The following is a 335,200-nucleotide window of genomic DNA, read 5'->3' as shown; positions in this document are numbered from 1 at the left end:
TTAAATCCAAGTTGGATAACTGCTGACTGGCTGACGTCACGGTACCATTGCCCGTCACCGCTGTGCCACCATTGCTGCTCGAAATGGTGTAGCTGTATGTTGCGCCCACTTCTGCGCTACTGAAGGTAAAGGACGCCGCTGTTTTTTCGGTGTTTGAATACGCGCTATCACCAAATGAAACACCGTGACCGCTCGGTGCTTGTGTATCTATAGTTAAAGATAAATTACTTGCCGAATTCGCAGTATTGCCCGCATTGTCGACAGATTGCGCCGAGATGGTATGGCTGCCAGTCTGTAAAGTAGAGGCTGTAATACTCCAGGCGCCACCAGACACAGTAGTACTCCCAATATTACCGTCGAGGCTAGACGACAAGTTAATTGTGTCACCAGTTGTGCCAGTACCTGTGATAGTCGGCGTCGTATCATTGGTAATATTATCTGTATTTGACGTGCCAGAGTCACTACTTGCGGACAGATCCGGCGTACTTGGTGCATTTGGCGCACTGGTGTCAATGGTTACATTTAGAGCACTAGAGGCACTACTCTCATTACTGCTTGCATCCGTCGCTTTTGCCGTAATGGCATGTGTAGTCGCAGAGAGCGTACTGGTCGTAATTTGCCAGTTACCGCCCGTAGCCGTGCCACTTCCGATCACCGTACTGCCAGACTGATCACTATACAGTCTAACAGTGCTGCCAGACTCAGCTGTGCCACTAAATGTAGGCGTTGTATCTGAAGTGACATTATCAGTGTTGGATCCGCCGGTATCTGAAGCAGAATCTAGGTCCGGTGTTGATGGGGCGCTGGGCGCAACATTATCAACCACAGTAACAGTGAACGATTTTTGGAATGTTGTCGTTGCATCATTTGACTGAACACAAACAATGTAATCGCCAGCATTCAGGGCTGCCTGCGTTTGCAAGCTAGAGCCACTGATTTGGAAGCTACCATTGCCTGTGTGTGCAGAACAGGTACCATTTGCACTGCTCCCGCTATTTACCAAAGTGTAGCTATGTGTGTTAGCACTATCAACGTCAGTAGTAGATAACGTACCCACATTAGCCCCTGAACTTGTGGCTGATTGATTAATACTATTTGCTGACAACGCAATATCTGTTGGCGCATCATTTTGCGCTGTGATGTTTACTACCGCTTGATTGGAGCCTGTGCTATTGGCGGTACCATCATTAAATGTATAATCAAGTGTTACACTAGAAGGTGGATCTTCTGACGTATTCCCATAAGAAATAGATTGAATGACCCCATCGACTATAGCCGACGTTGCACTCGCATTAAATGTAAGCACCAATGTACCGGCTGAGTTGGTTGTCACAGTACCAACATTTGTGCCGTTGTATGTAAAAGAACTCCCTTGTGTTAGTGTTCCAAGTAAATTCAAGTTCGCGAAAACATCTTGTGAACTTGCCCCGCCATTTCTGGCTATTGTCAAAGACGCCCCGTTGTAGTTTCCGTTTCCACCATTTAACGCATCTAGTTCTGTATCAGCAACGGTTGCATCACTATCAATCGCAACTGCCGAACCATTTTCTGTAAACGTAGACAACCCGTTCAATGAACTGAATACCGGAGTATCATTCGCTGCAATTAGCGTAATGAGTGTATTGGCACCACTATCGGCAACTGTAAAGTCTAAGCCCGCACCTGGTGCGTTTGACAGCGTCAGTGCAACTTCCACGGCAGCAAAATCGGTCGCATCCGCATCCACCTGTAAAGTGCTGTTGCCGTTGAAGCGTACATTATTGGTAGTTAGGCCCGTCACGCCAGTAATCGTCAGCGTATCACCAACTGCTAAATCGGCGATTGTATCGCCATTGAGATCCGCAGCAGCACCAATAAAATTATCGTTGCCACCATTACCTGTCATCGTATCGGTACCCGTACCAGGCCTTATAGTGTCAGCACTATCGCCGCCCGTTAATATATCGTTACCTGTTAAGTCAGTTGCTGCAATCACTAGACTATCGCCAGCAAGCGCGGAAGCGTTGATTGTCACGCCAGCACTAATGGCCGCCCCAGACGTATTGCTGACTGTGATACTGCCACCATTGGTGGAGAAGTTATCAGGTATAGTCACAGAGAATACACTGTTAGAGCCAAGTGCAATCGTTTCAATGCTCGACGCACTGGTAGAGGCAAAATTAAATGTGCCACCATTTACCAATTGCAAGCTTTCGCTCCCCGCGGCACCACTAATCGCTGTTGAAAAATCGCTGATGTTCTGTGCATCAAGGGTCACTGTAGCACCACTTGCAAGTGACAGCGTGCCAACGCTACTAAAGCTCGCCCCAGTAGTATCTGCGCCATCACTTGCCAACACAATATCAGCAACCGTCGCGTCACCAGTGAGACTGCCCGTAAAAGTATTTCCAGCGATATTAAAAGTAACCGCGTCACTAGATGAAGTTGCAGTTGCACTGGTTGTCGCGCCTACATTGACTGTCCTTGTATTTGAGCTGTCATCACCGATTACATAATTCTCAATGCCCGAAAGCACCGTTATATCTCCATCTCCTGTGATGTTGATCGTTTCGGTGCCAGCAGCCGTGATTGAACCGCTAAAGCTCTGGTTTTGGGACGCAGTCATAGTTACCGAGGCACCTGTCACTAAAGACAAATTGGTAATATTTGTTATCGTAGCGCCACTGATGTTGGCACCATTGGACATACTGAGCGTATCTGCAACTGTATTATCGCCGGTGAGAGTGCCTGTAAAAGTGAGTGTACCAACGTCAAATGTAATTGCATCACTACTACTTGTTGCGGTTACCGAGTGCCCGGCAGCGCTAAGCGTGACGGTTCTTGAGTTTGTGGTATCGTCATTGACTGTGTAATTCTCGACCCCCGAAACTGTCGCAATGTTCCCATCCCCACTTATCGACATTGTTTCTGTGCCTGCCGCCGTTACTGTCCCAGAAAATTGCGATAATTGGGCTGCGGTGAAACTCGCCGATGCCCCGCTAGACAATGTAAGATTTTCAAAACCAGATACCGTGGCTGCAGCAATACTACCGCCATTCCCTATAGAAAGCGTATCGGTGCCTGAACCACCAGCAAGCGTTCCTGTCGCAACCAAGGTGCCCACAGTAACCGTGTCATTATTCGTACTGCCTGTAACATTTTGGCTCGCAGCACCTAGTGTAAACGAGTTTGCGACTGACAGAATGTAAGATTCAATTGCCGCATTGCCAGTTAACCCATCTGTCGCCGCAGAGATAGTGATCGTGTCAGTGCCCGAAGCTGTAACAGAGCTAAAACTGTCATGCTGAGCTTCGGTCATAGTGACAGAAGCACCGGAGTTAAGCTCTAGCACTTCTGCATTTGATATCGTAGCCCCAGCAATATTTGACCCATTTGAAAGACGCAGCGTATCTCCTGTGCCTCCACCTGCGTTAAGTGTTCCTGTTGGGGTTAACGCTGCGACATTTATAACATCATTGGAGCTACTGCCCGTTACATTTTGCGATGCGCTGCCCAAACTAAATGTCATAGCAGCATTTAGCACATATGTTTCAATATCGGGATCACCGGTTAATTCGCCATTGCCATTGGCACTGGAAAGCGTGAACTGGTTTGTGCCATCGCCATTGATCGTGGTGAAAGATTCATGCTGGGATTCGCTTAAGGTCAGATTGCCGTTGTTTGCAGCTGATAAAGTCTCAAAATTGGTTAAGGTAGTAAGGCCACTGATATCGACACTGTCTGAAACAGCTAGGGTGTCGGTCCCACCGCCGCCATCTGCGGTTGAGCCCGATGCATGGGACGTTTGCGCAATTGTCAGAGTTTCATTTTCACTGGTAAACAAAATAGCTGGATTTAAGTTGGCACCAGTTGTTGTATTAAATGACGCGCCAGACGATGTCGTTGACGTCACATTCGTGACACTGACGGTTGAAGTACGTGACACACTATTGTCAGTACCGTCATTTACGACCACAGTCACAGATCTAGCAGTCGTATTAGGCGTTGAAGATGTATTGTTATAAGTAATCGCATCTAAAAATGTTTGTACTTGAGCAAGCGTCGCGGTTGCCCCAGTAATTGAAATGGTATCTTGCAATGTGACATCTGATTTTCCTGAAATGCCATTTAAGGCATTTTGAGCGGCTCCAGTTACATTGAGTCCTTCAGAAGCACCATCTTGATCATTGGTCAATGAAACCGTGATTGTCTTAATGGTATCTGACTCTGCATCGGTCACGCTGGCGCTATTAGTAATGCCAACTCCGCCACTTCCTTCAGAAAACGCAGAAGATCTATCACTGCCCCCAGCAGCTGAATCTAGATCGACAACGGGAGCTGTGTTTGCCGCAGTCACTGTTGCACCCACTTTAAAGGTATATGTGCCTTCATTGGGATCATTGCTGGTTATCGTCACCGTTGCTTCAGGAGAGCCTACCGTTGTCGGATCAAGTTGAACGACAAAGGTTGTACTCGTTACGCCGTTTAGTGAACTAGACCCCGGTTGGCTCGAAATGGAAAAGTCATTTGATGCAGAAATACTAACTAGTGGCGATCCACTTAAAGTTAACGTAGAACTTGCAATCACATTTTCGATGGTAAACGTACGAGTAAAATTACTTGCACCAGTTTGATGTGAACCAAAATCTGTGTGGTCACTGGCACTCGGTGTGGTATCCCCAGAGGTGATGGTTTGGTTGTTCCCTCTTAAGTTGATATCAGGATCTGGCGCAGCAGCAACGGTACAGTCATCAGTATCAGGAAACCAGACTCCTCCACCGGGGCCAGCCTCACAGCTATCTTTACTGAGATAGGCCGACGTACAGCCAAATGACACTCTACAAGATGCCGCAAGTTCTTTAGCAATACTAACTTCACCACTGACTTGCGTGGAGTTCATCCCCTCACTACTAAGTAGCCCTTGCTCAGCTAAAAATGCCAGTGTCGCGGCTTTCGCATCTTCTCCATCACGCGATTTTGAACTTGTCTGCTGAGCGATGTTAAACACCTGAATAGGTATTTCATTCTCAGCAGAATGAAAGTGTGTATCATCACTCACTTTAATCGTATCTAGCGTCGGCACTTTATGGCTGGATGAAAAATAGCTCTCTGAAATATCTGAAGGCGGATTCGCAGCAACAAGAGAAGGGATCACGACTCCCAGTATTGAGGTGGTCATATCAAGCTTTTTCATTTCAATACTTCCTTCGTAAAATCGTACAAGTGCGCAGAAATAGCATCATCACCACTGACCATTTCGGGAAACGTAGAGTTGGGAATAATGCTCAGATCATAAAGCTGACTTACATCACCTTTAAATTGCAGTTTTGATAGGGTTTGTCCGTTATGTTTATTTACTATCCATATTCCACACACCGTATCCGTTTGGGTGTGCGCCGCCGTCAATGGGATATCGCTGAAAACCTTAGATGCGCGAACTTGGCTGGTAGCAACCAGCATTAAGTCACCAAAAAATGACAGTCCGCGGGTAAATCCAGGTAAAGTGCAAACTGTTGACACTTCACGGGTATCCGGGTTGTAACTAATAACTTCGCCTAAACCCGAATTACACAAGTAAACAAATCCATCGTCACATCTAGGTGAGTGCGGCATTGATAATCCACTTAACAATATTTCATTGCTATCCACATCTATCAACGTACCATTTTGCTCAGTACGCCAAGAATCTTGACTATCTTGTGTATTAAAAGTGGTTACATATTTGGGACGGCCATTTTGCATCGCCATGCCGTTTAGATGACAGCGATCCTCAGCTTTTAACTCACTGATAAAATGCGGTTTCCATCGCGCTGTAAAGCCAGATTCAGACGACACTGTGGCAAGACAAGAAAAACTCGAATTCACGACCCACAAGCCTTCATCTCCCCAGGCGATATCATGGGTATTCAGGGTGCCCGTTGTAAGAGAAGAGCGCTCAGTAAATAATTTATCGCATTGTTTGATTGCACTAATCTGCTCCGCTCTTAATTGCTTAAACGAGGAAGTATCACGCTCTTCGTCTTGCAGCTTGCTGGCCAGCGAATCCAAATCGTCTAACTCTCCACGGCAAACGCTATCGCGAGACATATCACTCGATTTAAAATTCACAATGCGATTGACTGTGCTTACTAAAAAGCGATCTTCACTCACACAAATGCCCATTGGCCGAACAAACTTCTTAACGCTACAGCTAAGCGCATCAGCCCGACTGCGAAGCAACATGACTGCATGTGACTGGTAGCTTGAAACTACCAACGAAATACCTAATGCTTGAAGAATTTTAGGAAAATTCTCACTATATTCACTTGCAAAATCAATGTTAACGAAATCAGATTTATCACCTGCCCTTCCGTAACCCTGTTCCCGATACCCTTGCATGTCTCTACTCCTTTGCGAGCGGCTGGATAACACCACTCAACAATCAAACAAGCTTAAAGTTAATTATTATTATTGAACCCAATTTCACTGCTCGATAGACCACAGCTAAGCAAGTAGGAAAGCTCCCCTGTTACCAAAGCTGCAGCAGTGGAAGTACCACTGGCTATAAAACTTGTGTTCTTTTTTTTCAGAGATAATGTCGCAGGCGCGTACAGATCAACACACCTGCCAAAATTCGAAAATGGAGCCAAAGTGCCGTCACCCGACAGCGCTCCGACCGTTGTTACTCCCTTGACTTCAGATAGTTTATTACCGATACATGCATCCTTCCCATGGTTGCCAGCCGATACGACCACATAGGCTACGCCACCATGATTTAACCCTTGCTCAATGACCTCTGAAAGCAACTGAGAAACAAAAGGCAAAGTCCAGCTGCTGTTTATAATGTCTACATTCATTTTCAAAGAGATACTAAACGCCAAAATCATCGCCGAGTTAAGCGTACTCGCTTGCTTAATGGCAACGAGTTCCGCGTCTACTTTCGTCTTATTTTTTGTTTTAAATTTCAGCTGATGTGCAATAACACTGGCAATCATGTTGCCATGTGTCGCTTCTGATTTTGTTTTGGCAGAAATGATATTTTGGCTATCCGCGTCATAGGCAAGTAGAACATTAAAAAGTGAAAATGCGGATTCAGACAAATTAAAGCCATCATCTATGATGGCGATGCGACTGGGTTTTATCGATGAATTGCATTGATAATTTCGCAGGCGCTGTATAGTTTGCGAACTTGCGTGATTATTAACCTTGCGCTTTTGTATTTGGGGAGACCGAACGATGGCAAAATCCGGCTGCACAAAAGCGCCATTCAAGCGGCTGATTGATTCATAAGTCGACAAAAATTCGTCTTGCGTCGGCGTAACAAGTACAATTTCGTTAAGTCGATCATTGGCAAGTACCTGCAAACTTAAGATTGATTCTATTCGTTCTAAGTGCTTTTTTTGCTCATTATTTACTTTAACAAGCATTTTTTCATTGAGGTAAAATTGCAGTCCAATATTACTGTTGTAAATATTCTTCTGGCTTGTTGAATACAATTGTATTGTTTCATTATTATTTATGAAGTTGATAAAGGGTGCCTTGGAGCCACTTTTAGCAGTAGCTCCAATACTTAAGAACACCATGAAACAAAATATAAACTTCACTACAAACAGCTCATCTAACTTCGCGGTGGAAAAATACCGTCCATACAAAGGCAAAACTGTATTGCAAGATACGGTTGTCTATTTTCATGAGCTTGATTTTGGCCATTGCTCAATATTGCTTGAGAATTCAAAGTAATATTTGAGCCTCCTAAGTCATCAGAAGAATAAACTCGGGCTACACCACCGGTTGTTGCCCTTGCTGCTGACAATAACCCCGTACCATTTGACCTATCAACAAGGCCATCTTTAATGGTTTTACCCGCATTTAATTCATGGGTATGAGTAGGCAGTTCGCTTTCCAATAACACCACATCGGGCAACCCAACTCGATTTCCCAAATCGCCCGGAGATAAACCGGGCCCAGTGCCAAACATGGTTGGCGTTCGACCTTGTAAATCTGGTAACTGCATGTTTGTTTGACCATTGCCACCATAAGTCGTACCTATCACAGCAAACAACGCCTGATTTTGAGATATATCGACAAATTGGCCATCACAAAACGCATAGCTAACGGGAGCAAAGGTGTAAGGCAACATATCAACCTGACCAATAAATGGATCCATTTTAATTCTCCTTTTAGTTACGTGACGGATAGAGGCCGTTCATACAAATAATAAAGCCAAGGTAGAGCATTGGCATACGGTTTTCATGGGACTCGTCTCCACCAGCTGTGCCGATCGCTCTTGCACTAAATGGATTGGTTTCTAGACCCGCCGTTGTGTCGGGTAAAAAATGCAACTCACTGCCAATATATGACTGCCCATCTATTGGTGCTTGTAGCTCTGAAGTGGCACTTGTTACTTGCACTGGGTGGCTATGTGCTGGCAGTTGGCTCTCCGATAGCACGACTCGCTCAACGCCATACCTCTGTCCCAAAGCTCGGTTAGTTAATCCCGGGCCCTGACCATCCCCCACAGGGACCCGCCCGCGCATATCGGGTAGCCCATAAGTGGTACGCCCATCTCCCCCATAATTTGAGCCCAACAAGCTAAACAAAGACTCGTTGTCTGTGATTGCCTGCAACTGTCCGGCACAATAAGACCAATGGTAGGGGGAATATACGCCTGCAAACATGCGAATTTCACCTAAATATGCATCACTCATACTCTGCTCCTTTAATTAGTTTCGTGGCGGGTACGCGCCGTTAAGCGCAATGACAAAGCCAATTACAGTAGACGGCTGTAAATTAGTATGAGGCGCATTTTCACCAACGGTTTGAATACTTTGTGACGACAACGTATCAAGCCCACCAGAGTTTTGCGCATAAAACTTCTTCACGCCTGTTGGGAATTGCGTATTAGCCGTAGAAATCGTGTATCGAGCAGTTGGATTTGCATTACTGAAAGGTAAAAAGCTATCGCCTTCTAAGGAATCAACTTGAAAATCGTGACTGTGCCCTGTCTGAGCATTATTGAGCGTAACTTCCTCAATGCCACCTTTTTGCCCTTGTTGAAAAATGTCATACTTTCCTGGAAAAACTGGCGTTCGGCCACGCATATCGGGTAACGCAAAATTCGTCCTTGCGTCACCGCCAAATGTATCTGACAACAAGGAGAACAAGGCGGGATTGTCATTGACTGGTATCAACGCACCATTACACGCCGCCCAATGCACAGGTGGAAAGTTGAAGGCAATCATTTGCATCATGCCTAAATAAGGATTAACCATAAAAACCACTCCTTAACTTTGACTTGGGTTTAACCCACTTCTTGAACACGTCTACGTGAAATAACTATCTGATATTTATCTTGATCATAAATACTCATAAACATCGGATATTCACCAAACGCACTATGCTTAAAAAGATAGTTGTCTTGCGGAAGCTGGTTGCTTGGGTCTCCCTTTAGCGAGATACAAAATGAGGTAAACTCATCAGTGTCTATGCGGCCATCTTCAACATTACTAATCGCTAATTTGCCAACTAACTGCTCGTTTTGTGTTGAAAACACCTCGACCTCTTCACCAACTAACGAATGCATTAACTCTTGTGTCACTTTTGTCATTGCTTGCTACTCTGCGTCTATTTTTTAAAACTTCTGATCAACCATAATTGCTGTGATTGCCTGCGTTATACACCAACAATGCTTTTCATTGCCGGGGGGTACCAAATGAGCAACTCATGGGGCGTTTGCACTTCCATCACTTGAAAGCCAAGCTCTAAATACAAGCGTTTAGCGGCTATGTTGTGGCTCAGAACCGCCAATGTAAGAGGAACAGCCGACTGTGCGGCGCAATGCTGAAACGACTGTATAATAGCGCGACCAAAACCGTGGCCTCGCGCAGCAATTAAAAAACCGATATCGATCAAACGGATCTCATTGTGACCAAAATCTAAAGTGGCTTTGCCAATAGGTTCACCGTGTTTTTCAATAATGAAATACATCGCATTGGGAAACTGAGCACCATAGCCTTGAGTTTGCGCTTTTAGCTGCATCTCGACGATTGATTCAATAAAATCACGCTCGCCATCAATACACTGCAAATCCTCTCTTACTTCTCTATGCAGCTTTTCGATAAATGGTTTATCAGTTGCCTTTGATGGGCGTATGTGTAGCCCTTCTGGTATGGTAAATTGCACCATTTTCCTTATCCTCTTTTGTGCACCTATTGAGTATATGCAGCATTAAAACTTTTGCTCGGAACTTTCTATTAAATTTTTCAGCCAAACACCTACTTTACAATCAATAACCAAATTGATTCTCGCTTCAGCTCCTAGGTTAGAAACACTGTGTTCTAAATCCGCATTGAGATACCATACTTCATTGCACTTCATCGGTACGATCCGGTTGTTTACGACAAACTCAACTTGTTCTGCACCGGCGATTGGCACATGTATCCGCGCCTCTCCATATTCCATCGACAAGTGGTGATCTCTGTGTGGCAAGATATGACTACCAGCCTCTAAACGCATTAACCTTATCGACTTAAACGAGCATTTAAATTGGGCTAGGAAGCTTTTCAATATGGGAAGCCTATTCATGATTGGTAAGGGAGCAAATTGAGCGTTCTGTTCTTCAATTGAAAAACACTGGAGGATCGGGTGTGCATTAACGTGGGCTTGATTGGCATAGAGTGGCAATACGTTCCAATGTCCTGAAAATCCAGAGGAGTTAACATGTGAGTACCAAGTCAGCTCATTTAATGCTAATACTTCCTCTTTCAACGCTGTAAAATCGCAGTTTAAAGCTAACTTAGCAAAAGCCACTGGATTATTATGCGTCCCTATATTGGTGCTCATTGCACTTAACCTATAAATCGACCTGAAATATCGAACTTATAGACTGTGTCTGCAAATTTTCCACCCACAACTTCTATAAAATCATAACCATCAATTGAGAGTAATTTAGGCCGATTAGTAAAACTTGTTGGCGCATAACTCATCAAATATACGCCTTGGCTGTCAAACTTCTTAATATTATTGGAGTAGGTGTTAAGAATATGGATATGACCCGCTTTGTCACATGTTATCGATTTAATGCCACTAAGCTGATGTTTAAGCTCAACGCCAAACTCACCAAAACTACCAAGTATTTCTCCGTTAAAGTCGAGCGTATATACGGTAAAAGTGGTTTCACCTATAACAAATATACGCTGTCGCTTTTCATCAATTGCAAAATCCTTAACGTGCACCACCAATGGTATTTCACTTATTTTTCTGCCATCTTCGTCATACATGTAAATGCTGTTCGAAGATTCAAATAAAATATAGGTCTTGTTTGAGTACCGTCTTGCGACCCTTGGCTTGAGCCTTACTTTGACGATTTTTTGTTGCGGGTTTTCTACTAAACTTGTGGGGTAATCTAACTTGCTCAATGATAATTTCTGCTCGCTCAATCGTTCAGTATATCTAAACTCAGAAGCCTTTGAGTGAGCTATAAATGACTTTGAAGTCATCAACATACCAGAGGTGCTCAATAACACAGATGACTTGATAAATGCCCGACGTTCCATTTTCTGTCCTTTGTTTCAACGGTAGATGCGATTATTACAGCATTATTAATAATAATAAATTACACGAAATTACATTATTGTAAATATTTGGGTTGATAAGCCCATACTTATGTCTAGAAAAAAAACTCCCTTTCCAAATAGAGTCGTACATAATTGCTACCACCAACTAAAGAACTAAGAAGCTAACAAATTTTTTATTGCAAATTTGTATATTTTGCACAAATTAACAATCCCAATTAATGCAATTATATAGATTAAAAACTAGAATTAGTGCTGTTTTGCGATTCAAAAAAGCCCAGTTAATCCCAAAAAACTGAATAAAAACTTAAGACAAGCTTTTCTTACTAGGTAAAAAATCGTATGTATTATGGATGTAAAATTAATTATAACTTGTAATCGTAAACGACTAAAAAACGATGTAATATCTACAACTCAATTGCTGTACCAAACGTTTCTTGGCAAAAATAATTAACTCGAAGAATAAGCATAATGTCATTAACACATTTTTCTGATCCATATATAGAGAATAACTTTGAATCCTCCCACTATGAGCTGCTTCATAAGATTGGTGAAGGTGGTTTTGGTAAAGTATATAAGGCAAGAAACAAAAATACTGAGCAAACTGTTGCAATTAAATTTCTTGCCCTTGAGCCCCATTTAGAAGAGTCAAAAAAGAAACGCTACGTTGAACGATTCAAGCGAGAAACCGCGCTGAGTGGGCAGTTAGAGCACCCACATATAGTGCGTCTTCTAGACAAAGGGCAAGTCAATGAACACCTTCTTTATGGTGTTTTTGAATATATCGAAGGTCTATCTCTACGTGAACATTTGATGCAAGAAGGAGCACTGGATGCTGTCGGTGCCACCGATATCATGCTGCAAGTGCTCGATGCGCTTATTCATGCACACAAAAAAGGGATTATTCACCGAGATATCAAACCCGCCAATATCATGCTTACACAAGCGGGGGCGAAAACACATGCCAAAATTCTAGATTTTGGTATCGGTACCTTGACCCAAGAAAACAGGCATCAAGACTTCTCAACTATCACTTTAACTCAAGAGACGATTGGTACCCCTTCTTATAGTGCTCCAGAGCAGTTAAGAGGAGAACCGGCTTCAGAAAAAACAGACTTATATGTGTGGGGTCTGGTATTACTAGAATGCCTAACAGGCATGCCAGCGGTGACGGGGTCGAGTGTAGCCTCGATTTATCACAAGCAGCTCAGTGATGTGCATATTCCCATCCCTAGTGCCTTGCTCGGCCACCCTTTGTCCGGATTACTGCGCAGAGTTCTACAGAAAAACGCCACTGAACGTGTTATTTCAGGAAAAGAGATATTTTCTGAACTTCACACCATGAACGTCTCCAACTTGGTAGGTATCTTGGCAGATGTGCAAGCGCAACATGGCTACGATGACCACACGGTTGTTTTGCGTAACGACGATCCGAATAGCCCAGTGTCGCAAGACTATACAACACTCACAGAGCGTAAGCAGATCACCGTGTTGGCATTGCGCTTGAGTGCAAAAAGGCTGAACGAAAGCGCAAAAGACTTTGACGTTATCGACACCTTATTTAAATCTCAACGCAACCACTGTATCGATATAGCAACACGGTTTGGGGCATACCATGTCGGCAACCTTGCCGATACAATGTTGTTTTATTTTGGTTATCCCGTAGCAAGCGACAATGATACCCGACTGAGTGCTAGAACAGCTTTAGATGTGATCAGTGAACTAGGTAAACGTAATGCACTGATGCAAGAAGCCCACGGGGTTCAACTTAATGCTCACATCGGTATACATTCGGGTATTTTCGTAACCTATGCCAACTCGGTACCTGAGGGCAATATTGCCAATATAGCTATGGATCTGGCCAGACTGGCAGGGGAAAGACAAATTCTCTGCTCAGCAGAGTCTCGAGCTATTTTAGAGCCCTATAGTGACTTCGACTATTTTGACAATATCCAACTTGGTTTATCTTTTGGGCAACTGTCCATATACAACTTAAAAGGTGAAAAGCGTATCGAAGCGTTTGGCTTTATGCGCGGTACCAAGAGTCACCATAAATTAATTGGTCGACAACTAGAGCTAGACAAAACACTGTCTGTAATTAATGGCGAAAACAATACCCGCATCGCCCATATCTATGGTGAAGCAGGTATTGGGAAGTCTCGATTACTGCAAGAAGTTAGGGATAATGCCAGCAAGTATCAACATTTGGTTGCTCAGTGTTTACCAGAACACCAAAACAGTGCTCTGTACCCAGTTCTCAATTTAGTTAAATACCTATTCAATACAGACAATCAAACGACAGATAATATCACGCAATTATTCACTGATGTCTTAACCGACTATGGCCAGTCCGATTCAGAAATCAATGCAACCATTCCTATCTTAATGGTATGGCTCGCTGTCGAATTACCTGAAGATATGCAACCATCTTCGCAATCACCAGACGAGCAAAAGCAGTTACTGTTTGCAGGTTTAAGTGCGCTGTTATTATCTCGTCAATCCAGTATCAGCGAATTTAAGCTCTATATCATAGAAGATATTCATTGGTCAGACTCTATCACCTTAGAGTTCTTACGCTATTTTGCCGCAAAGCTTCTAGATGGCAACGTTATGATAAGTACTTCAAGGCAAGCATGCCCGAGCAGCTTACATGACCTAACGCTGCTAGAGATCGAACTTAATAAACTTACTGCACAAGCTACAACAGACTTTATTGAACAGCTGTTCGACAGCAAAAATGTGTCCGACAATGTACGTTCTGTGCTGGTAAAACGAACCGATGGCATACCACTGTTTATCGAAGAGCTGGTCGATATGCTCAAAGAAAAGCAGCTCGTTCACGAGTCTGGTGGTGCTATCACATTTATCAGCCCTGACAGGCTGGAGCAAGTACCAAGCAGCTTACGTGAGTCGCTGCAACAAAAGCTTGATAACCTAGTGCATGCTAAAGAAACAGCTCAGCTTGCCGCCACCATTGGTAGAGAGTTTGAATACGAGTTGTTAGTTGCAACGTCTTCACTGAGCGAAGATCAAATTCAAAATGACTTGAACGAGTTACTTGAGCGAGAGTTAATCGTTCAACAAAGGCGCGTAAACAGTGATAGCTATGTATTTAAGCACGCCCTAGTCAGAGATGCTGCCTATGACTCACAAACTCATACAGAAGCCACAGCGAAACACGCACTATTTATAGATGCTTTAAAACGCTTGGATAGGTACACCGAGCAACCATTTGTAACTGCATTTCATCTACAAAAAGTAAGTCAATTTGAAAGCGCTGCAACTTTGATGCTAGACAGCGCAAACGGTGCAAAGCAGCTGTTTGCAATCATGGAGGCCGAGTCATACTTACAAGAGGCTTTAAGAATCTGCCAAACAGGTGAACTGAGCGAAACCGAGCTGTACCTTAAAGTTAAAAATGATCTCGCGTCTGTCCGTATTGCAGGAAATGGCTGGGTAGATGAGCAAGCCAGTGATGCACTACATGAAAACTTTAAAGTGCTAAACGAAAATACAGATTCTAAAGAAAGGTTTACCACGACTCGTGGACTTTGGTTACAACTATACGCCACAGGCGAAACCGAGCAGGCCCACCAACTCGCATTGGATCTATACCAAAATAGTGAGTGGGTTCCTGACGAATTTAAGCCGGTTATTTATGAAATTCTTATTCAGACCTTATTCTCCAAAGCCGAGTTCTCAAAGATCATTACCGTACTCGATGAGATGCCAGACAATATATTCAAAAATGACTCCGAGACTATTTCAAATAACTTTGGTTTCTGCTCCGAATTAGTTTGTATCGGTTTTAGGGCGTTTGCAGAGCTTTATCTAGATAACCAAGCTCAGGCCGACAAACTGATCACACAACAAACAAAACTCGCTCATGAGGTTGGCATTGTCGATGTGCTATCGGCCACACACGGATTCCAAGCAGAATACCAATTAAACAAAGCTCTGTTGGCTGCCGATAAAACCACTTTTATCCAGTGTGCCGAAGAGGCAAAGCGCTTATCTCAAAAAGGTGTGGACTTGGCGAGAGAAGCAAAAAATGACGGCTGGAAAGGCTATTGTGAAATGCTGCATTTTATTGCCAGCGTCGATGCGGATATCTCAATTGAACAATTTGAGATGGGTATCAAACAGTTTTCTGGCTACTTGTCACATCGCGCCTTTTACTATTCCGTATTAGCCAAAATGACCTATTTATTGTGTGGCGAAACCAACACACAATTCCTTGATATTGCAGAAGAGTCTTCCGATGTATCAAGTTCACTTTATGTAAAACCTCAACTAAATACACTAAGGAAAATTTAGATGAAAACATATCCTAAAGGGCTACTGTCTTTTACTTATAACGCTGCAAACGATCCAGAAGTGAGAGAGCTAGTGTTACAAAACCTACCTCAGGCTATGGCGCTTTTCGACCTATCTGAATCACAAACAGAACTGGTACAGAAAGTAGTGAAAGAGTCATTCTTAACTGATGATCTATGGGCTCAGTACTGCGAAGAGCTTCGTCCAGAAATTGACGACGATATCGCCAAAATCTGGTAATGGAGACATGCGAGGCGCTTGCCTCGCATCACACTATGAATAATCTATCTCAACTACATCAGCAATTGTGCCACTCTCATGGCTTTTTAATTAATCAAAACAACCAAGAAGCAACCAAATATCTTGCTGACAAAATCCCCCAATTTACCAAAGGCGTTTGTTACGAATACCGGGCTGCTGAACTCAATCACCCATGTGACTTTCTCGTCGCCTATGACACGTCTGAAGAAACGCTTCTGCAACTTAGAGGTTTGTTTGATTCGATTGAACAACATCAATCCAAACAAATTAATGAATTTTTAGATCTCTATACTCAGCACCGCTGCCTAAGAGACATACCACTTATTTGGTTGAGCTTTGACTGGAGTAAAACCCACTACCCTATTATTCCGACATTTTATATAAGCACACAACACTATAGCTATGTAAAAGGAGAAAAGCTTAACGACACAATTAAGCATGCACTGTCGACATTGGCGCCCAACTCTCTTGCTCTAGGCGAAGCACTTGCCGGGAAATTAGAATACGGTAAGTTGAATCATATTGGGTTTACTTTTGCCAGAGATAGCCTAAAGACGAAATTCACAATCACATTAGAGTGTGAACACGTTTTGCCTCAGCTTGCGCTATTTGAGTGGCAAGGTGATGTAGCTCATTTACAAAGCGTATTGAACATTGCGTCTGAACTGAGCCACAAAGTACAAATCAGCATTTCATTCACTGATCAATTGAGCACAAAAATAGAAGTTGAGCTGCCTTGGGTGAGGCAGGAAAAAGATAACTATATTAACGACGAGTTTATAGAAAGAGTCATCGATATTTGTGACAAAGAGCCTAATTATCACAGGCTGAACGACGTATCTAAATGGCTTGAAAACAATCCAAATAACAAAGCTTTTTATACCAAGTTTTCAATCTTCGAAGATGGCAGCTGCAATCTGAAAAGTTATCTACATTCAAGCCCACAACCAAAAAGAAGATTATTCGGATGATTAAATCACTTACTCTAATTTCCAGCGTAACGCTTACAAGCATAATGAGTTTTCAAATAGCTGCCGAACAACAGTACGCTACATTTCCAGATTGGTTGAGTAAAAACAGCTGTGATTATGAAAATCACAGTTTATTTTTGCCTGACGATATTACAACACTGCCTTACTTTCCACCTGACGCCTATAACAAAAAAATCTGTAGAACGATAAAACCTCTCACGCCAAGTGATAGCAGTTACAATAAGAAGCTGGCATTTTTAACCAACCAGTATGACTTATTCTCTTGGGCTCAGTTTATAACTTTGAACCGAGAAGTGGATAAGCAGTTCAATGTCACGGCGAAGAACTTACAGGTATGCACAGGTGCAAACTGCAATACCCCTATTTGGTTTAACTGGAGAGATACAGACAGCGTTTTTATGGAAAATGGTTGTACACCAGATGGTTGGGATTTTACTAAAAACGCGTCTGTTAACCCAGCTTTAAAAGCCATTAGTCAAGTTGCCCCACTTGATATGGCAATAAGCCAAGCCATTTTGGTCGATCAAAACAATGAACCTGTTTATTACCAAAAGCTGCTGTCTCCGAATATATTTAATTTGGTCACGCAATTTGAAAACCAAAGTGCATTAGTTAAACCATACCAGCTCTATAATATTGACGGGCAAATTGACTATTTAAAAAGTTATGGCCAAGTTATCGCAAACACAGGTGGCTATGTTAATTGTCCGGATGATGTCAACAAGATCTGTAATAGCATTCCAGCGCTAGAAAACTATGGTCCGACAGATAATACTGGCGGACTGACTATTAAAGTAGCTTGGAAAGTGCTAGGTGAAAATGACGACCCGAGCAAGTTCATACATATGCAAAAAAGTGTCAAAGTGTATGAAAACCTGGACAATGGAGAGTATAGTAAGTCTACTAAAAACGTCACTAAAACATTAGGTGTCGTCGGTTTTCATATCAGCCATAAAACCGTTTCTTCTCCAAACTGGGTGTTTACAACATTTAGCCACGAAGACAACATATCTGGCAGTAATCCATTGTTCAATGATCCCAACTGCCCAACCTGTGCTGTTAATCATGCAAATGGCGGTGAGACAAAAACACAGGTCACTAGATTGGAACAAATAGGCCCCATTACAAAACAGGTCAATCAGTTTGTAAAACAAAAGTTAGCTAAAGAAAAGTCTGTCCTTCAATATTACAACTTGATCGGCACGCAGTTTTCAACCGACAGCAGCGATCCTGAGCGTGAAACTTTTCCAGGTAAAATTGCTAACTATTCTGGAGGCGCACCTCATCCGGTATTTCTAACCAATGAAGTGCTCGAAACGTTTCTTCAGCTTGGTAATACCCCAGTTGGTAAAGATAATAAGCTATTCTATAAAAGCTCATCATGTATGAACTGCCATGTGAGTGGTGGCTTTGCGCAGGCCGCAATCAACAATGTGCCAAAAGATCAGCTAAAATCGAGTTACTCCATTTCTCCAACTGACTTTATGTTCATTTTTGAAGATGCACATTGGCTAAACAGCCAAGCCTGTAAATAATCTCGTATAGGGCTATTTTTATAATAGCCTTACTTACAGAAACATAAAAAACTATAAATCGCTGCAATACAAAGCATTGCCAATATTACGTAGCAACAAATTTTCACACCGGCATGTTTGTCCACGGCTCTAATATCAACAAGCCACCTCACGCCGTAACGCCACAACACAAAAAACCAACTAAAAATTAACACTTTCATATTGCCTGATGATAAATTAAACAACTCGTATTGTGATATCTCTTGTTGTCTTGCGGCAGTACAAATTTTCCACCGCACACTAACAAACAATATAAAGTTGTTGTTATTTAGCATTAAATATCAAAAGTTTAAGAAGTATTTTTAAATCCATATCTTTTCTAGTTTAAAAGGGAATTTGATGATTTATAGTGTACTTATCTATTTAACAGCGGTTGCTAGTTCTTCAGTGGATGTTGACCATGCCTATTTGCACCAACTCCCAACCCAGTGTGATAATTACACTCAATTGGCCAATCAAGGATATCGCATACTGCCCTGCTTCTTTGCTACATTGGGCAACAATCGGACAAACCAGTCAGTCATTCGCGATGCTTACCGACAATTTCATGCGTTAAATTGGGATGTATTGGAAGGCCTTCCTGGCGTTGCCGACTATCGCTCTAATTACCTATCTAAAAGAGACACATACCCGGTATGGCAATCATGGCCTAACTTAAACTCATTTTCCAAGTTAGATGACACATCTTGGCAAAAAGCCAAGAAAGAAATACCTGATATATGCCACGATTTTGTCTCATTTCAAGATCGCGCTTTGTTTGAAAAAAACCATCCAAATATAACCAATTTAAATACACCATTATTACTTGAAACGCTTTTAAACCCTCAAGGTAACATTCTAATAGATAGCAATGGTAACCCAGTCTACTACTCTATTCACATGAACAAAGTAGCATTTGACTACTTAAAAGATAATGAAACGGCTGACCCCAAAATATTTCCCGCAGCTGATGCATATGCAAACAAGAGAGGGTCAATTTTTGTTAAAGCCGCATGGCTAATAAGTTCTTTTTCAGATGCAGAAAACTACCATCGAGCGGCGGCATTTATCGTTGAAAAAGAGCAACAACAGGTAACAAATTGCAAACTAGCGGTTGTCAGTCTTTCTGCATTACACATAATCAATAAAAATAACCCGACGCCACAAGCTTTAGCGCCAGCAGATACAAGTTACAAACTGAATATGTGGAGCTGGGCAACATACCTGCACTCAGGCGCGGTTCCAACTAAACAGCAAAATTCAAAATCAGAGGTTGATCTGAATTCGAAGTACCCGCTTTTTACTGAGCGTTTTATTACGATTAAAGAAAGCTGTTATGATCGGTCTGGCAATTTAAATACTCAACTTCCTACCTGTAAAATAAATAAGCCCACTTGCTACTCGAATGCTTCAGGTTGTGAACCCAGCGCTCTTTTAGGCCTTCTTTCCAATGAAGACAAAGATATCCTAACAATTTATAACGCTAAAACAGCGGAGCTGTTAAAGAGCTCTGTTTGGGGGAATTATCGTATTCTAAATAGTCAATGGTCAGATATGGGGATCATCAAACCAAAATATTTAGCCAACCCCATTTTAGAGCCATTCGATGGGCTAGATTCGAGCTGCAGCGGATGTCATTCCGATGCAAATACACAGAAATTTAATGACTTTGTATTTTCTACAGACCTAAAACTTAACTAGAATAGGGAATCTAATATGAAAAGAACTTTACTGTTTTCGGGTTTACTACTGGCATTTTCGGCTATCTCTGTTGAGGCTGTCGGCTCATCTTCTTATCAATCAAGCAAGCAAAACGCTTCAGTCCACTTAACCAGTCAACAATTATATAAATACAAAGACAGCCTGTGTGCCCTCCAAATCGTAAATACTATGGTGCTAGATGGTGATCTGCAGTCTGTTACAAGTACCATGTATCCACTTCTTAACAGTGATGCGAAAAATGCGGAGTTGCAGAAAGAAAAACTGAAAAATCTATACTACGTACCTTATTCAGAAGTAAGTGCGCAACAAGGCACATCTATTCACTACTTGATTGAAAAAGCTTATGGTCCCATCACTAAACTTACAAACGTCTATTTAAGCAATGAAATGGCTGACGAATTAGTTGCGCAAACAGCAAGCTACAATGCCCAAGCAAAATTGACTCTAACGTTAGGGAATGCAGCAGTTAGAACGGCACTCACTCCAGATCATGGTGTTGCATATGAAGATGAAACTGAGCTTCACAATTATTCTGGAGACAGGAGCTTCATCTTAAACTCCCAAGATCAAAAAAACTTAGCGCTACTTTTGTTCTCAATTGCAAACAACAAAGCGCAATATGATAAATTCCAAGACCTACTTAAAAGTAAGAATGTCAAAAAGATTAGCAATAACTTTAAGGCTATTGCACTTCCAAATAAACAATTTATCTCACAGACAGCGGCTGACAAACTGGCTTCTCTTACGGTAAAACACGACCATACTGAATTGGTATCTTTTATAGGCACTAATATTTATAAACCTTCTTGGTAAAGAGAGCGAATGTTCACCGTTTTAATTCGTAGATAACATTCAACCTTGAGTGACTGGATGTCACTCAAGGTTTTAAAATTTGACTTAGATTTGTTTGCTTTATGCATAAGTACTTCCTCCTTCTAAAAGGCACTTTGGGTACTATGATGCTCGAATATACAAATTTAACCCATCTATACTGTGCTTAAAATAGATCTGATAACACATACAGTTTATTTATAACTGCTCTCCAATTATCTAAAAAATTATGCCAAAATATGCCCCAATACGCATAAAAGGATTATGTATGAAAAATATATTCTGCCTCATTACCTCTGTCGGTTTATTAAGTTCAGCTCAATTCGCACAAGCTGCGGATACCGGCTTTGGAGTATCCGTCTTCGGAGGACACTCTATCAATCACGACTTAACAACCAGTAAAGACCAAACAATCGACCTTGAAGACAATAGCCACTTCGGTATATCTGTCGATAGACTCATCAACCGAACACGCTATGGCATGTATTACAGCATCAATGAAACTGAGTTTGCTGATAACGCCATCGCAAAAGTTGACATGGAGTACTTACTATTTCAAAGCGCCATTGAGCTGCCTATCAATGACAGTTTATCAAGCTATGTTGGCGCACAGATTGGTGTAAACCGCATCACACCAAACTTTGCCGAAGCAGATAAGTTTTTTGCGTCGGGCTTGTTCACTGGCATCGACTACAATATTGGCGCTGGTTTTCACGCATTTACCGAGCTTAGATGGATGGCAACCATTGTAAAAAACACGTCTCAAGTTGTCTGCGACGATGATCCAAATACACAAGACAATTGTATTTGGCACTTCGATGGTGACGTACTAAGTCAGTTCCAATTTAGTGCTGGTCTAAATTACCGTTTTTAGTCGCGTTAAACTTTGCTTTAGTTCATCAATAAAAAGCCTAGTTTTATAAGGGGTGAAGCGGGTGTTTGGGTAATAGGCCCACAATTGCTTCACCTCTGATTTCAAATCTGGCAGGACCGGAATTAAAACCCCTTGCTTTAGCTCTCTGGCGACATATTGCGGGGAGATAAAAATTAATCCCATCCCCTGAATGGCTGCCTTCATCAATGCATCAAGATGGTCAGAGACAAAATTGTAGTGACTAAAATCAAATAAGCTGCCGTCTTCTAAAATTATCCCGCCTTTCTTCTGGTAGTAATTACTCAACAACATTTTATGGGCTGCCAAATCTTCAATGGCCGTTATTTTTTCACATTGTGATAAATAGCTAGGTGCTCCGAATACCGTCATTTGATAGTCAGCCAATCGAATACCTTTGTGAGCCGCTGAATCAAACTCTTCATAATAACTGGTGATCACCAGATCATGCTCGAGATCTGGCGGAGAGCCCGGCGTCAATATATTCAAATGAATTGTGAGGTTTTCATACTTGTCTAAAAATTGCTTAATGACAGGCATTAATAAACTACTTCCTATGGCCTGGGTCGCAGCTATTTTTAGGGTACCTTGCGGCTCAAGTTCACTCCCCTGTGCCTGCTCGATCATATCGTCAAACTGCCCTACCCAGTTTCTTGCATAGGACAAAAAGCGAATGCCGTTTTCGTTTAAGCTTACTTGCCTTGTCGTACGCACAAAAAGTGTTTGACCCAACTGTTTTTCAAGCCAGTCAATTCGCTTGCTCATTGCCGACGCAGACACACCTATGACATCTGCGGCCTTGGTAAAACTGCCCATATCCGATAATACAACAAAGCTGCGTACAGCACTTAGCCAATCCATATTATTTCCTATGAAGAAAAAGTCTTTTAATTATTACCTTATTTTTAGGACATTAAAAGCACGTTATAGTAGCGCCTATTGTGCCCCACCATGAGTAACTGCCTTGAATAGATATATTGCTTTGGCCGCTTTTTTACTGTCATGCTCTCAATTGGCCAGTCAAATATTTATGCCCGTATTGCCTGATATCACGCAAAATCTTGCGCTTACTGAGGGAGCAAGTCAGGCAATCATTATTAGCTTCTTTGTTTCATTGGGGGCTGCACAATTAATTGCTGGTCCGTTATGTGACAAATACGGCAGCCGGCCTATTTTTATCTGCGGACAAATCATTTTAGTACTGGGTACATTGCTGTGTGCTCTAGCCTCTGATGCCAACACTTTTCTAGCTGGCCGGGTGTTGCAAGGTATTGGTAGCGCAGCCCCTGTACTCGTCAGCCGAGCAATTTTATACGCGACGTTTAAAGGTAATAAACTAAATAGCTCAATGGGGAATTTAGCCATATCTGCCAGTTTAGTCGCTTTGATCACACCGCTGATTTCAGGCACCCTCGCAGACATGTTTTCATGGCAAGGAATGTCCTTTGCACTTATTGTCTATTATGGCTTCGTGATGGTTTTTGGCCTGATTGTATTTCCCACGCAACAATCCTCAAATATATCATTACGCCCCGCTGCACTTGTAAAGCAATATGTCGATATTTCCCTCAGTCGTTTTTTTGTATCAATGGCTGTATTAAAATGGGCACCGACATTTTTATATTTAACCATTCAGCTTTACTTCCCCTTTCTTTTAAGGAATCAATTTGGCTTTACCACCGAGCAAATTGGTCAAGCTATGACAGTGTGTATGGGCGGCCTGCTTATCGGTTCTTCTCTTGCCAAAGCCATGCAAAAACGAGTCTCCCATTTAAAAGTTGTTGTCTATTTATGGCCTGCTTTGCCAATAAGTGCGCTAACTTTCCTATTTTTTCACGGATCCGTCTACGCCGTTATCTTCGCTTATTGCGCCATATTGTTTATTTTTGGTGGGTATTTTCCCAGCTATATGTACTATGTCGGACACTTCCATACATCGCGTTCCAGCACCGCCAATGCGCTTGTAGGCGCCACCGAACTGCTGATATTTTCAGTAATAGCTTGGCTTGCTAATCAATATTTGATTAGCGGCCCAGACTCTATTTCAATCATTGTCGCGACAATTTCTATCATCGTATTATTGGCTGCAAAACACCTCTCTTTTGCAGCAAAATCTAATCACTGTATTCAAGGAGAAGTAACATGCAATTCGAAACCGAACGACTCATTATAAGACCTTTACAGTCCACCGATTTGCAAGCTGTTTATGACTCTCGTCGGAACCAAGAGACATCAAGATATATTGGTAAACCAGAAACCCTAGATGATGTTAAAAAGCGCATTGAAGAAGCCAAACAGCCTTTTCAAAATCTAGAGGGGCAGAGATTACTGCTCACCTTAGAGTGCAAATCATCAGGTGACTTTATCGGTGAAATGTTATTCAAGCATACCCAATTGGCCAGCCGCATTGGCGAAATAGGCTACCGATTGAGTCCAGAAGAACAGAAAAAAGGCTATGCTTTTGAAGCAACTAGCGCACTTATTTCGAAGCTTTTCACAGAGTTCGACCTAAATAAAATCACGGCTATTTGCGCGACTGAAAATACCGCTTCATGGCAACTGATGGAAAAACTCGGAATGAAAAAAGAGGGTTGCTTACGTGAATATATGTTGCTCCAAGACAGGTGTGTAGATAGCTACTTATACTCCATATTGAAAAGAGAGCACGTACGTTAATTGTTGACCTTCTTCGAAATGAATGGTGAATGGCTTAATAAACGCAATAAATGGCGTTTTTACTTGTCAAATCCTCAACATTGGATTCTGAAATTTTATCTCTTTATTGGCTAACGCAGATATCAATCAACATCTATACTGTTTAAAAGCATTGATGTAGGAGTTAGTTATGAGAATGCGCAAAAAGCTCATCAGTAGTTTTGTCCTGACGGTGATAGTTCCAATATTAGCAATATCTATCATGAGCATTACGCGCACTAAGCAAGAATCTCTCACGCGATTCACCGCTTCATCCGACAGTGAAATACGTCAGGTTGAAAATACCTTCGTATTATTTTTCGAACAAATGAAAAACAACGCGCGATTTTTAGCACAAAGCCAAGCAGTTGTGAATGTCAGTGACGACACTAGCACATACTTTGGCGCTGAAAAAATGATGACCCCTGAGACGTCTGGAGACAACGAAGCTGAGATTTTTCGATTATTTGAGAGTTTTGGCGTTACCCACCCTGAACTCTTATTTGTATACCTTGGCACCGCTCAAGGTGGCTTTATTCAATACCCAGCTGAACCTCTTGGCGGCTATGATCCCCGCAAGCGCCCTTGGTATCAAGAAGTAAGCCAAGCGTCAGACAAGGTCGTCATTACCGAACCTTATCAGGGTGTCACAGGGCAAGCTATGGTATCGGTTGCCACCGCAATTAAACGCGACAGTGCACTTGTCGGCGTACAATCACTGGACGTCACACTGGCAACATTAACTGATATTGTAAGTAGTATTCAGCTAGGAGATACTGGATATCTGATGTTGCTGGACGGTAATGGTACGATACTGGCCGATCCGAAGAACCCAGATAGCAACTTCAAAAATGTCGCTGACCTGTCATCACCTAAATACCAAGCAATCAAAAATATGAGCAGTGCACATAAGGATGCACTTGTCGCCATCGAAGACGCAGAAAAACAGATGATGGCTAAATCATATTACTCCAAAACATTAAACTGGACCTTTGTTGCTTTGATGGATGAAGACGAAATTCTCTCTTCAGCCTATGCGATGTCTTACAATATCAGTGTTATCGCACTGATTATGTTGGTGCTGTTCATCGTCATTGCGATTGTACTTGCCAATAAAATCGTCTATCCCATTGAAATGGTTTCAGAGGGGCTCAAAGAAATAGCGCAAGGTGAAGGTAATTTGTCAAAACGGCTGCAAATAATTGGCAATGATGAGATCAGCGAGCTTGCCTCATGGTTCAACCAATTTTTAAATTCGATCAATGCGCTGGTTATTGATATTAAGAACAATGCCAGTAATTTGAATGAGCAGGCTCAGCAATCTCACGGCAGTATTGATGAAATTCGGGGACAGTGTCATCACCAAGCCAGCACCTCTCAACAGACAGCTGAGCACACCCATGCCATGGAAAATATGGCCATGACGGTCAATGATAATTGTACCCAAGCACTGAGTGAAATATCCAATACCGACTCACATGCTCAGCAGGGTAATGAGCTCATTCAAAGCACAGTTAAACAAGTTGCCACCTTAAACGATTCACTGGGTAGCTCAGCTCAAGCAATGAGTGAGCTTGAAGATCAGAGCAACAATATTACCAATATTCTCGAAGTCATTAGAACGATTGCCGAACAGACCAACTTACTGGCTCTCAATGCCGCCATTGAGGCTGCTCGTGCCGGTGAACAAGGGCGAGGCTTTGCAGTAGTTGCAGATGAAGTGCGTACTTTGGCCCAGCGCTCTCATGATGCGACGAAAGACATTGAAAAAGTACTCACAAAACTCACTGAAAAAACTAGGGCGGTGTCTAAACATATGACCTTAAGCGTTGAGGAGTCTAAATCAGCCATTGAGCAGTCGGAGCAAGCTCATCAGGCATTTGAAGAAATTGCGGATTCGATTTCGAGGGTCAAACCCATTATCGCTAACATTTCGCAACAAGCAGAGCAACAAGGCGCGTACTCAAGCGACAGTCGCACTCAAATTGAAGGCGTTAACCAGTCAATCAAACAAGTGAGTCAATCTGCGGACACCTTGTATGATGGCGCTAAACAATTGGTCATATTCGCCAACAACCTCAATGAACTCGTTGGCAGATTTAATACTGATTAAGGCCGTTTCACACCAAGTTATAGAGGGGTTTGCTGCGCCATCCCCTCTAAAAACTGCAAACTTGCACGCTCCTTATCGCTGGGTTTGTATGGCTCTCTTTTTAAATCTGATAAATCAACTGTGTGCAATGGAATTTCTGTGATTAAACTTTCACCATAACGGGTTCTTTCCCCTGGTACTGACGACATGCGTTCGACAATGAAAGTCGTCAATTTGAGGTCATTGCTTAAATTAGGCAATACAGATTGATGAGCTTTCAGCGTGATTTTCTGTTTTCCATTGGCCAGCTTTGACTTTGTCACCAAGTGCGCCAAAGGCTTTCCACCGTCAAATAAGTTTGCTCTAACCCGATAGATACCCGCATCTTCCACATCTAGCTCTAAAGCAATGATTAAGTCACTGCCTTGCACGTCTATGTACTTTAGCCCGACGAGTTTTGCACTCGGCTGTACATATTTAGCCTGTGCCACAATCGCAATAGGATCGCCACCCACATCTGCCGTCACTTTCAATTGTATATCACCAATAAAAGTGTCTTTGGCAGACAACTTGGTGACCGCTTGCCCCTGCTCAACTCTCAATTCCCTCTCAAGCAGTACGTTGCGGCCATCGACTAAACTGACAAGCACTTTCGCTTGTGTAATGCCTTCTCCGGTCAACTGTAATTCAATTGGCTCTGGATAAGTGAAGCGGTATTTATTGAGTACCAAAGCAATCGTGCCGCTCAGATCTGAATTCGGAACTGTGACCGGAATAAAGCGATTGGGCTCCAAACGATCAATATCGTGAATGCTTAAGGGCTGAGAATAAGGTGCAAAACGTAGCGTTTCTCGATAATTGGAAGCGATAGCTTTCGCCGCCTTTTGTGTACTGGTAAGTTGAAATGGCGACATATTAATCGCACTCGTAGCTTGCTCTTTGTCTAGCGCAACTACATCGGGCTCTTTTTGTTCCTGAATATCTTCTACTTCTTTGAGTACATTGGGCGATTGCTTCGGCTGAATGCTGCTATTTGGCGTAATTGCACGCCAAATAACAAGTGCCAATAGGGCACTTGTTATAACGACAAAGATTTTCTTCATAATGTCTACTCAGGGATAGCAGCAAAGAGCAGCGCTGACATGCTGGTGTTCTCAGACTGTCTTACATATCTGTACTTTTTCTTCCACAGCCAAAAGCCTTTCTCTTCCTCATAAGTAGAGAATGTCACGCGTTTGTTCGGTGCTATATCAATCGAGGATCGAGCTGTCGTTACTCTGCCATTTGCCTGATTTGATATCACCGAGTGATGATCATAGTTATCACTCATTAACATTGGGTAGTGGTAAGGTAAAAAGTGTCTCACCCCTCCGTCCTGATCAGAGAGCTTTCCGTCCATGCCAATATTTACACTACAACTGTCAAATGCCGCTACTTGGTTGGCACCACATGCAGAATGGGCCGCTACAACACTGTCGTCAATCCCAGGTAAAAATAGCTTCGTAGCATTTAGGTACAAGTCACCATCTGCAACAAATCTGAGTCTAGGAGTACGATCTCCTGGAAAGCTCGCAATTTGACGCGCATTATTCACTTTTAAATCGTTTAAAACTCCGAGCGTTTGACCCACAGAACGTCCGAGCCAAGCTCTAACAGCGGCTTCGACAACCGGATTTGCTAAACCATTGGCAACATTCACAGCTAGGTCGGCTAATTCACTGCCGCCACCAGCGCCTGCAACATCGAAGGTCGCGACGATATTTAATGGCTCAAGCCCTGCATTTTCTAGCCAGTTCGCTTGGTTGTCTATGATGTATCGAGTGATCAAATCACCCGTTGAATGTGTTAAGAAGATACACCCTGGCTGACAAACACCTTGTTCCGACATAGTGCGTAATTTTGGCCACAAGTAGTCACTTGCAATTTTGCCTTCTACACGCTCATAAGACGGCCAATCGATGCGTTCATCGGCAAGGACTCCCCAATATTCAGCCCAATATGCTTCGCCATCACTGTCGATTTTTCTCGGGTCAATGGCTGTCAACTGTTGAGATTGAAAACCATGAACCAGTACTGTTTTATAGGCCTTAGCGCTAACACTGATACTTGCACCCATAAAAGTTAACACCAAACTGCTGACTAATATCTGCTTGATTAATTTCACTGACGCACGCTCCATTTTATTCATTAAGAAACGTAAACACACCCCAACGACTTCGTGTTTCACTATTAAATGATTACCAAGTAAATACTCAAAAATCAAACTAAAATATTAATTTATTTTCACACCGTTAACTTTTTAGATCAAAAAACACTCTAAATATCACTGTTTTAGTCAGGTTACTAAGAGGCTAAAATTAAAATAAATGAGGTTCTAGTTTAAAGGAATATGGAAGGGATCTGCTCGTTATTGTATTGTTTGAACTCTAAATGCAGAGGTGATGCAAGGGTGTTTTCCCACCTATTTTTATTGAACGTCATAAAATAATGATGAGAAACTCAAAAGAAATGGTCAAAAAACAGTGAAGCAGAATAAAAACAGACGAGCTTTAGTTAACCCGCTTAACGAGTTATATTTGCAAGTCGTTTAACCTGCTACTTCTACACGATTTCGGCCATGGGATTTGGCAAGGTATAACGCTTTATCCGCGCATTCTACTAGGCTGTGCCAAGTCATTGTCTTACCGAATAATGCAATGCCAAAACTGGCAGTAATATGTTTCAAAACTTCGCCAGTTTCTTTGTCTTTCAATGACAGTTTAGCGATGTCCTCACGAATACGATTGGAAAACCCAACAGCTTCACTAATGCTGGAAAAGGAAATTAAAATACAAAACTCTTCACCACCATAACGATAGGCTTGACCTTCGGTGTCGCTGTGCAATTGAAGTTTTTGTGCTACTTTTCTCAAAACATCGTCGCCACGCTGGTGACCAAACTCATCGTTAAATTGTTTAAAGTGATCAATATCAATAAAGATCAGCACCTTTTGTAACTGGTTATTTTCATCACAAAACTTGATAATATCGTCGTCAAACTTTCCTCGATTAAGTAAGCCAGTTAATTTATCAGTGCTCGCTTTTTCCTGCGCATCCGTTAAGGTATCTTGCAGTTGCTTTATTTCACTGTACGCTACTTCAAGTTTCTTCTGAAAGCACAGAGCATTGTGTTGCATAACAATGGACTCCTGAGTCAGTTTAGAAACATAGTTCAGTACATCATTATAGATTTCGGGCCCTGCGTTGGTATTTTGCTTTTTCAGCTGATGTAAACCAACATGGCACTCAGACAACACGGCTGAAAATTCTTCTGAACAACTCAATGTGTTATTTATCTCTTGTTCAACATTATTAAGTGTGCCTTTTACTAGGTCTGACATCTCATGGAACAGAGCAAGATCTTGCTCACTTAAGAACTCATCAAACAACGCTTTAGCTTGATCCGGCGGGCAAGTACCATGCTGCGCAAGGATCTCCTCAAGTTTCCGATTGAGGTCGGGCTCTTTTCCTAGAACATAGCAATACCAAATCGCATAGTTCATAGGCGATAACGGTATTTGGTATTTAACCATAAAAGGTACAGCTTGTTTTAAACAACTTGCAGATTGAGCGAAAGAGCTATTTTGTTCCATGTAAGACCCATCAAACCACCAATTTCGGCGGCATCATTATTAATTTTTGTTCTGCTTTGAGAGCCAAGAAATACAATACTAAATAATTAGAAAAAATTAATCAATCTTGATTTTAACACCCTAATAACAACGACTAGCAATGTAAAAAATGCATACGAATTAAGTATAAATAATGTCTTAGGAATAATTTATGTAGCCAAATTATCACAAAGTACCCCTATAAGGTATTTTGTAATTGCATTTTAATCAACTTAAAACCGCCTATTTTTCCACTTTAGTCGTCTGGATCTCGTAACATGCTCTTGAATTGACCTAGCTGCCAAGGCCGCATCGCAAGCAACAACCCTACACCTCTGCGTTTGCTCAGCGGAAGCTTAATATCTTGCTCGTTTAACTTTGCAATCTCCTTAGTCAACTGCTGCAACCTGCGTTTGATGGTCGCTATCGTCGCATCGCTATAGCTACCTCTCAAATAGAATCGGTAGCTGTCTTCTTGATTAAATTCTCCTTGCAGGAACTTTCCCAATACGTGTTGTTCAATATAAGACTCTAAAGGACCGCCAGGTATCCAGCTAAAATCTTGGGCAATAAGCAATTTATATTTATTGTTTGGCAATAGCTGGATCATTTTTAAGCGGTCAAGATGCGCAAATAAACGGACACATTCGAGCGCCTCTATTTGATACTTAGTGATGATATCTTCAAATTCCCAACCGTCCCGAACACATACCGCAACCAAAAACAGTTTTGGATTGTCCATCAACTCCTGCTCTTGTTGGACAGTCAACTGGCTGATCTGTGACTGTTGTGATTGGGATAAAACAAATAAATCACAGAGTGTTACATCCAAAAGTTCGCAGACACTTTCCAACTTTTGTAACGAGAATAGTTCATTTGCGAACATTCTTTTAATGGTGGCTTCACTTTGCCCTAGGTGATTAGCAACATCCTTATAAGTCAATTTTTGCTGTTTAAGAAGCAGCTTTATAGTGTTAGAAACAAGTGGGATTTGGCTCATAGTATTAAATTTTAATACTTAAAGTATCTTTTTATAATACAAAGTATAAGTATATATACAAGTCCGTCCAGTTTGTTAATTTAGATAGCAACAAAACAGAACGGAGTGTTTTCATATGCTAGGACAAACAATTAAAACAGCTTTAATTACCGGCGCCGCATTGGCTTCTTTAGTTTTTACACCAGCAAGTATCGCGTCAGACAATGCATCAAACGCCAGTCACCATACGAGTCAAGCCAGTAAATACAGTGCATTGACTATGGGTGATAGCGTGGTAGCTGGCGCAGCAATTTCAACCGCTGTAGTTGCTGTGCCCATGGTCATTACGGGTACAGTGGTGTTAAGTGGAGGTATGGCAAGTATCGGGGTGGCAAACGCAGCGCTTGATTCAAAAAGTTCGAAGCCACTACCAATTAGTGATGATGTGATCATTGCAGGACCGCCCCCATCAGCAAAGTTAGAAGGAGAATAAACATGGGCATTAAACGATATGCAATCTACTTAACCATCGCTTTGCAAAGTATGAGTGTGGTAGCTGGCAGTGAACGCTCTAGTGAACACCATTTCGAACCAAGTGAAATTGCACAATTTGCGAAACACGTTGAGAAATATAGCGCTGCACATCGTGCCCATGTATTTATTATTGGTCGGGTCGGACAGCCGAGCCATACATTACCTGAAGGCGTCGAATTTACCCATGTAGCCATTGCCGTCTACTCTCAAATCACCACAAATAATGGCGAAAAGAGGTACGGATACGCTATCCACAACCTATATCAGCAGGCTAATAATCCTGCAAAAAGTGAATTGGTGATAGACTATCCAACTGACTTCTTTTGGTCGGTCAAAGAACTTAAAGCTGGTATTGCAATACCTAAATTGAGTGTACAAAAACAGATCCTTGAAGCCATTAATAACGGCGTTGCAGAGCAGGTTCACAACCCAAAGTATTCGCTCATAGCAAACCCATACAACAATCAAAGACAAAACTGTACTGAGCACACGCTCAATGTGATTAACGCAGCATTGTATAAGACTTCAGATATGGCACAGCTCAAAGCAAACACCAAAGCTTATTTTAACGCGCAACCTCTGCCGGTGAGTCGCTTCAAGCTGTTTTTTGGTTCCGTGTTTAAAGACGAGATCTACAGAAAAGATCACAGCGGACGTGTCCGTATCGCCACCTTTACAAGTATTCGTGACTACTTGGAGCAATATGATTTGCTGGCGCATTCCACCGTTATTACACCAAAACAGTCATCTGAGGAGATTTAATTATGGACAATCATCAATCACAGCAAAGCTCGAACAAAGCATTTAATATTGCTTCTATCGTTGTATTGGCCATTGGCATTGTCACCTACTGCATTGGCCTGTTTAATGCCCAAATGCAGCTAAACGAAAAAGGTTACTATTTAGTTATCCTACTATATGGCCTGTTTAGTGCGATTTCGCTGCAAAAAAGTATCCGAGATAAGCAAGAAAATATTTCGACATCAAGTATCTATCAATTACTCAGTTTAATCTCGACCGGCGCAGCGATTTTGCTATTAATGATCGGACTATATAACGCAAATTTGTTGCTCAGTGAAAAAGGGTTTTATGGTATTGCCTACCTGATGAGCTTGTACGCTGCAGTAGCTGTACAAAAAAATATCAGAGACAGAGAACAGGCAGTTCAATCAGAAATCACACAAATGGAATATGTGCAAACTTCTACCCAACCTGCGGGGGAGTAATACCACGCAAGCTGACAATGGTCAGCTTGCAATTTGAGTTGCCATGATGTGCTTGCTGTCTTTGTTTGCCACAACCTCAAAACCATACTTGTTGTAAAGTGCTACGAGATGCGGCTCGCATTTTAAGTATAAAGTTTGCCAACCAAGCTCTGATGCTTTTAATTTTGCGTGAGAGACCAACACTTCTGCTACCCCTTTACCCCGAGCACTTTCATCGACATACACACCGTCTAGCCAACAAGTATCATGACTAAATGTTATTTCCGCTGCCCCAACAAGTTTGTCATGGCAATAGGCAACAAAGCCAGCCCTTTGCTTAGTACAAGATATTTTATCGACAACGTCTGTCAGTGTTGCATTGGGGTTTTTACTGTCCCACTGCGCAAAGTACCAGCGAGCGACTTGCTCTATGGCTTCGCTACTGTCTGATATTGCAATTACTTTGATATTTTTCACGGCTTGACCTTTGTTCTTTTTTTATGCAACCAAACTTCCACTACAACGCAGAACTCAAAGATGTAATTACTTAAATCTTACCCTTTACGTATATAAAATTACTCATTTCTAATTACTTTAGCTATTAAGGTGCATGAAGATATAGGTGTTGAGGACCTGAAAATGAATGAAAGCGCACAAAGCTGTGCGCTCCAAAGACGTGGCGAAGGGGTCTACTCCAAATGCGTGTAAAGCGCTAAAAACCCTTCGATTAAGTAAACGTAGAACAAGGCAAATAAGATCACATTGTTTCAAATATAAAATTAAAAAGGCCTATACTCTCCCAAGTCTAAAGCCCCAATTTCAATCACTTTCTGTATTCGCTTGGTGATTCACAGTGTGTACTGCCCATGTTTGATATGCGCTTTCGCCTTTTTGCGCTAAGGCTTCGGTTAAAAATTCTATAAATACGCGCACTTTAGTGGGTAAATAGGTGCGTTTGGGGTAAATGGCAAAAACCCCGTTCTCAATTTCTGGTGGCCTAAAGTGAGGGTAAATGGAGATCAGTTTACCGCTCTCAAGGCCGCTTTTAGCAAGAAAATGAGGTAGTTGAGCAAACCCTAAGCCATCTTCACACATTGATACCATCATTTCACCATCGTCGGTAATGTGACTAGATTTCAGATCATATAATTGATACTCATCTTGTTCATCAGGTAAGTATATTGGCTGAAGTTGTTGCGTCTCTTTGATTCGAAAACCAATCCATTTGTGTACATTAAAATCATGTTGGCAACGTGGGGTGCCATGTTGTTGAAGGTAATCTGGCGAAGCGCAGACAAAAAAGTCCATTGGACTGAGGCGCTTGGCAACCAAACGGCTATCTTTAATAAACCCAGTGCGGATCGCAATATCGACACCACTTTCAATCACATCTGTGTGTAAATCGTTGATTTGGAGTTCTAGCTGAATGGCCGGGTACCTATCGCAAAAAGCAGCTAAGATTGGACGCAAATACAAGTGTCCATAACAAACAGCAGAATTGATTTTCAACACCCCGTTCGGTGAGTCATTCAGGTGACGAAGTTCATCTTCGCATGCCAATAAGTCTTGCAGTAATTTGCGAGCCGTTGATAAATACTGATTTCCAGCCTGTGTAATACTGAGTTGCCTAGTAGAGCGCTGCAAAAGCGTTACTTGTAATTGCGACTCCAAGCGACTGATGGCTTTACTCACTGTAGATGGGTCGGTATTGCACATCGTTGCAGCTGCGGCAAAACTGCCACTATCACACGCGGCTATAAACAACTCCAATGCTCTAAGTTTATCCATGTTCTTCGCATTTAACCGTTTCCTACTACTTACTATAACAGCAAAGACTCATGAATTATATTCACAGGTGTATGGAATACATGGTTATTTTTCACAGCCTTTTCCCGCCATAAACTATTTGAAGCACACATTCAGATGAGCTTGGAGACTTAGTTTTGAAAAATATCACCCCACAACCACCTCGCCAACACAGTATTTGGATATATATTGTGTTCGCTTTCATTGCCATGTCAGGCCTGTCATATATTAATTTTTTGCCTGGCTTGGTCAATGCGCTTGCTGGCAATATCGGCTACTCAGAGTCTGAAGCGGGACAAATTGTCTCACTTAATGGATACGGCGCTTTATTTGGTACAGCCACGGCTATTTTTGTTGTTCGTCGTTTCCCATGGAAACCGTTACTCCTAGCTTCATTCGTACCTCTGCTTTTACTGGAAGTATCAACTCCCAGCATCGACGGTTTGAATGCCATGTTGATAACCCGGTTTTTTTCAGGGTTTACTGGCGGTCTCGCCGTGGGCGTATCATTCTCCATGCTAGCAAGATTGACTAACAGTGATCGCGCATTTGGCATTTTATTGTTCACCCAATTCACTATAGGTGCCTTGGTGATGTATTGCTTACCTTTACTTGAATCTAACAACAACCACTTTGCAGTATTCTATATTATGGCGGCTATTGTGATGGCGGGCTTACTATTGACCCTGTTTATGTCACCTCATACGCTGCCAAAAGCTGCTATCTCGCATATGCAAGCCAATATAAAATCAATTGCTCATTCCGTTCGTTTGATGCTCACTATCTTGCTTTATATCAGTGCTGCAAGTGCACTATATACCTATGTCGGGGTTATAGGAATTCACGCCAACTTTGGACAAGAACAAGTCAGCACTGATATCGCATTTACCGGCCTACTAGGCTTAATTGGTGCCATGTTACCTATGTTAAAATCGCGACTCCTTAAAAGACAACCACTCATAGTTTCCGGTGCGTTGCTGTGCGCGGCTGCTAGCATCATGCTATTGCAACCTGCTCTATCGCACGCCATCTACATAGTGGCGTTAGCCTTGGTGTTTTTTACTTGGCCTGCTGTACAATCGTATTTGTTCGCTAGCGCTGCCGATTTAGATCCAAGCGGTCGCCTTTCAACTATTGCCTCGCTCATAGCTTCTGTTGGTATGGCCTCTGGTCCACTGCTCGCCGCCCTTTTAATTGAACCCGGTAATTACACTTCAATGCTCTATACCTGTAGTGCCTTATTTGCACTGAGCACAGTCGTTTTACTGATCCCACTGAAATCTCACAGCAACATAAACTCGCTGCAACCTAACCGTTCTCACTCCGAAATAAGTTAAGAGATAGCCATGATTAAATATTTACTTAATAAACAAATACTCGCCATGAAGAGTCAATATCAATACGATGTGCGCTATATGGAAGACATCATAGCAGCGGATCTACCTGCCTTTTTAAAATACTGGGGCTTTACAACCATGTCTTCTCATCGGGCCCATGTCCCAATGGCCCCTCTATTTGCTGCACGCATTCGAACACTCATCAGTGAAGATTGTGGGCCCTGTATACAGCTAGCCATTGACATGGCACTTGAAGCTGGCATCGATACAACAACCATTACACACATTGTCAGCAATCAAAAAGACAAAGTTTCTGAAGAAGTTGCACTTGCCATGCTCTTTACAGATTTGGTTTTAGCCCATGACCCCGGTGCTGATTTACTAAGAGAGCGTATCGTTCAACTATGGGGTCAGTCTGGCTTGATCACGCTTGGATTTAGCATTAGTGCATATCGGGTATTCCCAACATTAAAATACGCTTTGGGTTACGGGCAAGCCTGCCAGCAGCTCAAGATAAATGACTCGGCTATTTTACCAAACCATATTAGTTAGCTACCTGTTGTAGCGCATCAGTTCATCCCCTTACTCTGTTGCGCTCCCCCAAAAATACACACTTGGTATTAAAATACTCCATTACTGTTTTTGATTTTTCCCCCCATAAACAAGCTATATAAACGCATTGAAACATCCAAAGCTTGAATTGCATCCCAATGCTCAACAAGCTTGCCGTCTCTCACCGTCCAAGTATCAATAATATTCATGCCTTTTGTGTCATCGCCACGGTGTTTCGCTTTTAAAGTCGCATGTGAGTGAATAATTACTTGATCACCATCAACAAACATACGCTTGATTTCATAGCTGAATTCAGGAGCCAGTTTAACAAAGTCGCGTAATGTTTCGATTACTCCGGAAATGCCATCAGCCATATTGCGATTATGCTGCTTATATGGACCTTGACCAAAACGCGTCACCACCTTTTCAAAACTGTGATCGTTCATCAGTAATTGTACAAATTCTGCGACAATTTTGGCGTTTTTTGTCTCTTGCTCATTCCAATGTAGGCTAATTAGCGCGTCTGTGTTTATTTTTGGGCTGTTCATCTTTTGTTCTCAATTTACGTGTGACACATATAAAAGCGCCACTTACATTTAACTTTCAAAATGCAAGTTAAATTATTTGATTGCAAAATGCAAGTAAATTATCATAGACCAAAATTGTTCAAAGAGACCTATCATGACCAAACGTTCTGATTGTCCTATTTCTAATGTTCTTGACCATGTGGGAGACAAGTGGAGCTTGTTGATCATTAGAGATCTAATGTTTTTCGGCAAACACAGCTACTCAGAGTTACAAAATTCTGATGAAAAAATGGCGACTAATATTCTCTCGAGTCGACTCGAAAAATTAGAAAAAGAGGGGCTGATATACAAACAGAAAGATAAACAAGATAAAAGAAAAAAAGTATATCGACTAACCGAAGCAGGTATTGATATGCTGCCTATCATGTTGGAAATGATTGTGTGGAGTGCTAAACATGCACCTGAGACAAATATCCCCAACCAATTGGTATCGCGAGTTCACACAGACCGAGCAGGCTTAATTCAAGAGTTAACAGAGCAGCTCCACCAGCAGCCATAGACTGCCAGTTTAGAAAACTAAAAGGTGAGCCGCTCCACAATAGCGGACGTGCCCGTAGCACCCGCTTTAATAGCGCCACCAAGCAAGTATATTTGATTACCTAGGCTCACCGCTCCCAAACCATGACGTGCCGATGTCATAGTTAGCGACTCTGTAGCCCAGCGCTGTGTGGCCGGATCATATCGGAAGATCTGGTCAAATGTGCGGGTTTTCATTTCTCGCTTTCCCTTGTCATTTTTAACATAGGTGTACTCTTCACCACCAAATACATAAATCTGGCCATTAATTACAGCGCTCGCCAATCCTGCACTTGGCTGTGGCATGGGCGCTAAACTCTGCCAGCGATCTTCCTTAGGATCGTATCGCCAAAGATTGTCGAGATTTTTAAAATCGAGTGAGTTTATTCTTCCCCCCATCACATACCACTGCTCATTTATGACTACAGACGTAGCCGAATTACTGGCAATTGGTAACGGCGCAGCGCGAGACCAGTGCCCCTTTTTTAACACCCAATGCGCGTCGGTATCAGTCAATTTACCGTCCACCATAGTGCGCCCTCCAGCAACATGGATCTGGCCGTTAAGCGCCCCATACACGGATTCCCCCATGGGGATCGGTAATTCGGGGCCGACTTGCCACGCTTCGCCTTCGTCCCGCATAACATAAACAGATGACTTCACTTGCCATGCATTAGCTTTGGTTGCATCAAACCCGCCAATGGCATATAGCTCATCGCCGCTGGATATCAGCCCTAGATGATGTCGTGATTGAGGCAACAACGGGCCGCTCAGCCATGCTTGACGCGCATCGTCAAACACATAGGTATTATTCGAAGCGGCTAGGTGTGCCAATGTAGCCATGTTAGAGGAAGTCTGTTCAAAAGCCCCTGCAACATAAATTTTTCCTTTGAACACAGCGGGGTAAACTTCCTGCAATGGCGTTGGCAACATTTTCACTAGTTGCCATTTAAGCGCAGCTTGCTCTTGAGGGTTGTCATCTGATAAGTCTGTGGCGCACCCTTGCAGTATGAGGGTGACTATCATAGCGCTGAGTGTAGAAGATACTTTATTTTTCATGAGCACATTTTGCATAAAAACAGGTCATAAAATTAAAGCATGATGGCTTTTAGTTAGCTGTGACTTTTTTCTTAAATTACAATATATAAATAAAAATCAAATAGATAAAATTTAACAAAGCAAACATAGTTAATTGTTCGGCCGACGATGCCACGGCGCAAAGAAAAAGTGAACCCCATGACCATTCCGTCTGGGTATTCTAATCTTCAACGCCATTAACCCGGCTTAGCATATTGACGTTTTAACTAACCCGTCAGTCGCTTCTTTTATCGCCGACACACACCACTTTCGCACCGCGATTTGCCAGTCAATAAGTGTGAGATGCGATAGCGATTTTTTGCAAAAGCCAAATACAATTTATCAGCAACCGGTCTGACGACAGGCCAGCGTAAAGGGGCGTATAACCACCCCATGCCAACTAGGCGCCACGCGTTGTAGGTCACATCTAACCCAAGTAGCAAGTTTCCGTGCATATCTAGTGCATGCAAAATTAGATTGGCTTTGTTTGGGTCTATTTCTGGGTAACGTCCAAACTCTTCACTATAGATGTCCACAATTAAAATACGATTCGAGTTATCTCTTTTAGTCAAAGCTGCCATTTCTTTAACACACAGAGGGCAGGTGCCATCATAGAAAATTGTCAGTTCTTGCATTTTTATACCCAGATACTTTTTAACTTGTTACGTCAGTAGGGACACCCTAGATCACCAAACACAATATCACTCTTTCAAATTTATTGAAGTTTATTGCTCACATTTTATTAAGGATGAGTAGCCGTATTAAAAAAAGACCAAAAAGTTTTGACCCATCGTCGTCTTTTTTTCTCTTTGCCCGTCTTATGTGTGTACTTAATTTAGGAGGCGTAGATGAAATACCTAGAGACTCAAGCATTTAAATTGCAAACACCTGAAACACAACCCAACCTTCATAGCCCAAAGGTTTTAATGTTGTACGGCTCACTAAGGACTAACTCTATTAGTAAAAAAGCCGCGATTGAAGCGGGCAATATACTCACCTACATGGGTGCAGATGTGAAGTTTTTTAACCCCGAGGGTTTGCCTTTATTTGATAATGGTGACAGTGCGCATCACCCTAAAGTAAAAGAACTCAGAGACTTAGTTAACTGGTCGGAAGCACAAGTATGGACATCACCCGAGCTGCATGGAAATATGTCTGCTGTGCTAAAAAACCAAATTGACTGGATCCCTCTGTCCATGGGCGCAGTGCGGCCTACACAGGGAAAAGTGCTCGCAGTTATGCAAGTGAGTGGTGGCTCACAAAGCTTTAACGCGGTTAATAATATGCGTATTTTAGGACGTTGGATGCGTATGCTCACAATTCCGAACCAATCATCCATTGCCAAAGCCTACAACGAATTCAATGAAGACGGCTCTATGAAAGCGAGTGGTTTTCGAGATAGAGTTGTCGATGTTATGGAAGAACTTATGCGCTTTACCTTTCTCACTAGAGACAACAAAGCATTTTTCGTCGACCGCTACAGTGAACGAAAGGATCAACAACAGCAACAAGCAGCATTGACCACAGCGTTGGCTGACATAATTGAAACTGAACCAGCTTCGTCTCCAACAAAAAAGGCATCGTGCTGCTAAGCTAATGTAACTGCAGTCATTGACTGCAGTTTATATGAGGGTAACTATGACTACAGAGCAAATTTGGAACGAATATAGAAGTAGCTTGAAAGCTTTTCTTCACAGCAAAGTCGCTAACCCAGCAGACGTAGACGACTTACTACAAGACGTGCTTCTAAAAACACACTTGGCGATGAACAGTTTAAACAAACCCAGCAGTATCAAAGCTTGGTTATTTCAAATTGCACACCATACAGTCATCGATTACTACCGAAAAAATGGCTTGGCGAAACAAATTGAGTCGCAGCCTCTGTGGTATGAGTCTGAGCAGCGTAATGTCAAAATTGAACTAGCAAAATGCATCAAACCCTTTATCCAAGCCTTGCCTGAAAAAAGTGCTCACTTGCTAGACGAAGTGGAGTTAGAGGGGAAATCGCAAAAGCAACTTGCGCAAGAATTAGAAATCAGCTACTCAACCCTCAAATCACAGGTTCAAAAAGCGCGTACCGAATTGCACAGTGTTTTTCATGCCTGTTGTGAATATGAACTCGACAAAAATGGCAACTTAATTGAGTATCATCCCAAAGCAGATTTTGATGCCAAGAACATATCGGCCTCTAAATGCGGCAAACAAGCATGTTAAGCCCTTTGACCTGTTAGACCGATACAGCTAAATTGAGAAGTTTATTTTTAAGGCACAGACTTCTTGGCTTTTTTAGGGAATAGTCTAAACCAAAATGCTGCTTCAAAAACAACCCCTAAAACGACAAATGCAAACATCCCACTTGCACTGCCATAGCTATAAGCACTCAGTGCAGCAACCAAAAGTATAAAAGCGATCAGTAATCTGTATGCTAATTTCATATATCCTCACCTATCACGTGTTTAATCCATCAATATTAAAGAAAATACTACAAAACTTATCTTGGTGCATCAATGCGCTGATTTTGGGATTGTCAGAACTTGGCCAACTCTAATGACATTGGAACTCAATCCATTTGCCCGCTTCAGACTTGATAAAGAGACCTGATACCGCTGTGCGATTAAAGACAGAGACTCACCGCGACTCACTTTGTGAGAACGAGCACTATTGGCAGCTATCAAAGTGCCTTTTGGCGGGTAACGATTGAAATAGTTTTCAATCGCGCGAGTAATAGACTTGGCTAGTTTTTGCTGGTGGGTTGGGTCATTTAAGTTTTTTTCGTCTTTAGGGTTGGAAATAAACCCTGTCTCGATTAACACTGACGGAATATCGGGCGCGGTCAATACTGCTAAGCTTAATCCTACAGGTTTGCGTTTATGCAACTTCGTAACCTTTTTCATTTCCTTGAGCACAAACGTTGCGAACTCATAGCTACTTTTTGTTGTGAACTCTTTCGTCATATCAGCCAAAATAACCGCTAAGTTATCATCTTGGGTATGTTTAATCGTTTCACCAGCTCCCCCAAGTAATTGGGACTCTTTTTCTCGATTTGCAATCACTTTAGTAAACTCAGAGTTAGCCCGTCGGGCTGATTGCACCAAAACTGAGGCGCCATTTGGCTGAGCTGAGGTGAATGCATCTGCATGAATTGATATCAGAAGATCTGCCCGGTTTTGGCGCGCCATTCTAGGTTTTTTGTCATGGCGTACAAAATAATCACCGGTTCTTATTAACACCGCTTTCATACCTGGCTTTTTATTGAGCAAAGCTGCGAGTTTTTTGGCAATCGCCAATGTGACGTGCTTTTCATAGCTTCCTTTGTATCCAATTGACCCTGGGTCATCGCCGCCATGCCCCGCCACTATCGCAATAACAACATCCCTATTTTCTTCTGGTTGTTTTGGCTTTATTACTCTTTTTGGCTTTTTAGGGTCATGTAATTCAACAACAAGACGGTGGCCATATTGCCCAGTAGGGGCGAGAGGAAAAACCACCAATTTAAATGTGTTTTCTAACTCTAATACAATACGTTTGGTGTGCTTATTTTTAGGAGTGCTTGTGCGGATTTTTTTTATTCGTTGATCATTCTTTAGCAGCTTTTTAAAGTTAACTTGCGAGTCGCTATCACTAAAATCAATCACTAATCTGTTTGGTGATTTTAAGCTAAAGTACTTGTAATCAGGCTTTTGCTTTAAGTCAAAAACTACTCTAGTGCTTTCTGGTGCAGACCATAGTCGTACACCTTCAATGCTATTTGCGGCATAAACCCCCAAGCTACAGAAAAAACCGACAATGTAGGTAAGTAACGCAACATACTTGACAGCAAGTTTGATTGACACAAAATAAGCTTTCAACTTCATCCCTTAGGTACAAAAAACCGAAGAAACCACATCTATGTCTTTAATATAGAGTGTATTCAATCAAAAATAACGCAGATGAGATGAAAAATCCATTATATTACAATAATACTGAAATGAAATTATATCTATTAAGCTAAACTAAGCTTGCCAAATTGAGTTGCCAGCTAATGTTCTTCTAGCTGATTAATGGTAATTTAGCATTTGCCGTTTTTACCAATCACTCCTCCACTTTTTTGTGTTAAGAAACACTTCACCTTTGCGTTCTCGCAGCCTCCTAAACTAGTTTAATATACAATCTGACTGCCAATTCATCGTAAGTTAGTCAAATGAAAAATAGATGGATAACATACTTGAGATTGGAACAATGCCGCCTTCTCGATATGATTAAAGATATATACTAAGGGGAATATGCCATTATATTTATCGAACGGTGGCTATTTAATACAGCCATAAATGACAGAGCTAAAACTTGGTTTTCTTTTCAAATAAATAAAATCCATACCCCAAGGTTTCTCTTCCCCACCTAAGATACGCATCCATCCAAGTATTTAGCTGTTCAATTTTTGCTTGTATATCTGCATCATTTGGACAATCTTTGAGGGCTGCTTGCGCTTGCATTACTCGGCCCCACTCAAAGTTATCCCACTCCTCTACACTGCTGGTCGTTGCATATAAAGCCTGAAAACCATGCGCTTGTGCCGCTTTAACGGTGGTAAAGTGCGACAGATAGAAGTTTTCGGGTACTCCCAAAAAGTTTAAATAGGCTGTGTCTGGTCGCTGTATCCAAAAACACTCACCCAACAACATCCTTCCATTGGGTTTTAAAAAGCGAGCCATAGTACTGAGTGCACAGGAAAGATTACCATAGGCGTGTGAGGCTCCGTTACATACAATTAAGTCGTAACTACCATTTGATACCTCCACGTTTGAAATATCATCACACACAAACTGAAACCTGTCAGTGTTGAAGCGACTTGATGCGAACGCACTCGCCTTCTGGATCAACGTAGCATCTATATCTATGCCGACAACGCAACTTTCATATGCTTCGAGGATTTTATGTAGAAGACGCCCATTGCCACACCCAATTTCTAACACACTTGAGCCTTTCGGTAATTGCAGTAAGGATATTAAATGTTTTTCTTTGGCACTTCCTAGTGGGCTATTATACTCCATCGAAACAACTCCTTTTATAATTACAAACTAGATATAACAACCGTGCTAAGCTGAATACTGTACCTATAATGCAATCAAATCTATCCGTGATTGATATTTAAGCTCAAAGCTTTAGCCAAATGCTCATAAGATTGTTATGGGTGTACTGCCGCACCGCCATATTTTTCTGCAAGGCAGTTAATTATTTCAGTGGGGTCTGTTAAGGTCTCGCCATCCGGCAGCACCAATACTGGTAGCCACTGTTTGTCTTCACCTAATAACTCAACGAGCACCTTTCGAGGCTTTGGGAAATCGAGCCTATGCATGTCTACTTTCGATTCCCAGTGTTTATTCACCAACAAGGCGCCCTCTATCATGGCGCAATGCGAACATATCCATGATTTATTAGGCCCATCTTCAAATGGCATCTTTAATACAAACAGTTTTGGTTTCATGACATACTTCCTAGCTTGTTCAATATTGATAAAACAAAATTATACTGAAAACAAGCAGTAATAAAAACACGCAGCTCCCTCAAACGCCTAAAGAAAACATAAAGCACATGCATAAATTTAAGCTCATTTAATTAACAGGTAGTTGGTAAGCACAGCCTAATCAATCAACGTAGGACCCTATGTTTTATTCCATTGAACTTGGGCTGGTTTAATGCATAAGAAGTAAGCCCAAGAAATTAAAATGACTTGCAAAGGACCCCTAATCAATAGATATATAGGTCCCCATTGATGACCACCAAGGCCTACACCATTGACGGCTGCATAAATATTGGCGGGAAAGAAAACCACAAAAACAATCACGGCCAACCGTGCTGCAAAACGCTGAAGTTTAGGAATAAATAACGCAATCCCTATTGCCAATTCGAGTACACCAGTCAAATAAATCAAAGTTAACCGAAAAGGCACCCAGGGTGGTAGCATTTCAACCATACCTTGCGCTTTAACAAAGTGTCCGATGAAAAAGAACAGATAAGCCAACCCTAAACCCCAACAGGCGAACTTTCTAATATTAAGCGGTTGCTTTTGAGTCTTTGAAAATAAATAACTGATTGCTAATGGGCCAATTAACAACAATAAAATAATAATAGGCGTTACCATAATATTCCTTTTACACCCCTTTCCTTAGCGACTGTTTTCGTTATCACGGTATGCAAACTAACCTTGCTCACCCATGCCACATCTCAGCTCTTTAACATTAACTATTTAACTAGAATACTATTTCTATTTCAATCATTCGTGCATTATTCAAGCAATTACGTGAGCGTAAAATCTAATACACAATCTGCTTTATACCCGAACAAACTACACAAGTACTTGTATAGTTTCATTTCAGTGCTATTGTACAAGTACTTGTATAAATAGAGTGCACTTTAATGAGTTCTTATTTTGACAACTTGGACAATGCTTTTTTGGCTCACTTTTGTCGGCGACTATCAGACCTAATAATCGAACAGGGCGCTAAAGTGACTGAAAGTTATGGGATCACCACTCCTAGTACAGCTATTTCAAGCATTTATTTTATTGAACAAAATCATGGTGTGACAGTGGCAGAGCTAGCATCTGCATTAGAGGTAACACATCAAATGGCAACGCAAAGAATCAATACACTAGAAAGCCTCGATTTGATTTACCGAAAGCCTAACCCACAAGACAAACGCGCAAAAATGATTCACTTAACGGAGCTGGGAAAACAAGAGGCAGTCAAGTTAAAGCCTCTAACAAAAAACATGTCGCAAGTATTTAGTGAACTGAATCAACAGATAGAATGCGACATTGTGGCAAAAGTGCGTTTAGCTGAGCAAGCATTGATAGACAAACCTCTTATGCAGCGCCTAAATGAATTACACAACCGATGAAAGCGATGCCTTACTAAAATCACAATTCTCTGTCATAGGGAGCAAAAATGAAAACTTGTGCATTTATTATACTTTTATTGATAACCGGGTGTTCCACACATGGAGCACACTTTGTCGATGCCAAACCAATGAGCAATGATTTATTCACCAGTTCAGTGCTAAGTAAACCAAACTGGCACCATGGCGCAAAAAACTGCGCATTTTCACAGCAAGCGCCTCATGATGTTTATCAACATGATGAAAGTACTTTTATAATCAGACAAAATAAATGCTTAACTTTCGAAGCTCCATTTATTTACGTTTTGGCAGGAAAGAAGTCCGTATTGGTAGTGGATACAGGTGCTCTTGATCAAAGCTCTTCCTACAATCTATATCAAGAGTTGGAAAAGCTGTTAGGTAAAAAACAGCTATCAAGCAAACAGCTTTTCGTGCTCCACTCCCATGGACACAGCGACCATTACCAAGGAGACTGGTCATTTTCAGGACAGAAAAATGTAACTCTAGTCAATCCAGCAAGGCAAGCAGTGCACACGTTTTTTCAATTTGAAGATTGGCCAAATGGCCAAAAAACCATCGACTTAGGCGATAGACAGATAACCGTGCTTCCAACGCCTGGCCACCAAGAAGAAAGCATCAGTTTATATGATGACAAGAATAAATGGCTTCTCACTGGTGACACCTTGTATCCAGGCTATATCTATATTAAAGATTGGGCATCCTATAAAAAAAGTATTGATAAACTTGCTAAATTTGCTAAAAAACATGAAGTAAAAGCAATATTAGGTGCCCATATTGAAATGAAAAACAAGCCAAAGCTCTATTACCCAATTGGCTCTACTTTCCAACCTAATGAGGCCCCATTAGATCTAAATGCCAATCATCTTTATGCACTTAACAGCGTGCTGAAAGCTCAAAACACACCCAAAGAGCTAATTTTTGATAGGTTTATCATCAAGCCGATGAACCTATTTCAAAGAACACTTAGCGATCTCATTCGGTTGTTTAGTACCTAAAGTATAAAATTTATCGTGAGGGCTGCGGCTAGACCGCTAGCCTCACATTGAGCTGAAAAAATGCTTGTCGCGATTGTCGTCTTTATTAAGTCAAAAACAGCATCTAGCTGGTATTTATGTCAGATTCAAGAGTACATTAAACCAACCTGCGGTAACTAAATTCCCACTCTGTTGCAAATACAACCCCAAATCATAGCGTGTGGCCTATTAGATTGTGTGCTGCATTTCCTTTAGTTGTAAAGCCACTGAGTTTTCGTTTCATGTCTCCTGCCTGCTCAGACATTGATACAGCGGTGGCAGACGCTTCTTCCGCCATTGCTGCATTTTGCTGCGTCATTTCTTCCATCTGTAAAATCGCCTGATTAACTTGCTTGATTGCGCTGTTTTGCTGATCGGAAATAGTTGCAATTTCAGCGATCATTTCACTAGCGCTCTGTGCCGCATTAACAATTTTACTCAGTGTATCACCTGACTGATTAACTAACTGTGTCCCTATAGATATTTTGTCAACATTGGCACGGATCAATTCTTTTATTTCTTTGGCTGCTGTTGCAGAACGCTGCGCTAAGGCTCTTACTTCCCCAGCAACCACGGCAAACCCCTTACCTTGTTTACCCGCCCTCGCAGCTTCTACTGCGGCATTAAGTGCTAATAAATTGGTTTGGAAAGCAATTTCATCAATCACGCCTATGATGTCAGTGATCCGTTCACTGGCTTGGTTAATTTCATTCATACTATCTACAGCATCCCCAACAACTTTGAAGCCACTTTCGGCCTGTACTTGGGTATCAGCAGAGAGTTGATTTGCATTTTGTGCTTTGTCGGCGCTACTGACCACAGACTCTGTAAGTTCTCCCATCAAAGAGCGCGTTTTTTCTAGCGCTGTCGCCTGTTGCTCCGTTCTTTGACTTAAGTTTACCACTGCACTGGACAAGTCATTCGAAGAGTTATCCGTTTGATTTGCACTAGCCATCACTTGTTCGACAACTGAAGAGAGCCTATTCAGGCTTGTATTTATTGACTGACTTAGTAAAGCAAAGTCACCAGCGTAAACGTCGCCCATTTGCTGAGATAAATCCCCCTTTGCGACCTGCGTCATGACCGACTTGCAGTCATCCATCGGGGCAACAACAGCCTCTAATAAAGTATTCACACCTGTAATAATCTGTTGAAAGTCGCCCTGATGTTTTGAGGTGTCTGCTCTGGCTGCTAAATTACCATTACTCGCCGCGTCAGCAAGCGAATTTGCATCATCAATCAATTGACCTACTGCATCAATACAGGTGTTTAAGTTTATCTTGAGCAATTCAAAGTCGCCATTATATTGCTCAGTAATATGTCCTGGAATATCTCCGCGTGATATGGCTTCAACGACGTTGGCCGCTTTCGTCAATGGCCCGACCATCGCATCCATCATATTGTTGACACCAGTAACGATTTTTCGAAAGTCTCCATTGTGCTGAGTCAGGTCCACTCGTTTTTTTAAGTCGCCAGCTACAGCTGCATTCGCCAAGCCGTTGACATCTTTTATCATCAAACCAACAACTTCAATGCAGGTATTCAAATTGTTTTTCAGTAACGCAAAATCTCCTTGATATTGCTCATTTATCAATGCGGGCACATCACCTTTGGAGATGAGGTGCACAGCTTCTGCGGTTTTTTTCAAAGGACCAACTATTGCCTCTAGCAGTTCATTAATCCCCTCGGCAAGTACTTTCATAAACCCATCAAAATGAGCGCTATCAATACGCGTATTTAGCTCGCCTTTAGCTGCCGCTTTAATTACTTTTTGGATCTGAGATTCGGCATCTCGTTGCTGAGTGAGATCTTGCCACTCTAGGACGACCCCGAGCTTTATTTGCTCTTTGCTGACTATAGGGTTGAGCGTTAACTTCAAAGATTTTCTGCCCAGTTTTAGTTCTTCGCTGTGAGTTTGACTCAAGTTACTCAACTGTTGTGACAAAGCCGCCGGAGAAGGATGCAGTTTGCTCGCATCAGATCCAACAATATGTTCCGCGTTAAAGCCTGTGAGTGTTTCTTCAATCGCAGTTTGGCTTTCTGTAAATAAGGCCTGTGAGGCATTGTTTTGGTAAATAATGGTATTTCGCTCATCGGCAACCATCACATTCGCAGAGACATTATCTAATGCCTGTTTCAGTCGATTATTTTCAGCGGCTTGAGTACGCTCCAACTCCATTCTTTGTTGCAGCTCTTGTCGCGACTTAAGCAAGCTAGACTGCATACCACCCAACGCTTCTAGCAATTGACCTGATTCATCTTTGGTATCCGCATTGATTTTATTTTCTAAATTTCCTTTAGAAATCTCTTGAGCAATATTCACCGCATTATTGATTGGGGATGTGATGCGCTGTAGCACAAAAAATACAAAACCAAGTGTCAGCGATAGGGAAACAACCATAAGCACAACCGCAAAATAAACATCTTGGCTCGCTTGTTCCAATGATTTGTTTGACAGCGTGGCAAGATTACCAGACAACTTATCTGAAACAGTTTTCAACAAATTTATCTTCGCTGTTTGCATCTTAAACCAATAAGCCGCATCTATGCCAAAATTACCCTCATTCACTTTTGCAAATGCCGCATCACGCATCTTTTGCGTTTCGGTAACGGCTTCATTCTCCATTGTCGCGAGGTAAAATCGTTTGTTCTCTTGCGAAGCCAGACTTAAGAACACTTCCATATATGTATCCTGGACCGTGATCAAGTTTCTGAGCTTCTCATACTGCCCTGGCTTAAACTGATTTTCGGCAAAAACAGCGGTAAATACCGCACGCTCGACACCGGCTCGCTCTTTGCTGTTTAAAAAGTTGCGATAGGCGGTCGCGGCATTCACAATCTCACTTTGTGTACTCAATTTTGCCAAAAAAGTGATTGTTGATAAGAAAGCGCCATTGGATCGCGTGTAATAGCCAATGGCATCGCTTGTCGATATAGAAAATCCGCTGATCTGTTCACGCACGTTTCCTAGTTGCTTTTTCAATGTAAGCGCACTGTTGAGCTGAGTAGCAAATTCCCTACCAAACTCATTTACATCAAACGCCATTAAAAAATTATCTAATCGACTGGCTGCTTTGTCTGTGTCTTCTCGTTGCTTAGGTAACACGTCAGAGAACTTAGCCCCTTTACTTCCCAAAAACCCAGCAGTTGCTCCGCGCTCTTTTTGCATTTCATGGACAAATTCATTGGCCAATACAGATAATTGAGTCAGCAGTAGTAGCTTGGCATTTTCCCGCTCAAGCTGCTGACTTTCATATACTTTGTCTATTGCGAGTGCAACCATAAACACTAAGGGGATTAACGCAATTGAAATTAACTTCCAGCGGAGTTTTAGATTGTTAAAAATACGCATATATCATTCCCTATGCAATCTGAAAAAATATATAACCATGTGAGCGTATTTAGGAGTGTAGTTAGGAATTACGAGTGCTTCAATGCAAGGTAAAAACAGAGTATTAAAAAAGTGCTAGGCTTGCGTATAAACGGATTACCGCGTCAACAACCATCATATTCGTATATAGCAATCAATTATCATTATTATACAACCCACGCTTACACTCCTTTTAGTTGTTGACCACCTCAAATCTGATGCGATTTTTTAAACAATATAATGGCAATTGTGTAATGTTTATCTCAAAAACCATGTTCACAAATGTAGAGATAAATGAAACTCGTTAAATACTAAGGTCTATATTGACCTTAGACACAGTTGCAGTACAGTTAAAATCGAACAAATTACAGACAAACAAGGACAGTAAAAATGAAAAAAATGATGCTTTCTACGATTGTAAGTGTGGTTGTTGCCATCACTAGTTATTCTGCACATTCTGCTACTACAGTAAGCGCTTGGGGTGGAGCTGAGCATTTAAATTATGACACTGCAAGAGGGGGAGCAATACTCAATCTGAAACGTCGCTACCCAAATGTGCGTAATGTACGCGTCACACAATGTTTTAGAGTTACATACCCACCTGCATACAGAAAAGGGGTCGTGACCTGTGAAGCGGTTGGAGAAATCTAGTAAGTCCAAATGAAAAATAAAGGGCGTTAATTGTAAACGCCCTATATAAAATATCTGTGCATAAAACAGACAAAACTAACAACATGAAGTCATGTTTAATAGCTACTTTGCTCAGGAAAGTTATTTTATAGTATCCCAAAGCGGGCTTGTGCTGCTGTTAAAAAATAGACAATATAAATTGAAAGCTATATGTGTTTTACAGAAAAAGCTAACACCGTACCAACTGAAATACTTCTCCTCAAGAATCCTATCTAAGCCTTGAAACTCTATTTAGAAAAAATTAAAAGCAATGCTTAATAGCATCGCTTTTAAAAGGACTGGTAATTAAACAAGTTTATAGCATATATGGATTATCGCTATTTTGTGATGACCCCTGAGCTTTTGCTGGCAGGCTTTCAATGCGTGCCAGACGCTCTAAAATAACATCAACTTTTCGACCCAAGTTTGGATCAATATCACTCGATTTTTCAGCATGCTTCATCAATTCAGGTAAAGTGCTGCTTACTAACTCACTCAAAGCGAGTGCGACCTCTTCACTGGGGGTTGTATGTTGCTCAGCAATATTTTTAGCACTGAGTTGAGCGATAACTTGACTCTGCCCTGCTTCAATCGCTGTGCTCAACTGATGAGCTAAGCTACTTTGCCCTTGCTGGATATTGAGATTCAGATCCGCAAGTGCACCAGCAGTATCAGGTTTGTCTGCAATCGCTTTCAAGGCGCTGCTAATATCTGCAAGCAGCGCTGACTGTTTACTATTTTGCTCTGCTGAACTTTGCTCCGTAATTGACTCTACTAAGTCTGTCAATTTCTGTGTAAGCCCTTCTGCCAAAGCCTGCTGTCTGGTTGCTTGTTGCACTACAAACTCTTCTTGAGTTGAGTTTTGCTGAGTCAGCGCAGTGTTTACGTTGGCCAGTTCTAAAGCCAGTTTAGTAAGCTCGGTACGTTGATCTGACATCGCTTCGAGCTGTAGTTGCGTACAGTGCTCGGTGGAGCGCATATGGCTATTACGCTGGCGGTCCAGAGCTTCAGTAACTTGCCGCAACTCTTCTGATAACGCAGCTTTCAAATCTTGTTGAGATTTAAGCGAGTTATCGGCATTTATAGTAGCTTGCTGAGCCTGTTCAGATCTTTGCAGATGCTCTTTATTTAATGACTCGGTTAATTGGCTTATGGCTTGGCTTACTTTGCTTGTTAGCGCTTCATTTGTATCTGCACCGCGCGCATTATGCATGTCGATTTGCGCCAGCTTTTGCTGATGTTGCTCTGCTAACTGTGCTGAAAGTTGTGCAAATGACGAAGTAAGCGGTGACTGTTGTGCACTGTGCTCAATCACCTTTGCAAGCGCTTGCAGACTGCCCTTTGTATCTTGCTCACCAACTGCGCCGTTTAACTTCTCCAATAGCGCTGAGTAATTGTGGCTCAGCTGGTCTTTGTCTAGTTTCGACGCGATACTGGTTAACGACTCATTTAACTCACCTAGCTGCTCAACCGCGAGTAAAACTGGGCTACCTGCATCATTTGCTCTATTGAGCAGCGCATAGTCATCTAAAATTTGCTGCCAACGTTTGGCTTCTTGCTCACAAAGCGTGTTGCGAAGTTGCGCCAGTTTAAGTAAGTTTTCCTCACTGCCTTTACTTAGGGTTTGCGCCTCTCCTCGGTAATGATCTTGAATAAGGTTTTCTAATTCCTCATCATTCATCGCCGCAACAACTTTCTCTGCCATTTTGTTCATATTGCGATAGCTACCTTGTAACTTAAATGGCGGCTCAACACGATAGTCATCATCTTGTGCAGCCGACGCAATATATTGAGCATTCACTTTTAATATAGTGTTTCGGATCTGGATCAGCTTCTGCAGCACGGAAATAATTTCATTTGCTTGAGCTTGAGAATAATTGTGCTCAAGTTCATTCAGTGAGATATCTTCTCCCTCGGCAATGCGGACCAATTTATACAGGTCTTGCATATTGCGATTGGCTAATGGCGCAAGTACGGCATTGGAAGTCAAGGCGTTTTCAATGAAGCTCATCGCAAACTCTTGCTCACACCCTGATAAGGTATCACCCAAATTGTATATATCAGCACGGTTGGCCAACATGTCTGGTATTTTAAAGCTCTCACCCGATTCGGTATATGGATTACCGGCCATTACAACTGCAAATTTTTTGCCTCTTAAATCGTAGGTTTTACTGCGGCCATTCCATACCCCATCAATTCGCCTTGACCCGTCACAAAGGGAAATAAACTTTTGCAAAAATTCTGGGTTGGTATGTTGAATATCATCCAAATACAACATCACGTTGTTGCCCATTTCAAAGCTCTGGTTGATTTTTTCGATCTCTTTTGCAGCGGTTGCATTCATTGCTTGCCCGGGATCTAAAGACACCTGGTCATGGCCAATTGACGGACAATTCACTTTCACAAAGGTTAGCCCCAAGCGATTTGCGACATATTCAATTAAAGTCGTTTTACCATAACCTGGGGGAGAAATTAGCAATAACATCCCCATTAAGTCTGTGCGTTTATTATTGCCTGACGCGCCTATTTGCTTTGCAAGGTTGTCACCAATAATTGGGAAGTAGACTTTATCAATCAACTGGTTTCGCACAAAGGAACTCAAGGGTTTAGGCTTAAACTCATCCAATTGCAATCGCTCTTTTTGCTCAGCCAAGATCTCCGATTTGATCTCATGGTAATGACTAAAGCCACTTACATGCGTAGACAAATACGTCTGCGTCCGGGCAAAAAACTCAGCGTAGTCGAGCGTTAAAGTTTGCTCATTGATACGGGTATGTTGGCCTAGCAATCCAGTCACCTGATTTGAAACCGTGACATCTTGAGGTTCAAATTGCGTCTGTTTTAACTGCTGCAATAATACAACGTTTGCCGTTTCAATCAGTAACTCAGCACTGTATTCATCACTTTGCTGCTGCCCATAAGCATTCAACCAGCTTGCCATCATAATGGCTTTGTCTTGTAGATGTTCAAGGGCCCCTAGCGTATCTTGCAAAGACGCCGAAAAACCTTTGCTTCTCGCCATACTATTGAACTGCTCAGCAACTTTTTTAACTTTGCTAGACATCACAAAGCTGAGCTCTTTTTTGCTTTGCGCCAGTTCTTTAATCAAATACTCTGCACTCAGTTGTCCCGATAAAGCTGATACATATGGCAAATAGCGACTTAAACTAGATTGCGCAAACCCTGTTATTTCATCACTTAATTGCCCTGCTAATTGGGCCTTGAAGCGCGTATCTCCCAATACTGTTTCCATTAGTTGCGCTTGCTTAGCTTGCTCGGACCACTGTATTAAGGTTCGAGTATCGCATTGGCTTGCAAATAATTGCGCAACAACACGCGCTGACGTTGGGTAAATCAATAAACCAAGTGCCTGCTTTTGAGCCAGTAAATTCTGTAGTATTAAGGCTGCATCATGATCATGAATGCCTTTTTCATAGCCCTCTTGGTATCTCGGTTCAGCAAACTTTTGCACCAATAAGAGCAATGTATCGTCGGCAATCGCTTGTTCAAGCTGGCTATGCGTCAGAGCATTTAACGGGTCATTTGCCGCACTCAACACCTGTGCAGCTAAGAATTCACCACGGTAAATATTGGTATTTTCAGAAATTAAATTCTGCTGCCAATAAGGTCGATATGACAAAAGCGTGTCACGAATACTTTGCTCTTGGACGGGCTCAAAGTACTCAGTACCGGTGAGGTGAAACATGAGGTCCTCATCACGAGGTAGCAAAGTGAGATCTAACAGTTGCTTGTTGACACCAAAGTTGTGTTTGCCGATTCTGACCGAATTGCCACCATCACAATATATATCCTGTTTGTCTCGCAGTGAGCGGATTCCTTGATCTTTGCAAGCTTTTAGCTTTGCTTGAATATCATCCGCCTTGATCTCATCTCCGAGCTCTTTTAGTTCTTGGGTCAGCCCCCGCAGCTTACTTATCATCGGATCTGACGCAAAATAGCTGTTGATTTCATCTATCTCGGAGAAGTTTTGCGAACGCCTAGTCACACCTTGTAAAATGCGTTCTGCGGCATTGGCTAAATTGAGTGCTCTGCGCTGCCTCTCTTCTATCAGCTGCTGCTTATGCGCCTCAAAACTTTCATATACATCATCGCGTTTGGCCATGATCTCCGCAAGGTACTCGTCATACTCGCTAAACTGAGATTCCAGCTCTTCAAGTTGAATAAGTAACCTTGATAGCTGCTCATCGCATTGCTCTGGTGTACGAGCATTGTTTAAACTGCTGGTGATACTTTGGCTAAAGAGCTTGAAGCGCGCCGCAAATTCCGCTTTTGCTTCAACACTGCCCAAACTTTTACGTCGAATTTCAATGCTGGCTTTAGCTCGATTGACCAAACCATACACGCCACTGACATCTTCAAGAATTTGCGTTCTGATCCGACTATCATCAATTTCCAGATCAAGCATCGTATGATTGAGCAAGTCCAGTTCACTACCAAGTGTATCCAGCTCTTTCAAAAAACCATTTAGTTCACTAACGCTTTCGCTTTTTTCGCTCAGCGCTGTCAACTCACTTAATTTGCTTTGATAAGGCGCTAAGGCAGAGTCTTGTTGCAAAAAATGTGCTGTAGCTTGACTCAGGTTTATAAACAGCTTATCTAGCTCCGTTTGTAATGTAGTGAGCCCTCCAACATCAATATACTTCACTTCTTCAAGGCTGATGATTTTACCTTTTAAAAGCTTGAGGGACTCCAAGCCTGTAACAAACTCGGCTGCGAGTTTAAAAGCGTCCGGTCGAATATCTTTGGTTGTCGACTTAAATTCAGCGTTAATATCCAATAGGGCTTTTTTCGCAGTTTCCTGAATTTGGCTGACTTTTTCAAATTCATCTAGCACTTGCTCAGAAGTTTCAAATATTTCGTGTAACTGAGCATTAAGGGGTGAAAAATCCGGCTCAGTAAGCCAGTGATAGCGATCTAGAATGCTGCGGGTTAACGATATAAGACTTTCATAATGTGAAACATTTGGATTTTGCTCATTGATCGCTTTGCAAACACTGTATAAATCAGAAATACCACGTACCAGATCTGGATTGCCAATTTTCCCCAACATACTCGTTGGTGTTGGTGCATTCGCTGCAAATTCTGCGGAGCAAAAAGGACTTTCCCACACTTGAATTGGATGGACTCGCTGAGCTTCTTCTTTTTCAGCTTTAAAGGTGATGGTGAGTCCATCGTTGTATACCCCATATCCATGACAATAAATTGGGTTTTGGAGATTCTTATCGATCAGGTTGTAAGCAAATAGCGCATAGCGCCCTTCACTTGGCTCGTAAAAGACGTATAAAACATCTTCACCATTGGGGGATTTAATTTGTTTGTGGAATTCAAGGTTGTCAATGTGGTCTTCAAAGGAGCGAGTTTGCCCTGATTGTAAATAGTAACCGCCAGGGAAAATGATACCGTGATCATCTGGTAGTTGAACACATGCATCCGAAATTGCATCTTGGCGGACCACGTTTTCCGTCACGCAGTTGAAAATAAAGTAGCGCCATATCTTTTCGCGATAAGGTAGCACCTTAAGTAAGATAATTTCACCCAGTTGGGCATATTCAACACTGCAATCCGCCAACGACTGGTTTTTGTCATCGACAGGTTCAGCATATATCCCTTCGCCACTTTCGGTGTTATTTTCAACTTTAATAGTCAGATCGCCACCAACTGTCTCTACAAATACTTTGTCGAGAATATTAACGTGGGGATGGCGTCCCTCTACATGGTCACTACGGTCAGTTTTAATCCATTCAAAGTCATAATCTTGGTCGTGATTTAAATCGCACTCACCACGATTATCAATGTAATCTAGGGTATTGTCCGGCGCTATTTCCCACCGAAACACACGAACGTCGGACAGTTTATCACCGATTTGAAACAGCGCGTAGAGCTTGCCGTTTTGTTGAAATAAGTGTTGCAGCTTTGATGCTTTGTAATAGGTATAGAGTTCGTCAAAATCTCTTAAGAACCGCTCATTGGTTAAGAATTTCGTTTCGTTTGGGTAAGGTTCTACTTCGTAATGATCATCTTGGTTTACGAGCTTTTGCACAGTAAATACATCACCTACCTGTGTGTTTTTCTTCAGTCCTAAAAACACATTGTAGGCAAATATCAGTTTGTCGCCGATAAGTACAATATCTCGTGGTATGCAATTATGTTCGGTTCTTACCCTAGCGCGCCCTTTGACTTTTATTTCAGTACTGCCAAAGGTCTCAATTCGGTTTTGATTTAGTGAGTCGATGTCTTTACGTAACTGAGCACCAGAGTTGCTCAAACGACGCTTGATCAGATCATATGATCCCTGCTCTAGTGCGACATTATTTTCAGAGTCCGCCATAGTCTACTGTCCTGTGGTTCATGGAGGGTAAATAGAAAGGTATGCTGAATGCACGCCCAATAAACGTGCATTCATAGTCTTGTAATAGCGCTGTTAGCTTTGCTCGTTTGACTCAACTTGTTTTGCATTGCCGTTAAGCGTACTGCCTAACAAGTTCAAAAGCTGCTGCTTCTCAGCATCACTACTATTACCTAACTGACTGAAAAACTTGCTCATAGCTACGTTTTTCATGGTCTCTGACGATGCGTTTGCACCACTTAAAACCCCTTTAAGATCATCCATGATATTTCTGTCACCATTTAAGTGATCTTTAAATAAAGTTTGAACCGTATCACTTTCTCCCACTAAACCATCAATAGATTTTCCGAGCGTGATCGCTTTCATAAATTGATTAAAGAACTGGCCATCGCCACCCATGATGTTGATATCTGCATTGCCCAGCGTCTTAGACAGGATTTCTGATTGATGAGCCGCAATGTCTTTTTCAGTATCCAGCTTGGCCAGCGTAAGTTCTTTTTGCTGATTAAGTTGAAGCGTAAAGCTTTCGTAATCTCTTGCTGATTGGTCCATCGCATTGAGTGCTTCAAGCTTTTCTTCAAGACCTTTTGCTTCAGCTGACATACGACGCTCAAGTGTCGATGCTTCTGCTTCCCCTTGCTTTTCAATTGCCTCGGCCATCGCAGATTGCACTTCTGCCTCAGCAAATCCGATATCACGTTTACCTTGCGCTTCAGCTGCCAGTTTTTGCTTTAGTACTTGCGCTTCTGTTTCACCCTGTTGCGCATTCGCTTGCGCTTTGGCTTTGATCACTTCCGCTTCAGCAAGGCCTGCTGCCGCTTTTTCAGCGCGCTCAGCTTCGGCTAATACCTTTTTCGACTCCGCGGTTTGATTTGCTATACGCAGCTCGGCTTCCGCCATTTTTTCTAGCTCGCGCGCTTTAAATTCTGACGCTTGTTCCTGTGCTTTAGCTGCTTCAATATCCTTCACCAACGCTTCTTCTGCTTCCGCTTTGGCTTTGATCACAATCGCTTCTTTTTCACGTTCAGCGGCGGCGAGTGTTTGCACATCTTTGATGCGCTCCTGCTCTTCGGCAACGGTTTTTTCTACCGCAACGCGATCTCGCTGTACTTCTGCGATTTCTTTGCGTTCAACTTCCAAGGCTTTTTCTTTATTGATACGCATGATTTCTGTTTCTTTCTCGCGTTCAATCACTTCAATTTCACGAGAGCGCGATACTTTTTCTTCTTCAATGGCGAGCACGCGCAGGCGGTTTTGCTCCGCAATGTCTATTTCACGCTGTTTATTTTGCTCTGCAATTTCAATGGCTTCATCCGCTTTTAAGCGTGCATCTTCTGCCTTCATACGCTCTTCTTGTTTTACGCGTTCAGCTTCTGCGGTTTCTCTGGCACGCACAGTTTCGATTTCTCGTTGTTGCTTCGCTTTGGCATCTTCTTTTTGGCGCTCAATCTCTAGAGACTTTTCAAGTGCTGCTTGATTTTGGATTTCAATTTGCGCTTGCTCATCACACTTGAGCTGGTTCGTCTGCACATTTTGCTCGGCGGTTTTCTCCGTAATACGTCGAATCCCTTCGGCATCCAAAATGTTGTTTTCATCTAGCTTGTGAATTGATGTTTGCTCAAGATAGTCAATCGCCACATCTTCGAGCGTATAGCCGGATAAATCCTGACCAATCACTTCTTTAATTGCATCTCTAAACTGGTTGCGATGGGTAAACAGTTCTTCAAAATTCATTTGTTTACCAACAGTTTTAAGGGCTTCCGAGAACTTAGCTTCAAATAGCTCTTGTAGTGTTTCAGGTTGAGAGGCGCGGGCACAGCCAACTTGTTTGGCAACGCGCAAGATGTCCTGCTTGTTTTCATTTACACGAATATAAAATGTAATGGCGATATCAGCACGAATATTATCCTTACAGATAAGGCCGCTGTTTTCCCTGCGCTCTAAAACCATGCGCTTGGTTGAGATATCCATGACTTCCATTTTATGAATGACAGGGTAAACGATCCCACCTGTTGTGGTTACATCCGGCTCATTCTTCATTTTGTTAATTATGAGCGCATGCCCTTGATCCACTTTTCGATAAAACTTACCGATGATTAAAATAATCGCAAATATAACTCCGATAGATACGCCAACGATTGTTAAAATAGGCCCGAGATTATCTAAAAATTCCATGTGTGTTCCTAACTAATATGATTATTCCAAGCCATGGCTTAATGTTGTTTTCCAGTAGAGCTGCCACAGCAGTTTTGTGCCATATAAAACTAAGTTATTTTGGCAGTTGTTTATGTGTTAATGATGTATTGTGTTAATGAGGGGGTATTACCAAGGTTTCTCTACAATGAGATAGCTATTTTTAGCTACATCATGCTCTATTAATAAACCTGTATCACCTAAGGAAAACATGCCTTCTTCCTCTGAACGCACTTCTATTAGCTGCTCTGTCCCTTGAAATTGTACTTTTGCTTGCCCAAAATAGGGATTTACTTTACTTGTCGCGATCACACACTCCAAACCGATAAAGTCATTCTTAGAGGCGGTTTCTTTGCTGTCAAAAAAACGTCTTAAAGGCCTAACTAACATGGCTGTTAACGGGATCGATACAACAAAACACCCCAGCATCATCGCACCACCTAAAACGTAGAACATAACTCCATCGCCGAGAGCGTATGCAAACAGTTGATGCGCATAAAAACTTGCTATCCAACTAAGCAGTACAACCAAGCTAATTGATATGGTCAGCGGTACACCACCAAAGCCCATTTGCATAATGGAGTCACCGCCACCATCAGCCTCTATCTCAACATCTCCTTCCAACATATCAATGTCTGCAAATCCAAGCAGTGCGATTAGCCAAAAGCCTATGACGATGAGTAACAAAGTGGTGAAAACCACTGTTGGGAAAGTAAAAATAGTATTGAGAAAGTCCATAATATTAAATATTCCTATGCATTAAGGGCCATGCAACTGCAAATGCGCTTTAAGGTTTAACCACTGGCATCCTTCACGTGTTGAATCAGTAAGTCGGCGACTTTTTGCTTTACTACACGCTTGTCAGCATCAGGGATCTCAAACCGTTGTGCTAAAAGTGCAATTTCTTCATCACTTAGGTTAAAACTTAACCTCTGACGGGTCTTTTTTGATTTAACTTCCAACCCTAAAATCCGCCTTATCATGTCAGACGGTGTGAGCTCTTCATCAATTGCACTTTTTTTAATAAACTTTTGCACTTCAGAGCTGAGGTCAAAAGCAAGTTGCGTTGCTCGAACTGCTTTTTCTTGCTTTTGCCAAGTATGTTTATTATCACTCATCCGTGTTACTTATTTTGTTTTGCGCGAATTCGGGCAAGGATATCAGCGCCTTTGCTAGCATCTTCACCGATACCCGCTTCACGCATCTTGTCGTGAAGAGATTTATCGTTACTCTCATCAGCGAGTTGCTGCGCAGCATCTAGCTGATCTTGCCTGTCCATTTGACGCTGTTTTATGCGCTCCAATGACTGTTTTGCCGAAGCCATTGCTGAGTCACCAGAGGTCATTGTGTCGTTGACTGCCATCGTTGCTTTTTGCACACTTTCTGTTGTTTTGACCATGCTCAATTGACGCTGGTTTTCAACGATGGTTTTTTCTGCTTGTTTAATTTGCTCTTTTAACTTTGAGACGTTAGCAGTAAATGTACTAAGTATTTGCTGCTGCTCTGATTTTTCTTGCTCAAACTCGGCAATTTTCCCTGCGATTTCAAGTGCGAGTGACTCTTCGTCTTTATCCAGTGCCTGTGTTGCATAGGTTTCATGCTTGTCGATATCATCCTCTAACGCCTTGATAGTACGAGAGGTTTGTATTTCTTTGGCCATCACTTCTGTAAGGCTACGTTTGGCCTCACTCAATGCATTCTGAGCATCTCTGATTTCCTGTTCAAAAATTCGAATAGCATTCGCATCTACAATACCTTCACCCACCTCATTCACACCGCCTTTTACCGCAGTAAACAACTTCTTTAATATACTCATAATTAATACTCCTTGTTATTCAGTCAAATAATCACTTATCGCGTCCAAAGCATCAATTGAATTGGCAGATAAGGTGACAATTTCATGGCCTAATTGTTCTAGGGTAGAACTGGTAGAAAGCGCACCAAAAATTGCGTATTTATTGTCAATCTTAGCGAATGCACTTAAGGGCATGGGGACATTCAAACGTAATAGCGTATCGTTTAGCTCGGCGTGTTTGTCGGCATTTATTTCTTGCTCTGTAAACAAGTAACAAATACACAGTACCTGCTCTTCTGTGCGTGTTACAAAAATCGGAAGCTCATCGTTTCCATCAACGATTACTTGTAGGACTTCTTGTCCAACATTGTTGATAAAAAACGACTCAAAACTGGCACCTTCAGTTTCATATTGTGAGAGTTTAATTGAAAGCTCATTTAATTCCATGTAACAGATTCCTTATGTCAAATTGGCATTTATCTAGTAGATAAAGCCTGCCTGTTTGTATGAGTTACGTACTTAGATTTGCACGCCATGACATATTATGTCAATAGCATTTTTGATAAAAACGCAAGTTTATTTGCTCATTTAGCACTCAGACACCTCCAAAAAAAACCCTTTAGTATTGCAAAAGTGAATATATGCAACACTTTACAACCACCTCAAATTGACTAGATTATTTTGCCTGTCAGCCACTATGGCATTGTCCATTCGGCTCATTTTTCATTGCATAGCTGCGGCTAGAAATTGAGAGTAAAATAGTAAAGGTGGAGAGGTGGGGAGGTGTAAAACGCAGAAGCACCGACTAAACAAATATCTCGCTTTGCAGTTAATCGACATGAGCGACTAACTGCTCATATCAGATTAGTATTTTTCTAATTTTGCCAGCAGATTATTTTTGACGGCTGGCCATTCGTGAGCAAGTATTGAATACACTGCGGTGTCTCGAATTGAACCATCAGGCATAATTTGATGACTTCTTAGTACACCATCTAGTTTTGCGCCCAGCCTTTCTATGGCGGTGCGAGAAGCCTGATTGAAAAAGTGGGTTTTAAATTCTAATGACATCGCATCACGTGCATCAAAAAGGTGAGACATTAGTAAGTATTTACATTCTGTATTAACTGCTGTTCTTCTGACTGAATTCGAGTACCACGTATAGCCGATAGACGCCCGTTTATGGTTTTCTTTGACATCATAGAATCGAGTAGTGCCCACTATTTTATTATCACTTTTGGTTTTGACTACGTAGGCCATTTCACCATGTTCCATATTGGCTAGCGCTTTATCGACATAAGAATACATGTCTTCAGGAGAAGGTACCGACGCATACCAAAGCCGCCAATTTTGTCCATCATTAACTGCAGCAATTAGATCTTCACAGTGTGAACGTGCGATAGGCTCTAGTAATACAACCTCTCCTTCTATTGTTCCACTTGATAACCACATTTTTTATCTCCTTGACTCAATAAGTTAAGGAGAATTGTAAAGGAACTTCAAAAAATAAAAAGTGAAGATGTTTACTCAGTCAATTTTTATGATTTTTCTCGTAATTTGCTTTTCTTGAGATGGTGTCCAAGTGCGATAAACCTGCTCATAGCAGCTTAATTCGCCCTGTTCATTCAATTCATGGCAGGTAAAATGAGCCCCTGTATTTTGATAGCTTGTTTCGCTTCCTATTGCTGACCATTGATCTGCTAGCAATGAATCAAATTGATCACCTGAAGCGTCGTCTAGTATCCGCTTCATGTCTAATGTCGATACTCTAACAGCTAAGCTGTTCAACTCTCGCTTGCACAGCTTCACTCGATTTAAATTTTTCTCCAATACCACCTCTCCTTCTCCAAGTTCGTGCTTATTTTCTAGTTCTTTTAAAAGAATGATTGAGAGGTCTCTGACGATGTGTGTCTGTATCAACTGGAACACACTCTCAGTTGAACACGCACCGGCTTTAGAAGCGATGTCCAAGATATGTAGCAGATCTTTGTCTGGCAGGCTATTTTGCGATAAACACATGCCGTATTGGGCATCATTTATAACCGTAAATTCAACTTTTTCATCATTTTGAATTGGCAGTGATGGAATTTCAATAGTAGGGAAACAGCTGGCAATGATGAACTGCCCAAAGCCCTCCACAAATGCTACCTGTAAATAACCAGATTCTAATTGCTTGATATGTATAATATAGCTCGCCTCAACGTCAGCTCTAGGCTTACCGCATGACGCGTCTAGTTTATCTTTATAGTAAATACTGTATTGACCATCTTGCATCGTAATTCCCTACTCATGCAGCCGCCGTCTTCAATATTCAACTCGATAATAATCGACAAAACTTTCCACATCAGAGCGGTGATATTGGCGTTACAGAAGCTTCGCACTGATATCACAGTTATTTAACAATTTGAATATGATAGCTGCTGGATGTATTTTTAATTGTTATTGTTTAAGTATTAATCTAAAGCCAAACACCTAAAATGTAAATAATCAATTTACATTTTAGTATACTTAACCAGCTTCTAAACTTAGTTCAAGGAAGGATAGCGCACAGTGCATTTCGTTATACCTCAATCAAAGCAATATAACCTTATCCATTACCTTTTATTCGCAACTTAAACTATACACTCAAACAGCTGAATGCTTCACTCAGTTTAGTAAAGCAAAACGCATATTAAATACGCCCTCCGCGACCTCTTCTATCTCGATAGAAGCAGAATGGCGATACAAATTTAATTGAGTTAAAAGCCTAGTCCGATCTTCTACAGATGAAACATCTTCATCCAAAAGCAAAGTCGCATTGATAAAGTGCTTTTTTGATTCGGTATACTTGCGCGCCTCGTTGTCGCGTTCTTCGTATTCAATTTGTTCGATCAATTTATGGTCCATAGCACATCTTTATTGCAAGTTATTTAACACTAATAACTATATAAAAGTCCTTGTAGCTCAACTATTACAAAGTATTACACGTGCGAACAATTTAGTCTACTCATCTAGCCTAGACAAATTACATAACTAATTCATCACGGGCGTACGCTGGCTTATAGCAAACATTTTTTGGTCTTTACTATCTACGTCTATAATGCATAAGACTTTTTAAGCTTCTGTTTTTGAACACAATTTAAATTTTATTAGTGTAGTTGACGACATGTACCTTCATCGCTCGGCGTGCCATATATATGTCCTTTTAACCGCAAAGAGTGGCCTCACTCATGAGTCACCATTTTTCCTAGACATAACCTTAGCTTTTACGCCAAACGCTCACTGCGCTACCACAACTCCACAAATCTATCAGGCACAAAACATAGAGCATTTACTCTCCCCCTAGGCCAAAAACTTCTCGTAGGCTTCTATTTTTAACTCACTGCCAATTTTAATTCAGATCAATCACATTTAGTGAACCTCAGTTATAAACACAATTAGTATTTGTCGAGTAAAACCCGTCTAAAAAATAAAAAAAAGCTTGCCAACACATTCTTTGGGAATAGAATACCCCACCAATAGAGCACAAGCTCTATATAACAAACTATTAAGGATGAATAATGAAAAAACTAATTACCTGCCTAATGGCATTGTGCGCATTTAACGCCTCAGCAAATAGTGAAGATTTAAACGCTAAACTATTATCAAATAAGATTAAAATTGTTGCTTTTGGTAAAAGTGGTTGGGATGACCGCTGGAGAGAGCCAACTTGTAGCATCACAAAAACAGACAAAGATGAATATGGCCGCCCTTATCTAACCAGTCACTATGATATGTGTAGATGCCAAAATAGCATTGAAGCAAAATATTTGGTGGAAGACACAAGAGATAACCCTAAAGACGAATTAGTGATTTGCTATATAAATAATAACTAAACGATGGAAGTTAAGGTCAGTTATACCTCTGACCTTATATAAAGAAGTCGACCTTATAGCGAGGTCAACTTCCTACTTTTTAAACACCTACTGAATACAGCAAGTATTTAAAAGCCCCCACCCTAAGTAGAGTCGAAAGTTGAACGGAATTTTATATTGCAAAGAAATAAGCATAGGATAGAAAAATTACCACGCCCTCCATACTAATGTTACAATGTAACGCTATTTACGACTTTCATTTTTATTTATAGGTATTTAAATGGCACCTTTGCAGCTAGAAACATACATCAAATACAGCAAATTTGTCGCTTTGTTAGCGATTTTGATCAGCATTGTCGCTTGGACTGTTGAACTGACCGGCATCGTATATGTTTGCCCTTATTGTAGAGCACAGCGAACTGCCATTGGTCTTTTAGGGTTGCTGTTGATCCTTCCCAGTGCATCTCATTGGCTCTCCAAATACGCTGCGCTTGTTATTGGTTTTTTTGGCGCGGTTGTCGCTGCAAATCAGCATTTTATGGGCTGGAAGAAAATCTCAGCAGGCACTTTCAAGTTTCATGAGCACATTGCTATGGACCCATTTATTTTATCGGGTTTGGCAATGACAGGTATTATTGGTTTAGTGTTTTTGCATTTAAAACAAGTTAAGCCGAATAAAACAAATGGATAGCTAAGCCTGCCCCATTGATCCAAGCTTTACGTCAGCACTGCATCGAGTGCTGACTTGACCAGATCACTACAACCCATATACGCAGGGGTTTCTCCCGTCTTGCCGTATCAACTCTTTCAGCTCTTTTTTATAGGCTTGGTCTGCATCGTCATTATGCCAATACCACTTCCCAAATAATTCTACTGCAAAGCGCATTAATTTAGCTTTAGTGTCTCCGACACCTGATTCACATAACATGGAATAAAATAGCGCATCAGCTGCTGCTCTCTCTATCTCATGGGTATGATAGAGCCAATCATGTACTAACGCAGCTTTCATATATCTAGGATTAAATGGGGTCCCTACTATGTGATAGGCCAATATGGGAATACTTGCGCCATCATATTGGAAGAACTTGGGTACCCAACGAACCTGACCGTTATGTTCATAAGGAAAGTCATCCACAAGTTCATAAGCATTATCTAATTTATTTGAATGTGTCACGATCACTGGCTTAAGGTTGAGTGCTTTCACGATCTTTGCCCAGAAAAACAAACAGTGTGGTTATTCAAGCATGTAATTATGTCAGTTTTGTTAGGTGAAAATAGGCTTTGGTGACGAAGCTTTCGGAAATATCATCAGTAAAATGAACAAGCAACAAGAAAAACTATGGCAACCCCGCCATGGAGTTGCCATAGTGGCCAAGCTGGCTTGTCCCTTATTCTTTTTATTAGTTGGAACATCATGCATCCTCGTACTGAAGGCTGCTTGATATTAAGGGCGTGTTATTATTTTTTTATTACCCTGATTTCGCTGTAGCGCTAAGCCTCAACAAGGACCTATATTAGGTATTCAAACCGCCTGATGTCAACGTAAAAATAACTTTAATGTTTGAAAAAGCTAATATTATTAATTTTTTTATTCTTGAACATTTATCGATATCAGATAGCGAGCATTTGACATATTATGTCTTATGTTTCAAGCATAACAAAGTGCGTAAGCAATACTAGTATCTTAAAAAGACATTAACTCAGACAAAGTATATTTCAAGGCTATTGGCCATCCCAGCTCAAATAGCTAGGATTTAAAATTTGATTCACAGTTAGTCTATTAAGGTTATTTTTGGCCATTATCGGCCAATGTTCGAGTGCCACTTCCCTCCCGTCGCTGGCAAACCATATATTTGAAAAATATAACTATTAAAATCACCAAATGTTAAAAATCTATCTCCTATTTCAGAGAGGCCGTTACGTCGCTTCGATCATGCTAGTGCAAGTTTATTAAGTCCAAGTGTTATTTTCACAAAAAATATACATTTATATATGTATCGAGTTTATTTCAACATCATTCGAAACACGCTTTATAGAATATAAAAGGATGAAACATGTATAAGGTAAAATTGGCGCTTTTGTGCTTATCGGTATTTGGATACTCACAGGGTGTTGCTGCACACTCAAACACCTCTGAATATAATCGCTACGTTAATTTTAATTGGGGCGAATGCCCCAGCTCTTTTGCCACCCCTGATAAGCGCAACCTCTGTTCCTTTGCAAAAGTACCTGTTAACTGGGACAAACCAAATGACAAACAAATAGATATTTTAGTTTCGAAATATCCTGCAAAAAGTAACCAACCCAAAGGCCAAATTTGGTTTCTACAAGGAGGGCCAGGCTATTCCGCAAGCTTTTACGCCCAGCACTACGACACGACACTTTCCCAATACACACAAGACTATGATTTATACATTCTTGAACACCGCGGTGTGGGCTGGTCAACACATTTAGAATGTCCAAACAAGCCAGATGGCGACTACCAACAATATCAACAGTCGTGCTATGACGCACTCCATCAGAAATGGGGCGACGATTTATTTCACTTTAATACCACGGGTGCCGCGCAAGATTTAGCCTATTCTATCGACAAAAGCCGAGCGACAAACTGGTTGCCAAGCTACGTTTATGGCGCGTCATATGGAACGCTTTGGGCGCAACGTTTTACTCAAGTCGCACCGCAGGGAGCACAAGCGATTATTTTAGATTCCATCGTCCCATCTAAAGGGTTTAGTCTGGACTTATGGGATGAAAACTTTAACTATATCTTTAGTGGATTAGCTGAATACTGTAACGCGGATCCCTTGTGTCAAAGTAAACTTGGAAATGATTCAGAGCATACAATCAAAACATTGTTAAATAAGGTTTATTCGAACTCCCATTGTCCGCAGACCAAGTTCAATCAAGACTCACTGCAAGCACTATCCACATTACTCATGATGCGCTCAATAGAGGGCGCGCTTATGCCGGCATATTACCGGCTAGCAAGGTGTAATAGTGACGATGTCATTGCCCTTAACAACCTACATCAATTCATTTTTGAAGGTACTGGTCGTCAACTACTCGAGTTGCAGCCCAAACCTAAAAATGACTACTCTCAGGTATTATCCAGCCTCATCGTTCACAACGAAATAAGCCAAGAACATAGATCCCTTGAGGCGCGCCTCAACTACTGTAAGGATGCGGTATCTTGTATTCCTAAAGCACTGCTGTATAGCCGCTATATTCAAAAGGCCGTATGGGGAGACAAATATCGTAGCCAGTTTACCTATACTGACGTTCATCATTACATCCCGACACTCATGCTCAATGGTGATTTAGATCCGCAAACACCGCATAGCTACGCGTACGACTTTATGCGGACTTTTACCAACGTAAACCAGCGTTACATTGAATTCCCACAAACCCCACATGCCGTAATCTTTGAATCCCCTGCTGATACAAATACAGGGAATAATTGTGGAGTTGATGTCATGCAAAGCTTTCTAAACAATATATGGCAACAGCCTAATACTGATTGCATTGCAAAATTACATGGTCTCAATTTCAATCTACCAGCATTTGAAAGTACATTGCTGTTTGGAACCGAGAACGCCTACGATGGCAGTGCACAAGTTATGACATTGGATTCACTAAAAAGGCTACGAGATACGCACCCAGAGAAATTTTCGGCAGCCCGAGATACTTTAATGCGAGTATCAGATTTTTAGAATCTGGGCAGGTGAAGACGCCAATATGGCGTCTTTCGCTCTGTTAACAGCGACGTGAACCACAGGCACGGCAAGTTAAAGTTGCAGGGCACTTTTTGCCCGTAATATCACAGCCAAAATCTGAGTGAGCACGACCACCAGCCACTCTTGGTGTGTTTTGATTTTCTAGCTCGTTATTAAGCTGTGTAAGTTGTTTGAAGTTTCTTTTTTTCAATTTAAGTTTCATTTTTAATTTCCTTTTGTTTACTTTTTAATCCAAAAGCTACACTACCAGACAATTAACTGAGTCTCAATATAGGTAATAAATGCGTTCTTTGTTGTTATTTAGCGTTACAAATTTACCTCCGACTCATCGAATAAAACGTACTATATTTTCACATTCCCTTTATACTCTTTGGGTTGTGAGTAAAAAACGCGCGTATAAAAATGAAAACTATCAACTTTGTAGCAAGTATCGTAGCGGCGCTGGGCGCCGCAATAAATCAAGCCTCGGCGAACGAAAATGTTGAGGACATATTTAAAAATAACTGTGCTTCTTGTCACGGAGCTCAGTTACAAGGGGCTATGGCTGGCTCGCTGCTCGATACGCAGTGGATCACTGATGGCTCAGATAAAGCTTTAGCAAACGCCATAAAAAATGGACTACTCGATCGCGGAATGCCTGCATTTGGGCATGCCTTAACTGAGCAAACTATTCGCACCTTGGTCGTGTATATTCGTGAAACAAGTTATAATGCCGACACTGCCAAACTCAAAACTCCCACTTTAAACAAGCAATTCAAAACAAATCGCCACAATGTAAATACTCAAGAGGTACTTTCTACCAAAGGTATTATTTGGGCTTTAGATTTTTTGCCTGATGGAAGCTTGATATATACACTTCGCCAAGGTGAGCTGTGGCATGTTGACGACAAAGGAAATCGTACACACATTAAAAATACCCCCAAAGTCTGGCATCGAGGACAAGGTGGCATGCTTGATGTGCTTCCTGATCCTGATTATCAAAAAAATGGCTGGATATACCTGTCTTACAGTAAAAAAACAGGCAAAGACAAGGCTGGACGTGACATAGGGATCACAGCCATTGTTCGTGGAAAAATTAAAAACGGTAAATGGACAGAACAACAGACCTTATTTGAAGCACCAAAACACACACATAAGAACCGAGGCTGGCACTTTGGTTCACGATTTACCATTGATGGAGAATACCTCTATTTTACCAACGGAGACGAAGGCCATCAGGATGATGCACAAGATCTGACAACCCAAAATGGTAAGGTCCACCGTATTTATAAAGACGGTCGAATTCCGAAAGACAATCCATTTTACAATAAAAAAGACAGCCTAAAAACAATCTGGACCTATGGCAACCGCAACCCACAAGGCTTAGTCAAACATCCTAAAACCAACCAAATTTGGTCAACAGAGCATGGCCCTAGAGGGGGGGATGAACTCAATTTGATCAGCAAGGGCGTGAACTACGGATGGCCAAAAACTACGTTTGGTATGAATTATGATGGCTCACCAATTACACCTCATACTGATCTACCCGGTATGCAATTACCCGTTCACCAGTGGACACCCTCTATCGCTGTTGCAGGCATGAACTTTTATACTGGTAGTCAGTTTAAACACTGGCAGGGGGACCTTTTTGTTGGCAGCCTAGCAAAAAAGCAACTGCACCGGATAAGATTCAAGGGCAATCAGGTAATTGAAGACGAAATAATTTTAAAAGGGCTTGGTAGAATTAGGGACGTAGTGACTGCACCATCAGGTGAACTGTTTATTACCGTGAACGACCGTAATAGCAACACAAGCAAAATAGTTGCACTGAGTGCACAGAAGTAACTATGCATGGTAGCGGTGCTGCACAGCACGCTACCTTTATACCCTTCGAGTTATGATAATTTAAAAAATGACGCAGATGAACGCAATCTGACAGATAATTCGACAACCTCTTTGACTGAGTTAGACAAGTCGTTACTGGCTTGTGTCGAGCGCTTTGTTGTAGCATCGACGGCTTCAACAGTTTGGTTAATTTGATTGAGCCCGGTTTCTTGCTGCTTCGAAATAGCCATGATGTTTTGCACAAAATGCGACGTTTTATTGGCAGCAGGGATAATAGTCTCCAATTGTTTACCCGCATTTTCAGCTAAGCTAACACTATGGTCAGCTGTTTTACCAATACGCTCAGATGCATTTTGACAACGCTCAGCCAGTTTACGGACTTCACTGGCCACAACAGCGAACCCTTTACCATGTACACCTGCGCGAGAGGCTTCAATAGTCGCGTTCAAAGCGAGTAAATTTGTTTGGTAGGCAATCTCATCGATGATCTTTACTTGCTCGGCAATGGTCTTCATCGCTTCTATCGTTGTTTTCACCTTCTGTCCGCCATCGTTGGCTTCCTGTGTCGTGTTAATTGCGACCTGATCTGTGGCGAGCGCAAATTCACTATTCGCTTTGATGGATTCGCTAATCGATGTCACGGCTTGTTTTGTGTCCGCTACACTTTGCTCTTGAGATATCGCCGTGGACTCCATTTCTTTTGCTGTGCGAATAACCAGTGAGGAGAATTGCTCAAGTGCCGTTGCACTTTGCTTCACCTCGAATACGACTGTTTTAAACTGCTTTGCCATGCCCTTTAACGCACGTATTAACTTGGCAGTCTCGCTATTACCGGTTACCTTTCTCTTGAAATGCAAATGACCTTGCGCCAACGCATTTGCAATAGAAACTGCTTCATTTATTGGCCCAGTGATAGAACGAGAAATAAAAACAGCCAATAAAATTGCAGCTAAGAGACTAAACACACTTACCCAGATCACGAAATTTTGAGATACTCTGTTGTCCTTTTGTAGTATCGGCCCTAAGTCATCTTGTTTATCTTTAATATTCAATTTTAAAGATTCAATTTTACGCGCAGCTTGTTGGCCTATAACATCTAATCGCTCTCTTTTGAGGGCATTACGTTTATTAATAACGTCAACGAGTTCTGTAAAGCGACTCATATATCTAGGCGCAAGGCTGCGCACGTTGATAAAGTATCGCCGCCGTATCTCATCTTGTAGCTGTTCATCTAATTGTTTGAGGTTTCCTAAAAATACGCTGTACTCTCTGTTCACTTGCTCAACATCCGCACTGTCATTGCTATCCAAAAATTTGATAACGTGAAGCCTCATCAACAATAGACTTCTAAGTGCTAAAGATGCGTAAAATGCAGCCTCCATATCATTGTCTTCGCGCGCACTAAGCAATACCCGAGACAAATCTTGCTCCATCAATGGCCCCATTTTGTTTAAGCTTTTGTGTACAATCTCATTGCGCTCAGCAATTTTTTCTTCAACTTTCGCAAACGTATTTGCATATTGTGTTGCGAGATTTTCTACATCTATGAAGGTTTGTACTTGTTCATTGCTAATAGCATCATGGTGAGCATTCGCCAATAGCTCATTCAGCGTTGCCATTCTTGTACGCTCTTCTTGCAATGCTATCTGGCTACCAGTGTTAATATAATGAAGTGCGGCGATTCTAATCGTCAGTAAATTCGCTTGAACACGCCCTGCGTTGTTGGTGTTTCTTGCTAGTGAGCGGTACTCTTTAAAGCCATCGGATGCGGTGTTTAGTGCCTGAATAGATACTAAAACAGCACAGCTAAAAAGGAGCAATAACACACAAAAACCCAAACCAAGCCGACTCGATATTTTTAGCTGTGCAAACATATCAACCTTCTGGTACATCCATACCTTTGATATACGATTCTAAAAATATAATACAACGGCTACACATTGCTGGTTTTTATTGTTAAAAGATCATCAATATACTTACCCTTAATTTAAAAAATACATCCCAAAAATGGGTTAGCAGGCGCTATTTAGTGCTTTTTCCTTGGTAGATTTTATTTCGATGCAGATCTTTTCAGTTGGCGCACGGACCGTTGCAATGCCAAACACAACCTCTTCCTTTCTTTGGTTGCTACATTGGCAATCGATGATCAATGAACCATGTCGAAAATCTTTGTCAATCACTGTCACTTTTGTGGTGATTACATCTCCTACCACAACAGGCAAAGCAAACTTTAGATCTTGTGAGAGGTAAACCGCACCTGGGCCCGGAAGCTGGGTGTTGATTACCGCAGAGATCTGCGCAGCAGTCCAAGTACCCTGAACGACTGCGCCTTGGAAAGCCATATTGTTAGCATATTCTTGTGCCCAATTATCTAGACTCAGCCCTTCGGGCAGTATGCTTAAATCTTGAATGTCACTCAATTGCACCAGTCGAGTACGTATTGCACTTTGACCTATTTCAATATCCTCAAAAACAACATTCTCTAGTTTCATCTTTTACCCTGTTATCTGGACGCAATTCTCAATATAGAGCTCTGATGCCATGACCATTTTAACTTCAACAAACTCAAACTTTGAGGGATGCGCAAACCCTACTTTGAAGGCACCGAGTGCCAACCGCGTTCACGGCAAAGTAGACCGCCTGAGTCTCAATCAAGTCCGTCGCCATATGCTTTTTTTGGTCTAACTACAGTATAGAAGCGAGACTTTTCATAAATAAGTCAATTTGCAAGGGCTACTAAATTGGCAATTAAATAGGCAGTTTTATGAATCATAAATTAACGATAAGCTATTGAATAACCATAAATAATGATAAACACCCTAATTTTATCTTGATCACTTTACACAGGCGCAATAAACAGTATTATCCGTTCCGATTAAAACGACACATATTAGGATAGAAATGAAATTACTTGCCTTAGCATTATCAAGTGCTCTAATTTCAACAGCAACATTTGCTAGCGACACGGTTAACTTTGATTACGTTGGCGCAGGCTACGCCAAATTTAAGCTTATTGATGAAGATGGCGATGACAGTTTAAATGGATTTACAGTAGAAGCGAGTAAACAGCTTGATCAAAACTGGGTTATCTCTGCTCAGTATTTAGATACATCTCTTGATAAAGCTGATACTAGAGTCTCTGAATATGGCGATAAAGTTTATACAACATACGTGGAAAGCACCAGTGACATCGCGCAGTGGAATATAAACGCAGCCTATATTATACCCTTTGAAAACAATACATTGTTAGAACTTGTTGGTTCAGTTGGCCGAATTAATATGGATAATGATGGATTTATAAAACAAACAGTTAACTATTTAGACACTCATGGAGAAGAACACTTATATCCTCGCTTTCAACGAGACTATGACACACAACTCCATACTAGCACATACGGTATCGAAGCAAATTACCACATTGCGTTTTTAGATAATTTTAGAGCGACAGCTGGAATCGGTTATCAACACTTTAGTAGAGCGCAAGATAAGAACGAATTTGCCTACCAATTTGAATTAGCTTATGACATTACTAAAGACTTTACTATCAGCGCAAGCTACCAAAACGTAGATGTGTACGAGAATCATTTTGTAACTGTTAGATATAACTTTTAAACGCACAACATAGTGGGAACAGCACATTCCCACTATCGTTTTCATTCCACTCTAAGCGCTTTTATCAATAATATGTATATCTCTTTGAGGGAAAGGAATTGAAATATTGGCTTTGTCTAGTGCTGGTTTAATGGCTCTATTCGTCGCAAAATACACATCCCAGTAATCATCAGTTTTGCACCAAACCCATATCGTCAAATCAATTGAATTGTCGCCATACCCCACGACGCCAACAAAGGGAGCTGGCTCATTTAGTATTCTCTCGTCACTCTTCGCCATCTCCAATATAGCGCGCTCAGCTTCATCAACACTGTTGTTGTAACTGATCCCAACAGACAAATCGACTCGTCGAATGGGTTCATGTGTCACATTGTTGACTTGCTCACTTGCTAAGGGACCATTAGGCAGAATAATACGCCGATTGTCCAACGTGATTAAAAAAGTACAAAATACATCAATGGCCTCAACCACCCCTTCTTCACCCTGCGCAACAATATAATCACCAACCTGAAAAGGTTTGAAAATGAGTATCAACACACCACCCGCAAAATTTGAAAGACTACCTTGTAGCGCCAAGCCCACAGCGAGCCCCGCGGCACCCAAAATGGCAATAAAGGATGTCGTTTTAACACCCAACATGGAGATCACTGATATAAACAAACAGGCCTTGAGCAACACCGTTGCTACACTACTGAGCCATTTCCTCAGCGATATATTGAAATCTTTCTTTTCAAGTAAATAGTCTATGGCATTGCCAACAAGCGAAATTAGCCAAAGGCCCACTATCAAAGTAATAATTGCAAGCGCCAGTTTCGGTGCGAAATTAACGACATGCTCTGTGACTAAGTCCATTACTTTTTGCGGATCAAACGAAGATGCGTCCATAAGAACCCCCTTAAATTAAACCTTAAGGATTAAGCTTAGTTAAAAAAATGAAATTAAAAATGAATTTTTATAGAACAAATGTTCAAAGCAAAAAGCTAAAGCCTAGACGAGGCTCTAAGCTGGAGGCGTGGCTCTACTCACCGCGAACACGCAGACTTGATGCCTGCACCAGAGCACAGCATTTAATTTAGTTGGCAACCTAAGTCCTGCGTATCACTCTCCTTTTTTTCACAACTTTTTGTTTTCTCAGTCCTAGTGTAATCCCATGTAATTTTTGCAATTAACAAGTTATGTAAAAATATTAACAACATTCCATTACCGTCAGAGAAATTTATGCCCAGAGATTACCCGTTAATACTCGGCTGGCTTCGAAAGAAGTGGCCTTGGATAATATCAACGCTAATTGCTTTCGCTATTTTAGTTGTGGTGTTTCGCACCGTAACGGCTTTAAGCGAACTCAACTATGGATTGACACCACCAAACCTCCCTAAATATGAGCACTTAGAGACCAAGTTTATTAATCAATCAGGTTGGCCAAGTATTAAACACTACAGTGATGAATGGCCTTACCATGCATCTCAAGGTACGGCGACTTTGCCCATTCCTTATGAGTGGTTAATTGCCCTTGAAGCACCGAAAAATACACCTTGGTTTATTCTTTTTGGTCAAGAAAAAGCCTTTTTATCTGAATATATCTACCGGCTTGGTTTTGTTAATTTGAATCCTTCAACAGATTTGGACAGCACTCAATTACAATTGCCTTTAGGGCTGGCAAAAACAGCCAGCATCCCAATGCCTGGCTTAAATCGCTCAGCAACTGCGGTTGGCTTTACTTGTACGGCTTGCCATACAGGGCAGTTTACCTACAACAACATTCGCTACGTTGTTGATGGTGGGCCTGCGATGACCGATTTGGGCTTGCTAACCAAATCACTGGGAGCTGCCATAGGTCAAACTGTCTTGTCGAGTAAATTGGCGCCATTCGACAGCCGCTTTGAACGCTTTGCAAAGAAAGTATTAGGCAGTAACTACAATGTTGTGAGCAAAGCAAAGCTTAAAAGTGCGCTGACCGATACTGTCAGCCAGCTTGCCAAGACTCAGGATACCATCAATGTGACGGAAGGCTTTACTCGACTTGATGCACTAAATCGCATCGGCAATAAAGTATTTGCGGACAACATGGATAGACCTGAAAACTATAACCCAATCGAAGCTCCAGTAAACTACCCTCATATCTGGACTACCTCATGGTTTAATTGGGTTCAATACGATGGCTCAATTATGCAGCCTTTGATCAGAAATGCTGGCGAAGCACTCGGGGTAGCGGCATATGTAGACATGCAGGTACCCGCAAATATCATGCAACAGCCAGCTACTTTTTCTAGCTCAATTCCGATAGACACTCTATACGATATCGAAGAGTGGCTGGCAGGTGAGTACCCTTTACGTAATTATACAGGAGCATCAGGCCAACTAGGAGAAATAAATGGCCTTCGCGCGCCAAAATGGCCAAACAGCTTGCCTATACTCAAGCCCTCTTTGGTAAAAGCAGGGAAAGAACTGTACAAACAGAATTGCCAGCAATGTCACCTGCAGCCAATGGATAGCCCCGATTTTTGGAAAAATAATTGGCACGAGATCAGCTACGAAGAAAATGGTGAAGTTAAGTCTACTACTCACAAATACTTAAATCTTAACCTTTACTCTATAGAAAAGATTGGCACCGATCCTGCCCAAGCACTAGTTCTCAAAAATCGGACCGTCAATACCAAGGAGCTGGGACTCAATACTGATTTGTGCGTTGCGGTTGATAAATATCAAAAAACGCCTGAAATGCGTTCTGATTTACAGTTTATCAATGTACAAGACAGTGCTACCAGTAATTTTGCACTCGCACTCGGCGCCGTTGTAGAGGAAACCAACCAGCAGTGGTTTAAACAAAACTACACACCATTCGACACTCAACAGCAGCTTGAGGGCGGCAGGCCCAATTGCTTAAGGCATAGTGGTGGCTACAAAGCGCGGCCGCTCAATGGTATTTGGGCGACAGCCCCCTATCTACATAATGGTTCTGTCCCAAACCTGTATAGCCTACTTTCGAAGCCCTCACAAAGGCCTACTTTTGTCGAGCTAGGCCGCCTCGAATTTGACCCTGTCAATGTTGGCATAACTCAAAGTAAGCATATTGAAGCCTTAAATACCCGAAAGGACCTACCTCCAGCTAATCAAGTCGATGATTACCAAGGAGGCTATTTTGTTCTCGATACGCGTCAAGCTGGCAATCACAATACAGGCCACGCCTTTACAAACGATACAAGTGTACCGGGAAAAATAGGCAGAGAACTCAGCCACGAAGAGAAAATGGCGTTGATAGAGTACTTAAAAACATTGTAATTTGAGCCTGTGTGCATACCCATATGGGTATGCACCGCTATCAATCATGCTATCGGCGCTTTCGCCATGTAAACTGCTTTCGAAATGCACTCGGCGTAATACTTTCGTGCTTTTTGAAAAACTGATTAAAGTACGCAGAACTGTTAAAACCGCATTGTTGCGCAACAACCCCTATCGGCTGGTGTGTTGTCGCAAGTAGGTGTCTCGCTCGCTTTATTCTCAGGTGGTCACAATACTGTGAGTAGCTCATACCAAGACTGTCTGCGAACAATCGTTTGAGTGTAGCTACACTGAGATTTGCCAATAAAGAGCATTCGGTCAGACTTGGTAAACAAGCCAAGTTATTTTTAATGACATCCAGTACTGGCTCTATCCTTGTAGTATTACGACGTGGTGCACTTGAAATAGCACTTTGGGATATGTGTGATTGCATTAACTGCGACAATACATCGGCCAATATCGTGAGCTTCTTAAGTGCTTGGGCACTGTTCATGCTCAGCATTAATGGCATCACTTTGTCTGTTATTTCCTTTGAAAATACGATGCCAGCTTCCAATCCAGTCAGCCAAGCTTGAATCACTTCAAATTCACTGATCTCAACTGAAAATAACGCCTTTGGCCAAAGCACGACAACCACATCGCCGACGGGCGCTAATTGATCTGTATTGTCCCACGTATGGGGTTCTCCAGGTAAAATTAAGGCAAGATCAACCGCCTCAAAGCAATGAACATCACCGGCCAAAAAGCGCTTGCCTTTTGCGCCCAATGTTAAGATTAATTCAAAACAATCATGTTGATGCCATTCAAACAGCAATGGGCTATTTTGAATATGCTTAACACGAACAGATTCATTGATGGTAAATCGAACGGGAGCGGGTTTGCTTTTACTAATGAGCTAATACCTAATAATTTTGAGCCAATAACTAAATTTATATCGCGAATTTTTGGCAAAGTAAACGCAACTTAAATGATGAGATGTAAAATAATGAATGTCGTATTCGATCTAGATGGGACTCTAATTTTTAAAGGTCAGCCTATGCAAGATGCAGTAGCCAAAGCGTTACGGGCAATCGAGCAACAAGGCGCAACGATACACTTTGCGACGGCACGCCCGCTAAGAGACACCTTGCCAGTACTTCCAAAACACTTTTGGCACCATCAGATCATTGGTTGCAATGGCGCGATGATTAGTAAAAACAAAGTCGTTTACGACACTTTAAACTTCAATAAACGAGAAGTTATCGAAGTTTTGAACTGGCTTGATCAAAAAGAAATTCCATACCTATACGACGGCATTGAGGAATATGCGATCTCAGACACGCCACATCACTTTCATCTAGAAGTTAAAAAGTTAGGTAGAAACCCATATTGTAACCAATCACTTAGGTTAGAACCCATCGTCAAACTGTTGGTACTAGAAGAAAATCGCCACCTAGAAGTTAAAGCGTATCTGAATACTGCACTCAGTGACTATGATTTTTATCACCACAATGGGTGCAATAGTTTTGATGTCGTGCCCAAATACAGTAATAAATTAAATGCGCTATTGCGGGCTGGCCTAGATATGAAAAACACATTATGTATGGGGAATGACCAAAACGATATTGCCATGTTAGAAGCTGCACAATCTGCTTATGTGGTTGGAGACCTTATATCTTTGGAAAGAGAATATACGAAAGTAACTCAAGAAAACTTAGTCGAAAAGTTATACGAAATTTCAAAAACAATATAATAAAAAATAACATTAAAAATAATAATTTTTATTTTAAAATTGTAAGTGTGTTTTTATCACACTTACAAATTCAAGTAACAACTTTTAAATTGTGATTAATAAACTTTTGAGCAAATTATTTCTTCGACGTAATCATCACCATAATCTTTATAGCGCATACCCGTTAAGTAATAATCACTCGGGCAATAAGCAACACCTGTATAAGGTACACGGACAGCGGTTTCTGATCCAGTTGAATGCGACCTCATCGCCTTACACCGTAATGCCTCAACGCTGTCATCGCCGCTATCAGCATAATAAAGCTCAGTCACTAGGTGATTCCTTGGGCAACGGTATGCTTTAGAACCGTTGCCATCCATTTGTACCTTTACCGTTGCAGTAGTAGCCCAGTACCAAGGTACTGATCCATATGTATCTGCAAGAAATTGCTCAACACTTCTATCACTGCCACCCGCACCATATACGGCGCGGATCCCACCATTTGTTGCGTACCACCCTGACCCATTGCCATTCATTCGCTCCCAGTACGACGCTTGTATTTCTTGCCTGTCATGTGGCGACAACTCTCCAACTTTCGTCACATACTTTCCGACATCTTGATAATAATCTACGTTGCTTGGAACGTCATTAGTATTAACATTGGATTCTCCTGCAACGCTTGAAAAGTGCATAATAAGTGCAGTTACTCCGATTAAACTACCGCTTGCTAATTTACGTAATTTCATTTTCATCTCCTTTTAATTTAATTGACTGAGCGTTTCGGTAAATTAGCTTAGTAATAAATATGAGGCTTAAACATTACAAAGCATTACGATAAACCATCTTTATAAACCAATGCGCTTTATTGATTTTTCATACAATTAAAACCCACCCACTTTAATCAACATTGAAAATAACTAAACACATAAATCCGCCCCCATTAATATAAATAAAATATCAATAATCGAACTAGATAATATTGCCAGTTATTTAATATTACCTTTGTCAATATGGTCACACGCAACGTCAATAGCAACCAACCAATAAAGTTATAATTATCAGCTAATTAGCCTAGGTTTTATTGGCATTTTTGTACAAGTAAACCATGAAGCTTCTCTCAACGTATAGATGTACACACTGAATGTTGGGAGGTTGTATGAATCACTACATTATCAAAGGCCACGATTACACTGCGTTTCGTGAGACACAAGATGAGCTGGAAGCCCTGCACCTAGATACCGAAGATGTCAGCGCTCTGTGTGATAACAAGGCACATCCTTTACATGACTGCCTTACTAATCATATTGTCGGGATTTTAAAATCAGAGATAGTTGTGCTGTTGGCAATCATTGTAAGCGCGTATTTCGCAGTTACCTGGGTACTTATACCACCAACTGCCGCCGTAATAGGGACTGTTGTGCTTGCACTGTTTAGCATTTGGGTATGTGGCATGGTGGGTTCAGACTTAATACGATATTACATGATGTGTAAAGATTTCACTCAAGGAGAAAGGCACCCTCTAGTTTTGCATGTTGAAATTGACGACAACCAGCACGAAGCGCTTAATGAGGTGATGCAAAAACACCCTCAGATGCATATTAAAAAATTGCAGTAGTAGTGCGCCTTGTAACTCTTGCACTAGATATACCAAGTAGGCAACGTTTGGCTGCCTACTTTGACATACGCTATTTGCTCAACGCTTCATGGCTAATCAATATATCTGGACATAAAGCAGGGAGATCTGACGGTTTCAATCCGCCCGGTAGGTGCTTCAACTTGTCGAGACTCACACCTGAGCTAACCGCTTTGTCTGGCTTGTCCATAACCTCCTTAATCCAAGGAGTAAAATGCGAAACACGTGAGTACACTTCAAAGCTACCATACTTCTCAGACGGTCCACCACCGTAACGAGAGCTTATGCCTAATACTTGATATCCGCGCTCAGTTTCAATAAAGGCAGGCCCACCGCTATCACCACCGCCAGATATTCCTTCAAGTGGTAAGGCATGTTCACCTTTATCAAACTTAAACGTCAAAATCGGGCCTTTCGCTTCCTCTACACGATTTTGAGCCTTTCTGAGAACCCCTTTATTTTCATAGTTATCAACGGTGATACCTGTAATACCATTGCCTGTTCCGCCTATACCAATAAACCAAATTGGCAGCCCTGTTTCGTCATTTCTGGTATACAAGGTTGCAGGGGGTAAATGCGCGACGTCCCCCATGAGCTCTACCAAAGCGATATCATGACTAATGCCCGGAGTGTGATTAGGATGAATATGTAAACTTTTGACTGTCGCACTGCCCTTGCTCATTTTTATCTTGGTGCCAGAGTTTAAACAAAATGTTGTGTGTGCCGCAGTTAGAATCCATTTTGATGAAATCAGGATGCCATGAGCACCATCTATGTAAAATGTTGCAAGTGCTGGAAAGTCATCAGGTTTTGCTAAATAATTAGTCTCTTGAACATCATGACGAATAATAATGGCATTTGCATTGAGTGCTATAAAGCTCAAGGCTAGTAAAATATATTTCATATAACCCCTGTTTTTATTTTTACACCGCTTATGATTGGATATGATTTAAATATTAATAAACGAAGTATGAGCGTAATTAAATATACTTTGTGCTAGCCATTGAGCGTATCAGCTTTTTCTTATCTGTTGCAATAAGTTCTCAGTAACACAACTACCCTGTGCATGTTGCCTAATAGCCTAACTATTACTTGGCCTTAAGTCTTCTATCACTTTGGCGTCAACCCAAAAGATGTCGCTGTCATTTTCCTTGGTAGCCCGATTGAAGAATAAGAACTTCCCATCTGGAGTCACACTGGCAGAAGCCTCTCTTGCGCTGGTATTTACCTTGCTACCAAGGTTGATGGCTTCACCCCAACGGCCTTGTTTGTCACGGAAACTTATATACAAATCAGAATTACCGTAGCCTGATTCACGAACACCATCCCAAATTAAATACGACCCATCCGGTGCAATAAAAGGGTGAGCGTTATATTTGCCCGTGTTGATTTGTGGGCCTAATCGTTCAGGTTTAGTTCGTTTTCCATTCACCAGAGATGATATTCGCAGGACGTCTCCGCTTTTATAATCATCTAATACGTAAGTGCCATCTGCAGCAGCTGTCAGCCTCATTATTCCCCAATCTTCTCTATCAAACATAGGGTCCAATATTCGATGCTTTGACCATCCGGCCGCAGTTCTCATCATTACATATTTACCCATGTGCATCGTTTTGCCATCAGGTGCAAGTAATGGCCGCCAAATACGCGGCCCTACTGTCGATTCTTGCCAATTACCATCAATTTGCTTGAATACAATAAGCGACCACTTGTTGGCTTTGGGATCTTTCCTCGTAAAGTAAAACTCCGACATGTCTGGGGAAAAAAATGGATTGGTATCACGCTGTTTCGCAGACACACTTCCCGGAGCAAATACTTTTGGCTCCGAACCTGGTGGTTTCTGGCCCAAATAGGGTCCAACCATTGGCCCGTTACGTTCCATTGCCGAAGCAAAGTCAGTCATAGCAAATGCCATGAACACAGCACCTGCCCACAGTGGTTTAACGCTTCCCATAGATAACTCCTCAGTTTTATTAATCAACGTTTTGATTGCAGCATATCCACTGTGGAACAATTGACTTGACGTTTACTTGATTTGTCACGAACTTTTCTATGATTAAGAAAGTAAGTATATATATCAATATATTAAAGTTGAAAAATTGGTGGTGGGGCAGTCATGTTCTCAGCCAAATCGTATGCGGGAGTTGGAGGCTAACGCAGCTTAACGCCCCCTACATTTATACAATATTTGTAGTACCTTCAAGCTAAGCTCGATTTTTGGAAAATAATCTATCCCAAATGAAACAATACAGTCAGCAAACTTATCTATTGCCGCTTCTGTTCTAAATTGGCGCAGTGTTAATATTACTTTTTTGCAAACCTATTTTTTGTCTACAAATGACCACCTCAGGCAAAGGATGCTGCCGCTCACCACAGCATTTAAAAGTGAGCAGCATATTGCCGTCGGCAAGTGGACGGCCCCTGACTTATTAGCTATTGAAGATAAAAGACACCTTCATAAGCTAACTCTTGATCCGTGCTAAAGTGCCCAAACCAACCGCCAATTTGAACTTCATATATACCATCTTTACTGTCTTTAATGACCAGTTCCGGATGTGCCGAAATACCATTGAGGTACTTCACATTATAAAAAGACCAGTCAGACAAAGCGTTTGAAATGGCCTTAGATAAAAGTAATTTGGCGCTGTTAAAATTAGCCTGTTCAATTAAAGATAAAGACTTAAAATTTCGGTCATCCCATAGATTAATAATTTGACTGCACCCAGTGATTAAGCCCTTATTACCCAACTGATCATAAAAGGCAGGTAACTGCTCTCCATATTCGTCAATAAAGCTTTGCACACCTCTACGCTCATCATAACAGGCCATGGTAGGTACAACCTCCTTCAACGACAGTGTATCACCTATCACAACCCCTGATAGCCTTAGCTCAACTTCATCTTCTGAAACTCTGAATGTATCGTAGTCCAACATGTCATACTTATGCTCAAGTTCAGCTAAATATGAATCCGAAATTGCCTGGTGAAGTAAACTGACTTCAACACCACCTGCTTCCATGGTAGGTTTTGTGGCTGCAAGTTCGATGAGATTGCTCCATATCATAGGGAGCAACTGTCGGTTATATTGCGCTCCAACCAATACGCCTTGGTGAAAGTACAAAGCAGTATTACGACCAATGGTGGTTAACCGCCACTTACTATCGACTTGCCAATCAAAACTAAATCGACCAATTTTGTTCAGTGCTTGCTCATATGTAGTGCCTAATTTAAGTCCGTATACGCTATCTTTGTTCAGTAGCGCAGAGCGCAATTGTTGCCCACGAATAGCATTTTCAAGTTCTACTTTTTCCAGTGAGATTTTCGCATAGTTATAAACAAAACCGAGTTTATTCGCTTCATCTTGCTTTATCTTTTGCCCATGGCTGCACTGTGAAACAGGGGAAAGCTGCAAAAAGCCGGTTACCCGTGTGCTTCTTGTAATTTTGCCTCCCTTGATTTTAGCCTCATCGAGTTTGAACTTAAGTGACTCCACGATATAGCCAGTACTATTACCTTCATAGGTCAACTGAGATGCTTTGTTTAGCAAGCGTTGCTTCAATGCTGACATAACCTCTTTTCTTGCTTCTCCTTTCTCAAAGCTAGCCTCTTCTCTAAGGTAAACCTCTTTAGCATTAGCAGCTTCGGTGCACTCACTACCGCGAAAATAGATATCGGCGGCACTAGATGAAAAACTCAAAGGGAGCAACCACAAAAATAGAACTGAACGCATCCTTACCTCTTTATTATTTTTTGAACAATTTAAAGTAAATTTACTAGTAGCACAGTTTGGATAGTAATCCAAGTATATAAACAAGAACTCAGTAGGATTTTCGAAATCCAGCTGATTATATTAAAAAATTAATAATAAACACTGAGTTAAATGAGGGAGATGAAGATTTAAACCCGCATGAATGACAAAAATATGCGAATGAAAAGTTGGTTATGCTTTTTATTGCACCGAATAAGAAAAAATTACAAACCTATTATACCAAGTTGCCACCAGCACAAAAACCACTCGTTAGAAACAAAGTAAAAACCCAATTTAAAATAAAAAGCAACCTTGAAATTTAACAAAACAAAAACAGTAAAAAAATAAAAACAACACAAAAGAGTTCAATAAGAAAACAGTCAGAGCAATAAAAAAACAAATTAAAGAAAGCTAAAAACACTAAACCCAAGTAAGTTAATGGATAATGAGAAACAAAATGTTGACAGCTAACAATTTAAAAAATATATTAAATTCGAATCTTGGAAATTACGTTTTATTTCAAGAAATATTTATAAAGGATTTCTCATGCAATTATCTTTCAAAAAAAAGAACCTTAAATCTCTTACTCTTAAGAACTCTGAATTAGCAAAAAGCCAGACAAATAATATTGCTGGTGGTGCTAAGTTCACGTTCAATTGCCTTACAGGTGGCCAAAACGATTGGTGCCAGGAAAAATAGCTTAAGGCTATTTTAGAAAACATGGTGTATGCATAATTTGTATACACCATATTAAATTATCTCAAAGAGCTGCATTTCGAAATAATATTAACCACCGATTAAAATCTGGTTTAAGCTCACAACCATTCATGAGAAGAAACTAAAATTTAATTAAAATATAATGTTCACACCCACTCTCCTCCCTCAACTGCTGACATTCATGAATTTAAAAACCAACCTGACAAATAAGCACCTAAGATACTTTGCTTATTAAAGCACCTTGCTCCTCTGGTTTGATCTCACCAGCCTTGAACATATTCCTCTTATCAAAACTAAAGTAAGCATAAGAAACAAACATTAATTCAACATCTGCATTATTGAACTTATTACTTTACTCAAATAAATTTTCAATAAATTAAATATAATCTTTCTTTGTTGCTGAAATTAATTTACTTAATTCCCAAGGTTTATCATTAGTTTTAACTTGCGAAAACGTAGCTTTTTATGGAAATTTTTCAGAGTCAAGAATAAGTACGTCGTCATGATATTAAAAAAAACATACTCCTTACCTTGAAGTTCATATTCAAACATATGAGAAAGTGCCCAACAGGCTAGAAAGTCAAAACCTTTTTGAGCCATTTCGCCACCTCTTTCTGTTTGAGGCACATCAATAAAGTTTTTAGCCAACTCCATCATAATCCTTTACAAGAATCACAGGTATACTCCATACTGGATTACGGATTACGGATTACGGATTACGGATTACGGATTGCGAATTACGGCTTATAACACCTAATAAACGACGAAAAATTGCAGGCTAAACTAAGCGAGGAATGAGCGTAAGCCTGCTTTTAGGCACTTGTTATATTTTTATTTTTTCGTAGAAACTCCACTTATAAAGTTGATACATACCTTCCCCAGTAGATTTCCACCCATCAGACTTTGTAGACACCCACGCCCTTATACTGTTCTTATCATATTTACTATTAAGGCTAGCGTCGATACGTAAATTTATTCCGACAAGCCTTCTACTATGACTGCTATTATTCATCTCATCATAATCACATTTCTTATTTGAGAACTTTATATCCCAGTTTTCAGGGCTCGTTACTTTAACTGAATAATTGGCACTACAGGGCGGAGCATCAGGCGACAAGCCCCAATAGACCTTTTCTTTCGTAAAAGTAAAGCTCCCATAAATAGCTTGATCAGATCGGCTTACAGCCTCCCAATTGCCGATAGGAAAATCAGGAGATGAATAAGCAATATTAGAAAGCCCCAACATTGCCAGTATAATATATTTCATGTGCAATCCCTTAAAAATATAACGCCTTAATAAACGGCGGAAAATAGCAGGCTAAACTTAGCGAAGAATGAGCGCAAGCCTGCTGTTTTGCGTCCATTTTTTAATTAATTTGTTATAAGCCACATACTGGGGTGATTACTTTACCAGAAAGGTCAATTACTACCTTACGATTAAAGTTTTGTGTAGGCGAACCATTATTAAAAACAACATAGCCAACTTTATAAACCCAGTAATTGGTTGTAGCTTCTTCTGAAAAAACAGATGCTAAATTGTAATTTGTAACATGCGCTTCTTCGCCACTGCTTAAGTTAGCATTAGTCCAATTTTTGAAAGCGGTATTAATGCCCTTAATAGAAATAGGCAATTTAGATTCACCATCCCAATTTACGCTAGGTGGTATTTGAAACTTAAAAACACACTCTTTTCCTTTTGCAGTCCATCGCTCAAAAACACCTTGGCTACTAAAAGAAGCGCTGCTGAATAATAACAAAAAAACTAGAAGGTTACGCATGTTCTACCTGTAGCTTATAACACCCGTATAATGGGCTAATAATGCTTGGCTAACATTGGTGAGGCACGAACCAAGCCAAGCTTTATTAGTCCATGCGTTGATGCATTTGTTATGTGTAAACGCGCTCTGTAACTTTGAAATCTGTAAAATACACTTTGAATATAGAGCCAGAGCGTAATTCAACAATATGTTTGTATAGCCCATTTTCCAACGATACTTCGTGAGTTAAAACATCACCATGAAAAGTATCATTGTAATTAAATTCATTTTCATGACCGATTAATTTGTAGGATTTAACATTGTTATAGGTTAAAACAATGTCGCGATCATGCTGTTGCCCGATTAGGCTTAAAATGATTGATAACGAAGCATCAAAAGGACGCTGTTTATTGCGATTCTCGGCAATAGTTAAAGATGAAACCCAACTATCATGAAGCGACTTGGGGTGATTTAACGCGTAACGTTCAAGATCCGTTGCGAATTCAAAGAGCTGTTCAGGAAATTTCGCTTTGTTGGTAACAAGATTAGAAATATATTTATCGAAATTTGAATTCACAATTGAACTTCCATTTACACATAACAATTTAATATCGACCCAATGGGTCGTTTTTCTACCAAGCCATGGGGCATTTTTCTCATTGTACCAGTTTTATCACAATAACTAACTTGTTGCTACAGATATATTTTTCAATCATTATAGACATTATGGAAATGATAAAACGACCCAATGGGTCGTTTTCTTGACTATAGAAAAAACACAAAACAACTGGGCATAAGATCAGTGCTTTAAAATAATTTTCTAATGGCCGCTATTCTTTGAGGCATTCGACTAAACACGTTTTGGGGCAGAAACAAGTTACGCATTAAGGTCCGCTTTTGGCACATACACGACTGTCAGATTTGATTGAGCCCTATTCATCACACTTATTCACATAATGTACCAATAAGGCTTAAAGAGATAGAAAGAAAGTACCGCCTTGATTAATTTCCTCTCAACTTTCCTTTTCCGCTAGGCTCAGCCTGAAAGTTGTGAATCCGCTAATTTCTCGACTTTATGTTCGTCTTCTGAACAGTTATATTTCCAATAACTGCTCACGTACATCTGCTCTTTTTCAAGGCCTTTTGTTCGCTTAAACCAACGACGTAATGCTTTCATGGAATCAAATTCACAAGCACACCAAACAAAAACATGACCTTGCATCCAGTCTAGTGCCTGTACAGTGTCTAATAATTGGCTATTTTTACCAGGCGTATTATTTACCTTCCAGATCACTTCAATACCACTGGGTTTCGTTAAATCCAAAATATCTTCTGGTTGCGTCACTTCTAGTATTACAGTTCCCTTAGCACGGTCTGGTAATCGCGTTAAATAACAACTTATGGCAGGTATTGCTGTCATATCACCAACAAACAAAAACCAATCGGCATTGTGATCGACGCCAATCGTACTTCCTGGCCCGCCAACGATCATCTCATCTCCAACCCGCGCCATCCTAGCCCAATCTGAAGCTGGTGCCACACAGCCTTCCTTAGAATGCAGTGCAAAATCCAGGGTGAGTTGTTGTGTTGCCTTGTCAAATCCACGTACTGTGTATGTACGCATCATGATATTTTGACGGCTCAACTGCTCAAACGCCTCATCTTCACGCAGTACTCTACCTTGTTTGGTAAATAGCAGCTTCACATAGCCACCTTCAAAACCACTAGGAAAACTTGCTAAATCGGGTCCGGTTAACACAACCCGTTTCATATTCGGTGATAAATATTCACTCTCTAACACTTTTGTTTTGCGATAATTGCCAGCAGCCATCATTGATACCTTTTGTTCTTTGTTATTAATACGAATGGCGGCGTGAAATATTTAATAAACTCGTGCTTGAAAGAGTTGAGACTTAGATGTGAACATTAGATATTAAGAAGCAGATACCTAAACATATGAAATTGTTCTTTGCTGCTTCGTCTTGCAAGAATAAGCTTATTACAAACCATCAAGTAGACTCATGCACATAATTAGATATGTCGCCATATGCATCGATAGTTAGCCCTCTGTCGATGGCATATTTAGCGGGCGTTAATCCAAGCTGAGATTTAAGATAACGAATCAAATGAGGTTGATCACTAAAACCAAATCGACATGCAACTTCCGCCCAATCTATCTCCTCTTTGCTGCGTGAATATAGGTATTCGAGCATTGCTTCCAGCCTGTTCATTGATTGGCATTGTTTCAGTGTAAAGCCAGTCGTTTTGCTGAATGCTCTTTCTAGTGTTCTTTGACTACAATGCAATAGCTCACCTAGCCGAGCTATCGGCTCTATATCGATTACTTTCAAAACTCTAGAAGTTAATTCACCGTATTTGTCATGATGAAATTGAGTAAGCCAACGTACTAATACGCTATCAAGATTATCGCGACATAAAGCACTGTCTTTTCGAGCGAGTGATAGCAAATCAACTACTTCTAATTTACTCATTGCGAGAAGGGCCTGTAAATCAACTGCCGCGACTTGGTCCAATGTTGGGTGACCAAAACCGGGGATTTTAATGGCATAGAACGCGCCGACTTTAAACTTAATACCAAGATGAATAAAAGGACTGGAGTGATCTAGCTGTAAGGTTTGTAAATGGGGAAATAGAATATGATCCCCAAAGCCACATTCTATATTGCCGCCAAAATTGTAAGAATAAGATTGGTCCTCGGGAGACATGATTAAATGACCACAGGGATCTGGGTTTAGCATAGGAAACTCAAAACTTTGCGCTCGCTTCCTCTTCTCAATCAGCCAATAACACTCGACAAAAGTAGACACAACAGAACACTTAGGGAATTGTAACCACTGGATCATAATACTCTCTGACGTGTAAATGTAATATTCATTTATAGTAGCTGATTACACCGCCGAAAAAACTTTTGGCCTAAAACACAAAACGCGGCTGAGACTGAATATTTAACGATGAGAAAAGTCAAACTGCACAATTCTATTCAATGCTTTAAAGCCCGCTTTATGAATAGCTTTTTGTGCCCCTATATTGCCGCTTTCCGCAGAACAAATAGCGTTCAGCCCTTTTCTTTTAGTAATCATTACCAATTGTTCTAGTACTCGAGTAGCTATACCTTGTCTTCTGTGTTCAGTCGATACAATCATTCCAAGGTCTGCAAATTGTGTTTGGTGCTCATCAAATAATCGGCACTCACCTGTCGCGACAATGCTTCCATTTATTGCCCAATACCATAACTCGTCACGGCTGATTAAACGCGTGTAATAACTTGTGAGCCACTCTTTCGGTGCATCTATCGCTTCAAAAGCAAAATCTACTAGCGAGTTTAGTTGATCATAGTTTGCTAAGATGAGCTCTATCTCTTCTGCTTCTCTCACGATTTTATCTTCACAATGCTGGTACATAAGTGCATTAACCGAATGGGCTGTTGAGCCATCCATACATAATGATAGGTATTGCGGCTCCGCAGTACTGGCAAAAGCACCTTTAACTTCGCCTACAGTCTCACTTTCGTTATTAATAATTAACGTAAATAGTTCGCTAGGCAATGTATTAGCTATTTCTGACAAATAAAACTGTAAAAGGTACTTTTCACTATTGATACAGCAAAAGCCAACCAAGACTTCACTTTCATAAAAACCGAAGTGCTGTGCCATTGGAGCGAATCCAAAGTGCCACATACCATCTAAGGGACCTGTTGATGCGTTAAAATAAGCGGTTTTCAAATCGCTGAGTTCATTTTGCTGAGTCATTTTTTTGATGTTTAACATCACTTCAATCCTACTTATATTGCTTAAATTACGTAGTCTTGCACTAAAAACCGTCCTCAACTACGACTCAATGAAAGCAATTCTAATGAAATTTATATATTCGAGATTGAATAAAAACGACAACTTAAAAAGAGGTATCAACTAGGCGCACAAATAGATGCTAAATTTAACTCTAACAAACCTGACAATAAGGCTTGGCGCTAATATGGTTCAGGATAACAAAAGCATTTCACACTAACATAAACAATCATTTAATTTATATTTTTCAAAAAGTTACTACTAAATACTTGTTTCACTTTAACGCTCCACTTCAGACGAAACCTTTCATATTCGACCAGCGAGATGCTCAAGTGACCCCTATTTAATTATTCTAAGGGGGAGACAAGATTGAATATTAAATAGCCTGTTTCGATTGACATCAAGTTTTTGAGAGTTAAAATAACAGCATTCGAATGCCATTCGAATGCAAATCAAAACTGGTCACCTATGGAGTAATAAGATGGCACCAGCACCTAAATATGATCAACAAACTCAGCGAAAAATGATCCTTGCCGCTGCCGAACAATGCATCAATGAAGCGTCGATCACTGACTTTACCATGGCCAAAATAGCACGCATTGCAGGACTTTCAATGGGTTCGGTATACAAGTTTGTGCAAAGTAAAGAGGATATCGTGCTTGCCCTTGCCAATGAATCTTTTACACATCTCTCCAGTATATTCGACCAAGTTCTCGGCCTTGAACTCAGCGCACCCGAAAAGATTATCGCGATCAGCCTTATTTCACCGCTAAAGTTACAATTGTTCGAATTTGATTACGCACTGCAAACTTACGCAACCAATGAAGCTGTCATCAAAAAAGGTTCTACTTATTGGACCGGTAAAATTATTGAAGCACAGTCTCGTTGTGAGTCTTCGTTCAAATTAGCATTGGTAGAAGCAATTAATGCCGGAGAGCTTGAAGATGTACCGAACTTATCTGAAGCAATCGAAGAAATCATCATCAGCGGCTGGGCGATGACGGTCGGGTATGAACAAGTACAACGTGTGCAGCAGACTAAACAGATTATAGAAGGAACGGATTCATTGTTAGCACCATTACCCCTTAACCACCCAATTATCAGAAGCTCGGTACGTCTACTCAATAGCTACCCGTGGCGACAGCCTATAAATGACGCCTCACTTAAACATATTGAACAAAAACTGATTGCGCTAGACCTGCGTTAATCACAGATAGGAGTAATTATGAATATTAAACGTTGGCTCGCAGCTACCTTTATTGTCCTCGTTGTGATTGCCAGTTTGGGCTTTATCAAGTTTAGTCAAATACAAGCTCAAATTGCCTTTGGTGAATCATTTCCTGAACCATCAGCATCGGTAAAAAGCACCTATGCAAAAGCGATTGAGCATACCAGCAATATCAAAGTGGTTGGTCAGCTACAAGCACGAAAAAACATGACTATCAGTAATGAATATCCAGGGCAAATTACCTATGTTGGCTTTAACCCGGGTGACACAGTAGAGTTTGAGCAAGTATTGTTGCAACTTGACACCAGTATTGACGAAGCAAATTTAAAAGCCGCTAAGGCACGCGTCAAATTAGCCAAATCTACCTATGCACGTGTCGTAAAACTGTTGAAACAAAAGCGGATCAGTCCAGACGAAGTTGATAAAGCAGAAGCCGATGTCAGTATTGGCGAAGCTGAAGTGCAAAACCTGCAAGCCTTGATCGCTAAAAAAACCATCCGTGCTCCATTTGCTGGTCAAACAGGCCTTGACCAATACCAGATCGGTCAGTTTTTAGATGTAAATAGTCAAATTACCACGATGATTGGTAGCGACAATGCGATATGGGTAGACTTCCATGTTCCTCAAACATTGGCACAACCACATATTGGCAGCCAAGTAAGTATTTCACTGACTGATTCAAGTAGTGCTGAGTTCAAAGATTTCCACGCGAAGATCATAGCCAAAAAACCCAGCATTGATTCTGATTCTCGACAACAAAGTTACCGCGCGCTGCTACCAAATTCAGATAATCAATTTAATCATAATCAAATGACTATGGTCACAGTCCCCGCCAATACCATCAAAGCAGTATTAGTCCCGACTAACGCCATTACGCGTAGTCATTTTGGCGAATTTGTCTATCAACTCGAAAAAGACGAACAACAGAATTGGCGAGCAAAACCGGTCAAAGTAACATTGGGCGACAAGATACAAGACAACCAGATCGTTCTGACAGGGCTTTCTGGTGGTGAGTTTATTGCCAGTGAAGGGGCGTTTAAGCTCAGTGAAAATCTATTGGTCTATACGGAGCAAACAGCATCAATCGACAGCCAAGATGGAGCACAGCAATGAGTTCATTACACGAAAATAAACCATCGGTAATGGACATTTTTGTCAATCGACCTGTATTGGCAATTGTACTCTCATTGCTGATCATATTAGCTGGTGTTAACGCGGCTAAGCAGATCTCTGTACAGCAATACCCCAAAATTGAAAGTGCTTCTTTGGTGATCAATACCGTTTATACAGGCGCTGCGGCAGATGTTGTAAAAGGTTATGTCACAGAGCCTATCGAACGCGTAGCTTCAACTGTACCTGGTGTTGACTATGTCGACTCTGTCACAACCTCTGGTATGAGTAAAGTGACGGCTTGGTTAGATCTCAACCACAGTACCACCGATGCACTAGCCGAACTTACAACCCGGCTCAACCAAATTAAGTTTGAACTACCAACTGGCGCTGAAGATCCTGCCATTCAAATTGTTCGCGCAGATAGCCCCTATGCCGTTTTTTATCTTGATGTGGAGTCACAGGGTCTACCCAGAAATGAAGTTAGTGATTACTTAGTTCGTAATGTTGTGCCATCTATGTCGGATATTCCAGGTGTGCAAAAAGTCACCCTAGAAGGTGGACGAAACCCGGCGATGCGTATTTGGTTAGATAGCGATAAATTGGCCATTTACGACCTCAGTGCCAGCGACGTTTTTGCAGCGCTGCAAGCAAACAACACCATAGCGACCATTGGTTACACGGAAAACAACCGTCAACGTATCGATTTAATGGCAAACACCAGCCTGAAAAGCGCAGCTGATTTTGAAAATCTAGTCGTGAAAGAAACTGCCAGTGCGCAATTAAAGCTTCGGGATATCGCAGACATTGAAATCGGCGAAGCGCAAGGTATGGTCACAGCACGACTTGATTATCACGACACAGTATTTCTTGCTGTTTGGGCGCTACCAGGTGCCAACGAAATTAATATCGGTGATGCTCTTTATAAAAAACTCGACGAAATCAATCAGATCCTACCAAATGATATGAAAATATCGATTGGCTATGACGGCACGCTTTATATGCGTGATTCCATCAAAGAAATTTTCACCACGCTTGCCGAAACTGTACTCCTAGTAGGTATCGTTGTTGTAGCAATGATGGGCTCATTTAGAACTGCTATGGTGCCTTTGATCACGATTCCAATTTCTATTTTAGGTGCCGTCGCGGTGATCTACATGATGGGTTTCTCATTGAACCTACTAACGATTTTGGCCATTGTGCTCTCAGTCGGACTGGTTGTCGATGATGCTATTGTAGTGGTTGAAAACGTTGCCCGTCACATGCGAGAAGGTAAGCCAAGGTTGCAAGCTGCACTGATCAGCTCAAGACAGCTACTTGTGCCAGTTATTGCAATGACGCTGACCCTCGCCGCAGTATATGCTCCAATAGGGTTTCTAACTGGCTTAACTGGCTTTCTATTCCGAGAATTTGCCTTTACCTTGGCGATTGCCGTACTGATTTCAGGACTGGTTGCGATTACACTCTCGCCCATTATGAGTGCTTATGTAAACCCTGAAGGCGGTAAAGAAGGCAAACTTACACGAGCTGTAAATAGCTATTTTGACAGGCTACAAGCATTTTACTTTCGTAGCCTAGATACCTTGTTTAAGTGGCGACCTCAGATATTTTTTGTTGCCATTGTGTTTTCATTATTGTCAGTGCCATTTTATTTATTGTCACAAAAAGAGCTTGCCCCGATTGAGGATCAAAGCAGTGTTCAGGTTGTTATTGAGGCGCCACCAGAATCTTCTCAGGTGTATACAGCGGAAAAAATGAATGACACAGCACGGGTTATGAATGCAACTGAAGGTGGTCAGTTTACTTGGCAAATAGTCACAGCTGCCGCTGGTTTCGGTGGTGTAGAACTTGCGCCATTTGAAGAACGCGAGAACTCTGTTCACGACTTACTATTTGATCTATACGGACGCCTTGGCAGTGTGACAGGCTTGAGTTTGTTTCCTATTTTACCGGCATCTTTACCTACCGCAGGTCAGTTTGATGTAGAAGTTGTATTACGCTCTAGTGACGATGCACAAACGATGAAACAGTACGCTGACCAAATCATTGCCAAAGCCAATGCCAGTGGTCAGTTCATGTTCGTGAATACAGATCTGAAAATTGACTTACCGCAGGCTGAGTTGGAAATAGATCGCTTACTTGTGGCTGATTTAGGGCTAAACCTTGCAGATGTCAATAACCAACTCAGCGTATTGATGTCAAATAACTTCGCCAACTACTTTAATAAAGATGGCAAGGCCTATCGTGTGATCCCGATTGTTGGCGATGATGAGCGCTATAACCCTGAAAATATACTCAATATGCAGGTCAGAACAGATCAAGGTACATTAATTCCTGTATCAGCTTTTGCGACATTGAAAACTTTCACAAGTCCAAGAGTGCTCGGATCTTTCAACCAACAAGGTTCATTTAGAATTTTGGCGGGTGTATTACCTCACATCACAAAGGAACAAGGGCTGAGCAGCATTGAAGAGTTTGCCAAAGACATTTTACCTGCCCATTACTCTATTGATTATGCTGGAGAGTCAAGGCAACTTCGTAAGGAGGGTAACACCATGGTGGGTGTATTATTGGTGGCCATGATTGTGGTGTACTTCTTACTCGCAATCCAATTTAACAGCTTTAGAGATCCACTTGTGGTGCTCTTAGGCTGTGCACCACTTGCATTGTCAGGTGCGCTTATGTTGCCGTTTTTATCACTCACTACCGTGAATATTTACAGCCAAATTGGCCTTATCACCTTGATAGGATTAATCGCAAAGAATGGTATTTTAATCGTTGAATTTGCCAATCATTTGCAACTTGAAGGAAAAAACAAGTTTGATGCCGTCAAAGGTGCAGCAGCAACCCGCCTTCGCCCAATCTTGATGACAACTGGCGCGACTGTACTGGGCCACTTCCCTCTAGTACTGGTTACGGGAGCCGGTGCCGAAGCTAGAAACAGCATAGGTATTATTCTGGTTGCAGGCATGCTGATTGGCACTTTCTTTACATTGATTGTTCTGCCGTTACTTTACGAAAAGCTAGCGACAGATCACAGAGGTGAAGCCGAGTCTGAGCAAGCACTCAGTGAAACGCAATTTGCTACTCAAATTTAAGACTTCTGGGTTGTTCAGCCAGCACTAAAGCTGAACAACCCAATTATCGCAAGCTTGATACTTTTCAAACTCCCCAGTAACAATAAGTAACAATACTTTCTTCCCCTTTATGGAATACTCCATGTTTTAAAACCAGTCGAAAAAGGATTTAGCATGCTGTATTTACGCGCCATAGGTTTATTTATATTAGTAGTAACGCTTTTGGGCTGTGGCTCTGATTCGAGTGTTACTCCCCTTCCTGAACCACCTGAAAAGCAGAAAACTCAACAGGTCACTAAGGGCATTGATTTGTACCTCTTCAATCGCGAGGTCGACCAGAAAATCGATACGCATATAATAAAGCGAGCTTCCCCTTATCAAGCAAACACACCAGTTGCACACCAAAACTTAATTTTCGGATTGGATACGGTAACTGAAACTGTTGTTATTGCATCCTCTTTTTCCAGCTCCATGTGGCCTGCGATTATCAGTAAAGCCTATGCCCGTTCCCCTGAGATAAAAACCACCAAGGAAAGTATAAAGTCTATCAAAATAACCTCTGCATATGACTTCAACGAAGACTTTTTAGCCGGCAGTATTTTAAATCAGCTCTTCTCTGTGACTTTCGCAACTTTTCCGAATAAATACTTTTCCTATAAAGAGGAAAATCGTATTTACACCACATTAAATACGTATATTGAAACAGCAAATAACGCGCCCTTAACACCTCTTGGTCTTCGAACTGACCTCATATTAAATACGCCACCAAACGCGCAGTTTCCTATGACATTTTATATTGAGATCGAATTGGATGATGGGCAAATGTTTACAATTGAAAGTCCCGAGATTCAGTTTATTTCCAATGAAAGTCACTGAATATACAAACGCCTTTCGCGCTTGTTCATTTCTGCATTGCGGTTGCTTTAAGCGTTTTGAATAGCTAGACAAAAAAAGGGGCCTAAGCCCCTTTGACTACAGTGACAAAAAGTTAGAAATACCCTCTAAACCCAAGCGCAAAGCTTCTGCCCGGCATAGGTGCTTTATCCTTTAAAAATGACGTATGAACGCGAGCTTCTGTATCCATTAGGTTATGACCTTTTAGATACAATACCCAGTCCTGACCTAAGGCTGCGAAATCATAATTGATACTGGCATCAACTAGGGTGTAACCTGGCGTTTCGGTCTCATGAGCCGCGATATGGGATTGCTTTTGATAACGCACAACATCAAGATTTAACGTGAATTGCTCTAAGTTATACGTCAGCTTGGTGCCAAAGCGAACTGGTGAAACCATAGGCAAATTACCACCGTCGTTTAAACGCGCACGTACCAAATCAGCAAACAAAGTAGCATGTAATGACTCAGTTACCTGCCAAGCAAACTCCGCTTCAAATCCATGTGTGATCACGTCATCAGTTTTAAACACATAAACAGGTAACCCATGCTTTTCATGATCTGTGTGATCATGTTCATCTCCATGCTCGTCGTGTTCACCATGATCATGGTGATGGTCATGTCCATCATCCGCCATTAGGCCGGTGTTAACTTGGTAGTAATAGTTGTCAATCTGGTTATAAAAAGCGTTCAGTACAAAACCAAAGTCGCCATCTAGCTTTCGCCAAGTTAAATCTATATTGTGCGCGCGTTCCAGCTCTATGTCTGCGGGGTTTAATTCAAACGATAGACTATCTGCCTTTTGTCTAAACAATGCGCCAACTTCATAAGTACCTGTTCCAATATGAGGACCAAATGAAAAAAGCTCAGACGCTGCTGGTGCACGCTCTGAACGAGACACGGAAATACCTATGTTGTAACCCGGTTGATAATCCCAAACAGCACCGGCCGACAAACTTATTGGTGTAAACTCGTGATCTACTGCAAAAATACGTTCAGCAATTGCCTGCTCGCCTTCATGATCATGGTCGTGGTCGTGGTCGTGGTCGTGGTCGTGGTCGTGGTCGTCACCTTGCAAATCACCACTCGACAATACAACCCTTGGAGCATCAATTGTGACACGCTCTACCCGTGCACCGAGTTGCACTAACACGTCCGAAAAATGACGTTCTTCCATCAGCGCAACCGCAAATGTTTCGCTCACTGAAGGCGGTGTAAATGCTTCAGCACCTTGTGCGGAAAAGTCACTGCGTTTGTAATGCACACTGACACCACCACGCCATTGTGCAATCGGCTGATGCATCAAATCCAATCGTACTTCTTGGCTTTCATTCGCAAAAATAGTCCCTACTTCACCATGCTCTATCTCTGCATGCTCGTAGTCAGTATACGCAGCTCGAAAATTTGCTTCGCTTAGCCATTGATGGTCGAAGCTGTATTTACCAATCATCTGCCATCTGTCTTGGTCTAAATCAGCATAAACTGTTGGCGCTTCGTCGCCGTGACTATGGCCTGGTATCCCGTATTCTCTGGTCATTTTTCCGTAAGAGATGCCAATATAACCTTGTTCAAATAAATAAGAAGCACCGACCGTCCCGCCCGAAGACTCTTCTGCACTATTTTCAACTTTATAATCACCAGAATGCGTTTCATCAGCCCCTTTTTCAGCAGGTACTGGAATGTCATAGTCTTCTGAGTCTCTCAGATAACCGTCAACATGAAACGCAAATTGCTCTGTACCAGTGTTTAGATTTAAACTCGCTAGCTTCTGCTCATCACCTGTCGCATGCTCAACCAGTACCTCACCAAATGTCTCGCTGCGCGTTGGGACACGCTCATCCACCACGTTGACAACCCCGCCAATCGCACCACTGCCGTAAAAAAGTGTTGCAGGACCCCTAAGTACTTCCACCTGTTGCGCGGTTGAAGTCTCTGAAGCAACTGAATGATCTGGGCCAACACGAGAAGCATCACTGACATCTAAACTATTTTGTGTGATCAAAACACGAGGACCACTTAACCCCCGAATAACTGGTGTGCTTGCCACTTTTGCATGGAAACTGGTGTGGACCCCCACTTGTTTAGACAAGGTATCACCCAAGGTCGCAGCCTGCTGCTCGCGCAATTTATCTCCGGATAACACACTTACCGGCATAGATGACTCCATCATCGACGCATGAAATGGTGATGCTTTAACGTCTAACACTTCAATAGCTGAAGAATTTAATGTCACGACAATGGTGTTTAAACCTGTATCTGATGCTGCAACAAGTTTGTTTTGGTGTGCAAACCCAGCCGCCGTGATATGAAGCTCCACATCACCGCTTACATTTGTTTGTAAAACAAACTTACCCTGACTATCAGTTTGGGTTGTTCTTTGCGAACCCATAACTGAAATCGTCGCATTTGCAATTGCTTTACCCTGCTCGTCTTGAACTTGGCCGCTAATATTTTGAGCATACGCTTGTACTGATAAAGGCGCTATCAAGCCAAGCATCAGTGGTGAAAGTTTAAACATAATTGTCCCATCTAAATTTTGTTATAATATAACATATCATGCTCAGGTAATTTGCAAGCTTTTTCCATGTGTTTTTCAATCATGTCTTAAAAAGAGCTTTCAACTCGCTATTGCAATAAAATCATCAACCTTGAAGATGAACCTATTTTATAAATTAAAAATCAATCACTTAAAATTTCACTAGTAAATAAACAAGAATTATAATTGCATTTATTTTGTTACAGTATAACATATCACGGAAATTCAACCTTGCGGGTAGCTTGTACAAAAGTACGCTCAAAGCATCTTGATAGAAGCCAATCCCAACCTGTTTTTATCAAAGGGCTTTACCAATAAAACCGTAATTTTTGCATTAAATATCCAAAGTTTTACTATCTCGGAAACACACCATGATAAGAAAATCAATCGCTGCTGCAATCAGTTCAGTGCTGTTGCTTGGGGCTTGCAATAGCCAAAATGTCGCGCCACAATCAGCAATATCAAAGCTACAATCAACAGCGCAGGTCGACTTGACAAACCCACTGCTCAGCCCCAGTTCATTGCAATATCAAGCACCTGACTTCTCAGCCATCAAGGACAAACATATTGCACCAGCATTTGAGCTGGGCTTTGCACAACAGCTCGCGGAAGTCGACGAAATAACAGCCCAAAAAACGGTCACATTTGAAAATACAATTGTCGCTTTAGAAAAAAGTGGCGCGCAGCTAACCCGTGTTAGTGCTTACTTTTCAAATATCAGTGCGACCGATTCAACGCCTACACGCAGAACCCTGCAGCAAAAATTTGCTCCTTTGATGGCACAGCACTACGACAATATTTACCTGAACGAACAACTTTTTAGTCGAGTGCAACACATCTACCAACAACGTGATACACTAAAACTTGATGCTGAATCGCTCAGGCTCACAGAGGTATATTACAAACGATTTGTCCGCGCAGGTGCCAAGCTCAATGCAGATCAAAAGTCACAGATCAGAATGCTCAACAAAGAGCACTCTCAACTAACCACCCAATTTAGTCAAAATCTGCTAAAAGAAACTCAAAATATTGCCGTTTTGGTTGAAGATAGAACACAACTTAAGGGCCTAAATGACAAACAAATAGACGCCATGTCGGCAGCAGCCGAAAATGCAGGGCACACAGGTAAGTATCTAATCAGTATTACCAATACCACACGCCAGCCCATTCTTGCGCAGCTTGAAAATCGCGCTTTAAGAGAGCGTATATGGTTAGCCTCTGCAAATAGGGCGCGCTCCGGTGAGACCAGCAATACAGAGATTGTAAGTCGCCTCGCGCAAAACCGCGCTGAACGCGCTAATATTCTTGGCTTTGATAGCTGGGCTGAATATGGCCTGTCGGCACAAATGGCACAAACACCTGAAGCTGTATTCACAATGTTCTCAGACATGACTGAACAACTGATGGAAAACGCAGCGCTAGAAACACAAGCTATTGAGGAAAAAATAGCCCAAAAAGGTGGCGACTTTACCGTGCAGCCGTGGGACTGGGCTTATTATGCGGAGTTAGTCCGCCAAGACAAATATGCGCTGGATGAAAGCACTGTCAGACCATACTTTGAATTTAACCGCGTACTCAAAGATGGCGTGTTTTTCACCATGAAAGCGCTATATGGTATAGAGTTTAAACCTCGCCCAGACTTACCTGTTTATCATCCTGATGTCACAGCGTATGAAGTGTTCGACCATGACGGAACTAGCCTAGCTATTTTTTATGCTGATTACTTCGCACGCCAAGGCAAGCGAGGTGGCGCCTGGATGAATTCATTTGTCGACCAGTCTCACTTGCTTGATCAAACACCAGTTGTGGTCAATGTAATGAACATTGCTAAAGCACCGAAAGGCCAGCCAACGCTACTGAGTTATGGCGAGGTGACCACCATTTTCCATGAATTAGGCCACGGAATTCACGGTATGTTGTCTGACGTCAATTACCCTTCTCTGGCTGGAACTGCGGTATCTAGAGATTTCGTGGAGTTTCCATCTACATTTGAGGAAGATTGGGCAATTCATCCAAAAGTTATCGCCAACTATGCGAAACACTACCAAACAAATGCCGCGATACCGCATGAACTATTAGACAAGCTAGTAAAATCAAGAAGTTTTAACCAAGGGTTTGATACTTTAGAGTACGTCGCAGCTGCGGTCGTAGATATGGAATGGCACTCCCTGAAACCGGAGGACAAAATCACAGATTTAGAAGCATTTGAGCAGAAAGTGCTTAAGAAACATGACCTGTACTTACCTCATATTCAACCTCGTTATAAATCTGCGTACTTTTCCCATTCAATGGGCGGCGGTTACTCTGCCGGATATTATGCCTATATGTGGAGCGAAATTTTAGCGGCGGACGCCTTTGCGTATGTTCAATCTCAGGGCGGGTTGAACAGAAAAATAGGCAAACTCTATCGTCAAAATATTCTTGAAGTTGGTAATTCAAGACCACTGATGGAGTCTTACAAAGCATTTAGAGGTCAAGAACCGACGACAGACGCCTTGCTTAAACGTCGAGGTTTAAACGCTAACTAGCCAGATGCTTGATATAACATAAAACTGAGTGGCCTATTCTAGGGCCACTTTTCCCTGACTAGTTTTTACAATCATTGCCATTACATCGTAAAGATTGCGCCAATACCGCCTCATACGTTCCGTCACTTTTCATTTTTCGCAGCGTTGTGTCGAACTGCTGTTTAAGCTTTTCGCCACGCCACGTTTTAGGAAACGCGAAATAACTGGGGATCACAAACTCATATTCACGGTGAAATTGAACCAATTGCTGAATGTTAAGTCGGCGAAGTATATCCACCCCTCCGAGCTGATTACTAATTACGACGTCTACTCTGTCAGCCAACAAAAGCCTAAAACTCTGAGTACCAGAGGTCGTTTCCACCACTTTGTTGATAATACCTTGCGCTATGGCTGAATCTATTTCTTTGCCGTAGCTTACATTTCTAACCAGCCCTACTCTTAGCTGCCTCAATTCATTGATATTGCCAGTCAATTTTAAACCACTATCACGCTTGCTGAATATTGAAACCGATTGGTTTATCAATACCTGCTGTGAAAACAGCATGCTTTTCTGTCGCTCCTCAGAAAAATAAATTGTGAAAATGCCATCGGCACGTGCAGCCTGAACTTCTCTAAGAGCACGACCCCAAGGTAAAAACTCAACCACAAAGGACTTATCCATACGGTTAAATACTTCGTTAACCATATTTACGCCAATGCCTTTAGCATTGTTATCTTCTAAATACTGATATGGCGGATACTCAAGTGTGACAAAACGCAAAGTCCGCGTATTCCCCTCCCAGCTATGGACTAGCAAAATCACAGATATGACGACGATGACGAGAAGTCGAATATGCCCATGTTTACGTCTATTGGAAGAATGACCTGCCATATACCACCAACCAACCATAAAATTCAAAAGCGCACCTTAAGCTTTAAATACGCTCTGCGTCCTCTCGGATCGCCTGTTCTGGGGTCATAACTACCTGCAATATTTACAAAAGGCGGGGCTTTGTCCGTTATATTTACCACACCAGCGGTGATCGCCCCACTAACAGCCAGAATAGAAGACTCGTTAAACTCCATTTCATATTGTAAATCTATCGTATTAAAAGAGTTTATTTTTTCTAGACTTACGTCATTTTCGTAACTGGCCACATGGCGAAAAAACACATTTGCGCTATGGCCGTTTATGGTCCAATTGATGCCCATGCTGCCTTTGAGTCTTGGTGCCGGATTTCCGACTGTGTTGCGATTCAACTTCCCCAGACCGTCCGTAACAGTGCCACTTTCATCCATTAAGTCATACTCCAACAAATAAGATGCTGAAAGCTGTGGAGTTACCCGTCCAAAGTGCATATCAAAATGATACATGGCTGTCAGATCCACACCTGACGTGTCAATCGCTTCAGCATTGATAAACCGCGTATTCACAATTGAAATTGTACCTGCGGAGGTGCGTACTACCCGATTAGGGTCATCTGGAAACGCATTGACAACCGCTTGATGGCTTTCTCGAGTTAACACTTCTTCAAACGAAAAACGCCAGTAATCTACATCGATATCTAATGTGTCGAACGCATATGAAATGCCAAAATTAAACGCTTCTGAAGTTTCTGGCACCAAGCTCGCGTCACCTACTGTTCGATTACCGCCAAATGTCGTCGAACCATCTCTGGGATCGGTAATGTTGGCAAAATTGGTTTGAACGCCTTTTAATTGATGGACAGAGGGCGCCCTAAAGGATGTACTGTATGAGCCTCTAAACGATAAATCTGGTGATAAGTGCCAAAGCACTGACAGTTTCGGATCTGTGGTGTCACCTCCTAAATCTCCATAGTCTTCATATCGAATGGCCAATCCCAGCTCAAACTTAGCCATAAGCGGGAGTCGCAACTCAGAAAATAGCGCTTTAACATTGCGCTCTCCAGATACATTTTGATTGCCGATTAAAAACGCAAACCTGTCTTGTTGCGTCAAAGAATCATAGACAGAGGTGATTGACTCTTTTCTATATTGAATACCAATCGCCAATGCGCTGTAGTCATCGCCGATTGCAAACAGTTCATCAAACGCAAAGACGCCTTCAAAAACACGTAATGTCGATTTAACATTACCAATATAATCACCAATGATATAACTGCGTAATTGCTCATTCACGCTATCCTGAGGGGAAAAAGGATTAAAATATAGACAAGAACCTGTGCCTGCCACTGGATCGGCTCGGTTGTCACAATTCACCCCACCAAACCCATATAAAGCTGATTGAAAGTTGTCAGCTAAGACATCTCTGGGATTTAAAAATGCATCATTTTGCGCACTCACGTAGGAAACTTGCCAGTATTTGTTCGACCCAATAGATCCGTCTACACCAAATGCGACCCGTGAAGTACGGTGCTCATAAAAATTCCGCTCAGTTGGTTTGCCAACACCAAATGGTCGCCCTCTAAAAAATATATCTTCGTCGTAGGGGTTGTTTGGATGTGACGAGAGCACAGATGGCGCATTTAACACAGGAAAACTCGGTGAGACTTCTCGAGAAATATCATTATCTGCAAAACCCGCTTCAAACCACGGCTCAATACCAGTGTTTAGTTCCCATTTTGCATGCATATATACCTGTAGCCTGTCTTCATTCGGCACCGCTGTGATTTGCGGTGCAAAATCAAACAGACAAAATGTATTACCATTACTCCCTTCGGATTCAACACCTCCATTTTGCTCACAATTTGGGTCAGCAACTGTGAGACCCGTTGGGTTTTGTCCATTGGCAAGAGAAGGGATCACAAAACTACCGGGATTGCCAAAACTGCTAAATGCCGGTTGGACCCAATCAACCTCTCCAAGCACTAAACTGGTCCTTTCTAAATAGCTTGCTGCGAACAGCAAATGTCCAGTGTTGCCAATCTCAGCGCCATAAGCGAAGTCAATTTTAGTTTCATCTTGACTGCCTTCACTTAAGCGATTTCGATACTCATATTGAAGTTCACTACCTATTAAATCATCTCTACTGATAAAGTTTACAACCCCCGCAACAGCATCAGAGCCATAAATAGCCGATGCGCCATCTTTTAATATTTCGACTCTCTTTATTGCCAAAGTGGGGATCAGTGATGCGGTGTCGACAAAGCTGGCTCCTTGATCGGTAACCACTGCAGATGTCACTTGACGCCGACCATTCAACAGCACCAAAGTAGAAGATACGCCCAGCCCTCTGAGGTTTACATTTGAAGTGCCAACCGTAAAGTTTTGTGTCAAATTATCAGAGTTGTTCTGCGCCCCTGCATTAAATGATAGGGTTTCAATTAAGTCTCGCACATCATTGGCACCAATATAAGAGAGCGTTTTTGCATCAATGCTAGATATTGGTGATGGGCTATCGGCTTGTATTGAGCGCTTTATTCTAGTGCCTGTCACGGAGATTTTTTCAATCTCTTGTGCTCCGTGGCACATCGTAGATAACCAAGAAAAAGGAGCACTGATTAATATAAGACTAACGAATCTTGCAGACCTTATTCGAAACATCTTCTCCCCGCTTTGCGCCTTACCAATGCGATGTCGCAACAAAATGAATACGTTAGACTAAGCATAGAGTATTTTTAGCGTATATTATGGAAATTTTAAGTGAGGTTAGTTCAAAGGATAGAGCGATAAAATAGGGGTTATTCCGTTGCATAGTTAGTTCAATTTTAAAACTGTAGTATGAAAAAAGCCCAGCAATTGCTAGGCTCAAACACAACGTCATTGTTTAATAAGGCTTACCACATTTTAGAAATTTTTACGTCTGCTGTCGCACCATCAGCTGATTGATCAACGACTTCAAACATAAGGCCTAATTTCGGCAGCTTTTTACCTGTTGCTGGGCGAATGTAGTTTGTATAGTCATCCCAATCTGCAAAACGAGGATTTGCATTTGTGAATTGATCTCTCCATACCGTCTCAAGGTATCCACCATTAGCCAAATCCGTACGCGTTGTGCGACCTTCATCACCTAATTGCGGCACAGTGTTAAATGCGGCATCTTTGATCTGTCTGCGACTATTTAGTGGTGTTACGCTTCGATCTGTTACCCACTGACCTGTGCTGCTATATTCGGTCACATACTCTAAAATTGGGTTTCTGTCTGCATCGACAATACCAATCCAGCCTTCACCAGGGTGCGCACCCACTAGGTTATCAGCACTTGGTACATCAAAGAATTCAATTACATAAGATGGGTCAACATACCAAACTAACAGGCCTTCTTCCATTCCAGCCTCTTTCAAGCTCGCATCGAACCCAACGTGCTGGCGCCATTCTAATAGATAGTAAGGTGTATATTGAATTGTTCCATCAGACAGCGATGCGCTGTTTACAAAGCTAACTTTTTCAGGTGTATTTGAAGTGATTTCATTGAGTACTTTATCACCATCTGACACGACTATATTATCAACCGCGACGTAAGTCGCTTCGCCACCTATTGCGTAGTTTTCAACAGTAAAAGTGACGTCATCGAACTGTGCTAAAAATGAAATATCGTAATTAACCGTTGTCCAAGTTGAACCTGTGGTAAGAATCTTTCTACCATCAGAAGCCATTTCTAAATCAGCTGCATTTGCCGGTGCTAAAGCACCAGAAATACCCGCGCTTGGAATATCCACCAACAACCTCAATCCAAAAGCGCCGTTAATAGACTGTGTTGAGTTTAAGCTAAAGCTCAAAGTGGCAGCTTCAGTGCCTTTTACTGATTGTGCAAAAGAGATGGCACTATAACTTGTTAGGTCAAATGCATTGGCATGCAATGGCTCATAGATCTTTTTCGTTTGCTCTGGCAGGTTAATTTTAACCAAGTCGTTGTTCAAACCTTTCGTACCAGCTTGAGAGAACTTAACCGTTACACCTTTTCCTGTTAGCTCAGCAGCATTGATTTCCTGAGATTGGATCCAGTTACCACCATACTTATTTTGTAAGAACAGTTTTGCATATGGGCTATAACCCGTCGGTTTTGTGCCTCTGATCACACCACCCCAGCTACCTGAAGCCATCGAAGAATATGCAGAAACAGTTTCACCAACCCCACCATGTTTATCTTCAGAATATACAGTGTCATACTCATCTGGTAGACCTAGATCATGACCTAACTCGTGCGCTAACAAACCAATCGTTGCATCGATTGGCTGGATGACATAACTGCCAATACGCGCAGTTTTACCCACTGATTCATTAAATACGTCTTGGTTAATTGAGTGACGGTGAGACCAAATATAATTATTAAACGGACTGTTTGGATCTGGACGTAGTGCACGCGGCTCAGATTCCTCGCCTAATGTTGAGTGAATAATACTTAAATGGTCAATTTGACCATCATTATCAAGGTCATAATCACTCAAATTAAAGTTTTCATCTGCTAATACATTATATACAGCTTCTTTTATCAGTGCGTGAGTGTCCTGCTTATAATGAGGGTGATCAAACTTTGCTTTATACCAGCCAAATACTCCCCCTTCTACATCAAAAGAACCACCACTTTGATCTAGGAAATATTCACGCATACTTGGTAGTGTTTCACCTCTTGGCCCTTCGTAGCCATTTTTCGAAAATGTCATCTCATAATAGTGCTCAGGTGTATAATTTTCATAGTAATGTCTACTAGGTATATTTTCTGGCTTTATTGTATTATGAGGAACGTCGGCAAATTCCATCAAAATGGTAAGCACTTTACGTGTTGTTACTGGGCCGTGCCATTCGCGGGTCTGTGATGCGTCAGTGGTATTATCTACAACCAGTGGTGCATTAAAATCAGCTGTTAAATTTCTATGTAACTCAGCATCTTTTTTCAACTTCTGTACTTGAACAGGATCAATGGTTACGTTATCTGTTGGCGTGTTTGCAGCATGCGAATGAGCTTGTGCATAGCCACTTAGTGCACAAATAACTGCCGCTGTTAGCGAGTTCAGTGTATATTTTTTCATTATTCTTTCCATATTTATTTACTTGATTGTCAGCCAGAGTATTTACCGAACAACGGTATTCCTAACTCTTGAATATGAAAACGAATAAAAGCCATGAAAATAACAGAGACTAAAAAAAACCTTAACTTACTCTATAAAAAATGAACAGCACAAATTTTGATACACTATAACACTTGGCTAAAATAAAAACTAAAGATCGCATTCAAAAAATAATAAAGAAAATACCTGAGATCTCTCACATTCCACATAAGAATAAATTCATTGCAAATTTAATAACAATTAGTCAGTTGGTTAACTATAGAAAATAAGAAGCTGATATAAAGTCATGGGCTGCAAGGGCGAGAGTTATTTAATGATCGTTGTAGATAAAAATACCAATGGCCAACCTAGCAGCTCTCCCCATACACTTGTAAGCCACTCTAGTCTCAATAACTGTTATGCACATCATTTGGCTTCACTCAGGATATCAACATAACATGGATTAGGTAGTTAATAGGGTAAAATCAGAACCCCATTGGTAGTAATACAAATGAGTGGAAAATAAAAATACTCTAACTTCCCCTCTTAAAATGCGTATTGCAACCCCTTGTTACAATACGCATAAATTCGTCATACAATCACTCCAGAAGCATAGTCGAAGTAATCACTGTAACCACCGTATCAATTTCTTTTTTATTGATTTGATACAGCAAAGACCTTCTGTGATAAGTAAAATCAGAATGCGATAGGTTTTTCCCGTTGACTGCGTAGACCTTATCAAAAGGTGTTGCTACGCTAGATAGGTCGTACGCCACGTCGGCATCGTTTACATCTAGCGCCAAAGCACTGTCAGTGGTAATGAAAGTCGGTGCTTTATTCGAGCTCAGTAAATTAGTGTGTAAGATAGTGACATTGTCTTTCACCGTACCGTCAGGCTTTCTTAGGAACGAATTCACCATATTTCCATCAATGGCATAGGAGCCTGGTGCATTTTCTAACACATAGTTACGATAGTAGAAAGGCGCCTTATAATTTGGAGAAGTCGAAGACGAGCTTAAATCTTGTATCTGTAGCGTATATTCTCTTTTTCCATACGCTTTGTAGTCATTTTCAAACTTCGCCATTTCGGTGCCCAGTGGCAATCCTTGAGAGGTACCTGTGTAACTACCGTTTGAAAACGCTACGTTGTAAGTAGACGGCAAGCCTTGTGCATCTAGGTCATTAAAGTAGGTATAAGAATTATCGCCAGTAACCAATAGATTTTTTGCGGCCCCTTCAGTCATGTCAGCCAATAATGCGCCCATCTGCTTTCTTTCTTTGTCTACATTACACGCCGAGTTCAATGTAGTACTGCACAATTTATTTACATCGTCAAGGCGACTTTTTATACGTTCAACTGCATGTATAAAGGAAGGTGGAATTATGGCTCCTTTATGTGGAGCATCAATAGAAATATAATTTGCAAATTCGTGCTGATATGTTGAATCTTCAAAACGATTAAGTGCTTTACGGCCCATTATACCACCGTAACTGTAGCCTACCATTGTACTGTGATAGTCACCCTGCTTATGCCGAGTTTCAACATAATGTATGAGCTGGCCTACGGCGTTTTCGACATATTCACTGTGTGTATTATAACCGATAAAGACAATGTCTTTTCCGGCATCCAATAGTGTCTTGAAGACGTCTTTAAGTTTAAATGTTGACCAATACTTTTCTAGATCATAAACACCGCTATTAACTCCATTAGCTGACACATTCAGGCCTGAAACAAAGTAAACGGGTTTATCAAACTTGCCATCTTTTGACTTTATGATGTTCGCTTGGGCAATAGAGATAGTTTGACAATTGGAGGAGTTTCCTTGAATAGGTTGGCAATATTTTCTGTTTGAAACCGAATAACTGAGCTGTAATGAGTCTCCAACACCTGCTTCATATACATCCATGTCACTGATACTGATTTGCTTGTTTGGCTCAAATATAATGGTTCTAGCTGATTGTTGGGAGCCACCAACGTATATATCCTCGAGCTCAAAATGTACTGATTGTACGGAATAGTCACCTACTCTTGTAACCGGGTTGTCTACTGAATAAGCAGCGCTTTGTGTAGAAGCAAAAAGTATAGGAAGAAAGGCTAATTGGGTCATTTTACTCATGAATATAATCCGTATAGAAAATCGAGCGGAAGGTTACCTGAAAAAGAAACCCAAATAAACCTATTAGATTTAATTATAAATAATATTATAAACACAGCGCCAGACTAACAAAAACGACACAAATAAACTATTCAAAAACCATAAACCACGATGAAGTTATAATAAAAACCAATTTTAAAAAACCTAAAAGTTAATGCAAACCGACCTTTCCCCCCTTTTACACGAGTTTAAAACTCACCAAAACAAAAAATAAATTAACACATATAAACCAACAATTAAAAATAACAATTTAAAAGCTTCAATCTCACGTTGCCTTTTACAAGTTTTGGCTAAACAAAGTACTTGTATGGCTGTATCTACAATCATATTGAAATAGCCTAGTGAACTATCAGCATTAAAATGTTTAGGCATAACCTTTGGAAAGAGTTCTCTTAAAAATTATCACTTACTAGACGCATTCGTTAAATTAGCAATGAAAACCAACCTCATAGCAGCCTATCAAATACATATTGATTGCTGTTCAATTTGGTCATAGGAAGTGCCTGACAGCAGGCACTCTCCCAATTACCTATAGATTTAACTCTTTAATTTGCTGAGAGACACGAATACCACTACGAACCGCACCTTCCATAAACCCTAAATAAAGCGTATCGGTATGCTCGCCTGCAAAATAAATACGACCTACAGGTTGTTGAAATAACTTCCAGTATTTAGTTATTTGCCCTGGTCCATAAGCGATAAAACCACCTTGAGTCCACTCTTCAGCAACCCAATTTTGTACTTTTGCATCAACCAAATATTGCCCAGAACCCGGGTACATGATGGATAACTCATCGAGTCTTGCAGCTATGATCTGTTGATCTGTCCAATCTTTTTGTATCTGACTATAGTCTCCAGAGGTATAAGTGATCAAAATCCCCCCTTCACCCCCTTGGCGTTCGGTCGTTTCCCACGTCCAGCCTGTTGATAAACCACTAGCAACAGCGGTATCTCCGCCGAGATTTTGATCTAACCAAAATCGTTTACTGTACTGCAGCAATACTTTTGAATGTGAACCATAATTAATGTTTTTTGCTGCGTCACTCATTGCTTGAGGCAATCGAGGTGAAAAGTCAATTTTGTTTAACACTGGTAAAGGCACGGTTACCACCACAACGTCGGCTTCATAGCTGGCGCCAGATACCGTATCAATTGTCACTCGCTCACCTTGCTCTTGAATTCGAACTACCGCCTGATTTAGGTGAATATCCCCTTCGATATTATCCGCAAATGCTTGCGCCATAGCTCTGCCACCTTTTAAAAAGCGATGGCTTTCAACATCGTCATCAGACACCTGCTCATACACTTTGACGTACTGGGCTAAGTGCAACAAAGAAAGGTCACTAGGCTCATCAAAATCCCCTCTGACATATTGCTCCGCAAGCAGTTTTGCTTCTGGGTGAAGTTGTAGATCATCAATCCAACTCTGAACTGTGGTTAAATCATATACTTTGGCTTTTTCGAGCAGTGCAGGATCATCTGCATCGGGGACTGCATCGGCAAGCAAACTGAGTTCTTCATAAAAGCGATTGTAATCATTGACAATTTGAGCATCAAAGTTACTTTCAAAGTCAGTGTAATTGACTAACTTTCCATCAACATAATAAGCACCACTCTCGATTTCTCCCCAATAGCCTGTATCAGCAAGCTCAACGTTAAATAAACTGGCATATCGATGGATCTCTTGGTGAACGGTTGGGCCATCTATAAATTCACCTCCCATCTCGCCATGTTGCTGTCCCATATCGTATGTGCCTATACGACCACCTATTCTGTCCTTAGCTTCGAGTATTGTGACAGAGTAGCCTATACTTTCTAATTCATATGCTGCGGTTAAACCAGACAAACCAGCTCCGACGACTACAGCTTGGTTGACCACGGGCTCCTTTTCGGGCTTAGCCTGAACATGCACCACATCAACAGTGTCATTGCCGCCACAGGCCGACAATACAGTTGAAAACACCACACTACTTACGACAATGCGCAAAGAATCCTTTCTTTCGGATAACTTCATATACACCTCATTTAAATGTTAATACGATAAAAACAAGTATTTTTATATTTATATTTCAATAGACTAGAACCACGATTAGCAGTTCAAAAGAGGGGGCACGCTACCACGTCCCTACAATGTAAACAAGGACAAAATATGGTAACGTACAAACGAGAGAAAAATATGCGCTTTATATATAGATATGGTTGATAATTTACTGAGTGGCTCCAAGATGTTTATATATCAATACCTCCTGCTCGGCATTAATCAGTTGAAATGCCAAGCCCGTCGCCAGTTTAACCGCAAAGCGTTTTTTTCCTTGCAATGAAAAGAACCCTTTGGGCAGCATGCTATAACGCTCGTACACCTGTGTTGCTTCACACTCTAATGCAATCAGTCGGGTGAATTTCGATCCTGCAGCAATATTTCGCTCTGTCCCTTGATAAATCGCAAAATCATCAACAATACAAAGCAGGGAAAACAGTTCGCCGTCTTCTTCAGGGATCACTGTGTATCGCTTCAACTCAACCAGTGGCGTACCAAGTTGCAACGCTTGATACACTTCGCGAAAGCTATCAAGATAAGACCTAAAGCCAAATTCCTCAGCCTGTGCTTGCATACGCTGATGCTTTTGAGATGGTGATTCGTAGACGGCGGTCTTTGGCGCAATACATCGCCATGGTGCAAGCGATTGCTTTAATTCTGCTAGTTGCTGCTGTTGATGTTTTATTTCATCTTCTTCCAATCGCTTGGCTTTGATGGCATCTTGCTCCAACCGCTGCTGTTCAAGCATCTTCGTCTGTATCTGTTGACGCTTTTTGTTACCGCTTTCAAAAGCGTTAATTTTAATGTTTATCACCTCTTGAGCCTGCGCAAAAGACAAACTTTCACCATATTGATTAACTATATGGATATCCTCGTTAACATAGTCAGCGTTTAACTTTATTAATTCGCCAAGCAGCTCCTGATACTTATTATATAAAGCGCCTTCTTCTGCCAAAGTTGTTGGGCTACCATATTGAGGATCTCTTAGCCAGTTCGCTTCACGCATATCATTGACGGTGGCATACATTAATGCCATTAACTCTATTTTTTTATTTTCCACGTTTAACTTCAATATTCATCCTAGTAGTTATCAATTTAATTGAAATCACGTAACAACTAAACTCCAATAAAAAGATAATGATTTTTATCTATCTTTACCAATCAATATCATATTTTAGTTTGCAAAGTTACTCTAAACAACTCACAAAAATTAAATGTTAATATTTCTACCCACCAACAAACACAGATTTAAAGAAACAGAAAATAAAAATATTAATATCGCTAAAACCATTCAACTTACATCTTGAAAAAAACAAACACAACCAATAAAGTATAACAAAATAAAAAACGCAAGTTAAAAGGAGTTTAACCAAAGCGAAACATACATAAGAATTTTTTCTGGCATATTTTTAAATATCAGGGAAGTACACAATCCACTTTGGTTTATCCAATGTCTATTTTTCCATTTATTATAAAATTTCCAATTAAATTTCATGAAAAATAAAACATCAAGGATAAGAGAGTGTGGATGAATAAATTTTCTAATTATATCCCTTCCCTAATCTACTTCTTAACATAAGCTTTAAAAAAGCTATTGAGTAATTAATGAAACTAGTCCAAATAACGTTACTAATTTTATTGCTTGGTCCGAGCTTTTTGGTCAGTGCCTCTAGCCTGACCACTTCTGATAGCAATATACATTTTCTACGCGGTGATAAAGATAAACTCATCATTGCCCCACCAAATCAACATGGTATTTCATATAATCGATTTACAAATTTTATTGTAGATAAACCTATCCTGATGCTTGATTCAAATGGGTTAGCTAATTCAAACACAGGAAATAAACTAAAAACAATAGTGATCCATGCTAATAGTTTGTCATTAAGAAACGAACTTGTGTTTGCCTCAGGAGACATTGCTGCAAACATAGTATTTATCGTAGATTCCGATAATGGTTCAATTAGTTGCAATAATTGTTCATTTAAAGGCTACCCTAGGATCACGCTCGCTGTAGCAAGTAGCTCAACAGGCTATTCTAAGCACATGAGCAGCCTCGGCAATTTAACGAATCGGAATGCAGGCCAGATAGCCCTAAGCAACTTATCTGCACCAGATGCAGCGTCTATTGAAACACACGCCCAATACGTTTCAACCACTGGAAATATTAGTTCAACTTTCAGAGCCAGCGCGCACGGTTCACAACATCAGCTTAGTAATTCAGGGCTAATTGGAGTTAGTGGCGGATTCAACTTTTTCATTGGTCGAATGACGGTTAATTACAACACGCACGAAATTATTGACGCGAAACAGGTCTCACTCAGCTCAAATACTTTTTCAGGAACAATTCACGGTGCAGGTGTTTCTATAGTCAGTGCTAGGCCTGTCACGATAAATTCAGGTGCCAAACTCACAACACAATCAGATATTATGGCAACAAGCCATATAGGTGACGATTTCTTCGCGCCGACTGGTAATATAGATATTGTTACGGTCAGCCAAACACCAACCCTAGGCACAATAAACAATAAAGGTTCTGTGCTGTCTGATACCGGAGTAAATCTGCAAGCCACTAGGCTATATAATAGCGGGACAATTAAGGGCCACAACGCTGAAATTACCATTAATGACGAACTTCAAAACACTGGCACATTTGAAATATCTGGTAATTTTGAGCTTAGTGCAAAAGCAATTGATAACCGTAATAAACTAGCAGGCAACACATTACGCGTGCACGCAAGTGATGCAGTATTTAACCACTTTGGTGGCAGTATACTTGGTTACAACGTGTCATTTGATACTGACTACTTTATTAATGGCTCACGCAATGCATCTACTCCTACGATAAAAAAACATACAGCGTTAACCATTAAAGATGGTTTAGAGCCTGCAGAAAAATACGGCATTTTTAATAGTAATCAGTTTTCACAATTTACGAGCCAACAACTCATTGCTAGTCGACCTGCGCATATCAGTGCAACTCACTTAAATATCAAAGCAAAAATACTGGAAAACATTAACCCTTATTATAAAGAGCGGGGGGATGCAGCGTGGCCAGGAAAAGTTAGTTTAGACTACGGAAAATCTCGGCAAGTAAGTATAACCGCGCAGCACACTCTAAAGCTATATAGCAGTACTTACGTATTAAACAGCAGTGCCATACTTGGTCTTGAAAGCTCTGGTGAATTCACTATTAACACGCCAAAACTACAAAATGAGCGTTACAGATTCGATTCAAAAGGTTATGTATTCCACCAAAAGCAGCATGATAGCACCAATGAAAAACACGCTGTTAAGAGTCCACTGGCAGTAACTGCATCGGCACATGTCGATGCTATTTCACCTATGGCGGCGCTATACAGCTTTGGCGAATTTAATCACTCTCCTCTAAATAGCAACGCAGCGACAACATTCACTAACCTTGCAAGTTTTTTACAAATTCATGGCCGCTCTAACTTTTACAACACCACCTTCGGCTCCATCGCAATCTCCGCTTCATCCGAGTATCAAGAAGGACTAACTCCAGCATGTATCACCAATGCATGTAATATTTCAAACTACGAAGAAAACTATACGCAGACCACATTTACTTCGTTTTTGGATGATGTGAATGGACTAAGTACAGACTTTTTAGTTCAAACCAACTTACAGCTTGAAGCAACTATCGACGCCGACATCAAGTGGTTCAAAGAAAAATTCATTGCAGAGAAAAAAGCAGCTTTCGGCGGTGAAGAATTTCATCCAGAACACGGGAAGATGTTCTATTACAACGTAGCGGAACAAAAAACGACTTCAGCTAGACACCTCATCATTACTATTTATGAGTGTAGACTCAGTATCTTGCAAGATGGTGAAACTTTCGGTAACAAGCGCTGTGTACCAGAAGAATATAGCAAACCATTTTCAGAGATTTTGGAAGAAGCTGCCGCGCACCGTCCGATACCAGGCACAGCCCATACAGCGAAGCAGTTAGGTGAGCTAATTAAAATCTACATGGGTAGATACAATAGAGGCGCTCAAATGGAACAAACCTACAAAGATGCCGAAGGTTTTCCAGATGTCCGAATCGTGCGGGGTTATTGGGGCAACGTCTATTCAAACGCTTTCTTCACGCCAACGATTAATTCAAGTGGTACTGTCGATCTAGAAGTAAAATACTTCCGCCACTTCTTTAAAACTACAGCCCTAAAAAACCCACATGTGGATTTGGTAAATTACAATCCTTACCGAGAGTACAGTAAAGTGATTGCCTACAACGACTTAAAGGTTCCATCCCCTCCCACTCCAGGATACAAAACAATATCTTACGACAATAAAACAGGTCGGCTTGTATTCAATTGGAGCGATGTACTAGTACCGCATCACAGCTACATTTTAGAGACCGATTTAAGCAATTCACCAGTACGTACCGCAACAAGCTGGCGTGCATTTACCAAAAAAACGGATGGCAAAGTCAAATTTAGAGTCAAAGCATGCACCAAATATCAAAATATTGAACATTGCGGAACTTTCAGCGAATGGACGGAAAAAACTGTGGATTACGTCGGTGGCGGTAGCAGTGGTGGTGGCGGCGGCGGCGGCGGCGGTGACGTTGAACCTAAGCCTCCATGTGAAGGCTGTGAGCTAGAGTAAGTAAAGGGAAAATAATAATGAATACATCAATGGAAAACATAAAACGCTCCCTATGGCACAAAGCCACCAGTTATGGGTTGACGTTATTTATGATGCTGCAACTCACGCTGCCAAGTGTAGCGTCAGCTTTGACAAGCGTTTCAAACGAACAAGTACAACATGACTTAACTTCAGAACAAATGTTTATAAGATCTGTGGTTAGCGATTATTTGTACCAAAGATCTAGTTACATACCAAAGCCGTCCAGTGCATATGGCAACCAGAGTATTGCCGAGTTTCACAGTAAATTAAAGACCTCAGCAATATATCGCCTGCCCAACATAAAGTCAGTCGACTATATTCCAATCACTGGCAATATTACCTTCTTCGTGCCGAAAAAAAGAACAACTTATCCGCTGCAGAAGCAAGTTGGTGATAACTTTGTACAAAAGAAGTTAATTGGCTCACAAATCAAACGTCAGATAGGCCGAACCTATTACAAAGACACCTTTACCAGTGAACAGCAACAAATCAATCAGTTATATGTAAATGCGATGACGGTTGCAAAACGCTCATCATTTACTCATATGTTTGGTGCGCCGTTGCCAAGTGATATTGCCGATACACTTAACATTGATTTTATCTGGCCTGAATCACGTAATATCGCTGGCAACTATGTTTTAGTACCTGTTGTTCATCTGCGTACCAGTGTTGTTGACGCGCAAAGTATCGATGGCACACATACCGTTGAATTTAGAAAGTCCAATGCTTCATTTAAATCAGCCTCTATCTCAAACGCTGATTTAAAAATTCAGCGAGACGCTTCCTTTAGCACTATCAATGATTTAGTCATTGGCTCAAAATCCAGCATCACCTTAAGTAGCGGCGCTTCAAACATTTATGCTGGTGTCAGTTACATCGAAGACGGTCGCGGAAATATCAAAGGCGTGGCTTCAGGCACTCTGTATAACTATGGTCAAATCAATGCCGCGCGAAATGTAAAGATAGTTGCAGGAAACTACGAACAAAAAACGTTTGTTCATAGATTTAGGTCTGCTCACGGCTATGAAGATCATTTAGGTACAGTCGCTTCAATTAATGCAGGTGGCAGTATCTCAATAAATACATATGGAAATATGGTCTTTGAGGGAGCAACTGCAAATGCAGCTGGCGGTAGTATAAAGCTTAATAGTAACGGTAGCATTTATATCGGAGCTGCAAAGCTAGAAAACGCTGCAAGCTTTAAAATCAAAGGAGGCCAAAAAAACGAAAAAGGCATTAGCTATGTCCAGTCTATTTTGTCAGCCCGAGATAACATTAGCCTCTACGCTGCTGGCGTAATTGAAATCAAGGCATCAGAGTTACACGCTGATAAAGGTATCATTGATATTCTTGGTCAAAATGGTGTTTATATTCTCAATGAATTAGGTGAGCAAAGCAGTAGCTATAATCGCAAGTGGGGTAAAACCACTGAACAAGAGCAGCAACTTCAGACCATGGCCATTCACTCTGCATTAGAAGCAGGGAAAAGTGTAAAAATAGCCTCTCACTTAGGTGATATCACTCTAAAAGCAACAAAGATCAAGTCTGGTACAGGCACATCTATCGAAGCCCCAAATGGCAGAATAAACTTACTACTTGCAATACAGCAAAAAGATTACTTCTACAATAAAGTTAGAAAGGGCACATGGAAAATAAAGACTGAGACCAAGCAAGATCAGGTCGATACCGCAGTCTACAATGAAATAATTGGCGGAGTAAAAGTTCACGCCACCCATGGGTTAACCCTCGAACTTGGACAGTATGAAGGGGAGGATATTTCTCACGTTGTTAATCAGTTTGCAGGCTCTGATAGTTTGAGCTGGATGGCTGATATCTACAATGACCCTAGATATAACTGCCCTTCAACGTCATCTCATCAAGCGCCTGTAGGCTACAATGCCTATGCCTATGAGGCAATGAGGCACGACCCTGATTTCCAGCACTGTAACAACCTACTTGATGTGGTCTATCACAAACTAGAAAAGATCCACATACATGAAAAAACAAGCACACTCAGCCCAGCTGCAATGGCAATCATTGCTATTGCAGTATCAGTTGCAATGGGGCCTCAAGGTGCAGGGTGGATTGGCTCTAAAGGCGCAATCGCTACCGCTGTGGGACAAGGTACATTTTCTGCAGCAGCGTTGTCAGCGGGTGCAGCGACCTTAACGACCCAAGCTGTCACAAGCCTTGCCAATGGCGAAGGCATAGATGGCGCAATCAAGTCAATTGTAGACAGTGATAATTTACGCTCACTGGCGATTTCGATGGCAACAGCTGGCGTCTTAAAAGACATAGATGCTATCAGTTTCTTTGAAGTAGACCCTAATGTTGCCAGTGCTTCAGCACAAGCACTTGCATCTGTCGGAAACCAAGCGCTGCAAATTGTCGCTGATTCAGCAGCTAGAGCGGGCATTGAAACAGTTATTCAAGGGGGCAACTTTGGTACTTTAACTGACTCATTTGTAGCCGGGTTACGCAGTGGTGCTGTTAGCGCATTAGGGCGTGGCATTACCAGCCAAATTGAAAGTTTCGATATTTCAGAAGCGTCGAAGTACATAGCGCATGCCGCGACCGGATGCTTGCTTGCAAACGTCTCTTCAACAAATGGCAATAACTCTCAACAGTGTCTAGCAGGTGCGTCAGGCTCTGTAGCGGCTAAATTTGTTGCGAGTCGATACGATCACCGAGTTGATAAACTCACGAAGCAAGGTGAGGATGTCGCAGCTTGGCTAGAAAAGCACGTAGGTGTAGACCCATCAACCCTGTCTGAAAAAGAGCTCAACTACTTCTTAAATACGCATAAAGTCTCTGCCGCTGAACTATCCCAGTGGAACCGATTTAAAGTTGCCACATCTGAGGTTAGACAGTTACAAGAAGCCGGAGCGGATATTTCACGCTTAGTGGCAGGCCTTACTGCTTTTGTAGCAAAAGGCAGCAGTGAAGTTATCTCAAGAGCTGCGGAGCAAGGTGGCAATGTCACTTACTCAAGCCTCATGAGAGAAATGTCACCTCAGTATCAACAAGCAACCGCTCTACTTGCCGTGCTTGATGAGCATCACATACTTCAATCTGCACAAATTCATGGCTATAAAGTTGAAGATATAAAAAAAGAAAATATCCTACTCCCTTCTGCTTATAACGATCCCTCCATAGCCCCTGCCAATATCTCTGGTAGAGATCTTCTGTTATTACAAGAAATCGCAATTTTAGAAACACTTAGTGTAGGCACGCCAGAGCAAAAAGCCAAACTCATCGAAACATATGGCAATGCAGTAGTAGAGAACTTTTCTAACACTGATGGACAAATACTTAGATATAACTGGCGCTCACTTGGTCGTGAAGCCATTACTAAGGGTCCATGGGAAGCATTCAACAAAGCCTACTACCATGTAATTGGCCCAGCCTATGATAATGTCCAAGGTGCAGAAACGCTTAGAGAAATATTTAGAAATAAACGCGCCGATGCACTAGAAGATTGGAGAATTATAGACGCAATCGCTCCCTTTGCAGGCGCATCTCGCTATGTGGCCGTTTCGGCTTCCCAAGCGGCTGAGACTGTTACGCGAAATGTAGCAGCGAGGGCTGTCTCCGAAGGGGTCGACAGAGAAAAGCTCAATTTTGTTAACGCACTGCGTGAAAAGACTAAAGTCCTACTCGAGATTGGCGATGGGAGAAAACCAGAGGTGAAAAACAGAACGGCCATTGCCCAATTCTTTGAAGCAGGTAAACAAGGCTCTGAGTCTGCACTGTTTTATAATTTTACCGGCAACCCATCTAAAGCATCAAGTCTAGTTACGAAAGGTTATGCTGAATGGATTGAAAAAGACAAATCAATAGCCATTAAAAATGTGAAAAACTACTTGGACTATATAGCTAAGAAATTTTACACCACTGAAAATGGCGGGACACTTCACCCCATCATGAGACAACGTATCTCAGACTATTTGGAATATATCAAAGCCAATAACATACCCATACCAAATGGAACGGCAGGAGCACCTGGGTTGCACGCAGAGGTTAGAGCAGTAAACTGGTACCTAAATAATGTGAGCACAGATTTGACTAAAATCTCTATCGCCACTTTTAAACTTAAAGGACAGGGGGTAGGCGAGGCCTTTACGGCTTGTCAAAATTGTAGTGGGATCCTTAAAGGCCTAGAAATCTTAACAGATATGGACAAATACCGGGGAGGAAAATGAATACAAACGGGTTATTAATGGTGCTTTTTGAGGCGTTAGAGTTAAAACAAGGGCACTATTACTATCACAATACCCTGTTTAGCGGTATGGCAATTAGCCATACCGACGGGGTTGTAACCAGCCGGCATGTGTATAAAAATGGGGTTAAGGAGTATGATTACGAACCGCCTTATTTAAATAAAACAACACATGCCATACTCGATGATTTGGTCGATTGCACCACAGATGAACCCATGTATTTAAATGGCGAGAGGTATACTGGGACCATATACGGCATTTATCCAAAAGGTAGAGTATCAAGCGAAGATGTTTTCATACGTGGTATGAACCGTGAGAACACCCATTTTCACTACAATTCAACTGCGATACATGAACTACAAATAGAAACAATGGTGAATGAGCAGCTTTGCTTAGATGAAATGCACGAATGGGACTTAAGTGGCCAACTGCAAGATTGGAATGCAGGAATTGAAAACACCAAAGGGGAAATGAAAGGCCGTATTTCATTTCTATTGAATGCAGACTTTAGCATCAGTTATTTTACAATTTCCGGTGACTTCAACAAAGTACTAGAAAACAGTGAGCATTTGGCATGTCCCTACTTCCCAGCATTCGAGCAGGTTCGTCAACTGAATTCTGGCCCTATTGATACATTCAATATAAATTTCTGTAAACAACTGTGGGCTCATGAACCTATAATCAAACAATTGATAGAGGAGCTTCAACCCGAAGAACTCGCAATAAGTGACTTTTCAAGTGAGTACCTAAGCCTGATCCAATATGCTTCCAAACATAATATGAACAGGCTCAAGGTGTATAGTTCTCTAGAGGCGCAGGACAGAGAAAGTTTAACATCATTTATTACTCAGCAATGCCCACATATTGAGCTAATTATTTAAAGCTCTTAAATTAAGCAACACCGGGCAGCCATAAAGTTAGGGTATTTAACCTCAACCATGATGGCTGCCCTTATAGGTTTTACTATTCATTTTAATAGCGCGCTGTTGAACGCGATAAGTGACTGTACAACCTCAAAAAGCTACTGCCTAAAGATGTAGAGCTTCTAGCTGTATTGTTATTGAGTGTCTGCAATATTGCCTTTTGTCACCTCCAGCTATTAAGGTAAATGCATCACTAAATAGCAGAACTCTCTCATACTGTTTGAAACCGACCTTGCCATAGTGCACTGTGGATGGTCACCCCCATTATTGCAATTATCGGTTTTTTAACCATTTTTCATTCAAAAAAGCCATACAACCTGGCTAAAACCCACTCACTTCGTAAACAATTGTAAAAATTAGAACGTTCTTTTTTGTATATAAAAATAATTTAAAAATGAAAAAATGTTAACGGGATGATTTTTTAGATAACGACTTATCAGCATTACTACTCATAGATTGACGGCCCCCAAAATTCCGCCCCCAACAGAAACCCATACTAATCATTACGTTATGCAAGGACAAATGTCCCTATTAAAAACTTTAAACTGGCACTTGTGTTAATAAATAGATGCGACCAATTGTTGCAATTAGATGTCCTATGTTTAAGGCAGTTTTAATAAAAAGTTCATAATAGAGTATTATATTCGCCTCCCATTTTTTAATGGGAATATTTGCACCCTTAAAAATAATCTAGCTCGCAAATGATAAAACAGAGTGATAAACACACGGGAAAAATATGAACTCTAATAATAAGCATCGTGGAAAACTGCGATACTTGGGCCGCTGCATTGCTATGGGGCTGTGTTCAAGTGTCGTTATTGGCCACGCAAATGCGAACGTTATCTTTACAGAATATGTCGAAGGTAGCAGCAATAACAAAGCGCTTGAAATTACTAATTTTGGCAACAATAGTATCGATCTTAGTACCGTCAGTATTGCGCTAACTGCAAATGGTAAAAAGTTGGATGAGGTCACCCCACTCACCCTATCCGGAACTCTGGCAGCGGGCAGCAGTTATGTCCTTTACAACAACGGTGCGAGTGACGAACTAAAAGCGCTTGGCGATATCGCCAGCACCGCCACTTATTTCAATGGTGACGACGCACTAACCCTAATGGTCAATGGCGTCATCGTTGACAGCATTGGTCAAGTTGGTACCGATCCGGGCAGCAGCTGGGGTTCAGGTGACACCAGTACAAAAGATAAAACACTCCGTCGCAAAATGGGCATCGAAAGTGGTGACATCACCATAGATGATGCATTTGATCCAGCCAATGAATGGATAGGCTTTGCAAAAAACACTTTTGATGGTCTTGGTTGCTCAGGTATCACAGCCTGTGGCGGCGACGGCAATATCCCGTCAGAAATAAGTGGTGAGCCAAAAGGCATAGTGAATGCCACTGACAATTACATATTCACGCCTACAGTCACCAACCTAGATGATGACACACTGGTCTTTGCAATCGAAAACAAACCAAATTGGGCAACTTTTGATACAGCCACGGGGAAGTTATCAGGGACGCCGACAGCGGCCGATATTGGTATATATGACAACATTGTTATCACCGTTAACGATGGCACAGTCATCAATGCACTTAACGGTTTCTCAATCTTGGTAAGAGCAGCAGGCACCAATGATGCACCGCTAATAACTGGCTCACCAAACACCTCTGTACAGGCAACTCGAAACTATACGTTTACACCCGATGTCATCGATTTAGAAAATGACAGTCTAGTATTTTCCATCACCAACAAGCCGAGTTGGGCGACTTTTGATACGGCTTCAGGCCAACTTGCTGGCACGCCAGCGGAGTCTGACACCGGCAATAATGAAAACATCATCATTTCTGTATCTGATGGTTTCAATGCCCCGGTGAGCCTACCAGCCTTTTCAATTACGGTTACAGACAAACCGGGCAGCAACTATGATTACAATACGTACTATGCTTCAGCAATTGGTAAAGTCGGTGCTGAGTTAGAAAACGCACTGTCTTTAGTTGCGCGACAAGGTCAGCAAAGAATGACTTACTCGCAAGTATGGGATGCTCTAAAGTATACCGATGAAGATCCAGATAACTCAAACAATGTGCTGCTGTTTTATACAGGAAAAAGTCAGTCAAAAGATACCAACGGTGGCGGCACAACGGATTGGAACCGTGAACATAGCTGGCCAAAATCCCATGGTTTCCCGAGTGAAAACCAATATGGTTACACCGACATTCACCACCTTAGACCCACAAATGTAAAGGTTAACTCAACGCGAAGCAGCAAAGATTATGACGATGGTGGTAACCCAGTTGATGGCGCCCCAGGTAACTTTACTGACAGCGACTCATTTGAGCCCAGAGATGCAGTCAAAGGCGATTCTGCGCGTATGATGTTCTACATGGCAGTTCGCTATGATGGTACAGACGGCAGCATGCCCGACCTTGAGCTTGTCAACAATATTAGCGCGAGTAGCTCACCTACTTTAGGCGTGCTTTGTAACCTCATGGATTGGCATCGTGAAGATACCGTTGATAAGCTAGAGCTTGATAGACACCAACGTATTGTTGAGCAACAAGGTAACCGCAACCCTTTTGTTGATAATCCTGAGTTTGCAGAAATACTATTCGGTGAAACTTGTCCAAAGTTAGGCGACGTGGCACCTGTCATTGGTGGTCAACCCGAGCTCATCGTTGGGACTGGTCGTCAATATAGCTTCACCCCTACGGCCTCTGATCAAAATAAAGATACTTTAACCTTCTCGATCGTGAACAAGCCTTCATGGGCGACTTTTGATACGCAAACAGGTCATTTATCTGGTATACCTGCTGTTGCTGATATTGCGATTTATGAACATATTCAAATCTCAGTAACCGATGGTACATCTACCGTGTCTCTACCAAGCTTTAATATTGAAGTGGTAGATTCAAGTTCGATTAAAAACCCGCCTACTATCATAGGAACACCAAGTACCAGTGCGATTGTGGGTATTGCGTATCGTTTTAAACCAGAAGCGAACGATGAAGACAATGACACGCTGACTTTCTCAATCACTAATAAACCGACTTGGGCGACATTTAACACGCAAAATGGCGAATTGTCGGGCACTCCATCATCTCAAGATATTGGCGTGACGGATAATATCGTCATTGGTGTAACTGATGGCAATACAGGTATTGTAAATCTGCCCGAATTTTCGATTCAGGTCAGTGAACAGGTCGAAACGAGTAAAGTTATCTTCACCGAATATATTGAAGGCAGCAGCAGCAATAAAGCGGTTGAAATCACAAACTTTACCGGCGCGACTCTGGATTTGAGCCGTGTCACAATCACATTGGCAGACAATGGTAAACCACTGTCTACCGAAGGATTAAGAACACAAACACTATCTGGTGAGCTAAAACATGGCGAAACACATGTTATTGCCAACAGCGGTGCGAATGACGACATTAAGAGCCGTCAAGATAGCACGAGTACCATCACATACTTTAACGGTGATGATGCATTAGTGCTGGCTGTTGACGGCCAAATTGCCGATGTAATTGGTCAAGTAGGGACAGATCCAGGTAGTGCATGGGGCAGCGGTAACACCTCAACAAAAGATAAAACTCTGCGTCGCAAAGAAGGGATCACATCTGGTGATACAACCTTAGATGATGCTTTTGACCCAAGTGTTGAGTGGGAAGGCTTCGAGAAAAATACTGCCGATGGCCTAGGCTGTAGCGGCGTTTTAGCCTGTGGTACTGATGGTGGAACACCACCTCAAATTGAGATTGGCGCATGTAATGACCCTGCAACTTTAATTAATGCAATTCAGGGTAACGGAGCTGCCAGCCCACTTGTGGACCAACAGGTTGTGATTGAAGGTGTGGTGGTAGCAGCATTTCAAGATGCGGGGCAACATGGCGGTTTCTTTATTCAAGAAGAAGATCAACATGCAGATTCTGACAGCGCTACATCAGAAGGTATTTTTGTTGCTGATACAAATACAAAGGTCACAGTGGGTGAGCAAGTTCGTGTATTGGGTAATGTTGTTGAAAAATACGACTTAACGCAAATCAATGCTGTGACAAATATGCTCTCTTGTGCGACAAATGTGTTAACACAAGTCACACCAACACAAGTGAGTCTGCCGTTTACAGCAGGCTTTGACCAAGAGTCACTTGAAGGTATGTGGGTATCAATGCCACAAAAGTTACATGTAACGCTTAGCCATAATTTTACTAAATATGGTGAGATTTACTTGTCTCAAGGCATGCGAATGCAACCTACCAATAAGTATCCTAAAGACGACCCCCGTCGCTCAGCGCTTGCTGAACTGAACGCAAGAAACAGTCTACTTGTTGATGACAACTCAACACAAAGTAACCCTGAAGAAATCAGTTACTATCCGAGCTTTAGTGCAGATTCACCGCTCCGTTCTGGCGACCAGGTGTCTAACATGTCTGGGGTTATCCACTACACTTATGGCAATTACAAGCTCATTCCAACCAGCTTGCCAAGCTTTGAACAGTCTAATATTCGTCGTACTAGACCTTACGAGCGCAAGTCAGAACAGCATATACGTGTTGCCAGCTTTAACGTAATGAACTACTTCGTCAACTTTAACAGTCGCGGTGCAAACAATGAAAAAGAGTTTACCCGACAACGTAGTAAAGTGATCCGTGCAATTGTGGCATCAGATGCTGATGTTGTTGGCCTGATGGAAATCGAAAACAATGGTTACGGCGACAGCAGTGCTATCAAGAACCTAATTGATGGCCTGAATGAACGCGATGATGTGAATGATTGGGCATTTATTAATCCTCAGCTAGAACAAGTTGGTACAGATGCAGTCACTGTCGGCATTGTTTATCGTGCCAATCGCGTTGTGCCCCAAGGAAGTGCTCAAGTAATAACGGACGCGCCATTTGATGAAGCGACAAGGGCACATAGACCACCTATGCTGCAAACATTCAAGCCAATGAATGGTGGGAAAGACATCCGTGTCGTTGTGAATCATTTCCGCTCTAAAGGTGGATCATGTGGCGTAGACATGGACGACACAGTAGAAGGTGCATGTAATGGTCAGCGTATCTTAGCTGCAAAGACGGTAGTTGCAGCGCTTACCCAATCAAATGTTGAATCAAGTGAAATCACAAGCTCTCCAGTTTATGCCATTTTAGGTGACTTTAATGCCTATACACATGAAGCGCCGATGCTTGAGTTTTACAACGCTGGTTTCACAAATATCAGCATTGAGAAAGGCGTTGGTAACAATTATTCATACTACTTCAGCGGTGTAGCTGGTAGTTTGGATCACATGTTAACAGCAAGCGGTTCAATGGAGCGTGTTGCTCAATCCATGCTCTGGCATATTAATGCCGATGAGGCTGCTGGCCTAGACTACAACACAGAAGGCAAATCTGAAGATCAACAAAGTAAATGGTTCTCAGACTCTCCTTATCGCTCGTCTGATCACGACCCTGTTATCACTGACTTCGATTTATCAATCGTTGTCCTGCCTGACAACCAAGCACCAGTTGCTAATGATGATAACGCTGATGCGGTACAAGGTGAGCGCATTTTAATTGATGTATTGGAAAATGACACTGATGCAGACTCTGATCCACTAACCATCAGCGCCGCGACGCTCACCTCAGGCGAAGGTGACGTAAGCTATTCTGATGCTCAAGTAAGCTTTACACCAAGTGCCAACTTCGTAGGACAGGCAACGATCAGCTATACCATCTCTGATGGCAATGGTGAAACGGCAAGTGCAACTATTTCGGTCAATGTTATCGCCAAAAACCAAGCACCTATCGCGATTGATGACACAGCAAATACACTTGAAGATCACAGCGTGACGGTATCTGTATTGAGTAACGATAGCGACGAAAACACTGCGAGCTTGAAGGTCACCAATGCAACTCTTAGTTCTGGCCTAGGCCAAGTAACGTATTCAGACTCTGCAATTACTTATTCGCCAGCTGAAAACTATAATGGTACAGCGCAAATCACTTATGAGATCAGTGATGAAGGTGGGCTTGGCGCGAGTGCACAGGTGGCAATCACTGTTGCACCGCAAAACGACGCGCCGACAGCAACCAATGACTCAGCAGTGGCCTCTGCAAAAGTATCGACCAACATCAACGTACTTGCGAATGACACCGACATCGATGGCGATACGCTTCGTATTACTTCGGCAGATGCGAATATAGGTAGCGTTGAAATAAACGGCGATGTACTTCAATATCAAGCTCCTGCATTGAATACGGGCCATGCGACTATCAGCTACTCTATCAGTGATGGCACTGACACTGCGCAGGCAACGGTAAATGTACAAATTAGCACAGCCAACCTTGCACCTGTTGCCAAAGATGACTTTGTGCAATTGGCTGAAGGTCAATCATCAGCAACAATAACTGTTTTAGACAATGACAGCGATCCAGATGGTGATACATTGTCATTGGTCGCTGTAAATACCGATGCTGGTAATGCGGTGATTGAAGGCAACCAAATTTTGTTTAATACCACGGACACATTCAATGGTGTAGCTCAGGTTCGTTATGCAATTTCGGATGGGTTTGGCGGTCACGCAGAAGCTGTGTTGGAACTACGTCAAGAGCAACCTTTTGCTCCTGTGATCACCGTACCGGCTGATCGTACGGTTAATGCAACAGGCCTGCTTACCAAGGTCGATTTAGGCGTAGCCACAGCGGTTGATGGCAGCGGTAAATCTATCGCAGTTGAGCTACTTGGTAACAACTTCTTGCCATCCGGTGCAAACAAAGTGTATTGGCAGGCATGCAGTACTGACAATGTATGTGAAAAAGTTGCGCAGTTGGTCAACGTACGTCCAATGGTAAGCCTGCCATCTCCAAGCCAAGTTGTTGTTGAAGGCCAAACGGCAACAGTACCTGTAGTACTCAGTGGTGAACATTTCACATATCCACTCACGATTGACTTTACAGTTACTGGCACTGCAAGTGAAGAAGACTACGCGTCAATATCTGGACAGCTCACAATAGAGTCAGGTACACAGGGCCACATCTCTGTTGAAACTACGCTTGATGATGTTAACGACGCAGACGAAACTATTGTGATCACATTGGACACAAGTGAACTAAATGCAATTGCTGAACAGCGCCATGAAATTACAATCGTAGAGTCGAACATTGCACCAATACTGACTCTTAATACGGTGCAACAAGATGAAGTGCGCTCTATTATGATCCCAGAGCAAGGTCTTATCACCATTACAGCTGATGTGATGGACCAAAATAGCACTGACACTCACATTATCGAGTGGACAACACCAACAAGTTTGAGCAACGAAAGTACTGACCCAACTCAGTTTAGCGTCAATGCTTCAACGCTTTCTACCGGTGTCTATCAAGTCAGTGCCAAAGCGACTGACAACGCAGGCCTATTTGATACACAAAGTGTGATATTCAAGGTGGTCTCAGAACAACCAGCATTGGACAACAATACAGACTCGGATGGCGATCTCATTAGCGATGCACAAGAAGGCTTTGGCGATGACGATGCCGATGGTATCCCTAACTACTTAGACCCGATTGATGCACTATGTAATGTGCTACCTTCTTCAGGTAACAACTGGAAATCAGATCTGATTGAAGTTGAAGCTGGTGTGTGCATGTCTCTTGGTAGTTTGAGTTTGGGTAGCAACAAAAATGCAGCCTCACTCAATGCCGATGAAGCAGCGCAAACAGGTTTAATCTCTGCGGATGAAGGTATGGAAAATCGCGGTGGTATTTTTGACTTTGTAGTGGATGTACCAAGCGGTATGGACAGCGTCAAAATCATATTGCCACAGCAAGCTGCAATACCCGCAAATGCACAATATCGTAAGTACCTTCCAAACCAAGGGTGGGTTACATTCTCTGCACAAAATGGCAACGTATTGCATTCAGCCATAGGCCAACAAGGTTACTGTCCAAGTATGAATGATAGTAGCTGGCAGGAAGGCTTAGTCGAAGGTGCATGGTGTGTCAGATTAACACTGGTAGATGGTGGGGAGTATGATGCCGATGGCATTAAGAACGGTAAAATTGTTGACCCTGGTGGTGTGAGCATCATGCAAAGTGACAACAGTTCGCCGGTTGCGGTCGACGATATACTGGAAGCTGTTCTTAATCAGTCGGTAACGCTACAAGTACTAACAAACGACACTGACGCCGATAACGACACACTGTACATAGTTAGCGCTACAGCTATGCATGGTGTCGTGAGTATTAATACAGATTCAAGTTTACAATATACAAGTGCGCTGGATTTTGTCGGTATTGATACCATCGAATACACACTCAGTGATGGTCAAGGCGGAACAAGCACTGCAACTGCACAGGTACATGTGGTTGCACAAGCTCAACAGCAGAATCAACCACCAGTTACCATTAATGATGTGGCTGAAGTGTTTAATAACGACACAGTGACCGTTGACGTGACAAATAATGACTCTGATCCTGAAGGTGGTAAGTTGACGCTTATTAGCGCAACAGCTGACTCCGGTGAGGTGACATTTACAGATAGTGCAATCACCTTCAAGCCAGCATCAAACAGCGAAGGTAAAGTTACTATCAATTATATCGTTGCGGATGAACAAGGTGCTAACGCATCTGGCATGTTAGTAATAACAGTGAAAGTACCAACAAAGGAAACGGATATCATTGAACGTGTAGAGACCAGAACGGTTCGCTCCTCAAGCGGTTCAATGCCTGTATTCCTATTGCTACTTGTTCTCCCTGCTCTAGTACGCCGCAGACGATAACAAAAAGTATAGTGATAAGCCCCTGTCGCCTTCGCTTCAGGGGCTTTTTTACGGTATCCCTGAAACCGTTTAGCCCACCACTCTGAGCTCATTTAACCCGCCACGCTGAACTCACACCTCGTCACCCTGAGCTCAACCAACCCGTCACCCTGAACTTGATTTAGGGCCCCTAACGACATCAAACATGGATTGCGGGGCAAGCCCACAATGACGAAGAATAACCCACTACTCTGAACTCGTTTAACCCTTCCCTCTGAACTCACACCCCGTCACGCTGAACTTGATTCAGGGCCAATAACCACATCAAACATATATCGTTTCAAGATCCATATTGGCTCAAAAGAACATATAAAACACAATCAGACTTCCAAAGGTAGTAAGGTAAAGATTTTTATATTTAAACGCCAAAAAAACGGCCGCTAAAGCCCCTAACAAATATGGGTTATTCAACTCATTTACGAACTTCCCACTTGGCATAAAAACAATCGGCACCCAGATAGCAGTGAGTACACAAGGCGCACTAAAACTGAGCAAACGCTGAAATCTAGGTCCTATAGTAAACGGTAAGTTTTTTGCTAAAAACAAATAACGAGTGGCAAAGGTGACACATGCGAGTACAACGATGGTAGCTATCATGATTTGTCCTCTTTTGCCTGTAAAACATATCCTGTACTCATACCAAGCAAAGCTGCGGCGACTAAGCCAAATTCAAACTCTATCCATTTAAAATAAAGCATAGTCACACCCGATACTAAGCAGGCACAAAATACAGGTAAATTCGAAACCCCTGGCACAACTAAAGCGATAAAAATGGCGGCTATCGCAAAGTCCAATCCGAGGTTGGTTAGATCAGGTAAAAACTGCCCGGCGACGATGCCAAACAACGTCCACAAGTTCCAAGCTAGATAGAAGCTACCACCAGCAACTAATGCATAGATAAGCCGCAACTTACCTTGATAAGCCCGGTGATGGTGCGAGAATGCAAATAACTCATCAGTTAAAAAGAACGCAATAGGCCCACGCCATTTCAACGGCTTATCTATCATGTTATTACGTATCGCTAAGCCGTAAAGCAAATGACGCGCACTGATAATAAATGTGGTAATGACCAATGTAATCATAGATGCGCCTTTTGCCATCAACTCAATAGCTACCAGCTGTGCGGAACCCGCAAAGACGAGTAATGACATCAGCTGCGCTTCCAATGCGGAAAAGCCGTTTTGGATGGCCAAAGAGCCACACAATATGCCCCAAGGAAGCACGGCAAGATTTAGCGGCAGCATGTCTAGCAGCCCTTTTTTTATCGCGATATTCATGATTCTAACAAGCCTGTTTGTATTGGTTTGGGGTGATGCCCATATTTTTCTTAAAGTGCCGACTAAAATGGCTGTGATCATAAAAACCAACTTGGCTGGCAACATCGGAGATACTCTTGCCATGGCGCAGCATCGCCTTTGCGTGATTTAGGCGGTGCTGAATCTGAAACGCATGGGGAGTAAGTCCTGTTTGCGCTTTGAAGCACCGTACAAAATGAAACTGGCTCATATGGATCAAATTAGCCAAATCAACAAGCGAAATATCGTCAAATAAATTATCCTGCAAATAAGTTTTAGCCAATGCGATACGACACCTCACAGAGGCCAGCTCATCTGACAGTACCTGCTTTCCTGTAGATGCACACAGATTGGTTAAAAACCGCACCATTTGCGTTTGCTTCTCCAGTTTACTTACTGGTGACTCTAACGTATCAAACAAACTATGTAGTTGATATGCCAGTGCCGGGTTGTGTACCACTGCTTCTGAAAAATACGGCGCACGGTTTTTTTCGCAATCCATCAAGTTATTAAAAAGCTCCGGTGTTGGATACATAGAACGGTATGATGAAACACCTTCACAAGCTTTCCGACAGTCATGAACCTGCTCTGCATTGATCAAAATTAAGCTGCTTTTGCCTGCAAGATGTTGAGCACCTGAGCGAAAAAAACGTTGCGCCCCACAGTCCACCAGCGCGATTGTATACCCGCTGTGGTTATGGCGTCCGAAATCAGTTTTCTTATCAATATTATGAAGTACTTCCAAACCACCTAAATCGTGATGAAAGCTGAACTTTGAATGCTGCATACACTTCTCCCTTAACTGAACTCAGCTTAACGCAACTGATTACGAAGTGCTTGTACAAAATTGCGCAATTAACCACCTTAGTGCGCTGTGGATTTGAAACATCGACCTCAACGTCTCATTAAATACTTCACCATAGTAGGTATCGTCGGGAATAACTTTCTGGGGCCAATATTCGGCAGATTGTTCCCTTGTAGATTCTGTATTGCAATAGTGCAACCGACACTTTTCCAATCAATTGGAATGAGTAAAAAATTAACACTTATGGTGTAATATTAAATACGTTGTTGCAAATGACGTGTTATTGTATATTAAATGTAATTTGTTCCATATTGGGGACGATTACTACTTGATTCTGACTTACTGAAAAAGAGTGAATTCAAAACAAATGGAAGCCAGCAGCGAAGTCGCATTTAACTTACCCCAAGTATTTAATTCTGATAAATATCAACTTGCCGAAAAAATAGGTGAAGGCGGATTTGGCCAAGTTTATAGAGCCACGCAAATCAGTACAGGTCAAAATGTCGCAATTAAATTTTTAGCGCTATCAGACAAAGCCAACATTGATAAAAATCGCCGCTGCATCGATAGATTTCACCGAGAAGTATCCCTTGTCAGCCAACTCAATCACCCAAATATTGTTCAACTTATCGATAAAGGTCAACAGGGTGATTTCCTAATATATGCGGTTTACGAGTATATTGAAGGGCAGAGTCTAAAGGAAAAGTTACTTGTTTCTGGCGCATTGGAGCCACCATTGGCGGCAGATGTCATGGCCCAGGTGCTAGATGCATTAGCCAACGCCCATGAGAAAGGCGTGGTGCACCGAGATATCAAACCTGCCAATATTATGTTGTACAAAGTGGGTGCAAAAGTCCATGCCAAGGTGCTTGATTTCGGGATTAGCACGATTTCTCAAGAAGCTCGGCAGAATGATTATAAAAGTATTACTCTCACACAGGAAACTTTAGGCACTCCGTCTTATAGCTCGCCGGAGCAATTAAGAGGCGAGCCACCGGTGCCGCAAACTGATATTTATTTATGGGGGCTCGTTTTTTTAGAGTGCTTAACAGGCAAACCCACAATATCTGGTAGCTCTCTCGCCGCGGTATTTCATCAGCAGTTGAGCTCAGCGAATATTCCTCTAGGTATACTAGCAGGTCATGAATCCGCGAGCTTGCTTCGCAGGGTATTAAGTAAAAAATCTTCAGAGCGGCCGAGTAATACAGCCGGGCTATACCATACATTTAAAAAACTGAGTTTTAATAACCTAGTCGGCACTTTAGAGTTTCAAGGTCGACAAGAAGGTCACTCTCAGTACGAGGACGTTACAAAAACGCTACTCAATACCCAAATTAACAACGCTAGATACTCTTACACTCGGTTGACAGAGCGAAAACAGATCACTGTGTTGAGCCTTATCCTAAATTGTGAGCAAATAGACTGTAATAGTTCAGAAGATCAAGATGTTATTGATACTTTTCATGCCGACCAAATGCAGCAATGTATTGATATCGCCATTCGCTATGGTGCATACCACGTTGGGATATTAGGAGATACGCTACAGTTTTATTTTGGCTATCCACATACCACTGACAATGATAGTCGCCTGTGTGGGCGTACTGCATTGGAATTGATCAGTAATATACAAAAGAAAAATGTCATTTTGCGGGAAAGCCAAGGCATTCACAGTCAGATACAAGTTGGCATAGAAACGGGCATGATGCTGAGCATCGCTGATGATTTGCCAACAGGTAAGACCGCTCTCAATTCACTCAAACTCAGTCGAAAAGCGAAAATCGGACAAATTTTATGCTCAAAAAACGTGCAACTATTGCTCGATAATTATTTGTCTTTCAAACCTGTGGTTGATGACACCAATAAAAGCACCAATAATTTTATTTTGGCTGGCGAGCGCCAAGTTGAAGCCTTTGGCTTTTTACGCGGCACCAAAAAGAATAACGCTTTTTTTGGTCGTGAGCGAGAGCTGAAGGAACTAGTAGATCGATTAGTCACACCAGCAACTCAATACTCTGAACTAACAAATAAACCCCTGCCACTGGTTCATATTTATGGCGAAGCTGGCATTGGGAAATCTCGTTTAATCTTTGAACTCAGAGATAGAGCAAAACATAGGCCCCAACTTGTAGCCCAATGTTTACCCGAACACAAAAACAATGCTCTGCACCCTATTTTAAACATCATAAAGTATAAATATACACTTGATATTTTATCGCCGGATTTAAGTTTGCACAAACTCAAAGACGCTGTAGCGCAAACAGAATTGGATAGGGAACAGCAAGAAATCGGCGTATTAATTTTATCTGCTTGGTTAAGCTTGCCTCTGCCCGAGCTAAACCCGATCACAGACTTATCGCCGGAAGTACAAAAGCAGCATCTATTCAACTTATTAGCACATTTACTTTGCCAACCCCTATCGCTGAATGAAATCCCCGAAACTCGCCCTGCTCACTTATTTATCTTTGAAGACCTACACTGGGCCGATCAGATAAGTAAAGACTTTATTGCTTACTTTACCGCGTCCAATATATTTAAATCTGGCGCACATAGCTGGGTCAATACATCGCGCGAAGTACTGCCTGAGCAGCTGTCAAAATTGAGTTTTACTCCATTGCCATTGAAGAAATTAAATCGCGAAAGTGCACAAGAGGTTATTCAATACTTATTTGAACAACAACCTATTAGCAACCAACTAATGGAGGTGTTATTAGAGCGAACCGATGGTATCCCACTGTTTATCGAAGAGTTAGTAACCGCTCTGAAGTCACAACATTTAATCCATAAAGTACATGGCGCCTACAATTTTATTGACGATCACAAAGAAGCTTTAGTGCCCTTAACCCTCAGAGATTCACTGCAGCAAAAACTAGATCAGTTGCAACACGCAAAAGAGACCGCTCAGTTAGGTGCGACTATCGGGAGAGAATTTGACTACGATTTACTGATTGCGTCATCTAAAAAGGAGGAGGCGCAGGTTCAATTTGATTTAGAAGAACTAATCGATGCCGAATTAGTTTATAAGCAACGTCAAGTCGCTGGTGACAGCTATATATTTAAACACGCGCTGGTTCGCGATGCAGCCTATGAAAGTATGACTAAAGACGTGCAATACAAAGCGCACCTAACAATTGCTTCAGCAATAAAGAGTAATCCTAAAACCAACCTAGACAGCGCTAACGACATTCTCCATTACCACTACTTAGCTGGACAGTCGTATCGTGAAGCTGCGTACTTTGGAAAAAAAGCAGCAACTTTGGCAATAACAAAAAGTGCTTATGAGCAATGTATTCACTATGCAGATGCAACCATGGATGCACTGAAAAAAATAGATGCCGAAGGCCAAGAACTGTTAGAAATAAATCAGCTGCTAATCACCGCCTCTATGATGGTCGTTGGCTGGGCGTCCGCCAAAGTCGAAGAGCTTATCAAATATTCTCAGCAATTATTAGAAGGATTGGGTCAGCATAAGCAGTCTATTGATACGGCAATTCTGCTTGCAAATCATGTCAATGTCGCAGGAGATGTAAACAAAGTACTTGAGATCATAGATTCGTCTTTGCCGTTAGCACAAGACAATGGCCAACGTGCAGCATTGCTATCAGTAAAATGCCACGCACTGTGGCGTGCAGGCAGGCTGCATCAGGGGTTAGATTGTGTTGCAGAAGTAAGACGCTTATATGATCCTGAAAAGCACAGTGACCATACTATTAAATATGGCCAAGACTCTAATATTTGGGCATTGAGTATAGGCTCTTTAATGCATGCTTATATGGGCGATATGCACAAATTTGCAAAATCTATCGAAGAAGCTGAAAAGCTATCCGAACAGCTAGAGAGCAGCCACTGCCTTGTTTTAGTAAAAGTGTATGCTGCGTGTGGATATTACTTCGCCAATCAAAAGGGCACAATCAAAGCCATCTTGGACCAATCAAGGGCCATTTGCGAACAAGATAATTTGGCCAATTGGGTAGGCGTTATAGATTCTTTGGAAGGCTGGCTACTAAACATCCCAGAAAAGATCAGTAAATCGATAAGTGCACTTGAAGCTAATGGTGCCAAGCAAATGCATGGTTTTTGGAGCGCTATGTTAGCTGAAGTTCACGTTGAAATAGGCCAATACGACCAAGCACTGCAATTAATTGATGCCTCTATTGCACAAACTGAGCGGTTTAACGAGCACCTCTTTTTACCTAAATTGTTGTGGCTAAAGTCTGAGTGCTTTTTGCAGCAAGGCAAAATAGCGCCTTACGAACGCTGTTATTCGCAGTACCTTGAAAAAGCGGCAGCTTTATCTGTGCAGATACCAGAAGGCGATATAAGACATACTGGTAAAAAACCAATTGAATAACCAATTTATATCATCGAGTTGGTATAAAGTTTAATCGTTTCAATTAAATTAGATTAAGGACAACGCAATGCAAAATATCTACCAAAAAATAGTATCGACTTATTCAGTCTATGTCGCCGCAGGTTGGCTCGATCCTGAAGGGCCTTACTTTGTTACACTGCCAAAAAGCCAATCATGCCCCGACACAGGTCAACACAAACGATATCTAAAGTTCAATAACAACGGGGAAGTCTCAACATTTAATGAAATTTTGCCTCACTGTGAGCTATTAATTGACGATTTTAATGTTAATAACAGCAATATATGGAACCCATATTACTCTAGTCAGTGGGCAGGTAGCTTGAACAGTATTCATATTAAATTGCCTGTAGCCCCTCCAAAAGAGCAGCGGGCGCTAGCTATTTCTGTTTATGCCTCTATGTTCCCAACATTTATGGGTCTAGTTGCAGATGGCCACCCATATACAGACAATGATGATATGGATTGGCTGGCAATTGGTGAATACACCAACTCCATCATCACGATGGCATGGGAGGCACATGATTTAGGCGAAAATCCTAATCCAGATACTTTAAGCAAAGAGCAGCAAATACTCCTTAACTTCAGAGATATATTAACCTCTGAAAACCCCAATAGTGGCCAAGAGTTGATTGAAAAGTTTTTACAAAAAACATTGCCTTGGAATGTAAATATTACTTTTGAAACAGACCCCCACTTCAAATTTGTTTTCGATAGATATGAACCTCTTTTAAGCGTTTTTGAAAACATACCAAGAAACACCTTTACATATCACCCACCGGTAAAACCAGAAAATAAAAATGCGCAGGCCATTGCAATCAGTGAGTATTGCAAATTTACCAATGCAACGGCCTGCTGATTTTTAGTCCAAGTAATCGGACAAAGGTTGATAAGTAAAGACAATGCTTTACTTATCAGCTTGATATTTCTGTATAAAAATAGGGAAATCAATGACAATACTTATCCACGATGCAGATAGGCACGTGATAGAAACACCTGATATATGGCAAGACTATGTCGACACAGCTGAAATAAAAGGGTTTGAGTACAACTTAACCTATGACACTCAGCATAAAGCCGAACAACGCGCCTTGCGTCTTGGGCAAAGCGCAAGGGTTGTATTGCCACCAACATTAAAGCTTGGTGAATACCCCTTACTCAATTGCTGGAATGAAGACATTCAAATTGAAAGTGCGAAGGTGTTTCACAAAAGCATCGACAAACGTAAACGCGCAGCAGCGCCAAATACCATGCTACAAGATATGGACGATACGCATATTCACAGCGCTAGTTTATTTCCCAATGTAGCGAGTTATATTATCAATCATCAATCTATTAGCCACCAAGCCTCCATTGCCTATGCGAGAGGCTACAATACATGGCTTTACGAATATTGCAGCCACAACCCAGTACGTCTCAAAGGCGTGGGCCTGATTAGCCGCCACGACCCTAGTTCCATGATCAGCCAACTAGAAGCCATTGAAAAAATGGGTTGGACCAGTATCACGATGCGCCCAGAAATTATCGCCGGCCATCATCTTGGCAGTTCAGCGTACAACGAGTTTTGGCAAGCGTGTGAAGAAAAAGGGATAAGCATTGCGTTTCATGGAGGCTCCAATTTACAAGCTCCAACCGCAGGTACAGAACGTTATACGAGCCGCTTTGCATTACATGCATGCTCCCATTTTCACGAAATGCAATTGGCATTTTTATCTTTATTGGACGCAGGCGTACTAGAGAGACACCCAAAACTTAAATTAGGCTTTTTTGAAGCGGGCTCAAGCTGGCTATTAAGCTGGTTATGGCGGCTAGACAATATCTGTTATACCGAATTTCCGGGTTTAATTAACAACCGAATTAAAATGCGACCTTCTGAGTATTTCAAGCGTCAATGTTGGGTCACAATCGAGATGGATGAACCATGTTTAGCGCAGGTTATTAAAACCATAGGTCATGACAGACTGCTCTTTGGTACTGACTTCCCTCACCCCGACCATCTGCATTTCGACTATACAAATCTCGAAACCCAAAACGCCGACATTAAACCGGCTGAACTAGTAGATATTTTGCAACACAACCCAAAGCAGTTTTTTGGGTACTAGATATGAATACCTTTAATTGGCATCCAAAATTTCTAAAAGTAACGATAAGTGGGCAAGGTATTTTGCTAGTCGGCGAAGTTCTGTCTTATTTCTTAAAATTTGCACACTATCCAGGACTTGAGTTAATCGGCACAGATGGTAGTCAGGAGCAAAACGCGCAGCACAGCAACCGTAGCCACTTAAGAGCACATTTAAATCGTTACTCACCTCATTTATTGAATGCGGGTTTAATTTATGATCAAGCGACTACGGATTTTTTACCTCATTCATATTCCACAAGTCGACTGGCGCATCCAGTAACGCTGCAACACCATTCAAATTTGCCTGTGGTCAACTTATCAGCAGCACAGCCTAGCTTTTTGCAAGCTTGGCTACAGCTTTGCTCGCACGAAGATTTACTAAATGCATTTAACCTCGTGAATAAACCAACGATTATATTTGTCGATGACTTTACCCAGCCTGCAATAGACAGCATTATAGAGCAATCTACTCACTGGATTATGCTAAAAATAACGGGGGAAAGGCTATGGTTCAGCCCGGTTATTACTCAAAAGTGCAGCAGCTCATTGAACTGGTCACTGATAAAAACACGTATAGCCAACAATCAACCAGAGCGAAAAGTACTCTCACAGCTCAATAAAGCGCAACAGATCCCTTTTGAAAATCCGTTAGAGCTTGCGCCTGAACTACAGCAGCAATTGCAACGACTGCTGATAAAGCAGCTACAGAATGATAGTCATCACCTATGTGTATTTGTTCGTAAAACTCAGCAAGTCAGCTACCACCCATTTAAGCAGATCACCAGAGTGAGCATGGATACGCTTGAACAACGATTGGGGAAACCTATCACTTTGAACAAACGGGCTATCCAGTTTGACAACGATGGTGGCTCTCGAAGCTATTCACCAGAGCAAACATTAACTAAACTCCAGCCGTTGATAAGCCCTATTACCGGAGTCGTTAATTACTTTGCGTGCATGGAGCCACAGTCAGGTAAACCGCTAAAAACATATTGTGCGCGATTTTCAAAAACCCCTTCAGTGCGCCAACTCTCTAACCTGTCTTTAGCTGACTTCTCTATGGCTTGTGCAGGTAAAGGTGTTTCTGATACTCAATCTAAGGTTAGTGCGCTGTGTGAAGCAATCGAACGATATGCACCGCTATATCAAGGTAATGAGCCTTTATTTTTGTCGACCCAATCAGCGTTGGATGGACCAAGCTACAGTCCCCACGACCTGACGCCATATAGTGAATTGCAATACCGTACTTTCGAACACTCTCTGCACTCCTCTTGGGAGGAGAAGTATGCTAAAAAACCTTATCAAGATCAGCCAATTCATTGGCTAAAAGCATGGTCTATGTCTCAACAAAGCAGTATCTATGTCCCTATGGCATGCTGTATTTCCAATATGCCATTTAATGACGATGAGTATTGTTTATGGCAATCAAATGGCTGTGCTGCGGGCAACAATCTAGAAGAGGCTATTCTTCAAGGTTTGCTTGAATTGATTGAGCGAGATGCGGTTGCAATATGGTGGTATAACAAAATTAGTCGCCCAAGCTTTCCACTAGAAAGCCTGCCCGATAGCCTCATTGAAAAAGTTGAACAAACATTACCTAGTAATATGGACTTTTGGATTATCGACGTGACAAATAATAATCAAGTTTCGGTTATGGTCGCTGTTGCTCAAGAAAATAGAACAAAGAAGTTCACAATAGGGTTAGGTTGCCATCTCAACCCCGTTTTGGCTGCACAGCGCGCGTTGACTGAGTTGTGTCAACTTTATCCAAACCGTGATGCCAACAAGTCTCTATTCGACTTTGATAAAATCCCCAATGAGCCGTTTATGTACCCCGCACAAGATGGCGCAACCAGTAAAACTACCTTGGCCTACTGTGATGATATTAGTGACAATATAATTAATATTGTGGAGCAGTTAGCGCAAGTAGGGTTAGACACTCTAATTGTGGATCACAGCAGAGAAGATTTACCTATACACACGGTTAAAGTACTTGTGCCCGGCCTGTGTCATATGTGGCCGCAACTGGGTAACCAAAGACTTTATACACTACCTGTACAGTTAGGGTGGTTAAGTGAAGCAAACTCCGAATTGACACTCAACCAGCAAGGGCTTTACATCTAGCACTAATTACGAGGTTTTTATACCTCGTAATATTCCGAGACACTTGTTCCAGACATTGCACTTCATCAAATTCATATTGAGAACCAGTAAGATAAATATAGTGATTGTAGGTATTCATTTTGTTATTAATAAGTTGTAGCAATAACAAACTAAACAAAAATCGAAGGACCATTACGCTATGATACAAAGAGCAATTCAACTCTTACTCCTGTCGTCCTGGGCCGTGCTTTTAATAAGCACGAATCAGGCCTACGCAAACAACTGCAATTCAGCGCCGCAAAGTTACTTAAATAGCAACGGCGAGCTGGTTCTATACAGCAATTCATTTTGGAATACACAAAGTCTAGGTCGTTATAGTGCGAGTGTGAATACCATTACCGCAAACATGCCTCTGGATTTAAAAAGCAATACCAGCATGACAGATAAACAGCGAGCACAACAATTGCGCTGGGCTGTAAACGTGGCCAATAACATTACACCAAGCCCGGTACGTACCAAACTTGTCGTCGCATCTTGCCACTATGATTTTAGTGATGAACACACCGCACACCCAGATGCACCTGAAGATAAAATTCACAATGCATTTCTGCCAAAGCTGTTTATTGCGCAAAATAATATCACCATTGAAGGTAGCTCAGCTCAATCAAAACCTCGCTTGTATTATTCAGGGGCAGGCGCTGACGGGCTGCACCACGGGCGGGTGCTGCTGATGGTTCAAAGTAACAAACAGGGCATCACGATTAAAAACTTAGAGTTTGAGGGCGACCATAACTGGGACAATATAAAAACGCCTAAATTCACATTGCATGAGAACAACAGCCAGCTCTACTTCAATGGCCGAGATCGCCGCCTATGGTCAGGTATGATCATGGTTGGGCTTACGGGTGGCAGCAATGACGTCACCATCGACAATGTGATTGTCACCAAACCTGCACGAGCAGGCATTGCCATCGTAGGTGGAGCAACGGTACAAAACTCCATTATTAAAGGCGTCGTGCCGATGGCTAATAAAGACAATATGTTGGCTGATCTTGTTGATGCTTCGAAAGCCTTATCTACGTACCTAGATATTGGCTCTGCGGGTATGGGATTTCACTCTGGCATTGCACAACAATTCTCATATGGCCCTACCAATGTCTACAACAATACTATTCAAAACTTTGTCGAAGGCGTAAATGGTAACGGCTCAGAGTGGGTTATCACCGACAACGTGATCAAAGAAATTGCTGATCACGCAATTTATATTTTAAGCGCCATGAAGCCCTCCATTATTGAGCGCAATCACATCGAAATGATTTTAAGCGCTGCAATTAAGCTCGGTGGTTCGACTTGTAAAGACCCGGCTTCACAGTGCAGACTGCCAACAGATCCGCTCGATGAACAAACCCGCGCCGGGGCTTACAAAACACGGATCCAAAACAACACCTTCCGACTCATACCAAGAACATCCATATTATTGTCGGGCACTTTTAACACCATCGCTAACAATACCATAGTTCCTTACAACCCAGCTGATGACAAAAGCACAGGGGATTACTATAACCCTCAAAAAGATCCAGCAAATGTCTATCCAGACTTCTCTTTCTCGACATCTGGCGGGCAAACGCGAAAAGATAGTCAAAGACAAGATTATTGGAGCAACCATGTTGCCTATAACAATGTTGCCTACAACACCAAAGGTCATGAAGAACTGTCAATTTTTTTCAGTCAAAGGATGTCGACTCGAGACCGAAGCATTGGCATGAATATGGTCAAAGGTGCTGGGCAAAAGGTGTATTTCCACACGCGTAAAGACTCTCGCTACGCGCCGCTGATTTCAGTCTCTGGCGGTACCAAGCTATTTGCTGGTGGCAAAAGCGATTGTAGAGATTGTGTAGGTAACCCTGTTGCAAGCGGGTATCGCAGTAATTTAGAGCCAATATGGGCCAAAGCTGTGACGATGGAAAACCCAAGTGGCAACCGTGTTCCACATTTGCTCGTACAACTAGATAGCACACAAAACGATATCTTTTTAGTTGGTGAGTCAGGTATTCATGAAAAGGTCAATGCCAATGGGCAAGTATTAAACATCAAGGAAGTCGCTGATTTGGATGGAGATGGGCTGGATGAGATTTATTTCCAAGAAAACAACAGTAACTTATATGGTGCCAAACTATTTAATAGCCGTAATGATGTTCAAAACAGGCAGTTGAGCGATATAGCAAACACACGTTGGACGTTCCACAACGCCAATTCAGCGAGCTTAATTGCAAGCAAAGCTGTGTCATTTAATCGAGCAGGGCCAGACCAGCTTGTGACCAGCTGGACAGGAAATGGGGCAATATTGGGCTCTACTTTTAATGGCGCGGGTCACCCCATTGCGAGCAATCCGATTTACACTGGTTCAATCAATAACCCTGTAAAGATGCTGCAAGCTGCTGATTTATCTAATGCAGGTGAAACATTTGGGGCGAATCAGGAGCTCTACGCCGCTTTCAACGATAAAAAAATTGTTGGCATATATTGGGATGCAAATACATCGAGTTGGAAAAACCAAACGGTTTACGCAGGCACGCAGAGGCTATCGCTGATGGAGGCTGGTCGCCTAAGAAGTACAGATCAAAAACAGCGCATGTATCAGCGCTTTTACAGCAACACGATTTACGAAAGTAAACCTGCCGCCTCAGGACAGCTACCGGCATTTGGCACTGGCAGCTATTTCTACACAGGGTCGTCAACGAGTGACATGTTGGTGGCAGCTGATTTAAACCATGACGGTAAGCAAGAAATGATCAATCACTTTACTCAGCTCAATAACAAAATCTATTATGGTGGCGAACAAAACGGTTCATTAAACAGCACTATCGGCACTTTATATGACGGATTTACATCACCTAGGTTGATCACCCCTTACACAGGCACAGACAACCGAGAACGTGTCGTTACACTGTTCAACCGTGCATGGGCTATCTACCTATCTGAAGGGCTGCGCAGTACTGGCCACAATTACGTGAACTATGTTTACACCAAGGTATTGGCAAATACTCAGTAAAACTAGCGTTCAAGCAACACTTGTGCACACCTTGCACATTGTTGCTTGAATGAATTGGTATTTAAAACCATATCCTGTGGACCTGAATGGTCCACTTCTCATACTCCTAAACCAAAAACATGTACCAAACTTTTGTTTTCAGAACACAAATCACAGTGCGCTAATTCCAGCGCTGGTGAACAACGCTTTTATGCCATGCCACTTAATAAACAAAATAACTAGATAAAATACACTAACTTAATTATTTATCACTAAATGGCATACGCCTTGCTTACTAAAAAATGCTTGCACCATAGTAACTTCATACTAGCAAGCCTATCTCTATGCCATGAAAGGCAGATTTCAAAATATTAAAACGTATCTTTAAGGAGCAAAGAAATATGAAAAAAATCATCTCAGCGACGCTCATTGTCGCATCAACCTACAGTGCAACCGGCTTTGCACAATCCCATGCAATAGATGTAGATAAAATGCTTGAGCAAACCTTTGAACTCATTCAAAACAATGAAAATCAAGCAGCACTAAGTAATCTAAACTGGCTTGCCAAACATGGAACGGCGCATGATCCAAGATTTCACAATACCTTTTTAGATGTTGTACAACATCTTTGGCTCAATTTTGCATACAGTTATGCCCCAGCTTGGAAGTCGTATGACAAGGTATACAGAAGCGCTAAACAAGCGTTGATAGCAGCCCCGCAAAACTGCTCGGCCTTTGATATTGCCTTAAGCTTTGGCAACCTACCGCATAACGCCACAGATCACATTACACACTTGGAAAATACAGAGCAGCAATTTCCTGCTACGTGGCAGCGTTGTTGGACGGCACAAGCCTCTAGTAAAGCCATTGAATTCATCTCAGAGCCACTTATAACAGCTTATGTGGGTGATTTATCTGACCACTTTAAAATCCATATTGTAGACCAATTAAACGCGGTTTACCGCGATTGCGACGATCTACCGACTGAGACTTTGGTATGGGAATGCAGAGACGCATATAAGCTTCAGCTAACCAGCGCTTCGGCGATGTATCGCGAAGCGGCAATGATCCTGCATGATGATGTTTCTGAAGCGGGCCAAATTGGCGGCCACACCATTTCGCTTATGCTCCAATGGCAAGCACATGACAATCGTTAACCGGCCCACAAACCACTAAGAATAAACGCTGCATTTGCAGCGTTTTTTGACTATACGGCAAATATTTACGTATCAAAACGGCAATCAGCTGCCCACTTCACCGACAAATTCACTTTCAGACCCTGCTCTCAAACAACTTGGCGCACCTCCTTAGCAAATAAGTCGTCGCTGCTGACAAATGTCTCAACGGCTAAAATGAGCGAACTGCCTCACTAGCACAAAGCATGCAACAGCCACAATACCTATGCCACCGAGCACCAGCAGTACCATGTCATAGCTTTGCGTTATCATCCATATCCAAGCGGCTATAGCTGGTGCTCCCGCTTTAATAAACTGAATAGGCATACTCATCGCGCCATTAATTGCGCCATATGCTTCCTTCGTTAACAGCTCTGGAATTGCAATGCCTTTAACAATCGTCATCATTCCGGTAGCTGCACCAAATAGGGTAATAAGGGGTATTAACAGCCATACTTGACTAGGTAAATACAGCATACCAACAAACGTTATAGGGAGCGCCGACGTCGTCAGTACACCAAGTTGCAATGCCGATACTTTCGCCCCTGCAAATTTCAAGGCGACCCTGCCTAACACTTGAGCAGGCCCCAAAACAGCTAAAATAAGCACCACTTGCTGAGGAGAAAGTGCACTTTCAACTAATATGGGGTAGAGGTGAAATTTAAATGTGCTCGCCCCCGCAGCAAACAATGAAAAACAAAGCAGTAAGGCCCAAAAAATCGGTTGCTTTAAAGCCCATGCAACATTGATATTGCGACTATCAGCTTGTGCTACCACCTTGGTGTCTTTGGTTTTTATGATTCCTCTGGGTAATAAGCCATAGCAAATTGAACAGACAAACATATTTACGGCACCCAAAACCACAAAGGTTATACGCCAGCTAAAGTGTATTATTAGCAATTCTATAAATGGGATAAAAACAGTGCTGGCGAACCCTCCCCACAAAGTTAATGTGACAATTTTACCTTTGGCTTCCTCGTGCTGATGGTTAGCATTAATAACTGCGAAAGCCGCTTCATATAAGGTTGTGGCCTGAACGATACCAATTGCAGCAAATACTCCGTAGAGAAGCGATAAAGAATTGATCTGAGAACCTGCTATTAGTAAACCCCCCGCGACGATTGAGCCTATCACCATTACATTTCGACCGTACCCTTTGTCAATGAGCTTGCCTACCGGAATTGCCGCAAATGAAGAAAATAGCAAACTGATAGACAGCGCCCCATATGTCTCCGATTTCGCCCAGTTAAACTCACTGAGCATAGCTTGGGCTAGCTGTGGAAAGCTGTAATAAAGCGTCCCCCAAGAGCAGATCTGGGCAAAGCCCAGAAGTGCAATTGGAAAGCTACCTGCTGACTTTTTGAGAGCCCACGGCTCCCCCTGAGACAAGCCATATATCTTCGCTTTTAAGGCATTCATATTTGGTCCCGCTCAGCCACAACATGATGCTTCATTAGAGATGGTGTTTGAGTGGCAACAATCTAACTCGTTGCTTTCACTGCTACACACACCCGTTTTTGGTAGCACCAGCTCTACTCGCGTCGCGGCTTCTTCATCGCCAGCCAACTTTGCCGCAATGGACCTAACTTGCTCATAACCTGTCAACATAAGGAATGTGGGCGCACGACCATACGCTTTCATACCGACGATAAAAAAGTGCTTATCTGGGTGCGCAAGCTCTCTATACCCATGCGGAGGAACTGTACCACAAGAATGTAGATTAGGATCGATCAATGGCGCCAATGCAGCTGGCGCTTCCACAATGCTATCTAAATCAAGGCGTAACTCTCGCAGTATGCTTAAATCTGGTCTGAATCCTGCTGCGACTACGATGCGATCAACTTCAATAAATTGAACTTGTCCTGCAACAGTCGCAGATATGGCAAGTCCACTTGATGTGTGAGTTATTTTTTCAATAGCAAATGGCGCGAGTAAATCAAGCTGACCATTATCCACCGCACTTTTGGCTGCGGAGCCTAACTCTTGGCGAGCTGGTAGTTCATCATTTATTCCTCCACCAAGCAATTTTTCTAAATGGTTGGTCCGTAAGCCCCAAACAGCTTGTGTTTCAGGGTATCGCTTTTGCAGTTTTAGTAACTCTAATATGATGTTAATGGCGGAATGGCCACCACCTAACACCAATACACGTTTACCTGCATAGTCAACTTTGTTCCGTCCAACGACATCGGGCAAGCCATACCAAATTGCATCTTTGTTAATGATTTCACCAGGCACTGGTAAGCCATCCAATCCAATTGGATTGGGGTTACTCCATGTCCCTGAGGCATCAATCACAGCTTGAGTAAGTATGACTTCTGTTGTTCCATCACTATGTTTAATATGAACTGTGAACAAAGCCTGATCACGCTCTTTTGAGAAGGATTTGGCATGAGTGTGTTTTGAAACTGCAATCACTTCGGTTTGAAGTTTGATAGCGCTCGCAAGTTCCGGTGTAGACGCAGCCGGTTGGAGGTATTGCTCAACAATATCATGACCAGTTGGCAAGCCCTCGGGATCCGGTGCTTGCCAACCATTGTTTTCTAATATCACTCGAAGCTGTTGATCTATTACGTATTTCCAAGGGCTAAATACACGAATATGTCCCCACTGCGATATGGCTGAGCCCACTGCACTGCCTTTTTCAATCACAATTGGCTGTATATTACGAGCAAGGAGGTGGGCGGCCGCACTTAGGCCTACAGGCCCTGCTCCAATAACGACTGCGGAGCTAATTTCATTTTGATTCATTGTAAACTCATCTTTAAGGCTAATTTACCTATAAGACGGTTGTTTTTTTCGAAAGACGAAACCGTGCAAGACTATATTTAGTAGTCTGCTGCGCATGAATTAGATATTGTGGTAAGACGGTTGCCAACCGTTGAAATCAAACTCCAGATGTAATATCTGCAAGCCCCACAGTTCAGCCTACACTTAAATACTATGCCGAACAGCCTTATACAGCTCATGACAAAACGAGCCAAATAATAGATTTGTTCATTCTCAATATATTGATATCATTATTTTAAACTGGAAGACCTACTACATATGGAGCAACAATGAAAAAATCTCTTCTCGCGCTCGTCACAGGTACCGCCATTGCGTCCGGCGGCTACTTTATTGCACAACAAGGCGCCAATAATAATAACTTTGCACATTTAGACAACGTGCCTGACGATACGCTTTTTTTGTGGTCACAATTAAACAGTTTTCCTTATCTACAATATTTGGATGTCTTACCAGATACATTAAAAAATGTTGATGATATCAATAATTTTGTTGCAGCGATGCAAGGCCAAGAGGTTGATTCAAACACTCAATTCTTACTAAATATATTGGATAAATATGCTAATAGCTTAAAATCATCCAAACAATTCACCAGCACTTGGGGGGTCAATAGCGACTTTCAAGCGCTTGCTTATTCGGTCGGTTTACTGCCTGTCCTTCGCGCTGAATTGGGTGACCCTCAAGTGTTTAAAAACACAGTTATCAACGCAGCGAAAGAAGCAAATATTCAATATGAAGACACCAATATAGAAGGTATTCCAGTCACCAAATTCCTGATAGAACAAGAAGGTAATAAAATCTTTGATTTATTGGTCGCTATTGACGGTAAATGGGTGACGGTTACCTTTGATACCCCAATCAACGATCAGAACGATCTTAAAATTGCGCTCGGTATTACAGCCCCAACAACACCACTAAGTAGCACAGACAAGGTGCAGCGTTACATCCAGGACCACCAGCTCGACGGACATGCACTTGCGTATCTTGATACAAGGCTTTTAGCGGATATGCTTACTGCCAAAGATCCACAAAGTAAGTCGACACAAATGCTGGATAAGATACTGGCGCTCACAGACAGCGAAAATGCATTAGACAGTGTGAGAAACCCAAACTGCCAGCAGGACTTCTCTGACATTGCGAACAAGTGGCCAGCCGTCATTACGGGTACTCAAGCGTATGAATTTTCAAATAACTACGGTGACATAACAGTATCAAGCGTAATTGCATCTACTGATACCAAAGTTTTAAATGCCCTGAAAAATATACGCGGCTTTTTACCACAGCATACTCAAAGTGACAGCGACGCCATGCTTGCACTGGGTATTGGATTCAACGCGAGTCAGCTCTCGCCTTCAGTCAATACTATCTGGGCAGCTTTTGCCAGCGCACAATTTAACTGCGAACCACTCGCACAATTACAAGCACAAAGTAAAGATGCCAACCCGGCACCATTAGCGATGGCAACAAGTATGCTTGGCACACTAAAAGGTGTAAGTCTCACGGTATTTGATGCAAACATCGCAGACTTAGTTAGAGTAGACAATACAGATTTGAGTTCTGTTGATATGTTACTCACTGTATCTGCTGACGACATGTTAGCATTATTTAATATGGCAAAGAGCTTCGCTCCAGACTTGGCGGGATTGACACTACCTGCCGATGGAAGTGCCATTGAAGTCAACCAATATTTACCTCCAGACTACCAATCTACAGCGCCGCTATACTTAGCATTAAAAGGGCAGCACCTGACTCTATACATAGGTAAAACAGCGCAGCAAACTGCGGATGCGTTGAGCACGCAAACCGTGACGGCTAATGGAATGGTGAACTTCGCTGTCAATACGGACAAGATCATGCCTATGCTACTCCAAGCAGCAGAGCTCTCTGGTGAACCTATTACTGATGATATGGCTGAGTTACTGAGAGAAAGTGGCAAAGTGCACTTCTCTTTAGACACCACAGATAAAGGTATTGTTGCTGATATTACAATCAAAGTTGAAAGTCAGTAAAACAACAAGGCCGAAATAGCATTGCTATTTTGGCCTTACATTTCACTAACTAACGAAAAGCACGTAGTTCAAATTATTTAAGCCCTTTCACTAACGGCATACCATTGGTTCCCACTGGGATATATACCGTAGTGTGGTTTGGTGATTCAGCCATTTTAAGCTGTGCATTAATCGCTTCATGCTGGAGGTAATTTTCGGTCAATGTCGAGTTTATGATTTTTTGCGCCTCGGCAATCCCTTTCGCTTCTTCGATACGGATCTCCGCATCTTTTTTTGCTATCTGTTTTTGAGTTTCTTTTTCAGATAGCAATTGCTGCGCAGCCAATTTTTTCTCCACAGCTTTAGCGACAATATCTGGGTAATTAATATTGCCAACCACGATGTTTTTTACTTCAAATGGAGTGGCATTTAAGTATGTTTGCAATTTAACGGTGACCTCTTTGGCGATGTCATCACGACGCGCTTTTAATTCACCACTATCAAATTTTTGCACGGCATTTCGCACATAGGTTCTAAATGTCTCTCTCACAAAGCGTGCATACCAGTGCTCGCCACCATAATTTTCAACAACGGCCTTCACTGTTCCTGCGCGAATAGATACCACCGCATGAAAGTCAAAGATAATATTTAAATCATCATTGGCAAGTATTTTGAAATTTTCCGTATAGGTATTGGGTCGCATGTCAATGTTAATGACTTCATTGCGCAGTAGCGACATACCAAAATTACTGGGCCCTTGAAGAGTGCCTTGATAACCACCAGAACCGAATATTCTCGGCTTTTCATAAACATACCCTTCGAAGCCTGCTGGCGTACTCGGGTTGCTACACGACCCTAATCCAAAAATAGAAAACACAATCACGGCAACAAAACTAAATATTGTGCCAATGGGCAAAGACTTTTTCGCAAACATAATGAACTTTATTTATCTATAAACGCCCTATACTACTGGCTAGACTCTAGAAAATAAATTGATAAAAACGCCTAACAACTTATTGGGTACAAGCAACCGTTAAATTCAGTTACACTAGGTTGGACATAGGTTTATCCAAACCGACGATTTTTAGAGCAACGGGCTGGGAAATACAATGACCATAGAGCCAGATAAAATACTGTTTAGAAAAGCTAAATTAGAAGACAAAGCCGCACTGTTGGTATTAGAGCAAGCCGTCGTTGACGCTGAACGACCGTACAATTCGCAAATTAAACCACATGCATATTACTACAATTTAAACGACCTTCTGCAAAGTGAAAATGCCTGGTTGCAAGTTGCAGAATATGACAATGAAATCATCGCAACAGGCTATGTGCAGATCAGACCTTCAAAACAGTCATTGACCCACGCTAACCACGGTTATTTGGGTTTTATGTTCGTCAGCCCTGAGTTTCGAGGCCAAGGGCTCAATAAAAAAATCATACAACATTTGATGAGCTGGGCTGAGTCAAAAGGCGTTTATGATTTCTACCTCGATGTATATAACGACAATCAAGCCGCAATTAATGCATATCAAAAGCTCGGATTTAAGCCTTCTTTGTTAGAAATGAAAGTTAATACCAAGAGCTAGGACGCATTCGTATTGGTACAGGGTGACTCTAACTGGTAAAATGATGCCAGCTAGAGTTTGCCGCCACCGCACACAATTAAAGGCACAAAAGGCTTCGGTAACACTTGCCTAAGTAAATCAGCGCCTTCAACTCAACTTCTTTGCTAGAGATTTATCACTCTAAATGATTTCTGAGCAGTTAAGTACTTCTCTTCATTCTGCGCTCCAATTGCTAAATTTTCGTCATAATTCCCTCTACTCCTTTACTCTATAAATAAATTTTTCGTCTACACTGAAATTATTCTGCAGCTCATAAGGTCTTTTGTAGCAAGTCGTCCGGAGCGCATAAACTTTGCTTTTTTTGTATCGCGCGAATTTGCAAAAAAAGTCAATAAATCGAGCTCTGGAGTGGTGCTTTTCCTTAAATAAAATACAGCCCACTCTAGCTAGCTCTATATTTTGGCATAACCAAAACACGAGGAATCGACAATGAAAGCATTAACAGGCGCCGCAATGGCAATGATGGTAGCAGGTCTTGTAGGCTGTAATGCCACTGGGGACTCAGGCCAATCAGCTAGTTCTGGTGCATCGGCAAGTTCAGGTGGCGCTAAAACAGACTTGGTGCATTGCTATGATGTAAATATTTGTGGTGGACACAACGATTGTAAAACAGCAAGCAACGCCTGTTCAGGACAAGCGTCTTGTAAGGGAACTGGTTTTGTGGGTATGCCTGCAAAAGCGTGTGCTGATGTAGGTGGTAAACAAAAAGACAACTGGGTTGGCAGTGTTGCGAAAGCCGATTTAGTGCATTGTCATGATGTTAACATTTGCGGTGGTCACAACGATTGTAAGACTGCAAATAATGCATGTGCAGCACAAGCTTCATGCAAAGGCACTGGATTTGTAAATATGCCAGCAAAAGCGTGTAAAGATATTGGCGGTAAGGTCGGTAGCTAAATGACATGTCAAAAGCCTACCTGCGCGTAGGCTTTCATTTCAACTTAAGTTGTGAGGATAAGATTGAAAAATACACCCCCACCTTTTGTCGGCTTTGGTCTAGGCCTACGCACTTGCTACTTTGAAGAGATCCTAGACACAGAACCTAATGTTGACTGGTTTGAAATTATCTCTGAAAACTACTTTGTTTCCGGTGGCAAACCTTGGCACTACCTATCCCAAATTAAAGAGCGTTACCCCATTGTGATGCATGGCGTATCGATGTCAATTGGTAGCACATCCGACGTGAACTTTGACTATTTAGCAAAACTCAAAAAAACCATAGAGCGTGTGCAGCCGCTTTGGGTCTCTGACCACTTATGTTTTTCTTCCCTTGGGGAGTTCAATAGCCATGACTTATTGCCCATGCCCTATACCGAAGAGTCACTTGATCACTTAAGTCAAAGGCTCTCTATTGTGCAAGACTACCTTCAAAGGCCATTAATTCTGGAAAATGTCTCTAGTTACCTCACCTATGAAGTATCGGAAATGAGTGAGTGGGCATTTCTTGCGGAATTACACAAACGAACACAATGCCAATTTTTACTCGATATTAATAATATTTATGTCAGTGCAAGAAACCACGATTTTGCGCCGCAGGAATTTATTGACGCGATACCTGAATCAGCAATCGCACAAATTCACCTTGCCGGACACAGTGATTTTGGCAGTCATATCATAGATACTCATGATCAACCTATTTGTGATGAAGTTTGGCAATTGTTCGAACAGTTTGCGAAGGCGAGAATGCCTGTCAACACCATGATAGAGAGAGACGATAATTTCCCAAGTTTCAAAGAGATCATGGCTGAACTTGAGCAAGCTAGAGGACTCGCCCCTGCTTCTTGGAGCAAACATGAGTACGCTTAAAAAATTACAGCATGACTTTGTTGCTATGCTCCAAGAGCAAAACACAACCTTTACTGAACACATCGCCAAACAAAATGGACTGTCTACAGCCCAGCGCGGTGAAATTTATCAAAACGCTTATCAAATAAGATTAAAAAAAGTACTAGAACAAGATCATGAAATGCTAGGCCTATACCTTGGTGATGAGTTGTTTGATCACATGGTTGAAGAATATTTAAGTCAGTACCCTTCCCGCTCTGCTTCGCTTAGAGAATTTGGTGATCGTATACCACAACTTCTAAAATCATCACCACGCTTTAAAGAGCATGGTATTTTAGCCGAAATAGCGCTTTTTGAGCGATTGTTGTTACATGCATTTGATGCTGCTGATAGCCCAACTTTACAACTGGCGCATTTACAATCCATAGAACAAAGCGCCTGGCCAAATATCGTTTTTCAACTTCATGATAGCGTTCAGCTACTAAGCTGTGAATACTCGGCTGTGGAAAGCTGGCAAGCACTAAAAAATGGCGGCTCACCGCCATCGCCAAACCAAGGCGGTTTACGTCATTGGATTGTTGCACGAGCACCGGATAAACGCACTGGATTCTATCCTTTGTCACAATGCCACTTTCAATGTTTGACTAGCATTGAAAAAGGTCTACCGTTTGGATTTGTGTGTGAAGCCGCAGCCAATGTCGTGGGTGACCAACAACAAGGCACACTGCAAGTCATGCAATTGCTCCAGCAAGGCATTGAATTGGGCTGGTTTATTGCTAGCCCTCAAGGCTCTCAGTAGGAATTGAGATGAAAATACAGCAAAAGCTACAGCTTTACCAAATCAGCGTGATATTTAGTATGCTGTTTGCGTTGGTTGGCTTTAGCTATAACACTTGGCGGCTTGAAGTTTCTGAATACAATAATAATGTTAGATTAGCGAGTTTTGAAATACTTAAAGAACTCGCGGCATTGGAGCAATTGTTATATGTTGCGCACTATGATCAAGATATGCAGTCTGCCAGCCCTCGTAAAGGTTGGATTAAAGTAGGGCTAATTAAAGATTTCAGCTATTTGACCAACAAACAAGTGCAAGTCGGCGCAACTAACCTACAAAAAACGTGGTCTCAAAATTGGGAAAACATATCAACTAGTAATCAGTCTGTAGAGCTGATAGTAAACGACATCGACGAGGTGAGGGCGAGTATTAAAACGCTCCTCACGTCCTTACAATAACGTCACATTTACCCATGATCTTGCATCGACAGCTCGTGCAGCCTGTTGTCGAAAGGCTTGTGCATACCTCAAAAACAATATCACGAAGACTTTTTACACCGAGCATATATCTCTAAATTATAGGCCTTCGCAAATTCATATCGCTGTAAATGCGTCCTCTTATCCTGTTCAGATTTAATCACATCACCTGTTCCAGACAAATACTTTATACCACACTGCGCTTTCAGCGCAGTGAAATCCATACTCTCTAACCCGGGGATCACAGGCCGACGTCCAGTTGTTGCATATAACCTAAGATCATTACTCTCAAGCGCAGACGACACGGCCTGGGAAACACTTAACTTATTTTCCATTTTATCTTTTGGCTCATTGTGAGTATCTCCGTAGCTATCCGCACATCCATTTAAAAGCCCGCCGATAAAAACTAAAAGTAGTTGAATTTTCAATTTCCTCTCCCAGGAACAGCCCTCAATATAGGCAAAGCCACCATCATCCAAATTAAATAAAAGATCCCTCCAGATGAACCGCTATCACTAGATTGTGGAACTGAGACAGTTATTGCCACCTGTGCCGTCGACTCAGCCCCACTGGCATCTCGCACGACATATGTTAACTGCTCAGTTCCAGAAAAATCGGCCGCAGGAGAGTAGGACAACTGGTTGTTCGACACAGATACACTACCAGTTCCCTGATAATTTATAGTGCCAATTGACAACGCATCTCCATCAATATCACTGTCGTTATTTAGAACATTAAACAAGTTACTTTGGCTATTGACGTTCACCGTAAATGAATCATTTTGCGCAGTAGGCGCATCATTCACTGCTGTAACTGTGATTGTCGCATTGTAGGTATCACTTGTTAATTCGCCGCGTGTGGCTGTAAGTGGCACCGTCAATGTGCCATTGAAATTCGCAGCAGGAGTTACCGTGAGGCCACTAGCCGTATAATTGTTGCCACTACTGATGGTTAAAGACTCAGCGTTAAAACCACCTTGGTACTTAAAGTTGCTTATAGATAAAGTAATGCTTGTATCTTCTGCAACTTCTAATGTTTCTTGTTCTGATATATGCGGAGCAACAGGCTCGGTACTTCCTTGGATTTGAATATTGCCACTGTTGACTGCAAAAAATACATTGTTGCTACACATTATTTTAATCTTGCCAAATGACGAACTGGCTAACCCAGAGAGAGCCACATCGTGCTCACCATCATTAGTCACATCATCTGCAATCAAAGTGGGAAAGGTCTCTCCTCCATCCAAAGACAATAGAATATCAACAGAGCTACACGATACAGGCGCATTTTGTGTATCTGCGGTATGCCACCTGACAGTTTGTGTGTCCAATGTCCACTCGGTGTTATCACTTGGTTCTTGTACAGAAAACCCCTGTTGATTGCCAATCACAGTTACTGTCATCGCATCATCAGCAATATTGCCTGTACCATCTCGCACCAATAGTCTAAAGTTCAATGTTCTACTGGTCGTTGGTAATGCTTCACCGTAACTTACAGAGCCCGATAGAACATCTGACATTTTTGGAAAAGTTCTAGTACTCGACTCTGTGGGGTTAAAAACTCTAAATAAAGGCCCTGTACCTCTATCTATTGCATCTTCTTGTGGGCTATTAGTTGCACTTCCTAAATCATATTGCTGCCAGCTATAGGTTAAAGAGTCTCCATCCGCATCTGTCGCGCTCCCAGTTAGCTTAAAGGGGGTTCTGGCTGGTATAGTGTAATTATCTCCAGCATTTACAATCGGCATTTGGTTAGCCTTGGCGTTTCTCACACCACATGAGCTTCCTCCACCTTGTCTGGTATAGGTCGCCATTTGTTCTATCGAGTGGATATGAAAGTATGGATCTGAACTAGCCTGTAGATTTTGCGCTTCACAAATTCCCGTATAACCCATAATTGTGGAGCCGCTACCCGGCTCAAAAGCAGATCCTGCAACATGGTTACTTGATTCACAAGCTCCCATCTGCCCATTGAATGTATGATCAGCTCCCAATTGATGACCAATTTCGTGAGCAACATAATCAATTGCGAACGCATCATTAATCGGCTGTGGATTACCGGTTATCCCTTCAGCTTTAGCTTCACCACAAGCCACACCAAACCCGGCAAGCCCCCCGGCACCTGTACCAACTAAATGCCCTATGTCATACCCAGATACCCCAATCCGGGCATCAATCACTGCTGTTATTTCATCAATATCAGAGCTTTCGTTGGCAAATGGGTCAGCTGACGCATCAAGGAATATCAACTCATCGTTGCTTTCAACCAATTCAAAAGAAGTAGATAGATCCCGCATATAAACTTGATTAACGCGATTGACTAATGTGACTAAAGCGGCCATAACACTACTTTTAGTTCCGCCATGAAACTGAGCATACTCTCCTGTTGTTGCGATTGCTAAGCGATACTTTAAATCATTGGTGATAGGTGTACTAAGACTTGGTGTATCAACCCGCTGCGCGCGATACTCAAAAGAGTTATTGTGTTTTCTGGGTTCCCGCAATAGATAATCCGAGTGACGACCATGACTTGCAATGGCATATTTGTAGTACACTCGGTAAAGCACCTTAGCTGACGCTGCTTCTGTCATTTTTGGTTCAATAAACACCCGTTTCCCGGCCAAGTCGTATACACCAAAAAAACCATTGGGTGAATAATCAAATGTACCTTTCACAGCAGGGTTGTTAGCCTGTACGCCAATATAGGTTTTAATCTCAGGATACTTTTCTGCCAACGATTTTGGCATCACCGAATAGGGCGTTAAGTTAAATAGCAACAATTCACCACTTGGACTTGGAAGCTCTATCTGAACAACCCCTTCTCCAACTAATAGATCTGACAATTTGGCCGTATCTAAATAAGTCCGCTTTAATCCATCACTCTGGGCGCTCATTGATTTATGCTGTGGCGCTGACCACAAATCAGTTTTACTTTGTACGCTAAAAGATGCCAATAAAATCACGAAAAAAATCAAAAAGGATTTCAGCATGAGTCTTTCCAAATTTTTATCATTATTTAATACAGCATAGTCACAGAAACCCGGCTTGCTCATAAAACGCATAAATTTTTATCCCTGAATTGACATTAAAATGCATCGACAGTAGTTGATTTGTAAGATATTACCCACATGCGCTGTGCGTGATTCATGTCATTGAGTGTAATTGTGCCTAAATACTCATCAGACCTCTTGAAAGGGCTAAACAAAGGCTCTAGAGTTAGCACATCATTTTTGCAAAGGGATAGGCAATGATTTTTTTAATTCGTTTTATTACTTGTATAGCAATGACAACGATGTCATTAATTTACTTAATTGAAATGGAGTTCTTGAAAACAACACTTTTAGCTCTGCTCGCAATCATTTCAAATCCTAGAACAAAACGTGCGCCACTCGAATATGACAATGGTAAGCGATTGTTTGATAAGTATCTAGTAGATAAGCCAAAAAAAGGCCGTAACACATTGAAACCTTGGTAGAGAGCATTTAAAAATATCACCATTCTATAGCGAAGTTTTAAGGGCCAACATATTTACGATTGTGCTCTGCTAAGGCCCTTCTTACTTTGTTAATAAGCTCTTTATCAGTATTTAGGTTAAACGCCATACAAGCACGCCTATCAGAATTATTACGCACTTCGATAACAGGCGTCACAACATCATAACTCACACCAATAGCTTTGAGGGTTTCATACATGGTGTACTCAGTTGTTAACAAAAAATCGATTCTATTTGCGAGCAGCTTGCGCTGAGAAGCACTGGGATCGGCTGTAATATCTAGATTAATGCCAGCTTCAAACCCATGTTTTACCAAATATTCATGTACAACACTGCCTCGAACAATAGATATCACGTATTTCTTTGCGTCTTCCAATGAGGCAACTTGAATATCATCTCTGTTTTTTAGCTTAAATAAATATTGCCGAACAGGCCGCATTAGAGGACATGCCCATTCAAACATTGTCTCTCGGTCACCGCTTCGATAAATTGAATAAATCATGGTATTGGCTTGAGTTCTGGTCAGCTTCATCGAGCGAGCCCAAGGATATAGGTTAATATCGTACTCTACACCAGCGAGCTCCAGCACTTCGCGCACTTTTTTAGTAGCACGGCCAACTATTTCGCCCTTTTGATTTGCATAATTATAAGGAACCCACTCTTCAGTCACCACTTGAAGTTTTGGCAAGTTTGCAAAAACCCTCTCTTGGTGAAAGCAACATAAAAGCACTAATATCAGTGCTAGCTTGTCTGCCACGCGGCTCCTCCAACTTACTCTATAAACGAAATCAGTGCGCTTGCTAAGCATAATTAAGGTAGAGTGATGCTTTTAAGAATAGACGTTAAGAGATAATCATAAAAATAAAATCAGCAATTAGTTGCACAAATGGAAGACTCCGCCTGCATTTAAGCGGAGTCGAATTAAGAATGGTGTATTTTTACCTAAAAAAGACCACTTTTTTAATTTTGCCTTCTTCAATCTGGTAGCTCGTAACGAATTCCGATCGCTTATCCACAACATCTGGCTTTTGTGTGCAAATCTCAGAAGTTTCATGATCTATCACAATATTACCATTTGTAATTCTTTTTATTGACGTTGATTTCAAGCACTGCATTTTTTCAAACATCAAGCCATAGCGTTTAATTAACTGCTTTTTTCCCTTAAACATGAGCGTTTGCGGGTACATATAAAACTCAACATCATCATCGTAAAGCGCCAAAAACTGACGAATATTTTGTTTGTTATATGCCAAAATTAACTTGTCAATGACTGCTTCAGCCGCTTTTTCTTGATCTGACTTTTGCAGGTTATACTCACTTGCCTTGTCTTCAAATGCAGGGTTTGCGAATGCAAGCCAAGAACTTAAACCGAGTACAAAAAAAACGATATACCTCATACTTCCCCCTATTTGGTACGGGCAAGTAAGTATAACAAGTTTATATACCGTAATACAGTTAAGCGCGCATTCAGTTCACCAGTATTGTTCTACCGTAATATGCCCTGGCTCAGCCCTACGATGTTTTTTAAAACCCATTTCCTGCAATAGAGCTGCTGTGTCTTTTACCATATCGGGGTTACCACAAAGCATAAAGTGACTATTTTGTGGCATAGATGTCATATTGCAGTATTCCACTAACTGATTGTTTTTCAAAATACCTGTAACCCTACCACCGAGCCCATTTTCAGGCTTCTCGCGGCTCACCAAAGGGACATAAGTAAATTGCGGGAAAAGCTTTTCGGTTGCACGGATCAAGTCCTGATAACATAGATCAGTGTTAAGCCTCACTCCGTGTACTAATACAACACGATCAAACTGCTTCCACAACTTTCCGTCACTAATAATTGATAAAAATGGTCCCACAGCAGTGCCGGTCGACAACATCCAAAGGGTCTCTCCTTGCGGTACTTCATCTAAAACAAAATAGCCTGAAGGCTTGTTATAAACCCACAAGTCATCACCTTCACTTAACTGAGCAAGCTTTTCAGATAGAGACCCGTTTTGGACTTCTATTAAGAAAAACTCCAGTAGCGGGTCCGCTGGTGAATTAACAAATGAGTAAGCGCGCGCAACCCGTTTGCCATCGATATCCAACGCCAGTTTTGTAAATTGACCTGCTTTAAACCCTTCTATATCGGCCGCTACTTTTAAACTAAATAAGCTAGGCGTCCACCAATTTACTTCAATAACTTTTCCAATTACCCAGTTTGACATACCTGCACCACAATAAATGCATATACTAAAACAATGGCATAGAATGGAGGCTTGTCAAAGATCCTGACACCATCGTTTTGCCAGATTAGCTTGCAATTTTTTATTCATAGGTCGTTTTTTTGGTTCCTGCGGTATTAGAAATTCAGCGTTGAGTGACTTAAGGATCTTACGAACTGGGTTTTCATAGCCACCTTTAAGCAATAAGTCCACATGACGAGTTGTATAACTAGCCGCCTGCTCTGAGATCATATTGGACTTAACGCTTTTAGCCATGAAATCCAGCCACTTTAGATATTGCTTATCACTGTCAGGTAAATAAGTATCAGATGTAGCGCGTAATTTTTCACGATAATTTTCATACAATTCAACTTTCCTTTCAATCAACGCCGCACCAAGTAAATTAACCGTTACTCGTGTCGCATTGCGGTGGTGTTTGTCCGCCAGGTAGTGACGTCGAGCCGCAATAAAGTATTCAACAGCAGACTCAGAGTTACCCAACACAATTGCAGTATTGCCTTTAACCACTAATAATCCGGCTTTTCTTCTTCCATTGAGTATCGCTTCATCGACGCTTTGCAGAATTTGAAAGCTAATAGCTGGTTGATTGTTCATGCGATAAGCGATGGCCAAATTAACTTTAGCAGTCATTTTTTCTACGTTATTTTGACTGTGTTTTAATGCACACTTATAGGTTTTAATCGCATCATCAAGTTGTCCAGTTAGACGATAGGCTACACCTATTACATTAACTACTGTAAACGTGTAAGGCTGGCTGTAAGGCACGAGTCGCTCGTCTGAAAGATGTTGTGCAAGCTCTTCAATTAATTCAATATCTTGAACCTTACTGGCCGCAGCGAGTAAACTGCTGTAAATAGAAAGGGCCTCAGCACTGTTTAATTGCAACAACTTTTCTGAATTCTTTTTATAGTATTCAATCGCTTGAGTTGGGTAATTTAGCGCAAGGTGTTTCACTTCTTTAGGGTCGGCTTCAAATTTAGAAGCAGGTATCACAGTGGCGAATACATCACAGTGAGTGATTATTAACATCGCCAGTAGGTAATTTAAGTACTTCATTCGGTTTGTCGAATCGCTTTGATGAGTTAACCATAGTACAACAATGCATTTTTAGAAACATTGATTTAAATGCGAAAATCGACTGGAGACCTTAAAAATTGCTAATATATAAAGAGATTAAATATAGTCGCATATGACAAAGCCACACAGACAGTCTATTTGATTTACACTGAATGAGCATAAAGGGCTGCGCTCAAGTGAAGATCCAGCATATTTTAACTCGATTATGCATCTTGAGGACACTCAATCTCATTGTCACAAGTTTCCACTCTTTTCAGCCATATCAACCCATACTAATGAACACCCTAGATAGCAGTTTCACGGCGTATTCTATCACGGATACTTATTGCAACTTTCGCCCCCGAGAAAGCCCCCCTTGCGCAGCGCCATTAACGCTTTTCTTAAATAGTAATCGTCATTTATTCAGTGCAAATAGCGATTGATGTAACCCTATTCCTCAAGATCCCGTTGATCAATTTTTAACGCGCTAAAACTTTGATAGGAAATTTGAAATATGTTACTTCAGCGGCAAACTCTCTCAGAGTTAACTTAGTCGAATACTATTAATCGTGGATTTTATTTAGCTTTAATAATAATTTTAATGAGTATCAACGCTATTTAGGACGGGTCAACAAACAAAAAAAAGCCGCACTAGGTGCGGCTTTTTGGGTGTGATTCGCTTTGTTTTAGGCGTGTCTCCAAAACTCTGCGATTACGTTACCAAGGAACTGTTCAAGCAGCGTCGCAATAACGCTGCTTTAAATTAAATTGATTCTAATGCAATTTTAACCATTTCATTGAACGTACTTTGACGCTCTTCAGGTGGCGTTGCTTCGCCTGTGATTACGTGGTCACTTACCGTAAATAATGCCATTGCTTTGGCACCATATTCCGCTGCAACACCGTACATGCCCGCAGTTTCCATATCTACAGCTAAGACACCTAACTTGTCTAACTCTTGATAGAAACTTGCGTCAGCTTGATAAAATGTATCTGTAGTAAATACGTTACCCACTTTTGCATCAATACCTAGCTTTCTTGCTGCATTAACGCCATTTTCAAGTAAGCCAAAGTCAGCTATAGCAGCCATATCGTAGCCACGTACTCGTGCTCTGTTTACATTTGAGTCCGTACTTGCACCTTGTGCAAAAATCACATCACGGATTTTTGTGTCTTGGCTGATCCCGCCACACGTACCAATACGTATCAAGTTCTTAACACCAAAGCTTACAATTAACTCTCGAGCGTAAATAGACATCGAAGGGATGCCCATACCTGAGCCCATAATGCTCACAGGCTTACCATTGTAAGTACCAGTAAATCCAAACATGTTACGAACGTCAGTAACTTGGCGAGCATCTTCTAAGAAGTTCTCAGCAATATACTTTGCACGTAGTGGATCACCAGGCATCAATACCGTTTCAGCAAAATCACCTGGGTTTGCATTAATATGCGGAGTACTCATAACATGTTTCCTTTAACTTAAGCTGTAACCAACTTGTCGGCAAAGCCGTCACCATATTCAAGTGCTTCAAGGTTAAACCACTGGGCAAGCGTTTGACCTATGTCTGCGAAGCTGTTTCTTTCACCTAATGGAGTATTGTTCATTCCATTACGGTATGCCAATACAGGCACATATTCTCTTGTGTGGTCGGTACCAGGCGCTGTAGGGTCGCAGCCATGGTCCGCAGTTATAATCAGCACATCGTCGTCTTGTAATTTGCCCAATATCGTCGGCAAATACGCGTCGAATTCAGCTAACGCCTCGGCATACCCAACGGCATTGCGTCGATGTCCAAATTTTTCGTCAAAATCCACTAAATTAGTGAAGATCAAACTATTATCTGGCGCAGAATCTATCACTTCGCTGGTTTTATTCAGCAAATTCATCAAACCCGGCGCTTTATGTTTTTGAGTGATACCTTGGTGTGCATAAATATCTGCAATTTTACCAATGCTGATCACCTCACCACCATTGGCTGCTAACTTGTCTAATACAGTTGGCGCCGGTGGCAACACAGAGTAATCGCGACGATTACCTGTACGAATAAAGTCGGCACTCGAAGTGCCTATAAACGGCCGCGCAATCACTCTACCTATGTTCATTTCATCAAGCAGTGCCCGTGCGATTTCACATACTTGATAAAGTTTTTCAAGGCCAAATGACTGCTCATGAGCGGCTATTTGAAATACACTGTCAACTGAGGTGTAACAAATTGGCATGCCTGTTTTGACATGTTCCTCACCCAGTTGTTCTAAAATCACTGTGCCAGAGCCGTAACAGTTCCCTAAAATGCCCGGAATATCAGCTCTTTTACACAGTTCATCTATAAATTCTTGCGGGAAACAAGGTTGAGTATTTGGAAAATAACCCCAGTCAAATAAAACCGGTACGCCTGCCATCTCCCAATGACCAGACGGGGTATCTTTACCACTCGAAAGCTCTTTTGCATAACCCCAAGCAGCTGTAGGTTGCTGACGTTCTGACACTTGGCATAGCTCACCACCTGCGGCTTCACAGGCATCAACCAACCCAAGTTTGCTCAAATTAGGGATTGCTAACGCTTCACCTTTTTCCTCTTTATATGCTTGTAAAAGATGAGCAAGCGTATTGGCACCTACATCACCAAATTCATCTGCATCTGGTGCTGCTCCAATTCCAAGGCTATCTGCCATTAATATAATTGCTCTTGCCATATATCACCTCTCATCTTTTGTCTGGGCCGTATTTTGTTTTTATAAAGCACTTGTGCTCCCAGAGGTCGTTACTTTATTGCTACCTAAATATATCGTACAGGACATTAGTCCGCTGTCACAAAACCATAATATATCTTCACAGTACCCATTTTAAATAAATAAAAAATCTGGTTATACCAGAGGACATAAGTCCTGTTTTGAATAGGCCAAAACATTTAAATTTGATCCTTAAGCGAGGCAAAAGAGATTAATCGTGTCTTTTTTGCTATTGTGATCTTCCAACGTTAACAATAGCTGGGTGTGAACTTTAGTGACACGAACAATTATAGCCATAGCTGGCGCTTCTGCGTCCGGTAAGTCTCTTTTTAGTCAAACTATATATAACGAGCTAGTAAATGAACTTGAGTCAGGCACTATTGCCGTTATAGAAGAAGATGCTTACTATAAAGATCAATCGCATTTGCCATTTGAGCATAGAACTCAAACAAATTATGACCATCCGGATGCGTTTGAGCATGCGTTGATGAAAGAGCACCTTGCACAATTGCGTCAAGGTAAATCAGTACAAGTCCCGACTTATGATTATGCTCAACACACACGCAGTAGTGAGACACGCACAGTGAATCCGGCAAAAATTTTAATTGTCGAAGGGATTTTACTGTTAAGCGACCCAGCATTAATAGAAGAATTTGATATAAAGGTATTTATTGATACCCCGCTTGATATTTGTTTATTACGTCGTATGCAACGTGATATCGAGCACAGAGGCAGAAGCATTTCTTCTGTTGTTGAGCAGTATCAAGCAACGGTAAGGCCGATGTTTTATCAATTTATCGAACCATCGAAGCACAATGCCGACTTGGTCGTGACCCGTGGCGGTATGAATCGCGTTGCGATTGATATTATTAAAAGTAAAATAAAATATTTGCTGCAAGAATAAAACGGGAACATTTTGGCATGACAACAATAATGAGCCTAGTCGGCATGATGATGCTACTAGGTATTGCTTTCGCGGCTTCAACGAACCGCAGCGCAATAAACAAAAGAACTGTAGGCATCGCATTTTTAATGCAAGTCGTCATCGGCGGCTTTGTACTATTTATAGAAGCAGGTAAAAACGCACTGGCAGCAATGTCAGCTGCTGTATCATCTGTTATTGGTTATGCCAATGACGGGATCAGCTTCTTATTCGGCCCTCTGGCCGCTCAAGAAACGATTGGATTCGTATTTGCAATTCAGGTGCTACCTGTAATTGTATTTTTCTCCGCGTTGGTTGGCGTTTTATACCACGTAGGGATTATGGAATGGATAATTAAGATTTTAGGTGGTGGATTACAAAAACTACTTAAAACATCACGCCCAGAGTCTCTTTCTGCAACTGCGAATATCTTCGTAGGTCAGACCGAAGCGCCTCTGATTGTGAAGCCGTTCATTCCAAAAATGACACAATCAGAATTATTTGCCGTCATGGTGGGTGGTCTTGCAACCGTAGCAGGTTCGGTTATGGCTGGTTATGTTGCGATTGGCGTAGATTTAAAATACCTAATTGCAGCAAGTTTTATGGCCGCGCCAGGTGGTTTTTTAATGGCCAAGATGATTGTGCCTGAAACAGAAAAAACCAAAGAAAATTTAGCTGAAGTAGACAGTGGCGAAGACAAACCAGTTAACGTCATTGACGCAGCCGCCGCGGGTGCCTCAAGTGGTATGCACTTAGCACTTAATGTAGGTGCAATGTTATTAGCTTTTGTCGCACTAATCGCGCTGATGAACGGTTTACTCGGTGGCATCGGCAGCTGGTTTGATCACCCTGAACTGACGTTGCAAGAGATTTTAGGCTATGTCTTTGCACCGGTTGCTTGGATGATTGGTGTACCGTGGGCAGAAGCTGTAACAGCCGGTAGCTTTATCGGCCAGAAATTAGTAGTCAACGAATTTGTTGCTTACTTAGACTTTATGAATTATCGCGATGGGTTATCTGAACATACTCAAGCAATTGTCACATTTGCGTTATGTGGATTTGCTAACCTGTCGTCGATTGCAATTTTACTAGGTGGACTAGGCGGTATGGCCCCTAGTCGTCGAAAGGATATCGCACGCTTAGGGCTCAGGGCGGTTTTAGCAGGGTCAATGGCTAACCTAATGAGCGCAGCAATAGCAGGTTTTTTCCTCTCGCTAGCTTAGAAACTTAACGAGATATGCCGCTTTTGCAAAACAATTGGTTGGTTGCCTTAAGGGGTTAGGGTAACCATACTAACTTGAACGATACTTCACCAAAGGGCCTATATGGCCCTTTTATCGTTTCTATACATCATTATTCCTTATTGCACTACTCCTACTTAATACGTTTTATTTAAAAGCGTCTCAAACATGATCACGCTCATTATTCTCATCTTGCCACCCTTTTAATTTACATTTAATAAACATATAATTATAAATTAATAAACAGTTGATACGCTGCAATACGACCTGTTGAGTCACGGATGTTGAGCGTATTGTCATGTACATCGACTCAATGTTTGATTTTTTACTGACTAATTTGTGTGATTAAGGAAGTTTAGTGTTATCAAGTAAAAAACCTAACATAGCTGCTTTCTCTATGGTTATAGGCGTAAGTTGCATATGTAAAGCAAGCGATATATCTGTACCTGAACTCTCCTCAACGATTAAAAGGCAGAGTCATACAAACCATACCCATATCGAGCGTATAGCTGTCACGGGTTCTCACCTAACACATGGGCAAAACCACAGTACTCATACACTCGTGACTATTTCTGACAAAGCGATTGCACACTCTGCTTTTTCCTCACTATCAGAAGTTTTAATCAGTGAAGTACCACAAATCAATGAAGGGATCAGTCACTCGAATTCTCAAAATAGTACGCATAACTCAGGACTTTCTACCATTGACTTACGCGGCTTAGGGCTCAACCGTACACTTACGTTGATTGATGGTCGCAGGGTCGTTTCTAACAGCTACTCTGGTGATTTAGTCAGCCTATCAACTTTGCCCAAAGGCATAATTGAACGGGTTGAAATCATCACCGGAGGTGCTTCAGCCGCCTACGGCTCAGGCGCAATATCCGGTGTTGTCAATATCCTTACAAAACAAGCGAAAGATGATATGTCATTTTCGGTGCGTATTGGGGAAAGTACGTCTGGCGGCGATCGTGAAGTCGCCTTTAATGGAGATATCGGCACCCACTTCGCGGATGGACAAGGTATGTTATTGCTAAGCACCTCATATTTAGAACAATTTGGCTTAGATTATTGGGATAGGTCTCGCGCACAGCAGCAAGATGATTGGCGTTATGATCATAAAAGAATGTGCAATACCATGCTTACAGCCATGTATGATAGCCATTATCGAACTGCTTATCGGTGTATGCGCGACATCGAACAATCAGAATGGACTTCACTAAGTGACGCTTTACCCGGCGGTGTGTTCAATGAAACCAGCAGCTTTCAGCCAAATTCTGGCTTTTGGTATGAGGGCCAAACCTTGCGTCAAGACTGGCAAGAAGAAGCACATGGCATACACTATAATCAATTTAACAAATTAAAAATCCCAAATAAGCAGTTCAACATAGCTGTAAAAAGTGAACTTGATTTGAGTTTAGGCAATCGCGCTTACTTTCAAATACACCACAGCCAAAATGATGCCCACAATGTAAAATCACCAGAAAATGAAGACGAATGTGATATGGTTATCACCTTCGATCCATCCCAGCAGCAATTCGGCTCTGATTGTATTGGGACAATTCCCTTTGATAACCCGTATGTTCCCGCCCAGATCCGTGCACAGGTCAACCACGCCGATATCAAATGGGATCGCTTATTTCAAGAAGTAGGTTTGGTGACAAATGACAATACAAGGGCAACCACTCGAGCTTGGGCTGGTCTCAATGGTTTTTTCAACAATGACTGGCAGTGGGATACTGCCGTCGGCTACGGTATGTTTAAGCAAAAGCAAACTCGATTCAATGAGATCAGAGTTGCCCATGTTAGACAGGCATTAACAGTCGAACAGCTCGAAGATGGCTCAATACGTTGTCGGGATCCAAAAGCAAGAAAGTCGGGTTGTGTCCCCATTAATTTATTTGGAGAAGGGGCAATCAGTGACGCAGCGGCCAATTACATTAGAGCAAATCCAACCTTAGACACTGAGATCTCTCTAGTTTCGCTTTCAGCAAATGTCTCTGGCCCCCTTGTGGTACTACCAAGTGGTCCAGTAGATGCGGTTTTCGGTTTTGATTATCGCAAAGACAAACAATCCGTGTCGACAAATGTTCCAAATGGCGGCGTTACATTCAATTATATACCGAACTTTTCAGGCGATGTTTCTAGCTATGAAGTATTCACCGAACTGTCCTTCCCTCTTCTCAATGATCTCCCGTTTGCCAAACATTTAAATCTATCACTCTCAGCGCGTGCAGCTGATTACAGTTGGGCAAAAATGGGGTTAATCCAAAGCTATAATCTTGGTCTGAGCTATCAACCTACGTCAAGCTATTCACTCAAACTAAACTGGGCAAAAGCAATGCGTGCTCCTACTATTACCGAGCTAATGTCTCCCGTTAGAGGCGATTACAACGCATTTTATGATATTTGTGATGGCGTAACAGCCACTTCAACACTGGCAGGACATGAAAACTGCCGAAAAAACTTAGGAATACAATCCGCCATAGCGCAAGATGGCGTGTTCCACGACCATAACAATAGCTATTCACCAAACATCGGTAATCCGAATTTAAAGCCAGAAACAGCATACACCTCTACTTTAGACTTTGTCGTGACCCCACAAGTTATCCCAAATTTGACCCTCAGCGCCAGCTTATATCGGATTAAAATCGAAGATGTGATCACCACGCTGTCACATCACGATATCATGATGCAGTGCTATCAAAGCAGTGCGCTTAATAGTACTGAAAACCTCATGTGCCAAGATATAAAAAGAGACCAAGATGGGCAAATTATTGAACTAAAACAACGATTGACTAATGCCAATGAGCTGATCACTCAGGGTTATGATGTCACGGTCAAATATATTTTTCCGTTCAACACGATTGGGCAAATTAATTTTGACCTTACTTGGAATCACGTTATTGAACACGCTTTAGCTTCATCAAACACGCAAGAGAAAAAGTATGAGTCTCACGAAGGTTATTTAGATCACAACATATTTGAAGATACAGCCACCGCTTCTGTTGTCTGGCAAAACAAAGATTGGCGAGTTCGCTGGAGTACATACTACAAAGGCCCGATAAAACGTAGCAAACGAGTGTATCAAAATTGGCACAATAATATGGCCTTAAACACTGAAAATTGTAATAGAAGCTTAGACTCTTGTATTGCAACTCCTGAATTGCTCTGGGGTAATGACCTCCCTTCATTCACCACTCACGCGCTCAATGTTTCATATCGGCATAAGATCACCTCAAAGAGAGTGCTAAGTTTTTCTGGGGGCATACATAATCTCTTCGACAACAAAGGACCATTTATTATCGGCGGAAATGGTAACTTTCACAGTGCATACGGTGGCGGGCGTGGGCGCTATGTCTCCCTCAAAGCACAATATTCATTTTAATGTATCGCAATAAATCCCTTTCTAAGAGGTTTTTATTGCGATAACAAGATCTGCTTTTATGGGCTACTTGTTCAACTGCGCTTTTGCAGCTTCAACTTTCGAATAATCGAGTCCCAGTTCAGCAACGGCTTCTTTAATCAAACCCGGATTTTGCATAACCAACCCCATAAGCTGCTGTAACTTTTCAGGTGGAATAGCAAGCTGCTGCACAGTCGCCATAGCCATCAAAGGGTTTTCAGTTAATGCCTGAAATACCTCTTTAATTTGTTCATCAGAAATATTGTGCTCTTTTAGCAATGAAATGATTGGATTCATTCTCAAACCTTTAACGAATAAAATGTTGGCAGTACTCACATAGCACATGCTTAATAACTTGTATTTATGTCTGTTGGGTCAAACTATCAAAACTTCAACCCAATGCACTATGAATTATCGTTTTTAACCAGCAATGCGCCGTAAAAACCGTCAAACGCGGAGCTAACCCCGGGCATTAAGCTCAGTTCTTTTTCTAGACGCCAATTTGGGTTATTGGCTAAAAACCTTTCGACCTGACACGCATTTTCAGATGGTAAAATGGAACAGGTTGCATAAACAAGCTTGCCACCCACGCGACACATTTGACTATAACGTTGTAAAATATCTTGCTGCAAAGCGACTAGGTTTTCGATATTTTTTTCTGTTAAATGCCATTTTGCATCTGGATTTCGTCGCAGAATACCAGTACCAGAGCATGGCACGTCCAATAATACGCGATCGAATTTTTCTTTTTGTCGCTTTATCGTTTTACTGTTTTGGATCAGACGAGTTTCAATAACATGCGAACCTGCACGTTTTGCGCGCTTTTTTAAAGTGTCTAACTTGTGTTGATGAATATCTAGTGACAACACACGCCCTTTATTTTCTAATAATGCCGCAATATGTAAACTCTTGCCGCCAGATCCTGCGCATGCATCAACCACTTTCATACCAGGTTGTACATCAAGCAGCGTGGCCAATTGTTGAGATCCTGCATCTTGCATTTCAAAGTGCCCTTGTTGAAAGGCATCAGTACGGAAAAGGTAACCCATTTGTTCGACTTTGAGCGCATTGTGCAAACCGTCTACTGGCACTGCTTTGATCTGCTCTTTGGCTAAACTCTTTGTCAGTGACAAGGCATCACTTTTAAGAGAATTGACTCGGATAAAATGCTCCGCGCTCTGATTTAATGCGGTTGCTACCGTTGGCCAGATATCACCCAGCTCGTCGTTTGCTCGCTCATGTAACCAAGAAGGCATACTCAATAATACGTCTTGCGGTGCAGATGACAATGCAGACTGGACGTCAGCTAAGTTTAGCGTTGATACTTCGGGAAAATCCGGTAGCGATTGTTCATTTAATAAAGTATACGCCCCCCATATATTCCAAACATCAGCAACACTTAACTGAGAAAGTGAGTCCATTAAATCACTGCGCCCGATTGCCCAACACAATTTGCGACTGAAGCGGACCATATTGTAGAGAGTTGTAACAAAATATGCGCGTTGTTCAATTGTCCAAGCAGCATTTATCATTAAGTGCTGTTGTACCACTTTGTCGGCATATTGCTCCAGAGTTGAAGCTTGTAGAAATGCACTATTCAAGCACTCTAACAGTTGACGGGATGCAGTCACGGTGATTCTCATCTTGTAATACAAAGCGCGAATTGTAGCTTGTTTACCTGTCTTACACCACTGCATTAAGAGCGACTTTAGACTTTAACTGATCACAATTAATTACATCCTTTGCATTGCAGAAAATATAGCCCTCAAATAGCATCTCATTCAATATAGATAGTATTGAATGTAACCAACATACTTTACTTTATAAAAACAAAAGCATGTCATGTTAGTGACCAATATTAGAATGGATAATGTACTTACAACCGTCTTTTAGCCGTGACAAGTGAAATAGGATTTGGGAGATAAAAAAATGAAGCAAAAAGCCATTTTTGCGCTAAGTTTGCTGGCCGCCAGCCAAGGTCATGCCACTGAGTTTGCACTTAAACTAGAAACAAAAAACCCACTGATACTCACTGAATCTCCAATTGTCTTCGCTGTAAATGAGGAGCTAAAAGCACTCGAGCGAATAGACCTTAGCCAAAATAAGTCTCAATTACTGCACATTACTCCAGATTCCAAAGGTTTTCACTATGGGACCACAGCGGGCTCAAAGGAAGTACAAGCCTTCATATTAGATAGCAAAGGCGTCTATGTTACCACTCAAGCAAAGACCGAGCGCCTAATCAGCTCCAACAGCCTACTTACGCGATTGGAAACTGATGACTTCGAAAAAATAGAATTCGTTTTAGATGTTAATGAAGACGGACTCAGCGACATATATTTACCCGGTTTTACGCGAAGTGAACTCTATATCCAGCAAAAAGATGGCCAGTTTAAACAGCATTTTTTTAACTATAACCTCCCACTTCGCAGTCACACATATAGTGAAAGTGAAGAACTAGAAATCAGTACAAATTTTACCTCTTTACCCATAGTGCATGACTTTAACGCTGATGGTATAAACGATCTGGTCTTTCGCACGCGCAAACAAGTTGCCGTTTTATATGGCGCAAAGAATGGCTTTGCTAACGCGGTCGACCTTGTTCACCTCCCAACAGATTTTGGTAAACTCAAAGGAAAAAAAGTACGCACGACTCAGGAGCTGGTCGATATCAATCAAGATGGTCATCTTGACTTAATAACCAGAACGAGACCAATCACAGAAGGGATTTCTGCACTAGAAGCCAAGGTTGAATACGATTTATATTTAGGACAACCAAAAGGCTTTAATTCCGGGGCAATTAAACTACCACACACCTTAGGCGTAGGTGGCATGCGAGTGGAGTACGACTTCGATGGTGATGGACTACTAGACTTACAAACCATGGATGTCGACATCGGGCTAACTACCATTGCTGCAATCGCACTTGGCGGCGGTAAAGCAGATGTCGATGTCGAGATGCGCTTTTTCAGGCAAAAGCCACATACTTTATTCGATAAAAGTCCTAGCACTGAAAAAGAAGTTGAATTGGAAATAGACATGACCCGCTCAATGAGAGGTCTACCGTTTTATACCGGAGACCTCAACGGAGACAATAAACATGATATTGTTTTTAAATCTAGTAATAAGTCGCTTTATATTTACTATGGTTCAACTGGAAAATTATTAAGAAATGAATATAAAAAAATCAGCCGAATATTACCAGATAACCCTCATGACATCGCACTAATTGATGTGGACCAAAATGGTAAAAAAGACTTTGTATTTAAGTATGAAAATAAACAAGGTCCAGCTAGAATTGAGATGATATTAAACTAAAACAATATAAAGCCTATACACTTCATGTATAGGCTTTACAAAGTTAGGCGAAAAATAGAAAAGTTTTCTGTATGTTTTTATTCATAGAGCAGAATATTAAGTTTAAAAAATAACCAAGAAAATATATAGTCCTCTTTTGGGATACTGTTTGTCTATTAAAGGAACTATATTATGAAGCTAAAACTTAGTGGTGCATTTCTCGCTGTTGTTGGTGCACTATCCCTCTCTGGATGTGGCGGAGGTGGCGGCAACGACACCAATACAATGAACAACCAGCCAAACGTTATGAAACAACCTGCGCCATCCCAAATCGCCTTGCCTAACGTGTCACTCAAAGCTGTTCAAACAAATGCGTGTGGTAATGAGCCTATCATTGCAGATGTCGTTTATCACACAGCAGATGGTAATTTTATTTCTTCAGATAAAACCCTTATCGATGGAAAACTCAACTCGACATTACCTGAAAACACGCAGCATATTTCACTTTTATACCATTCCACCGATAATAACGGGAAAAAGTATTTGCAAATTCAGACGCTGTTAAATGTGCAAGCTGGATTTGCTGTAGATTCACTCAGCTTTGAGAATAAAAGCAACTGTGCTTGCAGCAGTATTAAATACGACTTGGCCTCACTTAAAGCAGAAGTGCCAGACGCAACGATATTTAATATCGGTGCACCCCCTATGCAGCTAAAGGATGCAGAGAATACATACTCCTCTTGCGTTATTGAAAAGCAAAAGCTGATATTTACACAATCCAAGTCAGCACACACAGGTACATTAATTGATACATCTGAGCAGGCTACCGTTGAGTTAACAGCTGCTCAATTCACAGTACAGGGCACGCCACTAGATATCTCTGGCTTAGATATGCCAGCAAGAGGAGTCATTAGCTTATCATCGTATATTGGTAATGATGAAGTCCATTCAACCGTGGTCAATAATGCGGCTTACAATCACCCATCATACCAAGAGCAAAATCAACTGGTCATTTACAACGGGCTCAACACCACCAGTTATTTGTCTATCAGCCAAACGGGATCAAGTCTTGATTTTAGCGAGGACGTAAGTACGCATTCATATGTTTTAACGTCAGTCGACAACACTGGCAAAGTTGAAAACATACAACCTATCAGTGAAGATAGTTCACTCACCTCTGCGTATAAAAGCCTTTCAAACTCTTTTGGAGACCCAAATAACAGCCACACAGCAATGCTGGATTTTAGCGCCATTGATCCACGTGTTAATATGGCAACCTTAACTTACACTTGGAAAAATGACTTACAGGGGGAAGTGAGTTGGCAGATTATCACCGATGGTCAAGAAACCATTCCTTTATTCACGTATGGCGATATATACCAAGCTGTCGAACCTGAAAATCTATCGATTAAACTCACGTTAACTGCATTGAATAGTGAACAGGATTTCAATGATTTAAGAAGCGTTTACCTGAGTAGTTTGGAAAGTTTTGAAAAACGCGCCAAATCAAAGTTATTCGATACTTTTGCTAGCTACAGTATTTCACGCCGTTGGTAAATTAAACACAGCGTGGGCAGGAAAAGCTATTTGCTTTCCCTGCATCTTTTAAGACTAATTAATCAATTTCCAAGGGCCATTGGTATTTGTAGGGCTCGGTGTATTGCCTTTTGTCCACCATTTTGCTTCATAGATTTTATCTTGGTAGCTGGCTTTGTCGCCTTTGAGATAAACTTTATTACTGTCCCACGCTTTAACACCACCTACAGGCGGTTTCACGTCAATCGGTGGCAGAGTATCCACAGCTGTAACACTTGGCCAACCAGTATGAGATTGATAGAAATTAGTTACGCACTTTTCATAGTCTCCCGGTACCAAAGCTGAATATGCAGTTTGATAGCCAACCAGCTTACATTCAAATGAGTGGCCGCCAGGTCGGTCAGAATAGTGTGCCCAGTTAGCTTCCCAGTTTGTGTACAGAACGCCACTGGCACCATCTAAGTTCAGACTACCAAATGGAGTTTGCTGCCAACAAGTGTTCTCTTCGTCCGCTTCAATCGGAATATTATAGTAGTGCGAAAGCCCCTCCCAGTAACGAATACGATTTACAGGCTGGCCTTTGTAGCGATTGTGCTCGCCACACTCAATACCACCATTGATCACATTGATAGTCGTACCGAAACCGTATCCAATGCCTGCATTTAATTCGACTTGAGAAGGTACCCAAGTTCTATCAATAACATGCAACATAGCCGGCTTAGGTGCTTGCGGCGTTAAGAAAAACCAAATGGCGGATGCAAGGTTGAGCCAAGAGTCAGCAACTCGGCCGGGGTCATTTAACAGCACGGTTGCATCACCATCAAACATGACTTCAGAAAACATGCCGTAGTTAAAATGGTAGGAAAGCTGCTTAGCGCCTCTACCAAAATACCCTTGTCCTTCGCCACAAGGCCAACGGCGATTTTGCCAATCATTTTGGCCACATCCCGTTCTATAACCACCTTGACCTTCTGACCATCCCATTTCACGAACATGAACAAGTGCTTGCTGCCACTCTTCCAGTCCATTAGGATTGTCTGATGTATTGTCCTTAGAAATATGGCCGCCTGTTTCTTGGGCAAAATGTGCAAACGCTGTCACGATAGACTTTTTACAGATGGCATCTGCATCACGACCATCCGTGTATTCACCACAAAACGCAGGAAATTTACCAATTGCTCGTAAGAAGCGAGTATAAGTGTATTCTGGCGCAGCCATCTGAGTTAAATAGTCCCACTCAGTCTGACCAAAAACACGCTCTACACGCTTTACGTTGCTCGGATTTGCCGCAGCGCCCGGGACAATTGCTTCAACAACCACATTACTGCGAGTTTCCAGCGCTTTTGACCAAATTGCGTACATTGGATCTGCTGTGAGAGTCTGTTCAGCTGTATTTAAATCAGCTCGTGAAACGAGATAACCACCGGGGTTATTGGGATCCGGCTGTACATTCATTCCGTGAGTGAATGGACTAGCGCACAATACAGTCACACACAGTGCAGCAAGTTTGCTTACCTTTATTTTGCAGTTATTCATAATTTACCTTTACATGTTGTTGAATTAAATAGAATTAGAATTCAATTTCTCTTTATATGTTGTATCTAAAAAGCAGTAACCAGCTGCTTTAATCTTGATGAATATCAATACTCATCAAATTAACAAATATTACACATTGACATCGCTGTCAATGTGAATTACCTATTTTTTGAACAATTGAAAACTTGATTCTCAGGCGATGTTCTGCAAAATAGGGAAATATTATTAGAAAAAAGAACAAGTAAGATGATTAAACTTACGCAACTTAGTCGCGATTATTTTTCTCAAGTTATTTCATTGGGAAACTTGGTACATGGCGATAACTACCTTGATAGCGAGCGGCTCGAGCAAATTTATCAAATGGGGCTTAAAAAATCGCTTAACGCCTCCTTTGTTGCAATCGATGAATCAAATCAAGTAATTGGCTTTCGACTAACTTATTGTGCTGAGCAATGGCCTATTGATAAATGGTGTACGCCAGCCGACTGGCCTGTCGATATTGAACAGATGGCTTACTTTAAGTGCATCGCGATAGATCCACGAGCACAAGGCCAAGGAATTGGACCTAAATTATTGGCAGCATCAATAGAAGTATTGAAAAAACAAGGTGCAAAAGCCGGCGTAGCTCACTTATGGCAACAAAGCCCAGGTAATGGTGCTGTGAAATATTTTACTAAGTCAGGCGGAAAACTCATCAAACTTCACGATGATCGCTGGTTAGAAAACTGCATCAACGATGGCTACGAGTGCCCGATCTGCGGCAACGAGTGCCATTGTCAGGCAGCTGAAATGGTGATCGAGTTCACATGAATACGTACGACCCGCTATATAACAATCATTGCCAGGGACAACCTTGCCCAGACACCTATTGGGCGAGTTTAGCTGTATTAAACAATATAACTCGTCAACCTAAACTGTCTGACAATTATGACGTCATCATAATTGGCGGCGGGTACACTGGGTTGTTAAGTGCTTACTTTCTTTCAAAACTTTATGATCAAAAGGTATGTGTACTTGAAGCCAATCGAGTTGGTTTTGGCGCCAGTGCTAGAAACGCAGGGTTTGCGCTGCCAACTACAGGGCGACTAAGTGCATTAGACATGTGTAAAAATTGGGGAGAGGATACTGCGCGACAAGTATATCAAGAATACCAAAGTGGCGTTTTAAGGTTAGATGAATTAATACAAGAGCACGACATTGATTGTGACAAACAAGAACACGGCTATTTGAAAATTGCGCATTCAGAAAAAGCGCAGGCTTCATTACAAGCCGGACTTGAATTTGCAAAGCGGACCTTTTCAGATACACAGCTCTCTTTTATCAGTCAGCATGAGCTAAAATCAAACTACATCGACATGCCCAACGTTTATGGTGCAGTTCGAAATTCGCATGGGTTTGGATTAAACCCACTAAAATTACTGCAAGCCTATAAAGAAATTGCCATATCAGCCGGCGCTGATATTTTTGAAAATAGCCTAGCTGAACGCGTTTTCAAAGATCGCGAAACACATGTTGTATCTGTTCATGGTCAACAGCTTAGAGCCAAAAAACTGCTAGTAACAGGCAATGCATATAATAGCCAAAATTTTCACCCAACCATCGACAAAAAATATATTCCCATTTTAAGTAGTATTTTAGTGACACGACCACTTACAGCGGATGAACTAGCCGCAACGGGGCTAAAAACTCACCAAGTGATGATGGATACTCGCACACTCAAATACTATTACCGTTTATTGCCAGACAATAGATTGTTGTTTGGTGGCAGAGGTGCTGTCTACGGAAAAGATCAAAATAAGGAAAAGTATCAAGCACACCTCACTGATGCCATGCACGCTGGGTTTCCATCGTTAAGTCCATTACGCGCTCAATACTATTGGCATGGATATATCGCAGCAACGCTAGATGACCATCCACATATACACTTCAATGACAATGTTGGTTATGCCATTGGTTACTGCGGCGCTGGAGTCGCTTTTAGTACACAAGCGGCTTTTCGCCTGTCTCAAATGACCGTTGCAAAATCAACACCTACATTACCAATCTATCGAAAAGCCGCTCCCAGCGTGCCATTCGCCCGGCTCAGTCGATTAGGACAGCTAGGTTATTATAACTACGCTCAATTTAAAGACCGCCTGTTTTAATAACAGGCTCACTTAACGCTATATGCGCTCTAGTTAGCAAATTCAATTTGAATAAAAAATACACAAAAATCACATCTTATTTCAATATTTGAACCGTTTAATGGAACAGGCAATTATAAATCAACTAAGGAAAATAAAATGAAAAAGTTAGTGATCGCGAGTGTTTTTGCTGGTCTTTCAAGTGTAGCTGCTGCAAATACTGTTGAACTTGAAAGTGCTGAAAATAGTAACGTTGCATTTGAGAAAGCTGAAGTAACAATTGCTGCAAGCCAAGGCGTATTCGCTTCAGGTGTTGTAACTTATTACAGTCCTCGCGTATGGGTAAATGGCCGCCTACAACAGTTTTTTGTTGGTCCAACAAACGGTAATCAATTTTGTGAAGAGCGCGGCCACAACCAAGAAGTAAGTGGTAGCACAATCACTTGTGGTGAAGATGAGTCATCGTACGCAAATTACGATTGGTATGGGAAGTCATGGACTTACAAAAGCACCGGTAGTAAAAACCAGTGTTACCAGCTATATGCAACAATTAAGTGTCAGTAATTACGACGTTTAATTAAAAAGCCCACATCAATTTGTGGGCTTTATCTTTACTTTTTTGTATCAATGCTTACCAGCGAATCATCAAATAAAAATAAGCTGGTCGGATTACTTTTTCTCCACTTGGTCAAAACCACGCAAAAATCGACAATAATTGTCAATTGATGATCCGCAAATCATTAATATATCTAAAAGTTTTATAAATGGGATTGCTGTTTTACCACTTTCCCAATTGCAGTTAGTGACTTGGTTTTCAAATACCGCCATCGGTTTACCCAACTGCGCTTGAGCTAGCTTTGTTTCGTTGCTTAAAGTACTCAGTCCATATTGCACTTCTAGCTGAGCTTGATTTGATCGCAGCTTCCCTTCTTGATTACATGTGCTCAAAGTGTGTCCCATCATAGATAAGCTTTTCTTAAATGCAATGCTACACAAACATCAACTTCGTGTAAAACAAAAGCTAAAATTTCTTTTAAATATTAATGGGTTACAAATAAATATTTTTATAAAAAACGTCTAAACATACATAATTAAAGGTGAAAATAATTTCCAATTAAATTTTCACCTTGGTTAAGAAATTTATAAAAAACGATGGCCCTAATTGGGTTTTATTAGGTATTGGGGTGTTGCACTTCGCGAATCTACCAAGGGATATGGCTGCCATCGAAACTCAAGAAGCTCCCACTGTCTGAGTCGGATAAATTATCTATGACACGTTTGAGCCCCAGAGCTGACTCTTGCGCTGAAATAAGCGCATTTGGTCCACCCATTTCTGTTTTAACCCAACCGGGGTGTAAAGCAACAGTTTTGATCCCCTCAGGTAATAAGTCATTGGACAAACTTTTAACGACTGAGTTTAAAGCAGCTTTTGAGCTACGATAAATATAACCGCCACCTTTGGTATTTTCCGTATGACTGCCAACTCGTGAAGAAACCGCCGCAAATACTTTGCGCTCACCCAAGCATAAATTTGGGTAAAACGCTTCTGCAAGCTTTGCTGGAGCAATCGCATTAACCTCCATTACACTGCGCCACGCATCTACATCACAATTGCCAAAACCATAGCCTTTTGGTCCGTACAAACCAGCATTATTGATTACCACGTCAATAGGCCGAGAGGCTAGGGACAGCGCGAGATGATGAAGCTGCTCGTAATCGGTTACGTCTAAAGGGAGAATATCTAACAGCTCATCTTGTTGTTGGGCGCTCAATTGTTGTAACTCTTTAGCTGAGTTTGGGTTTCTTGCCGTCGCGTATACATGCCAGCCACACGCTAGATAAATATTCACCAACGCCAAACCGATCCCTCGATTTGCACCTGTGATCAAGACACTTGCCATCGAAAACTTCCTCTATAACACTCATGGTTTTGCTATTTTTGTCGGAAAAAGTATTCTAGATCAAGAGTGAATCTCATTAAAAAGCGCATTTTTCAACTGTGATTCAACCATTTTTGCGCGGCATGTACTTCTGAAAAATAACGGGTTGTTCCTCCTAATATCCAACCTCCTACAATGGAGGTGATCCGCTGCCATTTCGTACAGCCGATCACGGCCGTTTTCTTAAACTGATCACTGTATTGAAAGGCAAGACGAATGTCTGTCACAGCCTCTCCCACTTCCCACCCGGTCAATTCAGTTATATCTATCAGCACGTAAATTTCGCCATTCCTATATTGTGATACGACTTGATCAACAATAGGTAAAACGACGACATAGTCTTTGTGAGTCAATCGACCAACCGCTTTAAAACTGAGTAATAGTCCAAAGTCCCGGCGTTCCGTGCCCACTGAAATACCGTGGAATTCGCTCATTGCCCGTCCCAACTTGAAAAGTAAAAATTAAGTAAACAATGCCCTTTTTACAATAGTTCATAATGGACTATCACGCACATTTTATTAAATCGACTATCATTAAAGTTAAACGCTCTCATCAAACTGCACATTAAATAAAGTATAAGAAATGGTAAACCCTTTGAAATTACTTACAATTATGCTCTTAAGCATCATGACCTCGTATAGTTATGCGCAGTCGGAAAAAACATGGTTTAATCAAGCCACTTACACCAAGTTAGAAGATGCTGACACGCAAACGTTACAATTGAGTACACACTACTATTTCGCGCCACAAGCTTATTTTTGGGTTTGGGACGATTTCGGCTACCTAGATACCGACTCCAATATTCGATTCACATACAATAATACCGAACGCAATGTATTTTCAGGCGTAGAGGGTGAGTTATTTATTGCCAACTGGTTTGCCACTGCGAGCATTGAAGATCTTGGCGATACTAGCGATAACAACACCCTAGGTCTTGGTTATTTATTTTACGATAGTTTAAAGCTCAGTGTGCGCCATCAACGTCAAGCAAGCGGTGACGATATAACTTGGCTGCAAGGCCAATTAAATATTGATATTGACACCAATTCTTATGTAGGCACAACACTTGTCAGTGATGACGAATTTGAAAACTGGCAAGTTGAAGTGCGCTATTTCCGGCATCTGGGAGATCAACAATATTTCACGCTGGATCTGACACATGAAAACTCTAGCAGCAAAAATCACAACAACTTTGTCGCTAACTACTATTTTAACCAACACTTTGCGCTCGGTTTAGGCAGCAACGAGTCTCATTTACTCGTTGAAGGCAAATACTTTGTCAATCATAGCTTTTTTGTCAAAGCACGTTATCAAGAGCAAAGTGATGATGAACAATCTCTTGAAATGTCTATGCAAGCTCAGTTTTAATCCCGTTCAGACATAACCAAATTAGCGTGAAATGTAGTGTTGATTGATTGGGTTTGCGTTTCTGACAGCTTACCGACCTGCGCCTCTACCCAAGCTTCAAACTCAGCAAAACTTTCTAGTTCATACATTTTTGACGACACTTGAGCACAGCTCAGCCCCAGCATTTCGTACAAGCCTAATTCAGCATGCCACTCATGTGGTGCAATAGTAAAACGTTCTCCTCGCTTTATCATATATGCTCTTTGAAACGTTCGTTTTAAATGCACTAAGCCCAATTTGCCCAGCTCACTGCTATCGGGCAAAGTGTAACTGCTAACTTGCCACTGTGCTTTGGGAAATAATATTGAAAAATCAGGGCTTTGTGGAGCAACATATTCAAAACGAATGGGGTGATTTTGCTCAAGAACAACATCGTAAGGACTAAAGTTAAAGGCGATATTCAAACTGCAATCCCCTTCCGTTAGAGTTAAATTGCAATAGACTGTAATATCCGTTGTAAGTTTAACTGTGTAGCCTGACCAATCTCCGTTTGGGATCATCAAGTTTGACTTAAAATACCCGAGATCCCCTTGGCTCAAAGCATGTGACGTTTGCTTATCTAGTCGAAAAAATTCACCCAGCAATTGAGTGCTTTGTCGCTCACCTTCTACTTTAGCTAACCAAGCTTTGAGACTCACTTCTTCCGGTATCATCACTCCGCAAGGCTTCAAATACCGTACTAGGTGTTTAAATATATAGACCTGTGGCTCTCGCTTAAGTAATGCTGTCATCGTTTCTGATATCACAATATCAAAGTCACTCTGAGATGGTGGCTTTTGCCATAACGTGGCATCCTCCTGAATGACACTTATATTGTAGTGCTCTAAACCAAAATGGTTAATTAGCTTATTCACCGCATTGATATTCTCTTCGTGAATATCAATTAAAGTGATCTCCAGCGGTAGGTTATCACTTGCAGCCAAAAGAGGGAGCAAAAGCGTTGCATACGGCCCAGTGCCAGCGTATAAAACCCGAACAGGGGACAAATTGTGGGTCATTTTATCTTGTATTGCTTGGGCAACCCCCTGACAGAACACTTGAGTACGTACCGTTTCTTCAAAGCATTTGGCAGCTTGAACTGGTGAAATAGCAACCCCTGATGCAGTTTGTGCTTTTTCAGAAGTGTTCATATCTGTACTACTGAATACGCCTGTCACCTTTCCTAAGTAATCCACCATTGCTTTGATCTCAGCCTTAGCTACTGTGCTTTTTTTTGCACTGAGAAGGGTCTGAACATTGCCGATAAACTGCTCTTTAGATATCCACATAACTTGCCGTTTTTTATAAAGTTAAGCTAAGTTTGAGGATAGAATGACATACACTAAAAGTAAAACTAATAAACTCGCAAAAAATAGTCTTAAATACTTAAGTTGCTGCGGTGTTTTTACTACACGGTGCAAGATCCCACCAAAATAAAGCCACAGGGAATCAGCAATCACGGCGACCAAAAACAATACTAAGGCGGCAATTGCACTTGCTTGAACCTGAGACGCCACAGGAATTGATGTATTGGCGAATATCGCAATGCATGCTGCATATGCTTTGGGGTTAAATAAATTCAAAATGAACCCGTCTAAGAACCCAACAGTTTTGTCTCCTGCGCTAGAAAGGCCACTGCGGTTGGTTGCGATTTTATAAGCGACATAAAATAAATAAAGTAACGCGGCTATTTGCAAACTTTTTGTCAACTGAGGGAAACTGAGCAATAGTGCCCCCAGCCCTGTTGCTGCGGCCACAATAGCAACTGAGAGACCAGCCAAAATACCGAAGAGAAAAGGCGTCCCCGCTTTTACCCCTGAACTTGCGCCAACAGCAGCCAGTGCTAAGGGGGCAGGGCCAGGTGAACCTAAAAGTAAAAAAGCCGTGACTGCGAGAGAAATAACAGCTTCTAGCATGAGATCTCCAAACGTTTTTTAAAATTGATGAATTGTTAATTTGATAGGATGTGAGGAAAATTAGGGTTCAAGACATGTCGTCTTAAACCCTTGATTATTATTCTGGATCTGGGATACGAACAACCCCCTCCATTAAGACTCTGGCACTGCGGCTCATAATGGCTTTTTTCGCCAACCATCTTTGGTCGCTTTGCTCAGCTTCTGCGCCAACCTTAAGCGTGCCCGATGGGTGTCCAAATGTAACTTGATTTCGTTGACCGCCACCAGCAGCTTCATTGACAATAGTCCCAGGTATTGCGGCCGCAGTCGCAATTGCAACCGCCGCAGTCCCCATCATAGCATGGTGCAGTTTCCCCATAGATAAGGCACGCACATTGAGGTCTATCTCTTGTGCATCAACGACCTTACCACTAGATGCAGTGTACCCTTTAGCACCACTCACAAATGCAATTTTTGGTGTGTGCTGCCGAACCTTTGCTTCTTCAAGGTCCTTGATTAAGCCCATTTTTAAGGCACCGTAAGCGCGGATTTTTTCGAGTCTCAGCAACGTTTTATCGTCACCGTTTATCGCTTCTTGCAACTCAACACCGTCAAAGCCTAAATCATTTGCTTTGAAAAAGAGCGTTGGAATTCCTGCATTTATCATGGTCACATCAAAAGCCCCCTCGCCAGGCACCTCTAACACGTCTACCAAGTTACCACTTGGGAACATATCTGCATCGGCATCTGCCGGGTCCAGAAATTCGACCACAACTTCTGCTGCGGGGAAAGTCACACCGTCAAGTTCGAAGTCACCCGTCTCTTGCACTTCACCATTTGTCACTGGGATATGAGCGACAATGGTTTTACCAATGTTAGCCTGCCAAATTCGTACAATTGCCACACCATTTTCAGGTACTCGCGCTCGATCAACTAGGCCATTGCTGATAGCAAAAGCACCTACAGCAGCGGTTAAGTTGCCGCAATTGCCACTCCAATCAATAAACGCTTTATCAATTGCGACTTGGCCAAAAAGGTAATCAACATCGTGATCTGCTTGTGTGCTTTTTGATAAAATTACTGTTTTACTCGTGCTTGACGTAGCACCGCCCATGCCATCGGTTTGCTTACCATAAGGATCTGGACTACCAATGACCCGCAGTAAGATATCATCCCGCAACTTACCGGCAACCTGTGCCCCTTTCGGTAAATCTTCTAAATTAAAAAAGACGCCTTTTGACGTTCCACCGCGCATATAAGTTGCGGGTATTTTGATTTGTGGTTTGAAACTCATAGTCCTTCCTAACAATAAACCCAAGCTAAGCTTGGGTTTAATTTGATGATTTTAATTAAGCGTTAGCCTCTAAAAAGTCCTTCGCAAAACGCTGCAACACGCCACCAGCTTCATAAATTGATACTTCTTCAGCGGTATCTAATCGGCATGTTACTGCCACTTCAACACGCTCACCATTTTGGCGGTTTATCACCAGAGTTAGTGTCGTGCCTGGTGTACGCTCACCAATTACGTCATAAGTTTCAGTACCATCTAAGCCAAGCGTCAGTCTTGTCGTGCCAGATTTAAATTCAAGCGGAAGTACACCCATACCAATCAAGTTAGTTCTGTGAATACGCTCGAACCCTTCAGCAACAATCACTTCAACACCCGCAAGACGAACCCCCTTGGCTGCCCAGTCACGTGAAGAACCTTGACCATAATCTGCACCAGCAACAATGATCAGCGGCTGCTTTCTGTCCATATAGGTCTCAATCGCTTCCCACATTCGCGTAACCTGCCCTTCTGGCTCTACACGTGCTAAAGAACCTTGTTTCACGTCCCCGTTTTCCTTAACCATTTCATTAAGTAATTTCGGGTTAGCAAAAGTAGCTCGCTGAGCGGTTAAGTGATCACCGCGGTGAGTTGCGTATGAGTTAAAGTCTTCCTCAGGCAGCCCCATTTTGGCTAGGTATTCACCCGCCGCACTGCTTGCCATTATTGCATTAGAAGGAGAAAGGTGATCTGTTGTGATGTTATCCCCTAAGATAGCCAAAGGCCTCATTCCTTTCATTGTTCGCTCACCAGCAAGCGCACCTTCCCAGTATGGAGGACGACGAATATAGGTACTCATTTCACGCCAATCATACAGAGGGTCATTGTCCTCTCCGTAATCAACGCTCAAGTTAAACATCGGGTCATATACTTCTCTAAATTGCTGAGGTTTAACACTCTTAGCTATCACTGCATCAATTTCTTCATCGCTAGGCCAAATGTCTTTCAGTGTCACCGGGTTGCCTGCTTGGTCATGACCCAATACATCTTGCTCAATATCAAAACGCACACTACCAGCTATTGCATACGCGACAACCAAAGGAGGCGAAGCCAAGAACGCCTGTTTAGCATATGGGTGGATCCGACCATCAAAATTACGGTTGCCAGATAAAACGGCCGTTGCATAAAGATCTCTATCAATCACTTCTTGTTGGATCTTAGGATCAAGTGCACCGCTCATTCCGTTACAAGTTGTACATGCAAACGCTACGATACCAAAACCTAACGCTTCTAATTCAGGTAATAGGTCTGCCTCTGTCATATAAGAGCGCACTGCCTTCGAACCCGGAGCAAACGAAGTTTTTACCCAAGGTTTACGCTTAAGGCCTAGCTTATTTGCATTTCTCGCCAACAGGCCCGCTGCGACCACATTTCTCGGGTTACTGGTGTTAGTACAACTGGTGATAGCTGCGATGATCACAGCACCATCAGGCATTTGATCTTCAGACTTTTCGTAATCTGCAACTATGCCTTGTTTGGCTAAATCTTGCGTAGCGACACGACGATGTGGATTTGAAGGACCTGCTAAATTACGACCCACACTCGACAAGTCAAACTTAAGTACTCGCTCGTACTTAGCTTCTGTCATTGAATCCGCCCATAGCCCAGTCAACTTTGCATACTGCTCTACCAACTCTACCTGCTCGTCATCACGGCCTGTTAGTTTTAGATAGTCTATGGTCTTTTGGTCAATGTAGAACATTGCCGCCGTTGCGCCATATTCTGGTGTCATATTTGAAATGGTTGCACGGTCACCTAGGGTGAGGTCATTAGCTCCTTCCCCAAAAAACTCTAAATAGGTCGAAACGACTTTTTCATTTCGTAAAAATTCGGTGATCGCCAGTACAATATCTGTCGCAGTGATCCCAGGTTGACGCTTGCCAACTAACTCAACACCAACAATATCAGGTAAGCGCATATAGGACGCACGTCCTAACATGACACTTTCAGCTTCAAGGCCGCCGACACCGATTGCAATCACGCCTAACGCGTCTACATGCGGGGTATGGCTGTCAGTCCCCACCAATGTGTCAGGGAACGCAACACCATCGCGCGCTTGAATAACTGGCGACATTTTCTCTAAATTGATTTGATGCAGAATACCGTTTCCAGGTGGGATCACGTCCACGTTTTTAAACGCGGTTTTGGTCCAGTTAATGAAGTGAAAACGGTCGTCGTTGCGACGGTCTTCTATCGCGCGGTTTTTTTCAAACGCGTTTTCTTCAAAACCTGCATGCTCAACGGCTAAACTGTGGTCGACAATTAACTGCGTCGGCACAACTGGATTCACTTTCGCCGGATCGCCCCCTTTAGCTGCAATCGCATCGCGCAAACCCGCCAAATCAACAAGGGCAGTTTGACCAAGGATATCATGACAGACAACACGAGCTGGAAACCATGGGAAATCAAGATCTCGACGACGTTCGACTATTTGCGTTAAATAATCATTAAGTTTTTCAGGTTCAGCTCTGCGAACTAAGTTTTCTGCTAGTACTTTTGAAGTGTAGGGTAGCTCGACATAGGCACCCGGCTTTATCGCCTCTATGGCCTCGCGCGTATCATAGTAGCATAGGGTCGAATCAGGTAATCGTTTACGGTATTGGGTATTCATAACTGCTTTCCAACTGGAGAAGTGACGGTGTACTCAACATGGAGCACTTACTAAGTGCTCCATGTCGGCGACTAAAACAGGTTGTTAAAGTCGCGAGTATTAACGCTCTGCAATAGCAGGCACTGGACGAAGCTCTTCGCCGGTATATTCAGCTGAAGGACGGATAATACGGTTGTCAGCACGCTGTTCCATAACATGCGCAGCCCAACCTGTTAAACGAGACATCACAAAAATTGGCGTAAATAATTTAGTTGGAATACCCATGAAGTTATATGCAGATGCATGGAAGAAATCCGCATTACAGAACAACTTTTTCTCACGCCACATCACTTCTTCGCAGCGCACTGAGACTGGGTAAAGCACCGAGTCACCAACGTCCGCTGCAAGCTTTTCAGACCAAGTTTTGATGATTTCGTTACGTGGATCAGATTCTGAATAAATCGCGTGACCAAAGCCCATGATTTTTTCTTTACGCTCTAACATACCCATCATTTCTTGCTCAGCATGTTCCGCTGACTCAAAGCGTTCAATCATTTCCATCGCCGCTTCGTTGGCACCACCATGAAGAGGACCACGTAAAGAGCCGATTGCACCAGTAACACAAGAATGCATATCAGATAACGTTGACGCGCAAACACGAGCTGTAAACGTCGATGCATTGAATTCGTGCTCTGCATAAAGAATAAGAGATACGTGCATAACACGCTCGTGAAGCTCTGATGGTTTTTCGCCGCGTAATAGGTGTAAGAAATGAGCGCCAATTGAATCATCATCTGTTTCAACGTCAACGCGTACACCGTCATGACTAAATCGATACCAGTAACAAATGATGCTAGGGAAACAGGCAAGCATACGATCAGTCACTTTACCCTGCTCATCGAAACTAGCTTCACCTTCTAGATTACCAAGCATTGAACAACCTGTACGAAGTACATCCATTGGGTGTGCATCAGCAGGAATACGCTCTAATACATCTTTTAGCGCAACCGGCAGGCCACGCATTGATTTAAGTAGTGCTTTATATTCATCTAACTCACTTTGGTTAGGTAGTTTGCCTTTTAGAATTAAGTATGCAACTTCTTCGAATTGACAGTTTTCGGCAAGATCTTTTACATCATAACCGCGATAAGTTAACCCTGAACCTGATTTTCCAACTGTTGATAACGCAGTTTTCCCTGCAACTTGACCACGCAGACCTGCACCACTTAGTACTTTAGCCATAACTTTCTCCTGAAATTTTTACCTGCTGAATTTTAAATCTTTATTATGAGCGCACCTGTGCACGCTCTATACTGTTAGTTACTTGTTCTTACCTTCGGCGAATAATGCATCGAGCTTTTGTTCGTACTCGTGATAACCAAGGTAATCATATAAATCCATACGAGTCTGCATAGTGTCGACCACTGCTTTTTGGTCACCGTCATTCAATAATGTTCGATACACCAACTCAGCAGCTTTATTCATCGCGCGGAATGCACTAAGCGGATAGAGGACCATGCCTACACCCCAATCAGCTAGCTCTTTTTTATTCCATAACTCGGTCTTACCAAACTCAGTCATGTTCGCCAAAATAGGCACATCTAATGCTTCTGAAAAAGCTCTGTAATGCTCTTCAGTTTGAATAGCTTCTGCAAAAATGCCATCTGCACCTGCTTCAACATACGCTTTAGCACGTGCTATCGCAGCATCAAGCCCTTCTTGTGCAAACGCGTCGGTACGCGCCATAATAAAAAAGTCTTTATCTGTGCGAGCATCAACGGCCGCTTTAATACGGTCGACCATTTCCTCAGTAGACACTATTTCTTTATTTGGTCTGTGACCACAGCGCTTTTGCGCTACTTGATCTTCAATATGTACGGCTGCAGCACCCGCCTTTTCCATGTCTCTGATTGTTTTAGCAATGTTAAACGCACCACCCCAACCAGTATCGATATCTACCATTAGAGGCAGATCACATGCCGACGTAATACGCTGTACATCTGCAATCACATCGTTGAGTGAAGTCATCCCAAGATCAGGTAGACCATAAGATGCATTAGCAACACCACCACCAGATAAGTATATTGCTTGGTGACCAATTTGCTTTGCCATTATTGCGCTGTAAGCATTGATAGTTCCCACAATTTGTAAAGGCTGATTTGCATTTAACGCGTCACGAAATTTTTTTCCTGCACTCATGATGGTGTATTCTCCTGTGATGTTTACTTCATTTTAGTTAGCTTGACGGCAATATTATTTTTAGAATATTGGATATGGCGCCGCATCAAAATTTCGGCCAATTCGCCATCTCGATTAGAAATTGCTCTTACAATATGCTTGTGCTCGTCATAAGCCGTTGTAACTCGAGGTCCGGTCATTCCCAACTGGACTCGGTACATCCTAGCCAAGTGGTAAATACCATTACTTAACATAGTGATCAGTTGCTGATTTTTGCTACCGACAATTATTCGATAGTGAAAATCTAAATCACCCGCTTCTTGATAATAAGTGTGGCTTTGTCTGACCTCATCTTGCTGCCCCTCCAACAAGCTACTGAGTTCATAAATCTCAGCCTCAGGCATATTTTGCGCAGCAAGCCTTGCAGCCATACCCTCCAATGCTTCTCGGATCTGATATAACTCAAGCAGCCCATCTTTCGTAAGCGTTACGACACGCGCACCTACATTGGCTTTGCGCTCAACAATGTTACATGCTTCTAAGCGGTTAATGGCTTCTCGAATAACTGCTCGACTGACCTCATACTTTGTCGACAATTCAACTTCACTGAGCTTAGCTCCAGCCGGGATCGCACCTTCTACTATTTCCTCTCTCAACTGAAAATATGTTTTATCTGAAGAGGTTACAGCTTGCTCTTTAAAAAAAACCATTTAAAAGCCACACAGTTGTATTTACCGAATGCCAACAATATAGATACACTTTACGTTAACGTCAACCTGCAAACCAATAAATTGTCGACAATCTAGATATCTACATTATTCATCATATTTATGACACTAAAATAAAAGGGCAAACTTTGATGGAATAAAAAGGTACAGGGTATCTGTCAAAGGGGCGTAAGAAGCGTCGATGTAGGAAAGGTAGTTTTTTATAAAAAGTTTGAAATATGCCAACGCTATTTAGGACGGGTCACAGGCAATAAAAAAGGCAAGCTAAGCTTGCCTTTTTTATTTGTTAAAACTGTGACAGTTACAGCTTAACGATTTCCTCAGCTTGAGGACCTTTTTGGCCTGTAGTAAGTTTAAATTCTACACGCTCGCCTTCAGCTAGAGTACGGAAACCATCGCCTTTGATTGCACTGAAGTGTGCAAATACATCTGGGCCATTTTCCTGAGCGATAAAACCAAAGCCTTTTGACTCGTTAAACCACTTTACTGTACCTGTTAAAGTATTAGACATAATAATAAATCCTGATAAAAAATATAAATGCCAATCCTTAAAAGCAAATTCTACACTGCTTAAAGAGAATCCATTTTTATAAACTGGCAAACCTATGCCCTTGTGGGCGCATAGACCTAAATTTTGCCGGTGATAAAACTTCAGGACGGTACTACTACAAGCTAACACTTATACAACAACGTAATGGAGATTTATAAACACTGACCGAAATTCTGTCTATGTTCATCTTATAGGGATGCCCCTCTAAGTCAACTAATTTTTAAACATATTTATGAATGCTTAATGACATAATCTCATAAGCATTGTGAACAATTAAAGACAGCGCTATAGGCCTTGTAAAAACACGGCTTTTACCCATATCTATACCAAACAATAATTATTGATTTTTACGCACAAAAAACAACTTTGAGACCGTATATAGAGCGATATTACTAACTTAATAAATACGCCTAATAATCTATGAAATAAAGCATACAGAGCGCTTACAAATGTGCGCTTCCCCGGTTTAAAAATTGCACATATTGCAACAGAGGTATTTTTATCGCTACTTCTATTTCCGTATTCGCTCGCAACAACCAATTCCCCCCTTTATCAGCACAAAAAAATAAAATTTTGTTGGGGGTAGCTGCAGCATTGAGTAAAAAGAATTATAGATCGCTTGATTGTTTAAAACTTTTTTCTAGTAGCAGGTCAACTTCCGAACTTGGCACTGGCTTAGAAAAAAAATGCCCTTGTAATTGATCACACCCATTTTCCGCCAAAGCTTTGGCTTGTAGTTCACATTCGACACCTTCCGCTATGCAATTCACGCCAAGACTCTTTGCAATATTTATCATCACCATCGCAAGATCATCTTGGTGCTCCGCGCCTCCAATCTCATTGACGAAGCTTGGATCAATTTTAATCGAATCAAAATGTAACTCCCTAAGCAAGCTTGGGTTTGTATGCCCTACACCAAAATCATCAATGGCTAGGTGAAATCCAAGCTGGCGCAACGAGTCAAGCGTTGCCGTTAGTTCATCAGCTCGTTCAAGCAATGGTTGCTCAGCTATTTCTAACTCAAACTGCTGCGGTTTTAGCTGATACTTCTCCAACAGGGTCATCAATTGTTCACTAAACATGCCATTTAATAAGTGTTTTATCGATAAATTTAAACACAGCTGCAAATTAGGGTAACGCTCAGACCAAGTTACAAATTGGGGGATGGCCAACTCGAAAACATACATACTCAAATGGCCGTTTATCCCCGCACTTTCTGCTACATCTACGAATTGTTCAGCAACTATCAACTCATCACCACACTGCCAGCGAGCCAGTACTTCCAGCTTTTCAATCACTAAAGTCTGCGCATTCAATATTGGCTGAAAGTGCGGTAAGAAAGCTTTTTGATGTAGTGCTTGTATCATCGCCGTTTCTTTTTCAAGATACAGCTCAGCCTCTTTATCTAGCTCGGGACAATAAAATTGATAGTTTGAATGACCTACTTTTTTTGCCCTATACATGGCGGTATCTGCGCTTTTCATCAGTGAGTCTGCGTTTTCCCCATCATCGGGGTACAATGCAACTCCAGCACTAAATGATACATTTACTTGAGTCGCTCTTAGCTCATAGTGACCACCAGATGCCTGAAATACTTTGTCTACGACAAGGCGAACGTGTCGTCTATCTTCCATGCTATCGATAAGTAGAACAAACTCGTCTCCGCCAATACGAGATACGGTATCACAGGCTCTAATACTGGCAGTTAATCGTTTAGCTACTTGCTTCAATAATTCGTCACCATTATCGTGTCCTAACGAATCATTTATTGCCTTAAATTTGTTTAAGTCTAAAAAAATGAGCGCAAATTGATGTTTATGCCGCTTTGCCCTTTTACATGATTGCACCAGTCTATCTTGCAACAGTAACCTGTTTGGCAAACCTGTTAACGCATCATGGTGCGCCAAATGATTCATCTTTTTCCTCAGCAAGCGGGACTCTGTCACATCTTGGAATACCAGCACGGCACCAGCTATTTTATCGCCACGTAAAAAGATAGGTGAGCAACACACCTCGATCGCAAAATCTAGTCCCAAATGATTACGAAAGCAGATTAATTCATTTAAACAAACCGTTTGTAATTCCGTCATTGATTGACGCATTGGATCATCAATTGGCTCTTTGCTGTCTTCTTGAAACAATGGCACCACTTCTTCAAAAGCCTGCCCTTTAACTTCATCAGTTAACAGCGCCAGTACAGCTTCCGCAACGGGATTCATAAAAGTAATTCGATTATTGGTATCTGTGCAAATTACACCATCACCTACTGAACTAAGTGTAATTGCCAGTAATTCATGCTGCTTTTGTAGCTCGCTTTGTTTGTCAACATCCACCAGCTGACCCAAATACACACCAGTTAAGTGGGTGTGATTGAGACTTACTACCAATTCTTTTTGCTTGCCTTCAGAATTGTTTAATTCAAAAGATAGTTGTTCAAAATCCTCCCCCTCACTTTGCCACAATACAAAACGCTCAAAGCTTCGTTCATCAATCAAGCCTTTTAAGCCTATGGCCGTAAGCGCTTCCTCAGGTTCTGCAAGTTGTCTGCAAAAGCCCTGACTTACCGCATATAAGGTGCCGTTTTCACACACTAAAAATTGGCCGTTTAAAGATTCTCTAAATACTTCATAATAGAGCTCACCATGCTCTCCAAAACCAATTTCCTGTTGCTTTTTACGAGCCAAGTAAATTACCCCTCCCCCTAACACCACGGCCATTACAAAGCCTGTTATCGCGAGAGAAAAATAGTTAAATAGCTCAATCAATGACTCATTGCCATAGTGTCCAGCTTCAGTGAATAACCAATTTTCAACAAATTGACTAATTTGGATACCAAATGACAAACCGACTAGAAGAAAAAAAAAGCTAAGTAAAAGTTTTTGAGTGAGTCGATTCATATGCGTTCGCGCGAAATCACTAAGTTAGAAATGAATTTGCAATATTCACTAAGCGTAGACACTGTTGTGCAACTTTTACAGTAAGTGCTGACAAATAGATTATTTATATTTCTGGAATTTAACTGGCTTTTGTCCTAAATCTAATAGGGGTGAGAATATCGGAAACAGCCTATGATGACCTTAAGCGACGACACAAAAGTTGTTGAAAACTTTGTTCGAGTGGCACAAATAATCGCAAATTTGGAATCCATATTAACGCAAGCCAAAAACCTATCATTGACCGCAAAAAATGCGCGTGTGGTTGCGTTAAGGGCTGGTGATGCTGCGCTTGGATTTAAGCCCATCACCAACTTTATCGATGAGTTTTCTGAGCAGACCATAAATTCAACAACCAAAATAGCAGATCTATCTAATCAGCTATTTAACAAGGCACTCAAGTTGGTTCGTAGTAGCCAGTACTATCATCAAATGACCATCCTAAAATCGCAGATGAAATCAACCCAAGTAGAGAGTATGTATCAGCAGGCGTTGAAATCGCAGCGACGTGCCGCATCGCAATTATCTCATGCACTCAGCGAGCTAGAAAACCACTTCGAAGATATCCAAAAACAAATGCAAAGTGCAGAGTACATTGCCGTCACCAGTCGTGTTGAAGCGACAAATGCCGGGGATTTTAGTGACAGTTTGCAATCTGTATCAGACTTTATCGCCAGCGCTGCCAAAACAATTAAAACTGCGGTTGTCTACAACTTAAGTGAAATTCATACACTACGGGGAGTACTAAGGTGAAACTAGCGGAATTATACAAAGCCAAAACACACAGCTGGATGATGCTTGAGTGCAATGGTTCGGCAATAAATACCCAGGGCTGTGTCAATCAATACTTTGTTCACACTCAGCACGAATCCATGCTTATGGACCCTGGCGGGATAGAGCTTTTTTCTCCTATGTTAGCGGCTATTTTACAACATACTGAACTCGACAAATTGACGACATTGTTTGCCTCTCACCAAGATCCCGATATCATTGCCACACTCAGCCTATGGGATAAGGCTATTTCTAACGCAACATTATATGCTCCGGCATTATGGGATCGATTCATAGAACACTTTGATCTCGACAACCTGCACTTCGAAGGAATAAATGATGAGGGCGGTGAAATTCAACTAGGCGGTGTTCGTTTGCGGTTACTTCCCGCCCACTATTTGCACTCTGCAGGCAACTTCCAACTTTATGACCCAGCGGCAAAAATCCTTATGAGCGCCAATGTTGGCGCAGCCATCAAAACACAAAATGATGCCAAATATGTAGAGGATTTTTCAAAGCACATCAAAGAAATAGAGCAGTTCCATAAACGCTGGATGCCTTCCAACCAAGCCAAATCAAACTGGATTGCACGAGTCAAAGAGTTAGACATTAATATACTCGCGCCAAATCACGGTAAGTTATATCAAGGGGAGCAAGTGCAAGAGTTTTTGGAATGGTTCGACAAACTGGATGTTGGTAGCGCGGCAAAATAGCCGAAACTGACGTTCTAAGCACGACTTGACATGCTCCAATACACTGGAATCTGCGCTCAACAACGGTGAGCGCACAATATGAATAAACTGTTATTGCGCGCACATTAAACCAGATCTATAAACCCAGTCTTCATTGTAAAAAACAATATATGGCAATTTGAGGGCTTTGTTATCGTCAACAAAGCCCTGTTAAAGTGGTTTGTTTCAATTCGAAAAGCACCTGTTCTGATCCCGCACCAGTCGAGTAAAAGCACATGAAATTTAGCGAGTAAAACTCTCCACTCATATGTTTGCATGGTAAAGTAGGCAAAAAATTTATAATTTGATGACGTGCGTATACTCAACTTTCTCAAACAACTAGGTTTAATTAGTATTATGACAATCAGTACAGCAGTCAGTGCCAGCGACCCCCAAGTAGACTTTCGCAAAGTAATTGGACAAAAGCTCATGCTGGACTTACGTTATTTTTGCAACAACACCGCGCCTACACACTGCCGCCAACCGATGACACAATTGCCGCCCGAATTGGCGACATTACTCAAACAATACCACATCGGTGGCGTGATTTTGTTTGCTGAAAACGTACAGCAAACTGAACAAATAGTGTCTCTGACCAAGGATTTACAACGAGCGAGTGACACGCCCTTGTTCATTTCTATCGATCAAGAAGGGGGGCGTGTAGCCCGCATTAATCGAGCTGAAGCCACTTCTTTTACTGGCAATATGAGTATTGGCGCAACCTATAAAACACATGGTGAGAAATATGCGACGAGTGTCGCTACAACTATTGCCAAAGAACTGAGTAGTCTGGGGATCAATGTAAACTTTGCCCCGACCGTAGATGTCAACGCCAACCCATTGAATCCTGTCATCAATGTACGCTCATTTGGTGAAGATCCAGACCGAGTCGCGATATTAGGTGCTGCACAGGTTAAAGCATTTGAGCAGCACGGCGTCATTTCTGCGCTGAAACACTTCCCAGGGCACGGCGATACTCACGTTGACAGTCACACTGGTTTGCCAAAGGTTGCACACACTCTCGCACAGATAAAACAACAAGATTTGTATCCCTTCGAGCATATAATTAATCGACAACAGCCGGGCATGATCATGACAGCCCACATCCAATACCCCGCCCTTGATAGCAGCACAGTGACAAACAAACAAGGTGAAAAAATGCTCCGTCCAGCAACCATGTCTAGGGCAATTATGCATGACCTGCTCAGAGGGAAAATGAATTATCAAGGTGTCACCATTACCGATGCGCTTGATATGGCAGGGATCAGTGATTTTTTCTCACCGCTAGATGCTGTAATCGAAACGTTCAAAGCTGGGGTTGACATTGCCTTGATGCCGATCCAAGTGCGCACACCTGAAGACATCAAAGCATTTCAATCTTTTTTCAGTGCACTGCATGAAGCTGCACAGTCAGGTCAACTGGACCAACAAGAACTATTGCTATCCAAAGCACGCATAGACAAATTAAAAGCGTCATTCATCAAACATAATTGGACACCCAGTCCAGCCATCGCAAAGGCGACCCTTGGCAACCCACAACACCGAAAAATAGAAGCAGATTTAGCGCTTGCCGCCATCACTGAGGTTAAAAATAAGGCATTGTTACCTTTGAATATCAAAGACGGTGCACATATTCATTTGATAATGCCTGATAGGCAAAAAGCCACTGCATTAAAACAAGCTTTGCTCAGTGAAGTCGACAAAGATATCAAGATCAGCATTACCAGCTTACAAGCATTCAAGCCTGAACGAGCAAAAAATGCGATTTTAGCAGCCGATTGGGTGATCAGCGCACATGCATCACCACAGCAAAGCGCTGCCGAAATTGGAGGGATGGATGACCTTGTTGAACTTACCGAATATGAAGTATCAAAGCAGCAGCAACCCAAGGCACTATTAGAGCTCATGCAATATGCTCACTCTCACCAAAAAGCGAGTATATTTATAAGTTTGCGTGCACCGTACGAAATTGCAAAATATGCACTATACAATCAGGCGATTTTAGCAAGCTATGCCTATAATGTGGATGTAGCAACAGAAAATGATGTGCGCGGGCCTGCCTATACTGCACTTGCAAAAGTGATTGTCGGTAAAGCTAAAGCGCTTGGGCAACTGCCGGTGAGCATTAACCTTGAGTGATAGGCATTGTCCAAGTACAAGCCCTGCGTAAATATAGAGACTTCTACAATTTAGTGAGGGCAATATGGATCCTAAGGCGTCCTTAACGGCACCTAACGCGATTCGTGAAATGATCAGAGCCGGAGACTACTCAGGTCCAACCAATGGGTTTGTGCCCGGCTTCACACAATGTAATATTGTGATTTTACCTAAAGCATATGCTTTTGATTTTCAAAAGTACTGTCAAAACAACCATGATTGTTGCCCATTACTTGCAACCAGTATCAATGAAGGGGATTTTCGCTTAGACCCGCTGGGCAGCAATATTGATATACGCAGCGATGTGCCAAAATATCGTGTGCTAAAAGACGGTCAATTGGTTGATGAAGTCACCAATATCACAAAAATTTGGCGAACAGATTTTGTCACTTTCGCACTTGCCAGCTACGTAGCGTTTGATTATGTCCTCAATTCATTTGGCTTTGATACCTCCACTTCTAGCCCTGCGCATACTTTGCCTATGTACATCAGTGATATACCAAGCCAACCTGTGGGTCCATTTAAGAGCAATAAGGTTGTTTGCCTAAGACCGATGGACACCAAAGAGATTATTCGGGCAATTCAAGCTGGCAGCATCAGCCGCGTACCACACGGGATCCCCGTCCATTTTGGCAACCCCGCTGACATCGGTATCAACAATCTCAGCAAACCCAATTTTGGCGACCCCATTTTTATTCCTGAACACAAACACCCTGTATTTTGGACAACCAGTTTAACCGCTCATCTCGCAATTACCCGCGCAGCGCCAGAATTGTGTATTATCAATAGTCCACAACATATGTTGGTCACTGATAGGCCGGATATGGATCTGTTAATACAATAATTAGAAAGTAGGTTGGCATGTTATTAAACTGCGATTTGGGCGAAAGTTTTGGTGCTTGGAAAATGGGGCTTGATGTCGATGTCATGCCCCATATTGATATGGCAAATATTGCATGTGGCTTTCATGCTGGCGACCCAAGCGTTATGGCGCAAACTTTGGCTCTTGCTAAGGAGCACTCAGTTAGTATTGGTGCACACCCAAGTTACCCAGACTTACAAGGATTTGGTCGTCGCTCATTGAATATGGCAAAGCAAGACCTGATCCATTGCATTCACTATCAAGTTGCCGCACTTGAAGGCATGGCTAATATAGCAGGAATGCAGCTCACCTATGTCAAACCACATGGTGCCCTCTATAACGATATGATGCGCGATGCATCTATACTGGAAACATTGCTCGAAGCGCTAAGCATTTATCCTTCAAATCTCAAGTTAATGCTACTCGCCACGGCGCAGGCAGAGCAGCACAAAAACTTAGCAGACCAATATAAAGTGGATATTCTGCTAGAAGCGTTTGCGGATAGACTTTATACCGATGACGGACTGCTCACCCCTAGAGCACAGCCTAATGCCGTGCACAATGAAGAGAAATTGCTGGAGCAAGTTGATCTACTTGCTACAAAACAGTCTGTCTTAACGGCCACAGGGAAAACACTATTCTTACCCGCTGATACACTTTGTGTTCATGGCGACAATCTGCATGCGATCAATCAAATTCAAAAAATTAAAAACATTCTCAATGCCCACACCTAGATAATTCAAACAATTAAGGACAAACATGGAGTTGTTAACTTCGCGCCTAAGGCTAAGACCTTTGAACCAACAAGACTGGCCGCTTTTTCAAGCATTAAACCAAAACCCTGAAGTCATGAAATTTGTCGCGGATATTCAACAAGTAAGCGAGATTAAAGCCAATTTCGATCTCCGCTGCTGCCTCTGGCACAAATATTCAAACACTTGGCTCACACTAGTTATTGAGCGACAAGATACGGGAGAGCCCATTGGTTTGCATGGGCTTAAAACGATTTCTGACACCCCAGCTGTTGCTGAACTTGGTTTTATGCTTTGCCCCAATCATCAGGGACAAGGGTTTGCTTTTGAAGCTTCAATGGCCGTTATTGAAAACGCATTTAAAGTACACCACTATGATACGCTCATAGCTACGGTGACAAAAGGAAATACCGCTTCAGAACAACTACTGTATAAGCTGGGGTTTAAAGTACACCAAGTCATTGAGAGAAATTATATGATTGGCGGTAACTTGTTGGATGATATTGAACTTGTCTTAAACAAACCGGCTGCAAAAAAGCGCCACCCTGCGTAATTGGGTGGCGCTTGGTCCCTCAGAGATTTCGCTCAGAGGCTTGATATGTGCGAGTTAAAACGGGCCCGTATTTATGTCAGGAGACTGCCATAAACTAGACCAGACGAAGTTACCATGGATATAGTAGATCGTATCTCCATGGATAACGCCTCTGTCGTCCGACGCTCGCACATAAGGAACGCTGTTTGTCGGATCATCATAAGTTGCAATACTGCTACCAAGATAGGTCAAAGATCCGGAGTTTTCGGTATTCACTTCAAATGCAGCCAATTCATTGATGTTACCCCAAACACTTGAGTTATCGGCTAAAATAGTAGCTTCCCAAGATTCCACAGGTAATGTCATGCGAAACTCTTGGTCGCTCACCTTCACCCAGCTAAATGCGTGATGATCAAATTCAACTGGCGTATAACCGCCTGCAAATACATGCTCTTTAATCAAGGTTGGTGACGTCATGTTGCTTACATCAAACAAACTAACTTTTGCACCGATTTCAGGGAATACTGTATTTGATGTATCATCATCGTTGTTGTCGACGACCGCAGGTTCTGAGAGAAATGCAAAGTCCCCTACGTTTTGACCAACACCGATTAATAAATTATCTGATACAGGATGAAGGTATGCAGAATACCCAGGTATTTCCAGCGCGCCAGCTATTACTGGCTCAGCAGGTTTTGACAAGTCAATAACATACAGTGGATCTATGCGCCTAAACGTCACGACGTACGCTCTTTCACCCATAAACCTCACCGCATAGATATTTTCTTCAACCATACCGTTGTCTTCAACTTTACCTATCGGGGTTGGCTGGCTTTCGTTAGGCAAAGTTGAAACTAGCTCGAGGTTAGTTCCCTGTTGCTCCAACACAAATAACTGATGAACCATACCTTTCGTTTCGCTAAAACGGGTTGTGACCAAGCGAAGCTTGTCTTCAAACTCGCTCAGCCTAAAAGCAGCATCACTCACGTTTTGAACAATTAAAGGTTCAATCATGCCACCAAAGTTACTGCCGAACCCTAGCGATCCTTCAACTGCCCCAGATGCGCTATAGGTGATATTGCCATCCGCTATTGAGAACTTATGTAGCGCTGTTTGAGATAAGTCATCAAAGCTTACAGCATCACTTGGCCAAAAGCGTTTATGTAAATAAATACTTTGCTGAGAGGCATACACACCATCTGTTGGTACGTTGATACAGGTTGATTGAACACTAGATGGGTTTTGCATCGAAATTTTGGTGATTGTAGTGATGGTATTAGCACTGTCAGTCACCACCGTATCTTCTGGAATATAACACGAACTAGGGTCAAACAAAGGCGATACTGTTCCTGTTTCTAGGTCCGTGATCTTGGGTAATAACTCAGATACGTTGAGTTGATATAATGCTTGATAAACCGCCAAATCATCACTTAGTTCTGTACTGTAATTGGCATCAAATTCACTGATAACATACAACTGGTCATTGATCACCCTGCTATCTAGAATGTTGCCGTCAACTCGATATTGCTTAAGCACTTCGGCTTGCTCAGGAGTGGTTACATCTGCAAAGCTTAATTCAAACGTATTAAGAAAGGTGTTCGCTACCACTGACGTATCAGAGGCTGTACTGCTTGACGCAGGGGACACATCCAAAGTCAGTACTGGATATTTAAATACAGACGCAAGTCGCCCGTCGTTCAAGTAGAGCTCTTGTTGACTATATAAGTTCTCTGAAGCCTCTATTCTCTCGACTTCTTCAATGCCTTGCTCCGTGCGTTTCATCACGCGAACATATTGCTTAAATACCGCGTTTTGAGCTAGCTCTTGAGCCGAATGTGCAGCAATGTATAAATAGTTGCCGTCATATTCGATCCGATCCCCTTCATCAACGCCCGACTCGACAACATTCGTAGATGAAAACTGATTGCTTGACTCTCCCTCAGAGACTGGCGATGCATTGACAGGAGATTCGAGGCTAGAATCATTTTTGTCACTTGGTCGACTATTCAAATAGACGCCGTTTTTCAATAGTGAACTAAACTCACCTGATGACGCTTTTTTCAGCTTTGCTGAAGACTCACCTAACCAGGTTAACTCTGGTACACTTGTCGGTAATTTGGTCTCTCCCTGATCTACCTTGTTATCACTATTACTATCACTACCTCCGCCACATGCAACTAAAGCAGGCAAAACAGCTATCGCAACGCCCACTTTTGCCAGTGAAAGAGTAAATCTAGAGTAAAACATAGTTGTGCTCCTTGATTGAAAGTAACTTTACTTTAATACAGTGACACCATTCTTCTGTTATTTCGCTCGATCTATTTGTTATTTAATGTAACCAGTTCTGGTAATTACTAAAATTGCTGGTAAATTTAGCCCTAGGTTTTACAGGAGTAAATTGATTGAAACAGTTTTCTATTTTGCTATCTATCTGTTTTTACTTATTTAGTACTAACAGTGTTGCAAACTGCAATGAAAATGACGAACAGTGCGCCGAGATTGGACACTGGGAGCTTTCTGTTGCCGTTGGTGGCGGGATTGCGACAAACCCAGTGCGTGGTGGGGACAACATCCCACTTGTCATACTGCCCTACATTAGCTATTACGGCGACAAGTTTTTTTTCGACAATACCACCTTGGGGTTCACTTTTACTGAGCAAGAAAACTTCGATGTCAGTTTAATTGCGCAGCTCAATACAGAGCAGGCCTATTTTGAGCGCTTTCACCCAAGTAACATCCTAGTAAAAAATACTTTTACCGCTGAATCGAATGCCCCACCGGTCACACCTTCACCGGGTAACCCGACAACAGATCCCAATGACTCTGATGAACCAGGCATCGGAACTGACAATGGAGAAGATAACGGGGGAGATAGCGATGATAAAGAGGACAAAGAGCCCGTTCCTAAATCCATTACTATCGATAAAATAGCAAAGCGTGACTGGGCATTAGACTCTGGAATACTTGCTCACTGGTACTTCAAAAATGACGCAAAACTCACTTTTTCATGGCTCCATGATGTTACCAGTACATACCAAGGCCACCATGGCAGTATAGATTACAGTTTTGTTGTCCCGACAAATACACAAAACCCTTCTCGTCTGAGAGTGAAAGTAGGTGCAGAATATAAAGATAAAAGCCTCGTTGATTATTACTACGGCATTAGTCAACAAGACACTCAGTCTGAGCACTTCCTCTACGAGGGAAAGGCGACAGTAAACCCGTTTTTGGCTGTGGCTTTCAATTATAAGCTAAACTCAGATTGGCAATTGAAATTCAGTGCAAGACACACTTGGTTGGGCTCAGGCATAAAGAACAGCCCACTTATCGAGCGTGATTATACCTCCAATATCTTTATCGGAGGGCTGTATGAATTTTAAATGGTCATGTGCGTTATTTATGTCTTCTTTGTTACTGTCTGTTATCAGTGTCAAAGGCCATGCTCAGCAGCCTAATAAAGCAACTCTTAAGATTAAACCTGTGGTGTGTATGGTAAAGTCCATAGGCCAAGTCTGTGAGATGACAATCGCTGTTGATTGGACAATACCCAGTGCACAGGATGTTTGCTTATACAAAGATAATGCACCTTTGCAATGCTGGAAAAACCAGCGTAAAGCAAGAACAAATATCAGTATCGCAATATCTGAGGACATGTCATTTTCACTCAGAAACGAAAACATGCATGTTTTGGCTGAGCAAAAAGTAAAAATCAATGCGGCGGCAAGTCGAAAATATAGACGAAAATTAAAATCTGACTGGAGCTTTTTTTAATGGCTAAGGTAATCCTTGTTGAAGACGATGAAAGACTCGCAACCCTGACTGGACAATTTCTTGAAAGTAATAACTTTTCAGTGACTTTGGTGAATGATGGTGCAAAAGCTGTTGACGCAATTATACAGCAACAACCAGACATTGTTATTTTGGATATCATGCTTCCCAACATGGATGGATTTTCCATTTGTCGAGAAATACGCCAAGACTACTCAGGACCCGTATTATTTTTAACAGCGAAGGACAGTGATTTCGATCATGTTAGAGGGCTGGAAATTGGCGCTGATGACTATGTAATAAAACCTGTTGAACCTTATGTGCTACTAGCGAGGGTAAACGCCCTATTAAGACGCGGTGGAAAACAAGACGAGGGTTCTGATCATATTAAGCTTGGTCAACTTGAGGTAGACAAAGCCGCACGAAAAGCCTATTTAGCAGGCCAAGAAGTGGAACTAACCAGCTACGAATTTGACTTACTTTGGGAACTTGCCAACAATGCAGGACAAACACTAAGTCGCGAGCATATTTACAACCAAGTTGTAGGTAGAGAATACGATGGTTTAGATCGCAGTGTCGATGTGCGTATTTCTCGTTTACGTAAAAAACTCGGCGACAACCCAGATCAACCATTTAGACTCGTCACAGTATGGGGTAAGGGATACCTATGCTCTAAATCAGCGTGGGATTAAGGCCATATGGTCCGCCTATTAGCAAGTCTCTATTTCTTTATTTTTGTCAGTATCATTGTCATAAACCAAAGCAGTGAATACATATGGCGAAACTGGGGCAACCAAGCCCCAAATGAGTTGAGCTATGCAACACAGGTCGCTGTTAATTTGAGAGATGTTTTAAACTCGGTAGGCGTTGAGCATTATGACCAGAAGGAAACTCTAAATATAATCAACATCAATGATGTAGCTTGGTTTCCAGAACAACGCATAGCACTTGAAAACGATGAAGTCGTGATATCATTTGATAGCAATGATAACTATCAACTGTCCATGCTGCTGTCCGACGATGAGAGCATCATTCAGCTTGGTCCATTTGCCCCTAGTCGCGCTTCTTTTTTCACTAAATATGGATTTAGATTAATCTCTTTCTCTGTTCTGGGTTTGCTATTAATTCTCTGGTTGCGACCACTTTGGCGAGATCTTGAGCAACTAAAAGTGATCACAGAACGTTTGGCGACGGGAAAACTTGATATCGCGACTAAGCCATCACGATTTTCGGCCATTTCAGCACTTACTCAGCACATTCAAAAGTTAGCACTGCAAACGGCAAGCCTGATGCAAAACCAAAAGCAGTTAGTAAATGCTGTATCTCATGAACTCAGGACGCCCCTTGCGAGGCTTAAATTTGCGCTCGCCATGCTTGCCCCCAAAGATCCTCAGCAAGTACATGCAATGAATCAAGACGTAGTCGAAATGGAGCTGTTGATTGACGAAATGCTCAGTTATGCGAGATTAGAGTTTTCAGAACGTGAAATGACCAAAGAGCACGTCAACTTAAGTGAACTTGTGCAGGAGCAAATTGATAAATCTGCCGCAACGTCCAGAAAACAGATCACACAAGCTGTGGAGCCAAATATCATTGTAAATGGTAATGAGCACTACCTCGCTCGAGTGCTACAAAACTTGCTGCAAAATGCAGAAAAATATGGCGATAAGCAGATATTTATAGAGTTAAGGGCTTTGCACCAAGGAGAAGTGATTTTATCAATATGTGACGATGGACCAGGCATACCGATAGACAAACGCAATAACGTCTTTAGCCCTTTTACGCGACTTGATACCAGCCGCAGTAAAGAAACAGGGGGCTTCGGATTAGGCCTTGCAATCGTCGCTAAAATCCTTGGCTGGCACAGCGGCAAGTGTTGGATCGAAGATTCACAGTTTGGCGGCGCCGCGTTTACCGTTACATTGCCGACAATACAGAAGCTTAAAACTTAACCGAGCGTCTTAGCACCTTTGTTTGTGCCCTTTTATTTTTAGTATCTAAACGGCGCTTTTGAGAGCTTTTGGTCGGTTTAGTTTGTCGGCGCGCCTTTTCAACTTTGATTGCATCTAGGATCAATTGCTTTAGCCGATTGAGTGCATCCTCTTTGTTCTGCTCTTGAGTGCGAAAAGTCTGCGCTTTTATCACAATGGTGCCATCTTTATTTATCCGGCTATCTTTTAATGCCAACAAACGTTCTTTGTAAAAAGTGGGCAAGGTTGATCGCTTTATGTCAAACCGCAAGTGTATTGCAGAGGAAACTTTATTAACATTTTGACCTCCAGCGCCCTGCGCGCGAATAGCCGTCAGCTCAATCTCCCAAGAAGATAGCTCAACATTGTTTGATAGTCGTAACATCTCAATCAACTAACCTTATTTGATACCTATTTATAAACGTGACAAATTGCGGCTTGCATAGCCATAAAAACAAAGCTTGTTATTGTTACGACGGTATTATAGCAAAACAAATGCGATAGAATGGACTAATTGGAGCAAATTTAGGTGCTAAGTATTGGGTATTTAATCTGTATTTCAGTAAAAATTAAATACCCAGATACACTTAAACAGTACGTGTAGCGATAGCTGGAGACAACTGAGCGGCTCTAATAGCTGGATATAAAACAGCGACTTGCCCCAAAATTATGGTGCAAATACTGCCATATAATAGGTAGCTTAAAGGTATGGTACCAAGCTCAAATGCATTGCTAAACACATTGTTTAATACAATAGCTGCACATACGCCAATTAAGATGCCTACCAAGCATAGAACCACATTTTCCAAGACAAAATATCGGATGATCTGACCTCGACTTGCCCCCATTGCCCGCCTAATTCCGATTAGTTTAGTACGCTTGACAATGCTATATCTGGATTGCCCATAAATACCCAAGGCAGTCACGATCAATAGGCCGGTAATAACGCCAAATAGAGTCTTACTGGCAGCGTTTTCAGCACTATATGCCCGTGATTTAACTTCCATAAAGGTTTCAAAATTGTCAATTTTTCGGCCATGTAAAGACATCAAATACGCTAACGTTTGCGTCAAAATATCATCTTGTTGACCCGGTGTCGTTTTAACCACATAGTGAACTATGCTATCAGCTTCTTTTACTGGGGCTAAAACAGCATGCTCTACGACAACCCAAGACGGCCATGCTGCTTGAAGCGTACCTAACACGCCAACAACGCGCTGAGGCTGGTTATTGATGTAAATAGTCTTGCCAACTATTTGTTCCCACTGCTCGGAAAACAGAGACTTAGCAAGCGCTTTAGTGACCATAATATCGATCGCATTTCTGTAGCCTTCAGTGCGCACGGTCAGCTCTGCGCTGGGGCTAAACTCACTCCCTGCCACCAGCTCTAAACCAAACGCTTTTAACAGATTCAAATCACCTCCATAGTAACCCGAAAACGTGTCGTATTTGGTATCTGGGTTTACTGCTACTTCAACCAATCGACCCCAACCACTCAAAGGGATCCCCGACGATACTGACGCATTCTCGACCCCAGAAAAAGCGCGAATATTGGCAAGATCTTGATCTAATAGTGCAGGTTGTGCAGCTTCCTCTACTGGTAAGTTAGTCGCAACATAAAACACGTTTTGTTCATCCAGACCCGAAGCACGTGCGATAAACTCTCGCTTGTCAAAAGCGAGATAAATCGCATTCACGAGTATTGTAAAGGTAATCGCCACTTGTAGAATAAAAAGTAAAGCAGCCGTATAGTTGCTCTTCAGTGACTTGATAATAGGTAATAAATCCTTCATTTTATTATCTCCTTTACAAGCTCTTTAATTGAGTTGCTGGCTGAACATTAATGGCCTTAATTATGGGAAACATACCAAAAACTAAGCTTGATAAAATAGACAGCAATACTGTAGAAACCATCAACTCCCCACTCATCGTCATAATATCTTTACTCAAATGCGTATAAAGTTGGCTAGAAAGGAATAAACAAACCTGTGTCAATACTAACCCCAAGATGCCGCCAAATAACCCTATGGCTCCCGTTTCAATCGTATATTGATGCACCAAATCAACGCTACTAGCCCCGACCGCACGACGTAAAGCCACTTCACCAGCTTTGCCCTGAAACTTGGTCATAATAATGCTCATGGCGTTTAATAAACACAGCGCAAAAAAACAGACTGAAAGCCAAACCGCGATTTCGCTATCAGTCGAAAATGCGCGTCTTTCCTTTAAATATTCAGTCGGAGACTGCAATTTGTTTAAAGTAGGTCTTTGAAAACGCCCCAATGCTTTTTGCTGTTCAACATACGACTGTAAAAAATCCATATATTCTTGCTTTTCAAGGTCGCTATTCAGTTGAACCCAGAAAAACACCCACACGCATTCAGATGCCCACAATGCTTTGACTGATGCATTTTCGGGATCTTTCCAGCATTCAAATGCCTGCACATTTGACGACCAAAGTTCCAAATTCAACTGCGTTTGAAAAGGGATAAAGATATCTCTTGGTGCTTTGAACGCACGCATGGATTCACCATAAAAGCGCGGCAGAATAAACCAGTCGTTTAACACACCGACCACTGTGTATTGGTGCTCGCCAAGTTGCACTACTCGTCCCACGGAATTTTGCCCATCAAATAGTTCTGCATTGAGCTTTTTTGAAATCACGACAACTTGCTCACCACTGTCATCGCTACTTTTAGGCCAACTTGAACCATACAAAAAAGGTACTTCAAACGAAGAGAAAAAGTCTGTGGTCGAGCTTCTTACGAAAGTCATTTTTGCATCAACTGCGCTTTGCTCAGGTAGTTTTAACATGTCTTTAAAACCAGCAACCGGGATATGTGCTTGTGCCTTATCATGATTAATTAGGTTAACAGCATCTTGCACTGACATATAAATAGGCGGGTTTTCTTCGTTTCGGTTACGATAAGCAGCTTCTGGGCTCCAGTTGTTTAATCTTACGAGAAATACTGAGTCCGACTTTGATGGTAAGGGATCCTTGGTCATCATATGATTGATAGTATAGGTAGTCATTGTGGCTGAAATACCGACGGCGATTACAATAACAGCCAGCAGACTCATATAGCGCGTTTTCCACAGGCTCAAAAAGGCCAGTTTGGTGTAGTAAGTTATCATAACAGGCTCACCTTCTAAGCTATCTCTTGAGCGCAGTGTTCTACTTCACTAATGACACCATCCTTTACTTCTATTATTCTGCTGGCTTGTGTTGCTTGGTCTAGATCATGCGTTACCATAATGATAGTAGTTCCTTGCTTATTGATTTCTTTAAGCAACGACATCACTCCATCTGCCATCTTGGAGTCCAAATTACCTGTTGGTTCATCGGCTAAGAGAAACGCCGGAGAGCCAGCCAGTGCTCTTGCAATTGCTACGCGCTGTTGTTGTCCCCCAGATAACTGAGCGGGAAAATGCTTTTGTCGACTAGCAAGCCCTACCTGCTCAAGGGCTTCTTCTACCCGCTGCTTTCTCTGCACAGTCGAGAGCTTTCTATAGCGCAAAGGCATTTCAACATTATCGTAAATATTGAGTTCTGGAATTAAATTAAAACTCTGAAAGATAAAGCCTATTTTCTCATTTCTGAGTCTTGATTTAGCTTTATCCCCCAGTGTAGAAACTTCCAAGCCATCCAGCCAGTATTCTCCTTCACTGGCGTTTTCGAGTAACCCTGTAATGTTAAGAAAGGTTGTTTTTCCTGATCCTGACGGACCAACAACAGCGACAAACTCACCTTGTTTTACTTCTAAATCAAACGGACATAGCGCCCTCGTTTTGACCGTATCTGTACGATAAGTTTTAGCCAACTTGCTCATTCTTAACATACCTACCCCCTATTGAACGATTCTCACACTTCCTGCTTCATTGAATACGCTTAGGTCAGAAATAACCACTTTCTCGCCCATAGCCAGGCCAGAAATAACTTCAACTTGTCCTAAACTCCTTGAACCCAACTTGATTGGCTTTTTCACTGCCATATCATCTTGAACAACGTAGACATAGCGTCCACCTCCAGACTCAGTAAACTGGCCTCGAGGTAAAAAATGCACATTGTTTTTTTCCTCTAAAACCACACGGCTAGTCAGTCGTTGATTTTGTCTCAACCCTTTGATATTTTGATCTTTAAAGCGAATCTTTCCCTCTACTTGACCACTGACAATTTCTGGAGAAATGGCGGTGAGTTCACCCTGATAGGTGGTGCCATTGAGCATCAGTTCAGCCCCCATGCCTAGGGCCAAGTCATCGGCATAATTCTCAGGAATATTAACTTCCACTTCATACTGAGACAGATCGACAACGCTCAGTAACGGTTGGTTTTTAGTCACCGAGTTTTTTTGTTCAACCGTTAAATTACCTACTATGCCTGATACAGGAGACACTATAGATAAGGCTGCCACCTGCCTTTGCAATTCGTTGACAATCACTTGCTGTGCCTCAAGCTCCAAGGCGCGCGTTTTAATTTCGAACTTTTGACTTTCTTTCAATAGTGCAACTTCTTTAATTGCCAAGCGGTGTTCTCGCTCTGCATTTTCCAAGTCATCTTTGGCTTTTTGATAATCAATATCGCTGACGACCTGATTTTTTTGCCCTTCTTCATTTCGACGCATTTCTCGCTTAGCTGCGTTTAAAGCTACTTGCGCTTTTCCAATATAATTTTCTTGTTCAAGATCTTGCTTTTTCACCTGAATTTTTTCACGCTCAAGCTGTGTTTTAAGGCGCGTTAGTTCAGATTGCTCTTGTGCTAGCAAGCTCGTCAACTCAGGGCTATCTATTAAAGCCAGCGACTCACCCAATTCAACAGTATCCCCGGGTGTCACTAGATAGGTCACAGTACCTTGAGCGGGGCTATACAATGTGGGACGTTTTGCGGCAACGACGCGCCCTTGAACAGAGATATCACGTACGAATTGGCCTTTTTGAACTTCTGCAATGCGAATATTTTCAATACGCACTGCACTCTTTCCACTGAACCAAATTGATAGTTGAGGTACTATCAAAGTAAAAAAAATAACGATACCAACAGCGATAGCCAAATAGAGCTTATAGTTCCTTTTTTTCTCTATTTGCGTGTCTTGAGCACTAGTATCCGATATATATGTCATGTTACTTCCTTGAGCATTATGTTACTGCTTTTCATTGATTAAAATACACAACCAGCCCCAAAATGTCACTTAAAATAAACATTTTATTAAAATATAATATATGTGAGGGGCCCCTTCACGTCCAAACACTTCTTATTTAACAAATTAATTAAAATAGTTGGGAGAAATTAGGACTATAGGAATATTAACATGAACGTCAACGATGAGTAATCAGCATTAAATATTTAATGCAATAGGTTAACAAACAAAGTATTTGAGTACGTGATTTGATATATGAAGTGATTATAAAAGATGCAGCTTCCATGCCGCAGCAAGTGCTTGGGAGTTTCTATTCGCGCAATATGTTAAGAGGAGAAAGCCCCGTCTATTAAACGCTTTTTTGTTACTTAAATTGCGTGATCAACATAGCTTTTGCGTCAACACAGTCTCGCTATTGCTGACTGCACGACTGATAGCCTGAGCTAGGTTTTTGCCTTTTGCTTTAACAGATATGCTTGGTAAACCTGGTAGCAACACCTCAATACTGCATTGGGTCAGCGTGCCATGTAATTTTGAAGGTACGTCATCAATATGCACTTTTACCTTACGGATGTTGGTAACATACTTAGCAAGCTGGGTACTGATCATTTTTGATATTTTTGCTTTTGCCGCACTACCTAATGCTTTACCTGTCATTCTTAAGTTAAGTTTCATACTTTTGACCTCGCTCATAATTATTCATTTTTCACTACGCTCTAGTGAAATTAATGATTGCGCCGTTGATTTAAATCTACTAAGGTGGAAACAAAGATAAAAGCTGATTAAATCTTATTTAGACATCGAAATTAACGAAGTATGATGAATATTAACTACAACCACCTTTATTATTTCTGGCAAGTCAGTAAATTAGGCAGTATTGCCGCAGCGAGTAAGGTACTGCACCTCACACCACAAACCATTAGTGCGCAAATAACTAGCCTTGAGCAACGGCTGGGAAAATCACTGTTTGTTCGGGAGGGAAGGGGGTTAAGACTTACTGAATATGGGCAACTTACCCAACAATATGCCAATGATATGTTTAATGTCGCGGAAGAGTGGCTGGAAACAACTCGAGGTGACCTTGATAATTTAAATCGCACATTGAAAGTGGGGATTTCGGATGCGTTGCCAAAGTCTTTGGTCTCAAAATGGTTGTCTCCCCTCATTAAACATGAACGCATTACCAATTTGCACTGTATTGACGGACAACAATCAGAATTACTGGCGCAGATGGCAACACACAAAATAGATTTGGTATTAGCAGATAAACCTCTGGATAGCTCCACACCGTTCAAAGCATTTTGTCACGAAATAGGTAAAAGCCAGTTGGGCTTCTACGGCAACTCATCATACTATTCTAAATTGAGCAAAAATTACCCTAACACGCTGAAAAACATGCCAATCATTCTGCCTGCTAAAGCAAGTCCGGTTACCAATGCTATCCAGTATTGGCTCGAAGACTTAGAGATTGAAATGTCTGTCGCGGGTCACGTAGACGATAGTGCCTTGATGAAATCACTGGGCCAGCAAGGGTTTGGTATCTTTCCGGCTCCACTGTCAATACGTGAAGAAATTGAAAGGCATTATGATGTGACATTTATAGGCAGTATTGAGAATGTCTACCAACATTATTATGCCTTTACACCTGATAGACTGATTAAAGACAGTATTTATTCAGAGTTTGTGCAAAATGCTCAGCGTGAAGGTGAATCATGATTTTGGACTCTGGCTCCTGTGGAAATTGAGAAAAAATGAATAAACCAAAAATCACAATTCACTATTGCGTATTGTGCCAATGGCTGCTTAGAAGCGGTTGGCTCGCTCAAGAGTTGTTATCAACATTTGGCCAAGATTTAAAAGAAGTTTCGCTCGCGCCAGCGAGCAAAGGTGTTTTTCAAATTTACTATGACAACGATCTTATATGGTGCCGTGTACAAGATAGTGGCTTTCCAGAAGCTAAAGAGCTTAAAAAGCGGGTAAGAGATAGACTCGATCCAAGTAGAGATCTGGGTCATATTGACAAACATCAAAGCTAACTTAACAGACGTCTCCCTTGTACTGTTCAGTAAGAGATGACAACAAATAGCTATTTGGGATGTGCTCAATCAAAATAATGTAATTATCAAAAATATGACTATTTTTTAGAGTTTAACTCATTGAATTTACTGTGCGGCACAATATAACTAAGAGCCGCACAGAGAACCACCTAAATTACATTCAAGGAGCGCTTGTTTACCTACCCGCATCTCTTCGGATTTGCTCTAGCAATTCACCATCTCTGATCAAACGCTGCATCACCGCCTGTACATCTGAGCTGGTGGCATTGTCGTACATTGCTAAGATTTCATTGGCCAATTGTTGTTTCATTTCTGGATTACTTTCCCCAGCTTGGTAATACTGCCCCATTAACCCTTCAGCCGCCATTGTCTTCATATATTTGTTAGGCTCTTTTTCAATAATATCCTGCAAAGATTTTGCTATTCGACTATCCACCACTGGCGAATGAGCAACAACTTCAAGCGCTTGTACTTTTAGTTTATCATCAGCACTGTTTCTACTGATCTCAAGTACTGCGTCTACAGTTTCATAGTCGAACATTTCATCTTGTGTGCGATTTAAAATATACATATTCATCTGCAACTGGCCCATTGCCGACAGGCGCTCCTGTGGTGTGAGGGTTTGATCCAGCACCTTACCTTTTAAATCTTGACTGATTTTACTTGCAAACTCCGGGTCAGTTTTAAGTTTCAAATCATAGTCTTTAGGTAAGTCTTCATAGAATCCATATACAGGATTATCTTCATTTCTCTTTTGGCGTTCTTTGCGCTCTTTTTCTTCCAGCACTGCAAGGATGGCTTCTTCCATCACATCACTGTTGCCCCCATTCCCGTAAGCTTGATTCTCAATATCCAACAGGCGCTCTTCTAAATACTCAATACGTGCGATCAGTGCACTGCTATCCATCTCATCATAGCTGTTACTTTTAGAGGCTTCATTTACATGGGCAGGCTCATTAGATACCTGGCGGGTATTTACTGATGATTGATGCTGTTTGACTTGGGCAGCCTCAATGTTAGTTTGAGAAGAAAAATGACTATACAGCGTCAATGCGAATGCAGCTGATGCAACACCTAGTGCAATATTACTTTTTGTTTGAGACATCTTGTACCTACACCTACCTTTCAGGTCTAAAATTAACACGCTTCCTTGAGCCAACGAATAACGTTGTAATCTAATCTATATAGACAAGACAAACTGTTAAAAGTTGTACACTAAATTTAGCCATACTTCGAGGGTAAATTGCAAATTTTGGATAATATTAAAGCATTTTACTGATGATATGAGCATTTATCGCAACTCTGCATTTACTCCTCTAATCTACATAACATAATGAATTTACTACGTAGAACAATATTTATTTCAATCAAATAAGCTAAGATATTTGCGTTCACCATGTAGTGATAAAACCGTGCCGTTTATTCGTTATGAAAAACACATGGTCGCGAATCAGCAAATTGTAATTGCAGCCACTGAAGCAAAGATTGCAGCGCGTTGCTTTGATAAGTTTGATGGGGCGTTACCAGAAAATAGGAAAATGGCAATGCGATGGGTTCAAACTGCATTTTTTTCAAGGCACCTTGTTTTATTAACTCACTCGCAATAACGTGCCACCCTAACGCCACACCCTGTCCATATTTTGCCGCTGTCAAAGTATGCCCCACGTGGCTAAAGCCTCTATTTACGGGTTGGCACTCCATATTAATTGACTGATATGAAAACCAATTACTCCAGTCAATATTCCCTGGCGCATCTTCTATACCATGCTGATAACTTAGTAACTCAGCATTTTTACCTAACTCTTTTGAGTAATTTGGTGAACATACAGGATAAATCCATTCTGCGCCCAAGTGAGTACAGTTATATCCTTGATACTGCCCATGACCAAAATGCAAATGTGCATGCACATGGTGACGATTAAAATCAATTAGCTGATCTTGTGCAATTAGTTGTAATTCAATATGCGGAAATTGTTGGTAAAAATCACCTAGCTTGGGGATCAACCAATGTTCTAACAATGAGGGGATCACCGCAAGAACAACACGCTCTGTTGTGTTTGCACGCTTGGTCGATTCAATACCAAATTCAAGTAGATTAAAGCCTTTGTTCACATGATCCGCTAGCAGCTTTGCTTCTTGTGTTAAAGTCACCCCTTTCGACTTGCGATGAAACAAACTCATCCCAAGCTGGGCTTCTAACAATTTCATTTGATGGCTAACAGCACTAGGAGAAATATGAAGCACACTCGCGGCGACAGTAAAATTAAGCTCTTTTGCCACGACAGAGAACGTATGTAATGCATTAAGTGATAAATTTAAGCTGCTCATGATATGAATTTAGCTCATTTCAATTTGAGCTATTATCGCTTCTCTTAATGCCGTGTCAATTACATACTTAAGTACAACTTTACTAAACCTTGTGAATAAAAAGTGTTCGTATCACTTTTTGAGGAGAACCCTATGTCTATCTATCAAGCGACTATTTTTTGGCAACGTCAATCAGAAGAGGCGTTTATTGATGCCAAATACAGTAGAGCTCATACATGGTCATTTGACGGGGGAGTCACTATTGATGCTTCTTCATCGCCTTCAGTGGTTCCGCTACCTTATTCAAAACCAGACAATGTCGACCCAGAGGAAGCATTTGTGGCTTCACTCTCTAGCTGCCACATGTTGTTTTTTTTACACTTCGCGGCCAAGTCAGGTTATATCGTGGAGTCTTATGAAGACAGTGCAACTGGCATTATGAGCAAAAATGCGCATGGAAAAATGGCGATGACGGAAGTTATATTAAAGCCTCGTGTTACATGGCAACAATCAAAAGAATCCATAGATAAACAGACAATTGACAACCTGCATCATCAAGCCCACGAGGCTTGTTTTATTGCGAACTCCGTCTATACCGAGATAAAAATTGAGTAGCGACTCACCTACCACGATACACGCAGCAGGTACCAGTCTCCCCTGTGCACTGCTGCTTTCCAACCAAAACACTCAGTTACTTGAGTGATGATTTTACTCCCAAGACCGTGTCCTGAGTTTGCTTGCATGCAACTTCGCTTATTTTCAAATTCTAAACCCTGTTTCAAACACCTTACCGTTAACTTTCCCTCGCCATGTTGGAGCGCGTTTTTTGCCACTTGGGTTAATAATAACAAAAATAGTTTTGGCTGGATTGATTGCTCTGATAGCTGTTCCGTTTCTAGCAACTCAATTTCGAGACCCCGCTGTGCCCACAACTTTTGCCACCGAGACAACATAGGAAAAAGCGCTTTACATTCTAACTTAGCTTTGTTTGGCTGGCACAATAACAACACCGCATCCGCCGTCTCAGCCAACTCACGCTGCCCAGCCTCAAGTTCATCGATCACGTCCAGTGCATCAAGTGGTATATCATCAATTTGTTGGAGCCTACTAATGCTATTGTTTACTCTCGTGAGCGGTGTACGCACCTCATGACTTAAAAAAGAAGAAAACAAGCGCTCTTGCTGCTGTGCATGTCGTTGCGCAAACCTTGCCATTTTAAGTGAGGATTGGATTTCAGCTAACTCAACAAATCTAATTGTGTGCTCATTATCTTTTTCCAAGCTGTACTTTAGCACATTAATATCTAGGCTTATTGAGCGCCATATCCGCCACGCTAAAAACCCCGTAGGAAACAACATAAAGCCGCTCAAAATCAAAAAAATAGGCAACAAACTGGGCGAGTCCTGATGAGAGAAAAAATGAATAACGTACAGCGGCTCTCCACTGTGTCCTTCACTTTTGAGTACATACATATCCCCAGTTGCACTTGGCAGGAGAAACGTATGTTCAAACTCCACATCATGTGTGCTCAATATATGTTGAAACTCAACGGGCATATTAGCCAGTATACCAATATACTTCTCGTCGCTTATCACAGGCATTGATAATTGACCACTCAGCGCCAAATCTAAGTCCTGATACAGGTAGTGCTCAGTCGTGTCATCCCATGCAAAGTGATAAACCCAAGTTGCAACTTGGATCCAAAGGGCAATAAACACTACAAAAAAAATGCCTAGCCTGACTGTGAAATATCGCGCAAAGCTCTGTTGCTTAATCACCTTCGCTCCTTAGCACCACCCCCTGACTCTTGATAGTATGGATCAACTCCACTTCATCATGTTTAGATACATTGCGGCGCAGACGCGTTAACAATGATTTATACATATTATTGTTCACATCTTGATCAGGCCAGATATAGTCCAAGATCTGATCTTTACTTACTGGCATGGGGCTGTGGTTGGCCAGCAAGGATATAAGTTGCCACTGCTGCGGAGACAACACCAAAACTCGTTCGTTACGCTTCGCAATTTTCAAGCTAAAATCAACCTCTAAAGTATCTAATTTAAAAACCTCAGTGCGACTTGATGGCTTTTTTTGCGCTAATATCTTTAACCGAACAGCCAGTTCAGGTAAAGCAAACGGTTTAGTTATGTAATCGAGCGCACCTGCAGAAAAAGCAGCGAGTTTATCGTCAAGTGATGTGGCGGCAGTACAAAATAATACCGGTACACCTTGACCCAATATCTGTGTAGATAGCAAACTCAAGCCACTGCCATCGGGCAGATCCATATCGAGGATCACGGCGTCATAATTAATATATTCCCTTGTTTTAGCAGCTATTTCTTTTGCAGTCGAAATAGACGTGGCATAATCCACCTCGATATCCTCGCATTGCAAAAAGTCAATTAATTGGGCTGCCAAGGAAGTATCATCCTCTACCAACAAAACGAGCATAAAACCTCTACACTGTTACCTTGTGGTTACCATGCCACTGATATTGTAGTGCCATCAAACAGGAGTCAACTATGCGAGTCACAAATATGTCTTTAATTCCGTTATTAGTAGCTGGCCTATGTATGTCAGGGTGTAATTCAGATTCAAGTTCTGGAGCTAATAATCCCACAAATAGCAATACAGCAAACAGTACAACAGCTCAGCCTCAACAATCGCAATCGCAACCAGAACAAACACAATCGACAATGGTCTTCACCAATGGCCGTATTTATACTGTGAATGAAAAAGCCCCTTGGGCTCAGGCAATTGCAATAACCGATAATAAAATTGTATTTGTCGGAACCAGTGATCAGGCACAACAATATATCGGTGACAATACCCAAGTTATCGATCTCAAAGGCAAAATGGTCATGCCTGGGTTTCATGATGTTCATATGCACCCTCTGGAATCAGGCTCTGACGCAACCCAGTTTACAATTCCAGAAGCCACTTCAGCGCAAACCTACATCAATTTAGTTTCAGAAGCCGCTTTCCAAAATCCGAATGCCGAATGGCTAATTGGTTACGGACACGCTATTGGCACACTATTAGAAATGGAAGATAACCCCATTGCAGTACTGGACGAAGCGGTCCCTAATCGCCCAGTAATTATTATGGAGCAGACGTCACATTCCATGTGGGTAAACAGTAAAGCGCTTGAATTAGCAGGGCTTCATACCGAAAGTCTAGACCCTATTGGCGGCGTAATTGGCCGGGATGAGCAAGGTAATCTGGATGGTATTCTCTACGATAATGCAGGAAACCAGGTCATGGAGCTTGCCATGCGCTCACTCACCAATACCCAGCAAAACGACTATTTGGGACTGGTAGAGTATACAATGCCGGCACTTAACAAAGCAGGGATCACATCGATTAGCGATGCTAGAACATACTGGCAGCGTGGGCACTTAGAGACTTGGTTAAAAATAGCAAATGAAGATAAGCTCACACTCAGAACACATTTGGGCTTGTGGGCATATCCTCAGATGAATGATGCCACTCAACTAAGTAAACTTAAGTCTCTCTACCAAGCAGATCCCACGAGTTTGCTTAAGGTTAATCAAGTCAAATTTTATGTCGATGGGATATTGATCAATACCACTGCTGCAATGCACGAACCCTATCACCAAGATTGGTTAGAATTGGATGGAAACAAAGGGCTCAATTACTTCACACAAGCTCGTTTGGAGAAGTATATAAAAGCACTTGAACCAACAGGCTTTGATTTTAATATCCATGCAATTGGAGACAGAGGTATACATGAAGCGCTCAACGCCATAGAAAATGCTTCTTCTGGCACAGCTCGACACAGATTAACGCATTTAGAAGTTGTTGACCCTGCTGATTACACCCGTTTTGCCAAACTTGGTGTAATCGCTGATGCGCAGGTTGCAGGTGACTTTACCGACCCAAGTCACTGGCCAGAAAATACCCCTTTACTTGGTAGCGAGCGCTCTCAAGATTTAGTGCCAATAAAAAGCTTGGTAGACAATAATGCAACCCTCACATTATCTAGTGATTGGAATGTAAGTCCATTTAACCCCTTTATTGGTATCAGCAATGCAATGACGCGCACACCACAGGCCATTACATTAACGCAAGCGCTTGAGGCCTACACGCTTAATAGTGCCTACGCCATGCGGCAAGAACATCTGGTTGGTAGCCTTGAAGTCGGTAAACTCGCAGACCTGATCGTATTAGATAGAAACTTATTCGACAGTACGGTAAAAGAAATTGCCAATACCCAAGTAGTGATGACGCTACTTGATGGTGAAATCGTTTATCAAAAATAAGTAACACTTTAATAAGGGGCGTAAGCCCCTTTTATTACATCAAAGCAACAACCCCTCCGTTAAAATCAGTTTTGATTACCACTAAATTACGAATAAAGTCACTTTTTTACTCTTACAACACAGACTAAACACTTACTCAACAATCTGATTGCGATAAATTACATTTTATTGTTTAAATATACTGAATAAAGGCTAGGTTCTTTTAAAATAGACAGTGTTACCATTGCGCAAAATTTAAACCTGTATTATCTATAAGTTACCCATACCATGTTCAAAGCATCCGTAATATCAAGAATATCAGTCGGATACACGGTAGTTCTTCTGGCAATGGTTGCCATCAGCGTCTTTTCTCTTTTCAGAATGTCTGAGATCAACAGTAATTTGAAAAAAGTAACACAAGTAGCTCAACCAATTGATATAAAAGTAAATTCTGTAGAAAGCAAGCTGGACCAACTCAATTTATCTGTTTATCAGCACTACCATGCAGATACCATTTCTGAACAGCTAAAATTGGAAGGTTCCATCAATGCATACCAGAAAAAGATCCAGCAGCAACTTGATGAAATGGCTAGATTGTTTGCCGATCTGCCAAATAATGATGAAAAGCTACACGTCGTTGAACAGTTTGAAACCAGCAAAGCGCAAGTATTTAATGCACAAAAGAAATCAATGAATGTCGCAAGTGCCGCGCTGAAGAACAAAGCCACCTTAGAGCAGTACCAGAGTCAGATCCGCCAGCTAGATGAGCAGCTGGGGAACATAACAGAACGATATAAGCGCTACAGACAAAATCAGCAAATTACAGCATCTTTGAGCCAGCTAAGGTACGGCATTTCCATCGCAAAACAGTATTTGCTTATCAACAACTTACAAGAGCTTCAAGCACTATCAAAAGAGTATAAACTGTGGCTAGATGATTATGTAAAAAGTGGCTATCAGCTGCAAACACTGTCGTCAAATACCACAATTCAGCGCAATATTCTTACGCCAATGGGGGCAGTCGCCACTGAACTGGCTTGGATCATAGGCAAACAAGATGGTATCAAATCACTGCAAGGCAGTTACCTATCAAGTAAAAATGTGTTGATAGACAACCTAAGTCAGGTAGAAGCCGGTTTACTACAATTAAAATCTGATATGGCACACATTAGCCAGCTTAGCCAAACCTTTAGTGCAACTGTTGAGGCACAAACCACCGCTTCGGTTGAATCTAGCTTCACTTGGATTTCTTTGGCGACACTGACCACACTCATGTTTGGCATCTTAACGGCCTTTTATATTACCCGCAGTATTAGCCGGCCATTGAAGCAAACTGTGGCTGACATCGAAAAACTGGCGACAGGAAACCTGGGAGAACAAATTACGATCGCTGGTAAAGATGAATTCGCACAACTTCGCCAATCGCTGCAAAGTCTACGGGTTGCTTTTGTTAATATCATTACTGACATTAAAACCCAATCCGAACACATTAATGAGTCAGTTGATACTTTATCAACCAGTGCCCAACACACCACCGCTATTGCCAATCAGCAAAAAGATCAAACGACTCAAGTTGCCAGTGCAGTTCTTGAAATGACAGCAACCTCCAGTGAGATCTCAGATACCGCCGAACAAGCCACCCAACTTATGGCTCATGCAGATGCACTAGCCACTCAGTCGCAGGGGTTAGTGCTTGAAAACCAAACCCTCAGCGAACAGTTACGCGGTGATATGACCTCTGCAGCAGAGGTTGTTGCATCTCTTGACCAAGAGTGCCGTCAAATTCAAGAAGTTGTCAATGTCATCGATACCATTGCCGATCAAACCAACCTGCTGGCACTCAATGCAGCCATAGAAGCGGCTCGTGCAGCTGAGCACGGTAGAGGATTTGCTGTCGTTGCCGACGAAGTCCGAACGTTGGCGATGCGCACACAGACCTCCACTGAACAAATTCAAAGCAAGATTAACCAGCTCCTTTCTTCTTCGGAGCTCGCTGTAAAAGCGCTTCACAGCTCTGTTGAGAACACTGAATCTTGCACGCAAATGGCTAGAGAAATTGATATTCAGATCAAAGAGTTTGCGCAGGGCGTAAGCAATGCACATCAGTTAAATGAAGTCATCGCCGAAGCGGCCAAACAACAACATATTGCAGCTCAGGAAATCAGTACCAGCATCGAAAACATCGATGGGTTGTCGTTACAGACACTAGATCAAATTCAACATAATAATGCCGCAGCCACAGAGCTGGATAAAGCTTCTGGCGCTCTTGTATTGATGAACGAACAGTTTAAGGTGCAATCAAAATGATCAAAGCTAGACTAATATACCTCATTGTTTTTCTGTTTGCTTACCCAGCTTTTGCCAGTGCCAAGCAACAACTTGATCTTTATACATGGCGCCAACAAGAGCAGCTGCTATGGGACAAGATCAATCGCCAAAACCTTCTTAATGACATTCAAGTCAATGTAAAAGTCATCGACTTTGATACTTATCAGGCACATATCCAATTAGCGGTTCAAAATCGTCGCGTCGACCTATTCCAGTGGATGCCTGGGGCTGCTGCCCTTGCACCATTGATTGAACACGGCGTGATCACAGCACAGTCGACTCCACCTGATTCTATTAACCCAAACGCACTACCTGCTGCAACTGGTGCTGATTCTAAAATCTATGGTGTCCCATTTGCCATGCAACTTGAGGGCATGTTGATCAATCAAAAGTTGCTCGCCAAACATGGTCTAACAGTTCAGCCTCGCACCATATCGCAATTGGAAAGTTTATTTGCACAACTTAAAAGCCACAATGTGACACCACTCCAAATGGCTAGTGACCAATGGTATCTGTCACAAGTCGTTGCCGAGGTCATGACTGCGGGTCTACTCAACGCCTCTCGCGCTAAAGAACTTATAGCTGGTCAAGCATGTTTTACCGACTCTGACTACCTCAAAATACTCGAAACATTAAAGCACTGGTATGCTAAAGGCTATATCAACCAAAATGTTTTAACACAAGACTATCACGGTATGGGGACCAGCAAAGCGCTGGGGAACTCGGCGATTGCACTAGATGGTGGCTGGCGTGCAGGGCCAAACTCTGTTTTCTACCAAGTTGATAAAAGTTACAAAGTTGATTTTTGGCCAGTACCAGGCGAAAGCGGACATTTCTATGGATTTGCAGATGGTACCTATCAAATCAATGCGAAAAGCAAGCAGGCAGAACTTGCTCAAAAAGTGCTACATTTTACAACCACTAAAACATTCGCCAACTTATTTGCCAACACGCTAAATGAGATCCCGGCTTACGGAGGACAGGTGCAAATTAACAGTGCAAACTTGCGTGCTCAAGCAAAACTGCTTAACGAGCAAAGTTATGATGCGAGCTTATTTACCGCACCTTCGTTAAATCAAGGTATACCTAGTTACCAACAACTTGTTGCAGAGGCCATAAAGCAAGTATTCTCTGGTAATTCACCACAACAAGCAGCGGCCCATATTCAAAAGGGGTTAAACAGTTGGCACTACATAGGAGAAGCTAACTGCCAACTTTGAAATATTAATGGGCCGGCTTAATTCACTGGCCAGCCCATTTAAATAAAAAAACCCAATAAATAAACATTGACTGTTAAACAAACCAATTATAAAAATAGAAATACATAAAATACAAAAAGCAAGGATAACGCATGTATTTCAATAAAAACAAAATAAATAAATTAATATCTTTTTCATTACTTTTCTCTTCAAACTTTGTATTTTCTTCACAAAACATCCAACCATTAAGCACTACTTATGATAAGGCCGTGATTCAAGACATTGCTGAATTTGCTGAGCTAGTACACAGAATAAGATATTTTTATCCAAGTGAAACAAATAATGCGACGCAATGGGAGTATTTTTTAAAATATAGTATATCAGAAATACTAAAGCTCCCCACTGAAGATCGCTTAGAACATGGCTTAATCCTACTAAAATCAGTTACTCCATTAATCGAACGCGAAAAGAGCAAACTACCTGAATTAAAAGAGTCCGAACAGCTTTATCACTGGATAAACTTTGGGCCTCGTCAATACAACTTTTTCTTTAGAGTAATATTAAAATCTGACCCACAATATATTCCAGCGCCAAATGCGCTGGTTTACTCCGATTGGTATAATGGACAGGAACTCCACTGGCCACTATTTAGCCGTAAACAAGATCTTCATCTAGGTAAGGTTCATCATTCAATTGACGGGCCAGTATCATTGGAAGACCCTGCGACATGTATGGCAGCTGTAAGCTCCATCTGGGGTGAAATACATCATTTTTGGCCTTATTTTGAGCAAGTATCAGTAGATTGGGAATCAAGCCATGTCGAGTTACTCAATGGGTGTTTGGGTGACATTGATAAATTAGAACAAGTAATAAGAACTGAGTTTACTAAGCTTCAAGACAACCATGTATGGGTCGGGTTACCCAGAGAATATCGTGAATCAAACTTCTATCGACTCCCCCTAGATATTGACCATATTGAGGGAAAAGCAATCGTTACTAATAAAACGTCATATTTAACGCTACAAGCAGAGATAGGCGATGAGCTTATTTCAATTGACGGTACGCCTACCGATAAACTCATTGAAAATTATAAAAACCAAACACTTAAAAGTGTACATAGAGCTGAAACCATGGCCACTCGAATGTTACCAAGGCTGTATAATGCACCACAGCTCGTTGACCTAGAATTCAAAAAGCCTGACGGTCGAGTCATCACAACTTCAACGGCATCAATACACGACAACGTAATAGGCCCATTTAACAGACCAGCAAAAGACGGCTCAGTCATTCAGCAGCTAGGTGATGGAATAATAGTATTCAGGCCCCATAAACTGTCAAACCATGACGCACTGCAGACCGCAAAGCTAGCTTTAGCAGACAGTCACGGCGTGATATTGGACATGCGTGGATACCCATCTAACCTGATGTTGACCAATCAAGCTCTGGGCATGTTCACTGACAACCCCCTGAAACTTGGCGAATTCTCATTTTTTATCCAACTATTGCCAAACCGAGAACAAGCATTCAAAGCTGAACAACTTTCACCCACACCAGCTACACCACAATTATTTAATGTCCCGATAGTAGCAATGGCTGGACGCAATAACCAAAGTGCAGGAGAACATATGATGCAATGGGTTCAATCAATGGGTATACCTATTGTAGGTGAGGTCACTGCTGGTATTAACGGCGAACACGTCCATGCTCAATTATTTGGTGGCCATGCAAATGGAGGGATTTCGTTTCGATATACCGGATCTTTATCCAATCAATTCGATGGCAGTAAGCTGATTGGTGTGGGTATTCAGCCAGATATCCTTACACCTATTACTCAAGAGTCGATTCAACAGAATCGAGATATACAAATGCAAGCAGCGATTACGCAGCTTAAACGTATGATGCAACATTAATTCTGTACGAGCTAGACTGTCTAATATGGCAGTCTAACGCTCAGGCTGCATTAAATACCTGCTAACTTTAGGTTTGCATTTTACAAATGCCACTGAGTATTTTCTTCACAATGCAATTTATATAAATATAAAGATAGGCGTGTAAAGATAAAATGAAGATTCTACTCTCATAAACATATAACCTAAACACACCTCGAAAGGACAGCTAACCAACCGAAATTCAGTTGAAATTAGCTTTGGTAAGCATAGACAAAATTCGCTAAAAAACTGAGAAAAATTAGAAAAAATCATGAAAAAACAGTGACAAGAGATATAAAAGCTCGCCTTTATTCACAAAAACTCAACGCCCACTAGTACACTAACAAAGCGTATGTCGCCCACACCTGTATAGATCACTAATGATATCTATTTCGGACTATTACCTTAAATTGAGTAATTAAATACTCAACAAAGCGAGAAGAATTCAATCAAAAGTTTGACTCAGCAACTAAAAACAACCACAAAAGCTTAATCGCAACCTTATAGATTCAAAAATGGCTATTAACTTCCTGTTATTAAACCTCACATAATCATAAACCATGCTAACAACATTAATTGAAAATTAAGCACAATTCATATCATAAAAAACTCCTCAACAAAAAAGAAACTCTTTAAAACCTTAAGAAAACTAAAATCTCATTTATGAAAACTTTATAAAGCAGTGAAAAACACAAAAAAAACCTAAAGAAAACTATTTACAACATAAAAAAACACCTCTAAGGTAATAACCAACACAATAAAGTGTTTTATAAAAATTAAGGATTAATAATGAAGCTTTCTCTAAATAAGAAAAAAATCAAATCTCTAAGCCAAGACAACAAGCAGCTTCCTAATCAAGCAACACCAGCAATTGCTGGCGGTCGCCTTACTGATAACTGCACAAACAACTACTATTCTAATAAATTTCAAAACTGTAACACTTTAATCCATACCGATCGCAATCAAACGGCTTGTTGCCCATCTGCTGCATGCTAAAATACAGTTTCAAGTAAACTTTAAAATAAAAAGAGATAATTTCAGTTATAAAATAGATTTATCTCTTTTTAAATTACCTTCCCAGTTTTATAAAACCACCAATTCAACACCATATTAAATCTAAAATTAACATTTTAGGCTGAGACATTTAGATAATAAATAGAGTTTGGCTCTGGCTATAATCGGTTTAGAACATAATTTCCCTTTAAACTCAAGTGCGGGCTTTAAGCTACTTCTTCAAAAAGACATACAGTGAAACAGCTGCGGTAAAAAAGTGGAACTATTCATAGCACCACTTTTTGCTAGTTTAATATGCGCTAGAACCTTAACGTGCTAACGCCTGACGAACAAGTTGAGTTGCTTTTTCCATCTGAACATCTCGACTTTCCACAATAGATGCTTGTGTGGCTGGTACTAAGTAGTCTGGCTGAATACCCACTCCAATCAACTTACTCCCATCGACCTGATCAGAACGAGAGGCTGTATATATATATGTTACCCCACCATTAGCTTGGCCGGAAAACACCGTTCCAAACATAATATCGCCATTAATCCCTGCTGTTACCTCACCGACAATAGGAATATCCATATTTTGAGCAATCATTAAAAAATGTTCACCAGAACTTTGATTGTAGGTTTGAGATATGGCCACAGTAGGCACGTCATATAGCTTTTCATTTAGAGGGACACCGAGATCAAAAGACAAAGTGTGAGGGTCTGCCTGATTCGGTAACCTCTGGACAAATTGCTTAAAAGGACCAATTGTCGCTTTAGCGTCAGTGAAATAACCCAGAAGAGAGCGAATTAATGCGAAGTTTTTTGGGTAACCACGCATGTCCAAAACTATCGCTTGGGCAGTTTTAAGCCTCTCCTTTGCAGCGTCATAATGTGCTTGCTCTTTGATGTCATAAAGACGCAGGGCTACAACTCCATCACCCAACTCCTTAATCAGTGGCGGTTGTGTCTGGTTGTTGTAAAACCTATCTATCACTTTGTTATGTATTGTCGCCGTAGTGGTGGTGATTATTTCTCCACTTGGCTTTTTGAAAGTAAGTTTGTATAGATCCGGGGATTGATATGTATAGGCAAGCTGAGCTATTGCGATACTTCTTTCGAAATGTTTACTACGTAACCTAGTGCCTAGCATTTCATTTACCAGCTCAGCCACAGGCACATCATCAATTGCAAGTAGTTCATCCCCAATATCGATTTGCTGCGATAGATAGTCTGTTTTGTGTGTAAGGATCGCTTTATTTTCTATCTGTTGTAGTCGAATTGGTAAACTATACTGCCCATAAGCTGAATATTCCTCAGGGAGCCCAAAGTAGAGGTGATTGTCTTGCAGTTTACTCAGCTCTCTACGCGCTGTCGTTTCAAAATTGCCTGGCTCATCAATACACGCCTGCAGTAGCACCGAGTGGCTATCTTGCCAATTTACATCTACTTGTTCAAAGTACGGCCAAAAATGATAGATCTCACCCCAAATTGAACTCAGAGCAGCCATGCACATTGCTGGTTGGTGCAATGACAGGTTTCTTTTTTGTTCCTTAAATGCCTTACCAGCGAGGCTATCTTGTTCACTTAAATACAGGGGCCAATAAACAGCTTGGCTATCATAAATGTCACTATAAAAATCAGACTTTGCAGTTAACATTGAACTTTTTAGCTCTTCAGGTTTATCTGATAATAGCGTACGTTCATATACATAAAACCATCGAGCGGCTCCATTGTACCAAGTACGAGCAGCCCCTTGTTTATCCAACACAGGAAGCTTACCTTTGTCGACCTCAATGTAAGGGGCAACCTTTTTCAATTCCAACATGGCGTATTGCATCCGCGCTGTAGCAGGCTGTTTTACCATATCGCTGATGACATGCTCTAGAAAGTAGTCCCACTGAGTATCTGAAACAACTTCACTCGGGTAGAAATAACGTACCCTATGCACAAACTCACTAAACTCAATAATATCCGGCAAAGCAGCCTGGTATTTTGCTTTATCTGTAAACTCAGTCTGCACAGCGCTGCCTGCGTTGTCACTGGCATGAGAAGTGTTTGTCATTGTCAGCAATATGCCAACATAGATCACACTTATTTTTTGTCTTAACTTCATACTAACTCCTTTTTTATTATGTATGCCAAAACTACATTATAAAACGGCAAGGATTTGTCAATAAACCAATAAAATCAATGATTTATTTAATATCAGTAGTGTAATTGTCTAAAACTGTTGGCAGTTGCATCGAGTGCTGAATTGGTGGCAGGAATGTCTCATTTAATTCATAACATAACGAAAATAGAGTTAACTCTTAGTTACTCGCTCAATTAACGCAATAAAAACCTCCATATATTTGAAATTATTGATTAAAGTTAAAAAGGAAAGATACTAAATGAAGCTGTATTTACATATGAATTTCGCTTAGTAGAATACTTAAACCCTCATATTTTTTACTGAGCGAGCAATTTATGCTTGTATTAACATATAGTAACGGTATCGTATAGCAAATTTTATAATCAAGCTTGTTTGTTGGAAGTCAAATGCGTTTACTAATGTTACTCCTTTTTTGGTTATCAATCCCTGCCATGGCCTATCAAGTTCAACCCATGATTGTTGACTTAGCTGCACATGGTAACAAGTCATTAGTCACTTATCGTTTGCAAAACCCTAGTGAAAACACATTACCCATCGAAATAGAAGTATATAAGCGTACATTTGATGAAAACCAACAGGAAATACTGGTACCTGCAGAAGACGACTTTATTGTTTTACCACCGCAAGTCGAAGTAAAAGCAAAAAGTTATCAAGTTTTCCGCGCCAAGTACTTGGGCTCGCCAGAGCTTAAAGAAACCCACTCTTACCGAATTGTATTTAAACAATTGCCATTGCCAGATGAAGACGACAAATCAGGGGTTAAAATGGTATTTAATTTTGCAACCCTAGTATTTGTCAGCCCTGATGGCATTAAAGCGCAACAGCAAAGTGAGATCCGTTGCGAAAAAACCGATGATTGCAAGCTCACAATCGCTAACAAAGGTAAGCGAGTATTAGACTTATCTCATTTTGACTACCACTTCCACCAAGGCGAAACAGTCATTAGTTGGGCGCAACTGCAATCAATTACATCTGGGCGCTTCATTATGCCTGGGCACAAGATGGAAGTTGATTTAAAACCCATCATTACAGACAAGCCTTCCAAAAGCGCAGAGCTAATAAACCTATTCGATAAAAAGTAGCTTTATCTATGTTATTTTTGGGCGCTTATATTCGGCCTATTGATTTGAAGTGTGTGTTATACGCACTTCTTTTATTTTGGGTTTCTAATACATTGTCTGCCACCTTCGAGATGGACTTTCCTGTGCGGCTGCACATTGCCGAGATTGGGCAAGTTTCTGCCGCTACCGATGGAATAGAGTTGAAATCGATTGCCGCTACCGAGTTTAAAGACAAAATGCAGTCGGTGTTGAGCGAAGAAATACTGGCATGGTTAACCGAGCTTGGTGACACAGCCATCACACCGGCTGAATTCTCAGCTAAAGGGATTGAGCTCACCCTACAGCCACAAGACCTGACAATTGAAATGTCCCTGTCAGAAGCGGCAATGGCCACAGACAGCTTGTCGTACGGCAGACAAAAGCACTTTGAACTCCCCGAGGGAGAAGCAAAGTGGGCGGTTTTGAATAACCTTAACTTGAATCATGAACGAACCAATAACAACCATGACCATAGATCACAACTGGAATGGCTAATAGATGCAAATATTGGCGGCGGAGACGGCATCAATATGAATAGCTCTGTGTTTTGGGAAAATGGCAATCAGCGATCTAGTAAAGTTTATCGAGGAGAAACAGCATTTTACTATGATCAACCAGATAAGCCATTGCGATACACATTAGGCGACACCAGCATGAATAGCGCAGGGCACTTACCTGGTGCCCAACTGGCTGGATTTAGTATTGAGAAAGCTTACTCTAAATTGCAACCACAACGTCGTATCACACCCGGCAATAGCCAACAGTTTGTGCTTCCTCGCGCTGCTCTGCTCGAAGTTTACATCAATGATTTTTTGATCTCCCGATTGCGTTTAAAAGCGGGTCGATATGACCTAAGTGATCTGCCGCTCACATCAGGGGAGAACAATATTCACGTGGTTGCAACTTACCCCAATGGCGAAAAAGAAGATTTTTATTTTACAACACATTACAATGCTAGATTGCTAGCAAAAGGGCTAAGTGATTACTCACTTTCAGTTGGTTATCTCTCTTCTCTTGAAGACCAACGTTTTCACTATGACGACGACTTAATCATATCTGGTACATATGAATACGGATTAAGCGATTCCTTTACATTTGGTTTCAATGGCGCTGTGCACCCGCGAGGCCATGTGCTGGGTACACTGGCAACCATTAATAGCCCGATAGGTAATCTCTCGCTGCGCTACTCTCAAAGTGAAGTGAATGGCACAGTGGGCAGTATCTACTCGCTGGAAACTGAACATAGTATTTTCGGTCACGGTAATGTTGGCTCACCAAACTTCCGATTGGGGTACGAGATCAGCCATGACTTTACCAGCAGCCCTTGGCTTGAATTCGATACCAGAAACAACCGCAACCGTGCATTTGTTGATTATAGCTATTTTATTAATGAACATATGGACTTGAACTTCAACGCAACGCGTGCCCAAAACGATGATAACTTTGTAACTGACAGCATCACCGCTGAATTTAATGTTCGATATGAGACAATTCGCTTGAGAATGGGTTACAACCATACCCAAAGTGAAGATGATAGAATTGAGCCTGACAACCAGTTCTTTCTCAACTTTACTTGGAATTACGACAGCCGTGAAAATAGCAATCGTGCAAGAGCCCAATATAACAGTCGCACCAAGGTATCGAGTGCCAGCTACGCAAAAACCAATCACAATTTCGTCAATGACTATGGTTATCAAGTACTGGCTGAGCAAGGGGAAGACTTTAGACAAGAGCAATTAGAAGCGAGTTATACAGGCGCTTTTGTCAGAGCTGATATCAGTGCCAACAATCATTCCCGTTTTGGCATTCGTTCAGACAGTAGCGCCAGTGTGAACTTATCAACCAGCTTAGGTGTTGCTGATGGCCACTTTGGTATGGGGGCGACCACCACCGCGCCATTTGCCGTAGTGACCAAACACAATACACTTAAAGATGCAGATGTGTTGATAAATGTTGATAGGACTGGGCGAGCACAAACTAAACCGAGCAACCAAATAGGTGCTCTCATTGATTTGGGTAACGGCTACAGTAAAACTCAGCTTAACATTGATGTACCCGACGCCCCACTTGGTTACGACTGGGGTCCTGGCATCTATGTTAAAGTAGGAGGCGCAGCAACAGGCCATCATATTCAAATAGGGTCTGACTTATCATATACCATTATTGGCACCTTAGTTGATGATAAAGGCACACCAATTGCAATGAAACGAGGGCGTATTGTAAAACAGCAAAACGCCGAGTCCGCCGATCCCCAAGCACAAAGTTGGCCGTTTTTCACCAACCGCGCCGGGCGCTTTGTGGTAGAAGGAATAAGCTTGGGTCACTTTGACATCGAGTTGAATAACTTAGTCGGACAACTGAATATTGCTGACACCGAACAGCGGTTTGTCAGAATAGGTAAAGTAGTATTGAAACCAGCCCAGCCTAAAGGAGGCGCACATTGATGAAGTTCAAGATCTTGGTATTGCTGATTTTGAGTTATCTGCTGTTCACTTCACCAGCACAGGCTAACTGGCGCAATTGCTACGGTAATTTATTGGCCACCTCCAATCCCAGCGATATTATTACTGAGCATAAAAATCGTGTTTCAGTCTTTTTACCCCTTAAAGTGCAGGTGTCAGATAGGTTACTCGACTGCGCCGATGAGATATGGGTTGAAGATGTCTACTACTACTCAATGGTTTTTGAAGGCCCTACTCAGGATAAATACGCCAAGCTGTTTGATGCTCAGTTTAAAAAAATCAAAGTGAGAAATGGTATTTGGAAGTCAAAGCTCACAGATCGCTCTACTCAAATGTGGGTGCGCCTGCGGCATTACAGCTTATTCCCAGCAGGTGAATATTACGGTGCCATTAAAGTATCAGTTGTTAGAAACAACCAAGTCGTAGAAGAGCAATATCTAGACATGACTTATTATTCCGAGCCCCAAGTGTCAATATCACTGGATAATAATAGTAAAGGCAAAGTATCCGGTGGTCATGGCCAATACCAGATCAACTTGGGCGAACTGAAAAGTAATATGCGTTTTTACTGGGGCATTAAAATTCTCAGCAATAGCTCTTACGATATTGTCTTGGACTCTGAATTCAATGGATTGCGTCATGAAACCAACACTCGAGCACTGATTGATTACACCATCGCCTTTGATAACGTCAAAATATCGTCATCAGAGCAACTTAATCGCAGCTACAACTTTTATTCAGGTGTCAAAAATAAGTGGTATGGCTTTGAATTTGTTTTGGGCAATGTCGAGCTAATGCCAGCTGGCTATTATCGAGATAATTTATCACTCACTGTATATCCTAGGTAAGCATATGATAATAAAAGGTTAAATTAATTTTTATCACACAGAGCACAAAAAGTTTGGAATAATGTTTCATTCTTGGCACACCCTTTGCTTTTAAAATATCAACTAGGCAACGACGCCTAGAATTGAAAACTAGATATAAAAACTACTTCGTGTTTTGTTTAAGGGGAAAAGCCATGAACGCATTACTAAAATCACTATTCGCTGCAACTGCATTCACATCAATCACTGCAGCAGCTGCTGTCTCAGATATCTCAGGTACTGAAGCTAAATTCACTTTCGAAGGTACAATCGCACCAATGTGTAAAACAAGTAGCGGTAGCAGCAACAGCGTTACTGGTCTAAAGCTTGATTCTTCTCAGCAGACGCAAGAAATCGGTACTCTAGATGTATGGTGTAACACTGGCGAAAATGCAACGACAGAGTACACATCTGCAAACGGTGGTTTCCTAGTCGCAAACAACGCGAAAGGTAGTAAAATCGCTTACACACTAAACATCGGTGATACTTCTGGTATCGATTTACAGACTGGTACTTACAAGCATTCAAAAGCAACGACAGCGGGTACAGGTGTGACTGGTGAAACTCAAGCTACATCGCTTAAAATCACGCCTCAGTCAAACGGTCTAGATGACGCAGGTACTTACTCTGATACTATCACAGTAACAGTAAGCCCTAACTAATTTGAAATTGGGCAGATAAGTTTATGGCTTAATCTTTACTGCCCAAATCATCTAATATGAGCTGATTAAAGTATGTATCAGCTCATTCTTCCAACCAAGCCGCTCCCTCATTTATGCCAAAGTCGTGGCATTTCATAGACAATGGCCTTGACGTAATTACAGCAAAACCGACTCAGTTGAGTACATTGTTTTCTAAAAAACAAGTTGATTAAAATTTAGCTTACCCAAGACTCTAACTATATGGGTTTAGACAAATTCACAAACCAAGTTACAAACGATTTAAAAGCACAACTCTATCTCTTTGAGCTAAAGAGCCCAGATCAGCATTAGCTATTCTCAGGCTTGCAAACCAGCACTGGTTGACTGCGGCACACACTCATACAGCGCATATCTTGATAGTCTAAAACAACAGCGTATAGAGCAATGCCCGAACTCAATCAACAAAGAAAGCTGTAAGATAAAACACAATCGACCTATATATCAGTCTGAAAAGCGGCCATATCCATTAAAAAAGATAAAGCCTGAGTTTGGCTCATTTGCTCGGGATCAAACTCGGTTTGGCCGTTTTTACGTAGTAACTCATAAAAAGATTCAGAGCCCCCTGCATAGCCCATTTGCCACTTTGCAAAAGTTGGGCTCTCTACCTCGTCGTAACTGATAATGGTTGCTTCTTCATGCCTTGGATCATCGGCAATATCGAGATAAAGTTCATTAACGGCTTCTCTGTCCCCTTCTAATGCTTGCAAAAAGAACTGGTTTTCAAAACAAAGCATGCCACATACCGCAATTTCATCGTTATTAGAACGAGCTGTTTCCAAAATATCACGTAAATCCGACAAGCTCATACTGCGAGATGCCTGACTAAAATATACCAACCTGACTAGCTTCATACCCTTACGCTCCTAGTAATGGCCACTCAAATACCTTTGCACAGAAAGTGTAATCATTGGCTATAGTTAACAAAAATACAAGGCAAGAACAGCAATGATTATGGAAAGACAACAGCACACCATTTTAAGCATTGGCCCACATTCGACGTCCCTGGAAACACTTTTAAAACAACTTAATTGCAATGTTGAAACTGCCACTAACTTAAGAGCAAGCAAAAAGCTTATACGTAAGAAAAAGCCAGGGCTTCTGGTGCTAAACGTAGAAGACACAGACTCAGAAGAATTAGCTGAACAGTTACTGGAATATGTCAGAGTCGGTTGCCAAGACAAGGACATGATATTTATTGTTGCGCACCAACCTGAGCGTATGCCCGATGCATTAAGCTGGATTGAAAACTATGATATCGCCAGCTTTATTAGCCTTGCTCAAAACAAAGAAGCCTTCAACTTAAGCGTCATCGAGCGCAACCTCAAAGCTTGGCAACGACTTTTACAAATTAACGCACAGCACAAGGCTGAAAGTGATTTATTGATGAGTGTCGCCCACTTACATAGAAACAATAACGACATTAATGAAGTCATGCTTACGTTTATGCAATCCCTTGCCAACATCGCCTGTGCGACAACACATTGTAGAATTAAGATCAGCAATCAACATGACGGTGAGCTAAGCCAAGTATGGCCACAGCAACAATTGGTAGAAAAGGCACTGACTGATGCTTTTGGGTTGCCAACTTTGCCCGCCTATCTAGCTCGTTCACTTACAGAAAAAAAGCCTCAAATTGACCTTTTACCAAGTAAGGAAACATTTCATTCGGTTAATCAATTACTGGGGGCAAACCTCAGTAGTTATCTTATATTTCCTATTGTTGTTTACGACAAAGTGCTGGAGTTAATGGTGTTTTTCATTGATGAACAAGCAATGGATTCAGTGTCTATGCGACAGATAGACGTTGTCAGTAAATCCGCAGAGCAATTAACCATCTTACTAGAAAGAAAAGAATCAGAGCGGCGCTTGAAGAAGCAATGTAAAAGGTTAAAAGAAGCGCTGATTAAGCTAAAGCAAACCCAAACACAACTTGCTCACAGTGAAAAAATGGCAACTGTCGGCCAGTTTGCAGCAGGCATCGCCCATGAGATCAATAACCCACTCTCTTCTGTGTTAAGTAACTTTGGCTCAATGGATAATTACCTAGACAGCATCCTTAATTTGCAAAATTTACACGACCAATTTTTGAGTGCCGTTGAAGTTGGCAATCAGCATATTGGCGCGGAAATTAAAAACCAAATCAGTGACTATCGAGGACAATCGGATATTGATTTTATTTATGATGATATCCGTGAAATTGTCGCCCAATCTCAAATGGGGTTAAGCCGAGTCAGCGAAATCATCAAAGATTTGCAATCATTTACAGCGCCAAATAATCAACACCAAACCAAACTAGACGTTGCCACAGTTGTGGAGCAAAGCTTGATGTTACTGAACAACCAAAACCCCAGCGCAATTTCAGTGACAACCAATTTTTCGCATACTTGCCAGCCAACTTCTAATCCTGGATTTGTACAGCAGATCTTAACCAATTTACTGAAAAATGCTTTTCAAGCCGTAGCGCAATGTCGTAATGACCACCCGTTTGTTGAACTAAGCTCAAAAGAAGCTGATGACATGCTATTGCTTACAGTGAAAGATAATGGCCCAGGGATCCCCTTGGATATTCAAGAGAAAGTTTTTGACCCATTTTTTACGACCAAAGAAGTTGGTCAAGGCAGCGGACTGGGCCTATCGGTGAGTTACAACTTGAGTAAGCAGCTTGGTGGCAGTTTATCGCTTCAATCGGAACTCGGTGAATGTACCTCTTTTACCTTAGCACTACCGATAAACTAAATCACTATGCTGGCGCTTAGTGATTTCCTAGTATGTACCTTGCTCATTTTTCGGCGGTATGAGGATCCAACGGCCACTAAAGGTACAAATAAAATAAATAACACTATGAATATATAAGTCAGATTATGCAATGCCTGCCCTTGTTACAGTGGGCCTATTATTACTGGGGATCAACATGGCAAATAAACACTGACAATGGCACCGCCATCTTCACAATTGCGAAAAGCGAGCTTACCCTGATGCGCATCAATGATCTCGCGGCACAATGCTAAACCAAGCCCAGTTCCAGAGTGCTTTGTCGAATAAAACGGTAGCAGGGCGTTTTCCAGTACTTCTTGAGCCATACCGGTGCCAAAATCTCGCACTTCAATGGTAATTCCCTGTCGTTCTAGTTCAATAAAGCGTAATTGCACTAATGGCGTTTGTGCTTGCTCACTTTGTGCTTCATGGGCATTTTTCAAAATATTAATCAGTACCTGCTCCAGCTGGTGCTCATCGGCATACAGGGCAGATTCAGGGATCTCATTTGTCAGTTCAAATGGGTACAAAGCGTTTAATTGCTCTAACAACGCTGGCCACCTAATTAATGTTTTGCTAGGTAACTTTAGTTTGGATAACTCACCATAGCCTTTGATAAACTCATTTAAATGACCGATCCGCCGCGATATAGAGCTAAACACTCTATCGAGGCGAGGTTCTTCTAGATTCTGCGCCAGTAACTGACCTGAATGACACATGGAGCTGATCGGGGCTATGGAATTATTTAACTCATGGCTGAGTACCCTGATGACTTTTTTCCAAGTTTGTACTTCTTGGCGACCAAGCTCGTGGGTGATGCTTTTCAACAAGTATAGGGTATGGCTCGCTTGATGAATGCGCATACCTGACTTTGCTAAGTGCCATGCTTGCTCTTCACCACTGGCATCCTTGAGCGTGAAAATGCTCTCTCCGCTATTTTGCAATGCCTCCGCAAACCCGCCATCTAACTCATTGCGTATAGCTAACCAATCGTGCCCTAACAAAGACTCACCGTGATTAAACATCAACTCAGCAGCGCGGTTAGCAAAAATGATTTTATGATCCGGGCTCACTAAAAATGTGACCACAGGCGATGTATTAAGCACTTTATCTAACAGCATTTCACGTTGATAAAGATGTTGCCGCTCTTTTCTCAGTTTTTCTGCGCACTGGTTAAATACAGTAAAAACACTGTCGTAAATTGGGTGTTTTTTGGGCGCGATACTGACCGAAAAATCCCCATCAATCAGGCTTAACAAGCCTTGTTCAATACTGCGCTGAATATTCGCCTGTGCCTTATTGTATCTGTGGTACACGTAACCAATTAAACTAAACAGCACAGTACCAATCAGTAAAAAAACCAGCGGGTAATCAGGGCCATATACAACCCCAGCAATAGAAAAAGCGACTTGGCACAAAAAGAAAAAGCTCAGTAACTTAGTCATCGCTCTTTTCCAGTTTGAACTTTTCGATGCGTCGATAAAGGGTCTGACGACTTAAACCGAGCTCCTGAGCCGCATGCGCAATTGTCCAATTATGCTTGTCCAACACCTGCTGCATGTGCTCTTTTTCACTCAGTATTGAAGTTTGTTCTTGCCCTTGGAATGCACTTGCGGTTACACAGTCCCCTTCAGCAAAAATCAGTGCTCGCTTACAGGTATTTTCAAGCTCGCGTACATTGCCCGGCCAAGTGTATTGCATCAAGAATTGTTCGGCATCTTTTGACAACGAGTGTGCGTCACCAATAAAGTGGTTCGCCAGCGGTATAATGTCCGCTCTGCGCTTATTGAGTGGCAAAATAGTCAACTCCATTCCATTTAGTCGATAGAATAGATCTTCTCTAAAATCACCATTTTTAATATCGAGCTGCAGATTTGCATTAGTCGCACTGATCACCCTAACATCCACTTTTTGCGTCACATTTGAACCCAGCCGCTCAAACTCTCCCGTTTGCAAAACACGTAATAGTTTCATTTGACCTGAAAGCGGTAAATTACCAATTTCGTCTAAAAATAGTGTACCACCATCTGCCGCTTCGAAACGTCCAGCCCTTGCTTGATTTGCCCCAGTAAACGCGCCTTTTTCCGCACCAAATAACTCTGCTTCCATCAACTCTTGTGGAATTGCGCCCATATTAACCTTAATAAAGGGTTGTGTCGCACGTTGAGACTTTTGATGCACAAAATCAGCTAACTTTTCTTTGCCAGAGCCATTTGGGCCGGTGATAAGCACATTGATATCTGCTGCTGCAACCTTGGTAGACGTATAAATCAGCTCTGACATTTCTTTGCTTTGGTAAACGAGTGCGCACTCAGTTGATTGAGTTACTTTGGCCGCCAACTGCTCTTTGATCGCACCAAGGAGCTTTTGGTCATCCCAAGGCTTGGGAAGATAATCTGCTGCGCCAGACTTTACCAATGAAATAGCGGTTTCTAGCTGGCTCCAAGCTGTGATAATAATAATCGGCAGTGACGGGTTGAGTTCTTTTAGCGCACTAAATAATTGCTTGCCTTCTTCCCCTGATGTGGTGCCTTCGCTAAAGTTCATATCCTGGATCACCAAGTCGACTTTTTGATGCGATACAGCCAAAAGTGCTTCTTTTACACTCGTCACACTCAGTACTTTGTAATCGTGAATACTCAGTAGCAAATCTAGTGCATCTAAAATATCTGGGTTGTCATCAACAACGAGAATTGTGTTCATACGTGCTTTGCAAACATACAGCGGCTATCAAGCCGCTGCATGTTGATTCCTTATTATTTATAGCGTGCGAGTCGCTGTGACAGGCGCTATTTTTGTTGTTTTCCAAGCTGGTAGCCCAGTTGCTGCAGTACCAGAGATAAACACGATAATAACACAAATCAAATAGCTCATTACATCAGGTTTAGGCATTAAAATAACGTTAGCTAACAACATATTAATGGCAATAACACTGACCACGCCTAGCCCTGCAGCAATCGCACTCACCAACCAGTTTTCACTCAACACATACAGCAATACATCTTTTTTACGCGCGCCTAATGCACGTCTGATCCCAATGAGTTTTTTCTGCTTTGAAACATGGAAATGCGCGTGTGCGAAGCAGCTTATCATCGTTACCAATAACATAAATGCCGTCAATAAACTAAATAATGTGGCCAAACTGGTTGCTTGTTTAAAGTAGTCACTATGATGATCTTCCATCGTGATTATTTCGCGTATGTCACGCTCTGGGTGTACTTTTTTCAGCGCATCCCTGATCACTTGCTTAGTGTGTTTTAAATCGCCCGGTGCCACTTTAACCATATATATCAACCTAGATTGTGCACGTGCCATATTGCGAAATTTAAAGATTCCGTAGTGCGGATAAGCGCGCGTAGGCCTGATCGCAAAGTCAGAAACAACCCCGACAATACGACCTTCAGAAGTTTGCTTTCCAACCGCAGACTCCCCCGGATAAAGCGCTTCAGCCAATGACCGAGAGATGACAATATTTGGTTCAAATTCAGGGGATTCTAGATACCCACGCGTTGCATTGTCGCCCGCGTTGAAGTTTCTTCCAAGATGCATTTGCGTATCTAATAACTTAAAGAAATCTTGCCCTACATAATAAGTAGGTATGCCACTGAACTGACGCTCTACAGGCATATCTTCTGGGTGGTTAATATCTTCTATTGAGTGATAATTTCCACCGCGCATTAATGGTAACTGGTTAGTATATGTCACCATCTCTACTACATTGAGGTTTGCCAGTGCCGCCATATCTTCATCAACAACAGACAAAAAGAAATCTGCGTCCAAAAAGGCTTCTGAGGTGGGGCGAACTTGAAACGCCAACACATTCTCCATGTCAAAACCAACATCACGAGATAACTTTTCATTCGCATCAATACTCAGCAATAGGCTGTTACATGCCAGACCAATGGTTAGAACCAGTTGAAATATGAGTAAGCCCGTCGCAAACTTGCGCAGCAACATTGATTTAAATAGTGCTTTTATGTTCATGAGCCTGCTCCTACTTTAAAATACTTGCCAGTGGCGTGCGAGCGCCCTGAACTAAAGGGTAAATGGTACTTAATAAACTCGATGTCAGGGCCACACCAAACCCAATCACGACCATATGCAATGGTAATTCGGCAACGGGTGCTAGGTCTTCAAAGAGTTGACGGTACAAAGCTAACAAGCTAATTGCCAACACCAGTGACACCAGTGCACACGTAATACCTAAAATAACACTTTCAATGACCCCTTGATAAAAGACCTGCTTGCGACTCGCACCCACTGCGCGTCTTAAATTGGATTCGAACTGCCCTGCTTGATAGCGTGATAGCATCAAGCTATTGGCATTGAAGATGCACACCAGTAAAAACAACCCCGTGGCAAATGTAAAAGCCAATAAATCCTTGTTAACTACTTCGTTATACTCAAGCCAATCGTTGACATCATATAAGCGATTGTCGACCTCATGACGGTGGTTGCCCTTCTCCTGCAACTGCTGGGCATGACCATCAATAAAGGTCTGAAAAGCGAGCTTCTGCTGCGCGTCTACTAACTCAACAAATGCTTGAATATAATATGCATTTACCTGCCTTGTTTCACTCAAAGTCGTGTAATCATCAGTCGATAAAGCGCGCGCGTGAATTGCCCAGTTGTTATCAATCGCGACTTCGATGGGAACAAAAATATCATCGGTTTTGTTAAATGCTCGCCCTTCAGTTGCATGATAAAATAACGGCTTCATAATCCACGGTTTTAGTACGCCGACAATATTATAAATTTGGCCTTGTAACTCCAACTGTTCACCGACACTGTTTTCACCACCAAACAATTTGATGTTGAGCTCATGACCAATCACAATGTTGTTACTGTGCTCATTTTTCCACGCTTCACCAAACGCAAATTCAGCGCCCATCATGGCGAAAAAAGACGCTGTGGTTGCGCGTGTTGCGCTTGAATAACGCGTCAAGTCTTGCGAATCTGCACGACGGCTATAAACATTGGTTGCATAATGCATGGTAGCGCGGTTTGCAACCCCCGCATCAACAATCGCTTTCGCATCGCTATACCTTATAGTGTGCATACTGCCAAAGGTATTATTTGCGCCAGCATATGTATTCATATTCACACTAAAGATTTGGTCACTTTTTCCGGGGATAGGATCTTGTGACATCAAAGACAACATAGATAAATTTGCCAGTAAAGTGCCAATACCTATCGATAAAGTGAGCATGATCAAAGCGAAAAATAGCGGCGTACGTTTAAAGTTTCGTATGCAAAGCTGAACATAATAGGTAAACATTTCCATTGTAGGCTCCTTAAATCGACAGTGTTTCTTGATTAGCTGTTTGTGCCTTACTGACTGGCGCATAGATACTGTAATCGGTAATTTGCCCATCTATAATTTGGATATTGCGATTCACTTCTCGGGCCTGATCCGGATCATGGGTAACCATAATTATGGTGCTGCCTTTTTTGTTGATTTCTTTAAGTAGATCCATGATCTGTCTAGCCATTAGTGAGTCGAGGTTTCCCGTTGGTTCATCCGCTAACAAAATTTTCGGCTCTCCTGCCAAAGCTCGAGCGATGGCTACCCGCTGTTGCTGACCACCAGAGAGCTGGCTTGGCAAGTAGGCGTGACGACTGGCAAGCCCCACCAACTCGAGCGCATGCTCAATACGGCTACGTCTTTGCTTTGCACTCAGGCCGCGATAGCGCAGTGGCATGTCCACGTTGTCATAAATACTGTAATCAGGGATCAAGTTGTAGTTTTGAAAAATGAATCCTATTTTTTCATTTCTCAGACGAGATAGGTCGTCGTCTGACAAACCATTTACACTGGTCCCATCTAAGATATATTCCCCCTCATTAAAGTCATCGAGTAATCCAGCCACGTTTAAAAACGTCGATTTACCTGAGCCCGATGGCCCTGTCACAGCGACAAATTCGCCTGCCTCAACCTGCAGATTAAAATCTCGCAGTGCGTGAGTTTGGATGGTGTCACTGCGATATACTCGGCTAATATTTTTCATAGAAAGCATAATGAGATCCTTAATTCTTATTAATTATTTTGAAATTTTAAAAGTTTTACTTTGGCTGAATGCGTCATAATCAGAAATGATCACTTCATCACCTTCTTGAACACCGCTGAGTAGCTCAACGTACTCTACACTCGATGCCCCCACTTGAATATTCATTAATTGCGCGACTTGGTCGCGAATAACAAAAGCTTGTTTACCGCCAAAACTGGTTAAAAATGGTCCGCGCTTAACTTGCAGAACCTGCGATTTTTTCTCAAATTCGATACGGCCATTCACACGTTGGTTTTGACGCAACTTTACATTGTTGCCAGACGCCAATTTAACTCGCACCGCAACTTGGTTTTGCTTAATTTCTGGTGACACTGAGCTAATCGCACCTTGGTACTGTTGACCGGAAAATGTGATCTCAACATTTAAGCCAATGCCTAAATCATCTGCATAAAACTCAGGTACTTGTAACTCTGCTTCATATTCTGACAAGTCAACTATGCTCATCAAGGCCTGTGCATCTGCCACTTGTTCTTTTTGTTGCACTAACCAACTTCCCACCACTCCATTGACTGGTGCGCGTACTTCTAGAGCGCGCTTTCGGCGCTGAAGTTCTTGCAATATTTGAGTTTGTCGTTTAACAGATAAACCACGAGTTTGCGCTTCAAAATCAAGGCGCTTTTTTGCCATGCTGACACGCTTTTGAGCATGTTTGTGCATTAGCTGTGCTTCAAGCAGCGTATCTTGACTGCGCGCATAATCTAACTCACTTATCACTTGTCTATCGAAAGATTCTTGCGAACGCTGCTGTTCACGTTTTGCAGCATTGAGGCGTACCACTGCTTCATCTAAGCTGCGTTCTAAGTCCAATTGCGCTTCTTCATCTGCCAATGTGCCTCGGTCGGCATCTAACTTCAATTGCGACAGTAACGAAGTCTGCTGCTCTATTTGCGCACTCAACTCAGGACTCTCTAAAGTGGCTATCACTGTGTTTTTTTCAACAGTATCCCCAGGTTTAACTAATAAAGTAACTTGACCCGGCTCAGGGCTATAGACCTGCGGAGCATTGGCTGCAACCAAACGACCAGATACTGAAGCATCTCTAATTAGGTCTTGTTTGATTACCTTAGCTGTGAGCAATTGTGCGTATGAAACCGTTTTGATCCCTGAGTACCACTGACTGATCGCCGGGATAGACAGCACAGTGAAAAGTGTCATAAATACCGCTGACACAACATATTTAAGTTTGCTTTTTGCCTTACTTGGCGCGATGACTTCATCCTGAGATTGAGTTCCTTTAATCATAATCCTATACCTGTTAATTGATATACCTAGGTATAAGCGAGGACAGTGCCAAAATTTAAAAAATTATAAACCATTGAAATATATAAACTTTTTTAAATGTAAGAAATAATACGTGTCCGAATGGACACCCGCGCTGTCCAATAGTGTCACAGTGACACAGGTGTGGACACTGAGTGTCCACACCTGTGTCCGTCCACCAGCCCCGTGGTGGTTTTCAATAACTTGTCAAGATTTCAATGCGGTGAACTAGGGCCAAAAGCACTACAGCGCACCATTGATTCAGCGCTGTAAATACACCACTTGTTTCCAATAAAGACACCCCTTCAATACTGATCACGCGGTTGTACATGAAATGCGATCAGATCACATGGTCAACAATTGAACAATTCAATTTCATCTTTTAGGGTAGGTACGAACTTAATTCAATAAACCACAATGGAAAAAAGGGAATAACTATGCATAAAATTAAACTATTGATCTGTTCAGTGTTCATGGTCTTCGCTAGCAGCGCAAGTGCTTGGACAACCTCTCCAGCAGGTGTAGTGGAAAATTGTACTTGGCAGTACGTGAATACGTATAAAGGGATCGGTGTGTATATTGTTGAATACCGCTCTGTAGGTAGCTGCCGCTACAACACAAAACTATATGACTACAGAGTGCGTGAGATCCGCTACTACTAATAAACCACCCACTGGATCGCGCAATGTTCTATCAGTTCATTATTTCCTAGATATACGCTAGTACAAGGGAGTTTACTCCCTTATTTACTTTTACGAAGCTTTGATCAAACTACCAGTATTGTATCTAGCAATAAGTTTGATAACACAGCACCATCAGCTCATCGTCAATGGCCATTGTTAACCATGATGTCGTCGTATGTGCGTAATTAATCCGCTGTTGTCAAATTCTAGCGACACTATATTGGTTGTTTTGTAGTCGATGGTTCTATCTAAGTGTGCGGGCTTAACTCGACCAGATTCTGTCATTTTAATGATCACGACATTACGTCCAATCATCATATTATTAACTTCAATGTGACTGTGGATGACTTTATCTTTGAGTTTAGCAACCATGTCATCTCGTAGTGCGGCTTTATTGGTGTATGTAAAGTTGTATTTAACGTGTTCGTCTACAAATTCATCGGCCAATAATGAGAGAAAATGTTCAATATCTTTGCGGGTTGAGTTTGGCTGTTGGCGTGCATTTTGTGCCGCAACAAACCCATTGGCTTTTGCGACTAGCTGAGCGTGGGTTAGATCACCTTTGGCATGTGCCAGACAAGAAATCATTGATAAAATTGTGATGAATAGTGCTTTTTTCACTGGTTGCTTCCTTTCACTGACATTTTGGCGACAGTAATCCCGATTTAAGTCGTTCAATTACGCCACTCATGCTATTCACTAGCTTTGATGTTGATATATTCAGTTAATAGAGTAATGACTAAATTAGCGCCTTCCAAACTAACCTCACATTCCCTTTACTCATATTAAGACCCCAAATAGGGTACAACTCTAATATAAATAACCATAACTGTAAAATCATGCGCAATATCTCAAGTAAAAGCCCCCTAACTTTGCGCTAACGTCAATTTCTTTTGTATATGAGCCGTGTAACTTGCAATTATATCAAGCCGCTGTTGGTGACTTTTTTGTTGCACACCATGGGCAATGAATGGCGGGATAATCTCCCAGCCCATGAAGGCAAATACATCCTGATACAAGCCGTCTATTTTTGCTTGATAGTAGTCGAGTTCAGACTGATTTTTAGCCCCTCCAGTTGTGATAGAGTACATTACTTTTTTCGCTTTTAGGGTTGCACCTTCCCCATAGGCAAACGGATGTAAGCACTCGGTCAATCCACCTCTTTAAAATGGCCGGAAATGACCACCACCAAAGTGGAAATTGCAGCACCAAAACATCACACTCTTTAAGTTTATTTTGTTCGTGTTTGATTTGACTAATAAACGCATTGTTTTCCAGCGCGAAACGCTGTGCCTTGGCAAGATTAAAAGACTCTCCATCAGGAAACCCTATCACGTCATCGTGTCCCGCTACGGGGTTAAATGAGTCGGCATATAAATTAGATTTACTATACCTAATACCCATACTATTCGAGGCTTCGATGGCAATGCGGTGTAGTGCATAATTAAAAGAAGACCTTTCAGGGTGGGCTACGACCAAGTGGACATGCATTGTGGCTCCTTTGTCATACATTAACTTTATATTCTATTTAAATCATAGAGTTGTGATTCGTAAAAAAGTTTCACCAACAGCGCACTAATCTAGAACTCATTTAGTACACCAGTTCAGGTATGGTACTTGTGCACTTTATCGGTATCAAATCTCACCTTGTTTCAGTCAATAGTAACCAAACTTAAAGTGTACAAAATACAGCTGAGTTACATTCATTATTATATTTAGGTTAAAATTTTTTATCTTTTTTTAGACGCGGTTTAGATTAACTTTGAACATGGCAGATTAAAAATAAATATCAAATAAATTCATATGGGTAGATTAAAAACAACTCACTTAAAACATTGGCTTTGTCGGTAATGAAATTTAAAAAAGTTAATTTTTTATAATTGCAATGCCTGATCTGAATTTTAACCAAGCCCGTATTGCTGGAAAATTAACCACTCCAATGGAGATGATCGTGAAAGTACTTGCAAAATTGGCTATTGTTGCCGTTGTTGGGCTACTCTCTGCTTGTTCAGATGATGACGACCCTGTCACTACCACACAGCCACACCCTCCTCAAAACTCGGTGTATGATGCAGCAAAAGCCGCTGGATCATTCACAACCTTAGTTGCAGCGCTTGATGCGACGGGTTTAAATGCAACACTAGATGATACAAACAACAAATTTACCGTGTTTGCACCCACCGACGCTGCTTTTGAATTATTGGGCACGCAGGCCATCAATGACCTGCTAGCCGATACAGATACACTCAGTAAAATTCTCACTTATCATGTCCTCAGTTCTGAGGTGAATGCGGAAACTGCGCTATCTCTAGCAGGACAAACAACCGACACAGTAAACGGGGCAAAAATAGCACTGTCTCTATCTGGTGAAAGTTTGCTGATCAACACAGCGACTGTTACACAAACAGACATCCAAACCGACAATGGCATAATACATGTTATTGACGCTGTGCTCATGCCACCTGTGGAATCAACACCAACCCAAAATATTGCAGAAGTTGCAACCCAAGCAGGTAACTTTACTACCTTATTGAAGGCGGTCGAAACCGCTGGTCTCACTAACGCGTTAACAGGCCCAGATCCGCTCACAGTCTTTGCGCCCACCGATGCCGCTTTTGAAGCACTCGGCACAAGCACAATTAACACATTGTTGGCTAACCCTGATGTCCTTGGTGATATTTTAAAACAGCACATCATCTCTGGCAGTGTAGATGCAATAACCGCTATGTCACTTAATGGTAAAAATGCAACCACATTGCTGGGTAACCAAAAAAGCGTGACCATCGACTCGGCCGCTGACATGCTAAAATTCGCAGGCATAAAAGTCACACAGACTGATATACATGCGTCAAATGGCATTATTCATGTATTGGATGCCGTTGTTGTTGGTGATGTGACAGTACCCGAATCTCTTGGCCTCATCCCTGAAGTAGCCTCCAGTGCAGGATCATTCAACACCTTGATCAGTTTATTAAGTGCAACAGGTTTAGACCAAACCCTGTCTGATCCCACGGTGAAGTTTACTGTATTCGCGCCAACAGATGCCGCTTTTGCAGCGCTCGGCCAAACAACTTTAGATGCGCTAGGCGCTGACACCGAGATGCTCAAAGATATACTTCTTTATCATGTTGTGTCAGGGCAGAGTGTGATGTCAGACGCAGCTGCCGCAATTGCTTCTTCTCAAGACAATATGGTTACGATGGCCAATACCGATATGGCGGCCCTAAGCACGGTGGATAGTAAGCTATTCATTGACGACGCAGTCATAAGAACTACCAATGTGAAAGCAGACAATGGCGTTATTCATGTGTTGGATAAAGTCATCATGCCACCAGCTGAGAAAGCTGCTTCTGACAAAACAATTGCACAAGTGGCTTCGGAGACCGATGACTTATCTACTTTAGTCACTGCGCTGACAGCAGCAAACTTGGTTGATACCCTGTCCGACACAAATGCTCAGTTAACAGTGTTTGCACCAACCAACCGCGCATTTCAAAAAATTCCAGCTGACACACTCAATGCGCTTCTTGCTGATCAAACAGGATTAACTCAAGTACTCACTCAACATGTACTTGCACTTGAAGCCTCAGCGATGATGGCACTCAAACTCAATGGTAAACAGGTTGAAACGGTTGCAAAAAACATGTTGGATATCAGAGTTGTAGACTTTGCAGGAACAACCGATAGCGAAGCTGATACCGTTGCTTACGATGGAGGCCAGCAAGCTTTAGTCGCTGGAAAAGGGCATGAAAAAGCGGGATTCACGCTATATGTATTTGATAATGACCTGAGCTTTGCACAGAGCCAGTGTAATGACGCATGTGCAACCGCTTGGCCCCCCGTGATAGCGACACAAGCGCAAATAGCCAACATTCCTGGATTGAGTTTGATTGCTCGCCAAGACAATCAAATGCAAGTTGCCTATTTGGGGCGTCCGCTTTATCTATTTGCATCAGACACGGCACCTGGGGACATGTTAGGCAGCGAAATCAGCAATTGGTCACACGTGAGCTTGCCTACATCGGGTTTGCAAATTGAGGGCTCGAATGTGATCCAAAAAGATATTTACACTGCAAATGGCGTGGTCCACCTCATTGATACGGTGATCACATCTGTCGACTAGTTTCCCCTTCCTTTGAGTTAGGTATGGTTGCCCGATTTAGCCAACCATACCTTTTTCAAAAAGCATCTAGATACAGTCCATTTCAAGAGAAGCTACTTTATATTTTTGCTCAAACAATGCACACGCCCCTAACAATGCAGCATGAGGAAGTTGGCTCACGCGAATATTCAATTGTTTGCACTGCTCATACTGCGTAAATGATGACAGCATGTGTTCGCCAAATAAGTCATAAGCTTGGGTTACTGATCCGCCCAATACAATCACATCTGGATCATAAGCGAGTTGCATATGAGCAAACGCTATTCCAAGGTGCGCACCTAGCTGCTCAAATAACTGTAACGATTCTGCATTACCTGCTTTGGCTAATTGATATTGAAACGCCCCGTCCGTCCCCAGTTGATTAAAAAACTGGCCACTACAATAATCTTCAATGGTTTTGCCAAGGTAAGGCGCACTGCCAAACTCTCCTGCCAACCCATATCGCCCTGTATATAACTTTTCGTCAATCACCACTCCGGCACCAAGCCCGGTGCCTAGACAAACGCCCAAGATGTTTTTACACGGTATAAAATCACTGCCATGATTACCAAATCGATACTCCCCGAAAGTGAAACAATTGACATCATTGTGAACAAGAACAGGAACGTGGAACCGTCGGCTTAACTCCTCAGCCAACAGAACATCGCGCCACGCAGGTATATTTGTTACTTCAAATACTTCTCCGGTATCACTGTTTACAACCCCCGGGATCCCAATGGCTACGCCGATGCAATCCGCTGTTATCGTCATTCGAACAAGTTCGATGACATAACTTGTCACTTCTTGTTTTGTGCCTGAGGCCGGCACCGGGTAGCGCTTTACCTGTCCTACACGACCTTGTTTTGCTAGACCACATAATGCTTTGGTCCCACCAAGGTCAATACAAACAATCATTCCTGACATCTTATGCTTCCTGCTCTGGTGATTTTTTCTCAAAAAGGCGGAATGTGTGGTTATTTACCAATGGATTTGATGAATTTGCCACATAAACCATGTACCCCAAAGGAATAAATAGTAAACACAGCGCGAGCGTCAATGAGCCAGATAAGTACGTCACGGCTCCGATCAATGGCGAAGCCACCGCTCCGCCAACAATACCTGTACATAGGATCCCAGCGATCGCACCGTGTCCTTGAGCAAAAGAATTCAGCGCCAGAGAGAATAACGCGGACCACATAATGGATAAGAAAAACCCAGTGGCAGGAAATGCAATCAAGGCCAGTTCAGCAGAGCCTAATATCGCCGTTATCAGACTCCCTCCTGCACCGAGACAAAACCACACCAATACCTTGCGCACGTCAAATAACTTCATCAAGACCAAGCCGACCATACAACCAATTGTCAGCATAAGCCAAAATTGACTCACAACTTTAGCACCGACATTTTTTGCATCTAGCTCATGAGCTTGCTGTAAGAAAATTGCTATAGAATTCGCGATCCCCTGCTCCAAAGCAACATAGGCTGCAATCGCAAAAAAGAACTTTATAACGGTTTTATTCTTAAATAATGCCGTACAGTCACCTAAGGTGTAATTTGCCACGAGCTCATCGTCAGCAACAGCAAAGCGAGTAAGCGTGCTCCACGCCAACATCCCCAAGCACACTAAAGCAAATAGCCAATACATACTTAGCCATTCCATTTGTTCAGGAACCAGAACATTCATCAAAGAGTTAGAGTTTTGGGCCGTCTCAGCTAATCCGATATACACAATTGGTGAGAGGGTCGCACCAGCGCCAAATAGCAACTGCGCCACGACAGATAACACGGCAAAATGTTCACTGCCACCGGCGCGGCGCAACAGAGGATTGATGGCGACTTGTAAAAATGCCATAGCACTGCCAATCATAAATAGGGCAAACATGGCAAATGCAAAGTTGGGTAAGAGTGCAAAAAGCAGCGAGCCGCTGGCAGCTAAGCTAAATGCGATCAACATGACAAATTTTTCGCCAATACGCTGTGCTAACAGACCTGCGGGGATTGACATCACTCCATATGCTGCAAAAAAAGCAAAAGGAAAAAAGCCAGCCAGCGCAATGCCGATATCAAAGCTTTTTATCAATTCAGGAAAGATTGGACCAAGAATATTGGTGATAAAAGAGATCGTAAAGAACGTCGCGAGAACCACAAGCACCGCAGGCAAATTCTTCTTCATTACTAGTACCTTATTTAATAAAAAGGCGATGGCAAAATAGGATCTGTTTGTTGGCAGACAAATGATCCAAGGGGAATCCGCCATCACCTTAACTCGTCAAATAAGGTTAGTGTGCCGCCAATTAACCTCATATTGCGGCACTATTCAATCCTTTATCAATACAATTCAAGCCCACCAACAACAACTGATAACTAATCCCTGTATGTTAGTATTTCCTGTTACCTTGTTTGCACCGATAGGTATGATTGAAAGGCTTGATTTCAATACTGATTTAACACATAGCTTTAATTATAGCGTCTGAAATAATAACCATGACGGACAGAGGCTGTTGCGCGGATATGCTCGTTGATTAGCTTGATTAAAAGTACACTTAAGAATTCAAATTCGAAAATTAACACTATATAGGTAACATTTACCCATTATATGTATTAGAAAAAATAAAGTTATAACAGCTGTATATGGTATCAAGTTGGCTTTGTGACGCTCACTCTCGCGTAAAATCAGCGCCGATCACACCTTAGATATTGTGCTATTTTCACCCGGTTATACGCATAAATCAACGATGTTAGCATCTATACTTTTCGTTGCTTTTTGACACTATGAAATCGACACTTTAAGCTACGGCTTCCGTCCTCATACTTTAATGATTCAACAATAACATTTTGAAGTATAAGTTTATTTATAATATTGGTATAAACTCCAACCATTTTATGCCGAGGCTTCTCAACTATTTTACCACCTTAGCTCGCCTCTTGATGGCACCCTCTCTAACCTTGCAATATAGCCTGTCCCGCCGTCGCTCACTTTGATTGTGCTTGACATGCCTGAGCACCTATTCACGCAGGTTGCACAACTCTACATAATCAATTGTTCCTTTCTTATTGCCTCACCAGTATCAACAATTTTTGACGCATTAACGTGATGTATATGCAATTATAAAATGTTGAAGTTTAATTTCTCAGACTCAGAGGGGCAGATTGCGTTTTTACAATTTTCACCACCGAAGAAATATCATATGAAGTTACTGTGCTGCTAACAAAAAAAGGCCGTTAAGGCCTTTATGCTGCGATAATGAAAAGGAAATTAGTGGCTACCAGCGACCACGTACACCCAGAGTAAAGCGACGCTCATAGATATTTTGCGCCATACGGTTGTCTTCCCACTGCGCGTATTGTGATTCATACTCTTCGGTCAAGTTGCTACCCGACATATACACCGTAAGATTATCATTGATGTCATAACTTGCCGACATATCAATATAAGTCGTCGGCTCAGTCCAAACACCTATATTACCCATACCACCTGGTGTTGACACCGTATGCAAGCGCTTAGAACGGTAGTTTGCAGCCAATCTAAATTGAAACCCATATTGCTCGTACCATAATACTGCGTTACCTGATTCTTTAGAGTTGTCTTCAAGCGGTAATGGCTCTCCACCAAAGCCTTCTTTACCACTTTCACTTTCTGAATATGTATAGTTGAATGCGGCACCAAAGCCACTCCAAAAACCAGGCAAAAAGTCAAACGCTTGCTGGTAGCTAAACTCCGCACCTTCCATCGTGCCACCTTGACCATTAATTTGGCCATTCACTGTGACATTACGACGCACCACACCATCGCCATCTTCAGCAGCGATCTGCCACTGTGCAGACTCTATAAATGACTCTAAATCAATGTTGAACAATGCAACACTAACCAGCGCACTTGGCGAGAAATACCATTCCAATGTCACATCGGTATTTTCTGCACGCCAAGGCTCAAGATCTGGGTTACCTTGCATGGTTGCGTTAGTTGCGATCAATAGATCTGGACTGATCCCTTCGCTGGCAGCCAGCTCATCTCCCGCTCTAGCTCGACTAATCGTAAGACCGCCACCAAGTGCCTTTAGATCCAAACGTGTCATCGTTTTACCCCAAGATGTACGTAAAATCACATCGTCTCTCAGGTTAAACGCCACATTCACAGACGGTAAAAAATCGCTGTAAGAGCGCGCAGTTACAATGTCGCCCACATCTTTTGCCACTTCACCTGGACAGTTAGTACAAATGGAATCGCCTACTTCGTTTTGTACGATATCAAGATCGGTTTCTATGTATTGAAAGCCCACATTAGCACGATAAAAATCGTTCGATAGGTCGGCACGCCAATACACAGACTGCGTTTGCTCCTCTATTTTATAAGAGCTTCCAGGCACTCCGCCTCTGATATTGCCCGGATACAGTGCATTTTGAAATGCAAATGGGTCATCAAGTTGACGCGGATCTACAAAATAGTATTCACCTAAATTAACTGGACCAAAGTCGCTGTTTTTTTCCACCCAACCCGCAGGCAAACTAGTAAAGTTAAATGGTGTATTAGCCCCCATGGTAATATCGCCATCTACTACACTGACTTCCCCATCACCATTTGTGTCAAATGCAGCCAATCCCTGATCTTTCCACATGACATTGACACTGCCCTCACCCACAGGATTGGAAAAAGGCGCGAGCAAAACAAACTGATCACGTGTTACGTCACGCTGACCAACTCGCACGCCAAAAGACATCTTTTCAAGGTGTTTATAGTCAAACTGATACTCACCATCTAATCGCAAAACATCTAAACTCGCTTCTTCATCATAGTTATTTTCGGAATAGGTAGAGACAATAGCATAGCGATTGATATTGGAGCCAAATACCTCACCTTGCAGCTCACTAGGTCCAGTCAGTGAAGGGTGTTTGCCTTTGAAGTTCAAACGCATCGGAATAGGGTTTGGTCCATACCCGCCCGGGTTCACAGCAATTGGACCTGAACCATCATTTCTTCGTAAACCATGCGCTAGACCATTGGTTAGGTAACCCTGGGCGACGTTTTCAGTGTGACTGCGCTCTGCATCCGCAGTAATAAAACGTGCTTTACCGGAAAAGTTACCGTCCCCTTTAAACTCTAATTCAAAATTAAAGTTAGTTGACTCACGCTGGTTGGTATGACTTTCTGAGTGGGACACAACACGCGGTGAATTGAGCGTAATATCTTGCGCTGTATACAGGTTGTGGCCATTGTCTAGCACACCCCGATTAATCGGATCGTGTTGATCTTGCCAGTGCCAGTGGCCGCCCCACGCATTGTCAGCTGTGATCCCTTTGTGACGATCTGCATCATCCATATCCGTGTAAAAAACGTCACTGCTGAAGGTCCAGTTATCACTTAACTGGGCTTGAAAACTTACCGTCGCACCGAGACGTTCGCGCTCAGTAAAGCGGTTCATAATACCGTAACTCACATAGGTGAATTCGGCATCATCAGAATCCCCATCGCCATTCATATCCTGTTTGGGACAAAACCAACATGACACTTCTTCGTGGTTTTCAAATGGCGCATATGCCCAACCATCATCAGTAGAACCATAGCGGTAGTTTGCAAGGTTTGCCTCATCGTACGACAGGGTAGCCAGCACTGCGAATCGATCACCGTTATAGCCTGCGGACACCATAAACTTTGGATCCGTCTCCTCGGAGTATGACCCAGTGGATGCCTCCGCCAGTGCAGCACCACTGAACCCCTCTTCTAGGTCAAAAGGTTTACGCGTTAATAAATCAACTGTACCTGATATACCACCAGCAAGCGTGTCTGCGGTTGGTGATTTCATTACATTCATAGAGCCAACCAAGCTGGAGGGAATATCTGTGAAGTCCGGTTGCACCTTAGTGATAGAGCCAGCGCTTAAGAATTGCTCTCCGTTAAGCAAGGTTGTTACTTGGGGCATACCACGTACATTGATAGTCGAACCTTCACCAGCACTGCGACGAATTTGGATCCCCGGAACACGTTGCAGGGAGTCAGCAATGGTTATATCTGGTAATTTACCGATATCTTCAGCAGTAATTGAGTCAACTACACCATCGGCAAAACGCTTGGTATTTAAACTTCTTTCAGTAGAAGCTCTGATCCCGCGGACTTCGATAACTTCAACTTGTTCTGCTTGAACACCTGCATCCTCTGCATATGCTCCTACAGACAGAACAGCAGCCATAACAGCAAAAGACACACGTGACCGTTTAAATGGAGATAGATTATGTTTCATCACTTTTCTCTCTGATTTATTTTTTTATCTGTTTTTGAAAAGAAAATTAGAGAAAACTCAACGCTTATTAACTAAGTAAACACCTTGACCTAGTCGCCCAAGGGTACTGAGCGCCTGAATAAATCACGTAACGAGAAATGCTACTTAAAATTAACAACTCTAATTTCAACCTTTACATATTTGAGCAGTCAGGGAGACAAGATGTTTGCATTTTCTATCTCATACAGGTACAAATCTATCAATAAACAGCGCTGTCATCGCTAAAAATGAACCTTTATTAGGTATTAATCCTGAAAAGCATGGGAGATCCCGAGGTGAAAAAGAAGTGGATAGATAAGTATTATGATTGATTTGAAATGTATCACCACGTTTTACATAGGTGATTAAGTATTTAAATATATGTAACAAAGAGTAATGACGCTTAAAGGTTTAGTCGTCGAATAATTACCTTACAACATGTGCTCGTTAAGTATTTAAAAAACACATAAAGAACAAAAATTAAGGACAATATTATGAGAGCGATGTGCGAAAAAATCATACCTTCAACCAATTGTTCTTGGCGATACTGTTTATACCAGTTAAATGAGATACCATTCAATTGGCACTATCACCCAGAGTATGAGGTATGCCTCACATTAAACAGTAAAGGTGTGTGTCATATTGGCGACTATATTGCGCCATTTGGTGACTATGACTTAGTCTTATTAGGGCCTGAACTCCCCCATACATGGCAGTCAAAACCTAACCAAGATGGCAGTATGCAAAAAGTATATGTCGCACAGATCCCTGCACTTTGGCTAGAGCAACAGCTGCGGCTCAACAAAGAGTTTGAAAGTTTACATACCCTGCTGCACAAGGCAAAGTGTGGATTAAAGTTCAGTGAGCAACTAGCTAGAACCACAGAGCAATTATTTATCCAGATGGCTGAAGCTAACCCTCTTGAGCGGTATGTACTGTTATTCAATATGCTCAATTTGATGGCTACCAGCGACTATGACACGCTTTCTAGTATGGAGTTTAGCTACGCAAATCAACAAGATCCGGCGAAAGATAAATTTGATCGCGTGATCAACTTTATCTACGAAAATTATACTGAGCAATTAAATGCGGATCTATTAGCTGAACAAGCCCACATGAGTACCAATCACTTCCATCGATTCTTTAAAAAGCGCACCGAAAAAACGGTCACGGAATTCATCAATCAGTTGCGTATTGCCAGAGCCTGTAAATTACTGATCAGCTCTAAAGCACCTATAACAGTGATCAGCGATCAATGCGGATTTAATAACCTGTCAAACTTTAACAGGCGATTTCTCGCGATAAAGGCCTGCACTCCAAGTCAATTTCGCTCTCGAATACAACACAAAGCCCTGTTATAAACAGGCTTTGTCCAAAAACTGGCAACTGTTCTTGCACTTGGATTGTCAAAGAGGTACTCAGTTCAGGGTAAAGTCAGTTGTCACTGGGTAATTTGCACGCACAATAAAAATAGATCCAAGGAACAACCATGCGATTTCAACTCTGTGCACTGCTCGCAAACGGGTTAATGCTCTCAACTTCTCACTACACCTATTCCCAAGAGGGGTGCCAAAAAGATCAACGCTGTACCATGGTGGTTTACAGTGAACAAACAGATAAATGGCAAATCATCAATAAATCCCGGGCAGAGCGTGCGTTTAGCCCTTTCTCTACATACAAGATCCCTAATACGTTGATTTTGCTTGAAGAGCAAAAAATTGATACTAAGACAAGCTATAAAGTTGATACCCATGCATACCCGGTACAGAAATGGTGGCCGAGTGTTTGGCAAAGTGACGATATTAAAGTGAAAGATGCATTTAGCTACTCGGTGCTACCCTTATACCAAATGTGGACCAACTCACTAAACAAGCCCGAAATAAAGACCTATTTGTCACAATTTAACTATGGAAACCAAGATATCAACGGTCCGTTAGACGAGTTTTGGCTCAATTCAAGCCTGCAAATTTCGGCAATGGAACAAATTGAATTCTTACGTCGACTCGACGAAAAAACGCTTGGATTAAGCAAGCAAACTTACCAAACTTTCGATGCTATTTTCTTAAAACAAAGTACATCTGAGTATCAGCTATACGCTAAAACAGGAACAGGCCCTATTGCTAAAAAAACATACTTAGGTTGGTATGTTGGTAAAATAGAAAACGCCCAAGGAACGCACTATTTTGCATTTAATATGCATGCCCCCTCATTCAAAGAAATGGTGAATGTGCGCGTGGATAAAGCACATGCAACCCTCAAGGCACTGAAGATAATTTAAAAGAGCAACACCGTTTCGCGCACAAAAAAGAGGTAACTTCGTTACCAAGCCGTTCACTTAAAGTGGATCTAAAAGCTTAAATTTGTGAAAAATACACTATAATTAAGGTACTTAACTTGATTATGGTGTATTTTTTTGAGAAAGAAAGATTGGTCTACTTTAACTACACTAATGTAAATGATAAGAGAGAAACACCCGCTATGCGGCTAGGCTTGGCTAAAGGGCCTGTGGCAGCAGAGAAAGTGATTTATTTTGGGAGATATGATTAGAGAGTCTAATCAAGGTAGGGATTACAATGAAAACAATAAATATAAAAACTAGGTTACGACCAATAAGATTTGGCTTTTTAGTAAAGCCCAATGACAAAAAAAATATTTCAGAGATTTTTAAAATCAACACATGTTTATGGGGAGGCATGTACAATCCAATTATTCCCGTTTTCAATAGAACGCCTAAATGGTGGTCAGATTCAGAGTTTTTAAAAGAAAAACCAAAAGATGCATTAAATCGTTATCTTGATTTTTTTGAGCCAGATGTTTTGGTTGAGTGTGGAGAGGGATTGGCGGCCCATTCAGGTTATGCCGAGAATCGAATTATTTCTCTTGATCAATTGTTAATAGCACAAAATGATGAGCATAGATGGAAAGATTTTGGTCAGGATGTATATGATTTATATCAGTATTTATATGATACTGAATATAAATATAGCCATAGAGATCCTCATGACATAGCTTTGATTGAAGGCGACACACCAGCACTTGATATGGTAGCTAGCTGTATTTTCGGTGGCTTCACTTCAAGAGAAAATTACGGCTACTACAAAGATGTTTTTAAAGATACGTTTTCACCAACAGAGTTATGCCTCGATGCAAATGTATTAGCTGAGTTTTATAGCAAAGGAACGAGTTCAGCACTTGGGATGGCTAACTCACAAATTAAATGCTATCCAAATCATCATAAAGATCCTGCTCTTTTCGTCTTTGATATTAATAAACCTTATGATTTGATCGATTATTGGAATTTAAGGGCTGTATACCCCAAGAGAATAGTCCCTATTCCCAAAAATTGGCTGGACGAATTAAGCGAGTTTTGTAAGCAATTCATTATACAAAACTATAGACCTCTTCCCGGTAATAGAAATGGAGTGATGATTCGTCCTACAGCGATGTTTTCACGCAGTATAGAGAATGAAGAAGTGGAAAACCTGTTCAACACCTATATTAGAGTTGAAAAGGATGGCGCAAACTGTATACAGAATTGGTATCCATCTTTCGATGCTAAACAATATAAAGGTATTGTGAGAGAACAAAAGCCGCTTCTTGTTGCAAAAGAGAAAGACAACGAGTACTTAGTCTCTGAAACAGAAAAACTCACAAAAGCAGAAGCTCTAATGCCTGAATTTGCGGATTCTTATAGTGGAAACCATAAGTGGGCCAATGTCATTCAAATTAGAAATTGGGGAAGAGACGCTATAAATACAGTGTTCCCGATAGACTTCCGTAACCCGAAGTATCCGACACCTTATATGGGAGGAGAGATCACACTGTCTACGACAGAGGGCCTTGTACTTATTCCCCGTAGCTCCCTTGGCAAGAACTATATTGAGATAGACTCTTGTACAGATGCCATTTCAAAGTGGTTGGAAACGCAAGGCATTTCAACGGTAAAGTCTGATGCAGGTCGAGCTACTCACCAAATCATAGATACATTAGGAGGTTTTTGGGGGGTAAGGGCTTTAACAAGTAAAAAAGTCATTGATGGGCTTAATAAGATTGCAATGAAACCGTCCTCAAAAACTGACAACGTAAATGCCTTTAAAAACAAAATGAATAGTGCTCCTGTTAATCGCTATAGTGCGACAAACAGTTTCCAAAAATTAGTTGATAGTGGTGCGGTAGAGATTGGAGCAGAATTGAAATGTGCACATTGCGGACACCCAAACTGGTTTGATTTACCTAAGTTGAATTATTCAGTTCAGTGCAACCTTTGCATGAAACATTTTGACTTCCCTAAACTTGATACAAAAAACAGCCTTACTTGGGCATACCGACTAATTGGCCCATTCGCTCTACCCAATTATGCAAAGGGAGGTTATTCAGCAGCTCTTAGTTTAAGGTTTTTTTCTGAAATAGTTGGAGACTTTAACTTTTCAAAAATTTCTTGGACTTCAGGACGAGAACTAACATATCCAGATCAAAAGAAAATAGAAGCTGACTACATTCTTTGGGTACAGCAGACTTCAGCTTTCGATGTGAATTCTCAAGCAAGGCTTGTTTTTGGAGAAGCCAAAAGCTTTGCAAAGGAAGCTTTTACTGCAAAAGACATACAGGCTATGCAAGAGCTTGCAATCAGACATCACGGAGCTGTATTAGTATTTTCTACTTTAAAAAATAAATTATCCGATAGAGAAATTAAAAGATTAAAAAAACTTGCAATATGGGGAAGAGAAATAGATAGAAAGTCTAGGGTTCAACGAGCTACTGTTATCATACTAACGGGTGTAGAGTTATTCACAATAGACGATTTGAGCCTTACAGATGCTTGGAAAAAAGGGACAGCTAAACACAAGACTTTAGCAGAGAGTCACACATATCAGCTTAAAGATCTCGATGTATTGGCTGACTTTACCCAACAGATTTACCTTGGCTTAGAAAGCTATGCAGAATGGTGGCAACAAAAGTTTGAAGCTCGTAGACAAACCTAATTTCCAATTGAAATGTTGTAATTTATCAATAAAAAGGCTCCTTATCTTCATAAGGAGCCTTTTTCATTTTTTATTAACCTTCAGGCCAGCTCCACTTTAAGTAAACGGCTTGCTTCGTTACCTCTTTTTTAATGTCCTAAGCGAGTTTTCTCAATAAGCCTTGGGTATTTTGCCGCATCGTACTGGCCACCATAAAGTAACCTATCGCGGCCACAAACAAGGCACCACTTGCAGGACCCAATGCCCAAATATATGGATGTAGCTTACCGTCTACTTCAAACAACTCTCGTTGGATGATAAGTAAAGTGACATCACTGACCAAGGCAGCAACAAAGCCCGCCAAAGCACCCAATAGTAAAAACTCATACAAGGTTGCCAATTTAATCAAGCGCCCACGTGCACCTAAAGTACGCAAAATAACAATCTCCTGCATACGCTCGGCTAGGCTCGCCTGTACCTGAGATATCAGCACTAAAGCACCACTGGTTAACACGATGGCCAACACGAAACTAATAGCCAATGACACTTGAGCAATCATTGACTGCGCTTGCTCTAAACGACTTTTAATATCAATCATACTCACTGTAGGGTGCTGCCTAAGTAGCGTACTGACGGTTTTTTCATCTCCTTCACCAAATTGCGCAGCACTAAAATAAGTCACAGGAAATTTACCCGCGACAGGGGGATTAAAGATCATCACAAAATTGGGCTTGAGCGACCCCCAATCAACGCTGCGAAGACTGGTAACCTTGGCATCAAAGCTGCGTTCATTAACTAAGAATGTCAGCGTATCACCCACTTCAATGCCTATCCCTTGCGCCATTCCTCGAGAAACAGAAACTTCTAATTCTGTACTATCCGCATCAAACCATGTGCCATCGACCACTTCATTGCCATCTGGTAGCTGCGTCATCCAAGTCAAGTTAAGCTCTCGGCCTGCTCCTCTGGTGGCCTCTTCATCTTGCTCCTCTCCTTCTTGCTTCGATGCACTACGCGCAAATTTTTCTCCATTTAACGCATTTGCACGACCTCGAAATATAGGGAAGAACTCCGTATGCGTAATTTGGTTTTGCGTAAAGAAGTCCTGAATATCACTGACCTCTGATTCGTTTATATTAATTAGAAAGGCATTGGGGGCGTCCGCAGGCACTTGCATTTGCCAATCGGAGATCAGGTCATTTTTGAGTACAAATAAAAATAACATCAGCTTTATCGCTAAAGCAAAGCTGATCAACTGCACAGCATTTGCATTGGCGCGCTTTTGTAAGGTGGCAATGGCCAAAGACCAACTGCTGCCGGGGCTCAATCCTAACTTTCTACCAGCGCTAAATAGCAACCTCGACACGCCAAACAGCACGAGCATCAATATTGCGGTCCCACCAAAGAGAAAAAGTGTTGTTTTTAACTCTCCACTGAAAAACCACATCAAGGCAAAAATTGTCGTCACCGACAGCGCCATATGAACTCGACTTACAGCCAGTTTATCCCCTAAATTACGACGTAAAACGCGCAGTGGTGGGATATCAAATAAATCAAGCAGCGGCTTTAATGAAAACATCAATGCGCACACCACACCTATGGTAATGGCTAGAAACCACGGTTTGAAACCCGCAGCTGGCAATTGCGTATCCATAAAGCTGGCAAGGTAATCGGTTGCCACAGCTTGCAACCCATAGCCAATTACGATGCCCATAGAGACTGAAAAAGCTGTCACCATAGAGAGATGAAGCAAAAAGATATTGCGAATTGTAGCTCGACTACCGCCGAGTGTTTTCATCATGGCAACCGGATCATACTGACGTTCACAGTAACGCTTGGCCGACACAGCCATTGCCACCGCAGCCAACATAATTCCGAATAATCCAGCTAGTAACAAAAAGCTCTCTGAACGCGCGAGATTCTCACCTAGTGGCGATTGACGGTCTTTAATCCCCTGCCACCTTTGATTTTCTCTCAATTGAGGCTTCAGCCACCCATAGTAATCTGTCAACAGAGCTTCATCACCCGAAAACAACATGCGATAAAACACTCGACTTCCTGGCTGAACCGCCTGCGTTGCCTCAATATCAGTGTAATTTAATAAAACACGTTTATTACCCGCCAACGAGAAAAATGGTGCATCCGGTTCACTGACAAGGATTTTACTTGCCCGAAACATACCTACGCCAATTTCAACTTGGTCGCCAACTGCCAAGCCTAAGCTATAAAACATCCCTTCACTAAGCCAGACCTCCCCGGGCTTAGGTACATCACGTACTTCATATTCAGCTTGCGCAAAATCATCTTTGAGCTTAACGACGCCCCTTAAAGGGTAACCATTAGATACGGCTTTAATCGACCCCAACACCAGTTCATCATTGGCAAATAACATAGAATCAAAAAACATTTGCCGTGCAGTGTTCAGACCTAAACGCTCAGCTTCAATAATATAATCATCATTTAGGGCATGGTTGCTCACTAAACGTCTATCCGCAGCAATAAAGTCTGCTGATTTTTGCTCAATGTTCATTCGAATGCGCTCTGTCACAGATGACAAGCTAAATACTGTTAGTACAGCAAGGGCTATCGCCGCGAAAATAATGGTTAACTCACCACGACGCAGCTCTCGCCAAAATAAAGTGAGTGCTAACTTAAACCACATGAACTGTTGCTCCTTCACCGTCGCGGATCTTTTCTAACTGGCCACCCTCAATGTGAATAATCCGATCGCACTGCCGAGCGAGTGCTTCATCATGAGTAACCAAAATCAATGTCGTGCCATTTTGCTTATTGAGATCGAACAGTAACTTTTCGATGAGATGGCCATTTTTACTGTCTAGATTAGCCGATGGCTCATCTGCAAACAGAATTTTGGGCGAACCTATGAATGCACGTGCGATCGCTACACGCTGTTGCTCACCGCCGGAAAGTTGCGATGGATAGTGACTCACCCGATGGGATAGGCCCACTTTTTCAAGTAATTCCGATGCCTGTTGTTTTGCACCGCTATCACCCGCCAACTCAGCCGGTAGCATGACGTTTTCCAGCGCAGTTAAGCTTTGTACTAACATAAAAGATTGAAAAACAAAGCCCACCTTTTCTGCTCGTAGGCGCGCGCGCTCTTCTTCATCTAATTTGTGTAGTGCCGCACCGTCCAAAAATACTTCACCAGCCGATCCTGTATCCAGTCCGGCCAGCAAACTGAGCAACGTAGATTTACCTGAGCCAGACGTGCCCACAATCGCAACAGACTCTCCTGACTTGACAGTGAAATTGATATCGCTAAGGATATCTAAGTCACCCTCAAAGGTACTGACTGTTTTGTTAAGTCCTTTGACCTGAATAACATTTAACTGAGAAAGTACTGACATGATTCGAATTTTCCTAAAACTTATGCTGTTCCTCGCATGCCTCAATCAACCCTTTGGGGCAACAGCTAGCGAGACTAAAATTATGATCATAGGTGATAGCTTAAGTGCGGGCTACGGACTTAAACAAGACCAAGATTGGGTTAATTTGTTACAAAATAAGTACGCTGAAACGAAAAAATCGATCTCATTAATCAATATGAGTGTCTCTGGCCAAACCACAGACAATGCACTACTCACCATTGATGCCCAACTTAAAGCGCACCAACCTAGTCATGTATTAATCGAATTAGGCGGAAATGATGGGATTCGCGGTTTTCCAATTAAATTGATCCGCAAGCACCTCACTGAGTTAGTTGCAAAAAGTAAAAACAATGGCGCAAAAGTCGCGCTCATGGAAATTCAAATTCCACCAAACCTAGGTCCTAGATACACCAAAATGTTTACTGGTAACTATCAAACAGTAGCCAAAGACACTGGGGCTTATTTGATGGATTATTTTATGGTGCCGATCGCAGTCGACAAGTCGCTAATGCAAGATGACAACCTGCATCCAAATGAAAAAGCCCAGCCGCTTATTAGAGACTTTATGGAAAAACAATTTGATTTATGGCTGAACAAATAGTAACCAGCTGAATTAAAAAGTAAATAATTGTACCCAACAGCACTTTTGGGTACACTTTAGATGTAGTTTTAGTGTTAAATGACCCACCTAAAAGTCAAGAATCACTGCCCTCTATGGACGTTCTATATTAGTAAGGAAATTGAAATGAAGAAGTATTTTGTAACAGCATTAGCTGTCACGATTTTATCTGGCTGTGCATCAGTTGAGATGCAAAGTTATGTTGATCCGCAATTTAAAACCACCCAATATTCAAGTTTTTTAGTTGACGCAGCAATCGCCGACTTAACCTTGAAAACACTGATTGAGGACAGGGTTTGCAAACAAATCAACCTTAATTTCAGTGAGGTCAAGTGCGTCAAAGCGATCGATACCTTTTCTCCAACACGGGAGTACAACCAGCAAACATGGCAGCAAGCTTTTGCCAAAACGGGTGCACAAGCACGATTGCAGATAGAGCTACTTTCACAAGAAAGCCAAGCTTCACATACTTTCACCGCAAACTCAGCACCTTCGTATTCGCCAATGGGCACCCCCTCGACTAACTATACGTCGTATACCACTGTACATCTAACGGACAAGTTTCAAATTACTTTATTTGACAAAGGGGACCAAAATAAAGCCATGACGGCAACTGGTGTTGTAAAAGCGCAAAAAACCTTTCGAGATCACAACAAGACCATCGCGTCGATGTTATCGGAGCGAATTGCACAAGAACTACTCTATAAGGGCTTAGTTAAGCAACCTACACCTGTAAAACTATAACTGGGTAAGCAAAACTGAAACTTGAGGCTAATGCCTCAAATTCCTAATTTTTTGGGCAAGTGAGATGAAATGCACTGCCCTGTTCGCTGCTATCTAGTGATAAGTGGATATCTAATCTTTGACATAACCTAAACACGATAGATAGGCCCATTCCTAATCCTGAGCTTGACTCACCTTTGATCCCTGATTCAAAAATTCGCCCTTGTATATCACTTGGGATCCCCTGACCCGTATCTACGATACTCAAGATATTGTTCGCAAAGTTCACCGTGACAGTGCCTTTGTCTACATGGGAAAATGCGTTTCCAATCAGGTTGCTCAATATCAAGTTTAAAGCACTTTCACCAAGCGCAATGGTAGCGCCACTAGGCACGTTGATCTCTACCGATATATCTTTACTCTCAATTTTATGCGCTTGCTGTAAGATACAATTTTCAACCAGCGGTAGCAGTTTCACTTCTGTTTGGTTGATTGTTTCTTCTCTGGCCAACGCTAGCAGGATCTCAACGCTTTGCGCCATTTGCGCCTGTGCTGATACAGCACGCTCTACCAAGGCTTGTTGTTTATCATTCAATGCTTCTTGCTGTAGCAAGGTCAGCGCCCCTTGTGTAACCGCAATAGGAGTGCGCAGCTCATGTGAAGCATCTCTGGTAAATGCTTGCTCTCTATCAATAAATTGACGAATTCGATCCAGAGCCTGTTCAAGTGTGCGCGCAAAACCGCCAATCTCATCATTTACGAATTGATTGGAGAAGTTCTGTGGCAGCTTCTCAACGGGCGCCTGCGCAACAATATCAACCAACCGATCGAGGGGTTTAAGCAGCTTTTTAGCCATGGCAAGTGACATGAAGGCCAGTAATATAGCAACAATCAACACGATTGCGAGCGCCACTAGCAGGAAGTTAAACATGCCCATTTTTATTTTTCTAACTACCAGTTGCTCACTGACCTCGGCCAGTAAAATCCCTTTATCTAACCACATTAGGTGATAGTGCTTATCGTCTATTGAGGCAAATTCAACAGCGCGTGGCTCCTCGATCAATGCCTCTTTTATAAATATGGGTAATTGCTGCTTATGCTCCAAGTATTGAATAAAATCAAGTCGAGGTTGCGGTGTGTTGCCCAAGTTTAACTGCTTGGAGACATATGCTGCTTCATCTTTGAGCAATACATTAAATAGATGATCTTCAATTGTATAAGCAAAAAGAAAACAGACGAATCCAAATAACAAACTGATAAATACCGATATGCCAACAAAATAGGCAATGATTCTAGTGCGTAATTGACGAGCTTTCATAAGATTATGCAATATCCAAAGCCAGACCAACACTGTGAATCGTTTTAATGATCGCTGTGTCAAATGGCTTATCAATCGCCTTTCTAAGCTGATAAACATGGGATCGTAACGCATCTGAGTCTGTAGGGTCATCTCCCCAAATTTTATCACTGAGCTCACTACGACTCAGAGGCCTTGGGTGGTGCTCCATTAACAGCTGCAATATTTTAAGTGGGATCGGCTGCAAGATAATTTCTTGACCGCCACGCTTCACTTGTTGAGTTTGAGCATTAAGACTTAAGTCGCCAAGCTGTAAAGTTTTCTCACAGTTAAGCAAGTGACGCTTAGCGAGCGCCAAGCATCTAACAAATAACTCCTCCAGCGCAAATGGCTTAGTTAAATAATCATCAGCGCCTGTTTCAAACCCCGCTAATTTATCATCCAGCGCATCGCGTGCAGTCAACATAATGATAGGAATATGCCGGCTGGCTTTATTTCTCAGGGTGTTACACACAGCTAGCCCATCCATTTCAGGAAGCATGATGTCGAGAATAATGCAGTCATAATAGTTCTGTAAGGCAAGATCCACGCCTTGCTTGCCATCGTAAGCAAAGTCCAAGACTAATCCGCGTGGTTCAAAGTACTCTGCAATATTGCGGCTGATTTCGAGGTTGTCCTCAACCACGAGTACTTTAAATTGCATATCCATTTTGCGCATAGACGAGTGTTTATCCATATTAATACCGTAGAAATTGGGTTATTGCTTACAGCTTATCATGCGGATCTGTGAAATGATTGTGAAATAACGGGAAGCTTGGTAAAAAGTGCGATTGATCTGCTCTATCGGTTTTACCAAGCATAAATACTTGCGCCACCTTAAGAAAAAGTGGGCACCAAGTGGAGAGTAAAAGTGAGTTATTACCCTCATAAATTAACTTAAGCACGAAACATGAATTTTTTTATACTTATTTTTAAAATTAAGAACATTTAGCTCTATTTTCTCATAACTTGGTGCTTATTTATGTTAACTTTCCTCTTCTCATCGGGGACTGATTAAACAGTCGTGTTAGCCATTGAAATAGGCCTGGACGTGGATCTAACTTCACATTTAAGTTAAAGCTATACCCTTTTTTGTAATGAGTTCTGATTACTTCACCTTCTAGATTGTGTTTTGAAATACTGCGACGTAGCTCTGACACAGCACGATTTATCGCGTTGTTGTCAACATACTCTTGTTGCCAGATCTCTCGACACAATTCATCGCGGCTAATCACGCGATCTCTGTGCTGAATAAAGTAAACTAACAAGTCGTAGATCAGGGGTTCAACTTTAACCCTTTCACCGCAGAATGTTAACGAACGTTTCCTTTTATTCAGTGCATAATGACCAAATACCGCAAAGGTAAAGTCAGTATTTTCTTTATCACTTAAATTCATGATCAACAATATACTTCCTTTATATATGACTTTAAAAGCGCTTATATTTTATCGCTCTAGGCAGTAAATTGGTATTAACTAAGCCATATTTTCACATGACTTTTGTTAATAGAAACATATTACCCAATTGACCACAAAAGAGACAAAAAACCTTAACAGTCAACTGTTGATACACAAGTTTTATACAAAAAAAACACATATGAGAACAAAAAACCCTCGCTTTATTTTAGAAAATTGCTGTTTATTTCAGTATTCATGACAGTCAATTATTTAGGCTTTTTTTATCCACATTAGTAAAATTCATGATGTAGTATTTTTTTCTTAATTTTGACTTAAAAGGGCCCATTTTTAGGCCCTCATAACCCTCTAAAGGGATGCCATAAAAGATTTGATTTTTTCGTTTTCAGGAAACTGTTTCGCGCTTGATTGTAAAACTTTTAACGCTTTATCTGACTGATTCATACGCACATAGGCTTGAGCAAGCGAGACTGCTAATACGGGGTGTGAAAACTTAGGTAACACATACTCTAGTAGCTGTGCACTGGCATCCACTTGATACTCTGTTGTGGCATGTTTAATTTGAAAAACACTAAGCATAGCAAGCATTTTCATGTCATAAAGTGCTGGTGTTGCTTCCAACTTTTGAATGGCTGCATTTTGATCCCTTAAAAATAACTCATACAAATTGACACTGGCATCATCTTGATAGGGCTGAGCTGACAGTAGTTCAACGCCCATGGCTGTCACCATTGCCCGTGCAGTATCCACGGTTGAAAAAGGGTTTTGGCCTGTGATCAATCGACCATCGACAGTGACTTGATTTAACATCACGCCATCTTGCTCGAATTTTGCACCGCGCTCTTCTAGTTTGTCTTGCAATAAAAATGGGAAATCTTTTAACCACTTAGAACCAAATGCGTGCTCTTCCGCATTGGTAAACCCATTAACTCGTTTTCCTTCTACCAAGTAGCTTCCATCACTCAATTTTACGTCAACAAAAGCCGCTGGCCCATGGCACACGCCTGCAACCACGCCACTATTTTCATAAACTTTTGAGATAGTTTGCTTTAGCGGTTCATGCTGATGTAAATCGAACATCGGACCTTTACCGCCAACAACAAATATGCCATCAAATTTACTGGCATCAATATCTGCCAGCTTGTAGCTGTTTGTCAGAGAGGCTACAGCAGTCTTATCATTCAGGAATTTTTGATTATAAATTGCTGACTTATCATATTCGTCTGCGATAGGTTCACCACCTGACGGAGAAGCAATAGTGACTTGAATACCATGGCGTTTAAATACATGATACGCTTTGCTTAATTCACCAAATTCGTACCCTGGCTTTACAAGCTCTTGGTTTTGATTTACTTCACCGTAGCTACTGACCACCATCAATACATTCGTGTGATCTTTCGCAGCGGCAACTGAGCTAAAAAGTGCAATACTGGTTAGCATAGTGAGGCTTTTCATAACGACTCTCCTTTTGGTTGGGAGTATCACAATAAGGGAATGGATGTGAAACTGACGTGAAGTAAGGAGCAATGACTTTCGTAGAAGTTATATTATACGTTTAACTAGTTAAGTTGATTGAAAAGACTTGCCGAACGAGGCTAGAAGAAACTACTTTGTAGTTTTTATTAACTCTTAATTACGACTCTATCGTTGTAAACTCTGACAATGATGAGTCATACAGTTAAAATAAATGGAATATTCCAACAATCAAGAATAATCACAATGAGTAATATAACTACCAATGCCAAAAACCAGCATATTTCAGAAAATATATGGCTACTTTACAAAGAAGCATACTTCTATCCTTTAATGCCAATTCACCATTATAAGAATGGTGCAATTATAAGCGTGTGGAATACACATGGTCATCAGTTAAGTAGGAAGAAGAATACCAGCTTACAACAAAAATATATTGCGTTATTGTCTCGGTTACCGTCAACAATTAAATATCTATACGGTGGTAATCATGACATGTCTTATCGTGAGTTGAGTGTGTGTTTAGACCTCCCATTAACGCTTGCTCAATCTATTTCCAAGCGCTATAACCAACGCGCTTTTTATTACCTAGTTGATGGCAAAATCACTTTATACAATAGTCATAATTTGGCACAGTTTTACACTTTTAATGATTTGATCACCTCACGATTACGTCGTGTTACCCTACCGAGCAAAAACGCAGCTCTATTGTGAGACACGATGCTCACTGTAACGTTTTCAATCCAGCGGACTCATATATCTGCATTATAGATTTACGCCGACACTTTGTTTTATTCATCATTTTTATTGCGCCATGCGTTCATACATAAACTAACACCCTAAAGACAAAGTTTTTTTGATTTAGAATAACAAACAGTAACACGGTATTTTTAAACTTTTAAGAATCACCTTAAGCAACTGAATTTAAATGTATTATTATTTTCGGTCAGACCTAAACTGACTTTAAGCATCGCACCTACTGATTCTTGACTAAAATAAGAGTTAAATGTTCAGTCCTGCTGCGCCTATGCAACTTAAAACCCGGCTTCCTTTGGTATTAGCTGTCACAGCTTTAGTGCCAATGCTTGTTATCTTTTTCATTGCAATGCTCCACAGTGCACGCCAAGCGGGAGAGATGAGTATTCGAGCAGCGCAATCAGAGGTACTCAGTGCGGCAGCATTATTTAACGCCTACTTTTCTCAACGAAAGTCCGAAATTTCAACCTTAGCGCGACAACCAGCTCTTCGAACGATGGACTTTAACCAAATAAAACCTATCCTAAACACCGAAAAGCAATCACACCACGGCGTATACGAAAAGTTTATTGTAGGGCATGCTGATGGCAGCTTTCATAATACCGAAGGGGGAAACCCGCATCACAAAATGTTGCGCACCTTTGATGATTCTGATCCACAAGCCAAAATAAAAACCATTAAGCAGCGAGACTACTGGCAATACACCATAAATAACAACATTGAACAGCTCCCTAGGGTATATGTCTCTGAACCCATGATTTCATACACAACGGGCGTTAAGCAGATTGTTGTTGCTGCATCAGTTTTAAGCCATGACAACAAGGTCGTTGGCTTATTAGGGGGCAGTATTCCCTGGCGTGAAGTCGATCGACTCATTGTTAATGTCAAAGACCATGTACTACAGCAATTTGGCTCGCAAGCCAAATTTATGCTGGTGTCTAATACTGGTATTTATATGTACCACTGGAATACCAATAAAACCATTCAACATCAATATAAAGATGGCAACTTCGTGCTCAATGATATTGGTGAAAAAGCTAGTACAATCAACAGAATCACCAAAGAGCAAGATCCCTTGCTAAAAGCACTTGGCATCAAAATGATCGCTGGACTTGAAGGACATGGGCAACTAATGCTAGATAATCAGACACATGCATTTATCTTCTTTGCCCCCATTCCCGCAGCCAATTACAGTCTTGCTGTAGTTTTGCCTGAACAAGTCGTTTTTGCTTCAGTGCAAACCCTCAAAGAAAAGTTACTGCTGACACTCACGCTTGCTACATTATTGAGTATGCTTGTGGCTTGGTGGATAGCATATCGATTGTATAGCCCTATTTCGCGTTTAACATATGCTGCAAAATCACTTGCCAAAGGTCACTACAACGTCCACCTCAAAACCAAAGGCAGTGATGAAATTGCTGAACTGAGCCGTACATTTGAAACTATGCGTGACACCATCTACGCGCGAGAAAGTGATTTGGAATCCAGAGTAGAGAAACGAACTCAAGCACTCGAAAAAGCAAAGCGCGAAGCCGAATTCGCAGTTACTGCAAAGAGTCGGTTTTTAGCCAATATGAGCCATGAGATCCGCACACCCATGAATGGTATTTTGGGCACTATCCAGCTATTAGAGCAAGAAGCAAGCTTCAACAAAGAACAAAAACACCTTCTCAAACTCGCCAGTGTTTCAGGCAGTAACTTATTGACTCTCATAAACGACATACTGGATATCTCAAAACTTGAGCAAGGGCAAATCAATTTATACGAAGAGCCGTTTGAACTAAAAAGTACCATTGCACATTTACTGCACCTTACTCAGTCAAGGGCTCAGTCAAAGCCTATTGCCTTATCACACTCCATAGTGACTGATACTCCAGTTGAAATTGTCAGCGACAAACACAGGTTACAACAAGTGCTACTCAACTTATTGAGCAACGCTTATAAATTTACGATTCAAGGCGAGATATCTATTTTGGTCCAGCTCAATCCAAATGATGCGACACAATTGTTATTCGCAGTTAAAGACACTGGTATTGGTATAAAAAAAGAGCAACAAAATAAAATTTTTGACCCGTTTTGCCAAGAAGACGACAGTACCACCAAACGTTTTGGCGGAACTGGGCTTGGATTGAGTATTTGCCAACAGCTAGTTAGCCTTGCTGGCGGGATCATATATTGTGAATCCACACCAAAAGAAGGTGCAACGTTTGCTTTTACATGGCCATTTAAACCTTGTTGCTTAATCGACTATAGCGCAGCAAAAACTGATCAGTGTATGCAACTCAGTGGGAAGATTTTACTTGCTGAGGATAATGCAATTAACCAGGTTGTGATCAGTGCTATGTTAGAAAAGTTTGGTTTGCGTGTCGTATTAGCCAAAGATGGCCAGCAAGTACTAGAAAAAGTGGCACAAACCTATTTTGATCTAATCCTCATGGATATACATATGCCTAAGATGGATGGTATTGAAGCGACTAAACACTTGAGAATGCACCCCCAGTACAGTCAAATGGTGATCATTGCGATTACTGCCAATGTGTTTTTAGAGGACATCGCGACGTATTACAGTGCTGGCATGGATGACTTTGTCGCAAAACCCGTTGAAATGGCTAAGCTAGAATCTGTATTAAGCAAGTGGCTAGGTGTAAAAAACCGCTAACCAAATAGTATCAGTATCCGGTTTAGTCCAGCTGACCTTATGTTTGCAATGTGCAGGAATATGAATATGCTCACCGGCAACCAAGGTCACAATACGACCGTCTGAAAATGTGAGTTGCCCCTCACCTTGCAGCACCATTACCCACTCATTTTGCGCTTGATCATACCATCCTGTTTGCGGAGAAGTATGTCCTCTAGAGATAATACGTTCAATTTTAACATCACCGCTACTGGCAATGACTTCGAAAAATTCATCTGATAAATCTCTGGGTATATCTCTAAATATACTTTGTTTGTTTTCATCCATGCGTTCACCCCTATCTTGGTGGATACATTCATTTAAGTTGTGCAGTTTGGTACTGTTGCAAGAATATGCTGGATAAGGTTTGGTGGAGCTAGGCGGGATCGAACCGCCGACCTCTTGCATGCCATGCAAGCGCTCTCCCAGCTGAGCTATAGCCCCAAGTAAGACGCTAAGATTCTATTATATCTTATTAATTTGTAAAGCTGTTTTTTGCGAAGCGTGAAAAGCTTATGATCTTAAATTGCAACAGTGGCTGTAAATTGCAGCTGCTCTGCGTTGATACTGGCAGCTGCAAAAACAGTATATTTGGGAACAAACTTGTTAATTTAGTTTGCCAATTGTTTTAGTGCGTTGCTCAAGGCGTCATTGATTTCGCCATTAGTTAATTTACCCGCTTCCATATCAAAGTTGTCAAAAAAACTAGGGACAGATAAGTGCGCTTTTACATCAGCTGCAAAATACGGCGCAGAGTTCACAGCAGCACCTAACACACTTTGTGCTCCACCAGGACCAGGAGATGTTGCCAAAAGAACCATCGGGGTATTTTGATATACTTTCATATCAATACGAGAAGTCCAGTCAAAGATATTCTTGTACGCTGCTGTATAAGAACCATTATGCTCAGCAAATGAGACAATAACTGCATCCGCAGCGCCTATTTTGTCGTAAAATTTTTGGGCCTGCTCTGGGATCCCATTGTCTTTTTCTCGGTCAATGCTGTAAATCGGCATCTCAAAATCATTCAGATCTAAAATTTCTATCTCTGCGTTCTCAATTTGTGACGTCGCATATTTTACCAGTGCATTGTTGATTGACTGACGGCTGTTGCTCGCTGCAAATGCTAGTACTTTCATAATGTTCTCCAAATTAACTTTTTGTGGGTTGTCAAATATGTTTACTCGACTTGATGACAAACAGTGTAGATTAAGTTTTAATAAACATTAATAGGGCAAACGTAAACTTACTATTTCCATATGAATCATAATGTATTTGACGGGATTCCAGTCTTTGTTAAAGTCGTACAATGCAATAGCTTTGCATTGGCCGCAGAACAACTTAGCCACTCACCATCTCATGTCAGTAAAGTTATCAATCGCTTAGAAGCTCGATTGGGCGTCAGATTACTCAATCGAACAACCCGAACTTTGGCACTTACCCCTGACGGAGAAGTGTATTATCAGCATTGTGTGCAATTGCTCAGTGATGCTGAACAAACGCTACAACTGCTTACGCATCAGGAAAATAAACCCAAGGGGGTGCTTAAGATTAGCTGCCCTGTCGCATTTAGTTTGGATTACCTCAGACCGGCAGTCACAGAGTATTTGCGCAAATATCCGAATGTCACTATTGAATGGGAGCTCAATGACCGGGCGGTAGACGTAGTTGGAGACGGCTTTGATTTGGCAATTCGTGCAACCACCCAACTTGAAGAGTCTAGTTTGATCTGTAAACGTATTTACCGCTGCAGAACCTTAGTTGTTGCTAGCCCCAAATATATAGAGCGATATGGTAAGCCCCACCACCCTAGAGAGCTAAGCAAACATCACTGCATCTGCTACAGTAACCTAAAGCACCCAGATCGCTGGGAGTTTACAGATCAGGCTGGGAAGTCATTTACCGTTGATGTTAGAAAGCGAGCCAATATTAATAACGGGCATATGCAGGCAGCGATGGCAATTGACGGAATAGGCATTTCTAGATTGCCCGAATTTTATCTAGCTGATGCCATTGAACAAGGCCAGCTTGAAATTTTACTCGAAGCCTACCTGCAAAGGCCTGTGGAAGTCTACGTGGTCTATCCCAGCCGCAAGCACCTTTCTCCAAAGGTTAGATACTTTATAGATATACTGTCATCCCAACTAGCGTCATAACGTCTAGCACGCTATTGGTTCAATGCACCATATTGACGATAGATGGCTTCAATCTCGCCATTGCGCTGCATTACTTGCAGTGCTCGATTAAGTTCCGCCTGCAATTGCTGTAAATGGGGTTGTAACCGCATATGCACTGGTAACTTGCTGATCTCAAAAACAACCTTGAATGACGCATAGTTGGGGTTGTGTTTTTGATAATATGCAGCCGTTACATCACCGATCATGAGATAATCAATTCGTTTGTGAGCCAGCTGAGACAGCAGCTCTTTTTCAGAAACATTGTCATAGAGTAAAATTTTGTTTTCACCAAAGTGAGATTCAAACTGTCCGTAACGATAACCCCTTACACGACCAAAAACCTTACCATAAAAAGATTTTGGATCGACGGTTGGCCGTTCACCTTCACGACCCAATACCACTTCTTTAGAGTATGCATAAGACCGTGAATAGATCCCTGGATTTTTTCTTTGTGCACGCCAAATAGGATTGACACCGGGCTCAATGTCTATTTTACCCATATCAAATAGCTTTTGACCCCGTGCCACAGACCAAGGTACCAACTTAAAAGTGTGTCCAGTGAGTTCACCAAGTCGAGCAAACAAGTCACTAAAAATCCCTGTAGGTTGGTGATTGTGAATATAGTTGTATGGCGGATTCGCGCCGTGATACACCAAAACACTGTATTCCTTTGCAAGCGCGACACCTGAATAAAACAACGCCGCCAAACCGAATAAATAGTACATAACTTATACAAATTAACTCATCCTTTATCAACTTAGCATAAATTTTACACACATTATGGTTTTGCACCGCTTTTTGCTTAAGAAAAAGGCCATTTCTTCCCTAATTTATAACACTGCTAATAACAACACTAAAGCAAAAGAAACAATAATTCATACAACAAAATAAATTGACTATTTAATGCCCATAAATTTCATTTCATAAATTTTTTCTTCATTTTTTTGACTTTAATCATAAATATTAACTTCATTTATTCGTTTAATAATGGTGTGCGAACACAAGGTGATTTGTCTTGTAGTTTGATGTTGTGAAGGAAATGGCACGACATAAACAACCCCGTACACTTAACTTTTTATCAGCCAATAAGGCTATTTATTCTCAAGAAAAGGAAACTAACTATGAAAACTGGCGTATTATTCTCACTTATTGCCGCTGCGGCCGCTGCCAATGTTTCAGCTCAAGAGCTGTCTGCACAAGCGGGTTATGCAAGTGTTCAAGAAGTGCTTGAATATGGTCGTAAGTATCAAGCTATCAGAACACAGCTTAAAGATGCAGGCTATCGCTTCCACAATTGTCATACTCAAGTCATTAATTATTTTGTGACGCCAATGCAGCCTGAATACCTATATGCACAAACTGAATGTACTTACTCGACGCCAAGTGGCGGTAATTACTCGCTTCAAACAGACTATGCAAAAGTCACCATCGACGTGAACTTCAATCAAGAGCACGGACTGTACCGCGAAGGCGATGTAACTGTGAACTACATGACTGTTTACTAGCCATTCAATTACATAGCAATTATTCATACCGGTTAGCAATAATTTGCCATGTAATAGCAACCTAATGGGCGCACCTTTATGGTGCTCCTATGGCTGTGAAGCCTTAAAATACAAGCTCTTATAACCACCTAACACCGTTAAAACCAAGCCCGCAAACACCAACAAGTACGTCTTATTCAAATTTGTGCACAATCTTAACGATAGCGATATGCACCGTAATCAATTACATATAAAATACTTACCCATCTGATAGCCGTATACTTTTAGTTGCTACAGGTCAGTAAACACGGTTACTTCCTGAAAAAAGAACAAAAAATCGACGCTATTTATTAATAAGGCAATAGTTTAGAACTATTATCTCAACCAAGCTTTTGCGAGATAAGTATATACATGGAGTTAAAATGGGTAACGGAAAAGAAAATAGTTTAACCATATTAATCGCGGATGATCACCATTTAGTGCGTCAGGGCTTGCGTTCACTGATCGAGAGATCACAAACTCAATATAATATTAGTGACGTCGCCACTGGCGAGCAAGCATGGCAATTTATTTCTCAATATCAACCTGATCTAGCGATACTAGATATTTCAATGGGCGATTTGAGTGGCCTCAAAGTGTGTGAGCACGTTAAGCGGCGCAAATTAAGAACTCGCATCATTTTTCTCAGCATGCATGATGATGTTAAGGTCATTCATCGCGCATTTGAGGTTGGTGCAGACGCCTACCTCTCCAAAAGTGAAGCTTTTGATACACTCAATCAAGCGTTGCAAACTGTCGCTGCCGGTCATTCGTTTATTAGCCCTAACATAGAGAGTGAATTAGCGCGATATAGGGCAGCCACTACACAGTCTCTCCTTACAGCAAGAGAGAAACAAATCGTCAGCTATATCACACAGGGCAAATCCAACCGACAAATTGCCGATGCACTATGTATTTCAATAAAAACTGTTGATAATCACCGAACAAAGGCGATGAGAAAGCTTGGAGTCAATAAAGCTGCCGAATTAGTCAAATACGGCTTGGAAGAAGGGCTTGTTGTGTAAATTGAACTCAATTTACTAGTCAATTGGGGTAAACACACTATTTATATTATTTTGACACAATAGTATTTTACTCTGCCATCAGAAACCAAAATATGACAAGCGCCGCAATACTGAAATTTTCAAGTTATTGGCTACAGGTCGTATTTAACAAAAGTGATTTACACACTAAGCTATAAATTAGTGTAACTACATACTTTAATTGAAGATAAGATGAGAGTGCCAGATGGAAAAGGTAATCGCTATATATTTGCTTCTTTTTGTGACCGCTATCAGTGCACGTGACAATTCGATATACATAAGCCTACCAGTAGACCAAATCAAAACGGGAAGCGAGTTTTATGTTGACATTATGGCAGACGACTTACCAGCCATATATGGCGTACATTTAACACTAAAATATGATCCCAAAAAATTAATCATGTTACCACCACACGACAAAGCAACATCTCCTCAATTGGAACATGGCAATTTATTTAATCATAAAGCGCTAACAGAGAAAGTTAATCTAGCAAATATTCATTCGGGAACTATCAGTTACACCGTAAACCAATCAACACCAGCAAAAAGTATTTTTAGCACCAACCGAATTGCACGTGTGTTCTTTAAAAGTAATGTCGATGCAGCCAAAACAAACATCGTTATAGATACAGCCTACTTTGTTACCAAAGACGGCCATAAGCTCCACTTCCCGACCCAGCCTGCGGTGGAATTGCAATTTGCTAACTCTTATGCGCCACCGAAAAGCCCAGCAGCAGATTTTTCGCTTCCTAGGTATTTATTCCTCGTCGTTTTAGCCATCTTATTTGGCGTAATTACGCTACTTAACCATAAAAATGTATTAAGGTACCACGCTGATTAGACCCAGAGCGTGTTTGCCACGATACTCACTCAGCGCGAGCCAGTTACTATTTTGGTCAAATTAGTACGCCATACTAGGCTTTTTGGAAAAATATTAAGGCACAGTTACGTGCCTTAATACTGGATTAAAACCTCATCGCCTAGTTACTGTTGGTAAACATGAATAAAGCCATCCAGATCTGGTACCAACACCTTACCAGCACCGACCGCAGGTGAGGCATACACACCACCATGTACAAATCCCGGAATCAATGTGGGTTGATAATGCCAAACTCTTGTTCCCGACTCTCTTTCTAGCGCCATAAATCCGCGTTGAGTAACATACCAACCCGGTTCATCATGGCCTGTGGAGCCTATATAAACATGTTTTTGGTCAACAACAGGTTGCCCCCAACTCCAGCCAGGCGTCGCCACTTGCCAAACAATCTCTCCTGTTTCAACTGCCATCTTAAACAGTAACTTGGCATCAGAGCTGCCAATATAGAAATAGTCACCTTCGGTGTCTGCAACAGCACTCGACTCAACCCAAGAGCCACCTGGCAATGCCTTTTTCCACACCACTTGACCACTGTGAGGGTCTAGGCCATACAAGTATGTATCACGAGAGCCGATTATGAGTATATCGTCGAGTATCACTGGACTCGAAGGTATCGCGCCTTGGGTTTTAAATTGCCAGGCAAGTTCGCCTGACTGCTTGTCGAGTGCATAAACATAGCCATCCCAACTCGCAACAAATACTTTGCCCTGATAGATACTGGCGGTCGCTCTGATCATTCCGCCAGTATTAAAACGCCACTGAATCTTGCCTGTACGTTTTGAAATGGCATAGAAATTTGAATCGGCACTGCCAACATAGACAAAGTTACTATCGGCCACTGGGCTAGATTTGGTGTAGTCAAACTCCCACGGAGCGTGATTCGCCGGCAATATACGATTGTGATCGCTGTCATTTAGGCTGGCCTTCCACAGTAGTTTTCCATTCCAACGATTCAAAGCATACAGATATCCATCATCACTAGAAAAAAACACTCTATGGTGATCAACAAGCGGCTTCGAGCGAACTTTATCGCCAGTTGTAAATACCCAACGCGTTTTCACTCTATCAATATCAAACGCATACACCTTGCCATTATCACTACCAAAATAAGCCTGATGATTTTTAAGTGTTATGCTCCCCCAGTTTTCGCTGCCAGTCTGATAGCTATATAGGTAATCCCCGCTTTTCGCCAAAGCGGTTACAGTCGACAAGATAGATAGCAGCCCCAAAATGAAGGCTGCAATTATTTTTTTATAGATTGTCATTGTGCACTCCTAGTTAAATTCGAGTGCGACATTAATCTGACGTAGAAAAGAAGTCCTGAATACGGTCTAAAACTTTCTTAGTAATTATTAAACCCCTGATTTATCAGCTTTTAAAATGTACTCTTGCACTAATTGATTGAATCCACTTTCCTGTTTTAGCGGTAAAAAATGAGGATCTGCCGCAATCCACATAAAGGCATACTGACCAGCTAATCGCGATTGCTCCAAGTAATGTAGCGCTAACTTAGTCTCTCCAATTGCAGCAGCATACCGAGCTTGAGACATCGGAGCCTCATAATGCCCAATATCTGCCTTACGAGTATCATGATAAAGTAACCAACGATAGACACCTTCAATACCATGGACGTCAAATTGTTGCTCAACCATCTTAATTTCTGAGTTGCTATATCCTTCAAATTTCATGACCCAAACAAGCTCTTTAACTGCCAGATCAAATTGACCAAGTTGTTCATAAATTGCTCTGAGGCATACATGGTAAAATCGATTGCTCTGTGAATACGGCCTCAGTTTATCTAGTGCTGAAAACGCTTCATCAAATCGCAAACTCATCATATAAACCCACGCAACGCTTTCACTAGAATAACCATCAGGCTCGAGGGATTGATAAATCTTGATGTGCTTTAATGCTTCTTCCAATCTACCTACGGCAAGCAAATATTGGCCGTACATATGATGAGCTTCACTATTTGGAAGCGCATTTAAAAAGTAAGTTTCAACATCTTGAGTATTCATTTCCCCCATAAACAAAAGTTTGGCATACAGTAGATTCGCCTCTTTATGTTTGGGATCTCGTAATAGAATACGTTCCAAAATTGCCTTTAAGTGTTGTTTAGCTTGATGATAATCAGCCATCTGTGGGCGAAGCTTATAATAATAACCCTTTGCTAACCAAACCAAGGGCTCTGTGAGTTTAGGTTGCTCAACCGTTATTGATTTAAGTAAACTTATGGCCTTATCTATATCGTCCGGGTGATTATTTATAATAAAGCGCGCTTGATTAAATGGTTCAGTTAGATGCGCAGGGATCACCTCTTTGACGGGCTCTCGCGGCATCTGCCAAAAAACAATCATTGAAATTGCAACCAAACACAATGCTGCTTTTAATAACAAACTATCAAGAGATGATGGCAATGCATCGCACAGTGGAGGCCCTATCCAGCGATAACCAATGCCTGAAATTGTTTTAATATATTTTGGCGACTTAGCATCGTCACCAAGTAGCTTTCTGAGTCCATTGATTGTCACATATATCGCATCTTCGCTAACAACACGCTGCCCCCACACCTCTGAAAGGATCTGAGATTTACTGACATCTTGATGCTTAAACTTCAATAGCAAAATTAACAGCGCATACTGTTTAGAGTCTAGTTCCACTACTTTCGTGTCATTATGTAAGCTCAACTGCCGATGATTTATGACCCACTGTCCTTTGCTGGCGGTCTTGAGCATAATTCCTACCTAAGAATAAAAATCTATCGTTATTTATATTTTAAAAAATATTTGAGTGAAATATCGCCACTAGCATAATGGACTTGACGTGCCTTGTTAAGGAAATGATCAAAAAAGTTACACTTGTAATAAAAAATAAATATAAAGGGATGAGTGTTCTCATCCCTTTATCCGTAAAAGTTAATAATAGTTGGTACTTAACTCAGCACTTTGAGCAAACTCATTAATAGTCCACTCATCAAATAACATTGTCATACCGCCGGCATTGACACACTTTATTGCGTAAGTAAGCGAAGAACTATACGCGTCGTAAGCGACTTTTCCGCCATGGCTATAAAAATTACTATGTACGTTTTCGACGCTGAACTTACCATTAAATAATGCTGGCACATCACCATTAGGAAATCGAAGAATACTGCATTGTCCATCAGGAGCAAACGTATTAACTGATAGTTGGGTTGTCAAATGTACCGACTCAAAGTAACCAGGCACTCTGCCTCCTCCAACATTCCAATTATCAAACTGCATCGCTCTATCATAAGTGATGGCGGGTGCTGCTGGCACTTTATGATGTACACTATAACTACTGCCTTCGGCGTCATAGCAAGTAACTTTGAGTACTTTAGCTAGGGTTTCGTGGCCCTCAGCTACAGGGCCAGATACTGATTTATTATCAGCAACGTTCAGCTGCGCTATTAACTTGTTACCCGCTTCATTGTAAAGCCCCGCATCAGCGCAGCTGGCCTGATCATTGAGGGTTAGATATGCCGCAAAATAGTGCGCAGAACTAGTTTGCACCATAACACTTTTCACAGGCCCATGATTATACTGAGTTGTTCTACCTGAGTTACTATCTGCATCGTAAATTGGTTCTAATGCGTATACGTTTCCAGTCAGCAAAACACTGGCTGCGAGAGCGTGGGACAATTTCATAACAATCTCCTTTGAAAATCACCGCTTAATAAGTCTATTATTTTTACTAATTATTTTAAGCACACAAAAGGCCTCCTATGCGAGTGCAAAACACCTCGGCGATCACGCCAAACATTTCAGGTCAACGTAATCAATTTTGCAATGTCAGTAATCAAAATCACCACATATTCGTGCCGTGTACCTCATTAATAATGACGATTTAAAACAATAAGTCAAATGTTTTTACTTAATTATTTTATCGCTTTCCGGCATTAGACTTATTCAAAATTTAATGGTAATAAATTGAAATATATAAATATAATTATTATTTAGGTGTTAATAGCCAAGGTTTGGATTTTTCTGTTCAATTAAAAGCGACATTCGTAGTAACCTAAATAAAGATCAAATATGCTTTTACGCTCAGGCAGGAAGAAAGATGTATTTTTGGAATATCTCAAAGCTCAAACTGGATTTAGTTGCAAACAAATTGACCACCTTATGCGACCTAAAATACCTCATTGCGACTTTGGCTTTGCTATCGTTGTCCGTTACATATTCTGAGAACTCAAATTTATTCGATTACTTGAGCACCTTAGTAGACATATGTGTACTGACTTTTGGAACTTGGTTTTGCTATCGAGTTAATGGAGGCAAAACAAGCAAAGATTTTTTACGCCGATACTTGTCAATAGGTTGGGTGGTCGGTATTCGTGTTATTGTATTTTCTATGCCAGTGGTTATTGCAACCTACTTTTTGTTTGATTTCGCTGGCTTCGAGGTCTTAGGGGACGCTACTTTACTTGATGTTGGCGTCACACTCTTTTTTTCAAGTTTTTTCTATTGGCGAGTCTTTGTACATATGAAACAAGTACAATTAACTGACGAAAAACAGGCTGAATTTAATAAGTAGCTTCTAGCAACCATTGTCGTATTGCCGCATTTAATCCACTTAAACACGGCAACATGTGCATCTAATAGCACCCACTTCTGGTGTTATTTTTCAGGTGCACTGACATAGTGTAAGCCGCTTTCAATTCTGGCAAACCAATTGGCAATATTACCGAAGTCACTGAGGTTTATGCCCGACTTTACAGCCAACTTTGGATACGTGTACAACGCGATATCCGCAATGCTCGGTTTGGTACCGAGCAAATAGTCTCTGTCGTTTAAGTGCTTATCAAGATAAGTGAAAAAGTGAATTGTCTTGTCGTAAGTTTGCTCTAAGTCACCGGGCTTTCCAATCACTTTGATACCGCGATATAAATTTGGGCCATTGAGCACCTCTCCAGCCGACATAGATAAAAACTTCTGTACCTCGGCGCGAAGTAACGCATCTTGCGGATACCAAGTTTTATCTTCATCGTACTTTTCAGCAAGGTATACGAGTATCGCATTTGAGTCACAAATTACCGCATCACCATCAACCAACACAGGTACCTGACCCAACGGGTTTAGCGCTACAAAATGATCGGATTTGTGCTCTTGAGTGTGTGGATCTAACAGCTTTAACTCATATTCTATTCCTAGAATAGATAAAAAGTGCCTAATTTTATGGCTGTTTCCAGAAAGTGAAAAACTATATAAGGTGATACCTGACATACCAAAAGGATCCTTTTACTGTAATTTTATATCTGCGCCGGGTGACGGCTCACCCGACTACCACAGATAGTTTTTCATAGACGCTCTACCGAGTAAATGAAGTATTTTTGAAGATTGCAACACGCATTAGTCACTGTTGCGTTGAGCTGGTAAATCGCTTTGATACTCTACAAACTCCACCTCAAATCCGTCAGGGTCAATAAAGTAAACATTTTTACGATAAGGGTGCTGCGGCCCCGTCTTGTCCACCGTATAACCCGCATCATTCAAGCGCTTAATAACCCCTTCGATACAATTCACGACATAGGCAAAGTGACCAAGGCCGACCTGATGTCCAGATAACACCTTATTTTCGCCCTCACCATGATCACTAAAAGCAAGATAATGGTAGTCGTCACCAAAATGAAGCCACTGTCTTGGCTTGCCAAACCACTCTCCATGACCTTTGCTTCTCACCTTCCAATGGGGAAAGGCAGCGCGATAAAAGTGCAGTGCCGACTCTATATTTTTGACTACAAGATTGACATGTTCTAAATACATACGCGCACCTTATTTACTTTCCATGGTGTGATTAAACGTTGAATTTTTATCAACAACCAATTGAGATATATATGCTTTGACGAGTGCTTTCATGATCTTTCCTCCTTTAAGTTGAACACACTTTAAAAGCTCAACTTAACTTGAGGTAAAGGTTTTTTTACACTTTTTCTGGCTGTGACAAACGATCGGTAAATACACCCTGAATAAATTCGACAAAAGCGCGAACTTTGGGAATGTGTAAACGGTTTTTTGGATACAATGCGTACACCTCCACCGCAGGTAACTGCCAGTGAGGTAAAATGGGAAGCAATACATTTTTTTGTGGCTCTTGTGCACACATGTAGTCTGGTAAAATGGCTGTGCCTACTCCATCCAAGACCATTTGCTTGAGTACCACATAATCGTCAATGCGCATTCGTGGGACGACAGAGATATCGCAATGTTGCGCCCCATTTTGTAGACGGACCACTTCAGATTTTTGAATGCTACTCATCAGTAACACAGCGTGATTTCCAAGCTCATGGGGAGATGTTATCGGACCGTGCTGCTTCATATAAGTGTCACTTGCGTACAACCTGCGAGAAACACTCCCTAAACGCTTGGCAATTAAACGAGAATCGGCTAATTCGCCGATGCGTATTACCAAGTCAAACCCTTCATCAATCACGTCGACTCGGCGGTTTAGTAAACTGAGTTGTAAATTGACCTGTGGGTGCGCACGCATAAACTGACTCAGTACAGGCTTAAGGATCTCATGCCCCATACCGACAGACATACCAACTTTGAGTTCTCCGGATACCTCGGTGAGTGCTTGCGCAACACTGGCATTGGCCAACTCAACCTGCTCCTTAATTTGCCTACAGTACGTGAGGTACGTTCTCCCTGCTTCTGTTAAATGTTGCGATCGAGTTGTACGCTGCAACAGCGTGATCCCCAAATTCGCTTCAAGTTGTGTAATTTTTCGGCTTAAGTTGGCCTTTGGCATATTGAGACGCTCAGCCGCCAAGGTAAAGCTGCCCGCATCCACGACAGATAAAAATAACAGCATTGAGTTCAGATCCGTTTTCTCCATTACCCACCCCAATTGTTGTTGAATATGGAAAAGTAATTCTATTTTATAGGTATATATAAAACAACTGGCTTTCCTTAAACTTTACTCATCACTTAGAAACAGATTAAACACAATAGGAAACCACGATGAATATTCTTTCTAGAGACACATTACAATTAGGCGGTTTTGCAGGGATCACAGAGCACAGACTGGTAACCGACAGTCGAGTATTTGCCGGACGTAAAAAGCCGGAAACATTTGAAGGGTTGGGTAGCATGGTCTACCTTGCAGACGCCCGTTACCTGCCACACGGCCAATCAGGTATGCACCCACACAGCGAAATTGACGTCATTTCAATTGTGCTAGAGGGGCGCGTCAGTCACGAGGGTTCGCTCGAACACGGCAAAGATTTAATAGCAGGTGATGTACAAGTTCAAAGGGCTGGCGGTGAAGGTTTCAGCCACAATGAAATTAACCCGGATGACCAACCGAATCGCATGTTGCAAGTGTGGGCACTGCCAGAGGTATCTGGACAAGCTGCTGAATATAAGTCGTACACACCTAAAACAAAAGGTACAACACGCATTTATGGCGGTAGCCAATCACAAACCGATACCTTTGCCAGTGCCACTACAATGGACATCGTCCATTTAGATACCGCTGACAGTATCGAGATAGCCAATGATGCATTGGTTTATGTTATTGCTGGTAACGCGGAGCTGCGCCACATAGATGAATCCTTTGATATAAAAGAAGGTGATTTAGTTAGAAATACAGAACTAAAAATCGTCGCTAGAGCGCATACACAACTGCTCGTTGTCTCTCATCGCTAACCTCAGCTCAAACAATAGGTGCAATGACTATGAAAACCAGCACACCGAATCAACATTTACTGGCTTTGATCAACTACCTTGCATTACTGCCACTGGTGTATTTTATTCCTGAGCTGATAGCGCCATTTATTGGCGCAAATAAACTGCTGCATGTTGCCATTGCAGTGGCACTTATCGTGCCCGTGATCTCGTACGTTGTCATGCCTGTTGCGGTAAAACTTCTTTCAAGGAACGACGCACAATGATGACTACACAATACCACCCACAGTGTGGGTGGTTTAGTTGTCTATCGACGATAAGTTATCAGTGGAATGACAAACCATACATTAATACACGGCCTGCATTATAATAATCAGCCGTGCCTGTTGCTGAGATCCTGATTTTGGAAGTCGTTACAGCCTCAGGTAATCTATAAAGCTCTCTGACAAACCCCTTGCTAGGAATGCTAGAGGTAAACTCAAAGTCACCCTTTTTGACCCAAGCACCATTTTCCCAAGCTTCCAGCGTAAATGTGGTTAACCTATTTCCTTGACCATTATTGTAAGTACCAAGCTTAAAAGACTGTATTGTAAAGTTTCTTTTCAACTCAATTGAAAACGACATAGGGAAAGGTAAACCACCTTTGTCGGACATCATGTAAATGCCTTTTGTCGCATCATCTGTATCCATCAGGCAAGTTTCATCCAGAGGTCTGGTGTAATCAAATTCTCCGCCTGAGAATACCGGATCTGAGTCCAGACGGACAACATCAGAACATCCAGGTGGGGTTGTTAAAGCATCACTGTATTCAAAACCGAAGTCCCCTTTGCTGCCGTTAGAGCCGTACCAAGTACCTGTCCAGACATTTGAGGCATTTCGAGTACCTGTAAACCATTTTACGTTGCCATTGTCATTGAGTTTAAAGTGAACTCTAGGCTCTAGACCACTGCCGTAGAAGGCATTATTGGTTTCCTCGACTTCACCTGACAAAGTCACGTATTGGCCATCGTTACCGATAAGCATATTGCCCTGTTGAATTAAATTTACCGAAATCGAGTTTGTTGCATGGTTAACACCATCAAGTGAATCATCGAAGTTAATCACGACGTTTTGCGCAAATGCATAGGGCGCTGCGAAAAGTGAAGCCAGAACAATCCTTTTACTAAGTTTCATGTTTATACCTTTAAAGTCAGTTGTTTTTTTAGTCATTTACAGATATCTACTACCATAGACTCCGAACGAAAGAAAATAATTACCAAATTGTGTTGTGGCATTCTTACATGTAGACATGACGAAACGTATCGTCCAAAAGCTTGCTTTCTTAACTTTCGATTATTGGCTTCACCATGTGCTCTCGCTGTACCTGACTCCTACTGAAATATTGATAACTGAAATGCTGACTAGATAAAAGATATCTGCAGTAAGTGGAATATATAAATTTGAAGTCTTTTATCTGTGTCCACGCAGTAATGGGCATGTGTTACTTGCAAAAAACAATAGCCAGAATACAGCTCTGGCTATTGCACACTGGCATGACAGTTTATTCAACATACGTTAACTGTCCCGGCAACGACATTTTTATATTACTAACTCATGTTATTGCCATATAAAGCGTGCTCATCCTTCACATGGCTGCACAAAACGCCAAACACCAAATGTCCCCGAGTTCAGATCTGGTCTTTCACCTTGCGTCCACCACCTTGCTCGATAGACTTTATTTTCATACGCAGAGTAACTACCGAGTACAAAAACTTTGTCATTACCCCACTGCTCAAAGCGACAACCTTTATCCTTTAGGGATAAATAGGCTACTTTTACATGCACTTCCCCCAGCGCATCTTCCACCCTAAGGGTTACTTTGTGACTACCCGGCTTCGCGAATGTATAGTTTGGGCTAGATTGCGCTGACGTGGCGCCATCACCAAAGTCCCACAAATAACTCACGATGCCTTTATCATCAACAGAGGTATCTTGGAATGCCACGACTAGATCTTGGGCGTTATACGTAAAGTTCGCTTGTGGTCCAATATTACCGTCGGACTCACAGCCACTGTCATCTTTCACGCCACTGCTATAAATGCCCGCAGCTTCTAGGGCCAACACAACATCATTGACACAGTAACCATAATCTTTAGCCGCCAGATACATGCCTTGCCCAGCATTGTCGAAGTCCGTATTGACGTGCCAGTAGAGTCGATTGGCTTGTGTCATAACATCAAATGCTTGTTTAATATTCCAGCCTTCAGATGTTGCAAGTCGATAGAAGATTAAACTGAAGATACCACCATTGGCATGCTGTCCCGCGCTTTCACTGTAGTCATCAATGTGTTTGATGACAGGGTTTTTCATATCTCGAGTAAATCCGCCGTTTTTACTCAACTCATCTCCTATTTTCCAGCTAAACTCACCATTTAAAAAGTCATGCATGGCTGCTGCGGTCATATCAGAATACGCTTCATCCAAAGCACCTGAAATGCCGAAAAATCCTAGCTGGGCATTGGCACTGGTGAAACCATGCGCAAGCTCATGGGCAACCACATCCAATGTTGTAAATGGATAGTAGTCGTGATTGCCATCACCAAATGATGCAATATTGTAGTTCCAAAACCCGCCAACGAGATCGACATCTCTGTGAACTTGAATTTTGATTTTTTCAGGATAAAGACGAGTATCATACCGCTCTTGATACATACGTATTGTTTGTTGTGTGAAGCCATGGGCATCATTGAGGGGAGAGTTAGCGCCATTTTTTGCCCGTTGGTCATTGTCGTAACAGGCAAAGCTGTGGATCTCCGGCTCACCTTGTTTGTTTTTTAGATCCCATGTTGCAAACAATGCATTGTCCAGCGTACACACGCCATTTTCTTCACGTATGTCCAAAGCTGGGTAACGCGCTTGAGGGCCAAATCGATAATCACCAGTCGCGCCATTGCCACCCGGCCCCGTCGCTTTTGCAGGTTGAAAACGGCGCAAATCATCCCAGCGTTTTATCACCTTGCCAGTGTGCGCATCAATGATAAAGTGCGGGCTTGTAGGTTGTTTTCCTTGCCATTCAAAAAAGCCAACTCTCCACACTAGATGCGCTCGACTATGTTCATCCAACCAAACATATAGTTTGCCATGGGTGTTTTCCAGCGCTTGCAGGTCCAAGCTGCGACCATCTGCTTTGACAGCTAATTGCAGCGCGGCGTGATAATCCACCCCCGGGTCAATACTGTGAATATCGTCGCTGATCTTAGCAATAAATTGACCAATAAAATCGTAGCTTTTACCTTGCTTATCGGTGCTTGCCACAACCGACGCCCCGTATACTGGGATGCCTTTAAAGTATTGCTGATATTTCGTCCGCTTTTGCCCATTGGGGACCAAAGATTGAGCCTGTTCTTTATAACTATTCTCTTGGTTTTGTAAACTAGGTAATTGCGCATTAAATAGCTGTTGCGACAATTGATGTTGGGTACTCAAATCGACTTTTTCCGCTGCATTGACTTGTGAGAACAATGCGACATTTATTGCGCAAAAAGCCCATTGAACACGTTTCAACTTGTGCATTTGATAGTCCTTATTTTGAATTTTCTGAGCGAGTGTATGTGGGCACAACCTGAATGTTCCAGCTATGCCCGCGTTTTATGGCTCGTTTTTACGGCGCATAGCAGCGCGCTAACTTTTGCCATAAATGAGGGTATAAATCAGGCCTTATTCCAGCGCCCCAATGTAGTGCTCGGTACTTATAGTTTTGGTAAAACACCACCTCTCCTATTTGATAGCTGACATCAACTTGCCACTGCTTATGCCCTTCACATTGCGGTGGTAGGCCGCTATCAATCTCTATGGTTTGCACATGAATACCAGTTTGACCGTCAGAGTCTGTCACCGTTAAACTCACACGATAATGGCCGTCATTGAAGTAACTGTGTTCAGGGTTTGCCAGCGCCGATTGATGACCGTCTCCAAAATCCCACAGATGAGCCGCGATATACTGGTCATCACTGCTTTGATCGGTAAAGTAAACACTGCGCATAGATATTTGGTAGTCAAAATCAGCGACAGGTTTTGAGGCGCTAGGTTTACCACATCCCATTTTTTGCAGATAGTTGTCAGCTGTATACGCTTGAATTAGGCCAAACCCGTATTCGTCATCTCGACCATAATCTCCTTTGTCGATGGCGGTATACTGCAGTGCGTCTCGCAACTGTTCATTAGTGCATCCGGGGTGTTTGTTCCAGAGCAAAGTAGCTATTCCCGCAACATGAGGGCTTGCCATGGAGGTCCCGCTCATCAATTTGTAGCCTAAGTCATGACTGGTTGATTTTACCCTGACACCGGGCGCAGCTAGCTCTACCGCATCATTAAACTGAGAAAACCGTGCTTTATCCGCGTTACTATCTACCGCAGCTACCGAAATAACCTCACTGTATGATGCCGGATAGTTTTTACTGCTGGTGCCATTGTTACCCGCAGCAGCAACATGCAACATGCCCTGTTGATAGCTCTTTTCGAACGCCAATCGTTCTGCTTGCGAGTGATGAGGTCCACCTAAGCTCATATTAGTGACATTGCCACCTTGCGCCAAACAGTCCTCAATGGCCGCAATAATGTCAGAGCCATAAGCGCCCCGCCCTGCATCATCAAATACTTTTGAAATATGTAATTTAATCGGTGCACTGCCATGAACACCGGTAACCCCGACCCCGTTGCCACCTAAAGCAGCAATGGTGCCTGCAACATGAGTACCGTGACCAAGACCATCTTTGCGCCAGTCTCCTGTTGCCAAGGTGCCAAAATTACTTGCCCCTGTGACATTGCGAGTAGGAAGGTCTGGATGCTCAACACTGTATCCGCTGTCTAACACGCACACCTTCTTGGGGCTACTTTGTGGCGGACGAATAAGATTTGCTTGCGTCATTGCCACCCCGTAGGGGATCTCCTCACTCGAAATCGTCCGAATTGGGTCCCGCTCAACAAACTCAATATCGGGTGAGAGACTCAGTTGCTGTTGTTGCGAAGCGGTCAAAACAAGTGTCATTGCATTGACTGACGGCAGCATTTTTTCAACCTGAAAACCTGACTGTTCAGCTACGCGTGCTAACCGTTTCGAGGTAAAGGTAGATACACGTTCAGGCTCAAGGGGCCCGTGTGAACTTTGCTGCCAAGGCGTATCCTTTAACTTAACTATGTAGTAGTGAGCAGCGCTCTGTGCGTTAGCAATACAAGGCAGCACCATACTGGCAATCAATAAAGACGAACATTGGAATTTCATAGACATTGTCAACCCCCTTTACAAACATGAACCTATCTTTGCCCATGGCTGTCCAGCACCATGATTTTGCTCTGGATTAATGCCTCGATTCCACCAGCGCGCCCGATATTCTGTATCATTGAGGTGGACGGTTTTTCCTTGACCGTAAGCGACTGTCACCAACCATGGGGTACTATCTGCACAACCTGGAGGCTTCTCACCAATTTGAATTTGTTGAGAAAACTCCGCCGATAGGCCTTCATTGTCAGCAACACGCAGGGTAACAAGGTAGCTGCCCGCTTTGGCATATTGGTGACTGACAGCCGCTTGTTGTGAGGTGAGGCCATCACCAAAGTCCCACAGATACGTCACTATCTCGCCGTCATCACTTGAATTATCGATTAAGTGCAGCGTTAGCTGTTCCGCTTGATAGGTAAAATGTGCTGTTGGCGCACCATCATTGGTTGTGCAAGTGCCATCAAATTGCCATACATTCGGATACGCAGCTGGCTGTGCGCCAGTTCCCCAATGAATCGCGGTATATTTGTTGTTTTGATATTTTACTTTGTCCCCTTTGCGGTATTCTGTACGACTATTCCACAGTGGCCGGTCTTCACAAATTGGCGCTATACCATCATCAACATCCAGCTGCTTTACCTTAAACCCTTGAATGTTATCTGTGTTTGTCACCTTTAGTTTGACTACATAGTCGCCTTCTTTGGCATACGCGTGGGTAGGGGATCGCTGTGTCGAACTTTTTCCATCACCGAACTCCCAAAAATATGAAACGATCCCTTGGTCATCCTGTGATGCATCTTGAAATGACACGGTTAAATGCGCCGCTTCATAGGTAAAGTCGGCCCGAGGCAAACCGGTTACCGGTTGGCACTCGAGGTTTTTAAGGTATTCATTGGCAGCAAAGGCTTTAACAATACCGAACCCATAGTAATCATCTCGGCCTTGCTCTCCTCTATCTTGAGCAGTTGCTTGCAGAGCTTGGCGGATCTGTGCATTGCTACAATTAGGGTGATGCCCCCAAATTAGTGCCGCAACACCCGAAACATGGGGCGTCGCCATAGAGGTCCCGCTCATAGTTCCATATTGACCTGAATTCAATGTAGAGAGTATGTCTACACCGGGAGCTGCCAACTCAACCTGATCATTATGGGTCGAAAAGCTCGCACGCTCACCTTGCTCATCAACCGCTGCAACTGCGATGACATTGTCATAAGAAGCTGGATAATGCTGGCTTTGCACGCCGCTATTTCCGGCGGCGGCGATGTGCAATACGCCTTGTGCATAAGTATCATTGAAAGCAATACGTTCAGCTTCGGAGGGCTGCCCCCCCCCTAAGCTCATGCTGGTAATTTGGGCACCTGCAGCAACACATTGATATATTGCAGCGGCAATATCTGAACCATAGGCCCAGCCCCCGCCGTTATTGAAAACTTTGACAATATGCAAGCCGAGCGTGCCCGAGGGGTTCACGCCGACAACGCCAATATCATTGTTGCCAATCGCAGCAACGGTACCGGCAACATGGGTTCCATGGCCATGACCATCTTGATACCAATGACCGGTGTTGTGCTCTCCATGACCATCACTACCTGTAACCCCCATATTTGGTAAATCAGGGTGACTCAAGGTATAACCAGTATCTAAAATACACACTTTTCGGTGCGGAGCACCGATATCACGGAGTAGATCTGCTTCGACCATTCTAATGCCGTATGGTGTAGTCTGCGCACTTAAATATCGCTTAGGGTCAACCTCTATTGATTGAACATCAGGATGGTTTTTTAAGCTGAGATACTGATCAGGCGTTAGCGTTAACGCCATTGCATATTGCTCTAAAAGGCGCAGTTTTGGCTGTGTTGATAGTTTTTCAGCTTGTATATCAAGATACCCTTGGGCATGTTCAAGCTGTTGAGCAGCAGAAAGGCCCCGCACTTTAGGGACATTAAATGTCACGATATAACGATTGCCCTCAATGGCAACATGTTTGCTCTGCAGGGCCACTGTGGTGAAATGAGAGAATAAAGATAAAGACAAAACTAAACCCCAAGCAGTTATTTTGCTGGGCTTAAAAAAAACTTTGGCGTTATTCATAATGAGCTCGATTGAAACACCTTGGCCACACGAATTGTGACCAAGGTGGATTAGAATAAAAAGGTGGGCGAACCCACCCCAGGTTGGTTAGCTAATACCAATCGGCATGAACAGAGTCACAAAAATGGCAATTAAATTGCACTCGACACCTCGCAATGCGCTCCAGTTGACGCTAACTACTCAAACGACTGCGATAGGTCATCAGCAAATTTACTCGCTCAAATTTACGCCCCTATGCATACTGATTGGTAAGTAATGAAACCGAATTAGTCACACTGTCCGTTGTTGATCCACACATCCCAGCGGCCAGAATATTGCTCAGGGTTTTTCCGTGTAGACCATTTTGCCGTGTACTTCACGTTGTTGAGGTGGACTTGATCGTCCATTATATAAGTTTTGTTGGCTTGCCAAGCAGGGAGCCCTCCACACGTTTGAACACCTTGATCGACTTTCACTGTCACTTCCTTACTACTGGAAAGCTGAGCTTGGTCTTGCACCGTCAACGTGATTGTATACTCCCCTTTGGTGGCATAAGTGTGTGAAGGTGCTTCGTGTGTGGAGCGATTGCCGTCACCAAAATCCCATTGATAGCTAACAATGTCGTTATCATCCCAAGAATTATTAATAAATTTGACAGTTAAGCCATTTGCTTGAGCGCTGAAATCCGCTGTGGGCGCAACATTGGCTGCATAACAACGGCCTTGTTTTTGCCAAATATCTGGGTAACGCGTTGGATAAGTCGCAAATGTGTCTTGCTTCGCAATATATTTGTAGTTTTGATAAAAAACCCGATCGCCAGGTGCATAAGTTTGATGCACTGAAAATCCAGGCAGCCCTTCACATTCGTCGGGAAGACCACTGTCTACAATCACTTCTTGCTGGCTAATGCTCGCTTTACCTTGGGCATCGGTTGCAAGTAAAGTGACATAATAACGACCATCATTTACATAGGTGTAAGTTGGATTTTGCTCCGTTGAAATATCTTTCTCTGGGTTGTTCACATCGTTAAACTGCCAAAAGTGACTTATTACAGCGCTGTCATCGGTGGACTGATCAATAAAAGAGACCGTTTGTGCGTCTATCGAGTGGCTATAGTTTGCCACTGGTTGCTGATTGATCGCACTGTCACAACCATGCTCAGTTAAATAGTCACTGGCAGCTTTAGCCTGAACAATCCCGTAGCCATAGTATTGATCTCGACCTGTTATGCCTCTATCTTGCGCACTTAGCACCAAAGCATTGCGAATATGCGCATTAGAACATTCGCGGTGATTACTCCATACCAATGCAGCAACACCTGTCACATGGGGCGTCGCCATAGAGGTACCACTCCACGCTGCATAGCGATTGCCTGGCAAGGTTGAGTTGACCTCCACGCCTGGTGCTGCCAATTCAACTTGACCATGAAACTGAGAAAAGCTCGCCCTATTACTGTGTTTGTCAACTGCGGCGACCGATATCACATTGTCATAAGACGCAGGAAAGTGCTCCATTGAAGAGCCATTGTTTCCTGCCGCAGCGATGTGTAAGATGCCATCGGCATATGTTCGGTTGAACGCGTCGTTTTCCACCACAGAGAACGAAGTACCGCCCAAACTCATATTAATGATATCAGCACCAGCATCAGCGCACTGATCTACCGCAAACGCAATTTCCGATCCGTAAGTCCACTCACCCTTATCATCAAACACTTTGACAATATGCAACCCAATTGTGCCTGACGGATTTACACCTACCACACCAAGGCCATTTCCACCAAGTGCAGCAATAGTGCCTGCAACATGAGTACCGTGACCATGCCCGTCATGAAACCAATCTCCTGTGTCGTAATCACCATGACCATCATCTCCAGTTACGCCTGTACTCGGTAAGTCAGGATGCTCAGGTGAATAACCGGTATCCATCACACAAACTTTCACATTGCTCGCTTGTGCATCTGACAGCAATCTAGCTTGAACCAAATCTATCCCATAAGGTATAGCTTCAGCAGCCAAATACCGCTTTGGGTCTACTTCAATATAGGCAGTATCTGGGTGCTTTAATAACGCTTGATATTGGCGCTCCGATAACTTTGCAGCAAACGCATTCTGACTCGGTAAAGCACGTAAGACTTGGCTATCAATGTCTTTGGCTAAATGTGTCATAAGTTGTGCTTTTGCCTGTGCTAGATGCTCACCTTGCATACCTTGAAGACTCAAACGCTGCGAAATTGCAATGTCATTCATTTTGACGATATAACGCTGTGAGTCGTCCTGTGCGAGCAAATTATTGGATAACAAGGCACCTAAAAGCCCCAAATTGATCAGCGACAGCTTGCCGCATCTTCGTTTGTCTGTACCAACATATACATTATTCATGATGACTGTCCTTACATGCTCATAATTAAGTGTTTTGTATGCTGAAAAGCTCCACGCGTAACAAAACATCTTTCATTTCAGCCACATGCAAATCCCCTTTTAGCGATAAATCACTATATAGAGGTGTTACTAACTTTTTGCAATCTAGGTGAGCATTGCATTACACCAAGCTAATCACACTAGATGTGGCCCCGAAAACCGCCCTATTGTCTGTTTCATTTTATCTATATAAATCATAAGCTCGAACACAATGTATACAATATAAATTTGATTGTATACATATTTTTAACTTTTAATTCACACAAAGATGAGTTTGAAGTGTGTTGTTAGGCGCAAACCGGGAATACTCACCAGTTAAATTCACTGACAATTTAAAACCGATATAACAGCAAGTATGTGGCCTTAAAGCTTAAAACTCTGAGTGATTGATATGTAAGCCTGTTGTCGCATTACAATGATGGCAACATGTAAACATCAATGTTGTTTGGTCAGCTAGAAACACGTTACTTTGCAACAAACTCAACACAAAAATCGTGTATCGGCTGCACATATTAGTACTTATTGTCACTGCTATTTACTTATAATGACTGCGCTCCAAGCCACTGAACTCTAAATTGTTGGGGTGAAACGCCAGTCTGTTTTTTGAAGAATCGGCAAAAATAGCTGGCGTCGTCATACCCCAGCTCATAGGAAACTGTTTTGATATTTTTATTTGAAAAAGCAAGTAAGCGCCTTGATTCAACAAGTACTTTTTCATGCAGTAATTGAGTTACAGATTTACCAAATTGTGCTTTGGCTAGCTCACTTAATCGCTTATTTGTCATCGCTAACTGTCGCGCGTAAAAACGGGTATCCTTGTGCTGAGAGAAGTTGTCGTCGATAAGCTTCAGCAACTGGATCATTCTTTGGTCTTGCCGAGTCTGCGAGAATGCCTCAGGGCCTAGGTATCGCATGACATAGCGTAAAAAAGAGACCAGAAGGTTACTCATCATATCTCTATCAGGAGATGCTAAAGCCAACTCATCCTCAATGATCTTTATCAAACTCCTTAAGTGCTGATCACCTACTTCATCTAACGTGATGAAAGGTACATCGCTGCGATTTTGCAAAAAGAGTTTACCAATAGGCTGCTGACTTTTAATCTGGGAGTCAATAAATTCGGCGTTAAAGGAAATTGCATAAATATTGTCCGGCAGTTCGTGAACGTCATGGACCTGCCCGGGTGTAATAAAGAACATTCTGCTCGGTAACATAGCATACTCTACAAAATCTATACTCTGTTTCCCCTCACCGGAAAGAACCCAAAAAACCTCAAAATATTCATGTCGATGGGGCTGTGGAGATTCAGGCTCTGCATCGACATCTAAAAACTCTACATCAAATGATGTCCCTTTAGGCAACCTTTTGGTATCTAGCATGTTTCCTCCAACAAGTAAGCGTGTAGATAAAGTTGACTATCACGCCCTAAGAATTCAACCTCTTAGAATGGTTCCCTTGTCCATGACATGTATATAAGCTTTCACTTTGCCTCGAGGCACAATAGTAGAAAGTCAAAGTATGCAGTACCACGACAAATTTTAAAGCGCATAATTCAACTAATTTATAGGATTATGTGAACATTTTGGAAAGCCAACCTAATTGAAAGAAGGTAACGCAAACACTTCATCAAAACACCATCTAGATATTAAAGTACTATCAAGAAGAACCCGAAGAAGAGGCAAAGTCATTTAAATTAGGAAGTTAATAATACTTCTAAGGCAATTGCTGAAAACACCCCACACTTCTTGGGCAAAAAGTGCCACAAAATAGAAAGATCATCCATTTATCAACATCTGAGAGAGTGAAAAAATAATTGCACATTTTTTATATCTCAGGTGGAACAATGAACATAAATACTCTGTTTTCAAACACGCAGTTTCTAGGACTATCTACCGCGATACTAGGGATATTATTAATGAGCTTTGACCCCATATTCATTCGATATGCGGGTGTGGGCGGAACTGATACTGTTTTCCTTTTCGGGTTATTTACCGCGATATCCATGCCTGTCTTTTTAGCCATAACAGATAAAAGAGGAATTTACCGCGCAGTTAAACAAAGCGGTTGGCCGCTTGTCGTAGCTAGTCTGTTAATGCTATTGGGCAGTAGCACCTTCGTGGTCAGCGTGAAACATACCACAATAGCAAATACCTTTTTAATCCTTGCGACTACGCCAGTGATTTCAGCACTATTTAGCTGGCTCATTTTACGTGAAAAGTTAAACAAAGATATCTGGATGCCCATAACCTTGTTACTCTTTGGCGTCATTATTGTTGCCAAAGGGTCGTTGTCTTCTCTTAATTGGTTTGGAGACGCCATGGCACTGCTCTCAGTAACAAGCCTTTCTTTACTTTTTGTTTTACTTAGAAAATACCAACAAATAAGTAAAATCGCGGCAGTTGGTTTGGCTGGCATGCTGATAGCCTTAACCATGTTTTATTATGCCGATCCGGCAAGTTACACCACCAATACTTGGCTCATAATGGCTGCAATGGGTTTATTTACAGCCCCATTGGGCAGAGTGTTGTCTATGATGGCGACAACTTACATTAGCGCCGCTGAAGTGTCCATGACCCTCGTGCTCGAAGCCGTCTTTGCTACCTTTTGGGCCTATCTATTTTTTCAAGAAATCCCCTCTTTAGATAGCATTTTTGGCGGCATGATCATTCTCTTGTCACTCACAATCTACATCTGGAGATCCATTAAATCTCAAAAGCTTTGATCTAATTCTCTGATTTTATTCTCTTATCATTAGGAGGTTTTATGAAAAACCAATCACTGCCTATTTTTATCGACGCCTTGTCTAAGATATGGGGGCCTTTAACAGCCGATTTGACTAAACACAGTAAACAACTTTTAGAAACACTCGCAGCAAATTGCAGGGATGAGGAGTGGGTACACACATTGCTCGTAAACAAAGCTCCCAGTACTATCGTTTTTCACAGTGAAAAGCACGGGTTTATCTTGCAAGCCCATGTAGAGCAACAAGGTGACTATAGCGTCCCCCATGACCACGGTAATGGTTGGGTTTTGTATGCGACAGTGACAGGAGCAGTTGAAATGGGTGTGTTTCATCAAGTTGTTCAACCAGATGGCACGCTGACAGCTGTACAAAAAGATAAATATCAGCAGAGACCCGGACAGTGTCATGTTTATTTGCCTGGGGATATTCATGACACCACAGCCTTGCAAAACGGCACGCTTATGCTTCGGCTAACAAGCTGCGATTTTGAAAAAGAATTCAGCGAAGGCCGATTGATTCGCTATATCCACAACTGCGATAGATGGTAACGCCTCCTTACTGAGCTTTATTAAAATTGGCTTTTAACAAGGAAGTTAAATGCCCTTTAGCTTGCGCATAAGATCAAAGCCGAGCTTAGTGACTTTTTGCCCTTTGAGTTTATGCAGCCCTGAAATATTAGATAGGATGATATAGCCTGACTTGTTTTGTAAGTCGAGCAACATAACAGAGCTATAACCGCCAGTTCCACCATCGTGAAAATACACCGTATCGGTTTTATTTGAGCTGTCTAATAAATACCAACCTAAAGCCATTTTGGTAAAACGTTTTTCATACACAAGCTGCTGCTGGCATTGTGTCCAAGACAACATGCCGTCAAATTGTGCAGCGGCGAATTGACCAAGATCTTGAACGGTCGACAGTACAGCTCCAGCCCCTTGCAATACCCCTAAATCCCAATTGTTGGTTGGCTCGCCACTTTTACTCAGGCCCATAACCAACTCACCATGAACATCACGCCAATTGCAGAAACTACGATGCATATTGAGCGGCTCAAAAATACGTTTTTGCAATAGCTGCCCGTAATTCATGCCATCCATCTTAGCCAGCACGTAACCCAGTAACCCCATCCCTAGGTTGGAATAATTGTGTGTGCGCTTGGTGTTGAGCTTTATATCATGGGCAAGATGCGTCAGAAGATCTGATTCCAAATAGGCAGCATAAGGGTTGTCTTTACGCTTAAACATTGCCTGCCAGAGCAGTCCTGGCGGCAGTCTTGGTAGGCCGGATGTGTGAGTTGCCAAAGACTCAAAGGAAATTTCCGCATTATCACGAATTTCAATTGCTAAATGTTCATTTATTGCGTCATTTAAACTCAGTTTGTTCTCACACACCATTTGCGCCAGTACTGCACAAGTAAACAATTTAGTTAATGAGCCTATCTCGAATACCGACGTGCGATTATCAACTTGTTCAACACCTTTTCGGCCATGCCTCGCACCGTAGTAGTGGCAGTCACCGGCCACAAACTTTGCCACAGCCAGCTCAGTATTGGGCGAGAACAAACCTACAACACTCTTTATTGCTTGTATTTCTTGATCGTCAAACTGCATATGCGTGCCCTTCCTTCTGTACTACCTTTATTGGAGCACATGCTTGGGCACACAACAAAACGAATAACGTAAGCAAATGTTTATATTGAAATAGATTGCATTACGCTGAACACGCTATATCGGCAACTGCTCCCGATAACTTCCAGGCGACACCCCACACCAAGTAGTGAATGCGCGAATAAATGAATTGGCTTCCTGATAACCCAATAAAAAAGCGATTTCGCTGAGCGACACATGTGACCGACTAAGATAATGCTTGGCCAATTGTAGACGCACATCTTGCAGAACTCGGTGAAAAGTAGTTTGCTCCTCAGTTAACTTGCGTTGCAGGGTGCGTTTACTCATAGTCAGCTTTTGTGCTACAAATTCTATGTCGCTATGCCCTGCTGGCAGAGATTCAACCAACACCGCGCGCACCCGTTCCACAATTGTGGCCGTCGCAGTGAGATCTGCTAACTTTTGCTTTAACCCACCTTCGAAGTAAGTCCACATACCTGAGTTTGCCGTCAAAAAAGGACGCACTGCATCTTCTGCTTTAAACATCAAAGATAGCTTGCTACCAAGCTTAGGTTTACACCCAAAAAACGTTTCGTATGCCGATAAATTATTCGGTAATTCCGGTAATATCACTGCCAGTGGGGTCACTTCATGACGAGTTGCTAAGCGCAACAATTTAGTAAAAAACACCATTTCAGTCAGCGCTAACACGGTTGGAACTGCACCTTCATACCCATAACAAGACAGCGCCATTTCTGTGCTCTTTTCATTCACGTCGAGATCCATTTTCATTGGGCCTATTAAAGGCTTGTAATGTTGGATCCGAGACAAAGCCGTGTTTAGATCAGGGCTACAAAGCGCAGCAAACAAAGGGGCGTCGAACACCTCAACGGTCAAATGCTCAGCTACCAATAAAGGCACATCCCGACCCTCTGCGGCCTTTTCAATCGCCAGCCACCAATCGAAATACTCTTTGGGTGAAAGCATGACCGAATCTCGGTTGAGTATATCCGCTGGCAGCTTGGAATAAGCCACCACAGTCTCAACATCAATATTCATGTCTTTGAGTAATATTTTACAATTGGAATGCACCGTGAACTTGCTAGCAATTTTCATAACTTGTTACTTTTCCATTGATTGACGAGACAACTTAAGCACCACTTTGCGAGGTAACAGGGGGGTGATCCAGTTTAGTAAAAACTGTAATTTCCGTTCATTAAAGGCCACCAGCTTGCCTTTTTGCATCGCTCGATATCCACATTCTGCCACCGACTTTGCCGACTTTGCATGTTTCCATACATCAACGCCTTCAAGGTTCCCCGCCGCCACAAAACCTGTATTAACCGCCCCGGGACACAGCGCGGTGGCCGTCACACCGGTGCCGTCCAGCTCTTCCGCAATAGCTTGTGTATAAGAAGTCACGTAGGCTTTTGATGCATAGTATACCGCCTGCAATGGGCCCGGTAAAAATGACACGGTAGAAGACACATTTAAAATACGTCCGTGCTTTCGAGCAATCATGCCTTTTGAATATAAGTGAGTAAGATCGGTCAGTGCAGTAATATTCACTTGCACCATTTGTTGATCCGATTCAAGATCACGCTGGTAAAACAACCCATGCCCCCCAAAACCAGCATTATTTATTAGCACATCAACCTCGATATTGAGCGCATTGGTTTTATCAAAAATACGCTGCGCCGCATGCGGTTGGGATAGGTCTTCACTTATCACCGTTGCTTTGATGCTGTATTTTATTTCAAGCTCCTTCGCTAACGCATTAAGCTTGTCTTGAGAGCGTGCAACCAATACCAAGTCGCCCCCTTGCTGCGCGTGAAGATGCGCCAGCTCTAGACCTATACCGCCCGATGCGCCTGTAATAAGTGCTGTATTTGCCATTTGTTTTACCTCTGTTTAAACCCCGCTGAACAATTAAATCCAGTATAAACATTCAAAACACGCCACACACTGACAATTTGTGACACCCAACATGCAAAAGATGACAACATTACTCAAAAGGTGCCAAAGTGGAAACCCCCATTACAGGTTTAAAGTAGTCTAAGACCGTGTTGCAGAAAAACTATCAACTTCCTCTTCCGTCATCCTGACGAAAGTCAGGATACATCTCACTCTATGTCATCAAACTCAACTGCACCTCACCCGTCATCCTGACGAAAGTCAGGATCCATCTTACTCTATGCCATCAAACTCAACTGCACCTCAGCAGTCACCCTGACGAAAGTCAGGATCCATCTCACTCTATGCCATCAAACTCAACTGCACCTCACCCGTCATCCTGACGAAAGTCAGGATACATCTCACTCTATGCCATCAAACTCAACTGCACCTCACCCGTCATCCTGACGAAAGTCAGGATCCATCTCACTCTATGCCATCAAACTCAACTGCACCTCACCCGTCATCCTGACGAAAGTCAGGATCCATCTCACTCTATGCCATCAAACTCAACTGCACCTCACCCGTCATCCTGACGAAAGTCAGGATCCATCTTACTCTACGCCATCAAACTCAACTGCACCTCACCCGTCATCCTGACGAAAGTCAGGATCCATCTCACTCTATGCCATCAAACTCAACTGCACCTCACCCGTCACCCTGACGAAAGTCAGGATCCATCTCACTCTATGCCATCAAACTCAACTGCACCTCACCCGTCACCCTGACGAAAGTCAGGATCCACGCCCAAATAAGACTCACTTTTGATACGCATCGTCACTTTGTTTAGAGACACTCAGGTTTACTTCGCTAGACTATGAAAACACTAAGCGCCAGTCAGCCTCAGTTGTCGCCATAAGCGCCCATCAATTACAGACAACCCTAAAGCAATAAGACCCATACCAATAAAGTGAATGGTTTCTAAAGATTCATTTAAGAACAGAGCGCCAAGAAAAACCGCCGAAACAGGCACAAGCAAAGTCACTAAAAGGACATTAGTCGCGCCAGCCAGCTCCAATACCTTAAAATAAAGTACATATGCTACAGCTGTGGAGCCAATGGCTAACCCCGCCACAGCTCCCCAAGTAATTACACTTATTGAACGGAAGTCGACAGCTCCCTCTAATAACAGCGTCAGCGGTATCATAATCAGAGTTGAAGCCGTCACTTGCCCTGCAGCCGTGCTCAGAGGATTAATTCCCATAGATTTAAATCGACGCCCATACACACCCGCAAATGCATAAGATAGTGCTGCCGCCACGACTGCTAGCTGGGCAAGTAATCTACCACTCCCTTCTAAAGCTGGCATGCCAATCATAACAACGACACCACAAAAGCCCAGCATAACCCCCACCAACTTCATAAAGCTTGGCCGTTCATCGGGCAATAAAACCCCGGCGACGATCACCGCAAAAATAGGCGTTGCGGCATTTAAAATAGATGCTAAACCCGATGCAATCTGCGTCTGACCCCAAACAATTAAAACAAAAGGGATAACATTATTGAGCAACCCCATAAAAAAGAATGCTCCCCACACTTTTAGGCTGTTAGGCGGGCGTTCACCTAAGGCAATGACCATCCCCCACAATACCAACGCAGCAATGCCCACTCGCAATGTTACAATTGTCAATGAAGGTAGCGAGCTAACTGTAACACCAACGAAGAAGAAAGAGCCCCCCCACAACATAGATAGTAGAACAAGCATGGTCCAAATTTTTATATTCATCGTGTGATTGATGGAAGTTGTCATAGTTCCTGTTACCAAGATATTTATAAGTATTAACCATGCTAGCGAGCGCACGTATAACATAACATCCGAATCTTGCGCCCTATTTAAATTTAGACTGGCAGTGTGCTGATTTAAAATAATTGCGCAGCAAGAATCAGATGTTATTTTAGAAACCGCTATGATGAAGTATGAATACTTTTAATTGACCAACGAGCCTGACTATGATGAAGCTCACTGAAGCTGAAATGGCAGCAGCAGTAAACCGCCGAGATCCTTCATTTGATGGACAGTTTTACTATGGCGTGATTACTACCGGCATTTTTTGTCAGCCTTCTTGCCCTACAAAATCAGCAAAGCCAGAAAACCTGAGGTTTTTTTACAACCAAGCGTCCGCCTTAGCGGCCAGTTTCAGACCATGTAAGCGCTGTAACCCCATTGCATCAACAAAAAAAGTCGACACACTTATAAATGTCGCTCGCCATATAGAAAAGCACGCAGATGAAAAACTGACGCTTGTCCAACTGGGCAAAGTTGCAGGCTTATCACCCTCTCAACTGCAAAGGTCATTTAAAACAATGTTTGGTGTGTCTCCAAAACACTATCAGGATGCAGTCCGAATGCGCCAATTCAAATGTCATTTGAAGGCGGGCGAAGGGATCACTGACGCTATCTACTCCTCTGGATTTGGCTCAATAAGCCGAGTGTATGGTGAAACCACACGCAATATCGGCATGTCACCTAAAGCCTATCGAGCAGGAGGCCAAGGAGAAGTGATTTACTACGCATGTAGAAAAACCTCTATTGGGCACATGGTGATGGCGGCAACAAGTCGGGGAGTATGTTCAGTGCAATTTGGAGATAATCAAAGGTCTTTAATAAATCTGTTGTCAGAAGAGTTCCCCAAAGCAAAACTCGTGCTATCAAAGGCACAGGATGCGCCTGAGCTTGATAACTGGATACATGCTCTGGACAACCATATCTCACACGGCGCCCCCAAACCTGATGTGCCGCTAGATATTATAGGCACGGCATTTCAGATTAAAGTCTGGCAATTCCTACTCAGTATTAAAGAGGGCGAGGTAATAAGCTATGGGGAAATCGCTGCACAAATTGACAACCCAAAAGCGGTTCGAGCCGTTGGCACAGCCTGTGGTAAAAACCGTATTGGTATATTGATCCCCTGCCACCGAGTATTGCGCAGCGACGGCACTTTAGGTGATTATCGGTGGGGATTAGAGCGAAAAAAGGCCCTGTTAGCCAAAGAAGGAGTTAAAAAGCAATAAGAGGTTTAAATGTGTAAAACACAGCCCTGCTCGACGCCATAATGATAAACGTCAGGATCCATGACGCCAAATACCACCAACCACGCCTATACCTCCGATGTCGTCCTGACGATGGTCAGGATCTCATAATGTCAAATACCACCAACCACGCCTTTACCTTTGATGTCATCCTGACGAAGGTCAGGATCCACTTTTTTGCAGTTTCCTATGTGTAATTTATTGATGGAGAATCTGAAACGCTTTTAAGCTGCCTGTACGGCAGTGAAGTATCGCTTTTTGGCTAAAAAAATATGAATTACAAACACATACCCTACTATAAGTAAAAATACCTTATGTTTTAGAAAGACTGTAACTTTTGATTTTTAAAGCCTCTGTATTACCTAAAAATAAAAGGGTATTTTCCTTTTTTGAATTGCAGGGCAAATGCGGGGACTTTCTAGATGTACTTAACGTCAAAAACCACTACTTTGCAGGTTAAATCCAACCAAAGAGGTCGTGAAACGACCTCATAGACTCTTGATACTTAGTTTGACTTATTTGCACAGTTTCTCGTACAACTCGTAAGATATGCACGGCAGTTTTTCCAAGGTGGAGCCCATTTTACACAGGCTTCATACTCATATTGACATCTGTCTGTACAGGCATTTGACGGAGTTAACTGGTCCAAAATAGTTGCTTTGGTTGTATAAGTTGCCGATGTTATCCCGTCAATATTGGCCGTTTGATTTGGAGTTGCTGACTGAGTACCTGCTGCATTCGCCGCAACACTTATTCCTAAACAACTGACCACTACCAGTAGCACTTTTCTCATTCGCTTTTCCTTAAATATCTAGTTGAATAAACACTTGTAAATTGACGCTACAAAAAACACACAAAATTAACAATTGAGTTATTTTCAACCACATTCCTTTTTACACCTTCACTGCGATAAACAATTTTTAAAATACCAGACAGAACATAATAGTATTAAGGGGCGCGCTATCTATTCCCTCTACACATAGCTAAGCGTCCTCAAGTACACTCATAGTCACTAAAAGTGATGGCTCGGCCTCTCCTATCTATTTAATCCCGCTGAATTTAACCCGTGTATATCGAACACATTCAAAACAATGTTAGGCAGTTTAATATTTACGGTTTAACCCCGTTTTCATAGGAAACACTTTACAAGTACACCAAAAATTATGACTCAATTTCTATTTCCCAGATTTTTAAACAGCATTGTGGCCCCCATTAAAATGCAGTGGGACAACACAAATAGAGTGATGTGTTTCTAGCAGGGAAACTGGCCGTCAATCCCCTTTACGCGGCTCGCGACTGTGCTCGCCACAACCGAGTGTAATAGCCGCCGATTGATAGTAAACAGCGGTGAGTACCTGACTCCACCAGCTTTCCCTCATTTATCACTAAAATGTTATCGGCGTGTATTATGTTCGATAAATGATGTGTCACTATGACGACCGTGCGATTTTTCATTAAGCGTGCAGTTGCACTGGCCACATCATTATGTGTAATTGGATCAAAAGATGTTGTTGTCTCATCAAGTAAGACAATCGGTGCGTTTTTCAGGAATGCTCTAGCGATGGCTATTCGCTGCCGTTGATGGGCAGATAACCTTATGCTCTTGTCGCCGACTTGAGTCGTTGCACCATTTGGTAACTGATTAATAAACTCAAGGCAATTGGCCTGTTCACAGGCCTGCAATACGTCTTCATTGCTGGCATCTGGTTTCGCTATTCGAATATTGTCCATTACACTGGCATCGATCAATTGCGCATTTTGCAGCACCATACTGAGCATGCTGAATACCCCTTGAGAGCCAATATCTTTTATATCTATTCCCCCGATTTTTATATGACCGGAAGCAGGCTCCACAAAACGTGAACACAACTTAAGTAATATCGAGGTGTCGTCACCCACTTCACCTACGATAGCAGTGACCGAGTTTTCAGGCACATAAAAAGAAGCATGCTCTATACCTTGGTCGATACCATTGCTGTATGACACACGCTCAAATTTAATACTATAACGCTTTGGCATGTGTACCTTAACAGGTTCAGTGAGTGTAGGCTTTCCTAACCATGATTCAAGATTTTGCTCAGATTGAACAGCAGTGCGCAATGCTCTGAATTGTTTATCAATACCGTATAAAGGGCAAAGTATTTGCATTAACAGTAGAGCATATATAATGGCTTCAAAGTCAATAGTTAAGACACTTTGCTCTGGCCGTGTCACCGCTAACATAGCGACAAATAGCACCACTATCATATTGAGTGCAATTCGGTAAGCCAATGCAGAACTGCTCTGCCATAACCCCATCTGCAAGCTGTGATGCTTATTGATTTTGAGCTGCTTTTCAACACGTGCGAGCCAATGGCACGATTGGCTGAACAACTTGAGCACCCGTAATGCCTCAATATAATCAGTCACCGTTCGACTAATTTGATTATCAGATAGCGCTTTTTCCTTTGTCATTTGCGCAAATTTATTTTTTGCGATACGCATCACATACAATGCGCTCATTACGCTTAGACAAACACCTAAAGTGTACAATGGTGAAATCAACGCCAATATGGCAACACCTAGAACCGTCGGTATGAATACAGCCAATAAATTCGGTACTATGTGAGTTAATCCATGTTCAACTGTTTTAATATCTTGGTTTATTTGCTTAGCAAATTCCGTGTTGGGTGTTTGATTAATTTGACCAAGTGGCAGTATTTTAATGTGGTTTATTAACTTTACTCTATAGGCATGAATTATCTGGGAGCTGGCGATAAAACTCTGTGAATAACCTAAATAGGCGCACACTAATTGCGTAAAAAGCAATCCGACTAATACAATGAGGTAACCGCTTAAACTCATAAATAATACATTTTCGTCACTTGTCGTGCGTAACTCACTATAGAGCCAATAAAAGCACAGTACGAGGGGGGAAATAGACAAGCAGCCTGCTACTACTCTAAACAAAACGCCGTTCACGTAGCGTTTTTTTCCCTCTTCGACATGCTTAAATACACGAAAAATACTGGTTATAGTTTGTCTATCCATATTAATGCTCGTATTTAGTGCTCATAACTTGCCTGAGGGGTTTGAGAAGTTGAAAGTGTTGAAGACTGGGTACCTTCACTTCTCTGTAATTGCCAGCCCTTTGCGTAGTAGTCACACCGTGCTAACAGAACTTCATGCGTACCTTGCGAAATAACTTCTCCATTGTGAAGCACATTAATTTGTTGACCATTTTCAAGGCCGAGATAGGTACATGTAAATACCAAAAACGTGGTGTTAGGATAATGACCTTTCAGTGCTTGATAGAATTTGGCATGAGAGTAGTTATCCATTGCCAAATCCGCATCATCTATGATCACCAAAGGAGGCGCATTGATGAGAGCTCTTGCGATCGCGATAAGTAACTTTTCACGACGAGATAAGTTATCACCTCGCGCTTGGAGCTGGGTTTCTAAGCCATTGGTTTGCTGCTGTAACCAAGGTTTTAGCTGAGATGCCACTACCGCATGCTCAAGGGCTGCGGTGCTCACTCCACTGCGCCCAAGCAAAATATTGTCACGTACAGAGCCTTCAAATAGGTAACTCTCCTGAGTCACTACTCCCATGTAGTTTATCCGCTCGCTATCCGATAACTCAGATACATCTTTGCCAAAAAGCTGCACTCGGCCTGATGACGGTGATATCAAGCCACTAGCTAACATTGCCAAAGTAGACTTACCATAGCCTGCACCTGCAAAGACCACATTGATCGCATGTGGGCGTAGCTCAAAGTGCACATTTTTCAGTATCGCGTGTTGCTTATAATTGAAGCCCACATTGTAAAATTGTAGCTGTGGATACTTTAGATCGATTGCTTGCGGGGCGCTTTTTTGGAGTGAATATTGGTTACCATACCAAGGCGTAATACGACGGATACTATCTTGCAACCCGCTGAACTCCTCTAAAAGATGATGAACACTGAGTATTGGCACAACCATACTCATGACCAATAACATGCTCAGAACCACATGCTCTAACGTTAATAGCTCTGCACTGTGCAACCATATCGCTGTCGGTAGCATAAAAATGAAAGAGGAGCCTAACAATGCCGAACACAGCACCCGGTTCAATGCCACTTGCTCAACAAAGCGGTGAGCTGCATCATGATAGTTATCAGCTTTATTGCCTAAAGTGGCAAAATGCTGACTATCTAAATCATGCACCTTCGTCAAAGGGGCGTATTTTACATAATCAGAAAATGTCGAATTTAGCTCCGTTTCAGCATCATTGACTTTTGCTTGGTATGAAGCCATTTTTGACATGATTAGACTGCTAGATATTCGTGCTATAGATACCACTGTGACAATACTCAGTGCCAGCCGCCAATCAATAAGGTACAGAGCAATAACTATCGCTAAACAAGATATTACAGCCTGTACAAGCTCAACAGTGTGCTGTGAGATTGCATCTTCTAACTTCTTAACATCCTCAATCAGGACATGTTTAAGCTCTTCTGGTTGATGTTTTGACAAGCATTTCTGCGATAAGGCGGCAAAGCAATTTACCAGCATCAGTCTAAGCTCGGTCAACGCTTTCAACGCGACCTGATGGCTAAAATAATACGCAGCCATACTCAATGCGGACTTGATTAATATTGCTCCAACTAAACCCAAAACAATCCAGGTCAATTTATCGACTGTACTGGGCAATGGTGAAAGCAACGTCTGAATAGACAAAAATAAAAGATAGATAGACAATAGTTCTGTAAGACTGATCGAGGCTGCTAAACTCAACACCAAAGTCACTTTGCCCTTGCAAGGTGCCAAGAGCGAAATAAAAACAGACCAAGGTTTTATGCTTTCCTCGACGTTATAAGGCTCAACACGCATATAAACAGCTCCTTGAAATGCGTTTTTAATTTAGGGCCGAACGGCTAGCCAGATAATATTAATGTCACTTAGCAATGCAATTGCCTTGTGATCAACAGCCAGTTTTGTTTAAGAGAACTTGTTTTGCATCAAACAAGCCTCACTCCTTTAAATAAAACTCACCATAAAGAATGAGTAAAGACTACAAGTATTACTCTACAGATCAACTTAAATTATTTCATGTCTAATATGCAGTTAACGTAATTCAAAACGAATTGAGCAGCTTCAAAATAAAAGTTTATTCATAGTCAGGCGATTAAAATAGCCGACTGATTAACGAAAAAATACACATAACAATCAAGGATCTCCCCATAGAATAACAACAATATTCACTTTTAATAGCTGGAACTCATTCTTTCCTATTAGCTAACAGACACTTACCGTTCGTGCACAACAAGCCTAATTGCTACTGCCATTTCGACTAGTACCAAATACATATCCAAGTAAAGCCGTTAATGTCGGGAATAACACATTGAGTAATATGAGCTGTAACGTATCAAACCAAAAAGCGCGAAAATCGTTTCTCTGTTGAGTAAGCTGGTCCAGAAAGTCCGAGCTGGTTAGCTTGTTAGTGAGCATCAATTGCTGAGTATCTCGCATTGCGGTAAAAAACTGGTATTCACCCCACATGAAAATACTTAGGATGACCACCAAAAAGCCGATCAATATGCTAATGATCCCCCAAGTTAATTTGACACCCGCCTTTTCCTTACCAGTGAGCGGCTCTGAAACAGGCGCATCTTCGGGGGTATAATCCTGTGCAGATGCAAGATCAATATCTTGCCAAGATTCCTGTAGGGTGGATTGCGTCGATTGTGTGCAGTCCTGTGCACTTGAAGACATGACTTAACTCATTACTAATTTGGTTTTTAGAGATTGGATTTGGAGATATTATTTAGCTCAGGTATGACAAGACGGTGTATGTCTTTGCCCTGTTTGTTTGCAGATAAAATCGTTCTATCATGGACGACTTCGTCTGATGCCCAGTCTAACAACGTCAATGCAACTTTGGTTAAATCGCTAGACTTTTTCAATCCTAGCCTGCTTTGCAGCGCAGCTAAATAATCTGCATCTACTGAAAATCTAACTTCTGTCTTCTTCGAATCCGCCATAAAAACTCCATAAAACATCCAGCTTTTTTCCGATTCTAGTGGATCTTTTGTTCATTCGCAATAGCCTGTTATTTCCCCAGCCACTAGGTTACAAAACCTATATGACGGATGAGCCAATACATGTCGACTTGGCCATAGCCTTAATCAACGGATCAACCCCATTGAGCATATCAATCAGCTGCGCTGCCACGCCAAAGTCGGATTGCACTCGACTTTTAGCTTCGTACTCATCCACGCCACCAACTAACTCTGCCGATGTGAGAAAAAAGCCACTATTACACTTGTTGCCAATCCCCTTAAGAGTGACGCACACCATGACATTACTAGGCTGACTGCCGGTATTTAAAATCACACGTAACAATTGCGCAGACATGCGGGTGTAAAGGCTCTCTAGTGACTGAAACTGGTATTCTCCTATCTGGGTATAGATAACCCACAATGGCGATCGCTTACTGTATAAAGGTTGGTAGCTCACCACTGGGTATTTATCCGTCGACAATATGTCTACACGTTGGCTTTTAACTTGATTGCTCAAGCGCTGCTCAACCGTGCTTTGAAACCTATTTATCAACGTAATGTCATGTTCTATCCTTGTCATTCAGTTATGCTCCATATATAGTATTTACATATTTTAACATTTTTATAATAAATGCTTAAACATCTAAAAATCTTTAGATTAATTAACATTTTTATATGTAGGGCGAGACATTGAATAAAACTGTTCGGCCGCACGATGAGCAAAGCTTAAGTGACTTAAAGGTAATGAGGCTTGCAGCAAACAAGACTCAAAAGCAAATGGCCAAGGTGCTCGGTACCAGCGAAGCAACAATCATTAACTATGAAAATGGTGTCAGTGATATTAAATACAAAGACTATTTAAAATGGTCACTTGCATGTAGATTTGATTTAAGCGCCATAGAGGAACAACTCCAGACTTTACGTGAGCTTGTAGTAGAAAACAATTTGCACAGATATCGCAAAGTCAACAAACTCAAACACGAAAAGTAACGTGTGGGTTTCAATTACAATCGCTGAAATAACTAAGCCGGATTGAGTTAATACGGCAAGTATAGGGAAAATAAACATGAAAATACCACTTCGAGACAAACTCCTTACCCCTGACAATTACAAACTTGTTTGTGGCGCATATAAAACTAAACGACCGACAACAAAACCAGTAAAACCAACCGAACTAATTAATCAACAACAATAAGCTTTAAATCCATGAGCGTTTTGCGCATATCTTGTGCAATTTCTATGATCATTGCCTTGGTATTTGTCTATTCGTACGATTGGGTGTTTATGTCGCTCGCTACAATCTCTTGTTGCTTTGGCGTATTGCTGTTCAGAATAGACAACATCAATGCCAAATCTATTGCCACATTAATACTGGCAATGTCACTATTTGAGTTCACCTCATTTAACTATTTGATACCTCTAGAGTCAGATACTCTGCCAATGATATGGCTTGGCACCATTGTCTACGGCGTGCAATTTACTTTATTTCTCAGTACGTGCCTCCTTTTATTGCTCAGAGTCAGGTTAACTAAACACTTTTTCAATCAGGTGCCCCATGTCGCCCCAACCTACGCTGAGGGCCTTATCGCTTTTTCACTATTTTTGACGGCAATTTTGATGGCATTGATGCTCATCGAAAACTTACTAAGAAATGTCGTAGATCTGGGTTTTAATTATGATTTTTTCAGCGTGCTGACGAAGTTAACCATCATTTATGATAGCTATGAAATCATCGCCTATACATTGCGTGCCATACTGTGCGCACTGTTGATATCTATGCTGTTTGTCGTAGAAATAGATACAAGTAAATTACAAGAACCAGCTGAAATAGGGAGCTGATCACAGCTTTAAGGTGGAAGATAGCCATTTAGGCAGTAGTCGATGTCACTATGTCACCTCACAGTCACCATTTTGTGCATGTTCGTCACCCAAATCGTACAAAGTTCAAACATTCTTTCCATAGATGTTTATTTTGTTATTATGAATAATATCATTTCTTAATAAAAATCTCTCAAACTGCCTTTTTTAGATGACAAAGCGATATATATCTGAGAGAATCCGCCACCATAAACAGAAGATAAGTCAGTATTTACTTACTCCATAGCAATTTATAATTATAAGTACATTTAGAATGCACAACGTCTTGATCTCATTTATTTTACTGTTTACTTATCTCTCCATATTTACACCGGAAGTACGTGCCAGCAACGCTTACTACAAAGTAACCCACCACTATAAAATTGGTGATGTATTCACAATTAATGATGGTGGCTTATGGCACACAGCTAAAATTCTTGATATTGATACAAACGCGCAATCTTCTACTATTCATGTATTGCGTTATCAACCCGCAGCTGACAAGCCTGCTCTCAAGCAATTGCGAGCGCTCCCTATATCGGCCTACCATTCAACCATTGCACACGCGAAATTGGCGCAAAAATGGCAATTTATCGGACATGAGGTGCCACTAAAACCTGAGTTAAAAGGGTATATTAACTATTTAAAGCATAACGATTTTAACAAGTATGCTGAAGTGACGAATCAAAAAGTCGATGATCTCATTTTTAGGGCAAATACACTCTACACAAAGGGTTATGCGCTAAATCAAGCAGCACAGTATGTACAAGCGATTGAAGCTTATCATCAAGCCATCAATATCTACCCCCTTTACTTTGAAGCCATGGACAATATTGGTTTTGCTTATATGGACATGGGAGATTTTAATACCGCTATAGATTATTTTAATCAATCTCTAGAGATCCACCCAGCTGGCACGACGGCCCAATATTACAAAGGGATGTGCTACATCAATCTAGAAGACTACGAGCGTGCGATGGCCACATTTAAACAGGGAATGGAAAGTTTCCCTGAGCAAAAGCAGGTTTTTGAAGAAATATATAAAAAACTAAAAGAAACAACCCTTTAACCTATATCACCATTAAGATTTTCTGTCTTTAAACGTCGGCTCTTATGGCTGTACATTGACACTTTTAGATCATTCACGTATTTTATTTTCAACATTAACAAAATAAATAATAAAATACAGGAGGGATCCCATGGAAGGAAACATCTTACTGTTGGCGGGCTTGCTAGCAACAATTTGGATAACCCTTGGCGTTTATATTGCCGGGCGGTTTTACCCAAACTACAATCATAAAACACAATTTTGTAGTGAACTAGGCGCAGCAGGTAGCCCGACAGAAAAACTTTCCCCACTTATCAATAATTATCCGTTAGGCGTATTATTTTGCGTGTTTGGTTGGGCTGTTACACAAGTAGCCAGCGATACGCTATCACTGACTTTTGTTGGCTGGTTAATTGTCATCCATGGTGTTGGCACTTGGGTTGCTGGTTTTTTCCCCATGGACAAAGACCCTTACACTGACGCTCCGACCTTGAGCTGCCAAATCCACTCTCATGCTGGATTCATCATGTTACTGTCTTTGCTTGTCGCTCCAATTATTGTCGCTTTCAGTGATGTAGCAATTGAATTTCGCGTTTTTTCAGGTTTGTCTGCAAGTGCCGCATTTTTCTATCTATATAAGATGTCACGGGCATATAAGCTACGACACAATTTAGGCCTGTATCAGCGTATTTCTTACTGGATCAAACTTGTTTGGTTAGCTGCACTGTCTGTGCTGCTGTGGCAGGCCACTTAAGCAATAGTCCCTCTGCTTATTGAACGATAAAAAGGGCCAAAGCAGAGGGCCATAAATAAGGTGTTAGACATTAAAAGAAACGTTTAGTCATCGCACCAATCTTAACTTGTTCGACTTTATCGAATTCAATCTCCCTGACTTTAGACATATCTTTCCACAACAGTTTATAACCTCTGGTAAAACGTGTGCTTTTAACGCGCCTTTGAAAGCGAGCCTGTTCGGCATCAGTCGCATCACGCAATGCGCCCAATGTGCCATACAGCCTCACCGCAGGTCGGCTGCCAAACTCCCCTTTAATCAAGGATTTTAGCCAATACCACATGCCACCATTGACCGCCAATACACATACTTTTGGCTGCGTCCGCGCATTGTTAGGTAACCGCTTGGTGAACTTTTCAAAATAGTAGCCCTTGCCAGGCTCCGCTAAGATTAAGGAGCCTATGGGTGTAATATGCGGCTCGCCATCGTCCGTAACGCTGGCAATCGCGTAGTGAAAAGAAGATTTAAAAGAGCACTTAAACAAAGACTTTATTTCTGACCAATCCGTTTCTATATCCATATCTAGCTCGCTCATTGATTATCAACTTATTTTATTAAACCTGATTTACTTGTTTATTCATACAAGCAACACTAAAAATCGTATCCATATAGGGATCTTTAATCGCGTAATAGGCGATTTCATCATTGGGGAATCGTAGAGCAAGCTCCCGTTTGATCTTCTCATAGGCTTGCGACACAATCGCGTTATCACGTAAAAAATCCCTAAATAACAGCGCATAAACTTGGTTAACTCTACCTACTTCTCTAATATGAATATGAATTTTTCGCTGTCCTTGCGGTTCGCGAAAGTACATTTTTTGCATATTCAAATCATCCTCATTGTAGCCAATGAGATTGTCACGGGTTATGTCAGCTCTGTACCTATACCCCGCTTCACTGAGCGCGTTTTCTATTTTTGGATTGTCAAGGGCCTTTACACTTACTTGAATGTCTATGACATCTTTGGCCGCTAACCCAGGAACTGAGGTCGAGCCGATATGATCAATAGCGACAGCAAGGTGACCTAAAGCTTGCTTTAAAGCTGCTCCAATCCATTTAAACTCTTCAGCCCAAACAGGACGATAATCTACAATTTCTATTTGGCTCATTGCTGCACCTATGACGTTATTCATTTATTCCCATGACTATATAGCCCGTTTCGCCGTGTTTTAAACCCCACTCACTTTCATACTTGAGATACCAATACATTTATCTAATCGGTGGTGACAATGGATAGCAACCCATTGAAAAGAAGCAACTCCATCATTGCTTTAGAAAGAAACGAAAATAGTACTCCAGACACAATCAAAGAATATATACAAAATAACTGTTTTGTCGTTCGCAGACTATGCCACCCCATCGAAGCCTACATGATTTTGTACCATGACAAAGGTGTTGGTGGTTGGGATGAAGATAGATCGGCCACACTCACTGAACAAACCTTAGCCGATGAGGATTACACAAAGCAAAAAGGGCACAATGAAAGTGACTACAATCCATCTAGCCCCAGAAATACACCTTGGGATAAGCTGAGTCCAGCCAATTACCAGCAAGCATGGGATGACCTTGCAGCTCTGTTTAAAAATCGGCAACTCTATGAGTTTTACCAAGGAGGTTTAGCTTTCAACTGGCCAGGTGTCACATTGACACTCGCCATCGATAAAAACTACATCCTAGGTATGGGAAAAGATGGCGATGTCATTGACGAAGGGGAAATCAAGGGGTGTACATTTTTAGCCAGAAGAGGCGCTCCTATCAAGGTCGCACAATTTGAGCGCTCACATCCATAAGCTGCAATTACTTTTCAATGTATATCAAAATCTTTGTAATCAAGGGGAATCATTATGACAATAGATTTTAAGTTTTATTCCGGTGGAATAGTCACAAACACAGGCACTGGTGACGTCAATGATTTTTACACGGCTTTAAAAAAGCACGAAGCGACCATCAATACGCTGGCAACATCACAAAAGCCACTTAAAATTTATGTTGGTTATCACGGTAGCGCTGGCGATGCAAGTTCAGCCAAAGGGGGTTACAGCCACCCTTTTACTGATGTCGAAATGCAACAGGTGGAAAAAATTGCAGATCTATTTCAAGACCGAGTTAGATTAATTGTAAGCCAAAATTCGCCGTTCAGCGATGCGGTTGTTGAAGCTGCAATAGATGAAGGAAATGCCTTCTTTACTTGGTGCTATAGTGATTCACGTATTAGGCAGTTTTTTAGAATTTCAAATAGCTATAACGATTAGTTCAATCGGGCGGTGATAGATTAATCACCGCCTTCGATTAGGGTAAGAGCTTCATTCCCATCTTGTTTTTGTTCTCAAGCAATCGCCCAAGCAACATTGTCATAGTTAAAAAGCTGGCAGCACAGGTTCAATCCTTATAACGCCATTATAACCACTCACATAAGCGAACTTTATCAAACCATTTGGCTTGAAATGACGGTACTTTTTCAACAGAGACCTTTGGTACTTCAATCTGAACAATCGGCGCCAGGTGTTGGGCAACTAGGGCTTTAACCTTGTTACTTTCAAGTTGTGAAAAATAATTCAGTAGTGCTTGGTGCTCTTCGGTGGATAACTTAGCCCCTTGTTGTACCGCATGTGCAGTGTTGATCCAGTGCAAAAATGCTTTTTTAGATTGATTGGGAAAGGCATCTGTCATCGCTTTTATCGGAGAATACAGGCGCTGGTAGTTCAATGCTTCACCTTTAAGTACAAACAAAAAGAGTAAATTCACCCCCGCAGTAATATAGCCTGAACGTTTATCGACGCTTTGATACCCTTCAAGTGCAGCCCTAAAATAACGGTCGGATCTCACATAGTCTGCTCGGTCTAAGGCGATTGCCCCCATATTATTGTTTATCGTCGCCGACATAGAGCGATGCTGTAATTTTTTCGCCAACTTTGCCGCACGCTGGTATAATTTAACGGCTTTTTGGTGATTTTCCATATGCCTTGCAACCAGTGCTCTACTATTTATTAACGTTAGCCTCTGAGCATCCCCCTGAGCATGTTTAAGTGCACACTGCAAACTCATGTCCGCTTCCGCCAAATAGCCTTTTCTGCGCAGCCAAATACCCAACGCACTCAACACAGTAGGTAATTTATTCATAAAATAGGGGTGTGTTTCAAATTCAAACAGTGCCTTTAGGGATTGCTCTAGCGTGGTGAGCTGGTTGGTTGGTACTGAGGCTCTAACACGTATGATATGCCAGCGGATCTTGAGAGCCACAGGCAGTACATCTCGGTGTGACATTGCATTCAACAGGCGCAGTGAGTTTGAAGGTTTTACAGTCAGGTAGTCTTCCGCTTCTTGTAACACCTCCATTTGCTTTTCAACAGATGGTTTTGCCTCAAGAAAAGCGGAGAACAGCAGCCAAGCTACGATGAATAAAACCTTATTTATCAAAACCAAGTTCCTATTAATTTGTCACTGCTCAATACAGAGGAACAATACAAACAGACCAAATGCACAATTTAGGCTTGGCCTTAATCTGCTTAGCTAACTTGCAAACCCCTTTGGCATTTTCGTCTCATGATTGTTAACTGCCAATCTATCAAAAACTTCAGCCATAGCCGGATACTTGTTTTTTAAGAGGCCATGATCTGCTGCTTCAAAGCACGAACCGGTAAACCCTGGAGCCATAGTGCATCCAAACAACGCATATTTTCCTGATCCTACCAACTCTCCTGCTTGCCAAACGCCTGCTGGGATTCGGTACTGGATTTTTTGACCCTGTTTAAAGTCACTTCCCATGACCACAGTTTCTGAGCGTCCATCGGGGTGGAGCAAATACAGATAAAATGCATCACCTTGATAAAAGTGCCAAATTTCGTCGTGTGTTAAACGATGAAAACAAGATACGCTTTTCAATACATGGCAGTACATGCCAATCATCGCCGTACCTATTGGCTCGTTACCGTCTAACTCCTCAGTTGCACGCCAAGTGCTTTTATACAAAGTACCTTCTACTGGCAAACGTTCAAAGCGATAGTGAGCCAATACATCCAGGATATCCAAGGCAACATCTTGGTGTGTGAAGTGGGAGTATTCAATAATATCTACAATAGCACCTGTGTTAAGTTTACCATAAATATGAGGGAATTCTGTGTGATTGCAAATGGGCTCTGATGGTGCTTCAAAAACCACCTGTGCCTCAACTAAACGAAGATCTATCACCGCAACTTTGACAGCGTCTCCCCCCAGATAGAAATGCCTGTACACATCGTGAACTTGCTCAGCTTTACAAGCGTGTATATACCCTTCTTGTTGCAATGATGGCGGGGCAAAATAACGTGCTTGAAGCGTTGCGTCATCACCACTAAAAAGAATAAATATCGCGTTGGGTACTGTCATATACTTCCTAATAATTTAAAAATTTTTAATTTAATTGTATGCATCACCCTTATGCCAAATGACACATGCTAAGGAGTAACCTGCTAGCCAATTTCAAATGACGCTACACCAAACGTCTGGCCAATTGGCAAGTCTGGAAACTTCCCCGTATACATACGTGCAGTTTCAAAGGCAACACTCATACCTAACGATTCTGCGACAGCCATTGCTGCACTGTTTTGCTCTGGCATATCAATAAAGACAGTCACGGGCCCAGCGATGCTTTTTTCGACCTCTGAGACCAACGCCAATACTAGTGCCTTAGCATTTTGTGCACAGTCCGCATATAACGGTCCAATTTTATAGCCTGTTTGGCAGGCTCGAATCACGCCATAGCCACATATTTTGTCGCCTTTTTTAAGATTTAATGCGCACGCATTGGCCTGAGCGCGCCACTGGTGATTAAAGCGCGTCCTTTGCGCGGGGAAAAATTGCGATTCATAATCTTCAATGAGATCTTCATCTACTTCGCAAATCGTGCCACTGTCTGGCTGGGACTGGCACATATAATGCGAGATTTCCAACACGCCTTCATATCTAATATTGCGATATGCTAGTTCAAACCCTGACTTGCGGTAGTTATCTTGTTGTGTAACGACCCCATCTAAACCCACATTACATCCTGACAAATAGGTCATCGCCGCTTGCCAAATTTGGTAGCCATAGCCCAGCCCACGAAATTCAGGTTTTACAATGTAAAAACCGATGAAGCCAAACGTTGTGCCATATTTAATCGCTGAAATAACCGCAATAGGTTGATTATTTAATAAGCCAATCAAGAAACCATTTGGATCAGCAGAATAATAGCTCGATGCATCACAGTCACCGGGATTCCAGCCCTCTTGGGCAGCCCAATTGATGGCAATATCCACTTCACTTTTATGCATCGTCCTAATTACAAAATTATCCTTGTCCATGCCTCTACCTCTGAGTTACTTTTTTACCACACTTAAACATTTTTACAGCTTAATCAACAAATAACGAATTTCAACTACAACACAATAAACTCACACTAAAACCATCACTCCGGCGCCAAAGCGTTGCCTTTTTTGGTACATTGTGTGTATTATGTACACATATTTAAAGGAGAGTTTTTTAATGGATTTAGCTAATTCACCTGTTCAGTCAGGCCCTCACACCCCTAAACTTGTACGATTTTCAGGCAATAGCCGAGACTTTTTTGGCATTTGGATTGTTAACCTATTATTGAGTGTCGCGACTTTAGGCATATACTCAGCGTGGGCAACAGTGCGTACAAAGCAATATTTTTACAATAATACGAGTATTGATGGCCATCGCTTTGAGTATTTAGCCACTCCAATGCAAATATTAACCGGCCGGGTTATCGCAGCGCTGCTATTGGTTGCCTATATGTTTTGTATTCATTACTTCCCTATCGTTGGTGCAGTTTTGGCAATTTCTTTGACCTTTTTAGCACCTTGGTTCATCAATCAGAGTTTCAAATTCAATATGCGAATGACTCGCTTCAGAAACATCCGTTTTAGCTTCAATGGAAGTTACGGCGGTGCTTTTAAAGTCTTTGTTTTATTCCCAATCTTGAGTGTCTTCACAATGTATCTATTGATGCCTTGGGCATTGAAAAAGATAGATGAATACCTGTGCAATAATATTCAATTTGGCGATCAGCCATTTTCAACTAAGTTGTCTACTAGCACATACTTTAGCGCGGCAGTCACGACTTTACTCTGCTCACTAGTTGCCATTCCACTGGTATTGGGTGGGATCTTTGTAGTCGGCGGTAACATTACGGACTCTTCACAAGTTCTATTTATTTTGATACCTGCTTACTTTGCATGTATATACCTGTTAAAAGCCATTTATCAGGCGATGATTAGAAACCACATTTTTAACAGCACGTCGATTGACCAAGTCGCCGAACTGCATTCTAATTTATCTCCAGCGAATTTTGCCATTGTAGAAGTGACCAATATACTCGCCATTGCAGCTACGCTTGGGCTGGCTTATCCTTGGGCAAAAGTGCGCAAAGCAAAAATACTAGCCAGCGCCAGTGCACTCACAATGTTGGCAGGTGCGGACAATGTCTTTGACATCCTAGATAGCGCAGAGTCGTCTCTGGGGGATGAAGCCGCGACACTGTTTGATATAGATGTATCTCTTACCTAATATGCGTGTCTCAGGCTTACTCTATCCATTTTCGAACAGCACTGCGTTTAATGTAGAGGCGCGGCTCGAAAATGGTCAATTATATATTCACTACGGAGAAAACCGGGCGGCTCAGTGTGCGTTAGACGCATTGGCTTTGTCTACGCCAATTCCCGGCGTACCAGTGCAAGCCACACTGCCATCTGGTGAGCGCTTCGTGCCCAATGATCCCAACTTTGTTTGGCCCGGACGTGCCACATCCACAAGTATCGCAAGTTTAGAGCGCCATACCATGGTGATCCTGTCGGCATTATTACTAACGCCATTATTGATATATGCTTTGTTATTTAAAGTTGTGCCGGCTTGCGCAGTTTGGCTCGTCGAATATGTACCCGAATCGGTAGTAGATACAATGGGCCAGCAATCTATGTACGTGATTGAAGAGAGCTTCTTATCACCTAGCGAGCTGTCTGTTGGCACCCAGCAACAAATTCACACGCTTTGGAGAGATGCGCTCAAAGCGTTAGATTTGCCTGGCGATCAATATCAACTGAGTATTTACGACTCTGAGCATTTTGGTGCGAACGCATTCGCACTACCTCATGGTCAAATTGTAATTACCGATGATTTAATTGAAGCGCTAAAAGATAACCCTAGCGCAATTCGCGCGATACTCCTCCACGAAATAGGGCATGTTGAAAGAAAACACAGTATCAGACTTGCCGCACAAGCCTTCGCAGGCACGATTGCTATGAGCTTTATATTTGGTGATATGGAAGGGGTCGTTGAGCTGTTAATTGGATCTGGAAATGTGGTTATGGGCGCGCAGTTTTCACAAGATATGGAATGGGAAGCTGATCAATTTGCACTAGATAGGCTGGCACATTTGGGACATTCAAATGACGATTTTGCTCAAGCATTGCAACGCTTACAGTCTCTAACACACGACAAAGAGGAACCGACTCAAGCCACACCAAAATGGCTAGAGTACTTATCCACCCACCCTAGCCTAGAAGACCGTATAAAACACGCACAGTCATACCAAAAAAATTGACCATACTGGCTTTTCAGTGCGGTAATGGTTACTCACATTTCGCAGCTGGAAAGTCATTAACATGCGTTTCTATATGATGATAATAGTGATTGCTTTCTATGGCGGTTGTTCCATAATGACCGGCATCAGCCCCGATTGTAAAGCTGTTATCGCTACCTAATCCAGCGCGAATAAATGCTTCAGCATCCGTTTTTGCATTGCCATATGCACGAACGATATCCAGCCCTTGCCCTTGCAACTGGTTTATTTCATTGATTTTATATTCGGCAGTGCGGAATAAGCTGGTTTCATTACTCGAAGATGCTCTTAAAAAGCCTTGAGGTAACCCAGTCCAACGTAGCCAGCTGCGAGTGCCTTTGGCATACCAATATACACGTGCCGTCAAATAGATGGGTTGATAACCGAGATCTAAATAACGGCGCACTAATGAATACGCGCCTTCTTTCTGATCGGCTCTATCAATCCCAGTATAATCCCCAATTTGCTCTGCATCCGACTCAGTGAGCGTACCGTCAATATCAAAAAGCACAGCCTGAGTGCCTGGCTGAACAACAGTCACATAACCTTGGGTGCCGCTGCCATCCGCAGGGACACCCGCAAAAATTCGATATTGCCCGGCCTGCAGTGCAGGTAAAGCTACGCTCGCCTTGCCATCACTGTTGGTTTGGGCATTAGCAAGAAAATGCCACTGGGTATCTTGCTCTGAACGGATGTAAAATTTCACCGTCTCATATTCAAGATCTTTGTGTGCAATAGCGCCATAGTCAAACTTCGCCGTCACCTCCACTGAGTTACCTTCGGCGACAACCTGATCATGCACCATATGAAACTCAGGCAGCCACGTAATTAACTTATTGAGGCGGTTGTTGTAATTCATCCTAGGCATAGTAGGAGCGTCAAATTCAGCTTCTAGCCAAGCGAGGTTGGGACAAGTAGGCTGTGCATTTGCAGCACCCGAAAAACTAGCAATTAAAGCAATGTAACCAAGTAATCTCATCGAAGTTTCCATCATAATTTCGTCACATTAAGAGTAAATACTCCAGATTACAAAATTATTAACAATATTTTTTCTTTTTCCAGTTTAATTGAGAAGTTTTATAGATATGATTTAATGAGAGGACTATTAAAACGCTGAAAAATATAAACTTTAGCCTAACTTCAGCACATAAGTATTTTACGCCGATGACCCATGTAAAAAAAATGATTCGAGTTACTTTTTAGCAACAACCTCTTTGGGTTTGGCAAATTCTTCAGGATATTTTAAATATTGTTTTTTGCCTTCATATTGCGCAGCAATCCAACCATATTGCGCATGAGAGCGAAATAAATACTCTCCTTTAGTTGTTTGTAAACGCCCCGACACAGAGCGCCCATCTAACTGTAAATCAAGTGCAATATGTCGTTGTGCATCATCTGAAAAATAACCTGCTATGCGCAAACCACCCAATTTAGTCTGTTGAATGTCTTCTATCACAATCATGTAACTGCGCTTTTGCTGTGGAACATAAAAAGCAACCAAATCAGAAGCTTGCAAGTTTTTAATGCGTCTAATATCAAACTCAATATATGCCTGGCTAATATATTGATGCTCATCAAATAATGCCTTTCTTGCATTCATAGAAGCTCTATTAATGACAAAGTGCTTTTTATCACTTTGAGCCGAGGTGGAATTGGTTTCCACGCCGGAATTGGAGGAATCATTTGCAGTGCTTAGAGTGTACTCCTTTATTCCATTTGCACATACATTGCTCAGCCCTCCCCAAAGAAGGTATCCAACAAAAAACGCGATCGTGCAAGCTATTCCCTTATACATATCACTATTTTAACAATTATCAGCTATTTAGGTACATTAAATGGTGCTATCAAGTTAATCAAGCACTAAAGAAGCTTAATCAATCACAAAATTTTCACAATGAAATAAAGTAATACTATTGACACATTAAATTCAATAACTTGCATACAAATCAATGTTTACTTTTATTTACAAATAGCACTCACTATGCCCTATCAACCAAAACTCACTTTACAGGTAGCGTAAAGTACTGATCTGCATATGGCTCATCAATCAAAGTAAAGTGCCACCACTCTTCAGTCAGCCCAATAAAGCCAGCGCTACGCATAACTTTAGCCAATAGCTTTCGATTGGCACGTTGCTGAGCACTGATCCCTTGATAACTTGGCCACGATACTTTTGAAAAGAAGTCCCAACCAGATCCCATATCAAGCTCAACGCCGGTCACTAAATCAACTAAAGTAACATCTAGTGTACTGCCTCGAGAGTGTCCTGATCGCGCCGCGATATAACCCCGTTTGAATAATTCGTTTTTAGGTACTTCTGGATAGTATTTCGCTTTATTCTTAGTATCTTCAAGGTCTTTTGCCCAGCGTACGAAGTGATCCACAGCCATTTGTGGTCGATAACAGTCAAAAACTTTCAACCCCAACCCAAACTCATTGAGTGCATACTGTGCCTTTGTCACTGCTTTCACCGCTTCTTTACTCAGTAAACATTTGGGCGCCAAATAACCATCAATTTTTTTGCCAACAAAGTTATCAGCTGTAAAGTAGCGGATCTCAGTTTGTATACTAGGCACTTGAGCCACAACGTCGACAAGCTCCGCCGCTGACAACTTTAGGCTCACCAAAGCAGCCAGCGCTAACCCATAAGTAATTGTTCTCATTGAATACCTCGGGGTACCTTTCCTAACAACAAAGAACACAGTGTGGAATGAAATTATGGAAGAAGTATGGACATTAAATCAGGAATTACAACTTCTGTCAGATACCCACAATCGGTAAAGTGCTGCACATTGCCAACTAGTACGGTTGCCACATAGTGCAAATACCGCACTGAGTCAGTGCTCACTTACACTTTTTTACTTATTATCACACTCTATAACGGTAATTTTCAAACCATAGCATATGCTGTATATAAGTAACTTATGGGATGGAAATATGCTATAAGCATTATTTTTCAAGGACGATGACTTTTTATAGCCCCAAACAGTCAGGCTTTTCAAAGCCACTAAATAGCTCTCTCACACCTACTTTAGCGTTTAGCCTTGCTGCAATTAAATATAGCCCAGCCAATTTACGATGAATAAATAAAGCATCTACAGGGGGAGTATGCCACTGCCCTTCCCTCGAGCTTAATGCCATGCCCATGTCTCGGATCCGCTGAGCAATATCGCTTTTTGCAAAGTCATAAGGTTGTTCGGCCCGCAATGGCTCCGTGGCCATAAAAAATAAATCCAATACAATATCTCGGTAGTCGTCTTCAATCTGTTCGCCAAAATAACCTATCGACTGCACGGCTGTAGTCATCATGTCTCTGTCATGCTCTAAACCAGCTTTAAGCAATAACCAATACCCTACAGCTAATTCACGACGAATACATCGAGAAGCCCCAAAGTCGAGCAGCACTATTTGCTCTTGTGTTTCATCATACAAATAATTAGCTAAATTCGGGTCACTTTGGATTGCGCCCAGTTCAAACATTTCAATAAAGAACAATTGTATTAAGTCACTGGCAATTTTATTGCGCACGGCAGGCAAGGCGTGTACCTGTGAGTCTAGAGACTGACCAGATACAAACTCCATCGCCAATATATGCCCTGTTGAATATTGTGGGAAATATTCCGGCACCTTAAATTGTGCATAGGGTTGTAAACCCGCTTTAAACGCCTGAAGACGATCACCTTCTATTAAATAATCAGTTTCCACTAGTAATTGCTGCTTTGCTTCTGCGATCAGCGGATCGATGGCCACCTGTTTGGGCATAAGGCCTGATATTTTGATTAGCATGGCTACGTTGTCAACATCACTATCAATGCTATTTGCGACACCCGGATATTGAATTTTTAACGCCAGTTTTTGACCTGATTCAGTGGTTGCTTCATGAACTTGACCAATCGATGCTCGTGCAAAGCTTCTAAGTTCAAAGTGACTAAATTTATCAAGCCAATTTGAACCCCAATTAAGCTTGAGTAATCCGATAAGTTGTTTATGTGGCATTGGTTGTGCGTCTGCTCTGAGCTTTTCTAATAACAACGCCAGTTCTTTTGGCAAAAGGTCCCCTGAGTCCATTGACAATAGCTGCCCGAGTTTCATTGCGGCTCCTCTCAAATGAGCCAATTTATCGGCAACAGCGTGGATATTTTTTGGTTGTAATAACAACTCCTTTTTAGTTACAGCTTGACCACTGAGCACTTGTCTAGCTCCGGAAATTACAACATTAGATGCCACTTTTCCTGCCAGCCCACCTAAATGAGCCAACCTAGAAATTCGAGAAGAAGGAACCTTTTTACTTTTATCTGTCATATTTCTATACCAATCAAACCTACGTCTACGTGCGCACAATACAGGTACTTTGCTCCCTGCATTTTGGATCAATACATTGATCTCTAGTTAAAAAATATCGCTTGAGGAACACCTTGAGTATATCAAAGTCAGCCTACTCTCCCTACTAGATATACAGACACTTTAATTACTTTTCGTGTGCGCTATACTTTGATTAGTTTTGTTTTATTAAGCCTTTGCTCATCAATGAAGTATTTGCTAGTCGCATTTTTTTTAGTTTTAACTAGGCCCCTTTACGCTGAAACATATCACTTTGTATCGATCAACTACTTAATAGAACAAGAGGTCGGCCGTATTGTTCTAACCGAAGTTTATAAACAATTGAATATCAAAATAACCATCACGCCACTTCCGGGGAAACGAGCTCAATTCAGAGCCAAGACAGGGTTATCCAATGGGGAGATCATGCGAATATTTAGCTATGGAATAGAAACTCCGACAACAATTCGAGTACCGACTCCATATTACTACCTAGAAACAGCGGCATTTGTTCGCAAAGATAGTCAAATAGACATCAAAACAGCAAAAGACTTACAAAAGCACCATATTGTCAAAGTCAGGGGGGTGAAGCATACCAACAACATCACTCAAGGTATGAAGCATGTTGAGGATATGGATACCACCGCTCAAATACTTAAGCTGGTTTCCAAAGGTTTAGCTGATGTCGCGCTCACGAACCGAATGGATGGCTTAATACACTTAGAAAAATTGGGTATTGATAATGTGATCTCTAGCCAGAACCTCGCAGTACTAGATTTGTTTCACTACATTCATGAGTCTCAGCAACACCTTGTTCCTTTGGTAAACAACAAACTAATTGAAATGAAACAGTCAGGAGAGTTAGCAAAACTTATCGCACAAGCTGAGCGACAAGTCATGCTACACAGCCAGAGCTTAGACCCACAGTAAATCATTGTAATTACACTGTAATTCTGCATTTATTCTTTTTTACAGAATGTTCTCTTCGCTTTTTGTCAATTTTATTCGTATAGATAGCAACATAAAGTAGCTTCATTGGCGCACATAAGCGAGGTAACTATGAAGATTTTAAATGTAACAAGATCACACTCAACGCAAGACGGCGCAGGAGTCAAAATACAGCGTATCGCCGGTTTCGACGGGAAAAGTCTAGATCCTTTTTTGATGATAGACGAACTTAAATCAAGCAATTCGCAAGACTATATAGGCGGCTTTCCTGCCCATCCTCACAGGGGGATTGAGACTTTTACGTACATACGCAAAGGCGGATTTGAGCATCAAGATCAGATGGGTAATAAAAAAGCGATTCGAGCAGGGCAAGTTCAATGGATGAGCACTGGCCGAGGCGTCATTCACTCAGAAATGCCGTTGGCCGATGCACAACATGGTATGCACGGCTTTCAAATCTGGTTAAACATGCCCGCAAAAGACAAGATGAACACACCCAAATATCAAGATTCAAGTGACCGTGTATTGCCTTCTATCATCAATCAAAGCGGCGCACAACTCACCGCACTTGCTGGCAGTTGGACTGAATCGCAGCAGACTATTTCTTCTGGCCTAGATGAGTTGGCGGGTGCTGGCGCAATTAGCGATATCTGGCTGCAAGCACACAGCGCCATGTACCTCGATTTGTCCCACTACGGAAAAGTATTGCTCTACATTCATACAGGCGCTTTGAAAGATAGCCGCCATCAATCCGGCTACTTGCTTAACATAGACCCTCAAGCACCAATTCATATAGAAAGTGGAAACCAAGAAGTGGGACTTTTATTATTAGCAGGCCAACCTATTAACGAGCGCATTGCACACATGGGTCCATTTGTAATGAATACTCAAGAAGAGCTTAAACAAGCTGTTAGGGATTACCATGCGGGTAAATTTGGTGCTATCTAAGCGACAGAGTCGTTCGTTTCTATAATTCTTATTGATAGCTACAAAACCTGTTTTTTCATGCGTTTACTATTTATTGAAGGCGGCGTATACTCGCGCCGCACAATATCTAAGGGAATGTAGTACGATGAAAAGAACAGTTTTAGCACTTTTAATAACAATTGCGGCCAGTGCCAATGCGTCGGAACAACCACTCAGCGTATTGCATGATAAAGAACGCAATAGAGCTGTGCCCATTGAGATACAATCGCCTAAAACAAACAGTCATTGCCATGCAAAAAAACCATGCCCCGTGGCATTCATTAGCGCAGGCTACGGCGTCCCTCACCAAGATTACCAATTTTTAAGTGAAACCTTAACCAATCTTGGCTACTTTTCCGTAGCAATTAGGCATGAACTGAAAACCGATCCACCGCTATCTGTATCAGGTAACTTGTTTCAAACACGCCAAGAAAATTGGCTACGTGGCGCCAAAACGATTGAGTTTGTCCGCACAAAGTTAGCGCCTAGCTATCCACAGTATGACTTCGATAATTTATTGCTCGTGGGTCATTCCAATGGAGGAGACCTATCTGCGTTATTAATAAATCAAGGCAAAAGTTATATTTCTGGCTTGGTAACATTAGATCATAGGCGCGTACCGCTTCCTCGCAACATAAACGTTTCGGTACTGTCTATTCGAGCGAGCGATTTCCCCGCAGATGAAGGTGTCTTATACTCAAGCAGAGAACTCAAAACATATCCAGGCTGTGTGATAGAAGTTCCAGAATCTAGGCACAATGATATGACAGATCATGGGCCTATATGGTTGAAACAAAAAATACAACGCCTGCTTGGTGGCTATTTAAAAGGGCAGTCTTGTAGCACCCTAAAGCGGCGCTTAACCACCTAATAAATATTCAGTGAGCGTGCAAATGCAAGCGGAGCAAACAGTCCTCTTGCTTTCAAACACAGGTAATGTCGCTCAATTCTATAGTAGCAAAGTGTCTTCAATAGGTATAAATCGGGATGCTGCATTCATTAAACTAGCAGCTGTAAGTGATGGGACACCATACACATGAGCCTCAGCTTGGTATTTGTCTCGCACGGTATTGAGTAATATATCGAAGTCACCATCTCCTGATGCTAGCACCACAATATCTGACTGTTTGGCAGCCTCCAACACATCTATCGTAATTCCAACATCCCAGTCACCTTTTGCCGAGCCATCGGCACGCTGAATAAAAGGCTTTAATTTCACCTCAAATCCAATTGCCCTAAGAATATTTTGAAACTGACGTTGCTTCTCATCGCCTCTATCAATCGCGTAAGCATATGCATTTACTACTTGACGATTATCCGTCACCTCAGCCCAAAAACGATTGTAATCAAAGTTGCGTTTATAGGCACTTCGAGTGGTGTAATAGATGTTTTGTACATCCACAAAGATACTCACTGTTTGCATTCTAGGCTCTCAATGTAAATCGACGATTATGACAAGGATAAGTCTAACATCAATGAAAATAATAGACACAGCGTAAAGCAGCTATAGTTAATATGACTATAAGTATGAAAAGGAATGTATTATGAGTACAGGTTTGAAAGATAAAGTTGTCGTAATAACGGGTGGCGCAAAAAATATGGGGCAGGCTTTTGCCTTAAATCTTGCTAAACAAGGCTGTGATATTGTCATTCATTATCACAGTGACAGCTCTTTTATAGAAGCTGAAAAAACAGCACAAAAAGTCACAGAAATGGGACAAAGAGCACTCGTGATCCAAGGGGATCTCACTCAGCAATCTCATGTTATAAATCTTTTCACACAGACAAAAGAAGCATATGGAAAGGTCGACATTGTTATAAATAATGCGGGCCAAATCTCTAAGAAAGCCTTTATCGACTATACCGAAGACGACTTTAATCGATTATTTAACATAAACTGCAAAGGCGCTTTTTTCGTTATGCAACAAGCGGCGCAATACCTCGAAGACAATGGCAGAGTGATTAATATCGGAACCTCTCTTTTGGATGCGTTTACTGGTAATTATGCACTGTATGCAGGCTCAAAAGCGCCGTTAGAACAATTTACTAAAGCGCTCGCGAAAGAAGTTGGTGCAAGGGGGATCACCGTAAACATGATTTGTCCTGGTCCCATCGATACTGATTTTTTTCATCAGCAAGAAGACCCAGACTCTGTGGCCTTTCTAAACACAGCCAGTGTCGCAGGCAGATTGGGAAAAGTAGAAGACATCGTTCCTATTGTGGAATTTATCGCCTCCCCTAAATCGCAGTGGACAACTGGGCAAACGCTATTGATTAATGGGGGCTTTGTTACACGATAGAGTGCTGATGATAAATTTAGATAGCTGGGCAAGTCTTTTACTTGCCTTAACCTCTCATAGTCTCAGTAGGCTTTTCACAGCTCTAATACATTTTGAATAAATGGCCACTTTTCACGTGTGAATGCTTCTCTATTGTCGCGATTATTCTGAGCCAAAGACAGCTTCAATTGCGCATACGGATCGGCAAGTGCGCGATTACCACGCAACCTATCTCGAAATTTTATTCTTTCAATTTCAAACTTATCTAGCCAAGTTGGCTCATAGTCAAACAGCTCAATTTTCATGTAATTGCCCCGCACCTTTACACTATCATGCGATTTCACCTAACAAACTTTTGGTCATAACAACATCATCTACTTATGTTTATCAGCATACCTTTTTTGTCACGTAGCCATGTTAATGTCGCCATTGAGTTGTTTCAGTAGTCTCACATTACGCATTCCAATATACAGATAGCTAGGATGAGCACATGAAAATAACACTTCAGCCCGCTGCCGAGTCAGATAAGCCATACCTCCTGTCATTGAGAAAAAAAACAATGACAGAGCACTTAGAACGACAAGGCATATTCCTGTGCCATGAAGCACATATCAGCCGCTTAGAAGAACACTTCCAAGGTTCAAAAATCGTGTTTATTAACAGAGATAAGGTCGGATGCTTAAAATACCATGCAAGCGATGAACGCCTCGAAATTATGCAATTGCAAATTGCTCCTCAACATCAAAATCAAGGGTTTGGCACCGCCATATTGCGCAGCCTCCTCACCCAACATGCTCATACACCTGCATATTTAACTGTTCTTAAAGGCAACCCAGCTATTCGGCTCTATCGGCACCTAGGGTTTAATATCTGCTTTGAAGATGAATTTGAATACGAAATGGTGTTGTATGGGGCTAATTGTCAACCCCCTTTACAGCGCTACCTCGATTCTATTTGATAATGCGACTGCACCAATTCTCCCAATAGAACCGACGTTGCCAATAAATTTATTTTACAATTGAGTGGCTGCTCTGGTAGCCACTTTAGTCCCTTTCCTAACACCACCGGTACTGTTATAACAATCGCTTCATCAATTAGTCCTTGGCTTAAAAAGTTTTGTACCAACTTGCCGCCATCAATATACAGCCTGTCATGACCCAATTGATGAAGCTGAGCAATAACCTCACGCTCACTCGCACATACCAGATAGGCCTTACCTTTACTTTGCTGGGGCAGCTGTTTTAGAGACTTGCTGAGCACAAAAACCGGCTTATCATAAGGCCATTGACCGTACTTCATCACCTGATCAAATGTATTCCTTCCCATCACAATTGCATCTATATCCGCCATAAACGCGCCAAACCCTAAATCACTGTGGTTTGGGTTGTCTATTTTAGATAACCAATCTATGTTGCCCTGCTGATCTGCAATAAAGCCATCAAGGCTTTGTGCCAAATATACTGTATTCTTTTTGCTCATTACTTTAACCGCTTGCCTTAGCCAATGACTAAGTATCGGCTAAAAGTATAGATATATTAGCAACTTTGGCAAAATTTTTAGTGCTCAACGAAATCGCTTCTGTTACAGCTCTGCCCATAGATAATCCATCTGGTGAGCTGTCTTTCGCGCAACATCGAAACCAAACCTCTTTTTTACCATATCGAGACTCATGTCAATGCCCGATGCAACACCTGCTGAGCTAGTAAAATTTTGATCTGTGACGAACCTCTTATCGTTAACCACTAATAAATGTGGGTATTGTTTGCTCAGCTCGTCTACCCGCTCCCAATGAGTAGTGACCGTTTTCCCTTCGATCAGTCCGGCTTTTGCAAACAAAAAGACACCACTACAAATTGAGGCACAGTGTCGTGTGTGAGTTGCGGTTTCCGCCAACCAATCCAATACTGCTTGATTATTAATCACGCGATCTAACTTTCCACCAGCGACAATTAACAAATCAAATCTTGGATGACCGTGAATACAAAAATGAGGGTTTATTGACAAGTCCCCGCGCGCTCTGATGGGCGAATTACTCGGAGCTATCAAACTGACGTTTATAGGGCGATTTGCAATACGTGAGGCGGTGCTAAATACCTCTAGTGGACCACAAAAGTCCAACGCTTCAACACCGTTATATATAAAGATACCAATTTCCATGACTTCATCACGGGTTTACAGTATGTGTAATTTAAAGTGGCTCAATTTTAGCCAACAATCAAGAGAAAGTTTTATGAACACATTTAAAATTCACGGCTCTCTACCATAGAAAAATAAATAATTTCACCAAACTTCGATGAATAGTAATTTAAAAGCGATAAACTCAGTGCAAAAAATCGATTTCACATTTTGCAATACTTTAACTGTCAATCCCATTTGCACTTTATACTGATTACAGTACTATGTTCCCGTTATAGCAAGCTTGTATCTCCATAAGAATAAGATATAGGGACCAATCTTTGGTCAATATTGCAACTCAAATACTCACAATTATCAATCCAAGCAAACTGAGAACACTATGAAATTAAAAATGTCATTTTTGAGCGCAGCAGTGTGTTTAGCGCTAGCAGGGTGCACAGCGACACCAAGCTCACAAGACTCAGCCCAAGTTGAACAAGTCAAAAAACAATACAACAACCATTTGCTGAAAGAATACACAGGCCCTTATCAAGGTGTTCCACAGTTTGGCGAGATGAAACTCGAAGACTTGGTACCCGCCGCTGAAATCGCAATTGCCGAAAACTTAGCGGAGCTTGAAGCTATTGTGAATACCTCAGATGCTCCAACATTTGAAAATACCATTGCTGCGCTTGAGCGTTCAGGTAGCGCCACGAATCGCCTTTACGCTTACTTTGTCACGTACATTACTAATCTCTCTTCGCCAGAAGTACGCGAACAACAAGCAGTTGTAATGGCTAAGTTATCTGAATTTGAATCTAAACGTAACCAAAATAAAGCACTGTTTCAGCGTGTAAAAGCTGTTTATGAGGGTGCAGAATATAAAACCCTAACACCTGAACAGCAACGTGTAACATGGACTCAGTACAATAGCTTCGCGCGCCATGGTGCAACATTAGAAGGGCAGGCTGCTGAGCGCTATGCAGAAATTAACCTCGAGCTATCAAAGTTATATACTAAGTTTGGTAATAATGTCCTTGCCGATGAAGAAGGTTACACTACTTTCTTAACAAAGGATCAGCTATCTGGTTTACCACAAGCATTTATTGATTCAGCTGCGAGTGCTGCTGAGAAAAAAGGCCAGCCGGGTAAATTTGCGATCACCAATACTCGCTCTTCTATGGATCCGTTTTTAACCTACTCAACAGAACGTGAATTGCGTAAAGCTGTTTGGCAAAATTACTATAGTCGCGGTAACAACGCTGGTGAACACAATAACAAGGCCGTTATTTCAGAGATCTTAAAACTACGCCGTGAACGCGTTGAGCTACTTGGTTTTGAAGACTACGCTCAATGGCGACTAGAAGACCGCATGGCGAAAAATCCCAAGAATGCCATCGCTCTGATGGACAAAGTGTGGCCAGCTGCAATTGCACGCGTGAAAGAAGAAGTTGCGGACATGCAAGCAATTGCGGATAAAGAAGGCGCAAACATCAAGATCGAGCCTTGGGATTACCGTTTCTATGCTGAAAAAGTGCGTAAAGCCAAGTACAGCTTAGATTCAAACGAAATTAAACAGTACCTACAGCTAGACAAACTAACTGACGCGATGTTCTATGTTGCGGGGCGCTTATTTAATTATGAGTTCTCACCTATCCAAGACGGGTCTGTACCTGTTTACCACCCAGATGTCAAAGTATGGGAAGTAACTGACAAAACGACTGGCAAGCACATTGGTTTGTGGTACCTTGACCCATTTGCTCGTCAAGGCAAGCGCTCTGGCGCATGGGCTGTTTCTTTCCGCAGCCACACATCTATCGATGGCAAGACAAACGTCCTGAGCACCAACAACTCAAACTTCGTAAAAGGCCCAGAAGGGCAGGCGACGTTAGTTTCTTGGAGCGATGCAGAAACCTATTTCCATGAATTTGGTCACTCTCTGCATGCATTGTCTTCAAATGTAAAATACCCTAGTTCAAACTCTGGTGTACGTGATTACACAGAGTTTCAATCTCAGTTGTTAGAACGTTGGTTATCAACAGAAGAAGTTATCAATAAGTTCTTACTTCACCATGAAACAGGCAAGCCGATGCCACAATCTTTGGTTAAAAAGATCAAAGAGTCTTCAACTTTTAATCAAGGTTTTGCCACTACAGAGTACCTAGCATCGGCTATTATGGACATGAAATTCCATACCACAGATCCAGACAAGATCGGTGACCCAGTTGCATTTGAGAAAGCGCAACTTGAAGCGATTGGCATGCCAAGCGAAATTGTTATGCGCCACAGAACAACGCACTTTGGTCATGTTTTCTCAGGTGAAAGTTATGCGACCGCTTACTATGGCTACCTATGGGCTGAAGTACTGACTTCTGACGCAGCTGAAGCCTTTGCCAATGCACCAGGTGGTTTCTACGACAAAGATGTTGCAAAACGCTTAGTTGACTACCTATTTGCGGTTAGAAACGCAATGGACCCAGCAGAAGCCTATCGTAAATTCCGTGGCCGTGATGCCGACGTAAGCGCCCTGATGCGTGACCGAGGTTTTCCTGAAACCAAATAAGGTTAGGTTTTAAATAATAAAAAGGGCATAATTTACATGCCCTTTTTATTGCTATTGTCCCGTCCTAAATAGCGTTGACACTTTTCAAACTTATTTTGGAGAGTGTAATGCAATCAATAGTTAAGCGTACTCAACGCGATTATTCTTTAGCCTTTAAATTGGCCGTAGTAGATCAG

274 protein-coding genes and 1 tRNA gene are annotated in these 335,200 nt (G+C 41.9%); 117 read left to right on the top strand and 158 right to left on the bottom strand.

Annotated features, from left to right (window positions below):
• The 10 genes from QNM18_RS14590 to QNM18_RS14545 form a co-directional block, all read right to left on the bottom strand.
• Positions 1–5,173: beta strand repeat-containing protein (locus QNM18_RS14590; RefSeq protein WP_284137656.1), on the bottom strand; the 5,173-nt coding region annotated here is incomplete at its 3' end.
• The gene (locus QNM18_RS14585) at positions 5,170–6,357 is read right to left on the bottom strand and encodes a TIGR03032 family protein (RefSeq protein ID WP_284137655.1); all 1,188 of its coding nucleotides are present in this window, start codon (positions 6,355–6,357) and stop codon (positions 5,170–5,172) included. The genes QNM18_RS14585 and QNM18_RS14590, both read right to left, overlap by 4 nt.
• Positions 6,358–6,416: 59 nt before the next feature.
• Positions 6,417–7,385 (bottom strand): S8 family peptidase, encoded by a 969-nt coding sequence (locus QNM18_RS14580; RefSeq protein ID WP_284137654.1) that lies wholly within the window; start codon positions 7,383–7,385, stop codon positions 6,417–6,419.
• 191 nt (positions 7,386–7,576) lie between these two features.
• On the bottom strand, positions 7,577–8,125 hold the full coding sequence (locus tag QNM18_RS14575) for a phage tail protein (RefSeq protein WP_211011477.1): 549 nt from the start codon (positions 8,123–8,125) through the stop codon (positions 7,577–7,579).
• Between the two features lie 13 nt (positions 8,126–8,138).
• The gene (locus tag QNM18_RS14570) at positions 8,139–8,666 is read right to left on the bottom strand and encodes a phage tail protein (RefSeq protein ID WP_284137653.1); all 528 of its coding nucleotides are present in this window, start codon (positions 8,664–8,666) and stop codon (positions 8,139–8,141) included.
• Positions 8,667–8,681: 15 nt separating this feature from the next.
• On the bottom strand, positions 8,682–9,230 hold the full coding sequence (locus tag QNM18_RS14565) for a phage tail protein (RefSeq protein ID WP_284137652.1): 549 nt from the start codon (positions 9,228–9,230) through the stop codon (positions 8,682–8,684).
• Positions 9,231–9,259: 29 nt separating this feature from the next.
• Positions 9,260–9,565 carry a DUF6916 family protein gene (locus QNM18_RS14560; RefSeq protein WP_211011480.1) on the bottom strand — a complete coding sequence of 102 codons (306 nt, stop codon included), beginning with the start codon at positions 9,563–9,565 and terminating at the stop codon, positions 9,260–9,262.
• Between the two features lie 65 nt (positions 9,566–9,630).
• Positions 9,631–10,143: a GNAT family N-acetyltransferase gene (locus QNM18_RS14555; RefSeq protein ID WP_284137651.1), complete on the bottom strand. Its 513-nt coding sequence runs from the start codon at positions 10,141–10,143 to the stop codon at positions 9,631–9,633.
• 42 nt (positions 10,144–10,185) lie between these two features.
• Positions 10,186–10,800 carry an aspartyl/asparaginyl beta-hydroxylase domain-containing protein gene (locus QNM18_RS14550; protein WP_211011482.1) on the bottom strand — a complete coding sequence of 205 codons (615 nt, stop codon included), beginning with the start codon at positions 10,798–10,800 and terminating at the stop codon, positions 10,186–10,188.
• 5 nt (positions 10,801–10,805) lie between these two features.
• Positions 10,806–11,513 (bottom strand): NHL repeat-containing protein, encoded by a 708-nt coding sequence (locus QNM18_RS14545; protein ID WP_211011483.1) that lies wholly within the window; start codon positions 11,511–11,513, stop codon positions 10,806–10,808.
• A 489-nt stretch (positions 11,514–12,002) separates the two neighbouring features.
• On the opposite strand from QNM18_RS14545, the gene QNM18_RS14540 reads away from it, so the two are divergent.
• The 7 genes from QNM18_RS14540 to QNM18_RS14510 all read left to right on the top strand — a co-directional run bounded on the left by QNM18_RS14540 (position 12,003) and on the right by QNM18_RS14510 (position 22,081).
• Positions 12,003–15,848, top strand: coding sequence for a TOMM system kinase/cyclase fusion protein (locus QNM18_RS14540; protein WP_284137650.1), 3,846 nt, complete (start codon positions 12,003–12,005; stop codon positions 15,846–15,848).
• Positions 15,849–16,088 carry a hypothetical protein gene (locus QNM18_RS14535; protein ID WP_211011485.1) on the top strand — a complete coding sequence of 80 codons (240 nt, stop codon included), beginning with the start codon at positions 15,849–15,851 and terminating at the stop codon, positions 16,086–16,088.
• A gap of 35 nt (positions 16,089–16,123) precedes the next feature.
• Complete coding sequence (locus QNM18_RS14530; protein ID WP_284137649.1) at positions 16,124–17,080, top strand: hypothetical protein; 957 nt, start codon at positions 16,124–16,126, stop codon at positions 17,078–17,080.
• 44 nt (positions 17,081–17,124) lie between these two features.
• On the top strand, positions 17,125–18,636 hold the full coding sequence (locus QNM18_RS14525; RefSeq protein ID WP_284137648.1) for a hypothetical protein: 1,512 nt from the start codon (positions 17,125–17,127) through the stop codon (positions 18,634–18,636).
• Between the two features lie 378 nt (positions 18,637–19,014).
• Positions 19,015–20,355 carry a hypothetical protein gene (locus tag QNM18_RS14520; RefSeq protein WP_284137647.1) on the top strand — a complete coding sequence of 447 codons (1,341 nt, stop codon included), beginning with the start codon at positions 19,015–19,017 and terminating at the stop codon, positions 20,353–20,355.
• Positions 20,356–20,370: 15 nt separating this feature from the next.
• Positions 20,371–21,189: a hypothetical protein gene (locus QNM18_RS14515; protein ID WP_284137646.1), complete on the top strand. Its 819-nt coding sequence runs from the start codon at positions 20,371–20,373 to the stop codon at positions 21,187–21,189.
• Between the two features lie 286 nt (positions 21,190–21,475).
• On the top strand, positions 21,476–22,081 hold the full coding sequence (locus QNM18_RS14510; RefSeq protein ID WP_284137645.1) for an outer membrane beta-barrel protein: 606 nt from the start codon (positions 21,476–21,478) through the stop codon (positions 22,079–22,081).
• Here the strand turns inward: QNM18_RS14510 and QNM18_RS14505 are convergent.
• The gene (locus QNM18_RS14505) at positions 22,064–22,960 is read right to left on the bottom strand and encodes a LysR family transcriptional regulator (protein WP_211011491.1); all 897 of its coding nucleotides are present in this window, start codon (positions 22,958–22,960) and stop codon (positions 22,064–22,066) included. The genes QNM18_RS14510 and QNM18_RS14505 overlap by 18 nt on opposite strands.
• Before the next feature lie 103 nt (positions 22,961–23,063).
• Between QNM18_RS14505 and QNM18_RS14500 the strand changes: the two genes are divergently transcribed.
• The 3 genes from QNM18_RS14500 to QNM18_RS14490 all read left to right on the top strand — a co-directional run bounded on the left by QNM18_RS14500 (position 23,064) and on the right by QNM18_RS14490 (position 26,906).
• A complete protein-coding gene (locus QNM18_RS14500) occupies positions 23,064–24,272 on the top strand; it encodes an MFS transporter (protein WP_284137644.1) in 1,209 nt (402 codons plus the stop codon).
• A complete protein-coding gene (locus tag QNM18_RS14495) occupies positions 24,242–24,775 on the top strand; it encodes a GNAT family N-acetyltransferase (RefSeq protein ID WP_284137643.1) in 534 nt (177 codons plus the stop codon). Before QNM18_RS14500 ends, QNM18_RS14495 begins: the two co-directional genes overlap by 31 nt.
• A gap of 169 nt (positions 24,776–24,944) precedes the next feature.
• A complete protein-coding gene (locus tag QNM18_RS14490; RefSeq protein WP_284137642.1) occupies positions 24,945–26,906 on the top strand; it encodes a methyl-accepting chemotaxis protein in 1,962 nt (653 codons plus the stop codon).
• Between the two features lie 17 nt (positions 26,907–26,923).
• Here QNM18_RS14490 and QNM18_RS14485 read toward each other — a convergent pair whose 3' ends face one another.
• From QNM18_RS14485 to QNM18_RS14470, 4 genes are all read right to left on the bottom strand, one after another.
• Positions 26,924–27,988: a hypothetical protein gene (locus QNM18_RS14485; RefSeq protein WP_284137641.1), complete on the bottom strand. Its 1,065-nt coding sequence runs from the start codon at positions 27,986–27,988 to the stop codon at positions 26,924–26,926.
• A 5-nt stretch (positions 27,989–27,993) separates the two neighbouring features.
• On the bottom strand, positions 27,994–29,073 hold the full coding sequence (locus tag QNM18_RS14480) for a hypothetical protein (RefSeq protein WP_211011801.1): 1,080 nt from the start codon (positions 29,071–29,073) through the stop codon (positions 27,994–27,996).
• 399 nt (positions 29,074–29,472) lie between these two features.
• Positions 29,473–30,516: a GGDEF domain-containing protein gene (locus tag QNM18_RS14475; RefSeq protein WP_211011496.1), complete on the bottom strand. Its 1,044-nt coding sequence runs from the start codon at positions 30,514–30,516 to the stop codon at positions 29,473–29,475.
• Between the two features lie 274 nt (positions 30,517–30,790).
• Positions 30,791–31,534, bottom strand: coding sequence for a helix-turn-helix domain-containing protein (locus QNM18_RS14470; RefSeq protein ID WP_211011497.1), 744 nt, complete (start codon positions 31,532–31,534; stop codon positions 30,791–30,793).
• A 115-nt stretch (positions 31,535–31,649) separates the two neighbouring features.
• On the opposite strand from QNM18_RS14470, the gene QNM18_RS14465 reads away from it, so the two are divergent.
• From QNM18_RS14465 to yiaA, 3 genes are read left to right on the top strand one after another with little or no spacing between them, the layout of a single operon-like run.
• Positions 31,650–32,006 (top strand): hypothetical protein, encoded by a 357-nt coding sequence (locus tag QNM18_RS14465; RefSeq protein ID WP_284137640.1) that lies wholly within the window; start codon positions 31,650–31,652, stop codon positions 32,004–32,006.
• A gap of 2 nt (positions 32,007–32,008) precedes the next feature.
• On the top strand, positions 32,009–32,809 hold the full coding sequence (locus QNM18_RS14460; RefSeq protein ID WP_211011499.1) for a DUF2145 domain-containing protein: 801 nt from the start codon (positions 32,009–32,011) through the stop codon (positions 32,807–32,809).
• Positions 32,810–32,811: 2 nt separating this feature from the next.
• Complete coding sequence (gene yiaA, locus QNM18_RS14455; protein WP_211011500.1) at positions 32,812–33,273, top strand: inner membrane protein YiaA; 462 nt, start codon at positions 32,812–32,814, stop codon at positions 33,271–33,273.
• A gap of 21 nt (positions 33,274–33,294) precedes the next feature.
• Here the strand turns inward: yiaA and QNM18_RS14450 are convergent, their stop codons facing one another.
• Both QNM18_RS14450 and QNM18_RS14445 read right to left on the bottom strand, forming a co-directional pair.
• The gene (locus QNM18_RS14450; protein WP_284137639.1) at positions 33,295–33,729 is read right to left on the bottom strand and encodes a GNAT family N-acetyltransferase; all 435 of its coding nucleotides are present in this window, start codon (positions 33,727–33,729) and stop codon (positions 33,295–33,297) included.
• Positions 33,730–34,071: 342 nt separating this feature from the next.
• Positions 34,072–35,040 carry a LysR family transcriptional regulator gene (locus tag QNM18_RS14445; RefSeq protein ID WP_211011502.1) on the bottom strand — a complete coding sequence of 323 codons (969 nt, stop codon included), beginning with the start codon at positions 35,038–35,040 and terminating at the stop codon, positions 34,072–34,074.
• Between the two features lie 155 nt (positions 35,041–35,195).
• Between QNM18_RS14445 and QNM18_RS14440 the strand changes: the two genes are divergently transcribed.
• Together QNM18_RS14440 and QNM18_RS14435 are read left to right on the top strand one after the other, a co-directional pair.
• Positions 35,196–36,395 carry an MFS transporter gene (locus QNM18_RS14440; protein ID WP_211011503.1) on the top strand — a complete coding sequence of 400 codons (1,200 nt, stop codon included), beginning with the start codon at positions 35,196–35,198 and terminating at the stop codon, positions 36,393–36,395.
• A 9-nt stretch (positions 36,396–36,404) separates the two neighbouring features.
• On the top strand, positions 36,405–36,947 hold the full coding sequence (locus QNM18_RS14435) for a hypothetical protein (protein WP_284137638.1): 543 nt from the start codon (positions 36,405–36,407) through the stop codon (positions 36,945–36,947).
• Between the two features lie 68 nt (positions 36,948–37,015).
• On the opposite strand, the gene QNM18_RS14430 is transcribed toward QNM18_RS14435, so the two are convergent.
• Complete coding sequence (locus QNM18_RS14430; protein ID WP_284137637.1) at positions 37,016–37,495, bottom strand: nuclear transport factor 2 family protein; 480 nt, start codon at positions 37,493–37,495, stop codon at positions 37,016–37,018.
• Positions 37,496–37,628: 133 nt separating this feature from the next.
• Between QNM18_RS14430 and QNM18_RS14425 the strand changes: the two genes are divergently transcribed.
• Complete coding sequence (locus QNM18_RS14425) at positions 37,629–38,033, top strand: winged helix-turn-helix transcriptional regulator (RefSeq protein ID WP_211011506.1); 405 nt, start codon at positions 37,629–37,631, stop codon at positions 38,031–38,033.
• A 17-nt stretch (positions 38,034–38,050) separates the two neighbouring features.
• Here the strand turns inward: QNM18_RS14425 and QNM18_RS14420 are convergent, their stop codons facing one another.
• The gene (locus QNM18_RS14420) at positions 38,051–39,109 is read right to left on the bottom strand and encodes a Kelch repeat-containing protein (RefSeq protein WP_284137636.1); all 1,059 of its coding nucleotides are present in this window, start codon (positions 39,107–39,109) and stop codon (positions 38,051–38,053) included.
• Between the two features lie 266 nt (positions 39,110–39,375).
• Positions 39,376–39,762: a thiol-disulfide oxidoreductase DCC family protein gene (locus QNM18_RS14415; RefSeq protein ID WP_284137635.1), complete on the bottom strand. Its 387-nt coding sequence runs from the start codon at positions 39,760–39,762 to the stop codon at positions 39,376–39,378.
• 213 nt (positions 39,763–39,975) lie between these two features.
• Between QNM18_RS14415 and arsH the strand changes: the two genes are divergently transcribed.
• Positions 39,976–40,719 carry an arsenical resistance protein ArsH gene (gene arsH, locus QNM18_RS14410; RefSeq protein WP_211011509.1) on the top strand — a complete coding sequence of 248 codons (744 nt, stop codon included), beginning with the start codon at positions 39,976–39,978 and terminating at the stop codon, positions 40,717–40,719.
• Positions 40,720–40,765: 46 nt separating this feature from the next.
• Positions 40,766–41,341, top strand: a complete 576-nt coding sequence (sigZ, locus tag QNM18_RS14405; RefSeq protein WP_284137634.1) for an RNA polymerase sigma factor SigZ — start codon at positions 40,766–40,768, stop codon at positions 41,339–41,341.
• A gap of 47 nt (positions 41,342–41,388) precedes the next feature.
• Here the strand turns inward: sigZ and QNM18_RS14400 are convergent, their stop codons facing one another.
• From QNM18_RS14400 to QNM18_RS14380, 5 genes are all read right to left on the bottom strand, one after another.
• Positions 41,389–41,562, bottom strand: a complete 174-nt coding sequence (locus QNM18_RS14400; protein WP_211011511.1) for a hypothetical protein — start codon at positions 41,560–41,562, stop codon at positions 41,389–41,391.
• A 69-nt stretch (positions 41,563–41,631) separates the two neighbouring features.
• The gene (locus QNM18_RS14395) at positions 41,632–42,960 is read right to left on the bottom strand and encodes an N-acetylmuramoyl-L-alanine amidase (RefSeq protein ID WP_284137633.1); all 1,329 of its coding nucleotides are present in this window, start codon (positions 42,958–42,960) and stop codon (positions 41,632–41,634) included.
• Positions 42,961–43,443: 483 nt separating this feature from the next.
• The gene (locus QNM18_RS14390; RefSeq protein WP_284137632.1) at positions 43,444–44,157 is read right to left on the bottom strand and encodes an SAM-dependent methyltransferase; all 714 of its coding nucleotides are present in this window, start codon (positions 44,155–44,157) and stop codon (positions 43,444–43,446) included.
• 134 nt (positions 44,158–44,291) lie between these two features.
• Positions 44,292–44,591 carry a DUF3088 family protein gene (locus QNM18_RS14385; protein WP_211011514.1) on the bottom strand — a complete coding sequence of 100 codons (300 nt, stop codon included), beginning with the start codon at positions 44,589–44,591 and terminating at the stop codon, positions 44,292–44,294.
• Between the two features lie 177 nt (positions 44,592–44,768).
• Positions 44,769–45,248 (bottom strand): DoxX family protein, encoded by a 480-nt coding sequence (locus tag QNM18_RS14380; RefSeq protein WP_284137631.1) that lies wholly within the window; start codon positions 45,246–45,248, stop codon positions 44,769–44,771.
• 275 nt (positions 45,249–45,523) lie between these two features.
• Here QNM18_RS14380 and QNM18_RS14375 point away from each other — a divergent pair, with 275 nt between their 5' ends.
• Positions 45,524–46,006, top strand: coding sequence for a MarR family winged helix-turn-helix transcriptional regulator (locus QNM18_RS14375; protein ID WP_211011516.1), 483 nt, complete (start codon positions 45,524–45,526; stop codon positions 46,004–46,006).
• 47 nt (positions 46,007–46,053) lie between these two features.
• On the top strand, positions 46,054–47,019 hold the full coding sequence (locus tag QNM18_RS14370; RefSeq protein ID WP_284137630.1) for an MBL fold metallo-hydrolase: 966 nt from the start codon (positions 46,054–46,056) through the stop codon (positions 47,017–47,019).
• A 190-nt stretch (positions 47,020–47,209) separates the two neighbouring features.
• Here the strand turns inward: QNM18_RS14370 and QNM18_RS14365 are convergent, their stop codons facing one another.
• Entirely contained in the window at positions 47,210–50,389 is a 3,180-nt protein-coding gene (locus tag QNM18_RS14365) for a methyl-accepting chemotaxis protein (protein ID WP_284137629.1), read from the bottom strand.
• 408 nt (positions 50,390–50,797) lie between these two features.
• On the opposite strand from QNM18_RS14365, the gene QNM18_RS14360 reads away from it, so the two are divergent.
• Positions 50,798–51,058 carry a hypothetical protein gene (locus tag QNM18_RS14360; protein WP_023401408.1) on the top strand — a complete coding sequence of 87 codons (261 nt, stop codon included), beginning with the start codon at positions 50,798–50,800 and terminating at the stop codon, positions 51,056–51,058.
• Between the two features lie 334 nt (positions 51,059–51,392).
• On the opposite strand, the gene QNM18_RS14355 is transcribed toward QNM18_RS14360, so the two are convergent.
• The 9 genes from QNM18_RS14355 to QNM18_RS14315 all read right to left on the bottom strand — a co-directional run bounded on the left by QNM18_RS14355 (position 51,393) and on the right by QNM18_RS14315 (position 64,314).
• Positions 51,393–57,425 carry a DNA repair ATPase gene (locus QNM18_RS14355; RefSeq protein ID WP_284137628.1) on the bottom strand — a complete coding sequence of 2,011 codons (6,033 nt, stop codon included), beginning with the start codon at positions 57,423–57,425 and terminating at the stop codon, positions 51,393–51,395.
• Positions 57,426–57,518: 93 nt separating this feature from the next.
• Positions 57,519–59,618, bottom strand: coding sequence for an SPFH domain-containing protein (locus tag QNM18_RS14350; protein WP_284137627.1), 2,100 nt, complete (start codon positions 59,616–59,618; stop codon positions 57,519–57,521).
• Between the two features lie 147 nt (positions 59,619–59,765).
• Positions 59,766–60,374, bottom strand: coding sequence for a DUF1449 domain-containing protein (locus QNM18_RS14345; RefSeq protein ID WP_284137626.1), 609 nt, complete (start codon positions 60,372–60,374; stop codon positions 59,766–59,768).
• 56 nt (positions 60,375–60,430) lie between these two features.
• Positions 60,431–60,754 carry a hypothetical protein gene (locus QNM18_RS14340; protein ID WP_211011523.1) on the bottom strand — a complete coding sequence of 108 codons (324 nt, stop codon included), beginning with the start codon at positions 60,752–60,754 and terminating at the stop codon, positions 60,431–60,433.
• A gap of 5 nt (positions 60,755–60,759) precedes the next feature.
• On the bottom strand, positions 60,760–61,452 hold the full coding sequence (locus tag QNM18_RS14335; protein WP_284137625.1) for a PspA/IM30 family protein: 693 nt from the start codon (positions 61,450–61,452) through the stop codon (positions 60,760–60,762).
• Positions 61,453–61,467: 15 nt separating this feature from the next.
• Entirely contained in the window at positions 61,468–61,878 is a 411-nt protein-coding gene (locus QNM18_RS14330; protein ID WP_211011525.1) for a YjfI family protein, read from the bottom strand.
• A 417-nt stretch (positions 61,879–62,295) separates the two neighbouring features.
• Entirely contained in the window at positions 62,296–62,880 is a 585-nt protein-coding gene (locus tag QNM18_RS14325) for a GNAT family N-acetyltransferase (RefSeq protein ID WP_284137624.1), read from the bottom strand.
• Positions 62,881–62,955: 75 nt separating this feature from the next.
• On the bottom strand, positions 62,956–63,702 hold the full coding sequence (locus QNM18_RS14320) for a hypothetical protein (RefSeq protein ID WP_284137623.1): 747 nt from the start codon (positions 63,700–63,702) through the stop codon (positions 62,956–62,958).
• 372 nt (positions 63,703–64,074) lie between these two features.
• Positions 64,075–64,314, bottom strand: a complete 240-nt coding sequence (locus QNM18_RS14315; protein WP_211011528.1) for a hypothetical protein — start codon at positions 64,312–64,314, stop codon at positions 64,075–64,077.
• A 653-nt stretch (positions 64,315–64,967) separates the two neighbouring features.
• On the opposite strand from QNM18_RS14315, the gene QNM18_RS14310 reads away from it, so the two are divergent.
• Positions 64,968–65,282 (top strand): hypothetical protein, encoded by a 315-nt coding sequence (locus QNM18_RS14310; RefSeq protein WP_211011529.1) that lies wholly within the window; start codon positions 64,968–64,970, stop codon positions 65,280–65,282.
• A gap of 259 nt (positions 65,283–65,541) precedes the next feature.
• A complete protein-coding gene (locus tag QNM18_RS14305) occupies positions 65,542–65,952 on the top strand; it encodes a hypothetical protein (protein ID WP_211011530.1) in 411 nt (136 codons plus the stop codon).
• A 66-nt stretch (positions 65,953–66,018) separates the two neighbouring features.
• Here the strand turns inward: QNM18_RS14305 and QNM18_RS14300 are convergent, their stop codons facing one another.
• A complete protein-coding gene (locus QNM18_RS14300) occupies positions 66,019–66,465 on the bottom strand; it encodes a DUF1353 domain-containing protein (RefSeq protein WP_211011531.1) in 447 nt (148 codons plus the stop codon).
• 850 nt (positions 66,466–67,315) lie between these two features.
• Between QNM18_RS14300 and QNM18_RS14295 the strand changes: the two genes are divergently transcribed.
• The gene (locus QNM18_RS14295) at positions 67,316–68,971 is read left to right on the top strand and encodes an alpha/beta hydrolase (RefSeq protein WP_284137622.1); all 1,656 of its coding nucleotides are present in this window, start codon (positions 67,316–67,318) and stop codon (positions 68,969–68,971) included.
• 43 nt (positions 68,972–69,014) lie between these two features.
• Here the strand turns inward: QNM18_RS14295 and QNM18_RS14290 are convergent, their stop codons facing one another.
• Positions 69,015–69,197 (bottom strand): hypothetical protein, encoded by a 183-nt coding sequence (locus QNM18_RS14290; protein ID WP_211011533.1) that lies wholly within the window; start codon positions 69,195–69,197, stop codon positions 69,015–69,017.
• Positions 69,198–69,397: 200 nt separating this feature from the next.
• Here QNM18_RS14290 and QNM18_RS14285 point away from each other — a divergent pair, with 200 nt between their 5' ends.
• Positions 69,398–70,819: a PQQ-dependent sugar dehydrogenase gene (locus QNM18_RS14285; RefSeq protein ID WP_284137621.1), complete on the top strand. Its 1,422-nt coding sequence runs from the start codon at positions 69,398–69,400 to the stop codon at positions 70,817–70,819.
• Between the two features lie 50 nt (positions 70,820–70,869).
• Here QNM18_RS14285 and QNM18_RS14280 read toward each other — a convergent pair whose 3' ends face one another.
• Positions 70,870–72,711 (bottom strand): methyl-accepting chemotaxis protein, encoded by a 1,842-nt coding sequence (locus QNM18_RS14280; protein WP_284137620.1) that lies wholly within the window; start codon positions 72,709–72,711, stop codon positions 70,870–70,872.
• Between the two features lie 120 nt (positions 72,712–72,831).
• Entirely contained in the window at positions 72,832–73,311 is a 480-nt protein-coding gene (locus QNM18_RS14275; protein ID WP_284137619.1) for a MaoC/PaaZ C-terminal domain-containing protein, read from the bottom strand.
• Positions 73,312–73,720: 409 nt separating this feature from the next.
• Here QNM18_RS14275 and QNM18_RS14270 point away from each other — a divergent pair, with 409 nt between their 5' ends.
• The gene (locus QNM18_RS14270) at positions 73,721–74,431 is read left to right on the top strand and encodes a hypothetical protein (protein ID WP_284137618.1); all 711 of its coding nucleotides are present in this window, start codon (positions 73,721–73,723) and stop codon (positions 74,429–74,431) included.
• Between the two features lie 51 nt (positions 74,432–74,482).
• Here QNM18_RS14270 and QNM18_RS14265 read toward each other — a convergent pair whose 3' ends face one another.
• Positions 74,483–75,316 carry a mechanosensitive ion channel family protein gene (locus tag QNM18_RS14265; RefSeq protein WP_284137617.1) on the bottom strand — a complete coding sequence of 278 codons (834 nt, stop codon included), beginning with the start codon at positions 75,314–75,316 and terminating at the stop codon, positions 74,483–74,485.
• A gap of 333 nt (positions 75,317–75,649) precedes the next feature.
• On the opposite strand from QNM18_RS14265, the gene QNM18_RS14260 reads away from it, so the two are divergent.
• Complete coding sequence (locus QNM18_RS14260; RefSeq protein ID WP_284137616.1) at positions 75,650–77,710, top strand: c-type cytochrome; 2,061 nt, start codon at positions 75,650–75,652, stop codon at positions 77,708–77,710.
• Between the two features lie 49 nt (positions 77,711–77,759).
• On the opposite strand, the gene QNM18_RS14255 is transcribed toward QNM18_RS14260, so the two are convergent.
• Positions 77,760–78,524, bottom strand: coding sequence for an AraC family transcriptional regulator (locus QNM18_RS14255; RefSeq protein ID WP_284137615.1), 765 nt, complete (start codon positions 78,522–78,524; stop codon positions 77,760–77,762).
• Between the two features lie 153 nt (positions 78,525–78,677).
• Between QNM18_RS14255 and QNM18_RS14250 the strand changes: the two genes are divergently transcribed.
• A complete protein-coding gene (locus QNM18_RS14250; RefSeq protein WP_349774892.1) occupies positions 78,678–79,442 on the top strand; it encodes an HAD family hydrolase in 765 nt (254 codons plus the stop codon).
• 95 nt (positions 79,443–79,537) lie between these two features.
• On the opposite strand, the gene QNM18_RS14245 is transcribed toward QNM18_RS14250, so the two are convergent.
• Complete coding sequence (locus tag QNM18_RS14245) at positions 79,538–80,167, bottom strand: hypothetical protein (protein ID WP_211011542.1); 630 nt, start codon at positions 80,165–80,167, stop codon at positions 79,538–79,540.
• A gap of 410 nt (positions 80,168–80,577) precedes the next feature.
• On the opposite strand from QNM18_RS14245, the gene QNM18_RS14240 reads away from it, so the two are divergent.
• Entirely contained in the window at positions 80,578–81,036 is a 459-nt protein-coding gene (locus tag QNM18_RS14240; protein ID WP_284137614.1) for a hypothetical protein, read from the top strand.
• A 70-nt stretch (positions 81,037–81,106) separates the two neighbouring features.
• Here QNM18_RS14240 and QNM18_RS14235 read toward each other — a convergent pair whose 3' ends face one another.
• The 10 genes from QNM18_RS14235 to QNM18_RS14190 form a co-directional block, all read right to left on the bottom strand.
• Positions 81,107–81,958 (bottom strand): trypsin-like serine protease, encoded by an 852-nt coding sequence (locus QNM18_RS14235; protein WP_284137613.1) that lies wholly within the window; start codon positions 81,956–81,958, stop codon positions 81,107–81,109.
• Between the two features lie 177 nt (positions 81,959–82,135).
• The gene (locus QNM18_RS14230; protein WP_284137612.1) at positions 82,136–83,008 is read right to left on the bottom strand and encodes a TolB-like translocation protein; all 873 of its coding nucleotides are present in this window, start codon (positions 83,006–83,008) and stop codon (positions 82,136–82,138) included.
• A gap of 479 nt (positions 83,009–83,487) precedes the next feature.
• On the bottom strand, positions 83,488–84,783 hold the full coding sequence (locus tag QNM18_RS14225; RefSeq protein ID WP_284137611.1) for a hypothetical protein: 1,296 nt from the start codon (positions 84,781–84,783) through the stop codon (positions 83,488–83,490).
• A gap of 1,149 nt (positions 84,784–85,932) precedes the next feature.
• Complete coding sequence (locus QNM18_RS14220; protein ID WP_284137610.1) at positions 85,933–86,175, bottom strand: hypothetical protein; 243 nt, start codon at positions 86,173–86,175, stop codon at positions 85,933–85,935.
• A gap of 166 nt (positions 86,176–86,341) precedes the next feature.
• Positions 86,342–86,785 (bottom strand): hypothetical protein, encoded by a 444-nt coding sequence (locus QNM18_RS14215; protein WP_284137609.1) that lies wholly within the window; start codon positions 86,783–86,785, stop codon positions 86,342–86,344.
• A 112-nt stretch (positions 86,786–86,897) separates the two neighbouring features.
• Entirely contained in the window at positions 86,898–87,275 is a 378-nt protein-coding gene (locus QNM18_RS14210) for a hypothetical protein (protein ID WP_284137608.1), read from the bottom strand.
• A gap of 130 nt (positions 87,276–87,405) precedes the next feature.
• Positions 87,406–87,852 (bottom strand): hypothetical protein, encoded by a 447-nt coding sequence (locus QNM18_RS14205; RefSeq protein WP_284137607.1) that lies wholly within the window; start codon positions 87,850–87,852, stop codon positions 87,406–87,408.
• A gap of 459 nt (positions 87,853–88,311) precedes the next feature.
• The gene (locus QNM18_RS14200) at positions 88,312–89,109 is read right to left on the bottom strand and encodes a siderophore-interacting protein (RefSeq protein WP_284137606.1); all 798 of its coding nucleotides are present in this window, start codon (positions 89,107–89,109) and stop codon (positions 88,312–88,314) included.
• Between the two features lie 175 nt (positions 89,110–89,284).
• On the bottom strand, positions 89,285–90,139 hold the full coding sequence (locus QNM18_RS14195) for a helix-turn-helix domain-containing protein (RefSeq protein WP_284137605.1): 855 nt from the start codon (positions 90,137–90,139) through the stop codon (positions 89,285–89,287).
• 102 nt (positions 90,140–90,241) lie between these two features.
• Entirely contained in the window at positions 90,242–91,063 is an 822-nt protein-coding gene (locus tag QNM18_RS14190) for a GNAT family N-acetyltransferase (RefSeq protein WP_284137604.1), read from the bottom strand.
• Positions 91,064–91,562: 499 nt separating this feature from the next.
• Between QNM18_RS14190 and QNM18_RS14185 the strand changes: the two genes are divergently transcribed.
• The 4 genes from QNM18_RS14185 (at position 91,563) to QNM18_RS14170 (ending at position 97,372) form a co-directional block, all read left to right on the top strand.
• Positions 91,563–92,288 (top strand): TetR/AcrR family transcriptional regulator, encoded by a 726-nt coding sequence (locus tag QNM18_RS14185; protein ID WP_211011553.1) that lies wholly within the window; start codon positions 91,563–91,565, stop codon positions 92,286–92,288.
• Between the two features lie 18 nt (positions 92,289–92,306).
• Entirely contained in the window at positions 92,307–93,422 is a 1,116-nt protein-coding gene (locus QNM18_RS14180) for an efflux RND transporter periplasmic adaptor subunit (protein ID WP_284137603.1), read from the top strand.
• A complete protein-coding gene (locus QNM18_RS14175) occupies positions 93,419–96,517 on the top strand; it encodes an efflux RND transporter permease subunit (protein WP_284137602.1) in 3,099 nt (1,032 codons plus the stop codon). Before QNM18_RS14180 ends, QNM18_RS14175 begins: the two co-directional genes overlap by 4 nt.
• Before the next feature lie 153 nt (positions 96,518–96,670).
• Entirely contained in the window at positions 96,671–97,372 is a 702-nt protein-coding gene (locus QNM18_RS14170) for a hypothetical protein (protein ID WP_284137601.1), read from the top strand.
• A gap of 112 nt (positions 97,373–97,484) precedes the next feature.
• Here the strand turns inward: QNM18_RS14170 and QNM18_RS14165 are convergent, their stop codons facing one another.
• Complete coding sequence (locus QNM18_RS14165; protein ID WP_284137600.1) at positions 97,485–99,908, bottom strand: TonB-dependent receptor; 2,424 nt, start codon at positions 99,906–99,908, stop codon at positions 97,485–97,487.
• 389 nt (positions 99,909–100,297) lie between these two features.
• Between QNM18_RS14165 and QNM18_RS14160 the strand changes: the two genes are divergently transcribed.
• Positions 100,298–102,454: a M3 family metallopeptidase gene (locus tag QNM18_RS14160; protein ID WP_284137599.1), complete on the top strand. Its 2,157-nt coding sequence runs from the start codon at positions 100,298–100,300 to the stop codon at positions 102,452–102,454.
• A 58-nt stretch (positions 102,455–102,512) separates the two neighbouring features.
• Here QNM18_RS14160 and QNM18_RS14155 read toward each other — a convergent pair whose 3' ends face one another.
• From QNM18_RS14155 to QNM18_RS14130, 6 genes are all read right to left on the bottom strand, one after another.
• Positions 102,513–103,343, bottom strand: a complete 831-nt coding sequence (locus QNM18_RS14155; protein ID WP_284137657.1) for a substrate-binding periplasmic protein — start codon at positions 103,341–103,343, stop codon at positions 102,513–102,515.
• A 5-nt stretch (positions 103,344–103,348) separates the two neighbouring features.
• Positions 103,349–105,886, bottom strand: coding sequence for a TonB-dependent receptor domain-containing protein (locus tag QNM18_RS14150; protein ID WP_284137598.1), 2,538 nt, complete (start codon positions 105,884–105,886; stop codon positions 103,349–103,351).
• A gap of 305 nt (positions 105,887–106,191) precedes the next feature.
• Positions 106,192–108,384, bottom strand: coding sequence for an immune inhibitor A domain-containing protein (locus tag QNM18_RS14145; RefSeq protein WP_284137597.1), 2,193 nt, complete (start codon positions 108,382–108,384; stop codon positions 106,192–106,194).
• 617 nt (positions 108,385–109,001) lie between these two features.
• Positions 109,002–110,519 (bottom strand): alpha/beta hydrolase, encoded by a 1,518-nt coding sequence (locus QNM18_RS14140; RefSeq protein WP_284137596.1) that lies wholly within the window; start codon positions 110,517–110,519, stop codon positions 109,002–109,004.
• 568 nt (positions 110,520–111,087) lie between these two features.
• A complete protein-coding gene (locus tag QNM18_RS14135; protein ID WP_284137595.1) occupies positions 111,088–112,572 on the bottom strand; it encodes a flavin monoamine oxidase family protein in 1,485 nt (494 codons plus the stop codon).
• 193 nt (positions 112,573–112,765) lie between these two features.
• Positions 112,766–113,668 carry a hypothetical protein gene (locus QNM18_RS14130; RefSeq protein ID WP_284137594.1) on the bottom strand — a complete coding sequence of 301 codons (903 nt, stop codon included), beginning with the start codon at positions 113,666–113,668 and terminating at the stop codon, positions 112,766–112,768.
• Between the two features lie 533 nt (positions 113,669–114,201).
• Here QNM18_RS14130 and QNM18_RS14125 point away from each other — a divergent pair.
• From QNM18_RS14125 to QNM18_RS14110, 4 genes are all read left to right on the top strand, one after another.
• Positions 114,202–117,228: an autotransporter outer membrane beta-barrel domain-containing protein gene (locus tag QNM18_RS14125; protein ID WP_284137593.1), complete on the top strand. Its 3,027-nt coding sequence runs from the start codon at positions 114,202–114,204 to the stop codon at positions 117,226–117,228.
• Between the two features lie 17 nt (positions 117,229–117,245).
• A complete protein-coding gene (locus QNM18_RS14120; protein ID WP_284137592.1) occupies positions 117,246–121,451 on the top strand; it encodes a DUF637 domain-containing protein in 4,206 nt (1,401 codons plus the stop codon).
• Positions 121,448–122,350, top strand: coding sequence for a hypothetical protein (locus QNM18_RS14115; RefSeq protein ID WP_284137591.1), 903 nt, complete (start codon positions 121,448–121,450; stop codon positions 122,348–122,350). Before QNM18_RS14120 ends, QNM18_RS14115 begins: the two co-directional genes overlap by 4 nt.
• Before the next feature lie 778 nt (positions 122,351–123,128).
• Entirely contained in the window at positions 123,129–131,150 is an 8,022-nt protein-coding gene (locus QNM18_RS14110) for an ExeM/NucH family extracellular endonuclease (RefSeq protein ID WP_284137590.1), read from the top strand.
• 336 nt (positions 131,151–131,486) lie between these two features.
• Here QNM18_RS14110 and QNM18_RS14105 read toward each other — a convergent pair whose 3' ends face one another.
• From QNM18_RS14105 to QNM18_RS14095, 3 genes are read right to left on the bottom strand one after another with little or no spacing between them, the layout of a single operon-like run.
• Entirely contained in the window at positions 131,487–131,786 is a 300-nt protein-coding gene (locus QNM18_RS14105) for an AzlD domain-containing protein (RefSeq protein WP_284137589.1), read from the bottom strand.
• Positions 131,783–132,466, bottom strand: coding sequence for an AzlC family ABC transporter permease (locus QNM18_RS14100; RefSeq protein WP_211011569.1), 684 nt, complete (start codon positions 132,464–132,466; stop codon positions 131,783–131,785). The genes QNM18_RS14105 and QNM18_RS14100 overlap by 4 nt, the downstream gene beginning before the upstream one ends.
• A 4-nt stretch (positions 132,467–132,470) precedes the next feature.
• Complete coding sequence (locus tag QNM18_RS14095; RefSeq protein ID WP_284137588.1) at positions 132,471–133,271, bottom strand: helix-turn-helix transcriptional regulator; 801 nt, start codon at positions 133,269–133,271, stop codon at positions 132,471–132,473.
• Between the two features lie 370 nt (positions 133,272–133,641).
• Between QNM18_RS14095 and QNM18_RS14090 the strand changes: the two genes are divergently transcribed.
• From QNM18_RS14090 to QNM18_RS14065, 6 genes are all read left to right on the top strand, one after another.
• Positions 133,642–137,637, top strand: coding sequence for a TOMM system kinase/cyclase fusion protein (locus QNM18_RS14090; protein WP_284137587.1), 3,996 nt, complete (start codon positions 133,642–133,644; stop codon positions 137,635–137,637).
• Positions 137,638–137,704: 67 nt separating this feature from the next.
• Complete coding sequence (locus tag QNM18_RS14085) at positions 137,705–138,514, top strand: hypothetical protein (protein WP_211011572.1); 810 nt, start codon at positions 137,705–137,707, stop codon at positions 138,512–138,514.
• 91 nt (positions 138,515–138,605) lie between these two features.
• Positions 138,606–139,757 (top strand): amidohydrolase family protein, encoded by a 1,152-nt coding sequence (locus QNM18_RS14080; RefSeq protein ID WP_284137586.1) that lies wholly within the window; start codon positions 138,606–138,608, stop codon positions 139,755–139,757.
• Positions 139,758–139,759: 2 nt separating this feature from the next.
• Positions 139,760–141,901 (top strand): YcaO-like family protein, encoded by a 2,142-nt coding sequence (locus tag QNM18_RS14075; RefSeq protein WP_284137585.1) that lies wholly within the window; start codon positions 139,760–139,762, stop codon positions 141,899–141,901.
• Between the two features lie 178 nt (positions 141,902–142,079).
• Positions 142,080–144,932, top strand: a complete 2,853-nt coding sequence (locus tag QNM18_RS14070; RefSeq protein ID WP_284137584.1) for an MBL fold metallo-hydrolase — start codon at positions 142,080–142,082, stop codon at positions 144,930–144,932.
• A 380-nt stretch (positions 144,933–145,312) separates the two neighbouring features.
• Positions 145,313–146,068, top strand: a complete 756-nt coding sequence (locus QNM18_RS14065) for a hypothetical protein (RefSeq protein ID WP_284137583.1) — start codon at positions 145,313–145,315, stop codon at positions 146,066–146,068.
• 183 nt (positions 146,069–146,251) lie between these two features.
• On the opposite strand, the gene QNM18_RS14060 is transcribed toward QNM18_RS14065, so the two are convergent.
• The gene (locus QNM18_RS14060) at positions 146,252–147,505 is read right to left on the bottom strand and encodes an MFS transporter (protein WP_284137582.1); all 1,254 of its coding nucleotides are present in this window, start codon (positions 147,503–147,505) and stop codon (positions 146,252–146,254) included.
• A gap of 12 nt (positions 147,506–147,517) precedes the next feature.
• On the bottom strand, positions 147,518–148,834 hold the full coding sequence (locus QNM18_RS14055) for an NAD(P)-binding domain-containing protein (protein WP_284137581.1): 1,317 nt from the start codon (positions 148,832–148,834) through the stop codon (positions 147,518–147,520).
• A gap of 308 nt (positions 148,835–149,142) precedes the next feature.
• Between QNM18_RS14055 and QNM18_RS14050 the strand changes: the two genes are divergently transcribed.
• Positions 149,143–150,879 carry a hypothetical protein gene (locus tag QNM18_RS14050; RefSeq protein ID WP_284137580.1) on the top strand — a complete coding sequence of 579 codons (1,737 nt, stop codon included), beginning with the start codon at positions 149,143–149,145 and terminating at the stop codon, positions 150,877–150,879.
• A 73-nt stretch (positions 150,880–150,952) separates the two neighbouring features.
• Here QNM18_RS14050 and QNM18_RS14045 read toward each other — a convergent pair whose 3' ends face one another.
• The gene (locus QNM18_RS14045; RefSeq protein WP_211011580.1) at positions 150,953–151,792 is read right to left on the bottom strand and encodes an SPFH domain-containing protein; all 840 of its coding nucleotides are present in this window, start codon (positions 151,790–151,792) and stop codon (positions 150,953–150,955) included.
• Positions 151,793–151,967: 175 nt separating this feature from the next.
• Between QNM18_RS14045 and QNM18_RS14040 the strand changes: the two genes are divergently transcribed.
• The 5 genes from QNM18_RS14040 (at position 151,968) to QNM18_RS14020 (ending at position 155,501) form a co-directional block, all read left to right on the top strand.
• Complete coding sequence (locus QNM18_RS14040; protein ID WP_284137579.1) at positions 151,968–152,444, top strand: GNAT family N-acetyltransferase; 477 nt, start codon at positions 151,968–151,970, stop codon at positions 152,442–152,444.
• Positions 152,445–152,912: 468 nt separating this feature from the next.
• Positions 152,913–153,380: a BufA2 family periplasmic bufferin-type metallophore gene (bufA2, locus tag QNM18_RS14035; protein WP_211011582.1), complete on the top strand. Its 468-nt coding sequence runs from the start codon at positions 152,913–152,915 to the stop codon at positions 153,378–153,380.
• Positions 153,381–153,443: 63 nt separating this feature from the next.
• Positions 153,444–154,289, top strand: coding sequence for an MNIO family bufferin maturase (gene bufB, locus QNM18_RS14030; RefSeq protein ID WP_211011583.1), 846 nt, complete (start codon positions 153,444–153,446; stop codon positions 154,287–154,289).
• Positions 154,276–155,067 (top strand): HvfC/BufC N-terminal domain-containing protein, encoded by a 792-nt coding sequence (locus QNM18_RS14025; RefSeq protein ID WP_284137578.1) that lies wholly within the window; start codon positions 154,276–154,278, stop codon positions 155,065–155,067. Before bufB ends, QNM18_RS14025 begins: the two co-directional genes overlap by 14 nt.
• Positions 155,068–155,075: 8 nt before the next feature.
• Complete coding sequence (locus QNM18_RS14020; RefSeq protein WP_211011585.1) at positions 155,076–155,501, top strand: hypothetical protein; 426 nt, start codon at positions 155,076–155,078, stop codon at positions 155,499–155,501.
• An 80-nt stretch (positions 155,502–155,581) separates the two neighbouring features.
• Here the strand turns inward: QNM18_RS14020 and QNM18_RS14015 are convergent, their stop codons facing one another.
• Together QNM18_RS14015 and QNM18_RS14010 are read right to left on the bottom strand one after the other, a co-directional pair.
• Positions 155,582–155,947 carry a hypothetical protein gene (locus QNM18_RS14015; RefSeq protein ID WP_211011586.1) on the bottom strand — a complete coding sequence of 122 codons (366 nt, stop codon included), beginning with the start codon at positions 155,945–155,947 and terminating at the stop codon, positions 155,582–155,584.
• Positions 155,944–158,412, bottom strand: a complete 2,469-nt coding sequence (locus QNM18_RS14010) for a reprolysin-like metallopeptidase (RefSeq protein ID WP_284137577.1) — start codon at positions 158,410–158,412, stop codon at positions 155,944–155,946. Before QNM18_RS14010 ends, QNM18_RS14015 begins: the two co-directional genes overlap by 4 nt.
• 398 nt (positions 158,413–158,810) lie before the next feature.
• On the opposite strand from QNM18_RS14010, the gene QNM18_RS14005 reads away from it, so the two are divergent.
• Positions 158,811–158,993, top strand: a complete 183-nt coding sequence (locus QNM18_RS14005; RefSeq protein ID WP_211011588.1) for a hypothetical protein — start codon at positions 158,811–158,813, stop codon at positions 158,991–158,993.
• A 37-nt stretch (positions 158,994–159,030) separates the two neighbouring features.
• On the opposite strand, the gene QNM18_RS14000 is transcribed toward QNM18_RS14005, so the two are convergent.
• The 6 genes from QNM18_RS14000 to QNM18_RS13975 form a co-directional block, all read right to left on the bottom strand.
• On the bottom strand, positions 159,031–159,768 hold the full coding sequence (locus QNM18_RS14000; protein ID WP_284137576.1) for a substrate-binding periplasmic protein: 738 nt from the start codon (positions 159,766–159,768) through the stop codon (positions 159,031–159,033).
• A 181-nt stretch (positions 159,769–159,949) separates the two neighbouring features.
• The gene (locus QNM18_RS13995; protein ID WP_211011590.1) at positions 159,950–160,408 is read right to left on the bottom strand and encodes a nuclear transport factor 2 family protein; all 459 of its coding nucleotides are present in this window, start codon (positions 160,406–160,408) and stop codon (positions 159,950–159,952) included.
• A 75-nt stretch (positions 160,409–160,483) separates the two neighbouring features.
• Complete coding sequence (locus QNM18_RS13990) at positions 160,484–161,224, bottom strand: ferredoxin--NADP reductase (RefSeq protein ID WP_284137575.1); 741 nt, start codon at positions 161,222–161,224, stop codon at positions 160,484–160,486.
• A gap of 54 nt (positions 161,225–161,278) precedes the next feature.
• On the bottom strand, positions 161,279–162,298 hold the full coding sequence (locus QNM18_RS13985) for a tetratricopeptide repeat protein (RefSeq protein ID WP_284137574.1): 1,020 nt from the start codon (positions 162,296–162,298) through the stop codon (positions 161,279–161,281).
• A gap of 763 nt (positions 162,299–163,061) precedes the next feature.
• Complete coding sequence (gene deoD, locus QNM18_RS13980; RefSeq protein ID WP_211011593.1) at positions 163,062–163,763, bottom strand: purine-nucleoside phosphorylase; 702 nt, start codon at positions 163,761–163,763, stop codon at positions 163,062–163,064.
• 17 nt (positions 163,764–163,780) lie between these two features.
• Positions 163,781–164,995: a phosphopentomutase gene (locus QNM18_RS13975; RefSeq protein WP_211011594.1), complete on the bottom strand. Its 1,215-nt coding sequence runs from the start codon at positions 164,993–164,995 to the stop codon at positions 163,781–163,783.
• 310 nt (positions 164,996–165,305) lie between these two features.
• Between QNM18_RS13975 and udk the strand changes: the two genes are divergently transcribed.
• From udk to QNM18_RS13960, 3 genes are all read left to right on the top strand, one after another.
• A complete protein-coding gene (gene udk / locus QNM18_RS13970; protein WP_211011595.1) occupies positions 165,306–165,935 on the top strand; it encodes a uridine kinase in 630 nt (209 codons plus the stop codon).
• Between the two features lie 17 nt (positions 165,936–165,952).
• Entirely contained in the window at positions 165,953–167,176 is a 1,224-nt protein-coding gene (locus QNM18_RS13965; RefSeq protein WP_211011596.1) for a NupC/NupG family nucleoside CNT transporter, read from the top strand.
• 376 nt (positions 167,177–167,552) lie between these two features.
• Complete coding sequence (locus tag QNM18_RS13960; RefSeq protein ID WP_284137573.1) at positions 167,553–170,579, top strand: TonB-dependent receptor domain-containing protein; 3,027 nt, start codon at positions 167,553–167,555, stop codon at positions 170,577–170,579.
• A gap of 63 nt (positions 170,580–170,642) precedes the next feature.
• On the opposite strand, the gene QNM18_RS13955 is transcribed toward QNM18_RS13960, so the two are convergent.
• A complete protein-coding gene (locus tag QNM18_RS13955; RefSeq protein WP_023398396.1) occupies positions 170,643–170,894 on the bottom strand; it encodes a DUF2999 family protein in 252 nt (83 codons plus the stop codon).
• Positions 170,895–171,001: 107 nt separating this feature from the next.
• Positions 171,002–172,294 (bottom strand): RsmB/NOP family class I SAM-dependent RNA methyltransferase, encoded by a 1,293-nt coding sequence (locus tag QNM18_RS13950; RefSeq protein ID WP_284137572.1) that lies wholly within the window; start codon positions 172,292–172,294, stop codon positions 171,002–171,004.
• A gap of 232 nt (positions 172,295–172,526) precedes the next feature.
• On the opposite strand from QNM18_RS13950, the gene QNM18_RS13945 reads away from it, so the two are divergent.
• Together QNM18_RS13945 and QNM18_RS13940 are read left to right on the top strand one after the other, a co-directional pair.
• Positions 172,527–173,915: an FG-GAP repeat domain-containing protein gene (locus QNM18_RS13945; protein WP_284137571.1), complete on the top strand. Its 1,389-nt coding sequence runs from the start codon at positions 172,527–172,529 to the stop codon at positions 173,913–173,915.
• A gap of 171 nt (positions 173,916–174,086) precedes the next feature.
• Complete coding sequence (locus QNM18_RS13940; protein WP_284137570.1) at positions 174,087–175,451, top strand: hypothetical protein; 1,365 nt, start codon at positions 174,087–174,089, stop codon at positions 175,449–175,451.
• A gap of 54 nt (positions 175,452–175,505) precedes the next feature.
• Here QNM18_RS13940 and QNM18_RS13935 read toward each other — a convergent pair whose 3' ends face one another.
• Positions 175,506–176,966, bottom strand: coding sequence for a chitinase (locus QNM18_RS13935; RefSeq protein WP_211011599.1), 1,461 nt, complete (start codon positions 176,964–176,966; stop codon positions 175,506–175,508).
• 246 nt (positions 176,967–177,212) lie between these two features.
• On the opposite strand from QNM18_RS13935, the gene QNM18_RS13930 reads away from it, so the two are divergent.
• From QNM18_RS13930 to QNM18_RS13920, 3 genes are all read left to right on the top strand, one after another.
• Complete coding sequence (locus tag QNM18_RS13930) at positions 177,213–177,776, top strand: GNAT family N-acetyltransferase (RefSeq protein WP_247687425.1); 564 nt, start codon at positions 177,213–177,215, stop codon at positions 177,774–177,776.
• Entirely contained in the window at positions 177,773–179,110 is a 1,338-nt protein-coding gene (locus QNM18_RS13925) for an NAD(P)/FAD-dependent oxidoreductase (RefSeq protein WP_284137569.1), read from the top strand. Before QNM18_RS13930 ends, QNM18_RS13925 begins: the two co-directional genes overlap by 4 nt.
• Positions 179,111–179,248: 138 nt before the next feature.
• Positions 179,249–179,653, top strand: a complete 405-nt coding sequence (locus tag QNM18_RS13920; protein ID WP_211011601.1) for a hypothetical protein — start codon at positions 179,249–179,251, stop codon at positions 179,651–179,653.
• Positions 179,654–179,758: 105 nt separating this feature from the next.
• Here the strand turns inward: QNM18_RS13920 and QNM18_RS13915 are convergent, their stop codons facing one another.
• From QNM18_RS13915 to QNM18_RS13905, 3 genes are all read right to left on the bottom strand, one after another.
• Positions 179,759–180,037 (bottom strand): protein-tyrosine phosphatase family protein, encoded by a 279-nt coding sequence (locus QNM18_RS13915; protein ID WP_211011602.1) that lies wholly within the window; start codon positions 180,035–180,037, stop codon positions 179,759–179,761.
• A 254-nt stretch (positions 180,038–180,291) separates the two neighbouring features.
• Positions 180,292–180,990: an SDR family oxidoreductase gene (locus QNM18_RS13910; protein WP_284137568.1), complete on the bottom strand. Its 699-nt coding sequence runs from the start codon at positions 180,988–180,990 to the stop codon at positions 180,292–180,294.
• Between the two features lie 92 nt (positions 180,991–181,082).
• The gene (locus QNM18_RS13905; protein ID WP_284137567.1) at positions 181,083–181,463 is read right to left on the bottom strand and encodes a SpoIIAA family protein; all 381 of its coding nucleotides are present in this window, start codon (positions 181,461–181,463) and stop codon (positions 181,083–181,085) included.
• A 160-nt stretch (positions 181,464–181,623) separates the two neighbouring features.
• Between QNM18_RS13905 and QNM18_RS13900 the strand changes: the two genes are divergently transcribed.
• Entirely contained in the window at positions 181,624–182,397 is a 774-nt protein-coding gene (locus QNM18_RS13900; RefSeq protein WP_211011605.1) for a putative porin, read from the top strand.
• Here the strand turns inward: QNM18_RS13900 and QNM18_RS13895 are convergent.
• The 9 genes from QNM18_RS13895 to QNM18_RS13855 form a co-directional block, all read right to left on the bottom strand.
• The gene (locus QNM18_RS13895) at positions 182,394–183,704 is read right to left on the bottom strand and encodes a methyltransferase domain-containing protein (RefSeq protein WP_284137566.1); all 1,311 of its coding nucleotides are present in this window, start codon (positions 183,702–183,704) and stop codon (positions 182,394–182,396) included. The genes QNM18_RS13900 and QNM18_RS13895 overlap by 4 nt on opposite strands.
• A gap of 21 nt (positions 183,705–183,725) precedes the next feature.
• The gene (locus QNM18_RS13890) at positions 183,726–184,331 is read right to left on the bottom strand and encodes a LysE family translocator (RefSeq protein ID WP_284137565.1); all 606 of its coding nucleotides are present in this window, start codon (positions 184,329–184,331) and stop codon (positions 183,726–183,728) included.
• A 97-nt stretch (positions 184,332–184,428) separates the two neighbouring features.
• Positions 184,429–185,604 carry a 2-methylaconitate cis-trans isomerase PrpF gene (gene prpF, locus QNM18_RS13885; protein ID WP_284137564.1) on the bottom strand — a complete coding sequence of 392 codons (1,176 nt, stop codon included), beginning with the start codon at positions 185,602–185,604 and terminating at the stop codon, positions 184,429–184,431.
• A gap of 55 nt (positions 185,605–185,659) precedes the next feature.
• Positions 185,660–188,248 (bottom strand): Fe/S-dependent 2-methylisocitrate dehydratase AcnD, encoded by a 2,589-nt coding sequence (gene acnD, locus QNM18_RS13880; RefSeq protein WP_284137563.1) that lies wholly within the window; start codon positions 188,246–188,248, stop codon positions 185,660–185,662.
• 99 nt (positions 188,249–188,347) lie between these two features.
• On the bottom strand, positions 188,348–189,469 hold the full coding sequence (gene prpC, locus QNM18_RS13875; protein ID WP_211011610.1) for a bifunctional 2-methylcitrate synthase/citrate synthase: 1,122 nt from the start codon (positions 189,467–189,469) through the stop codon (positions 188,348–188,350).
• A 78-nt stretch (positions 189,470–189,547) separates the two neighbouring features.
• Positions 189,548–190,426 (bottom strand): methylisocitrate lyase, encoded by an 879-nt coding sequence (gene prpB / locus QNM18_RS13870; protein WP_023398379.1) that lies wholly within the window; start codon positions 190,424–190,426, stop codon positions 189,548–189,550.
• A gap of 23 nt (positions 190,427–190,449) precedes the next feature.
• Positions 190,450–191,115: a GntR family transcriptional regulator gene (locus QNM18_RS13865; RefSeq protein ID WP_284137562.1), complete on the bottom strand. Its 666-nt coding sequence runs from the start codon at positions 191,113–191,115 to the stop codon at positions 190,450–190,452.
• Between the two features lie 319 nt (positions 191,116–191,434).
• Entirely contained in the window at positions 191,435–191,644 is a 210-nt protein-coding gene (locus QNM18_RS13860) for a cold-shock protein (protein ID WP_023398377.1), read from the bottom strand.
• A 647-nt stretch (positions 191,645–192,291) separates the two neighbouring features.
• Positions 192,292–194,580, bottom strand: a complete 2,289-nt coding sequence (locus QNM18_RS13855) for a putative bifunctional diguanylate cyclase/phosphodiesterase (protein ID WP_211011612.1) — start codon at positions 194,578–194,580, stop codon at positions 192,292–192,294.
• Positions 194,581–194,751: 171 nt separating this feature from the next.
• Between QNM18_RS13855 and QNM18_RS13850 the strand changes: the two genes are divergently transcribed.
• From QNM18_RS13850 to QNM18_RS13825, 6 genes are all read left to right on the top strand, one after another.
• Positions 194,752–195,369 carry a chemotaxis protein gene (locus tag QNM18_RS13850; protein WP_211011613.1) on the top strand — a complete coding sequence of 206 codons (618 nt, stop codon included), beginning with the start codon at positions 194,752–194,754 and terminating at the stop codon, positions 195,367–195,369.
• Positions 195,366–196,100, top strand: coding sequence for an oxygen-binding di-iron domain-containing protein (locus tag QNM18_RS13845; protein WP_211011614.1), 735 nt, complete (start codon positions 195,366–195,368; stop codon positions 196,098–196,100). The genes QNM18_RS13850 and QNM18_RS13845 overlap by 4 nt, the downstream gene beginning before the upstream one ends.
• A gap of 375 nt (positions 196,101–196,475) precedes the next feature.
• The gene (locus QNM18_RS13840; RefSeq protein ID WP_284137561.1) at positions 196,476–198,257 is read left to right on the top strand and encodes a glycoside hydrolase family 3 protein; all 1,782 of its coding nucleotides are present in this window, start codon (positions 196,476–196,478) and stop codon (positions 198,255–198,257) included.
• Positions 198,258–198,321: 64 nt separating this feature from the next.
• Entirely contained in the window at positions 198,322–199,119 is a 798-nt protein-coding gene (locus tag QNM18_RS13835; protein WP_284137560.1) for a D-glutamate cyclase family protein, read from the top strand.
• 17 nt (positions 199,120–199,136) lie between these two features.
• Positions 199,137–199,871: a 5-oxoprolinase subunit PxpA gene (locus tag QNM18_RS13830; protein WP_284137559.1), complete on the top strand. Its 735-nt coding sequence runs from the start codon at positions 199,137–199,139 to the stop codon at positions 199,869–199,871.
• Between the two features lie 25 nt (positions 199,872–199,896).
• Complete coding sequence (locus QNM18_RS13825) at positions 199,897–200,442, top strand: GNAT family N-acetyltransferase (protein WP_284137558.1); 546 nt, start codon at positions 199,897–199,899, stop codon at positions 200,440–200,442.
• A gap of 54 nt (positions 200,443–200,496) precedes the next feature.
• On the opposite strand, the gene QNM18_RS13820 is transcribed toward QNM18_RS13825, so the two are convergent.
• Positions 200,497–202,668, bottom strand: a complete 2,172-nt coding sequence (locus tag QNM18_RS13820) for a beta-propeller domain-containing protein (protein WP_284137557.1) — start codon at positions 202,666–202,668, stop codon at positions 200,497–200,499.
• Between the two features lie 155 nt (positions 202,669–202,823).
• On the opposite strand from QNM18_RS13820, the gene QNM18_RS13815 reads away from it, so the two are divergent.
• Genes QNM18_RS13815 through QNM18_RS13800 form a run of 4 tightly spaced genes read left to right on the top strand, consistent with a single transcriptional unit; the run spans position 202,824 to position 206,141 of the window.
• Positions 202,824–203,801, top strand: a complete 978-nt coding sequence (locus QNM18_RS13815) for a MipA/OmpV family protein (RefSeq protein WP_211011620.1) — start codon at positions 202,824–202,826, stop codon at positions 203,799–203,801.
• Positions 203,791–204,192 (top strand): DUF3019 domain-containing protein, encoded by a 402-nt coding sequence (locus QNM18_RS13810; protein ID WP_211011621.1) that lies wholly within the window; start codon positions 203,791–203,793, stop codon positions 204,190–204,192. Before QNM18_RS13815 ends, QNM18_RS13810 begins: the two co-directional genes overlap by 11 nt.
• Positions 204,192–204,881 carry a response regulator gene (locus QNM18_RS13805; RefSeq protein ID WP_211011622.1) on the top strand — a complete coding sequence of 230 codons (690 nt, stop codon included), beginning with the start codon at positions 204,192–204,194 and terminating at the stop codon, positions 204,879–204,881. Before QNM18_RS13810 ends, QNM18_RS13805 begins: the two co-directional genes overlap by 1 nt.
• A 6-nt stretch (positions 204,882–204,887) precedes the next feature.
• On the top strand, positions 204,888–206,141 hold the full coding sequence (locus QNM18_RS13800; protein ID WP_211011623.1) for an ATP-binding protein: 1,254 nt from the start codon (positions 204,888–204,890) through the stop codon (positions 206,139–206,141).
• Here the strand turns inward: QNM18_RS13800 and arfB are convergent.
• The 6 genes from arfB to QNM18_RS13770 all read right to left on the bottom strand — a co-directional run bounded on the left by arfB (position 206,131) and on the right by QNM18_RS13770 (position 211,969).
• Positions 206,131–206,544 (bottom strand): alternative ribosome rescue aminoacyl-tRNA hydrolase ArfB, encoded by a 414-nt coding sequence (gene arfB / locus QNM18_RS13795; RefSeq protein ID WP_211011624.1) that lies wholly within the window; start codon positions 206,542–206,544, stop codon positions 206,131–206,133. The two genes, QNM18_RS13800 and arfB, sit on opposite strands and share 11 nt — an antisense overlap.
• 202 nt (positions 206,545–206,746) lie before the next feature.
• Positions 206,747–207,952, bottom strand: a complete 1,206-nt coding sequence (locus tag QNM18_RS13790; protein ID WP_284137556.1) for an ABC transporter permease — start codon at positions 207,950–207,952, stop codon at positions 206,747–206,749.
• Between the two features lie 13 nt (positions 207,953–207,965).
• Positions 207,966–209,294 carry an ABC transporter permease gene (locus QNM18_RS13785; RefSeq protein WP_284137555.1) on the bottom strand — a complete coding sequence of 443 codons (1,329 nt, stop codon included), beginning with the start codon at positions 209,292–209,294 and terminating at the stop codon, positions 207,966–207,968.
• 14 nt (positions 209,295–209,308) lie between these two features.
• Positions 209,309–209,998 carry an ABC transporter ATP-binding protein gene (locus QNM18_RS13780; protein ID WP_211011627.1) on the bottom strand — a complete coding sequence of 230 codons (690 nt, stop codon included), beginning with the start codon at positions 209,996–209,998 and terminating at the stop codon, positions 209,309–209,311.
• Positions 209,999–210,007: 9 nt separating this feature from the next.
• Entirely contained in the window at positions 210,008–211,276 is a 1,269-nt protein-coding gene (locus QNM18_RS13775) for an efflux RND transporter periplasmic adaptor subunit (RefSeq protein WP_211011628.1), read from the bottom strand.
• 399 nt (positions 211,277–211,675) lie between these two features.
• The gene (locus QNM18_RS13770; RefSeq protein ID WP_211011629.1) at positions 211,676–211,969 is read right to left on the bottom strand and encodes a hypothetical protein; all 294 of its coding nucleotides are present in this window, start codon (positions 211,967–211,969) and stop codon (positions 211,676–211,678) included.
• Positions 211,970–212,113: 144 nt separating this feature from the next.
• Here QNM18_RS13770 and nhaR point away from each other — a divergent pair, with 144 nt between their 5' ends.
• Complete coding sequence (gene nhaR, locus QNM18_RS13765) at positions 212,114–213,010, top strand: transcriptional activator NhaR (protein ID WP_211011806.1); 897 nt, start codon at positions 212,114–212,116, stop codon at positions 213,008–213,010.
• 35 nt (positions 213,011–213,045) lie between these two features.
• Entirely contained in the window at positions 213,046–213,330 is a 285-nt protein-coding gene (locus QNM18_RS13760) for an Rdx family protein (RefSeq protein WP_284137554.1), read from the top strand.
• A 196-nt stretch (positions 213,331–213,526) separates the two neighbouring features.
• Here the strand turns inward: QNM18_RS13760 and QNM18_RS13755 are convergent, their stop codons facing one another.
• Both QNM18_RS13755 and QNM18_RS13750 read right to left on the bottom strand, forming a co-directional pair.
• Positions 213,527–214,456 carry a hypothetical protein gene (locus QNM18_RS13755; protein ID WP_284137553.1) on the bottom strand — a complete coding sequence of 310 codons (930 nt, stop codon included), beginning with the start codon at positions 214,454–214,456 and terminating at the stop codon, positions 213,527–213,529.
• Positions 214,457–214,770: 314 nt separating this feature from the next.
• A complete protein-coding gene (locus QNM18_RS13750) occupies positions 214,771–215,679 on the bottom strand; it encodes a LysR substrate-binding domain-containing protein (RefSeq protein ID WP_284137552.1) in 909 nt (302 codons plus the stop codon).
• 132 nt (positions 215,680–215,811) lie between these two features.
• Between QNM18_RS13750 and QNM18_RS13745 the strand changes: the two genes are divergently transcribed.
• Complete coding sequence (locus QNM18_RS13745) at positions 215,812–216,273, top strand: OsmC family protein (RefSeq protein ID WP_211011633.1); 462 nt, start codon at positions 215,812–215,814, stop codon at positions 216,271–216,273.
• A gap of 8 nt (positions 216,274–216,281) precedes the next feature.
• Here the strand turns inward: QNM18_RS13745 and QNM18_RS13740 are convergent, their stop codons facing one another.
• Both QNM18_RS13740 and QNM18_RS13735 read right to left on the bottom strand, forming a co-directional pair.
• A complete protein-coding gene (locus QNM18_RS13740; protein ID WP_284137551.1) occupies positions 216,282–217,436 on the bottom strand; it encodes an ATP-binding protein in 1,155 nt (384 codons plus the stop codon).
• Positions 217,429–218,112, bottom strand: coding sequence for a response regulator transcription factor (locus tag QNM18_RS13735; protein ID WP_284137550.1), 684 nt, complete (start codon positions 218,110–218,112; stop codon positions 217,429–217,431). Before QNM18_RS13735 ends, QNM18_RS13740 begins: the two co-directional genes overlap by 8 nt.
• Before the next feature lie 71 nt (positions 218,113–218,183).
• Between QNM18_RS13735 and QNM18_RS13730 the strand changes: the two genes are divergently transcribed.
• The 5 genes from QNM18_RS13730 to QNM18_RS13710 all read left to right on the top strand — a co-directional run bounded on the left by QNM18_RS13730 (position 218,184) and on the right by QNM18_RS13710 (position 226,374).
• On the top strand, positions 218,184–219,944 hold the full coding sequence (locus QNM18_RS13730; RefSeq protein WP_284137549.1) for an amidohydrolase: 1,761 nt from the start codon (positions 218,184–218,186) through the stop codon (positions 219,942–219,944).
• Between the two features lie 267 nt (positions 219,945–220,211).
• Complete coding sequence (locus tag QNM18_RS13725) at positions 220,212–222,230, top strand: HAMP domain-containing methyl-accepting chemotaxis protein (protein WP_284137548.1); 2,019 nt, start codon at positions 220,212–220,214, stop codon at positions 222,228–222,230.
• Positions 222,227–223,471 carry an ABC transporter substrate-binding protein gene (locus QNM18_RS13720; protein ID WP_284137547.1) on the top strand — a complete coding sequence of 415 codons (1,245 nt, stop codon included), beginning with the start codon at positions 222,227–222,229 and terminating at the stop codon, positions 223,469–223,471. Before QNM18_RS13725 ends, QNM18_RS13720 begins: the two co-directional genes overlap by 4 nt.
• 131 nt (positions 223,472–223,602) lie before the next feature.
• Positions 223,603–225,360 (top strand): S41 family peptidase, encoded by a 1,758-nt coding sequence (locus QNM18_RS13715; RefSeq protein WP_284137546.1) that lies wholly within the window; start codon positions 223,603–223,605, stop codon positions 225,358–225,360.
• Positions 225,361–226,167: 807 nt separating this feature from the next.
• Entirely contained in the window at positions 226,168–226,374 is a 207-nt protein-coding gene (locus tag QNM18_RS13710) for a hypothetical protein (RefSeq protein WP_211011639.1), read from the top strand.
• A 325-nt stretch (positions 226,375–226,699) separates the two neighbouring features.
• Here QNM18_RS13710 and QNM18_RS13705 read toward each other — a convergent pair whose 3' ends face one another.
• The gene (locus QNM18_RS13705; protein WP_284137545.1) at positions 226,700–228,484 is read right to left on the bottom strand and encodes a S41 family peptidase; all 1,785 of its coding nucleotides are present in this window, start codon (positions 228,482–228,484) and stop codon (positions 226,700–226,702) included.
• Positions 228,485–228,909: 425 nt separating this feature from the next.
• On the opposite strand from QNM18_RS13705, the gene QNM18_RS13700 reads away from it, so the two are divergent.
• From QNM18_RS13700 to QNM18_RS13685, 4 genes are all read left to right on the top strand, one after another.
• Complete coding sequence (locus QNM18_RS13700; RefSeq protein ID WP_284137544.1) at positions 228,910–229,605, top strand: fimbrial biogenesis chaperone; 696 nt, start codon at positions 228,910–228,912, stop codon at positions 229,603–229,605.
• 8 nt (positions 229,606–229,613) lie between these two features.
• Positions 229,614–232,067 carry a fimbria/pilus outer membrane usher protein gene (locus QNM18_RS13695; RefSeq protein ID WP_284137543.1) on the top strand — a complete coding sequence of 818 codons (2,454 nt, stop codon included), beginning with the start codon at positions 229,614–229,616 and terminating at the stop codon, positions 232,065–232,067.
• Positions 232,067–232,933, top strand: a complete 867-nt coding sequence (locus QNM18_RS13690) for a hypothetical protein (RefSeq protein WP_211011642.1) — start codon at positions 232,067–232,069, stop codon at positions 232,931–232,933. Before QNM18_RS13695 ends, QNM18_RS13690 begins: the two co-directional genes overlap by 1 nt.
• Positions 232,934–233,106: 173 nt before the next feature.
• Positions 233,107–233,613, top strand: coding sequence for a hypothetical protein (locus tag QNM18_RS13685; protein WP_023398226.1), 507 nt, complete (start codon positions 233,107–233,109; stop codon positions 233,611–233,613).
• A 473-nt stretch (positions 233,614–234,086) separates the two neighbouring features.
• Here the strand turns inward: QNM18_RS13685 and QNM18_RS13680 are convergent, their stop codons facing one another.
• Positions 234,087–234,503: a BLUF domain-containing protein gene (locus QNM18_RS13680; protein WP_284137542.1), complete on the bottom strand. Its 417-nt coding sequence runs from the start codon at positions 234,501–234,503 to the stop codon at positions 234,087–234,089.
• A gap of 100 nt (positions 234,504–234,603) precedes the next feature.
• Here QNM18_RS13680 and QNM18_RS13675 point away from each other — a divergent pair, with 100 nt between their 5' ends.
• Positions 234,604–236,388, top strand: a complete 1,785-nt coding sequence (locus QNM18_RS13675; RefSeq protein WP_284137541.1) for a sensor histidine kinase — start codon at positions 234,604–234,606, stop codon at positions 236,386–236,388.
• Positions 236,389–236,558: 170 nt separating this feature from the next.
• Here the strand turns inward: QNM18_RS13675 and QNM18_RS13670 are convergent, their stop codons facing one another.
• From QNM18_RS13670 to QNM18_RS13645, 6 genes are read right to left on the bottom strand one after another with little or no spacing between them, the layout of a single operon-like run.
• Positions 236,559–237,851 (bottom strand): sensor histidine kinase, encoded by a 1,293-nt coding sequence (locus QNM18_RS13670; protein WP_211011645.1) that lies wholly within the window; start codon positions 237,849–237,851, stop codon positions 236,559–236,561.
• Entirely contained in the window at positions 237,844–239,109 is a 1,266-nt protein-coding gene (locus QNM18_RS13665) for a sigma-54-dependent transcriptional regulator (protein WP_211011646.1), read from the bottom strand. Before QNM18_RS13665 ends, QNM18_RS13670 begins: the two co-directional genes overlap by 8 nt.
• A gap of 57 nt (positions 239,110–239,166) precedes the next feature.
• Positions 239,167–240,390: an ABC transporter permease gene (locus QNM18_RS13660; RefSeq protein ID WP_284137540.1), complete on the bottom strand. Its 1,224-nt coding sequence runs from the start codon at positions 240,388–240,390 to the stop codon at positions 239,167–239,169.
• Positions 240,391–240,400: 10 nt separating this feature from the next.
• Entirely contained in the window at positions 240,401–241,690 is a 1,290-nt protein-coding gene (locus tag QNM18_RS13655) for an ABC transporter permease (protein WP_211011648.1), read from the bottom strand.
• A gap of 10 nt (positions 241,691–241,700) precedes the next feature.
• Positions 241,701–242,423 (bottom strand): ABC transporter ATP-binding protein, encoded by a 723-nt coding sequence (locus QNM18_RS13650; protein WP_211011649.1) that lies wholly within the window; start codon positions 242,421–242,423, stop codon positions 241,701–241,703.
• Between the two features lie 24 nt (positions 242,424–242,447).
• Positions 242,448–243,716 carry an efflux RND transporter periplasmic adaptor subunit gene (locus QNM18_RS13645; protein WP_284137539.1) on the bottom strand — a complete coding sequence of 423 codons (1,269 nt, stop codon included), beginning with the start codon at positions 243,714–243,716 and terminating at the stop codon, positions 242,448–242,450.
• Between the two features lie 455 nt (positions 243,717–244,171).
• Between QNM18_RS13645 and QNM18_RS13640 the strand changes: the two genes are divergently transcribed.
• Entirely contained in the window at positions 244,172–244,396 is a 225-nt protein-coding gene (locus QNM18_RS13640; protein ID WP_211011651.1) for a hypothetical protein, read from the top strand.
• A gap of 177 nt (positions 244,397–244,573) precedes the next feature.
• Here the strand turns inward: QNM18_RS13640 and QNM18_RS13635 are convergent, their stop codons facing one another.
• The 3 genes from QNM18_RS13635 to QNM18_RS13625 form a co-directional block, all read right to left on the bottom strand.
• Positions 244,574–245,038 carry a nuclear transport factor 2 family protein gene (locus QNM18_RS13635; RefSeq protein WP_284137538.1) on the bottom strand — a complete coding sequence of 155 codons (465 nt, stop codon included), beginning with the start codon at positions 245,036–245,038 and terminating at the stop codon, positions 244,574–244,576.
• A 245-nt stretch (positions 245,039–245,283) separates the two neighbouring features.
• Positions 245,284–245,508: a hypothetical protein gene (locus tag QNM18_RS27350; RefSeq protein WP_284137537.1), complete on the bottom strand. Its 225-nt coding sequence runs from the start codon at positions 245,506–245,508 to the stop codon at positions 245,284–245,286.
• Positions 245,480–245,908: an NAD(P)H-dependent oxidoreductase gene (locus QNM18_RS13625; protein WP_284137536.1), complete on the bottom strand. Its 429-nt coding sequence runs from the start codon at positions 245,906–245,908 to the stop codon at positions 245,480–245,482. Before QNM18_RS13625 ends, QNM18_RS27350 begins: the two co-directional genes overlap by 29 nt.
• Positions 245,909–246,362: 454 nt before the next feature.
• Between QNM18_RS13625 and QNM18_RS13620 the strand changes: the two genes are divergently transcribed.
• A complete protein-coding gene (locus QNM18_RS13620; RefSeq protein WP_417714814.1) occupies positions 246,363–248,540 on the top strand; it encodes a fasciclin domain-containing protein in 2,178 nt (725 codons plus the stop codon).
• Positions 248,541–248,606: 66 nt separating this feature from the next.
• On the opposite strand, the gene QNM18_RS13615 is transcribed toward QNM18_RS13620, so the two are convergent.
• The 3 genes from QNM18_RS13615 to QNM18_RS13605 all read right to left on the bottom strand — a co-directional run bounded on the left by QNM18_RS13615 (position 248,607) and on the right by QNM18_RS13605 (position 254,794).
• On the bottom strand, positions 248,607–249,482 hold the full coding sequence (locus tag QNM18_RS13615) for an ROK family protein (protein ID WP_284137534.1): 876 nt from the start codon (positions 249,480–249,482) through the stop codon (positions 248,607–248,609).
• 1 nt (position 249,483) lies between these two features.
• Positions 249,484–250,731, bottom strand: coding sequence for an MFS transporter (locus QNM18_RS13610; protein ID WP_284137533.1), 1,248 nt, complete (start codon positions 250,729–250,731; stop codon positions 249,484–249,486).
• A 1,090-nt stretch (positions 250,732–251,821) separates the two neighbouring features.
• Positions 251,822–254,794 (bottom strand): TonB-dependent receptor, encoded by a 2,973-nt coding sequence (locus QNM18_RS13605; RefSeq protein ID WP_211011654.1) that lies wholly within the window; start codon positions 254,792–254,794, stop codon positions 251,822–251,824.
• A 512-nt stretch (positions 254,795–255,306) separates the two neighbouring features.
• On the opposite strand from QNM18_RS13605, the gene QNM18_RS13600 reads away from it, so the two are divergent.
• The 3 genes from QNM18_RS13600 (at position 255,307) to QNM18_RS13590 (ending at position 259,794) form a co-directional block, all read left to right on the top strand.
• Positions 255,307–256,173, top strand: a complete 867-nt coding sequence (locus QNM18_RS13600) for an AraC family transcriptional regulator (RefSeq protein WP_211011655.1) — start codon at positions 255,307–255,309, stop codon at positions 256,171–256,173.
• Positions 256,174–256,301: 128 nt separating this feature from the next.
• Positions 256,302–257,090: a penicillin-binding transpeptidase domain-containing protein gene (locus QNM18_RS13595; protein ID WP_284137532.1), complete on the top strand. Its 789-nt coding sequence runs from the start codon at positions 256,302–256,304 to the stop codon at positions 257,088–257,090.
• 295 nt (positions 257,091–257,385) lie between these two features.
• Positions 257,386–259,794 (top strand): hypothetical protein, encoded by a 2,409-nt coding sequence (locus QNM18_RS13590; protein ID WP_284137531.1) that lies wholly within the window; start codon positions 257,386–257,388, stop codon positions 259,792–259,794.
• A 136-nt stretch (positions 259,795–259,930) separates the two neighbouring features.
• On the opposite strand, the gene QNM18_RS13585 is transcribed toward QNM18_RS13590, so the two are convergent.
• On the bottom strand, positions 259,931–262,435 hold the full coding sequence (locus tag QNM18_RS13585; protein WP_284137530.1) for an ABC transporter permease: 2,505 nt from the start codon (positions 262,433–262,435) through the stop codon (positions 259,931–259,933).
• Positions 262,425–263,144, bottom strand: coding sequence for an ABC transporter ATP-binding protein (locus QNM18_RS13580; protein ID WP_211011658.1), 720 nt, complete (start codon positions 263,142–263,144; stop codon positions 262,425–262,427). The genes QNM18_RS13585 and QNM18_RS13580 overlap by 11 nt, the downstream gene beginning before the upstream one ends.
• Between QNM18_RS13580 and QNM18_RS13575 the strand changes: the two genes are divergently transcribed.
• The gene (locus tag QNM18_RS13575) at positions 263,143–263,766 is read left to right on the top strand and encodes an arylesterase (protein ID WP_284137529.1); all 624 of its coding nucleotides are present in this window, start codon (positions 263,143–263,145) and stop codon (positions 263,764–263,766) included. The genes QNM18_RS13580 and QNM18_RS13575 overlap by 2 nt on opposite strands.
• 144 nt (positions 263,767–263,910) lie before the next feature.
• Complete coding sequence (locus tag QNM18_RS13570) at positions 263,911–264,528, top strand: lipoprotein (RefSeq protein WP_284137528.1); 618 nt, start codon at positions 263,911–263,913, stop codon at positions 264,526–264,528.
• Between the two features lie 43 nt (positions 264,529–264,571).
• Here QNM18_RS13570 and QNM18_RS13565 read toward each other — a convergent pair whose 3' ends face one another.
• From QNM18_RS13565 to QNM18_RS13550, 4 genes are all read right to left on the bottom strand, one after another.
• Complete coding sequence (locus tag QNM18_RS13565; RefSeq protein ID WP_284137527.1) at positions 264,572–265,825, bottom strand: sensor histidine kinase; 1,254 nt, start codon at positions 265,823–265,825, stop codon at positions 264,572–264,574.
• Positions 265,826–265,829: 4 nt separating this feature from the next.
• Complete coding sequence (locus tag QNM18_RS13560; RefSeq protein ID WP_284137526.1) at positions 265,830–266,540, bottom strand: response regulator transcription factor; 711 nt, start codon at positions 266,538–266,540, stop codon at positions 265,830–265,832.
• Positions 266,541–266,823: 283 nt separating this feature from the next.
• Positions 266,824–267,240: a winged helix-turn-helix domain-containing protein gene (locus QNM18_RS13555; RefSeq protein WP_247687440.1), complete on the bottom strand. Its 417-nt coding sequence runs from the start codon at positions 267,238–267,240 to the stop codon at positions 266,824–266,826.
• Positions 267,241–267,606: 366 nt separating this feature from the next.
• Positions 267,607–268,713 (bottom strand): DJ-1/PfpI family protein, encoded by a 1,107-nt coding sequence (locus QNM18_RS13550; RefSeq protein ID WP_211011663.1) that lies wholly within the window; start codon positions 268,711–268,713, stop codon positions 267,607–267,609.
• Positions 268,714–268,977: 264 nt separating this feature from the next.
• On the opposite strand from QNM18_RS13550, the gene QNM18_RS13545 reads away from it, so the two are divergent.
• Entirely contained in the window at positions 268,978–269,445 is a 468-nt protein-coding gene (locus QNM18_RS13545; RefSeq protein WP_284137525.1) for a DUF3293 domain-containing protein, read from the top strand.
• Positions 269,446–269,758: 313 nt separating this feature from the next.
• Positions 269,759–272,146, top strand: a complete 2,388-nt coding sequence (locus QNM18_RS13540; RefSeq protein WP_284137524.1) for a hybrid sensor histidine kinase/response regulator — start codon at positions 269,759–269,761, stop codon at positions 272,144–272,146.
• On the opposite strand, the gene QNM18_RS13535 is transcribed toward QNM18_RS13540, so the two are convergent.
• The 3 genes from QNM18_RS13535 to QNM18_RS13525 form a co-directional block, all read right to left on the bottom strand.
• Positions 272,126–272,452 carry a cupin domain-containing protein gene (locus tag QNM18_RS13535; RefSeq protein ID WP_211011666.1) on the bottom strand — a complete coding sequence of 109 codons (327 nt, stop codon included), beginning with the start codon at positions 272,450–272,452 and terminating at the stop codon, positions 272,126–272,128. The genes QNM18_RS13540 and QNM18_RS13535 overlap by 21 nt on opposite strands.
• 80 nt (positions 272,453–272,532) lie before the next feature.
• Positions 272,533–272,608, bottom strand: a tRNA-Ala gene (locus tag QNM18_RS13530).
• Between the two features lie 167 nt (positions 272,609–272,775).
• A complete protein-coding gene (locus tag QNM18_RS13525; protein WP_211011667.1) occupies positions 272,776–273,303 on the bottom strand; it encodes an NADPH-dependent FMN reductase in 528 nt (175 codons plus the stop codon).
• Positions 273,304–273,423: 120 nt separating this feature from the next.
• On the opposite strand from QNM18_RS13525, the gene QNM18_RS13520 reads away from it, so the two are divergent.
• Positions 273,424–274,320 carry a LysR family transcriptional regulator gene (locus QNM18_RS13520; protein WP_211011668.1) on the top strand — a complete coding sequence of 299 codons (897 nt, stop codon included), beginning with the start codon at positions 273,424–273,426 and terminating at the stop codon, positions 274,318–274,320.
• 11 nt (positions 274,321–274,331) lie between these two features.
• Here QNM18_RS13520 and QNM18_RS13515 read toward each other — a convergent pair whose 3' ends face one another.
• Positions 274,332–275,066 carry a substrate-binding periplasmic protein gene (locus QNM18_RS13515; protein ID WP_284137523.1) on the bottom strand — a complete coding sequence of 245 codons (735 nt, stop codon included), beginning with the start codon at positions 275,064–275,066 and terminating at the stop codon, positions 274,332–274,334.
• Between the two features lie 396 nt (positions 275,067–275,462).
• Between QNM18_RS13515 and QNM18_RS13510 the strand changes: the two genes are divergently transcribed.
• The 3 genes from QNM18_RS13510 to QNM18_RS13500 all read left to right on the top strand — a co-directional run bounded on the left by QNM18_RS13510 (position 275,463) and on the right by QNM18_RS13500 (position 277,748).
• A complete protein-coding gene (locus QNM18_RS13510) occupies positions 275,463–275,846 on the top strand; it encodes a hypothetical protein (RefSeq protein ID WP_023398258.1) in 384 nt (127 codons plus the stop codon).
• A gap of 401 nt (positions 275,847–276,247) precedes the next feature.
• Positions 276,248–276,889: a response regulator gene (locus tag QNM18_RS13505; RefSeq protein WP_284137522.1), complete on the top strand. Its 642-nt coding sequence runs from the start codon at positions 276,248–276,250 to the stop codon at positions 276,887–276,889.
• Positions 276,890–277,112: 223 nt separating this feature from the next.
• Positions 277,113–277,748: a cohesin domain-containing protein gene (locus QNM18_RS13500; RefSeq protein ID WP_211011671.1), complete on the top strand. Its 636-nt coding sequence runs from the start codon at positions 277,113–277,115 to the stop codon at positions 277,746–277,748.
• Between the two features lie 143 nt (positions 277,749–277,891).
• Here the strand turns inward: QNM18_RS13500 and QNM18_RS13495 are convergent, their stop codons facing one another.
• The 3 genes from QNM18_RS13495 to QNM18_RS13485 form a co-directional block, all read right to left on the bottom strand.
• On the bottom strand, positions 277,892–279,049 hold the full coding sequence (locus QNM18_RS13495; RefSeq protein WP_284137521.1) for an outer membrane protein assembly factor BamB family protein: 1,158 nt from the start codon (positions 279,047–279,049) through the stop codon (positions 277,892–277,894).
• Positions 279,050–279,136: 87 nt separating this feature from the next.
• Complete coding sequence (locus QNM18_RS13490; protein ID WP_284137520.1) at positions 279,137–280,519, bottom strand: winged helix-turn-helix domain-containing protein; 1,383 nt, start codon at positions 280,517–280,519, stop codon at positions 279,137–279,139.
• Positions 280,520–280,699: 180 nt separating this feature from the next.
• Entirely contained in the window at positions 280,700–281,452 is a 753-nt protein-coding gene (locus QNM18_RS13485) for a hypothetical protein (protein ID WP_284137519.1), read from the bottom strand.
• 415 nt (positions 281,453–281,867) lie between these two features.
• Between QNM18_RS13485 and QNM18_RS13480 the strand changes: the two genes are divergently transcribed.
• Positions 281,868–282,341: a hypothetical protein gene (locus tag QNM18_RS13480; protein WP_284137518.1), complete on the top strand. Its 474-nt coding sequence runs from the start codon at positions 281,868–281,870 to the stop codon at positions 282,339–282,341.
• Positions 282,342–282,424: 83 nt separating this feature from the next.
• Here the strand turns inward: QNM18_RS13480 and QNM18_RS13475 are convergent, their stop codons facing one another.
• The 3 genes from QNM18_RS13475 to QNM18_RS13465 all read right to left on the bottom strand — a co-directional run bounded on the left by QNM18_RS13475 (position 282,425) and on the right by QNM18_RS13465 (position 284,642).
• The gene (locus QNM18_RS13475; protein WP_211011676.1) at positions 282,425–283,030 is read right to left on the bottom strand and encodes a glutathione S-transferase family protein; all 606 of its coding nucleotides are present in this window, start codon (positions 283,028–283,030) and stop codon (positions 282,425–282,427) included.
• Between the two features lie 126 nt (positions 283,031–283,156).
• Positions 283,157–283,570: a VOC family protein gene (locus QNM18_RS13470; protein WP_211011677.1), complete on the bottom strand. Its 414-nt coding sequence runs from the start codon at positions 283,568–283,570 to the stop codon at positions 283,157–283,159.
• 157 nt (positions 283,571–283,727) lie between these two features.
• Complete coding sequence (locus QNM18_RS13465; protein ID WP_284137517.1) at positions 283,728–284,642, bottom strand: LysR family transcriptional regulator; 915 nt, start codon at positions 284,640–284,642, stop codon at positions 283,728–283,730.
• Positions 284,643–284,767: 125 nt separating this feature from the next.
• Between QNM18_RS13465 and QNM18_RS13460 the strand changes: the two genes are divergently transcribed.
• Both QNM18_RS13460 and QNM18_RS13455 read left to right on the top strand, forming a co-directional pair.
• Entirely contained in the window at positions 284,768–285,454 is a 687-nt protein-coding gene (locus tag QNM18_RS13460) for a pirin family protein (protein ID WP_284137516.1), read from the top strand.
• Between the two features lie 29 nt (positions 285,455–285,483).
• Positions 285,484–285,699: a putative antibiotic biosynthesis monooxygenase gene (locus QNM18_RS13455; protein WP_284137515.1), complete on the top strand. Its 216-nt coding sequence runs from the start codon at positions 285,484–285,486 to the stop codon at positions 285,697–285,699.
• Positions 285,700–285,757: 58 nt separating this feature from the next.
• Here QNM18_RS13455 and QNM18_RS13450 read toward each other — a convergent pair whose 3' ends face one another.
• The 6 genes from QNM18_RS13450 to QNM18_RS13425 all read right to left on the bottom strand — a co-directional run bounded on the left by QNM18_RS13450 (position 285,758) and on the right by QNM18_RS13425 (position 296,556).
• Positions 285,758–286,606 carry a hypothetical protein gene (locus QNM18_RS13450; RefSeq protein WP_211011681.1) on the bottom strand — a complete coding sequence of 283 codons (849 nt, stop codon included), beginning with the start codon at positions 286,604–286,606 and terminating at the stop codon, positions 285,758–285,760.
• Positions 286,607–287,050: 444 nt separating this feature from the next.
• Positions 287,051–288,985 carry a M4 family metallopeptidase gene (locus QNM18_RS13445; protein ID WP_284137514.1) on the bottom strand — a complete coding sequence of 645 codons (1,935 nt, stop codon included), beginning with the start codon at positions 288,983–288,985 and terminating at the stop codon, positions 287,051–287,053.
• A gap of 88 nt (positions 288,986–289,073) precedes the next feature.
• Complete coding sequence (locus QNM18_RS13440) at positions 289,074–290,699, bottom strand: S8 family serine peptidase (RefSeq protein WP_284137513.1); 1,626 nt, start codon at positions 290,697–290,699, stop codon at positions 289,074–289,076.
• 12 nt (positions 290,700–290,711) lie between these two features.
• Complete coding sequence (locus tag QNM18_RS13435) at positions 290,712–292,781, bottom strand: S8 family serine peptidase (protein ID WP_284137512.1); 2,070 nt, start codon at positions 292,779–292,781, stop codon at positions 290,712–290,714.
• 266 nt (positions 292,782–293,047) lie between these two features.
• Positions 293,048–295,138 (bottom strand): S8 family serine peptidase, encoded by a 2,091-nt coding sequence (locus tag QNM18_RS13430; RefSeq protein ID WP_284137511.1) that lies wholly within the window; start codon positions 295,136–295,138, stop codon positions 293,048–293,050.
• A gap of 578 nt (positions 295,139–295,716) precedes the next feature.
• Positions 295,717–296,556, bottom strand: coding sequence for a helix-turn-helix domain-containing protein (locus QNM18_RS13425; RefSeq protein ID WP_211011685.1), 840 nt, complete (start codon positions 296,554–296,556; stop codon positions 295,717–295,719).
• A 464-nt stretch (positions 296,557–297,020) separates the two neighbouring features.
• Between QNM18_RS13425 and QNM18_RS13420 the strand changes: the two genes are divergently transcribed.
• Positions 297,021–297,899 (top strand): DMT family transporter, encoded by an 879-nt coding sequence (locus tag QNM18_RS13420; protein ID WP_211011686.1) that lies wholly within the window; start codon positions 297,021–297,023, stop codon positions 297,897–297,899.
• Between the two features lie 41 nt (positions 297,900–297,940).
• Positions 297,941–298,468, top strand: coding sequence for a hypothetical protein (locus QNM18_RS13415; protein ID WP_284137510.1), 528 nt, complete (start codon positions 297,941–297,943; stop codon positions 298,466–298,468).
• Between the two features lie 45 nt (positions 298,469–298,513).
• Here the strand turns inward: QNM18_RS13415 and QNM18_RS13410 are convergent, their stop codons facing one another.
• The 4 genes from QNM18_RS13410 to QNM18_RS13395 all read right to left on the bottom strand — a co-directional run bounded on the left by QNM18_RS13410 (position 298,514) and on the right by QNM18_RS13395 (position 303,206).
• Positions 298,514–299,530: a serine hydrolase domain-containing protein gene (locus QNM18_RS13410; protein ID WP_211011688.1), complete on the bottom strand. Its 1,017-nt coding sequence runs from the start codon at positions 299,528–299,530 to the stop codon at positions 298,514–298,516.
• 114 nt (positions 299,531–299,644) lie between these two features.
• Positions 299,645–300,643, bottom strand: a complete 999-nt coding sequence (locus QNM18_RS13405) for an AraC family transcriptional regulator (RefSeq protein WP_284137509.1) — start codon at positions 300,641–300,643, stop codon at positions 299,645–299,647.
• A gap of 6 nt (positions 300,644–300,649) precedes the next feature.
• The gene (locus tag QNM18_RS13400; RefSeq protein ID WP_284137508.1) at positions 300,650–301,423 is read right to left on the bottom strand and encodes an SDR family NAD(P)-dependent oxidoreductase; all 774 of its coding nucleotides are present in this window, start codon (positions 301,421–301,423) and stop codon (positions 300,650–300,652) included.
• A gap of 883 nt (positions 301,424–302,306) precedes the next feature.
• Positions 302,307–303,206: a DMT family transporter gene (locus QNM18_RS13395; protein WP_284137507.1), complete on the bottom strand. Its 900-nt coding sequence runs from the start codon at positions 303,204–303,206 to the stop codon at positions 302,307–302,309.
• 224 nt (positions 303,207–303,430) lie between these two features.
• Between QNM18_RS13395 and QNM18_RS13390 the strand changes: the two genes are divergently transcribed.
• The gene (locus QNM18_RS13390) at positions 303,431–304,492 is read left to right on the top strand and encodes a bifunctional transcriptional activator/DNA repair enzyme AdaA (protein WP_284137506.1); all 1,062 of its coding nucleotides are present in this window, start codon (positions 303,431–303,433) and stop codon (positions 304,490–304,492) included.
• Positions 304,493–305,015: 523 nt separating this feature from the next.
• Here the strand turns inward: QNM18_RS13390 and QNM18_RS13385 are convergent.
• From QNM18_RS13385 to QNM18_RS13360, 6 genes are all read right to left on the bottom strand, one after another.
• Positions 305,016–305,303, bottom strand: a complete 288-nt coding sequence (locus QNM18_RS13385; protein ID WP_211011699.1) for a hypothetical protein — start codon at positions 305,301–305,303, stop codon at positions 305,016–305,018.
• Positions 305,304–305,791: 488 nt separating this feature from the next.
• Complete coding sequence (locus QNM18_RS13380) at positions 305,792–307,540, bottom strand: ABC transporter ATP-binding protein (protein WP_284137505.1); 1,749 nt, start codon at positions 307,538–307,540, stop codon at positions 305,792–305,794.
• 14 nt (positions 307,541–307,554) lie between these two features.
• Positions 307,555–309,366, bottom strand: a complete 1,812-nt coding sequence (locus QNM18_RS13375) for an ABC transporter ATP-binding protein (RefSeq protein WP_284137504.1) — start codon at positions 309,364–309,366, stop codon at positions 307,555–307,557.
• A 438-nt stretch (positions 309,367–309,804) separates the two neighbouring features.
• Positions 309,805–310,248: a hypothetical protein gene (locus QNM18_RS13370; RefSeq protein ID WP_211011702.1), complete on the bottom strand. Its 444-nt coding sequence runs from the start codon at positions 310,246–310,248 to the stop codon at positions 309,805–309,807.
• Positions 310,249–310,274: 26 nt separating this feature from the next.
• Complete coding sequence (locus tag QNM18_RS13365; RefSeq protein WP_023400036.1) at positions 310,275–310,517, bottom strand: hypothetical protein; 243 nt, start codon at positions 310,515–310,517, stop codon at positions 310,275–310,277.
• A gap of 97 nt (positions 310,518–310,614) precedes the next feature.
• Positions 310,615–311,115, bottom strand: a complete 501-nt coding sequence (locus QNM18_RS13360; protein ID WP_211011703.1) for a hypothetical protein — start codon at positions 311,113–311,115, stop codon at positions 310,615–310,617.
• A 110-nt stretch (positions 311,116–311,225) separates the two neighbouring features.
• Between QNM18_RS13360 and QNM18_RS13355 the strand changes: the two genes are divergently transcribed.
• The 5 genes from QNM18_RS13355 to QNM18_RS13335 all read left to right on the top strand — a co-directional run bounded on the left by QNM18_RS13355 (position 311,226) and on the right by QNM18_RS13335 (position 314,194).
• The gene (locus QNM18_RS13355; RefSeq protein WP_023400038.1) at positions 311,226–311,525 is read left to right on the top strand and encodes a helix-turn-helix domain-containing protein; all 300 of its coding nucleotides are present in this window, start codon (positions 311,226–311,228) and stop codon (positions 311,523–311,525) included.
• A 76-nt stretch (positions 311,526–311,601) separates the two neighbouring features.
• Positions 311,602–311,730, top strand: coding sequence for a hypothetical protein (locus QNM18_RS13350; protein ID WP_284137503.1), 129 nt, complete (start codon positions 311,602–311,604; stop codon positions 311,728–311,730).
• A gap of 11 nt (positions 311,731–311,741) precedes the next feature.
• Entirely contained in the window at positions 311,742–312,374 is a 633-nt protein-coding gene (locus tag QNM18_RS13345; RefSeq protein ID WP_211011704.1) for a hypothetical protein, read from the top strand.
• Positions 312,375–312,666: 292 nt separating this feature from the next.
• The gene (locus tag QNM18_RS13340) at positions 312,667–313,461 is read left to right on the top strand and encodes a tetratricopeptide repeat protein (protein WP_284137502.1); all 795 of its coding nucleotides are present in this window, start codon (positions 312,667–312,669) and stop codon (positions 313,459–313,461) included.
• Between the two features lie 130 nt (positions 313,462–313,591).
• Positions 313,592–314,194 carry a DUF998 domain-containing protein gene (locus tag QNM18_RS13335; protein ID WP_284137501.1) on the top strand — a complete coding sequence of 201 codons (603 nt, stop codon included), beginning with the start codon at positions 313,592–313,594 and terminating at the stop codon, positions 314,192–314,194.
• A 70-nt stretch (positions 314,195–314,264) separates the two neighbouring features.
• Here QNM18_RS13335 and QNM18_RS13330 read toward each other — a convergent pair whose 3' ends face one another.
• Both QNM18_RS13330 and QNM18_RS13325 read right to left on the bottom strand, forming a co-directional pair.
• Entirely contained in the window at positions 314,265–314,768 is a 504-nt protein-coding gene (locus QNM18_RS13330; RefSeq protein WP_284137500.1) for a pyridoxamine 5'-phosphate oxidase family protein, read from the bottom strand.
• A 19-nt stretch (positions 314,769–314,787) separates the two neighbouring features.
• Positions 314,788–315,366, bottom strand: coding sequence for a GrpB family protein (locus QNM18_RS13325; protein ID WP_284137499.1), 579 nt, complete (start codon positions 315,364–315,366; stop codon positions 314,788–314,790).
• Positions 315,367–315,477: 111 nt separating this feature from the next.
• On the opposite strand from QNM18_RS13325, the gene QNM18_RS13320 reads away from it, so the two are divergent.
• Both QNM18_RS13320 and QNM18_RS13315 read left to right on the top strand, forming a co-directional pair.
• Entirely contained in the window at positions 315,478–316,023 is a 546-nt protein-coding gene (locus QNM18_RS13320; RefSeq protein ID WP_284137498.1) for a hypothetical protein, read from the top strand.
• Positions 316,024–316,077: 54 nt separating this feature from the next.
• Entirely contained in the window at positions 316,078–316,485 is a 408-nt protein-coding gene (locus QNM18_RS13315) for a hypothetical protein (protein WP_211011710.1), read from the top strand.
• 145 nt (positions 316,486–316,630) lie between these two features.
• On the opposite strand, the gene QNM18_RS13310 is transcribed toward QNM18_RS13315, so the two are convergent.
• From QNM18_RS13310 to QNM18_RS13300, 3 genes are all read right to left on the bottom strand, one after another.
• Positions 316,631–317,650, bottom strand: a complete 1,020-nt coding sequence (locus QNM18_RS13310) for a tetratricopeptide repeat protein (protein WP_284137497.1) — start codon at positions 317,648–317,650, stop codon at positions 316,631–316,633.
• Positions 317,651–317,743: 93 nt separating this feature from the next.
• The gene (locus QNM18_RS13305; RefSeq protein ID WP_284137496.1) at positions 317,744–318,598 is read right to left on the bottom strand and encodes a cupin domain-containing protein; all 855 of its coding nucleotides are present in this window, start codon (positions 318,596–318,598) and stop codon (positions 317,744–317,746) included.
• Positions 318,599–318,681: 83 nt separating this feature from the next.
• The gene (locus QNM18_RS13300; RefSeq protein WP_284137495.1) at positions 318,682–319,554 is read right to left on the bottom strand and encodes a GNAT family N-acetyltransferase; all 873 of its coding nucleotides are present in this window, start codon (positions 319,552–319,554) and stop codon (positions 318,682–318,684) included.
• Positions 319,555–319,735: 181 nt separating this feature from the next.
• Here QNM18_RS13300 and QNM18_RS13295 point away from each other — a divergent pair, with 181 nt between their 5' ends.
• Positions 319,736–320,782, top strand: a complete 1,047-nt coding sequence (locus QNM18_RS13295) for a YjgN family protein (RefSeq protein ID WP_211011714.1) — start codon at positions 319,736–319,738, stop codon at positions 320,780–320,782.
• Complete coding sequence (locus QNM18_RS13290) at positions 320,766–321,815, top strand: M48 family metallopeptidase (RefSeq protein WP_284137494.1); 1,050 nt, start codon at positions 320,766–320,768, stop codon at positions 321,813–321,815. The genes QNM18_RS13295 and QNM18_RS13290 overlap by 17 nt, the downstream gene beginning before the upstream one ends.
• Before the next feature lie 28 nt (positions 321,816–321,843).
• Here QNM18_RS13290 and QNM18_RS13285 read toward each other — a convergent pair whose 3' ends face one another.
• The 4 genes from QNM18_RS13285 to QNM18_RS13270 form a co-directional block, all read right to left on the bottom strand.
• On the bottom strand, positions 321,844–322,812 hold the full coding sequence (locus QNM18_RS13285) for an LNS2 domain-containing protein (RefSeq protein ID WP_284137493.1): 969 nt from the start codon (positions 322,810–322,812) through the stop codon (positions 321,844–321,846).
• Positions 322,813–323,025: 213 nt separating this feature from the next.
• Positions 323,026–323,433, bottom strand: a complete 408-nt coding sequence (locus QNM18_RS13280) for a hypothetical protein (protein ID WP_211011717.1) — start codon at positions 323,431–323,433, stop codon at positions 323,026–323,028.
• A 400-nt stretch (positions 323,434–323,833) separates the two neighbouring features.
• The gene (locus QNM18_RS13275) at positions 323,834–324,496 is read right to left on the bottom strand and encodes a M15 family metallopeptidase (protein ID WP_211011718.1); all 663 of its coding nucleotides are present in this window, start codon (positions 324,494–324,496) and stop codon (positions 323,834–323,836) included.
• Between the two features lie 310 nt (positions 324,497–324,806).
• A complete protein-coding gene (locus QNM18_RS13270) occupies positions 324,807–326,135 on the bottom strand; it encodes an ABC1 kinase family protein (RefSeq protein WP_284137492.1) in 1,329 nt (442 codons plus the stop codon).
• 225 nt (positions 326,136–326,360) lie between these two features.
• Here QNM18_RS13270 and QNM18_RS13265 point away from each other — a divergent pair, with 225 nt between their 5' ends.
• From QNM18_RS13265 to QNM18_RS13255, 3 genes are all read left to right on the top strand, one after another.
• Positions 326,361–327,083 (top strand): substrate-binding periplasmic protein, encoded by a 723-nt coding sequence (locus QNM18_RS13265; protein ID WP_211011720.1) that lies wholly within the window; start codon positions 326,361–326,363, stop codon positions 327,081–327,083.
• A 129-nt stretch (positions 327,084–327,212) separates the two neighbouring features.
• Positions 327,213–328,049 (top strand): pirin family protein, encoded by an 837-nt coding sequence (locus QNM18_RS13260; RefSeq protein ID WP_284137491.1) that lies wholly within the window; start codon positions 327,213–327,215, stop codon positions 328,047–328,049.
• Positions 328,050–328,173: 124 nt separating this feature from the next.
• Positions 328,174–328,938, top strand: a complete 765-nt coding sequence (locus tag QNM18_RS13255) for an alpha/beta hydrolase (protein WP_284137490.1) — start codon at positions 328,174–328,176, stop codon at positions 328,936–328,938.
• 78 nt (positions 328,939–329,016) lie between these two features.
• On the opposite strand, the gene QNM18_RS13250 is transcribed toward QNM18_RS13255, so the two are convergent.
• Positions 329,017–329,490 carry a LabA-like NYN domain-containing protein gene (locus QNM18_RS13250; RefSeq protein ID WP_211011723.1) on the bottom strand — a complete coding sequence of 158 codons (474 nt, stop codon included), beginning with the start codon at positions 329,488–329,490 and terminating at the stop codon, positions 329,017–329,019.
• Between the two features lie 121 nt (positions 329,491–329,611).
• Between QNM18_RS13250 and QNM18_RS13245 the strand changes: the two genes are divergently transcribed.
• Entirely contained in the window at positions 329,612–330,367 is a 756-nt protein-coding gene (locus QNM18_RS13245) for an SDR family oxidoreductase (RefSeq protein ID WP_211011724.1), read from the top strand.
• A 74-nt stretch (positions 330,368–330,441) separates the two neighbouring features.
• Here QNM18_RS13245 and QNM18_RS13240 read toward each other — a convergent pair whose 3' ends face one another.
• Positions 330,442–330,651 (bottom strand): GrpB family protein, encoded by a 210-nt coding sequence (locus QNM18_RS13240; RefSeq protein WP_211011725.1) that lies wholly within the window; start codon positions 330,649–330,651, stop codon positions 330,442–330,444.
• A gap of 185 nt (positions 330,652–330,836) precedes the next feature.
• On the opposite strand from QNM18_RS13240, the gene QNM18_RS13235 reads away from it, so the two are divergent.
• The gene (locus tag QNM18_RS13235; protein WP_284137489.1) at positions 330,837–331,304 is read left to right on the top strand and encodes a GNAT family N-acetyltransferase; all 468 of its coding nucleotides are present in this window, start codon (positions 330,837–330,839) and stop codon (positions 331,302–331,304) included.
• Here the strand turns inward: QNM18_RS13235 and QNM18_RS13230 are convergent.
• Together QNM18_RS13230 and QNM18_RS13225 are read right to left on the bottom strand one after the other, a co-directional pair.
• Positions 331,286–331,825, bottom strand: a complete 540-nt coding sequence (locus QNM18_RS13230; protein WP_284137488.1) for a dihydrofolate reductase family protein — start codon at positions 331,823–331,825, stop codon at positions 331,286–331,288. The two genes, QNM18_RS13235 and QNM18_RS13230, sit on opposite strands and share 19 nt — an antisense overlap.
• A 102-nt stretch (positions 331,826–331,927) precedes the next feature.
• A complete protein-coding gene (locus tag QNM18_RS13225) occupies positions 331,928–332,503 on the bottom strand; it encodes a DJ-1/PfpI family protein (RefSeq protein WP_284137487.1) in 576 nt (191 codons plus the stop codon).
• Between the two features lie 358 nt (positions 332,504–332,861).
• Here QNM18_RS13225 and QNM18_RS13220 point away from each other — a divergent pair, with 358 nt between their 5' ends.
• Positions 332,862–335,024 carry a M3 family metallopeptidase gene (locus tag QNM18_RS13220; RefSeq protein WP_211011729.1) on the top strand — a complete coding sequence of 721 codons (2,163 nt, stop codon included), beginning with the start codon at positions 332,862–332,864 and terminating at the stop codon, positions 335,022–335,024.
• Positions 335,025–335,200 lie beyond the last annotated feature (176 nt).

This window comes from Pseudoalteromonas obscura (assembly GCF_030135505.1).
Taxonomy (GTDB): Bacteria; Pseudomonadota; Gammaproteobacteria; order Enterobacterales; family Alteromonadaceae; genus Pseudoalteromonas; species Pseudoalteromonas obscura.
The sequence above is the reverse complement of the archived record's forward strand: the minus strand, read 5'-3'. Positions and strand labels throughout refer to the sequence as shown.

Excerpts from the sequence above, each read along its gene's own strand:
- QNM18_RS14585 (WP_284137655.1), bottom strand. The coding sequence starts at position 6,357 with ATGCAAGGGTATCGGGAACAGGGTTACGGAAGGGCAGGTGATAAATCT.
- QNM18_RS14580 (WP_284137654.1), bottom strand. The coding sequence starts at position 7,385 with ATGCTTGTTAAAGTAAATAATGAGCAAAAAAAGCACTTAGAACGAATA.
- QNM18_RS14575 (WP_211011477.1), bottom strand. The coding sequence starts at position 8,125 with ATGGATCCATTTATTGGTCAGGTTGATATGTTGCCTTACACCTTTGCT.
- QNM18_RS14570 (WP_284137653.1), bottom strand. The coding sequence starts at position 8,666 with ATGAGTGATGCATATTTAGGTGAAATTCGCATGTTTGCAGGCGTATAT.
- QNM18_RS14565 (WP_284137652.1), bottom strand. The coding sequence starts at position 9,230 with ATGGTTAATCCTTATTTAGGCATGATGCAAATGATTGCCTTCAACTTT.
- QNM18_RS14560 (WP_211011480.1), bottom strand. The coding sequence starts at position 9,565 with ATGACAAAAGTGACACAAGAGTTAATGCATTCGTTAGTTGGTGAAGAG.
- QNM18_RS14555 (WP_284137651.1), bottom strand. The coding sequence starts at position 10,143 with ATGGTGCAATTTACCATACCAGAAGGGCTACACATACGCCCATCAAAG.
- QNM18_RS14550 (WP_211011482.1), bottom strand. The coding sequence starts at position 10,800 with ATGAGCACCAATATAGGGACGCATAATAATCCAGTGGCTTTTGCTAAG.
- QNM18_RS14545 (WP_211011483.1), bottom strand. The coding sequence starts at position 11,513 with ATGGAACGTCGGGCATTTATCAAGTCATCTGTGTTATTGAGCACCTCT.
- QNM18_RS14540 (WP_284137650.1), top strand. The coding sequence starts at position 12,003 with ATGTCATTAACACATTTTTCTGATCCATATATAGAGAATAACTTTGAA.
- QNM18_RS14535 (WP_211011485.1), top strand. The coding sequence starts at position 15,849 with ATGAAAACATATCCTAAAGGGCTACTGTCTTTTACTTATAACGCTGCA.
- QNM18_RS14530 (WP_284137649.1), top strand. The coding sequence starts at position 16,124 with ATGAATAATCTATCTCAACTACATCAGCAATTGTGCCACTCTCATGGC.
- QNM18_RS14525 (WP_284137648.1), top strand. The coding sequence starts at position 17,125 with ATGAGTTTTCAAATAGCTGCCGAACAACAGTACGCTACATTTCCAGAT.
- QNM18_RS14520 (WP_284137647.1), top strand. The coding sequence starts at position 19,015 with ATGATTTATAGTGTACTTATCTATTTAACAGCGGTTGCTAGTTCTTCA.
- QNM18_RS14515 (WP_284137646.1), top strand. The coding sequence starts at position 20,371 with ATGAAAAGAACTTTACTGTTTTCGGGTTTACTACTGGCATTTTCGGCT.
- QNM18_RS14510 (WP_284137645.1), top strand. The coding sequence starts at position 21,476 with ATGAAAAATATATTCTGCCTCATTACCTCTGTCGGTTTATTAAGTTCA.
- QNM18_RS14505 (WP_211011491.1), bottom strand. The coding sequence starts at position 22,960 with ATGGATTGGCTAAGTGCTGTACGCAGCTTTGTTGTATTATCGGATATG.
- QNM18_RS14495 (WP_284137643.1), top strand. The coding sequence starts at position 24,242 with ATGCAATTCGAAACCGAACGACTCATTATAAGACCTTTACAGTCCACC.
- QNM18_RS14490 (WP_284137642.1), top strand. The coding sequence starts at position 24,945 with ATGAGAATGCGCAAAAAGCTCATCAGTAGTTTTGTCCTGACGGTGATA.
- QNM18_RS14485 (WP_284137641.1), bottom strand. The coding sequence starts at position 27,988 with ATGAAGAAAATCTTTGTCGTTATAACAAGTGCCCTATTGGCACTTGTT.
- QNM18_RS14480 (WP_211011801.1), bottom strand. The coding sequence starts at position 29,073 with ATGAATAAAATGGAGCGTGCGTCAGTGAAATTAATCAAGCAGATATTA.
- QNM18_RS14475 (WP_211011496.1), bottom strand. The coding sequence starts at position 30,516 with ATGGAACAAAATAGCTCTTTCGCTCAATCTGCAAGTTGTTTAAAACAA.
- QNM18_RS14470 (WP_211011497.1), bottom strand. The coding sequence starts at position 31,534 with ATGAGCCAAATCCCACTTGTTTCTAACACTATAAAGCTGCTTCTTAAA.
- QNM18_RS14465 (WP_284137640.1), top strand. The coding sequence starts at position 31,650 with ATGCTAGGACAAACAATTAAAACAGCTTTAATTACCGGCGCCGCATTG.
- QNM18_RS14460 (WP_211011499.1), top strand. The coding sequence starts at position 32,009 with ATGGGCATTAAACGATATGCAATCTACTTAACCATCGCTTTGCAAAGT.
- yiaA (WP_211011500.1), top strand. The coding sequence starts at position 32,812 with ATGGACAATCATCAATCACAGCAAAGCTCGAACAAAGCATTTAATATT.
- QNM18_RS14445 (WP_211011502.1), bottom strand. The coding sequence starts at position 35,040 with ATGGATAAACTTAGAGCATTGGAGTTGTTTATAGCCGCGTGTGATAGT.
- QNM18_RS14435 (WP_284137638.1), top strand. The coding sequence starts at position 36,405 with ATGATTAAATATTTACTTAATAAACAAATACTCGCCATGAAGAGTCAA.
- QNM18_RS14430 (WP_284137637.1), bottom strand. The coding sequence starts at position 37,495 with ATGAACAGCCCAAAAATAAACACAGACGCGCTAATTAGCCTACATTGG.
- QNM18_RS14425 (WP_211011506.1), top strand. The coding sequence starts at position 37,629 with ATGACCAAACGTTCTGATTGTCCTATTTCTAATGTTCTTGACCATGTG.
- QNM18_RS14420 (WP_284137636.1), bottom strand. The coding sequence starts at position 39,109 with ATGAAAAATAAAGTATCTTCTACACTCAGCGCTATGATAGTCACCCTC.
- QNM18_RS14415 (WP_284137635.1), bottom strand. The coding sequence starts at position 39,762 with ATGCAAGAACTGACAATTTTCTATGATGGCACCTGCCCTCTGTGTGTT.
- arsH (WP_211011509.1), top strand. The coding sequence starts at position 39,976 with ATGAAATACCTAGAGACTCAAGCATTTAAATTGCAAACACCTGAAACA.
- sigZ (WP_284137634.1), top strand. The coding sequence starts at position 40,766 with ATGACTACAGAGCAAATTTGGAACGAATATAGAAGTAGCTTGAAAGCT.
- QNM18_RS14400 (WP_211011511.1), bottom strand. The coding sequence starts at position 41,562 with ATGAAATTAGCATACAGATTACTGATCGCTTTTATACTTTTGGTTGCT.
- QNM18_RS14390 (WP_284137632.1), bottom strand. The coding sequence starts at position 44,157 with ATGGAGTATAATAGCCCACTAGGAAGTGCCAAAGAAAAACATTTAATA.
- QNM18_RS14385 (WP_211011514.1), bottom strand. The coding sequence starts at position 44,591 with ATGAAACCAAAACTGTTTGTATTAAAGATGCCATTTGAAGATGGGCCT.
- QNM18_RS14380 (WP_284137631.1), bottom strand. The coding sequence starts at position 45,248 with ATGGTAACGCCTATTATTATTTTATTGTTGTTAATTGGCCCATTAGCA.
- QNM18_RS14375 (WP_211011516.1), top strand. The coding sequence starts at position 45,524 with ATGAGTTCTTATTTTGACAACTTGGACAATGCTTTTTTGGCTCACTTT.
- QNM18_RS14370 (WP_284137630.1), top strand. The coding sequence starts at position 46,054 with ATGAAAACTTGTGCATTTATTATACTTTTATTGATAACCGGGTGTTCC.
- QNM18_RS14365 (WP_284137629.1), bottom strand. The coding sequence starts at position 50,389 with ATGCGTATTTTTAACAATCTAAAACTCCGCTGGAAGTTAATTTCAATT.
- QNM18_RS14360 (WP_023401408.1), top strand. The coding sequence starts at position 50,798 with ATGAAAAAAATGATGCTTTCTACGATTGTAAGTGTGGTTGTTGCCATC.
- QNM18_RS14355 (WP_284137628.1), bottom strand. The coding sequence starts at position 57,425 with ATGGCGGACTCTGAAAATAATGTCGCACTAGAGCAGGGATCATATGAT.
- QNM18_RS14350 (WP_284137627.1), bottom strand. The coding sequence starts at position 59,618 with ATGGAATTTTTAGATAATCTCGGGCCTATTTTAACAATCGTTGGCGTA.
- QNM18_RS14345 (WP_284137626.1), bottom strand. The coding sequence starts at position 60,374 with ATGGACTTTCTCAATACTATTTTTACTTTCCCAACAGTGGTTTTCACC.
- QNM18_RS14340 (WP_211011523.1), bottom strand. The coding sequence starts at position 60,754 with ATGAGTGATAATAAACATACTTGGCAAAAGCAAGAAAAAGCAGTTCGA.
- QNM18_RS14335 (WP_284137625.1), bottom strand. The coding sequence starts at position 61,452 with ATGAGTATATTAAAGAAGTTGTTTACTGCGGTAAAAGGCGGTGTGAAT.
- QNM18_RS14330 (WP_211011525.1), bottom strand. The coding sequence starts at position 61,878 with ATGGAATTAAATGAGCTTTCAATTAAACTCTCACAATATGAAACTGAA.
- QNM18_RS14325 (WP_284137624.1), bottom strand. The coding sequence starts at position 62,880 with ATGTGGTTATCAAGTGGAACAATAGAAGGAGAGGTTGTATTACTAGAG.
- QNM18_RS14320 (WP_284137623.1), bottom strand. The coding sequence starts at position 63,702 with ATGCAAGATGGTCAATACAGTATTTACTATAAAGATAAACTAGACGCG.
- QNM18_RS14315 (WP_211011528.1), bottom strand. The coding sequence starts at position 64,314 with ATGGACCATAAATTGATCGAACAAATTGAATACGAAGAACGCGACAAC.
- QNM18_RS14310 (WP_211011529.1), top strand. The coding sequence starts at position 64,968 with ATGAAAAAACTAATTACCTGCCTAATGGCATTGTGCGCATTTAACGCC.
- QNM18_RS14305 (WP_211011530.1), top strand. The coding sequence starts at position 65,542 with ATGGCACCTTTGCAGCTAGAAACATACATCAAATACAGCAAATTTGTC.
- QNM18_RS14295 (WP_284137622.1), top strand. The coding sequence starts at position 67,316 with ATGTATAAGGTAAAATTGGCGCTTTTGTGCTTATCGGTATTTGGATAC.
- QNM18_RS14290 (WP_211011533.1), bottom strand. The coding sequence starts at position 69,197 with ATGAAACTTAAATTGAAAAAAAGAAACTTCAAACAACTTACACAGCTT.
- QNM18_RS14285 (WP_284137621.1), top strand. The coding sequence starts at position 69,398 with ATGAAAACTATCAACTTTGTAGCAAGTATCGTAGCGGCGCTGGGCGCC.
- QNM18_RS14280 (WP_284137620.1), bottom strand. The coding sequence starts at position 72,711 with ATGTACCAGAAGGTTGATATGTTTGCACAGCTAAAAATATCGAGTCGG.
- QNM18_RS14275 (WP_284137619.1), bottom strand. The coding sequence starts at position 73,311 with ATGAAACTAGAGAATGTTGTTTTTGAGGATATTGAAATAGGTCAAAGT.
- QNM18_RS14270 (WP_284137618.1), top strand. The coding sequence starts at position 73,721 with ATGAAATTACTTGCCTTAGCATTATCAAGTGCTCTAATTTCAACAGCA.
- QNM18_RS14265 (WP_284137617.1), bottom strand. The coding sequence starts at position 75,316 with ATGGACGCATCTTCGTTTGATCCGCAAAAAGTAATGGACTTAGTCACA.
- QNM18_RS14260 (WP_284137616.1), top strand. The coding sequence starts at position 75,650 with ATGCCCAGAGATTACCCGTTAATACTCGGCTGGCTTCGAAAGAAGTGG.
- QNM18_RS14250 (WP_349774892.1), top strand. The coding sequence starts at position 78,678 with ATGATGAGATGTAAAATAATGAATGTCGTATTCGATCTAGATGGGACT.
- QNM18_RS14245 (WP_211011542.1), bottom strand. The coding sequence starts at position 80,167 with ATGAAATTACGTAAATTAGCAAGCGGTAGTTTAATCGGAGTAACTGCA.
- QNM18_RS14240 (WP_284137614.1), top strand. The coding sequence starts at position 80,578 with ATGAATCACTACATTATCAAAGGCCACGATTACACTGCGTTTCGTGAG.
- QNM18_RS14235 (WP_284137613.1), bottom strand. The coding sequence starts at position 81,958 with ATGAAATATATTTTACTAGCCTTGAGCTTTATAGCACTCAATGCAAAT.
- QNM18_RS14230 (WP_284137612.1), bottom strand. The coding sequence starts at position 83,008 with ATGGGAAGCGTTAAACCACTGTGGGCAGGTGCTGTGTTCATGGCATTT.
- QNM18_RS14225 (WP_284137611.1), bottom strand. The coding sequence starts at position 84,783 with ATGCGTTCAGTTCTATTTTTGTGGTTGCTCCCTTTGAGTTTTTCATCT.
- QNM18_RS14220 (WP_284137610.1), bottom strand. The coding sequence starts at position 86,175 with ATGATGGAGTTGGCTAAAAACTTTATTGATGTGCCTCAAACAGAAAGA.
- QNM18_RS14215 (WP_284137609.1), bottom strand. The coding sequence starts at position 86,785 with ATGAAATATATTATACTGGCAATGTTGGGGCTTTCTAATATTGCTTAT.
- QNM18_RS14200 (WP_284137606.1), bottom strand. The coding sequence starts at position 89,109 with ATGATGGCTGCTGGCAATTATCGCAAAACAAAAGTGTTAGAGAGTGAA.
- QNM18_RS14195 (WP_284137605.1), bottom strand. The coding sequence starts at position 90,139 with ATGATCCAGTGGTTACAATTCCCTAAGTGTTCTGTTGTGTCTACTTTT.
- QNM18_RS14190 (WP_284137604.1), bottom strand. The coding sequence starts at position 91,063 with ATGTTAAACATCAAAAAAATGACTCAGCAAAATGAACTCAGCGATTTG.
- QNM18_RS14185 (WP_211011553.1), top strand. The coding sequence starts at position 91,563 with ATGGCACCAGCACCTAAATATGATCAACAAACTCAGCGAAAAATGATC.
- QNM18_RS14180 (WP_284137603.1), top strand. The coding sequence starts at position 92,307 with ATGAATATTAAACGTTGGCTCGCAGCTACCTTTATTGTCCTCGTTGTG.
- QNM18_RS14175 (WP_284137602.1), top strand. The coding sequence starts at position 93,419 with ATGAGTTCATTACACGAAAATAAACCATCGGTAATGGACATTTTTGTC.
- QNM18_RS14170 (WP_284137601.1), top strand. The coding sequence starts at position 96,671 with ATGCTGTATTTACGCGCCATAGGTTTATTTATATTAGTAGTAACGCTT.
- QNM18_RS14165 (WP_284137600.1), bottom strand. The coding sequence starts at position 99,908 with ATGTTTAAACTTTCACCACTGATGCTTGGCTTGATAGCGCCTTTATCA.
- QNM18_RS14160 (WP_284137599.1), top strand. The coding sequence starts at position 100,298 with ATGATAAGAAAATCAATCGCTGCTGCAATCAGTTCAGTGCTGTTGCTT.
- QNM18_RS14155 (WP_284137657.1), bottom strand. The coding sequence starts at position 103,343 with ATGGTTGGTTGGTGGTATATGGCAGGTCATTCTTCCAATAGACGTAAA.
- QNM18_RS14150 (WP_284137598.1), bottom strand. The coding sequence starts at position 105,886 with ATGTGCCACGGAGCACAAGAGATTGAAAAAATCTCCGTGACAGGCACT.
- QNM18_RS14145 (WP_284137597.1), bottom strand. The coding sequence starts at position 108,384 with ATGAAAAAATATACACTGAACTCGCTAACAGCGGCAGTTATTTGTGCA.
- QNM18_RS14140 (WP_284137596.1), bottom strand. The coding sequence starts at position 110,519 with ATGAGTAAAATGACCCAATTAGCCTTTCTTCCTATACTTTTTGCTTCT.
- QNM18_RS14135 (WP_284137595.1), bottom strand. The coding sequence starts at position 112,572 with ATGAAGTTATCCGAAAGAAAGGATTCTTTGCGCATTGTCGTAAGTAGT.
- QNM18_RS14125 (WP_284137593.1), top strand. The coding sequence starts at position 114,202 with ATGAAACTAGTCCAAATAACGTTACTAATTTTATTGCTTGGTCCGAGC.
- QNM18_RS14120 (WP_284137592.1), top strand. The coding sequence starts at position 117,246 with ATGAATACATCAATGGAAAACATAAAACGCTCCCTATGGCACAAAGCC.
- QNM18_RS14115 (WP_284137591.1), top strand. The coding sequence starts at position 121,448 with ATGAATACAAACGGGTTATTAATGGTGCTTTTTGAGGCGTTAGAGTTA.
- QNM18_RS14110 (WP_284137590.1), top strand. The coding sequence starts at position 123,129 with ATGAACTCTAATAATAAGCATCGTGGAAAACTGCGATACTTGGGCCGC.
- QNM18_RS14105 (WP_284137589.1), bottom strand. The coding sequence starts at position 131,786 with ATGATAGCTACCATCGTTGTACTCGCATGTGTCACCTTTGCCACTCGT.
- QNM18_RS14100 (WP_211011569.1), bottom strand. The coding sequence starts at position 132,466 with ATGAATATCGCGATAAAAAAAGGGCTGCTAGACATGCTGCCGCTAAAT.
- QNM18_RS14095 (WP_284137588.1), bottom strand. The coding sequence starts at position 133,271 with ATGCAGCATTCAAAGTTCAGCTTTCATCACGATTTAGGTGGTTTGGAA.
- QNM18_RS14085 (WP_211011572.1), top strand. The coding sequence starts at position 137,705 with ATGCAAAATATCTACCAAAAAATAGTATCGACTTATTCAGTCTATGTC.
- QNM18_RS14080 (WP_284137586.1), top strand. The coding sequence starts at position 138,606 with ATGACAATACTTATCCACGATGCAGATAGGCACGTGATAGAAACACCT.
- QNM18_RS14075 (WP_284137585.1), top strand. The coding sequence starts at position 139,760 with ATGAATACCTTTAATTGGCATCCAAAATTTCTAAAAGTAACGATAAGT.
- QNM18_RS14070 (WP_284137584.1), top strand. The coding sequence starts at position 142,080 with ATGATACAAAGAGCAATTCAACTCTTACTCCTGTCGTCCTGGGCCGTG.
- QNM18_RS14065 (WP_284137583.1), top strand. The coding sequence starts at position 145,313 with ATGAAAAAAATCATCTCAGCGACGCTCATTGTCGCATCAACCTACAGT.
- QNM18_RS14060 (WP_284137582.1), bottom strand. The coding sequence starts at position 147,505 with ATGAATGCCTTAAAAGCGAAGATATATGGCTTGTCTCAGGGGGAGCCG.
- QNM18_RS14055 (WP_284137581.1), bottom strand. The coding sequence starts at position 148,834 with ATGAATCAAAATGAAATTAGCTCCGCAGTCGTTATTGGAGCAGGGCCT.
- QNM18_RS14050 (WP_284137580.1), top strand. The coding sequence starts at position 149,143 with ATGAAAAAATCTCTTCTCGCGCTCGTCACAGGTACCGCCATTGCGTCC.
- QNM18_RS14045 (WP_211011580.1), bottom strand. The coding sequence starts at position 151,792 with ATGTTTGCGAAAAAGTCTTTGCCCATTGGCACAATATTTAGTTTTGTT.
- QNM18_RS14040 (WP_284137579.1), top strand. The coding sequence starts at position 151,968 with ATGACCATAGAGCCAGATAAAATACTGTTTAGAAAAGCTAAATTAGAA.
- bufA2 (WP_211011582.1), top strand. The coding sequence starts at position 152,913 with ATGAAAGCATTAACAGGCGCCGCAATGGCAATGATGGTAGCAGGTCTT.
- QNM18_RS14025 (WP_284137578.1), top strand. The coding sequence starts at position 154,276 with ATGAGTACGCTTAAAAAATTACAGCATGACTTTGTTGCTATGCTCCAA.
- QNM18_RS14020 (WP_211011585.1), top strand. The coding sequence starts at position 155,076 with ATGAAAATACAGCAAAAGCTACAGCTTTACCAAATCAGCGTGATATTT.
- QNM18_RS14010 (WP_284137577.1), bottom strand. The coding sequence starts at position 158,412 with ATGAGCGCCCAGAGTGATGGATTAAAGCGGACTTATTTAGATACGGCC.
- QNM18_RS14005 (WP_211011588.1), top strand. The coding sequence starts at position 158,811 with ATGTCATTAATTTACTTAATTGAAATGGAGTTCTTGAAAACAACACTT.
- QNM18_RS13995 (WP_211011590.1), bottom strand. The coding sequence starts at position 160,408 with ATGAGGTATATCGTTTTTTTTGTACTCGGTTTAAGTTCTTGGCTTGCA.
- QNM18_RS13990 (WP_284137575.1), bottom strand. The coding sequence starts at position 161,224 with ATGTCAAACTGGGTAATTGGAAAAGTTATTGAAGTAAATTGGTGGACG.
- QNM18_RS13985 (WP_284137574.1), bottom strand. The coding sequence starts at position 162,298 with ATGAAGTACTTAAATTACCTACTGGCGATGTTAATAATCACTCACTGT.
- deoD (WP_211011593.1), bottom strand. The coding sequence starts at position 163,763 with ATGAGTACTCCGCATATTAATGCAAACCCAGGTGATTTTGCTGAAACG.
- QNM18_RS13975 (WP_211011594.1), bottom strand. The coding sequence starts at position 164,995 with ATGGCAAGAGCAATTATATTAATGGCAGATAGCCTTGGAATTGGAGCA.
- QNM18_RS13965 (WP_211011596.1), top strand. The coding sequence starts at position 165,953 with ATGACAACAATAATGAGCCTAGTCGGCATGATGATGCTACTAGGTATT.
- QNM18_RS13955 (WP_023398396.1), bottom strand. The coding sequence starts at position 170,894 with ATGAATCCAATCATTTCATTGCTAAAAGAGCACAATATTTCTGATGAA.
- QNM18_RS13950 (WP_284137572.1), bottom strand. The coding sequence starts at position 172,294 with ATGCAGTGGTGTAAGACAGGTAAACAAGCTACAATTCGCGCTTTGTAT.
- QNM18_RS13945 (WP_284137571.1), top strand. The coding sequence starts at position 172,527 with ATGAAGCAAAAAGCCATTTTTGCGCTAAGTTTGCTGGCCGCCAGCCAA.
- QNM18_RS13940 (WP_284137570.1), top strand. The coding sequence starts at position 174,087 with ATGAAGCTAAAACTTAGTGGTGCATTTCTCGCTGTTGTTGGTGCACTA.
- QNM18_RS13935 (WP_211011599.1), bottom strand. The coding sequence starts at position 176,966 with ATGAATAACTGCAAAATAAAGGTAAGCAAACTTGCTGCACTGTGTGTG.
- QNM18_RS13930 (WP_247687425.1), top strand. The coding sequence starts at position 177,213 with ATGATTAAACTTACGCAACTTAGTCGCGATTATTTTTCTCAAGTTATT.
- QNM18_RS13925 (WP_284137569.1), top strand. The coding sequence starts at position 177,773 with ATGAATACGTACGACCCGCTATATAACAATCATTGCCAGGGACAACCT.
- QNM18_RS13920 (WP_211011601.1), top strand. The coding sequence starts at position 179,249 with ATGAAAAAGTTAGTGATCGCGAGTGTTTTTGCTGGTCTTTCAAGTGTA.
- QNM18_RS13910 (WP_284137568.1), bottom strand. The coding sequence starts at position 180,990 with ATGGCAAGTGTCTTGATCACAGGTGCAAATCGAGGGATCGGTTTGGCG.
- QNM18_RS13905 (WP_284137567.1), bottom strand. The coding sequence starts at position 181,463 with ATGAGCGAATTCCACGGTATTTCAGTGGGCACGGAACGCCGGGACTTT.
- QNM18_RS13895 (WP_284137566.1), bottom strand. The coding sequence starts at position 183,704 with ATGTGGATATCTAAAGAGCAGTTTATCGGCAATGTTCAGACCCTTCTC.
- QNM18_RS13890 (WP_284137565.1), bottom strand. The coding sequence starts at position 184,331 with ATGCTAGAAGCTGTTATTTCTCTCGCAGTCACGGCTTTTTTACTTTTA.
- prpF (WP_284137564.1), bottom strand. The coding sequence starts at position 185,604 with ATGAGTTTCAAACCACAAATCAAAATACCCGCAACTTATATGCGCGGT.
- acnD (WP_284137563.1), bottom strand. The coding sequence starts at position 188,248 with ATGAATACCCAATACCGTAAACGATTACCTGATTCGACCCTATGCTAC.
- prpC (WP_211011610.1), bottom strand. The coding sequence starts at position 189,469 with ATGGCTAAAGTACTAAGTGGTGCAGGTCTGCGTGGTCAAGTTGCAGGG.
- prpB (WP_023398379.1), bottom strand. The coding sequence starts at position 190,426 with ATGAGTGCAGGAAAAAAATTTCGTGACGCGTTAAATGCAAATCAGCCT.
- QNM18_RS13865 (WP_284137562.1), bottom strand. The coding sequence starts at position 191,115 with ATGGTTTTTTTTAAAGAGCAAGCTGTAACCTCTTCAGATAAAACATAT.
- QNM18_RS13860 (WP_023398377.1), bottom strand. The coding sequence starts at position 191,644 with ATGTCTAATACTTTAACAGGTACAGTAAAGTGGTTTAACGAGTCAAAA.
- QNM18_RS13855 (WP_211011612.1), bottom strand. The coding sequence starts at position 194,580 with ATGAATCGACTCACTCAAAAACTTTTACTTAGCTTTTTTTTTCTTCTA.
- QNM18_RS13850 (WP_211011613.1), top strand. The coding sequence starts at position 194,752 with ATGATGACCTTAAGCGACGACACAAAAGTTGTTGAAAACTTTGTTCGA.
- QNM18_RS13840 (WP_284137561.1), top strand. The coding sequence starts at position 196,476 with ATGACAATCAGTACAGCAGTCAGTGCCAGCGACCCCCAAGTAGACTTT.
- QNM18_RS13835 (WP_284137560.1), top strand. The coding sequence starts at position 198,322 with ATGGATCCTAAGGCGTCCTTAACGGCACCTAACGCGATTCGTGAAATG.
- QNM18_RS13830 (WP_284137559.1), top strand. The coding sequence starts at position 199,137 with ATGTTATTAAACTGCGATTTGGGCGAAAGTTTTGGTGCTTGGAAAATG.
- QNM18_RS13825 (WP_284137558.1), top strand. The coding sequence starts at position 199,897 with ATGGAGTTGTTAACTTCGCGCCTAAGGCTAAGACCTTTGAACCAACAA.
- QNM18_RS13820 (WP_284137557.1), bottom strand. The coding sequence starts at position 202,668 with ATGTTTTACTCTAGATTTACTCTTTCACTGGCAAAAGTGGGCGTTGCG.
- QNM18_RS13810 (WP_211011621.1), top strand. The coding sequence starts at position 203,791 with ATGAATTTTAAATGGTCATGTGCGTTATTTATGTCTTCTTTGTTACTG.
- QNM18_RS13805 (WP_211011622.1), top strand. The coding sequence starts at position 204,192 with ATGGCTAAGGTAATCCTTGTTGAAGACGATGAAAGACTCGCAACCCTG.
- QNM18_RS13800 (WP_211011623.1), top strand. The coding sequence starts at position 204,888 with ATGGTCCGCCTATTAGCAAGTCTCTATTTCTTTATTTTTGTCAGTATC.
- arfB (WP_211011624.1), bottom strand. The coding sequence starts at position 206,544 with ATGTTACGACTATCAAACAATGTTGAGCTATCTTCTTGGGAGATTGAG.
- QNM18_RS13790 (WP_284137556.1), bottom strand. The coding sequence starts at position 207,952 with ATGAAGGATTTATTACCTATTATCAAGTCACTGAAGAGCAACTATACG.
- QNM18_RS13785 (WP_284137555.1), bottom strand. The coding sequence starts at position 209,294 with ATGATAACTTACTACACCAAACTGGCCTTTTTGAGCCTGTGGAAAACG.
- QNM18_RS13780 (WP_211011627.1), bottom strand. The coding sequence starts at position 209,998 with ATGTTAAGAATGAGCAAGTTGGCTAAAACTTATCGTACAGATACGGTC.
- QNM18_RS13775 (WP_211011628.1), bottom strand. The coding sequence starts at position 211,276 with ATGACATATATATCGGATACTAGTGCTCAAGACACGCAAATAGAGAAA.
- QNM18_RS13770 (WP_211011629.1), bottom strand. The coding sequence starts at position 211,969 with ATGAAACTTAACTTAAGAATGACAGGTAAAGCATTAGGTAGTGCGGCA.
- nhaR (WP_211011806.1), top strand. The coding sequence starts at position 212,114 with ATGAATATTAACTACAACCACCTTTATTATTTCTGGCAAGTCAGTAAA.
- QNM18_RS13760 (WP_284137554.1), top strand. The coding sequence starts at position 213,046 with ATGAATAAACCAAAAATCACAATTCACTATTGCGTATTGTGCCAATGG.
- QNM18_RS13755 (WP_284137553.1), bottom strand. The coding sequence starts at position 214,456 with ATGTCTCAAACAAAAAGTAATATTGCACTAGGTGTTGCATCAGCTGCA.
- QNM18_RS13750 (WP_284137552.1), bottom strand. The coding sequence starts at position 215,679 with ATGAGCAGCTTAAATTTATCACTTAATGCATTACATACGTTCTCTGTC.
- QNM18_RS13745 (WP_211011633.1), top strand. The coding sequence starts at position 215,812 with ATGTCTATCTATCAAGCGACTATTTTTTGGCAACGTCAATCAGAAGAG.
- QNM18_RS13735 (WP_284137550.1), bottom strand. The coding sequence starts at position 218,112 with ATGCTCGTTTTGTTGGTAGAGGATGATACTTCCTTGGCAGCCCAATTA.
- QNM18_RS13730 (WP_284137549.1), top strand. The coding sequence starts at position 218,184 with ATGCGAGTCACAAATATGTCTTTAATTCCGTTATTAGTAGCTGGCCTA.
- QNM18_RS13725 (WP_284137548.1), top strand. The coding sequence starts at position 220,212 with ATGTTCAAAGCATCCGTAATATCAAGAATATCAGTCGGATACACGGTA.
- QNM18_RS13720 (WP_284137547.1), top strand. The coding sequence starts at position 222,227 with ATGATCAAAGCTAGACTAATATACCTCATTGTTTTTCTGTTTGCTTAC.
- QNM18_RS13715 (WP_284137546.1), top strand. The coding sequence starts at position 223,603 with ATGTATTTCAATAAAAACAAAATAAATAAATTAATATCTTTTTCATTA.
- QNM18_RS13710 (WP_211011639.1), top strand. The coding sequence starts at position 226,168 with ATGAAGCTTTCTCTAAATAAGAAAAAAATCAAATCTCTAAGCCAAGAC.
- QNM18_RS13705 (WP_284137545.1), bottom strand. The coding sequence starts at position 228,484 with ATGAAGTTAAGACAAAAAATAAGTGTGATCTATGTTGGCATATTGCTG.
- QNM18_RS13700 (WP_284137544.1), top strand. The coding sequence starts at position 228,910 with ATGCGTTTACTAATGTTACTCCTTTTTTGGTTATCAATCCCTGCCATG.
- QNM18_RS13695 (WP_284137543.1), top strand. The coding sequence starts at position 229,614 with ATGTTATTTTTGGGCGCTTATATTCGGCCTATTGATTTGAAGTGTGTG.
- QNM18_RS13690 (WP_211011642.1), top strand. The coding sequence starts at position 232,067 with ATGAAGTTCAAGATCTTGGTATTGCTGATTTTGAGTTATCTGCTGTTC.
- QNM18_RS13685 (WP_023398226.1), top strand. The coding sequence starts at position 233,107 with ATGAACGCATTACTAAAATCACTATTCGCTGCAACTGCATTCACATCA.
- QNM18_RS13680 (WP_284137542.1), bottom strand. The coding sequence starts at position 234,503 with ATGAAGCTAGTCAGGTTGGTATATTTTAGTCAGGCATCTCGCAGTATG.
- QNM18_RS13675 (WP_284137541.1), top strand. The coding sequence starts at position 234,604 with ATGGAAAGACAACAGCACACCATTTTAAGCATTGGCCCACATTCGACG.
- QNM18_RS13670 (WP_211011645.1), bottom strand. The coding sequence starts at position 237,851 with ATGACTAAGTTACTGAGCTTTTTCTTTTTGTGCCAAGTCGCTTTTTCT.
- QNM18_RS13665 (WP_211011646.1), bottom strand. The coding sequence starts at position 239,109 with ATGAACACAATTCTCGTTGTTGATGACAACCCAGATATTTTAGATGCA.
- QNM18_RS13660 (WP_284137540.1), bottom strand. The coding sequence starts at position 240,390 with ATGAACATAAAAGCACTATTTAAATCAATGTTGCTGCGCAAGTTTGCG.
- QNM18_RS13655 (WP_211011648.1), bottom strand. The coding sequence starts at position 241,690 with ATGGAAATGTTTACCTATTATGTTCAGCTTTGCATACGAAACTTTAAA.
- QNM18_RS13650 (WP_211011649.1), bottom strand. The coding sequence starts at position 242,423 with ATGCTTTCTATGAAAAATATTAGCCGAGTATATCGCAGTGACACCATC.
- QNM18_RS13645 (WP_284137539.1), bottom strand. The coding sequence starts at position 243,716 with ATGATTAAAGGAACTCAATCTCAGGATGAAGTCATCGCGCCAAGTAAG.
- QNM18_RS13640 (WP_211011651.1), top strand. The coding sequence starts at position 244,172 with ATGCATAAAATTAAACTATTGATCTGTTCAGTGTTCATGGTCTTCGCT.
- QNM18_RS27350 (WP_284137537.1), bottom strand. The coding sequence starts at position 245,508 with ATGTACTCTATCACAACTGGAGGGGCTAAAAATCAGTCTGAACTCGAC.
- QNM18_RS13625 (WP_284137536.1), bottom strand. The coding sequence starts at position 245,908 with ATGCATGTCCACTTGGTCGTAGCCCACCCTGAAAGGTCTTCTTTTAAT.
- QNM18_RS13620 (WP_417714814.1), top strand. The coding sequence starts at position 246,363 with ATGATCGTGAAAGTACTTGCAAAATTGGCTATTGTTGCCGTTGTTGGG.
- QNM18_RS13615 (WP_284137534.1), bottom strand. The coding sequence starts at position 249,482 with ATGTCAGGAATGATTGTTTGTATTGACCTTGGTGGGACCAAAGCATTA.
- QNM18_RS13610 (WP_284137533.1), bottom strand. The coding sequence starts at position 250,731 with ATGAAGAAGAATTTGCCTGCGGTGCTTGTGGTTCTCGCGACGTTCTTT.
- QNM18_RS13605 (WP_211011654.1), bottom strand. The coding sequence starts at position 254,794 with ATGAAACATAATCTATCTCCATTTAAACGGTCACGTGTGTCTTTTGCT.
- QNM18_RS13600 (WP_211011655.1), top strand. The coding sequence starts at position 255,307 with ATGAGAGCGATGTGCGAAAAAATCATACCTTCAACCAATTGTTCTTGG.
- QNM18_RS13595 (WP_284137532.1), top strand. The coding sequence starts at position 256,302 with ATGCGATTTCAACTCTGTGCACTGCTCGCAAACGGGTTAATGCTCTCA.
- QNM18_RS13590 (WP_284137531.1), top strand. The coding sequence starts at position 257,386 with ATGAAAACAATAAATATAAAAACTAGGTTACGACCAATAAGATTTGGC.
- QNM18_RS13585 (WP_284137530.1), bottom strand. The coding sequence starts at position 262,435 with ATGTGGTTTAAGTTAGCACTCACTTTATTTTGGCGAGAGCTGCGTCGT.
- QNM18_RS13575 (WP_284137529.1), top strand. The coding sequence starts at position 263,143 with ATGATTCGAATTTTCCTAAAACTTATGCTGTTCCTCGCATGCCTCAAT.
- QNM18_RS13580 (WP_211011658.1), bottom strand. The coding sequence starts at position 263,144 with ATGTCAGTACTTTCTCAGTTAAATGTTATTCAGGTCAAAGGACTTAAC.
- QNM18_RS13570 (WP_284137528.1), top strand. The coding sequence starts at position 263,911 with ATGAAGAAGTATTTTGTAACAGCATTAGCTGTCACGATTTTATCTGGC.
- QNM18_RS13565 (WP_284137527.1), bottom strand. The coding sequence starts at position 265,825 with ATGAAAGCTCGTCAATTACGCACTAGAATCATTGCCTATTTTGTTGGC.
- QNM18_RS13560 (WP_284137526.1), bottom strand. The coding sequence starts at position 266,540 with ATGGATAAACACTCGTCTATGCGCAAAATGGATATGCAATTTAAAGTA.
- QNM18_RS13555 (WP_247687440.1), bottom strand. The coding sequence starts at position 267,240 with ATGAATTTAAGTGATAAAGAAAATACTGACTTTACCTTTGCGGTATTT.
- QNM18_RS13550 (WP_211011663.1), bottom strand. The coding sequence starts at position 268,713 with ATGAAAAGCCTCACTATGCTAACCAGTATTGCACTTTTTAGCTCAGTT.
- QNM18_RS13545 (WP_284137525.1), top strand. The coding sequence starts at position 268,978 with ATGAGTAATATAACTACCAATGCCAAAAACCAGCATATTTCAGAAAAT.
- QNM18_RS13540 (WP_284137524.1), top strand. The coding sequence starts at position 269,759 with ATGCAACTTAAAACCCGGCTTCCTTTGGTATTAGCTGTCACAGCTTTA.
- QNM18_RS13535 (WP_211011666.1), bottom strand. The coding sequence starts at position 272,452 with ATGGATGAAAACAAACAAAGTATATTTAGAGATATACCCAGAGATTTA.
- QNM18_RS13525 (WP_211011667.1), bottom strand. The coding sequence starts at position 273,303 with ATGAAAGTACTAGCATTTGCAGCGAGCAACAGCCGTCAGTCAATCAAC.
- QNM18_RS13520 (WP_211011668.1), top strand. The coding sequence starts at position 273,424 with ATGAATCATAATGTATTTGACGGGATTCCAGTCTTTGTTAAAGTCGTA.
- QNM18_RS13515 (WP_284137523.1), bottom strand. The coding sequence starts at position 275,066 with ATGTACTATTTATTCGGTTTGGCGGCGTTGTTTTATTCAGGTGTCGCG.
- QNM18_RS13510 (WP_023398258.1), top strand. The coding sequence starts at position 275,463 with ATGAAAACTGGCGTATTATTCTCACTTATTGCCGCTGCGGCCGCTGCC.
- QNM18_RS13505 (WP_284137522.1), top strand. The coding sequence starts at position 276,248 with ATGGGTAACGGAAAAGAAAATAGTTTAACCATATTAATCGCGGATGAT.
- QNM18_RS13500 (WP_211011671.1), top strand. The coding sequence starts at position 277,113 with ATGGAAAAGGTAATCGCTATATATTTGCTTCTTTTTGTGACCGCTATC.
- QNM18_RS13495 (WP_284137521.1), bottom strand. The coding sequence starts at position 279,049 with ATGACAATCTATAAAAAAATAATTGCAGCCTTCATTTTGGGGCTGCTA.
- QNM18_RS13490 (WP_284137520.1), bottom strand. The coding sequence starts at position 280,519 with ATGCTCAAGACCGCCAGCAAAGGACAGTGGGTCATAAATCATCGGCAG.
- QNM18_RS13485 (WP_284137519.1), bottom strand. The coding sequence starts at position 281,452 with ATGAAATTGTCCCACGCTCTCGCAGCCAGTGTTTTGCTGACTGGAAAC.
- QNM18_RS13480 (WP_284137518.1), top strand. The coding sequence starts at position 281,868 with ATGTATTTTTGGAATATCTCAAAGCTCAAACTGGATTTAGTTGCAAAC.
- QNM18_RS13475 (WP_211011676.1), bottom strand. The coding sequence starts at position 283,030 with ATGTCAGGTATCACCTTATATAGTTTTTCACTTTCTGGAAACAGCCAT.
- QNM18_RS13470 (WP_211011677.1), bottom strand. The coding sequence starts at position 283,570 with ATGTATTTAGAACATGTCAATCTTGTAGTCAAAAATATAGAGTCGGCA.
- QNM18_RS13465 (WP_284137517.1), bottom strand. The coding sequence starts at position 284,642 with ATGGAGAAAACGGATCTGAACTCAATGCTGTTATTTTTATCTGTCGTG.
- QNM18_RS13460 (WP_284137516.1), top strand. The coding sequence starts at position 284,768 with ATGAATATTCTTTCTAGAGACACATTACAATTAGGCGGTTTTGCAGGG.
- QNM18_RS13455 (WP_284137515.1), top strand. The coding sequence starts at position 285,484 with ATGAAAACCAGCACACCGAATCAACATTTACTGGCTTTGATCAACTAC.
- QNM18_RS13450 (WP_211011681.1), bottom strand. The coding sequence starts at position 286,606 with ATGAAACTTAGTAAAAGGATTGTTCTGGCTTCACTTTTCGCAGCGCCC.
- QNM18_RS13445 (WP_284137514.1), bottom strand. The coding sequence starts at position 288,985 with ATGCACAAGTTGAAACGTGTTCAATGGGCTTTTTGCGCAATAAATGTC.
- QNM18_RS13440 (WP_284137513.1), bottom strand. The coding sequence starts at position 290,699 with ATGTCTATGAAATTCCAATGTTCGTCTTTATTGATTGCCAGTATGGTG.
- QNM18_RS13435 (WP_284137512.1), bottom strand. The coding sequence starts at position 292,781 with ATGAATAACGCCAAAGTTTTTTTTAAGCCCAGCAAAATAACTGCTTGG.
- QNM18_RS13430 (WP_284137511.1), bottom strand. The coding sequence starts at position 295,138 with ATGAATAATGTATATGTTGGTACAGACAAACGAAGATGCGGCAAGCTG.
- QNM18_RS13425 (WP_211011685.1), bottom strand. The coding sequence starts at position 296,556 with ATGCTAGATACCAAAAGGTTGCCTAAAGGGACATCATTTGATGTAGAG.
- QNM18_RS13420 (WP_211011686.1), top strand. The coding sequence starts at position 297,021 with ATGAACATAAATACTCTGTTTTCAAACACGCAGTTTCTAGGACTATCT.
- QNM18_RS13415 (WP_284137510.1), top strand. The coding sequence starts at position 297,941 with ATGAAAAACCAATCACTGCCTATTTTTATCGACGCCTTGTCTAAGATA.
- QNM18_RS13410 (WP_211011688.1), bottom strand. The coding sequence starts at position 299,530 with ATGCAGTTTGACGATCAAGAAATACAAGCAATAAAGAGTGTTGTAGGT.
- QNM18_RS13405 (WP_284137509.1), bottom strand. The coding sequence starts at position 300,643 with ATGAAAATTGCTAGCAAGTTCACGGTGCATTCCAATTGTAAAATATTA.
- QNM18_RS13400 (WP_284137508.1), bottom strand. The coding sequence starts at position 301,423 with ATGGCAAATACAGCACTTATTACAGGCGCATCGGGCGGTATAGGTCTA.
- QNM18_RS13395 (WP_284137507.1), bottom strand. The coding sequence starts at position 303,206 with ATGAATATAAAAATTTGGACCATGCTTGTTCTACTATCTATGTTGTGG.
- QNM18_RS13390 (WP_284137506.1), top strand. The coding sequence starts at position 303,431 with ATGATGAAGCTCACTGAAGCTGAAATGGCAGCAGCAGTAAACCGCCGA.
- QNM18_RS13385 (WP_211011699.1), bottom strand. The coding sequence starts at position 305,303 with ATGAGAAAAGTGCTACTGGTAGTGGTCAGTTGTTTAGGAATAAGTGTT.
- QNM18_RS13380 (WP_284137505.1), bottom strand. The coding sequence starts at position 307,540 with ATGGATAGACAAACTATAACCAGTATTTTTCGTGTATTTAAGCATGTC.
- QNM18_RS13375 (WP_284137504.1), bottom strand. The coding sequence starts at position 309,366 with ATGCGTGTTGAGCCTTATAACGTCGAGGAAAGCATAAAACCTTGGTCT.
- QNM18_RS13370 (WP_211011702.1), bottom strand. The coding sequence starts at position 310,248 with ATGTCTTCAAGTGCACAGGACTGCACACAATCGACGCAATCCACCCTA.
- QNM18_RS13365 (WP_023400036.1), bottom strand. The coding sequence starts at position 310,517 with ATGGCGGATTCGAAGAAGACAGAAGTTAGATTTTCAGTAGATGCAGAT.
- QNM18_RS13360 (WP_211011703.1), bottom strand. The coding sequence starts at position 311,115 with ATGACAAGGATAGAACATGACATTACGTTGATAAATAGGTTTCAAAGC.
- QNM18_RS13350 (WP_284137503.1), top strand. The coding sequence starts at position 311,602 with ATGAAAATACCACTTCGAGACAAACTCCTTACCCCTGACAATTACAAA.
- QNM18_RS13345 (WP_211011704.1), top strand. The coding sequence starts at position 311,742 with ATGAGCGTTTTGCGCATATCTTGTGCAATTTCTATGATCATTGCCTTG.
- QNM18_RS13340 (WP_284137502.1), top strand. The coding sequence starts at position 312,667 with ATGCACAACGTCTTGATCTCATTTATTTTACTGTTTACTTATCTCTCC.
- QNM18_RS13335 (WP_284137501.1), top strand. The coding sequence starts at position 313,592 with ATGGAAGGAAACATCTTACTGTTGGCGGGCTTGCTAGCAACAATTTGG.
- QNM18_RS13330 (WP_284137500.1), bottom strand. The coding sequence starts at position 314,768 with ATGAGCGAGCTAGATATGGATATAGAAACGGATTGGTCAGAAATAAAG.
- QNM18_RS13325 (WP_284137499.1), bottom strand. The coding sequence starts at position 315,366 with ATGAATAACGTCATAGGTGCAGCAATGAGCCAAATAGAAATTGTAGAT.
- QNM18_RS13315 (WP_211011710.1), top strand. The coding sequence starts at position 316,078 with ATGACAATAGATTTTAAGTTTTATTCCGGTGGAATAGTCACAAACACA.
- QNM18_RS13305 (WP_284137496.1), bottom strand. The coding sequence starts at position 318,598 with ATGACAGTACCCAACGCGATATTTATTCTTTTTAGTGGTGATGACGCA.
- QNM18_RS13300 (WP_284137495.1), bottom strand. The coding sequence starts at position 319,554 with ATGGACAAGGATAATTTTGTAATTAGGACGATGCATAAAAGTGAAGTG.
- QNM18_RS13295 (WP_211011714.1), top strand. The coding sequence starts at position 319,736 with ATGGATTTAGCTAATTCACCTGTTCAGTCAGGCCCTCACACCCCTAAA.
- QNM18_RS13290 (WP_284137494.1), top strand. The coding sequence starts at position 320,766 with ATGTATCTCTTACCTAATATGCGTGTCTCAGGCTTACTCTATCCATTT.
- QNM18_RS13285 (WP_284137493.1), bottom strand. The coding sequence starts at position 322,812 with ATGAGATTACTTGGTTACATTGCTTTAATTGCTAGTTTTTCGGGTGCT.
- QNM18_RS13280 (WP_211011717.1), bottom strand. The coding sequence starts at position 323,433 with ATGAATGCAAGAAAGGCATTATTTGATGAGCATCAATATATTAGCCAG.
- QNM18_RS13275 (WP_211011718.1), bottom strand. The coding sequence starts at position 324,496 with ATGAGAACAATTACTTATGGGTTAGCGCTGGCTGCTTTGGTGAGCCTA.
- QNM18_RS13270 (WP_284137492.1), bottom strand. The coding sequence starts at position 326,135 with ATGACAGATAAAAGTAAAAAGGTTCCTTCTTCTCGAATTTCTAGGTTG.
- QNM18_RS13265 (WP_211011720.1), top strand. The coding sequence starts at position 326,361 with ATGAAGTATTTGCTAGTCGCATTTTTTTTAGTTTTAACTAGGCCCCTT.
- QNM18_RS13260 (WP_284137491.1), top strand. The coding sequence starts at position 327,213 with ATGAAGATTTTAAATGTAACAAGATCACACTCAACGCAAGACGGCGCA.
- QNM18_RS13255 (WP_284137490.1), top strand. The coding sequence starts at position 328,174 with ATGAAAAGAACAGTTTTAGCACTTTTAATAACAATTGCGGCCAGTGCC.
- QNM18_RS13250 (WP_211011723.1), bottom strand. The coding sequence starts at position 329,490 with ATGCAAACAGTGAGTATCTTTGTGGATGTACAAAACATCTATTACACC.
- QNM18_RS13245 (WP_211011724.1), top strand. The coding sequence starts at position 329,612 with ATGAGTACAGGTTTGAAAGATAAAGTTGTCGTAATAACGGGTGGCGCA.
- QNM18_RS13240 (WP_211011725.1), bottom strand. The coding sequence starts at position 330,651 with ATGAAAATTGAGCTGTTTGACTATGAGCCAACTTGGCTAGATAAGTTT.
- QNM18_RS13235 (WP_284137489.1), top strand. The coding sequence starts at position 330,837 with ATGAAAATAACACTTCAGCCCGCTGCCGAGTCAGATAAGCCATACCTC.
- QNM18_RS13230 (WP_284137488.1), bottom strand. The coding sequence starts at position 331,825 with ATGAGCAAAAAGAATACAGTATATTTGGCACAAAGCCTTGATGGCTTT.
- QNM18_RS13225 (WP_284137487.1), bottom strand. The coding sequence starts at position 332,503 with ATGGAAATTGGTATCTTTATATATAACGGTGTTGAAGCGTTGGACTTT.
- QNM18_RS13220 (WP_211011729.1), top strand. The coding sequence starts at position 332,862 with ATGAAATTAAAAATGTCATTTTTGAGCGCAGCAGTGTGTTTAGCGCTA.